Annotated in this window: 291 protein-coding genes, 16 tRNA genes and 2 pseudogenes; 160 read left to right on the top strand and 149 right to left on the bottom strand. The window is 39.7% G+C overall.

Annotation, left to right across the window (positions count from 1 at the left end):
- From QQK06_RS19630 to QQK06_RS19610, 5 genes are all read left to right on the top strand, one after another.
- The coding region (locus QQK06_RS19630; protein ID WP_284246539.1) for an ion channel at positions 1 to 572 on the top strand (572 nt) is incomplete at its 5' end.
- A gap of 110 nt (positions 573 to 682) precedes the next feature.
- Positions 683 to 1000 (top strand): hypothetical protein, encoded by a 318-nt coding sequence (locus tag QQK06_RS19625; protein ID WP_284246538.1) that lies wholly within the window; start codon positions 683 to 685, stop codon positions 998 to 1000.
- A 115-nt stretch (positions 1001 to 1115) separates the two neighbouring features.
- Positions 1116 to 1481, top strand: coding sequence for a hypothetical protein (locus QQK06_RS19620; protein WP_284246537.1), 366 nt, complete (start codon positions 1116 to 1118; stop codon positions 1479 to 1481).
- A 109-nt stretch (positions 1482 to 1590) separates the two neighbouring features.
- Complete coding sequence (locus tag QQK06_RS19615) at positions 1591 to 1947, top strand: hypothetical protein (RefSeq protein WP_284246536.1); 357 nt, start codon at positions 1591 to 1593, stop codon at positions 1945 to 1947.
- Between the two features lie 119 nt (positions 1948 to 2066).
- Positions 2067 to 2756, top strand: a complete 690-nt coding sequence (locus tag QQK06_RS19610; RefSeq protein ID WP_284246535.1) for a hypothetical protein — start codon at positions 2067 to 2069, stop codon at positions 2754 to 2756.
- 29 nt (positions 2757 to 2785) lie between these two features.
- Here the strand turns inward: QQK06_RS19610 and QQK06_RS19605 are convergent, their stop codons facing one another.
- A complete protein-coding gene (locus QQK06_RS19605) occupies positions 2786 to 3739 on the bottom strand; it encodes an IS110 family RNA-guided transposase (RefSeq protein ID WP_284246534.1) in 954 nt (317 codons plus the stop codon).
- Between the two features lie 351 nt (positions 3740 to 4090).
- Here QQK06_RS19605 and QQK06_RS19600 point away from each other — a divergent pair, with 351 nt between their 5' ends.
- From QQK06_RS19600 to QQK06_RS19570, 7 genes are all read left to right on the top strand, one after another.
- Positions 4091 to 4987, top strand: coding sequence for a hypothetical protein (locus QQK06_RS19600; protein ID WP_284246533.1), 897 nt, complete (start codon positions 4091 to 4093; stop codon positions 4985 to 4987).
- A gap of 117 nt (positions 4988 to 5104) precedes the next feature.
- Complete coding sequence (locus QQK06_RS19595; RefSeq protein WP_284246532.1) at positions 5105 to 5749, top strand: class I SAM-dependent methyltransferase; 645 nt, start codon at positions 5105 to 5107, stop codon at positions 5747 to 5749.
- A gap of 87 nt (positions 5750 to 5836) precedes the next feature.
- A complete protein-coding gene (locus QQK06_RS19590) occupies positions 5837 to 6910 on the top strand; it encodes a serine hydrolase domain-containing protein (protein ID WP_284246531.1) in 1074 nt (357 codons plus the stop codon).
- 150 nt (positions 6911 to 7060) lie between these two features.
- A complete protein-coding gene (locus QQK06_RS19585; RefSeq protein ID WP_284246530.1) occupies positions 7061 to 7630 on the top strand; it encodes a sigma-70 family RNA polymerase sigma factor in 570 nt (189 codons plus the stop codon).
- Between the two features lie 96 nt (positions 7631 to 7726).
- Entirely contained in the window at positions 7727 to 8233 is a 507-nt protein-coding gene (locus tag QQK06_RS19580) for an ArsI/CadI family heavy metal resistance metalloenzyme (RefSeq protein ID WP_284246529.1), read from the top strand.
- A 370-nt stretch (positions 8234 to 8603) separates the two neighbouring features.
- Positions 8604 to 9098, top strand: a complete 495-nt coding sequence (locus QQK06_RS19575) for a GNAT family N-acetyltransferase (protein ID WP_284246528.1) — start codon at positions 8604 to 8606, stop codon at positions 9096 to 9098.
- A gap of 131 nt (positions 9099 to 9229) precedes the next feature.
- Complete coding sequence (locus tag QQK06_RS19570; protein WP_431313669.1) at positions 9230 to 10810, top strand: M28 family metallopeptidase; 1581 nt, start codon at positions 9230 to 9232, stop codon at positions 10808 to 10810.
- 253 nt (positions 10811 to 11063) lie between these two features.
- Here QQK06_RS19570 and QQK06_RS19565 read toward each other — a convergent pair.
- The 3 genes from QQK06_RS19565 to QQK06_RS19555 form a co-directional block, all read right to left on the bottom strand.
- Positions 11064 to 11151 (bottom strand) — tRNA-OTHER (locus tag QQK06_RS19565).
- A 101-nt stretch (positions 11152 to 11252) separates the two neighbouring features.
- A tRNA-Asn gene (locus QQK06_RS19560) sits at positions 11253 to 11328 on the bottom strand.
- A 69-nt stretch (positions 11329 to 11397) separates the two neighbouring features.
- A tRNA-Asn gene (locus tag QQK06_RS19555) sits at positions 11398 to 11473 on the bottom strand.
- A 567-nt stretch (positions 11474 to 12040) separates the two neighbouring features.
- Here QQK06_RS19555 and QQK06_RS19550 point away from each other — a divergent pair.
- Positions 12041 to 13414, top strand: coding sequence for an MATE family efflux transporter (locus tag QQK06_RS19550; protein WP_284246526.1), 1374 nt, complete (start codon positions 12041 to 12043; stop codon positions 13412 to 13414).
- A complete protein-coding gene (gene uvrB / locus QQK06_RS19545; protein ID WP_284246524.1) occupies positions 13414 to 15420 on the top strand; it encodes an excinuclease ABC subunit UvrB in 2007 nt (668 codons plus the stop codon). Before QQK06_RS19550 ends, uvrB begins: the two co-directional genes overlap by 1 nt.
- 6 nt (positions 15421 to 15426) lie before the next feature.
- Here the strand turns inward: uvrB and QQK06_RS19540 are convergent, their stop codons facing one another.
- From QQK06_RS19540 to QQK06_RS19530, 3 genes are all read right to left on the bottom strand, one after another.
- Positions 15427 to 15648, bottom strand: coding sequence for a hypothetical protein (locus tag QQK06_RS19540; RefSeq protein ID WP_284246523.1), 222 nt, complete (start codon positions 15646 to 15648; stop codon positions 15427 to 15429).
- Positions 15649 to 15788: 140 nt separating this feature from the next.
- The gene (locus QQK06_RS19535) at positions 15789 to 17153 is read right to left on the bottom strand and encodes a sigma-54-dependent transcriptional regulator (RefSeq protein WP_284246522.1); all 1365 of its coding nucleotides are present in this window, start codon (positions 17151 to 17153) and stop codon (positions 15789 to 15791) included.
- Entirely contained in the window at positions 17146 to 18564 is a 1419-nt protein-coding gene (locus tag QQK06_RS19530) for a sensor histidine kinase (RefSeq protein WP_284246521.1), read from the bottom strand. The genes QQK06_RS19535 and QQK06_RS19530 overlap by 8 nt, the downstream gene beginning before the upstream one ends.
- Before the next feature lie 310 nt (positions 18565 to 18874).
- On the opposite strand from QQK06_RS19530, the gene QQK06_RS19525 reads away from it, so the two are divergent.
- The gene (locus tag QQK06_RS19525; RefSeq protein ID WP_284246520.1) at positions 18875 to 19426 is read left to right on the top strand and encodes a hypothetical protein; all 552 of its coding nucleotides are present in this window, start codon (positions 18875 to 18877) and stop codon (positions 19424 to 19426) included.
- A gap of 65 nt (positions 19427 to 19491) precedes the next feature.
- Here QQK06_RS19525 and QQK06_RS19520 read toward each other — a convergent pair whose 3' ends face one another.
- Positions 19492 to 19974 (bottom strand): glutathione peroxidase, encoded by a 483-nt coding sequence (locus QQK06_RS19520; RefSeq protein ID WP_284246519.1) that lies wholly within the window; start codon positions 19972 to 19974, stop codon positions 19492 to 19494.
- Between the two features lie 135 nt (positions 19975 to 20109).
- Here QQK06_RS19520 and QQK06_RS19515 point away from each other — a divergent pair, with 135 nt between their 5' ends.
- On the top strand, positions 20110 to 20982 hold the full coding sequence (locus QQK06_RS19515; protein ID WP_284246518.1) for an NAD(P)-dependent oxidoreductase: 873 nt from the start codon (positions 20110 to 20112) through the stop codon (positions 20980 to 20982).
- Positions 20983 to 21043: 61 nt separating this feature from the next.
- Here the strand turns inward: QQK06_RS19515 and QQK06_RS19510 are convergent, their stop codons facing one another.
- From QQK06_RS19510 to sbcB, 3 genes are all read right to left on the bottom strand, one after another.
- Positions 21044 to 21811 carry a substrate-binding periplasmic protein gene (locus QQK06_RS19510; RefSeq protein ID WP_284246517.1) on the bottom strand — a complete coding sequence of 256 codons (768 nt, stop codon included), beginning with the start codon at positions 21809 to 21811 and terminating at the stop codon, positions 21044 to 21046.
- 176 nt (positions 21812 to 21987) lie between these two features.
- A complete protein-coding gene (locus QQK06_RS19505; RefSeq protein WP_284246516.1) occupies positions 21988 to 23691 on the bottom strand; it encodes a methyl-accepting chemotaxis protein in 1704 nt (567 codons plus the stop codon).
- 504 nt (positions 23692 to 24195) lie between these two features.
- Complete coding sequence (gene sbcB, locus QQK06_RS19500) at positions 24196 to 25665, bottom strand: exodeoxyribonuclease I (RefSeq protein WP_284246515.1); 1470 nt, start codon at positions 25663 to 25665, stop codon at positions 24196 to 24198.
- A 982-nt stretch (positions 25666 to 26647) separates the two neighbouring features.
- On the opposite strand from sbcB, the gene proB reads away from it, so the two are divergent.
- From proB to QQK06_RS19485, 3 genes are all read left to right on the top strand, one after another.
- The gene (gene proB / locus QQK06_RS19495; protein ID WP_284246514.1) at positions 26648 to 27763 is read left to right on the top strand and encodes a glutamate 5-kinase; all 1116 of its coding nucleotides are present in this window, start codon (positions 26648 to 26650) and stop codon (positions 27761 to 27763) included.
- Entirely contained in the window at positions 27760 to 29007 is a 1248-nt protein-coding gene (locus tag QQK06_RS19490) for a glutamate-5-semialdehyde dehydrogenase (protein WP_284246513.1), read from the top strand. The genes proB and QQK06_RS19490 overlap by 4 nt, the downstream gene beginning before the upstream one ends.
- A 793-nt stretch (positions 29008 to 29800) precedes the next feature.
- Positions 29801 to 30181, top strand: coding sequence for a TonB-dependent receptor (locus QQK06_RS19485; protein WP_284246512.1), 381 nt, complete (start codon positions 29801 to 29803; stop codon positions 30179 to 30181).
- A 15-nt stretch (positions 30182 to 30196) separates the two neighbouring features.
- Here the strand turns inward: QQK06_RS19485 and QQK06_RS19480 are convergent, their stop codons facing one another.
- Positions 30197 to 32254 (bottom strand): sensor domain-containing diguanylate cyclase, encoded by a 2058-nt coding sequence (locus QQK06_RS19480; RefSeq protein WP_284246510.1) that lies wholly within the window; start codon positions 32252 to 32254, stop codon positions 30197 to 30199.
- Position 32255: 1 nt separating this feature from the next.
- A complete protein-coding gene (locus QQK06_RS19475; RefSeq protein ID WP_284246509.1) occupies positions 32256 to 33437 on the bottom strand; it encodes a sugar ABC transporter substrate-binding protein in 1182 nt (393 codons plus the stop codon).
- A gap of 260 nt (positions 33438 to 33697) precedes the next feature.
- Between QQK06_RS19475 and QQK06_RS19470 the strand changes: the two genes are divergently transcribed.
- The 3 genes from QQK06_RS19470 to QQK06_RS19460 all read left to right on the top strand — a co-directional run bounded on the left by QQK06_RS19470 (position 33698) and on the right by QQK06_RS19460 (position 38500).
- Positions 33698 to 36667, top strand: a complete 2970-nt coding sequence (locus QQK06_RS19470; protein WP_284246507.1) for a M6 family metalloprotease domain-containing protein — start codon at positions 33698 to 33700, stop codon at positions 36665 to 36667.
- A gap of 417 nt (positions 36668 to 37084) precedes the next feature.
- Entirely contained in the window at positions 37085 to 37648 is a 564-nt protein-coding gene (locus tag QQK06_RS19465) for an SOS response-associated peptidase (RefSeq protein WP_284246506.1), read from the top strand.
- Positions 37649 to 37786: 138 nt separating this feature from the next.
- Entirely contained in the window at positions 37787 to 38500 is a 714-nt protein-coding gene (locus tag QQK06_RS19460) for a hypothetical protein (RefSeq protein WP_284246505.1), read from the top strand.
- A gap of 114 nt (positions 38501 to 38614) precedes the next feature.
- Here QQK06_RS19460 and gloA read toward each other — a convergent pair whose 3' ends face one another.
- Entirely contained in the window at positions 38615 to 39022 is a 408-nt protein-coding gene (gloA, locus tag QQK06_RS19455) for a lactoylglutathione lyase (protein ID WP_284246504.1), read from the bottom strand.
- A gap of 65 nt (positions 39023 to 39087) precedes the next feature.
- Positions 39088 to 39498, bottom strand: a complete 411-nt coding sequence (locus QQK06_RS19450; protein ID WP_284246503.1) for a 4-oxalocrotonate tautomerase — start codon at positions 39496 to 39498, stop codon at positions 39088 to 39090.
- A gap of 147 nt (positions 39499 to 39645) precedes the next feature.
- On the opposite strand from QQK06_RS19450, the gene QQK06_RS19445 reads away from it, so the two are divergent.
- Complete coding sequence (locus QQK06_RS19445; protein ID WP_284246502.1) at positions 39646 to 40209, top strand: TetR/AcrR family transcriptional regulator; 564 nt, start codon at positions 39646 to 39648, stop codon at positions 40207 to 40209.
- A 453-nt stretch (positions 40210 to 40662) separates the two neighbouring features.
- On the opposite strand, the pseudogene QQK06_RS19440 reads toward QQK06_RS19445, so the two are convergent.
- The 3 genes and pseudogenes from QQK06_RS19440 to QQK06_RS19430 all read right to left on the bottom strand — a co-directional run.
- Positions 40663 to 40842 (bottom strand): annotated as a pseudogene (locus tag QQK06_RS19440) (tyrosine-type recombinase/integrase); the annotation flags it as partial.
- A gap of 176 nt (positions 40843 to 41018) precedes the next feature.
- Positions 41019 to 41095 (bottom strand) — tRNA-Val (locus QQK06_RS19435).
- Between the two features lie 143 nt (positions 41096 to 41238).
- Positions 41239 to 42567, bottom strand: coding sequence for an MATE family efflux transporter (locus tag QQK06_RS19430; protein ID WP_284246499.1), 1329 nt, complete (start codon positions 42565 to 42567; stop codon positions 41239 to 41241).
- 106 nt (positions 42568 to 42673) lie between these two features.
- Here QQK06_RS19430 and QQK06_RS19425 point away from each other — a divergent pair, with 106 nt between their 5' ends.
- Entirely contained in the window at positions 42674 to 43300 is a 627-nt protein-coding gene (locus tag QQK06_RS19425; protein ID WP_284246498.1) for a riboflavin synthase subunit alpha, read from the top strand.
- Here the strand turns inward: QQK06_RS19425 and QQK06_RS19420 are convergent.
- The 3 genes from QQK06_RS19420 to QQK06_RS19410 all read right to left on the bottom strand — a co-directional run bounded on the left by QQK06_RS19420 (position 43297) and on the right by QQK06_RS19410 (position 45244).
- Positions 43297 to 43518: a CPXCG motif-containing cysteine-rich protein gene (locus tag QQK06_RS19420; protein WP_284246497.1), complete on the bottom strand. Its 222-nt coding sequence runs from the start codon at positions 43516 to 43518 to the stop codon at positions 43297 to 43299. The genes QQK06_RS19425 and QQK06_RS19420 overlap by 4 nt on opposite strands.
- A 129-nt stretch (positions 43519 to 43647) precedes the next feature.
- A complete protein-coding gene (locus QQK06_RS19415; protein WP_284246496.1) occupies positions 43648 to 44514 on the bottom strand; it encodes a fructosamine kinase family protein in 867 nt (288 codons plus the stop codon).
- Between the two features lie 64 nt (positions 44515 to 44578).
- The gene (locus QQK06_RS19410; protein WP_284246495.1) at positions 44579 to 45244 is read right to left on the bottom strand and encodes an SRPBCC family protein; all 666 of its coding nucleotides are present in this window, start codon (positions 45242 to 45244) and stop codon (positions 44579 to 44581) included.
- Between the two features lie 237 nt (positions 45245 to 45481).
- Here QQK06_RS19410 and thrS point away from each other — a divergent pair, with 237 nt between their 5' ends.
- The 5 genes from thrS to QQK06_RS19385 all read left to right on the top strand — a co-directional run bounded on the left by thrS (position 45482) and on the right by QQK06_RS19385 (position 50129).
- Complete coding sequence (gene thrS, locus QQK06_RS19405; RefSeq protein ID WP_284246493.1) at positions 45482 to 47392, top strand: threonine--tRNA ligase; 1911 nt, start codon at positions 45482 to 45484, stop codon at positions 47390 to 47392.
- A 99-nt stretch (positions 47393 to 47491) separates the two neighbouring features.
- On the top strand, positions 47492 to 48037 hold the full coding sequence (gene infC / locus QQK06_RS19400) for a translation initiation factor IF-3 (protein ID WP_284246492.1): 546 nt from the start codon (positions 47492 to 47494) through the stop codon (positions 48035 to 48037).
- A gap of 190 nt (positions 48038 to 48227) precedes the next feature.
- Positions 48228 to 48422 (top strand): 50S ribosomal protein L35, encoded by a 195-nt coding sequence (rpmI, locus tag QQK06_RS19395; RefSeq protein WP_284246490.1) that lies wholly within the window; start codon positions 48228 to 48230, stop codon positions 48420 to 48422.
- A gap of 15 nt (positions 48423 to 48437) precedes the next feature.
- Positions 48438 to 48794, top strand: a complete 357-nt coding sequence (gene rplT, locus QQK06_RS19390; protein ID WP_184422580.1) for a 50S ribosomal protein L20 — start codon at positions 48438 to 48440, stop codon at positions 48792 to 48794.
- Between the two features lie 231 nt (positions 48795 to 49025).
- Positions 49026 to 50129 (top strand): phosphoribosylaminoimidazolesuccinocarboxamide synthase, encoded by a 1104-nt coding sequence (locus QQK06_RS19385; protein ID WP_284246489.1) that lies wholly within the window; start codon positions 49026 to 49028, stop codon positions 50127 to 50129.
- 58 nt (positions 50130 to 50187) lie between these two features.
- Here the strand turns inward: QQK06_RS19385 and QQK06_RS19380 are convergent, their stop codons facing one another.
- Complete coding sequence (locus QQK06_RS19380; RefSeq protein WP_284246488.1) at positions 50188 to 50751, bottom strand: hypothetical protein; 564 nt, start codon at positions 50749 to 50751, stop codon at positions 50188 to 50190.
- 120 nt (positions 50752 to 50871) lie between these two features.
- Entirely contained in the window at positions 50872 to 52086 is a 1215-nt protein-coding gene (locus QQK06_RS19375; protein WP_284246486.1) for an EAL and HDOD domain-containing protein, read from the bottom strand.
- Positions 52087 to 52394: 308 nt separating this feature from the next.
- On the opposite strand from QQK06_RS19375, the gene pheS reads away from it, so the two are divergent.
- Genes pheS through QQK06_RS19360 form a run of 3 tightly spaced genes read left to right on the top strand, consistent with a single transcriptional unit; the run spans position 52395 to position 56081 of the window.
- Positions 52395 to 53375 (top strand): phenylalanine--tRNA ligase subunit alpha, encoded by a 981-nt coding sequence (pheS, locus tag QQK06_RS19370; protein ID WP_284246485.1) that lies wholly within the window; start codon positions 52395 to 52397, stop codon positions 53373 to 53375.
- A gap of 12 nt (positions 53376 to 53387) precedes the next feature.
- A complete protein-coding gene (pheT, locus tag QQK06_RS19365; protein ID WP_284246484.1) occupies positions 53388 to 55787 on the top strand; it encodes a phenylalanine--tRNA ligase subunit beta in 2400 nt (799 codons plus the stop codon).
- A gap of 3 nt (positions 55788 to 55790) precedes the next feature.
- Complete coding sequence (locus tag QQK06_RS19360; RefSeq protein ID WP_284246483.1) at positions 55791 to 56081, top strand: integration host factor subunit alpha; 291 nt, start codon at positions 55791 to 55793, stop codon at positions 56079 to 56081.
- Positions 56082 to 56137: 56 nt separating this feature from the next.
- Here QQK06_RS19360 and QQK06_RS19355 read toward each other — a convergent pair whose 3' ends face one another.
- Positions 56138 to 56656 (bottom strand): DUF2937 family protein, encoded by a 519-nt coding sequence (locus QQK06_RS19355; protein WP_284246481.1) that lies wholly within the window; start codon positions 56654 to 56656, stop codon positions 56138 to 56140.
- Between the two features lie 119 nt (positions 56657 to 56775).
- Between QQK06_RS19355 and QQK06_RS19350 the strand changes: the two genes are divergently transcribed.
- The 4 genes from QQK06_RS19350 (at position 56776) to QQK06_RS19335 (ending at position 60902) form a co-directional block, all read left to right on the top strand.
- Complete coding sequence (locus QQK06_RS19350; RefSeq protein ID WP_284246480.1) at positions 56776 to 58587, top strand: ABCB family ABC transporter ATP-binding protein/permease; 1812 nt, start codon at positions 56776 to 56778, stop codon at positions 58585 to 58587.
- Entirely contained in the window at positions 58580 to 59128 is a 549-nt protein-coding gene (locus QQK06_RS19345; protein ID WP_284246478.1) for a DUF1415 domain-containing protein, read from the top strand. The genes QQK06_RS19350 and QQK06_RS19345 overlap by 8 nt, the downstream gene beginning before the upstream one ends.
- Positions 59129 to 59254: 126 nt before the next feature.
- Positions 59255 to 60061, top strand: a complete 807-nt coding sequence (locus QQK06_RS19340; RefSeq protein ID WP_284246476.1) for a hypothetical protein — start codon at positions 59255 to 59257, stop codon at positions 60059 to 60061.
- 16 nt (positions 60062 to 60077) lie between these two features.
- The gene (locus QQK06_RS19335; RefSeq protein ID WP_284246475.1) at positions 60078 to 60902 is read left to right on the top strand and encodes a glucosaminidase domain-containing protein; all 825 of its coding nucleotides are present in this window, start codon (positions 60078 to 60080) and stop codon (positions 60900 to 60902) included.
- A gap of 117 nt (positions 60903 to 61019) precedes the next feature.
- Here QQK06_RS19335 and QQK06_RS19330 read toward each other — a convergent pair whose 3' ends face one another.
- The 5 genes from QQK06_RS19330 to QQK06_RS19310 form a co-directional block, all read right to left on the bottom strand.
- Complete coding sequence (locus tag QQK06_RS19330; protein ID WP_284246474.1) at positions 61020 to 62312, bottom strand: NCS2 family permease; 1293 nt, start codon at positions 62310 to 62312, stop codon at positions 61020 to 61022.
- 40 nt (positions 62313 to 62352) lie between these two features.
- Positions 62353 to 63291 (bottom strand): tRNA 2-thiocytidine(32) synthetase TtcA, encoded by a 939-nt coding sequence (gene ttcA / locus QQK06_RS19325; RefSeq protein WP_284246473.1) that lies wholly within the window; start codon positions 63289 to 63291, stop codon positions 62353 to 62355.
- A gap of 114 nt (positions 63292 to 63405) precedes the next feature.
- On the bottom strand, positions 63406 to 64335 hold the full coding sequence (gene uspE, locus QQK06_RS19320; protein ID WP_284246471.1) for a universal stress protein UspE: 930 nt from the start codon (positions 64333 to 64335) through the stop codon (positions 63406 to 63408).
- Positions 64336 to 64499: 164 nt separating this feature from the next.
- Positions 64500 to 65219 (bottom strand): fumarate/nitrate reduction transcriptional regulator Fnr, encoded by a 720-nt coding sequence (fnr, locus tag QQK06_RS19315; protein ID WP_284246470.1) that lies wholly within the window; start codon positions 65217 to 65219, stop codon positions 64500 to 64502.
- Between the two features lie 45 nt (positions 65220 to 65264).
- Positions 65265 to 65933 (bottom strand): sulfite exporter TauE/SafE family protein, encoded by a 669-nt coding sequence (locus tag QQK06_RS19310; RefSeq protein WP_284246469.1) that lies wholly within the window; start codon positions 65931 to 65933, stop codon positions 65265 to 65267.
- A 471-nt stretch (positions 65934 to 66404) separates the two neighbouring features.
- On the opposite strand from QQK06_RS19310, the gene QQK06_RS19305 reads away from it, so the two are divergent.
- Genes QQK06_RS19305 through QQK06_RS19265 form a run of 9 tightly spaced genes read left to right on the top strand, consistent with a single transcriptional unit; the run spans position 66405 to position 73878 of the window.
- Positions 66405 to 66764 carry a c-type cytochrome gene (locus QQK06_RS19305; RefSeq protein ID WP_284246468.1) on the top strand — a complete coding sequence of 120 codons (360 nt, stop codon included), beginning with the start codon at positions 66405 to 66407 and terminating at the stop codon, positions 66762 to 66764.
- Entirely contained in the window at positions 66751 to 67992 is a 1242-nt protein-coding gene (locus QQK06_RS19300) for a cytochrome D1 domain-containing protein (protein WP_284246467.1), read from the top strand. Before QQK06_RS19305 ends, QQK06_RS19300 begins: the two co-directional genes overlap by 14 nt.
- A 2-nt stretch (positions 67993 to 67994) precedes the next feature.
- On the top strand, positions 67995 to 68513 hold the full coding sequence (locus tag QQK06_RS19295) for an Lrp/AsnC family transcriptional regulator (protein WP_284246466.1): 519 nt from the start codon (positions 67995 to 67997) through the stop codon (positions 68511 to 68513).
- A 2-nt stretch (positions 68514 to 68515) separates the two neighbouring features.
- Complete coding sequence (ahbB, locus tag QQK06_RS19290; RefSeq protein ID WP_284246465.1) at positions 68516 to 69070, top strand: siroheme decarboxylase subunit beta; 555 nt, start codon at positions 68516 to 68518, stop codon at positions 69068 to 69070.
- A gap of 36 nt (positions 69071 to 69106) precedes the next feature.
- Entirely contained in the window at positions 69107 to 69577 is a 471-nt protein-coding gene (locus tag QQK06_RS19285) for an Lrp/AsnC family transcriptional regulator (RefSeq protein ID WP_284246464.1), read from the top strand.
- Positions 69552 to 70112 (top strand): siroheme decarboxylase subunit beta, encoded by a 561-nt coding sequence (gene ahbB, locus QQK06_RS19280; protein WP_284246463.1) that lies wholly within the window; start codon positions 69552 to 69554, stop codon positions 70110 to 70112. The genes QQK06_RS19285 and ahbB (QQK06_RS19280) overlap by 26 nt, the downstream gene beginning before the upstream one ends.
- A gap of 6 nt (positions 70113 to 70118) precedes the next feature.
- On the top strand, positions 70119 to 71321 hold the full coding sequence (gene nirJ / locus QQK06_RS19275) for a heme d1 biosynthesis radical SAM protein NirJ (RefSeq protein ID WP_284246462.1): 1203 nt from the start codon (positions 70119 to 70121) through the stop codon (positions 71319 to 71321).
- A 43-nt stretch (positions 71322 to 71364) separates the two neighbouring features.
- Complete coding sequence (gene cobA / locus QQK06_RS19270) at positions 71365 to 72213, top strand: uroporphyrinogen-III C-methyltransferase (protein WP_284246461.1); 849 nt, start codon at positions 71365 to 71367, stop codon at positions 72211 to 72213.
- A 30-nt stretch (positions 72214 to 72243) separates the two neighbouring features.
- Positions 72244 to 73878 (top strand): nitrite reductase, encoded by a 1635-nt coding sequence (locus QQK06_RS19265; RefSeq protein ID WP_284246460.1) that lies wholly within the window; start codon positions 72244 to 72246, stop codon positions 73876 to 73878.
- A gap of 418 nt (positions 73879 to 74296) precedes the next feature.
- On the opposite strand, the gene QQK06_RS19260 is transcribed toward QQK06_RS19265, so the two are convergent.
- Together QQK06_RS19260 and QQK06_RS19255 are read right to left on the bottom strand one after the other, a co-directional pair.
- Complete coding sequence (locus QQK06_RS19260) at positions 74297 to 75343, bottom strand: M14 family metallopeptidase (protein WP_284246459.1); 1047 nt, start codon at positions 75341 to 75343, stop codon at positions 74297 to 74299.
- Positions 75340 to 76800, bottom strand: a complete 1461-nt coding sequence (locus QQK06_RS19255; RefSeq protein ID WP_284246458.1) for a glutamate-cysteine ligase family protein — start codon at positions 76798 to 76800, stop codon at positions 75340 to 75342. Before QQK06_RS19255 ends, QQK06_RS19260 begins: the two co-directional genes overlap by 4 nt.
- A gap of 109 nt (positions 76801 to 76909) precedes the next feature.
- Between QQK06_RS19255 and QQK06_RS19250 the strand changes: the two genes are divergently transcribed.
- The 10 genes from QQK06_RS19250 (at position 76910) to QQK06_RS19205 (ending at position 92480) form a co-directional block, all read left to right on the top strand.
- Positions 76910 to 77842 (top strand): AAA family ATPase, encoded by a 933-nt coding sequence (locus QQK06_RS19250; RefSeq protein ID WP_284246457.1) that lies wholly within the window; start codon positions 76910 to 76912, stop codon positions 77840 to 77842.
- A 10-nt stretch (positions 77843 to 77852) separates the two neighbouring features.
- A complete protein-coding gene (locus QQK06_RS19245) occupies positions 77853 to 78848 on the top strand; it encodes a DUF58 domain-containing protein (RefSeq protein ID WP_284246456.1) in 996 nt (331 codons plus the stop codon).
- Entirely contained in the window at positions 78838 to 80877 is a 2040-nt protein-coding gene (locus QQK06_RS19240) for a transglutaminase TgpA family protein (protein WP_284246455.1), read from the top strand. The genes QQK06_RS19245 and QQK06_RS19240 overlap by 11 nt, the downstream gene beginning before the upstream one ends.
- A gap of 187 nt (positions 80878 to 81064) precedes the next feature.
- Positions 81065 to 81391, top strand: coding sequence for a magnetosome magnetite crystal formation protein family (locus QQK06_RS19235; RefSeq protein WP_284246454.1), 327 nt, complete (start codon positions 81065 to 81067; stop codon positions 81389 to 81391).
- Positions 81392 to 81559: 168 nt separating this feature from the next.
- Entirely contained in the window at positions 81560 to 84934 is a 3375-nt protein-coding gene (recC, locus tag QQK06_RS19230) for an exodeoxyribonuclease V subunit gamma (RefSeq protein WP_284246648.1), read from the top strand.
- The gene (gene recB / locus QQK06_RS19225) at positions 84931 to 88515 is read left to right on the top strand and encodes an exodeoxyribonuclease V subunit beta (protein WP_284246453.1); all 3585 of its coding nucleotides are present in this window, start codon (positions 84931 to 84933) and stop codon (positions 88513 to 88515) included. Before recC ends, recB begins: the two co-directional genes overlap by 4 nt.
- Complete coding sequence (recD, locus tag QQK06_RS19220) at positions 88512 to 90425, top strand: exodeoxyribonuclease V subunit alpha (protein ID WP_284246452.1); 1914 nt, start codon at positions 88512 to 88514, stop codon at positions 90423 to 90425. The genes recB and recD overlap by 4 nt, the downstream gene beginning before the upstream one ends.
- A gap of 19 nt (positions 90426 to 90444) precedes the next feature.
- Entirely contained in the window at positions 90445 to 90990 is a 546-nt protein-coding gene (locus QQK06_RS19215; RefSeq protein WP_284246451.1) for a DUF3087 family protein, read from the top strand.
- Between the two features lie 59 nt (positions 90991 to 91049).
- Entirely contained in the window at positions 91050 to 91310 is a 261-nt protein-coding gene (locus tag QQK06_RS19210) for a DUF5062 family protein (RefSeq protein WP_284246450.1), read from the top strand.
- Between the two features lie 75 nt (positions 91311 to 91385).
- A complete protein-coding gene (locus tag QQK06_RS19205; protein ID WP_284246449.1) occupies positions 91386 to 92480 on the top strand; it encodes an ABC transporter substrate-binding protein in 1095 nt (364 codons plus the stop codon).
- Between the two features lie 34 nt (positions 92481 to 92514).
- On the opposite strand, the gene QQK06_RS19200 is transcribed toward QQK06_RS19205, so the two are convergent.
- A complete protein-coding gene (locus QQK06_RS19200) occupies positions 92515 to 93321 on the bottom strand; it encodes a crotonase/enoyl-CoA hydratase family protein (protein ID WP_284246447.1) in 807 nt (268 codons plus the stop codon).
- Positions 93322 to 93458: 137 nt separating this feature from the next.
- Here QQK06_RS19200 and QQK06_RS19195 point away from each other — a divergent pair, with 137 nt between their 5' ends.
- The 6 genes from QQK06_RS19195 to QQK06_RS19170 all read left to right on the top strand — a co-directional run bounded on the left by QQK06_RS19195 (position 93459) and on the right by QQK06_RS19170 (position 100777).
- Positions 93459 to 94502 (top strand): isoaspartyl peptidase/L-asparaginase family protein, encoded by a 1044-nt coding sequence (locus QQK06_RS19195; protein ID WP_431313651.1) that lies wholly within the window; start codon positions 93459 to 93461, stop codon positions 94500 to 94502.
- The gene (locus QQK06_RS19190) at positions 94495 to 94986 is read left to right on the top strand and encodes a CreA family protein (protein ID WP_284246446.1); all 492 of its coding nucleotides are present in this window, start codon (positions 94495 to 94497) and stop codon (positions 94984 to 94986) included. The genes QQK06_RS19195 and QQK06_RS19190 overlap by 8 nt, the downstream gene beginning before the upstream one ends.
- Positions 94987 to 95766, top strand: coding sequence for a hypothetical protein (locus QQK06_RS19185; RefSeq protein WP_284246444.1), 780 nt, complete (start codon positions 94987 to 94989; stop codon positions 95764 to 95766).
- Positions 95767 to 95877: 111 nt separating this feature from the next.
- Positions 95878 to 96297 carry a CBS domain-containing protein gene (locus QQK06_RS19180; protein WP_284246443.1) on the top strand — a complete coding sequence of 140 codons (420 nt, stop codon included), beginning with the start codon at positions 95878 to 95880 and terminating at the stop codon, positions 96295 to 96297.
- 128 nt (positions 96298 to 96425) lie between these two features.
- Positions 96426 to 100331: an ATP-dependent RNA helicase HrpA gene (hrpA, locus tag QQK06_RS19175; protein WP_431313668.1), complete on the top strand. Its 3906-nt coding sequence runs from the start codon at positions 96426 to 96428 to the stop codon at positions 100329 to 100331.
- A 146-nt stretch (positions 100332 to 100477) separates the two neighbouring features.
- Positions 100478 to 100777: a PilZ domain-containing protein gene (locus QQK06_RS19170; RefSeq protein ID WP_284246442.1), complete on the top strand. Its 300-nt coding sequence runs from the start codon at positions 100478 to 100480 to the stop codon at positions 100775 to 100777.
- A gap of 56 nt (positions 100778 to 100833) precedes the next feature.
- Here the strand turns inward: QQK06_RS19170 and QQK06_RS19165 are convergent, their stop codons facing one another.
- Both QQK06_RS19165 and QQK06_RS19160 read right to left on the bottom strand, forming a co-directional pair.
- A complete protein-coding gene (locus QQK06_RS19165; protein ID WP_284246441.1) occupies positions 100834 to 102027 on the bottom strand; it encodes an alpha/beta hydrolase-fold protein in 1194 nt (397 codons plus the stop codon).
- A 293-nt stretch (positions 102028 to 102320) separates the two neighbouring features.
- Complete coding sequence (locus tag QQK06_RS19160) at positions 102321 to 103511, bottom strand: class I SAM-dependent methyltransferase (protein WP_284246439.1); 1191 nt, start codon at positions 103509 to 103511, stop codon at positions 102321 to 102323.
- A 103-nt stretch (positions 103512 to 103614) separates the two neighbouring features.
- Between QQK06_RS19160 and QQK06_RS19155 the strand changes: the two genes are divergently transcribed.
- Together QQK06_RS19155 and QQK06_RS19150 are read left to right on the top strand one after the other, a co-directional pair.
- The gene (locus tag QQK06_RS19155; RefSeq protein ID WP_284246437.1) at positions 103615 to 103884 is read left to right on the top strand and encodes an acylphosphatase; all 270 of its coding nucleotides are present in this window, start codon (positions 103615 to 103617) and stop codon (positions 103882 to 103884) included.
- 18 nt (positions 103885 to 103902) lie between these two features.
- Complete coding sequence (locus QQK06_RS19150) at positions 103903 to 104871, top strand: NAD(P)H-quinone oxidoreductase (RefSeq protein ID WP_284246436.1); 969 nt, start codon at positions 103903 to 103905, stop codon at positions 104869 to 104871.
- 24 nt (positions 104872 to 104895) lie between these two features.
- On the opposite strand, the gene QQK06_RS19145 is transcribed toward QQK06_RS19150, so the two are convergent.
- Positions 104896 to 105093, bottom strand: coding sequence for a hypothetical protein (locus QQK06_RS19145; RefSeq protein WP_284246434.1), 198 nt, complete (start codon positions 105091 to 105093; stop codon positions 104896 to 104898).
- Positions 105094 to 105233: 140 nt separating this feature from the next.
- Between QQK06_RS19145 and QQK06_RS19140 the strand changes: the two genes are divergently transcribed.
- Positions 105234 to 105440: a helix-turn-helix domain-containing protein gene (locus QQK06_RS19140; protein ID WP_284246432.1), complete on the top strand. Its 207-nt coding sequence runs from the start codon at positions 105234 to 105236 to the stop codon at positions 105438 to 105440.
- Between the two features lie 3 nt (positions 105441 to 105443).
- On the opposite strand, the gene QQK06_RS19135 is transcribed toward QQK06_RS19140, so the two are convergent.
- The 5 genes from QQK06_RS19135 to ygjK form a co-directional block, all read right to left on the bottom strand.
- Entirely contained in the window at positions 105444 to 105656 is a 213-nt protein-coding gene (locus tag QQK06_RS19135; protein WP_284246431.1) for a DUF1653 domain-containing protein, read from the bottom strand.
- Between the two features lie 160 nt (positions 105657 to 105816).
- Positions 105817 to 108525: a formate dehydrogenase subunit alpha gene (fdhF, locus tag QQK06_RS19130; protein WP_284246430.1), complete on the bottom strand. Its 2709-nt coding sequence runs from the start codon at positions 108523 to 108525 to the stop codon at positions 105817 to 105819.
- Positions 108518 to 110185, bottom strand: coding sequence for an NADH-ubiquinone oxidoreductase-F iron-sulfur binding region domain-containing protein (locus QQK06_RS19125; RefSeq protein ID WP_284246429.1), 1668 nt, complete (start codon positions 110183 to 110185; stop codon positions 108518 to 108520). Before QQK06_RS19125 ends, fdhF begins: the two co-directional genes overlap by 8 nt.
- A gap of 2 nt (positions 110186 to 110187) precedes the next feature.
- Complete coding sequence (gene fdhD, locus QQK06_RS19120) at positions 110188 to 111093, bottom strand: formate dehydrogenase accessory sulfurtransferase FdhD (protein WP_284246428.1); 906 nt, start codon at positions 111091 to 111093, stop codon at positions 110188 to 110190.
- Between the two features lie 163 nt (positions 111094 to 111256).
- Positions 111257 to 113776, bottom strand: coding sequence for an alpha-glucosidase (ygjK, locus tag QQK06_RS19115; protein WP_284246427.1), 2520 nt, complete (start codon positions 113774 to 113776; stop codon positions 111257 to 111259).
- Positions 113777 to 114017: 241 nt separating this feature from the next.
- Between ygjK and QQK06_RS19110 the strand changes: the two genes are divergently transcribed.
- The 6 genes from QQK06_RS19110 (at position 114018) to QQK06_RS19085 (ending at position 121074) form a co-directional block, all read left to right on the top strand.
- Positions 114018 to 116723, top strand: a complete 2706-nt coding sequence (locus tag QQK06_RS19110) for a TonB-dependent receptor (RefSeq protein WP_284246426.1) — start codon at positions 114018 to 114020, stop codon at positions 116721 to 116723.
- A gap of 99 nt (positions 116724 to 116822) precedes the next feature.
- Positions 116823 to 118331 (top strand): Na+/H+ antiporter NhaC, encoded by a 1509-nt coding sequence (gene nhaC, locus QQK06_RS19105; RefSeq protein WP_284246425.1) that lies wholly within the window; start codon positions 116823 to 116825, stop codon positions 118329 to 118331.
- A gap of 260 nt (positions 118332 to 118591) precedes the next feature.
- Positions 118592 to 118804, top strand: coding sequence for a GDCCVxC domain-containing (seleno)protein (locus QQK06_RS19100; RefSeq protein WP_284246424.1), 213 nt, complete (start codon positions 118592 to 118594; stop codon positions 118802 to 118804).
- Positions 118805 to 118948: 144 nt separating this feature from the next.
- Positions 118949 to 119956 (top strand): alpha/beta hydrolase, encoded by a 1008-nt coding sequence (locus tag QQK06_RS19095; RefSeq protein ID WP_284246423.1) that lies wholly within the window; start codon positions 118949 to 118951, stop codon positions 119954 to 119956.
- 99 nt (positions 119957 to 120055) lie between these two features.
- Positions 120056 to 120376 (top strand): hypothetical protein, encoded by a 321-nt coding sequence (locus QQK06_RS19090; RefSeq protein WP_284246422.1) that lies wholly within the window; start codon positions 120056 to 120058, stop codon positions 120374 to 120376.
- Positions 120377 to 120480: 104 nt separating this feature from the next.
- Positions 120481 to 121074, top strand: coding sequence for a phosphoglycerate mutase family protein (locus QQK06_RS19085; RefSeq protein WP_284246421.1), 594 nt, complete (start codon positions 120481 to 120483; stop codon positions 121072 to 121074).
- A gap of 132 nt (positions 121075 to 121206) precedes the next feature.
- Here QQK06_RS19085 and amaB read toward each other — a convergent pair whose 3' ends face one another.
- From amaB to lacZ, 3 genes are all read right to left on the bottom strand, one after another.
- Positions 121207 to 122739 (bottom strand): L-piperidine-6-carboxylate dehydrogenase, encoded by a 1533-nt coding sequence (amaB, locus tag QQK06_RS19080; RefSeq protein ID WP_284246419.1) that lies wholly within the window; start codon positions 122737 to 122739, stop codon positions 121207 to 121209.
- Positions 122740 to 122828: 89 nt separating this feature from the next.
- Positions 122829 to 125144 carry an aminotransferase class III-fold pyridoxal phosphate-dependent enzyme gene (locus QQK06_RS19075; protein ID WP_284246417.1) on the bottom strand — a complete coding sequence of 772 codons (2316 nt, stop codon included), beginning with the start codon at positions 125142 to 125144 and terminating at the stop codon, positions 122829 to 122831.
- Positions 125145 to 125170: 26 nt separating this feature from the next.
- Complete coding sequence (lacZ, locus tag QQK06_RS19070; protein WP_284246416.1) at positions 125171 to 128365, bottom strand: beta-galactosidase, LacZ type; 3195 nt, start codon at positions 128363 to 128365, stop codon at positions 125171 to 125173.
- Between the two features lie 212 nt (positions 128366 to 128577).
- On the opposite strand from lacZ, the gene QQK06_RS19065 reads away from it, so the two are divergent.
- From QQK06_RS19065 to QQK06_RS19030, 8 genes are all read left to right on the top strand, one after another.
- The gene (locus QQK06_RS19065) at positions 128578 to 129294 is read left to right on the top strand and encodes a FadR/GntR family transcriptional regulator (protein ID WP_284246415.1); all 717 of its coding nucleotides are present in this window, start codon (positions 128578 to 128580) and stop codon (positions 129292 to 129294) included.
- A gap of 315 nt (positions 129295 to 129609) precedes the next feature.
- Positions 129610 to 129686: transfer RNA gene (locus QQK06_RS19060), tRNA-Met, on the top strand.
- A 63-nt stretch (positions 129687 to 129749) separates the two neighbouring features.
- A tRNA-Met gene (locus QQK06_RS19055) sits at positions 129750 to 129826 on the top strand.
- Positions 129827 to 129889: 63 nt separating this feature from the next.
- Positions 129890 to 129966: transfer RNA gene (locus QQK06_RS19050), tRNA-Met, on the top strand.
- A gap of 239 nt (positions 129967 to 130205) precedes the next feature.
- Positions 130206 to 132335, top strand: coding sequence for a bifunctional 23S rRNA (guanine(2069)-N(7))-methyltransferase RlmK/23S rRNA (guanine(2445)-N(2))-methyltransferase RlmL (rlmKL, locus tag QQK06_RS19045; RefSeq protein WP_284246413.1), 2130 nt, complete (start codon positions 130206 to 130208; stop codon positions 132333 to 132335).
- A 2-nt stretch (positions 132336 to 132337) separates the two neighbouring features.
- Positions 132338 to 132568, top strand: coding sequence for a glutaredoxin family protein (locus QQK06_RS19040; protein ID WP_284246412.1), 231 nt, complete (start codon positions 132338 to 132340; stop codon positions 132566 to 132568).
- Positions 132568 to 134484 (top strand): ATP-binding cassette ATPase Uup, encoded by a 1917-nt coding sequence (uup, locus tag QQK06_RS19035; protein WP_284246411.1) that lies wholly within the window; start codon positions 132568 to 132570, stop codon positions 134482 to 134484. The genes QQK06_RS19040 and uup overlap by 1 nt, the downstream gene beginning before the upstream one ends.
- Before the next feature lie 25 nt (positions 134485 to 134509).
- Positions 134510 to 136258 (top strand): DUF3466 family protein, encoded by a 1749-nt coding sequence (locus QQK06_RS19030; RefSeq protein WP_284246410.1) that lies wholly within the window; start codon positions 134510 to 134512, stop codon positions 136256 to 136258.
- A gap of 320 nt (positions 136259 to 136578) precedes the next feature.
- On the opposite strand, the gene gap is transcribed toward QQK06_RS19030, so the two are convergent.
- Positions 136579 to 137583 carry a type I glyceraldehyde-3-phosphate dehydrogenase gene (gap, locus tag QQK06_RS19025; RefSeq protein WP_284246409.1) on the bottom strand — a complete coding sequence of 335 codons (1005 nt, stop codon included), beginning with the start codon at positions 137581 to 137583 and terminating at the stop codon, positions 136579 to 136581.
- A gap of 257 nt (positions 137584 to 137840) precedes the next feature.
- On the opposite strand from gap, the gene gndA reads away from it, so the two are divergent.
- Positions 137841 to 139364, top strand: coding sequence for an NADP-dependent phosphogluconate dehydrogenase (gndA, locus tag QQK06_RS19020; RefSeq protein ID WP_284246408.1), 1524 nt, complete (start codon positions 137841 to 137843; stop codon positions 139362 to 139364).
- A 20-nt stretch (positions 139365 to 139384) separates the two neighbouring features.
- Entirely contained in the window at positions 139385 to 139765 is a 381-nt protein-coding gene (gene msrB, locus QQK06_RS19015; protein WP_284246407.1) for a peptide-methionine (R)-S-oxide reductase MsrB, read from the top strand.
- Positions 139766 to 139771: 6 nt separating this feature from the next.
- Here msrB and QQK06_RS19010 read toward each other — a convergent pair whose 3' ends face one another.
- Positions 139772 to 140575, bottom strand: coding sequence for a DUF2989 domain-containing protein (locus QQK06_RS19010; protein ID WP_284246406.1), 804 nt, complete (start codon positions 140573 to 140575; stop codon positions 139772 to 139774).
- Positions 140576 to 140731: 156 nt separating this feature from the next.
- On the opposite strand from QQK06_RS19010, the gene QQK06_RS19005 reads away from it, so the two are divergent.
- Both QQK06_RS19005 and QQK06_RS19000 read left to right on the top strand, forming a co-directional pair.
- Entirely contained in the window at positions 140732 to 142180 is a 1449-nt protein-coding gene (locus tag QQK06_RS19005; RefSeq protein WP_284246405.1) for a glyceraldehyde-3-phosphate dehydrogenase, read from the top strand.
- A 134-nt stretch (positions 142181 to 142314) separates the two neighbouring features.
- The gene (locus QQK06_RS19000) at positions 142315 to 142515 is read left to right on the top strand and encodes a cytoplasmic protein (RefSeq protein ID WP_284246404.1); all 201 of its coding nucleotides are present in this window, start codon (positions 142315 to 142317) and stop codon (positions 142513 to 142515) included.
- Positions 142516 to 142526: 11 nt separating this feature from the next.
- Here QQK06_RS19000 and QQK06_RS18995 read toward each other — a convergent pair whose 3' ends face one another.
- The 6 genes from QQK06_RS18995 to QQK06_RS18970 all read right to left on the bottom strand — a co-directional run bounded on the left by QQK06_RS18995 (position 142527) and on the right by QQK06_RS18970 (position 145442).
- Positions 142527 to 142859: a TusE/DsrC/DsvC family sulfur relay protein gene (locus QQK06_RS18995; protein WP_284246403.1), complete on the bottom strand. Its 333-nt coding sequence runs from the start codon at positions 142857 to 142859 to the stop codon at positions 142527 to 142529.
- Positions 142856 to 143149: a sulfurtransferase complex subunit TusB gene (gene tusB / locus QQK06_RS18990; RefSeq protein WP_284246402.1), complete on the bottom strand. Its 294-nt coding sequence runs from the start codon at positions 143147 to 143149 to the stop codon at positions 142856 to 142858. Before tusB ends, QQK06_RS18995 begins: the two co-directional genes overlap by 4 nt.
- Positions 143150 to 143159: 10 nt before the next feature.
- Positions 143160 to 143525 carry a sulfurtransferase complex subunit TusC gene (gene tusC, locus QQK06_RS18985; protein ID WP_284246401.1) on the bottom strand — a complete coding sequence of 122 codons (366 nt, stop codon included), beginning with the start codon at positions 143523 to 143525 and terminating at the stop codon, positions 143160 to 143162.
- Positions 143522 to 143887 (bottom strand): sulfurtransferase complex subunit TusD, encoded by a 366-nt coding sequence (gene tusD, locus QQK06_RS18980; RefSeq protein WP_284246400.1) that lies wholly within the window; start codon positions 143885 to 143887, stop codon positions 143522 to 143524. The genes tusC and tusD overlap by 4 nt, the downstream gene beginning before the upstream one ends.
- A gap of 83 nt (positions 143888 to 143970) precedes the next feature.
- Positions 143971 to 144639 (bottom strand): Bax inhibitor-1/YccA family protein, encoded by a 669-nt coding sequence (locus QQK06_RS18975; protein ID WP_284246399.1) that lies wholly within the window; start codon positions 144637 to 144639, stop codon positions 143971 to 143973.
- 209 nt (positions 144640 to 144848) lie between these two features.
- Complete coding sequence (locus QQK06_RS18970; protein ID WP_284246398.1) at positions 144849 to 145442, bottom strand: DNA-3-methyladenine glycosylase I; 594 nt, start codon at positions 145440 to 145442, stop codon at positions 144849 to 144851.
- 126 nt (positions 145443 to 145568) lie between these two features.
- On the opposite strand from QQK06_RS18970, the gene QQK06_RS18965 reads away from it, so the two are divergent.
- From QQK06_RS18965 to QQK06_RS18950, 4 genes are all read left to right on the top strand, one after another.
- The gene (locus QQK06_RS18965) at positions 145569 to 148331 is read left to right on the top strand and encodes a PAS domain-containing hybrid sensor histidine kinase/response regulator (protein WP_284246397.1); all 2763 of its coding nucleotides are present in this window, start codon (positions 145569 to 145571) and stop codon (positions 148329 to 148331) included.
- Positions 148321 to 148665 carry an Hpt domain-containing protein gene (locus QQK06_RS18960; protein ID WP_284246395.1) on the top strand — a complete coding sequence of 115 codons (345 nt, stop codon included), beginning with the start codon at positions 148321 to 148323 and terminating at the stop codon, positions 148663 to 148665. The genes QQK06_RS18965 and QQK06_RS18960 overlap by 11 nt, the downstream gene beginning before the upstream one ends.
- The gene (locus tag QQK06_RS18955) at positions 148658 to 149914 is read left to right on the top strand and encodes a response regulator (protein WP_284246394.1); all 1257 of its coding nucleotides are present in this window, start codon (positions 148658 to 148660) and stop codon (positions 149912 to 149914) included. The genes QQK06_RS18960 and QQK06_RS18955 overlap by 8 nt, the downstream gene beginning before the upstream one ends.
- Before the next feature lie 162 nt (positions 149915 to 150076).
- Positions 150077 to 150167 (top strand) — tRNA-Ser (locus QQK06_RS18950).
- A 58-nt stretch (positions 150168 to 150225) separates the two neighbouring features.
- Here QQK06_RS18950 and QQK06_RS18945 read toward each other — a convergent pair.
- From QQK06_RS18945 to QQK06_RS18910, 8 genes are all read right to left on the bottom strand, one after another.
- The gene (locus QQK06_RS18945) at positions 150226 to 151377 is read right to left on the bottom strand and encodes a sensor histidine kinase (protein WP_284246393.1); all 1152 of its coding nucleotides are present in this window, start codon (positions 151375 to 151377) and stop codon (positions 150226 to 150228) included.
- The gene (locus QQK06_RS18940) at positions 151370 to 153577 is read right to left on the bottom strand and encodes a response regulator (protein WP_284246392.1); all 2208 of its coding nucleotides are present in this window, start codon (positions 153575 to 153577) and stop codon (positions 151370 to 151372) included. The genes QQK06_RS18945 and QQK06_RS18940 overlap by 8 nt, the downstream gene beginning before the upstream one ends.
- A 163-nt stretch (positions 153578 to 153740) precedes the next feature.
- Entirely contained in the window at positions 153741 to 154928 is a 1188-nt protein-coding gene (locus QQK06_RS18935) for a trans-sulfuration enzyme family protein (RefSeq protein ID WP_284246391.1), read from the bottom strand.
- Positions 154921 to 156390: a Na+/H+ antiporter NhaC family protein gene (locus QQK06_RS18930; protein WP_284246390.1), complete on the bottom strand. Its 1470-nt coding sequence runs from the start codon at positions 156388 to 156390 to the stop codon at positions 154921 to 154923. Before QQK06_RS18930 ends, QQK06_RS18935 begins: the two co-directional genes overlap by 8 nt.
- 3 nt (positions 156391 to 156393) lie before the next feature.
- Positions 156394 to 158412: a glycoside hydrolase family 97 protein gene (locus tag QQK06_RS18925; protein WP_284246387.1), complete on the bottom strand. Its 2019-nt coding sequence runs from the start codon at positions 158410 to 158412 to the stop codon at positions 156394 to 156396.
- A gap of 57 nt (positions 158413 to 158469) precedes the next feature.
- The gene (locus QQK06_RS18920) at positions 158470 to 160494 is read right to left on the bottom strand and encodes a glucosidase family protein (RefSeq protein ID WP_284246386.1); all 2025 of its coding nucleotides are present in this window, start codon (positions 160492 to 160494) and stop codon (positions 158470 to 158472) included.
- 118 nt (positions 160495 to 160612) lie between these two features.
- Positions 160613 to 161494, bottom strand: a complete 882-nt coding sequence (gene melR, locus QQK06_RS18915; RefSeq protein WP_284246384.1) for a transcriptional regulator MelR — start codon at positions 161492 to 161494, stop codon at positions 160613 to 160615.
- A gap of 167 nt (positions 161495 to 161661) precedes the next feature.
- Positions 161662 to 164493 (bottom strand): TonB-dependent receptor, encoded by a 2832-nt coding sequence (locus QQK06_RS18910; RefSeq protein ID WP_284246383.1) that lies wholly within the window; start codon positions 164491 to 164493, stop codon positions 161662 to 161664.
- Positions 164494 to 164796: 303 nt separating this feature from the next.
- On the opposite strand from QQK06_RS18910, the gene QQK06_RS18905 reads away from it, so the two are divergent.
- The 35 genes from QQK06_RS18905 to QQK06_RS18735 all read left to right on the top strand — a co-directional run bounded on the left by QQK06_RS18905 (position 164797) and on the right by QQK06_RS18735 (position 212252).
- Positions 164797 to 164887: transfer RNA gene (locus QQK06_RS18905), tRNA-Ser, on the top strand.
- Positions 164888 to 165289: 402 nt separating this feature from the next.
- The gene (locus tag QQK06_RS18900) at positions 165290 to 166483 is read left to right on the top strand and encodes a tetratricopeptide repeat protein (protein ID WP_284246382.1); all 1194 of its coding nucleotides are present in this window, start codon (positions 165290 to 165292) and stop codon (positions 166481 to 166483) included.
- A complete protein-coding gene (locus tag QQK06_RS18895) occupies positions 166476 to 167468 on the top strand; it encodes a M20/M25/M40 family metallo-hydrolase (protein WP_284246381.1) in 993 nt (330 codons plus the stop codon). Before QQK06_RS18900 ends, QQK06_RS18895 begins: the two co-directional genes overlap by 8 nt.
- A gap of 36 nt (positions 167469 to 167504) precedes the next feature.
- Positions 167505 to 168062 carry a phosphoribosyltransferase gene (locus QQK06_RS18890; protein ID WP_284246380.1) on the top strand — a complete coding sequence of 186 codons (558 nt, stop codon included), beginning with the start codon at positions 167505 to 167507 and terminating at the stop codon, positions 168060 to 168062.
- A gap of 75 nt (positions 168063 to 168137) precedes the next feature.
- Positions 168138 to 169343 carry an alkaline phosphatase family protein gene (locus tag QQK06_RS18885; RefSeq protein ID WP_284246379.1) on the top strand — a complete coding sequence of 402 codons (1206 nt, stop codon included), beginning with the start codon at positions 168138 to 168140 and terminating at the stop codon, positions 169341 to 169343.
- 98 nt (positions 169344 to 169441) lie between these two features.
- The gene (locus QQK06_RS18880) at positions 169442 to 170653 is read left to right on the top strand and encodes an EAL and HDOD domain-containing protein (RefSeq protein ID WP_284246378.1); all 1212 of its coding nucleotides are present in this window, start codon (positions 169442 to 169444) and stop codon (positions 170651 to 170653) included.
- Positions 170654 to 170860: 207 nt separating this feature from the next.
- Complete coding sequence (locus QQK06_RS18875) at positions 170861 to 171148, top strand: hypothetical protein (RefSeq protein WP_284246377.1); 288 nt, start codon at positions 170861 to 170863, stop codon at positions 171146 to 171148.
- Between the two features lie 98 nt (positions 171149 to 171246).
- Positions 171247 to 172590, top strand: coding sequence for a TolC family protein (locus tag QQK06_RS18870; protein WP_284246376.1), 1344 nt, complete (start codon positions 171247 to 171249; stop codon positions 172588 to 172590).
- 1 nt (position 172591) lies between these two features.
- Complete coding sequence (locus QQK06_RS18865) at positions 172592 to 174052, top strand: efflux RND transporter periplasmic adaptor subunit (protein ID WP_284246375.1); 1461 nt, start codon at positions 172592 to 172594, stop codon at positions 174050 to 174052.
- A 13-nt stretch (positions 174053 to 174065) separates the two neighbouring features.
- Positions 174066 to 177194, top strand: a complete 3129-nt coding sequence (locus QQK06_RS18860; RefSeq protein ID WP_284246374.1) for an efflux RND transporter permease subunit — start codon at positions 174066 to 174068, stop codon at positions 177192 to 177194.
- Between the two features lie 155 nt (positions 177195 to 177349).
- On the top strand, positions 177350 to 179473 hold the full coding sequence (locus tag QQK06_RS18855) for a GGDEF/EAL domain-containing response regulator (RefSeq protein ID WP_284246373.1): 2124 nt from the start codon (positions 177350 to 177352) through the stop codon (positions 179471 to 179473).
- Positions 179473 to 180402, top strand: a complete 930-nt coding sequence (locus QQK06_RS18850; RefSeq protein WP_284246372.1) for a diguanylate cyclase — start codon at positions 179473 to 179475, stop codon at positions 180400 to 180402. The genes QQK06_RS18855 and QQK06_RS18850 overlap by 1 nt, the downstream gene beginning before the upstream one ends.
- Complete coding sequence (locus QQK06_RS18845) at positions 180395 to 183766, top strand: ATP-binding protein (RefSeq protein ID WP_284246370.1); 3372 nt, start codon at positions 180395 to 180397, stop codon at positions 183764 to 183766. Before QQK06_RS18850 ends, QQK06_RS18845 begins: the two co-directional genes overlap by 8 nt.
- A gap of 388 nt (positions 183767 to 184154) precedes the next feature.
- On the top strand, positions 184155 to 185279 hold the full coding sequence (locus QQK06_RS18840) for a sigma 54-interacting transcriptional regulator (protein WP_284246368.1): 1125 nt from the start codon (positions 184155 to 184157) through the stop codon (positions 185277 to 185279).
- 407 nt (positions 185280 to 185686) lie between these two features.
- Complete coding sequence (locus QQK06_RS18835; RefSeq protein ID WP_284246366.1) at positions 185687 to 185953, top strand: hypothetical protein; 267 nt, start codon at positions 185687 to 185689, stop codon at positions 185951 to 185953.
- A gap of 17 nt (positions 185954 to 185970) precedes the next feature.
- On the top strand, positions 185971 to 187989 hold the full coding sequence (gene tssC, locus QQK06_RS18830) for a type VI secretion system contractile sheath large subunit (RefSeq protein ID WP_284246365.1): 2019 nt from the start codon (positions 185971 to 185973) through the stop codon (positions 187987 to 187989).
- Positions 187990 to 188030: 41 nt separating this feature from the next.
- Positions 188031 to 188651 carry a type VI secretion system tube protein Hcp gene (locus QQK06_RS18825; protein WP_284246364.1) on the top strand — a complete coding sequence of 207 codons (621 nt, stop codon included), beginning with the start codon at positions 188031 to 188033 and terminating at the stop codon, positions 188649 to 188651.
- 83 nt (positions 188652 to 188734) lie between these two features.
- Positions 188735 to 189115 carry a GPW/gp25 family protein gene (locus QQK06_RS18820; RefSeq protein ID WP_284246363.1) on the top strand — a complete coding sequence of 127 codons (381 nt, stop codon included), beginning with the start codon at positions 188735 to 188737 and terminating at the stop codon, positions 189113 to 189115.
- A 49-nt stretch (positions 189116 to 189164) separates the two neighbouring features.
- A complete protein-coding gene (gene tssF, locus QQK06_RS18815) occupies positions 189165 to 191009 on the top strand; it encodes a type VI secretion system baseplate subunit TssF (protein WP_284246361.1) in 1845 nt (614 codons plus the stop codon).
- Positions 190973 to 192013, top strand: coding sequence for a type VI secretion system baseplate subunit TssG (tssG, locus tag QQK06_RS18810; protein ID WP_284246360.1), 1041 nt, complete (start codon positions 190973 to 190975; stop codon positions 192011 to 192013). Before tssF ends, tssG begins: the two co-directional genes overlap by 37 nt.
- The gene (locus tag QQK06_RS18805; RefSeq protein WP_284246359.1) at positions 192013 to 192534 is read left to right on the top strand and encodes a hypothetical protein; all 522 of its coding nucleotides are present in this window, start codon (positions 192013 to 192015) and stop codon (positions 192532 to 192534) included. Before tssG ends, QQK06_RS18805 begins: the two co-directional genes overlap by 1 nt.
- Positions 192531 to 194006 carry a type VI secretion system baseplate subunit TssK gene (gene tssK, locus QQK06_RS18800; protein ID WP_284246357.1) on the top strand — a complete coding sequence of 492 codons (1476 nt, stop codon included), beginning with the start codon at positions 192531 to 192533 and terminating at the stop codon, positions 194004 to 194006. The genes QQK06_RS18805 and tssK overlap by 4 nt, the downstream gene beginning before the upstream one ends.
- Before the next feature lie 4 nt (positions 194007 to 194010).
- The gene (locus QQK06_RS18795; protein ID WP_284246355.1) at positions 194011 to 194757 is read left to right on the top strand and encodes a DotU family type IV/VI secretion system protein; all 747 of its coding nucleotides are present in this window, start codon (positions 194011 to 194013) and stop codon (positions 194755 to 194757) included.
- Positions 194742 to 198863 carry a type VI secretion system protein gene (locus tag QQK06_RS18790; protein ID WP_284246354.1) on the top strand — a complete coding sequence of 1374 codons (4122 nt, stop codon included), beginning with the start codon at positions 194742 to 194744 and terminating at the stop codon, positions 198861 to 198863. Before QQK06_RS18795 ends, QQK06_RS18790 begins: the two co-directional genes overlap by 16 nt.
- A gap of 31 nt (positions 198864 to 198894) precedes the next feature.
- Positions 198895 to 200010, top strand: a complete 1116-nt coding sequence (gene tssA, locus QQK06_RS18785) for a type VI secretion system protein TssA (RefSeq protein ID WP_284246352.1) — start codon at positions 198895 to 198897, stop codon at positions 200008 to 200010.
- Between the two features lie 21 nt (positions 200011 to 200031).
- Positions 200032 to 200292: a hypothetical protein gene (locus QQK06_RS18780; protein WP_284246351.1), complete on the top strand. Its 261-nt coding sequence runs from the start codon at positions 200032 to 200034 to the stop codon at positions 200290 to 200292.
- 33 nt (positions 200293 to 200325) lie between these two features.
- On the top strand, positions 200326 to 201387 hold the full coding sequence (locus QQK06_RS18775; protein WP_284246350.1) for a GNAT family N-acetyltransferase: 1062 nt from the start codon (positions 200326 to 200328) through the stop codon (positions 201385 to 201387).
- A gap of 233 nt (positions 201388 to 201620) precedes the next feature.
- Positions 201621 to 202109: a hypothetical protein gene (locus QQK06_RS18770; RefSeq protein ID WP_284246349.1), complete on the top strand. Its 489-nt coding sequence runs from the start codon at positions 201621 to 201623 to the stop codon at positions 202107 to 202109.
- A 143-nt stretch (positions 202110 to 202252) separates the two neighbouring features.
- A complete protein-coding gene (locus QQK06_RS18765) occupies positions 202253 to 202486 on the top strand; it encodes a hypothetical protein (protein ID WP_284246348.1) in 234 nt (77 codons plus the stop codon).
- Between the two features lie 862 nt (positions 202487 to 203348).
- Complete coding sequence (locus tag QQK06_RS18760; protein WP_284246347.1) at positions 203349 to 204119, top strand: hypothetical protein; 771 nt, start codon at positions 203349 to 203351, stop codon at positions 204117 to 204119.
- Between the two features lie 218 nt (positions 204120 to 204337).
- Positions 204338 to 207466, top strand: a complete 3129-nt coding sequence (locus QQK06_RS18755) for a contractile injection system protein, VgrG/Pvc8 family (RefSeq protein WP_284246346.1) — start codon at positions 204338 to 204340, stop codon at positions 207464 to 207466.
- A 54-nt stretch (positions 207467 to 207520) separates the two neighbouring features.
- The gene (locus QQK06_RS18750) at positions 207521 to 210178 is read left to right on the top strand and encodes a DUF2169 domain-containing protein (RefSeq protein WP_284246345.1); all 2658 of its coding nucleotides are present in this window, start codon (positions 207521 to 207523) and stop codon (positions 210176 to 210178) included.
- Positions 210179 to 210197: 19 nt separating this feature from the next.
- Positions 210198 to 211280: a pentapeptide repeat-containing protein gene (locus tag QQK06_RS18745; RefSeq protein WP_284246344.1), complete on the top strand. Its 1083-nt coding sequence runs from the start codon at positions 210198 to 210200 to the stop codon at positions 211278 to 211280.
- Positions 211281 to 211310: 30 nt separating this feature from the next.
- Positions 211311 to 211838, top strand: coding sequence for a DUF3540 domain-containing protein (locus tag QQK06_RS18740; RefSeq protein WP_284246343.1), 528 nt, complete (start codon positions 211311 to 211313; stop codon positions 211836 to 211838).
- Between the two features lie 15 nt (positions 211839 to 211853).
- Positions 211854 to 212252, top strand: a complete 399-nt coding sequence (locus QQK06_RS18735) for a DUF4150 domain-containing protein (RefSeq protein WP_284246342.1) — start codon at positions 211854 to 211856, stop codon at positions 212250 to 212252.
- Between the two features lie 7 nt (positions 212253 to 212259).
- Here QQK06_RS18735 and QQK06_RS18730 read toward each other — a convergent pair whose 3' ends face one another.
- The 3 genes from QQK06_RS18730 to QQK06_RS18720 all read right to left on the bottom strand — a co-directional run bounded on the left by QQK06_RS18730 (position 212260) and on the right by QQK06_RS18720 (position 214018).
- Complete coding sequence (locus QQK06_RS18730) at positions 212260 to 212814, bottom strand: hypothetical protein (protein ID WP_284246341.1); 555 nt, start codon at positions 212812 to 212814, stop codon at positions 212260 to 212262.
- A gap of 38 nt (positions 212815 to 212852) precedes the next feature.
- Complete coding sequence (locus tag QQK06_RS18725; protein ID WP_284246340.1) at positions 212853 to 213290, bottom strand: SPOR domain-containing protein; 438 nt, start codon at positions 213288 to 213290, stop codon at positions 212853 to 212855.
- Between the two features lie 461 nt (positions 213291 to 213751).
- Positions 213752 to 214018, bottom strand: a complete 267-nt coding sequence (locus QQK06_RS18720) for a hypothetical protein (protein ID WP_284246339.1) — start codon at positions 214016 to 214018, stop codon at positions 213752 to 213754.
- 488 nt (positions 214019 to 214506) lie between these two features.
- On the opposite strand from QQK06_RS18720, the gene QQK06_RS18715 reads away from it, so the two are divergent.
- The gene (locus tag QQK06_RS18715; protein WP_284246338.1) at positions 214507 to 215748 is read left to right on the top strand and encodes a tyrosine-type recombinase/integrase; all 1242 of its coding nucleotides are present in this window, start codon (positions 214507 to 214509) and stop codon (positions 215746 to 215748) included.
- 331 nt (positions 215749 to 216079) lie between these two features.
- On the opposite strand, the gene QQK06_RS18710 is transcribed toward QQK06_RS18715, so the two are convergent.
- From QQK06_RS18710 to yejK, 5 genes are all read right to left on the bottom strand, one after another.
- Positions 216080 to 216877 (bottom strand): substrate-binding periplasmic protein, encoded by a 798-nt coding sequence (locus QQK06_RS18710; protein ID WP_284246337.1) that lies wholly within the window; start codon positions 216875 to 216877, stop codon positions 216080 to 216082.
- A 32-nt stretch (positions 216878 to 216909) separates the two neighbouring features.
- Entirely contained in the window at positions 216910 to 217722 is an 813-nt protein-coding gene (locus QQK06_RS18705) for a M23 family metallopeptidase (protein WP_284246336.1), read from the bottom strand.
- Positions 217715 to 218596, bottom strand: a complete 882-nt coding sequence (locus tag QQK06_RS18700) for a 6-carboxytetrahydropterin synthase (RefSeq protein ID WP_284246335.1) — start codon at positions 218594 to 218596, stop codon at positions 217715 to 217717. Before QQK06_RS18700 ends, QQK06_RS18705 begins: the two co-directional genes overlap by 8 nt.
- Before the next feature lie 9 nt (positions 218597 to 218605).
- Complete coding sequence (pyrC, locus tag QQK06_RS18695) at positions 218606 to 219634, bottom strand: dihydroorotase (protein ID WP_284246334.1); 1029 nt, start codon at positions 219632 to 219634, stop codon at positions 218606 to 218608.
- Between the two features lie 63 nt (positions 219635 to 219697).
- Complete coding sequence (gene yejK, locus QQK06_RS18690) at positions 219698 to 220768, bottom strand: nucleoid-associated protein YejK (RefSeq protein ID WP_284246333.1); 1071 nt, start codon at positions 220766 to 220768, stop codon at positions 219698 to 219700.
- 79 nt (positions 220769 to 220847) lie between these two features.
- On the opposite strand from yejK, the gene QQK06_RS18685 reads away from it, so the two are divergent.
- From QQK06_RS18685 to QQK06_RS18675, 3 genes are all read left to right on the top strand, one after another.
- A complete protein-coding gene (locus QQK06_RS18685) occupies positions 220848 to 221060 on the top strand; it encodes a YejL family protein (RefSeq protein ID WP_284246332.1) in 213 nt (70 codons plus the stop codon).
- Positions 221061 to 221130: 70 nt separating this feature from the next.
- Complete coding sequence (locus QQK06_RS18680; RefSeq protein WP_284246331.1) at positions 221131 to 222807, top strand: DUF3413 domain-containing protein; 1677 nt, start codon at positions 221131 to 221133, stop codon at positions 222805 to 222807.
- Between the two features lie 84 nt (positions 222808 to 222891).
- Positions 222892 to 222968, top strand: a tRNA-Pro gene (locus QQK06_RS18675).
- A gap of 68 nt (positions 222969 to 223036) precedes the next feature.
- Here the strand turns inward: QQK06_RS18675 and QQK06_RS18670 are convergent.
- Together QQK06_RS18670 and QQK06_RS18665 are read right to left on the bottom strand one after the other, a co-directional pair.
- A complete protein-coding gene (locus tag QQK06_RS18670) occupies positions 223037 to 223657 on the bottom strand; it encodes a glutathione S-transferase family protein (RefSeq protein ID WP_284246330.1) in 621 nt (206 codons plus the stop codon).
- A gap of 111 nt (positions 223658 to 223768) precedes the next feature.
- The gene (locus tag QQK06_RS18665; protein ID WP_284246329.1) at positions 223769 to 225790 is read right to left on the bottom strand and encodes a methyl-accepting chemotaxis protein; all 2022 of its coding nucleotides are present in this window, start codon (positions 225788 to 225790) and stop codon (positions 223769 to 223771) included.
- 483 nt (positions 225791 to 226273) lie between these two features.
- Between QQK06_RS18665 and QQK06_RS18660 the strand changes: the two genes are divergently transcribed.
- Positions 226274 to 226678 carry a type II toxin-antitoxin system HicB family antitoxin gene (locus QQK06_RS18660; RefSeq protein ID WP_284246327.1) on the top strand — a complete coding sequence of 135 codons (405 nt, stop codon included), beginning with the start codon at positions 226274 to 226276 and terminating at the stop codon, positions 226676 to 226678.
- 2 nt (positions 226679 to 226680) lie between these two features.
- Positions 226681 to 227400, top strand: coding sequence for a dipeptidase PepE (pepE, locus tag QQK06_RS18655; RefSeq protein WP_284246326.1), 720 nt, complete (start codon positions 226681 to 226683; stop codon positions 227398 to 227400).
- A gap of 16 nt (positions 227401 to 227416) precedes the next feature.
- On the opposite strand, the gene bioD is transcribed toward pepE, so the two are convergent.
- From bioD to bioB, 4 genes are read right to left on the bottom strand one after another with little or no spacing between them, the layout of a single operon-like run.
- Entirely contained in the window at positions 227417 to 228082 is a 666-nt protein-coding gene (gene bioD, locus QQK06_RS18650; RefSeq protein WP_284246325.1) for a dethiobiotin synthase, read from the bottom strand.
- On the bottom strand, positions 228083 to 228868 hold the full coding sequence (bioC, locus tag QQK06_RS18645; RefSeq protein WP_284246324.1) for a malonyl-ACP O-methyltransferase BioC: 786 nt from the start codon (positions 228866 to 228868) through the stop codon (positions 228083 to 228085).
- The gene (locus QQK06_RS18640) at positions 228868 to 230010 is read right to left on the bottom strand and encodes an aminotransferase class I/II-fold pyridoxal phosphate-dependent enzyme (RefSeq protein WP_284246323.1); all 1143 of its coding nucleotides are present in this window, start codon (positions 230008 to 230010) and stop codon (positions 228868 to 228870) included. Before QQK06_RS18640 ends, bioC begins: the two co-directional genes overlap by 1 nt.
- A 12-nt stretch (positions 230011 to 230022) precedes the next feature.
- Entirely contained in the window at positions 230023 to 231099 is a 1077-nt protein-coding gene (bioB, locus tag QQK06_RS18635; RefSeq protein WP_284246322.1) for a biotin synthase BioB, read from the bottom strand.
- Positions 231100 to 231218: 119 nt separating this feature from the next.
- Between bioB and bioA the strand changes: the two genes are divergently transcribed.
- Positions 231219 to 232517 (top strand): adenosylmethionine--8-amino-7-oxononanoate transaminase, encoded by a 1299-nt coding sequence (bioA, locus tag QQK06_RS18630; protein ID WP_284246321.1) that lies wholly within the window; start codon positions 231219 to 231221, stop codon positions 232515 to 232517.
- A 25-nt stretch (positions 232518 to 232542) separates the two neighbouring features.
- Here bioA and QQK06_RS18625 read toward each other — a convergent pair whose 3' ends face one another.
- Positions 232543 to 232914 carry a hypothetical protein gene (locus QQK06_RS18625; RefSeq protein ID WP_284246320.1) on the bottom strand — a complete coding sequence of 124 codons (372 nt, stop codon included), beginning with the start codon at positions 232912 to 232914 and terminating at the stop codon, positions 232543 to 232545.
- Positions 232915 to 233057: 143 nt separating this feature from the next.
- Between QQK06_RS18625 and asnS the strand changes: the two genes are divergently transcribed.
- Together asnS and QQK06_RS18615 are read left to right on the top strand one after the other, a co-directional pair.
- Positions 233058 to 234458 (top strand): asparagine--tRNA ligase, encoded by a 1401-nt coding sequence (gene asnS / locus QQK06_RS18620; protein ID WP_284246319.1) that lies wholly within the window; start codon positions 233058 to 233060, stop codon positions 234456 to 234458.
- A 264-nt stretch (positions 234459 to 234722) separates the two neighbouring features.
- Complete coding sequence (locus QQK06_RS18615; protein WP_284246318.1) at positions 234723 to 235682, top strand: MBL fold metallo-hydrolase; 960 nt, start codon at positions 234723 to 234725, stop codon at positions 235680 to 235682.
- A gap of 81 nt (positions 235683 to 235763) precedes the next feature.
- On the opposite strand, the gene QQK06_RS18610 is transcribed toward QQK06_RS18615, so the two are convergent.
- The 3 genes from QQK06_RS18610 to QQK06_RS18600 all read right to left on the bottom strand — a co-directional run bounded on the left by QQK06_RS18610 (position 235764) and on the right by QQK06_RS18600 (position 237337).
- Positions 235764 to 235907, bottom strand: a complete 144-nt coding sequence (locus QQK06_RS18610) for a hypothetical protein (protein WP_284246317.1) — start codon at positions 235905 to 235907, stop codon at positions 235764 to 235766.
- Between the two features lie 180 nt (positions 235908 to 236087).
- Positions 236088 to 236636 (bottom strand): NAD(P)H nitroreductase, encoded by a 549-nt coding sequence (locus tag QQK06_RS18605; protein ID WP_284246316.1) that lies wholly within the window; start codon positions 236634 to 236636, stop codon positions 236088 to 236090.
- Positions 236633 to 237337, bottom strand: coding sequence for an HvfX family Cu-binding RiPP maturation protein (locus QQK06_RS18600; RefSeq protein WP_284246315.1), 705 nt, complete (start codon positions 237335 to 237337; stop codon positions 236633 to 236635). Before QQK06_RS18600 ends, QQK06_RS18605 begins: the two co-directional genes overlap by 4 nt.
- A gap of 153 nt (positions 237338 to 237490) precedes the next feature.
- Here QQK06_RS18600 and sppA point away from each other — a divergent pair, with 153 nt between their 5' ends.
- On the top strand, positions 237491 to 239347 hold the full coding sequence (gene sppA / locus QQK06_RS18595; protein ID WP_284246314.1) for a signal peptide peptidase SppA: 1857 nt from the start codon (positions 237491 to 237493) through the stop codon (positions 239345 to 239347).
- Positions 239348 to 239415: 68 nt separating this feature from the next.
- Positions 239416 to 240423, top strand: a complete 1008-nt coding sequence (ansA, locus tag QQK06_RS18590) for an asparaginase (protein WP_284246313.1) — start codon at positions 239416 to 239418, stop codon at positions 240421 to 240423.
- Here ansA and QQK06_RS18585 read toward each other — a convergent pair.
- From QQK06_RS18585 to lrp, 14 genes are all read right to left on the bottom strand, one after another.
- Complete coding sequence (locus tag QQK06_RS18585) at positions 240420 to 241511, bottom strand: ABC transporter substrate-binding protein (RefSeq protein WP_284246312.1); 1092 nt, start codon at positions 241509 to 241511, stop codon at positions 240420 to 240422. The two genes, ansA and QQK06_RS18585, sit on opposite strands and share 4 nt — an antisense overlap.
- A 55-nt stretch (positions 241512 to 241566) precedes the next feature.
- Positions 241567 to 241836, bottom strand: coding sequence for an EamA family transporter (locus QQK06_RS19750; RefSeq protein ID WP_431313667.1), 270 nt, complete (start codon positions 241834 to 241836; stop codon positions 241567 to 241569).
- Positions 241837 to 242084: 248 nt separating this feature from the next.
- Positions 242085 to 244889, bottom strand: coding sequence for a DUF349 domain-containing protein (locus QQK06_RS18580; RefSeq protein ID WP_284246311.1), 2805 nt, complete (start codon positions 244887 to 244889; stop codon positions 242085 to 242087).
- Entirely contained in the window at positions 244886 to 245194 is a 309-nt protein-coding gene (locus QQK06_RS18575) for a YeaC family protein (RefSeq protein WP_284246310.1), read from the bottom strand. Before QQK06_RS18575 ends, QQK06_RS18580 begins: the two co-directional genes overlap by 4 nt.
- Position 245195: 1 nt before the next feature.
- Positions 245196 to 245525: a hypothetical protein gene (locus tag QQK06_RS18570; RefSeq protein WP_284246308.1), complete on the bottom strand. Its 330-nt coding sequence runs from the start codon at positions 245523 to 245525 to the stop codon at positions 245196 to 245198.
- Positions 245526 to 245612: 87 nt separating this feature from the next.
- Positions 245613 to 247097, bottom strand: coding sequence for an alanine/glycine:cation symporter family protein (locus tag QQK06_RS18565; protein WP_284246307.1), 1485 nt, complete (start codon positions 247095 to 247097; stop codon positions 245613 to 245615).
- 68 nt (positions 247098 to 247165) lie between these two features.
- Positions 247166 to 248293 carry a M14 family metallopeptidase gene (locus tag QQK06_RS18560; protein WP_284246306.1) on the bottom strand — a complete coding sequence of 376 codons (1128 nt, stop codon included), beginning with the start codon at positions 248291 to 248293 and terminating at the stop codon, positions 247166 to 247168.
- 91 nt (positions 248294 to 248384) lie between these two features.
- Positions 248385 to 248867, bottom strand: a complete 483-nt coding sequence (locus tag QQK06_RS18555; RefSeq protein WP_284246305.1) for a TlpA family protein disulfide reductase — start codon at positions 248865 to 248867, stop codon at positions 248385 to 248387.
- Between the two features lie 147 nt (positions 248868 to 249014).
- The gene (gene serS, locus QQK06_RS18550) at positions 249015 to 250295 is read right to left on the bottom strand and encodes a serine--tRNA ligase (RefSeq protein ID WP_284246304.1); all 1281 of its coding nucleotides are present in this window, start codon (positions 250293 to 250295) and stop codon (positions 249015 to 249017) included.
- Positions 250296 to 250338: 43 nt separating this feature from the next.
- Positions 250339 to 250740: a fluoride efflux transporter CrcB gene (crcB, locus tag QQK06_RS18545; RefSeq protein ID WP_284246303.1), complete on the bottom strand. Its 402-nt coding sequence runs from the start codon at positions 250738 to 250740 to the stop codon at positions 250339 to 250341.
- Positions 250733 to 252088 (bottom strand): replication-associated recombination protein A, encoded by a 1356-nt coding sequence (locus QQK06_RS18540; RefSeq protein ID WP_284246302.1) that lies wholly within the window; start codon positions 252086 to 252088, stop codon positions 250733 to 250735. The genes crcB and QQK06_RS18540 overlap by 8 nt, the downstream gene beginning before the upstream one ends.
- The gene (gene lolA, locus QQK06_RS18535; RefSeq protein ID WP_284246301.1) at positions 252075 to 252761 is read right to left on the bottom strand and encodes an outer membrane lipoprotein periplasmic chaperone LolA; all 687 of its coding nucleotides are present in this window, start codon (positions 252759 to 252761) and stop codon (positions 252075 to 252077) included. The genes QQK06_RS18540 and lolA overlap by 14 nt, the downstream gene beginning before the upstream one ends.
- 2 nt (positions 252762 to 252763) lie before the next feature.
- On the bottom strand, positions 252764 to 255268 hold the full coding sequence (locus QQK06_RS18530) for a DNA translocase FtsK (protein WP_284246300.1): 2505 nt from the start codon (positions 255266 to 255268) through the stop codon (positions 252764 to 252766).
- A gap of 100 nt (positions 255269 to 255368) precedes the next feature.
- Positions 255369 to 255851 carry a leucine-responsive transcriptional regulator Lrp gene (gene lrp, locus QQK06_RS18525; protein WP_284246299.1) on the bottom strand — a complete coding sequence of 161 codons (483 nt, stop codon included), beginning with the start codon at positions 255849 to 255851 and terminating at the stop codon, positions 255369 to 255371.
- A gap of 135 nt (positions 255852 to 255986) precedes the next feature.
- Here lrp and ald point away from each other — a divergent pair, with 135 nt between their 5' ends.
- The 5 genes from ald to infA all read left to right on the top strand — a co-directional run bounded on the left by ald (position 255987) and on the right by infA (position 260338).
- On the top strand, positions 255987 to 257108 hold the full coding sequence (gene ald / locus QQK06_RS18520) for an alanine dehydrogenase (RefSeq protein ID WP_284246298.1): 1122 nt from the start codon (positions 255987 to 255989) through the stop codon (positions 257106 to 257108).
- Positions 257109 to 257654: 546 nt separating this feature from the next.
- Complete coding sequence (trxB, locus tag QQK06_RS18515) at positions 257655 to 258611, top strand: thioredoxin-disulfide reductase (protein WP_284246297.1); 957 nt, start codon at positions 257655 to 257657, stop codon at positions 258609 to 258611.
- A gap of 3 nt (positions 258612 to 258614) precedes the next feature.
- Positions 258615 to 259319 carry a leucyl/phenylalanyl-tRNA--protein transferase gene (gene aat, locus QQK06_RS18510; protein ID WP_284246296.1) on the top strand — a complete coding sequence of 235 codons (705 nt, stop codon included), beginning with the start codon at positions 258615 to 258617 and terminating at the stop codon, positions 259317 to 259319.
- Between the two features lie 15 nt (positions 259320 to 259334).
- Complete coding sequence (locus QQK06_RS18505) at positions 259335 to 260036, top strand: arginyltransferase (RefSeq protein WP_284246295.1); 702 nt, start codon at positions 259335 to 259337, stop codon at positions 260034 to 260036.
- An 83-nt stretch (positions 260037 to 260119) separates the two neighbouring features.
- A complete protein-coding gene (gene infA / locus QQK06_RS18500; protein ID WP_011043571.1) occupies positions 260120 to 260338 on the top strand; it encodes a translation initiation factor IF-1 in 219 nt (72 codons plus the stop codon).
- A gap of 84 nt (positions 260339 to 260422) precedes the next feature.
- On the opposite strand, the gene clpA is transcribed toward infA, so the two are convergent.
- Positions 260423 to 262681 (bottom strand): ATP-dependent Clp protease ATP-binding subunit ClpA, encoded by a 2259-nt coding sequence (gene clpA, locus QQK06_RS18495; RefSeq protein ID WP_284246294.1) that lies wholly within the window; start codon positions 262679 to 262681, stop codon positions 260423 to 260425.
- A gap of 29 nt (positions 262682 to 262710) precedes the next feature.
- A complete protein-coding gene (gene clpS, locus QQK06_RS18490; protein WP_284246293.1) occupies positions 262711 to 263031 on the bottom strand; it encodes an ATP-dependent Clp protease adapter ClpS in 321 nt (106 codons plus the stop codon).
- A gap of 211 nt (positions 263032 to 263242) precedes the next feature.
- On the opposite strand from clpS, the gene cspD reads away from it, so the two are divergent.
- Complete coding sequence (gene cspD / locus QQK06_RS18485) at positions 263243 to 263467, top strand: cold shock domain-containing protein CspD (protein WP_284246292.1); 225 nt, start codon at positions 263243 to 263245, stop codon at positions 263465 to 263467.
- A 68-nt stretch (positions 263468 to 263535) separates the two neighbouring features.
- On the opposite strand, the gene icd is transcribed toward cspD, so the two are convergent.
- A complete protein-coding gene (gene icd, locus QQK06_RS18480) occupies positions 263536 to 264789 on the bottom strand; it encodes an NADP-dependent isocitrate dehydrogenase (protein ID WP_284246290.1) in 1254 nt (417 codons plus the stop codon).
- A 408-nt stretch (positions 264790 to 265197) separates the two neighbouring features.
- Here icd and QQK06_RS18475 point away from each other — a divergent pair, with 408 nt between their 5' ends.
- The 3 genes from QQK06_RS18475 (at position 265198) to QQK06_RS18465 (ending at position 269054) form a co-directional block, all read left to right on the top strand.
- The gene (locus tag QQK06_RS18475; protein ID WP_284246289.1) at positions 265198 to 266094 is read left to right on the top strand and encodes an ABC transporter substrate binding protein; all 897 of its coding nucleotides are present in this window, start codon (positions 265198 to 265200) and stop codon (positions 266092 to 266094) included.
- Positions 266095 to 266109: 15 nt separating this feature from the next.
- Positions 266110 to 267663 carry a sensor histidine kinase gene (locus QQK06_RS18470; RefSeq protein WP_284246288.1) on the top strand — a complete coding sequence of 518 codons (1554 nt, stop codon included), beginning with the start codon at positions 266110 to 266112 and terminating at the stop codon, positions 267661 to 267663.
- A gap of 83 nt (positions 267664 to 267746) precedes the next feature.
- Positions 267747 to 269054: a hypothetical protein gene (locus tag QQK06_RS18465; RefSeq protein ID WP_284246287.1), complete on the top strand. Its 1308-nt coding sequence runs from the start codon at positions 267747 to 267749 to the stop codon at positions 269052 to 269054.
- A gap of 6 nt (positions 269055 to 269060) precedes the next feature.
- Here QQK06_RS18465 and QQK06_RS18460 read toward each other — a convergent pair whose 3' ends face one another.
- The 7 genes from QQK06_RS18460 to QQK06_RS18430 form a co-directional block, all read right to left on the bottom strand.
- Positions 269061 to 269882: a hypothetical protein gene (locus QQK06_RS18460; RefSeq protein WP_284246285.1), complete on the bottom strand. Its 822-nt coding sequence runs from the start codon at positions 269880 to 269882 to the stop codon at positions 269061 to 269063.
- The gene (locus QQK06_RS18455; RefSeq protein WP_284246284.1) at positions 269872 to 270750 is read right to left on the bottom strand and encodes a citrate synthase family protein; all 879 of its coding nucleotides are present in this window, start codon (positions 270748 to 270750) and stop codon (positions 269872 to 269874) included. Before QQK06_RS18455 ends, QQK06_RS18460 begins: the two co-directional genes overlap by 11 nt.
- Positions 270750 to 272861 (bottom strand): TonB-dependent receptor plug domain-containing protein, encoded by a 2112-nt coding sequence (locus QQK06_RS18450; protein ID WP_284246282.1) that lies wholly within the window; start codon positions 272859 to 272861, stop codon positions 270750 to 270752. Before QQK06_RS18450 ends, QQK06_RS18455 begins: the two co-directional genes overlap by 1 nt.
- Positions 272862 to 272929: 68 nt before the next feature.
- On the bottom strand, positions 272930 to 274708 hold the full coding sequence (locus QQK06_RS18445) for a thiamine pyrophosphate-binding protein (RefSeq protein WP_284246281.1): 1779 nt from the start codon (positions 274706 to 274708) through the stop codon (positions 272930 to 272932).
- 234 nt (positions 274709 to 274942) lie between these two features.
- Complete coding sequence (locus tag QQK06_RS18440; RefSeq protein ID WP_284246280.1) at positions 274943 to 277444, bottom strand: GGDEF/EAL domain-containing response regulator; 2502 nt, start codon at positions 277442 to 277444, stop codon at positions 274943 to 274945.
- A 736-nt stretch (positions 277445 to 278180) separates the two neighbouring features.
- Positions 278181 to 278984: an alpha/beta fold hydrolase gene (locus QQK06_RS18435; RefSeq protein ID WP_284246278.1), complete on the bottom strand. Its 804-nt coding sequence runs from the start codon at positions 278982 to 278984 to the stop codon at positions 278181 to 278183.
- A 2-nt stretch (positions 278985 to 278986) separates the two neighbouring features.
- On the bottom strand, positions 278987 to 280075 hold the full coding sequence (locus tag QQK06_RS18430; protein ID WP_284246277.1) for a M14 family zinc carboxypeptidase: 1089 nt from the start codon (positions 280073 to 280075) through the stop codon (positions 278987 to 278989).
- A gap of 173 nt (positions 280076 to 280248) precedes the next feature.
- Between QQK06_RS18430 and dapE the strand changes: the two genes are divergently transcribed.
- Entirely contained in the window at positions 280249 to 281421 is a 1173-nt protein-coding gene (gene dapE / locus QQK06_RS18425; RefSeq protein ID WP_284246276.1) for a succinyl-diaminopimelate desuccinylase, read from the top strand.
- Positions 281422 to 281500: 79 nt separating this feature from the next.
- On the opposite strand, the gene olsF is transcribed toward dapE, so the two are convergent.
- From olsF to QQK06_RS18390, 7 genes are all read right to left on the bottom strand, one after another.
- Entirely contained in the window at positions 281501 to 283201 is a 1701-nt protein-coding gene (olsF, locus tag QQK06_RS18420; protein ID WP_284246275.1) for a bifunctional ornithine lipid synthase OlsF, read from the bottom strand.
- Positions 283202 to 283250: 49 nt separating this feature from the next.
- On the bottom strand, positions 283251 to 284057 hold the full coding sequence (locus tag QQK06_RS18415) for a UDP-2,3-diacylglucosamine diphosphatase (protein WP_284246274.1): 807 nt from the start codon (positions 284055 to 284057) through the stop codon (positions 283251 to 283253).
- A gap of 159 nt (positions 284058 to 284216) precedes the next feature.
- The gene (locus QQK06_RS18410) at positions 284217 to 284912 is read right to left on the bottom strand and encodes a response regulator (protein ID WP_284246273.1); all 696 of its coding nucleotides are present in this window, start codon (positions 284910 to 284912) and stop codon (positions 284217 to 284219) included.
- Between the two features lie 25 nt (positions 284913 to 284937).
- On the bottom strand, positions 284938 to 285228 hold the full coding sequence (locus QQK06_RS18405; protein ID WP_284246272.1) for a hypothetical protein: 291 nt from the start codon (positions 285226 to 285228) through the stop codon (positions 284938 to 284940).
- A 113-nt stretch (positions 285229 to 285341) separates the two neighbouring features.
- A complete protein-coding gene (locus QQK06_RS18400; protein ID WP_284246271.1) occupies positions 285342 to 286676 on the bottom strand; it encodes a TonB-dependent receptor in 1335 nt (444 codons plus the stop codon).
- Complete coding sequence (locus QQK06_RS18395) at positions 286669 to 287244, bottom strand: hypothetical protein (RefSeq protein WP_284246270.1); 576 nt, start codon at positions 287242 to 287244, stop codon at positions 286669 to 286671. The genes QQK06_RS18400 and QQK06_RS18395 overlap by 8 nt, the downstream gene beginning before the upstream one ends.
- The gene (locus QQK06_RS18390; protein WP_284246268.1) at positions 287237 to 288841 is read right to left on the bottom strand and encodes an ATP-binding protein; all 1605 of its coding nucleotides are present in this window, start codon (positions 288839 to 288841) and stop codon (positions 287237 to 287239) included. The genes QQK06_RS18395 and QQK06_RS18390 overlap by 8 nt, the downstream gene beginning before the upstream one ends.
- Before the next feature lie 358 nt (positions 288842 to 289199).
- Between QQK06_RS18390 and QQK06_RS18385 the strand changes: the two genes are divergently transcribed.
- Positions 289200 to 290447, top strand: coding sequence for a serine protease (locus QQK06_RS18385; protein ID WP_284246267.1), 1248 nt, complete (start codon positions 289200 to 289202; stop codon positions 290445 to 290447).
- Positions 290448 to 290647: 200 nt separating this feature from the next.
- Here QQK06_RS18385 and QQK06_RS18380 read toward each other — a convergent pair.
- The 10 genes from QQK06_RS18380 to QQK06_RS18335 form a co-directional block, all read right to left on the bottom strand.
- Positions 290648 to 290734: transfer RNA gene (locus QQK06_RS18380), tRNA-Leu, on the bottom strand.
- A 67-nt stretch (positions 290735 to 290801) separates the two neighbouring features.
- Positions 290802 to 290877: transfer RNA gene (locus QQK06_RS18375), tRNA-Gly, on the bottom strand.
- Between the two features lie 136 nt (positions 290878 to 291013).
- Positions 291014 to 291089, bottom strand: a tRNA-Gly gene (locus QQK06_RS18370).
- 90 nt (positions 291090 to 291179) lie between these two features.
- Positions 291180 to 291266, bottom strand: a tRNA-Leu gene (locus tag QQK06_RS18365).
- Positions 291267 to 291270: 4 nt separating this feature from the next.
- Positions 291271 to 291344: transfer RNA gene (locus tag QQK06_RS18360), tRNA-Cys, on the bottom strand.
- A 56-nt stretch (positions 291345 to 291400) separates the two neighbouring features.
- Positions 291401 to 291476: transfer RNA gene (locus QQK06_RS18355), tRNA-Gly, on the bottom strand.
- A 161-nt stretch (positions 291477 to 291637) separates the two neighbouring features.
- On the bottom strand, positions 291638 to 292216 hold the full coding sequence (pgsA, locus tag QQK06_RS18350; RefSeq protein WP_284246266.1) for a CDP-diacylglycerol--glycerol-3-phosphate 3-phosphatidyltransferase: 579 nt from the start codon (positions 292214 to 292216) through the stop codon (positions 291638 to 291640).
- Between the two features lie 115 nt (positions 292217 to 292331).
- Positions 292332 to 294170, bottom strand: coding sequence for an excinuclease ABC subunit UvrC (gene uvrC / locus QQK06_RS18345; protein ID WP_284246265.1), 1839 nt, complete (start codon positions 294168 to 294170; stop codon positions 292332 to 292334).
- 14 nt (positions 294171 to 294184) lie between these two features.
- Positions 294185 to 294829: a UvrY/SirA/GacA family response regulator transcription factor gene (uvrY, locus tag QQK06_RS18340; protein ID WP_284246263.1), complete on the bottom strand. Its 645-nt coding sequence runs from the start codon at positions 294827 to 294829 to the stop codon at positions 294185 to 294187.
- A 131-nt stretch (positions 294830 to 294960) separates the two neighbouring features.
- A complete protein-coding gene (locus tag QQK06_RS18335) occupies positions 294961 to 295245 on the bottom strand; it encodes a RepB family protein (protein ID WP_284246262.1) in 285 nt (94 codons plus the stop codon).
- Between the two features lie 148 nt (positions 295246 to 295393).
- Between QQK06_RS18335 and fabA the strand changes: the two genes are divergently transcribed.
- Both fabA and QQK06_RS18325 read left to right on the top strand, forming a co-directional pair.
- Positions 295394 to 295909 carry a bifunctional 3-hydroxydecanoyl-ACP dehydratase/trans-2-decenoyl-ACP isomerase gene (gene fabA, locus QQK06_RS18330; protein ID WP_284246261.1) on the top strand — a complete coding sequence of 172 codons (516 nt, stop codon included), beginning with the start codon at positions 295394 to 295396 and terminating at the stop codon, positions 295907 to 295909.
- Between the two features lie 227 nt (positions 295910 to 296136).
- Entirely contained in the window at positions 296137 to 297357 is a 1221-nt protein-coding gene (locus QQK06_RS18325) for a GAF domain-containing sensor histidine kinase (RefSeq protein ID WP_284246260.1), read from the top strand.
- Positions 297358 to 297433: 76 nt separating this feature from the next.
- Here the strand turns inward: QQK06_RS18325 and QQK06_RS18320 are convergent, their stop codons facing one another.
- From QQK06_RS18320 to zwf, 5 genes are read right to left on the bottom strand one after another with little or no spacing between them, the layout of a single operon-like run.
- A complete protein-coding gene (locus QQK06_RS18320) occupies positions 297434 to 298081 on the bottom strand; it encodes a bifunctional 4-hydroxy-2-oxoglutarate aldolase/2-dehydro-3-deoxy-phosphogluconate aldolase (RefSeq protein ID WP_284246259.1) in 648 nt (215 codons plus the stop codon).
- 9 nt (positions 298082 to 298090) lie between these two features.
- Positions 298091 to 299068 (bottom strand): glucokinase, encoded by a 978-nt coding sequence (locus tag QQK06_RS18315; RefSeq protein ID WP_284246258.1) that lies wholly within the window; start codon positions 299066 to 299068, stop codon positions 298091 to 298093.
- Positions 299068 to 300891 carry a phosphogluconate dehydratase gene (edd, locus tag QQK06_RS18310; protein ID WP_284246256.1) on the bottom strand — a complete coding sequence of 608 codons (1824 nt, stop codon included), beginning with the start codon at positions 300889 to 300891 and terminating at the stop codon, positions 299068 to 299070. The genes QQK06_RS18315 and edd overlap by 1 nt, the downstream gene beginning before the upstream one ends.
- Positions 300892 to 300906: 15 nt before the next feature.
- Positions 300907 to 301599, bottom strand: a complete 693-nt coding sequence (gene pgl / locus QQK06_RS18305; RefSeq protein WP_284246255.1) for a 6-phosphogluconolactonase — start codon at positions 301597 to 301599, stop codon at positions 300907 to 300909.
- Position 301600: 1 nt separating this feature from the next.
- The gene (gene zwf, locus QQK06_RS18300) at positions 301601 to 303070 is read right to left on the bottom strand and encodes a glucose-6-phosphate dehydrogenase (protein WP_284246254.1); all 1470 of its coding nucleotides are present in this window, start codon (positions 303068 to 303070) and stop codon (positions 301601 to 301603) included.
- A 292-nt stretch (positions 303071 to 303362) separates the two neighbouring features.
- Between zwf and QQK06_RS18295 the strand changes: the two genes are divergently transcribed.
- The 3 genes from QQK06_RS18295 to QQK06_RS18285 all read left to right on the top strand — a co-directional run bounded on the left by QQK06_RS18295 (position 303363) and on the right by QQK06_RS18285 (position 306834).
- Positions 303363 to 304211: a MurR/RpiR family transcriptional regulator gene (locus tag QQK06_RS18295; protein WP_284246253.1), complete on the top strand. Its 849-nt coding sequence runs from the start codon at positions 303363 to 303365 to the stop codon at positions 304209 to 304211.
- A 47-nt stretch (positions 304212 to 304258) separates the two neighbouring features.
- Positions 304259 to 305710 (top strand): pyruvate kinase, encoded by a 1452-nt coding sequence (gene pyk / locus QQK06_RS18290; protein ID WP_284246252.1) that lies wholly within the window; start codon positions 304259 to 304261, stop codon positions 305708 to 305710.
- Between the two features lie 119 nt (positions 305711 to 305829).
- Positions 305830 to 306834, top strand: a complete 1005-nt coding sequence (locus tag QQK06_RS18285; RefSeq protein WP_284246251.1) for a 6-phosphofructokinase — start codon at positions 305830 to 305832, stop codon at positions 306832 to 306834.
- Between the two features lie 16 nt (positions 306835 to 306850).
- Here the strand turns inward: QQK06_RS18285 and QQK06_RS18280 are convergent, their stop codons facing one another.
- The 8 genes from QQK06_RS18280 to bla all read right to left on the bottom strand — a co-directional run bounded on the left by QQK06_RS18280 (position 306851) and on the right by bla (position 316643).
- Positions 306851 to 307675: a LytR/AlgR family response regulator transcription factor gene (locus tag QQK06_RS18280; RefSeq protein WP_284246250.1), complete on the bottom strand. Its 825-nt coding sequence runs from the start codon at positions 307673 to 307675 to the stop codon at positions 306851 to 306853.
- Complete coding sequence (locus QQK06_RS18275) at positions 307672 to 308745, bottom strand: sensor histidine kinase (protein WP_431313650.1); 1074 nt, start codon at positions 308743 to 308745, stop codon at positions 307672 to 307674. The genes QQK06_RS18280 and QQK06_RS18275 overlap by 4 nt, the downstream gene beginning before the upstream one ends.
- Positions 308746 to 308899: 154 nt before the next feature.
- Positions 308900 to 309250: an HIT domain-containing protein gene (locus tag QQK06_RS18270; RefSeq protein WP_284246249.1), complete on the bottom strand. Its 351-nt coding sequence runs from the start codon at positions 309248 to 309250 to the stop codon at positions 308900 to 308902.
- Between the two features lie 16 nt (positions 309251 to 309266).
- Positions 309267 to 312359: an efflux RND transporter permease subunit gene (locus QQK06_RS18265; RefSeq protein WP_284246247.1), complete on the bottom strand. Its 3093-nt coding sequence runs from the start codon at positions 312357 to 312359 to the stop codon at positions 309267 to 309269.
- A complete protein-coding gene (locus QQK06_RS18260; protein WP_284246246.1) occupies positions 312356 to 313660 on the bottom strand; it encodes an efflux RND transporter periplasmic adaptor subunit in 1305 nt (434 codons plus the stop codon). Before QQK06_RS18260 ends, QQK06_RS18265 begins: the two co-directional genes overlap by 4 nt.
- Before the next feature lie 4 nt (positions 313661 to 313664).
- The gene (locus tag QQK06_RS18255) at positions 313665 to 315128 is read right to left on the bottom strand and encodes an efflux transporter outer membrane subunit (RefSeq protein WP_284246245.1); all 1464 of its coding nucleotides are present in this window, start codon (positions 315126 to 315128) and stop codon (positions 313665 to 313667) included.
- 221 nt (positions 315129 to 315349) lie between these two features.
- Entirely contained in the window at positions 315350 to 315811 is a 462-nt protein-coding gene (locus QQK06_RS18250) for a hypothetical protein (protein WP_284246244.1), read from the bottom strand.
- A gap of 85 nt (positions 315812 to 315896) precedes the next feature.
- Entirely contained in the window at positions 315897 to 316643 is a 747-nt protein-coding gene (gene bla, locus QQK06_RS18245; protein ID WP_284246243.1) for a subclass B1 metallo-beta-lactamase, read from the bottom strand.
- Positions 316644 to 316952: 309 nt separating this feature from the next.
- Here bla and QQK06_RS18240 point away from each other — a divergent pair, with 309 nt between their 5' ends.
- From QQK06_RS18240 to ccoS, 9 genes are all read left to right on the top strand, one after another.
- On the top strand, positions 316953 to 317849 hold the full coding sequence (locus QQK06_RS18240; protein WP_284246242.1) for a LysR family transcriptional regulator: 897 nt from the start codon (positions 316953 to 316955) through the stop codon (positions 317847 to 317849).
- Between the two features lie 106 nt (positions 317850 to 317955).
- Complete coding sequence (locus QQK06_RS18235) at positions 317956 to 319146, top strand: OprO/OprP family phosphate-selective porin (RefSeq protein WP_284246241.1); 1191 nt, start codon at positions 317956 to 317958, stop codon at positions 319144 to 319146.
- 410 nt (positions 319147 to 319556) lie between these two features.
- Positions 319557 to 320978, top strand: a complete 1422-nt coding sequence (gene ccoN / locus QQK06_RS18230; protein WP_284246240.1) for a cytochrome-c oxidase, cbb3-type subunit I — start codon at positions 319557 to 319559, stop codon at positions 320976 to 320978.
- A gap of 11 nt (positions 320979 to 320989) precedes the next feature.
- A complete protein-coding gene (ccoO, locus tag QQK06_RS18225; RefSeq protein WP_284246239.1) occupies positions 320990 to 321634 on the top strand; it encodes a cytochrome-c oxidase, cbb3-type subunit II in 645 nt (214 codons plus the stop codon).
- A gap of 3 nt (positions 321635 to 321637) precedes the next feature.
- The gene (locus QQK06_RS18220) at positions 321638 to 321814 is read left to right on the top strand and encodes a cbb3-type cytochrome oxidase subunit 3 (RefSeq protein WP_284246238.1); all 177 of its coding nucleotides are present in this window, start codon (positions 321638 to 321640) and stop codon (positions 321812 to 321814) included.
- Positions 321807 to 322775, top strand: coding sequence for a cytochrome-c oxidase, cbb3-type subunit III (gene ccoP / locus QQK06_RS18215; protein WP_284246237.1), 969 nt, complete (start codon positions 321807 to 321809; stop codon positions 322773 to 322775). The genes QQK06_RS18220 and ccoP overlap by 8 nt, the downstream gene beginning before the upstream one ends.
- Before the next feature lie 152 nt (positions 322776 to 322927).
- Positions 322928 to 323422, top strand: coding sequence for a FixH family protein (locus tag QQK06_RS18210; RefSeq protein ID WP_284246235.1), 495 nt, complete (start codon positions 322928 to 322930; stop codon positions 323420 to 323422).
- Between the two features lie 12 nt (positions 323423 to 323434).
- Positions 323435 to 325843, top strand: a complete 2409-nt coding sequence (locus QQK06_RS18205; RefSeq protein ID WP_284246233.1) for a heavy metal translocating P-type ATPase — start codon at positions 323435 to 323437, stop codon at positions 325841 to 325843.
- A 10-nt stretch (positions 325844 to 325853) separates the two neighbouring features.
- On the top strand, positions 325854 to 326096 hold the full coding sequence (gene ccoS, locus QQK06_RS18200; protein WP_284246231.1) for a cbb3-type cytochrome oxidase assembly protein CcoS: 243 nt from the start codon (positions 325854 to 325856) through the stop codon (positions 326094 to 326096).
- A 67-nt stretch (positions 326097 to 326163) separates the two neighbouring features.
- On the opposite strand, the gene QQK06_RS18195 is transcribed toward ccoS, so the two are convergent.
- From QQK06_RS18195 to QQK06_RS18180, 4 genes are all read right to left on the bottom strand, one after another.
- Positions 326164 to 326466, bottom strand: a complete 303-nt coding sequence (locus tag QQK06_RS18195; RefSeq protein WP_284246230.1) for a hypothetical protein — start codon at positions 326464 to 326466, stop codon at positions 326164 to 326166.
- 104 nt (positions 326467 to 326570) lie between these two features.
- On the bottom strand, positions 326571 to 327146 hold the full coding sequence (locus tag QQK06_RS18190; protein ID WP_284246644.1) for a YdeI/OmpD-associated family protein: 576 nt from the start codon (positions 327144 to 327146) through the stop codon (positions 326571 to 326573).
- Positions 327147 to 327252: 106 nt separating this feature from the next.
- Positions 327253 to 327945, bottom strand: coding sequence for an aspartate/glutamate racemase family protein (locus tag QQK06_RS18185; RefSeq protein WP_284246229.1), 693 nt, complete (start codon positions 327943 to 327945; stop codon positions 327253 to 327255).
- A 498-nt stretch (positions 327946 to 328443) separates the two neighbouring features.
- Positions 328444 to 329208, bottom strand: a complete 765-nt coding sequence (locus QQK06_RS18180) for a hypothetical protein (protein WP_284246228.1) — start codon at positions 329206 to 329208, stop codon at positions 328444 to 328446.
- 360 nt (positions 329209 to 329568) lie between these two features.
- Here QQK06_RS18180 and QQK06_RS18175 point away from each other — a divergent pair, with 360 nt between their 5' ends.
- A complete protein-coding gene (locus QQK06_RS18175; RefSeq protein ID WP_284246227.1) occupies positions 329569 to 330522 on the top strand; it encodes an IS110 family RNA-guided transposase in 954 nt (317 codons plus the stop codon).
- A 40-nt stretch (positions 330523 to 330562) separates the two neighbouring features.
- Here the strand turns inward: QQK06_RS18175 and QQK06_RS18170 are convergent, their stop codons facing one another.
- The 13 genes and pseudogenes from QQK06_RS18170 to QQK06_RS18105 form a co-directional block, all read right to left on the bottom strand.
- Entirely contained in the window at positions 330563 to 330787 is a 225-nt protein-coding gene (locus QQK06_RS18170) for a hypothetical protein (protein ID WP_284246226.1), read from the bottom strand.
- A 219-nt stretch (positions 330788 to 331006) separates the two neighbouring features.
- Positions 331007 to 331387 (bottom strand): hypothetical protein, encoded by a 381-nt coding sequence (locus tag QQK06_RS18165; RefSeq protein WP_284246225.1) that lies wholly within the window; start codon positions 331385 to 331387, stop codon positions 331007 to 331009.
- A gap of 125 nt (positions 331388 to 331512) precedes the next feature.
- Positions 331513 to 334701: a leucine-rich repeat domain-containing protein gene (locus tag QQK06_RS18160; protein WP_284246224.1), complete on the bottom strand. Its 3189-nt coding sequence runs from the start codon at positions 334699 to 334701 to the stop codon at positions 331513 to 331515.
- A gap of 132 nt (positions 334702 to 334833) precedes the next feature.
- A pseudogene (locus QQK06_RS19725) lies at positions 334834 to 336050 on the bottom strand (IS3 family transposase).
- A 452-nt stretch (positions 336051 to 336502) separates the two neighbouring features.
- Positions 336503 to 336964, bottom strand: a complete 462-nt coding sequence (locus QQK06_RS18145; protein ID WP_284246223.1) for a hypothetical protein — start codon at positions 336962 to 336964, stop codon at positions 336503 to 336505.
- A gap of 140 nt (positions 336965 to 337104) precedes the next feature.
- On the bottom strand, positions 337105 to 337482 hold the full coding sequence (locus QQK06_RS18140; RefSeq protein WP_284246222.1) for a TipAS antibiotic-recognition domain-containing protein: 378 nt from the start codon (positions 337480 to 337482) through the stop codon (positions 337105 to 337107).
- A 255-nt stretch (positions 337483 to 337737) separates the two neighbouring features.
- The gene (locus tag QQK06_RS18135; RefSeq protein ID WP_284246221.1) at positions 337738 to 337845 is read right to left on the bottom strand and encodes a DUF4019 domain-containing protein; all 108 of its coding nucleotides are present in this window, start codon (positions 337843 to 337845) and stop codon (positions 337738 to 337740) included.
- 233 nt (positions 337846 to 338078) lie between these two features.
- Entirely contained in the window at positions 338079 to 338513 is a 435-nt protein-coding gene (locus QQK06_RS18130; protein WP_284246220.1) for a DoxX family protein, read from the bottom strand.
- Between the two features lie 101 nt (positions 338514 to 338614).
- Entirely contained in the window at positions 338615 to 339490 is an 876-nt protein-coding gene (locus QQK06_RS18125; RefSeq protein ID WP_284246219.1) for a delta-class carbonic anhydrase, read from the bottom strand.
- A gap of 183 nt (positions 339491 to 339673) precedes the next feature.
- Entirely contained in the window at positions 339674 to 339847 is a 174-nt protein-coding gene (locus QQK06_RS18120; protein ID WP_284246218.1) for a glycine zipper domain-containing protein, read from the bottom strand.
- Between the two features lie 59 nt (positions 339848 to 339906).
- Complete coding sequence (locus QQK06_RS18115; RefSeq protein WP_284246217.1) at positions 339907 to 340617, bottom strand: NAD(P)-dependent oxidoreductase; 711 nt, start codon at positions 340615 to 340617, stop codon at positions 339907 to 339909.
- Positions 340618 to 340770: 153 nt separating this feature from the next.
- Positions 340771 to 341604 carry an acyl-CoA thioester hydrolase/BAAT C-terminal domain-containing protein gene (locus QQK06_RS18110; RefSeq protein WP_284246216.1) on the bottom strand — a complete coding sequence of 278 codons (834 nt, stop codon included), beginning with the start codon at positions 341602 to 341604 and terminating at the stop codon, positions 340771 to 340773.
- A gap of 110 nt (positions 341605 to 341714) precedes the next feature.
- Entirely contained in the window at positions 341715 to 342182 is a 468-nt protein-coding gene (locus tag QQK06_RS18105) for an OsmC family protein (protein ID WP_284246215.1), read from the bottom strand.
- A 1260-nt stretch (positions 342183 to 343442) separates the two neighbouring features.
- Here QQK06_RS18105 and QQK06_RS18100 point away from each other — a divergent pair.
- Positions 343443 to 343691 (top strand): type II toxin-antitoxin system Phd/YefM family antitoxin, encoded by a 249-nt coding sequence (locus QQK06_RS18100; protein WP_284246214.1) that lies wholly within the window; start codon positions 343443 to 343445, stop codon positions 343689 to 343691.
- Positions 343681 to 343968, top strand: coding sequence for a type II toxin-antitoxin system RelE family toxin (locus tag QQK06_RS18095; protein WP_284246213.1), 288 nt, complete (start codon positions 343681 to 343683; stop codon positions 343966 to 343968). Before QQK06_RS18100 ends, QQK06_RS18095 begins: the two co-directional genes overlap by 11 nt.
- Positions 343969 to 344122: 154 nt before the next feature.
- On the opposite strand, the gene QQK06_RS18090 is transcribed toward QQK06_RS18095, so the two are convergent.
- A complete protein-coding gene (locus QQK06_RS18090; RefSeq protein WP_284246212.1) occupies positions 344123 to 346150 on the bottom strand; it encodes an InlB B-repeat-containing protein in 2028 nt (675 codons plus the stop codon).
- Between the last annotated feature and the right edge of the window lie 234 nt (positions 346151 to 346384).

The raw sequence follows: 346384 nt of genomic DNA, 5'->3' as shown, positions 1-346384 counted from the left end.
GTAGCAAACTAATAAAAAGCCCCTTAATGTGGGCGTTAGGAGTCATTATGGCCACATTCGATGCTCTTAATCGTGCATATACATTCTTATCTTTTTTAGTGGCATTAATAATTAGTTTTTTTGGATGGCCTGAATTGACTGTTATTTTTATTATTATTGGGTATTACTTTTCTTTTTATGTTGTAGCTACAATTATTGGTGAAAGTTCAGGCTGGCATCATCAAGCATTAAAAATTTATAGTTTAATTTTAGCTGTCATTATTACAATATTTGCCGTTATTTATTGGCGTTGCGGGCTTGTTCAAAACGGCGAACAAATAGATGTTAGCTTTCTAACTTCTATTTATTTTAGTGTTACAACATGGACTACATTAGGTTACGGTGATTTCTCTCCTGTAGAAAGAATTAGGCATATAACTTCAATACAAGCCATATTGGGTTATGTGAGTTTGGGTGTATTGATTACACTAGCCTCAGGTTATATCAATAATATGGCAACAAACCGCAAAGAAGTCAGAGAGCATAAGGCTAGGTTAAAGCAAGAACGTGAGCAAGGTGAAACTGACTCCTAACAAGCTGTTTAAGCGCGGGACTGCTAACGTTTGGCTCGGTTCCGCTTCGCTTCACATTTTAGCCAAACATTAATCAGCCCCTTAACAGGGCGTTAGCACTTCAAGGAAGTATGATGAAAATTTGGAAACTATGTGCATTATTATATATACCATTATCTGGAGTTAGTTTTGCTCAAAGCGATATCGAAATAGCTTTGACTAATTTAGGTGATTGCTTAAATGAAATAGCTACAAAAGAATTAGAAAGTGGAAAATCAAACCCAGTATTAGCAACTGCTTTATTAACAAGTGTGTACAAAAATATAGGACATGATGAAGGCTCAATAAAAAACGTTGAGGATAAATATCTCAAATTGTATAGAAAAGCTAACGATAGTTGTACTAAACAAATAGCTGAAGTTAAAAGGCTTCTTAAAGAGAAGAGCTAACAAGCCATTACAGTAACGGGACTGCTAACAGCTTGCTCGGTTCCGCTTCGCTTCACAATTTTAGCAAGCTATTATCAGCCCCTGAATGGGGCGTTAGAGCTCTTAAGGGAATATCGTGATAATCAGCGATGGATTACGCAAATTTATAGATAAAGCTATATTAAAATCTAAGCGAGAACGTGTTTCTGGCTTTCTTTCTAATTCTAAAAATCATGTGAAATTCGCACGTACTCTGGATCATGAGTTTATTAAATATCTAGATAAGTCTTATTTCAGAAACTCGATTGATATTAACTCATCAAATGAGTTAGGTTTTCTATATTGTTCAAATGGTGTTTCAAGCGAAAACGAAACTCGTATAGCTGAGCTTTACGGTAAAGCTCCATGGGAAGGTGGCTGGTTAATAGTTAATTTAACTGGTAATTTTGCAATATACCGACCAGAGGGTAAAATCGATGATGAAGTGTTCATCGAGCTCTAACAAGTCATTAAAGCAGGACAAAAAACAGTTGGTTTTTGCTCCTTCGTCGCTTATTTTAACCAACTGTTTTTAGCCTCTTAATGAGGCGTTATAGCTACCAAGGATAGTCGTGCGTATATTTCAACTGTTGCTCATTATTTTTGTTTTATCTGGTTGTGTTAAGCATCATTCGTCGGAAGATTTTGATGTAGTATTAATTGAAAATTCAGCTATAAAGTTACTCAATTCGTATCCTCGTAACTCAATAATTAAACTTGAACAATTACCGTTGCCTTTATCTCAGTTAAAGCCTTATTATGTTCGAGTTGATGAAACGGGAATCTATATTACATTGGATGAGTCATTTGTAAGTGAAAGTGGTTTATTCATTCCACATGAAGGATTTACTCCCGATTTATCAAACGGTTTGGATCCAAGCTTTAAGCTATTAAAAAACAGAACTTATAGCTATTTGGTTAAAGGGTAGCAATAACAAGCTGTTCAAGGCGGGACTGCTAACGTTTGGCTCGGTTTCGCTTCGCTACACATTTTAGCCAAACATTATCAGCCCCTTAACAGGGCGTTATGTCTCAAGGATGGTTCGGTGTGAAATTTAAAACAATATCAATACTTGTAGGTGTATCATTAGCTGCATTTTTAGCCGCATTTTTCTTGCCTACTACTGAAGTAATGAAAGGAATTATAGCTTCACCGGGCATACTAGGTTTGCTTGGTGTTCTTTACCAACTCATGAGAGATGAAGCCGCTTATGAACGTAACCTCAAGATTCAAAGCCAGCAGCAAATATTTGGACTTGGTGCGACATCACACATGGCTAACAAGGTCTTTGATAAACATGTAGAGTTTTGTGAAAAATACTTGGCAGAAGTGTACGAAATTTCAAATAAACTTTTCAGAGAGGGGCCAATTAAAGAGGCCGTACATTTTGCGAACGGTCTATATTCACTAAAGCTTGAATATGCTGCATGGATTACAGATGATATTAGTGATTTATTGTTTCCTTTTGAGCAAGCGTTAAGAGAACTAGGGGCATCTAAAGGTTTTATTGACAGTACAATTAGCGACGAACGCTATGATCAAGAAAGACAAAAACGAATATCCCAAGTGCATGAAGATTATTTAAAAATATTGAATCTATCTAAAGATAAAAAGCCGCATCCAGATATGGCAGTAGAATCAATAGTTCGTAAAGCTAGGAGTATTCTTGATTTGGATGAACTGGTATGGCTTCGTAAACAAATAATTGTCCAAGCTAAAGCTAATTTTGAGACATAACAAGTGACTATGGTGTCAATTCCTAATTCTCAACTCATTTTAGGATCCCACATGACACCATCTCTTACCATTGAATTTAAGATCACAATCATCTTTCTTACACAGGCAATTAATGCTGTTTTTTTGGTTTTTCCTGCCGCTAATAACCGTTCGTAAGTACCTTTAAAAACTGAGTTACATTGGATTGCGGACATCATCGCCATGTACATTGCCGTTCGAATTTTGGGACGTCCTCCTCGTATCTGTCTTGTGCCACGATAGATACCACTTTCTTTATTAAATGGCGCAACACCAATCAATGACGATGCTTGTTTATTTGTTAGATAACCGAGCTCAGGCATATCGCTTAGTAAGTTGAAAGCGACGACATTACCAACACCAGGCATGCTCTGGATTATCATGTTTTTAGTTTTATAATCATCACAGCTTTCCATTAGTTTAAGTAGTTTTTGGTCTAGCTTATCGAGCTGATTTTTAATGGCAGTTAAAATGGGATTAATCATACTGCTGATTGTTTTTGGCATGATTTTTAGACGGTTCTTTTCCATGGTTTGTAAACCTATTAACTGTCTACGACGAGAAAGTAAGTCGCTCATCAATTGCATGGTAGCGGGCTTTAGCATTGAAAGTTTGGGCTTTATCGCTTCACCGTAATATGCAATAAGTTGTGCATCTAATTTGTCTGTTTTTGCATGCTGCCCTATGGCACCTGCAAATTTTTTGATATGTGCAGGGTTGGCTACAACAAAAGGCAAATTAGCTTTTGCGCAAGCCATAATAAAGTCTTGCTCAAGACGTCCAGTTGCTTCAATAGTGATGCGTGTTGGTTTATATTTTTTGATTTCCTTAATCGCCTTTTTAATACCTATTTCGTCGTTAGTCACGGTGAAATAAATATCTAACGGGCGTATGTAAATATCGAGTTGTGATTTGCCAGTATCAACACCAACATTTATTTCGTTTTGATTATTTTTGTTATTCATAATAAGCTGACTCTGCCTTGCTATTCGGGCTCGAGGCCCAGTTGACTATCCGAGTTTAGTGCTTGGAGTTTTATATGGCGTTCGTACTTGTTATCGGTCTCTCAATAGAGGAGCCTGCCAATCATCGAACTACCATATAAAAGGCTTTGGTTGCAGCCAAAGCTTGGGCCTCACATTACCCGAAAAGGATTAAAAAGAATAATAAGATTTGGCTGTTATTATCCATACAAGCCATTGCAGTGCGGGATTTTTAACGGTTGGCTTCTCTCACTGCGTTCGTTATTTTAGTCAACCGTATAAAAGCCCATTAATGGGGCGTTAGGTATTCAATAACCCAAGCAAGGAGCATATATGCTTAGTAGAGCCTTTTTTATATTTATAATCACCGTCACCTTTTCAAACAATTTGTTTGCTAAAACACAAAACTGTCAGGAATTATCAATTCCAATTACATTTGATCCTCAAGGTTTACCAATAATTGAGTTAAGTATTAATGATGTGAAGCATAATGTTTTATTAGATCTTGGTTCATCAGATGGCATTCACTTACCCGTAAATGAGATAAAAAATATATCTGGGCTAAAATATACGGGAAATTCAGTTAAAAGCTCAAATATAAAAGGTGAAGTCTTTGAGTCTAAAGAATTTTTAATTTCATCATTCAAAATAAGTTGCGCAATTTTTTCTAATATTAAAGGTCTAGAGTTAGCTCCTTGGGCTGCATCGATTGGCGAAGGCAATGTTGATAATGGCGCTGAACAAATTGTCATTGGGTTAGATTTCTTTAAAGGTAAAAGTATTACTATCAATTATTTTGATAAAACTTTGCTTATTAATAGCGCAGATAAAAAAGACTCATCGTCGAATGTAAGTCACCTTTCTAATGCATTTAAACTCACCAAAGAAGGAATCAGTATTGGGGTTAACTCTTCCATCGCAAGTTATCAAATGATCTTAGATAGTGGGGCATCTAGCTCAATTTTTGTTGCTAATAAAGTTAGCCCTAACGAAGATGTTAAGGTATGTGATTATGATTTAGGGCCAGATATTGAATGCAAAATATTTGACTCCACGTTAAAAGTATTTGGACACAGTTTTGATGCTAATATTCTTCTGTTTCCTATCGATGAACGCTTTAAAATGGATGGTATTTTGGGAAGTGATTTTTTTAAAAGCTTTATCGTAGAAATTGATTTTTTAAATAAGGCTATTGCTTTAACACCGATACAAAATAACTCTGCATCATAAATGCTTAAAAAGCGGTGAACAAGGAGAAAAAACAATTGGTTTTTCTCCTTCGCCGCTAATTTTAGCTAACAATCTTATCGCCTGTTATTAGGGCGTTAGGCCACTCAAAGGAGTCATATGGAATCACATATACTTGCATCCCAGTTGCGCTGCCCCAATGGTGCGGAAGCATCTGAAGTTGCACAAAGGATGAATGAGGCAAACCGCGCCCTAAATCATAAGTGTATTGAGCTTCTGCAACTAAGGGCTTCAGATTCATTATTGGAAATTGGCCCGGGTAATGGGGCATTTGTCGCCGATATTATTGATATGGCCAATAATATTTCCTATATGGGACTTGATTGGTCTGCTGAGATGGTAGCCGAGGCTAAACGCCTCAACAAGCGCCTGGTAGAACAGGGACGTGCGCAATTTCAACAGGGCAGCTCTGAGCAGCTTCCCTTTGAAGCAAGTTCATTCAATAAAGTGTTGGCAGTTCACACCCTATACTTTTGGGAAAACCCAGGCGACCACCTAGCGGAGGTTCGGCGGGTAATGAAACCGAGTAGCCTATTTTGTATTGCCTTCGGAGACCGTTCCTTTATGAAGGAGCTTCCGTTTGTGCCGTATGGTTTTAATCTCTATGATGAGGCAGAAGCCTGTACGCTACTGCGCTCTTCCGGCTTTCAAATAATAGATACTTATCAGCACGAGGAAAGTGGGCGGAGTAACACAGGTGACCAAGTGAACAAAGTCATTAACATTATCATAAGTAAAGCCTAACAATGCCATTCACGCTTCAAGCACGTGATGACGGCGTTAAATGTTTTCTTTAGGATGAGTCAGTTTAACTGAAAAAAGGAAAATACATTGAAAGTTAAGTTATTATTCATTTCAGTAATAGCATTTATATGGTCATTGCCTTCGTTAGCTATTGAAACAAGCTTTATTCATCAAGCTGTATCCGATGTGAACAATGGTCTATATAAAGGCATCGATAGCATATTGATATATGAAAACAATAATCTTGTTAGTGAGCATTATTTTAATAGTTTTGACGAGGAGCAACTTCATCAAACTAAGTCGACATTTAAAAGTATTACAGGATTATTGGCAGCTATTGCATTTGACAAAAACATCTTAGATCCCAATGAGTTCGTTTTACCTTTGATTTCACGATTTTTGACCTTGGAACATGTTGACTCTCGAAAAGCTAAGATAAAAGTTAAAGACTTACTTAATATGACGTCGGGATTAGATTGCTCGGAGATGCCAGGCACAGGGCCGTATCATGAAGAAGGCGTAGATAACGGGGCCAATCCTCTGAAATATAGCCTTTCAATAACAATGTCTACAGAACCTGGTATTGAATGGAAATATTGTAATGCTAATTCATTTTTACTTGGTGTTGTAATTTCTGCTGCTTTAGAACGAGCGAAGTACTCCAATATTGATCATTTTGCTAATAAGTATTTGTATCAACCTTTGGCAATTGATGACTACCGAACATATCAAAGTCCTGACGGGTTCCTTTACGCTCAGGGAAACGCTCGTTTTAAACCAAAGGGGTTAGCAAAGTTTGGCTTACTAATGCTCAATAAAGGTCAGTGGCAAGGAAAGCAAATTGTTTCTAGTAGGCACATTGATTCTATTTTAAATGGTATAGTTGATACACATTGGTCCTGGACTGATTTAATCAAGGGGCATACTCCATTAAAGGCGCGATATGGCTATCAATGGCATCGCACTGTGTTTGAAATTGATAATAAAACTATTCCAGCCAGTCATACTTGGGGAAATGGTGGGCAATTCGTCTTTGTAGTTCCAAGTCTAGATGCAGTCATTGTTTTTACCGGGAGTAACTATGGCAATATAGTCAAACAAAAGCAAGTATTTGAAATAATGTACAAATACTTGCTTCCTGCATTTAGCAACGTAAGTTAGCTTGGTACAGATCAGCGGGTTGATTATTTGGTTTTATGTGACTTAAATCGGTACGGTCAGCATACTATCAGGTATGAAAATAGTCAGAATATTTGGTAAGTTCTATATAGCAGGTTATGTAGAAGGGTTGTAAATTGATTCGAGAGTTATGTGAATATTAACCAAACAACATTAACTATTGAAAAGGCGTGGCAAGACTATCATCGAGGGTTGCTTGCTTTTATTCGTACTAAAGTTGGTGTTTTAGAAGATGCTGAAGATATATTAAATGATGTTTTTTCGGCACTGATTAAAACTACTGATGTTAATGATGCCCCTGATAATATTGCATCATGGTTATATCGGGTCACTAGAAACAAAATTGTTGATTACTATCGAGTGAAAGGTAAGTTTGAACAGTTACCGGATGAGCTCGTTTCAGCAAATGAAGATGTTAATGTTATTGAGCAATTAGCCGTTTGTATGCTGCCTATGATTAATGTCTTACCTGAAAGCTATCAACGACCGTTAATTCTTTCTGAAATTGAAGGAAAAAAATATAAGGAAGTTGCCACTGAGCTTAATTTGACTTTATCTGCGGTTAAATCACGAATCTTGAGAGGCAGAGAGAAGTTACAAAAAAGTATGATTGCTTGTTGTAATTTCTATCGTGATGGCGCTGGTAATATTATGGGGTATGAGCAAAAAGGGACTCACGCTTGTCGTGATTGTGACAAATAGAAAAATATTTGCATCCTTTCGTTAAGGTCTCCGTCTTTAAATGGTGCACGCAACTTTTTTGCGATGACACCATGTAATTAAATCAGGAGAACATTAATGAAACGTATCCACATACATATTGCTGTCAATGAGTTATCAACTAGTATCGGTTTTTATTCAACAATTTTTGGCACATCACCCACTGTTGAACGTAACGATTATGCAAAATGGCAGTTGAGTGACCCGGCTGTGAATTTTGCTATATCGACACGCGGAGATACGATTGGCATCAATCATTTAGGTATGCAGGTTGATTCAGAAGAAGAACTAGCAGAAATTGCTCAACGACTTGATGATGCGGAAATTGCGTACTCTAAACAGCAGGGCGCTTCGTGTTGCTATGCTCATTCGAATAAACATTGGGCATTAGATCCACAAGAAATAGCTTGGGAGTCATTTCACTCATTGGGAGAAATCTCGACTTTTAGTGACGGAGCTAATGCTGTTACAGAAGGTGAACCTTCCAGTTGTTGCATCCCGTTAAATATTAGTCAAAGCAGTGATAAGACGGCATCAGTATGTTGTGTGCCTAATGAAAATGATGCGCCTGCATGCTGTGAATAAAGTATAAGGCACATCTGGCTGACTGCCAAAGTCAATGTATTGTGACATTGTGGTTTGGCAGCAGCCGATATTGCTATGTTTTTTAAGTGATGTGAATGTTTAATAATCTTCTATAGATAAATAATCTCAGATACAGAGAACTAATGCGTTTATTATGATTACTTTTACTTTTTCTTACACAGCAGCTAATTAATTCACTTAAAGTGGGTATAACGTCTGTGTTATCTTTGAGGTTTTGGCAAGTACAGTAGTAATTTCATAGTGCTATGTTTAATCCCTGCATGATTAATGATTTTCTCACACCGCTAACATCGCTTTGAGTTGATTAAATCATGGTTAAATTAGTATAAGTCGTTTAGGAGATAAATAAATGATACGAAATGCATCCCGGTCAGATGCTCAGGCAATTGCTGATATTTATAATTATTATATTGAACACACAGTGGTCACTTTTGAAGAAGAAAAAGTCACAGCTGATGAGATAATTCAGCGAATAGCAAAAGTTCAAGCGTCTGGTCATCTTTGGCTGGTAAAAGAAGTTAATCAGCAACTTGTGGGTTATGCTTATTCGACCAAATGGCGCGAACGTACAGCATATCGGTTTGCCTGTGAAGTATCTGTTTATTTATCGCCTGATCATCAGGGGAAAGGAATAGGTACAAATTTATACCAAGCGTTATTTGAACAATTAAATAATATGTCGATTAAAACTGTCATTGGTGGTATTACTTTACCTAACGATGCCAGTATTGCGTTACATGAAAAGTTTGGCCTGCATCAAGTGGCTAAGTTTGAACGTGTAGGTTACAAGTTTGGCCAGTGGCTCGATACCGGTTATTGGCAAAAACAACTAACATCTGAGTAATGTCTGTAGTTTCTGGTTTTCATTATAAAAATATTTACTAACACTCGCAGTGTTAATAGGGGAGGTTTCCATTGAAACAATTAAATAAAGGGGTTGTCGCGCTCACCTGTTTGCTTTTAGCCAGTAGTGCTATGGCAGGCCAAGCTGATTTTAATAAGGCTTATCATTCATTTGATATCGATGCAGTGAAATCTGATATTAAGCGTTTGGCATCAGATGAATTTGAAGGGCGTGAGCCATCGGGTAAAGGTGGCAAACTAACAACTGACATGTTAATTAAACGCTTTAAGTCGTTAGGGCTAAAACCTGGTAATGGTAATAGCTATACCCAGTCGGTTCCTATGGTCAGTATTAATAGTACGCCGACGGGGAATTTAACCATTGCGGATATTGATTTTAGTTTTCCTAAAAATTATGTCGCCAGCTCAAGAAAAACCGTTAAACAGACGGCGTTAAAAGATTCAGAATTAGTCTTTGTGGGTTATGGTATTAATGCGCCTGAATATGGCTGGAATGACTATAAAGGCGTTGATGTTAAAGGTAAAACAGTAGTCGTTTTAGTCAATGATCCTGGCTTTTCAACGCAAGATCCCAGCTTATTTGATGGTAATACCATGACTTATTATGGTCGCTGGACATATAAATATGAAGAGGCTGCGCGTCAAGGAGCGGCTGGCGCAATTATTGTTCATGAAACTAAGCCTGCCAGTTATGGCTGGAATGTCATTGAAAGTAGCTGGACCGGCGCGCAATATCACCTACCTGCCAGCGAAGTCAACGAAGCGAGCCTAGACGTTGAATTGTGGATCAGCGTGGAAAAAGCAAACGAGCTATTTAGCAAAGCAGGGAAAAATTTCACGAAACTTAAGCAAGCAGCATTAGCTAAAGATTTTAGCGCTGTACCGTTGTCACTAACTGCAAATGTGACGATTAGCAATGAAATTAAGCAGTCAGTCTCTAACAATGTATTAGCCACTCTAGAAGGCAGTGAATCACCAGATGAGCATGTACTTTATATGGCGCACTGGGATCATTTAGGTACAACGGTTGTTGATGGTAAAACGGAGGTTTACAACGGCGCCCATGATAATGCGACAGGTACTGCAGGTTTGATGCATATTGCCAACGCTTATCGTCAGTTAAAACAAGCACCCAAACGTTCTATTACTTTTGTTGCAGTCACAGCTGAAGAACAAGGGCGCTTAGGCTCTATTTATTTTGCTAATCATCCTACGATGCCGCTGAATAAAATTGTTGGTTTAGTCAATATGGACAGCTTAGATATTACCGGCATGAAAAAAGATGTCACTGTGGTTGGCTATGGTAAGTCAGAGCTTGAAGATTATCTGGCAAAAGCGGCTAAACGTCAGCACCGTACATTAACTCCTGAGCAAACTCCTGAACGTGGCTATTATTATCGTTCAGATCATTTTTCGTTGGCGAAAAAAGGCGTCCCTGCATTAAGTGCTGGTGGTGGCTCAAAATGGCTTAATGAAGAGCAGCAAAAGATAGGCAAAAGTGTGTCTGAGCAAGTTGCTAAGTGTTATCACCAGACCTGTGACGTTTACCAAGAGCAGTGGGGTTGGGATAGCTTGGTTCAGGAACTACAGTTGTTTTTTGAAACCGGCTATTTGTTAGCAAATGAGAATATCTGGCCTAATTGGAATAAAGGCGCTGAATTCAGAGCGCTGAGAGATCAAATGATGAATTAAGTTTTAAATCAAACTCAATGACAGTAAATATGTAAAACGCCAACAATGAGTTGGCGTTTTTGTTTTAGCACCAAACTGGGCTTGAACCAGTGACACACGCTTATTTTTACAAGAGTACAGTCTGTCGCTCTACCAATTAAGATATTGGGAAATTAGGGGGAATGATAAACCTATATTCATGGTAGAGGTTATGCGTTAAAATTATCTTGGTTTAGAAAAGCAAAAACCCGCTATAAATAGCGGGTTTTTATGTTGGCTCCCCAAACTGGGCTTGAACCAGTGACACACGCTTATTTTTACAAGAGTACAGTCCGTCGCTCTACCAATTGAGTTATTGGGGAATTAGGGGAATGATAAACCTATATTCATAGTAGAGGTTATGCGTTAAAATTATCTTGGTTTAGAAAAGCAAAAACCCGCTATAAATAGCGGGTTTTTATGTTGGCTCCCCAAACTGGGCTTGAACCAGTGACACACGGATTAACAGTCCGTCGCTCTACCAACTGAGCTATTGGGGAATAAACTTTTTTAGCTTCTGTTTATCAGCGAAGCATTACGACCGTTATTTCAAACCATCGCTTGTAATTTGGCTCCCCAAACTGGGCTTGAACCAGTGACACACGGATTAACAGTCCGTCGCTCTACCAACTGAGCTATTGGGGAATAACTTGGTACTAACGTTTATTTGCTAGCAACTCGTTAACGGGGCGGAATATTAATGGCAGCTTGGCGAGCTGTCAACACAAAAATAAGAAAAAAATAATTTTATTGACTGTTTGCCTAATTTCCACTCAGGGTGTTGCAAATTACATCGCAAAATGTTGAATCTTTACTCAAGCTCTTGGTATCTATATTTTTTTTAACAGTTATCCACTAAAGTTGTGGATAACTGTGTGAGTGAAACTAGGGTAAAACGTAACAATAAGGGATAGCAGAGCATAGGCCAATGATTAAAGTAAAAATAGCATGCTTAAAATACCAATAAAAACAAATGAATAGCGTATTATTGATGTATTTGTAGTGTTAACGTGTGATTTTTAGTCAATGACGCATTAATGCTAAATTACTGTGTATTACTATGGTGGGGGTAATAGTGTAGATAAAAATAAGCAAGAGAAAAATAAGGAAAATATCCAGTTACAACGAAATTAAATATTTACATAGCGCCTCTAATTAGTATCTTTTACAATATGTCACTTTGTCGTGATTCTTATATAAGCAAGTATCTTAATGACCCAAAACACCAATAAACATCAAATTGATTTATTAACCGATCCTGTCGGGCAAACATTAAAACAAATGACCATTCCAATGATTTACGGCATGATTTTGTTGATGACGTTTAATTTGGTTGATACGTTTTTTGTCGGTTTATTAGGGACTCAACCACTGGCGGCGATTAGTTTTACCTTTCCTATAACCTTTACTGTGATCAGTTTAACTATTGGTTTAGGCATTGGGACTTCCGCGGTAATTGCTAAATCACTTGGAAAAAAAGACGATAAATTTGCCAAATGCTCTGCAACGTCAGCGTTAATATTGGCGGCAACAGTCGTTGGTATTGTTTCTTATATTGGTTTTATTTTTAGTGATGAAATTTTTACCTTGCTCGGAGCGCGAGAAGAGTTATTGTCTTTGATCCGGGATTATATGGATGTTTGGTTTGTTGGTAGTGTCTTTTTGATCGGCCCGATGATCGGTAATTCAATTCTTAGAGCAAGTGGTGACACTAAAACCCCCAGTATTATTATGGGCGTAGGCGGTGTGATTAATGCGATTTTAGATCCACTATTTATTTTTGGTTTAGGACCTGTGCCGGCGATGGGAATACAGGGCGCGGCGATAGCCACGTTAATTTCTTGGTTAGTAGGCTCTACTTTTGTGCTTTATACCATAGGTTATAAGCGGCATTTAATACATACCTCGTTAGTGTTTATCAAAACATTTGCCCAATCGAGTAAAGCGATTCTGCACATTGGCTTACCTGCAGCAGGGGCTAATATGCTAACGCCAATTGCTGCTGCAGTATTAACGGCAATCGTTGCTACTTATGGTGACTCGGCAGTAGCGGCATTTGGTGTTGGTTCACGTATCGAGTCCATTGCTTGTTTAGTGGTGTTAGCAATGTCGATGACGTTGCCACCATTTATCAGTCAGAATTTTGGTGCTGGCAATATGCAGCGGGTCGAAGAAGGTTATAAAACCTCGATTAAGTTCGTCTTGCTATGGCAGGTACTTATTTATGTAGTGCTAGTGTTATTAGCGCCTTGGATTGCGGATGCGTTTTCTAAAGAGCAGTCGGTAGCTGATATTATTAAATTGTTTATTTGGATATTACCGTTAGGTTATGGGTTACAGGGCATTATTATTTTAACTAACTCTTCGTTTAATGCCTTACATAAACCTATGGTGGCGTTAATGCTTAGCATTGTTCGATTATTTATCTGTTACGTGCCGTTGGCGTATATCGGTAGTCGGTTATATCAGCTAGAAGGCTTTTTCATCGGTGCATTATTAGGTAACCTAGTGATGGCAGCGATTTCTTATTATTTTTTCTCTAAGCAATTTGAACAAAGCGTAATTGAAGCAAAGGCAGTCTCTTAATGAAATCAATGGAACTCGTTTCAGATTACACGCCAAATGGCGATCAGCCTGCGGCGATATCTCAGTTATTAGAAGGTATAGAATCAGGATTAGCACACCAAACTTTGCTTGGCGTAACAGGCTCGGGTAAAACTTTTACTGTCGCTAATGTGATCGCTCAGCTTAATCGTCCCACTATGATGTTGGCGCCAAATAAAACGCTAGCGGCGCAGCTCTATGGCGAAATGAAAGAGTTTTTTCCTAATAATGCGGTTGAGTACTTTGTTTCATATTATGATTATTATCAGCCAGAAGCCTATGTGCCAACCACAGACACTTTTATAGAGAAAGACGCGTCGATTAATGAACATATCGAACAAATGCGCCTGTCGGCAACTAAGGCGCTATTAGAGCGTCGTGATGTTATTATTGTTGCTTCGGTCTCTGCAATATACGGCCTTGGCGATCCAGATTCTTACCTTAAAATGATGTTGCATATCAGTCAGGGCGATATCATTAACCAGCGGGATATTTTACGGCGTTTGGCGGAATTACAATACACCCGTAACGATGTTGCGTTTCAACGTGCTACCTATCGTGTCAGGGGCGATGTCATCGATATTTTTCCGGCGGAATCTGATCGGTTAGCGATTCGGGTTGAGTTGTTTGATGAAGAAATTGAGCGAATTAGCCAGTTTGATCCGTTAACTGGAGAAGTTGAGCGTAAATTGGCACGAGTAACTATTTATCCCAAAACCCATTATGCTACGCCACGTGATAAAATTCTTGCAGCTGTAGAAAATATTAAGATTGAATTAAAAGATCGCGCACAAAGGCTAAAAGATAATAACAAGTTAGTGGAAGAGCAGCGCATAGTGCAGCGGACACAGTTTGATATTGAAATGATGACTGAGCTAGGCTACTGCTCGGGGATTGAAAACTACTCGCGATATTTATCAGGCAGAGCCGCAGGGGAAGCACCGCCAACCTTGTTTGATTATTTGCCGGATGATGGCTTGCTGATCATCGATGAATCGCATGTCACTGTGCCGCAAATAGGTGCGATGTATAAAGGTGACCGATCGCGGAAAGAAAACTTAGTGGAATATGGTTTCCGCCTGCCATCGGCATTAGATAACAGGCCGATGAAATTTGAAGAGTTTGAATCGTTAGCGCCGCAAACTATTTATGTTTCAGCCACGCCGAGTAATTATGAGTTGGAAAAATCTTCGGGTGAAGTGGCTGAGCAAGTTGTCAGACCAACCGGGTTGTTAGATCCTGTGGTGGAAGTACGGCCTGTCGATACTCAGGTGGATGATTTACTTTCAGAAATTCGCTTACGGGTTGCAGTAGGTGATCGGGTGTTAGCCACGACACTGACCAAACGTATGGCGGAAGATCTTACCGATTACCTAGATGAACATGATGTTAAAACCCGGTATTTGCATTCAGATGTTGATACTGTTGAGCGAGTAGAGATCATACGGGATTTTCGTTTAGGGCATTTTGATGTATTAATTGGTATTAACTTGCTCAGGGAAGGGTTGGACATGCCTGAAGTGTCGTTAGTGGCAATTTTAGATGCTGATAAAGAGGGATTTTTACGCTCTGAGCGTTCACTGATCCAAACCATTGGCCGGGCGGCACGTAATATTAATGGTAAAGCGATTTTATATGGCGATCGTATTACCGGTTCAATGCGTAAAGCGATTGATGAAACCGATAGGCGTCGAGAAAAACAACATAGTTATAACCTAGAAAATAATATTACTCCGATAGGGGTGAAACGTAAGATTGCTGACGTTATGGATGTGGGTGATACGCCTGAACAAGCACTGATAAAAAGCAAACAGCGAGCGGCAGAATCAGACGCAGAATATCAGGTGATGACGGTTGAGCAGATTGATCAACAGGTAAAAGTACTTGAAAAAACAATGCTAGATCATGCTCAAAACCTTGAATTTGAACAAGCCGCAGCGCTAAGAGATCAGATAGCGAAGCTACGCCAACAACAACTGTTGGCGTGATACTCCTCAATGTAAGTGATGTCGTTCGAACATAGTATAACGGCTGATGATGTTTGATATTGCATCACTACTGCAGTGGGTTAATTGACTGATGTCCTCAATGATTTTATCTTGAACATCGACAGGGAACAGCATTAGCTGTTCTAAATACAGGTGTGCCTGTGTTTCATTGTTATTATTTAAAAATTCAGCTATACGATTAGCATGGTTCTTCCAAATAGCACTCATAAACAACGTCCTCACATTTTACCTAAGCTAAGGCCGCGTCAATGCTACCTTAGCCTTTTAAGTCTAGAACAGTGGAATGTATTTTTTATACAAAAATAATCTTAAAAAATATCTACGAAAAATAACTATTCTATTAAAAGTTAATTGTTTGTTATTTCATACTTTTCTAAACGGTATAAAAATGCTTTATATGACATTTTTAAGTATTTTGCCGCCTTTGTACGGTTACCTTGATGCATTTTTAGTGCTTGCGACAGACAATGTCGTTCAAAATTTTCCCAATTAAAGCTTTTAGCCGGGAGTTTAAAGTCGGGTAGTTCCTGGTCGATATCGACCGACTGATGGAAGCTGTCGGTGAGTTCTTTCTGATCCTGAAGCAATACAAATCGTTCGATGCGATTGGATAACTCTCTGACATTGCCGGGCCAATGGTATTCAAATAATTGGCGATAAAGGTCGGCATTTAATTGGGGTGGTTGGCAATTATGTTGCCGAGCATGTAACTGAATAAAATGATCGGCTAGTAGTGCGATATCCTGCTGTCGTTCTCTTAACGGCGGCATTTTTATTGGCACAACATTGAGTCGATAAAATAAGTCTTCCCTAAATTTTCCCTGTTTAACGTCTTGCTCCAGGTTTCTGTGAGTGGCTGCTATCACTCTGACATCTAATGACGTTTCTTGATTGCTGCCGAGGCGCGTGATGGTACCTTCTTGTAAAAAGCGCAATAAATGTGCTTGTAGTGAAGGGGAAAGCTCGCCGATTTCATCAAGAAAAATAGTCCCTTTGTTAGCAGCTTCAAAGCGGCCGATTTTGGTGGAGTTAGCACCGGTATAGGCGCCTTTTTCTGCGCCAAAGAGCTCTGCTTCTGCAATCGACGCGGCAATTGCGCCACAGTTGATTGCGATAAATGGTTGCTGATGACGAGGGGAGTTTTCGTGCAATGCTCGGGCTGCCAGTTCTTTACCTGTGCCACTTTCGCCCAGGATCAAGACGGTGGCATTAGTCGTAGATATTTTCTCGATTCGTTGATAAACCGCCTGCATGGAAGGCGTTTTTCCGACTAACCCAACCAGTTTTTTTTGTTCGCTAAGCTGAGCGCTTAATGCTTTATTCTCTCTTCTGAGGGTTTTGGCTTTTAGCGCCTTATCTATGGTGAGTAGTAGTTCCTGACGCTTAAACGGTTTAGGCAGGTAATCGTCGGCACCAAGTTGCAGGGCTTCTACTGCATGGTTAATAGTGCCGTAGGCGGTAGCAATAACAAAGCCAGTATCCGGGTAATTTTTGCGAATATAGTTTAGCAGTTCTAGACCGGAAAGTTCGCCGAGTTTCCAGTCTGAAAAAATGACATCAAAGTGATGCGTTTTGGCTAATACTATTGCTTGTTCAACACAATCCGCACTCTTAACGTAAAACTGACTGGCGCTGAGAATGTCACAGATTAATTGACGCTGCTCGGCATCATCTTCCACCACTAAAATCTGATTGAGTTTATTTTCACTCATTGTTTGCTCCAAAAACTACGGTTGCCTGACAGCCGATAACTTGTTGCTGTTCAACAATGTTACTTAGGGTGATTGAGCCATGATAATGCAAAGTGATCAGGCGTTGTGCAATATAAAGCCCCATACCGGCACCTTCAGATTTACTCGATACATGCGGTTGAAATAACTGTGACTTTATATGAGGGGCAAGTCCTGAACCTTGATCTTTAATGATCAGAGTTGTTTGTTGCTGCTCATTTTCCGAGGCTTGAATCATGACTGTCGTTTCTGGTGCACTAGCTTCGCAGGCATTGTAAATTAAGGTGTGAATGATACTGCGAACTTCAGATTCTGCGCCAACGATCTTAATATCCGTATTGATCTCAAGAGTAAAGTTAATCACCTTATTACCGCTTGATTTATATTCCAGAATTATATCCTGTATTACCGCTAATAACGGGATCCGCTCGTTGCGGCAAATGCCCATAGTAGTTAAGGTTAATAAAGCTTTAATGCTTTTATCAACATTCGCTATTTTATGTTGAATGGTGGTGATGAGTTGGCGTTTTTGCTGATCGCTTAATTGTTCATCATTTAACTGTTCTATAGAAAGTCCTATGGTGTGAATTGGGTTGCGTAGTGCGTGTGCCAGCCCTCGACTGACTTCGCCAAGTTCTGCTAAATGCTGGATCTCTTGATGTTGCTGCTCTGTTTCACTTAATTGTTTAAGACGTGTCACCATTTGATTAAATTGTTGTATGGTTTGGCGTATTTCTTTTACCCCTTGTTCTTTGACCTGATACTGATAATCGCCTTTTGCTAGCCGATGAAAAGCATGGCTGAGTGTCTTTAACGGTTTATTAAATTGAATACTGAGCCAATACGCAAAAATGAGCCCTAAAATACCGACAATGACCAGAGTCAGTTCAATGTATTGAAACAGTTTATCGCTCTTAGTTGAGCTATAAGGTTTAACTTTGGTATGACTGAACACTCGGGGTGGTTTAACTACAATCGTCTGTTGATTATCGTTTTTAACTTGTTTTACCGTTTCTTGATGGAGCTGCTCTATCAGAACATTAAATTCTTTTTTTAATTTCACTTTATTTAAGTGCTGCGTCAATATCGTTTCTGAATGTGAATTAGGCAAATGTTGCAGGTTTTTTTCGGTTTCACCGTCAAGGGTAATAATTTTTACTTTAGTTGCTGGTTGAGTGTTATTTTTTTCAATGGACGGGGGGAATATTGCTGCTTCGTTTTCCGTAAGTTTTTCAACTGCTAATTCAATAACTTGCTTGCTGTATAATCGTGCTTTTTGATCAACTTCGCTTGCGAGATTGTTTTCGATCCAGTTGATAATAACTAGCTGGATAATAGTGATAAAACAAATCAAACAACCAATGAGGATAAATAAGTAATTTCTTAATGACATAGTGTTTTCTTTTTAGTGGTGGGAATTGTTTAGCCGATTGCAAATTACAGTAACAAGTATAATGCCAAGTTACTTAAAATATTTATAGTAGTTAAAACAAAATGTTAGCTGAAATATTTTATTGTTAGTGCAATATGGATTTCAGTGTTTCCTGATATCGGGAAATTTAAGTACTGATATCAGGAAATAAGTGCTATTTATGAATCATTGTTTTTAATTAATCGATTGTTATTTATAAGAAAATATCTGTTGGTATAGTAATCGCAATATGCTGTTTAGTGTTTCAATAGTAACTAAATAAGGAATAACGATGAAACTTTTAAATAAAACAGTATTAGCACTTGGTTTTTCTGTTGTTGGCGCAGTTAGTAGTATGTCAGCGCTTGCGGTTGCCGCAGGCACAGAAAGTATTGTTCATGAGATTAAAGTTAAAGCGAGTGATAGCGAGCAGGTACAAGTGTTTGTTAATGCTGATGGTGATACGAGAAATTTTCAATTTTCACATGACGTTTTACAGGACGAAGGCAAGCTGGCTGAGGCGCTAAAAGAGTTGCCACAAGAGCTAGGTGAGAAGTTAACTCTTTTATTAACAAATTTTGATAATAGCAACTTAGATTTTGACTTTGATATTGGCAATGATGGTGACCATGTGGTGATGGTTAAGCTCCATGGTGAGCCAGGTAGTAATATCGAACAAAAAGTGATGAAAACGTTCAAGCATACTAAAGGTGAACATAAAGTGGTAAGAATGAATCATCACGATAAACTATCAGCAGACAGTGTGATCCGGTTATTGAAGCATGGCAAGTTTAGTGCGGAAGACTTGGATAAAATTCAACAAGCTTTAGATGCCAAACGTTGAGAACTATTTAGGCTAATATAAACCACATCATGCCACTTACTTAATCGTCAGTGGCATTGCCAATTTTATAAGAGGTGCTCAATATCTTTGGTTAGTTTTTCCGGTTTTACCGTTGGCCCGTAGCGTTTAACTACCTGGCCGTTACGATTAATCAGAAATTTGGTGAAATTCCATTTGATGTTTTTTGTGCCTAAGATGCCTTTTGCTTCTGATTTTAAATATTGATAGAGCGGGGCGGTGCTATCACCATTGACATCTATTTTATCCATTAACGGAAAACTGATCTTGAAATTAAGATCGCAAAATTGCTTGATCTCTTCGTTATTGCCTTTTTCCTGCTGACCAAACTGGTTACAGGGAAATGCCACTACCACTAAGCCTTGATGTTGGTACTTTTTATAAAGCTGCTCTAAACCAGCATATTGCGGAGTGAAACCACAGGCACTGGCTGTGTTAACTATCAATACGACTTTGTTTTTATATTGGGCTAGATTAATGGCTTCTTTGCGGTTATTGAGTACGTCAAAATCATAAATAGAATCAGTCATATTGTTGTTATCACTTTTCTGGTCGGAGCTGTTGAGTGTCAGCATAGGTAAAGCTATAAGATATGTAAAGTAAATGCTAGAGCTTTATTTATCGGTTTTGTACACTAGATTCAGTTTAAATTGACAGGAAGTAACATGAAAAAAGTTGCATTTATTGGACTCGGGGTGATGGGATATCCTATGGCCGGACATTTAAAAAACGCCGGTTATCAGGTTTGTGTTTACAATCGCACTGAGGATAAAGCTAAGCGGTGGGTGAAAGAATTTTCTGGGCAAATGGCAGCCACACCAAAGGAAGCTGCTCAGGGCTGTGATATTGTGTTTTGTTGTGTTGGTAATGATGAAGATGTCAGAGAAGTCACGTTAGGTGATAATGGTATTTTAGCCGGTTTAGCTGGCAATGGGATTTTAGTGGATCATACAACGGCGTCGGCTGAACTGGCGCGAGAACTTGCCGAAGTAGCGAAGGGGCAAAATGTTGATTTTATAGATGCACCCGTCTCAGGCGGACAGGCTGGCGCAGAAAATGGTGTGTTAACTATTATGTGTGGTGGTGAGCTGGCGGTATTTGAACAGGTTGCGCCCGTGATGGAGGCTTATGCACGTTTTAGTCAGTTAATGGGGGGGGCAGGAGCTGGCCAGTTAGCAAAAATGGTCAATCAAATTTGTTTTGTTAACACTGTACAAGGGTTGGCAGAAGGCTTGAATTTTGCGCAAAAAGCGGGGTTAGATACTGATAAACTCATTGAGACTATTTCTAAAGGTGCTGCCGGTTCGTGGCAAATGGACAATCGTGGAAAAACCATGTGTCAGCGCTCATTTGATTTTGGCTTTGCCGTAGATTGGGTGAGAAAAGATCTTGGAATGGCATTTGATGAAGCAAAAAAAATTGGTGCTGATCTAACTATTACTAAACAGTTAGATGGCTATTATCAGGAAGTACAACAGATGGGCGGTAACCGCTGGGATACTTCTAGTTTAATCGCCCGACTTGATAAATCAGACTAACCTTATATTTATAGTAGAAAAAGCATGCAGAGCATTAGAAAACACCAATATTTGACACATTTTAATGCTCATTCTTTTTGCTAGAAATATTAACTGAGGCAAAATTTTGTTCCTGCTGTAATAACGTGCAGGCGTTAACTTGTTGATTGAAATCTTGCAAAAAAGTTGGGTGCTTAGCTAAGAAGGCTTTGCTGAAATAAGCCCCCATTGGGTGCTCTTCCAGTGGTATTTCAAGGAATTCTTCCTGTGTATGGCCTGATTGTTCTATGGTTTGGAGAAAGACTAATCCATTTTCCAATATAGCGTCAATTCTGTGATGAAGTAATACCTTTAATAGCGCTGCGGTGTCTCGCGTGGTGATATTTATTTGAAAACCATGTTTGCGTAGACTGTTTAGCGCATTTGAACCCTGTCTAGCGCCAGTGGTTAAATGTTGTTTGACATAATCGGCAGTGTAGGTGTTTACTGGTTGGTTGAGCTGACTTTTAAGTAAGTATAAGCTGCGTCGTTGAGGCAAAAACACTTTGCTTTGTACGGCGTATTGATCTCGTTGCTTGCTATGTGAAGCTGAGAAAAAGCCATCTAACTCTCCGGTTTTAGTCATTACCTGAGCGCGTTTCCATGGAAGTTTACTGATAGTAAAGGGTTGATTGATGCGCGCCATAATACAGGCAAATGCTCTGACTGACAGGCCATCAGAACCTTTATCCGTGCTTAAGTGATAGGGAGCCCACTCAATTTCTGTTCCCATCCGGACAATATAATCGGGTTCATTTGCCAACGAAGTAATAGAAAATAACAGTAAAAAAGCGCACAACTTAGCTCGCATGATAAAAACTAACCTCAATAAATAACCGCCATAATTTCTGGCGGCGCATTATACTTGGAGTGGTTGTGTTATGCGACCTTTTATAGCAATTATTGGTTAAAATATCGTCTATAAAAGGTGTCGGGAAAGCTTCGAATAAAGTAATGATGCGACAATGATTTGGCTTTTAGTCGATGCTAATGGACAAATTTTTGCAGCTGCTTGTTAATTTTATTGACCGAATTATTAATTTCTGATGCTAGTGCTAATAACTCCTCTGTTCGAGTATTGGTTTGTTGCGAGACATCACGAATATCGTCAATATTATTCGACATATCTTGAGTTACATCTGTTTGCGTTTGTGCTGCTTGCGCCAATTGCGTATTTTGCTGCTGAATGCCGCTGATAGCATTCGTTACTATGTCTATCATTTCAGTGGTTTCAACCGCTGTTTGGTGGCTTAATTCAATGTTTTTATTGCCTAGCTCGATAGTGTGAACTGCGTTTTTCGCGCCTTGTTGCAATTGCTCAATCATGGAATTGATTTCTTCAGTCGACTCTTGGGTACGACTGGCCAATGTTCTGACTTCATCAGCAACCACAGCAAAGCCACGACCTTGTTCTCCGGCGCGAGCAGCTTCTATTGCGGCGTTTAATGCCAGTAAGTTGGTTTGTTCAGCGATGCCACGGATCACGTCTAATACGCCGCCAATGTTTTGGCTGTCGAGCTCTAATTGATTGACAACTTTTGCCGCATCTTGCATTAATGTTGAAAACTCTTTTACTGAGTTCAAGTTTTGTTCAACGGTACTACGTCCTTTACTGGCATTTTGTTGGGTTTCTTGTGAGCTTTCGGCTGTTAGTTTAGCAATTCCTGACATTTCTTCTGTTGAGTGATTCATTTGAGTGACTGAGTCACTCATTATTTCTGTTGCCTGGTATTGCTGGGCTACATCTTGCTGGGTTTGTACTGAGATAGACTCCATGGCCTTGGTGTTTTCTGCCAGCTGATCGACTTGCTGGTTTATGCGTCCTAAGGTTTTGGAGAGCTGCATCATAAATTGGTTGAATGCGGTGGCGATAACGCCAATCTCATCATTAGGTTGGTCGTTAAGCCGTTGACTTAAATCGCCATCACCATCGGCAATATCGACTAAAGCACCGTGTACATCACGTAAGCGATTTGAAATAAGTTTTCTAAACATAAAGAACAGCAAACCGACGGTTGCTACCAGTACAAGAATAATGATAGTGGCAATTTGATTATTCAAACTAGTGGCATTGGCCAGTTGTTTATCTATCGGCACTTGAACTTCTAATACACCGCGCACATCATTGAGTTTCCAGCCTGTTTTTGGGGTGTCAGGATGGGAATTGTGACAATTAACACAGCCTTGTGCCACCATAGTATCGGCCAATGCGACTCTAACGGTTTCTTTGCCGTTAATAGTTTCTACCGTCGTAAAGATTTGCTTGGCGTTGTTATTTAATGCAGTCCAGGCTTTTTGACCAAAACTATCGAGTTTTCTCGATGCTCTGTTTGGGAAAGGGTAAGGACTATAGAGTTTTAACGAAATAATGCCTTTTTGTGAGTATTCGTTACTAATATCATGAATAAAAGTGGCGGGTAATGGTATTTGGTTGGCATTTTCTTTATGGTTGTAATGGGGTTTAAACTCATTACCGTTGACAATTTTTTTGATGATGTTCTTGGTGTAATAACCCCGTATTAATTTATATTGCTTAACCGTGCTTTCGGCTGAGGCAATGGCAGTATCTATGGCATTGTCTTTGGTGACCTTAGGCACATATGTACTCAAAACAACTAATACTAATATCAGAATAACAACAAGAGGAGAAAACAGCCGTGTACTTAGCTTTTTAAAAAAGTTACCCGTCATTGCTTTTGCCTTTGACTAATGTTCTTTCTATAAAGCAAAGTGTAGTTCAAAAATTTTAAATGGTTGTTATTTATCTGTTATTAAGTTTAGCTATTTTTGTGGCTAATAATAAGGTTTGCTTATGGGGGCAATTGTTCAATTTATTTTTATCTTGCTTAATTATGTATTGTCCAAACTTCTCCACATAATTTATTGTGCTTAAAACTTTACAGAGCTTTATTATATGCTCTTGTTTACAATTATGTAACAATGCGCCGCCTGTAAAAGAAGAGAAAACCTAATTCTGATTTATTCTTTTTTGTATCAATAAAATAAAGCGATGGATATGTTTCTAATATGAAGTATATCCCTTTTAACTTCTATATGCTTACCTACTATTGTGAGTTGTGGTGGTCCTCCATCGTTAAGCCACTACCTAAAATTGAAATAATCTCTGCTGAATATAATGATAAATAGACAGTAAAAAACCGCCAAATTTGGCGGTTTTTTTATTTAGTGTAGATATTATTGCTGGAGATATTGATATAGGGCTTTTAATACCTGCATTTTTGTCTGGTTAGATTCATGTTCATGAGCCAGGTTTTCAATTTTTATCATAAATTCATCGGCCGATAACAAGCCTTTACCGCCAAATTGTAGCTTGTTTTGGCAATGAGTTTGCCATTTTAGTTGCTCTTCATTTGATAATGTTTGCGGGTAGTTTCTTGCTCGGTATCTAAATAGCAAAGTAGGTAATCGTTGATCCTGAAAATTAAACGGATGATGTGCAATCTGCTCGACTGGCAACTGATGCAATGTTTCCATTTGTGCTTTATCACTGTGAGAGAAAAAATTGCCACCATAAAGGGCATGCTCAGCATCGGGTGTTTCGTCTTCAAATTCATTTGAGCTAAATACTTCAGAGAGTTTGTCACGTACTTCCAGATGCTGTTTTAATTTTGCTAAATTTTCTAAACATAGTTCACGGGGAATATCTAATCGAGCGGCATTTTCCGGTAATAGGGTTTTCGCCGGTGCTACTACCGGGCATTTATTGATGTGAATTAATTTAACCGGGATTGGTAATTCATCTTCTGCCAGGTCATCGTAACGGGTATACAAACGCTGCTTTATTTCTTCGCTTGATAGCTCTAATAAAGGCGTAGGATCACGCGCTAAATCTATCGTAATCACTGCATTTTTATTGACTGGATGGTAAGCAACCGGGGCAAACCAGCTGGTACAACCATGTTGAGAAGATATTTTACTCGAGGTATGCACAACCGGTGTCATGTTGTAAACGTCAATTAATTCGCTGACTTGCTTTTTATTGCGTAAATTGAAAATAAAGTCATAGAGTTTGGGTTGTTTTTCTTTGATTAACTTTGCCATCGCAATGGTAGCATAGACATCACTCATCGCATCGTGAGCCGCGGCGTGTTCAATGCCATTGGCTTTAGTGAGTAACTCTAAGCGAAAACTTACTACTTGCTCGCCAGTTTCTTCATTGGCTACCGTCGGCCATTCAATGCCTTCAGGACGCAATGCGTAGCAGGCACGTACCATGTCGATGATGTCCCACCGGCTATTACCATGCTGCCATTCCCTGGCATAGGGGTCATAAAAATTACGATATAATAGGTAACGCGTTACCTCGTCGTCAAAGCGAATGTTATTGTAACCGGCGACACAAGTGTTTGGTGCTGAAAATAGAGTATGGATTTTATCGGCAAATTCAGCTTCTGTTAGCCCTTCAGCTAGTGCTTTTTGCGGTGTGATACCTGTGACTAAACAAGCTTCTGGCTGTGGTAAATAATCCTGTGGTGGCTGACAATAAAACATTTCAGGCTCACCAATAATGTTTAAGTCTAGATCGGTGCGAATACCGGCAAATTGTGCTGGTTTGTCGTATTTAGGGTTAACTCCCCAGGTCTCATAATCGTGCCAGAGAATACTTGGCTGTTCGCTGGAGTTTATAGTTGTCTTTGTCGTCATATATACTTTGTTGTAACCCTATCTTATTTTTATCGTTATCGTTGGTTGTTAAAGTCTACAGTTGTTTCAAAGGTAAAACTACAACTGTGCATCGTATTGCTCATCACGGTAGTGTAGTTTTGCACTCTAGATGGAGTATTCATTTGAAGCTCAATTAATATTAGTGCCATATAATAAACGAAGACAAGTTAGAATTAGAAATACATTCTAACTATTCGACTGAATTTTCTCCGATAATCACTAGTTGAGATTTTAGCTAAAGGTATTGTTTAGTCTGAACAATAAGTACTCTCGTTGGTTCTCATAATATAAAAATGTGAAGAAATTATGTAGTTATATAGGGCAGGTCAAATCATTAACTCATTTGAATTTAGAGATTGCTAACCGCCGCCAGCCGATAGTTCACGTTAATGGGCTAGCAATAGAGAAACACGATTAGCAATAAACCAAGCATTTACTTAGGGGGTATGCCCTTGGGGAACAATAAAGCAAATTACTAACATTTTATTACTAACTGGTCATGCGTTTTTGAGAGTACCTAGTTATATCCTAACTTATGAATGCTTCGCGTTTGGTGGAGAAGCATAAATTGGTATGACACGTGATGCTATACTCAAGCTTATTGTTATTATTAATAAAGTTATAAAAAAACAACCTAGAGGTGGATGAAAAATATACAGTTAGGCGGTTAAAATGTCTTTCCAAGTGTGTTATTATAGCTCGCACTTTAGTCAAGATGGTTCAATTTAATATTATTTTTAAGTGCATTAACTTCCTTCTAAATCATGGTGCTTGCCAAAAGCAAGTTGCTAAATTCATCTGCCAGAGAACTTGTGTCATTAACACTAAGGTCGATATGCAGAATTGAGTTATCTCATATAAATAAATAGTTCTTAAATCATCGTTGGATCTGTGATACTTAGGTAATTGGTAATCTAAGTTCGGAGTTCAATCACGTCTTTCAAAAACAGGTTGGTATATAGTGGCAAACACTAACAGTAAAGGTAAATGGAATCGCATTGTCTTAAAAGTAGGTAGTGCATTGATCGCGCCAAATAAAAAGGGTTGTAGTTCACGTTATTTGCTCGGCATTGCAGATTTTATTGTCAAATGCCGCATGCATGGCACTCAAGTCGTATTAGTTTCATCAGGTTCGGTTGCTGCGGGCTCTTCTTCATTTGATACCAGTAAAAAGCGTTCTATTGCGGTGAAAAAAGCGATGGCGGCAAAAGGGCAAATGGAGATGATGGCTTCCTGGGATCGGCTATTTGATTTTGAAGTTGCCCAACTGCTATTAACTCAAGGTGACTTGCAGATTCACGAGCGCTACGAAAGCATTCGCGAGACTGCGTTTGAGTTATTAAATAATGATATTTTGCCTATTGTTAATGAAAATGATGCGGTGACGTCAGACGAACAAAAAGTAGGGGACAACGATAATTTATCGGCGATGATAGCGGCTGCGGTTGATGCTGAATGTTTGATCATCTGTTCGGACGTTGAGGGGTTGTATACCGATAATCCTAATACCAACAAAGACGCGGTATTATTAAAAGAAGTTGAAGTGATTGATGATCGTATACTCGCTATGGCTAGCGGTCCGGATAGCGCGGTTGGCACTGGCGGTATGCGGACCAAGTTGGAAGCGGCAGAAAAAGCCACTTCGAATGGTATTTTAACTTACATCGTTAATGGCTTAACAACGGTTAGCTTTAATCAGCTGTTTGCCGGTAATAATCCCGGCACTAAGTTTTTACCTTTTAAGCAACCTTTGGATGACAGAATTCATTGGATGACCCACACATCAAAAGCACAAGGAGAGGTGATCGTTAGTAATGAAATTGGTGAACAGGTTGAAGACGATGCACTTAGTTTTGATCATAGTGATATCGTCAATGTTGTCGGGGACTTTTCCAGTGGTGAAACCATTTTAGTGCGGACAGAAAAAGGTAAGAAACTTGCTAAAGCTACCAGTCAGCATAGCAGTTGTGTGTTGAATTTGATGCTGAATGAAGATGTCGACGAATCAGCAATAGAATGGCAAGAGGACAATCCGATTATTTCAGAAAATACATTAGCAATTTTGGAGGAAAAATGACAGATATTCGCTTATTAGCCAAACAGGCCGCCCAAGCGGCTAAAAAATTATCGTTACTGAGTAGTGAAGAAAAAAATCACGCCTTGGCTAAAATGGCAGATGCATTGGCAAATAAAAAACAAGAGATCATATCTGTTAACCTCAAAGAAGTCGCACGGGCAAAAAGCAATGGTTTAGATAGCGCTATGCTAGATCGTTTAACCCTTACTGATGAACGCATCAACGATATGGTTAATGGCATACGAGAAATTATTGCCCTTGATGATCCTGTTGGCATGAGTCGTACTCTAGGCAAACCACCCAGTGGCATTGATGTCAAAAAAGTGCGAGTACCACTAGGGGTTATTTGTATGATCTATGAAGCGCGCCCTAATGTCACGGCAGATGCTTCGGCACTTTGTTTTAAATCCGGTAATGCGGTTATTTTACGTGGTGGTAAAGAAGCACTGGATACCAGTTTAGCCATTGCCGGGGTATTACAGGGAGCATTGGAAGCCGTTGGTTTGCCTGCTGCTGCGGTTACCGTGATCCCAGATCCAGATCGCGCTTTAATGATGGATTTAATTCAACAAGATGATTTAATTGATCTGGTGATCCCTCGCGGCGGAGAAGGCTTGATTCGTTTTGTTACTGATAATAGTAAAATCCCTGTTATTCAACATTTTAAAGGGGTCTGCCATTTATATGTCGATAATGAAGCCGATTTAGACATGGCAGAGCAATTACTGAGAAATGGTAAAACGCAGCGTACCGGTGTGTGTAATGCGCTTGAATGTGTACTAGTCAATAAAGAGATAGCCGCAGAATTTTTACCCCGAATTGCGCAAATGGCTCAGGAAAAAGACGTTAAGATTAATGCCTGTAAACTTTCAGTTGCTTATTTTGACCATGCAACTGAGTTGCAAGACGATGAGTTCGGTGAGGAATATTTAAGCCTTGAACTTGCGGTACGGGTGGTAAATGATTTTGATCAGGCGTTGCAGCATATCGATGAGTTCGGTAGTCAGCATACTGAAGTGATCTGTACCCAAAACAGTGCCAAAGCAGAATTGTTTCAACGTAGTGTTGATGCTTCTGTAGTGATGGCCAATGCTTCTTCACGATTTTCTGACGGCGGTCAGTTAGGATTAGGAGCAGAAATAGGGATAGCAACCACTAAGCTACATGCTTATGGTCCAATGGGGTTAGAAAGTTTAACAACGGAAAAATATGTAGTTACCGGGCAGGGGGAAGTACGCTCTTAGCTTAAATATAGTTACCTATTTCATTATCTAAAGTGTGCATAGTAGTATCTGTAATCTTATCTGACTTTTAAAACTTAGGGTCAGATAAGATATATTGAACATTAGATACCCATTATCGGAACTCCCTGTTGTGCTTGAAAAAACCTTATTAATAAATGCGTTAGACCTCATTTGAGCTTGCCAAAAAAGCCCATTATCAACGATTAGTGCAAGCGGTAAATGAGGTGATGCCCTGAGATACCATGGCGTTGCCGGAACTAGAAGGAGAAGAGCTAGTACCAGTTGCCATAGATGGTTTATCGTCACAAGTATTGGAGATGCGCGTTAATCCGCAAGAGCATCCAAGGTTATAAGCGATTTTTTCTTCTGACAAACCTTCCGTTTTGATGCTGACTCCAGCTACCCAGACTCTTACGATGGATTATTAGCGACATAACCTAAACGAGCGCTTGCCTGTCCATGATTGTATGAGCTGTAGCTTATATGTCGAAGAAAACCTGGTTTTGGGGAGGGATTGCCGATAATTGGCTGGCATTTGCTGGTGCCTGGGTTTTACGATTTATTTGGTTAAATATTTGCTGATACTAAGGTGATTATTAAGGATTAATTTGTACTTTAATGAGTGTTTTTATTGAGGAATATATTAACAAACCAGCTGGATATTCTCGCCAGTAATTGTACGTTAAAGTATTACATAGCGCGCTATATATTATCGCACCATAGTTGTTGGAAATAATTTTACTGGCTATACCTTAACTGTTACTTCTACTTAGATGAATTAATAGGAGAGGTTATGGATAGGAAGTTTGTTTTAACCGGTTTAGTTTATGCTGTGATTGGTTTGACGTTAGGTATTTTTATGGCAGCATCAAAAGATCATGGTCAATTGGTGACTCATGCGCATATTATGCTGGTGGGATTTGTGGTTTCTTTTATTTATGGACTCTGTCATAAATTGTGGCTAAATAATAATGTTTCCACTTTAGCTAAAGTTCAGTTTTATTTCCATCAGGCCGGAACTCTGGGGATTGTCGTCGGCTTGTTCCTTGTTTATGGGAAGTTCGTTGCTCTGGAAATCATGGATCCTGTGTTGGCTGTTGCTTCAATAGCGGTATTCATTGCTATGGTGCTAATGACTGTACTTTTTAATCAATCAAAAAACTTAATAAGCTAACTTGTATACGTTAAATTAGTCAAAATGTGATTGTGAAGCAGGATTGTCGTGGATTTTGTTTTGTTGCTTGATTTGATACATACGTTGATCTGCCAGTTCAACCAGTTGCTCTACAGGATCTTCGTGGCTGGTGGCATAGCCGCAGCTAAACGACAGTGTAATTTTTTTATTTAGGTAGCTAATATGCTGCTGTTGTATTTCTTCCATAAGTTTTATCGCAAAAGGTTGGCAGTAGCTGACATTAACGTGTTCAAGCAAAATAATAAATTCATCACCACCAATTCGGGCGATAATATCGCTGGTTCTGAAACTTTGTTGTAAGAAATTGGCAACTGCTTTGATTAACTGATCGCCAGCATCGTGCCCTAAGGTGTCGTTAACTTGCTTTAAGCCATTAATATCAATAAGCATGACGGCAAAATGCTCCTGACGTAAAAGAAAACGCTGCTTAAATTGGGCATATGTTTGTTCAAAGTAATGGCGGCTAAAGAGCCCTGTCAGGGCATCAGTATTGGCCAGTTTTGACAGTTCGCTTTGTAGTTGCAGTTCTTGTAATCTGGATTGCAACGAAGTAACAAATATTTCTATCGAACGGGCTTGAAAACTTTGCTGATCAATTTTTGGGGTCACTATATAACCTAAACAGTTTTTTTCCCTGTGAATAGCTGTTAAGTGATAGCCTGACTTGAGCTGGTTGATCTGATGAATTTCATCCAGATCTAAATGTATTTTTTCCAAGTGTTGCTGCTCAATATAATGTAAAAATTCTGGATTAGCGCGTTCGAGAGACGTAAAACCTGATTGAAAGTTACTGCGATAAATCACTAAGCCAATAGGCTCGTTTAAAATACCAAAAGCTAGCCCTAGGGTTAAACAGCCAATGACCTCAATATCTTCCTGTCTTCTGATATGCAGATCATAGTTGATCAGGTTCTGCAAAATTTCTTTGTGGGTATCTCCTTGTTTAACACTCGATTGTAGCGCTTCTGTTAGCGAGGTGAGCTTGAGGTTATTGTTACTTAAACTATTAAATTGCTGTTGTATGGTTTGTGACATTGAATGTAATAGCTGTTTAAGCTCATGAAATTCCTTATAATGTGCTGTAGTGTCGATAATAACAGCTTGATTACTATGCCAGTCGATTTGTGTTATTTGTTGGGTTAGCTGTTTAAGTTCATCTATAGGCTGAATAAGGCGTTTAATAATAAATTTAGCCGATATTAAAATGACTGCTAACAGCATCAGGGTATATATCAAATTCTCTTGTTCTTTGCTTATCAGCGCAGAGAAGGAAAGTTCAGAGCTGAGATCGCGTACAACCTCAATAGTAAACGGATCATTATTACCTATAACAAAGTTTGTTTGGTAGCTAATGTGGCTATCGGTTAATGTTAGCGTTTTATTTTGATAAATTAATTTTTGATGCTGATACAGTGATATCTGCCCCTGCTGTTTGCTGCCAATGGTGTTGAGTAGCGCATTAATAAATTGCTCTAATGGTAACGTTGTAAATAGCATTCCGGTCACTTCAAACGGAGTAATCAGTGATTCTTTTGGATGCAGTATTGGTCTGGCTGCTGCAAATAGGTAGTTATCGCTACCATTGCTATCAGGGACAATAAGTATTTTGACATTAGGCTCGTTGATTGTTTTTTCATCGTTGAACATAGTGTTTAGTGTTTCGCTAAATGGAGATAAGTCGATTGCCAACGCCTGATTAGGTCTAGCTTCTATCTGAAACAACTCTCTGTCTAACATCATGATATTGCTAAAACTTGGATAGTTATCGAGAAAGCTTTGCAGCTGATTAATTACTTTGACACTCATAATGTCAACAGTAGATGAGGTAATGATGCTGCCATCACTGGCAATTCTATCTAGTGCAGAAAAGCTGGATTCTAAGTTTGTTCTTAATTTAGTTAATTTTTCATTTACATCTAGAATGAGTTGTTGCTGACCAAATTCAATGGCTTGGTGTTTAGAAGTGTGCAACTGATTGAATGACAACCAAATAACCGGAACAATCGCAAATAACCAAAGTAGAGCGGTTAATACCGTGCGAAAACTTTTCATGTTATTGATTTTTCCGCTGGTTATTTGTGGCGATCCGTTGCATCAATTGAGCGGATTGTTCGGCATTCATCACTCCTGCCTGATGGCGCAAAAAGCCTTTACGTAGTGCAGACCAGGCATAACTCATCGTGCTATCGGATGACATCAATTGTGCATGGCTTAACCCTGTGACCAGCTCTTGCACTAAAGGGGATTGAGAATTTTTAATGCGGTTAAATACCGCTTGATGTACAGGAAATACTTTCATTGATAGCCAGATTTGTTCTTGAGCTACCTGCTGTTGAATAAAGTTAACTAATTTTTGCAATATAACTTTTTTAGGACCCGTTAAGCTGTTATTGGGAAAGGCCAGCACGTGGGTACTAAAATAAGACACTAATGGGGTTTCGGGTGCTATGGCAGGTAGTTGTGCAATACCTAAATTATCCCCCAGGGTTGCCTGATATTCTTTAAAGGCCCAGTCACCATTAATGGTATAGGCGAGTTTACCATCTAAGAATAGTTGTCTGGCACATTGGTAGTCACAATTTTTATCAACCAGATTATCGTCAGCAAATTGCTTATAGTAGTTTAATGCGTTTATCATTGCTGGACTATCTAATGATAGTTGCCCATTAGCTGTGATCACATCTCCACTATAGGCATTAAAAAATGGCGAAAACCAGTACATTTCTTGATAGTTCCAGGCGATAAATCTTGTGTTTTGCTTAACTTGCTTTTTAGTGGAAAATTCGCTTTTTTGCTGTTTTATTTCTTGCCAGCTGGTTGCCGGTTTGTCGATATAACGTTTATTGTAATAGAGTACTAGATGGTTGCCTTGAATCACCGGGATACCATAGATTTGGCCATCACTTTTAACACTTTGCCAAAGCTCGTTGCTAATAGCGCTAGACTGATAGTTTTCTGGAATGACGCTGTAGTGCATTAATTGATGGAGACCAATATGATCTGCCGGGATCATCACAACATCAGGGGCATTGCCTTTTTCAATATAGGCTAAAAGGTTGACTTTTAAGTCGCCCTGATTTGCCCATAACCTTTCAATTTCGATATTTTCTTGTTTGCTGAAAATGTCGATAATATGCTCGAAGCGTTTTCCTTCATAAGTAAAAACAAATTTAATAACTGGAGAGCAAAAGGCGGGGACCGCAAATAGCAGTAAACATAATAACAATCGAATCATATGGTTAATGGCGATAGCTAAGACTTTACTTCAGTGTAGCAGTGCACTAGCACCATGGCAATAAACACAGGCTATCGGCCTGAAATGTTAGTTGGTAGAGGTATAACTAATTTTTATCTTTATTTGTTTACAGAAATTTAACATTTGCTATTGAATTATTTGAAAAGTTGAGCGACATTTACAGGTCTTACTATCTGGTGCATTGCAAAGCACCAGAAAATGCAGGACGCATATCATTTTGCCGCAATTGAAGGATACGTATGAAACTTAACTTATTAACGGGTAGTGCCTTATTGACTTGTTCATTGTTGACCTCAGCAGCACAAGTTAATCGACAACTGACACCTGCAGATCCGGGTGTGATCAATAAAGAAGCTATTCTTTATTGGTTAGAACAAAGAGGAGAGCTAACCGTTAACGCCAGTGATGCAGAGCGGTATCAGGCGATTAAACGCTATCTAGGAAAAAAATCGTTTAAACCAAGAACGTTACCTGGTCGTTATGGCAAACAGCAAATGGCGATACAGTCGTTGGCTTATCAAAAAGCCAAACAATCCGTGAATAAGTCAGGAAAAAATGCTAGTGCTTACCGTATAACGCGCCAACAAGCGATAACAGAAGCTAAAGTATTAGCAATAATGATTGATTTCCCTGACCACCAGGCGAATGTCAGTAATTATCCAGTTTCTCATTACAGTGAGCTTTTATATGCTAACGACGGTGTCGCGCAAGATATCAACTCAGTATACAAGTATTATCAGGCCGAATCCGGTGGTACGCTTAATTTTAGCGGTACAGTTAATGGCTGGGTCAGAGCAGATAGTAATGCCGCCGATTATGGTGCGAATGATCCTGAGAATAACGATGATGATATTAATGTGCCGGCGTTAATCATAGAAGCGGTGACCAAGGCCGTGGCTGAGTATGATATTGACCTAAATGATTATGATTTAGATAACGACGGTATTATAGATCATGTGATGGTATTTCATTCCAGCATAGGCGAAGAAGCTGGTGGCGGCACGTTAGGTGAAGACGCTATTTGGTCGCATAGTTATGTAGTGACTGATGAGAATAACTTACCAGTGACTGTATCAGGAACAAATAAGAAGCTTTATCGCTATACCATTAATCCACTTGATGCACGTATCGGTGTGGTTTCTCATGAATTTGGTCATGATTTAGGTGTACCTGATGAGTATGATGTTGATGGTGGAGATATTGGCTCACCTGTTGCGGATTGGTCAATTATGGCATCTGGTAGCTGGGTGGATGGCGGTGCTCATCCTTCCGGCTTTAGTCCTTATGCGAAAGATTATTTTCAAATTCGTTACGGCGGTAACTGGATCAATCAGCAAGAGTTGGCATTTGATGCGTTAACCAGCCAATCTATCGAGCTTGTCAGTGCAACTAACCATAGCGCAGGGCAAATAAATCAGGTCAAAATAAACTTACCGGGGACAGGAACCGAGTTTAGCCCATATGCCGGTCAATATCAGTACTATTCAGGTGAAGGCCATGACCTTAACAGCAGCTTAAGCTTTGATGTTTCCCTGCCCGCTGGTAGCTCTATACTCACTATGAAGGCTCATTGGGATATTGAGACCGATTGGGATTATGCAGTGGTAAGTGTTAATGACACTGTGATCCCGGGTAACCATACCACTGAAGACAACCCTTTGGAAGAATTGCCCAATGTTCACCATTATATTTCCGCGTCTTCCAAGGCGGTAGCAGGCGCTGAAGGAGAATTAGGCTGGGTGGATTTAATTTTTGATCTTGCTGCTTATCAAAACCAAACCGTCACCATTAAAATTGAATACATCACCGATACTTATGTCAGCGAATATGGTTTAGTCATTGATGAACTTAAGGTAGTAAGTAACGAAGAGGTTATTTTTTCAGCGAATGCAGAAACTGCTGGCAGCGAGAGTTTGGCTGGCGGTTTTATTCGTACTCAGACTTGGAGTCAAAACCCACAGTATTATTTCATCCAGCTACGTGAACATGACCTCACTGATAAGTATTTGCTCAATGAAAACTATGATCATGGCGTGTTAATCTGGTATCACAGCCCTGGAGTGAAGGATAATCAGGTCAATAGTCATCCAGGAGATGTGTTGATTGGTGTGGTAGATGCGGATCAAAAACCGATTAAACAGGGAGGAAGTTATCGTAATACTAATTTTCAAATCAGTGATGCGGCGTTTAGTCAATATCCTCAGTCGGTTTGGGTGAATGGTGATGACCAACTAGCGGCGGTTTCCAAGTTTGATGATACGCTAGATTATTCCGCGCCTTACCAGCCTGCTTCCGGTATTAATCTGCCAACGTTAGGACTGACGATGGAAATCACCAGCCAGCAAAGTGATAGTTCTGCAGCAATTATTAGCTTAACTAAATCGTTGACAGCGCATATTGGTGCTGAGCAACATGGCTTAACTGTTTCTTTTACGGTTAATGATGACAATGCTATTGCTGATACCAGTTATTTTTGGAGTATGGGCGATAATACCAACATGACTGGGGCTAGTATCACTCATACATATGCACAAGCGGGCGAATATGATGTCAGTGTCAGTTATCAAACAACTAACGGTGAAAATACCCTAGCTAAACAAGTGGTAGTCGGGGAAACTATTGAGGGAGACTTCTCGGTCAGTATTAATGATAAGGATGCCACTTTTACTCCTGAATTAACCGGTGGTTTTGGCGATTACGTTTATCGTTGGGATTTTGGCGATAGTAGTGAATTCTCAAGTGACGCAGTGCCAAGCCATAATTATCAAGCTTATGGCAGTTACCAAGTTAGCTTAACGGTAACCGATGATACGTTGCAATCCTTTGTCTTTACTAAAGAAATCACTCTAGAAAGCATGTTGACTGCCTCATTTAGCTCAAACACGAATAACTTAGTGGTTAGCTTTACCTCTATTGTTGCCGGCGGTGACGAAAACTATAGCTACGCTTGGAATTTTGGTGATGGTGCAACAAGTACTGAGGAAAACCCTAGTCATACTTATTCAGTGGCAGGAAGCTATCAGGTAACGTTGACTGTTTCTGATGGGGCTGGGCAACAAGTTGAAAACAGCGTATCAATAACGGTGACAGAAGCGGTAGTTGTTACGCCGCCGTCAACTACCAGTAGTAAAAGTTCAGGTGGTGGCTCATTTGGCTGGCTACTGCTGCTGTCCGCTATTAGTGTTTGTTACCGAGTTCGTAAGAATTAGCTTTCTATCAGTAATATACTGCAAAAAATATAAACGTCAGCTCAGCAATGAGCTGGCGTTTTTCATTTTGACAGCCACACAGTCTTTTCTTCATGGTTAGATAGCCTTAATTTAGCAGGTATAAATCAAAGCGAGAAAAGGAAATCTCACTTGGAAATGGATGTAATCATCGCCAGTGAATTAGCTAACTGATCTTCTATACAAAAGAGACTTAAATTAATACTTTATGGAGATATATGATTTTTAGAGAAAGTGGTACGTCCGAGTGAATTTGATACTTTTGTGACATTATACAAATCAATAGGTTATATTTAAGTCTTTGATTTTATGTTATATCGTAATAATCGTTATTAGTGTTAATTAAACGACTGTGGTATTAAATTGGTACTTTTTAGTAATTTGAAGGTGATTTAGATAATGTGTGGACGATTAAATGTTATTGATGACCCGTTAACTAAAATCGTTAGTGATATATTAGGCATTAAGTTTAGCACATCGTCAAATAACAATCTTTGCCCAACTCAACAAGTGTCAACTGTAGCGAAAGAAAATGGATATTTTCAAGTAAATGCAACATGGGGAATTAAACCTGATTGGTCTAAAAGTCTATTAATAAACGCACAGAGTGAAACCGTTCATAAAAAGTCTACGTTTAAAAATTCTTTCTTGAATCATCGTTGTTTAGTGCCATGCTCGGGGTGGTATGAGTGGCGTTTAGAAAGTGGTAAAAAAGTTAAGTATTTATTTGAACATAGTGATAATCAGCCTTTATTCATGGGAGGAATTCTTTATCACCCTCATGCTCCTCAACTTGTGACATTAACAGTCAGACCTAATGAAAAATGCAGTCAGTATCATCATCGTATGCCGTTATTAATCGAACCGGATAACTTTGATTATTGGTTTCATTCAACGCCTGAAGAATTAATACCGTTAATGTGTGCGGTAGATGATGATTTAGTGAATGTTTTAAAATGTTAAACTGTTCTATTGCCTGTATTTTTTATTAATGTATGATTTACATTGAATTTTTTGTACCTTACAAGGTTGATTACCTTGCAAGGTCTTACTAATAAATTGTTAGATGATTAATCAAGTTTGGAGCATTAAGGAATATTTATGGCAACTATTAGACTTGCAGTAATAGAACGAATGAAAAAGAATTTCGACCAAACTGCTTTCTCAAGACATATGTTTGATTTTTCAATAAACCAAAAAGATCACATATTACAAGTGACTTTCCTCGGAAATGAAAAATTTCAATTTACTATAAAAGAAGTATCTCCCCCAAAGCAGAATAGATTTAAGTTTGTAACCATTGAGTCACCGGGCGATGTTTCAAATGAAGTTGAACAATTTGATCACGAAACTTTAAATAATGCTCAAAGTAGAGCTCACAGTTGGGCTGTTCGTATTGAAGAAGATTATAGAATTGCTGCTCCTGAAGATAATGAATTAGAAAATTTCAGAACCGAATTTTTTGCCAGTTTTGATCACAGTAAAACAGCAGATGAACATTTTACGGAAGATGAAAAATCAGTTGTTACTAAAAAAATGAAAGAGTTTGAGAAAAAGTTAGCAACTCTTTATGAAGAACGACACGCAAATCATCAACAAATGAATGAAATGCGTAGACAAATAGAGATGCTTAAGAAAAGTGTCGAAATATTGGATAAGAGAACTTGGTTATCAGCTGCATGTAATCGAGTTTTTGATATTGTTAAAGAAGTGAAAGGTGCTAAAAAGGAAATATCAAACCTTCTTGGCGATATGAGTAATTTGTTGCCTGATAATTCTTCAGTCACAGAAGAAAGCCAAGATGAAGTGGCTTAAAATCATCTAACAAGGCCATCATGGCAATTGGACGCAAAACGCTTGGCTTGCGCTCATTCTTCGCTAAGTTTAGCCAAGCATTTATGCGCCCCATATGGCGGCGTTAGCTTTACCTTATATAACCTTGTGTTCAATTAATTCTATTTTGTAACCGTCAGGATCTGATATAAATGCGATAATTTCATTACTGTTTTTTAGGTGACTAGGCTCCAAATCTATTGGGTAATCTAGTTTTTTAATATGATTTATTGTTTGATCTATATTTTCAACACCAATTGCAATATGCCCATACCCATTTCCTAGCTCATAACTGCTAATACCATAGTTATAAGTTAATTCGATAACTGTTTGATTAGATTCATCACCATAACCTAAAAAAATCAGAGTGTATTTTTCTGTTGGCTGTTCTAAAGTTCTTAATATTTTCATACCCAATATTTTTGTATAAAATATTATAGATCGTGAAATATCACTAATACGAAGCATCGTATGTAATACTCTTGGAAAACTTTGGTTGCTCATGGCCTATATTCCATCAAAATATAAAAGGCTAAATTTTCATTTAGCCCTTTGCAGTTAATTTATGTTTAAGAAATGGCTTCAGCAATTTGCTCATTGCTCATTACTGTTCCATTAAAATTCCATACACCATCTACAGCGTGGACAACATTAATGTATATGTTTTCTTTTGGTTGATGGTAGTTAGAAAGTTCATGGATTATATCGGTAGCATCTTTTCCAAAACCAATTTGTATTTCACGGTCATTGAATGCAAATGAAGGGACTTTCCATTCAATCCATGCACCTGAAAACTCTTTACCTCCTGAAAAAGTTGAATTTTTCGGTAAAACATGAACCGTTGCAGTGATGTTGGGGGTCATAACTTTATTATTAGTAAGTCCGTGCCATTTCAACATAGCATCTGTTATTCTAGCGACAGCAATTTTTTCTGAACCTACTGGCAAGACACCTTCTGTAAGCGTAAGTGTTAGCGGCATAATTTTATTTCCATTAAAGTGAATTTAAATATAGCGATCACTATATTTGAGTTCAGCTTAATATAGTGATCACTATATTGTCAATATTTTTATAGTGATCACTATATTAAAAATGGTATAATATTTTCTTAACAAAAAAGAGAATAGATGATGGTAAGTAAAAAAGAACTAACACATCAACGAATTTTAGCATCAATCCATAAAACTTTTCGTCAACATGGTTACGATGGCGCAGGTGTTAATGGACTTGCTAACGAGGCTGGTGTTACATCAGGGGCTTTTTATGCACATTTTGGTTCAAAGTCTGGAGCATTTCGTGAAACTGTCACCGAAGGTGTTCGGCAGTTTAGTGCCGCTATAAGTCATTTTCAAAGCATCCATGGTGATAAATGGTTAGAACAGTTCACTCAATTTTATTTAGGGGAGAAGCGGCGCAGTGAGTTAAGTGAAAGTTGTGCTTTGCAAAGCTTAACTCCAGAAGTGATTCGTTCCGATGATGAAACTCGCACTGTTTTTCAACGAGAACTATTAAAGGCTGCTGAGATTTTTTCGAATGGTAATGAATCTATAGAGGGAAACGTTGATCCTAATACATGGGCAACGCTTTCAATGATTATTGGTGGTGTTACTCTAGCACGTGCGGTTAAGGATCCAGCCTTGGCTGATGAAATCACTAATGCTGTTCAACAGTCAGTGAAATCGAAAAGCTAGCAAACCAATTCAAAGGACAGCTAGTTTTGCTCCTTCGTCACTATTTTTAGCCAAGTATTTATACGGCCTATATTGCGGCGTTAGGTACCCATGCGATTATGGGAATGTTTCGTATTCAGTAAAATAGTTATTTAATAGGTATTAAATTACATGGACAATTATTCGTTGGCCGACATATTGATCAAGTCAATTGTTATTATGCTTGGCTGTTATTTTGTAATGAGAGGAAAGCAACTAAAGACTAGCAATAACAAGCAAGAAGCAACGATGCTCCCTCCAAATACAATGATTATCTTAGGAATGGTCATAATTATTAGTAACGGTTATCTACTTCTAGATAATTTTTTGTAAGTGCACCATAGAAACCAATACAGTAACGGGACTGCTAACAGTTTGTTCGTTTTCGATTCGCTGCACATTATAGCAAGTATTACTTAGCCGTTTAACGCGACGTTAAATATTTACTTTAGATATTGGATTTAATTTAATTGCATCTTCTAAATGAGTTTTAGAAAAGTGTGCATACTTCATTGTATCAACGATATTTGCTTGACCTAAAAATTGTTGTAATACCAAAATATTGCCGCCATTCATCATAAAGTGACTTGCAAATGTATGGCGTAAAACGTGTGTCATTTATCTTTTTTTGGTGCGTAATGTTAGTTAAATCTGTTGATCTTGGAACGATACCGTTTAGTCGATTTTAGTATTTATTGTTAAGCGTAAATAGTGCTGTGAAAAAGGGGAGTAGTACTTTTTAGGAACTTATTTGTTTTTGTTGTGTAAATTATTGTTTTTAAAGGGGAAAGTGGTACGTCCGAGTGAATTTGAATCACCGACCTCTACCATGTCAAGGTAGCGCTCTAACCAACTGAGCTACGGACGTACAATAAAGAAGTTGAATAACTCAACGAGGCGCTATGTTAGCGATCTGATATTTGACTTGCAAGTAATTTTCACCATTTAAATTCAATTTTTTACTGTTTGTTCACTATTGCGGCAAAAGTTCGATAAAATTTCATCAGTCGGTTATATGCTTGTCGCTAGTGCAAAGCGTTTTTGTACTATTTTCAGACGCCAAGCTAACAATATAGCTGCTGTTGTAAGACCAGATATAAAGCCAATCCAAAAGCCATATGGCCCTATTGCAGGTATTAACCAATCAGTTAACCCTAATATTAATCCTACCGATAAACCAACCAGCCAATAGGAACAAAAGGTAATGTATAAAATGGCTTTAGTGTCTTTATAACCACGTAGCGCTCCGGCTGATATCACTTGGATAGCATCGGAGAACTGAAATAGCGACGCTAAAAACATCAAGCTAGCAGCCAGTTCTATTACCGCTAAGTCATGGGTATAAATATTGGCGATCTGTGTTCTAAATATAATGCTTAATGCGGCGGTAACTACGGCTATGACTAACCCTAATACCACTGCATAACGGCAAATTTCTTTTGCTTTTTGTTGATCTTTATCACCAACGGCAAAGCCTACTTGAATAGTGACTGCCATCGCCATGCTCAACGGCACCATAAAGACTAAACCGGAAAAGTTAATTGCGATTTGATGACTGGCTACTACTTGCGCGCCAAAGGGGGCAAGCAAAATAGCGACGACACAAAATAGACTCACCTCAAATAGCAGTGACATTGCAATTGGTACACCAATGGATAAGATATAGCGGATCTCACTGAGGTGAGGCCAATAAAAATGGGTAAACAGTGGCGCTTTCTTTAGTACTTTTGATACTAAGCAATAGATCAGCATAGCGATAAACATGGCCCAGTAAACGATAGCTGTTGCCAGCCCACAACCTGCGCCACCTAATGCGGGCATACCAAATTCACCATAGATAAAAATGTAATTTGCCGGAATATTAATAATTAATCCTATGATGGAGATGATCATGGTTGGCTTGGTATGAGATAAGCCTTCTGAATAGTTTCTTAATACCAAATAAAGACAAAAACCCGGACCGCCCCAGACGATATATCCAAGGTACTGAAACATCAGGTCTTTAAGAGCCAATTCTAAACTTACCTGCTCAATGACTAATGGCGTGATCAGGTAAAATAATGCAATTAATATGATTCCTAAGCTCACCGCAATCCAGGCGGTTTGATAGGTGGCTTTTGCAACCTTATGGTATTCTTTTGCGCCAGCATATTGCGATACTATTGCCGCGAGTGCCATGATCAAACCGTAAATGGTTAAAATTAGTGGTAACCAGACGCTACTGGCAACAGCCACTGCTGCCATATCGGTTGCACTGACTCGGCCAGCCATCACAGTATCAGAAAACCCCATTAAGTTTTGGATCAACTGAGCGATCAAAATGGGATAAGCTAATTTCATTAGCTTTTTACTGTATGTTAAAAAGTTATCTAAATGCATGATGTTGTTGGGTCAATTTACTTATTTTGTTAAAATACTGAGCCTAGTTTTTATAATTGGATGATATATGTTTACAGGTATAGTGCAATCTCAAGCGACAGTTTTTTCCTTTAAAACGGTAAATAATTTAGCGCGTCTGGTGATCAAAACCTCAAGTGAGTTAATAAATAATCTGGAGAACGGAGCCAGCATTGCCGTTAATGGTGTTTGTTTAACTGTGGTCGAATTTGCGCAAGCTGAAAATAATAGCGCACATATTGCTTTTGATATTATTAAAGAAACGCTTGCTGTTTCAAACTTAGCGACATTAATACCAGGAAATAAGGTAAATATTGAACGTTCATTAAAAGTAGGTGATGAGCTAGGTGGTCATATTGTCAGCGGTCATGTTCATTGTCAGGCTGCTCTGATTGCCAAAGAATCAACAGCAACTAATTGCACTTTAACGTTCGAGCTGGCAAGTCAGTGGCAGCATTACGTTTTAGCGAAAGGATTTATTGCTATTAATGGCATTAGTTTAACGGTTGGTCAGGTTAATAAAAATGCTAGCTTTACTGTTCATTTGATCCCTGAAACTTTAGCTCGTACCAATTTATCGGATTTGTGCCTTGCAGATAAAGTGAATTTAGAATTTGATCAGCAAACAATAACCATAGTTACCACTATCGAGCGCCTTGGGTTAACACTCAATTAAAATACCTGTTCGTCGTCACTATCAATGGCCAACTGGATCTTTTGATGATATTCGTCAATATGTAAATTTAAGTGAATATCATTGCAGCAGGCAGGACATTCATCATAATAATCTTGATCGCCAGAAGAAGTATCTAATGCAATGAAAATATGATGGCCACAATGAGGGCAAGTGACCCTTTGCTCTGTGACTTTAGTGACTGAAGTATCTTGGGGCATAATGCCTCCTAGATGGTTTTGTAATGTTCCTGTAACTTTTATTATGGCGCACTTTGACCAAAGTGCGAGCTTATCAAATGACTTTCTTAGCCGTTACCCACAAGCTATGGCATAAGCTTTCTTTGTAAACTAGTGCAGTGCCAAAATGCGTGATAATTGCGCTTTGGATTGCTCAATGTAGATACCGCCAAATAGGTTAGCGTGATTGAGAATGTGGTAAAAATTATACACGAGCTTGCGATTTTCATAATTGTTGGTCAGTGGAAAAGTTGCCTGGTAACCTTGGTAAAAGTCATCGGGAAGTTGACCAAATAATTCTGTCATTGCAAGGTCAACTTCACGATCACCATAATAGCAGGCGGGGTCGAAAATCACCGGTTGATGATGATAAAACCCCATATTGCCTTGCCACAAATCCCCATGAACTAGACTCGGTGTTGTCTGATGGTGGAGTAAGGCATCGTGACAAACTTGTGTAATATGATCTATGTCTCCTAATCTGATTGATTTTTCATATAATAATTGTAATTGCCAAGCGATACGCTGCTCAGCAAAAAATGTGCGCCAGTTACTGTGCCATTGATTAGGTTGTAAGGTATCGCCAATATAATTGTCGTGTTGCCAGCCAAATTGTCCATGCGTGGCGGTTTTATGCATATGCGCTAGCTGTTGCCCCAAGTGATACCAGTCGTTTGATTTAGGTGATTCAAATGGAATGTAGCTTAAAACCAAAAATGCCTTATCTAAGGTTGTGCCTAAGGTAATAACATCTGGACAGACTATTTGCTGACACTGTTTTATTTGGCTGAGTGCGTAGGCTTCAGAGTCAAAATGTTCAAAATGCTGTTTATCATTGAGTTTTACGAAATAGTTTTGCCGATAATCACTGAGCCAATAACATAAGTTGATATCGCCACCTGTAGCTTGTTGCTTATGTTTAATGGTAAACGGCTGATTGGTTGCTTGTTCAATTGCCTGGCTGATGGTTTTCCACATAATCTGCAAATCCTAAAACTCAATCTACTACCAAATTATAGTGAAGATTATTCTCCTTGCGTTGTTATTTAGCGTCAGCTTTAGTGACAGCGTCTGATTTTATACTTGCTCGCTTTGTTCGAGAGCTAATCGTAATGTGTTGTTTAATATTAAGTAAGCTTTTCCATATACTGTTTAACATCAGTTTGTTTGCTAGCCATTTTGGAATACTGCCATTCGCATCGGCAATAAATTGATAACTGACCAGTAAGGTCTCGTTATCTAGTGGCGATATCAGCCAGTGAGCTGCGTGTACGGTAACAACAATACTACCTTTTTCGTGATCTAGTTTATCTCCGGTATCCGTCAGTTGAATAAGTATTGACGCATCATCTCGTGATTTGATGGTGGACTTTATTCTCATTATTCGTTCAGCTAACGGCCAAATTGCATTAAATCGTATGGTTAATTCGCTTTCATCAATATTAATTGACTTAATTTCAGAAGATTTGAGGTTATCCAGCCATAGGGCAAGATTGTGCGGCTTGGTGATAAACTCAATAAATGTCATTTTACTGGTTCGGATAGAAAGCTCTGCTTTAATTTCAATTAAGCCATTACGCGATACAGGTCTGGTAGATATTTTCATATTATTAGCTTCGCGCCAGACCGACCATTGAGCCTTATCTGGGGGAACTAACTGCTTTATTGGTGATGCGAAAACACTGTTATCAAAAGGTAAAAGCGACAATAAAATCACTATCACCTTAAGGCGGGAAAAAAAGTGAAAATACTGGAGATTATCTGGCCTAAAAGCTAGTTTTACCATTGCAATATTAATAGTTTTCCCCTATATTCACTCGCTTAGTTAACTACTGGCTAAATTATAGAATGATTCAGCCATAAGCCAGTATGTCGTATTTATTAACTTAAATTAACATTTTCATGCGACGCTTGGTATGCGCCGCCACTGTATTAAGGAAATTTCATGCCTGTTATTACTCTCCCTGATGGTTCTCAACGCTCTTTTGAACAAGCGGTATCTGTAATGGATGTAGCGCTTGATATTGGTCCAGGTTTAGCGAAAGCGACCATAGCAGGCCGTATAAACGGAGAATTGGTTGATGCTTGTGAATTAATTGAATCAGATGCCACATTGCAACTGATCACCAGCAAAGACGCCGAAGGTCTTGAAATTATTCGTCACTCTTGTGCGCATTTATTAGGTCATGCGATTAAGCAGTTATGGCCAGATACTAAAATGGCGATTGGCCCAGTGATTGACAACGGCTTTTATTATGATGTTGATCTTGAGCATACCATTTCAGAAGATGATTTGGTCAAGTTAGAAAAACGTATGACAGACCTTGCACGTACAGGGTATGAAGTGGTTAAGAAAACAGGAACTTGGCAAGATGCTGTTGATGCATTTACTGAGCGCAATGAACCTTATAAGCTAGAAATTCTTAACGAGAATATAGAAAAAACCGATCGTCCAGCACTTTATCATCATCAAGAATATATCGATATGTGTCGTGGCCCTCACGTACCAAGTATGCGTCATTGTCATCATTTTAAATTGATGAAAGTAGCGGGTGCTTATTGGCGTGGCGACTCTGATAATAAAATGTTGCAGCGCATTTATGGTACTGCTTGGGCGGATAAAAAACAGCTTAAGGCTTATATTCAACGCTTAGCAGAAGCTGAAAAGCGCGATCATCGTAAAATAGGTAAAACACTGGATTTGTTCCACTGGCAGGAAGAAGCACCTGGCATGGTATTCTGGCATAACGATGGCTGGACACTCTATACCGAGCTGGAACGTTTTGTTCGTGAAAAGCTGCATGAATATGATTATGACGAGGTTAAAGGCCCGTTAATGATGGATCGTGGCTTGTGGGAAAAATCAGGTCACTGGGATAAATATAGCGACGCTATGTTTACCACAGAATCAGAAAAGCGTGAATATGCAATTAAACCAATGAATTGCCCGGGTCATGTTCAGATTTTCAATCAAGGTTTGAAATCTTACCGTGACCTACCGCTACGTATGGCAGAATTTGGCTGTTGTCACCGTAATGAACCTTCAGGTGCGTTACACGGCTTAATGCGGGTACGTGGTTTCACTCAAGATGATGCGCATATTTTCTGTACTGAAAATCAGGTGCAAGATGAAGTGACTAAGTGTATCGAAATGGTTTATGACGTATATAAGTCATTTGGCTTTGACGATATTTTAGTGAAGTTATCAACACGCCCTGAACAACGCATTGGCTCAGATGAAATGTGGGATAAGGCAGAACAAGGCTTAGCTAACGCGTTAACTAATCTAGATATCAATTTTGACTACCTACCGGGAGAAGGGGCATTCTATGGTCCTAAAATTGAATTTACCTTGTTAGATTGTTTAGGTCGTCATTGGCAATGTGGTACGGTGCAATTAGATTTTGCCTTACCGGGTCGTTTAGATGCTTCATATATTGGTGAAGATGGTGAAAAACACGTACCGGTAATGATCCATCGCGCGATTTTAGGTTCATTAGAGCGTTTTATCGGAATTTTAATTGAAGAATATAGCGGTAAATTCCCAACGTGGTTATCGCCAATTCAAGCAACTGTGATGAATATTACTGATAAACAGAGCGAATATTGTGAAAAAGTTGTTAAAAAATTAAAAGAAAATGGATTTAGAGTTAAACTAGACTTGAGAAATGAGAAGATAGGCTTTAAAATCCGCGAGCATACTTTAAAGCGTGTTCCATATTTGTTAGTTGTAGGTGACAAAGAAATGGAAAATGGCGAAATTGCTATTCGCACGCGAAGTGGTGAAGATTTAGGTAAGATGTCGGTCGAAGGTTTTATCGAAACATTAACGGATGAAGTTAATTCTCGTCGTTAATTACAATTGATTAAGTTAAAACGGACATTATTTTTTTAATCCAACGTTATTTAATGCAAGAATAATAAACAATGTTGGTACAAAGTTCTTTGGAGGAACATGGCTATTAAAGGTGGTCAACGAGGCGGGCAGAAAGAGCCAGCTCATCGTTTAAACGAGTTAATTACTGGTACAGAAGTTCGATTAATCGGATATGATGGTGAGGCTGCTGGTATTGTTTCATTAGATGAGGCAATGGACAGAGCGGAAGAGGCAGGGGTTGATTTAGTCGAAATTAGCCCAACAGCTAAGCCACCAGTTTGTCGTGTGATGGATTACGGTAAGTTCCTATATGAAAAATCCAAGGAACAAAAAGAACAGCGTAAAAAGCAAAAACAAATTCAGGTGAAGGAAATTAAATTCCGTCCTGGTACAGATGAAGGCGATTATCAAGTGAAATTACGTAGCTTGAAACGCTTTTTAGAGGATGGCGATAAAGTGAAAGTTACTTTACGCTTCCGTGGTCGCGAAATGGCCCACCAAGAACTCGGTTTAGATCTTTTGACTCGTGTTAAAAACGATTTAGAAGAACTAACAGTAGTAGAATTCTTCCCTCGTCGAGCGGAAGGACGACAAATGGTGATGGTTTTAGCGCCAAAAAAATAATCAATAGTTTGGTTTAAGCAAGTAGTCATAATGTTTCATTATGGCTCACCACTATTGTTTTTAACCGGTGATTTTAGGCCTGAAAGTAAAATCTAAGTAATTATTTTACTGATGATTTTCGCCTAAGTTGCTAAATTTCAATGGCAATGCTCAAATGAATGAATTGAGTATGAATGTGGAGTAATATTCAATGCCTAAAATGAAAACTAACAAAGGTGCTGCAAAGCGCTTTAAAAAGACAGCTAACGGCTACAAGTTCAAACAAGCGGGTTTACGTCATATCTTGACTAAACGTCGTACAAAAGTTAAGCGTCACTTACGTGCTAAGTGTCAAATCGCTGCTTCTGACATTAAGTCAGTTAAAAAACTTTTACGTCACGGTTAATAGGAGAGATAGAAAATGGCAAGAGTAAAACGCGGTGTTGTAGCACGCGCACGTCATAAAAAAGTTCTAAAGCAAGCTAAAGGTTACTACGGTGCTCGTAGTCGCGTTTATCGCGTTGCTTTTCAAGCTGTAACTAAAGCTGGCCAATACGCATACCGTGACCGTCGTCAACGTAAGCGTCAATTCCGTCAACTTTGGATTGCTCGTATTAATGCGGCAGCTCGTCAAAATGGTTTATCTTACAGCCGTTTCATCAATGGTTTGAAAAAAGCATCGATTGAAATCGATCGTAAGATTCTAGCTGACATCGCAGTATACGATAAAGCAGCTTTCTCTGTATTAGTTGAAAAAGCGCAAGCTTCTTTAGCATAATCGTTAGAGTAAAGAGTTGATGAAAAGGACGCACTAGCGTCCTTTTCTCATTTTAATTTTTAGCTAAAGTGATTAATTAAATCGGTAGAACACTATGTGCAGCGAGTTTGTCTATTTTTATTCAAAGTTCGCTAATCACTGTAAAAAAGTAACTTTAGTTAAACGTTAATAATATCAAATGACCTAAATATTTAATCAATTCATTTGGTATAACTAGATAAGGTTAGAAACATGAGTCTTGCTGATCAAGTGTTAGCGGTAAACGATGATTTACCCATTCGTACCAACAAACCCGTTCATAGTGGAAAGGTTCGTTCTGTTTACTGGTTAAGCGAAGAAGATAGTCGTCGCCTAATCAGTGAAAATGATTATGACGTACCTGCTGACACGCCGTTAGCGATAATGGTGATTAGTGATCGAATTTCTGCCTTTGACTGTATCTGGACTGGTGAAGGGGGCATGAAAGGGGTTCCCGGTAAAGGTGCTGCATTAAATGCAATCTCAAATCATTGGTTTAATCTTTTTAAAGAACAAGGATTAGCTGATAGTCATATATTGGATATCCCTCATCCGTTCGTTTGGATTGTGCAAAAAGCTGTTCCGGTAAAAATAGAAGCTATTTGTCGTCAATATATTACCGGCTCTATGTGGCGCGCTTATGAAAAGGGTGAACGAGAGTTTTGTGGTATTAACCTTCCTGATGGTTTAGCTAAAGACAGTAAACTGCCAGAGCTTCTACAAACGCCGTCTACTAAAGGTATTTTGGAAGGTATTCCTGGCGTACCTGCGGTTGATGACGTTAATATCACCCGCAAAAATATTGAAGATAATTATCAGGCGTTTAACTTTAAGTCGATTGACGATATTGCCCTATATGAAAAGCTTTTAACGGAAGGTTTTGATGTTATTGCTGCCGCACTTGCGTCTATTGATCAGATCTTTGTTGATACTAAGTTTGAGTTTGGTTATGTCAAAGATAAGCAAGGTAATGACAAGTTGATTTATATGGATGAAGTAGGAACGCCAGATTCATCACGTATTTGGGATGGCGAGCAATACCGTAGTGGTAAAGTGGTTGAAAACTCAAAAGAAGGGTTTCGTCAGATGCTTTTAAAACACTTCCCTGATCCTGATATTTTATTAAATAAGGATCGCATGGAAGAACGTACAGCATTAGCTCGAGATAACGACTTACCGGTTGAAGTGTTAATGCAGCTGTCAAAAACCTACACCGATATTGCTGAGAAAATTACCGGTGAAAAAATTGTCTTAAGCGATAACCCAAAAGCTGAAATCATCGCTATTTTAAAGGAACAGTATCAATTAATTGATTAAGCATTATGATAAAAACCCCGTAATTAAGCGGGGTTTTTTATATCTCTGTGTAAAATATTTAGTGTTTATGATTCGGCATTAATACCTTGCTGTCGTCTATCGGGATCATAATGTGGGCATATGGGGTATCTCCCCACATTACGTAAGGACCGCCTTGAGATGGATCAGTCGGTAAGCCTTTTAACATTTCTTTCGGTACGATAACCATTAAATGAGGCCCGGTTTCTACGTAATCGTCAGCCTTTTTATGGGCTGTATGATAGGGATCTGAGTTGCTAACGCCTGCGCCAAAATCACCTTTTAACATGTATGAAATACCTATTTTATCGGTTGTAAAAGGTGCTTTACTATTTAATGCTTGAATGGCTTTCATCCATACAGCATCATTGCAAATAGGGTTTTTATCGCCTGGCATTACATCTGGTAAACAGGTCCAGCCATTTGAACCTTGCTTTAATATTGTTCCGTCGCTATCGATAATAGTCGCTTCTGCACTAATAGCAGAAGGCGCTGCTGCCATCGCACGTTTGATTTTTGTTTCTGCTGTTTCACCAGCATTAGCGCTAGCGGATAAAAAGAAAAATATACTGGTTACAGTATAAAATTGAATTTTGTTCATCATTAATACCTCGTTGTTTTGTCTACCTGATCTAAGAGAACATCAACAGGCTGTTACCAGTATAGGCAAAATATGAGGATTATTTAGATGAATTGTCTTTTTTAGTCATTTGATATAGCTGGTTTAACAATGATCATATTTATTGGCCCAGATCACCGCGTCTTTATAAAAACCTGCGAGTAACTCATAATCAACATTGATCATATCTGCAGCGGTCTTAGTTTTATACCAGCTACCTTTCTCATATTCACGTACGGTATCTAAGACATACTTTAATATTGAAGGTTTAGGGGATAATAACGCTAGGGTGACTTCTTCTGCCAGTGATAAATTTTCTAGTATTTCCGCCATAGGTTTATCTAACATCGCATCTAATAAAGAAAACAGACCCGTAATAAAGCAAGCTTCGCTTTGGCCGGGTAATGCCTTTTGTGCAATAAGCTCACAGAATCTTGCTCTAATAATGGCGATACGGGTTAGTTCTTTCGGTTTGTTTGAGGCGATAATACCGGTAGCCATCAACAAAATTAGTTTTTTGATTTGTAAATCACCCAGGTAAACGACTGCTTTTTTGATGGAATCCATCTGTTGGGTGATAGGTAATATGCCGGAATTAACAAATTTAAGCAGTTTATAACTAAGTGCTGAGTCATGCTCAAAGTAATTTGAAATCTTATTGATATTCATCGGCGATTTTAAACTTTCATGGACCAGACTTAATAAAACGGGCTGATTGGTTTCCAGATCATAGCTGGCATTCATTTGTGGTTTACAGAAATAATAACCTTGAAAATAATGAAACCCTAAACGTTTTGCTTCTTCAAATTCTTCTTGAGTTTCAACCTTTTCTGCGAGTATCTTCAACTTTTTTTGCTGTTTTAATTTCTCAACTAATGGCGCAACTTTATCTAACGGTGTTAATTGAATATCAAATTTAATTAACTTAATAAATTTAAAAAATCGGCTCCACTCAGGACGGTAAATAAAGTCATCGAGTGCGAGGTGGTAGCCTTGATGGTAAAGGGCTTTACAGGCCTGATAGACTTGCTCGTTTGGCGTAACAGTTTCCAGAATTTCAACCATAACCTGCTTTCTAGGTAACAATAATGGTAGTCCATCTATTAGTGACTGCTCGCCAAAATTAATCAGTGCTGGTTTAGCGTCTGTGATAGGGGATAGCCCCTGATTTAAATGGGTCTGCATCACCACTTTTGAGGTTGCTTCATGAGGATCTATATTTGGGAATATGTTGTCTGGACTATCGCGATATAACAGCTCATAGGCAACTACATGTTCTCTGCGGTTTAATATCGCTTGTCTTGCGGTGTAAACTTGCATTCGCTTCCTTGGATATTTCTTATACCTGCTTGATTGATAACTTAATCTCGCGGGAATTACAGTACTCAATATTTGACCAGATCTGATGTAAGATTAGCCATTATCTTTAACTTACGCTAATTTCACTAATTTAGTAAGTTGTTTTTATTTTAAATTTTACTCTAGCTGAGAATAAAAAATCATGAAAAACGCTATGGTTTTACTACATTTTTATAATAAATTTGTGTAAACTATTCGACCATTTTTTCAATACACTAGTCTACCCAAAGCCTGCTATTTTGTGCTTTAGAGTCGTTTTAGAGGAACTCATGAACTTAGACGAAATTATATTGCAAGCGGAGCAAGCGATTGCCGCTGCAACAGATCCGGCTGAACTTGATCAAGTTCGCGTTAACTTTTTAGGAAAAAAAGGCTTATTTACTGAGCAAATGAAAGGCTTAAGTAAGTTACCTAAAGAAGAAAAGCCTAAAGCAGGACAAGTGATTAATCAGGCAAAACAACAGGTACAAAAGTTGTTAACTGAGCGCGGTGAATTGTTACGAGCTGAAGTGATCAAGCAAAAATTAGCGCAAGAATCTATCGATGTTACCTTACCGGGTCGTGGTAATGAGACTGGTGGCTTGCATCCGGTGAGCAGAACCATAGAACGTATTGAAAGCTTTTTTGGAGATCTGGGCTTTTCTGTGAAGCAAGGGCCTGAAGTAGAAGACGACTTTCATAACTTTGATGCCTTGAATATTCCAGAGCACCACCCGGCACGTCAGGATCATGATACTTTTTACTTTAACCCTAAGTTAGTGTTAAGAACGCAAACGTCAGGTGTGCAAATTCGTACCATGGAGAAAGAACAACCACCATTACGGATTATTTCTCCGGGTAAAGTTTACCGTAATGACTATGATCAAACTCATACGCCAATGTTTCATCAGGTTGAAGGCCTAATGGTAGATAAAGATGTCAGCTTTACTCATTTAAAAGGGATTTTGCATGATTTCTTACACCACTTTTTTGAAGAAGATCTGCAAATTCGTTTTCGCCCGTCTTACTTCCCGTTTACTGAGCCTTCAGCAGAAGTGGATGTAATGGGTAAAAATGGCAAATGGTTAGAAGTCTTAGGCTGTGGCATGGTTCATCCTAATGTATTGAAAGCTGTAGGCATCGATCCGGAAGTTTATACCGGCTTTGCCTTTGGTATGGGGGTAGAGCGCTTAACTATGTTACGTTATGGCGTTAATGATCTCCGTTCATTTTTTGAGAATGACCTTCGTTTTTTAAAGCAGTTTAAGTAGGAATAGCAGCAAATGAAATTTAGTGAATCTTGGTTACGAGAGTGGGTTAATCCTGCTATTTCTTCTGAAGAATTATCACATCAAATAACGATGGCTGGACTGGAAGTTGATGCGGTTGAGCCTGTTGCTGGAGAATTTACCGGTGTACTTATCGGTGAAGTGGTAGAATGCGGCCCACATCCTGATGCTGATAAGTTACAAGTAACAAAAATTAATTTAGGCGCTGATTTTAACGATGGTGAACTGGTTGATATCGTTTGTGGTGCTAAAAATTGTCGCTTAGGATTAAAAGTAGCAGTAGCAACTGTTGGCGCGGTCTTACCAGGTAATTTTAAAATTAAAAAAGCGAAGTTACGTGGTGTGCCTTCTCACGGTATGTTGTGTAGTGAGTCTGAAATCGGTCTTGCAGAAAGTGCTGATGGCATTATTGAATTGCCACAAGATGCTCCTGTGGGGATGTGTATTCGCGAATATTTAGATTTAAATGATGTTGCTATCGATGTTGATTTAACGGCTAACCGTGGAGATTGTTTAGGCCTTAAAGGGCTAGCTAGAGAGGTTGGCGTATTAAATAGCTTAGCCGTTAGCTCACCTGAAATTAACGCAGTGACGCCGACGATTGATGATAAAAAAGCGATCACATTATCAGCTGAAAACGCTTGTCCGCGTTATTTAGGCCGGGTGATTAAAAATATCAACCTTAAGGCGCAAACACCGTTATGGATGGTGGAAAAACTTCGTCGTAGCGGTACCCGTTCTATTGATCCTGTGGTTGATATCACTAACTATGTGTTATTAGAACTCGGTCACCCAATGCATGCTTTTGATTTAGCGAAAATTGATGGTGATATAAATGTTCGTTATGCCGAGCAAGGTGAAGCATTAACATTACTCGATGGTAATGAAGTAAAATTGTCTGATGAAACCTTAGTAATTGCTGATAGTAATAAAGCATTAGCCATGGCTGGTATTTTTGGTGGTCAGGATTCTGGGGTAAACGACAATACTATCGATATTTTCTTAGAAAGTGCGTTTTTTGCCCCGTTAGCGATTTTAGGTAAAGCGCGTCAATACGGTTTACATACAGACTCGTCGCATCGTTATGAACGTGGTGTTGACCCGCAGTTACAACATGATGCAATGGAGCGTGCTACTCAGTTATTACTGGACGTTGTTGGTGGTCAGGCTGGACCTATTGTTGAAGCTGTTAGTGAACAACATCTACCACAAGTACGCACTGTTAGCTTACGTCGTGAAAAGCTCGATGCTCGCATTGGCTATCATATTAACGATGAAAAAGTGAATGAAATCTTAACCCGTTTAGGTTTTGAATTGAGCTTTGATAATAATATATGGACAGTGTTAGTACCGGCTTATCGTTTTGATATTTCAATTGAAGTAGATTTAATTGAAGAAGTCGCACGGATATTTGGCTATAACAACATTCCTAATGTTTCGCCAAAAGCAACGTTAGCGATGTGCGCTCAAAAAGAAGCACAATTACCATTATCAAGATTACGCCAAACATTAGTTAACCGGGGTTATCAGGAAGCGATCACTTATAGTTTTGTCGATCCTAAGGTACAAAGCTTATTACATCCTGAGCAGGAAGTGATGACTTTGCCACATCCTATTTCTTCAGAAATGTCGGTGATGCGTCTTAGTTTGTGGACTGGATTGTTACAATCTGTGGTGTATAACCAAAATCGTCAGCAAAACCGTGTGCGTTTATTTGAAACAGGTTTACGTTTTATTCCTGATCAATCAGCGGAAAACGGTGTGCGTCAGCAGCAAATGATCGCAGGTGTTATTAGTGGTAATGTCGATAAAGAACACTGGGATATGGATAAAAAAGCCGCTGACTTTTATGATATAAAAGCTGATGTTGAAGCCTTACTGGCATTAACAGCAAATCAGCATGGCTATCAATTCGTTAAAGCTGAAATTGATGCTTTACATCCTGGTCAAACGGCAGCTATTTATAAAGATGGTCGCTTAGTTGGTCATGTTGGTACCTTACATCCTGAATTAGAAAGAAAATTAGGACTAAATGGCCGGACATTAGTTTTTGAACTGTTATTGTCCGAAATTTCAACACAAAATATCCCTGAAGCGGGCGAAATCTCTCGCTTTCCTGCAAATAGACGTGATATTGCTGTGATAGTTAACGAAGAAGTTGAAGCAAAAAAAGTGCTACAACTCATTGAAAATGTTGGCGGAAATTATTTAGTTGATCTAAACTTGTTCGATGTATACCGAGGTAATGGAATTGAAGCTGGATCCAAGAGCTTAGCGATTGCCATGGTATTGCAAGATCATGAAAAGACACTTGAAGAAAAAGATATCAATGATGTCGTTAATCGCGTGGTCGATACATTAAAAGTTGAACTGAATGCATCACTGAGGGATTAAGCAATGGCGCTAACCAAAGCAGAAGTAGCAGAACATTTATTTGAAAAAGTTGGGCTGAGTAAGCGCGACGCAAAAGATATGGTTGAAGTGTTTTTTGAAGAAATTCGTGAAACGTTAGAATCGGGTGAACAGGTTAAACTATCTGGTTTTGGCAATTTCGATCTTCGTCAAAAAAGTGAACGACCAGGTCGTAACCCGAAGACAGGGGAAGACATTCCTATTTCCGCACGCAAAGTCGTTACTTTCCGACCGGGACAAAAACTGAAGAGTCGTGTAGAAAACGGTAATGGTTAATATATAGATTAGCGCTAGCTTAATAAAAAGGTCACGCAATATTTGTGTGGCCTTTTTTAGTGGTTAAACCCTCTAGCGGATAAATAAAAGCGTTTAATTACTTCTGTGACTACCGCTTTAACAATGATGATTAATAACGCTAATAGGGCACCTGTAGCTAGAGAGGTGACTTCTAATGGGATTGCCAGTTTAAAAAGTTTAGCTGTTTGCTGCATTATTGCGACATCATATTCCACGATTAAACTTTTGATCTGTATCCAGTAAGAAGGGCTGAGTATGTTGGTTAAATGTTGCTCAAGATAATCCACTCTTACTATTAACTGTTCGATAATATCAGCCGTTTTCATTACGGTTGGATCTTGATTTTCTCTGAAGCTGCTCACTAATTGTGCAAGATTGCCGTTATGATGGATCTCAGCTAACTGCTTAAACTGTGACAATTGTAATTTTGCTTCGTTTAAATGCCCAGACAGGCGTTGGCTGTACTGCACAATAAATTCAGGCAATTGTACGCCGACAATAAAGCTTAGCGTAAATAAACATTTATCAAATAACTGATTAATAAAAGATAACATTGCAGCGATAATCTTATTTCATTTAGGTAAACCCTAGCATAGCTTGCCGTTAATATCATCGCTTGTATTGTCATGGTAAAGCCGCTAGAGTTGCGTTTTTATCCACATTATTATTTTGCATGCGTCGTTCTCATCATCCAGAAATTGCAGAAGATGCCAAGGTTAATTGGCGTGTCATTAAGATGCTCATTCCTTATCTACTGGAATTTAAAGCCCGTATTTTTATTGCCTTGTTATGTTTGCTTGCGACTAAACTAGCGAGTGTTTATTTACCCTTTGTCTTAAAAGATTTAGTCGACACCTTAGATAGAGGACGAGATAACGCGACATTGTTTGTGCCTTTTGCATTAGTGATTGCCTATGGTGTGGTACGTTTATCGATAGTGTTATTCGCTGAAATTAGGGATACCTTATTTGTTAAAGTCACTGAACGAGCTGTCAGGCGCATTGGTTTAAAAGTCTTTCGTCATTTACATCAATTGGATTTAGATTTTCATTTAAATCGTCAAACTGGTGGTATCTCCCGAGATATAGACCGAGGCACTTCCGGTGTTGGCTTTTTGATCAAATTTATGGTGTTTAATATTGTCCCGACCTTAGTGGAAATCATTATGGTGATTTCGATCTTATGGTTTAACTATGGTATTAACTTTGCGTTGGTGACCGTACTGGCGATTGCCAGTTACGTCGTTTTTTCTATTTATGCTACCAATAAACGAACTCAATATATTAGGGCCGTCAATAAGGCTGATTCTCGCAGTAATACCCGAGCGATTGACAGCATTATTAATTACGAAACGGTGAAGTACTTTTCTAATGAAGAATATGAGGCCCAAGGTTACGACACACAACTTGCCGAATGGGAGCAGGCAAAACTGCAAAACCGATTATCACTATTTGCACTCAATGGTGGGCAGGCGTTTATTGTCTCACTCTCTATGACAGCAATGTTAGCGTTGGCGGCCTATCAGGTTGCTCATCAGCAAATGACCTTAGGGGACTTTGTTTTGATCAATGCGTTTATGATGCAGCTGTTTATTCCACTCAATTTTCTCGGCTTTGTTTATCGGGAAATTAAAGGTTCGTTAACTAATATCGAACGAATGTTTGATTTAACGTTACGTGAACCAAAAGTTCAGGATATCCCTAATGCTAATGATTTAACCGTAAGCCAGGGAGAGGTGACTTTTAATAAGGTCAGCTTTCATTATCATGCGGATCGTCCGATATTAAAAGATATCTCTTTTACTATAAAAGCCGGACAAAAAGTCGCTATTGTTGGTGAAAGTGGTTCAGGTAAATCAACTTTAGTGAAACTGTTATTTCGGTTTTACGATGTTAATAGCGGTAATATTGCGATTGACGGGCAAGCAATTGATCAGGTAACGCAGCATTCGTTGCGAAAACATATCGGGATAGTGCCACAAGATACCGTATTATTTAATGAATCTTTGTATAGCAATATCTTGTATGGTGATGTTGAAGCCGGTGAGCAAACCGTTAATAAAGCAATTGAACTTTCGCATTTATCGGCTTTTGTGCAATCTTTACCTGAAGGCGTTAATACTTTAGTTGGAGAGCGTGGTTTAAAGCTCTCTGGTGGTGAGAAGCAACGGGTTGCTATTGCCCGAACAATAGTTAAAAATCCGCCAATATTGGTATTTGATGAAGCAACCTCGTCGTTAGATAGTTACTCTGAACAGGCAATATTAACCGCAATAAAAGAAGTCGCACAAAATCATACCAGTTTAGTGATTGCCCATCGGTTATCGACTATCGTTGATGCCGATAATATTTTAGTCTTGCATCAAGGGCAATTAATTGAGCAGGGTGATCATCAACATTTATTGAAACAACAAGGACATTATTATCGTATGTGGCAATTACAGCAAAGCACTAAAGAAAACACAGAGGAAAAGCTGAATGACTGAGCAAATTCATCCCGCAATTGTCAAAACTAAGCGCTGGCTAGAGCAGGTGATTATTGGTTTAAATTTTTGTCCTTTTGCGAAAAAAGAGTTTGTTAATAACACTATCAAGTATCATATCTGTCCGCATACCCGCATAGAAAAAGTATTAACTGATTTAGCCGGACAATTTGAATATCTAGCCGCGCATCCTGAAACAGAAACTACGTTATTGATTTGTAGCTTAGGTTTTAGAGATTTTGATGCTTATTTAGAGTTACTCGATTATGCTAATGAGTTACTGGTTGATTTAGGGTTTGAAGGTACATTTCAGCTTGCCAGTTTTCATCCCGATTATGTATTTGAAGGAGAAGCAGCGGAAGACGCCGCTAATTTTACTAATCGCTCACCTTTGCCGATGCTACATTTGCTTAGAGAAGAAAGCCTTTCCAAGGTGCTAACCTTATACCCTGAGCCTGAACGAATTCCTGATAATAATATCGCACTTGCTAGAGAAAAAGGCAGTACTTATTTTCGGCAAATATTACAGCATATTCATGACTAGCGCTGCTTGCTTTGGTAAAAGCTTTTATTCATTGGTTAACTTTAGGTATAATTAACCTTTTGTCGTTTAGAATGTCTCGAACGCTAAGCGGTATTTATCTCAGTTGTTTGATAAAAAGGTAATTTAGTGGAAGAACGTTCAATTTTGCAGGTCGGTGGTAGTATAGAAAAGGCATTAAAAGGAGAGTATTCCATTGATGTTAAAGGGGTATTGCACGAAGCTTGGCGTTTGACAAATAAATCGCGTAGCTCGATCAATTTGGGTCTGTTTATCTCATTATTAATCGGTGTTTTGGTCACTTTGTTAGTCGCTAGCTATGTCGGCGGCGTTGACGTTTTATTTCAAGAACAGCAAGGACAGCAGGAGCCGCAGGCTGGTGCGTTGCTTAATATCTTGGTGACTATAGTGGTTTACCCTTTCTTAGTTGGCGTTGAGATGATGGGGATCTTCCATGCGGTTGGGTTACAAACTCATGTTAAACTGATATTTGCTTTTTTAAAGCGTGGCAGCTGGGTCGCTATCTGTGCCTTGTTATCTTCCACTATGGTGGCACTTGGCGTTACCATGTTCTACTTACCCGGAATTTATCTCGCTGTTGCTCTCTCGTTAGTGCTGCCATTAGTGGTAGAAAAAAAAATGTCGCCATTAAAAGCCATTAGCCTCTCGTTGCAAGTCACTCGCTTTCAGTGGTTTCATTTATTTGCTATCTATTTAGTACTGTTTATTGCACTTATTCTTTGTGTTTTACCACTGGTGCTATTAGCGACAACTTCTGTTGCTTTGCTTGGAGGGGTTTTTACTTTGTTTGCGTTAAGCTATTTGGCGCCAATGTTTTATAATGTAAAAGGAATTTTATATCGCGAGATCTTTGGTATGCATTTAAGTGTCAGCAAAGATGCCAGTGATCATTTCGACAGCACATTTTCGGCATAGTTAAAAGGAGTTTGCAGTGTTTAAAACATGGTTAATCAGGGCAAGTTTATTTGCGGTTTTTATCATTGCTTTAGTTAAACCGCTGATCGAACAACAGCAATATCAAGTTGCAGATAAACAAGATGATCAAGTTAGTGCAAAGTCACAAGTTGAACAGCCTTTGCACAATGTAGACTTGCCTGAATTTGCTGATATTAAAGATGTTAAGCAAAAGAAAAAACAATTTTTTGCTTTCATTAAACCGGCAATTGATGATGAAAATGACCGTATTAGTCGTTTACGAAAACAATTATTCGTAATTGAGCAAAAACTTGTTCAGTCGCAAGCGTTAACAGCGGAAGAAAGCCAGTTAATGCAGCAATTAGCAAAAAAATACAAAGTCAGTAAAAAATTGTCACCGGTTGATAAAATTAAGGAATTATTAACTAGGGTTGATATCGTACCGAAAGAGCTAATTTTAGTTCAGGCGGCGAATGAATCCGCGTGGGGAACATCTCGTTTTGCCCGTATAGGGTTAAATTTTTTCGGCATCTGGTGTTATAAAAAAGGTTGCGGCATGGTACCTAATGGGCGAGATGAAGGGCTTAAACACGAAGTGGCGGCGTTTCAATCAGTAGAAAAGGCTGTGCAGCATTATCTTTTTAATATTAATACTAATGCAGCATATCGGGTATTTCGCATTATCAGAAGTCAGTTACGCCAACAGGATAAGCCATTATCTGCGCAAATATTAGCGACAGGTTTATTGCCGTATTCTGAAAGAGGTACAGATTACGTACTTGAGATCAGTGAAATGATCAGACATAACCAGCGTTATTTTGATAGTTATGCCAGTGAGTAGTCTAGCCGAAGGTAAATCAGAACTTTGATAAAAAAGCGCGATAATATATCGCGCTTTTTTGCTTTGATAACGGAATTAATATTATTTGCATTAAATATTGATTCCAATAGATATAACTTAGCCGATAAAAATAACTTTCATTAAAAATAGTAGCGCTAGCACTATGACGCTAGGATTAAGTTGTTTATATTGCCCACTAAACAGGCGAACTGCAACATAACTGATAAAACCAAAAGTAATGCCATGAGCGATAGAAAAAGTAAGTGGCATGGTAATACAGATAATAGCTACAGGGACAGCGTCTGAAAGGTCATGCCAGTCTACCTGTACTAGACCTGCTAACATGAGTACTGCGACATAAAATAATGGGCCAGCCGTTGCGTATGCGGGTACCATACCTGCTAATGGTGAAAAGAATAACGCCAATAAAAACAGTACGCCTACTACAACAGCCGTTAGGCCAGTTCTGCCGCCAGCGGCAACGCCAGCGGTGCTTTCTACATAACTGGTAGTTGTTGAGGTGCCAAGCATACTACCGGCAACTGTTGCGGTAGAATCAGCTAGTAGTGCTTTACCTAAACGCGGTAAATTACCTTTACTGTCGAGTAGCTCTCCTTTTTGTGCAACGGCAATCAGCGTGCCTGAGGTATCAAATAAATCGACAAATAAAAATGCAAAAACAACGCTGATCATCCCAACATTGAAAGCGCCGGCAATATCCAATTGCATCAACGTGGGGCTGATCGACGGCGGCGATGATATCAGCCCTTGATATTCTATATTACCGGCAAGTAAGCCTATTAAGGTAATAGCTAATATTGAGATCATTACCGCGCCGTTGATTTGTTTATTTGCTAGGCCGACAATCAGGAATAAGCCCAATGCTGCCATTACCGCTGGAAACGCAGTAACATCGCCAAGGCTAACAAAGGTTGCCGGGTTATCAACAACAATGCCGGCATTTTTTAACGCAATAAAAGCTAAAAACAAGCCAATGCCAGCAGCGATACCAAAACGTAAAGCATGAGGAATGGAATTGATGATCCATTCCCTTAATTTAAATAAGCTTAACAAGGTAAAAATACAGCCAGAGAGAAATACACCACCAAGTGCGACTTGCCAGCTATAGCCCATTTCCAGGACCACACTATAGGTAAAAAACGCGTTTAATCCCATGCCTGGTGCTAAGGCAATCGGATAATTGGCAAGCAGTCCCATAATAAAGCAACCCAGAGCTGCGGCCAGGCAGGTGGCAACAAAAATAGCACCATGATCCATCCCTGTTGCAGCCAGCATGGTGGGATTAACAAAAATAATATAGGCCATTGTTAAAAACGTAGTGATCCCGGCAATTATTTCTTGTTTAATCGAAGTATGATGGGCATTAAGGGCAAAAATTCTTTCAAACATAATTAAATTCTCATGCTATTAGCGGTATCGGCGTTGCTCATTATTTTATTTCAACAATATCAAGCTGTTGGGCATTATCTTGGTGATAAGAGGGGGCTGTTGATGGCGTGACAGCTAGGTCGTCAGATGGATCGAAAGCGACATCACCACCATTAATGACACCTGAGTCGACGGTAATGGTTTTAAAATCAAACAGGTTATTGTCACATAAGTGAGACGGCACGACATTTTGCATCGCGGTGAACATTGACTCGATACGACCAGGGAATTTATCGTGCCAGTCGTTCAGCATTTGTTTAATGTTTTGTCGCTGTAAATTGGGTTGCGAACCGCATAAATTACATGGAATGATCGGAAACTGCTTCAACTCAGCATACTGAATCAGCTCAGACTCTTTACAAAAGGCTAATGGGCGAATGACGACATGTTCACCATTATCTGAGACTAGTTTGGCTGGCATCGCTTTTAATTTGCCGCCGTAAAACATATTGAGCATCATAGTCTCTATCATGTCATCTCTGTGGTGTCCTAGCGCAATTTTAGTGGCATTAAGCTCTTTAGCTACCCGATATAGCACTGCTCGACGTAAGCGTGAGCATAAACTACAGGTGGTTTTGCCTTCAGGAATTTTTTCTTTGACTATTGCGTAGGTATCTTCTTCGATAATTTTATAATCAACATTGAGTGAAGCAAGATAATTGGGCAGCACATCTTCAGGAAAGCCTGGCTGTTTCTGATCTAGGTTAACAGCAACAATATCAAAATGTATCGGCGCCGATTCCTTTAAAATCAACAAGATGGATAGTAACGCGTAACTGTCTTTGCCGCCAGATAAACAAACCATTATCTTGTCACCATCTTCAATCATATTATATTGGGCAATTGCTTGACCAACATGACGACGAAGTCTTTTCTCAAGTTTATTGAGTTGTGTTTTTTGCTGTGAAGTTAATGTATTTGTAAGTAGAGTACTGGCCATCGCGCGTTCATCATATTTAAATCAAAAATCGGCGCGTATTATATACAAACTGAGCGTTAAGTAACATCTTATCTCAAAGGTATTAACGCTCAGTTTGTTGTCATCAGCCTAAGATTATTCCGCCATAGGGGAGACGTAGCCATCAGGTTTTAATGCCAAAACATCACAATTCAGTCGATCGATAACATGTTCTGCTGTATTACCAATTAGAGCGGCAGAAATACCCGTACGGCCAACCGTGCCTAAAATAACCAATTCTGCATCTAACTCGTTTGATAAATTTTCAATGACATCTTCGGGTAAACCTTCAACTACATGGGTATGCTCTTCACCAATTGAATAGCTCTGCGCGTGTTTTGCCATCGCTTCTTTATGATGGTTAAACATCGAATCGTTATATTCACTGGCGTTAAATTCAGGGATTTCAATGGCAATGTTTACCGGTGTACCAGGGAAAGAATTGACTAAATGAATATTGGCTAAAATAAGTTTAGATAAATGAATGGCTTCTTCAGTTATTTTGACATTGAGCGATTGGTGTTCAGATTCATCACTGCCAACATTTAATGCGGCCACAATATTGCCGTTAATTGGCCAGGAATGCTCTTTCACCAATAAAACAGGGCATGGGCATTTTCTTAAAATATGCCAGTCGGTTGGGGTGAAAATTACAGATTTTAGTTTATCGTGCTGATGGGTGCCTTTGATGACTATGTCGTATTGATGCTTTAATACCTGTTCGATAATAGGTTCAAATGGACGGTTATGCCAAATCACCTTGCTGTCAATAGTGAGATCTTGATGGTCGATACTATCAATTATGTCATTGAGCCACTGGATACGATCATTAATTAAGGATTGACGCATAGCTTCGCGTTCATCACTTGATAGCATAGTTGTCATTTCATAGGAAAAGTCATAAATCGACAAAAATGCGGTGATCATAGCTCCCGTTTTTTTCGCTAACTCTACTGCACGCTTCAGGGCTTTTTGCTCTTCAGTTGTTGGATCTATCACTGCTAATATTTTTTGATACTTTTCCATTATCCGCTCCAATTAAGATAAAACTGGTTATTAACTTATCTTCAGTATAGCGAGAATACGGCAATATTAAACATTAATACTTTGTTTTAAATCAAAAAGTATTTGATCAATCTTAGTGTTGAGGAAGTAGTAAAAGTAGGGAGGAATACACAAGGTGTGCTGATTTATAAATCAGCACACTCGTTTAGTTTATCTATATCTAAAATAGTAATGAGTTTACCGTCAACTTGAATAATGCCGCTCTTATGAAAACGGTTTAATAAGCGGCTAATAGTTTCCACGGTTAAACCAATATAATTGCCGATATCACTGCGGGTCATGGTTAAACGAAACTCTTTTGCTGATAAGCCACGTGCTTGATAACGAGCACTTAATGAGCTGATAAAGGTTGCTAAACGTTGCTCGGCATTTTTACGGTTAAGCAAAGTTAACATTTGTTGATCGGTTTTGATTTCACTGCTCATCATGCGCAAAATTTGTTTTTTTAATTTCGGCATGCTGTTCGATAGGTTATCTAAAGTATTGTAAGGGATCTCACAGACCATAGATGTTTCTAATGCCTTAGCAAAGCTTGGGTGCTCAGTGGCAGCAATAGCATCAAAGCCAAGTAAATCACCAGCGAGGTGAAAACCGGTAATTTGTTCTTCGCCACTTTCATTCACGGTAAATGTTTTAAAAGTACCAGAGCGAATTGCATACAAGGACTGCATTTTCTGACCGTCTTGGAACAGCTCTTCACCTTTATGGATTGGGCGTTTACGATCGATAATTTGATCGAGCGTATCCATCTCCCGATCGTTTAACGAGAAAGGCAGACATAGCTCACTAATACTACAATTTTGGCAGTGGATATGCTGCTGACCGGAACATTGATTCTTATACATAAAATCCTTTATCACTCAATCTTGGTTGCTACCTTTGCTATGGTATTAAAATAGGGTTCTGTATGCAATGTTTAATGTAAAAATGCCATAAGCAATGAGTAGTAAAGCGATGAACTTTCTGACGCGAACATTTTTGAATAATTGCTGCCCTTGCACTATTCCAAAAGATAAAAATAGCAGTGCGGGGAGTGTTCCTAAACCAAAACACATCATAATTAACGCCCCCGTTTTTCCACTACCACTAGCCAGTGACCAAGTTAAGGTTGAATAAACCAAACCACAAGGTAACCAGCCCCATAGTGCACCTAGTAACAATGCCTGCTTTAAGTTGTTAACCGGCAATAATTTTTTACTAAATGGCGAAATATATTGCCACAAGTGTTTGCCAAGCATTTCTACCTTAGTCAACCACATCAGCCATTGGCCCATATAGAGGCCGAGTAAGATTAAAAATATGCCAGCGATGATTTTTAATCCGGTGATCGGTAAACCGATATTTTTGGCGGCAAGTGAACCGGTAAAGCCGGCTATTGCACCAATCAATGCATATGATGAGATGCGGCCAATATGGTAACTGATAACGTAAAGTGGATGATTTTTAGCGTCTTTGGCTAAGGAAGAGGTAAACATGGTGGTGATTCCACCACACATGCCGATACAGTGCCCTGAGCCCATCAAGCCGATAATAAATGCGGAAAAATAATCGATTTCCATTAATTTAACTAAGCTTATAACTTTGGTATAGATGATATCACGCCGTTGAATCTAAAAGATAATTTTTTAAAAATCTTCGCTCTAAACTAGAGTCTGTTGATCTCAAGTTTGTTTTTGTAGCAACTTGTTTGGTATTGATACACTGCAGCGTTTGTGACCTGTAGTCATTCTACTCAAATCAAGCGGTAATGATTTTATGCTCCTGCAAAGTCACCTTATCCCACATCCATGCGGGGCAACACAGTAGAAATGCCAAACAGATGCTGCCTAAAGGGGTCAACTAAATTCAAACAGCAAAGATTAACAGCCCTTAATAGTTGCATAATTTTGTTAATTTGCCGCAAATGTGATTTGAATCAATCAATCTGCTTATTCAAGATAAAAAGCATGATCTCCAACAACAAATTGTTTTAGTACTTTCGATAAATTAGCTTGCACCTATCAGTTAACGGTAATAAAGGCAGTTAAAAAGTGAATGGGATAAGCAAAATTTGCTCAATCGTGGCGTTAGCTACTGTACTTGCGTTTTACCCTTTGGCGTTACATGCGAAATCCAGCCAGGTTTCCATCAGTAAAGCGCGTCAAAAGCAGCTTATTCACCTTGTGAAACAGGACTGCGGTTCATGTCATGGTATGACATTAAAAGGTGGCTTAGGACCGGCACTAACGAAAGAGGCGCTAAAAAATAAGCCCTTATTACTTTTACAAAACACTATTACCCACGGCAGGCCAGGTACGGCAATGCCGCCGTGGAAGTCGATCATTAATGAACAAGAAGCTTTGTGGATCAGCAAGCTGTTATTACAAGGGATGAACCATGAGAAAGAATAAATCTTTAGCAATAATCGCAGTAGCATTAGTCAGTGTGTCTTTACTGTCATCATGTAGTCAAACCACGGATGTCAAAGAAAATACTAAAGTAACAACACTGCGCTCAACTGGCGATATCGGCGTCATTATTGAAAGAGCTAGCGGCCAGGTGCAAATTGTCGAACATAGCAATAATTCCTTGCTGAGTGAATTGAATGGCCTAGGTGATTTATCTCATGCTTCGATCGTTTTTTCTCGTGATCAGCGTTATGCCTATGTCTTTGGTCGTGACGGTGGTTTAACAAAAGTGGATCTATTACAAGATAAGATTGCCAAGCGGGTGATTCAATCCGGTAACAGTATCGGTGGCGCCATTAGTCAGGATGGAAAACTGGTGGCGGTTTCCAATTACACCCCGGGTGGCGTTAAGGTGTTTAACAGTGAGACTTTGGCGTTGGTTGCAGATATTCAAGCGACGGTTGTGCCGAGTAAAGGGCATACTAAAGATGGACAGCCATATCGTTCTAAAGTGGTGGGATTGGTTGATGCACCGGGTAATAAGTTTGTTTTCAGCCTGTTTGACAGTCATGAAACTTGGATCGCTGATTTTTCCAAGCCAGAAATGAAACTGACTAAATTTACCGATATCGGTTTGTTTCCTTATGACGCACTGATCAGTCCTGACGGTAGATATTATATTGCCGGCTTATTTGGTGAAGATGGCATGGCGTTACTTGATTTGTGGCATCCAGAAAAAGGCACACGGCGTATTTTGCCCAATTATGGTAAAGAGGATAAAAAGCTGCCAGTTTATAAAATGCCACACCTTGAAGGATGGGCAATGGCAGGTGATTACGCTTTCGTCCCGGCCGTGGGGCGACACAAGGTGTTAGTCGTTAGCACTAAAACCTGGCAGCAGGTTGCAGAAATTCCGGCGCACAGCCAACCAGTATTTGTTATGGCACAGCCGGATAACCGTCAAATCTGGGTTAACTTTGCCTTTCCAGATAACAATACCATTCAGGTATTTAATACCGAAACCTTTGACTTGGTAAACACACTACAGCCAGGGCCGGCGGTATTGCATATGGAATTTACCCCAAGAGGAGAACATGTTTGGATCTCAGTTCGTGACAATAATGAAGTACAAATTTACGACACCAATAGCCAAGCTTTATTAAAAACCCTGCCAGTTAAAAGCCCGAGCGGTATTTTCTTTACTAATCGTGCTCACCAGATAGGTCTGTGATTATGAGTGAGTTAAATTTAAGTGAAGTGCGGTTAAGTGAATTACAGCAGCGGATCATTAATCGTTATCAAAAGGGTTTCCCACTAGTCGAACAACCTTACGTGGAAATTGCTGAGCAACTGGCGGTAAGTGAACAGCAAGTGATCGAAGCAATAGAAGAGCTTCATCGGTATCAGGCATTATCTCGTGTCGGTGCGGTATTTGACCATAAAAAGGCAGGCGCCAGTACACTTGCTGCCATGGCGGTACCTGAACAGCAATTGGATAAAATTGCCGCCATTGTTAATCAGTTTGAGCAGGTTAATCATAACTATGAACGGGAACATGATTACAACTTGTGGTTTGTCGTGACCGCCAGTGACTTGTTAGCACTTAATCGGGTATTAGAGCAAATAGAGTTATTGACTGGCTTGCCAATTTTAGTGTTGCCGATGGAAGCTTCGTACCATATAGATCTGGGCTTTACTATCGATTTTGCTAGCACCAATAGTACTGCAACAGTTAATAAGGTAGGGCACTAACGATGTCATTATCGATAAATTTAGCGACTAGCAAGCAGAAAAAAACACAGGTAACTATTTTTCCTGCATTAAACGCAGAGCAACAAGCAAAACTGCGCGGCTTGCTTGAGCAAGGACTGCCAACTTGCAGCAGACCTTATTTAGCCTTAGCTAGGAAAATTGGTTTGGCAGAATCGCCATTTATTGAGCAACAAGTGATTGAGCAGATAAAACTGTGGCAACAGCAAGGACTTATTCGCCGCTTCGGGTTAGTGGTTAAGCATAGAAAACTTGGCTTTAATGCTAATGCCATGGTGGTTTGGAATATTGCAGATACGGCAGTAGATGGCATAGCTAAACAGCTGTCGCAATGTCCGGAAGTGTCTTTATGTTATCGTCGGCCAAGACGATTACCGGATTGGCCATATAACCTATTTTGCATGATCCATGGCATTGAAAGGGCCAAGGTTATCTCCCAGTTACAAGCAATTACCGAAAGGTTAAATTTGAGTCATATCGAAAAAAATGTGTTATTTAGCACCCGGGCTTTTAAGCAACAAGGAGCTCGCTATGGCTGACAACATCATAAGCCTTAAAAAAGGAAAGTGCTAAGTATGAATAAAACAGCAACTTTGGCCGAACTGTCATCGCTAGATCGTAAATTGATCAACCTGTTACAAAGGGGCTTACCAATATGTGAACAGCCGTTTGCTCAAATAGCAACGGAAGTAGACGCCAGTGAACAGGAAGTGATCGCTGCATTAAACAAGCTAATGAGCGAAAAAGTGCTGACACGTTTTGGCCCTATGTATGACGCGGCCTGCTTAGGTGGTGCTTTTACTCTGGCCGCATTAAGTGTTCCGGAGCAAGATTTTGAGCAGGTTACTGAGCAAGTCAATAGTTTTGAGCAAATTGCTCATAATTATCGCCGTGATCATCTTTACAACATGTGGTTTGTTATCGCTACTGAATCGGAGCAGGAGATTGATCAGGTAGTTAATGCCATCGAGAAAAAAACTGGCTTAACGGTATTAAATGTTCCTAAACTGGAGGAGTTTTATGTCGGTCTCTACTTGCCAGTCTAACGAATTAACAGCGCTTGAGCGGCAATACATAGTGTTGACTCAACAGGGATTGCCGATTGTTGACAAGCCATATCATTGGCTGGCGGAGCAACTGGGTATTACCGTTGAGCAAACCTTGGTAATGACGGAAGACTTTAAAAACAGAGGCATTATTCGCCGCATTGCCGCTGTGCCAAATCATTATAAGCTGGGCTATCAATTTAATGGTATGACAGTATGGGATATTGACGATGCACAAGCGTCAAAATTTGGCGAACTGGTCGGCCGTTTGCCATTTGTCAGCCATTGCTATTTAAGGCCGCGTCATTTACCGAACTGGAATTACAACTTATTTGCTATGGTTCATGGCACAACTAAAGCAGAAATTCAAAAATATCGAAGCCAGATCAAAGATTTGTTGCAAGATGTGTTAGTAGAACGCAGCAGTGATGATGCAAATCAAGGTATTACCGTTAAATCCAATGATATGTTAACCAGTAGCAAGATTTTGAAAAAGACCGGATTGCGTCTTAAGCAAAAAACCATAGGGGCTTAGTGCGTTATGTTTAGAATATCTCAGTTACTCAAAACCTTTCATGATGATCTGCCGCCCAACAAAGCGCGAAAAATGCCGGGACCTGTGGTGATCTGGAACCTGATCCGCCGCTGTAATTTACGCTGTAAACATTGTTATTCGACGTCGTTAGATATGGATTTTAAGGATGAGCTTAATACTGAACAAATTAAAGCAACCATCGATGATCTAAAAGTGGCGAAGGTTCCTGTGTTGATTTTATCCGGCGGTGAGCCCTTAATGCGTCCGGATATTTTTGATATCACTCGATACGCTAAGAAACAAGGCTTTTATGTCGCTTTATCAACGAACGGCACCTTGATTAATGAAGCAAACATTGAACTGATCAAGCAGGCAGATTATCAATATGTCGGCATCAGTATTGATGGTCTGGAAGAATTTCATGATGAATTTCGCCAGCAAAAGGGCAGTTTTAAAACCTCGATGCATGCGATCAAACTCTGTAAGGAAGCGGGTATTAAAGTCGGTATGCGTCTTTGTCTGACCAGAGACAATTTCAACGATCTGCCGGCAATGCTTGATTTAATGGAAGAATATCAAGTAGATAAGTTTTATCTGTCCCATCTCAATTATTCTGGTCGAGGTAAGCGTAATACTGAACAGGACGCTATGTTTAAAATGACCAAAGAGGCTATGGCACTATTATTTGAAAGGGCATATTCCCATATTGAACAAGGCATAGAGACAGATTTCGTCACTGGTAATAACGATGCCGATGGGGTGTTTTTACTTAAATGGGTTACTGAAAAGTTTGGTGAAAAATACCCTGAGCGAGTCGCCAACTTGCATCAACGCTTGATTAACTGGGGCGGTAATGCCAGCGGGGTGAATGTCGCCAATATCGACAATACTGGCACGATACATCCGGACACTTACTGGTGGAACCACCCAATTGGGAATGTCAAAACACAAAAATTCTCAGATGTTTGGCAAAACACTCAAGACCCATTAATGCTGGCGTTTAGGCAAGAGCCCAGACCGGTTAAAGGGCGCTGCGCACAATGCCGATATTTAACTATTTGTGGTGGTAACACCCGAACCAGAGCGTTTGCCCAAACTGGTGATGCATGGTCTGAAGATCCTGGTTGTTATTTAAATGATGATGAAATAGGCGTTAGTCATTTAACCGAGCAGGCAAATAATGCGCGCATTCTGGCAATAGAAATTTAATTTTAGCAACTATGTCCCACTAGGCGACAGTAAAGGTATTAATATGACTCATTCAGCGACAGCAATCAAATATTATGGAAAATCGCAACTTAATGCCGGGGAAGTCGCCTTGGTCGGCTCAGGTCCAGGAGATGCTGAGTTGTTAACCCTTCGCGCAATGCGTTTTATTGAACAAGCAGATGTTGTTGTTTATGACAGACTGGTTAGTGAAGAGATTCTGACGTTGTTGCCGAAAAACTGTCAGCGATTTTACGTCGGTAAAGAACAGGCTAAACACTGCGTGCCACAAGCTCAAATTAATCAGTGTCTGGTTGATTTTGCAAAAGAAAATAAGCGGGTATTACGCTTAAAAGGTGGCGATCCCTTTATCTTTGGTCGTGGAGGTGAAGAAGCTGAGTTTTTACTTCAGCATAGTGTGAGTTGTCATATTTGTCCGGGGATCACTGCCGCATCAGGTTGCACCACTTATGCCGGTATTCCGCTAACCCATCGTGGTGTCGCTCAGGGCTGTACTTTTATAACTGGTCACATTCAGAATAATGACCAGCTAAATTTACCCTGGCAAAGCCTGACGAGCCCAAGTCAAACTGTGGTTTTCTATATGGGGATAAATACTTTACCGAAAATTGCTGAACAGTTGATTAAGCATGGCCGCGATGCAAATACACCGGCAGCGCTAATTCGCAAGGGTACACAACCTGAGCAGCAAACCTATCGCGGCACTATTGGCTCCTTGGTCGAATTGGTGGAAAAACATCAAATCACACCGCCAACTTTGATCGTCATTGGTGAAGTAGTTAATCAGCTAACCGGACAACAACTGAAAACCCCGGGTTTTTTGGATGCTAATGACTATCAATCGTTAGATACATTAGCCGTTAGATCTGCATAGAAATAATTGTTTGGCATAATTGGAGTCACTATGAATACCGCTTTTTCTCTGAATTCTTTATCTTTAGGCTTTTCGGGTGGCGTTAAATCGACGCTGGCGGCATTAACCTTTACCACCTTAACTTGTGGTCTTGCCGTGGCAAACGCTGGACAAACCCAAAAAAGTGCCGAGCAGCTTTATCACGATCATTGTCAGTCATGTCATGGCATTGCACGTATGGGAGCCATGGGACCTGCGTTATTTCCTGAAAATCTGTCTCGACTGAGAAAGAAAAAAGCATTGAAAGTCATTGAAAATGGCCGTATGGCCACTCAAATGCCTGCATTTGCCAAGGTTTTAAATCAAGAAGATATGGCAAAGCTGGTGGAATATATCTATACACCGGCAAAGGAAACCCCTAAGTGGACATTAGCTGATATCAAGACAACGCAAATACAACATTTTGACCAGAGTAAACTTGGCAATAAGCCGCTATTTGATGCCGATTTAATGAATTTGTTTATCGTAGTTGAACTGGGGGATCATTCGGCTACCTTGCTAAATGGCGATACTTTTGAAGCTATTACTCGCTTTAAAACACGGTTTGCCTTACACGGCGGCCCTAAATATTCGCCGGATGGCCGCTATGTTTATTTTGCCTCTCGAGATGGTTGGATCAGTAAATATGATATTTACAATATGAAGACCGTTGCCGAAGTGCGCGCCGGTATCAATACCCGTAATATGGCCGTTTCCTCCGATGGTAAATACGCCATAGTAGGCAATTATTTGCCTCACAACGTGGTTATTTTAGATGCTAAAGATTTAACACCAATAAAGGTGGTGGCAACAACCGATGCTAAAGGCGTTTCGTCTCGGGTTAGCGCCGTTTACAATGCACCACCACGTCATAGCTTTATCGTTGCACTAAAAGATGTTAAAGAGGTGTGGGAAATTCCCTACAGTGATAAAGGAGGCGTTGAAGTTTATAAAGGCTGGGCTCACGATTATCGTAAGGACAGTGGTGAAGGTAAAGTAGAGCAGTGGAAAGTCAACAGTGCATTTCCTATCCGTCGTATCGCCACCGAAGATTATCTTGATGATTTTTTCTTTGACCCGGACTACATTCATTTGATTGGTGCATCGCGTGATAGCCATAATGGTCAGGTGATTAATTTGGATGCGAAGAAGAAAGTGGCCACCATTGAAATGGCTGGGATGCCACATTTAGGCTCAGGTATTACCTGGGATTATCAAGGTAAAACTGTTTTTGCTTCGCCAAATATCAAAGATGGTAGGGTTTCTGTTATCGATATGGAGTCCTGGCAAGTGATCAAGGAGATCAAAACCGAGGGACCAGGCTTTTTTATGCGTAGCCACAGCAACTCTCCTTATGCCTGGGTTGACGTGTTTTTCGGGCCAAACAAGGAAAAAGTGCATGTTATTAAAAAAGACACTTTGGAAATTGTAAAAACCTTGGCGCCGGCACCAGGTAAAACAGCGGCGCATGTGGAATTTACCAAAGACGGTCAATACGTGCTGCTCAGTATTTGGGATGAAGAGGGGGCTTTGATTGTTTATGATGCCAATACTCTGCAAGAGCTTAAGCGGCTGCCAATGAAAAAGCCTTCAGGTAAATATAATGTCTTTAACAAGATTAATTATGAACGTGGTACCAGTCATTAAGGGGTATATAGGCGAGCTGTCGATTGGTATCAGGCTAAACTGACAACTTACGCAATAAATCATTTCGAGACTAGTGTGGTAGCAATTGTCTCGGGCGCTAATATAGCGGTCGGGCTTGTCTGCCTTTTTTGCTATGTGCCTTTATTCTTGGGAAAATCTTAGTTAATCGTCGTGTTATTTACTGTTAATTGAAAGCAGGGAATATATCGAACAATAGGATTAAGGTTGAGCACGGGTCAGGATGATGACAGGCCATCAAATGGCAAAACAGTAAGTACCGCAAGACAATGCAAGTTTTATTATTGGTAGCAATAGCTATTAGTAACGGCAGGTAGAAATTATATCAAGATTTCAGTACCGAAGTACTAATTGCCTATATTGAGGCTTGCCTAGTTTAGAGTTGTCTTTAATCTGGCTCCTATAAAGGAGCCGTTCCCGGTAAATTTACCACGTAAAATAAGCAATCATTGAGTGCGATTTTTTTATCAGCAGTTGCCATAAAAATTCGCATATTGGTGCGACAAACTAATTGATTGTCTCGTACGCTAAAATAGCGATCAACGACGTTTTCGTCGGCATCATTGATCAGCTCTAAGTTATCTAAGCCATGTTCATCAAGCCAACCGAGCATTTGTCCTTGCCGGGCACTGCCATAATTAAATTGCTCTATTTTTGAGGTTAGTGTGACACCATGGTAGCCCTCATTGTGGCAACTATAAGAGAGGCTGCGATGAGGTTTAAGCTTTAATCTTAATGGTTTATAAATGACATCGACCTGTTTTTTCTGGTGATAATGCTCCAACGAAGAACAACGGGCAATTTGTGATATCCCTGAAAATGCCACCTCGTTGGCTTGTTCATCGCTGGCACCACCACATTCTACGGTAATCGTTGGGCAGTTAAAATCTTGCTCCATTAGGGCGCCGAGCTTAATGTTGGATAAAATAATTGAGTCGCAGAAAAATGATGCCAGTGTTAACCCTTTTGCAGAAATTAATGTTGAGACCGCAAATGCCGGACCAGAGCCGGAAGTATTATGCAGATCGATTACAGCTTCAGGGTTTACTTCTTTGATCGCTTGTTCGATTAATTGTGCACGTTGATAAAATTCATTATCGCAGTGAGCGCCAAAGCAACGATTGAGATCAGGCGCACCATCTAAATAGCGGTGACTCAGCAAAGGGCTGGCATTGGCTGCTTCTACTGATGCGATAATAAATCTTAGGTTGGTTTCAGGTGGCTGCTCCGGCAAGGTAGTAGTGAGCCAACGGTGAATAGCGATCAGCCCAGACGGTTCATTGCCATGTAATAAAGTGACGATAACGCGGCATTTATCTGGATTCTTGCCATTAATATCAATGATCGTCGGAACGTCGAGTGAGAGTAAAAATTGCTGATAATCTGCTTTTAATGTCAACTCGTCCGGATCTGTTAAATATTCAATATCGCTAAAGTCTATATTCATACTTGCTCCCAGGTAGCAACAGGTTGACAGCTTCGACAATTATGCAAATAGCGTTGAACTAACTCTCGACAGGCATGTTCTTTATTCATGGTTTGCTCTAATGTTTTTAAGGTGTTTCTTTGCCATACAGCCCCTGTTATTTGTTTAGACAAACGCTGCTCTATTACTACTAAATAGTAGCTGGCTTCTTGCGGTGATATTTTGAGAGAGATCAAACCTTGGTGTGCTATTGGTAATAAGCTTGAGATAACTTGTTTTATATCAACTTCTTGAGGTTGATATTTATTGTTAAGTGGCCATAACACCTTAGCAGCCAGTCCGTTTTGGGCTGCACGATAGAAATTATATTCGGCAAATCTAAAAGGAATAAAAGCAATCATTTCATCGATAGTATCTACCAAACCAGCAGCTAATCCGATGGCAAATGCAGCATTGGCGACCATATCGATACTTGTAGGTCCTGCGGGAATAGCTCTAAACTCTATTCTGACATGACCTTTACCTTCAGGGCTATACACAGGGCGATGCCAAGGCCAGATAGTGCCTAAATGGCAACAGAGTTCAGTGAGTTCACTATGCTGTGTTGTGTTTTTAACTATTGGTAGTAAGGGCGGGTATAAGGCTACAGCTTCGGCAAAAAGTTCCCAGATACTGTTTCTTAACCAGCCATGACCAAAATTAACCCGCGTTGGCTGTTGCCACTGAAACTGATGACGCAGGCGAATATCAAGTGATTGCTTAAATAATGCGATTCGGGTTTCGTCCCAGAGAGATTTACCCATAAAAATTGCTGAATTTGCGCCAATTGCGGTGACAAAAGGTAAGGTTAATTGTGCGGCATTAAAAATTTTTACTAAAGCATCAGGCCGGGTCATTAAATGCACTTGAAAAGAGGTATTGGCACCTTCGGCGCATATGTCGGAAAAGTCGATAGACAGACTTTCGTCACCATTAATATTAATTTGAAAATCTTCACCACGCTGTTGATAAAGGTGCTCTGCTAAACAGGAATAGCGGGGAATATTGGTCATACATAGGGTATTAAGGTGTTCCTTACGTAATGTAGGTAATATGCCGATCGGAATAATATTGGTTTGGTGTTTACTGGCAAGGGATTCCAGTGTTGCTGTTTTAGCTCTGATTTCGTCTAATAGATGCGTAAAAGGGGTGCCTTGTAAATTAAAAGCTGAAAGGTTGAGCTCTAAATTATATTGGTTCAGCTCTGGCTGAAATTGTGGGTCTGCCAGTTCATTAATGAGTAACTGGTTGTTACGCTTGACCTCACCTTGATTATCAACCAGATACATTTCTAGTTCAGCACCAAGTTTTAGTGTCTCGTCACCAAACCCGGGACGAGCCAAAATAGCTTTAAGTGCTTCAAGCTGTTCAAAAAGTTTTGTTTGAAAGTGACTATAATCCCGATCAGAAAACTCAGTCTGATTAATCTTTTGTCCCATAAACATATTCCTTTTTGTTAACTGATTATCAGCATGTCATACTCAGATAAACGTAATTTTGATTAAGGTCAAAAAAACCGCAACTTAAGTAAAGCAGGGCGTCATTTATATGCAACAGCTTATTGAACAAGTATTAGCTCAGGTAAATTCGGTGGTCATAGGTAAAGAGCAGCAGGTCAAACTGGCGATGGCATGCCTGCTGGCCAAGGGACATTTACTGATTGAAGATTTACCTGGTATGGGCAAGACCACAATGGCACATGTGCTATCGATATCTTTAGGATTAAGCTATCAGCGAGTACAGTTTACCAGTGATTTATTGCCGTCTGATGTCATCGGGGTATCCATATTTGATCAAAACAAACAAAGTTTTACCTTACATAAAGGGCCTATCTTTAATCAGGTGGTGTTAGCGGACGAAATTAATCGAGCCAGTCCTAAAACGCAAAGTGCCTTACTGGAGGCAATGGAAGGTAATAAAATTAGTGTTGATGGTGAAACTTTGCAATTACCCGAGCCATTTTTTGTGATTGCCACGCAAAATCCGATGTTTCATGCCGGTACTTATCCGTTGCCTGAATCTCAGTTAGACCGCTTTATGATGCGGATTTCTTTAGGCTTTCCTGATATGGCTGCGGAGAAAAAAATATTATTAAGTGCGGGTGAACTGGATGTTTTAGATAAGTTAACACCGGCATTGCAACTTCAACAGTTGCAAAAAATTCAAGCTCAGGTTAGCGATATTTATGTTGCAGAACCGATCTTAGAATATGTAATTGCGTTATTTCAGTTAACTCGTAGCACGGACGGCTCGATTAATGCGTTGTCGCCTCGAGCAGGAATAGCATTGATTGCTGCTGCCAGGGCCTGGGCCTATATCGAAGGCCGGGATCATGTATTGCCAGATGATATTAAAAGTGTATTTAGTGCTGTATGTGAACACAGGATTGCTGGAACAATGCAGCTAACGGAAGGCCGCGAGCCAATTAGCCAGCAGTTACTAAAGAAGATAGACAGTGCAGAGCCCTTTGCTCGGAAATAACAGGTAAATAATGGTGCGTGATTATCTCTGGCAACAAAAGATCCGACAACGGCTGACGAATGGATTTGCTCGCTGGCTGCAAAAACGCATGCCAAGTCGTGATCACCAAGGACTAAGTCAGCGTAATATTTTTATTTTTCCCAGTCGCTTTGGTTTTGTATTTCTCGGATTTATCTGTTTGCTGTTTATATTAGCGACTAATTATCAGAATAACTTGATATTACTAATGAGCTACTTATTAAGCAGTTTGTTTGTTACTTCGATGTTAGCCAGTTTTATTAATATTTCTGGTTTGGCGCTATCGGCAAAAGGTCAGTATTTAGGGTTTACTGAGCAGGATATACTGGTGCCTGTTACTATGGAAACAGATGTTTTACGCCATGATATTGCATTGAGTTTTGATATAAACTTAACGAAAAACCTTCCAACATTAGCGCAAACTCAGCTGGTGAAAGTGCCGGTGAGCTTTGCTAAACGAGGTCGATATCGCTTACCGCGTTTAACGTTAGCTAGCTATTACCCTTTGGGTCTATTTCGCTGTTGGACTCATTTGCAATTTGATCTTGAGGCCATTGTTTGTCCTAAACCACTGCATTGTTTAACTCATAATACCGGCCAGCATTGGCGAGAGCAGGACAAAGAAAACCCAATAACTGGACAGTCACCTGCAAGTGATAATTTTTATGAACTGCGCAGTTATAACAAAGGTGATTCACTCAATCAGGTGGCCTGGAAATATTTAGCAAAAACGGGGCAATGGTATAGTAAGTCATATCAAGCACAAGCTGTTGAACCTGACATTTTATCACTTGACCAGCTACCTGCCGGCAATATAGAAACTAAGTTAAGACAGCTATGTTTTCTTATTTTGGAATATGATGGGGCGAATTTAGATTATGGCCTAGAACTTAATAGCGAAGTTATTGAGCCAGGTCATGGTCAGGCACATTTGCAGCAATGCCTGAAAAAACTGGCAACTTATGGTCAACAACATTATGCAGATTAGTCGTACAGCACAAGGAAGACAAAGTAAATACGAGCTGTTATTACCAAGATCGATGCAACTCGCTTTGTTAGGGCTTTTAGTGTTGAATTTATTGCCATTAGCTTCACAGTTAGCAATTTGGTTTATCGCATTGTCCGCTTTATGTTTACTGTTTCATCTGGCTGTTTATGCCAAGCTGGTGAAGCGCCCATCACGGATAGGAAGGATATTTATTGCGCTTAGTGGGTGTTTGCTGTTAGCGATAACTGGGCGGGAGCTCGGCTTATTACTCGGTATGCTGCACTTATTATGCTTTGCTTATTTATTAAAACCTTTTGAACTCAATCAACAACGTGATTTTTATCTATTAGTGATTTTAGGTTTATTACTGCTGAGTGCCAGTTTTATCTTCCAGCAGTCTATATATTTTGCCTTAGCGGTTGCTGTTATTGTCTTGATAAATTTTAGCTATTTAACACGCTATTTTTCTCAACAGCAAGGCTGGCATTTTCAAGTTAAAATTTCGAGTAAGTTGTTAGTGCAAAGTTTGCCGTTAACTCTAGTGCTGTTTATTGCCTTTCCAAAAATCCCGCCATTTTGGCAAATGCCCAGCGCTAAAAGTGCAACAACTGGCCTTAGCGATACGGTCAAAGTAGGGGATATAGCGCAGTTAGCCTTGTCCAATGAACTAGCATTTCGAGTTGAGTTTTATCAACAAGTGCCAAAATATCAGCAGATGTATTGGCGCGCATTAGTGTTAACGGACTTTGATGGTCGTCAATGGAGTAAGCGACATTCATCTTTTAATAAGCGAAAAGTTTTTAACCAGCAAACATTAGCAAGACTTGCCTTAGGTAAGCGCAAAATATCATATCAGGTGATTGCTGAACCCAGTTATCAGCATTGGTTATTTGCGTTAGATGTCGCTATCGCAGGAACGAGCAATGGCGAAATTTTGCAACTAACGGATTACTCATTATTTAGTCGGCAAAAAGTCAATCAATCACTGGTATACCAAGTGACTAGTTATCAGGACCAAGCATTAACCATTGAAGTGGATGGGCTTAATCGTTATCGACAGATAGATGCTATTGATAATCCGCAACTGAGCCAATATGGTCAACAGCTGGCGGTTCAGTTTGGCGATGATCGTTCTACTATCATTGAGACGGTGCTGACTCGGTTTCGTCAGCAAAATTATCGCTATACGTTAACGCCACCGGCGTTGACGAATAACAGCCTCGATGAGTTTTTCTTTACTACCCAAGCTGGTTTTTGTGAACATTATGCCAGCAGTTTTACTTATTTAATGCGGGCAGCTGGTATTCCGGCACGTTTGGTACTTGGGTATTTAGGCGGAGAGTATAATCGACAGGGAAATTATTACAGTGTTTATCAACGTGATGCTCATGCCTGGAGTGAAGTGTGGTTAGCAGGTCAGGGCTGGGTTAAAGTTGATCCGACAGCTGCGGTTGATCCGAGTCGGGTGGAACGAGGCTTTTCTCAGCAATTATTGTCAGAGCAGCAGCAATTATCCCCTGGGTTTAATGTTAATCGCTGGTTAGGTGCTGCCTGGATAAATCAATTAAAAATGCAGTTAGAGGCGATTGATTACCACTGGACCAAACTAGTGGTTAATTATTCTCAGCAAGATCAACATAACTTTTTAACACATTGGTTAGGGACTAAATTTCAACTAAAAACTGCGGGGATTATCGCTATTACGTTAATAATAGCGTTTAGTAGCATCTGGTTATTACAACAATATCGTCAACGACGACGCGATAATAAGGTGGTGTGGCTAAGTTATTATAAAAAAGCTCATCAGCATCTGGAAAAGCTGGGAATTGTTCATGAGAATCAGGTGCCCGATCACCAATTTATCGCCGATTTAAATCAGCAACAGCCGTTACTTGCCCAACATTATTATCGATTGCTACAGAACTTTTATAGTTTGCATTATCAGCAACCGAAAAAAGGTCAGCAAGTTGAGCTAATCAAGGCAATGAAGCAGCAGTTAAGGCAGTTACAATCAATTAATCGTCTTTAACTGATTGTTTTAACTATCAATGTCAAGTTTCTTTATAACGAAATAGTCTTTAGATTTTAATCGCAGTAAAAATAGCGACTTAAACAATATCCATGATAGTTGTTAACACTAGACTAACATTTTCTATTTGATCCGTTTTTATTTGCTGGCTAAATTTAAAGTAAGTAGTGAATTGGAGGAAACGCGGATGCATTATCATTCTGATAGTAGTATGCAACAAGACTCAGTAAGGTTTGTCAGTGTACTTGCCTATTTCACCATTGTTGGCTGGTTAATTGCGGCAGTCATGTATGGACGGCAAAAATCTGCGCTCAGTCGTTTCCATCTTCGTCAGTCGTTGGGTTTAACGTTAACAGCTGCTGTGTTGGCGTTTATTCCACTCATTGGTTGGTTATTGTCAGTCTTGGTATTAGTCGCATGGTTTGTCAGTGTCTATTATGCCTGCCTTGGTCAAAAGAATGTGTTGCCAATTCTTGGTGATTTTTATCAGATCCATCTGGACTTTATCAAATAACCTCAGTTTGGCATAAGCAATTTGTTTTAATCGGATTTAACCTCATTTTTATCCAAAATTGAGGTTAAATAAATAAGTTAAATACGACATTAAAACTAATCTTCGCTAGTGATCTGTAGTGCAATATGATTAAATTTGCCTATCGCAACCTTAACTTGCTGTAATTACGTGATCTATTTATATCCGGCTAACAAAATGGAAAATCTGTTAGCGATTGTTGAAAAAATTCAACAAGTTTCTCCTCTCGGTGTTTTCTCTCAAGACGTTTTTATTGTTCAAAACGCTGGCATGCAGCATTGGCTTAATATGTCACTGGCAAATAAAAGAGGCATTTCATTAAATATTGATTACGCGTTACCAGCGCAATACTTATGGAAGTTATTGAGAAACTTAGTAAATGGTGGGGGAGAACTTGAACAGACACCATTTTCTAGGGAAGCATTGTGTTGGCGAATTTATCAGTTGTTAGCGGATACTAGTTTGGTCGATAATCAAGCATTTACTGCGGTTAATCGTTATTGGCAAAGTACGGCTGGTGAATTTAATCATGCCGCCGACATTAGCGAACAGCAAAATTTAAAACGTTATCAGTTAGCGTGTCAGGTGGCTGATTTATATGAGCAGTATTTAATTTTTCGCCCTGAATGGATTGCGGCTTGGCATAATAATGAACTAATTGAAGAGCAAGGTGCGAATGCGGATTTTTATCTGACGCAAAAGTGGCAGGCTTTATTGTGGCAACGCTTGGTACAACAGCAAGAGTATAATCCGGTTAAACTCATTAATCAGGCGATCGCTAATTTGGCTAGTGCGCAGCATTATTTTCCCAAACGGCTTTCTTTTTTTGGTATTAATGCGATGGCGCCAATGTGGTTGTCATTTATTCATGCGTTAAGCGAACATACAGAGGTACATTTTTTTCACCTTAATCCCTGTTTTACCTATTGGGGAGATATAGTTTCAGAAAAACAGGCCATTAAACTGCTTAGTCAGTGGACAAATGATTATCAGGAATTATCAGACACGGTCGGGAACCCCTTGCTGGCCAATTTAGGGCAACAGGGAAGAGAGTTTCTTGCGCTGCTACAGCAATACAGCTGTTTTAATATTGATGCGTTTTCATCACAGCCAGAGGAAGAGGCAAATAGTCACTTGTCAGTGCTAGCGCAAATTCAACAAGATATATTATCGTTAACAGATGCTAGGCAAACACCACAGAAACAAATTGATGATTCTATTGTCATCACCAGTGCTCATAGCACCTTACGTGAAGTTCAAGGTTTGCACGACTGGTTACTCCATCAGTTTAATCAGGACAAAGAATTAACGCCTAAAGATGTGTTAGTGATGTGTCCGCAAGTAGAGCAATATGCCCCTTATGTAAACGCGGTTTTTGCTCAGGGCTGGCAAGAATTAGACAGTAAAATTCCCCCGTTACCTTGTTCTATTGCTGACAGGATCAGCAAAGAATCCGATCCGTTAGTCGCCGCATTTTCTGAATTGCTTACTTTACCGGACAGTCGTTTTCAGGTTAGCCAGATCTTATCCTGGCTACGAGTACCGGCGATGTTGCAAAAATTCGCCCTAACTATTGAAGATCTCGAAAAGGTAACTGTTTGGCTTGAACACGCCTGTGTCCACTGGGGCTTAAATCAAAGGCATAAACAGCAAGTGCTTAATAGTGAAGTCTCGTCAGCACAGTTTACCTGGCACTATGGCTTTTCGCGGCTATTAGAAGGTTTTGCCTACGCCAGTAGCACTGAAGTTTATCAAGGGAAATTAGTGTTACCTGATGTTGAAGGTAATGATGCTATTTTACTAGGCAAGCTAATGTTAGTGATTGAGCAGCTGCAATATTTTACCTTAGCACTTAATCAGCACCGGACACCGGCGCAGTGGCAAGCATTTCTTACTGAGTTAGTGGAAGAGTTATTTGCTAGTAGCCAGGCTGAAGATTTTCATATGATTTATCAGGCGCTGGAGCACTTGGTTGAGTATTGCTGCCATGCTGATTTTAGTGAAAAAATTTCATTAGCGATAGTTAAAGACTTTCTTGATAGTCATTTTAGCCAGCCGGATCCGGGTCGTCAGTTTATGGTTGGTCAGGTTACCTTTTGCTCTATGCTCCCGATGCGTAGCATTCCGTTTAAAATCATTGCCATTTTAGGGTTAAACGACGGTGAGTTTCCCCGGCAACGTCAGCCATTGGGCTTTGATCTTATGTCATTAAGCACTGTGCGTGCTGGCGACAGATCTCGCCGTGGTGATGACAGGTATTTATTTTTAGAAGCGATTATCTCAGCGCGTGATAACTTATATTTAAGTTACCAGGGACGTAATATACGTAATAACAATCTTAAACAGCCTTCGATTGTCTTAAAAGAGTTAATGGAGTATTTGTCATTAGCCTATGGTTGGCGTGTAACGGAAGATGAAGCACAAGACATTCGTCAGTTGGCAATGCAGCCTTATAGTGAACAAAATTATCAGGGAAAATTTGCCAGCTTCGACAGCAAATGGCTTAAGATTCAGCAAAATAGAATGGCAGTCTATGCAGAGCTAAATACCTCAGCAGCGAATATTCGTTTAACGGAAGTGCAAAATATTGAGTCAGAGTTGAATTTAACTGTTGGCGATCTGCTGAGTTTTTTTCAACACCCGGCACGATATTTTGCTCGGCAAGCGTTATCGCTGTACTTTGAGCAGCAGCAATCGCAATTAAGTGATAGCGAACCGTTTGACTGTGACCATTTGACCAGTTATTTATATAAACAAGCACTATTAGCGCAGCTAATTGCAGAGAAAATTGATACATCAACCGTAAATGAAGCATTAATTAGTCACAGTCAACGGGCGATGTTATCGGGTAAGTTTCCTGATTTGCCTCATAATGAGCAATTACTGGATAAATTGAATCAGGATACTTGCAATTTATACCAGTATTTTGAACAAGATATTACCGGGCAAGCGACCCGTATACCTATTTCAGTCAGCCTGACAGTTAACGAGCAATTAGTGACGTTATCGACACAAGTAAAAGTTGTTGGTGAGCAACTAGTCTATTACCGGCCAAGTAGTATTAAAGCAAAAGATCTGATGCGTCAGTATCTAGATTTACTAATAGTTCAACTGTGGCAGATGCAAGATAACCGTAACGAATCATCGCTAGCTATACTTGAGCAGGTTACAAGTAGTCACGGCTACTATTTTGATACTAAAAATCAACAGCCAGTACACTATTGTTATCAAGGTCAGCAAGCACCAGAGCAACAATTAATGACGTTTGTCTATTATTTTATCTTAGGACAAAATCAACCTTTACTGCTAAACGGTGAGTTGGCGACTAAATACTTTAAAGCAAAAGTATTTGAACAAAGTCAATTTGAACAATTCTGGCATGAAGATTACTACGCAACAGCGTTTGGCGATGACCCTTACATTCGCTACTTTTGGCAACAATGTCCAAATCTTAGCGATATTTTACCGGCGCTTGAACAAGTGTATCAGGGCATGTTTGCTAATGTGACACAGGTTAAATCATGACTGAACATACGCATAATAACGACATCAGCGGGCAGAACCTGGTTGCACATCAGTTGCCACTAACAGGCATTCATCTGATAGAAGCGAGTGCTGGTACAGGTAAAACCTTTAATATTACCCGTATCTATTTACGCTTATTACTGGAGCGGCAATTAACGGTTCAGCAAATTCTGGTGATGACTTTTACAAAAGATGCTACCGAAGAGTTACGCGGCCGAATCGACAGCTTTATTCGTCTGGCGCTTAATCAATGGCATCAGTTAGTTGAGAGTGATGATTATTTTAAGGAAATAGCGCAAAAAGTTGATCATCAGCAGGCGATGCTTGCACTTAAGCAGGCGCTGTTATATCTGGATGAAGCGGCCATTTTTACCATACATGGTTTTTGTAAACGTGTCCTTAATCAGTATGCCTTTGAAAGCGGTATTGCATTTAATGCGCAGATGGAAGGTGAGCAACAACTGCTGGTAACTCAGGCAGTGCAGGACTGGTATCGGCAACTGGCCAATGACGTTGACGCTTTTAATCAAGTGGTTGCTTTTTGGCCGACGCCGGAAAAGTTTGTCAGTGATTTTGCTAAGGCAATCAATCAGGATAGTCGGTTACAGCTAGATGATAGCAACCAGCTAATTGCCGAGTTTACTCAAAGCATAACGCAAGCAATTGATGCATTGACCGACAATCAGGCGATATTGTTTGAGCACTTAGTAACAGGTAAAACTAAAGCAGAGCAAGAAAAGCGCAGTGGTGAATATCAAGCGTTACTGGATTGGCTTACTGACGCTAAAGATGACCACCGCAGTATAGAACAATCGATGCCTGATGGTTTTATAGATGGTCGACGTTTTAGCCGCTCAATTGCGAAACAACAACTTAAAGAGATTTTTATACCAGTTAATCAGGTAAAACAATCAGCGAAGTCGTTATTTACTGAAATTGCCCGGCGCGAGGCGTTAGCGGTGGCAAAAGTCGGGATTGAGCAGGTTCGTGCGCAAATTAAACAAGAAAAACAGCGCTTAAATTTACTGACTTTTGATGATTTAGTGTCAACATTGGCACAGCATTTATCTTGTCAGCAAGGGCAAGGCTTAGCGGATAGTTTATTTCAGCAATACCCTTATGGTTTAATCGATGAATTTCAGGATACGGATCCCGCACAGTTATCCATTGTCAAAGCGATTTATTTTCAACGAAACTCAGGCTCGCTATTTATGATCGGTGATCCTAAACAGGCGATCTATGGTTTTCGGGGGGGAGATATATTTGCTTATATGTCAGCGAGAAAACAGTGTGACTATCAATGGTTGATGGATACCAACTGGCGTTCTACCCAAGCGATGATAAATGGCTATAATCGCTTATTTTACGGTAATGCACTGGATCAGAGTCCGCGCGATGTCTTTAAATATCAGATCCCATACCATCCAGTAAAACCGTCACCAAAAGCGTTAGCCCAACAGCGGGATAATGAGCAAAGCACAGCCGCATTACAATTGGTTTATTTTCGTCCTGAAACCAAGAATAAGCAGGTTGCACAAAGCTTTCGCGCCGAAATGGCGACCTGGTGTGCCAATGAAATTGTCGCGTTATTAACGGATAAAACGCAGCAAATTGAGGCAAGGGATATTGCGCTATTGGTGCGGGATGGCACTGAAGCAAAAGAGATCAAACAGGCATTATTTAATGCCGGGCTTGCTTCGGTTTATTTAAGCGATCGAGCAAACTTACTACACAGTGAGCAAACGGCGCAGTTAATCCAGTTATTAAAAGGAATTTTGTTTTTAGAAAATGAACGATTATTTTGTGCTGGTTTAGCATCGCCATTATTGCCATATCCTGCCCAAGCTTTATATCAATTGCAAAATGATGATCTGGCGTGGCAGGAAATGAAAGTGACTTTTAGTCATTTACGTGAACAATGGCTTAATAAAGGCTTTATTACCATGGCGTTACAGTTGCTGCATCAGCATCTGGAGATCTCAGGGGATAATAGTGAGCGTTGTTTAACGAATTTATTACATTTATTTGAATTACTACAAACGGCGAGTCAACGTCATAAACAGCCACAGGAATTACTTTATTGGTTTGAACAACAGAGTCAGGCGGAATTCCCTGAACTGGAAAGTGAACTCAGGTTAGAAAGTGAAGAAAATCTGATCCGTATTATTACCCAGCATGGCTCTAAAGGATTGGAATATCCGATAGTGTTTGTGCCATTTGCCAGTCGTTATAAAGATCCGCTTAAATTTGGTAATCGAAACCTGTCATTAATTGAATATCATAATGATCAAGGGGAGCTGGTGTTAAGTCTTACCGGTTCATCGCAAGCACGGCAGGCGATGACAGCAGAAGCTCATGCCGAAACGATACGCTTACTTTATGTCGCGGTAACTAGGGCAGAGCGCAAATGTTATCTCTTAATGACTGAATTTGACAAAGCCTATTTATCGCCGATCGGCCTGACTTGTCAATGGCAAAAGGAGACGGATATCGCGCAAAATTTACAGCAGTTGGTAAACGATCAACCAGAGGATATCGCTTTAGCAATAATCAATGAACCGTTAACGCCAAATCATATCGGGGTGATTGAACAAGATATCATAGAGGTTAGTGCGGCAGAATTTCACGGTAAAATTGAACGAGACTGGTGGTTGTCATCATTTACTGCTTTAAGCAGAAATATTCGAGATAACGGGGTTTCATCACCGGACAGAGATAATCAACTAGAGCTTGATGTTGCGGAAGCTGATGCACAAAGTTTGCTATCTAGCCAACAATTAAGGTTTGCTTTAACCAAGGGAGCGAATACCGGTAATTTACTGCATTATATTCTTGAACACATTAATTTTGCTGAACCAAATTGGCCGACGGTGTTGCAGTGGGCCAAGGTTAAATATGGGGATTTACCATCTGGCTTTGACGATCATGATTTAGCTCATTGGCTGGAACAGGCATTATCAACACCATTAAGTTTGCAAGATAATGCGTTTACCTTAGCGTCGATAGCGCCAGATAAAATATTAAAGGAAGCAGAGTTTTATTTTCCTCTCGCTAATGCTGACGTTAGACGCTTATCGCAATTGCTAACAGTGCACAGAAAGGCAGGGGCAGATAAAAGTGCGACAGATACAATCGACCTATATCAACAGCCATTTATGATAGCGCTTTATCGTCAATTAAAAGGTATGATGCATGGCTTTATTGATTTGATCTTTGAATATCAAGGCAAATATTATCTTGCCGATTATAAATCAAACCACTTAGGCGACCAGTATCATGATTATCAACCTGAGCTGTTAAAAATAGATATTGAGCGTCACAATTATGATTTGCAATACATGATTTATAGTCTGGCATTGCATCGTTATTTAGCGGTTACACTCGAAAATTATCAGCCTGCGGAGCATTTTGGTGGTGTCTACTATTGCTACTTGCGCGGTATGTCGAATGAAAGTCAACACCAAGGTTGTGGGGTTTATTACCGCAATATTAGCGTCAACGAACTTGAGCAACTTGATGCTATTTTTGCTGGCTCTGACAGTAAACAGGACGCTAACAATGAATATCAGGAGAAAGTGTGAACCTGTTAACTGAGCCGCACGCGATTAAAATGCCCTATGCAAGATATAGCGAAGCAAGCAGGCAAATAGCCGGGATTGAAGCTATCGATTATTTTTTTGCCCGACAATTTAGTCAGTTGTTGTTCTCTGAACGCCAAGAATCTGGGGTAAATAGTCAGGTTAATAACATTTTTCATTGTTTTTTGGCACTTCATATGAGTTTACGTGCCGGTCATAGCTGTTTACCATTAAAAGAAATTGCCGGTCAGTTGTTAGGTTTTGCCAGTGATGAAAACGGTGTGGTTAGCCATCAGGGCTACGCCTTGCCAGATATCAAGAGCTTAACGGCGTTATTTAATGAACTGGCGATTGCACCGGATGCACAACAGGCGATTATATTTGATGGCCAAAGGCTTTATCTAAGGCGCTATTACCTGTTTGAACAAACCTTACTCAGTTATTTATCCGCGCAGCAAAATAGCGCTGACCATATTGTTATCCAAGATGAAAAAGCGTTAGCGCAATGCATTAATCGCTTATTTCCTGCTAATAACCAGATAAACGATGAAATAGACTGGCAAAAGGTCGCAGTGGCGAACGCATTAAATAAGACGTTTTCGGTGATCGCTGGGGGACCAGGTACAGGTAAAACTTATACCGTTACTAAATTACTGGCGGCATTGGTGAGTTTAAGTCAAGCGAAGGCGCTAAAAATGGCATTAGTGGCGCCCACGGGAAAGGCGGCACAACGGTTATCCGAGTCTATCGTTCAGGCCGTTGCTGGTTTTAGTGATTTATTGCCCGCCGATATTTTGCAGGCTATTCCAACTAACAGCCAGACCATACACAGGTTATTAGGTGTCATTCCACATTCGCCTAATTTTATCTTTAATCAGGATAATAAACTGGATCTCGACGTACTTCTGGTCGATGAAGTATCTATGGTGGATTTACCATTAATGGCAAGGTTATTAAGTGCGTTACCCAGTCGGTGTCGAGTGATTTTGCTAGGTGATGCCCAGCAATTACCTTCTGTTGCGGCAGGGAGTGTCTTAGCAGATCTGACGCCAATAAAACAAACCCAGTATAGTGCAGAAAACCAAGGTTATTTATCCAGAGTTACCCAAATACAACACATCGGGAGAGCCAGCAAAAATTCAGTGGATTATCTGACCTATTTAACGAAAAGTCGCCGTTTTGATGGTCAAGGGGGGATTGGCTTACTCGCTAATGCTGTGATTAATGGAGAAAGTGAACAGAGCTGGCAATTATTGCAGCAAGCAAAAGCGCATCAAGTGCCTCAGTTGGCTTGGTATGATAACTCCCGTCTATGGTTAACTCAGTTAGTAAAACAATATTATTTGCCATTACAACAAGCATCCTCTATTGAACAGGCTTTTGATTGGCTAAGTCAGTTTAGAATTCTAGCTGCAACTCGTAGCGGGGAAACGGGTGTTGAAAATTTAAATGCACAAGTAGAAACTATTTTACAACAGCTGTCGCCAGCATTGCAGACAAATACCCATGCGGCGCAGACAGGCTTGTATCACGCTAAACCTATTATGATTTTAGAAAATGATTATGCCTTAGGTTTATACAATGGCGATATTGGTTTGATATGGCGCAACAATGCCGGGCATTTAATGGCAATGTTTGAACAATCGGCAGATAATATTCAGGCGGTGTTACCGAGCCGTTTACCGCAATTTGAAACTGTTTATGCGATGACGATTCATAAAACTCAGGGCAGTGAATTTGGACATGTCGCAATAGTTTTACCTAAAGACCCTGATAATCAGTTATTATCACGCGAGTTGTTATATACAGGGATCACCCGGGCGAAACAACAGTTAACGATAGATAGTCATAAAGCAGTGTGGTATCAAGGGGTTGAGCGTCAGGTGATCCGTTATTCAGGTTTTCAAGAATGATTATAAAAGTAGTGAAGTTATGCAGTTAGAAGAAATAAATAAAACACGTTATCGGCAACATCTAAATCGCGTGATTATCGGCTTTATTTTAGTTTTTGCGTTGTTATCCTTAGGCTTTAGTAGTGTACTGATCAGTTTGTTTTCCGAACAAGGGGTCAATGTAATAATGGCTGATGGGACCGGAGAAACCAGCAGCAATTTTAAATATAACTTTCTTGGTGTGATGCTGGCATTACTTGCTTGTGCGGCAATTTTACATAGTCTGAAATCGCATGCATATTTTAAAGAAATCTATTATGTTTGGCAGGCAAAGCAAGTACAGAATTTAATTTATCGTAAATTGAAAAAAATTAAAGTAGCTGCTTTTGAAAATAATGATGTTAATGCGATGATTATTTTGAATTATTATTATGCTTCATTGAAACAAGTGTATTTACTTGATGATAATACCTTAACCCTAACTAAGGTTACCAAGGAGCATCAACAATTAATCGACCTAATAGAAAGAAACAACATTGATGTTAACGGTCAACCATTTAATAAAACCATGCTCAATGTATATTAATCTTATAGCTAAATCAGGTACTTCAGTTATGTCTGAATACCTTATCAAAGAGATGTTTAATGAAAAAATTGAAGAATGAATCGGCGTTGTTAAAAAAAGCCATCCAGATAGGTGAAACTTACGCGAAAAACCGTGGTTATAGTGGTTTTTCTGCAACAAATGCAGCGAAAGAAAAAATTGAAGCGCTTTATCGCTTGCTCGTTAATGATAAGTTGATCCATCCGTTACCTGCCGATCAAGAAGATTTATTAAGCATGAAGCATAAATTGGCATTATGGATAGCGAAACAATTGCCAGATGATCATCCTCTATTGAAATAAGCGGATTCATTAGCCACGGTAGCTAAAGAGTAATAGGCTATAGTTATAGCTATCAGTGAATAATAAGTGAGTGTTATGCGAAACTATTTGCGCTGTTTATTGCTGCTGGCAGTGCTTAGTGTTGCTATATCTGCTCAGGCAGATAGCGTAAAAGTGGTATTTTTAAATCCAGGGTATCCTGAACAAAATACCACAGGTAACTTTTGGCGTAATGTTAGCGACTTTATGCAAGTGGCTGCCGACGATCTCTCCATTGAACTGACTACTCTGTATGCCTGCCGTGATCATATTTTGATGAAGTCCCTAGTGGATAAATTAATCAGTTATCAGCCTGATTATGTGGTACTGGTGAATGAAAAAGGGGTCGTCAGTAATATGGTTCGGCAACTTGCTCGGCACAATATTTCGATTTTTTTTCTACTTAATCGTTTGAATAAAAAGGAATTTGACAGCTTAACAGGTCACGAAAAGCAAGTGATTAAAGGTAGTGTGATACCGGATAATTTCATTGTTGGCCAACAATTATTACAGCAATTGGTACAGCGTAGTGAAAAAATTAGCCGTGATCAAACAGCAGATAACAAAGTGCAGCCTAAGTATCTATTGGCATTACAGGGCGATTTTACCACACCGGCTTCATTGGCCAGAGAACAAGGATTTAAGCAAGCCTTTGCAAAGACATCCTCTTTGTATTTACTCGATAGCACTGTGGCGAACTGGTCGAAACAGCAGGCCTATCAAAAAGTTACAGGTTTATTAAAACGCAGTCGTATCGATATCATCTGGGCAGCAAATGATGCTATGGCATTTGGAGCTAAGCAGGCGGTTGATGAAGCCAAGCTGAATTATCCGGTGGTCATAGGCGGTGTGAATTGGGATATTGGCGATGTTAACTATCCATTAGATATCTCTTTTGGTGGTCACGTAACCTTAGGGGCCTATGCAATGGTGATGATAAAAGATATTGCTGATAAGCGTTTACCAGAGGCACAGCATCATCAAATCATCAATATTTTTGCGCCCAGTACCGCCCCATATTACCAAGCATTTGTTAAACACTTGGCTGATAGAGAGTTAGCTCATTATGATTTTACGGTATTTACTCAGCAGCACCCACAACACCAAGCATTCTCTATTGTAAACTTGGTTAGCGCATTTGCAGCAAACTAATGTGCATTAACCATAGTTTTTTATCGTTGCGAAGCTACCAGCGCTTTCGAGGCAAAAATGGCTTGGCTGTTTTTGGATGGCTTTGATTATATCCTTTTATCCGATAATTTTTTCCAAGCAAGATTTTTATTTGATACCAGCTTTCTTTCGCTAGTGTCATTGCATGTGATTGTTGCCAGGTTTGATTAAAAAGCTTCTTACAACCGGCAATTGCATCGGGCGACTGACTAATTAATTCTATCGCCAATGCTTTTGCTTGTTGTAGCGGGTCTTCGGCGAGTTGAGTAATTAAGCCAAGAGCCAATGCCTGCTCGCCATTAACTTGTTGTGCGGTCATTGTTAGTTTTTTCGCCTGATCAATTGGCATTAATTCTTTTAATGCGATATTACCGCCCATATCGGGAATAAGGCCCCAGCGTGCTTCCATAATCGATAGGGAGGCATCGGGTGCTGCAATTCTAAAGTCACCGCCAAGGGCAATTTGCAGCCCCGCACCCCAGCATTTGCCGTGAATAGCAAAAATCACTGGCACCGGGATTTCTCGCCAGATGGTTGATACCCGCTGTGCTTTATTGGCTCGCCAGGGGCGTATTTTAAACAGCAATTTTAACGCATTAGCAGGATAATTAAATACTGACTTAATATCGATACCTGAGCAGAAATTTTCTCCCTGGGCGTAAATGACCACTGCGCGAATAGCACGGTCTTTTTTGATTACTTTGCCGGTGGCAACCAATTCATTAAATAGTTGCATATTAATCGCGTTATGTTTTTCTGGCCTTGCAAGTTCTACATACGCAATTTGTTCTTTAACCTGAAAATTTAACAGTTGGTTGTTCATAGGAATTATTGTTTTCTGGTACGACCTGTTGTTAGCTTAACAAGCTCGATTAATAAGTCCAGTGCTGATTATTGCGTCAGGCTTGAATTGCTGTGCTAATTACTGCACATTGTTTGTAAATCAATTAACGGATGATAATGATGAAACTTTCTTTTACTCAACTTACTACTTTATGTGTGAGCATTAGTTTGCTTACCGCTGTGCCAGCAGTAGCAACTGAGCAACCGTTTGCTATTGCGATTCACGGCGGTGCAGGAGCGATCAGTAAAGCTAAAATGACCAAAGAAAAAAGAGCACGCTACCAGAATAAGCTCAAAGAAGCGGTTAATGCAGGCTATCAGTTATTAGTACAAGGGGCTAGCAGTCAGCAGGCGGTGGTAGCGGCAATTCAAGTGTTAGAACAGTCTCCACTATTTAATGCGGGTAAAGGGGCTGTTTATACCTTTAATGAAGCCCATGAGTTAGACGCTTCTATTATGAATGGTAAAACATTAAATGCGGGGGCAGTCTCTGGAATAACTACGGTGAAAAGTCCGATTGCGCTGGCAGAAAAAGTAATGGAACAATCTGTTCATGTGATGTTAAGCGGTGAAGGCGCGGCGCAGTTTGCCAAAGCGCAAGGACTGGAATTAGTTGATAATAGTTATTTTGATACTGAAGCTCGCTATCAATCATTACTGAAAGTGAAGAAAAAGCTAGCGCAAAAAGAAAAGAAATTAAAAGATTTCCAGGCGGCGCATCAAACAATAGCAACAGAATATAAAGTAGGCACCGTAGGTGCGGTGGCACTGGACAAAGCAGGAAATTTAACAGCTGGCACCTCAACTGGTGGCATGACAGCTAAGCGTTTTGGTCGTATCGGCGACTCGCCAATAATTGGGGCAGGTACCTATGCTAATAATGACAGCTGCGCGGTGTCGGCAACAGGTCATGGAGAATATTTTATTCGTTATCATGTCGCCGCAGATATCTGTGCCCGGATGCAGTATCAAGGTATTCCATTAGCGCAGGCCGCTGATACTGTGATTAATGATGTTTTAGTAAAAGCTGGTGGAGCGGGTGGTGTTATTGCCATAGATGCAAAAGGTAATATTGCTATGCCGTTTAATAGCGAAGGCATGTATCGTGCGAGTCGTTCGTCTAATGGCGACAGTTTTATAGGAATTTTTGATAATGAATAAATACGTAGTGGCCCTAGTATCAGCAATATCTGTTAGCGCTTGCTCTGATGATGTGGGTAAAGTCAGTTTAGGACTATTTACCACTAAAGATGTGGTGATTGTGGCTAAAAAAGATCCCAAAATTCCCGGAGTAACTTGTCATATAAGCCATGTGGAAGCGGATCTGGATTTTGCTGACCCATCTGATATGTCGATAGCGTGCCGACAAACGGGTGAAATCAGTCGCGAGCAAATAGCGTCAATTGATAAATCGAAAAACGGAGAAGTGGTATTTAAAGAGTCTAAAAGTATCTTATTTAAGAGTTTAAAGGTTCGCCGTATTTTTGATCATGAGCATCAGAGTTTGATTTATTTATCTTATTCAACGAAAGAGTCTTCCGGCAGTCATCATCATTCGATTTCTACTGTACCACTCTATGGTACTAAGGCCTGGGTCAATACACAGGTGCCTGCCCAGGGAAATAACTATTCAGGTGAGCGTTAGATGATGTTTGGCTTTTTATCGCGTGACAAGGCGCTGATTGATAATGATACCCGCGCCTGGCTGTTTGATACGTTTGATTGGGCAATACGCAATTTTGATGGTCAAGCGATGTGGCAAGAGACACAATTAGTCTTACCGACTAATGAATTTTATCCAGGCAGGGTTGCCAGTGTAGCACAAATGGCTGATAGCATTTTTCGCCATAGTGTTATTTATGCCGGTATGAAAAGCTGGCCACTGCAATTAACTGAGCGTCATCAATATCAACCGCAGGCAATACCCGAATTTACCATCGAGGGTGGATTGCGTGGTGCCAATGTAGTCATTGCTCAAAATGAAAATCGACCACTGACAATTGTCTATAGCGCTCAGCAGATCAATCAACCGCAAGATATGATTGCCAGTTATGTACAGCAATTGGCATTTGGGCTTATTCAGCAGCAAAAAGTCTTACCTCCCGGAGGAAAAGAGTGTATTGCCCAGGCGATCGAAGTGTTAGCTTGTGTCATGGGGTTTGGCGTAATATTTGCGAATACGGCCTATCAGTTTAAAGGTGGCTGCGGCTCTTGTTATAACCCACAGGCTAATCGCCAGGCAGCATTACCCGAAAATGATAGCTTGTACTGTTTAGCCTTGTTTAGTTATTTAAAGTCTATTCCGGTAAAGCAAGTGACGCGACATTTAAAACCGCACTTACGCGTTAACTATAAATGTATGGTCAAAGAATTAACACAAACATTATCTGGATCAAATAGTTATCAATTTTTAACGCTACAATAAATAATGGAGTGAAAAACTTAGGCAATATTTTGATAAATTTAGGAAATAATTAAAATATCCGTCTACAGTTAGAATGATGGCAATTAATAATAATAGTTGAAAGGCTGTGCTATGGAATCTATACAAGTAAAAGAATATATGAATCATTATCCTGTGACTTTTACCCCTGATATGGTGGCAGAAGAAGCATCGTTACGTTTTTTAAAGACTAAACAGATTGGCGGTCCAGTTATCGATGATAACCACAGGTTGATCGGTTTTTTATCGGAAAGTGATGTATTGGGCGCTATGCTTAAATCGATTTATTTTAATGAACAAACAAAGGATGTCAGTGATTTAATGCGTAAAGATGTATTATCTGTTAAGCCGTACGACAGTATAGTGGAATTAGCGCAAACCATGTTAAAAGCTAAACCTAAGGTTTACCCTGTGGTCGATGACGATGGTAACTTGCTCGGAACTATTTGTCGTAACGATGTCTTACGTGCCTTAGATACTCATTTAAGAGCGTCATTCCATGCGGGGAAATAGCACTTGTCGATCTAAATAATTAATTTGCAATTAGATTGTTTGGAATTCATCGGGGAGACTTGATAAAATACGCTTTTTAATAGTTTTTTGAGTGTATTTTGTCTACAGACGTTTCCCCTAAGCAGTTTATTTCTATTGACCACCTGTTTTCACAATTAGCCGACACCCGGTTAGCGGATAAATTTCGCTTTAAAAAACGCCTCCATCAAATAAAGAAAATTACTGATCAAGAAAAACAACAGACGCAATTAGCTAAGCTTGCGGTGCAAATAACGGCATCCATTCGTCATAAGAAAGATAAGTTATCACGAACGCTCAATGTTGATTATCCGCAGGCACTGCCGGTCTCGCAAAATGTTGAGCAAATATCCAGGGCGATTGAACAAAATCAGGTGGTGATCATTGCCGGTGAAACTGGCTCGGGTAAAACCACCCAAATTCCTAAAATTTGTCTTGAGCTTGGCCGTGGGGTAGAGGGTATGATAGGCCATACCCAACCACGGCGTATAGCTGCAAGAACCGTTGCCTCACGTATTGCTGAAGAATTAAATACTCAGGTAGGCGAGCTGGTTGGTTATAAGGTGCGTTTTACCGATCAGGTCAGTGACAACAGTTATATTAAATTAATGACAGACGGTATCTTATTAGCAGAAATGCAAAAAGATCGCTTGTTACGTCAATACGACACACTCATCATTGATGAAGCTCATGAGCGTAGCTTAAATATCGATTTTATCTTAGGTTATTTAAAGCAAATATTGCCTAAGCGTCCTGATTTAAAAGTTATCATTACCTCAGCGACCATAGATCCACAGCGTTTTGCTCAGCATTTTTGTTCACCAACTGGTGAAGCTGCGCCAATTATTGAAGTGTCTGGCCGTACCTATCCGGTAGAAATGCTCTATCGACCATTAAATGAAAACCATGATGATGAAGCGGATGTTATCAGCGGCATTTTAGCGGCGGTTGACGAACTCAGTGCTTTTGGTCAGGGCGATATCTTAGTATTTTTAAATGGTGAGCGGGAAATTCGCGATATTGCTTATGCGCTGGAAAAAGCCAAGTTAAAACACACGCAAATTCTGCCCTTATATTCAAGGCTAACGGTGCAGGAACAAAACCGTATCTTTCAACCTCATACCGGCCGTAATATTGTCCTTGCCACTAACGTTGCTGAAACCAGTTTGACCGTGCCTGGCATTAAATATGTTATCGACCCCGGCACTGCGAGGATCTCTCGTTATAGTTATCGTACTAAAGTGCAGCGTCTACCGATTGAACCGATCTCACAGGCTAGTGCTAATCAACGGGCGGGGCGTTGTGGCCGGGTTTCTGAAGGTGTATGTATCCGCTTATATTCAGAGGATGATTATCTGTCTCGGCCGGAATTTACCGATCCGGAAATTCTGCGTACCAATTTAGCTACCGTTATTTTGCAAATGTTGGCACTGGATTTAGGTAATATTGCTGAATTTCCATTTGTTCAGCCGCCAGATAATCGTAATATTAATGACGGTGTGCGTTTACTGGAAGAGCTTAATGCCATTAGTCATCAAGCAGGGCATGGCCAGCTCACTAAAGTTGGCCGGATGCTGGCAAAGTTTCCGGTTGATCCTCGGCTGGCGAAAATGGCATTAGCCGCGATTGATACCGGCTGTATTGAGCAAATTTTTGTTATTGTCAGTGCCTTAAGCATTCAGGACCCGCGTGAACGTCCGCATGAAAAACAGCAAGCAGCAGATGAAAAACATAGCCGTTTTAAAGATAAGCAGTCTGATTTTTTAAGCTTTTTGCAGTTATGGCATTACATCAATGAACAGCAGCGTGCGTTATCAAATAATCAGTTCAGAAAGCTGTGTCAGAAAGAGTTTCTTTCTTATATTCGTATTCGTGAGTGGCAGGATATCTACAGCCAGCTAAAACTGACGCTCAAAGATAGTAATATTGCGATGTCTTCAATGCCGGTGACTGAAGAAAACTCACAAGCGCATGTCGTGATCCATCAGGCGATTCTTTCGGGGTTACTGAGTCATTTAGGTCAGCAGGATGAAAATAAAGAATTTAAGGGCGCTCGTGGCTCAAAGTTTTTTGTTTTTCCTGGTTCGGCATTAGCGAAAAAGCCCCCTAAATGGCTAATGGCGGCCGAGTTGGTCGAAACCAGCCGGTTATTTGCCCGCATGGTGGCGAAAATTGAACCACAGTGGATTGAGCCATTAGCAGGGCACCTGGTTAAGAAAAGCTACAGCGAACCCCATTGGGAGAAAAAGCAGGGGGCGGTGATGGCGTTTGAGCAGGTATCGCTTTATGGCCTGATCATTGTTGGCAAGCGCAAAGTCAACTTTAACCAGATAGAACCTGCTACCTGTCGTGATATTTTTATTCGCGAGGCATTAGTTAATGGTGATGCCACCATTAAAGAATCATTCTTTGATCGTAACCGTGATTTAGTCAAAGAAGTCGAGCAGCTCGAACAAAAAGCGCGCCGTAAAGATTTTCTTGTCGATGAAGAGCTGCTGTTTGAGTTTTATAGCAGTAAAATTCCTGAGTCGGTGATTTGTCAACGCAGCTTTTTATCCTGGTGGAAAAAGACCAAGGAAAAACAGCCTAAATTACTGAATTTTACTCGTGAATTTTTGCTTAATGAAGACAGCGGTAAAGTTAGCAAAGCGGAATACCCGGATACCTGGCAGCAAGGGAATTTAACCTTTGCCTTAAGTTATCACTTTAGTCCGGGGGACGAGGATGATGGTGTTAGTGTTCATATTCCATTAGGTATTTTGAATCAGGTGCAGGACCTTGGTTTTGATTGGCAAATACCGGCATTGCGTTATGAATTAATTGTTGCCTTAATTAAAGGTTTGCCTAAGTCATTGCGTCGTAATTTTGTTCCTGCTCCTAATTACGCAGAGGCCTGCCTTGCTGCGATTGGCGAGAGTGAATTAACCATCAAACAGGCGGTTGGCAAACAGTTATTACGGATGACGGGCGTCAGAATTTCTGATGAAGACTGGCAGCAAATAGTATTACCGCCGCATTTGTTAATGAACTTTAAGATCATTAATGACAAAGGTAAGCCGGTGGCGCAGGGGCGTGATTTAATAGCCTTACAACAGCAGCTTCAAGGTAAGGTGAAAGCGTCGATTCAAAAAGTTGCGGATAAAGGCATTGAGCGCGCGGATATCAGTGAATGGGACTTTGCCAAATTACCGGTAAGCTATGAGAAAAAAGTCGCGAACCTGACCATTAAGGCGTTTCCTGCGCTGGTAGATAAAAAACAAAATGTTGCGATTGAATTATTTGAGCATCAGGTATTGGCTGAGCAAGCGATGATCGCAGGTGCTGCCCGGCTGATTTTGTTAAATATTCCATCGCCAATTAAATACCTGCAACAAAAATTACCGAACAAAGCTAAGCTTGGGCTTTATTTTAATCCGTTTGGTTCAATTAATGACTTACTGAATGACTGCATATTAGCGGCTTGTCAGTATTTGATTACCAAACAAGGGGAATTACCACGTGACGAAGCGGCATTTAATCAATGCCGTGAACACGTCAGGGCTGAAATTGCCGATACCGTGCTTGAGCTGGCAATTAATGTGGAGCAGGTATTGAGACTGGCTCATGAGATCAATAAAAAGCTTAAAGGTAATGTGCCGTTAAATGTCATTCAGTCGCATGCCGATATTAAACAGCATTTATCTTCATTGGTTTATAAAGGTTTTATTACCCAATCGGGTTTTGAACGAGTAGTGGATATTGAGCGATATTTAAAAGCGGTGACCAGACGATTGGAGAAACTGCCAATCGATCCGAATCAGGATCGCTTGAAAATGATTGAATTGTCGAAAGTACAGGATTTATTTGAGCAAACAAAAGCCAAAGTTAAACATGATTTAGCCTTACTCGCTCAGGTAGAAGAAACCCGCTGGATGGTGGAAGAATTACGAGTGTCATTATTTGCTCAGAACTTAAAAACGCCTTACCCGATTTCGGCCAAACGTATCAAGAATCATCTTAAGAGCATCGTGGGATAGTATTAGTATTTGTGAACGAGTATTAGTGGTTAGTACGAGAGGTTTCATAGTAAAGTTTTGTCGAAATAGGGCATTTGACATGTCTTGGGGCAATGCGTATAAATGATCTAGGAATCAGCAAATCGATATAACTTGGAGCAGTAGTAATGGTTAATTTTGATGATAAGCGCAGCTTTTATCGTATGATGTTAAATAGCGATGTCACAGTGACTATTATTGACGATGAAGCTAACAGCACGTTAACGGCAACCTGTCGAGACCTAAGTGCAACCGGTATGGCAATAGAAATGTCGCATCCGATAGAACTCAATACAGACGTTAGAGTAACCATTGATTCGTCCGGTAACGCAGTACAACCACTTGATGTTAAAGGCAAAGTCGTGCGAGTCACCGAAGAAAGTTCTGAGTGTTATTTAATCGGTATTAATATCGCTGAGATTGATTAGCGATATTGTTTGATAGGCTAAGGCTGAATTTCCCGTCTTAGCCACACCATCCTTATTTATTCTGCTAAGTTTAAATGCTTTGTTATTTCTTCAATTTTTTCTTTCGCATTGCTATTTTCCGGGTTCAATTCACGAGACTTTTCATAAGCAGATGAAGCTAACTTATACTGCTTATCAAACAAATATGCCTCGCCTAGACTGTCCCATGCATTATAAGAATCTGGGTAATAATCGGTATTTAATTTAAAAAAATCAATTGCGGCCTTGCTATCAGTAGGGAACTGGTGGTCATATAACCTGTTATAACCAAAGAAATTTACTAAGCTCTCTCTAGGCTTTAAATCTACACCCAATTGTTCTGAAATTTTATTAAAATGCGTTTGCAGTTCCACTGCAGGTCTAAATCTGATGGCGTCATCGACCATGTAACCACTAAAAATATTTTTCAAACCCAAGTAAAAACTCATTATTTGCATTGTATGATGGTTTTGATCCATACCAAAAGTTTTTGAATGGACTGTTAAGCCTTTAATTGGTGATACCTCTAGTTTATGGATGAATTCAGCTACATAATTTTCCTTAGGATATAAAGAGGGTACACGATCAGATGTTGAAACAAACAACTGGCGTTTGTTAAGTTCTTTTTTCGAGAATTCAGTGTAACGTTTTAGCATTAATTGATTATCCCACCAAAGACTTGGATCAATGGCTATATATGCATTAAAGAATTCCGGTGTTTGATATAGGGAGTGGATAACCGTTAAACCGGTAAATGAATAGCCCGCTAAAATTCTGTAATCCGCGGTCTGATAATCCTGCTCTATTTTGGGGACTAGTTCTGTTTGAAGAAACGTTAAAAAGTTATCAGCACCTCCGGTAGTTTTTAGCGCATTTGTCACTGTTCCACCCCATTGCACAAGAGACTTTGTAGGTGCGCTATCACGAACACGATTCTGGCTCACAACTCCAACAACTATCATTTCAGGAATTTGAGGGCTAGCATCAGAGCTCATCTGTTTTGCGATACCAGAGAAAGCGTGAAAAAAGCTATTCATCTCTGCATCTGTGAAATACAAAACCGGATATTTTTTATAGCCATTTTTTCGATAAGAACTAGGTAAAGATACCCAATACTCTCGACTTTCATTAAGAGCTTTTGATTCAATTTTGTATTTTTTCCCGATAACAATATCATCGGAAAATGCACTCAGTGTGGTTAATGTGAAAAGAAGAAATAATAGCTTTTTCATCGTTACAACTTACTCCTATGATGATGAATGTGTCGTTTGGCACTTAACAACTGAATTAGTGAGACCTCGTAATGAAACTTTATATTTCAACACACTGATAAAATAATTTGTAAATCATACACTAATAAAAATTAGTCATACTTCAAAAGGTGGTTATAAAGTTATTTGCTTAATAAGAAATCAAGCATATGGAAATTACAGAATGTACTGACTATGGAAGTAGTATATTGAAATGAATTTATAGGACTAACAGCGAGCCTGTTAGCCATGAATAAGTTAACAGTCAAGTCGCATTAATCTACCTGGCAGACTAGTCCTTTCAAATAATATCCTTCAGGGTAGTTGGACGAAACCGGATGATCCGGCGCCTGATGCAAACGTTCAACAAAATAAGCATTTCGTTTTGCATCCAGCGCGGCATCAGCGACGACTTTTTGGAACAATCCGGCATCCATTAACCCTGAACAGGAAAACGTCAACAAGGTACCTTGTGGTTTTAATAATTGCATTGCCAGCATATTGATATCTTTATAGCCGCGACAGGCACCGGTTAATTGCGCTTTTGACTCAACAAATTTTGGTGGGTCAAGAATGATCATGTCAAAGGTGCGCTTTTCCGCGCGGAAGCGGCGCAATAATTTAAAGACATCTTCTTTGATAAAAGAGACATTTTTGTTCTGTAAATTATTTAATTCAATATTTTCTTTGGCGATATCCAACGCTTGTTCTGAAACATCGACATTAATTACTTCTTTGGCGTCATTAGCGGCGCAATGCAGTGAAAATGTACCGGTATAGGAGAAACAGTTCAGTACAGTTTTACCTTTGGCATAACGTCCAGCGGTTACGCGTGACTCTCTTTGATCAAGATAAAAGCCGGTTTTATGGCCGTTAGCAACATCAACGTGAATATTAATACCGTGTTCGCGAATGATAGTTTTAGTGCTCTCTTGTGGTTCGGTTAACCAGCCGGTAATAGGCTCTAAACCCTCTTTTTTACGCACATCAACGTCAGAACGCTCATAAATATGACAACCCGGATAAAGCTCTTTTAAACATTCGACAATGGTATAACGATGAAAGTCGGCACCAGCACTTAATAGCTGACATACCAGAAAATTATCATATTTATCGATAGTGACACCTGGCAAACCATCAGACTCGCCGGCAATTAACCGATAGCCAGTTAAACCACCTTGCTCGATAAACCAATCGCGTCTGGCTTGAGCATTTAACAATTTATTACGAAAAAAGTCCCTATCGATTTGCTGATTTTGATCAAAGGTCCAAACGCGAATGGTAATTTGCGATTCTGGCGAGTAGGCACCGCGCGCAAGCCAGTTTCCCTTGCTATCGCAGATATCAACAGTATCACCCAGCATAGGCTTGCCTTTGATTTTATTGATCGCTTTGGAGAACACCCAAGGATGTTTACGTAATAAAGATTTCTCGCGACTGACTTTTAAATAAATTATTGCTGACATTTGCCTATACTTAAGGGTGCATTAGTAAATTGCGCCGAGTTTAGTCAAAGCTGGCTTAAGGTGCAATCATCTGTTGAAAATAATTAATAAGAGAGATGAGATAATGAATGTAAGTTATTTAGCGCATGTTCACGGAAAAGTGCAAGGTGTCTATTTTCGTGCATCGAGTCAACAAATGGCGATCGAATATGGTCTTAGTGGCTACGCGCGTAATTTAGCTGATGGTGATGTAGAAGTGTTAATGTGCGGTGAGCAGCAAAATGTCGAAAGAATGATCCAGTGGCTTAACCATGGTCCTGATACGGCAGAAGTTGAAAAGGTTGATGCGAAAGAAGTTCCCTGGCAGGATCACAATCATTTTTCTATCGGCTAATATAACAGGGTTAGTTTTTTGAAGTTTATTAATGTAGATGATGCTCAGGCGTTAGTGTTTGCTGAAACAACTATGCCCGATATAGCAGCAGACGAATGTTTAGTTAAAGTAAAAGCCATTGGCGTTAATCGCGCAGATATTCTTCAAAGAGCGGGTAAATATCCGCCCCCTAAAGGTGAATCGCTAATTTTAGGGATTGAGGTGAGCGGCGAAATCGTTGCCTGTGGCGATCAGGTCACTAATAAAGCCGTTGGTGATAAAGTGTGTGGTTTGGTGCCTGGCGGTGGTTATGCAGAATATGTCAGAGTTAACGCGGATCATCTAATCGATTTACCGCCGCACTATGAATATGTGCAGGGTGCGGCGCTGGCAGAAACCTTTCTAACTGCCTATCAATGTTTATTTATAATTGCCTCATTACAACCTAATGAAAATGTATTAATTCATGCCGGAGCCAGCGGTGTTGGCACTGCGGCTATTCAACTGGCAAAAGCCAAACAGGCTTATGTGGTGGTTACTACCAGTAACCAACAAAAAGCTCAGGCTTGTTTAGATTTAGGGGCAGATGAAGTGATCAACTATAAAGACACAGATTTTGCCGCTTATTGTAAGGATAAAGCGCTAAGTTTTAATGTGATAATCGATGTGGTTGCGGGGGATTACCTCAATAAAAATGTCAATATTGCAGCGCTTGATGGCCGAATTGTCATTCTTTCCATGCTCGGTGGTCATTTTAGTAAACAACTCGATGTGGCAAAGTTATTAATGAAACGCCTCACTATTACCGCAACAACATTGCGCAATCGTAGTGATGATTATAAATCTCAATTGGTAGGTGAATTTTTGCAGCAATTTAGTGCGTTACTAAGCGACGATACGATTACGCCGGTGATTGATAGAACTCTGCCTTGGCAACAGGCAGAGCAGGCGCATCAGATATTAATGACCAATCAAAATATCGGTAAAGTGGTGTTAACTCTGGATTAGCTGTTAATGAGCCGTGTTTGGTGGTTAAACAATCGACACTTCTTCTTTAAAGAGTAATACCGCCAGATAAATGAGCGCTAATGGCGGTAAAAATGCGAGAACAAAGCCGATAATAGCCGCCATTTTTGGATTTTCGGTTTTTGTTTTCCCTAAGCGATAACTGAGTACAGTAACAGTTATCAGATACAATATTGCAACGATTGGCATAAAGATCACATACATGACTCATTTCCCTTTGTGGTTGACTTTTAATTAACTAAGCTCCAATATAGAATCAAATTTATCGTTAATCAATAAAATTTTATCGTTTTTCGATAAAAACATTTAAGCTACTAATACAACTGATAAGCAAAGAACCGCCGATGGCAAAACAGGTACGAATTAATTTAGATGCCTTACTAGCGAAAAATAAAATGTCGCTGACAGAGTTATCGCAAACCGTTGATATCACTATCGCCAATTTGTCTAAATTAAAATGTGGTAAAGCAAAAGCGCTGCGTTTTTCAACGTTAATCGCTATTTGTGAAGCATTAGATTGCCAGCCAGGTGAGCTATTAGAGCTTGAATAGTATTTACTCCCCACCAACATAGCAAAAGCGTTTTATTTGCTTGCCGTCTCGCTCTATGGTTTCATCAAACATGGCTAACGGACGGATCCAGATTTCACGTTCACCGTATTCCGGTTGATAAACCACATGGAGTTCTTCGGTTTCACTGTGTTTAGCGACATACAGTACTTGGTAATAATTACCTTTAAAGTGCTGATAACGACCGGTTTTTAACATTAGTTTTCCTTAAATGTTGGGTTCTAATACTTGTTGCCAGATAAACGAGCAAGACGCTGTAAATCCTTCCATGGAAACTCATCACCAGCATCCATGCTGGTGATGCTTGCTCTTATTATCCAAGCAACAATGTATTCTTGTTTTAAAGATATTTACGGAACTAAGCAGCCTCAATATCAACAGAAACGACTTTATATTCCGGGCACTTAGTTTCCGCATCAGTGACATCGCCGGTCACCCGATTGATCATCAATTCCGGAAAATGGAACGTAGTGAATAAAATCCCTTTATTGACTTTATCGCTCAGCTGGGCTTTAAGCGTGATCTCTCCACGCGCTGAAAACAGACGTACCGACTGCTGGTCACTAATTTTCTTCGCTTTGGCATCATTTGGGTTAATCAGTAAAATATCTTCGCTGACAATTTCTTCATTACCGGTTCTGCGGGTCATAGTGCCGGCATTGTAATGCTCTAAATTACGGCTGGTGGTGAGAATAAACGGAAACTGCTCGCCATTTTGAGTCACCTCTACACTTTCTTCAAACGGGTAGAAATGGAATTTACCTAAGCCGCGTTTAAAGTTTTCAGTGTGCAGTATTTTGGTATCGATACCATTAGCATTAACCGGCCATTGCAGGCCATCTTCGCCTAAGTTATCCCAGGTGACACCGGCAAAAAACGGCACCACCTGTGAGATTTCTTCAAGCATGGTCTTCGGATGATACTCGGCTTGCGGATAACCCAGGGCGTTCATCATTTCAACGATGATCTGGCCATCGGTTTTACAGCCGTCTTTTGGCGTGACCACAGCATTGACTTTTTGTATCCGGCGTTCACCATTAGTAAAGGTACCGCTTTTTTCTAAAAAGCTACTGCCAGGTAGTACCACATCAGCCATTTTCGCGGTTTCTGACAGGAAAATTTCTTGTACCACTAGCAGTTCCAGATTAGACAGCGCTTTAATGACATGATTCTGGTTCGGATCGGTTTGGACAACGTCTTCACCTAAAATCCATAACGCCTTTAAGTCACCTGCGATGGCGGCATTAAACATTTCCGGAATTTTATAGCCGATTTCTTTCGGGAGCTCGCTTTGGTAATGTTCCTGGTAATATTGATGATTTTCCTCAATATTGACCGGAAAATATCCCGCTCCTTGATGTGGCTGACAGCCCATATCGGCAGCGCCCTGAACGTTATTTTGTCCGCGCAGTGGGTTCATCCCCACACCCGGGCGACCGATATTACCGGTGAGCATTACTAAATCGGCAATCGACATAATTGCCCGGCTGCCTTGGCTGTGTTCGGTAACACCTAGGCCGTGAAAGCTCATGGCATTATCAGCTTTGGCATAGGCTAGCGCTGCAGCTTTAACCACCTGGGCATCAACGCCAGCAATATTGGCCAATTCATTGATATCCAGTGCCATAATTGCCTGTTTATATTCTTGATAGGCCTCGGTTCGGTTATCAATAAACGCCTGTTCAACTAATCCTGCTTCAATGATGAAATACGCCATCATGTTAAGTACCGCAACATTAGTGCCTGGTCTTAACTGAATATGCCAGTTGGCGTAACGGGCTAGTTCAGTTTTTACCGGATCAATGACGATTAACGGCGTGCCTTTCATCACTTTTTGCTTGATCTTGGCGCCGGTAACCGGATGGGCTGCGGTCGGGTTTGCACCAATTAACATGATAAAGTTAGTGTGTTTTAAATCTTCAATGGAGTTAGTGGCAGCACCGGTACCAAAACTGTGCTGCATACCGTAAGCGGTAGGGGAATGACAAACCCGGGCACAGCAATCAATATTGTTGGTACCTATGATCACCCGGATCATTTTCTGTAATAAGTAGTTTTCTTCGTTGGTACAACGCGCCGAAGAAATACCAGCAATCGCGTCACTACCGTGGGTTGTTTTAATGGCCTGTAATCTATCCGCTAAATATTGATAGGTTTCCTGCCAGCTGGCTGGTTGTAATTCACCATCTTTGCGAATTAAAGGTGTGGTTAACCTGTCAGGATGATCGTAAAAACGCCAAGCGTAACGGCCTTTTAAACAGGTATGGCCGGCATTTACGGCGGCATCTTCCGGTGCTTCAATTGATTGTATCTTGTTATTTTTGACTGAAACTTCCAGATTACAGCCAACGCCGCAGTAGGAACAAACGGTGCGAATTTTTTCCGCATCAGCCGTCAGGTTAGCGCGAAAGACATCGGAAATAGCCCCGGTTGGGCAAGTTTGGGCACAGGCGCCACAAGAGACACAATCAGATTCAGCAAAGGTTACGTCTTGCCCTTTGATAATCCGGCTGTTAAAGCCGCGACCAGCCGCACTTAGCACCTGTTCACCCTGAATTTCATCACAGGCGCGAATACAGCGATTACAGTCAATACACTTGGTTAGATCCATACGCATGTAGGGATGAGAGCTGTCAAAGCTGACGTCAGGTAAAGCATCGGCGCTTTTCGCTGCGTTAACAAAGCGTATTTCTCTGACCCCGGTGGCAACTGCTACATCCTGAAGTTCACAGTTGAGGTTCGATTCACAGTCATCACAGCTTGCCGGGTGATCGCTCAGCACCAGTTCAACAATATTTTTTCTTAATTTTTCTATCCGATCAGAGTTGGTAAAAATATGCATGCCTTCACTGATTGGTGTATGGCAGGATGCCATGACTTTTCTTGGCCCGTCAGCCGTTAACGCAACATCAACAGAGCAAACACGACAGCTGCCATAGGCATCCAGTCGATTGTCATCGCATAGCGTAGGAATTTCCTGTTGCAGACGACGGGCAAAGCTTAGTATCGATTCGCCGGATTCAATAGGGTGGGCAACACCGTTTAAAAATGCACTTGGCTTAGTCATTGGCATTTGCTCCTATCAAAGTTTGTTGGCTTGCTTGAGCAGCTTGTAAATAGGGACTGATCTCATCAGCAAAATATTGCAGGATATTTTTTATCGGCAGCGGCACTCCGCCTCCTAAGGCGCACAGGGAGCCCAGCTCCATGGTTTCCAGTAAATCGGCTAATAATTCATTGTCTATTTTTGTTTCATCATTGATCGCCTGCTGGAACATCTCATGGCCGCGAACCGACCCCAGTTTACAGGGATAGCATTTACCGCAGGATTCAGCCGCAGTAAATTCAAATAGATGCGCGATATAATCCACCATAGAAATGGACTCAGGAATACCAATAATACTGGCATGACCTAACAAAAAGCCATGTTCGGCAAAGGACTCAAAATCTACCGTTAATTCATTTATTTTGGTTATTGGTACTACGCCACCTAATGGGCCGCCAATGTGCAGGGCTTTTAGGTCTTTGGCAAAACCTCCTGCACTTTCAATGACTTCCGTTAATGGTGTACCCATTGCTACTTCGTATATCCCGGGCTTGTTAAAACTGCCATCTAAAGAGATCAACTTACTACCGGTAGACTTACCATTGCCTAGTGTCTGATAAGCCTGGTCATTACCAGATAAAATCCAGTGAATGGAAGCGAAAGTTTCAACGTTATTGAGTACCGTTGGACAGCCAAACAAGCCACTTTGGGTCGGAAATGGTGGTCTTACGGAAACCAAAGGTCGCTGACCTTCGATAGAACGCAAAAGCGCCGTTTCTTCACCGCAGATATAGGCACCAGCTCCGCGAATAATCTTAAACGAAAAGTCGATAGCTAATGCCAGTTGACTAAATTCATTAATTGCCTGTTCGGTAGCGGTAATCGCCGCCGGGTATTCGTCACGAATATATAAAACACCGGTTTTTGCACCGACTAAAAAACCTGCCATTAACATGCCGAACATTACCGCATGTGGGCGCTGTTCCAGTAAATAGCGATCACTAAAGGCACCAGCATCACCTTCATCGGCATTACAGACGATATATTTTTCATCGTTTTTGATATCGCGGCACGATTGCCATTTAAAGCCGGTCGGGAAACCTGCACCGCCACGGCCACGCAATCCGGATTGCGATACTTTATCTAGTACTGCTTGACTGTCCTGTTGCTGTAATTCAGTAAATAACTGGTAATACTGAGCGACATCGTTAATTTCAGCGGTAAGGATCGGTTTATCTATTAGACAGTTGACATGATAATTTTCCTGAGAATCAGTAAGATTTTGATGCACTATTTGCGCTAAATTATTGATGTCGTCGCCAGAAAAATTATTACCATTAATTTGAAATGCGCTGTTTTCACTGCAACGACCAAGGCATGTGACATGGCCAATTTCATCACTGGAAAATTCTGTTAACAGCTGTTCTTTTACCTGATCTTGGCTACCGGCACATAAACAGGAAGAACCATTGCAGACATAGGCTTTTTTATTGGCGTTATCGCCGTCGATAAAATCGTAAAAGCTGGCGGTGCCGTGGACTATCGCTTCACCGATCAAAAATTCTTTTGCTAATTGCCTACGCTCATCTTTGGAGCGACTATCTTCGCCGATAACAAGTTGTTGGAACAGGGTATGATCAATACCTTTTCTACGTGCCAACTGAGATAAATTTTTTGACATGGTTATTCCTTAGGTAAGGCTTTGAGCCGCCAATGACCGTGATATAAATTAAAGGATTGGCTGCCAGCAAAGCCAATTAAGGTTAAATTAAAGCGTTGTGCTGCAGTGATCGCCAAATCGGTTGGCGCCCCAACGGCAATTAATACTGGTACTCCCAACATTACCGCTTTTTGCACTATTTCAAAACTGACTCTGCTACTTACCACCAGTGTAGAATTTTTTGGCACTTTTGTCTGGCCATCAATCAATGAACCGACCAGTTTATCAATGGCGTTGTGACGGCCGATATCTTCATTTACTTGAATAATCTGGCTATTTTCATCAAACAACGCTGCTGCGTGAACGCCGCCGGTTTGTTGAAATAGTCTTTGATGCTGAATCATCATTTTTGGCAAGTTATAAATAGCAGATGCATTAAGCCAATGACGGTTATCAGACAAGGTCGGCGGATTTTTCAGCTCTAATGATTTTAATGAGGTGGTGCCACATATACCACAGCTGCTGTAGCTTAGCTGATAGCGTTCTAATCCGGTAAGGTCGGGCTGGCAATGCGTTGCAAGTTTGACTTCCCACTGGTTAGTGGATTCAGACTCCGCAGATATTTTTATTACATCATTAAAGGTCTTAATGATCCCCTCACAGTAAAGCAAGCCCAAGATCAGCGCTTGATCTTGCCCGGGAGTGCGCATAGTGATGGAGAAAATTTTACTATTTATTTGCTGCTTAGTTTGCTGCTGTTCTTGCCAAATAAGACGTATCTGTAATGGTAGTTCAGTAATTACTTGATCTTGGATCAGCTGTTTGTCGTTACCTTGATAAACATACTTGCTGACGATTTTTATCGGTTGTTGTTCGTCTTTAGCTTTGTCTACGGAATCGGAACTGTCTGGCTTAGCGATAATTGTCATAACTTATATTTTATTAATACTGCGCCTATCTTACTCCGTTCATCGTTTACTGAAAAGCGTCAACTTGTTCAGTCAATTAGTGATTTTTAATAAAATGTACAAGATTATATCCAAGTGATAAAGGCTAAAACCTCAAGGATTTAGCCTACATAATAACAAAGCCCTATTGCTGAAACTCTTGATACAACATTAACAGATGTGCTGCACTCCAGCTAAAATTAGTAGCGCCTTGCATTTCACCGGTTTCAGGATTGTAGTTTTCCCGAATTGGTTGATCGGCGGTTAGCCCTTGAGCATTGCGATAAAATTTATCCAGTACTTGCTGAGCCTGAGTGTGATAGCCATAGTTGTTTAATGCATGGATGGCAAAATAGAACTGATCGAGCCACACCCGACCACGCCAGTATATATTGGCATCATAAGCCGGGTTTGTCAGGGCGGCAGTGCCAAATGGAATATGGCTGTTAAATTCTTTTTGGTTGAGCATAGTATCTATGACGCGCTTTGCTTTATCGTTATCAGCAATATTGGCCCATAGCGGGCTCCAACCCTCCGGGCCTTTACCGCGATAGCTGAGTAATTCGCCCTGACAGCTGTCAGTTGTTTTATCCGTTATTTTTCTGTCGTAATAAAAGTGAGTGTTAGCATCATAAAAGCACTGGTTAATTCGTTGGCTCAACTTATCTGCCTGCTGTTGGTATTGGCTGGCAACACCAGGTTGATTAAGGATATTGGCCATTTTTGCCAGCAAGTGTTTTTCCTGGGCCAGATAAGTGTTTAACTCAACCGATTCCTGATTAATGGAATAACCGACTAATTTGCCTTGTTGGTTGTGATTGGCAAAAAATTTCACTTGCCAGTCTTGCTGCGCGCGTTGAATATCTCCTTGATAATGACTATTGGCGTATTGTGCGAGCTGTATAGGGGAGATAAAGCCAAAGCGAGCGGCGTTATCCATACCTGACTCCCAGGCAGCGCCATGCTGAGCGCCAATATCTAACTCAGTGTATTGGCCTGTTGCCAGCACCTGTTGATATAACTGATCACTATGGCATAAGTAGGTTAAGCGCTCAGACTGCTGGCAGGCTGAAAAATCAAGTGTTTTATTATCTATAGCATTCTTGCTGCCGTAGCTTACTTTAAAGGTGAGTTCGCCACTGGTATTGTTATGAAATCTGTGGGTGGTGGCGCCGTATTCAACCAAACCATTTTGATTGTGATCTCGATTGCGGTACCACCATTGGTGATAACTTACAAGTTTAGGAAACAATTGAGCTAAAAAGTCTTTATCTTTTGTTGCCTGGTACACTTGCCACACTGCCCAGCTTGCCAATGGCGGTTTAGTGTTTCTTTCATTCCAGTTACCGCCAATACCGCCGCGTGCTTGATCTTTGTTATAAAAAATTGCGTCAATCACCATACCGCTATCTTGCGGTCTGATTTTGTCCTGTGCGCCGATCTGGTAATCAAACATTGCCAAAATATTTTCTTTGGCAAGTTCAGGGGCAATATCGGCAAGTGCGCTGGCATGCTTCCAGCTATCCCAGGCCCAAAAACCGTTAAACCAACGGGCAGTAACCGAAGGCGTGATACCGCTATGTAAAATACTACCTGCCGGACTGCGCCAGTTAGCGATTAAGGTTTCCAGTGATTTTATCGCCAGTTTTTGTTGTTCATTGCTTACTTTACTGCTGGTTGCTTTGTTATTGTCTGAAATAGAGGCCAGATAGCCTGACCAGCGCTGGTGATTGGCGTTTTGATAGTGCTCAGGTGAAGTTAACACTTTCGCGATAAATGCCTGCTCTTTTGTTTTCTCTTGCGCGGAATGAAAATAACTTTGCGTTGAAGTTATGCGAGTTGTTTGTTGTGCTGCCAGCTTAACTTTCGCGGTACTGTGATAACTTTGCTGCTCAGGATTTATTATAGTATCAGTGGGAATTGAACGCTGAATTTGATAACTGGCTTGTGGTGATAGCAATATATCCCATGTTGCGCTTACCTTAGGAAACTGAACACTGATCCCATTTAGTGAGGCAGTAAGTTTTGGCGACCAACCTGGTACGACATCTGTGATTTTATGTTGTTGATCCCACTGCTGAATAAGACTGCCGGAAAAGTTAAGTCTAAGGTCTAAAGGTTGCGTGGCATGACTGGTAAGTTCAGTGGTGATAAATGCCGTGCGGTTGCTGGCAAATTCTAGCGTTAAACTGACTGAGAGTTCAGGGAACTGATATTGCTGTACTAGTCCGCCGGGAAATGAGTACAGGCTTCTTTTTGCGTCAGCGAAGTTAAAAGCTTTATCACCGCGCTCATCATAAATAGCAAGTTGTTCCAGTTTTTCGGCAAAAAATAAGCTGTATTCCTGAGCGATCAGCATTGGACCGGTAAAACTACCAAGGTTTTTATCATTATCCGGTAATAAAAAGCCATGCCAGGCGCCGAGATCAAATACTGGATTAAACTGCTGATTACCGTATTTATCAAACATTCTAAAGCGGTGAGGTGCACCAAAACGGTTAATCAAATTATGGAAGTCAGTTGTTTCTTTGATGCTGTTAGCTATTGATACCGATGAAGCGGTTATTAAAGTGACTGGCAGCATCAGTTTGGTGATTATTAACAAAATTTGAGCAATTATTTGTTTATTTTTAATGATAACGTTTATTTTTCTAGCGCTTGGCATTTTTATTTCTACCTTTTGAAATCCCGTTGTGAATATAGCAATGGGCTCCGTTTCGACTCCTTAAAACAATATACCATATAAATTATATTTACCTTAAGTATTATTTGTACTATAAATATTGCAATATGATTTTTATGATCATAGTATTTAATCGAACGGTGAAAAGTTCGACAATTAAAAATAACGATAAACAGAAAAATAAAGCGTTGTATCAGCAGGATATAATGCGGGAGAAGAGCCAATGGCCAAAAATAACAACATGAAACTCAATTATCTTTCTATGCTGGTAATGTTTAATTTAGGTGTTATCGGTGCAGTGAATGCCAATGAAACACCCAAGGATGAACAGGAAGAAATCGAAACTATTACCGTCACTGGTATTCAGGCAAGTTTAGTTAAATCAATGGATATAAAACGATCTTCTGATGGTGTAGTTGACGCTATTGCCGCAGAAGATATCGGTAAGTTTCCCGATCAAAATGTTGCAGAGTCGTTACAACGTATTACCGGGGTATCAATCGATCGCAGCGGCGGTGAAGGTCAGCTAATTACCGTTCGTGGTATGGGGCCTGAGTTTAACTCAGTACTGCTAAATGGTCGTACGCTAGCAACAACTAGTGGGGGCCGTGCATTTAGTTTTGATATTTTAGCTTCTGAACTGATCAATGGCGCAGATGTTCATAAAACGCAATCTGCAGCACTACAGGAAGGTGCTATCGGTGCCACAGTTGATATTAGCACGGTGAAACCGCTTGATTTTTCTGGCTTTAAAGCAGTTGGTAGTGTTAAAGGGCTGTACGATGATATGACCAGTAAATTAAGCCCGCAGTTTTCCGGGCTTATCAGTAACACCTTTAATGATGATAGTTTCGGTGTGTTAGCGTCATTTTCTCATTACAAGCGCGAAAGTCGTTATGATCAGGCAAATACTGCTTATTACTACAAAACAGAAGCAGATTTAGATGGCCAAAACTACGGTGAAGTTTATTTTCCGCAAAATTATGATCAAATCGCACAAACTGAAACCCGCGAACGTAACAGTGGCACTTTAGTCTTACAATTTAAACCTAATAAAGACGTTACTATAACTGCCGATGCTTTATATTCTGATTATAACGTTCAGTATCGTCAGGATGTTTTCCCGATGTGGTTTGAAACCGGCAAAGTGAGAAATCCGGTATTGGATGAAAGCAATACCTTAGTCAAAGGGCATTTTGTTAATAGCTTTATTGAAACCTTAGTGCGTCAGTCTGATGCAGATAACACCCTAAAAGCATTCGGTTTGAATTTTGACTGGCAAATCAATGATAACTGGAACATGTCTGCAGATTTAAACACTTCAAAAGCAGAACATGACCCAGGTAAGGGATGGTCTGATGTTGTCGCTGGTCGTCCAGGTGAGTTTACCTATGATCGTACTTCTGGCGATCTAGTACCAACCATGACCTTTGAGAATTTTAAAGAAGGTGATGTGCTAACTGCCGGATGGGCGTCTTTACAAGGCACTCGTGTTGAAGATGAAGTATTAGAAGCTAAATTAGATAATAACTATGTTGTTGATTTTGGCGCGCTAGTCGACATCGGATTTGGTGTTCATTACTCTGATCGCACTTTAGGCTCAACCTATGGTGAAACTGAGAATCCGTTACCATGGATTTATGCAGATAACAGCACACGTATTCCGTTACCATCAGATATGTTATGGACCTATGATGCGGATGGTTTCCTTTCTGGTGGTTCAGGTAATCCGACCGAATTTTGGCCAACGTTAAATTCCGATGATTTATTTGCGTTTTTATCCACCGAAGAAGCGATTTCGCAGTTAGATGACCCTGATCTGGTGCGCGATATTTTCAGCCGTGCCGGTTTCGGCGTGGTTGATGATCCTACCGCGTATGAAGTCAACGAAGAATTAATCTCGCTTTATACCGATTTTTATTTTGAAGGTGAGGTGAATCAGATGCCTTGGTCACTGGTTGCCGGTGTCCGTTATGTCAAAACTGACAGTACTTCCAAGGGCAATCAGGTTGCCTTGCTTGATTTGATCCCGTCAAACGAAAAACCAGGTGAAGTGCGCGCGATCACTTCTGATGATTATGTAGCGGTTTCTGTTAACCATAGTTACAGTGATTTATTGCCGAGTTTAAATGGTAGGCTTGAGATCACAGAAGATTTGGTTGCTCGTTTGGCCTGGTCAAAAAGTTTAACTCGTCCTGAGCTTAGTGAAATGTCTCCGCTTTCTAGCTATGGTGATGGACCGACAGACCAGCTTTTTGGTTCTGGTAGTAATCCAAAACTAAATCCTTTTGAATCAACTAATTTTGATTTTTCACTTGAGTGGTATTATCAAGAAGGTAGTTATGCAGCTATTGCTGGGTTTACTAAAGATGTTGAAGGCTATTTAGGTTCGGGCGAAACCGATGAAACCGTTACGGTTCCTGGTGGTACTTTTAACTATAAGATGTCACGTCCAATCAACGAAGATAGCACTAAAATTGAAGGTTTCGAACTTGCGGTACAACATATGTTTAGTAGCTTGCCGGCACCATTCGATGGCTTAGGGGTAATTGCCAACATGACCTTTGTTGACAGTGAATCGAGTGCCGATGAAGGGGGTGAAAAGTTACCATTAATTGGTTTGAGTGATTCACAAAACCTTATTTTGTTTTATGAAAAAGATGCGTTTCAGTTCAGGGTTGCCTATAACAATCGTGATCGTTTTATGCAGTCTAAACCCAGATCATGGCGTGACGGTCATTACGTAGATGATTATAAGCAAGTGGATATCAGCGGTAGTTATGACATTAATGAGCATTTTACTGTGTTCTTTGAAGGAATTAACGTCACTAATGAGCTTTATATTAAAAATGCAGAGTATGCGAATCAAACGTTAACGGTGACAGAAACAGGACCAAGATACTCGCTGGGTATTCGAGGTAAATTCTAGTTCATTATCGTTTTATCAAATGCCAGAAAACAAAATTTTCTGGCATTTTTGTCTTTAAGCTGAGGTAAAAGCTTTCTTTTTAAGGAGTCGAATAGTTGTATGTCTGATCATAAAAAACCTTCCTTAACAGATGCATTGATACCCATCTTCACCATGTTACTGCTGTTATTTCTTTCCGTGTATTACTTTGGCAACGATTCTTCTTCTGGTCCCAATCAGGTCGCCTTATTAATTAGTGCTGGTGTTGCGACCTTGATAGGGTTAAAAAATGGCTACCAGCGAGAACAGCTGGAGCAGGGCATAGTCAAAGGGATCAGCGTCACTTTAGGCGCTATTTTAATTTTATTAGCGGTTGGCTCATTAATCGGCGCCTGGCTATTATCCGGCACTGTACCCACGATGATTTATTTTGGTCTTCAATTGTTAAGCCCTGATTTGTTTTACGTCAGTTGCGCAATAATTTGTGCTTTAGTTGCCATCTGTATCGGTAGCAGCTGGACGGTAGCGGCAACTATTGGCGTAGCATTAATGGGCGTAGCCAACGGGCTAAACGCCAGCCCTGCGATAACAGCAGGCGCAATTATCAGTGGTGCTTATTTTGGTGATAAATTATCGCCGTTATCCGATACCACTAATTTATCGGCGGCAGTAGCCGGCGCGCCATTGTTTACTCATATTAAAAATATGCTGTGGGGAACAGTACCGACATTTTCTATTACCTTAGTGATATTTTACTTACTGGGGATTAATGAAAGTGTCACTGTTGCCGATCAGCGGATCCCTTTATTATTACAAACCCTCACTAATGAATTTACTATTGCCTGGTATTTGTTATTGCCACTAGCGCTAACCTTGTTTTTGGCTATGAAAAAAGTACCCGCTTTTCCGGCAATCGGTATAGGTGCTCTGGTAGGTGGGGGATTTGCGGTTGTATTTCAGCAGCCATTAATCTTATCGATTGCTGATAATGAATTATTAGCGCTAAGTGCCAATATTACCGTGGTTTGGCAGGTAATGTATCAGGGCTTTAGCTTAAATACCCAAGATGCGGTTTTTAATGATTTACTTAGTGGTGGCGGTATGGGGTCAATGCTCAATACCATCTGGCTGATCATAACGGCAATGACCTTTGGCGCCATTATGGAAACCGTTGGCTTATTGGCGGTTGTTGTCGATAAACTATTAGCAATATCAAACAAAATTAGCAGTTTAATTATTACCACCATCATGACGGCATTAGGGGTGAACTGTATCGCCGCCGATCAATATATTGCACTTGTTATTCCGGGTAGAATGTTTAAACAACATTATCAGGATAAAGGATTAGCACCTGAGAACCTTTCTCGCGCGCTGGAAGACGGTGGCACGGTAACTTCAGTACTCATTCCGTGGAATACCTGTGGTGCTTATATGCAATCGGTGCTGATGATCAATCCATTAGATTTTATCTTTTATTGCTTTTTTAACTGGTTGTCACCGCTGGTTGGGATCACAGGAGCGATACTGGGGTATAAAATTAAGCATCTTGGCAACAAAGATCAATCTATTGCTATCAATCAGCAAGTGGATGATCTAGCTGAATCATCTGCATTAGCGAATAAAGGCTAATAAGCTATGGAACTTGTTGTAGCTTAAGAATGATTATGACAAGTTTACTAAAATTGAATGCTTTTTGTATTCAGACACAAAGGACCTCCTCTGTATTTAGGGAAATGAGCAATTTGCGCACTATTAAATTGTTAGGCATACAAGTAAAATCAGCGGACACGCATTAGTTTGCTTGCGCTTCGCGCAGTATAGCAAACCATGCTTAGTCGCCGTTTTAGGCGTTATGTGAATAGTGTAATTTCGAAGTGTTGGGAACCTTGATGAGCAATGTAATTCTAGAGTCAATTATCACTTGTCCAGAGTGCGGAGCTAAGAAAAAAGAAGTTATGCCTACGGATGCATGCCAATATTATTATGAGTGCGCATCTTGTCATAAACTATTAAAGCCATTAACTGGCGACTGCTGCGTTTATTGTTCTTTTGGTTCAGTTAAGTGTCCACCAACACAAGAGAACGGAGCTTGTTGTAGTTAATTCACATAACAAGCTGTTAAACAAGGACAAAATATAGTTGGCTTTTGCTCCTTCGTCGCTTATTCTAGCCAACTTATTTTGCCTGTTAACGAGGGCGTAATAAATACTTTCAGAAACTGTGCGTAAATACATTAAGGGATTAATATGTCTTCGACTTATCAACGTTTTTTCTCGAACAAGCTAACTTTAGCAATGTTAATAATATTTAGTATTTATTTATTGTTGCGTGCTATTGCGTTTTTTGTTCATCAGCCTATTCATCTTTCAGGCGATTATTTCTCATTTGAAGGCAAACAAGTGAGGTATGTCTGTAAAGGAAGCGGAAACCCCTATGTTTTTTTTGAATCTGGTTATGGCGATGACTCGGAAGAGGTTTGGTCATCAATTTCTGAACAATTACCAAGGACATTCACGTCATGTTATTACGACCGATTAGGTCATGGCGGCAGTGACAACATTCCAACGGATTTTACGACGAACCAAAAGGCTCAACTTCAAGCGTCTCTTATTCAACATGTTGCGGGTGATAACCCGGTCATTATAGTTGCACGGTCATACGGCGGAATTATCGCAAGACACACTGCCGCAAGAGCCAACAGTAATTTGGCAGCACTAATATTGTTAGATTCAGCGCACGAGAATCAACATGAAATATTACGCGGAACCTTCTCCCCTATCGCCACGCATATGCAAGTTTGGCATTACGCTGATCCTATTCTGGGGATATCAGATATCAAGAATCTCTTTAAGAAATATGACTCTTCATTGGCTCAACGACTAGATCAGTACTTTTCCAGTTTTCGATACGCGCGTGTGATGTCAGCTTACCGAAACGAAGGAGGCTTCTTCACGCCCTTAGAAGACTTCAATTATGATTTCGGTAACTTAAAAATGGTGGTAATGAGCCATGACAGAGAAGCCTACAAAGCAGCACCTCGTTTCTACAGCGTCGGAGATAAGTGGGCTGAAATGCAAAAGAGTATCGTTCAGCTTTCTCACAATTCAGAGCATATTGTTGTAAAAGGCGCCACTCATAACATTCCTGGTGATGCTCCTGAGGTGGTTATAAGCAAGATTATTGAAACTGTGGGTATTGTTTCTAACCAACCGAGCGTAAGTATTTATAACAAGGCCTTAAAGACGGGCTCGTAACAGTTGGCTCGGTTCTGCTTCGCTACACATTTTAGCCAACAATTTTTTGCCCATTATTAGGGTGTTAGAGTTTTCTAGAGTTATGGAGTGTAATTTTGCATGGGAGCTAATGTAAATATCTGCTTTCGTATTGCCATTGTAAATCAGTTAATATTTTTACTGCTTACATATATAAATATAACTGATTGCTCCACATCTCCATACGGATGTAGTAAAGGAGAAGGTTTGCTTCAAGGGCTTGCTTATATAGCTATTTTTTCTTTACTAGCGTTAGTAGAAACCATTATGTTATTGGGTATATTTTCAACTATCTTTGACAAGTCATTCCTCAAAGCAACTCAATTAAATATTTTTGCGTTTTTAGTTACTTTCATTTTATGTTTATATACGGTGCTAAATTGGCATTATGCTCACATGTAGTATTAAAACTCTAACAAGCCGCTTTATATGGACAAAATACAGTTGGCTTTTGCTCCTTCGTCGCTTATTCTAGCCAACTTATTTTGCCTGTTAACGAGGGCGTTATGTTTATCAACGAAAAAGGAAGTTCGGTGAGAATCACATTAGTTAGACATGGTAAGCCGATAGCTAGTTCAAACCCTCGGGTAACGGCTGTTGGTTTTGCAAAATGGGTTCGCGCCTATAATCGTTCACTTGTTTGCTCAGACAGTCTTCCGCCTCAAGAACTACAAGAAAAATTCCACAACAGCTATACATTTTCTAGTGACCTGAATCGTTCTATCCACTCTGCGGAAATCTGTTTGGGAAAAGGAGCAAATGTGGTGTTAGGTGACTTGAGAGAAATGGATATTCCTAGACTAAAGTTACCGTTTTCGATGACAGTTAACACTTGGTTAGTAATTGCTAGGTTGTGTTGGCTTCTAAGAATATCGGCTAATAGTGAGTCTTATAAAGTTGGTCGTAAGCGTATTATTACAGCTGTGGACCTTATTATTGCTAAAGCTTTTGAGTATAAAGACGTTGCTATATTTGGACATGGAATATCGAATCGACTTATTGCTAAAGAGTTGAGGCGACGTGGTTGGACTGTAAAATTTGCGAGTAAAGGGTTTTGGGGCCAAACGGAGCTTATAAACATAACAAACAATTCAAGCTGATTCGCCTCACCATGATTAACTGCATTTTGAGCTATTTTCTTTTTACTCTAAAAAACATAAAAAAGGCCTGATAATAATCAGGCCAAGGGAAGTGCGTGAAGTTATTAATATAGGTTCACGCGACATATCAACTTATAAATCAAACTTAATTCCTTGCGCCAGAGGAAGTTCTGTTGAAAAGTTTATGGTATTAGTTTGACGACGCATATAGGCTTTCCATGCATCTGACCCTGACTCTCTGCCGCCACCGGTTTCTTTTTCACCACCAAAGGCTCCGCCAATTTCCGCTCCAGAGGTACCGATATTGACATTGGCGATACCGCAATCTGAGCCCCAATGTGATAAGAAAATTTCGCACTCACGCATATTGTTAGAGAAAATCGCTGAGGATAAGCCTTGTAATACGTCATTTTGTATCGCTATCGCCTGTTCAACGCCGCCCTGGTATTTAATTAAATATAAAATTGGTGCAAAGGTTTCATGTTGTACCGTTTGATAGTGATTTTCTGCTTCAACGATTGCCGGTTGTACATAACAGCCGGATTGATAGTTTTCGCCTGATAAAACATCACCACCACAAAGTAAGTTACCGCCTTCATTGGTGACGGATTTAATCGCATGGCTAAACGCCTGAACTGCGCCTTGGTCGATCAACGGTCCAACGTGATTATTTTCATCCAATGGGGAACCGATACGTAATCCTTGATATGCCTTAATCAGGATGGATTTAACCTGGTCGTAAATAGATTCATGTACGATGACACGGCGAGTTGAGGTACAGCGTTGTCCTGCGGTACCGACAGCTCCGAAAACAATCCCAGGTACCGCCAGTTTTAAATCAGCTTCAGGCGTTAAAATAATCGCGTTATTACCACCAAGCTCAAGAATGCTTTTGCCAAAGCGAGCGGCGATTTTTTGTCCTGCGTGACGGCCAACACGGGTGGAACCAGTCACTGAAACCAGTGGCAGGTTGCGGTCTTCAAGCATGTCTTCACCGATAAGCTCCGGCTCTCCGATAATCAAGGAAAATATCCCTTCAGGTAATTGATTATCAATTAATACCTGTTTAATGATATGTTGACAGGCAATTGCTGTTAATGGCGTTTTTTCGGATGGTTTCCACACGGTAACATTGCCGCATATTGCCGCGATCATCGCATTCCATGACCAAACGGCAACCGGAAAGTTAAAAGCAGAAATAACACCAACAACGCCTAACGGATGATATTGATCGTACATGCGATGGAAAGGGCGCTCTGAATGTAAGGTGGAGCCGTTAAGCTGACGAGACAGGCCAACGGCAAAGTCGCAGATATCGATCATTTCCTGTACTTCACCTAAGCCTTCTTGTAGCGATTTCCCCATTTCATAGGATACCAATTCGCCAAGCGCTTGTTTGTTTTCCCGCAGTTGGTTACCGATTTGTCGGACAATGTCACCACGATGTGGTGCGGTCAATTTACGCCAAATTAAAAACGCCTGTTTTGCCGTGATAATCACATGTTGGTAGTCTTCACTACTTGCTTTGTAAACATTGGCTATGTGCTTGCCATCAACAGGCGAACTAATTTCAAATGCTCCTTGTTCGGTTGTTTGACGCCATTGTGTGCCGGTAGAAGTGCCAAAGTTGTTCGCTTCTATAGCTAAAGAAGATAAAAATTCCATAATTTCCTCAAGTTTATTAGTGTGAACACTAGGCGAGCCTGTAGCTAAACTACAAGCCGCTAAGTATCTGGGTAATATTAGTTTTCAGGTTAAAGTTGCTGTAAACCTAGTTCTAGAACGGTTAAAAACTTATCTGCATCATCTCGGTTAAATACCAGCGGAGGTTTGATTTTTAAAATGTTGTAATAGCGGCCTTCCGTGCTTAATAAAATATGATGCGCTTTGGCAAACTCTACTAGTTGCGCAGTGATATGGGTTGCAGGTTCTTTAGTGAGCCTGTCATTTACTAGTTCGATACCGATAAACAACCCTATGCCTCGAACATCACCTATGATTGGGTAACGTTGCTGTAAATTCTGTAATTGGTCGAGTAAATAATTACCGACTGTGAGTGCATTTTGTTGTAGCTGCTCCTGCTCGATAACATCCAGTACTGCCATGCCGATAGCACAGGAAACAGGATTACCACCAAAGGTATTAAAATATTCCATGCCATTGACAAAAGCATTGGCAATCTCTTCTGTTGTTATGACAGCGGCCATTGGGTGACCATTACCAATAGGTTTACCTAAAGTGACGATATCGGGAACCACATCCTGCGTTTCAAAAGCCCACATATGGTGTCCAACACGGCCAAAACCTACTTGCACCTCATCGGCAATACAGACGCCACCAGCATCACGTACTGACTGATAAACCGCGTGTAAATAGCCCGGCGGCATAATGATTTGTCCAGCAACACCTTGAATAGATTCACAAATAAAAGCACCTACTTTTTCGCTTTTACACTGAATATTGTTAATAACCTCATTCACATCCTCAGCATATTGCGTAGCGGTATTATCACCCTGATATTTTCCTCGATAAGGGTCTGGCAGGGTTACCTTGTGAACATGTTTTGCTGCACCTTGACCACCTGGGCCATCGAATTTATACGGGCTTGCTTCGATACAGGCATTGGTATTGCCATGGTAGGCGCCGTCAACCGTTAGTAAGTTATTTGAACTTGTGTAGTTTTTCGCCAGGCGAAATGCCAGTTCATTGGCTTCACTGCCGGAGTTAACGAACATACATACCGATAATTTTTCCGGCATGGTTGCCAGTAACTTCTTACTGTATTGAACAATATTGTCATGCAGGTAGCGGGTATTGGTATTTAATAGCGCCATTTGCTGTTGTCCAGCTGCAACGACTTTAGGATGACAATGACCGACATGGCAGACATTATTGACCATATCAAGGTAGGGAGTACCTTGCTCATCATAAAGGTAGGCGCCTTGTCCGCGAATAATTTTTAATGGCTGCTGATAGGCCAGACTTAAGGTTTTACCCAGATGTTTTTGTCGAAAATCAATAATATCGCGTTTGCTTTGACCATTATCTACAGGCTTTTGACATATCTGCTTTAGTTGGCATTGCACGGAAAAAACATTGAGCTTATCGAACTGATTTAATACTCGCCAAGCAGGTTCTACTGAAATAGATAAATATTCGTTATCTGGCTCTTTTGTGATTGCCAGTGCGGCATTACAAACAGTTGTACATAGTCTTAATGCAACCAGTGAAAATAAAACGTCGATTTCACTATCGCTTAATGGCTTGACCTGATGATAGCCACCAACGATAGTTTTCAGTGTTTTTAATATGTCTGTACTATGCATTAACGCATAGGCGCATGCGATAGCTAGTTCATTGATAACCTGACTGTACACCATATCACCAAAATCGATGAGCCCGGCTATTTTATCCGGAGCGTCTAGATTATTAACTAAGACATTATGATCGTTAGCATCATTGTGGATCACACCTGTTGGCAACTGAGCCAATACCGGTGCTGTTTGTGTTTGGTATAACAACAGAAATTTATCAACTAAGACGAGTTGCTGAGCATTGAGTAACTGCTTTTTACTCATACATACCTGATAGCCCTGAGCTAAATCCCATTCAAGATAACGATAGGCACCAGGATGAGTAAAGTCTGCCAGTTTTTGATCAATATCACCAAGAAAACACCCAAAATTGTGCCATAAGTGCTCGCTAATATGTTGGTTATTACAATGAGCAAGAAAATGACCGTGCAGGTAACTTAATACTCTTAAGTAGTAGTTTTGCTGCTCAGGCACCTTAATTTCAGTAATACTTTCGCCTTGGTGATTATTAATAACATCAGGTACCAGGCTGCCTTTGGCATATAGGTGCTTCATTGCGGCATTTTGCATTGCTAATGAGTCGTTCGTTTCCTGATGATGAGCAATTTTAACGATGTACTGTTTTTTCTCTGCTGTAGTTAAAATAAAGTTTTGATCGCAATAACCTGGCAATGCTGTTAGTTCACCCATAAGTTGATAATTCTGGCAAAGTAAATCCGCTATTTGTTGTTCGGAAAAATGATGTGAATTAGCCATATATGTTCCTTAATACTTAATCGGATTTATCTGTGCGTTGCTACAGTACGAGCCACTTGTGCTAAAGGCATTTGACTCTGACTTACTGGTACTAGTGTAAAGCTGTAACTCATGGTTTTTGCAGGAATAGTATATTGTGGGTGTACCAAACGTCCCCAGGAAGTGTCACCGCCAACTCCCATTTGTTTATGGTCGATATTAAAAGTCACCAGATTTCGTTGTGGAACATCAATACTGTGCTTAGTCGTTACAGGGATCAGGCCTGATGCCGATTGTTCGCCATCTTTACCAGCAATAAAATCGATATCACGTTGTAAATATGGCCAGGCGCTGGTATTGAGTAATTGATCGCCAACAGCGAGTAGACCAACGTCTTGCTTATCAGTTAATGCTGCCCATCTGACATCAGTTTTATTGGCGTTTTCTTGTGGCCTGACATAGTGATGAATTTGTTCAACTACTGGCATTTTGTATAAATCAACGTTTGCCGATGTTTTTCTATCGGCATAGTTTTCAAAAGGCCCTCGGCCAAACCAGGAAATGAGATCATAAGATTGAGGCATGGTAAGCTGCATGCCAAAACGTGGCAGGTTAGGGAGCTTATTTGCTTCATCTAACGTTAGTGTTGCATCAACATGCAGGTATCCTTGGCTGGTTATCTGATAATTAACGCTATAACTTCCCGGTAATAAGTTGCTCAGGTATTTCGTATGAATAGTGTGGTTATTAGCGTTATAACTAAAGTCGGCTAAGGTTAAATTCGCTGCCATTTGTTGCCAAATTGCCGCCCAGTGTTGCATTTTATTGCCAAGATCATTATCCGTTGGTGCTCGCCAAAAATTTGCCTGCATTGGTGCTAGTAACAAGGAATGATTTGCTCGCTTAATATTGGTTAACCAGCCAGAGGCTTTATCAAATTGATACTGGTTATCTCCGTGTTGTAATATCAATTGTTGTTGATTGTTACTAACGGCCAGCGTGTGATTTTTTGAAACGTTTAACGCTGCTGTTTGTAATTTAACAGGTAACTGAAACTGCTGATATGCGATATCATGGCCTGCGGCTAATAAACCGTCATCTTGATTTAATTTTGCTGTTAGCGTGACAAAGTATTCCTTATTGTCCGCACTTGGCAACTGAGGGAAATTCAGCGTTACTGCTTGCTTTTTACCTGATTGTACATGGGGCATTGGACGGTTGCCTTGGGCAATTTTCTTACCATCAGCTGTTATTTGCCAATGTAAGTCAAAGCGTGACAGGTCGATAAAGTCATAGCGATTTTCTATGATAAACTGACGTATATTGTCGCTTTGAAAAAAGCGGATTGGCTGATAGATTTTTTTTACTTCATAGGCGTGGGGGTGAGGCTGGCGATCTGCCGTCATCAAACCATTGTTTAAAAAGTTTCCGTCCGTTGGCAGTTCAGGGTGAAAGTCTTTGCCATAGGCCCAGTATTTAACGCCATTTTCATTCGTGTATTGCAGTGCCTGGTCGGCCCAGTCCCAGATAAAACCGCCTTGCAACACGGCGTATTTTTCAATGACTTGCCAATAATCTTTTAAATTTCCAACTGAATTACCCATAGCGTGGGCATACTCAATCATAATACCAGGACGATCAGGGTTAGATTCGGCATATTTGACTAGACGTTCAATCGATGGATACATAGGCGCGAAGATATCGGTATAAGGTGCTAATTTAGCCGGTTCATATTGTACTAAGCGACTATTGTCCTGCTGCTTCAACCATTTATAAGTAGTTTCAAATATTTTACCCGTGCCGGCTTCATTACCTAATGACCAGATAATAATTGACGGATGGTTTTTATCCCGCTCAAACATACGTTTTGTACGATCTAAATGAGCAGGTAGCCAGCTCATTTCATTACCTAGTTGGGTGTTTTCGTTAATTGCTAACGGGTGAGATTCAATATTAGCTTCATCGATTACATACATGCCATATTTATCAGTTAACTCATACCAGTATGGATTATTAGGATAATGGCTTGAACGCACAGCATTAATATTAAACTGTTTCATTAGCTTAATATCTCTTTCCATGCTGGCTTTGTCGACGACATGACCGCGCAATGGGTCGGTTTCGTGACGATCAACCCCACGGATAGTAATGGCTTTGTTGTTAACTAGAAGTTGACCATTGACGATTTCAACTTTTCTAAAACCTATGTCGTGGCGAACGGTTTCAATGATCTCGTTTTTATTATTGCGCAGCGAAATTAACAAAGTATATAAATTGGGCGTTTCTGCTGACCATAACGCAGGATGATTAACTGTTTTGCTAAAGTTAATTTCCACGCTATCATTTGCTATTAATTTAACGTTTCGTTGAGCGCTAGCAACTACCTTCATATGGTTGCGAGGGTCGAGTAGCTCGAACTCTACGTCGGTTACTGCTTGATGTTGCAGATAATTATTAACCTGAACATCAACAGAAAAATGACCTTGTGTCAGATCGTCGTTAAGCTCAGGTTTAGCATGAACATCAAAGATATGGTTTTTTGGTGTAGCATAAAGGTAGACATCACGTTCAATGCCTGAAATTCTTAACATGTCTTGACTTTCAAGATAACTGGCATCGCTCCAGCGCCTTAGTTGGAAGGCCAAAGTGTTTTTCCCTAGATCTACATAAGGCGTTAAGTCAAATTCCGCAGGAGTTTTAGAGCCTTGGCTGAATCCGACTTTTTTTCCGTTTAACCAGACATCTAAACTGGATTTTGCTGCGCCGACATGTAAAAACACTTGTTTATTTTGCCAGTTTTTATCAATGATAAAGGTCTTTCGATACGATCCCACAGGATTGTAGTCCGTAGGTACGTCAGGCCATTGGCTAGTAAAAGGGAATCTTTCATCCAGATAAATAGGGTAGCCATAGCCTTCTACTTCCCAATTACCAGGAACGCGTATTTGTTGCCATTGGCTGTCATCAAAACTCGATTGCTCAAAACCAAGCGGTTTGTTTTTAGGCGATCTTTGCCAGTTAAATTTCCACATACCATTTAATAGCTGATAGTTTGCACTTTGGCTTTTATCGTTTGCCATTGCGGCTATAGGATTAGCAAAAGGAAAGAGATTGCTATGGGGAGCAAGTTTATTGATCGCAAATACTTTATGGTTTTGCCATGGTTCTCTATTAGGAGATTCTGAGGCAATAGTAGTAAATGAGCTCGCTACTAGGCTTATTAATAGTATTTTCTTTAACATCGTCGCATTCAAAAATATATACAATACTATTTATAATACAAATAAAAATTTGCTTGGCAAGTATTATTTGCTTATTCAATAGCAAACCCATTGGACGTTGACATTTTTAAGCAAAAGTTAGCGGTTAGCTGGTAGTGTGAAAATTTGTTAGGTTATTTTGCAATCGTCATTTATCATACAAATCATATTCTTTTTAATGTAATACATACTATATGGACTCAACACATCGCAATCTTACTCAGCAAGTCGTGCATGAATTAGGCAAAACGATTTTACAAGGTACTTATAAAGTAGGTGATAGTTTACCGTCGGAAGCTGAGCTATGTACTAGCTTTAATATCAGCCGAACTGCAACGCGTGAAGCGGTTAAAATGTTAACAGCTAAAGGTCTAATTAGCTCTAGACCTCGCCAAGGGATTAAGGTGCTAGACTCTAAACATTGGAATTTGTTTGATGTTGATGTGCTTAATTGGATTTTATTAGGTAAACCCGATCTTTATATGTTGCGTAGTTTTCAACAGTTACGATTAGCAATAGAAACTGAAGCAGCATTTTTAGCGGCGCAATATGCCCAACCAGAAGATTTACAAGCAATAGTCGATGCGTTAACGCGGATGAAAGATGCCACGAACGGTCAGGATGATACACATGAAGCAGATATCGATTTTCATCAAAGTATTCTTTCTGCTAGTAAAAATCCATTTTTTATTCAGCTTAAAAGCTTTATTACTACAGCATTAAAAGTTAATTTGCGATTTACTAATCGTCATCGAGCTGTGACAGTTGAAGAGTATCAGGCGCATGTAGATATTTTTGAGCATGTTAAAAACGGTCGAGCTCAGCAAGCGTATGACGCAGCAATGGTGACACAAAAGGCGACATTGGCACTTATTGACGAACAAATAGAACAACGTGAAATTAATCACTAACTAATTGATCCAATCCGTTTCATATGCTCAAAAGTAGAAACCCTATTAATAATAAGAGGGTTATCCTTATGTTTCGTCGGTACAGGATTTTGCAATGGCTATTAAAAGCCTATTATTTTTGAGCGTTTTCGCTTGCTTTTAACTCGATTTGTTGAACATATAAGCAGACGAATCGTAAAATGAAAAAAACTTAGTAAAACGCCTTGCAATCTCCCCTAACTATCCTTAAGATACGCCTCGTTTTCAGGACAGCGAAAACTTTCGTTAATAATCGAATCAAAACATTATTGGCTTACCTCATTTGAGGCATTCGGACGCGGGATGGAGCAGCCTGGTAGCTCGTCGGGCTCATAACCCGAAGGTCGTCAGTTCAAATCTGGCTCCCGCAACCAATTCTTTCAATAGGAATTAAAACTATTGAGGCTATCTTCTTGTATCTTAAGAAGTCATTCGGACGCGGGATGGAGCAGCCTGGTAGCTCGTCGGGCTCATAACCCGAAGGTCGTCAGTTCAAATCTGGCTCCCGCAACCAATTCTTTCAGTAGGAATTAAAACTATTGAGGCTTTCTTCTTGTATCTTAAGAAGTCATTCGGACGCGGGATGGAGCAGCCTGGTAGCTCGTCGGGCTCATAACCCGAAGGTCGTCAGTTCAAATCTGGCTCCCGCAACCAATTCTTTTATTAAAATCCTTAAAAATAATTCCTGTTTAAATAATTATTGCTATTTAGTAATAGCTATATATCGTAGTCAATAACCTTCAAAAGTCTATCTAATTTCACCTTGCTAATAAACGCATTACAATACCAATTAGTGTTAATTCTCGCTAAGTGATCAATTATTTAATTCAATTGCTATAAGTTAAAGGCGTCTTTGTTTATAATCGCGCTCTATTATTTTCTGGAATTCTATTATGCAGCAATTTTTAGCCCTTACATCACCTGGTATTGAAATATTACTTGCAGAAGAAGTATCTGCATTGGGGGCTGAAAATGTCGTACAAAAACCAGAAGGGGTCTATTTTTCTGCCTCACTAGCCACTGCTTATCATATTTGTTTATGGACACGCTTTGCGACCCGTGTTTTATTGGCGATAGGTGAAGGCGCGGCAAAAAATAAAGACGAACTCTATCAAGCGGCGCTAACGGTTCCTTGGTCTGAATTATTTGCAGAACAACTGACCTTTGCAATAGATTTTGTCGGTAAGAGTGATGAAATCCGCAATAGTCAGTTTGGTGGATTAACAGTCAAAGATGCCGTCGTTGATCATTTTAGAGAGCAAGAGTTAACACGGCCTTCGGTTGATAAAAATGCACCTGATATTCGTTTTCAGGCAAGATTATTAAAACAAGAAGTTAAGTTCTATCTTGATTTTTCCGGTCGTGGGTTATTTCAACGAGGCTACCGAGAGCATTCTGGTGCAGCGCCATTAAAAGAGAATTTGGCTGCGGCATTAGTAAAACGCTCAGGTTGGTTAGACGATACCAGTAAACCATTGGTCGATCCTATGTGTGGCTCTGGCACGATTTTAATTGAAGCTATTTCAATGGCCGCAGGCTATGCACCTGGCATCGATCGTCAGCAATGGGGTTTTGAGCATTGGTCAGGTTTTGATAGTGACAGCTGGCAACAACAATTAGATGATGCTATTTCAGCATCCAATCAGGGATTAGCGTCATTTAATGCCAAGGTGTTCGGTTTAGACATTGATAGCCGCGTCTTAAAAACCGCTCAGCAAAACGCTAGGGCAGCAGGTGTTCAACAATTTATCGAATTCTCTTGTAAAGATGCTAATAAGATAACTCCAGTTTACGGTAAGTCAGGCACAATTTTATTTAATCCACCTTATGGTGAGCGTATCGGTGAGCTACCTGAGTTAGTGGAAAGTTTTGTGTTGTTAGGACAGAAATTAAAATCGCAATTTATTGGCTGGCGAGTGGCGATATTAACCGCCAATACCGACTTGTTAAAAATGCTTAAACTTTCAAGCTATAAGCGTTATAAGTTTAAAAATGGTCCACTTGATTGTCAGCTTGCTCTTTATAATATTGATGAAAAACAAACAGCAAAAGACGCGGTTAATCCGAACGCAGATTTTGCAGAGCAGGATTCTGCATTTGCCAATAGGCTGAAAAAGAACAAAAAATTATTGAAAAGTTGGCTTAAGAAAGAACAAATCCAGTGTTATCGAATCTATGATGCTGATATTCCTGAATATAATGTTGCTGTCGATGTCTATGATGAATATCTAGTGATCCAGGAATATGCTGCTCCCGCGACCATTGAAGCGGAAAAAGTCGCAAAACGTTTGCAGGAGGTGATTTATTTTGCCCCTAAAGTGTTAGATGTAACAACAGACAAAGTGGTACTAAAAACGCGTGCCAAACAAAAGGGTAGTAATCAATATCAAAAAGTAGCACAAACCCGTCAAGCAATTACGGTGAATGAATATGGTGCTAAGTTGAAAGTAAACCTATGGGATTATTTGGATACCGGTTTATTCTTGGATCACCGTAAAACTCGTCAAATAGTAGCGCAAAAAGCTAAAAACAGATCGCTACTCAATTTATTTGCTTATACAGGTTCGGTTTCGTTGCAGGCAGCGCTGCATGGTGCATCGTCTGTTACTACCGTCGATATGTCTAAGACTTACTTGTCTTGGGCCCAGGATAATTTTGATCTCAATAATTTATCTGGTCACAAGTATCAGTTTATCCAAGCGGATTGTTTGCAGTGGTTAAAGGAGAATAAAACCGGTTATGACGTGATTTTTATTGATCCGCCGACATTTTCTAATTCCAAACGCATGGATGAAAGTTTTGATGTTCAGCGGGATCATATCAAGGTGTTAACCGATGCCGTTAATTCACTCAATCAAGGCGGTGAAATTATTTTTACAAATAATAAGCGTAATTTTAAAATGGACCATGAGCAGCTAGCAGCGCTTGGTTTGACAGCCAAAAATATAAGCGAGCAAACTCGAGATAAAGATTTTGCCCGTAATAAGCATATTCATAACAGCTGGTTAATTACTCGGGGTTAATAATGGCGCAGTTTACTTTATATAGCAGCGAAGGTTGTCATTTGTGTGAACAAGCGCTAGTACTTTGCCGTCAGGCAGGTATTGAAGAACGCTTAACAGTAACAGATATCGTTAATAATGAGCACTTGGCTGAACGTTACGGTATGCATATTCCAGTGCTTGAGCGTCAGTCAGATAATAGACAGTTGTTTTGGCCTTTTTCCTTAGTAGAAATTAAAGAGTTAGTGGGTTAATGGAAGTAATACGTATAACTCAGGGCGAATTAGCCTTTGGTGAAGACAGCATTTTAGATAAAGCAGATTTAACTATCAAACAGGGAGAGCGAGTCTGTTTGGTTGGCCGTAATGGCGCAGGAAAGTCATCGCTATTAAAAGTGCTTAATGGCCAGCAAGTGTTGGATGATGGTCAACTATTAATTACTAATGACGCGCAAATTGCAATGTTAGAACAAGATCCTCCCCAATCTTGTCAAATGAGCATTTTCGATTTTGTTGCGCAAGGGGTTAAAGAGAATGCTGAATTAATCAAGCAGTATCATCAGCTAATTGCGCTAGTTGCGGAAGAGCCGAGCGAAAAGAATTTGGCAAAATTGGCAACTAATCAGCAGGCATTAGAGCAGGCCAATGCCTGGCAAGATGAACAGCGTATTGAGCAGGTATTGTCGACGTTATCTTTAAACGCCGAACAGTTGGTTAGTGATTTATCCGGTGGCTGGTTAAGAAAATTAGCACTTGCCAAAGCCTTAGTCTCGGCGCCAGATGTGTTATTGCTAGATGAGCCAACTAACCATTTAGATATTAAAAGTGTACTTTGGCTCGAGCAGTTTTTGAAAAACTTTACCGGCACAATTGTTTTTATCAGTCATGACCGGGCGTTTATTCGGGCATTATCAACGCGCATTTTGGATTTAGATCGCGGTAGACTCACCAGCTATCCAGGTGATTACGATCTTTATATTGAACAAAAGCAGCATGATCTCCAGGTTGAAGCAACGCAAAATGCCTTATTTGATAAAAAGCTAGCGGAAGAAGAAACCTGGATCCGTCAGGGGATCAAAGCCCGCCGTACCCGTAATGAAGGCCGAGTGAGAGCATTAGAAAAACTGCGTGTCGAGCGGCAAAAACGTCGAGAACTTAGGCATCAGGGGGATATGAAAATATCTTCTGGTGACCGATCAGGAAAATTAGTCTTTGAATCTGAACAACTCTCGATGGCGTTTGATAATAAAACGATCATAAAGGATTTGGATTTATTAATTACCCGGGGTGACAGAATTGCGTTAATCGGTGCGAATGGTACTGGCAAGTCAACACTGATCAAACTATTAATGGAACAGTTGCAACCAACATCCGGTAAAATGCGACTGGGGGTTAATCTTGATATTGCCTATTTTGATCAGCACAGAGAAGCACTCGATCCTAATAAAACGGTACAAGATACCGTCGCTGATGGTAAGCAAGATATTACTTTAAACGGTAAGACACGACATGTCCTCGGCTATCTGCAAGATTTTCTTTTCAGTCCTAAACGAGCAAGAACTCCGGTAAGAGCGCTGTCCGGTGGCGAAAAGAATCGTTTACTATTGGCGCGTTTGTTTTTACGACCAAGTAATCTACTGATCCTGGATGAACCAACCAATGATTTGGACATAGAAACTTTAGAGTTATTGGAAGAAGTCGTTGCAAATTACGCAGGAACCGTTATTTTAGTCAGTCACGATCGTGACTTCGTTAATAATTGTGTTGATACTTGCTTATATTTTGATGGCAGTGGTCATATAACACAGATAGTTGGCGGTTATGATGATGTAGATAGCTATGTAGCATCACGAGAATTGCAACGTAAAAACATGACGGCAAGTGTTAAACCAGCCGTCAGTGCTTCTTCAGGTGATGAGCAGAAAAAGAAGGTAGCGAATAAGGTTGTTAAGAAAAAACTATCTTATAAAGAATCTCGCGAACTTGAGATGCTACCTGAAATGATAGATGAGTTAGAAAACACTATCGCTGAACTGCAAGAGCAGGTAAATGATGCAAGCTTTTTTACTCAAGAAGCTGAAATAACCAAGAAAATATTGAACCAGCTGGAAGAAAGTGAGTCCAAGCTCGAAGTTGCTTATGCCAGGTGGCAAGAGTTAGACGAAATATAGCAAGAAGTAAGAGTAACCTAATTAAATGAAAAATTTTGTAAAATCGGTATTAACGATCAGTGTTAGTAGTGCATTAATGTTATCGGCAGCTAATGCAGCAACGTATAAAATAATTGATAAAGGTGCGGCTGAAAAATTGAAGTATACCTATTCACAACAGGAAAATAATGTTGGTGAAATGGCTATTTCAGGCACAGATGTTTACAACTTCCCAGTGCAGTTTCAATACTTAGACGAAGATGATTTCGATCAAATCGTTAGTTTAGCTAAAGTACAGAACGAACTGGTTCATGAACTTGAAGATATCGAAGATGAAGCTGCGCTAAGAGCGGGTAACCCGACTGCTAATGATTTAGCTTGGGCGATTCGCTTTTTGGAAAATCAAAGCACCAGCCTTTATTATCAAAAGCATGGAGACATTATTGCGCTAACTAACTTTGGTGGTGAGTCGATTGAGTTTACTGTATTCGACCAGTATTTTGATGGTACGGAAACCTATACTCGTTCAACCGTTGATTATGTCAATGGCGTTACCGATCAGGGTTGGATTTATGGTAATGGTTCTGCGCCGTTTTTACCTATGGACTTTACCGAAGATGATGGCGATGAAGTAACTTTGTGGCTTAATGAATTTACCACTCGAGGATTTTTATCGCCAGACAGAGGTGAAACCATCATCCAAATCATGCCTGCTGAAAGTAGCTATGGCGGAGAATCTGCGGTATTAGACATTAACGATAACGGCGTTGCCGTTGGTTATGCCAGTACTGAAATTAATGAAGATGCCGTTGAATTAATTGAAGATGAAGACGGTGGCTGTAAAGATCCAGATATTTTGAAAAACCAGCCATTTGAAGCTTGTGTCCAGCGTATTCGTATGCTCAATAAAATTTATAATACTGAGGCATTTAAATGGGTAATCGATGGTGAAGGAGTTGTTACTACTGAAGCGCTAGGTTACTTAGTGACACCACATCCGGACGATACTCGCCAGCTTGTCAGTGTCGCTCAAGCCATTAATAATCATGGCGTTGCCGTTGGTTATTCAACGGGTTGGATTGATGAAACTGAAACTGAACCTAGTACGCGTGAGGGAAGCAGTACTTATGCCGTGGTATTTAAGGATGGTGAGGTTAAAGATTTTACTGATGATCATGGTAAATACTTTGAATCGCGTGCTTATGATATTAATGATGCGGGTATAGCTGTCGGTCATGCAACAACCATTAGTAACGGTTCATATCGGACGAAATTTTATTACGTTGATACTAATGAAGAAGAGCCCCAAATGGTATTACCTAAGGGGTTCTTTACTGGTTCTGCAAGTACTGCACGAGCGATCAACGAACATGGCTTTATTGTCGGTGACGCACAAGTAGAAACTCATAATGATAGTACTTCTAATCCTCGACGTACTCATGGTTTTTTATATGACATCACCACGGATACATTTTCTGATCTAAACAGCTTTTTGTCTTGTAATTCAGATTATACCGTTATTGAAGCGCGTGATATTAATGAAAACAATGAAATATCAGCAACGGCAGTAATAAAAGAGCATCGTCGTGATGCTAAAGGCGAGTTAATGTATGATAGCGAAGGCGAAGCATTAACTGAAGATGTTATCAGAGCCGTTAAACTTTCACCTATTGCTGGCGAAATCGAAGACTGCTCTAAAGTAGAAGAGAAAGTTGAGCGTAAAGGTGCCAGTTTTGGTGGCTTTAGTGCATTAGCATTATTGTTATTTGGCTTTGCCCGTCGCGTTAGACGCTAGCAGCAAAACGTTCAACATTACAAATAGCTAGATAAAAAGCCTGTTATATTTAACAGGCTTTTTTATATTTTGCCCTAAAGCAGATACTTAAATAGTTAATTATCATCATTTATGCCTTTCTGATAAAGATAGTTGTTAGTGACAATATAGGTTGAACTACCAACGAGTTTGTCGGGGCCGTTTTAAATGCAATTTTTGCCAGTGATGAAAATTACGGGTGAATATTGTTAATGAAACTGAGTCATTAATCATAAAAAAACGCTAAGTATGGTACTTAGCGTTTTTATCTCATTAAATTTAATCAGGTTTAAGTGAATAAATTAATGATCGTAGTTATAAATAAAGGCTGCTAAATCAAGCACCTTGTTAGAATAACCGATTTCATTATCGTACCAAGAAACCACTTTGACGAACTTGTCAGTTAACGCAATACCTGCGCCCGCGTCAAATACCGAAGTGCATGTTTCACCGATAAAGTCATTAGAAACTACTTGATCTTCGGTATATCCCAATACACCATTTAATTCATTTTGAGCTGCCGCTTTCATTGCATCACAAATTTCTTGATAGCTAGCTGATTTGGCCAGATTAACCGTTAAATCTACTACTGAAACATTTGGTGTCGGGACGCGAAATGACATACCGGTCAATTTTCCGTTTAACTCAGGAATAACTTTACCAACGGCTTTTGCTGCACCAGTAGATGAAGGGATAATGTTTTGACCTGCGCCGCGTCCACCGCGCCAGTCTTTGGCCGACGGGCCATCAACTGTCTTTTGAGTAGCTGTGGTAGCATGTACTGTGGTCATTAAACCATCAGTAATACCCCAGTTATCATTTAATACTTTTGCAATTGGTGCTAAACAGTTAGTGGTACAAGATGCATTAGAGACAATTGCTTGCCCTTGATATTTGTCCTGATTGACACCGATAACAAACATTGGCGTATCATCTTTCGATGGTGCAGACATCACAACTTTCTTCGCACCCGCTTCTATATGTTTACGCGCCATTTCATCGGTTAAAAACAGGCCTGTTGATTCAACAACAATATCAACATCAATCTCATCCCATTTAAGCTCAGCAGGGTTTCTTTCTGCCGTTACGCGTACTGTATTGCCATTAACAATAAGTTGGCCGTCAACTACTTCAACTGTGCCGTCAAAACGACCATGAGTTGAATCATATTTCAACATATAAGCCATATAATCGACATCGATTAAATCGTTAATGCCAACAACTTCAATATCGTTACGCTGTGCTGCAGCTCTAAATACAAAACGACCGATACGGCCAAAACCATTGATACCTAACTTGATTGTCATGATGAGAAACCCTTTAAAACAATAATGTAGTAAAATTACATCATTTTGTGAAAATTACAAGAAAAACTTAGTGAAAAATAAATTAAAATACAAAAATAATTGTTATAATTACAGCGATATTTAAAAATATTACATATAATAAATGTCTGATGAATATACTGATATTTTATTGGGAACATCAATCTATGGCGTGTTAAAATAGCCGCCAGATAAAAATTATAATTCTAACTTTAATATAGCTATCTTTTGGATGACGCATGACGCAAGAACAACAACTTTGTGATATTGGTTTTATTGGCCTTGGAGTAATGGGCAAAAACTTAGTATTAAACTTAGCTGATAACGGCTTTACTATTGCCGCTTTCGATTTAGATAATGGAAAAGTAGTCGATGCTATCGCTCAGGATCGACTAGAAAATCAGGCCGGTGGTAATCGAGTTGTAGGTTGTTCTTCCTATACAGAGTTACTGTCAAAACTAAAAGCGCCACATTTAATTGTCCTTTCCGTACCAGCAGGTGAACCGGTTGATCAGGTTTCAGCAAGTTTAATTGGGGCGGGTATTCAGCCTGATGACATCGTAATAGATACAGGTAACAGCCTTTGGGTTGATACTGTGGCACGGGAAGAAAAGTATAAGAATAATTTTATTTTATTTTCGTCTGCCGTGTCGGGTGGTGAAGAGGGGGCACGCTTTGGTCCGTCATTAATGCCAAGTGGTTCACCTTATGCGTGGACACGGATTAAGCCAATTTGGGAAGCGATTGCGGCAAAAGTTGATAGTGAAACGGGTAAACCTATTGAGCGTAACCAACCAGGGCAGGTAGTTAATACTGGTGATCCATGTACTGCTTATATTGGTCCTGCCGGAGCGGGTCACTATGTAAAAATGGTGCATAACGGTATTGAATATGCGGATATGCAAATCATTTGTGAAGCTTACCATGTGTTAAGGGAAGGCTTATCGTTAAGCACTGATGAAATTGCTGATATTTTTGAGCAATGGAATCAAGGACCATTAGATAGCTATTTAATGGAAATTTCGGTGGAAGTGCTACGCCATAAAGCGTCAGATGATACACCGCTTGTTGATTTGATCCTTGATAAAGCAGGGCAAAAGGGCACCGGCTTGTGGACGGCAGTTAGTAGTTTAGAAGTTGGTGCGCCAGCACCGACCATTGCTCAGGCTGTTTATGCACGCTCAATGTCATCATTTAAAACATTAAGAGAGCAAGCAAGTCATTTGCTAACTGCGCCTGATGCTAGAAGTTATAACAGTGATGAACAACAACAGCTGATCAATCATCTGCACGATGCAATATATTGTGCAAAAATTTGTGCTTATGCTCAGGGTTTTCAATTAATGAAGCAAGCAGAACAAGAGCATGGTTGGAAGTTAGAATTTGCGAGCATAGCTAAGATCTGGCGTGCCGGTTGTATTATTCGTGCGGTATTTCTGCAATCGATCACTGAAGCATTTGAGCGTAATGAAGAGTTGGAAAATTTAATTCTTGACGAATTTTTTGCCCAGCAATTAAGTAAATATCAGGCGTCATGGCGTAAAGCGATTGCTGAAATTACGTTAATGGGGATCCCGGTTGGCGCATTGTCATCTTCGTTATCTTATTATGATTCAATGCGCAGTTCAGTGTTACCTGCTAACCTTTTACAAGGACAGCGTGACTATTTTGGTGCCCATACTTTTGAGCGTAATGATAAGGCCAAAGGCAAGAAGTATCATGTAGAATGGTCAACGACTGAAAGAAATATCGTCGAAATATAATAGCAAAGGCAGCAAAGTGCATGAGTGATGAACAATATAAAGATAAGTTGTCACCTGAAGCTTATCAGGTTTGTCGGTTAGCAGCGACGGAACGTCCGTTTACCGGCAAATATAATGATCATTGGCTTGTTGGTGTTTATCATTGTGCCTGCTGTGAACAAGCTTTGTTTCTTTCCAGTGCGAAATTTGATGCTGGATGTGGCTGGCCTAGTTTTAATGATTGTCTTAAAGAACAGGTCAGCTATTTACCGGATAATTCTCATCGAATGATCAGAACGGAAATTCAATGCCGACATTGCCAGTCGCATCTTGGCCATGTCTTTGATGATGGACCTCAACCGACTGGCAAGCGTTATTGCGTTAATTCTCTGAGTTTGATATTTCGCCCTGAAGCAGAATAACGTGAATTAAAACTTTGGCGGCACAAAAGTCTTATTGGTAATTTTCGCTAACGTTGATTCTGCCACCAGATCGAGAAATTCACCGTCCAATTGGTATACGTCTAAGTAGTTTTTAAAAGTTCCAGGTTTAATGTCTTTATCTGCTGGATCGTAAAGTTGGAGAATTCTTAGCCAGATATAGGCCTGTTTTACCTGTTGTTTTTCTGCAAAAATACTAGACAAGGTTTTAAATATTTCGTTATTTACTTTGCTCTCAGGGTTAAATAATTCCAGAGCATGAAATAATAGTTGTAAGGTTTTTTGTTGGTCCGTCTTAGTATAATAGGTCGCCAGCTCATACTGAGATTCAGGAGTTTCCAGTGCTTGAGTGCCTTCCATGGCTAAAAATTTAGCTAGTGCCTGTTTATCAAGAAACCGGGTCCAGTGATAATATAATAACCTTGGATGCTCTGAGCTTCTTGTTTGCTCAGCAATTTCTTCAAGCCGATTACGCGCTTTCATCATATTTTCAATGCGTCGGGTTTTTTTCTCTTTTAATTTTACATGCTCAATATTAGAGGCATGGGTGACGCATTTATTATAATTTTCATAGGCAATTAATTGATGGAACTTATGAATGTCTTGTGGAGCAGTTTTAGCTGCAATATTTGCCATGCCAACTTCGATACGCTCTTTTTTGCACCAGGAATCCTCATGGAACTCTTCACATATTTGAGGGTGCTGCTGGCATAATTGAACATAATTAGGAGCTGAATCACAGCCCAAAAGCGAGGTCAGCGCGGTTAATAGTAAAAAATAGCTAATTTTCATCAATGTGCTCAAAAAAATATATTAAGAAAGTCGGTGTAACCTATAGCGAAACATTTCATGTTCAATTACAATACGCCCCGCATTTCGTTACTAATATTAATCACTATAATGAATATTAGTACATGGTTCAATTGACTGAAATAAAAGGTTTACGCAATGACTTCTCATCTTGAGGAACAATATCAAACTAGCTGGCAAGAACGTCAAACATTTGCTGAAAATATGCAGCCTATTATTGGGCAGCTATTTAGAAACAAAGGTATTGAAGTTTCTGTTTATGGACGCCCATTAGTGAATGCTTCTGCTATCGACATTATCAAAGCCCATAAGTCTGTCGCATTACATGAAGAAAGTAAGCTTCGTTTACGTGAAAGCTTTCCTTTTATCGAAGCGTTAAGCAAAATGGAATTAGCGCCGGCACGTATTGATGTAGGTAAGTTAGCGTATCGTTATTTGTTTCAAGGTGGTGCTAACGGTTTTTCGATTGAACAATATTTAGAAAAAGAATTAACTGACATCTGTAAAAATGCTGACCAAGAGCCAGCAAAAGACGTAGTGTTATACGGTTTTGGCCGTATTGGTCGTTTATTAGCTCGTTTATTAATAGAGCGTGCTGGACCGAGTTCTAAACTCAACTTACGTGCGATTGTTATTCGCCCAGGAAAAGATGGTGATTTAGCCAAACGCGCTAGTTTATTGCGTCGTGACTCTGTTCATGGTGCGTTTAACGGTAGTATCACTATTGATGAAGAAAATAACGTTATCAAAGCAAATGGTGCATTTATTAAAGTAATTTATGCTAATTCACCATCAGAAATTGATTATACTTCCTACGGTATTAATAATGCGCTAGTTGTTGATAATACTGGTATTTGGAGTGATGAAGAGGGCTTAGGGCAACACTTACAGTCTACTGGTGTGGCTAAAGTACTATTAACGGCGCCAGCAAAAGGCGATATTAAAAACATCGTTTACGGCGTAAACGAAGATATGATTTTAGCGGAAGATAAAATCATATCTGCAGCTAGCTGTACAACTAATGCTATCACCCCTGTGTTAAAAGCATTAAATGATCACTTTGGTATCAGAAATGGCCATGTAGAAACGGTCCATTCATATACCAATGACCAAAACCTGATCGATAATTATCATAAAGCACCACGTCGCGGCCGCAGTGCACCACTAAATATGGTGATCAGTACGACCGGTGCAGCAAAAGCCGTAGCTAAAGCATTACCAGAGTTAAAAGGTTTATTAACAGGTAACGCTATTCGTGTACCTACGCCAAATGTATCGATGGCTATTATGAACCTGAATCTTAAGCAAGAAACGTCGAAAGAAGCGTTAAATGATTATTTACGTAATATCTCGTTAAACTCTAAGTTACAAAACCAGGTTGATTACACAGCATCGACTGAAATTGTTTCAACTGACTTAGTTGGTTCTCGTTATGCGGGTGTGGTTGATTCACAAGCAACTATTGTTGACGGCGATAGAGCTGTACTTTATGTCTGGTATGACAACGAGTTTGGCTATAGCTGTCAGGTGGTACGAGTGATGTTGGAAATGGCAGGGATCACAATCCCTACTTTGCCACAAAGCTAAAAACTCGTCGATATGCAAAGAAAAAAAGGTGCTTAAATGCACCTTTTTTTATTAAGTTTTCTCTGTTATGGTCGATACTGTAAAAGGTGTGATGAAAAAACGTTGTACTTTTATCAATCATTAAGAGAGGTTTTATGTCTATAACCATAGGTTCTACAGATAGCGTTCAAACCAATACTGAATCAGCTCACGCAATATTGACCGCGAAAAAAGCACAAAGCCAACAAGAAATTGAAGGGCAAATGGCGCTCAAGCTAATAGAGTCAGCAAGTCCAGAAGGTGCTGCGATGCCTGCGGTTGGCAATAGCGGACATAATATCAATATTAAAGTGTAGTTTTATATAGGCTAAATACAACGAGCTGGCTTTGGCAAGCCAGCATATTTAGTTGCTTGTTTAGCTGGTCCCTCTGGAAATAGTCGATATAAATAGCGGCTGCTTGCTTTTTCCGCACCAAATTCTGCTTTCATTGCTTTAGTCAGTGCCCGTATAGCGGGTGAAGTATTATAAGTTATATAAAACTGACGGACGAAACGTATCACTTCCCAATGCTGCTCAGTTAGTACTAAATCATCCTGCATAGCAATAACTTGCGCTAATGGCTCAGACCATTGAGTATGGTCGATTAAATAGCCTTGGGTATCTGTTGCTATTTCTTGTTGATTAAACACTAAACTCATTGCCAGGTTACCGAATTAGAATAGGTAAAAATTAGCTCTGTTAATTGAGCTAAATGAATCTTTTTTATCGAAGCGTGGGCTATTAATGCTCTTGCTGTCATATGAGGTGTTATTGCATAGACGTTTGAGGTCACTGCGAGAATATCTGCTAATAATTGATGGTTATTAAGGTAACAGCCATCATCGAGTAAAACAATTGCATCATCAGGGGTTAACAACGTTAACATTAAACTCGCTTGCTGGACAGCAAAGGGAGAACTTCTTAGTAGGTGAATACTGGTGTTTTCCATAAAAATAATCCTAGAAAGTTAATATCGTCGCGTGTTGTTTTAACGCTTCAGCAAACGGCTCAGCAGCGAGTACTTTTACACCATCAATATGGAAATTTGCGCTGATACCTCTTTCTATTAAACTTTGCTCGCAGACATACAGATGTTCTAAATCATAAAATTCAAATGCGGCGAAAGTCTTTAAAAAATCTTTTACATTAATCTGTGCAGGTTGTTGTTGCGCTACCAGTTGCCAAACTCCATCACCTTTAAAGAATAAGTGAGTTTCTTGCTCATAACTTCCCATGATCATAGCAATATCTAATGCATCTTTAGCATCAGGAGCACAAAAAGGGGCGCAAGTATTTAAAATCGCGATTGATTTAGTCGTTATCATAATTGCACCACACGATCTGCTTTACTATGAAGTTCAACCAACTCACCTAAACCTGCCATGGTAAATGCCTGATGGCTAAGTTCAAGGTTGCTTTCGCTTAATAAACCATGTTTTTCAGCTGCCGTGCTACATAGGTATAACGGGATGTTTGTTGTTTGCGAAAGCTCTTGCCACCGGGGAAGTAAAGGGGATTCATCACTAGGTATCACTAGATGTTCACTGGCATTTAGTACGCCTACTTGGTAAAAGAACACGCCAATAACATTCATTCCCTGATCGACTGATTGTGAGATAAATTGGAACGCAGTTTCAGTTAAATGATTGTTTGGGGCGGTAGTAATAATAACAGCCAAACTTTTCACGCTAGTGCCTTAGTTGTTTATTTAGTTGAAAAAAAAGCCTCTATTTTAGAGGCTTTTTATTATACGTTAAATTTTACCAGAGATTAATCATCAGAGCCAAAAGCCCCTAATAAATGTAATAGGCTGGTAAAAATATTATAAATATTTAAGTATAAAGCAACGGTTGCGCGAATATAGTTGCGTTCGCCACCGTGAATGATACGGCTAGTATCAAACAAAATTAAACCCGACATGATCATAATGATTGCTGCGCTTAAGGCCAATGATACTGCTGGGATAGCAAAGAAAATATTCGCAATAGCTGCAATGATCACGACAATCAGACCTACCATTAAAAAGCCCCCCATAAAAGAGAAGTCTTTTTTACTGGTTAGGGCATATCCTGATAAGGCGAAAAAGATTAATGCAGTGCCGCCTAAAGCTTGCATGATAAGTGAACCACCATTAGGTAATGCCGCATAATAGTTAAGCATTGGCCCTAAAGATGCGCCCATTAAGCCAGTGAAGGCAAAAATCCAGAAGATACCATTAGCTTTATCAGCTTGTTTATTGACCACAAATAATAAGCCGAAAGCAACAAGTGTCATTACTAGAGCCGCCAAATGAGACAAGCCCATTGCCATTGAAATACCGGCAGTTACTGCGCTAAACGCTAATGTCATTGATAATAGCATGTAAGTGTTTTTTAACACTTTATTGATTTCAATAGCAGAGCCGCGACTCGCCGTTTGAAAACCCATATTTGATTGCATAAACATTCCTCTAAGAACTGTAATTATATTTTTAAGATAAGGGCAAAATTGATAAGTTCAAGTAAAGATCAATTTTAACCAGCAAATCTTATGACATATTATGACATAAGATTTGTAAATTACTATGCCTTATTTAAATTTTATCCTTGATAGTAATGACACTATTTTGTTACAAAATATAGTGGAAATTTAATTTATATAACAAAGCACTAACTATTTTGTGCATTCGTGACTTCTGACTTTCTAAAGCAGGACTCGCTATGATCGTTAATTAAGCCACATGCCTGCAGGTGGGCATAGCAAATAGTAGAGCCAAAGAACTTAAATCCCCGTTTTTTTAAATCTGCACTAATAGCGTCAGACAAGGGAGATGTCGCTGGGTAATCCGCTAATGTTCGGATATTGTTTTCAATCGGAGTATTGTTAACATAACGCCATAAGTAGTTACAAAAGCTGCCAAATTCTTCTTGGATGGTGATAAAAATTTTAGCGTTGCTAATTGCCGCTTTAATTTTGGCTCTATTGCGGATGATTGACGCGTCCTGCATTAACTGCTCAACTTTATTTTCATCGAAAGTTGCTACGGTATGAACATCAAAATCAGCAAAAGCTTTTTTATAGCCAGCTCGTCTTTTTAAAATAGTGTACCAACTGAGCCCGGCCTGGGCTGATTCTAAGATGATAAATTCAAACATTTTCTTATCATCACGAACAGGAACGCCCCATTCTTCATCATGATATTTAACATAGTCTGGTTTACTGGTATCTAACCAAGGGCATCTTGTTGGTTGTTCCGTTGTCATATTGTTTTTGAGGTATATTGCGATAGATATTATCTTACTTTGCCATTGAAATTAGTACAATTATTAATAACTGCTACTCTTATTATAGGACTATATGGACACTCACTTTTATTTAGGGTTGCAGGTATGCTCGAACAGGAAATTAATAACCTTGATGCTATCCCATTTCCATTAATAGAAATTACGACTCAGGGGCAAATCGTTGCAACGAATGCTGCGTTTACTAGTATGTTTCAGTTTGATGTTAGTACTAACGTTAACATCAATACACTTTTTCAATTTACTAATGAGCAGCTGGATTTTACCGAGCTGGTAAGAAGTGGCGGCGAAATTACATGTATAGCGTTATATCAAAAAAGCTTAGTGGATAAATGTGATGTACAGCTTAGCATTAGGCCGCAACCGCAAAATAACAGCTTACTTACTGTTTTAGTAGAAAAGTCACCTTATTGGTATCGTCAGTACAATTTAAAAAAGCAGGCATTACATAAAATAGAGCACAGTATTGACCGAACATCTACCGGACTATGGGAATACGACTTAGGTAGTCAACAAGCAGAATTCTCAGGAAGGTTCAAAGAGTTGGTGATGGTTCCCCGTGATCATCTCTTAACCTGGCAAGAATTTAGGAGTTTAGTGTTTAGTGAAGACAAAGGTGTGTTTGATGCTTTTCTTAATAACCATATTCAATTCAATATTTTATTGTCGTTTGAATTTAGGATAGTTAAAAATGGCAAAGTTCACTGGTTTCAACTAAAAGGAGAAGCGATTCAAGATCAAAATCGAGCGCGGATCATCATGGGTTCGTTAACAGATTGTACCGAGATAAAAAAAACCATCGCCAAGTTAAACGACACCGTTGAAAGTAAAGATATTGCCATGAAAGCGGGGAATATTGGCACTTGGCGAGCTGAGTGTATTGATGGTAAACGTTGGCGTTGGCGCTGGGATGAATTGGCCAATCAGATGTTTATGCTCAATAAAGAAGACATAGGCAAGATAAATAAATTACTCAGCTTATTGCACCCGGAAGACTCACCACGCATTATCGCCGCAATTGAAAACTCGTTAAAAACGGGTGAATTTTTTAATGAACATTACCGGGTAATTTTAGCTAATGGCGAACTTAAATATATTTTAGGAAAAGGTAAGGTTAGTAAAAACTTTAATGGTAACAGTTATCGTATCGATGGTATCTGTATTGACCAGACGCTTATTTATAAAGTACAGCATGAGCTAGAACTGTTAAATAACCAATTAGAACAGCGGGTGTTAAGTCGTACTCGCTTATTAGAGAAAGCAAAAGAACAGGCTGAACAAGCTAGTCAGACGAAAACGGATTTTCTTTCAATGATGAGCCACGAACTAAGAACACCAATGAATGCCGTCATAGGTTCGTTAGACTTGTTATCAACAACAGAGCTGAGTGTTGAATCACTCGATTTGTTAGATACCGCAAAAACGTCAGCTAATAACCTAGTTTTTATACTTAATGACATTTTAGATATTAACAAAATTGAGGCAGGTAAATTAGAACTGGAAGAGTCTGCGTTTTCTGTATCTGAAGTTATCGACAATATCGTTAAAGTATTTATTCCAGTGCTATCAAAGCAAAATGTGCAATTGGTAGTGATAGAAGATCCGCAGATCCCACGATTTGTTAAAGGCGATGCTACCCGAGTGAGACAAATCTTGTTTAATATTCTCGGCAATGCCATTAAATTTACAGGTGGTAAATCACACGACAAAGGCGTGATCAAATTAATTGCTAGGGTTGAAGAAAGTAATCAACTACTAAGCCATATCAGTTTTGTAATCTCTGACAACGGTATAGGCATCGCAAAAGATGTTCAGCAAAAGTTGTTTTCGCCTTTTACTCAGGCTGAGCGCTCTACCACTCGAAAATACGGTGGTACGGGGTTAGGGTTAAATATTTGCGGTAAATTAACGGAAATGATGGGCGGGGAGATTTCATTAAAAAGTAAATTGGGTGAAGGGACAACATTTACCATTAATTTGCCGCTATGGATCTCACAAGAAACGACTGCATTGGAAGTAGAAACATTAACCGGGACCAATGTCGCAATTTTATCGATGATCAATGATGATTTAGAGCGAGTTTATAATTGGACAGCTTATCTCGCTGAAGAAGGAGCATCGGTGAAGTTGGTTGAATTTGATCATGTCGTCGAGCACAGTGATGAATTTGATGTAGTCATTATTCTTGCCAATTATCAAGAAGCTATTAGACAACAAGTCGCTTCGCTTTATCAGCAAGTGAAAAACTCCAGTAATATCTGCTGTGCCATTCAGCGCAATGAAATCGCTTTATTCCGTGAATTTCTTCCCGGAGTGAAGTTGTTGCCCGTCTGTCCAATAACTCGTGTACAGCTAATTGATACCGTCAAGCAAATAAAGTTAAGTAATCAAACCTTAACCCTTGATGATCTGGATTTAAGTGAACTGGCATTATCATTAGAAGAAACAAGCACCGAAAGCACTCATTTAAAAGGCGGTATCTTAGTAGTGGAAGATAATCCTCTTAACCAGAAATTAATTAAAAAACAAATGAAGCATATCGGTTACGCCTGCGACATTGCAAATAATGGTGAAGAGGGGATAACACAATGGCAAAACAAACGTTATAAATTAATCTTAACCGATTGTCATATGCCGTTGGTTGATGGGTACGATATGACTAAGAGTATTCGGGCACAAGAAAAACAAAAACAGCTTAAGCCTATTCCTATCATTGCAATTACGGGCGCCGCGATGACTGGTGATGAACAACACTGTTTTGATAGCGGTATGAATGACTTTGTCAGTAAGCCAATGCAAATGTCGGATTTAAAAGAAGTCCTTAAAAAGTGGTATAAATATGAACAATAAGAAGCAGGTATTGAACAAAGAGGTGATGATTAACCTTATTGGTGATGATCAAGTGGCAGCGAGAAAATTTGAAATTGAATTTCTCAAGCAAGCAAAAGATTCAATTGCTGAGATTACCGCCTATTTTAATCAAGAACGCTTTAAAGAGATCAGTGAAGCAGCGCACTACCTGAAAACCTCAGCTAACGCTATTGGTGCCGAAATTACGGCAGATCATCTTCAACAGTTGGAAAACTGTGCTATTAATCAAGATTCAATGCAATGTAAACAGCAAATTATTGAAATTCATCAAGCGGTTAAACAAGTGTATGCGGAGGTGGTGAATAATGACTAAACCTATGTCTATTGCTTGTCGTCACCCCAAAGTTGTAATGCTTATGGATAACGAAGAAAACATTGCAGGCGCTGCGAATATCATTGCTGAACAGATTGAAGAATATCGTACCATATTATTTGACGATAAAAGTGCCAAGTATCTCGCGATGACAAAACCAGGGGTGTTACTAATAGCACTAAATAATGTAGAGAAAAGCGTCAAAGTCTATGGTGAACTGGTTGAGAGTGGCATTGTTAATTATCCACATAACAGCATCATTTTATGTAATAACAAAGAATCAGGTTTAGCGTTTAGGTGTTGTATTAAAGGTTTGTTTGACAATTACTTTGTTTATCAACCTTTATATGAAAGATTCCGCTTAAAAATGATAGTGCATAGTGCACTTCAAAATACTCAGCTCAGTGCCGATTACGCTGGCATTCAGGAAGAACAGTTAGAGCAGGTTGATGAAGAGTTTAATCAATTAATTGAAGAAAGCAGTCAATGCAAAAACAAACTGTTGCAACAAATAGAGAACAGCCGTGAAGAGATAAGGCAAGTATCTGAAAAAATAGAACAGTCACAACAAAATGTCGATGTTTCTCCCCAAGAGATCCTTAGAGGGATCACAGAAGAACATTTAAAACCATTATTGAACTCTTTAGAAAATGATATTAAATCTAACTTAGGTAGTATGATCAGCCAATTGGTTAATCAACAACAAAGTCAGAAAAAGCATACGAAAGCATCAGTCGAATTGACAACACCTAAACGAGCAGATCATCAATCGCTCTATCAAAATGTAAGTAATGCTGAAAAGGCTGATGAGGTTGAAAATAAACCGCAAGCGAGTAAAAAAGGCATATTGCAAGATCCGATTAAAAAGGCGGTGTTAAATAATGATAGTGGCCGCATTTTGGTTGTTGAAGATAATCAACTTTATCGCGATATGCTAGTTAATGTGCTTAGCAAAGAAAAATATACCGTTGATGAGGTAAGTGATGGTTTAAAAGCGATACGTAAAATAAAAGATAGCGATTATGACCTGATCATAATGGACTTATTTATGCCAAATCTTGATGGTTTAAATGCCACTAAACAAATTCGAAATGTTTCTGGTGGTAAAGACATTCCAGTGATTGCGTTAACCGGTAACAAGAATAAGGAAATAGTCCGTAAATGGGCGGCGTACGGTTTAAAAGGTTATATTATGAAACCGTCAACTAGGGAAGAAATCTTGGCCGCCGTGTCTCGTTGCGTCGCATGATTTTTATACCCGATCACAAAAAAAGCCCGTTGATTGACTAAATAGGCAACAAAGTGGTTATAAAATTAGCAAACAGTACATTTAGGAAAAATTAATACTTTACAAGCGTTTTCGTTCACTTTAATATTCGCCTCGTCTTAAGGCAACGCCTTAATGACCTCTGGTGAGATGGCTGAGTGGTCGAAAGCACCGGTCTTGAAAACCGGCAAGGGTTTGTAGCCCTTCTAGAGTTCAAATCTCTATCTCACCGCCATATTTAGTAAAAAAGCCGCTGATATTATCAGCGGCTTTTTTATTTCCAATCTTTATTTTTAATCGTTTAACGTGCTTGGCAAGATCAAACTAATGCTAGTGCCCTGACCAAGTGTTGACGTTATCGCTATTTCACCTTTAAGTTCATTCTCAACTAAGCCTCTGCTGATATAAAGCCCGAGGCCAGTACCGCCTTTATTAGCTTTTGTGGTATAGAATTTATCGAATATTTTTGACAGCTGCTCCGCTGGGATCCCCATGCCATTATCTGTTACCTTAATAATGATTTTATCTTGTTGCTCTGTTACGTCTATATCGACGACGCCTTGATCATTTTCATTAAAGGCATGCATTAGGGCATTATTAATTAAATTGGTGATCACCTGAGAAATAGTGCCACTGTAACTGTAGATGTAAATAGGCTCAGTTAGGTTTACGTTAACCTGATGGGCTGTTCTTTTGATTTTAGGGTGCAAGGTCAGGACGATATCGTTAAGCAAGGTTTTTAAGTTGAATTTATCGAGCGTTAAATTACACTGGCCAACAGCAATATTTTTAAAACTTGTCATTAACTGATCCGCTCGAATGCTGTTTCTGTCACAGAGCTCAATAATACTTTTGTGTTCATGAATAAAATCGAGTAATTCTTGTTTTTTTAAATTGCCTTGTTCGAGGTGCTGTTCTATTAGTTCAAGATTATCTTTCAACATGCTAACCGATAGCTTCAAATTACCGAGTGGCGTTGATACTTCATGGGTGATACTGGCGACCATTTCACCAAGCGCGGCCATTGCCCGATTCTGTTCTAATAACTCTTGCTCAAGTAGGCGCTTTTTACTAATGCTGAGCTGATGACCGACTCTGGCAAGTAATACCTCTCGTTCTACTGGCTTTGTAATATAGTCAGCTCCGCCGACAGAAAAACCTTTACGTAAATCTTCAGGAGCAACTTTTGCGGTAACAAATATAATGGGTATATCTTGAGTGGCTGAGGAAGCCTTTAGTTGACTGCAAGTTTCAAAACCATCGATACCTGGCATGAGTACATCTAACAAGATTAAATCAGGTTTTAAATTGGCTGCTAATTTAAGCGCGGTTTCTCCACTGGTGACTGCAGAAATACGATAGCCCTGTTGCTCTAAATAACGGCGTAACAAATCTATATTGGTTGGATTATCGTCAACGATTAATAGTGTTTGATGCTCATCCATCGTCCATTACACTCTGTAGAAATTCCAGCATTGCATCCATATCATAACTATAGACAAATTCGCTTAAATATTGAACTAACGGGGATAGCTCTGGTTTTTCCTCCTTTAAAGATGTCAAGAATTGCTCAATTTCTGTAATTTGATAGAGCTGGCAATATTGCAATAGTGTTTTCATTTGTGGCTGGCAATATTGAGCTAATTCATGTAAATGAATTAAATCGCTATTAGCTTGCAAAGAACCTACTTTATTTTGATAGTCGTATTCAATATGAAGCAGTTGTTTAAGTGTTTGGTAAACATCTTCAAAATGAAATGGTTTTGCAATAAAGCCATTAAAGCCTAGGTCGACAAAATATTCTTCGTCAAAATGCATACTAGATGCTGAAACGGCTACTACTAATACATCCGGGTAATTAGTGATAATTTGCTTTAATAATTGATCCCCAGCCATTTCTGGCATCATCATATCGGTAAAGACTAGATCTATTTTATGTTGCGACATCAGGTTAAGAGCGGTTTGACCATGCTCAGCTTGATAAACGGTAAAACCGACATCCGATAACATACGGGTCAGTATGATACGGTTAACTTCAATATCATCGACCACCAAGATACTTTTACTTTGATCCGCTCTTAGTTGTTTTACTTGCCAATCGTCGTTAGCGCCCAGTTCAGCCTCAACCACGGGAAGTTGAATATCAAAATAAAATTTTGCCCCTTGTGCTAATTCAGACTCTAAGTGCAGGTCACAAGCCATTAATGAAAGGTATTTTTTCGATATGGTTAAGCCTAACCCTGTACCGCCAAGTCCTTCTTGAAGATTGCCTTGATTAAACGCATTAAAGATCTTTTGCTGATACTCTGGCGCAATTCCTGGGCCAGTGTCGGCAATTTCAAAATGAAAATAATTATTAGCTTGAGGGGTTAGGGTAAAGCAAACTTGTCCATTATCGGTAAATTTAATCGCATTACCAATAAGGTTAATTAATACTTGCCTAAGTTTGCCTTGATCACCTAATACTGACAGTTTTTGACTGGCAATGTTATTAACGGTTTGCCATTCCAGTTGTTTTTGTTGCGCCTTTAGTCTGAACATATCACTGAGCGTGATAAACATTAATTCCAGATCAAACACCTGCTTATTTAAAGTGACGGCATTGGCTTCAATTTTTGATAGATCTAAGACATCGTTAATAATCCCCAGTAAATGTTCGCCAGAATGTTCAATCACGGACAATGAATGTTGTTGATCGCCGGATAAATCAGTGTCTCTTTGTAATATCTGGGTATAACCTAAGATAGCGTTCATCGGTGTTCTGATCTCATGAGAAATGTTGGCAAGAAACGCTGATTTTGATTTATTGGCCGCAATAGCTTCGTCCATTGCCAGTTGCAGCTGTTCGGTTGCTTGTTGTTTCGCCGATATTTCCGTGGTGAGCTGCATATTTAAGTCAGATAGCTGACTTTGCCTTTGTTGCATTTGTCTTAAAATAAACAACACCGCTAAGGCACTAAATAACAATAGCGCACTTATTAACCCTACCATTTGCCAAAAGATATTGTTGACCTTACTAACACCATGTTCTAACGGCTGTATTACTTCTAAAACACCACGAATATCGCCAACTTGCCAGTCGTTTTTCGGTGTATCTGGATGGCTGTTATGACAGCTGATACAGGCGGGGCGCATAACATCAGCGACAGCATAACGTAAACTTAAAACACCATTAACCATTTCTATTTGGGTAAATGCCTGCTTTGGTGTTTGTTGAAACGATTGCCACGCTTGGCGTTCAAATTCGCCGTTTAGGCCGCCGGTTTGTTGTCGCCATGGAAAAGGGTATGCACTGTATAATTTTGCTTTTACCTGATCGCCATGTTCGCTCAGCTTATCTATTAATAGCATGCTTAATGTCGCGGGCAGGGGAATAGCACCCGTTTTATCGTGATAGTCATGAGTGATTTCTAGTCCTTGACGAGCTGCTGTTGCGACTACTTCGGAGGAATATAGGGTGCGAAATTCAGTCAGTAAGTTAATGTATTGTGCTGCACTGCTTTGGGTTGTTGAGCGAACCAAATCAAGATTTAGTTTTTTTACATACCAAAACATCGCCAGAGATATCAGTAATATCAGGCAGAAGACAAGTAACAGTGATTTTGAATAACCACGGCGAAAACTAAAGCGAGAAAAGGATTTCAATCGAAAAATCCAATACCTTGTTTTTACATTCTGCTATTTAGTATAGGCATAAATTAGCAAGTGTTTGTAAAATTTATAGAAATTCTTTAATTTCTTTCATTGTTAACTGTAATAAAAATAAAATATTGGTAACGCGTAACAAAATCTTACCTATCAAGTGTATCTAGATGGCTTGCAATGCGTTGTCGAGATCGGCAATAAGGTCTTCGACATTTTCTAATCCAACGGAAATTCGAATATCACTGGTAGATATGCCCATTTGTTCAAATTGCTCTGCTGATTGTTCTTTTAGCCCACTGATAGCAGGGGCATAGACTAAGCTTTCATGACCGCCCCAGCTAACGCCTATTTGAAAAAGTTGTAATGAATTAACAAATAGTTTGACTTGAGTGAGGGTACAAGTTTTCAATTGAAAACTCATTAAGCCGCTATAGCCAGTCATTTGTTTGTTAGCTAATTTATATTGTGGAAAACTAACTAATCCCGGGTAGTTAACTTTTTCAATACCATCATGCTGATGCAGGAAGTTGGCAACCTTTAGCGCATTTTGCTGATGTTTTTCCATGCGTAATGATAATGTTCTTAAACTCCTAAGTAGAAACCAGGCTTCCATTGGCGCCATTTTTGCGCCCAGTAATTCATATTCCCTGAAATGTATGGCATTTAAGAGTTGTTCACTGCCAATTAATACTCCGGCAATAATATCGCTATGGCCACCTAAGTATTTTGAACAGGAATGAATTTCTAAATCTATGCCTAAGGATAACGGTTTTTGAAATAACGGTGTTGCCCAGGTGTTATCCATCGCGGTTGCGATTTGATGTTTTTTCGCAAGCTTAGCAATGGCAGCTAAATCCTGTAATTTAAAGACCACAGAAGAAGGGCTTTCTAAATAAATTAACTTAGTGTTGGGGCGAATATGCTTTTTAAAATCTTCAACGTCGGTGCCGTCAACATAACTCACTTCGATATTAAATTTTGCGATTAGAAAATCATTGATCAGGCTTATTGACGGGCCGTAAGTATTTTTTAAGGTGATCAGGTGATCTCCCGCGCTCAAAAAATGGAGCATCGCCGCTGAAACCGCAGCCATACCCGAAGCAAATAGCTTAGCTGTTTCTCCGTGAGCAAGTTGCGCCAGCTTTTGTTCTGCCATGCGAACCGTAGGGTTAGTGCCTCGGGTATAGATAGGATTATTCACTTTATCCTCAAAAGCGTGTTCAATCGCTTGCCAGGAATCAAAGGTAAACAATGAATTTTGGTATATTGGAGGCACAACAGCACCGAAGCTGTCAGTATTTTGCTGAACATCGCTGACCATTTGTGTGTCGCTATGAAATGTATCATCCATTGGGTAACTCATCCTTTTTAGTTGTTTGTTGAAAATATCCGATACCGCACCAGGCAAAGAGAAATGCTATGGCAATATTAATTAATGATAATAATTGCCAGCGCCAGTAGTCTTGAATCGCAACGTTGAGTGAGGCATAGACAAATACCGACGTAGTACTCCACGGGATCAGGCTTTCTATCATGGTTCCTGTGTCTTCAAGTGAGCGAGAAAGCACTTTGCGCGGTAGCTTGCATTGGTCATACTTAGTCTTAAATGATTCCCCTACAACAAAACTGTTGGCGTATTGACTTGAGGTTAATGCATTGACTACTCCTGAGGCGATCAAAGTAGTGGAAATGAGTGCGGCTTGTGAAGATATTTTATCTAGCACATGATTAATAACAGTTGGAATGGCATTAATACAATCAAGGGCGCCAAGATAGATAAACACTAAGATCACAATAATGATCGGGGTATTAAGTGCATATAGCCCGCCGCGATTAAATAGACCATCTAACGGATCAGGTAATTGCGTCGAGCTATTGGTCAACATGTTGATGTCAAACCCTTGGTAAAGCGTTTGAAAAACCGCTGATAGCGTTACCTCTTGAAATACTAGCGCTAAGATACATGCGGCAATAGAAGATAAGATCAAGGTCGGTAGCGCCGCTACTTTTCTTATTGCACCGATTAATACGATTACTGGCGGTATTAATAATAAGATATTTAGGCTAAATAATTGCTCAATGCCGTTAAGAGTTTGTGTCAGTATATCTACCGTGCGTAAATCGCTGCTAGCGATGTTGATAATGTTAGCCGGATAAATGACATCAAGTAAAACAAACCCCAGACAAGCAAGTACTGCGGACGGCACTGTCGTCACCAGCATAGACTCTATATGTTGATAGACATCGATATTAACGGCTATTGCAGCGATATTAGTAGTGTCTGACAGCGGAGAGAGTTTATCTCCAAAATAAGCTCCGCCGACAATAGCACCAGTCGTGATTGCTAAGTCGGCGTTAATGACATTAGCAACAGAGATCAATACTAAACCTATAGTCGCTATCGAGCCCCAAGAAGTACCTGTACACAATGAAAAAAATACCGGTGTTATAAATGCGACTAAATAGATGTGCTCAGCAGAGATAATGGTTAATCCGTAATACACTAAATAAGGGATAGTGCCAGCAATCATCCAGCTAGCGATTAAAAGGCCTATGGCAAACAAAATCAATAACGTTGGCAAAGCTTGAGCTAATTTTGCTGTAATACGTTCTAAAATTTGTGACCATTGATGGCCTATGGCAAGTAAATAGCTAATGCTAGCAATGGCCGAGAGCAGAAATATAATTTCAAGGGGGAGCTGAGGTTGTTGCCAAACAACAGGCCTGACAATTAAGCCATAGCCGATAGTTAAAACTAAAATGCTAATGGTGACCACACTATCAATAAGCTGGCGTCGCTTGTCCTTGACCATGAATTATTTTTGCTCTTTGCTGATTGGAGTTAATCTTGCTGCCCAACCACCGTTTGGTGCTAAGTTAATTGTGATAGTGTCATCCCGATTAACGATACGACGTTTTATCTGATAATCACTGGCATACTTATCTGCATTAACACCATCTTCAAACGTCACAAGTTGGTATTCGCCATCACTTAAAAACGATAACTTTGCGCTAAAACTTTTAGCAATGTCGTTATTCATTGCACCAATAAACCAGTTATTGCCTGAACGCCTGGCGCTGACGATATGCTCAGCCATCTTAGCAAACAGTATGTTAGTATCATCCCATACCGTTGGAATTGCGCTAATAAAGCGAGTGGTTTGATCTTCCGCTAAATAATTTGACGGACTATCAGCGAGCATTTGCAGTGGACTTTCATAGATGACATACATGGCAACTTGATGAGCACGGGTGGTTTGGCTCATAGGGCGATTAAAAGCAATACTGAAATTTTTCGGTTGTTTATTGACCATAGCACCTGGGGTATAATCCATCGGCCCGGCAACCATTCGGATAAAGGGCAAAGTTAAATTGTGTTTAGTCGTAATATAATCTGCCCATTTATTGTGCTCTAAACCTCTTAAGCCTTCTCGGGTTAACACATTAGGGTAAGTACGTCTTAATCCGGCGGGTTTATATGAACCGTGGAAATCTACTAATAGATGACGTTTGGCTGCTTGTTCTGCTACTCGCCAGTAATATTGCACCATGCTTTGGTCATCACGCTGCATAAAATCGACTTTGATCCCAGCTGCGCCCCAAGTTTTATAGGTATCTAATGCACGCGTTAATTTTTGCGCCAATGTCTCCCATATCACCCAAAGAATCACATCAACATTTTTGCTTTTGCCGTAGCGAATAATTTCTTTGACGTCGATATCGGGCGATACTTTTAATACATCGCCTAACTGATACCAGCCTTCGTCCAGTAAGATATATTCAATATTGTACTTTGCAGCAAAATCAATGAAGTATTTATAGGTTTGGGTGTTAATACCTGAAATGAAATCAACGCCATAAATATTATTCGCATTCCACCAGTCCCAGGCAACTTTTCCCGGTTTTATCCAGTCTGGGTTTACAATTCGATTAGGTTCAGCCAATAAATAGCTCAGTTGATTGGTTAACAGCGCTTTATCATTATTTGCCAAAACCATAATGCGCCAAGGAAAATGTTTAACGACTTTACTTTCCGGGTATTGAGCAATAAAGTCTGCCCGTTCAGTGATCACTTCATTGCGGTCAGAATTAGCTTTTAACTTACTTTTTACCACATAATGAGGGAATTTCGCATTGAGGCTATAGGTGTCACTGCCGCTTAGCCACATTCCGGGATAATCTTGCAAAGCGCTTTCGGTTAGTACAACTTTGACATTATTCGCTGCCACCATTAATGGTAAACTGGCAAATTGTGCCTGGGTAATTTCGCTAAGTGTTGTTTGCTGATATAAACGTTCATTGTGTGAGATAAAGCTTTGCTCTTGTGGAAAGAAAACTTGTGCATCCTTGGCAAAGTTAAAATTAGCAACTTCTTTTAATACGGTAAACGGCGTTTTTTGCAAGGATGAAAAGCGATAAGCAATGCCATTATTATAAACTCTAAAGGTCAAAGATAATTGCTGGCTAAACGCAAGAGATAACTCATTAAATTGTTCATGAATTTTTGCGGTTTTTTGTTTAACTACTGGCGTTATGACGCGATCAACCGTTTGGGTATCACTAGTAATCAACTGATAACGTTTAATTGCCGCACGGTTATCTGGTCTTATCGTTAACCAGGCTTTTGCATTGTCTGCGATCTTTTGATCGTAATAATTAACTGTGTAAGTTAAAGGCGTTTCCTGAGTTAGTATCTTAGGGACCTTAATGAGCAGCTGAGTTTGTTGATCCGGTGACGCAAGCTCAAATGTTTTTGCCTGTACGTTGTCGCTTAAAACAATCGCCAGCAGAGCATAGTTAACGGCTGAAAAAATAAAAAATAGGTATTTGTTCATAGCATGTCTTTATTTATTACTAGCGCCAAAGACAAAATAGTCTCTGGCAGCAGTAAGTTATTTTAGTGAGATTTCAAGTGGTGATTCGCCTTGCCACTGAAAGGTTTGCTGGTGATTTGATTGTTGATAAACAGAAACGGTATAGCTTTCTTGCTTGTTACTGTTTCTTTTAACACAAAGGTTAAAATTATCGTTAAATGCCTGAATTTTATTAAGACACATTTCATTCCAGCCGCTCGGTAAATAAGGCGCCGCTTTAAAAGAATTAAAACCAGTCGGTTCAATGCCAAAAATACCTTCAGTAACGACACGAGCATAGAGCGCACTTTCAGCAGATAAGTGACGTTGGTCGCCTTCTGGCCAAGCTTCAACCGCGTAGGGTACATGTTCACCTAATAATCGCTTACGAGAATAATATTTGAAGTAGCGCATCGCAGTGTCAGTTTCTTGTGCGGCAAAAATGCCTCGAAATGAATACAAAGTCGCGCGATCCCAAAATGTTTTGTTGCCGGCTTCACTATAAATTCCATTTTCATTCCATAGGTGAGAAGAAAGTAGGGCAGCAAGCGTTCCTTGTTTACGGGTAAATACCCCCATAGTTAGCGGCAGTGAAATCCAGGCTCTTAATTTAGTATTGCCGTCAAAATAGCGATAGGTGTCATATCCTTGCACTTTTGCGCCAAAGTACTTTTCAATATTTGACAGCAGCGTGGTTGCTTGTTCATGCAGTTGTTTAGCTTTTGCTGGATCGCCTAGTTGTTTATTTAAATAACTTGCACTGACTAAGGCACCATATGCCAGCATATTGGTACTTAGGTTATAATCACCGGCGGGAAAACGGCCTTCTAATTCATCACTGTCTGAACCAATAACACCTTGGCTGGACAATTGACGTTTGTTATAAGCTAAACACCAATCTATTAGAGGCATCAATGCATTAGCTTGTGCTTGGTGACCGTAGGCCAGAGCAAAACGACTGGCACCATAAGCTATCATAGCGCAATCCCCCCGATCACCAGCACCATTCCAGATATCATCGCCTTCGGCGATAATGGATGATGGAATTGGTTCAAATTTGTCGTTCATAAAGCGGGCAAAGTGATTAAAGCTATTGATAGCAGACTCGTTACCATTATCATTTCCTAAAAAAGGAAAGAACGGATTGATATATTCGGCCTGATCATTTGCCCAGATCGCAGCATAATAACGACCTCCTCCTGGGCCATGCATTAGGCCTCCTTTAGTGCGAAAGATACTTTCTGCTGCCCGTAACTTGGCAAACTCAAACATTTTGTTAACGACGGGATCTGGCGTTTTTAATTCAAGCTTTTGTTGTAACTGTGTGACATATTGCTGACGCGCTCTAATTTCCTCAGCACTATTAAACTGACGACTCTGACCCGTTTGGGTGGCAAAATAGTTGACGTAAATCGTCTTTTGCTCACCTTTTGCTAGAGTAAAGCTGCCACTGCTTTGGGATTGCGCTTCAATAGCATAACGGCCATAAACGCTTTTGCTATCATCTGTCTCATAACGATAATTAAAATTACTAGTTGTGATCTCTACCGATTGTTGGGCGTTATTTTCAAAACTAATACGTTCTACGATCAAAGGTTTATCTGGGCTAGGAGATAGGGTTCTGACAATAGTTATATCAGGTGAAATGCGGCTGGTTAACGTTAATATGCCATCAAAGTTTACCTGTATTAATTTTTCATGCTGAATGGTTTCACCGTTTAGCGAAATACTAGGAGAAGCATCTAAAGGAAATTCATGAATTAAGCTGGCATGGGTATCGTTAGGAATGGTTCGTAACATTGGCCAGACAAGTTTACGGTTAAGTACTAAATTACCTGCGTTATCACTACCGTAATAAATAATACCTGAAACCTGTTCACCACTAAATTCAATATGGTCTTGATGGCTATCTGTGACCTGCCATTGGATCCCGGTATTTGCTATTGACCAACGATCGTTTAGTTGCTCCGCTAAATCATTTAATGAATGGTTAGCGGTGAATGCATCAACAGGTGTCGTTATTGCGGCTAGTAATATCGCAATAGCATTAAGTTTTTTTTGCACTAGAAGTCTCCGTTAAGGTTTGTCGAACATAAAATGGCTAATCATCATTGGAACATATCGCTCTACAGAAACACTTGCCTATATTGAATAAAAGTTTCCTGAAAAATAGCTTTTATTGTTAATGATTAAAGGCTTCCTGACGAAATTTTTGCGGTGACATGTTAAATTCACGTTGAAAAATATCGTAAAAACGACTGATTGAGCCAAAACCTGCTTCGAGAGCAATGTTAAGTACTGCCTGATTGGTATCGATAAGTAGCGCCTGGGCGTGTTGCAACCTTAGTTTGTTAATGTACTGCTTGATGGAAATACGCATTACCTGATTAAATAGCTTCATCGCATAGTTTGGGTGTAAACCTGTATGTTTTGCGACATCATCAACGGTAATTTTTTGATCATAATGATCGGCGATATAACGTAAGATCACTTGAATATGAGTTAACCCTTTGACCAGAGATCTATTCTCACTATGTTTGTCATAATTGGTTAGCTCAAAGCTACTGTATGATTCCAGTGACATCCTCCTGATGCGGTTTCGAATTTCATCAATAACTTGTAGCATAAGCGGGTCTTGACCTAGTTCTAAGTCTTGTTGCCACATTAATGTTGAATGTTCATCGGTTGGGTGCAAACTGTTCGCGACTAATACTTCTCCATTTAACAGTTGATCTAAAAACGTCTGTGGCAGTTTCCAAGATAAAAATGCCGAGAGGGGAATATAAATATTAACCATCTCACCATCACCGTATGCAGCAGTCATTTGGTGAGGAATTGATGCCCAGAAGATGATCATGCGTCCTTCAGGAATCTTAATTTTCTGCCCATTAATTAAATAATCAGCAGAACAGTTAAATAAGTAATTGATCTCGATATGGCCATGCCAATGGCTGTTTTCCATCACTTCAGGCTTATGTCGCTGAAAGCCAAAATTGTTTTCATGTCCCTGAATTGTCAATGGGCTTTTAGGATTAAATTTAATTCGGTTTATCCAATCTAACATTATCATCGCTCAACAACAGATAGTTAAATAAAGGTAATGCAAAAAATAATTGCATACAATATAAAGGTTATTTTTCAGGAACTATTTAATAAAAAATAGGAGCTAGAGAAAGCAGCGAAGGCAAGCTTGCTTGCCTTCGCTTAGTGTTGAGTGTTTTAATCTCAAGATTAAAACTTATAGCGAACACCAACCGAATAGCGACGACCATAGCTGGCTGAACTTAATCCATACCGGCCTTCACTCGCACCCGCCGCTAACATTTCGGTGTTAATAGCATTGACACTGATATTATTTTCCGGGTCTAGCAAGTTATTGCCATCAGCGGTAATACGTAAATTTTTATTAATATCATAAGCTAGGCTAATACTTAAACTTTCCCCGTCAGTAGCATTGGCTTGTTCATTGTCTACCCAACCAAAAGTCTCATATGTCCAATGCCAAGCTTTGTAGGCATTAAAGCCAGAACGCTTATTGTAAGCGATATTAGCACTGAAGCCATGTTGCTCATAAAACAGGTTGATATTGGATTGGGTTTTTGAGAGTCCCCAAAATGGTATTTCTTGTCCTTCACCGTCTTTTTCTCCAGATGAACTGTTGTTGTAGGTATAGTTAGCCGAAATACCAAAACCGGCGAATGATTCAGGCAAAAATTCATCGAAGGTTTGATACCAAGAAATTTCATAACCTCGGATCAGTGCTTGATTTTCATCATCATTATAAGGGCGGGTGACCTGAAACTCTTTTCCGGCAATGGTTTCACTAGTAATGTCATTTTTAACAAAAGCACTTAACTCTTTAAAAAAGCTAGCAAAAGCCAAATTACCTGTTTCGCTGTAATACCACTCAAGCGCAGTATCAAACATTTTCGCGCTATAAGGCGATAAGCCGGGATCATTCTCATAGAGGCTGCGCTTTGAACGGCCATCTGCATCAGTGCTGATAATAGGGTTATATTCAGTGATAGGTCTCAACTGTGCCAAATTAGGTCGAGCAATTGCCTTAGAGGCTGCTAAACGCAAGATAACATCAGGCGTTAGTGCTAATTTAAAGTTAAAGCTCGGCAATATTTCTGAATAGCTACCGGTAAAGTTAACTAGCACTCGATCTTGCCAAGCATCATTGGCTGGCAAACCATCATCACCAAATACTAAATTAGCAGGGTCTTGTGAATAACCATGGGAAGTAACATCGGTTTTTATATAACGTACACCGGCGTCTAGCATGTAGGGTAAACCAAAGAGTTGCTCTTCAATTTTTGCTTCAATATAGGCGTGAATGGTTTCTTCTTTTACAGCAAAGCTATTACTACCTGATTTGACTTGTGTTGGAATAACTTCTTGATAGGCTTCTGGGTCTAATTTTTGGTAGAATTGATACAGTGCATCTACATCAATACTGGCCCAGCTGGAAGGAACATTTGCATTGCCACCAAAGTTATCACCATTACCTGGAATAATGACGTTATCAGGTAAGCGCCACATTTCCTGACCGCCAATGACAACGGTTTCCGCATCATAAGTCGGATTAATAGCATTCATATAATCAAGCGCAAAAATAGAACCGTTTTTTGGACTATAGTGTACTTTGTCTTTTTCCTGCATGTTATAGCCGGCGCCAAAATATAGTTCGGTAATTATACCTTCACTAAATTCATAGCTACCGTCAATTACGATGCGAGTATTGGTATCATTAATGTTATCGCCGTCTATTCGTGAATAGTGCGCGCCATATTTAGCATTTTCATCAAGTGCTTGTGATAGGTAAATATCCGGTATCGCCTGACCATTATTAAAGTTAATCGCTGCTGCATCGACTCCTGCGCGTACCACAACAAACTTGGTATCACCATCATTCTTATTTTCTGCCTCAGAATGAGAAGCATCTAAATTTAATGTCAGTTGATCATGGATCCAGTTAACATTTAAGCCTAATTGATAGGTACTGCTTTTTCTCGGGTTACTGTCTTCCAGTAATTCTAACGTTGCATCGTTCCAAGCCGCTGATTCTAAAAAGCCATCGCTGCCAACGTTGTATTCAGTATACTCACCAAAAGGTCCCCAGGCAGTAGGCATCGCTAAGGATAATACTTTACCGCTGACATCAATATCATAAGTGGTATATAAGCCATCAAAGTTAACATCTAAGTTTTCGCTTGGTAACCACTGCAAGGCAAATGTTCCACCGATACGCTCACGCTCAGAACGACTCATATTGATTTTCGGGTAGCTTGGGCTACGAAACATGTCATCAGTTGTGCTGCCGCTTGGCATCGGCACATTGTTGCCGATATCGCTATAAGTATTATCGTGCCACCATGAAGCCCAGTAAGAGTCATATCTTGAGGTGGTTTTAGTGTGAACTAAAGAAAGTAGGGCACCCAACTCGCCATTATCAAACGTATCACTGATTAAAAAACTGGTTTTAGGATTAGTTGCTTCAGCACGCTCGTTATAGTCTGCTTTAACCGAAACACTCATAGCCTTGCCGAGTTCCAGTGGCTTACGGGTAAAAATATTGACTACACCACCAACAGCACCTTCTTGAATTTTTGCTTTTTGGGTTTTATGTACTTCGATTTTTCCGACTAGTTCTGATGCTATAACATCATAGTTAAAATCACGACCGGCATTGTCTGAGGCTAATTTTCGACCGTTTAAACTAGTGATGTTATAGCCACCAGTGAGACCACGAATGGTAATGGTTTGTCCCTCGCCATTACTTCGAGTAACGCTAATACCTGGTATGCGTTGCAACGCTTCAGCAACATTTTCATCTGGGAATTTACCTATGTCTTCAGCAACTAGCGCATCGACGACATTGTCTGCCATTTTTTTGATGCTTTGTGCTTCTTTTAGACTGCTGATAATACCCGTAACTTCAATAACTTCTACTTCTTCTTCGTTTTGTTTCTTTTGATTGTCGTCTGTGTCAGTATCTGCTGCAAAGACAGATCCACATAGAGCAGCTGAAATTACCAGCGTAAGAGCTTTTATTTTCATGGTTAATCATCCCCGTGTTTATTAGAGTTATAATTTTCTAGGCGTAGTTGTTTCGATAGTGAATAAAACGCCACCACATAGTGGCAAATAAGCTAAGGACAGTTCCTCCAACAAAAGCGCAAAATTTGCCTAAAAACTAACCTAACTAAAAATACGCGTAGGCTGAAAAATCAATAAATATGAATTTGAGCAACGTAAAAGGTGATAAAAACTACTGATTTGCAGCTAATGAAAAAAAATTCTTTACAAACAAGATATGAAACTTTAATATTCGCACCGCTTTCTAGGAAGCAACTACATTATGGTGAGATGGCTGAGTGGTCGAAAGCACCGGTCTTGAAAACCGGCAAGGGTTTGTAGCCCTTCTAGAGTTCAAATCTCTATCTCACCGCCACATTCTAAGAAAAAGCCCTAACCGCAATGTTAGGGCTTTTTTTGTTGATAAAGATAAATCTCTATTTAGAGTTTGTAGTGCAATACCGTTATTAGCTAAAAAATTAGCGTTCAAATCTCTAATTCATCGTCATTTTCTAAGAAACCATTATTTCAATGATGTTTTTTTTCATTTGTTATTTTTAGAACTCTAGGGCTACGTCGGCTAATAGAGTTAAAAGCACAACCTAATCCCGTCTTACTAATTTTAAACATTTGTAATGGATATTTGCTGCAAATTCAAAATATAGTCTGTCAATAAATTGTAATAATCTATGAATAATTGGTTATTTATCCATCATGTACGAAAGAAGTGGTTTATAGTTTAGATATGTAAAGATTATAGATGTGTTTTGGGGGCTTTATGTTTGCATTAGATTTTAACGCCAGAGTTCGATTACCAATCCTTATGCTGATCTTATTAGTTGTTTCTTGCCAAACTACGACTTCAAATGAAAAAGTTTCTGTTAATACAACATTATATATAGATGAAGCATTTCCTAAGTATCAAACCTTCGATATAGAGACTGAGCAGGATATTTTTGCCATTGATCAAGAAATGAAAGAAATGGTCAAAGAAAAACTATTAGTTGTTCGTGATAGTAAAAAGCGTGCACAAGAATTACTAAAACAATTGTTTAAAAAAGATAGTATTAATTTATCTTATCAAAATTTAGCTAACTTGACTGCGATAGATGCTTATCACAGTGGTACTGCAAATTGTATGTCATTAACCATTATGGCTTATGCACTAGCAAAAGAAGCGCAACTTGACGTTAAATTCCAAAAAATTCAAGTCCCTGAATATTGGACCAGAAATGGTCAATATAATATGTTAACAGGGCATGTAAATTTGTTACTGACAGAACGACCTAATCCCGAACAAATGATTATTTATGGGAAGAAATTAATTCAAATCGACTTTGACCCTAGTTTATTTAAAAATGCATTTCCGAAAACAATAATAGGTAAGCCCATGGTTTTGGCCATGTTTTACAATAATAAAGGTGCTGATGCCATCGTTGCAGAACAATATGATTTAGCCTACGCTTATTTTAAAAAGTCGACTCAAGTAGCGCCGCAATTCTCCTCTGCTTGGGGGAATTTGGGTATTTTATATAAGGTAACAGAAAATTATAATCTAGCTAAACAAGCATATCGTTATGCCGTTGAGCTTGATAATCGAAATTTAACCGCTTTAGGTAATTTAGCATTTTTATTAAAGTCGCAAGGCCAAATAGCACAGGCCGATAAGATAGAGCGGCTATTACATAGTAAACGAATCAAAAACCCTTATTATTATGCACTATTAGCAGATGAAGCATTTTATCAAGGCGACTATCATCAGGCATTAATGCATTATAAGAAAGCATTAAAAATGAATTATCGTGTGCATGAATTTCATTTTGGCTTAGCAAAAGTCTACTACGCATTAAATGATATTGATAAAGCAGAAAATGCTATGGAAAAAGCGATTTCTTACAGTAAATCAGAAAATATAGACTCGCAATACATCGCCAAGTTAAATTTTTTAAAGCACGTAAGCATCAGTGATTAAGCGTTATTGTATTCATTACTGGTGCCTTTTATTACTGTTTGGTTGCCAGACTATTCCGTTAGCTCAACCTAGATTAACGCATGTTATAGATGAGAATTATTTATTTGCCTGTTTTCAATATTTAGCTTCGGATCAACTAACAGGACGTAAAGTAGGAACTAAGGGTAATTTGCAAGCACAGAAATACCTGATTACTCAATTAAAACAGCTCAATATAAAGCCATTTAACAGGCATTATCGTCACAGTTTTAGTTATATTAATCGCTCAGACCAACCTGTTTACGGTAATAACATTGTTGGTTTGTTACCTGCGTATAGGCATACTGAGCAATACCTTGTTTTGACCGCTCATTTTGATCATATTGGTAAGCAGGGAAACAATATTTACAATGGTGCTGATGATAATGCTTCTGGTAGTGCAGCTATTTTGGCAATACTCAAGTATTTGACCGATAACAATCTACAATTAAAGCACAATATATTAGTGATTTTCACCGATGGCGAAGAAAGTAATCTTAAAGGAATTAAAGCGTTTATTCAGCAAAATCAGCCGTTGATGAATCAAATTAAAGTCAATGTGAATCTTGATATGCTTGCAGGCAGCCAAGATAGTCAGAGGTTACATTATTACTCTAAGGGGCTGACAAAGCTTTTGCCACCGTCTGAAAGAACCTATTTTTTTCAGCAACACTCTTATCAAAATTTTCCAGTTATAAAAGGGTTCAAGCGACAACTATCAATTAACAATCAAAGAATTAACTGGCTAAAAGCTAGCGATCATTATGCTTTTTACCGACAAAGGATCCCATTTATCTATTATGGAGTAGGCGTGCATAAAAATTATCATACACCTTCTGATAATTACCAAAATGCAAATAAAGGGTTATTAGCCCAATCAACAAATGTTATTTATCATCAATTAATTCTGCTTGATCAACTTATTTCTAATACTAGCCATAACATTTTTGATCACATGACGTTATAATAGACTTAACTATTTGGTCAGATTTTGGTTTTACAAATGGAAAAACGTTATATAACCGCACAAGAATTATTAGAAGACTCATTTAGAGTTGCCGCAAAAGTATTTGAAGATGGTTTTCGCCCAGATTATATCGTTGGCATATGGCGAGGCGGTGCGCCCATCGGTATTGCAGTACAAGAATTTTTTGATTATAAAAAAGTGGAAACTGATCATATCGCTGTCAGAACGTCATCTTATTACGGTATAAACCAACAGAGTAAAGAAATTAAAGTTCACGGTTTGCATTATATTATTGAAAATGCCAACGCCGATGATAGCTTATTAATCGTTGATGATGTTTTTGACTCTGGTCGCAGTATTGATGCCTTAATTAATCAATTAAAACTATTAACACGAAAAAATATGCCAGGCGATGTCAGAGTTGCTTGTCCTTGGTATAAGCCAAAGAATTCTAAAGTTGATTTAGTCCCTGATTATTATGTTCACGAATCAGATGAATGGTTAGTCTTTCCGCATGAATTGTCGGGATTAACGCCTGAAGAACTGATAGAAGGTAAAACAGATCTGGCAAATATTAAAGAATTGTTTGTTTGATAAATCACTAGGACGTGTTGTTAATAAAAGCATAATAAAGTTTTATTATGCTTTTTTATTTTAGGTAGTTCACTCATGTGTCGTTTCGTAATTTTACTGTTATTATTTTCTGTTAAGAGTTATGGCAAAAACCCAGTTGTTGTTATTTCTATTGATGGCTTTGCGTATGATTATATAGCGAAATATCAACCGAAAAATATCTTGGCGTTAATGAATAAAGGAGCTAGCGCCAAAGGTTTGATCCCATCTTTTCCTTCTAAAACCTTTCCTAATCATATTACGCTAGCCACTGGTGTTTATCCGACGGAACATGGCATAGTACATAATAGTTTTTATCATCCTGAGCTGGGAAAAAGATATAAAAAAGGCACCGCAAAAGATAATATCCATTGGCTTAATGCGACTGCTATATGGAGCTTAGCAGAACAGCAAGGGCTAAAATCTGCCGTGTATTTTTGGCCTGAATCTGAAGCTAAAACATTTACACCTAAACCTAGCTACCTGGTGCCATATAAAGATAATACGTCAAGTGAAAAGGGGATGGCGCAAATATTTCAATGGTTAAGCTTAGCTAAAGACCAACGCCCGGCAGTAATCATGAGTTACTTTTCGGCTATTGACAACATAGGACACCGACATGGCGTGAATTCAATAGAACTAGCTAATGCGATTAAAACGTTTGATGATCAATTAGGGCAGTTAATCACTCAGATTAAACAGCAGACTCAATTAACACCTAATATCATACTATTATCTGATCATGGCATGGTTGATATTGATAAAAATAGCACTATTTATTGGCCAAAATTAGTTAAGCGATTTGACCGGTTAAACGTAGTTAATGGTCAGACCCAGCTATATATCTATGAAAAGAATAAACAACGGCTTAACGATGTCCGATCACATTTAACACATCTAGCTCAGCAATATCCTTTTACTGTGTATCAAAAAGGGGAATATCCTGAGCACTGGCAGATGAATAAAGAAAGTGAGGTTATTCCAGAGCTTATTGTTAATGCCGATGCTCCTGCTATTTTTGTAGAGAAATTTTCTCTTAATGGCGCTGCTACTCATGGGTTTGATCCTAAATTAACACCTGCAATGAACGGGATTTTTATTGCCTCTGGCCCGGATATTAATTCAGCTGTTAATATACCACCATTCAATAACGTTTATATCATGCCGTTTTTAGCGAACTTACTTAACTTAACTTTACCTGCTAAGTGGAATAATCAGCCAAAGCTATTAGCACCGATTATTCATTGTTCAGTGAAAACGTAAAAAATTACGAAAAAGCCGTTAAAATACGCACTTGCCACTTTATTTTTATAGTAAAAATAGGGTATTTTGTTAGAAACAATAATAAGTAAATAAAATAGATGTACAGTACCTACATTGCTCGTCAAGCAATTCTTGACCGTCATTCAAAAACTATTGGCTATGAATTATTATTTAGAGATAGCCCAGAGAACAAGTTTCCTGAAATAGATCAAGATGTTGCCAGTTCAAAACTGATTATTCAAAATCATCTGCAAGGTGACATTAAAACCATTAGTTTAGGCAAATTGGCATTTATCAACTTCACAGAAAAATGCTTGATCAATAAATATCCGTTAATGTTTGATAATAAATCTATTGTCATCGAACTGGTTGGTCATTCAACGCCAACTGAGCGGTTAGTAAAGATTTTGAAATATTATAGCGAAAAAGGCTATCGCATTGCGTTAACTGAATATGATGTAGATGACCAATGGGATGAATTATTTCCTTATTTATCCATTATTAAAGTCGATATTGAGAAAATTAACCCTAAACGATTGCAGCCAGTTATCCAGCGACTAAAACCCTATAATATTAAATTAGCGGCAGAAAAAGTAGAAACCAACTATCAATTGCAGGCATTAGCAGAAGTTGGCTTTAATTTTTACCAAGGCTTTTTTTATCATCAACCGGAAATTATTGAAGGTCAAACATTAGCGCCGATTAAAACGCAAATGCTGCATTTAATCAGTGAAACCTTCAATACACCTCTCGACTATAGCAAAATCGCCCAAATTATTAGTCATGATGTTAATCTAACAGTTGGCTTACTAAAAATGGTTAATAATGTCGGTACTGGTACCCGAGTTGAAATTACTTCGCTCAAGCAAGCTACCGCTTATTTAGGTGAAGATAAACTAAAACAGTTTGTTACCATTTTAGCTTTATCTAAGCTATCGACAGAAAAAACTGATGAAATAACCAAGCAGGCGTTAATTACCGCTAAATTAATGACTTCTATCGCTAATCACAGCATCTTTAAAGAAGTCAGTGACTTTGCCTTTATCACGGGGTTATTAAGCGCTATTGAAGTAATTTTACGTATGCCAATAGATGAAATTGTTAAAACCATGCCATTAGCTACCCCGATTATACAGGCATTAGTAAATAAAGATGGGCCTCTTGGAGAGCTACTGTCATTAACCACAGATTATATTACTGGTAATGGTGATAATATTAATGTCTTAATTGACACCTATGGGCTAGATAAGGACTTTATTCATAAAGAATTTGTTGAAGCGAGTCGCTGGTGCCAAACACTTGATATTTAGTTTACATATAAATTATTAGTAAATTGATACTATTAAAATTTAATGTAGAATATAAACCGCTCAATATAGTTTGAGCGGGTTATTTTGTTGAGGTATAAGTTAACTGCTGTGTTTATTTATCGGACATTTACAAAACTATTGTTTACAGCTCTAGTGCTGCTAGCCTTTATCGGGCAGGCGCTTGCGTATACAACGATGTCTTGCAAAATGCACCCTAGTAGTACCGAGATGAATGCTCACAGTATGCATCTAATGTCTGGCGCTAATATGGCCGCTTCTATTGATAAAATGATGTCAACCACCAGTGAAACACCAATGGATTGTTGTGATAATGAATGTGTTTGCCCTGATAATGCCTGCACATCAGTCACTTTGGTATTAAATAGCCTCAATTTGTTAATTGTTAACCCTCTTTCAGAAAAACCTTTATTCTTAAATTTAAAAAAGCCTACTACTCAATCAAAATCCCTTTATCGTCCACCGATCTTCGGCTAACCCAGCCTTAGTGTGCCTAAATTTAGGCATTTTTATTAACTCAATTATTTTTTAAAAGGCCCGAGCGGCTTTATTGATCCAGTTTTCTGGAGGATATAGTGACGATTTATTCAATTAATATTTATCTACTGCTTGTAATATCAAGTTTTAGCTTGGCTTGTTTAGCCACGCCACAAACAATCACTTTAGCGCAAGCCGTTTCCATGGCAACCACCAATGATCCCTGGTTAGTCGGAAATAAATTACGACAATCGGCAATAACGGCAGAAAGTATTGCCGCTGCCAGTTTACCGGACCCTAAAGTATCGCTTGGTGTTTTAAATTTACCGGCAGATAATTTAGGTTTTCATCAAGAAGCTATGACCCAGATTAAACTGGGGATCTCACAGATGTTTCCTCGTGGAGAAAGCCTGGCTATTAAGCAAAAAATATTGCAATTAAAGTCCAGTAAGCATCCGTTAATGAGGGACGATAGAAAGGCGCAAGTAACCGCAACAGTTACTATGTTGTGGTTAGATGCGTTTTTAGCACAACAGTCTATTGCCTTGATCAATCAGGATAAGGCTTTGTTTGAGCAAATGGTCGATCTTGCAAAAGCCAGTTACTCCTCCACCGTTGGTAAAACCCGGCAACAGGATGTGATCCGTGCTCAGTTAGAGTTAATTCAACTCAATGACACACTCACTGTGCAACAGCAAAAGCTTGATATGGCAATCGCGAGCCTGAACCAATGGTTATACCCACAACAGAGCAAATTATCGGAAAGTGATTTTATTGATCAACTAGGAGGGCTGCGATTTAAAATAGCTGAACAACTACCTGATATAACGCTGTTAGATATTAACTTGAACCAACAGCATCAATTAATTGCTCGGCTTGCACAACATCCTCTGGTACTTGCATTAGATATTCAACAAAAAATGGCACAATCATCAGTTACGCTAGCGAATGAGCGATTTAAACCTCAGTGGGGCGTAAATGCCAGTTATGCTTATCGTGATCATGCAGATAATGGTGGCAACCGGGCAGATCTATTTTCCGTTGGTGTTACGTTTGATGTCCCGCTGTTTACCAATAATCGACAGGATAAACAATTGGCAGCTTCAGTGGCGCGCTCAGAAGCGGTAAAAACAGAAAAGTTACTATTAATCAAACAAATGCTGAGTCAGGTAACTAAGTTTCATCAACAGTTAAAGTATTTATCAAAGCGGCAGCAGCTTTATCAGCAAGAATTACTGTTACAAAGCCATGAACAGGCCGAGGCATCGTTAACTGCTTACACTCATGATGATGGTGATTTTGCTGAAGTGGTACGGGCAAAAATAGCAGAACTTAATCATCAAATTGCTGCGCTTGATATCGATGTAGAATTGTTAAAGGCAGTCGCTCAACTCAATTATTACCTCACACCATCACCAAAGATAGGCATTATTGGAGAATGATATGTTAAGCCATTTTAAAATTATCACCGCATTGCTGCTCGGCATTATCATTGGTGCAATTGCCATTAAGGCCTTTCAGAGCATTACGGTTGAAAATCCAGAAGGTAAATTCGAGAAAAAGCCACTCTATTGGGTTGCACCTATGGACAGTAATTATCGTCGTGATAAACCGGGAAAATCACCTATGGGCATGGATTTAATTCCTGTCTATCAGGACGGCACTGATACGACAACACAAGCGAATGCGATAAAAATTAATCCAACAGTGATAAATAACCTTGGCGTACGCACCGCAACTGTTACCGACAAAGTCATGACGCAACAAATTACCACTGTTGGCTATGTCAAATATGATGAAGATAAATTGGTACATATTCATCCCAGAGTAGATGGCTGGATAGAGCAACTTTATGTTAAAGCAGTGGGCGATCCTGTGACCAAAGGTCAGGCATTATATACGCTTTATTCGCCTGAGTTAGTTAATGCTCAGGAAGAATTTTTAATTGCACTTAGTCGTGGCAACAATGCCTTGATCTCAGCGGCCAGATCACGGTTAACAGCACTGCAATTATCAAAGAAATTTATTACTGAATTGGAAAAGTCACAACAGGTACAACAATTCATCACTTTTTATGCCCCTCAATCTGGTGTTGTTGATGGTTTGCAAATCAGAGCAGGTTCTTACGTCAAACCTGGCACTACCTTAATGGCGATTGGACAACTTGATCAGGTTTGGGTTGAAGCGGAAATATTTGAACGCGATGCAGAGTTAGTCAAAACTGACGCGCCGGTAACTATGTCGCTGGACTACCTGTCAGGTAGAAAATGGCGAGGAATCGTAGATTATATTTATCCGACGTTAGATGAAAAGAATCGTACCTTGCGAGTCCGTTTGAAATTTAACAATGAAGATTTGCAACTTAAGCCCAATATGTTTGCACAAATTACGATATTTTCTCCACAACCATCCTCAAGCCTAGTAGTTCCTAAAGAAGCAGTGATCCGCACTGGCAGTCAAAACCGAGTCGTACTGGCACTAGCAGATGGCTATTTTAAATCAATAGCAGTAACTATCGGCCGGGTTGATGAACGTTATATAGAAATTATACAAGGGGTGAAAGCAGGAGATCGCATTGTTACTTCTGCACAATTTTTAATCGATTCAGAGTCCAGTAAAAATTCCGATTTTAAACGTATGACGACAGTAGAGCCAGACGTTCAGCGAGCTACCGTTAGTGGGGTAATTAATCATATCGATATCAATAATCGCCTGATAAATATCAGCCGAGAGCCGATTGAAAAATGGCACCGTCCGGCAGCAACCTTGGATTTTGTTTTGGCAGAGCAGCTTGCTATTGAGCAATTATCGCCGGAAATGACCGTAAACTTTACCTTTGAAGTGCGCGATGAGCTAGTGATAGTTGATATCACTCAGGTAACTACGTCACATGTCGATCATTAATTAGGAGCGCATTATGATTTCAGCGATTATTAAATGGTCGATATATAACCGATTATTTGTCATTTTGGCGACACTGATTCTGATAGGTGCCGGGGGATATGCCATCAAAAATACCCCAATTGATGCTATTCCCGATTTATCAGATGTTCAGGTGATCATCAAAACCAGTTATCCAGGACAGGCTCCACAAGTAGTTCAAGATCAAATCACCTATCCATTAACAACAGCGATGTTGTCTGTGCCAGGTGCTATTACGGTTCGTGGCTATTCTTTTTTTGGTGATTCCTACGTCTATGTGATTTTTAATGAAGAGACTGATTTATACTGGGCGCGAAGCCGAGTACTAGAGTATTTAAGTCAGGTAACACCATCGTTACCTGATAATGCTCGACCTCAGTTAGGGCCGGATGCAACCGGTGTTGGTTGGGTCTACCTTTATGCCCTTATTGATCGCAGTGGTCAATTAGATATTAGTGAACTGAGGAGTTTACAGGATTGGTTTTTAAAGTATGAATTGCAAACCATTCCCGGAGTTTCTGAAATAGCGGCTATTGGCGGCATGGTGAAACAGTACCAGGTGCAAGTTGAGCCAGATAAATTAAGAGCCTACAACGTGCCATTGGCTCATATTAAAAATGCAATACAGCGAGGTAACCAAGAAACCGGTGCTTCAGTTGTTGAAATGGCAGAAGCGGAATATATGGTAACTACTTCTGGTTATATCACTGGCATTAAAGATATCTCTAACATTCCATTAGGACTAAATGCTCGAGGAACACCGCTAACCATTGGCGATGTTGCCCGTGTGAGTTTAGGCCCACAGATGCGCCGTGGCGTTGCAGAGTTTAACGGAGAAGGTGAAGCTGTTGGTGGTATAGTCGTTATGCGCTACGGTGAGAATGCAGCTAAGACCATTTCTGCAATTAAGGATAAACTTGAGCAACTAAAAGCAAGTTTGCCTGAGGGTGTTGAAATCATTCCTGTGTACGATCGCTCAGGATTAATCACAGAAGCAGTCGATAATCTTTGGTACAAATTGTTAGAAGAATTTGTTGTTGTCGCGCTAGTATGTATCGTTTTTCTTGCTCATTTACGCTCTTCACTGGTTGCTATTATCAGTTTACCTGTTGGTATTTTAGCGGCATTTTTCATCATGCATTTGCAGGGGATCAATGCCAATATCATGTCACTTGGTGGTATCGCTATAGCGATTGGCGCGATGATTGACGGTGCGATAGTCATGACCGAAAACATGCATAAGCACATGGAAAAAACGCCTCTGACTAATGAAAATCGCTGGCAGATTGTGGTGCAATCAGCAAGCGAAGTTGGACCGGCACTATTTTTTAGTCTGTTGATCATTACGGTTTCTTTTGTACCTGTTTTTACACTAGAAGCTCAAGAAGGGCGCATGTTTTCGCCGTTAGCTTTTACTAAAACTTACGCCATGGCTGCATCTGCTGCCCTGGCTATCACTTTAGTGCCTGTGCTAATGGGATATTTTGTTCGAGGCAAGGTATTAGCGGAACATAGAAATCCAATTAACCGCTTACTTGTCGCTGTGTATCTGCCTTTACTTAAACGTGTGCTGACATTTCCCAAGTTAACGATTTTATTCGCGATAATGCTCACCGTCATTGGCTTTTGGCCAGCGAATAAAATAGGAAGTGAGTTTATACCGCCACTTGATGAAGGCGACCTGATGTATATGCCAACCACATATCCCAGCATTTCCATCGGTAAAGCACGGCAGTTATTGCAACAGACCAATAAATTGATCAGCACAGTGCCGGAAGTTGCAACTGTGTTTGGTAAAGTAGGGCGGGCAGAAACCGCAACAGATCCAGCCCCTATGTCAATGATAGAAACCTTTATTCAGCTAAAACCTAAATCTCAATGGCGAGCAGGAGTGACCACAGAGTCCTTAAAACAGGAACTTGATCAATTAGTAAAATTTCCTGGTTTAACGAATGCGTGGGTAATGCCAATTAAAACTCGTATTGATATGTTGGCAACAGGGATTAAAACACCGGTTGGGATCAAAATAGCTGGGCCAGAGCTCAAGAAAATACAGGAAATAGGGCAAGAGTTAGAGAATATTTTAATAGATATACCTGGTACGGCATCTGTTTATTCTGAGCGCGTTGCTGGAGGTCGCTACTTGAAAGTAGATATTAAACGACAGCAAGCCGCAAGATATGGACTCAATATTGCTGATGTCCAACAAGTGGTTGCTTCTGCCATTGGTGGCGTCAATGTGAGCCAAACAATTGAAGGCCAGGAACGTTATCCAATCAACTTACGCTATCCTCAGGATTATCGTAACTCACCGGAAAAACTGGCCCGTTTACCTATAGTCACAACGACAGGGATGCGCATCGCATTAGCAGATGTAGCAGATATACGTATCGAAGATGGTCCACCTGGCATTAAAAGTGAAAATGCCAGAATTAATGGTTGGGTCTTTGTAGATATTGAAGATATCGATGTTGGCAGCTATGTAGAGCAAGCACAAAAATTACTGGCAAAACAGCTGGTATTACCGCCAGGCTATTCGATTAACTGGTCAGGACAATATGAATATATGCTACGGGCAAAAAAAAAACTTAGCTATGTTATTCCGTTAACCTTAGCCATTATTGTTGTCTTGTTATATCTAAACTTTCGCAATGTAACTGATGTCGCCATTATTGTCGGTACGTTACCTTTTGCGTTGATTGGCAGTATCTGGTTGATGTATTTGCAAGGTTTTAACTTTTCCGTTGCAGCTGGTGTCGGTTTTATCGCACTTGCCGGTGTAGCAGTTGAAATTGGTGTGATCATGTTGGTTTTTTTAAACCAGGCTGTAAACACGGTCAAACAATCGAAAAAAACGAGCAATGGTTTTACCGATAAAGAGCTGTTACAAGCCATTATGACAGGTGCCGGCATGCGTATTCGCCCGGTAATAATGACCGCAGCTGCCGTGATAATCGGTTTGCTACCTATTTTGTATGGCACGGGTACCGGTTCAAAAGTAATGAGCAGAATTGCTGCCCCTATGGTGGGGGGCATGTTAAGTGCCGTGATAATGACATTGCTGGTTTTACCGGCAATATATTATTTGGTGCAACGCTTAAAATTAGCCGTAATCAATAAATAAGTGAAAAGCAACGGTGACGCTAGGTCATGTTTAATCAATCGACATGACCTAGTAACCTTTTGAAATCATAAAATATAGTGGCGCAATTTATTGGAAGAACTTTATTTTCTTGCCTATAGTGTAGTCAAGGTAAAAAGGCATTGCTTTGAGGACTTATGCAGGGAAGTGAATCATCAGAAGTTGAATACCCCGTAAATATTTTAATCGTCGATGATCAAACAAGTAGTATTCTGATATTAGAGAAAGCTGTTGAAAATTTAGCTCATATCATTTCGACTAGTCAGCCCGAAGAAGTTATGTCATTGGTCACACAGTATCAGCCCTGTGTGATTCTTATGGACATTGAGCTTGGTGATTACAACGGCATAGAACTGGCCAAAGAAATTTTACAAAATCAACATTTACCTGACCCTGCGATTGTTTTTATTACCAGTAGTCAAGCTTCCGAAATTGAATACCACTCTTTGTATGCAGGTGGCGTTGACTTCATCCATAAGCCAATCAATATAGATATTTGCCGATTAAGAGTCAGCAACCTGATAAAAACAAAGACATATGCCTCAAGGTTAGAATCTACACAACGATCATTATTTCAAGAAAAAGAGAATTTAAAAGTCACCCTTAACTCGATTGGTGACGGTGTTATTGTTACTGATTCTAAAGGCTATATTACGTTTATTAATCCAATAGCAGAAGATTTAACAGGCATGATTGGCTCAGATGCTCTTGGTCAACATATTGAATGTGTGATGTCGTTAAGAGATGCTACTTCGGGTGAAAAATCAATTAACCCGGCAGTCATGGCATTGCAAGAAAAAAGAAGAGTAGCCATGGCATTAAATTGTCAGCTAACCAGCATACAAGGTCAAGTTTATCGCGTAGAAGATTCCGCGGCACCTATTTTTGATGATATGCAAAATTTAATCGGCTCAGTGATGGTGTTTCACGATATCAGTGAGGCGGTTGCCATGTCGGTTAAAATGAACCACCTAGCGAACAATGATCACCTTACTGGCCTACCTAATAGAATATTGCTGCATGACAGAATAACCAGAGCGATCAGGATTTCGCATAGTAGAAAGTTATCAGTAGGCTTGTTGCTGGTAGATATTGATCATTTTAAATACCTGAATGAAACTATAGGTCATCAAAATGGTGATCTACTGATCAAAATGGTGGCAACGCGCCTAGAAAGATTAATGGATGAAAAATTTACCCTTTCACGCGTCGGTGGTGATGAATTTGCCATTGTTATTCCGGAAATGCGATACCCAAGTATTGCAAGTGCTTTGGCTTCTGAAATCATAGAACAAATGAAATCTCCTTTTTTATTAAATCACCAAGAGTATACGTTATCGGTGAGTATCGGCATTAGTATTAGTCCTACAGATGCGGATACCGAAGAAACCTTGATGCGGCACGCTGATACCGCGATGTTTAGGGCGAAAAAACAAGGCCGAAATAATATCTGCTATTTTTCAGATGCTCTAGAGGAAGAGTTAATCGATAGAATAGAAATTGAAAAAATTCTACGCCGAGCAATTGAAAAGGATCTGGTAGAAATACATTTTCAGCCACAAGTGAATTTAAAAAACTCAGAAGTGATTGCTGTTGAAGCGTTGGCCCGTCTTAAAGATGCTGATGGTCATTACATACCCCCACTTAAATTTATCGAATTAGCAGAAGAGTTGCATTTAATCGATAAACTCGGCGAACAAATATTTCACAAGGCGTGCCAGGAATTAAAATCATGGGAGGCACAAGGTATAAGTATCAAACTTTGTATCAATGTCTCTGCTAAACAATTTGCTAAGAATTCGTTTGTTGATTTTGCCCTAGCGCAAGTTGAGTTGCATCAAATACGGACGTCAAAAATTGAGCTTGAAATAACCGAAACTACATTAATGGAAGATTTTGACAGTGTAAAAAGCACTTTGCATCAATTAACGGAAGCAGGATTTTCAATTGCTATCGATGATTTTGGCACCGGTTATTCGAGCTTATCCTATTTAAAGTTTTTTAATGTCAACATCTTAAAAATTGATCAAACCTTTGTTAAAGACATGCTAAGTGATGAACAAAGTACGGATATAGTACAAACCATCATCACTTTAGGTAAAAGCTTAAATCTAACCATTATTGCTGAAGGCATAGAAACATTAGCACATGAAGAAAAGCTAATTGAATTAGATTGTAGTATGGGCCAGGGTTACTTATACAGTAAGCCACTTAGTAGCGAAAATTTTGTTAAATATCTACAAACCACAATGAGACCCTAATGGCTGAATTAACAGATAATCAGTGGCATGTGCTGATTGTAGAAGATGATGACATCAATTTTGAAGTACTCAAAGCGATGTTTAATACCGAGAATATTATTGCTCGTAGTGCTACGGGTAATGATTGTATTAGTTACTGTGAATCTCGCCGCCCAGATATTATTTTAATGAGTATTAGCTTACCTGATATTACAGGCTTAGAAATATGTAAAATACTGCGCAGTAATAAAGCAACAGCTGATATTATCATCGTTTTTATCACTTCAAATTCGGATGATGAAACCCAGTTATCGTGCTGGAATGCAGGAGCTAATGACTTTGTTTGTAAACCCGTCAACCTTTCGACCCTTAAAAAAAGATTAGAAGCGCAAGTAAAACTATTCCGGCAAACCCAGCTATTTAAAGAGCTTTCTCATAAAGATGGATTGACAGGAGTCTTTAACCGCCGTTATCTCGACAATGAATTACCTAAATTACTTGCCCTAGCCAATCGCAATAAAATTCCTTTTTGTGTATTCATGATAGATATTGACTGGTTTAAGCTTTATAACGATTGCTATGGTCATTTAAGTGGTGATAGTTGTTTAAAAAAAGTGGCTTTAGAAATATCAAAGCATTTAAATCGTGGCTCTGATGCACTTTGTCGGTATGGCGGTGAGGAATTCGTTTGCTTATTGCCTGGTACCGATACAGAAGGGGCGCTTAAGTTAGCTAATAAACTGGTTAAACACATCCATTCGCAACTTATTGAACATAAATTATCGCCGTTAAAGTACCTCAGCGTTTCCGTTGGAGTAGCTGTTACAGATGTGTGTGAAAACTTAAACGAAAAAGCATGGTTAACGGCTGCCGATGAGGCGCTTTATCAAGCAAAGCACAAAGGTAGGTGTTCGTTCGCAATAAAGAATTTGGAGAGGATTAATGGTTAAGTTAAGTCGCTTTAAACTGTGGATTGTCGGTGGCATTCTCTGTTTATTAATTTTTACTATCTATACTTTTACGGATGCTAAAATTCATCGTAAAGTTGCTCATGAGTTAAAGAAAGACTTTATGGTAGCTGAATCTCGAGTGCAGCAATATACCGATAATTATTATATTTCATCGCAAAAATATTTAGTTTTTCTTAGCAGTACACCACCTATTCAAGGGATCATTAGAGCTGAAAACAACCAAGGAGTAGATCATTTAGATAAAACAAATTTAAAGCAATGGCTAAATCGCTTAGACGTGATATTTTCCAGCATGATTTCTACCCATCCTGAAATACTACAACTGAGATTAATTGATGCTGATACGGGTAAAGAACAGGTTAGAGTAGACCATGAGTTTGGCCAAATTAAAGTACGGCAACTTGCTATGCTACAAGATAAAACTCAACGTGATTATGTTAAGCAAACTCGAACATTAACAGATTCTGAACTTTATATTTCACCACTTAATCTCAATCGTGAAAATGACAAAATTTCATTTCCTCATCAGGCAACTATGCGTATTGCTAAGCCAATATTTAATAATAAAGGTAGGTTATCTAAAATCCTAGTAATTAACTTAAACGGTAACAAGTTATTACAAGAGCTCAATGCATTGATGCCAGACAATATCGACATCATTATTACCGATAATACTGATCAGGTTATTTCTCATCCTGTTAACGCATACAATTTCTCTAAAGATCTCGGTTTAAATCATACTTTATCAGCAGTTTATAACGTTGTGCATAATATCACGAACGATATTGCACTGGTTAATACTCAAAGCAATGAACGATCCATATTAGTTCAAACTGAACTCTTTCTATCGCCGACAAAAAAAGAAAAAATTTCCTTCATTGCTCCTGATGTTATTTATAACGAATTGTTAAATGATGAAATGCTAGCTAATTACGGCTTTAGTAGCGTAATCACCGCAATTTTTCTATTCATTGTTTATATATTGGCCAAGTCTAATATTAAGGCAAGCCAATTAATTGCGAGTCAGGAAAAATTAACCACGATTATTAATGATTCAGATGAAGGTATTATTCGAATTGAAAATACTTTGTCCATTTCTTCAATTAACCGTTCTGCAGTCCATTTTTTTCCCTGTTTAATAGGTGCTACAGGTAAATTTTTATCTTCTATAACTGGTAATTTCCCAATAGCAAAAATTGAGAGAATTATTATCGAGTTAAAAGAAAAACAAGGTAAACAAAAAGAAACTTTTGAATTCGTTGCCGATAAAATCACCTTATCCATAGCCATCGCATTATTACGTTCCCCGGCAGGAATTATAATAGGCTCAGTTATCTTCATCAGGGACGTAACTGAACAGGTCGTGAGCAGAAACCAGTTAAATAATATGAATAAGGAGCTTGAGGCTAAAGTTGAAGAAAGAACTGCGGAACTGCGAATTGCCCGCAATCAGGCATTAAAGTCGTCAGAGTTAAAGAGTCAGTTCGTTTCTATGGTTAGCCATGAAATGAGAACACCGTTAAATGGGATTATGGGCACCATGTCGCTGATCACTCAAGAACCGTTATCAGATAACCAACAATATTATTTTAATTTGATGCAACAGAGCTCTAATACATTAGCAAGCTTGATCAACGATATTTTAGACCTATCAAAAATAGAGTCCGGAAAGTTAGAGTTAAATATAGCTAAAACTAATGTTATGTCATTATTAGAAAGTACTATTGAATCAGTAGCTGTTAAAGCACAGGAAAAACAAATTGATATCCAGCTTAACCTGATTGATATTGAGTTTAACTATATCGAAGTGGATGGTCATAGATTAAAACAAGTACTGTTTAATTTATGTAGTAACGCAATAAAGTTTACCAATACCGGTGGGGTCTATATAACAGCTAGAACGGTACTAGACGGCAATGCAAATCTGATCATAGACGTTGAAGATACGGGCATTGGTATTGAAAAAAACAAACAAGCGAAAATATTTGACTCTTTCTCTCAGGAAAGTGAAAAAATAGCCAGTGAATTTGGCGGCACCGGATTAGGACTTACGATATCTAAACAGCTGTGTCAAATGATGGGAGGCGATCTAATATGTCGTTCTGTTAAAGAGGAAGGCAGTACTTTTTCCATGACTATTGCTTTTAATAAAGACACTGCTGAGCCTAGAGAAAAACTACCAAACGCTAAGATATCCAACCTTTCTTTACACCTGGCAACTAAGCAAGCCGAAGTATTTTGGCAAGATCTATCACAGGCCATGGGCTTTGATATCCTTGAGTCTAGCGATGGCAGTGGTGAAATAACGATTGTTGACAGTCGATTACCCATTTTTCAAAGCATAACTTCAAACGCTGATTATCATAATACGGTGGTCTTATACGATGCATTTTCTGAATTTGATATCCCTAAAGGGGCATTAGCCATATTATCTAAACCGATCAAATTAAATGAAATTTCGAGCGTATTATCGGGTAAGAAATTATCTTACCAGCCTAATATCGCCGAACAAATGACGAAGGCTAACTTAGCGTTTAATTTTACTGGTAAAACCGTGTTAGTTGTTGATGATAATTATATTAATATTGAAGTAACCAAGGGGATGCTGGAGTTTTATCATGCCAACTGTGTAACTGCTGATTCAGGAATAACAGCGATAGACAAGTTGAAAAGCCTTGCAACTGAAAAAGTTGAACTGTCGGTAATCCTCATGGACTGTAATATGCCGATGATGGATGGCTTTGAAGCAACTAGAAAAATCAGACAAGGCGTCGCTGGCAGCATATACAAAAATATTCCTATAGTAGCAATCACCGCTAATGCAATGTCAGGTGAAAATGAACGATGCCTAAACGCTGGCATGACTGACTTTTTATCTAAACCTTTTAGTCATAGCGAGCTCGTCTGTATGATTGCCAAGTATGTAAAATCTAGCAAAATCCCCAGAAACGTTAAGCCGGCTATTGTTTCTGATAATCGTTATGCTGAAGTATTTGAAGTCAGTGTACTTAATGTCAATGATGCCAAAGAACGATTAATGAATGATGATAGTTTGTATCAAAAAATATGCCTGATGTTTATCAATAACATTGAGCAAGATCTTATTAATTTACAACAGATTATTGATACGGAAAACTGTACAAATATTGCAAAAAAAGCCCATGCATTAAGAGGACGAGCACTGGAGATTGGCGCCGAGCAATTAGCAGATATCTTAAAGGAAATTGAATTATCAGCTAAAGCAGGGGAGTTTATTCAGTGTAAAGAAGCGCACAATCAAGTTAAGCAAGCTATCGCTGATGTAATAGAAAAATTAGAGCAACAAATAGAAATAAAAGCTTAACCTTAATTAAAATTGCTGAGCCTAACACGAGATATGTTGCTAGTTCTACAGTATCTTTTATATGAATAAATGTCGTAGGGCAATCGAAATAGTGCGAATTATCTGGAAAGTAAATTGATTATATTTTCAATTTTATTGCGGGTTAAATTATACCCTTATGGGTTGTATTGCTCCCCATTAAAAACGCTTTTAGTGAAAACAGTGCTTTTTTTACCCTGTTTTGGCCATTTTCTATGGTTGGCCTTATTTTTGCAGTAAGAAAAAGCTCCCAAAAAATTAATCGTTTACGACTTTTTACAAGAGCTAAATTTAATCTGAGAAAATATCAGATTTAAAGTAATAAAGGAGTGTTCTCTATAGCTAAGAGAACGGAGTTAAAGGAATAATTATGAATATTATTGGCAGTAATATCAAAGGGCAGTCTCAGTCGATTAAATGCCTTAGAACGGCCATTGAAACCATGGCTCAGTATTCGGCTCCTGTATTAATAACTGGTGAAACTGGTACAGGTAAAGAACTTGTTGCCAGAGGGCTGCATTACGGTGGTAAATTTGCCAATAAACCGTTTATTGCAATTAATTGTTCTACATTCACAGACGAGCTTTTTGCTAGTGAGTTGTTTGGGTATCGTAAGGGAGCTTTTACCGACGCTAAATCTGATAAAGAAGGACTTTTAGTCTCTGCAGCCGGTGGCACCATTTTTCTAGATGAAGTGGATAGTTTATCACCAAAATCTCAAGCCGCTTTGCTTCGTGTCATACAAGAATCTGAATTTCGTCCAATCGGTTCAACAACGGTTTTAAAAACAAATGTCCGATTCATCGCTGCGGCTAATTGCAATTTAGAAAAAAGTATTATAGCTGGTGAATTTCGTCAAGATCTCTATTTTAGGCTCTATATTTTATCGGTAAGTGTTCCTGCTCTTAGAGAAAGAAAAGAAGACATTCCCCTGTTGGCTGAGCACTTCATTCAAAAGTTAAACACTAATTACGGTTTAAATAAGCAGGGGATAACTAGCCGTTTATTAGCCAAATTTCAAACTCATCACTGGCCAGGTAATGTGCGGGAATTGGAGAACACGATTCATCGCTATTATTTGTTAGCGAAATCCGAATATCTTGATGAAGCTGTAATGGTAGATGCTATGAGCCAAGCGACACAAGCGACACAAGCGGCATCAAATGCTGAGCTAAACACGCCTAGATGTGTAGGTTTTTCGGAAAATCAACCTATGGAGTTTGTCGAATCAGGTATTGATAATCAAGAATCATCAGCTGTTTTATCGAGTGACGATAATACGCTCTCAAACGAGCTGGAATCGGGCTGCCTCAATTTTTCTGATGCCAAACGCCAGGCTATAGAAAACTTTGAAGCGCGATTTGTTTCAAGGCTTTTAAAATTCACCGAAGGAAATATCACTAAAGCTGCGACTTTATGTGGTAAGGAACGTAGAGCCTTTGGCAAACTGGTAAAAAAATACAATATTAAAAATCAAGAAATCAATCTTTATTAACGGTTAAATATCAATGTTTAACTCGTCTAATTATTCTTGGTTTTTTTAATCTCTATTAGAATCACACATTAAACACCTATCTGGTCTATTGAAGGCGGAGCGTATTATCCGACCTGAAAACTTATGTCTTGCCACTTAGCTACTAAACCCCCTTTTGGCCTAGGAACTTCAATTCATTGCATTTTAATTAATACCACTCAATCTGCGGTTTCATAAATTTACCCGCTTACGCCGGGGTAATTGCAACCCTAATGGGGTTTTCATGAACCGTATCAATCCATTCATCCTAGATGATATTTAAAAATAATATCTTATAAAACAATGGAGTAGGGTTTTTCTATGTGAATCATAAAAGTTGGCACCCCTAATGCTCTAGTAAGGATCAATATATGCAACGAGGTAGTCTAATGAGTATAAGCTACCACTATCAAACAGATGTGGCCTTGTTAATAAAAAACTATTTAAAAAAGCATCCGGATAGTGAAGACACCGTCATTGGTATCACTGATTGGTGGGTCAAACAACAGAAATTTGTTGATTCGATGGCGGCTGTTGACTGTGCGTTACAGGTGCTTGAGTCGCAGGGGGAGGTTAGCTCTGAAGAACGAAATAACGAAACTTACTTCAAGTTAACCAGAAAAGGTTCATCAAAACCCCCTGTTAATTCACTTTAAGAATTGGAGATTAAATTTTGGAAAGTAATCAGAAAAAATTAGCCAGGGTGCGATCACCAAGAGTACACATCACTTATGATGTCGAAATAGGTGACGCCATCATTCAACGCGAACTACCACTAATTGTAGGTGTGCTTGCAGATTTATCTGGTAAGCGCAAATTTGAACTTCCACCCGTTAAAGAACGTGAATTTGTTTTTATTGACCGCGATAACTTCGACGAGGTAATGACTGGTTGTGGTGTGCATCTCGCATACAGTGTTCCTTATGAAGAAAAGAACGAGACAGGAGAAACTGAAACTAAGAAGTTTGGTGTCACATTAGACTTCAAGAGTATTAGTGATTTTGAACCTGTTAGTGTTGTGAAGCAAATTCCATTTACTAACTTATTATTTGAATCACGCAACCGCATTCGGGACTTCGTTGCCAAACTCGACGGCAACGATCCTTTAGATGAGATTATGTCTGAGATTTTGCGTGACGATACATTGCAAACCGAGTTGAATACGGCATTCGCTGAAGCTAAGCAAGCATCTATGGACGATGAGAGTATAGATGGCTGGGATGTGACTGTTTGGGAGAAAGTGGAGCAAACGGAGCTAATTAAGCGCATGCTTAAAGAAGGTCGCATGGCGTTAGACGACACGCAGGTGCCTTATGCTATGCAGCTTATTGGTGAGTTTTCCGTCACTATGCTACCTTTCAAACCTGCTGAACCGGAAGAAGGTAAAGATCCCGTTTACCCATTTGCTTCAGATTTAATGACAGACAAAATATCAGATATCGACAAACAGCTCACTGATAAGGTGAATCTGGCAATGCATGCGCCTGAATTCCAGAAATTAGAAGCTAGTTGGCGTGGTCTGAACTTTTTGGTGATGAACACTGAAACCAGTGAGACCTTAAAAATTCGTCTGCTTAATATCAGCCGTAACGAATTGCTCAAGGACCTACAAAAAGCCGTCGAATTTGATCAAAGTGCTTTATTCAAAAAGGTCTATGAGGAAGAATTCGGTACTTATGGTGGGGACCCATTCTCCTTCCTTGTGGGGGATTTTGAATTTGGCCGTCATCCTGAAGATATGGAGTTACTAGAAAAAATCTCAGGTGTGGCATCCTCTGCACATGCGCCATTTATTTCTGCGGCATATGCTAAGTTATTCGATATGGAAGATTTCTTTAATCTTTCACAGCCCAGAGATCTTACCAAGATTTTTGAAAGTGCTGAATTGGCAAAATGGCGTAGTTTCAGACAAAGTGATGATGCCCGTTACGTATCACTGACAATGCCTAAAGTATTATTACGTCTACCTTATGGCCCAGACACTGTGGTGGCCGAAGGATTTGATTTTCGTGAAGCCGTGGACGGCTATGATGCCAGCAAATATTTGTGGGGAAACCCAGCATTTGTTATGGGGCAGAGGATCACCAATGCCTTTTCTAAGCATGGCTGGTTGGCTGCTATCCGAGGAGTTGAAGGTGGTGGATTGGTAGAGGGCTTACCTGCTCATACTTTTAAAACCGCCGCTGGTGATGTGAAAATGACCTGTCCAACTCAGGTGCAGATCACAGATCGGCGTGAAAAAGAGCTTAACGATCTCGGATTTATGGCCATTTTACATCACAAAGGTGCAGATAAAGCCGCGTTTTTTGGCGGCCAGACCACTGGACAGCCGCAGAAGTACAATACCGATGCTGCTAATGCCAATGCTCGAATATCTACTATGTTGCCGTACGTACTTAATGCCTCGCGCTTTGCCCATTACATAAAAGTCATCATGCGAGACAAAGTCGGTAGCTTTATGACGAAAGAAAATGTCTCTGACTATTTAAATAACTGGATCAGTAACTATGTGTTGGTAGACGACTCTGCACCACAAGAAATGAAAGCCAGTTACCCGTTAAGAGATTCACGAATTGATGTCACTGACGTTCCTGGAAAACCTGGCAGCTATCGCTCTGTTGTGTTCCTGCGTCCTCACTTCCAGTTGGAAGAGCTAACGACATCCATCAGATTAGTTGCGGAATTGCCATAAAGTCAAAACGCATAGTGATAAATTTAAAAGAGGAGTAAACAATGGACTTAATATTACTGCAATTCGGTGTTGCTGAGTTTGGATATGGTCCAAACACCGATGGTACAGCCTTAGGGTCGCTTATTGATGGTGAAGCGGGCGGAGGTGATGGCCCAGCATGGAGCGCACTTACCAGCAACGCGGGTGGTGCACAGTTCAACTGGGAAAATTGCGTTGAGCTGGTATCAATAAATCAAGGTCTAAAACAACAAGTAACTACCGATGTGAGCAACAATGCCCGAACCTCTGGTCGACCAATTATTACAGATTTTACGTGTGTGAAATACGTCGATCACACGTCTCCTAAAATGTATGACTATTGTCTCAGGGCTAAGCCTCTAGATGATCCAACCTCAAAGACGCCTACCATTATTTGGGTGCTTAGGAACTCAGGTGATCAATTCAATATCATCATGCGCTTCGAATTACGTTATGCGCTGATCAGTGAAATTCAGTATCAGACTCACCCAGATGATATGCCGACCGAACAGTTTAAACTGAACTTTACAGAAGTAGGGTGGCACCATCAGATCCAAGGTTCAACTGTCGGTAATGTCGGAGGCTTTACAGCCGCCGCATGGAGTGTATCGAAAAATCGTCCTATTGCTGCACTGTCTGGTTGATTGTAGATGCAAATTACTCCTGACATGATGCCTCAGTTTCAAAGATCGTCAGGCTCACCCCCTTCCTACAGCGAGATGAGTAAATGGGTAAGGCATTTTTTGAAAAATTAACCCAAGCGGGAAGGCCTGTTAGCAACAAAGAATCCGTTATCAACAATGTTGAGCGTATTTTGAATTACGGTGGTTATCTGGATGCAGGGGTGGATGCTTCGGTTGGTCCAGCCAACTCCAGGCTAAAAGGCATTTATCGTACCGGTCTGGTGGCTGTAGTTGATCAGTCGCTGGATAACAAAGATCAGATTACTCAGTTTCAGTTGGAAATGGTCAGGGTTTTAAAAGCATTTGAACCAAGAATTAAACAGGTTGAAGTGGTCAATATTGGACAAATGGAACTTCGTTCTAGGTGTCAGCTTAAGATCCAGTTATCTGACGAAGATTTTGAGCAGGAGTTTGTTTTTGGGTGATTGATAAATCATCAAAGGTGAGCAAATCCATTAAGTTATCGGGATATATATGTTGCAAAACTACACCTATTTTCAGCAGGAAATGCGGTATTTACGGCAATCAGTGGAAGCCTTTAGCCGCACTTATCCAGAAGTAGCTGCTGAGTTAAAACTCAGTGCCGGTCGCTCTAATGACCCACACGTAGAACAAATCATACAGTCATTTGCCTATATGACTGGGCGCTTACGTAATGACTTGACTCAACAACGGAATCAGATCCCAAATCAATTACTTCATAGTCTGTATCCAAACCTGATGCGCTCAATTCCTTGCATGACAGTTCTTCAGGCCAATATAGAACCTGATGGTGCTAATTTTGTTAATGGCTATTCTTTTGATAAAGGTCGTCAATTTTTGGGGACAGCTTCCAGAACGACTGAAACCGGTGAAAAAGAAGACATTGAGTGTCGTTTTGTGAATTGTTATGCGTCGCAGTTATGGCCTCTGGAAGTAGCCAATACTGAAGTATTACCTAAAAATCGTGTTGCAGCAGTTCACAACCTTAAAATGCAGCGCAGTCAGACATTTCAGTCTGTCATGTCCATTAAAGTCAAAAGTCGTGGTACAGAGCCGGTACACCAATATCCTATCGACAACCTGCGCTTTTATATTTCTGATGTCTCGCAACGGGCCAAACTGTACCAGATTCTCTGCAACAATTTGGTGGGTGTGGCAATTCGGGTGGGTGATGAAGTGATAAGGCTCGATAATGATACGCATTCAGTTGCCGATGTGATCCAATGGCAGGGCTTTGCAGATGACCAAAACGTATTACCAGATGATGCAGGCAGTCAAAGAGCCTACAGACTTTTGCAGGAATATTTTGTCTTTATCGAAAAATTCTATTTTTTTGATGTATGTGGAATCCAGGCCGCCAATGCGCTTGTTAACGCACAAACTGATTTTGAAATTCTGTTTTTGTTGGAAGCTTCTCCAAAGTCGGTAGCATTAGATGAAAAATGCTTTGTGCTAAATTGTTTTCCTGCCATTAACCTTTATGAGAAAACCTTCAAGCCCATTCAGTTACGACACAATCAACATGAATATCGAATATTAGCTTCAGAAGAACACTATTTACATTACGAAGTGCACAGCCTAATGGAGGTTAAAAGCATTTCTTATTCTGGCGAAGTTAAGACATTAAGCCCATGGTTGGGGCCTAACGGAAAAGCAAATTCCAGACAATACTACGTCACTCGGCTAACCGACTTGTTAACGCCGGGTGAGCGCGGCTGTGATACCTATGTTTCCATTTATAATCCGGATTTTTCCCCTACCAATCCAGTAGACCAAACCATTTCAGTAAGGGGGCTATGCAGTAACAGGCGATTACCTGAAGCTCTTCGTGAAGGTCAGAAGTTACAGATCCTAGGATCAGGTCCTATGGCTAATGCCAGTATTTTAGGCATACCCAGCAAATTTAAAGGGGCCAGTTTAGCGGGTGAAAATAACATTAAACTGCTGTCTCAGTTATCCCTTAATCTAGACGCACTGGGTAGTGGAAAAGACCGACTGGCGATCCTAAAACAAATTTTACGTTTGTACTCAGACCCTTATTCCGTTTCTCATCTGCGCCAACTTGAAGGACTCGTAACTATGGAATCCAAAGCCATTGTGAAGCGTATTGGCGGTGAGATGTGGCGTGGGCATTGTCGGGGTACGCAGTTATCTCTGGAAATTAATGAAGACTATTTTTCTGACGCGAATCCGCTGCTATTGGGGAGTGTTCTAAGCTATTTCTTTGGTCTGTACACCACATTGAATCACTTTGTGCAGTTACAGTTGATCAGTGATAAACGAGAAGGAGTGTGGCAGCAATGGCAACCGCGCATTGGCGAACAGGTTATACTGTAGCCGACCTTTTTTCCTTACCAGATGCCGATTGGTCATTTCATCAGTTGGTACGTTTGCTACTGGGTATGGGTATCAATGATTCAGCTATCTTGGAGTCGCTACAGGCTAAAGTCGATTTTAAAAGCACATTAAGCCATAGCCTGCCACCTGGTGAAATTCGCAATGTCATTATTGCGGAAAATACCAAAGATGATGGCGTTAGTGAAAAGCATAGAGTGGAATGCGCACACTATAATCTTACGGGCATTGATGGGCCGCTGGCAGAACCTTTTTTAGACATATTGCGTCAGGATGTACGTTATGGTGACGGTGCCATGGCGGCCTTTATGGATCTGTTTAACAACCGTATACATGCCTTGCGTTATTTTATTCACGCTGAAACCAATTTAACTCTTACCAACGGCGATGCGGCCAATAATTTTGTCGGTCAATTCTTATTGGCATTGAGTGGTCATTATTATCAGGAGCAGCGTGATTTTCACGGTCAGTTGGATGACACCCTTTTGTCACTGTCGGGTCATCTTGCCAATTGCCGAATGAGTTTACCCATAGTACGTAAATTGTTTCATACCGTTCTGGGGCTTCCAGTTATAAAAATGAATTCCATCATTGGCCGCTGGTTAACTGTTCAGAAAAGTGATCATACTGTGATGGGACAGAGCAATTGTCGTCTTGGGCAGGAAGCTACATTGGGTAAACGCATATGGGATCAACAAGCAGTATTTGAGTTAGTACTCGGACCTATGAGCCTGCAGCGAAGAAGTCAGTTATTGCCGGGAGGAGTTGAACATCACAATTTAAAAGATCTAATCGCATGGATCAGCGAAAGTCGTTGTGATTGCAAAGTGACCCTAGATTGTGAACCGGATGCCGCCCCAGAAAAAAATGCCACTACTCTAAGCTGTGATTTAAACCTTACTAATCGTCTGGGTTATGGTGCTGCGCTAAAAAGTGATGCTCCTAAAAGCTGTCAGGTAAGTTTTATGTTGGATTTGGTGAACTGATGAACAAACAAGCATTAGCTCTATACATTGGCGTAGTGTTACTGCCGTTATTAGTGGTGGGCTGCAGCAGTATTGATAGTGCGGTAAACAAAATTAAAAAGGTGGCGGACGAGTATGTGCCTCTTTATGAATATAAATCCACAGATTTGGAGAAAATGTGGATCCAATCGGACGCTAATAGCAACCAAAACCTACCCACTGCTGTTGACATTCTTTTTATCTACGACCAAAAGGCGGCCGATACTTTATCAGCGTTAAGTGGCCCTGATTGGTTTGCACAAAAGCGTGCATTATTGCTTAAATATCAGGCTAGTATACTTATCACTGCACTTGAAATTGTCCCCCAAAGTTCAAAACAGACAGTGACCTTGCCCGATAAATTCTATAACGCCATTTCAGTACTTATGTTTGCTAACTATCTTGCACCGGACGGTCAATACCTGGCAGATATCACTCAATATTGTGAGTTAAAAGTCACCTTAAAGAACAAAGGTTACATATTAGAGGAGCTTAATCCATGAGCCAGAATTACTTACATCAACATGGGCCGCTACCTCTATCGGTATGTTGGCATGAAGGTATGTTATTGTCGCCGCAGCATTTTCAACAAGACCACATTTTCTGGGAAAGTCAATTGCAGTCATTTGCCCAAAATGCAGGCCCATATCGCTGGGGAGTTATTAGTATGAAGCTGGATGAAGGCCGCTTGCTTGAAGGTGAGATCTATATCACCGAATTGCGAGCTGTAATGCCTGATGGACTGCTAATCGATTACAAAGAAATAGACACTACGGCATCTGGTCGTCCGCCACTGCAATTGGATATTAGTGACTCAGATGAACTACTACAAAACAATAAAGTTATGGTACAACTTACGGTACCTATACGCTTACCTGGAAGTGCTAGCAATAAGTCTGATATACAGCGTTTTCTAGTTGTGGACAGTGATCCGGTTAAGGATGATAACACCGGAGAGGGGGAAACTGATTTACAACGCCTGTTACCCATTATGTCACTACAAGCGGCTAAAACCATTAATAAACAATATGTTGCCTTGCCTTTGTTTGAAGTACTGTTTACCGATGGCCCGCAATATAAAATTAGCGATTATTGTCCGCCCATGTTGAGTATTAATGCAGATGATTTTCTGAAACTAGGCAATAGAGAGCTAATACCAGATGATGATGAAAAACACCAAAAGGACGCGGAGTTTAACCGGATTCCATTGCAGAGGCGACTGCAACGTGTTGCCCTGGATATTCGCAAAAAGGCCAAACAGCTTGCAGGATTTTCTGAAGGTGGCGACGAGCAGTTTGGATTGCGCGTAACAGAGCAGCATCGCCTGTGGATCCGGGCCATGGTGCAGCACTTGGCTGAATTCGAACTTGTAGCCGACAATCCAGTTTGCTCCCCTTGGCAAACTTATCAGGTGTTAGCTCGTCTCATTGGCTCGATGAGTGATTTGGATGCTGGGCTAATCCCACCTAAATTGCCGCGCTATCGTCATGAGGATTGCTGGAACAGCCTGGAATTTGCTCTAAGATACGTTAATAACCGGCTCAAAGATGTGAACGTCCGTTATACCTCTTTGGCGATGGATGAAGGTCGCAATGGCATTTTCTCGATCATGTTCGATAAAGCCTGGGATGAACAGGATTTACTGATTGAACTTAAACCCCGGCCCAACCAGAGTGTGGAAGATCTCGAAAAATGGATGGCCGATTGTCGTATTGCATCACCTAAAATTCATAAAGAATTGGCGATGAAACGCATTCTTGGGGCTTCTACCACGCCCACTGAAAGCGATGATGCAACAGGAATAACCTCCATGGCAGGCCATGCTCTGTTTTATATCAAGTTTGATGCACAATTTATTAAAGTGGGGCAGCCGCTCACCATTGTTTGCACTAATGGCAAACTAAAACATCATCAACCCAAACGCATCATGGTGCACTTACCGCATGAGCCAGGTTTAAAAAGGGAGCAGGAATAATTTTATGAGCGTTGCGGCTTTTAATCTAGTTAACCTGATGAATGAGTTTTATCAGAAGATAGCCACTATCAAAAAGTGGATTGCACAGGACCGTCTGGCGCTTGAAGCCAAAATCATTTTGCGTTTGCAGGAAGCTCCCAACGATAACGAAATTGCCACAGCCATCAATCTCATACTTTCACAATGGATAGCCCAAAAGCGCCTATATTGGAAGGATAACCGTCTTACCGACCGTCAACTTGAGCTACTAGATAAAGCCTGTTTTGCCATGTGTGCGTTAGCGGATGAATTATTTCTTTTGCAAATAGATTGGCCGGGAAGTGAGCAATGGAATGAAGCCTTATTAGAAGATCATTTTTTTCAGAGCTGCTCGGCTGGCGGCACTTTTTATCGTGATGTCGATGACTTATTGGCAGACGGCACTTATGACGAAATGGAAATGCAGTTGGCTGCTGTTTATTTGATGACGTTACGATTGGGGTTTGCGGGAAAATTCCACGATAATCAGGAGGAGCTGACTAAATACCGCCGTAAGCTGTTTAATATTGTGGCGCAAAACCAACCATCTGCCAGAGAAATCATCCACCAGGAGGCCTATGAACATTGCCTGGTTTCTTTGCAGGAACAGCGTCTAGCACCAATATCCAATTGGCATCGTGGCGCCGTTTATGGATTAGCTCTTTACATCATCATTGGCATTATCGCCTGGTTGGCACTAAATCACGGGGTGGACAAATGGATTTCCATCTGAGCACCTTAATGGGGACGATAAACCGATGGTTGTACAATCTTTTTCATAAAGTAAGCCATAGTATTGGTGAATTATTTGAAGCCCTGATAGAAAGGTTGTATCCGATAATCGAACAGTTAAAACCCATCTGGCAAGATCCGTTATGGCAAGCGCTGACCGTGGTGTTTGCGTTAGTACTTACTGTTTTATTAGGGGTGTGGTTATTTAAAAGGCTGAAGGGTGTAACCATTAACAGTGCCATGCTGTTGGGCAGATCAGGTAGTAGGCTGTTTAAACTGGTGGCTGGCCCGCTGAAATATCTTGCTTGTGCCATTAATAAACGGTCGGTTAAAGTCAAAGAAAAAGAAAAAGAAAAAGAGAAAGAGAAAAGCAGCAAATTCAATTCTTTCCTGCAAACCCGTAAAGCCATGAACGCCATTCAGTATTTAACGACCCAAAGAGAGTGGCGTTATAAACTTCCCTGGACATTACTTATGGGAGAGAACGGCAGTGGTAAAAGTCAATTAATTAATGCGGTTAAAAAAGGTCGGAGGACGAATATTCTCCCAAGAGAAAGACGATTAACGGGTGCGGATAGTGGTTGGAATTTTTTCGATCACGGGGTCATCATCGAACCTGATAACAACAAGTTTCGGTCACTGCTGGGACAGTTACAACTCTACCGACCAGAGCGACCTATAGATAATATCATATTGTGTATATCCGCGAAGACCTTATTGAGCAGGGAATCTCCGGCAGTTTTGGAAGAGTTGGGTGAGCAGCTCTTTCAGCAGTTATGGCAAACCCAAAAAATATCCGGTTTTATCTTACCGGTTTATTTGTTTATTACCCATTGTGATGAAATTGAAGGCTATAAAGCCTTTTGGGAAGCACATGGCGAAGCGGTGGAAGAGCAGATGATTGGCTGGTCTAACCCTTATCGCCTAGATATCGGCTTCAACATGGATTGGATTAAAGAAATTTTTCAGCAATTATTGCAGTCTTTGCAAAACGCGCAATTGAGCGTTGCTGCAGGTGGTAAAGAAATCTCTGACATTGACAAATTTATGTTATTTCTACATGAGTTTTCTAAACTACAAGCTCCGTTGGAGCAGGTCATGAAGTCGGCCTTCGCTCGCAGCAGTCTACAAGAAGCACTGCCCCTAAGAGGCGTTTATTTTACTGGTAAAATCAATGAAAATCCGCAGTTTGTAGAAGATGTGTTTCAAGAGAAAATTTTTGCTGAAAAGAACCTGTGTTCGATTTTAGAAAAACGCCGTTTCTCCAGTAATAAATTGCTACGCCGTATCCAGATAGGCATTGTCACAACAGCTTTGTTATTAATAGCCAATATGGGGTATGAAATCGTACAACTCGAAGAGTTTAATCAGTTCAGCGTAAACAAACTGCAAGGACTAATACACATTGATCCTGACTGCACTGCCCAAGGAGCTGACACCTATCGACTATTAATGGGTCTGAGCGACATTGGCGATGGTTATGATTCTCTGGCCATGCCCTTGTCCTGGTTTGATTATGACGAAAACCAGCAAGAAGGTCTTGTAGCCACTCATTTGTTTCAGAATAATTTGTTCCACAGTATGGAATGTCGCCTGAAACAACGAGCCGAGGCACTTATTGTCGAAACGCAAACTAAGATCCCTGACGCTGAATATTCGGTGTTAAGAAAGCAATTTCATTTGTATCAGATGCAGCTCATCTCTTTTGAAAAAGCACTTTCGGATTTCATGTATTTATCCGGCCCCATAGAATCAGAGCCAGGTATCGGTAAACGTTTTGCCGATTTACTTAACTACCTTTATGACAATAAGGTTCCTAAAGGCGTCAACGTAGACAGTGAATTGATTGTCGGTGCAATACAAGCAACAGACTATGATGTGGAAAAATTGCGCAAAAGCAAGGATTTAATCAGCCGCAAACACAGCACTCGCTATCTAAATGAACTGTCTGAAAAACTCCATGAGGCATTACTTGCCCACGTAGAAAATGTGCCTGTAGACTCCATTCAGAATTTTACAAGAGCGACCAATAACGTTAGCAGAGATATGCGATTACCACCTTCGAATATCCAGGCTGGCATCCGCGAATTTCAACTGTGGCTGAAAGTAACCAAAGAAGACTGGTTGGCAACATCACCACAAAATAGTCCTTGTGGCTTACTTTTGGAACAAATGCAGATCATGAGTGATGACTTGACCGATTTTGGTTATGACAGTGATCAATTAGCACGTATTACTAAGCGATTTTCGCAGCCTGACTGTGATGAAGTCGTGCGAGATGAACTCTTAGGTTTAACAGTTGCCCCTTTCGGTGAGTTATTTCGCACTGATGTCCAGGCTCTGTTAAGCGAATCTCAAGAGCTAAAAAACTTGATCGCGATACTTGGAGATATTGCAAAGCTATCTTTCGTGAAGAATGCTTACGCACCGGTGGTGGATTCGTCTGAAGGTATTGTTTTGTGGCAGGTTGCCCCGTTACAGCAATTAGTTGATGTGCTGTTAAATTATCAGGCCTTCACATCTCAACACGGTCACTCCGGTTCATTTAACAATGCGTTGCAGCAACGTTTACAAAATGTCACCCGCCGTCTTCTCAGTGAAGCAATGATCCGGCCATCACAACAGGTACGTCAGCCTAAGCCTGTAGACGATTTAATGGCATACCAACAACATGCAGTAAGCAATGCAGTTAATAGCTTTAAAAGTGTCCGAGAACCGCTATTACAGGTGTTGGCTCTGCTGCAACAACAGGGTGATAACAACAATGTTTTGTGGCTCAATCAGCAGGTACAGGGATTTGTTGGGCAACAGCTAGAATTATTAGAGCAGTTGGTGATGGAATATCATTTGTATCAACCGGTTGCTTCTCCAGAATGGCAAAAACCACACTTTACCCAAGCTATGTTTAATTTGGGGGATGATAAAAAAATCCAGGCCTTCTTGCTTAATCAGCGTCAGCGCTTGAGCTATTTCGCCTTTAATTATGCACAACCTCTTATGCATTACCTGCAAAATAGTGAAAGTGGCCTGAGTGATATTCTAGTGCAGCGCTGGCAGACTACCTTGCAGGATTTAGCTAAATTTGATCGGGGAGAACCTAATAATCAAGTGGCGTTACTAGATGATTTAATCGCTACCAAACTGGTGCAGATCACCGACAACCAGTGTCCAGACAAAGGACACTTTGACGTGTCCCATGACAATTTAGGTTGGTTCGCCTTTCGGCGGGATCAAATAGAACGCCAAGTGAACTTACATTGTGCCTCAGCCGATAAAAAAGCCATTATCAATCGCTATATGAGGGTGTCAAACCTGTTTAATACGATGATAAGTGGGTATTTTCCCTTTGCAGATGTCAGCCAAGCTGGGGTTAAAGATATTAAACCTAAAGTGCTGATGGACTTTCTTGAGCAATATCGGTTGATATCCACGAATCTACTCTCCGATCTCACTAGTATGATGCAAAAAGACGACAGTATTCCCCGAGCCTGGCGCGATTTCATTGTGAAGATGGATGGCATTAGCAACTTCTTTTCCAGTACCTGGCAAGACAAAGCCAAAACTTGGCAGACAAGCATTGATATTAACTTCGACGCCCTAGGTAATGTTGCAGGAAAAAGAAACCAGGCCAAAGGCAGTAACCAGGTAATTGAATGGTCAGTGCAAAGTGGCAATACCCTGGCCAGTTTCCCTAATGGTGCCAAGGAAATAATGTGGCAACCTGGAGATCCCTTGGTTCTTAACTTACGCTGGGCCACCGGTTCGGCCTATTTACCCCTTGGACAGCCTGATAACAGAATCACCAGCGACCAATTTGTGGATCATAAAAAGCTGACTGCTACTTTCCAGAGCAAAGGTAATTGGGGCCTATTTCAATGGTTGCAGGAATACGGCTTGGACCTGATTTCGCTTAATAACAACGAGCACTTACTGTCATTTTACGTACCTGTAGCTATTAAAGGTCAACAACCTCATTTGGAAGGTCCAGCCTATGTCAGCCGTTCAAACTTAATGATTCAGGCAGTGTCGGAAGGTGCGAAGGGAGAGTTAGTAGCCATCCCAATTCCTCATGAATTTCCGGTTTACGCGCCGGGGCTCAACGAATGAGCATTAACCTAATTTTTAGGAGTCAACGAATATGAGATTGAGAACCGCAGAACAACAACCTGACGAATATATGCAGTATCACATGGGGTACTCATTAGAAGACTTAATGTCACCTATTGGTGAGGATGGCGTCGGGGAATCCGTACGTCATAACGGTGTGTATTCTACCATTAAAGCAGCAAGAAAGTTTGATGATCCTACTTTGCCTGTAGGGGTATGGGAGAAAGATCTGAAAACTGCCGATTGGTCTCAAGTCAAAAATGCTGCCCTAGAAGCACTGGCTAACAAGAGCAAAGATTTACAACTGGGGATCTGGCTGTTTGAGGCCAGTTTGCACCTGGAAGGTTTTGCCGGTATTGCACCAGCCGCTTTACTGGTGCAACAACTGTGTGAACATTACTGGGATAACATGTATCCGCAAATGATGGATGGCGATGTTGAGTTTCGCACTAACCCCTTAAGCTGGATCAATACCAAACTAACACCGGTAATTAAAACGCTGCCGTTGACCTTAGCAAAACTTGATGGTGGAGAAGTCAGTTGGAACGACTGGGAAGCTGCACAATATACGGAAAAACTCCTTAAACAAAAACAACTGAAAAATATTGGTGACCGTTTAACCGTTGACGATTTTAAACAACGCATATTGGCTACCGAATCTGAGCATTTCTTCAATTTGGTTACTCAGATTGAAGACGCGTTAATGGCCATCGATTATTTACAAAACTGGCTGGACCAAAAGTGCGGTGATGATAGCCCTGGCTTTGGCGATATGACGGGAGTGCTGAACGAAATTACACAAATGATGATTTCAGAACTAGAACGGCGAGGAATATCAATGGCACCAGCGTCAGATAACAATGCTGAAGGAGGGGATAAAGGGGAAGGGCAACATGGCGCAGGTGGAGGTGGAGGTGATTCCGGCGAAGGTGCAACAGGACCATTGACTACCAGAGAAGATGCGTTTGCCGCACTGCGCCGGGCAGCGGATTTTCTTATTAAAGACGATCCCCATTCTATGGTGCCTTATCTGGTTTATACCGCCTGCGACTGGGGTAAGCAAAGCGCGCCGGCACTTTATCAAGAGGTATTTTTGTCCAAGCAGGGACAAATCAATGTTTTTGAGATGATGGGTATTGAAAAATAGCGTTTAGTCAGGAGCAAAGTTATGCCGAAATTAGGCTATGGCAGACAAGGAAAAAAAACACCTGTTGATAAGGTAGCAGATGTTTATGAAACTGAAATAGATGCCAGAAAAAATCAAAGACGAGCTACCGGAACTAAAAAAACACGTTCATATGAAGTGCATCGACCTGTCGGACGTAGAGGCTCTTTTTTTGTGATTCACGGACATGAAAATTTCGGCAAGGGTTTCGAACGAAAAATTGGTAGGGAACATCATGACAAAACTTATACCGCCTTTGATTAACCCATCAGCTAAGTCTACCTCAAGGGAATAAGTATGGTCGCCATAGCAAAAGCCGAATTAACCCCTGCACAGGAGCAAGGGGACAGCCATTGGCAAACAGAATTTGAGCAATTACAGCGCCAGCAAATTAATGCAAATGAGCGGCTGCACTGGATGATCAGGCTGCGCGAAATTTGCGATACCTATGTTGTTGATGAAACCGACGGCGATTTGCTGTTGCAACTGGCGCTAAGGCTCTGCGACTGGCCCCTGGTTTTACATCTCACGGAATTAATAGGTTCTAAACAAAGGGGGCTTTCTGGCGAAGTAAGAGCACGAATTGCTGGGGAGTACATCGCCATACACAGAGCCGAGGCCTGGATCCAAATAGGTTCGCCAGCTCAAGCCGTTGATACCTTAAGAAGCGCGTTATTGACTCATTATCAAACCCCCGAGCTATTTTCATTTTATGGCTATGCTCAGCAAAAGCTGCAAACGCACAATAACGGTTGTTGGCCAACTGATGCCTGCATGGAACAGGAACTCGTATTAACGCCATTACAACATTTTCACATTGAATCCTTTCGTTGGATTTACTCTCAGTACTCTCAATCCAAAGAGCAAGATGAATGGCAAGAGCAAAGTATCGCCCAACTATGCAACTTACCCAGATTTGAAAATGACCAGCACTGGCAGGATTGGTTGCAAGTATATGCTAAAGATCCTAGGTGTTTTTTATTTGCCGTGGTGCATAGCAAATGGGGAGTCATCGGCTCGGTTTCATTAGAAATTTTTAACGATGTTGGCTTTTTTTATTACTGGTTAGGTGAAGATTTTCAGGGCATGGGATTTGGCCCAAAGGCCGTAAATCTTTTGCTAAATCTTGGTTTTGATTACCTCGGCATGCACTGCTGTTATGCCAAGGCCTATGACTACAACGAACCCTCGCAAAAAGCGCTGAATAAAATTGGTTTTAAGCGGTTGTCTTTTGAAGTTGAGCCGCCTTATGACCATGAGAATTTGTATTACCTTGGACCGGAAAAGTCGGAAGTGGATATAAAAGCCGAGCTGGAACAGTTGTTTGTGGATATGGAGTCAGAACTGGAGTTGGTGTGATTAAAGTGCGGATGTGTAAGTGCTGACCCGCTTGGGTGGTTTTCTCCGTGTCGGTGGCGTTTTTGGTTACAAGATGCATGATTAAAATTATTTGTTTATCAAGGTGTTAAATTGTTTTTTGGCTTTGTTAAAGTTGGTATTTGTTATGCTACCTCAACGTAAATTAAAAGGTATAAGCAGCTAAGGTTTCAAGAACTCTGACCTTTTGAACGAACCAATATGGAGTGTGAATTATGCCGAGGGAAAAACGAAAAAATAAAGCTGCTGAAATAAGAGCTTATCAAGACAGCCTTACAGAGAGTCGGGAAAATGATGCGAATAGAGATACTGAGTTTGCAGCGGCTGGTGGCGTGGCTATAAGCACAAGAGCTGGAGGTTCTGGTTTAAAACGTCATCAGCTATTTAATCCGGAAACAATAGCGGGAAGTAGTGTAACGACACAACAAAAGGATGGAGAGATAGAGACTGAGATCATATCTTTTCATAACGACGAAGGTGAATCTGCTGAAGTACATTATCATCCGAAAACAAGGGAAGTACATCAAGTATTTAGGGGCAGAGGACGTGGTGCTGGGAGAAGTACTACAAAATATAGGAATTTGTCACCCGATAGTATGCGCGAAGTTTCAGGATATACACGCAGAACTATGACAGGCGATACAAAAAGCCGAGCACACCAACGTGCTCAAAGAGCAGTACAAGCTGAACTCGATACGAATTAAGTAATTAAGATCAAGGGGGCACGATCAAGGTTCTAGAGGCAAAGTTATTGAAATTCGTGTTCTCTTGGATCCCTTGCTTTCCTGTACTCCGAGGGGACAGAGTTATTAGTTATTGAAATGCGGACAAATGCAGGGAGATAGAAATGAGTAGTGGAACTAAACGAACCGATAATTGTAGGGCAGAAGCATTTACTGCGTTTGCCACAGAAATGAAAGGTGCTGGCGCCAGCGCAATTAAAGAGATGGCTCATACACCGGGGCAACCCAGAGTGAAAGCGGCTGCGGGAGTAAAAGATCTTGCACAAACCGCCGCGGTGGGTGCATTCAAAGCCCATGATGCTTTTACGCAATGTCGTAATAAAAAAGGTGCGCTTTGATTACTAAGGCTTCAAGGACTCTGACCCCTTGATCTACTGACCCCTTGATCTATTTTAAGGGCGATGAATCTTAATTTGAAACAACGCCATACACTGAAAACAATAGAGGATAAATAAAATGAATGCTAGAAACGTAACCAACCGACAAGCCAATAATATGCAAGTTTCTATGAACAGAGTATACGGTCCGGGGCCTGGAGCACGCCGACAAATAGACCGGGATTCTGGTACGACCTTTTCTGATGGGGCACCTCATTATACAACTGGCCACCACAATGTGCGAGTAACCGAGCCCAGAGCGCGGGCGGGAGCAGATATTTGGGCCGTCTCCTTCCATAGGGATGGTGCATACGTGAATACAGGTACTCATCCAGCCCACCATTTGGGAACAGTGCAAGGTCCGCTGAGAGCAAACGGTAGTTTTTAATCATACAAAATATGAGATTTTCAATAGCCCATAGTTCTTAAAAATCGCAATATCATTTGTGCTATTGCGATTTTCATAAGAAGCCGCTGTATTAGCGCAGCATCTGCTTGTTCTTATGGTGGTGTTGGAGCTGCGTGGTGTCCACCACCTGGACCATTTACACCATAACTTAAAGGCGCTAACTCTGATAAATCAAGAGGGGCTGGTCAATGTGCTCCCAGACCTTTTGCTGACAAGTTTCATACCTGTTTTAATTAAATGATGGATTTAACTTTGAGAGCATCATTTATTCGTATTAGGCAATTCTATTACTAAGAATGCAATTATTACAACTCAGTTCCTGTTAGACATCCAATAGTTACAAAAACATCTGGCCTCCGTTTTGCTTATTAACTTGGCTTATCTTTTAATCAGGCTACCAATACGGGTCATCGTGTGGGCAAAAAGCGTCAATCTAAACAATTATCAAACAGCAACCACCTTCGCCAGGAAGAAAGCTCCATGTTTGGTCATTTGTTTGATGAGCAAGTGCATGCCAAACGCGCAGCGCGGGCTAAGCGCAAAGAGGCGGGTGACGCCTTTGGTAATGAAAGTTTTGGACTGAGTGGGCTTTTTGGTGAAAGCAATGAAAATAAAGAAAGCAAACAGAAAAAGGGGGCGCGCTTTCAACTGGGTTTTTCCGTAGCCAGTGGCAATAAACTGCGTTTGGAAGCAAAATTGTCTTTTGAATCTGAATTAAATGGACAAGCGGACAGCGAAGATAAAAATAACAGCAGGGGCAGTAAATCAAAAGTACATTACTCTTTCAACGATGAAGGGGAGTTACAGGCTAAACAAATTGATACTCATGAGCATGAAGGGGATACCATTAAACATACCCGAGACTTGAAAAATGGGTCCTCTTCCCGTGAAATGAGTCGCGACAAGCCAAGTACGGCAGGGGTTTTTAGTTTTTCTGAGTCTCATTCGGCAGGAACAAAAACAACCACGATTAATTTTGGCAAAGACAAGCAATTTGGCTCGGCTGCTGAACTGCATAAGGCGATGGCGGCAGCGACGAAAGAAAGTCAACAAAAGTTCGACAGTCATGCCAGTTCACACCGTTCTGACTCTTCTAAACATTCCAGTACTCAACAACATAACAACCCTAAACAAACCTCGAGTCAAGCTCACTCTGCCAGCACAGACCATAATGAACACAAATGACGTTATAGTGACCCGGATATTGGGTTAATTTTGCCCCGGCGTGGTGTTTATTTAAATGTATTGGCCTTAAACAGCCTCTTTGTGCAGGTTTTTTATGGCATTGAACTTGCTGATATTGAAAAAGGTAAAGATTAAAAGCCTTAAAGGCCGAAATCGTAAAAAGCAGAAATTAGGCTCTTTCATTTCTGGCTACCATTAACGGAGAAACACATCTACTTATGTCACTTAGCGAAACGCCATTGGATTACATGGCAATTGAACCGTCTCGTCAGGGTAAAACGTCTATTTCCCTGAGTATTGTTGCGGACGCGGCGAATAAGCAACTCAATAGTGATTACCTGAGAGTGGTGTCCTTTGAGGGGCAAGAGTCTGTTTCGCAGCCTTATAGTTTTACTATTACCCTTCGGGCCAATGAAATACCCGCTAATGCGCAATCTAACCCCGACAGTGATTTTGAAGATTTACCCGCTTCGTCATTCCCTACTTCCAGCAAACTAAAACCCGTGCAGGGCATTGCGACGGATTTACTGGCTCATTGGTCCACCATCACGCTAGGCAATCAGCTTTATCCCTTAAGCGCTAATGATAAAGCGGCGGGCTTGGTGGGCGAACATTCCAATGACAGTAGTTCCGGAGGTAGCTTAAATGACCCTTTATGGAGACAGATTGACAGTGTCACTGTGCCGGATGACGCTATTTCGCTACGCCATTTCTCGGGGATTATTACCTCTATTTCCCAAGCAGCTCCTGGTGAGTATACCGCGGTAATGCAGTCGCCCTTGTATCCCCTGACATTACGCAATAAGTTCTATATTTTTCAGCAGATGAATATCGAAGGAGTTATCAAAGCGCTGTTGTCCCCTGAACTGGCCCGTTATAGCAATCAGGTGAATCTCAAATTCAATATACAGGGCTTAGCCGCTACTCGTTGCCAGGACTGGATGCAGGCGGGCGAAAATGATTTTTCCATGCTGCAACGCATCATGAAAAAAGCCGCGGTACATTTTTATTTTGTTCATGATGAAGACAAGGTCACCATTGTATTTTCAAATCAGCCTACCAGCCCAAAAGAGGTTAATATACCGGGGGCGAAAAATGGACAGGTGTCTTTACGATATAGCTACCTCTCAGAAACAGATTTGGGTCTACAACAAGGTGATTTATTTTGTAACCTTAGTTATCAGGTCCAAATGACCGCCAAATCTTTGGGTGATATTGGCACCTTGTTAACCCGCAAAGAAGCGGTTTGGGAAACCAATAATGTTGCGTCTTTTGATAATTATCCAGCAAAAAGTCCCTCGCAATCAGTCAATTACTTGTTTTATAAAACCTATCATTATGGGCTAGGCAAATCAGCTAGTGATTCACAAGGCAACAGTATAAATGAAACCACTGAAATTCAGTTGCAATTGCAACAGGAATTGGCCTGTCAGGAAAGTTCATTAAGCGGTGAATGCACCTCCAATTTATTAAGTCCCGGTTACACCTTTGTCTTAACTCAGCAAGCAATTGGGATTAATGAAGTGTCAGGTCAGATTCCCCAGCAGTTTGATGGTAGAACGTTTGTTGTTACACAGATAAAGCATCAGGTAACTGAATCCTCTCCGTATTCGGGATCTGTACAGGCATCTCCACTTCCTGAAAAGTATTCACCAAACAATCCCAACGCGACGCTAATAACACCACCAGAACTGGAAGATACCCATCAGGGCAGCGTAATGGCTGTTGTATTAAAGTCCGCGGTACCCAAAAACGCGTACTTCTTTGAAAAGAAAAATTTCGACCCGCAAACTTCAACGTTGAAATACGACGGCGAGCAGGTAGCGCAAAAACAAATGGGTTGTGTGGTGCGTTTTGCGACTGATATGGGAACTGATGTTACTCATTGGGTTGCTTTATCGGACTCCTCACAAACCGTACCTGCTGTGAATTCAATTGTATTGGTGGCGCGTGGTGACTCAGAAAGTGAAATTCCCCAAATTCAACAAGTACTGGCATCCCACGGACAAAAGAATATTCAGCCTAATATGAAGCAGTGGAAAAATCAGAATTGGTCCATTAACAGCAGTTGGGGGAGTAACTGCAATACCAGCTATGGTGACAGCATGAGCATTCACTATGGTAACAACGTCACAGTAAACTTAGATACAGCACAAACTATAGTTACCTCAGCTTACACCCAACAAGGGCCATTGGGTGATGAATTTGGCAGTACCAATTTCAATAAAGGGTGTTCCTTCAGTTACTCAACAACAGAAAAAGGTGCCCAAGGGCTGGCAAGTGCGAGTGTCTCACAAGGGAGCAGCTTTAGCGAAAGATATAGTGATCAGGACTACAATATTAGCTTCACCAATACCAGTCAGAGCTTTTCTAAAAACAATAAGCGAGTCAGTATTTCTCGAATGGAGAGCTTTACCGACACCCCTGATGAAAACAATTTAAGTTTTATTAACGGCAAGCTTCCCAGACAAGATATTATCGAACTATGTGACAAGCTTCCCGATGGCTCTAGTTTTGACAAAAGCTATACATCTGGCAGAACCATTAGTCTGAGTGGTCATGAAGCTGAGCCGCCCGATATAGACCCATCATCAGTGACGGTAAGTAGGTACAGCCACAGTATTATTGGTGGCGATGCGCAGGACACCTCTAACACTTATGGGAATAACACCTCACAAAACACGGTAAAAGGGGATCGACATAGCCATAATGAAACTCACGGTGACTCCAATGATGTTTCCCATACCCACGGCAATAGTACATCCTTAAATACCGTAAAAGGTAACAGAGTGGATACAACTAATACCATAGGAACAACCACCAGTATTAGTAATTTTATTGGTATAAGAACTGATATATCTAATCACACTGGGGCTTCCATTTCAGAAACCTTATTTGAAGGCGCAAGAACAGATACCAGTAAAACGATAGGTATCACAACTTCTGATACGACATTTGCTGGGGCTAAATCCGATACCACTAAACATCTGGCAGCTTGCAACAATAATACGCTATTTGTTGGGGCTAAGTTAGATACCAGCATCATGTCTGCCGCTTCAAATACCACCAGTATCACTTTAGGAACTAGTACAACAGAGAATACATTTGACGGAGCACAAACCGAAAACTCCACAACAAATGGGATATTAACCACCACTAAGATTAATAATGCTATTTGTACTGAAACCTCTGTGAAAAATGGAATAGTAACCAAAACAGAAGATATCAATGGTGCCGAAGCTGACACCAAAACCGGAGAAGTGGCAGCCTATACCGATGAGCGGGTCAAGGCTGTACAGTTAGATACTGTCAACGTGACCATTGAAGCCATACTCTCTATTTTATGAAAAGCCTGTATATGAATAACTTAATCATCCGTCCTCTGACAACGAGCAGAACCCATGCAAGTTATTAAGCCTGATACTCTTAGCTTGTTGCACAACACATACGGTTATAACGGTCAGCAATTCGTCGTGTCTGCCATGAGTTTTTTTCAGTTGGGCGAAAACAATAACTTGTTGTTAGAAAACAAGCAATGGACGAGGTTACAACCGTGGTTAGATGAACAACTGGTATTAGATACAGGCTATGCCAAAGCATGTGGTGAAATATTGCTGGCAGGTACGGCTTATGCCCCAGGTGGTGAAGCAGTTGCTCAGATGCAAGTATCTGTCGAGGTAGGTAATGCAGTTGATGGCAAAATCCAAAAGGTTGTTAATGTAATCGGCAATCGAAAATTATCAATAAAAGGGTTTATGGGCACAACTAAGGTATCTGAAGCAGAACCTTTTACCAAAATGTCCCTAGGATTTGAACAGTCATACGGTGGTGAAGGTTATATGCTTAATTCTCAGGGTAAAGGTGCCGTTAAAGTAAAAAATAGTGGAGCTGATGACAATGAAACATTCTGGCCCATGCCTAATCTTTACCTAGATGGTGAAAGTATAAAGCCTGATAAAAAGCCTCGCACTGTAGCCAGCTTTTTGCCTCTTACGCTTGATCATCCCAAACGAATGCAGTTGCAGGGAACATACAACCAAAAGTGGTTGGACGAAGTGCACCCAGGCTTTCCCGACGATACCAATCCATTTTTTTTTAATGCTGCCCCAAGTGAGCAATTGCTTAAGGGATTTTTTTCCCCCGGACAAGAGTATTGCCTTTGTGGTTTGCACCCAGAAAAAATCACGATTGAAGGCAAACTACCTGAGGTATATGTACGAGCTTTTGTCACCCAAACTGAGCGCGACGGTAGCGAAAACTTTAAAGAAATTCAAACTCAAATAGATACCTTGTGGTTTTTTCCTGAGTTGGAACTGGGTATAGCCATTCACCGTGGCGTGCTTCCCGCCGGAGACTCAGCGGGGCTGGATATCAAAAATTTGCTGTTAGCGTTGGAAAATATTGAGGATGTACCTCGAGATCTGAGTTATTTTCAGAAAGTTCGTGATCTACGTTTAAATAAGAAAACGTCAATGGGCAACCTCTTCAACGCAACTCAATTGTTACCTCAACTTAACTCAGAAGAAATACAACGTCGAGCTGGGCTTTTTGTTGATGCACAGAAAGAGCTTGAGCAAAAAAGGCGAACGCTTCGGGAACAATTATTCAAAAAGTTAAAAGCTGAACAGCCGGATTTTGATTTTGACGCTGCTGCTATAAAAGCACAAAAGAACAAAGAACAACAGAGTCTGGATACTCTGGAGCAGGAACCTCCGCCCATTCCCAAAGAGCTTATTGAGAAAAAAGACTTTGATCTTACGCCTTATCTGGACTGGGCTAAAGCGCAATCGATAAAAGCTAAAAGCCAAATTAAAAAATCGCTGGTTGCTCTGGAAAAAATTAAATCAGAAACCAGCTTTATGCCTTCTGAATATGAAAAAGATGATGCCATTCTATCCCGAATAAACGATGTGGTGTTGGTGACTTTTTTCACAAAGGATAAAACCCCCATTGACAGAGAGACGGAAACAACGGAAGAGAAAATCACTCGGGTTGAGAAAAATGGTAAAATAGCCAGGCGAATAGGGCGGCAAAAAGCGGCGGACTTTACTGCTCCAGTGCCTATGCCAGAACATGCTGGCAAGTTCATACGGGAACAGGTGATAGCGTTACTGCAAAAAGAAGAGTCTTTGATTGGGCGAGATTTGGCCGGAGCAGACTTGTCAGGGCTGGAGTTTAAGAATGTTGACTTCACGGATGTCATGCTAGAAAAGGCGAATTTGAATAACGCGATATTTAGCAATTGTAAGTTTGACGGCGCAGCCCTGACCTGTGCAGTTCTTGAAAATACCATCATGACACAGTGTTCCTTCGTAAATGCTAACTATTCTAGCGTGGAGGCTTGTCGAGCTTCCTTCAACGGCTGTCTGTTTGATCATACCTGTCTGATGCAGTGTCAATTTAACTTGTGTGATTTTAGCGGTGCCAAATTTATCAAGATACAGACCATGGTATCTAACTGGCAGCAAAGTGTGTTCAATCAAGCGGAGTTCCAGGCGGTTCAAATCGTAGAATGCAATCTCAAACAAACTCACTGGCAGGGAGCAAATCTTATCCAGGCTACCCTGATGCAATGTGACCTTCAGGAAAGTGACTGGCAAAAAGCCACTTTGTTTCGTTGTGTAATGCTAAAAACTCAGGCAAACAAAGCCAAATTTTGTTGTGTTGCCGCACAGCGAGTGCAGTTTAGTACCGAGGGTGATTTTACTGAGGCTGAATTATCTTCCGGAAACTGGGAGCAAAGTGGATTCCGAGGTCTGAATTTAAGCCAAAGTAACTTATCTTTATCGGTATTTAAAAGCTGTGATTTTGGTGATGCCGACCTGTCGGGTGCCAGACTTACAGGTACACTTTTCCATAACAGTTTATTGTTTAAGGTGAACTTCAACAATTCAGATTGTACAGAGACTGTTTTTCATCAATCTAATTTGCGCAAATCCCAATTTAAAAAAGCCCTTTTGACCAAGGCTAGAATTAATCAAAGCAATCTCAGAGAAGTATTATTTGAAGATTGTGATACTGAATATTTACAGTGCAGCAAAGCGCCTTCTTTGACTTGAGACACAAAGCGAAAGACTGATGACAGATCAACTAGCATTTATTCGCGACCAAATGGCGTTAAAACAAGCCATACAAAAACGCGATTTTAGCCAGACGAAATTTCAGGACACTGATTTTTCTGGAGGACAGTTTATTCATTGCAATTTTTCAGGCTGCAGCTTTGTAAATTGTGATTTGCGCCGGGTGAATTTTGTCGAATGTGACTTAACGGGCAGCACGTTCAGCAGTAACACCTACAAGAGCGGTAATGTCGTGCAATGTCAACTACAAAAAAGCGTCTGGTTGGGTGAGGTGAAAAAGCTCACCATAATGACATCAGACATGGCGGAATCGAAATGGCTTTCAGTCGACATCACTTCCTGCTCTCTAATGCAAAATACCTATAAAGACGCGGTGTTTGAGGACAGTAAATGGGATACCACTTCCATTGCACAATGCCGCTTTGAAGGCGTTACTTTGCTCAACAACAGTTTTTGTAATGTGTCGTGGATAGCGACAGATTTTACCAAAATTAACCTTATTCAATGCTGTTTTGAAAAGGTGCTGTTGCTCAAATGCGACTTTAGCGGCCTTGATTTTTCCGGTCAGACTTTTATCAAGTGTACTTGCACTGAAAGTAAATTCATTAAAACCAGTTTTAATGGTGCTACAGTCAACAATTGCGGTTTTTCCAAAAGTGTTTTGGAAGGTGTGGATTTCAGGCAGGCAAAACTCAACAAAACGTTATATCTGGGCAGTAAGATTAAACAATGTGATTTTTCTGGAGCGTCGTTACATTATGGAAAATTTATGCAAGCAACCGTATCCCAGAGTAAATTTGTTGCTTGCGATTTAGAACAAGCCAGTTTTAAAAAGGCAGATTTGAACCTAGTTGATTTTTCTGATTGCAATTTAGCCTATACAGATTTCCGTTACGTTACGGTGAAAAAGACCCGGTTTGTTGGCACTAAATTACTACGTACTCAAATTCACGGCATGGTGCAAGGAGAAGATGATGATAAGAATGAATGGGGAACGGTGAAGCCTGGTGGACTGTTGTTAACAGACGAGACACAGACAGAGATTGACCAGTTACTTATTAGCTACGGACAAAGTGCTTAGGAAAATACAAACTTTTAATGGAGGCAGAAAATGAAATCTTCTTTAAAATTAGCTCAGGTAAAAGGCCCAAAGGCTATGCCAAACAGCTATATAGGGAAAATTACCGCATTCGATAAACAACAGCAGTGCTGGATGATAGACAATCAGTTCCCGGCGAAAAAAGCACTAAGTTTGCTGGTGAACCCTGAACTTTCCGATCAGGTGAGCTTTATCGAACTGGATGAAGAATTTGTCATTACCCAGTTGTTAACCCGAGCAAATAGTCAGTTACAAATTACCATGCAAAGCGACAAATCCGTACAATGGATATTACCGGAGCTTTCCGTAAAAGCACTGGACTCTCTTGAACTGGTGGCCAGCAACAACGTTACCCTGATGGCGAACAACCTAGTCCAAAATGGGCTTAATTCTTTAATGCAATACTCTGAAAATCTGTTGCAACAGGCCAATCAGTTTTCTGCCACAGCAAAAGGGGTTTTGCGACTCAATGGTAAACAACAAATTATCACTGCTGATGATGATGTCAGAATCGATGGTGAAAGAATAAACATTGGATAGAGATAGGAAAAAGAGATGTTCGCTAATACACAAAACACTGCAACTCATATGGGCATGCCAGATGTTTGTAAAACTCAGGTGGCGTTGGCTGTAGTGCCTATTCCTTACCCAAACATAGGGTTGTCGGATACCGCAGTGCCTAATGTTGATAATGTCATTATCAACGCGATGCCTGCCCATAATTTAATGACGGAGGTGCCTGAATCTAACGGTGATGAGCCAGGAGTTGAAGGTGGTATAATTTCCGGCATGATAATGGGCCCAGTAAAACATGAATTAGGTAGTTTTAAAGTGATGCTTATGGCAGCTCCGGCGACAACCATGACCTCGGTTACGGGACAAAATGGTAGCGAACCTAATGCACCGGGTTTAACCATCACGCCTAGTCAAGTCAAAGTTATGATTATGGGTTAGTTATTCTTTAACTAAGGGTAATGTCAGATTGTGAGCTGGAGCGATGTCGAAACGATTTGTGGTAACCATCAGGGAGATGGGAAGGTACAGGATGAAGTGCTGAAGCACTAGTGGTGTCACGAGAGCTCGGTTGATGATTGATGAGCGCATCATGGCTTGTGCTGTGCCCATTTTGATAAACAATTTTGGTGTCTGCAAATGGACTTAGCTGTGTTCTGAATTTAGTGCCAGAACCCGCATCATGTCGGTTGCTGGCTGTGCCGTCGCCCACACCGCTAAGAACCCCTTTAGAAAATGGATTTAGATCGTGAAAAATAGTGGTTTTAGATCGGGTATCAAAGGAACCACCTTGGCCTGTTTGAATAGGGCGCCGCGCCGTACAGCTAGGCAGATTCATGGTATCCAAGGTGCGCATTTGTAGTTGAGTAGGGGAAACGCCACCATTTGGAAACAGACTGTCTAATCCCGAGGTTGGATTTTCACCAAAGGCATTACCGAGGTTAAAGCTAACTAGTTTTTTGGACAGCGTATCACTACCACCGTCACGCATTACGCGGACCATTTGCTTGTAATTTCTTAGTGGTGGCAGGTAACTCACAGTTATTCGTCTTTTTCGGGTTTTGGGGGCCAGATCATGAGTGTAGCCGAAATTTGTCGTTTTTGTAATCCGTCCTTTTTCTCCTCTGCCGCCTCTATGGTATCAAAAGGTCCTAAAAATACCATATACCAGTCTCTGTGAGTATCCATAGCTTTCACCACAATAACTGGGGTGTCCAGCGATAGAGATTCTGCATATTGAGTTGCCTGCTGCACTTTACTGTATAACCCAAGACGTAAAGCAAACAGAGCGTCTGGCGGCGTTGGGCCCCGTAAAAAATATCTGGACATAGGCAATGGCGTTTTTAACGTATCGACATCCATCGTATATTGATGTTTTGCCGCAGGGTTACCTGATTCTACTTTGTATTTGGGTAAAGATAAGGTCAGCCCAATACCTATGGCTATTAACGCCAGAAAAAAGATGAGAAACTTTAGCATATTCGCAGGTTTATAGATTATGTCTATTTTATAATATATAGAAGGCTTATGTTTGTGCAAGGGGAGTTTCTATAGTACTACCAACCGCAGATTGATTTGCTGTCCTAAACCACGACGGTATTGAGGCGTTAGTGCATTAGCAGGAGCAAGGGCTGATAGAGTTTATGATGCTTCGATCCTAGCTGAAGCAGAACAAGTCTTAGAGTATTTCGCGAAGAGATTGGATGAACAACACCCTACCATCAGTCAATCATGGCTAAATCATTGGCCTCGACTCAGTGTTTACTTCGATGATAAAAATCATGTACATGACGCTGCATCAACTATCGAAAAATGAACAATACCATAAGAGACTGGAAGACGAGTCAGTTTACCATTATGTACAGTGACTGATATTGCTATGACAAATAGCCACTTTCACAAAAATCTATACCGTCTCAATCAGTTAGATATAAAGCACGCTATTTGATTAACGCTTCAATTTCCTCTTGTGTTAGCAGCGGTTCTACGTACATAGATCGTTTAGCAACCTTCTTTCGCCGATCAACACCAAGACGTGGTTTTATATACATCCTAATCCATTGTACTAAAGAAACCCTCCTAGTATCTGGCGTACGAATATCACTTCGGCGCTCTACTGAAGTTCGTCTGCGATCACCAGACCAATCATAGCTAGAGAGCTTTTGAACATCAGCACCCGCTATTTGTTCTTTGGATGTATTGTGCATAACCGTACTGTGTATCACATTCTTGTAAGTAGCTATAACTTAAGCGGTCAGCCGCCAGAGCGGTAACAGGTGCGAGCAATGTGAATGCACAAAGTCCAGCAGCCAGCTTGCAAATTTGTTGAGTTTTTTTCGTGATTAGTTTCATGGTTTTTGCTTATCCCTTGGTTTATCCATTACCGAACTTCGTTATTGAAATTCCAGTATGAACGATGTTTCACATGATACTTGGTCTGTACATCTGTTGTATGTACGGTGGTGTACCAAGTGCGGACAAATATTCGATACAGTATTACGTGTTTTAAATAACGACAGATTGAAGTCTATGATTAACGATGAACACTTGGGTGTTGATGTAAAATACAAATTAGTGGAGTAAATAGATTAAGTATTGCCTATGGCTAAGTATAGAACCAACAATTCTAGTATTGGACATAATGGGAATTAATGTATATATTAAGCCAACTTACTAATTTTAAGTGTTTTTTATTATGTCTCGCTTAAAACTTTCTCCTTTGTATCCAACATATGCCGAATTAAAAGAGTTTGATTTTTCTAATTATCCAGGCTTAGAAAAGTACCTGGAAAATACAGGTCATTCCTGGAGTAAAACTTTATGGCAATGGGGAAAATCTTTCCTTGAATATACAGGCCGTAATAAATCAATTCATACCTATGACAGATTCAGAAATGAAGTCGAAAAGTTTATTCTTTGGGCGCTTTTAATTAAACAATCTCCAATTGATGAATATCGCAAATCAGATATTTTAGATTACGCAGACTTTTGCTGGAAACCACCAGTAACCTGGATTGGCACGAGCAATCAAGAACGCTTCAAATTAGAAAATAGTTACTTTGTTGCCAACGAATCATGGCGTCCATTTAAAATTCAACCACCTAAAAGTCAAAAAGATAAAGCAGTTGATAAGAAAAAATATCGTCCGTCTCAACAGACGTTAACTTCTACATTTACTGGCGTCATTGTGTTTTATACCTATCTAATGGGTGAAGAATATTGCTATGGCAATCCAGCTCAAATTGCGAAGAAAGATTGCAAACACTTTATAACTGATGCTCAAGTGAAAGAAGTTAAAAGGCTTTCTGGTGAGCAATGGGAATATTTATTAGAAACAGCGATCGAAATGGCTGACTCAGATCCGTTATACGAAAGAAATTTATTTGTTATTGCAGCATTGAAAACTTTATTTCTACGGATTTCCGAACTTTCAGAACGGGAAAATTGGTCACCACTTATGGGACATTTTTGGCAAGATGAAGATAACAACTGGTGGCTCAAAATATTTGGTAAAGGTAGAAAGTTAAGAGATACCACAGTACCGCCGGACTTTATTCCGTTCATCCAACGTTATCGATTATCACGTGGGCTTACGTCTTTACCGACTAATGGTGAAAACAATGTCTTGGTTGAAAAAATACGTGGTCAAGGAGGAATGACTTCTAGACATTTAAGACGTTTGGTACAAGATATATTTAACAAAGCATATGAACGAATGAGAGCTAGTGAAGGTGAAAATAAGGCGATTAAACTAAAAGAAGCTACGACTCACTGGCTTCGTCATACTGGCGCTAGTATGGAGATTGAACGAGGCCGATCATTAAAAGACTTATCGGAAGATTTAGGCCATGCCAGCATGGCAACTACAGATACTGTTTACGTTCAGTCAGAGAATAAAATGCGTGCAGAAAGTGGCAAACAAAGAAAAGTAAACTGATCATTCGTTTTTAGTGAATTTCTCTCACAAACCAATAAATAAAAGGCTTTAAGCTTTTTAACGGTTAAATATAACGTGCAGCTACGTGAAATTTAGTGACCAAGTACCCACAAAACTTATCAGATTTTACGTAGCGCACGATAAATCAATAGATATCAATTGGTTAAACAATACACATTGTGTGCATTACATATACATCATTACGCTATGTCCGATACTGAAGAGTATAGGATTTAGTGGAGTGTGTGAAATCTAGGAAGGTTTTCCCTGTTATGATACGCAGAACTTAAAATTTGCAGTGTTTATATTAACGTTATTAATAACAAAGCTTCTAAAGTAATTTGTCATCTTTTAATAACTTAGACCAGCGACGGTTAATTTTATCTATTGTGCCATTTGCTTTTAATGTCGATATAGCATTATTAAATTTTTCCAGCATCGCCTGATCAAGTGATTGTTTGCTCAGCATGATAAAAATATCATCTTGATAAATGGCTAATGAATGTGCTTCGAATTCATCTTGTAACTTATATTTTTCAGCAAACGCCGTTAATGTGATCGGATCGACTAAAAAGCCATCGATAAATCCTTTCATTAACAAATCTACGTTTTGTTCTAAATCGATAACTTCAGTTATGTGTGATTGAAACGCAGCTGTTTTAATCAGCTCTTGGTAATCCATGCCATAATAATAACCGCCTTCAACACCTATCATATAATTGCTTGTCGATAACTGTGCTAATGATGTTAACTGGATATTTTGGGCGTTGCCTTTTTTAACAAAAAGTCGAACCGATTCAGTTCGATACGCTTGGGTGAAATACGCATATTGCTGACGTTCTTCGGTAAAAGATGCGCCCATAGCAACATCCATTTTTCCAGATTTAATATATTGCAGATGGCGTTTCCATGGTAGCTCTGTGTAAGTCACTTTAAGATCTGCCTGTTTAACAATGGCATTAAAAATATCAAAGTCTAAACCAACAAGTTGCTGTTTATTATTATGATATTGATATGGATACCAAAGCTCCCAGCCAACAGATAAGGCTTCAGTTTGTGCATAGGAAACGGAGGTGAAACAGCAAAAAATACACCAATAACTAACTGTTTTCAGGTAACTTTTTATCATAACACCTCGTTATAATGACTATGTAGTTAGAACTATTTTAACGGGGTTAACTTTAATGCTAACGCCGGGTCTAATCGCACCTGAAACCAGTTAATGCGCCAGTCTAAATGAGGGCCAGTCGCCCTGCCACTCGAACCGACAGCCGCAACGACCTGACCTTGTGTAACCTTATCTCCCACATTGACATAAGCATCACTTAAATGCAAAAACGTTGAGTTAACACCGTGGCCATGATCAATAATCATAGTACCACCAGAATAAAACATGTCTGGGACAAATAAAGAAACGATGCCATCAGCAGGCGCTTTGACCGGATCGCCGGTATTGCCGGCATAATCTAAGCCATAATGTGGACTTTTTGGCTTACCATTATAAAAGCGTTGCGAACCATATACTCCTGTGATCACACCATCAATTGGTGCAACAAAGCCTTTAGTAAATGCGGTATTAGCGCTTAACTGGCTTCGCGCCTGTTTAACCTGGCGACTATCGTTTTTCGCTCGAGCGACGGCTTTTGGATCTGGATTCATGATCTTTTTCGCTATGCCTTCAACCCGTTGAATTTGATAATCACGCTTAGTCGGCGTTAACGTTTTGCTTTCTGTTTTACCATTTGCATACGTGATAATTAACTGATGACTTTTGTTATCATCACGACTAAAGCCAAAAACAAAATCACCTTGTGCCGATAGCGCCAACACCTTACCGTCAAAAGTCACTCTATCCGCATCGGCTGCTTTACCAATGACTAAACTTCCCTGGGTAATGTCCCCTGAGAGCGTAACTTGCGCAAACAAAGAGCAAGATGTCACTAATAATGCAGTAGATATAATGGTTCTAAGCACTGGCTATCGCTCCTTTACCGACACCTTCATAGGCAATAACGGTAAATGATTGAGATGGCTGCTGTTGTTTAAGTTGACGGGCAATATAGTCTGCGAGTAATTCAACAGTAGAATCACAATCAACAACTTCTAACACATTACTGTGTACTGCAATATCAAATTTCCCTTGAGGTGCGTTATAGGCAAAAAATTGATGATCGGGTGTCAAATCTTGCATGGCTGCAGCTGAGAGTTCAATTTCTTGTTTCTCGACACGATCATCTTCTGACGCAATATAGATATCCTGCCAACGGTTACACCAAAAAAATTCCAGATCTTTTGAACGTTCATCATTTTTTGATAAATTAATTTTTGATCTATGCCCATGAGCGATCCGCTGACAATTACCGTCATGCAATTTTAGGCCATGAGTATAATGATAAAAATCGCCGTCAATGTTCTCTGGACGCAAAGTTAATTTAAGTCCTTGAACATTTTGTGGTAATTGTTGCAAAATAATTTTTGTTAAATGCTCAGTGACAGAAGCTAATGAAATAGTCTCAGCGTCTATCTTGGCAAATGCACAACTCGGTGATTGTAAAAAATAACTCGCACGTTTCGCGCGCAAATCGACATATTCATGTGCCTGATGATGAGTCGAGTTGCTTACCCGTACCGCATCACTTTTTATCGGTAAGAGCAACTTATGATCGACCGCCTGATCAATTATCGCTTTAATTTGCTTTTTAACCACAGCAAAATCCAGCACCATGCTCATTTCATTGAGTGAGCCGTCAAGCAAGACGTCAACAATCCAGCTTTCCCCAACGATACCGCGCTGCTCACAGCAATAGGAAAAATCAATAACGGTTAAATCATTAACAAATAATTGCATCAATACTCCTTATTTTACTTGCCATGCAATGGTTTCATTTGCCCTGATCGGTACCACTTGATCAGCACCAAATTCCATCAACTCTGGCACTGGCCATGATGATTTTTCTAACGTGATGGTATCCTGGTTCACCGGTAAGTTATAAAAAGCTGGGCCATTTAAACTGGCAAATGCTTCTAATTTATCAAGTGCACCAGCTTGTTCAAACGCTTCTGCATAAAGCTCAATCGCTGCATGGGCGGTATAACAACCAGCACAGCCACAGGCAGTTTCTTTTGCCTGCTGGGCATGTGGTGCTGAATCTGTACCTAAAAAGAATTTAGCACAACCACTGGTAGCTGCGTCGATTAACGCTTGCTGATGAATATTACGTTTTAATATAGGCAAACAAAAATAATGTGGACGAATACCGCCAACAAGCATGTGATTACGGTTAAATAACAAATGATGAGCGGTAATCGTTGCGGCAACGTTATCACTGGCTTGATTAACAAAATCTACTGCCTGTTTCGTGGTGATATGCTCAAGTACTACTTTTAGCTGTGGGAATTGCTTAACCAATGGCGTTAAAATAGTCTCAATGAAAACCGCTTCACGATCAAAAATATCAATATCATGACTAGTAACTTCGCCATGCACTAATAATGGCATTTCTTCTGCCTGCATCGCGGCTAATACATCTTTAATATTATTAATGTCAGTGACACCCGATGAAGAATTAGTGGTTGCACCAGCCGGATATAACTTTGCCGCGTAAACCAATCCGCTTGCTTTAGCTGCTTTAATATCATCCGCACTGGTATCATCGGTAAGGTATAACACCATCAATGGGGTAAAATGAGCTTGCGGATTTTCCGCCATGATCCGCTGATGATATTGTGTTGCTAATTCAACATTAGTCACTGGCGGCACTAAGTTTGGCATGATGATCGCTCGGCCAAAATAACGACTAATATCTGCTACAGTGTTTTTTAACACGGCACCATCGCGCAAGTGAACATGCCAATCATCAGGTCTGGTAATGGTTAATGTGGTCATAAATACCCTTTAAAATCTTTATACTAAAGTAAACCCTTATAGTTTACGTGTTATAGCGACTAATTAAAAATCTTGCGTCGATTGAGCTTGTTGCTCTTTATCCTGTGCTTGTAACAGCGATAACAACTGCTCTTTTAAATTAGGCGGTACTTTATAAATAGTGAGACTGTCATTAGCCGGATTATAAACCACATCCTGGCCAAAATGACTGCGTTCAAAGCTCAAACTGATGCCAGCGCCATAACCTGAATATTTAGTTACTTTATTGACGACGGTTTGATCATGAGGAAATGAGTCTTCGATCGGATAAGACTGCTCCTGGCAAAACTGATAAAAATCCTGGCTATTCTCTGTGTCCTTACTTATCACTTCTCCAAGCTCTTTAATTGACACATCCTGAGCCGCATCTTTTTGCTCTTTACAATAATTTAATAACTCTTTGCGGGTGCTTTGTTTTTCCTGTGCATCAAATTGCTGCACCGAGACATAATCTTCAACCGCCTGCACTAAGGTTTTCGTTTGTTCTTTGGCATCGAGTCCTTCTTCGCAGCTTAAGAAATCGAGAAAAAAATCCGAGACTTTGCGTCCGGCACGGCCTTTTATAAAGGAAATGTATTTATTACCTTCAGCATTTTGCTGATAATCAAATAGATCTATACGCGCAGCTAGCTGTAATCGGGCAGTATCAAGATGCTGATCGGCACTGATATTTAACTCTCCGTCGACAGAATAATGTTCAGAAACTGGAATTATCGCTGCCAGTAAATAACGCCCGCCCATATATTCATAATGACAAATCACTAAATAGCCAGTTTCTGCCAATTCGTACTTTTCTAATTCATTTTTTAATAAATTAGCGGCTTGCTTGCTAAATTCAGTAAAATCTTGCACTTCGGATAAGTAACTTTCCATGATATCGACAAATCTTGCCTTATCACCTTCCGCTGGCATCGCAGAAAAGTGGCCATAGGCTTTACTGCCCTTACCGTTATAGATGTGATGCAATGCATCAACAAACTTTTCAATCTTAGTGGTAATTTCGAGAGAATCAGGCCCTAAGCGCAAGACGACTTCACCGGTTTCTTCTTTTTTTGATAAATAATGCAGTGCAATATTAGAAATAATTAAACTCATAGTTAAAGGTCTGTATGATATTGTGAAAGCATTTGGTAAACTTATTCGCCATTAACCAATTGCTCATTTTATAAATTATATGCCTATTGTATCTAAGTATTCGAACGAACGTGTAGAAAAAATTAACCAAGAACTATTAAATGTTTTAGTTTCAGCTCAAGCCACCCCAGATTTAGCCCTGATGTGTTTGGGAAATACCATTACAGATATTCTTACTAATGAAATACCAGTAAAAAAACGCGCGGCGATCGTAGAAAATTTTACTAACGCTTTAAAACAGTCTATAAAGTAAAAAACGAATAAAACCAATATTATATCTAACGCAACTAGATAATAGCTACTAACGAGAATAATAATATTCCATGGTTTCTGCCGAACAAAAAACATATAGTAAACGTTTGCTCCTGCTCGTAAGTTGGAGCCACTGGTTTACTTTTTTTAATATTATTGCCGCGATTTTATTATCGTCTTTTTATATTTTTAATGAAACGACACCAGAAACCTTACTGGGTTCCGTTTATTTATTGACCACCTGGCTCAGTCATATGGGGTTTTTAACCTTTATCGGCTTTGTGCTCATTCTCTTTCCGATCACTTTAGTATTCCCTTATACCCGTTTTATTCGAGGCTCTGCTTCGGTTATTTTTACTCTTGGGTTACTAATGTTGCTGCTGGATGCCTTTATTTATACCCGTTTAGGCTACCATTTAAATGCCTCTTCTAGTGATCAAATCCTGGCGTTAATACAAACGCAGATCAATCAGAATGCCCGTGCGTTCTGGTTTATTACATTACTGCTTTTTATTGCAATTTTGATGTTTGAACTGGTTGTCAGTAACTATGCCTGGAAGCATTTGCGCAATTTACAAAAAACCGTATTTGCCCGCTTTATTGTTATTGGCTTGGTCGTGTCATTTTTCTTCAGTCATATCATTCATATCTGGGCCGATGCCAATTTAGAATATGATATTTTGAAACAAGACACGGTGTTGCCATTATCTTATCCGTCAACGGCAAAAACCTTATTAACCAAATATGGTTTATTTGATCGCAATGACTATATTGCCCGAAAAACCAGTCCAATTTCATTTACTGAAAAACTGGCACATCTAACGGATATATCAGATAAATGCCAAGTGACAACCCCGGTCAATCAATCGAGTTATTTATTATTAACACAACACGAATTATCAACCGGACAAATTAAACGTTTTGCCCAACGTGCTACCGCTAATAAACTTGAATTAACTAAGCATATTGATAACGCGTTACCAAACGACTCTTGGTTTAACCTCTTATATAGTCTGCCTTCAGCCTATAAACAACAGGTTTTGGCCGCAAACTATCAACCTTTATTATTTAACGTCTTAAGACGCCATCAACTGACCACTAGTTTGACGGTTATCGGTGAAAACTCTCAACATCATCAATGGCAAGACTATCAAGAATTGTTCGACAGTCAGCTTGAAGTAGCAGATATTTCATCCCTGGTGATCACTAATTCGCTGGTTAATAATAGTGCGGGTCTGCATGTTTATTATTTTACTGATAATGATAATTACCAGTACGAGTTATTTATTGATGCCCTGCTATTGTCACAACGCAATAAAAAGATAAAGGACAATATTTATATTAGCTCGCTTGGTAACAAAAATAGAAATACTGCGTTGACCATCAAACCTGCATTGCTAATCGCACCATCACTTAGTAAAGATAAAGGCCAATTTTTAACCAGCCAAATGGATATTCAACCAACCTTAGTTAGTCACTGGTTAAATTGCGATCTTGCCCCGATCGAATATAGCGCGGGCAGCGATATCATGACATTAACTGAGGACCGAGTGATCGCCAATACCATGGATGATGGCATTATGGTGTTTAATAAAGATAAATCGGTTTTTATCGATCAAAATGGCAATTTTCAAAGTTATTCTCGTCAATTAGAGGCGCCGATCACGGTAAGTTCTGATTTTCCGCTAATGATTGATGGTGTTAACTTTATTAAGCGTTTTGCGAAATACAACCAAGCTGCGCAATAATTATTCGATTAACGATCAAACGATGAATATTCGTTGCAATCGAAAAGGATTTCATTATTATACTGCGCATGATGCAAAGCATCTCGGGATATAGCGCAGTCTGGTAGCGCGTGCGTCTGGGGGACGTGAGGTCGCAGGTTCAAGTCCTGCTATCCCGACCAAATATAAAAAATGCCCAGTAATTGAATACAATTACTGGGCATTTTGCTTTTATCAATTACTAGAATTATTACTGTTGTCGGGCCTGATAATAGGCTTTAATTTTTTCATCGCTTAACACTCGCTCGGCATGGGCATTAAGTTCAGGTGCAAGCTCAGCAATTAAAGTACTTGGGATATGATCTAATACGCCTCTATTTAACCAACCTATTAGCGGCATCACTTTAAGATCGGCAATGGTGAGTCGCTGACCCGCAAAGTATTCACCGCCCTGTTGAATTAATTTTGCTTGTAAAAACTTCAAGTACATTGTTAAATCATTAGCAATAAGCTGCTCACGCGCTGTTTTTAGCGCATCGCCGGTTAATGCAAAGGTACTAACGATTTTATCAATGCAGTCTTCAACAGCATCCATTACTTCGTCACAAATAAGCGCCTGAAATAAGTCTTGCGGATATAAGTTGGTTTGTTTACCGACAAAACGTAAAATCGCATTGCTTTGAGTGATCACTTTATCGTCGATAGTTAATACCGGCACTTGGTTTAATGGTGTTTGCTTTCTTTCCTGCTCAAAAACGCTATAAGGAAAACGATAATCTTCAAAAGCAATTCCACCATAAGAGAGTGCAAGCCTGATCGGCTCAGCCCGACCGCCATCAACATCAAAATAACGTAATGTAAACTGTGACATTTTCTATTCCTTGATTAAAATTAAACGATTTTGATATACAACGTTGGGGGGACATTAGATAAAAGCAAGCAATAAGGTTAATAAAATTTACCGATACCAACATCATGTCGCTTACATTTTGAATTGATCAACAGATTTATCGAGCTGCTGCGCTAAATTCGTCACCTGTTCGCTATGCGAAATAGTCGATAAGGATTTATCGTTACTCTGTGAGCTTTGTTTAGCGACTTCAAGAATACTGGAATTGATTTCATTACTTAAATTATTTTGCTGTTTAGCTTCATTGGCAATATCGGCGCTCATTTGGTGAATTTTTTCAATTGCTTGATTGATAAATAATAAGGTTTCTAGCAGTTTATTCGTATATTGCTGGCAATCATTTGCTTCGTCTTTGCCGCTATCTATATCTTTAACTGCTTTATTCGTTTGACTTTGCAGTGCGTCAATCATTGCATGAATTTCTGCTGTCGACTCTTGAGTTCGACTGGCTAATAATCTGACTTCATCAGCGACTACCGCAAAGCCTCGCCCTGCTTCTCCAGCTCTAGCTGCTTCTATCGCCGCATTTAATGCTAATAAATTGGTTTGATCTGCAATACTTTGAATAGTTTCTAAAATTCCGCCAATATTAGTCGCTTCATTTTGCAGTGAGGTCATTACCGTCGCAGTCGCGTCTAACACGGTCACTAAATGTGAGATCCTGTCATTAGTGGTATTAGCGATACTTTCCAGTTCACTGCTTTGACTGATGGCATTTTCCATCTCTTGTTCAGTATTACTGGCTTTAGCTAGAATGTTATCAGCACTTTCATTGAGTTCAGTGGTAATGGTTGTCACTTGTTCAACCGTTTGCTTTTGTTGTTGTAACGAGTCCGCCACTTCAGAAATTTCTGCTTTTGACTGTTGAGCTGACTGGTTTAATTGGCTAGCGTTAGTGCTGATCTCGCCAATTAGCCGACGTAAATCTTCAACTACCAAGTTAACGTTTTTTGACAGCTCGCCGTATTCATCTTCTGCATTAATGGTTAACTGGCGTGATAAATCCCCTTTTGCAATATAAGACAGTACTTTATTAATTCGGCTCAACGGCACTATCATGGCTCTTATCGTGATATAAGCAATACTACTGCCGGCAACAATTACGACCACCAAAATCACTAAGGTCGTTGTTTGTCCCCGGTCGACATGATTAAAGACCTGCGTTTGTAACTGGTTAAAGTTTTGCTCAAACGCTAATAATAATTGCTCGATGACATTTATCGCCTGATTGGCGTATTGCTTCGATTGCTCTGCTGCTTGCTGTATTTGCGCCCGATAGGTTAACTGGGCTGTTTTAGTGGCAAATAGGTTATCTTGTGCCTCGATCAGCTGTTGCGCTACTTTAAATTGGTTACTGATGGCAGCAATATCTGTTTCACTGTGATGACCAGCGCCTAACCGACTAAGAAACGCGAGTAGCTGTTCGATATTGGTTAATGCTAACTCAATAGTACCTTGTAGCTCTTCAACTTCATTTGTTGTTGGTAATTTAGTGACGGCTTTAATCGAGTCTCTTAGATTAATGATGTAGCCTTCATTTTGCACCGCCATCGATGATAACTGCTCCACGAGATCTGGATTATTTTCATCTTCAATATATGAGAGCTCAATTAATGCCTCTTCAATGGCATCCAAAGTTTGATCTAAGGTTTGATACTGATTAATAACGAGCTTGCTGCTGGATAATTCATTTTGCTTTAACTGCAACATCTGTTTGACGATATTGTCATAGTCTTGATAATGAAGATTAAATTGCTGTAATAACGCTTTTGTCTGTTGATTTTTTAATAACGCACTTAATCGTGTAACTTCAGTAGTTAAAGCCTGAGCTTCATTGTCATATGAGGTGCTATTTGCTGCTAAAGTATCGGTAAGTTGAATCGTTGGGATCAATAAGGAGATTTTGGTTTGTTTGAGTAAATGCACCTGCATTTGATTACTGTGCTGCTTGACCGGAATGGCGTAGTTATCAACTTGTTTAGTAGCACTATCTATTCCTTTTAAAATACTCATAGAACTGTAACTTGCCAGCAGCAACATTAAGAGGACAATTGCAAATCCAATGATGACTTTATGGGCAACTTTTATTGTCATGACAACCTCTTTTCATTGTTCAGAATGTCTACTTCTGATGATGGCCGCTATCTATTTGTATTAAGAGCAAATGTCCTAAACTAATAATAGCCCATATTTTGCTTCTCCAACTGGTTCGACCAATATGCAAAATAAAGTGATTAGCGTCAACCAGTTTTATTCGTAAACTCAACTAGTTAATGAGTTTACTCAGCGTAAGTAACTTGATTACTTATAACGCTAATAACTCCTATATTTTTAATTTCTACTCTCTAGATCTTATTTTCACTCTAACTTCTTTTAACAAACCAACATAGACCTTTGATAAATAGTGACCACCCACTCCAACATTTTACGGAGTTATCAGAGTTACTTATTATGAGCGCAATGGAGTTATCAGGGTTATTAAAAATTAAATCCAAAGAGTTATCAGGGTTATCATTCACTTGCTCTTAGGGGGTTATCGGGGTTATAGTAGGTAAAGGTACTAAAGAGGAATAATTTGTGAAATATCCGGTAAAAATTAACCGTTCTAAGGTAAGTAATGGCTATGAACTTAGCATCCCTGATCTCCCAGGTTGCCAAGTTAAAGGAGATAGTATTGAATCTGTGATGACTAACATTCACCAGATTATTGCTGATCACTTACAGATTTTAGCTGAATATGGTGAGGTGATTCCGCATGCAACATCAATTGACCATTTAGTGGCAGAGCAACCTAATGCTATCTGGGCATTGGTTGATTTTGATATCACCCCCTATTTAGGAAAAAGTCATAAAATTAATGTCACTTTGCCGGAATTACTGATCAAACAAATTGATGATCGGGTAAGTAAATCAGAACAATACAAAACCCGATCTGGCTTTATCGCATCAGCTTGTATCGCTCAATTAACAAATAAAGGTTAACAATGGAAAATAAAAACATATTACTGATAAGTAGTTCTCGCGTCGGTACGACTGATTATCTCAGTCATGCGTTAACATTGATCAAGCAACAGCTAGCCGATATTAAAACCGTGCTTTTTATTCCTTATGCTGGTGTCACCATGAGCTACCAAGAATACAGCTCAAAAGTAAAAGCGGCGTTAGCTGCTATTGATGTTGATGTGGTTGGAATAGATGAGACAAATGATGCGGTAATGGCAGTTAAACAAGCGCAAGCCATTCTCGTTGGCGGCGGTAATACTTTTCGTTTACTTGAACGCCTGTATCACTTTAATTTATTAAATGAAATTAGAGCAAAAGTTAATTCAGGTACTCCTTATATTGGTTGGAGCGCAGGCGCTAATATTGCGGGACTCAGTATTAAAACTACCAATGATATGCCAATTATTGAACCACCTAGTTTTAGCGCATTAGCTCTGGTTAACTTTCAGCTAAATCCTCATTACACTGAATATCAACCACCTGGCTTTAATGGTGAAACCCGTGAACAACGTTTGGCAGAGTTTATGGTGCTTAAGCCTGAGACGAATATTATCGGCATCGAAGAAGGCTCGGCGCTAAAAATCGCTAATGGCAAAATGCAGCTAGTGATGGGAAAAAATATTGATGTTAGTGGCGTATTATTTAATAACGGCAATAAAACCCGACTTACAATCAATGATAATTTAGCGCATTTATTATAAGTGCAATCGGCTTTTACTAAAGTAGCGTAAGATCTAGAGCTTGCGCTACCTGTTTTATATCCGGCTGATATAACACCTTGCCAATCAAAGGTGCTTTAATTAATTGCGTTAATTCAGCAAGATTTTCTGCCAAGTAAGGCATTTCTTCTTGGCAGTTTGCTATCCAGCCAAGGCAAGACAATCCATCCTGACAAATTGCCTGATATGTTAATACCGCATGGTTTAAACACCCCAATTTCATATTGACAATTAAAATGACCTGCTGTTCTGTTTGTTGAGCAAATTCAGATAAAAAATGACCTTGCCCTAACGGTAAGCGCCAGCCTCCAGCGCCTTCAGTAATGACAACATCGGGTTGTAACCGTACGATATCCTGAAAGTTATGATAAATGTCAGCAAGCTCAATTTTTTGCTGATACTTTGCTGCGGCAATATGCGGTGCAATCGGCTCTTTAAATGCAATTGGATTAACGGCTGCAATTGTTTGACCGCAATTGGCCTGTTCCGCCAGTAAACGGGCATCTTCATTGATCAGTTGATCATCTATAAGCTCGCAGCCAGCTGAAATTGGCTTAAACGCGGCAACTTTTAACTTTTGCTGTGAGAGTGCATAGAGAATACTTTGCGCAATATGCGTTTTGCCTGCATCAGTATCAGTCGCAGTAATAAATATTTTTTTCATCTAGCTATTCAATTTAACCAAAATACCCGAATAAACCCGATAAGTGGCGGGATAAATACCCGTAGGCTCTAAAAAGTCCTGATAACTCTGCATCATCTTTTGCCATTTATCTTTACCTGCTAAGCCTTTGGCACTTTTTTTAGGGACTTTATTCGCCCCTAAACCTTTTAACTCTCGCGCCAAGTGCAGGACATTTTCATATTCTAAAATAATGTCCTGACTATTATGCTCAATCAACTTACTGTGCTCAGAATTAAACAGCTCACTTAATTGCTGCTCAGTTTTAAAATCGATCACATGCTTATCCTGATCGACTTGTGCCCAAGAAGATTTCAATTCGAATAGTGTACCTTCTACTAAGGTAGAAAATATGAACAAGCCGCCGGGCTTCAATACCCTTAAGATTTCATTTACAACAATAGTTAAATCATCACACCATTGGATCATTAAATTGGAATACACCAGATCAACCGATTTATCAGCCAAAGGTAATTTATAGGCATCCCCATGCAACCAAGTGATTTCTTGATCTCGATTCTCTTTCGCAAACGAAAGCATTTTCCCCGAAATATCTAAGCCAAATACGTGCTCAAATCGCTGTGCTAATATCTCAGTAAAAAAACCAGTACCGCAACCTAAATCTAATACGGTTAAATCATTTCGGTTAGGTAACCATGGCATTAAATGTTTACCACTATAACGTTGTAAGCGCGCCGAAATATCATAAGAGTGACTGGCTAAACCAAAAGATTTAGCTATTTGATAACGTATATGTACATCTGGCATTAATTAACAACCCTATTGATAGACTCAGCTAAGTACTTGATATCATTTTCATTATGGCTAGCACAAATGGTAACACGTAACCTAGATGTACCTTTCGCTACCGTTGGCGGACGGATAGCTGATAACCAAATACCTTGAGATTTTAATTTTTCTGAAATTTCTAATGCACTTTGCTCACTGCCTAGCACTATGGCATGAATTGAAGATGTGCTAGGGAGCAAATTTACCGACGCATTAAGTGTAGACGAAAACAATTCACTTAAAACGGATATTTTTTCTCGCCGCCACTGATCTTGTTGAATAAGCTCGATACTTTTTTTCGTCGCCCAGGCAACTGCCGGTGACATTGCCGTGGAATAAATATAATCACGGCAGAAATTGATTAAATAGTTATGTAATTCTTCATCACATGCAATAAAAGCCCCACTGGTTGCAATTGCTTTACCAAAGGTTGCCATAATAATTTCAATCGGCTGTTGATAACTAGCACTTCCCTGACCAGATTGACCAATAACCCCTATGCTATGAGCATCATCAATATAAAGCCAAGCCTTGTGTTGATCTGCAACAGCGCGTAATTGACAAATATCTGCCTGATCACCGTCCATACTGAATATTCCTTCTGAAACAATCAGTTGATCATCACCGGCGTGCTGAGCTAGCTGCTTATCTAACTGCTGGTAATCATTATGTAAAAATCGCTTTGCCATTCGTTTATCAACAAAGGCACCTTCGATTAATGATGCATGGGCAAGCTTATCGAGATAAAAATGACTATTTTGCCGAGCTAACGTTTTTAACACACCAACATTGGCGGCAAAGCCGCTATTAAATAACAAACATTTAGGTTTATTAAGCCACTGACAAATAGTATCTTCCAACGCCTGATGGGCATAATGATAACCAGTGATCAAACTTGAACCAGTCGAGCAGACACCAAACTTATCTACGCCCTCTTGCAATGCCTGGTTGATCGCCGGATGATGATTTAACCCTAAATAATCATTAGCAGAAAAATTAAGATAATTTTTACCCGCGATTTGGATTTCTCGGCCAGCTTGTTGTTCAACGAGCTGACGCTGGCGGTATAAATGTTGTTGTTGCTGTTTCGCTAACTGCTGAGTTAAAAATGAAAAGCTCATTAGCCGCGCTTATTAATTGGCCGCATTATAAAATAAGTCACTGTGTTGCTGTTCAACAACTTTTGCCTGCAATTGCTGTTGTTCAATTGATTCATCAATATCATTGGCAACAGTTTCCGTATTAATACCCAGCTTTTTAAAGAGCAGAATATCCTGATTCGTTTCCGGGTTAGCAGCAGTTAATAACTTACAGCCATAAAAAATCGAATTTGCTCCGGCTAAAAAGCACATGGCCTGCATTTGCTCATTCATTGCCTCTCGACCCGCCGATAAACGAACATGGCTTTTGGGCATCATGATACGCGCAACTGCAATACAACGGATAAAATCAAAATGATCGAGATCTTCAACATCCGCTAATGGCGTACCGTCGATTTTAACCAACATATTAATAGGAACACTTTCTGGTTGTGGCGTTAAGTTAGCAAGCTGCATTAATAATGAAGCTCTGTCAGTTGCCTGCTCTCCCAAGCCAACAATACCACCACTACACACTTTCATACCGGCACTACGAACATTATCTAAGGTATCTAATCTATCTTGATAAGAACGGGTGGTAATGATCTGATTATAATGCTCTGGGGAAGTATCTAAATTATGGTTGTAATAATCTAATCCCGCTTGTTGTAATTCATTCGCTTGTTCTGTCGATAACATGCCAAGCGTCATACAAGTTTCTAGCCCTAAGGATTTAACGCCTTTCACCATTTCAACAACATATGGCATATCACGCTCTTTCGGGTTACGCCAGGCAGCTCCCATACAAAAGCGGGTTGAACCCTGTTCTTTCGCGCGCTTTGCCGCTTCCAGTACTTTTTCCACTTCCATTAAGCGCTCTTTTTCAATATCAGTTTTATAACGAGCACTTTGTGAGCAATATTTACAATCTTCCGGACATGCCCCTGTCTTAATCGATAATAAAGTGCTGACTTGTACTTCATTGGCATTAAAATGTTGACGATGTATAGTTTGCGCCTGAAACATCAGATCGTTAAAGGGTAATGCAAATAAGGCATTAACCTCATCTAATGTCCAGTTATGACGAACATTATCATTATTGTGCGCTGAAGATTGAGCTAATTGGGGCATCTTAATACTACCTATTAAAGAATTGAATTACCGACAGGCAATTGCATCTGGCTATTTTAATCGGTAGTCTATGCACAAATCCTATCTTGTCAACAAATTACCAACACTTAAGTTTACAAATGAATAAAAATCATACTGACAGTTTAGCGTTTGACCGCGAACATATCTGGCATCCTTATACTTCTATGAGTGATCCGCTCCCTTCTTATCTCGTAGAGTCAGCCCATGGGGTTAACATCAACTTAGCGACAGGTGAGACTTTAATCGATGGCATGTCATCATGGTGGTCAGTACTTCACGGCTATAATCATCCGGTATTAAACCAAGCGTTAACGGCTCAGGCACAACAATTTTCACATGTAATGTTTGGTGGTTTAACACATCAACCGGCAATAGCCTTAGCTGAAACCTTAATTAACATTACCCCTAAAGGCTTAGATCGGATATTTTTCTCTGACAGTGGCTCGGTCGCAGTAGAAGTTGCGATAAAAATGGCATTGCAATATTGGCAAAGTCAGCAGCGCTCAGAAAAACATAAGCTGCTCACTGTGCGTAATGGTTATCATGGTGATACCTTTGCTGCGATGTCGGTATGTGATCCAGTAACGGGTATGCATCAAATATTTGATAATGTATTAATGAAAAGCGTATTTGCACCCGCGCCGAGGATTACTATAGATCAACCATGGCAAGCACATGAAACTGAGCAATTAGCGCAGCTATTTGAACAACATCATCATCAACTCGCCGCATTTATCATTGAACCTATCGTGCAAGGCACTGGTGGTATGCATTTCTACCACCCAGAATATTTAAAACAGGTACGTCACCTCTGCGATAAATACCAAGTGCTATTTATTGCAGATGAAATTGCGACCGGCCTTGGACGCACCGGCAAACTATTCGCCTGCGAATGGTCTGAGATTAGTCCAGATATTATGTGTTTAGGTAAAACCTTAACGGGTGGCTATTTGTCACTTGCAGCAACCCTTTGCACTGAACACATCGCAAAAACCATTAGTGATGGTGAAGCCAGTTGTTTTATGCATGGCCCTACTTATATGGGTAACCCTCTCGCCTGTGCAGTCGCTAATGCCAGTATTAATTTATTACTTGAGCAAGATTGGCAAACACGAGTAAAAGAAATAGAACTACAATTAGTCGCCGAATTATTGCCACTCAAAGCGCATCCTCAAGTTAATGATGCCAGAGTTTTAGGTAGTATTGGGGTAGTAGAAACTAACGCTGCAGTTAATGTTGCTGCAATTCAAAAACGCTTTGTCGAATTAGGAGTATGGATCAGGCCCTTTGGTAAATTAATTTATATTATGCCGCCATTAATAATAAAGCCTGATCAATTAAGTAAACTAACACAAGCCATTAGTACCGTGGTAAATGAAGTTGAATGCTTCCTATAAAATGACGATAACGTAATATATAGCATTATGACGCCGACATTAGCTGGATAGCAAGATAGACCACCCAGGCAGTAGAAATTAAAAACAGTAACCAGAAATTAAAATACTTGTTATCGCTTTTTCGTCGGCTTCGATATTTATTAATGATCAGTGACAAATAACTAATAAAGGCGCTGCACCACAACAATATATATAAATACCCTGTCATAGGCGTCAGCCAAAACTTACGAATGGTCATTTGATGGTAACGTAAGACACCAAAATCACTGTCTGGTGCCGCATAATATGACAGTATTAATGCAACAATAAATATTCCCCAGGCAACGAGTGCTAATACCTTAAGCGCTTTATGCCAAAAGTCTTCAGATTTTCGTCTCTCATGCTGAGGAATATGCATCTTAATCTCCTTTTAAGCAAAAATTTACATTTTTGTTAAAAAATTAGCGCAGATCATTCAAGTTTTACTTGTGAAACCTAGTGATCACGGTAACATATCCTCCCCTTAATCGAGAACAAATTTTATAGTAAAGAGGTTGATAAATGTCAGTTATAGCAATTACTGATGTCTTAGCAGGTAAATACCCTGTGGATGAAGAAATCACCGTACATGGTTGGATCCGTACTCGTCGCGATTCAAAAGCCGGTATTTCATTTCTAGCAATTCATGATGGCTCATGTTTTGATGCTATCCAAGCCATTGCACCCAATGATTTAGACAATTATCAATCTGATGTATTAAAACTGACCACAGGCGCTGGCGTTAAAGTCACCGGTAACTTAGTTGAATCTCCGGGGCAAGGACAATCGTTTGAAATTCAGGCAACTAAAGTCGAAGTACTAGGTTTAGTTGAAGACCCTGACACTTATCCGATGGCGGCAAAACGTCACTCAATCGAGTTTTTACGAGAGCATGCACATTTACGTCCTCGCACCAATATTGGTGGCGCAGTCACTCGTGTCAGAAACACTTTAGCGCAAGCTGTTCACCGCTTTTTACATCAAAAAGGCTACTTTTGGATCAGCACACCTTTGATCACTGGCAGTGACTGTGAAGGTGCTGGCGAGATGTTCAGAGTCAGTACCCTAGATATGGAAAACTTACCGCGCACCGATAAAGGTGACATCGATTACAGTGAAGATTTCTTTGGTAAAGAAACTTTCTTAACCGTTTCTGGGCAGTTAAACGTTGAAACATACTGTTGTGCGTTATCAAAAGTTTATACATTTGGTCCAACGTTTAGGGCAGAAAACTCTAATACCAGTCGCCACTTAGCAGAGTTTTGGATGATAGAGCCAGAAATTGCCTTTGCTGACTTAGCCGATGCTGCCGATTTAGCAGAAGAAATGCTGAAATACGTCTTTAAAGCCGTATTAGAAGAACGTGCTGACGATATGGCATTTTTCCAACAACGAGTCGACAAAACAGTGATTGACCGCTTAAATTCAGTGATCAATAGTGACTTCGTTCGTATGGATTATACCGATGCTATTACTATTTTAGAAAACTGCGGTAAAAACTTTGAAAATCCAGTAGCCTGGGGTGTTGATTTAAATTCTGAACATGAGCGTTATCTGGCGGAAGAACATGTTGGCGGGCCGGTAGTACTGCAAAACTATCCGAAAGACATCAAATCTTTCTACATGCGTTTAAATGATGATGGTAAAACTGTTGCTGCGATGGATGTATTAGCCCCGGGCATAGGTGAAATTATTGGCGGTAGTCAACGTGAAGAACGATTAGATGTGTTAGATAAACGTTTAGCAGAAATGAATTTAGATCCGGTCGATTATGGCTGGTATCGTGATTTACGCCGCTACGGCACAGTACCTCACTCTGGTTTTGGTTTAGGTTTTGAACGTTTAGTTGCTTATGCAACGGGTATGCAAAACGTAAGAGATGTCATTCCATTCCCACGTACACCGAATAACGCAGCTTACTAAGTGATCTGAAGTTAATCGTTAATTGATATTATTACAAAACCCTCACTTTTTGAGGGTTTTTCTTTATCTGCACCTCTAAGAGTTTGATATCTATGTACCCGATAGCGATTGCTAGGAAAATAAGCAAGACGCAGCGTTCGTCTATTAAAAGCTCAACACTAGTCTCCATGCTAAATGGATTGAGCCATATTATTTAATTGCGTATCAAAACAGAGTGCTGTTTAATGCTTAACCTTTAATACGGAATTATTTCAGAGACTTTTTATGAAAATAACTACAAAAATTTCATTAATCATCGGTAGCTTAATATTAATGTTGTCCAATATTGCTTTAGCCAATATTAAACATAATAAAGTCACAAGCCTTAAGGTCACCACCCTCTCCACCATGCTGGCAAATCAGGGCATTGGTGAATGGGGTTACTCAGCGTTAATCGAAGTTGATGGTAAGAAAATATTATTTGATACCGGCAACCGCCCGAATACAGTACTAAAAAATGCCAAAGACTTAGGCATTGACTTATCTGATGTTGAGGACGTTATTCTCAGTCATAATCATGGCGATCATACTGGCGGCTTGTTAACTCTGCGTAATGCATTGAAAAAACAAAACCCCAAAGCGCTTACTAAAGTTCACGTTGGCAAAGGTATTTTCGCTCAAAGAGTTGGGCGAGAAAATAACATGCTGAAAATGAAACATTCATTAGAAGCAGACAATGTTAAATTTTTTATCTATGAAAATGCGACAGAGATTATCCCTGGCGTGTGGTTAACCGGTAATGTCGCACGTAAAACAAATGAAAAAAACTGGAATGGCAAGGGTAAAGTATCGTCAGCCAAGGGTGATATTGAAGATATTATTCAAGAAGACTTATCCTTAGCGATTTATACCGAACAAGGATTTGTTTTGATTGCAGGCTGTGGTCATGCAGGTATCGTTAATACCATGGCTCATATCGTCAATCATATTCATCCGGGAAAAATTGATGCTGCGATCGGCGGCTTTCATTTACTCAATGCTAATGAAACACAGTTGCAATGGACTGCAGATAAATTAAACCATTTTGGCCTTACTCAAATGATCGGTGCTCATTGCACTGGCCTTAATGCACTTTATAGCTTGCGGGCAAAACTAAACGGTGACCGTACGAATTTTGTTGTTGGCTCGGTTGGCGATCAATTCGATCTGGAGTCGGGAATTAAAGCAGGCTATATCGCCAGGTAAAGTACGTTTAAATTTTTTATAATGGACATAGTTAGCAACATTAAAAAGAAACACATTTTTAATGTTGTTTCTTTTATCTGGTTATATTGCCGGGGTGCCGGCTGCCCCCAAAGGGGAAAATACGGCTGTTTCCCCTTTGAAATCCCCTTGCCGCCCACCACCGCAAACGACTTTGATATGTAGTAAGCATAGGGCTGCTTTTAGCAAAATGTCTGGATGAAACATTCAATCCTAGCTATTGCCATCAAGGATAATGGCAAAGCACAGTGGCACACAGATCATGTGTAAGAATGAAAGGCAAAGCACGGTGGCAAGGAGTGCAGTGCTTTTTTAGATTCTTCTAAAGCCATCGACATGAATTTTATAAGAGACGCTCTATTCATAAGAAGTTAACTAATTAAACAGCTAAAAATAACTTACTTTCTCTTGAAAAAACTTAGTTTCCTTTGTCGGTAACTGCTTCGATGGCGTACCTAAATATAAAAAGCCGGTAATATCGTCATCTACCTTAATATTAAGCCCCTGCTTGACCTTAGCATTTAGACTTAACTCACCAGTGCGCCAAATTGCACCATAACCTAAGGCAAACGCTGCCATTTGCATCGCTTGCACAGCGCAGCCTGCGGTGATCAATTGTTCATGAGCTGGTACTTTTTCGTGCTCTTGATAACAAGTAGAAACAACAATAATCAACGGTGCGCGAAATGGCATATTCGCTGTTTTTTCTAATTTAGTGTTATCACTGACTTCATCAGCTATCGCCTGAACAAAAATATCACTGAGTTTCTTTAGACCTTCATTCTCTACCACAGTAAAATGATAAGGTTTAAGCGCCGCATGATCTGGTACCCTCATACCCGCAGTTAATATTGTCGTTAACTGATCGGAGCTAGGCGCTGGTGTCGTTAGTAATGAACAAGACTGTCGTGTTAATAAAAGCTCTAAGGCATTCATAAATACTTATTATTCTCTAATTTTGGTTTTAAATAATAAGTATACAGGTAATAGTCAAGGCTGGTAAATCGCCCAGCGCCAATCAACAACAATGCTAAGAGCAAAATAAAATAAGTAGCAGCGAATTCAATGCCATTATTTAAAATGACTATATTGCCCTTTTCATAAAGCCAGGACGTGTGGCCATTTTCTTCTAAAATATCTCGCATCCGAGCTAATCGTTCGCTAGCTTGTTCACTGTTAACTAAGCTTTGCTCCGCTCGGTCACTGCCTAGCCAGCTAAAAACTTTAGCCGGACTGATCTCTGCATTGGTTGGTGTAATAGCAAACCAGCCATTATCAATATGCACTGTGGTTGCAGCTACCATCATAGTAAATAACAACGGAATACTGACTAAACGTGTTAACAGACCTAACAACAATAACCAACCACCAAAGAACTCTGTCCAGGCGGCAAGATTGGCCAACAGTTCAGGAAATGGTAAACCCAAGCCCCATTGTGAATTACCAAACCAGGCAACGACATCAGCTTTTGCAAATAAAGCAGATACTCCGCTAACGTCAGCAGCAGATAGTTGTAGCTTACTATAACCTGCCATAATAAATATCGGTGCTAAATATAATCGGATCAATAGTGCAGTTACGCCATCCAAACATTTAAGCTGTTTCATCGCGCGGTAATAAAAAGAAAAAATAGTCATATCAAGTTAATTGTATAAAAGTGGTGGTTATTAATTATAGGAACCTAAAATGACCAAATTCATTTCACAGACAAATTTATTTACATCTACTACTACTGTTCAGCAAAACTATTCAGTAAAATAACTAGTATCACCAATCAATTACGCCTTGTTATGAACGAACATCCAAGTGCAATTCGCCGTATAAGTAAAAGTCTGTTCCAATTATTAAATCTGTCTCGCAAAATTATTATTAACCTAGTGTTTTTCATTTTGCTCTTTGTCTTACTGATAGCGATATTCAGTGAAGAAGAACAAGTAATAGTACCAGACCGCGCTGCGCTGGTGCTGAATATCTCTGGAGATATTGTCGAGCAAAAAGTTGAAATCGCCCCGATGGATGCATTCTTAAATGAAGCATTAGATCAACCCAATGAGCGCCCAGAAGTATTACTTTCTGATATTACCGATGTGATTGATGCAGCAAAAGATGATAACCGCATTCAGGTATTAGTCTTAAAACTTAAAGATATGAGACGAGCTGGTCTGACTAAACTCAGGATCATCGCCGATCATCTGGAGGCATTTAAAACCAGCGGTAAAAAAATTATCGCTTTCGACGATCAATATTTACAGGACCAGTATTACCTCGCCTCTTATGCTGATGAAATCTGGCTTAACCCTAACGGCTGGATGCTACTTGATGGTTATGGCCGCTATCAAATGTACTTTAAATCTGCGCTGGAGAAATTATCTGTTAGTCAGCATATATTTAGGGTTGGTACTTATAAATCAGCTGTTGAGCCTTATATGCGAGACGATATGTCACCGGCAGCTAAAGAAGCCAACCTCGCTTGGTTAAATGATTTATGGCAGCAATACAAAGCAGATGTTGCACAGCAACGAGAGTTTAGCGTCGATAATTTTGATGAAACCTCAACTGCTTTATTAGAAAAATTAGAGAAAGTTGATGGCAAAATTGCTCAATACGCCCTCAATAATCATTGGGTTGATGCACTGAAAACGCGTGAGCAAATTCGCAGTGCAATGATAGATTTAGTGGGCAAAGATAAACATAATAGCTTTAACCATATTTCCTTTAAACGTTACTTAAAAAGCATTAAACCGGCATTTCCTTTTACCGATCCTGCCACGGATAAAGTTGCGGTTATCGTGGCGAAAGGAACGATTCTAGACGGCACACAAAAGCCAGGCACTATTGGTGGCGACAGCACTGCCAAATATCTACGAAAGGCCCGTTTAAATAAACAAGTAAAAGCCGTTGTCTTAAGGGTCGATAGTCCGGGAGGCAGCGCTTATGCCTCTGATATTATTAGACAAGAAGTTGAGTTATTAAAAGAAGCTGGTAAGCCGGTTATCGCATCAATGGGCAGTGTCGCTGCATCGGGTGGTTACTGGATATCTGCTGCTGCAGATAAAATTTATGCTGCACCAACCACTATCACAGGTTCAATCGGCATCTTTGGCTTTTTTATGACACTGGAAAACTCCCTTAGCCAGTTGGGGATCCATACTGACGGTGTCGGCACTACAGATTTTGCTGGCTTTGGTCTTACCCGCCCGTTAAGCAAAGAAATGGCAGATATTTTACAGCTTGGTATTGAACGCGGATATCAGGACTTTATCGAACTAGTTGCGCAAAACAGACACATGAGCTTGCAACAAGTTGATGCTATAGCCCAAGGCAGAGTGTGGTCTGGAATTAAAGCAAAAGAACTAGGATTAGTCGATGAGCTTGCCGGCTTAGAGCGGGCAATAGATGATGCGGCAGCAATGGCAAATTTATCAGATTATGATACGTTATTAATCGAGAAAGAATTTACACCACAAGACCTGTTTTTACAAAACCTGTTCGGTCGAGCGGTTAAATTTTTCCCGACTGATTCAGTTCATCAGTTGAACAGTTTTGAGCAAGCATTAGTCAAACTGAAACAAGAATATCAACGTGTTAGTGAATTAAATGATCCACAGGGTATCTATTCACATTGCCTCGGCTGCGAAATAAACTAAGTTTCTCCCCCTAACTTTGCTACTATAACCTCATCTAATTGAGGTTATAGTTTTTTGGTCAACAATTAATGAAAAAACACATCTACATCGCCTATACTGGTGGCACAATCGGGATGAAAGCCAGTGTTCATGGTTATATCCCAGTCCCAGGACATTTAACCGAATCAATTCAGAATATGCCAGACTTTTACCGCGAAGAAATGCCGGAATTTACCTTGCATGAATATAGCCCGTTAATTGACTCGTCAAATATGACACCGATTGACTGGCAACGGATCGCCGATGATATTAAGCAGCACTACCATGAATATGATGGTTTTATCGTCTTGCATGGCACAGATACCATGGCTTATACCAGCTCGGCATTATCTTTTATGTTTGAAAACCTTAGTAAGCCTGTAATCGTCACCGGTTCTCAAATTCCCTTTAGTCAGTTGCGCTCTGATGGGCAGGTCAATTTATTAAATTCTCTCTATATTGCCGCTAACTATCCAATTAGTGAAGTCGGCCTGTTTTTTAATAATCGGCTGTTTCGTGGTAATCGCTCGATTAAAGCCTATGCCGACGGTTTTAACGCTTTTGATTCTCCTAATATGTCACCGTTATTAGAAGCTGGTATCAATATTAAAGTGATCAATGGCACCATTACCGAACCGGAAAATACGCCATTAACGCTTACCCCTATTACTCCGCAACCGATTGGTGTTGTCCATCTTTATCCGGGCATCAATAGCCAACTCGTTGAAAATATAATTCAGCAGCCTGTTAAAGCGCTCATTCTTAGGAGTTATGGCGTTGGTAATGCGCCACAAGACAAAGCGTTACTAGATTGTTTGGCGAAAGCGAATAAGCAAGGGATCATTATTGTTAACTGTAGCCAATGTATTAAAGGCAATGTCAATATGGAAGGTTACGCAACGGGAACATCCCTTAGTCAATGCGGCGTGATCAGTGGCCAGGATATGACATTGGAAGCTGCATTAACTAAATTACATTATTTACTGAGTCAGGGACTAAGTAACGAAGAGATCAAGCAGGCATTTATTAGAAGTTTGCGCGGAGAATTAAGCGCTTAATCACTGTTATTATTCAGTGCTTCTATAATTAAGCGAAAAGAAAATTGATAATGATCTTGCTTAGTATAAGAACGAGTGAATTGTTTAAAATTAACTGCTCGCCAATTCACTTTGTTCGCTAAAATAAAGTAATGCATGATATTTTTATTATGGATCACTTCTAAGTCATAACTCTCGCTATTTTTGCCTTTAGTAAACACCTTAATGCCACGATGATGATCGTAGATTTTTACCAATGCCCATGCTGTTTGCATAATATGCCCGCCAACACTGGCGGCTAAGTCCCCCTGTTTAACTGCTTGTATCGCCTCAACCGTCCAGTCGATACCTCCGATTGCTAGCTTAGGGTTCATTTTATCGTAACCACTTTTTAACGAATCCAGCACGCCTAACGCCATGCTATCAGACGCTGCCCAAGCTATATCTATATCACCAAAGCGCTCGGTTAACTGCAAAATAATATGTCGACTACGTTCACGGCTCCAGATAGCAGGGACTACTTGTAATAGCTCAATATTGTGATGGGCATCAATACTTTGCTTAAGGCCTTCGGCGCGCTGATTCGATTCACCGCTAAAACTGCCGGCGATACCTATAGCAGTAAGTGATTTTTTATTTGCTCCCTTAACAGCCTGTTCGATTAGGGCATCTGCCAGTAATTTTCCAGCATTAACATTATTATGAAAAATTTCTCCCAACCAGTAGTGATACTTTTGTTGTGGTTGTCCAAGCTCAGCCTGCTCTGTAGGTTGTAAAGTACGCTCTATGGTAACAAACGGAATTTTCGCAGCTTCGATTAAGTCATAACTTTGCACGGCATTACCGTCATAAGGCATAAAAATAATATAGTCTGGCGTTATTTCTGCAGCGATTGCTTGCTCGATTGCTTTATATTGAAAGATACGGTTATCACGGCCATAAAGAATAGTTAATTGGATATCGAAATCATCGGCAGCAGCTACAGCTGCGGCACTGACGCGATCCCAAAATGCTGTACCTGGTACCGATGGATTAATAAAGGTGACATTAATCGCCAGGCAAGTATTATGAATCAAAATAGTCAATAACACAGTTAAGCATTTCACCATCGAGAGCTCCCCCTATTACTAGCTTAACTATAGCAGTGTCGCTCTATTAAGTAGGTTAAATCTCCTGGCAAATTATTACACTTGTGTATTTTAGACTTTCAAACATACACCAAAAAAAACCAACCGATGGCATAGTTAACATGGTATATCTCAGCAAATCCGCAATTTTAGGTAAGGCAACACCATGCTTAATAAAAACCAGAGGAGCAAAAAAACTAGCTGCCAGTAAAAATCTAAAGAACATTAACACGGCGGGTGGAAGTTCATTCGTGATCAGTGACGCAATTGGAAAAGAGCTTGCGGCCATTAATATGGCCATCATCATTAAAAGGTGGGCATTCTGGAAAGTGATAGTTCTCACGTTATTATTCTCTTTAAAACACTATTATTAAGGACAGGGTAAAACCTTAAGTTAGGTTTAGGTCAATAAGAAAATAAAACGACTGCTGAAAATAAAAGTTAATTAAGAAATAGCTGAGAGTTGCCCTTGATAAATACGGGCTTTATTCGCGACAAACTCAGTTTATGCTGTCAGCCGCTATAGTGCTGACAGCATAGTGTAGGCATTTATTTTTAGTTAATGTTTGCCAATATAATCGGCTTAACTCTGGTGAGTAAAGGAAGGTCCAGCTCTGTTAATTGACCTAGCATTAACCAATCAACAAATGTCTGCTCAAGGTTAATGTTCTGGCCTGACGTCATTTGATCTTGCATTAACTCTACTTGCAGCGCTAGTCGCTGTTGCTGATCTTCATCGGGAGAATCTAAACCGGCTAATATCTCTAGCACTATGGTCTGACGATGACGTAATTGATAGTCGGCATCTTTAGTTGGAATATTATTGAGTTTCTTTTGCCAAGGTTTAGATAAAGTAGCCCCCCCTGCTGTAGCATCTTTACCACCGCTAGCTAATTGAGTTAAACACTCAAACAAGGTGATAAGATCTTGCTGTTTTGCCCGTTTTCTTTGCTCAGCAAGTTGCTGTTCGATTACCTGAGATTGCTGAGTGATTTTTTTCGTTAGCCCGCTAAAATATCCACTATTTTGTTTAACTGCCTGTTGCAATTCACTAAGCGCCGCTAAAGCTTTAGTTAAGTTTTCAATAGAATCTGACGTCTGGCTTTGCGCTACGATTTGTTCCAATTGTGAGACAAATGCTTGCTCTAACTCGGCAGACTGCTGTTTTTGACTGTCATTAAGTATGGCTCTTCGCTCAAATACCTGATCGTTTATTGCGCGAAACTCTTGCCAGAGTCTATTCTCCTGCTTCGGCCCACAATAACCTATTTCTCGCCACTTTATCTGCAGCTGTTTTAGTTGCTTAGCGGCATTTTCTATTTCTTCGCTGGCTAAATGTTCCTGAGCCTGATTAATTAATGCTTGCTTACGTGCAATATTATCTTGCTGGTGTTGGAATAATGTTGTTTTCGCCGGTTTTAATAACGTATTAAACTCGTCATTTAGCACCTTGTATTTTGAACGTTCAACTTCACCAGCATTACGCCACTTTTGCTTAAATTGATTTAACTTAGCGTCAAGCTCCTTCCAATCAACCTCTTGATTTGATAACTGTTGATTAAACGTTTTTACTTGCTCAAGAATTTCTTGCCTTAATGCTAAATGCTGAGTTCTGAGTTTTTCCTGCTCGGCATAATATAAACGACATGGCGCAAATGCTTGTTCGGATAATTGATTAAAGTCATTATTTAATGCCTGTTCTTTATCGTCTTCTGCATGTCCTAATAAATTCCACTGCTGACGATATTTTTTCACCAGCGCAGCCTGTTCTAACGGATTATCAACCGGCTGTAGGGCTAATTGTTTAATTTGCTCTAACAATTCTTGTTTACGCGGTGTCGCAATATAGTGTTCCCAGTCACTTAGCTCATTAATTTTATCCTGAGCAAACTGATAATCTCTTGCTAATCGGGCTTGTTGCTTATCATTCAGTGCTAGATAAAACGTTTCGGCTTTTTTAAAGACACCAAACGCTGCATTAAACTTACCACTATTAACTAAACGCTTAACATCAGCTAATTTTTTCTGTGCCTGAATAAAATGCTTCTTCTGTGCTTGATGTAAAGGCTTTAATGCTTGTTGCCATTGGGTGACGATTTCTTGATAGGCATTGATAATCGACTCAGGTAACGTGCCATCTGCTTTTCTTTTGATCTGATCGAAATTATCTAGCCATTGCAAATACTGAGTTTCTTTTTCATTAAGTTGGGATAGTTCTTTTGGCAGGGCTAACTGCGATATTTTAGAGATCAAATGCGTTGCTTCAGTAACTGACTCTGCAATTTCCGGTAACTTTTCTACTCTGCGCTGTAACTGCTGACACTTAGCTTGATAATCTGCTTTTTGCTGCTCACTTAATACTGAAGTTTCAATTTGCTGAACTAATGCATTGATATCACTATTAAAAGCCGTTTCATTAATGGCATTATCGGAAAAAATAGAGTTACTTAAGGTTTGTTCACAGGCAGCTAACTTATCTTCAATAGCAACGCCCTGCTCAGCGCGTTGTTGCTCTAATTGCTGAGCAATTTTTTGTTGCTCAAATGCTTCTACCTTATGCGCAAATATTTTATCTAATTGCTGATTAATGTCATGATACTTGTCGTGAAAATCTTGTTGTTGTGGCTGTTCTAAGCAATCAAATTCATTGGCAAGCAATTGCCATTCATTAATGATGTTCTCTTTTCTATCGATAACTTCACTGTATTGACTAACATCTTTTAATGCCAGCAGTTTTGCCAATGCTAACTGCGCTTTTTTAGTGATTTTAGCGGGCTTTTGCTCTTGCTCGGTTATCAGTGCTATTTTATCTGTAATAGTCTTTTTAACTTCTGGCAGATTTGCTTTTTTACTCAACTTTTCTAACAGTTCTTTATTCTCTACCTGTTCAAGTAAAGCAAGCTGAAACTCCAACTGCTGCCGGTGCGCAAAAACCGATATCAATAATTGAGGTTTAGCTATTTTCTCAAATATTTTCAGCGCTAATTGAATATTACTTTCCGTATTAAGCCAGGCATCAAGTAACGCGCTTTTAGGGGCTTCAGCTAAAAACTGGTATTTTTCTTCCAGCGATAACTTAACTTGATGCTGATCTAGTACAATGGCTTCAACTTGCTGCTGCGCATATTCCCGCACTTTTTTATTAGAATTTTCTCTACTTGCCTGTAGCCACAAAGAAAAACTATTCAACTTCAACAGCACTGCGCGGCGAACCAATTCGCTACTATCGTTTTCTAATAGTGTGATCAGTATTTGATGCTCTTCACTATTGCTACTGTCCAGCTCATCATTAACTGCGGCGATTCTGACATTGACATCTTTACTTTGCCAAGCGCTTTTAAAAAACTTAGAAAAAATCATAAATCTGTAAACCTGGCTATATTGTTCTTATTACACTTAGTTACTTCAGTGTCTTTATGCTTACCGGAGAACTGATCTTTTAATTCTCGTTTCGTTTTATTGACAATTTCACCATCGGCGCCAATGGTCAGCATTTCGTCAGAGTCTAAGTGTCTCGCCTGATAGGCCATAATCAATTGAAGCGCTGAATCACGTTGCGCTTGTTCAACCGGGACACCTTCCGGCCACTTACCGGTTTCTGCAGCATGCTTTAATCTGAGGTACATTTCTTGCGACATAGTGTCGACTATTGCTAGGACATCCATATTATTTATTACTTTTCTTTAATAAAATGAGTTGTATTCGGGTGATGATATATAAGACAAAACCAGCAACAGTACTGCCCGCAGAAAAGTAATATTGCCAGGTGCCTGGTTGAACATTCTGCCAATAGTAAAATAAGAAGCCGCCACAAAATAATAACATGGCAACAAAAGATACCGTCATGATCTGTTGCGATTTATTGATCTTTTGTATTTGTTTGAGATTAGCAAGCTTCTCTTCATCTAGATTCTCTAAATCAATATGACAATGGGAACAAGACTTTGCCTTATCAGAAATTTTCTTACGACAATTAGGGCAATTAATAACAGCCATATACAACTCCAAATGTTAATTGCCGATATTCTACAAAAAAAAACGCCCTAATGGGCGTTTTATACTATTTAATTCGCATTTTTTTAATTATTTTTGATTAAATTTATTTTCCCAAAAATCTGCATTTTTAATACCTAGCTTTTTCGGGTCAAAAGTATAAACGTCAACCTGTTCTTTTTGCTGGCGTTCATAGTCTTTTAGCGCTTTTATTGCTGGCTTGGCCATAAAGAAAATGATCAAGATACCAATAATATTTAACCAGGCCATTAATCCAACACCAACATCCCCCATCCCCCAAGCCGCGCTTGGTTGAGCTACAGTACCGTAGAATACCGCCCCCATTAATAACAGCTTTAATAAGAACTTAAGCGCCGGCATTTTTAAGGTACGATTAATATAAGAAATATTGTTCTCCGCGATAAAGTAATACGCCAGTACTGTGGTAAATGCAAAGAAGAATAATGCTAACGCGATAAACGGTTTGCCAAAGCCCTGTAAAACGCTATCAACAGCAATTTGCGTAAATGCTGGGCCGTTGATCACTGTATCCTGCGCGACGTTTAATACTATTGCCGAGCTACCTTCAGGGATCACATTATACGATTGAGTGATCAAAATCATAAATGCTGTCGCAGAACAAACAAATAAGGTATCGATATAGACAGAAAACGCTTGTACTAAACCTTGCTGCGCTGGGTGTTCTACTTCCGCCGCTGCTGCCGCATGTGGACCTGTACCTTGACCTGCTTCATTCGAATACACACCACGTTTAACACCCCAACCAATTGCTGCACCAAAACCAGCCATCGGCGTGAAAGCATCAGTTATAATCGAAGTAAATATACCCGGTAGCATATCGATATTTAACGCGATAATTGCGCAAGCAATAATAATGTAGGCTAATGCCATAAATGGTACGACAACCTGAGTAAAGTTCGCTATACGTTTAACACCGCCAAAAATGATAAAACCGAGGATAAGTACAATAAATACAGCGGCATACACTTTTGTTAACGGTAGTTCACCCATAAATGAGCTAACCGTACCACCTTGACCAAATACATTAACTAACGAGTCACCAATGCCGTTTGATTGCACAACAGGAAGTAACAAACCGCAAGCAAGTATCGTTGCCAGCGCAAAAATCCAAGCATACCACTTTTGTCCCATCGCTTTTTCAATATAATACGCTGGACCACCACGATAAATGCCATCTTCCTCTTCTTTATATATTTGGGCATTAGTTGATTCGATATACGCAGTCGCTGCACCTAAAAACGCAACAATCCACATCCAAAAAACAGCACCAGGACCACCAAAACCGATAGCAGCAGCAACACCAGCAATATTACCTGTACCTACACGTCCAGACAGAGAAACCGCAAGCGCCTGAAATGAAGAAATTCCATGCTCTGAGCTTTTTCCCGACATTAACAAGCGCCACATTTCTCTAAAATGGCGTACTTGAGCAAAACGAGTGATAATTGAAAAAAAGATGCCGGCACCTAAACATAGATAAATAAGGTACGAACTCCAAATGTAGCCATTAAGAGTATTGACTAATTCTTGCACTATTAACTCCTGAAAATATTATAATTATTTATTATTGTTATATATTGAACGCTGATTTTAACAAAAGATTAACGTAAGTCATCTACAATGCGATAAATGGCAGTCAACATATCTCGACCAAATAAACTACTACGGTTATCTGACCAACCTACACTATGATCAGGTAATAATTCATTATCTTTAAATGGCATTTCTACTGTGTAAGCCAAACATTTAAATTGTTCACCAACCCAGTTAGACGCTAACGTCAGATTCGCTTGTCCTGGTTGATCTTTTTCGTACCCTTTTACATCCTGAAATTCTGGCGTAATCGCCAACAATATCGCTTTAAAGTTATCTTCTAAGCTTCTATGGCGCTGATCGTAAGACGGAATTCCCTCACAACCGGCGACAAAATTAACCGGCAATGCTTCATCACCATGAATATCTAAGTGCATATCAACACCGGTAGCCAGCATTTTTTCTCTAACCAAGTAGACTTCCGGACTATTTTCCATGCTAGGATCTGCCCATTCACGGTTTAAATTAACGCCTGCAGCATTGGTTCTTAAATGCCCCCTTACAGAACCATCCGGGTTCATATTAGGTACCAGATAAAATACCGCTTTGTTAAGTAAAGCACGAGCAGCACCATCATCTTCATCTAACAAGCGGTCAATAAAACCTTCCATAAACCATTCTGCCATGGTTTCACCTGGATGTTGGCGAGCGGTTAACCAGATCACTTTTTTATCAGCGCCTTCTTCACCAACCTTTAACAGCGAAATATCCCGACCATCTAATGTTTGTCCCAATATTTGTAATTGACAGTCAATATCTAACTGGGCGTTATGAATTAAATCTTGGTGGCGCTCATAGCTATAAGGGGCAAAATAAGCAAAATAAACAGCGTCGTATTCCGGGGCAAAACGAATAGTGAGATTTTGACCATCAAACTCGGTCGGTACGCGAAACCAATGTTCTCTATCATAAGAAGCGACCGCTTGATAATCATGCCAACCTTCGACATAGGCTGACTGACCAGCATTTTCTATGGTTAAGACATGCTCACAGCGTTGATTGTTATGAAGTTTAAAATGAAACCATTGATAAAAATCCGATTGATGATCTTTGTTTATCGCTAATCTAATATTACTGGCATCGTCTGCGCTGATAACCTTAATATTGCCGCTATCAAATTGTGAAGAAATGTGCATGTGAATAGTCTACCTGAGATTTTAGAAAGTCATAGTGTACACAATCAGCTGGCAGATCAGAAGTTATTCACTGTTATAATAATTACTTGAATTACAAACTATTTAAATATAAGCCTATTTCACTGGAATAACCTATTGACTTCGCGGTAATGACATTATTTTGATCAAGAATATAATAACTTGGATATCCGTAAACTTTATACGCTTTTTTAACCGCTTCGGAGCCATAAGCCACGGGAAATGTTAATTGATGGCTTGCGACAAAATCGTCAATTTCTTCAGTGTTTAAATAATCCAGTCCAATTGCAATCACGTCTATTTCGCCATTTTTTTGATAAATTGCTTGTAAATTTTCAATACTGGCATGGCATACCGAACACCAGGGAGCAAAAAAATAGACGATGGTTTTACGCTTGGCCGTTAACGATGCACTTTCACCTGTGGTGGTGGTTAATGTAAAATCATAGCCATTCATATCGCTATTGGTTGCCAGCATATCTGATGCTTTAAACCAACTAAGCAGTTGGTAAATAGCCAGAAAAACGAGTACCTGGATGGTTAAACTGCGGATCAAAATGAAACTCTTACAATAAAATTATCAGTGTGACTAACTAGACCTTAAATTGGCTGTTTATATTCGCGCTAGCTTAAAAATAAAAATCCGGCTAATTGCCGGATTTTGCTAAATAATAAAGTAATCGAAATTCATTACTGATATCAACTAACTAATATTGGTTAACCCTTTCATATAAGGTTGCAGTACCTTAGGAATATCAATACTACCGTCTGCCTGCTGATAATTTTCCAGCACGGCAACTAAGGTACGTCCTACCGCTAAACCAGACCCATTTAAGGTATGCATTAACTCAGGTTTATTGGTTTCACTATTACGAAAACGTGCCTGCATGCGACGTGCCTGAAAATCTCCCATATTTGAACAAGAAGAAATTTCTCGATAGGTATTTTGAGCAGGCAACCATACTTCGATATCAAAGGTTTTAGTTGCACTAAAACCGATATCACCGGTACATAACACCACAGTACGATACGGCAGTTCCAGTTTTTCAAGGATCTTCTCTGCGTGTCCGGTTAACTCGTCTAACGCGGCAAAAGATTGCTCTGGTTTAACTAACTGCACCATTTCCACTTTATCAAATTGGTGTTGACGAATTAAACCACGGATATCGCGACCTGATGACCCCGCTTCGCTACGAAAACACGGTGTATGTGCACACATCTTGATCGGCAATTCTGCCTCATCAACAATTTCATCACGTACCAAATTGGTTAATGGCACCTCGGCTGTCGGAATAAGTGAAAATTGACGGTTGGCTAAATCGGTGTGAAACAGATCTTCACCAAATTTAGGCAACTGACCAGTACCATATAAGGAATCATGATTAACTAAATACGGCACGTACATTTCCTGATAGCCATGTTCTTCGCTATGCACGTCTAACATAAACTGCGCTAATGCACGGTGCAATTTAGCAATATTGCCACGCATCACTGCAAATCGAGTACCCGCTAATTTCGCACCACTTTCAAAGTCTAAGCCTTTATCTAACGCTGTGGCTAGATCGACATGGTCTTTAACGTCAAAGTCAAAAGATTTTGGTGTTCCCCAACGTTTGATTTCAACGTTATCGTCTTCGCTATCACCGCTTGGCACAGATTCATCGACTAAGTTAGGTACCGCAGATACTATCGCATCGATTTTAGCCAGCACCTGGGTTTGTTCTTCTTTAGCAGCTTCTAACTCATCACCTAACTGACTCACCTCAGCCAATAACGGTTGAATATCTTCACCACGAGCTTTTGCTTGTCCAATTGATTTGGAACGGGTATTACGCTGGCTTTGTAATTCTTGCGTTTTTACCTGAATAGCTTTTCGTTGCTCTTCAAGCTGGACTAATTCGGCTGTATTTAAGGAAAAGCCTCTTTTTGCCAATTGTGCCGCTGTTGCTTCAATATCAGTTCTAAATAGTTTTGGATCTAGCATTTTATATCACGTCTAATAGTCAATGTTACTTATTAAAATTAAATTACTTACTCAAAAATGTTACCAGATAAACGCCTACTCCCGCTGCAAATATACATAAGCTAACGTTTAGTAAAACATTTAATATGGCTTTAATGACATCACCTTGTTGTAACAATAACAAGGTATCAAGTGAAAAGGTTGAAAAGGTGGTAAATGCTCCTAAAAAACCTATTCCGATCAAGGTACGATAGACACTAACCTCTAACACACCCTGTTCAATTAATCCGTATAGTGTTCCCATGATCAATGAGCCGGAAATATTAACCGCCAATGTCGCAAAAGGGAAACCTTTTCCGAGAGAATTTAAAATTAGTTGCGAAATGTAGAAGCGCAAACTTGCGCCACAGGCACCACCAAGGGCAACAAACGCATAAAGGGCAAAATTACTGATGGTACTAGTCATAACGTTTGTTGCTGGCCTGTTGGTTCAATTGATTTAAAAACGCCTGCTTTTCTTTTAGTTGTTTTTCCAGACCACGCTCAGTTGGCTGGTAAAACTGCGTTTGTGCTATCGCCTGAGGAAAGTAATTTTCTCCGGCAGCAAAGGCATTCGCTTCATTGTGGGCATACCTATATTCCGTGCCATGACCCAACTCTTTGGTCAGATGACTAGTGGCATTTTTTAAATGTAGCGGCACATCGAGATCTGAAGTGGCCTTGGCAAGTTGCAGTGCCTGATTAAACGCCTGATATACTGCATTACTTTTAGGAGCTAACGCCATATAAACTGCAGCCTGTGCAATCGCACGCTCTCCTTCACTTGGACCGACACGATGAAAGGTGTCCCAGGCATTCACTGCTAACTGCATCGCCCTTGGATCTGCATTGCCGATATCTTCACTGGCAATTGCCAATAATCGTCTGGCAACATAAAGTGCATCACCACCCGCAGTAAGAATTCGCGCATACCAATATAGTGCTGCATCAGGGTCTGAGCCGCGTACTGATTTATGAAACGCGCTGATTAAATCATAAAACGCATCACCGTCTTTATCATATAAGGCAATTTTATCTCCGGCGACTTGTTTAATCTGCTCAGAGCTGATGATTGCTTGACCTTGGTGTTGCTCAACCAAATCTAAACAGTTTTCCAATAAATTTAATAACCGTCTGGCATCGCCATCTGCCAGTGTAATTAATGCTTGTTGTGCATGATCAGCAAAGCTTACCTGCTGTTGCTTTTCTTGCGCTAAAAATTGCAGCGCATTGGTAAGTACAGTATCAAGCTCAGCAGGCTGGAGCTTTTTTAAGGTGTAGACCCGGGCACGCGATAATATCGCTTGATTCAATTCAAATGCTGGATTTTCCGTAGTCGCGCCAATAAATATAATGGTGCCGTCTTCAATATGAGGTAAAAATGCATCCTGCTGGCTTTTATTAAAGCGATGGACTTCATCGACAAACAACACTGTTCGTCGCTGTTGATGTATTGCTCGTTCTTTGGCGTTTGCAATCGCCTGCCTTATCTCTTTTATACCAGAGGTAACAGCAGATACCCTTTCTATCTCGGCATTTGCATGGTTAGCGATCATTTCTGCTAAGGTAGTTTTGCCAGTTCCTGGCGGTCCCCAAAATACCACAGAATGGCACTTACCTTGTTCAATCGCTTTACGCAATGGCATACCTTTCGCCAGAATATGCTGCTGACCAACATAGTGCTCAAGTGTTTTTGGTCTTAATAACGCTGCCAAAGGTAAAAATGCCTGATTTTCACCAAAGGATAAAGCTAATTCCTGGTTAGCGCTGGTCATCTAAATAAGTACCCTGAGGCAAAGTAAAGTCAAACATCTTGTCATCAATCACAGAGCTATCGTCAACCTGGCTTAGCGTCACCACGCTAGTTTGACCGGTAGAATCTAAGATAATAAAGCGTGCTAACTGAGCAGAATCTTTAACAAACTCCAGCGTTAATTTAGATACCCTGCTATTAACATCTTTACTGTTAATCTCATAGCTATCGCTATTTTTTTGGCTAATTTGATATTGCTGCCACAACTTTTCATCGGTTGAGGTTAATAATAAAATTGGCGTATTAGCAATGGAGGCGTCGACCGTATAAACTGTCGCTTGTTCAATAAATGGATCATAAAACCACAAATCATCACCATCAGAGACAATCAAAGACGCATCAGGCTGTGTGGTTTGCCAGTAAACCATGGTTGGCTTTTTCACCACAAGTTTGCCTTGACTTTGCTGCAATTCATTATGCTGTTCATCAAAAACTTGCTGACTAAAATTAGCTGAAAAAAATGACGTCTGTGCCAACCTTTGCATTAACGCTGCTTGAGCACTATCAATGTCAATTGCACGCTCGCTCGCTAGGGTTTTTATTGGCGTTACTGGCTTAAGTTGCTCAGCACAAGCCGAAATACTCAATAAACTGATACTCACTAGCGCTACACTAGTTATTAATTGAAAACGCATGATTAATCCTTAATTGGCGGTGGTGCCAATACTTCGCGAGCGCCATTATGGCCTGGGGTACTTACGACCCCTTGTGACTCCATATCTTCAACAATACGAGCCGCGCGATTATAACCGATCCTAAATTTACGCTGCACGCTGGAAATAGATACCCGGCGTGTTTCAGTGACAAAAGCCAAGGCTTCATCATATAAAGCGTCTAACTCACTCTCTGCCCCTTCAGCCAGCTCACTCGGTAATAAGATCTCCTGCTCAGTGTCACCTGTTAAGATATCCTCAACATAAGCCGGTTCACCGCGTGATTTCCAATCATTTACTACCGCATGTACTTCATCATCATTAACAAAAGCACCATGCACCCGGATTGCCACCGCTTCCCCCGGGGGCAAATAAAACATATCACCCATCCCCAGTAATTGCTCAGCCCCTTGTTGATCGAGAATAATGCGAGATTCCATCCGCGATTGCACCCGAAGTGCCATACGAGTTGGAATATTAGCCTTGATCAAACCGGTAATAACATCAGCAGATGGGCGCTGCGTTGCTAAAATTAAGTGCATACCTGCGGCACGTGCTTTTTGTGCAATACGGGCAATTAACTCTTCTACCTTTTTACCGGCAACCATCATCATGTCAGCAAATTCGTCCACTAAAATCACAATTGCAGGCAGTTTTTCTAAAGTCGGCGGTGTTTGGCTAAAAGCATCAGAAGGTTGCCATAAAGGATCAATTAACGGTTCCCCTGCTTCAATTGCTTTAGTGACTTTTTCGTTAAACCCCCTGAGGTTTCTCACGCCAAGTGCCGACATAAGTTTATAACGACGTTCCATTTCCCCGACACACCAACGCAGCGCATTCGCCGCTTCTTTCATATCGGTCACCACTTCAGATAACAAGTGTGGAATACCGTTATATACTGAAAGTTCCACTTGCTTGGGATCTATCATGATCATTCGAACGTTTTCAGGTGTCGACTTATATAAAATACTGACGATCATGGTATTAACCGCAACCGACTTACCTGCCCCGGTGGTACCAGCCACTAGTAAATGTGGCATTTTCGCTAAATCAGCGATGACTGGCTTACCGGAAATATCACTGCCAATCGCCATCGTCAGATGCGATGAAGAATCCGCAAATTTATTATGAGAAATGACATCAGCAAAAAATACGGTTTCACGAAATTTATTTGGTAATTCAATACCAATCACGGATTTTCCTTCGATTACTTCAACAACCCGGACACTTTTCGCGGATAATGAACGGGCTATATCTTGTGATAAACCACTGACTTTACTTGCTTTAACACCTGGCGCTAGATCTAATTCAAAACGCGTGATCACAGGGCCTGGAAAGACATCGACCACATCAGCTTTAACACCGAATTCTGCTAATTTTTCTTCAACCAGACGACTCACTTGCTCAAGTTCTTTGGCATCGATAGGATTTTCGCTGCGATTCGGCCTATCCAATAATTCTAAAGAAGGTAAGCCTATAAAAGACTCTTTTGCTTTATCACTTTCTTCTTTAGTAAGCGCTTTCGACGGCACATTTTCTTCAACAAATATTGGCTCAACCCGTTCAAATGCTGCAGTAATCTCATCATCGCTGACATGCTCTTGAACATTAATCGCTAAAGGCTCTCCCATTAATTCATCAATATCAACAAAAGGTTCGACATGATCATCCGTGTCAAATGAGACATCATCTTTACTTTTCGCAAAAGCGCCTTGTTCTACGTCGGCGGTAATATCATTAAGGTTAGTGTGAAAGTGCTGCTCATCAGGTTCATCGTCGTGTTGGTGCTGCTGTGCTGTTAACAGCCGTTCGCTCTGATGCTCTTCTAATTGCTCATTTTTATGATCGGTCAGTTTATTGTCTAGAGGCGTTGAAGCAAATTTATCCTTAACTATTGCAGGAAGCTTCATCGCCCACAAAGCCGACGAGATTGTGTAAGCACCTATGCCATCAACCAGTTTAAGTAATGAAATACCCGTTAACAGCACAAAGCCAGTACCGATGAACATTAAAAACAATAAGGTACTACCGACAAAAGACAAATAAGGTAAGACACTATTACTTAAAATATCCCCAAGAATACCACCGGCAGAAAAATAGAAAATATCGTCAAAATTCATACTGGCAACCGAAGTCACACCAATATAGAGCATAATGAAGCCGATAAATTTTAACCCTAGGGTGAGATAATCAAGTTGGATCAAACGGTGATATTTTTGAAACAATAACCAGCCAGTAATTGCAATCACAAATGGTAAGCTGTAAGCAATGACGCCAAAAAGATTTAATAATAAATCAGAGATATACGCGCCGACAGCGCCACCTAAATTACGCACAGGCGTTTGATAGCCGGTTTGTGACCAACCGGGATCTGCAGGATCAAAACTAAATAATGCCATCATCATAAACATGGCAAAAACACAGGACACTAACAGCCCTGCTTCTAATAATCGCTGTACACCATTTAATTTTGTTGATTCTTTAGACAATCTTTAAACCATACCGCTATTGTTGTTATATACAGTAAAATAACAAACTATTGCATGGAGTTAAATGCTTTAATTGCCATCCTTCTAGTTATCAAGATAATTAACGTTTAATCGGTAAAATATTAGACGATTTAACCTCTTCCATAACCACATATGTCCTGCTTTCACTCACTGCCGGTAAACGTAATAAAGTATCACCCAACAATTCCCGATAGGCCGCCATATCAGAAACCCGAGTTTTTAATAAAAAGTCAAAGTCCCCTGAAACCAGATGACACTCCTGAATAACATCCAATTCATGTACTGCCTTAGCAAAATCATCAAAAACGTCAGGACTAGTTTTCGTCAGAGTAATTTCGACGATCACTAATAATGCTGCATCAAGTTTATGCGGGTTTAAAATTGCTTGATACCCAGTAATAAACTTATCTTTTTCTAAGCGTTTTACCCGTTCCAAACACGGCGTAGGACTTAAGCCTACACGCTTTGAAAGCTCGACATTAGATAATCGTCCATCTTTTTGTAATTGAGCTAAAATATTTCTATCAATACGATCGATTGGTTTTTTCGGTGGATTTTTCATTTTAGATTAATCTATTCAAGCTTGCTTTTGTAGCATATTACACTGCAAATTTAAAATCTTCGAGAGGTTATTCTGATTATTTACCATTATACTAGTCGTTAATATTACAACACTCATTTAATAGAGATTATAAATATGATTATTGGTGTACCTAAAGAAATTAAAAATCATGAATACCGTATCGGCTTAACACCTGCTGGTGTCAAAGAGTTAGTTGTTAACGGTCATGAGGTTATTGTCGAAAACAACGGTGGTGCCGCTATCGGTTTTGATAATGAACAATATATTGCAGCTGGTGCAAAAATTATTGATAGCGCTGCGGAAATATTTGCCACAGCCGAGATGATCATTAAGGTAAAAGAGCCACAACCTGTTGAATGTAAAATGTTACGTCCGGGGCAAGTATTATTCACTTACCTGCATTTAGCCCCGGATCCACAACAAACAGAATTACTTGTTGCCTCTGGTGCAACTTGTATCGCTTATGAAACGGTAACAGCCGCTGCTGGTGGTTTACCATTATTAGCACCAATGTCAGAAGTTGCTGGTCGTATGTCGATTCAAGCCGGCGCTCACGCTTTAGAAAAAGCCCAAGGCGGTTTAGGTGCATTATTAGGTGGCGTACCAGGTGTAGCACCAGCTAAAGTTTTAATTGTTGGTGGTGGCGTAGTTGGCACCCAAGCAGCACGTATGGCTGTTGGAATGGGCGCTGATGTCACAATTTTAGACCGTTCTTTACCTCGTCTACGTCAATTGGACACAGAATTTGATGGCCGTTTAAAAACTGTTTATTCAACAGCAGACGCAATGGATCATTTAATTGTTGAAGCAGATTTAGTGATTGGTGCGGTATTAATTCCTGGTGCAGCAGCACCTAAATTAGTGACTAAAGAGCACATAAAATCAATGAAAAAAGGCGCTGTAGTTGTTGATGTTGCTATCGACCAAGGTGGTTGTTTCGCAACGTCTAAAGCAACGACTCATCAAGAACCAACTTATGTTGTTGATGACGTTGTACATTATTGTGTAGCTAATATGCCAGGTGGTGTTGCTCGTACATCAACTATTGCTTTAACCAATGCAACATTACCATTTGCAGTCACCTTGGCGAATAAAGGGGCAAAGCAAGCAATGTTAGATGATGAACATTTAATGAATGGTTTAAACGTACTAGCGGGCCAAATTACTTATCAGCCAGTTGCTGAAGTATTAGGTTATGACTATGTACCAGCGCAAGATGCCGTTACTAAACTTTAAGCGATACTAACTAGTACAGCTATAGAGCCGCTATAAATATAGCGGCTTTTTTTATTTCCGAACATTTTCTATATTAACTGATCGTTTTTGCATCACCGTACAATTAATCTTGCGTTTTATTAGTTTTACTAAAAATTTTTCTGCAAAAGTTATTTTACCCACTTGAGATCTTTACTTAAAATCCCAATCAAGTAAGTTAATACCCATTGAAATAAATATTTAATCTATTCAGAACTGTGTCAGGGGAGTTAGAACAAAGCAAATTGATGCCGGTGTAGTTATTCTCCATCAAAGCAATTTGTAAAGTTATCACTTTCCTGACAAGCTCCCAAAGGGCGAGTTTAAGAGGCTTATATACTGCGTTACTGATTTTGCTAAGGTTATTACATGGATGTAATATCTTAGGGTAACGCTGGAGCAGTTACCGAGAATAACCATTAGCTGCAATCAAAGCCTTGCCTCTAAACTTTTTAATTCTCGCTGAATGATCAAATATTTAATTCACTTGGTATAATAATTAACGCATTTCAATATTTGGAGTAATTCATGAGCGAAGCAAGACATTGCCCGTTACTCATTTTGGGCTCAGGCCCTGCTGGTTATACTGCGGCTGTTTATGCTGCCCGAGCAAACTTAAAACCTGTAATGATCACAGGTATGCAACAGGGTGGGCAGTTAACTACTACCACTGAAGTCGAAAATTGGCCGGGAGATGCAGATGATCTAACGGGCCCGGCATTAATGGAACGCATGCAAAAGCATGCAGAAAAATTTGATACCGAAATTATTTTCGATCACATTGAGTCCGTCGACTTATCTAGCCGTCCGTTTAAATTAACCGGCAGCAGTGAATATACTTGTGATGCATTAATTATTTGTACTGGTGCCTCAGCACAATACTTAGGTTTACCTTCTGAACAAGCTTTTATGGGTAAAGGTATTTCAGCTTGTGCTACTTGTGATGGTTTTTTCTATCGCAACCAAAAAGTTGCGGTAGTTGGTGGTGGCAATACCGCGGTTGAAGAAGCCTTATATTTAGCCAATATCGCATCAGAAGTGCATCTGGTACATCGCAGAGACTCTTTCCGTTCAGAGAAAATTCTCACTGACCGATTAATGGATAAAGTTAACAATGGTAATATTACCCTGCATTTAGACCGCACCTTAGATGAAGTATTAGGCGATGATATGGGGGTCACCAGTATTCGTTTAAAAGATACTAAATCCGATGCTACCGAAACGCTTGATGTTGCAGGCTGCTTTATCGCTATCGGTCATAAGCCTAATACCGATATTTTTAAAGATCAGTTAGAGATGAAAGATGGCTATTTAACCATTGAAAGTGGCACTAATGGTAATGCTACACAAACCAGTGTAGAAGGTGTTTTCGCTGCAGGTGACGTCGCAGATCATATCTATCGTCAAGCTATTACATCTGCTGGTGCAGGATGTATGGCAGCATTAGATGCCGAGCGCTATTTAGATGCCAATAATAACGGCTAATTGATGGCCGAGACTCTCCACTGGTTAGAACCGGAAAGTCTTGCATTTCCTCCACCAGATAGCGCATTATCTGACCCTAACGGGTTATTGGCTATCGGTGGAGACTTATCTGCCAAGCGCTTAGTTGCTGCATATTCTCAAGGAATTTTTCCCTGGTTTAATGAAGATGAGCCAATTCTTTGGTGGAGTCCCTCCTCTCGGGCGGTTATTCCTGTCGAGCAGTTATATATCAATCGCTCACTAAAAAAGCTACTGAACAAAAAACTATTTTCTGTTACCATCAATCAAGCATTTGAACAGGTCATTGACTACTGCGCTGATGCACCATTTCGTCGTGAAGGCACCTGGATTAACTCGACAATGTTGGCCGCCTATAAACACTTACATCAGTTAGGTTACGCTCACTCTATTGAAGTCTGGCACCAACAAAACTTAGTTGGAGGTTTATATGGCGTTGCAATAAATGGCTTCTTTTCAGGTGAATCTATGTTTTACCTGAAGGACAACGCATCTAAATTTGCTTTAGTTGGATTAGTTAATGTATTAAAACAGCAGGGCGTAAAAATCATCGACTGCCAAATTACTAACCCATTTTTAACTTCAATGGGATGCATAGAAGTTTCTAGAGCAACGTTTGACCAATACCGGCAACAGGCAATGTTAATGCAGTTACCCGCAGCTACCTGGCAACCTAGAACAATTTTCTAATGCTATAATTGAGTTATGAATAAAAGTTATCAATTGGCCATTAGTCAAACTTTTCCATGTAATTACTTACCTGAGCAGCAAGAAAGATTATTGATTGCCATTGACAAGCAACTGCAAAGCGCAAAGCCTTATGCCTGGTTAATGTCTCAGGGCTTTCGTCGTAGTGGCGATCAAATCTATCGCCCTCATTGTATTAACTGCCATGCTTGCCAATCATTAAGGATACTGGCGCAACAATTTACTCCATCGAAAAGCCAAAAACGTATAGTTAAAAAAAATAGTGCTTTTAGTCAAAAGATAAATAATCAAATGCAGGAAAATTACTACCCCCTGTATGAAGAGTATATCAGCAAAGTACACGCTGACGGCACAATGTATCCACCCAATTATCAACAATACCAAAGTTTTATTGAATGCCACCTGATTGAGCAAATTTTTATTGAAACCTGGCATCGTGAACAATTAATCAGTGTTGCCGTTACCGATATTTTAGAAAATGCCTTGTCTGCTGTTTACACTTTTTATCATCCTGACTATCGCTCGCATGGTCTCGGTGTTTACTCAATATTAACACAAATTGAAATTGCCAAAAATATGGGCAAAGAGTTTCTTTACCTTGGCTATCATATTGAAGGTTGTCAAAAAATGAATTACAAAAATAAGTACTATCCTCATCAAATTTTGACAAAAAATACGTGGTTAACGGTAAATAAATAACACTATAGCTTTACTTTAGCCGTTCATTTGGGCATTATTCGCCCAGCTTTTTATTAATGCACAAATTAGAGGTTTAACGCCCAATGGCGAAAGAAGAAAATATTGAAATGCAAGGTACGGTGTTAGATACCTTACCAAACACTATGTTCCGTGTTGAATTAGAAAATGGACACGTTGTAACCGCTCATATTTCAGGAAAAATGCGCAAAAATTACATTCGTATTTTAACTGGTGATAAGGTAACGGTAGAACTTACACCTTATGATTTATCAAAAGGTCGCATTATTTTCCGTGCTAGATAAATACAGATTAACGAAAAAGCCCTCTATTTGAGGGCTTTTTTATATCTGAACATTTATTATATCTTACGCTATATACTGCATTTGTTAATGCTCAACCAATTCCTTTTTAGATTCATAGCTTAAAATAAGTTTATCGTTTTCAACTGCAACTTTAGCCACCCCTCCTTGAGTTAAATCGCCGAATAATAATTCATTAGCTAATGGTTTTTTCAAATGTTCCTGAATGATCCGCGCCATAGGTCTTGCTCCCATCGCTTTATCATAACCATGATCAGCTAACCATTGCTTCGCCTCTTCCGATAACTCTAATGATACCCCTTTCTCGTCAAGCTGCGCTTGCAGTTCAACAATAAACTTATCTACTACTTGTTGGATCACTTCATCTGATAAATGGTTAAACCAAACAATGTTATCTAGGCGATTTCGAAACTCTGGTGAAAATACCTTGTTAATTTCATCCATTGCATTAAGGCTATTATCCTGTTGTTTAAAGCCTATGGATTGGCGCGTGGTTTCCTGTACCCCAGCGTTAGTTGTTAATACTAAGGTGACATTTCTAAAATCAGCCTTGCGACCGTTATTATCAGTTAATGTACCGTGATCCATTACTTGCAATAAAATGTTATAAACGTCTTGGTGTGCTTTTTCAATTTCATCTAATAACACTACAGCATGTGGATGTTTAAGCACGGCATCAGTTAATAATCCGCCTTGCTCATAACCAACATAACCAGGAGGTGCACCAATCAAACGACTGACGGCATGTTTCTCCATGTATTCCGACATATCATAGCGTAACAATTCAACACCAAGAATTTTCGCCAGCTGTTGTGTTACTTCAGTTTTACCGACCCCGGTAGGCCCAGCAAATAAGAAAGAACCGACAGGCTTTTCTTCATTACCTAACCCAGCACGTGATAGGCGTATTACTGAGCTCAGCTCTTCAATTGCTTGATCTTGACCAAAGACTACCAGCTTCAAATTACGATCTAAGGTTTGTAAGCTGTCTCTTTCTGAAGACGAGACCGACTTTTCAGGAATACGAGCAATTTTAGCAACAATACTTTCAATATCATTGTCATTGATCACCTTCTTACGCTTAGATGCGGTGACTAATTTTTGCTTAGCGCCTGCTTCATCAATCACATCAATAGCTTTATCCGGTAAAAAACGTTCATTAATGTATTTTGCTGATAACTTAGCCGCGGCTTTTAACGCTTTATTGGTATAACGAATACCGTGATGTGCTTCATACTTATCTTTCAAACCAAGTAAAATCTTAGTAGTATCATCGACACTCGGTTCGGCAATATCAATTTTTTGAAAACGACGCGCTAAAGCCCGATCTTTTTCAAAAATACTCTGATATTCCTGATACGTGGTGGAACCTAAGCATTTCAATTTACCTGATGATAACAATGGTTTGATCAGATTCGAGGCATCCATCATGCCGCCAGAAGCAGCACCAGCTCCGATAATCGTGTGTATTTCATCAACAAAAAGTATCGCGTTACCTTCTTGCTCCAGCTCTTTTAATAAGGCTTTAAAGCGCTTTTCAAAATCGCCACGATATTTAGTGCCGGCAAGCAATGCTCCCATATCTAAGGAATAAATCGTAGTGTCAGTTAAAAACTCAGGCACTTCATTTGAAACAATTAGATTTGCCAAGCCTTCCGCAATAGCGGTTTTACCGACTCCAGCTTCACCAACAAATAATGGGTTATTTTTTCTGCGTCGGCCCAATACCTGTAAGGTGCGTTCTAATTCGTCACTACGGCCAATAAGCGGATCGATATTGCCGTTTCTCGCTTCGTCATTAAGGTTAGTGGCAAAGTTTTCAATTGTTCTCGGTTCTTCTTCCACCTGAGTGACAGTTTCATCCGCGCTATGCTGACTGTCATTATGTTCTACTTTTGCAATACCGTGAGAGATATAGTTAACGATATCTAAGCGACTTATATCCGATTTCTTAAGAAAATAAGCAGCTTGTGATTCTTGTTCACTAAATATTGCTACTAATACGTTAGAACCGTTCACTTCACTTTTACCTGAAGATTGCACATGAAACACTGCACGTTGCAATACTCGTTGAAAGCCTAATGTCGGCTGCGTCTCGCGCTCTTCTTCCCCTGCTGGAATAACCGGAGTCGTTTCTCCGATAAAATCCATCAACTCTTTCCGTAGCTTTTTCATGTCAGCGCCACAAGCAGTTAATGCATCTATAGAAGATGGATTATCGAGTAATGCCAATAGCAGATGTTCTACCGTCATAAATTCATGACGTGATTCTTTCGCCTGACGGAAGGCCATATTTAGGGAAATTTCTAAATCTTTGTTTAACATAGGCTACTCCAATTAAAAACCTAGTAACATTACGCTTTTTCCATTGTGCACTTCAATGGATGCTGATTTTCTAGCGCGTAACTACATACTTGACTAACTTTGGTCTCTGCAACTTCTGCAGTATATGTGCCACACCGTCCTTTGCCTTTATAATGAATGTCTAGCATAATATCAGTCGCTTTCTCTTCATTCATATTAAAAAACTTACGCAATACCTCTACAACAAAATCCATTGGCGTATAATCGTCATTGAGTAAAATAACATTATACATTGGCGGCTTTTGATATTGCTCTAATTTTTCCTCTTCGAGTACTTCATTATCCTCGAACATTTCTTTCCACTTACTCATAATTTTATATTAGTCTGTCACAGCAAATTTTGCTGCATCATTTTAGCTAAATTAAGTTAAAAATACTGTTAAATAGTTGTGAATTTCACTTGACTATTTCAATTTATTATCTACGATTTAGACAGTGATGGTTTTTTAGTCACTATTTCAGTTCATATTGCTTTTGGGGAAGCATAACTAATTACCGATGATTTTAGAAGGAAGTTGAAGTATGGCTCACGGTACAGTTAAATGGTTTAACAACGCTAAAGGGTTTGGTTTTATTCGTCCTGATGATGGTGGTGAAGATATATTCGCACACTACTCAACTATTCAAATGGAAGGTTACCGTACATTGAAAGCTGGTCAGGATGTAAATTACGAGCTTAATGCGGGTCCTAAAGGGCATCATGCGGCAAGTATTACACCAAATGATGTGGAAGACTCAAAGGATTAACTTTTTCTCTTTATATAAAAAGCACAGCATTTACGCTGTGCTTTTTTATTTGTGTAACTATCACACAATCAATGCATGTGCTCAATAATACAATCGGCAAACTGGGAACAACTAACAAGCGTAGAGCCTTCCATTAAACGAGCAAAATCATAAGTAACCGTTTTTGCATTAATCGCACCTGAGACTCCAGACAGCAATAAGTCTGCAGCTTCAAACCAACCAATATGTCGTAACATCATCTCTGCCGATAATATCACCGAACTAGGGTTAACTTTATTTAATCCAGCATATTTGGGCGCAGTACCATGAGTTGCCTCAAAAATCGCGATTTGTTCTCCAATATTGGCTCCGGGTGCTATTCCTATGCCGCCAACCTGAGCTGACACCGCATCAGATAAATAATCACCGTTTAGATTTAAAGTAGCAATCACGCTATATTCAGCTGGACGCAAAAGCGTTTGTTGTAACATTGAATCTGCAATAACATCCTTTATGATAATTTCTTTACCGGTTTTTGGATTAGTTAACTGACACCACAGTCCGCCATTAACAGTCTGAGCACCGAATTCCTGTTTAGCTAACTCATAAGCCCAGTTTTTAAAAGCGCCTTCGGTGTACTTCATAATATTTCCCTTATGCACAATGGTAACCGATGAACGATCATTATCAATGGCATACTGAATAGCCTTACGCACCAGCCGCTGAGTTCCTTGCTTAGATACGGGTTTAACACCTAACCCACAATCTTGAGTAAAACGAATATTATTAACTTGTAGTTCATCTTGTAAAAACCTTAATAGCTTATTTGCAGCCTCGGTTCCTGCTTCAAACTCAATACCGGCATAGACATCTTCAGAATTTTCTCTAAAGATCACCATATTGACTTCACCTGGTTTCTTTATTGGGCTAGGTACACCGGTAAACCATTGAATAGGACGTTGACAAACATATAGATCGAGCAACTGACGTAAAGCAACGTTTAATGAACGCATGCCCCCGCCAACCGGCGTTGTTAACGGTCCTTTAATACCTACTTTATATTGTTTAAATGCAGCTAATGTTTCTTCAGGCAACCAGGTTTCGCTATCATAGACTTGTGTAGATTTTTCCCCGGCAAAGACTTCCATCCAGGCAATATAACGATCACCGCCATATGCTTTCTCCACTGCGGCATTAACGACTTTAAGCATGGCCGGTGTAACATCAATTCCAATTCCATCTCCTTCAATAAAAGGAATGATAGGATTATTAGGAACTACTAAGTGGCCATTTTGATAAGAAATGGCTTCACCATTTTCTGGAATCGTTATGTGATCGAACATTTTTAATATCCTCATATCAGATGCGTTACTTTAAGGCACATTTATAATGTACGTGCCTACTGCTTAAGCTAAATGATCCGCCAGTATTTAACTAATACAGTTAACATGATACCGAACATAAACATGATGAATAATTAAACCATTAGGGGTGATATTTATTTTAGATACAAAACGGAAACAAAACGCATATAGTTGACAATTATTTCAAAGAATATCAATAACCTGATTTAATAGAACTCATAGTAAGTAGGAATTTTCCCCTATTTATTAATCGACTAAGTTATAGAAAATAGGTACTATGTTGAGGGTGTGTTGAAGCTTGTTAGATATCGATAAATACTCACGAGTAATCACACGCCTTACGGGGACATAAAGAATAATAACGAGATGTAAAATATAGTGAATTGGATGCGCAATACTACTCTACTGATAGTCTTTATCTTCCTCTGTTTTTTCAATAAAGCCTATAGTGAACAGCTCACGGTTGTCTATCCGGAAGTGAAAGCCCCTTATGATGCGATTTTCGAACAAATCATTCAAGGAGTTAGTAATGAGTTTGGCGATGACATAATTCATTTAAAGCTGCCTAATCAGTTCGATGTTGCTCAAATAGCACAGCAAATAACTACCCAAAAAGTGATAGCACTAGGAAAACGAGGCTTACGTGTTGCTAGAAAAATTTATCAAGAAAAGCAAGTAGTTGTAGGTGCCCTACCAATAAGACCAAGTGATATTTCCGGGGTCAGTTTAATGACAGCCCCTGACTTGCTATTTGATGCGTTAAAAGAACTGGCACCACAAGTCACAACAATTAATGTCTTTTACACTGCCGCATCAACTTGGATCATAGATATTGCCCAGCAAGAAGCACATTCTCGAGGATTAACAGTTAATGCGCAAAAAGTTGACGATCTTCGTACCGCAGTTACCGCGTACAATAAACTTTTTGAGCAAGGAGAACTCAAAAATACGGCTATTTGGCTACCTATAGACCCGATTACAGCCAATGAAAAAATCATCGTACCGGTAATTTTAGAAAAAGCATGGGAAAACAAAATGCCGGTATTTTCTGCTAAACCTTCCCACGCTAAACGTGGTGCACTGTTTTCAGCTATCCCTAACAATGAGTTTCTTGGCGGGCAACTGGTTCGTTTACTTAACACGTTAAGTCATTCTCCTAATCAATCAACCGTAAGCCCCCTTAAAGGGGTAAAACTTGCTGTTAACCTTAGAACAGCAGCTCACTTAGGTTACAACTACAGTGCAACTAAGCGGGCTGATTTTGCAATCACCTTCCCAAAATAATGAGTTAATAAATTTATGAAACTGCATCGTATTTTTAACTCCAATCAAAGTATACGTCACCAAGCGATTATATTTTTAATCACCAGCATCTCAGTGATGACGTTAATTATCAGTATTTTAACTGCCGCTGGCGTCAACCAGCAATCAAGACAGTTAATGCTAAAAAATGCTTTTCAAATAACCGATGGGTTAGCCAAACAAGCAGTATTTGCCCTATTATCAGGTGCGAATCAAAATGCTAAAGAGGCTATTCAACAAGTGCAAGGTTTTCAATCCGTATTAGCAACTCGGCTGAGGTATGAAAATCAGGATATCTTTATTTCAGAAGGTGAGTATCCTCACGCGCTGGATACACTCGAAATCCAGGTAACTGACACTCAAATATTGAAGGAAACTGCAGACTTTTGGCTGATCAAAACTCCCGTAATATTAACAACTGGCGTATCAAATAATGATGAAAGTGAATTTGAATTAGAGTCAAAATTAACTGAGCCACAGCAGATCATAGGTTATGCCGAAGTTATCTACAGTAAAGCTAGCTTAAGCCAATCTCAACAACGTGTTGCGATAATCATTACCAGTATTGCTGTTATTTCTGTATTAGTATTAGTCACCATATTAAATTTTGCCTTAGCAAAACTATTTGCGCCATTAGAACAACTCGCACAAACAATGCGCCAAGCAAAAGCAAGCAAAGATCATCTTTATGCCAATGTCACCGGAGCGAAAGAGATCAGAAAAATGGCCGGCTACTATAACAGTATGATGAAGGTGTTAGAGCAGCAGGAAAGTGAACTAATATCACACCGTGATCAATTAGAACACGAGGTTAAAATTCGTACCAAAGAACTGGAAGAAGCAAGAGATACCGCATTAATTGCCAGCCAACATAAATCAGAATTTATGGCGAATATGAGCCATGAATTACGCACGCCAATCCAGTCAATCATAGGTTATGGTGAGCTGGTCACTGAAGAACTGGAGCTAAACGGTGACTTTGAGTTAATCGAGGATATGGATAAAATTGCTAATAACTCTCAGCGGTTACTATTTATGATCAATAGCCTGCTTGATTTAGCCAAAATTGAAGCGGGTAAACTTGAAATATCTGCTACAGAAATTTTAATTTCTGAATTACAAGCCACTATCCAAGAAACAATAAAACCACTAGCACAAAAGAATAATAATCAATTTGAAATAACCAATAGCTGCCAGCTAAATAAAATCATTTTAGATAAAGAAAAGCTCGAGCAGGTGCTATTAAATTTACTCAGTAATGCCTGTAAGTTCACTAATAAAGGCAAGGTTTCACTTAATATTCACTGTGATAAACAGCATATTTATTTCGATGTAGCTGACACAGGAATAGGATTGTCACCCGAGCAGCAAGAATATATTTTTGATGAATTTAGGCAGGTGGATTCAGGTCAAGCTCGTAAATTTAGCGGAACAGGATTAGGACTTTCGATCTCTAAACGTTTTGTTGAATTAATGCAGGGGCAACTTACCGTCAGCAGTACATTAGGTCAAGGGGCAGTATTTACCATTACCTTACCAATATCCAGTTAACCATCAACACTTGCTAAAACAAGCTGTTTATTTACTTATTGTCCTTTATACTGACGGATAATAAAAGAATAGTAAATTCTAAGATGTCTGAACTTAAATTTGAAGCATTACTTAACCGTATAGATATGGTTTTTACTCAAGGCTACCTTTTTAATGGTGAAATTAATGTAGATCAGTTAAAACAAAGCTATAACAGAACAATTAATTCAGTAGAAAAATTAACTAAACGGCCTAACTATCTATCACAAAATCAGTTTAGCTGGGAAAGCACCCTTAAGTCACAACAATTTTTTCAAACCATTAATACGGATTGTTTTACAACAGCGCTTACTAATATTTCCAAGAATGGTTACAGCTTACTTCGGACTGAAGATCAATATGCTGCATTTGGATTAATAATCTTGCAAAAAAATAATTGCCAAGAATTTATGCTTATCACTCTCACAGATCACTGTTATCTTGATGCGCAAAGTGCTAATTACCTCTTTAAACTTATCATACAATTATATAACGCATACCTTAGCAATGATTCAAAACAAGCTAAAACAGTCCTAAATACAGCTCAACTACTCACTTATCCAAACGCTATAAACTTTATTCAGCAGGTTACTAACAATCAAGGAATTAATAATCATCCCGATAATGTATCTGAGATACAAAAATACCCAATGATCCATGATCCCGCTCCTGAAATTAACGAGGAGAAACTTGCCAGCTATCGCGCAAAAACAAAACTAGCTAAAACTGTTAGTTACGACGTAAGTAATGTCATCAGTCGTATCCGTGCTAATAGCGAGCTACCATTAACAAAAAATTCGATTATTTCGGCATTACTAGCCAAATGTTTTCATAAAGTACACCCAGATACCGCCAATAATAATCAAGAAAAAGTCACGTTTGCGATTGCAGTAAGCTTGCCAACTGAGCAACAAAGGCAGCTATTAAGTGGCAATTATATGGTGTCAATTTCTGTGACGGCTAACGTTATAACAAACACTGTTAGCCGCTTAGCGGAACTAATACAAAAACGTGTACAAAATGTTAAGCAAACTCAACAAGACTTTTCTCGATTTATCCTCAGAGAAGAATTTTTATCTAGACTAAATACAATAGAAGATCCACATGCCTTTTATCTAACTAATTGGACGGCCCATGAAATTAGCCTAGGTAAAGTCACGCCTCAGGGTTGTACATTTAAACAACAATCAGGCCTGCTGACCGTCAACCCATCAGATGAAGTAGTTGCCTCTTATGTCAACAAGCAAGGTATTATCATCTGCATCACTCCTGATGATAAAGTGACACTGTCGATAACACCTTCAATTACCGAGGAGAAACCGTTAGATGCTATGCTAGATGTTTTACCTTTAGTGATTGAGCAAGCGCAATAGCAATATCTATTGCGGTAACTCTCGGGGAGCGACGCCAATATAGTCGATGTCCTGACACTTCATCGGTAGAAATGAGTTAGCTGGACTATGCTCCAGATCGCGATAACAGGCAATAGCACCACCAATCACCGCAAAGGCTTTAATTTTATAGCCTTCTTCAGGAGTAAAGCCCTGATCCAGCAAAAATGCCGCGGCATAGCCACCACTATTAATTGACAGACCAAAATGTTCGAATAAATAATCGCTGAGTTCAAAAGCAAACTTAAGATATTTACCCATTTCCAGCCCAAGCCGTAATTGCGAATCTTTATATGGCTGCAATCTTTCATCGTCTTTATCGATCGGCCGGGCAAAACCAATGATCATAGGCTTTCCGTTAATAATCCGTGCTTTTTGTAAAATCTGTGCAAACGATGCACCATGAGTATAGTCTTCATAGGCAACTTGCAAAAACGTCATACTAGATTGGGTCGTTTGGCCGCCACCATAAGCTCTTGAATCTGCTCCTAATATTGCGGCACTGGCAGCAGCTACCACACTAGTTTTAGTATCACCAGCATATGCCGAAATTTGATTGCACCAGATCCGGCTATCAGGGTAACTTAAACCCATAAAATTAGTTTCAACCCAATCAGCGACATTTCTGGCAACTAATTTTCCTGTGGCATTTAAAATATTAACTTGCATTAGCGAAGCATTAATCATTAGATCATTCATCAATGAATGCCCTTCTATGATTACATCTTCTCCACCTTGCCAATGTCCCACAGAACTAAAAATACGGGTATTACGCTGATCCCAATATTGCGTGTTTGCTTTATTTGTCATTGGCTCTATCACCCACTAACGTTTGTTGTTGCTGATAAAAATGTTGTTCGTCAGATAACATCGGCATCGCAGTAATCGGTTTATGTGTTTGCTCTACACCATGAGCAAAGATTCCGGGAGCACATAATAGTTGATACAAACCAACCGCTTCACGCGCAGCAATACCTAAATGGCAAAAAACCATCGCTGCCAGGCCTGTTTTTAATATTCCGATGTTAGCGCTTTCCAATCGCTCAACAAATGCCAGCCCCCAATCAATATAAGTACAATGTTGGTCTTTATCTTCCACTGTTGGTGATAACACTGCATCAGCATGAGCTTGAGTTAGTTCATCTATACTTCCGTAATAATTGCCAAATCCGGCGACTAAATGAAATTCACCTGAATGTTGAGCTAGCTCTTCAGCGGATTCCTTTAATAGGGAGTCCGCTAAAAATTGCGGAGACTTATCTATATTGGCATAAATAAAAGAAATAGCCTCTGCAACCTCTTGCGCGCCATTTTCCTTCCCGCCAAGTACCGATAAACCAATAGGTAATAAATGCTCTGCATTACTTTTACTAACTCCGGCTGTCATACTAGCTTTTACTGCCGGATGGCGTGGACCAAGATTAATTAACGCGATCATTAGTCTTTCTAATAACCGGGCATTAGCCGCTGCAGGCAATTCGCCAGTGAACAGCAACAATAAAGTTTCAGCAAAACTTTTTTTACTAATCAGCTGCGCTACATCATAGCCGTACAGATAACTTTTCTGGCTGATATAATGGTTACTTTCACTTGGCTGCTCTAATAAAATTTTAGTTTGCGTTTTACCTGCATAAACAAAGTCTGTTCTTTGTTCTGAGTTTTTCTTTTTACCTAGCATTAAAATTTATACCTTACTTCCCCATAAAATGTTCGGCCAGCTAGAGGTAGATCATTTGGAATATTTGCCGTACCACCGTTATTTAAAGAAGGCTCTCTAGCATCGACATCAAATACATTTTTTGCTAATAAAGCGAATTCAATTGGATAGTCGTGCGGCATCCATCTTAAATTGATATCACTCACGACGTAATTTTCTATTGCCTGACGAGTATCGTTTACTGAACGACTACGACCGTTGATAAAATTACTTTTAACATTAACACGCGTTTCATCATTAATTTCCCAATCTAGCTGCATAAACACCTGTCTTTTCGGTACATAGGCGACATCCGCATCGGTTAAATCATTGGTAGCTTTAGACCATGAAATATTACCTGAGAACTTAAATTTCTCGTTAATACGCCAATTAAGCTCGAGCTCACTACCATAACCTTCTTGCTCACCCAAATTTTGAGCGGTATTACTAGATTGGCCAGCATCTGGTGCATATTGAATAATATCTGTCCATGTATAATCATAAAAACTTAAAATAGCACCGAATCCAGATTGAGGGTGATAATCAAATGCAACTTCAAATGTTTCCATTTTTTCAGGATTTAAGTTTGGGTTACCCAATGCAACTGGATTATTAATATTGCCCGTATCAGCAAAAGAAGGTGCTCTAAACGCTTTACCATAAAGAAATTTAGTTGATAAATTTAATGAAGTAGACCATACCAGTGCCAACCTAGGGTTAGTAGTGCTTCCAAAATCAGAATAATCATCATGTCTGAGCCCTGCTGTTAACTCCCAGTCATTGGCTACAGTCCAAACATCTTGAATAAAAACATAACGATTAGAGCGTTCAGTTTCTCTTAAAAATATATAGGGCGTATCAGAAACATCAACGACAGGACCTGTAGGATCAATAGCTAAACCATCTGGCCCAAGACCAAAGTTTTTGGTTTCTTTGGTTTTATACATATCACCTTTATGATAACCACTTCCTAAGCGAACAATATGGTTATTTAAGCCACTGTATAATCCGGTAATATTAAACCGTGTATGCCGTTCCCATACCTCAGGATTACCAATAAATCCATTAGGATAAGCACCACCAAAAGCACCCGCAGGATAAATAGTGTATTGATCAATATCCTGGCTAGTATCAAAATACGTCGCTTGAACATCTAACTGCCAATCTTCGGTAATCTGAGATTTGTAATTGATATCAAAATTACGTCGACGGCTTGCTTTATCCGCTTCGGGATCAAGGGCGGCAGCTAATCCTGCTCCCAACCCTAAATTATTTCTATCTTGTAATCCAAGACGAACAGTCCATTCGCGATAATTTATTTCTCCACGAAAATCGATATTTTCTGTCCCTAAACTTAACTTACCAGGCGCTAAAGAGGCGGATGTGCCAAAAATTTTATCTAAGCGTGTTTGGGCGTCCGCTTCTATTGTTTTATCGAATCCGTCTGTTACATGGTACTCAAAAACAGCCGAATATTTAAACTCCCCATCACTGTCGCCTAAGGCAAACCAAGCATCTTGGGTTTTATGACTTCCAACACGCACTAATAACTCATTGTTTTTAATATCATCTGCGTTTTTCGTAATAATATTAATCACTCCTGAAAAGGCATCGGCACCAAACACAGCTGAACCAGGTCCACGAATCACCTCTATTCGAGCAATGGCTTCAACTGGCATCCCTCCCCAATTTTGGTTACGGTTACCCAGAAAAGAATTGGTAATTGGGATATTATTAATTAACATTAATACTTGAGGCGTATATTTACTATGCACGCCTCGAAACGCATAAATCGGTGTATACGTATTTGAAAGCCTCGAAATATGTAAACCAGGCACAGTTTCTAGCACATCATCAATATCAGTAGCACCCATGTTTTTTATTTGTTCTGCGGTAAATACACTTGCTATTGCAGGCGCTCTATAGATTTGCGTTTTTATCCCTGTCGCTATTTCAACCATTTCCTCACTGCCGTAAAAGTCATCAAAGTAATCATCCCTTTCTTCACCACTAAAAGAATAATCTTCTGCTACCAATGGCGTTGAAATGGCAAACAAAACGGCTAATGTTAATACTGATGGTTTTATTTTCATTCTATAATTTCCGACTTCTATTTTTTAAAGCAGCGATATTTATAACGCCTATTTTTACATTATCAATGCTATTGACGATAACCATTAGGTAAATTATCACCATCATCTGCCAAATTTTTTACCCGTGACATCATTGGTGGTACTTCTTCAGCATCGATTCTGACATCAAGTAAAGTTGGCACTTTAGCTGAAAAGATTTCGTCAAAATCAACACGATGCAACTCTTCTGGGCTTTCAATAACAATACCATTAGCGCCTTGAGCTTGAGCTAGCATAGCAAAATCAACAGTATTAAGTTGCCAACCTATTGATTCTGCCCGACTTAACTGCTGACCGAATCGTATCATACCATAGGCCGAATCATTGAGAACGATAAATAAGACAGGTAATTGATGCTGTACAGCAACACCAATTTCATGAGAACTCATTAACCAGGCTCCATCTCCTGACATACAAACATGAGGAGCATCAGGCGCGCCAAATGCCGATCCAATCGCTGCCCCAATTCCCCAAGCCATACTGCCAAAATCCATAGACAAACGATAGAAACCTTTATTTGACGAATGACTAAGATAATGAGTCGCCCAGGCCCAAATATTCCCAGTGTCGATGAACACCCGAGTATCCAAAGGTAACTTTCGCGATAAATAGGCCATTAGCTTTTGCGGTTTAATAGGAGCATCATTTGAATGACACTTCTTATCATCAATCAAGTCGATATATCCACCAACAGCATTTGAGTTACATTCAAACTCCAACCCTTGCCAAGTTCGTTTCCAGCTATAGGCATTCACCTTGTTAAGCAAACGATTAAAAATAGCATCGAGGTGACCAAATACATGGAGCTTTGCCATTGGGGAGCGGCTAAAATTTTCCACCGTTTCATCGATATGGATCATCTTATCTAAAATATCATTAGCAAGACTTCCTAATCCCATTTCTGTGATTGATGTACCAATTGCCAATACTAGTTCAATATCGTCATTTTTAAATAAATCCCTCGCTGATTGATGTCCAGCATAACCGTAAACGCCTCGGTAAAGCGGATGTCGTTCATTAACCCAGCTCTTTCCCATAGGCCCAGAAACAAAAGGAGCATTGAGTGCTTCTGCCAGTTTTTCAATTTGTTCATAAGCACGAGCACAGCCATAGCCAAGGAAAAACACAATTTTATCGCAAGTAACTATTTCTTGTGTCAGTTTATCTACCGCAGGTTTATCTGCTAGCGAGGGGCGTTGTGTTAAATAATTAACATGAACATTTGGATGCTGATGAGGGTAGCGAGCCCTTAATATATCTGAAGGAACGCTAATATGAACTGGGCCTCTAGGAGATTGTCCTGACTCCATTAACGCCGTTATCAATTTGGCCTCTAATTGCGCGGGATGTGAGATAAGAGAATTAAACTTACAACAACTTCTAAGTATAGCAACCGTATCGATAGCTGTTTCACTGGAATCTTGCAGTGGCTTTTTACCAAATTTAGGTAACGCGGTTTGTGCGGTAATGACTAACAACGGACTCTTATCAACGTAGGCTGACGCAACCCCTGTAACCAAATTCGTTGCTCCTGGCCCTGTAGTCGTACAAACAACACCAAGTTTACCGGTTTCTCGATAATAACCGTCCGCCATAAACGCTGCGGCACTTTCATGACGAGCGATAATGGCTTTAGGACCGCCGCGACGTTCTGACCGAGCTAGCGCATTGTATAAAGGTTCAATGGCTCCGCCCGGCACACCAAATACATATTCAACCCCTAACTGATGTAAGTACTCTAAAATGAGATCTGCATAATCAACTACGCGTGTTTTACTCGCAATTAACTCTTCATTTGGTATGTTCATTGGTGCCCTATTGTTATTATTTTTAATGTAAAACAAATTAACTATTCACTCATGAAAAGTAATGTGTATTTACATTACAATAACTTACACAGCCACACCTTAATCCCTTTTACGTATTATGTTATCCATTACATTACAAACAATTAAGCTTGCTTAGTATGGTACTTACATCTAGTTGAATAGATAAATTATTCGTTTAATACCGCTTGATAACAAGCAGCAATTTATTAATAACTAACTTTGTTGTACACACTTGAGTGCCCTATCGTACTGCTGGCAAATAGTTTGAATATCCATCGGCTTACCTATGTAATAGCCTTGTGCATAATTCACTCCCATTTCAGCGAGTTTTTCCAAGGTCTCGCCATCTTCAACAAACTCGGCAACCGTCGTTTTTTCTAACGCATGTGCCGTCTCATTTATCGCTTTAACTAACACTAAATCAATTGGATCTTTAAGCATGTCTTTAACAAAGGAACCATCAATTTTCACACTACCAGCAGGTATTTGCTTTAAATAGGCAAAGGTACTAAACCCAGTGCCAAAATCATCAATTGAAAAATGGCAGCCCAATTCACTTAAGCGACTGATCATTCGTTGAGTTCCAGTAATATTAGACAAACTGGCACTTTCAGTGATTTCAAATACCACCATAGACGGATCAATACGATATAGGGTAAATTTTTCTTTAATATAGTCATATAAGCGATCATCACTAAATGCCTGAGCTGATAAGTTAATCGCTAAGCGTTTTAATACTGGATGCTCATGCATTAAATAAAGCGCTTTACCTATAACGTGACGATCTAATAAATGCATATCCTCGACTTTTTCTAACGCAGGGATAAAATCATCTGGAAATACAATGCGATCATCAACAAGCATACGAACTAACGCTTCATAACCAACAATTTCTCTGGTAGACAAGCTCAGAATGGGTTGAAAATGCAACACAATACTATCTTCAACTAACACTTTTTGAAGCTTCTGTGCCCATTCAAAACTGTGTTTTAATTCATCCGTGACTTTGTCATACTCTCTAAAAATATGTGTGCGATTTCTGCCCTTTTCTTTGGCGGCAAACATCGCAATATCGGCGTGTTGTAAATACAATTCACTACTGGCGGAATGACCGTCAATTGCCGAGATACCTATACTACAACTGACCTTATAAATTTTATCGTCAAAGCAAAAGCTAGAGCTGGCAATAGTATGACAAATACCAGACGCGACAACATCCGCAGCCTCAACATCTGTATCCATCAACAACATCGCAAATTCATCACCACCGATACGACACAAAATATCTGTTTGTCGAGTACGCTCCGACAATATTCGGGCGATTTCTTTTAATACTAAATCCCCTTGATGATGCCCTTGAGAATCATTGATCACTTTAAAATGATCTAAATCGATATAAAGCAAACTATGAACAGAACCAGAGCGGGCAACATCATTAACCGTATCTCTGAGTTTACCATCAAAATAATGGCGGTTATGGATGCCGGTTAGGGTGTCGTGCAAAGCAACGTGTTTAAGCCTTTCTTCGGCCTTTTTACGCATGGTGATATCGTCTAAAGTGCCTGATATACCGATTAATTCATCTTGTTCATTAAAGTATGGAGTCAGGACTATTTCGCACCAGAAGCTTTCGCCATTATCCTTAGATAACTTGACTTCCATACTCTCGAATGTCGATTTTCCTGATAATAAATGTGCAATCGCTTCACTGACAAATTGCTTAGTTTTAGCGCTGCTACCATGAACATAGTCGACAAATAACTTACCGATACTTTCAGAAACCATAAAGCCGGTCATTTTGTACCAGGCACTATTTAGAAATAAGATCCGCCCTTTGGCATTTATTTCAATGACAACACTATTTAAGCTGTCAAGAATGCGGTAATGGGCTTTCGATAATGATTGAAATTTTTGCTGTTCATTTACCAATGCCAAACTTTTCGAGGCAAATTGTTCTGTTGAAACTAAAAAGTCTTCTCGCTTAATAGCAATATCACAAACTTTACGCAGTTGCTCTGCTTTAAATGGCTTTTGAATGTAATCGGAGGCACCTTTCTCTAACATGATCTCAGCCAGATCAATAGTGCCATGAGCAGTCATAGCAATCACCACCTGATTAGGATTTAGTTCGATAAGCACATCGAGGACTTCATCCCCTGACATTCCAGGCATCATAATGTCAAGAAGCACAATATCGTACGAGTTTTCTCGAAACGCCTTGATACCAGTAACGCCGTCTTCTGCTATGGTAATATTAAACTTATGCTTAAGCATGCGTTTAACCAGGTTAGCAGTATCTTCAGTGTCTTCAATCACTAACAGTTCAGGTAAGGTATTAAGCTTGTCTTGCTCCGCTATAACTTGCGACACCACATGGCTTACCATGTCCAATTCTTGATAGGAAATTACCTGATTAATGTCAAACATTCGCGCGGTAGTTTCCGCTATCCGTTCACAATAATTTTCAGTAACCAGTAAAATAGGTAATAACTCGCTGGACGCCAGGATGCCGGTTCGGATCAAACGAGCTAAGCGCCAACCATCTATTTTGCCTATTTCAACTTCTGTAATGACTAGTTCAACTGTTTTGTTACGTAAAACACTCATAGCATCTAAGCTATTAGCTGTTTGAATAACATCATGTCCAGCGGTTTCTAAAGAGGTACAAACATTTTCTCGGATGTGGTCATCATGTAAAATTAATAATATAGTCAACGTGTTACTCACTACAAACCCACTGAAAGATTATCTTTTATCATTATATTTATTATCGACATTCAGTACCGTCAATTAGCTTACCATTCCACACTATACAATAAATGTAAACAAATCTACGGGCTTTAAAAGTAAATTTTAGTTTTGCTAACTAAATATTAACATCCTTGTCGACAAGACACGCTATCAACAATAGGAAATAACGACAAACTAGTATATTTACCTCTCTAGAAATTTCACCACTAGCGATAACTTCTTATGTAAAGCATCCTGTTAGCTTATCTAAAGTTCTAGTGACGGGGCTAAATAATAACAGTCGCCATACATTTGAAAGACATCGATCATCGAGCCAATAAATAACTCACATTACGTACCGTTTTAAAAATACTTGGCACTTTAGGTTCATCACCTAGCGTTTTCTAATTCTCGATATTCGAAGCTCAATGGAGCGCTCTATGCCATCAATAAGGTAAATGGAAAATTTCTTCATCTTTATTAATGCTCACGTAACGGCTACTCGCATTCACCTTAATGCGTTATCTACCAATTCAAATACTGCTATTTGGGTTTAATCAACTAAGCGATTTCTATTCATCAGAAAATATCGGTGATAATGAAAGGTTCGTTATTGCGCATCCTCAATCTGGCGTTTGGGTGATTTCATTTAGCGACTTTACAGATTTTTCTAACGTAGAGTTAACATTCTTTGCCCACTAATGATTGATCGTGTTTTTGCTCATAGCGAGCAGGTTTTATTATTGCCAATATCAACTCTTTTCTCTATTTGCTGTTGAATATGCCTTATCACCCAGTCCCCATCATCAAGAGTTAAATCATGGCCTGCGCTCGGATGGAGGAAAATTTCCCCCTCACTAAACTGTTGAATATCTTTGCTTGCCTGACAATTTACTATTCTATCTTGAGAACTCGCTAATACTAATGGTGCAACATTAAGATTTGCGGTCAGTCTAAATTGTGATGCAGCAATTAATTGCCTGATCAAATTCCTCCTCGATGTATGAGACTGCATATAGTAATCCAGCCACTGACTTAATACTGATGGCGCTAAAGCCAGATTTGACGTCTGTTGCAATATTACTTTTTCAAACATATCAGAACGTGAGTTTATCAACACCGCTAACAAGAGCTTTGTTAAACTCACTAGTTTAATACGTTGATACCAGGGAGTTAAATTGGCGACACTGGTATTGATTAATGTGATGGATGCGATCTCCTGCGGATAACGCTGTGCCCAATCAAGCGCTATCATACCTCCTAAAGATAAGGCGACTAAATCGAGCTGTTGTGGCAGCTCTTGCCTTTTTTTTAGCACTTGTTCCCGGCAATGGTCGGTATAATCAGCAATAGCGAGTGGACTTTTATTCTGGCTAAATTCACCATTGCCTAAAGTATCTATTGCTGTAACGCTATCATAGGGAAGTGCTTGTTGAAATTGATCAACAAATTTTCCCCAATGGCGCTTGTCTCTTCCTAGGCCTCTCAGTAATAACCAATGCCTGTGGCAATTTTTTAACTCCATAGCTAACGATACCAATGATTAACCGCCGAATGGCGCAGGGATTTTTTGTTTTTCTTATTGGGCAACCAATTTAAATAACTAATAGTTGCCTGAGTCAAAAAATCAAATAATACCAGATGGCGGCGTTGTACCCGGTTCCATCTGTGCTCGACATCAGGATTAAACAACCCCTTATAGGAAAATAATTGCCTAGGGCGTTTTTTTACCCAGTTCCATGATCCCATTTCCAGCGTCAATGACAAAAAAGGCTTTTGAAACTCATACTTAACCACTTTAGCAATATGATCCCACAAATCACCATGAGTGATGTAATGCTTAGATTGCGGTTCAAATATATAATTATTATGTGGATAGGTTTGCTGCCATAATTGGTAAAGCGCAAAATAGCTGGCGACTTTTTTCGGCGGACGTCTTCTGTAAGCATATGGGATCCAAATTCTGTCATTAAGGCCAAACCCAGAATGGCAATCGATCACCAAATTAAATGGTCTAGGTAAACATTCTGTTTTTAAAAAGTTGACTAAAAATAGATTTTCTCGCTCCAACCCGTTTTTACCGCGGTACCAGGGGAGACGCCGACTAAATTCTTGTCCGCCCACTAACCAAGGCACTTTTTCTTTTGCATCTACAGGGGAGTTACGCATTAGATCGACGCCATTATCATTAGCGCGTGTGCCTTTTGCCATACCGCCAGGGTTGATCACCGGGAGAAAATTAAAACGTACCTGAGTTAACAAATGTTTAAAATTGCTATCCCACTTTGCCCGTTCAACCAAGGTATGCAAATAGCTTAAAATCACCTGGCTACCGATACGTTCTATACCATGAATTCCACCGACAAAAGTGATCGCTGGCGCTCTAAGCTGCTGACAGCCAAATGATAATCCTACTAATGGTAACTTATGCTTAAGCTGTTTCGAAGTATAGTCAACAACATCGTAAACTTTAGTGACTAACAGTCCATCACTTTGCGCCAGTAGTTGAGCAATTGTTGCATATTCAGGCAATAACCGCTCTACCTCATCATTAAGGTAATCTTTAAAAGAACGACTAACGAAAGTCATAGGTTCCACTTGGCTGTCTAATGGCATCAGCTTTTTATTAAATAGCTATCATATCTATTATAAGTTTAAGCCAAAGTTCACGAGATAATCGGCTGTCTTAAAAGTTTAATATTTATCCTCTAGTGCTGTCGAAATTTCGACATCTAACTGTCACATCAATAAGATTAAATAGCGTAATTACTCTTAAACGAGAGCTTATCATGCCTGAATTACCTAAACTAAAACCGCAAGCACAGTATTTATCTATCGACTACGCGAAAACCTTGATCGACAAACCATCGATCACCCCAGATGACGCAGGTTGCCAAGCTTGGATAATAGAAAAATTAACGGCAATAGGTTTTAGTTGCCAGCAGTTTAATATCAACGGCGTATTAAACATGGTAGCGAGCATAGGGCAAGGTAAAAAAACCTATGCCTTTGCTGGACACACAGACGTTGTCCCTCCTGGTAAACGTGAACTTTGGCAAACACCACCCTTTAAAGCAACTGTCAAACAAGGTAGGTTAATAGGTCGTGGTGCTGCCGATATGAAAACCGGTGTCGCAGCAATGCTGGCGGCTACCGAAAAATTAATTGCTGCCAATCAAACTTTAACTCAGCAGTTTGTCTGGCTAATTACCAGTGATGAAGAAGGTGAAGCAGAATATGGCAGCCAGTGGCTCCAAACCTATTTAACCGAGCAAAATATTCAACTTGATGCCTGCATCGTAGGCGAGCCCACTTCTAATGCCCTAACCGGAGATACCATCAAAGTTGGCCGACGTGGCTCAGTGTCATTTAAAGTCAACGTATTTGGTAAACAAGGCCATGTTGCCTACCCAGATTATGCTGATAACGCTATACATAAGATGAATGCTTTACTCAATAAACTAAACACCATTAAATGGGAGCAAGGCAGTAAAGACTTCCCCGGTACTAGTTTGCAAATTACCCATATTAATTCCGGCAATTTTACCGATAATCTCGTACCGGACAAATGCAGTATTTGCTTTAATATTCGTTATAGTGCCAAGTGGTCACAGTCAATGTTGACCCGCTTTATTGAAGATTTAATTAAACAAGTAACCAAGCAATATACCATCGAATGGGACAGGCCTTGTGAGCCCTACCTAACCACAAATGTTAACGAGCAATGTTTAATCCACAGTATTGAACAAGCCATTTTCCGTCATACTGGAAAATTCCCGTTGTTATCAACTTCTGGTGGCACTTCAGACGGTCGTTTCTTTAAACAACCATATAATCAAGTAGTTGAAATAGGTGTACCCAACAATACTATCCATCAGGTTAATGAAAATATTCAATTATCTGATTTAATGCTACTGGAAGATATTTATACCAGCCTGCTATTTGACCTGTTTACCGAATAGTCGATAATCATTAAATAAAAAGAAGCTGATACCATAAATTCATAAGTATCAGCTCTAAAGCATTGCCTGATAACTAACACTAATCGCCGATATAACGCAGGCGTTTCTTCTCTTTTAGCATCGAGACATCTGCTAGTACCAGGCCATCGATGCAGTCATTAAAATCAGGGTCAATATTAAAGCTTAAAAACTTCACTCCACCAGGCTCACATAACTCAGAATATTGTTTATAAAGTGTCGGCACTGTCACGCCCATATTAGCCAACAAGTGCTTAAGCTTAGTAAATTCTTGCTTATAACTTTCCCCAGGAAACACGTCTTTGAGTTCAGGTAGCAAGGTACAAGGAGTTTTCGCTCTTGCTAGTAATCGTTGTTCGCCAAAATGTGAGCAATAAAATTGCACCATTAAATCTTTTGCTGCTTGAGGGTAACTATTACTTAGGCTCACTGGACCAAATAAATAGCGATACTGCGGATGACTTTTCAAAAATGCGCCAATACCGTACCAAAGATAATCCAAACTGCGCTTACCCCAATACTGAGGCTGAACAAAACTACGTCCTAGCTCTAGCCCTTGCTCAATATATGGCAACATATCATCGTTATAATCAAACAAGGTAGAAGTGTATAATCCGGGCCCCTCCTTGTCGTGATATAGTTTTTTAGCATCACCTAAGCGATAAGCACCGATAATTTCCAAATCATCTTTATCCCACAAAATTATGTGAAAATAGTAACTATCAAAATGATCAACATCTCTTCGTTTATTACTCCCTTCACCAACGGCGCGAAATGCCACTTCCCTAAGACGGCCAATTTCTCGCATAATAGTTGAACTGCCATTATGCTGATAAAGATAAATCAACTTACCGTCCGCTGTTTCCCCAAGCACAGTGCAGGCTTTTTTAATCGCTTTAGTCAGTGCTTGTCGCTCTTCTGGTAACGCGATTGCTTTTTGCGTGCCAAATATTGGTTTTTTATTGCAACCAATACGGTACAGATGTTTTTTTAATAATTTAACTTGCTGGGGTAGCGCAATGCGCGCTGAGTTATAAGACTCATACGGGATCAATTCACCTATTCGCATTGGCAAATGCTTACGACGTTGCTTAAACATTTCCTTAACCAGCAACAATGTCGATAGTGGCTTGTAGATCATCGAGGCCCCATAAAATAACGGCGAATTTTTTGCATCGATAAATATCGGTAGAATTGGTGCTTTCGCTTTGTTTGCCATACGTAAGAAACCGCTGTGCCAACTGTTATCTCTCACCCCTTCTATACATAAACGAGAAACCTCACCAGCAGGAAAAATTAACAAGGCACCATCAGACTGCAAATGCGCATCTATATTTCGCAAGCACTCTTTCGCAGTCCCCCCCTGCATATTATTAACCGGTAATAAAACATCGTGCAGTGAGTTAATCGCCATTAGCATTTCATTAGCCACCACTTTTATATCGCTTCTAACTTCGCTGATCAGTTTTATCAGTGCTAAGCCGTCAATTGAGCCAATTGGATGATTTGCGATGATCACCACACGTCCCTGACTTGGAATACGTTCTTTTTCGTTATCCCTAACGGAATAACTAACATTAAAATACTCTAACACTTGCTCGACAAAATCGATCCCTAATAAATGGGGATAATATTGGCCAAACTCAGAAATTTCTCTTTCATGTAATAAGTGACGCAAGGCAAAATTTACGGATTTCGACAGCCAAGGGCGATTTGCAACCTTTGGATAATGTTTGTTGACGACTTCATTAACGCTAAACATATTATTCTCGGGTTAGTTAAATTTGAAAGGAATAGTGTTCATCATTGCTTTATGCAACCTTACGTCCGTTCACTACCTTAGGTTTCGCTGATACATCCACCAAATGATTAGCCTTAGTGACAAATGACCAATACACCAGTGATAACTCACCGCTTTGTGTTTCCACGATTGCCGAGCAATTTTCAACCCAGTCACCATCATTGAGATATAAAATCCCTTGCTGCTCTACAATTTCAGGATGGTGAATATGACCACAAACAATACCGTCGAACCCCTGATTTTTTGCCATTGCTATGCAGGCATTACGATATCGGGAAATCGCTTGATTCGCCCCTTTTAGTTTGCGTTTGATATGACTCGCTAACGACCAGTATGGTCGACCAGTTTTAACCCGACACCAGTTGTACCAACGGTTAAGAAACAATAAGAAATCATAAAGCACATCGCCAATCCAGGAATGCAGTGGACCAAAGCACACTTGTGGATCAAATTGATCTCCGTGTAGTATCAGTAGTTTCTTCCCTTGAGCGGTGGTATGAGTATAACTGCGGTGAATTTCAATATCGCCAAAATTCATACCATCATATTGCTGAAGTGGTTCATCATGATTGCCGGGTAAATAAATAACCCGTGTCCCTTGTGCCGTAAGAGACAATAAATAATGAAATAGTTTATTATGGTCTTTAGGCCAGCGAAACTGTTTGCTCATCGCCCACAGATCCACTATATCGCCTACTAGGTATAATGTGTCTATTTGACATTGCTGAAGAAAATTAAGCAGATACTCTGCTTTACAATCTTTACACCCTAAGTGAATGTCAGATAACCACACGGTTTTATAGTGCATTTTCGACATAATGTGTCCTGTGATAGCAAATTTATTACATAAGCATTGGCTAATCACAAAACTAGCGGGAATTTTTTACACTTCTGTGACGTTTTTTTTAACTTGATGTGACAATAGAAGTTTCAGCAAATAAATAGCGAAAACAGGTTGGAGTTAACAAAACGTTGATTATCTTGCTAACAGATAACCAACATTGCGCACAGTTTTAATTAAACTGGGTAATTTAGGATCGTCACCCAACTTTTTCCTAATGCGAGAAATGCGTAAATCAATCGAGCGATCAATACCATCATAGGGCAAACGAAAGATTTGTTCATGTAACGATTCTCGAGTAACCGTATTACCCGCATGTTTGGCAAGCAACACAAGTAAATCAAACTCCGCACTCGATAAAATAACTTCCTGACCATGGCTTTCCACCGAACGGCTGCCAGTGTCGAGTTTAACCGTATCATGACAGCACCAAATGCTGGTTTCCTGATGCGTTAACTGCAATTGACTTTGCCGACGAAGCTGTGCACGTATATGCGCTAATAACACTCTCGGTTTTACCGGTTTAGCCAAATAATCATCTGCGCCAACTTCAAGGCCAGTTACTTCGTCAATATCATCGCCTAATGCCGTTAGCATAATGATAGCGCCTGAAAAATCGGCTCTTATCGACTTACATATAGTTAATCCATCAATATCTGGCAGCATTAAATCAAGCACGATAACATCAGGTTGATGGGTAGCTATCAGGGTGTCGATATCACGACCATGATGAGAATAATGCACCTCAAAGCCATTGGTTTGCAGATATTGACTCACCAGCTCCGTTAGCTCGACATCATCATCTATCATTAATATAGTATTTACGCTCATTACAACTACTCGTTATTCATTCAGGCTACTGATTGATGCTATTAGTCAATGTAAAGTTTGCTTTCTCTTTTGGCACATCAAATTCAAGCCAAAGTTTATGTGGCATCCGCCGACAATGATCCGCTTTGACTCTGACAATGGTTAAGTTTTGCGCTTGCCAGTAAAGCCGAAAAGACTTTTCTGTGGTACACCCGGTAGAAGTCACTAATATATGCAATTTCTGCTGCTGATATTTGATCCCGTGAATAGCAGAAACGCTTTGTGCGGCTGCACAGCCATTAACTAACATAGTCATCATTATAAAAATTTTTCTCATGGCAATTCTCACTTAATTTGCGCTAAGTTCACGCTTATTGCAGCAAATTTATCAGCGGCTAACCAGTTAGCTTTTGTAGGTTAATGTATCCAATTGTACAAATAGCCATAACATTAAAAGCGATACATAATCGACGCTTCAACTCTTCGCCAATCATCATCACCAAAACCTAATTCTATCTGCTTATCGCCAATATCAGCATTTAAGCTCAAGGTTAAATTAGGCAAAATTTGGTAGCCTAATCCAAAAGCCAACGAACGTTTATCTTCTTTTGCCCAATTAACTAACGCAAGATCATCAATGACATAATGCAGATGATCGCGTCGATATAACAAATAAGCACTAAACGTTGAGGATGGCAAATAATACCCTCCCAGATAAAGCTGTCTATTATCGTAAGAATTAAAGGCATCATCCGCTTTTTGCTTGCGATACTTAAATCCGGTAATTAATCGAAATTGACTGGCAACACGATAAGACAATTCAATCCATGGTGTGGTCACACCTGCATCATGAGCTTGTAATAGTTTATGATAATCATTGTTTTGTCTATCGACGGCCAATTTCACTTTAGCTGGGCCAAAAGGTACAGTTAACGCTAATCGGCCACGAGTTTTCTGTAATACATGCTGACTTGAGCGCTGATAATTACTTGCCTGTAGGTTAAGCTCAAATAACCAGCGATCAATTTGTAATAAATATAGTGACGAGTCCAACTGATAATTAGTGTGCTGACTATTCGACTCTTGGTTGTAATGACGATTATCTATGGTTAAATCATTATCAAAAGTAAATAAAGTAGGATAACCAAACAGCTTGATACTATAGTCAGGACGATAGCGATAATTACCATTAACAAAGTAACGCTGATAACTCACCTCTGACTGCTCACTAACGCGTTCTCTGTCCCAGTATTCATCAGTTTCATAATACTCGACATAGTCATAATCAGCATCAACAGCCAAATCCGCGTTACTCCCCTCATCGAACCAATATTCTTCTTGATATTGAAATTCATCATACAGATAAACCGTATAGCTATTTTTGCTTTGATCAATTCCAAAACCAGCACCAAGATCCAGCGAAAAATTATGCACTGACAACGTTTGATTTAATTTTTTCTCCAGTAAGCGAGTGATTTTTTTAATAGTTTCCGATTCTTTTTGTGATAAAGACAATGATTGCAAGTGTTGTATCACCTGCTCGGCATCTTGATACTGATGTAACTTGATATAATTTAGCGCCAGTTCAATATTTATACGCTTATGGACAAAATTATCGCTACGAAGCAGACTCAATACATCAAGGGCTTTTTGGTAATTCCCCGTTTTTCTATAATTTATCGCTTGCTTTAATTTGGTGTTTTGCTCTGATTGCTCCGCATTTACCTGTAACATCAAGCCACTTAGCAAACTAAGTACCACTAACTTTAAGATAAATTTATTCAATATCGTCAATCTCACTTTGTTTTATCATTGGAAATTTTTCGACTTCTGGTAACCAAACGTCGCTTTGTGCATCAAAGTCCATTAAGTTGCTATTATCCAACTGATTGATGATCAGCTCTTCTTCCCCTTGTACTCCAACCGCACTTTTAGGCTTATTCAAAAGCTTTTTATCAACGGGCAAGTGTTGCTTTAAAATTTTTTTCGGGAGCACTAAGTCATCTAATTCATCAGCCAGTTCTTGCTCAATATCCAAATCATCAAAACCGTCGTCAAGCAAGCCTTGTTCAAGCAATTCAAATTCATCCTGTTGCTCAATATATTGTTGTGGTTTGGAAAGCGGCTTAAGCTCTGATAGCCGTTGCTGCTTATCTATCGTTAATAAATCCAGTTGCTCAACTACCTCTTCCATCGACTCTAATATCGCCTGCTCTTGTTCAAGTGTTGCCAACTGTTCTTTGCCTATCGCTTTATCAAGCTCAGTTAATTGTGATTCAAGTGCACTTTCGCCCTGTGCAAACACAGAGCGAATAAAAAATAATAAAACAAGGAATAAATAGCTATTATTCACCTTGTTGTGCTCCATTTGTTTCACGGCAATTAACCATATTCCTTGGCCAGGTAAATACCAATTTAGCGCCTTGAAATTTACTATCCTGCACGGTGACATCACCTCCATGCCAACGAGCAACTTGCTTAACGATTGCAAGCCCTAATCCATATCCGCCCGATTGTCGATTTCGACTGGCGTCAATACGTTTAAACGCTTGAAAAATGTCGTTACGCATCAACTTAGGGATCCCCGGACCGTCATCTTCTATCCATAAGGTATTCATATTATGGTCGACAAAAAATTTAACCGCTATTTTTGTACTAGCATACTTCATCGCATTTAATAACAGGTTTTCAATTGCCCGTGTGAGAAATCGCTGATCGGCAAACACCTGGTGTTCACTAACATCAAGCGTGATCGTTTTACCACAGGGCGCCTGCTTCTTGAGCAGCTCCTGCAACAAATGTTCAATGTTAACTGCATCTAGCTGTAACTCAGGGCGTTCTCTCTTCAGCTTAGAAAACGTTAGTACTTCATCAATTAACGTTTCCAGTTCATCTAAATTTCGCTCAACACCTTGAATATGTTGCTGTTCTACAAATTGATTTTCCATCGACGCTAAACGAAATCGGATACGGGTGATCGGTGCACGTAGCTCATGTGAAATCGCCCTGACCATATCATCCTGGGCATCGATTAACTTATGGATACGAGCAGCCATCGCATTCACGGTATTGGAGAGTTTGCCTATGGCATCAAATCCGATAGGAGCACTTTCAGAGACTTCCTTATCATGACCGATTTGTTCTATTTGTCGATCAACTTCTGCCAAGCGTTGCTCTAACGGCCGCACTAAATAGAAACTGGCTGCTGCCATGAATATTAGCATCATCAGGGCAACTGCAATAATTAGCCATAACGGGAACCAGTCAAAAAAAGGAATATTATCAAGTACTAAGACATAGGGGCTATTACCTATCGGTGCATAAGCTGTCATGGTCGAGCCACTGACACCCGAGACATTTACCACTACGGCAATGTCCCCCTTTTTAATGGTGCGTAAAGTGGTAATACTGACATTAATATCCATCAAGCTTTTAAGCTGAATTGAATAATTAAATCGGCTGCGTAACCCCTCTAAGGCATCTGGTCGTTCGGTTTTCTTATGACGCCCTAATTCATTTAACATTAAAAACGCACTGATACGCACTAATGAACTACCAAAATCATCTAACTGAACAGAAAGATAGTTTTGTTGCTCCGGCAATAAAATATAGACATAACTGCTGGATAACGCGCTATCGACTTGAAAATAAAATTTATCTTTTATTAATTGACCTAATTGATGATCTGTCAGTTTTTTATCACTAAAATCATGTGCTTTAAATTTTAAGTCACTTAACCGCTCAATCGCCGACAACCATTGCTGCCTTTGGCTACCGCTGTGGCGAGCTATCCCTTGCGAAATCAAATAAAACGTACCACTGTAATTTTGATAGATATGATCAGTTATGCGCTGCTTACTTAAATAGTAAACAGACAGGGTAATAACGACCGTAATTAACATGATCGCTACCAACATCCCCATATAGATACGAAAAAATATGCTGTGCATATACTTATCACTTATTGATATGACTTCACTTTAACTTGGCTATTTTGCCTGCTAGCTACTTAATTAGCCATTATAATTATTTAGCCAGCGGTAACGCTTTGTATCCATTTGTACACTCCCCGTTGTATCAACATCACCAATAATTTCGAACTGTCATATCCACCACCCCCTATCTCGTCTGGAGACTCCTTGAGTTATACCAAGTAAAATAGTTTAACTAGCTGCCTACAAAATGATACACGACGATGAATTTTGCCACTAAAACCTGTGCCTTGAATCGATTTAAAGTGATGACGCTGCTTAGATAAAGGTTAGTTCCTTTGCTTAGCGATCATTCACTAATAAAGGTAATAATATCATGTTAAAAAAATCATTAGTCGCAATCGCTGTTTTAATGAGTACGTCTGTATTGGCTGACAAGCCAGCAAATTTTAAAGTGAATACCAATAAATTGGCTGGTCCACTTAAAATTGTTGGTGGTGAAGAAGTTAAACCTCATGCTTTACCTTATCAAGCTTCGATACAGGACTTGAACGGTTCACATTTCTGTGGCGGTTCAATCGTCGGTCAAGATTTGATCTTAACAGCTGCCCACTGTATGGAAGGCGTTAATGGTGAATCACCTAACATTCAGGTACGAGTAGGCGCCCACAGCTTAACGGATGGTTCTGGCCAGGCAATAAAAGTTGCCAAGACGTATACCAATCAGGAATATCCTAACCTTTCAAAAGATGTTGCCATCTTAAAGTTAGAGCAGGAAATTACCGATCCAAATACCGCTATTATTAAACTTGCCGATCAATCGTTCTTTAATGCAAATATTAAAGAAAAAGCACCGTTAACCGTATCCGGCTGGGGCACTTTAACCTCAGGTGGCAGTATGCCCGATAAATTAATGGCAGTATCTGTGCCGTTTGTAACGAATGAAGTATGTAATAGCGCAGAAGCTTACAGCGGACAAATTCAGGATACTGAAATTTGTGCTGGCTATAAAGAAGGCGGTAAAGATTCCTGTCAAGGAGACAGTGGTGGCCCATTAATGTTTGCTAAAAATAATGAATTTTATCAAGTTGGTGTGGTTAGCTGGGGCGACGGTTGTGCCGCAGCAAACAAATACGGTGTTTACGGCAATGTCGCAGCACTTAAAGATTGGATTGACAGCGCTATGGCAGGCAATGAACCTGCATCTGGTTTAGCCGGTGACAGTGGTGACTATGGAGATGGTGACGGCGGTGAGTACGGCGAAGAAAGCTATATCGCATTTCAAGATAAAATCAACTATTCAATCGACGATGAAGCCTTGTCTTTCTCTATGGAAGTGCCTGAAGGTATTAACGTGATTTACATCGCAACTAAAGGCGGCGAAGGTGATGTTGATATTTCAGCAGAATACTTAGCTGAATACATCGAAGGTGAAGAAGACGGTAGTTATGAAGATGAGTATCTTGAGTTTGACTTCGAAGATTTTAGTGATTTCTACTCGTCAGAAAACATTGGCAATGACGAAATGATCATTATTGAACGTCCACAAGCGGGAGAATGGGTAATTTCATTCAGTGACTTTACTAACTTCAGTGATGTTGAGCTAACGGTATTTGCTCACTAACCAATACCTAATAATCACCCTTAGCAATAAAACCTGCTCTAACCAAGCAGGTTTTTGTATATCATAAGATATAAAAAATTAGAAATACAACAGGCAAGTTTATATCGATAAGCTAGGCTTCAACTCATCATTCATTTATCAATACAAGAAAATACCAAACAATTGAAGAAAGCTATTAATCATTAATTGAGAATAGTAAATGGTACCCGGGGCCGGACTTGAACCGGCACGCTGTTACCAGCGAGGGATTTTAAATCCCTTGTGTCTACCAATTCCACCACCCGGGCATAAGGGAAGTTTTTTATAGTAGGTATTGGTTTGACCTACTCTCTCATTAACTTTCCAATGAGAAATTGGAGCGGCTAACGAGACTCGAACTCGTGACATTCACGTTGGCAACGTGATGCTCTACCAACTGAGCTACAGCCGCTTTATAAGTTTCACATCCATCATCAGGATGGCGGTAGTAAGTAACGAGACTCACTCTCTGTACCTAAGTGACATTCACATTAAACAATGTTCAGCCAACTGAGCTACAGCCGCTTTAAATAATATATTATGAAAATTGGAGCGGCTAACGAGACTCGAACTCGTGACATTCACGTTGGCAACGTGATGCTCTACCAACTGAGCTACAGCCGCTTATTGTTTTCATAAACCTGAAGAGTTTTCAGGTCGCGCATTCTAGCGCATTGTTTTTTCTAATTCAACATTCAACTCTAGCGGATGAAATGGTACCCGGGGCCGGACTTGAACCGGCACGCTGTTACCAGCGAGGGATTTTAAATCCCTTGTGTCTACCAATTCCACCACCCGGGCAGTATGGAGGCGGGTCCCGGAGTCGAACCGAGGTCCACGGATTTGCAATCCGCTGCATAGCCACTCTGCCAACCCGCCGTTTCATCAACTACGAGCTGAGTAGTATTCCTTAGAATTTTCTCTAAAAGAGAAGTTGGAGCGGCTAACGAGACTCGAACTCGTGACATTCACGTTGGCAACGTGATGCTCTACCAACTGAGCTACAGCCGCTTCATCTGCTGACTCCCTGTCAACTGGTGGTGCATTCTACATTGAAATATTTACGAGTCAACAATTTAATTTCATTTTTATTTCAAGTGGTCAAAAACCGTCTAAAATGATGATTTTTTAACTGACAACAAGCTGTTTCGCTTGGTTTTTAACCATAAATTTTAGCCTTTTAACTCCGGCCATGCTGCTCTGAAATACACTACCATGGTCCAAACGGTTAAAATAGTGGCAATAAAATAAAAGGCATAGGCAGCAAACATTAAAATTTCATACGGGAAGTTAAACAATATCAACGGAATGTCATAATTTGGCTGCCAGATTAATCCCATAATACTTAACATTTGCGCTGCTGTTTTATACTTGCCTAGCTGGGACACCGCGACGATATCGCGTTTACCTTTTGATGACATAAACTCCCGCAATGCACTGATAAAAATTTCCCGCGCTATCATTACCATCGCAGGTACCACAATATACCAATGCTGAAAATCCACCGCGATCATGATTAACGCTGCTGCTACCATGAGCTTATCAGCCACGGGGTCGATAAAGGCCCCAAAAGAGGATGACTGATTTAATCGCCTTGCCAAATAACCATCTAACGCATCGCTAATCGATGCTAGCCAAAATACCGCAAAAGCGCCGAAATGATTCCAAGAGATAGGGAGATAAAAAACAATAATAAAAATTGGGATTAAAATTATTCTAAATAAAGTAATTTGATTTGGGATAGTCCACATACATTTCACACTTTAGTATTTATACATCGTAGCAGTTCGTCATTAACAGCGGTGAGACCAGTAAAGTACAGCACACGATATAATTATTATTCTGCCATTCTACACAGATATGCAATTATTTGTCATGTAAGGCGTCATAAATAATCTGCGCTAATGAATCACTGATCCCCGGAACTTTAGCTAATGATGTCACATCTGCTTTTACAACTTCCTGTAAGCCACCTAAATACTTTAACAATGCCTGACGCTTCTTCGCACCAATCCCTGGAATTTCTTCTAACGTCGACTTCTTGCTGGCTTTTTGTCGCTTAGCACGGTGACCAGTAATAGCAAAACGATGTGATTCATCTCGGATATGCTGTACTAAATGTAATGCCGGTGAACTACCAGGCAAAGAAATCAATTGATGGCTACCCGCCAAGATTAAGGTTTCCAGCCCGGGTTTTCGAGATTCACCTTTTGCCACCCCAACCAGTAAAGGTGTTGTCGCTAAATCCAGTTCAGCGAAAAATTGTTCTGCTTTGGCTAACTGCCCTTTACCACCATCAATAAAAACGATATCTGGCATTTTATCTGTTGATGTTACTTTGCCATAGCGTTTATTTAACGCGAACGCCATCGCGGCATAATCATCGCCCGGCGTGATACCATGAACGTTATAGCGACGATAATCGCTCTTTAACGGCCCTTCCTGGTTAAATACCACGTTAGATGCAATCGTTTGTTGCCCCATAGTATGGCTAATATCAAAACATTCAATACGATTAATGCCGTTATCTAATTCAAATACTTCGTTTAGCGCAGCAAAACGCGCCTGCATCGATTCTTTATGGCTGTTCTTGGTTGTCAGTGCCGTCTCAGCATTTGTGTTCGCTAATTTGATATACTGAGCACGTTCTGATCGAACATTATAAGAGACTTTAACCTCGTGCTGAGCATGCTCCGATAAGAGCTGTTCGATGTCTTTAACATTTTCGAGTTTATATGGCAGCACCAGCTCTTTCGGTACTTTGCCGGTTTTTAAATCAAAACCAAAATAGTGCTGCTCAATAAATGCCTGCAACACTTCCTGATCACTGGTATCGAGAGGAATAGTAGGAAAATAACTCTTACTACCTAAAATTTTATGGTCGCGAATAAATAATAAATGCAAACACACTTGGGATTTATGACGATAAAAACCAACTACATCCATCTCTGCTGCGATACCACTAACAAACTGTTGCTGTTGGACCTTACGCAAAGTAGCAATTTGATCGCGATATTTCGCTGCCTGCTCAAATGCAAGTTCCGTACTTGCTGCTTCCATTTTTGCAACCAGCTGATCGATAACTTCTGAATTTTTGCCTTTTAAAAACAGTTTCGCCAGCCCTACCTGCTGCTGATAGTCTTGCTGAGATATTTTATCAACACAAGGCGCAGAGCAGCGTCCAAGCTGGTACTGTAAACAAGGTCGACTGCGGGCGCGATAATAACTGTCTTCACATTGACGGATAGGAAACAGTTTTTGCATCAGCCTCAGACTTTCCCAAACCGCACCAACCGTAGGATAAGGTCCGAAATAATCCCCTTTGACTTTTTTACCACCACGATGCAAACCTAACTTAGGATGTTTATGATCAGTGATTAGCAAATAAGGATAGGATTTATCGTCACGCAGTAAAATATTGTACTTCGGCTGATATTTCTTAATATAGTTGTTTTCAAGGAGCAGCGCTTCCCCTTCCGTATGCGTAACAGTAACGTCAATCGCAGCAATTTGTTTTACTAACGCTTTAGTTTTATTACTGCCAACATCTTTACGAAAGTAACTTGCTAAGCGCTTTTTCAGCTGCTTAGCTTTACCAACGTAAATAACGGTTTGCTGGCCGTCATACATACGATAAACCCCTGCTTGCTGAGAAACAGAGGCGAGAAATGCTTGATGATCAAAAGGTGTGCTTGAAGAAGACAACGCTGATAAATATTTTACAATTTTTCTGTTTTTAACATACCATGACGAATTGCCAAATGAGTCAGTTCAACGTCATTGCTAACGCCAAGTTTTTCAAACATACGGTAGCGGTAGCTATTAATAGTTTTAGTGCTTAATACTAATTGTTCTGAGATATTAGGTACCTTTTCACCACGAGTGATCATTAACATGATTTGCAGTTCGCGCTCTGATAGCACATTAAACGGGTTCTCTTCCGCAGATTTAAACTGGCTTAACGCCATTTGCTGGGCAATTTCCGGTGTTAAGTAACGCTGACCACTATTTACTGCACGAATGGCATTGACCATTTCATCTGGCCCTGCACCTTTGGTTAAATAACCGGCAGCACCAATTTGCATCACTTTGGTCGGAATAGGGTCTTCACAATAGACGGTTAATACAATGACTTTAACATCAGGGGCATAACGGATAATTTTTTTCGTAGCTTCCAGACCGCCAATACCTGGCATATTCATATCCATTAGTACGACATCAGGTTCAGTTTTACGACAAAACTGAACCGCTTCTTCTCCTGTTTGAGCTTCACCAATAACCTTAAGCCCTTTGACTTCGTCCAGTATCTTCCTAATACCAGTGCGAACTAACTCATGGTCATCTACTAACAAAACATTTATCAACGGAGTGTTACCTTATACTTTATCTATTTAACAACATATAGATCATGATGACTGATAAGAATAATGGCATTTCCAGCGGAACACAATCTAATTTCAGCAAAAGCTAATATATTTACTTAATAATCGTCATTTTACAGCTCATGCTTTTTTAACCAGCTATTAAGTAAGCCAATTTGGCCATTTTTATAGGCGGCAAATGTTAATCTAACCGCATTACTGAGTATAATACTATCATTCCAACCGGTCTGCTCGGCAATCATTTGGTAGCATTTTTTTGCTTCTGGTGATAAATAACCACGCATTTCTTGCTTACCTTTCTCTTTTTGCCTTTCTCGATATCTTTTTTGTTTCTCTGCATTGGTCAATGCTTTTTTCTTTTTATCTTTCAATTCATTAGCTAACATATCTGCAATCATTAATTGGTTACGTATAACCGTATTTTACGTATAAATAGTGATAGTCACAAATAATTAATGAAAATATTTAACTGTTCAGAGTTGTTTAGTGTACAGGTGTTCGCTAAAGTAGCGCCTTTCAATTAAGTAACTAGAGTAATATTTTCCCATGGAACAAAAGAATTCATTTTCTAAAGAAGATTTGATCTTGGCTGGTACCACAGATTTTTTTGGTGAAGGCAACAGCAAACTTCCTTCTGACAACATGTTAATGATGGACCGCATCAACTTAATCACCGAACAAGGTGGTTTATTTGATAAGGGCGAAATCATTGCTGAATTGGATATTACTCCTGATTTATGGTTTTTTGATTGTCATTTTAAAGGCGACCCGGTAATGCCAGGTTGTTTAGGTCTTGATGCCATGTGGCAGCTGGTTGGCTTTTTCCTAGCATGGGCGGGAGGTCCAGGTAAAGGACGCGCATTAGGTGTTGGTGAAGTAAAATTTACCGGACAAATATTACCGACATCAAAAAAGGTAACCTATAAAATTGACTTAAAACGTGTGATCAAGCGTAAGTTATTTATGGGGATTGCCGATGGCACAGTCAGTGTTGACGGCAAAGAGATTTATAGCGCAAAAGATCTTAAAGTTGGTTTATTTACTGATACCTCTTCATTTTAATAATGAATCAACTTTTGGCCGTTGATAATCACTATTAACGGCCTTTTGATTTTCCGCGCTCATTATTTCCCTCATGTATTTTCCTGAAAAAGCCCCTCTCTGAACTTAATATCGCTAATAGCTTAGCTAAAACTATCCAAAAAATAGCCGAACCGCTTAGCTATGCCTATAGTTAACCTAGGAAGATAAAACAATAACTCCAAGTCTATAACTTACAGGGAACTACCATGACGGAATTAGCGCCACCTGATTATTCAACCCTGCTGGTAGAGCAATGGTCTGAAACGCTAAATTTAATCGCTAAGATTTTACATGTACCAACAGCTTTGATCATGAAACTTGAGAATAATCAGATCAAAGTGTTTGCTAAGAATATGGATAGGCACAATCCATATCAAATCAATGATAGTGAAATATTTGATGGGTCTGGTTTATATTGTGAACATGTCGTCAAAAGCCAGAAGATGCTGGAAGTTAATAATGCGCTAACAGACCCTGACTGGAATGATAACCCTGATATCAAACTCAATATGATTTATTACCTTGGTTTGCCGTTAAATTATAGCGATGGCACTCCATTTGGCACTATTTGCGTACTAGACAGTAACGCAAGAACCGCCAAAGACGAATACAAAGCATTATTGGCGCATATTAAATCCAATATGGAAGAACAATTACACGCTTATGAGCTGCAACAACGCTTATTTGAAAAGAAAAACCTTAAGCATATTGAAAACCTGATCTGTGCAATGGCTCATGAACTCAACACGCCAACAGGTGTGTCAATTACCGCCGTTAGCGTTATTACCAGTCAATTGAACGAGCTAAAAAAACGATTTGAACAACAAACATTATCCAAAAATCAGTTTCTTGAATTTGTTCAGCAAACAGAGCAATGCACTGCGTTATTAGATTCAAATTTGGCCAAAACCTCGACCCTGATCGAGCGATTTCGTGATATCTCTGAGCAATTGTCACTGAATAGGGTTGCAGTAAACTTACAACAGTTTTTTACCGATATGGAAAAAAGTTATCACCGCGCTTATCATGAAAAAGTTGGCTTTCACATCACCATTGCACCCGATATTAAATTTGTCACTATCCCGATGCTACTACAAAGCGTTATTGCCCAGCTAGTAGAGAACGCTATTGAACATGCTTTTACTGATGATAGTAAAGATAATAAGGTGCTGATCAGCGCTAACGTCATTTCTGATGAAGTTATACTTACCGTTGAAGATAATGGTATTGGCTTTCAGTTAAATGATCCCAATGAGGTATTTTCACCAGGTATTCGATCAGATAAAAGGCACAGCCATATCGGCCTTGGTCTGTGTATCGTGCAAAAAACGGTATTAGTGCAGTTAAAAGGTACAATCAAGCTCAAACCTAGCACCAATGGCAGTACCTTTGAGATCAGGTTGCCAAATTTAACACCAGCAAATTAACGCAACCCTTAATAATAAAAACACAGCTTAAGTAAGCTGTGTTTTCATCACCAATCTAAATGAATATTTACGTTAATTAACGAACATGTGCTAACGCTTGTGTCGCTAATTCGGTAATTTTACCCCAGTTCCTTTCTGCAACTATTTCATCGGACACTAACCATGAACCACCACAGCAAACTACGTTTTTTAACGCGAGATAGTTATTAATATTATTAAGGTTAATACCACCCGTTGGGCAGAAACGAATATCTGGAAATGGGCCACCAATCGACTGGATCGCTTTCACACCACCCGATGCTTCCGCAGGGAAGAATTTAAAGTGATCGTAACCATAATCAATACCGTCCATCAATTCAGATATCGACGAAATTCCAGGGATCAAAGCAACATCGCCTTCATTACCCGCTTGTAATAAATCTTTGGTTAACCCTGGACTGATGGCAAATTTAGCCCCAGCATCAGCAGAACGCTGTAATAATTCACGATTAGTCACCGTTCCAGCCCCTACTACCGCCTCTGGCATCGCTTTGGCAATCGTACTGATAACATCAAGTGCAGCTGGAGTACGCAAAGTAACTTCCAGTACTCTGACATCTGCGGCCAGTAACGCTTCTGCAATTGGCAATGCATCTTCAACGTCTTTAATTACTAAAACAGGAACTATTGGTCCCATCGCAAAAAGGTCTTTAGGCATAACTTGCCATTTTTTAGTTAGGGTCATAATTCCTCTTTATCCTAAATATTGAAGATTGTATTGGCGAAGGTAAGCTGAAGCTCCCAAAATACCAGGCTGAGATTCGATGATCACATAGGTTGGAATATTTTGGTTAAAGTCTTCGAAGCGTCCTTTACTTTCAAAACGACTTCTAAACTCACTTTGCGCTAAAAATTCGATAAATCGCGGCACAATACCGCCTGCGATATAAACACCGCCAAAACTTGCTAAAGTTAATGCCAAGTTACCAGCAAAACTGCCGAGAATACGACAAAATTGCGTTAACGTTTGCTGACATAACGGGCAATCATTGGTTAATGCTTTACTAGAAATTTCTTTCGCTGATAGCGGCGGCTGTTGAGCATTATTAATATGATTCAGTGCTTGATAAATTTGTTCTAACCCTAAACCTGATAATAATTGCTCATAAGAAACATGCTCATACTTGGTAAATAAAAATGCTAAGATTTCACTTTCTAATTGGTCGACCGGAGCAAAATCTACATGGCCGCCCTCTCCACCAAGCGCATGCCATTGGTCACCTATAGCGAGCGCATTTGCAACCCCTAAACCGGTACCTGGGCCACAAATGGAAATAGGCTTACCTTCAACCGCCGTACCGCCACCAATTTTCACTTTCTGCTCATCAGTTAAATGTGGGATAGCATGCGCAATCGCAGTGTAGTCATTGATCAACACTAGCTTATTAAGCTGTAATTCTTGTTTTAATGCAGATTGCGAGAACTCCCACGGCAAGTTCGTCATCGAAATCAGATCATTTTCCACCGGACAGGCAATAGCTAGACAGGCGTTAATCGTTTTTCCGGTTAATTCCATTTCACTGATATAGGTTTTAACCACATCAGATAAGCTGGCATAATCCGCACATTGATAAACCTTAATATTGGCCGCCACGTTGTCTTGGACGAAATAGCCAAGACGAATGTTAGTGCCGCCAATATCGGCTACTAAATTGTATATTTCATCCGACATTAGTCATTTTGCCCTTCAAACAATGAACATGCACCGGTATCGGCAGTACTTAAGTTACGTCGCATAAAGCCAAACAATTCACGTCCCATGCCCTGATGATGACCATTAACATTAAATTGCGAATTTTCTCGTTGCGCTAATTCTTGCTCACTGACCAATAAGGTTAACTCACCAGACTCACCATCGACCATGATCATATCGCCATTTTTTACTTTAGCGATCAAGCCACCGTCTAATGCTTCAGGACACAAATGAATTGCCGCTGGTACTTTACCTGAAGCCCCTGACATCCGACCATCAGTGACAAGCGCCACTTTAAAGCCTTTATCCTGGAGCACACCTAATGGCGGTGTTAATTTATGCAATTCAGGCATACCGCGTGCTTTCGGTCCTTGAAAACGAACTACAGCGACAAAGTCTTTTTCTAACTCACCTGCTTTAAAAGCCGTTTCTAATTCATGCTGATCTTCAAACACTACCGCTGGCGCCTTAATGACAAAACTCCCTTCACGCAATGAAGATGTTTTCAGTACCGAAGTACCTAAATTACCTTTAAGTACTTTTAAACCACCGTCAGCTTTAAATGGCTTAGCTGTTGTTGCAATAACCTCGGGATCGCCCGACACATCAACGCTATCAACCCATTGCAATTTACCATCAATAAGCTCAGGTTGTTTGGTATAACGGGATAAGCCAGGACCACAAATAGTATTAACATCCTGATGCAATAAACCTGCACCAATCAATTCTTTAAATAACAATGCCATGCCACCCGCTTGCTGAAAATGGTTAACATCAGCAGAACCATTCGGATAAATACGAGTGATTAGCGGTACAGCATTTGATAAATCATTAAAATCTTGGAAATTAATAATAATCCCTGCCGCTCTTGCGAACGCGATAATATGCATGGTTAAGTTAGTTGAACCACCGGTTGCCAGCAATGCAACTATGGCATTAACAATTGACTTTTCATCAATCATTTTACCAACGGGCATATAATTACCAGATTGCTGAGTCAATCGAGTAACCTGACGCGCTGCTGCTTTAGTTAACTCTTCCCGTAACTGAGTATTAGGTGGAACAAATGAAGCGCCTGGCAAATGCAAGCCCATCACTTCAACCACTAATTGGTTTGAATTAGCAGTACCAAAGAAGGTGCATGTTCCTGGTGCATGATAAGACGATGATTCAGCCTCCAACAACTTATCTTCACCAATTTCACCTTTAGCAAATTGCTGACGAACACGCGCTTTTTCTTTATTTGGAATACCTGATGGCATAGGTCCAGCGGGGATAAATACTGTTGGTAGATGACCAAAGGTCATAGTAGCAATCAATAAACCAGGGACAATTTTGTCACAAATACCTAACATCAAAGCGCCATCAAACATATTGTGTGACAATGCCACGGCACTCGACATCGCAATAACATCACGACTCATTAAGCTTAAATCCATGCCTGGTTGACCTTGAGTCACACCATCACACATCGCTGGGACGCCACCGGCAAACTGGGCTACACCACCCGTTTCTCTGACTGCTTCTTTAATAATTTCCGGATACGTTTCATAAGGCTGATGAGCCGATAACATGTCGTTATAAGCCGATACGATCGCAATATCTGAATGATTAATGCCACGTAAGACATCTTTATCTGATTTACCACAGGCGGCAAAGCCGTGGGCTAAATTACCGCATGACAAGTTTGCTCGGTGTACTGTTGTCGATTTCGCTGCATCTATTTTTGCTAAATAGGCTTGGCGCGAACCTTTACTACGCTCAACAATGCGCTGAGTGATCGATAAAATTTCTTTATTCATTTCAATAGCCATGAGTTACTCCGCCCAATAAACTTGGGTATCTATCGCTGGATCCTGTAAAAATGCCCGAATTGGCATAGCTCTGCTGTCATTACCTGCGATGGCTTGCTCAAGCACCGCGTGTTTATTGGTTCCACTGATATGTAAAAAGGTGTTTTTGCTTTGTTTAAGATAAGCAAAACTAAAGGTAATGCGCTGATATGGCGCTGTTTGTGGTACCACTTTTAATAATGGCGCAGTTGAAGACGATAACGCTTGAGCAATTTGCTCGCTGCAAGGGAACAATGAAGCAGTATGACCATCCTCTCCCATACCTAAAATCAAAACATCTAATGGTAATATCGACGACTTTGCTGCCAAGTTAAGATCCGCCAAGGTTTCATCTGTAAGTTCATCCCCTTGTTTGAGATGGAAGAACTTTGCATTAACCGCCTTATTTTGTAGCAAGTTTTCATGCACTAACCGAGTGTTACTATCATCACTGTCTATACCAACCCAACGTTCATCCGCTAAGGTAATCGTAATATCTTGCCATGGCAGATCTTTTTGTGACAACGCGTTAAAAAAGCCTTTAGGGGTTGAACCACCAGATACTGCAATACTGGCTTTGCCCTTTTGCTTTACCGCCTGAATTAACAACTGGGCAACGTTTTCAGCAAGCGCTTCATCTAATTCACTGCGCTGTGTAAATTCATTTAATTGATACATCTTATTCCACCCACTGGCGATCGTCGCGTGCAATTAATGAGATAGAAGCAACGGGCCCCCACGAACCAGCAGCATAGGGTTTTGGTGCTTCATTTGTTGCTTGCCACGCATCAATAATACTGTCAGCCCAAGTCCAGGCAGCTTCAACTTCGTCACGGCTCACGAATAATGATTGATTGCCGTTTATGACTTCCAACATTAAACGTTCATAAGCATCGACAACACGCTGATTGTCGTATGTTTCAGAAAAACTTAAATCCAGCTTGTTCTCGTGGATATTCATTTGATTAGCGATACCAGGGATCTTATTCATCATTTGCAACTCAACCCCCTCGTCTGGCTGCAAACGAATAGTCAGTTTATTTGCAGGTAAATCTGCATAACTGTCTTTAAAAATATTATGCGGTTGTTCTTTAAAATGAACGACTATTTCACTATGTTTTGCTGGCATACGTTTACCGGTACGCAGATAAAACGGCACTCCTTTCCAGCGCCAGTTATCGATTTCCGCTTTTATCGCGACAAAGGTTTCAGTGCGACTAGATTTATTCGCCCCTTCTTCATTTAAGTAACCAGGAACCGGGCTACCATTTAAGAAGCCATCAGCATATTGGCCACGGACGGTTTTATCTTTAACATTAGTGCGATCAATTGGTTTCAGCGCTTTCACCGCTTTTAATTTTTCTGCGCGGATACTTTCTGCGCTTAAATCTGCTGGCGGCTCCATTGCCAGTAACGAGAGAATTTGCAATAAATGATTTTGTACCATATCACGCATTTGTCCGGCATCATCATAAAAACCCCAGCGACCTTCAATGCCAACACTTTCAGCAACAGTAATCTGAATATGATCTATGCTGTTACGATCCCAGTTATTGGTCAGTAGTGAATTAGCAAAGCGTAATACTAATAAATTTAAAACGGTTTCTTTTCCAAGATAATGGTCAATACGATAAATTTGATTTTCGTTAAAATGACGAGATACCTGATCATTTATCACCTTAGACGACTCAAGGCAGTGACCAATGGGTTTTTCCATGACTACGCGATCTTTATCTGTGATTAATTTTGCTGCCTTTAAACCATCAGAGATATCGCCGTAAATTGCCGGTGGCGTTGAGAAATAGTAAACACGAGTACTATGGCCATCAGCTAAAATATCAGCGAGTTTTGCGTATGCTTTACCTTCTTTAAAATCCAGTTGTTGATAAACCAAGCGCGCAGTAAATCTTGCCAACGTTTCTTTATCTAGGCCTTCTTTAACAAAGCTCGTAAGATTTTCAACAACAAACTCCGTTAACTCCTTCGCATCCATTTCCTGACGGGCAACCGCCACGATTCGACTTTCCGGGTTCAATAGCCCGACCAGATCTAATTGATATAACGCAGGTAATAATTTTCGACGGGACAAATCACCAAGAGCGCCAAAAATGACGATTTCACTCGCAGACTGATAATCAGAGTTCTTCATAAAACCTATTCTCTTGTTTTAATTATTTCATTGTAACTAAACTACATTTACGCCTAATTTATCGCGTGTTGAACGCTCAGTAAAGCACTTTTTGTAATTTTACTACAAATTAATCCTACTGAGCGACTGAGACACTGACCTTATTATTTAAAGGCTAGATATAGTATTAAATATTTGCAAAAAATTGCCATTTTGATTTATATTGTCATAAAAAATGAAATAAACTTTCATTAATTCTGTTATTAACAGCGAAAATAAATTACAGTTAATAAAAAGATCTAGGGTCAAAAAAATGAATATTTTAGAAAAGATAGCCAACGAACTAGACACATTTAGTAAATCGGAGCGTAAAGTAGCAGAAGTTATTTTAGCTCAGCCAAGCACCGTGATACATGCCAGTATTGCGGCATTAGCAAAACAAGCCAATATTAGTGAACCTACCGTTAATCGCTTTTGTCGTCGTTTAGACACCAAAGGCTACCCTGACTTTAAATTACACTTAGCGCAAAGTCTGGCAAATGGTACTCCTTATGTAAACCGCCATGTTGACGAACACGATACCGCGGATGAATATACCGCCAAAATTTTCGAATCCACCATGGCGAGCATGGAATTAGCCCGTAAAAGTTTAGATACTTCCACCATCAATCGCTCGGTCGATTTACTTACTCAAGCGAATAAAATTTCATTTTTTGGTCTTGGGGCTTCTGCGGTTGTGGCCCACGATGCGTTAAATAAGTTTTTCCGCTTTAATGTGCCAGTAGTGTATTTCGATGACATATTAATGCAACGAATGAGTGCTATTAATAGCCAACAAGGTGATGTCGTCGTTGTTATCTCCCATACTGGCCGCACTAAGTCATTGGTTGAAGTGGCGAGTTTAGCGAAAGAAAATGATGCTACGGTTATTGGTATCACCACAGAAGGTACGCCATTAGCAAAAGAATGTAATATCGTGTTATCAGTTGATGTTGCAGAAGATACCGATCTTTATATGCCAATGTCGTCCCGTATTGCTCAGTTAACCTTGATCGATATTTTAGCCACCGGTTTTACTTTACGCCGCGGCACTAAATTTAGAGATAACCTGAAGAAAGTCAAAGACAGCCTACGTAGCTCGCGCTTTGAACGTAAAGAATAACCTAATAATTTAATTTACATTATTTAGTTTAATTACTAAGGATTAAGATGCTTAGAAGAACCAAGATAGTTGCTACATTAGGCCCGGCAACTGAAGATAGAGAAACGTTAAAGCAAGTACTCGCAGCGGGTGTTAACGTCGTACGCTTAAATTTTTCACATGGTAGTGCCGAAGATCATATCCAACGTGCAACTATGGTACGTGAGGTCGCAGCAGAACTAGGAATTTATGTCGGTATTTTAGGTGATTTACAAGGACCTAAAATTCGTGTTTCTACCTTTAAAGACGGCCCCATTCAACTTGCTGTTGGTGACAAATTTGAATTAGATGCCAGTTTACCTAAAGGTGAAGGTTGTCAGGAAAAAGTCGGTATTGATTATAAAAACCTACCAAATGATGTTGCCACCGGTGATATTTTATTACTTGACGATGGTCGGGTTCAGTTAAAAGTATTGCACACTGAAGGCCCATCAGTATTTACTGAAGTTACCGTTGGTGGTCCACTTTCCAACAATAAAGGCATTAACCGTCAAGGTGGCGGATTAACCGCACCGGCACTCACTGATAAAGATAAAGCCGATATTAAAACCGCAGCAAAAATCAACGTCGATTTTCTTGCAGTATCTTTCCCGCGTGATGCAGAAGATATGCGTGAAGCACGCCTATTAGCACAAGAAGCAGGCTGCGATGCTCGTTTAGTGTCAAAAATTGAACGCGCTGAAGCAGTTAACGATGATAAAGTGTTAGATGATATTATTTTGGCATCAGACGTTGTAATGGTTGCTCGTGGCGATCTTGGGGTTGAAATTGGCGATGCGGCACTAGTTGGCAAACAAAAACATATTATCGCCCGCAGCCGTCAGCTTAACCGAGTTGTGATCACAGCAACACAAATGATGGAAACCATGATCACTCAACCAATGCCAACCCGTGCTGAAGTAATGGATGTTTCTAACGCAGTATTAGATGGTACCGACGCCGTGATGTTATCTGCCGAAACTGCAGCTGGTAAATACCCGGTTGAAACTGTTAAAGCTATGTCTGACGTGTGTCTTGGTGCAGAAACTCACCGTTCAGTGAACACCTCAGGCCACCGTATCGAGCTAATGTTTTCAGAAATTTCAGAAACGATTGCTTTGTCAGCCATGTATGCCGCTAACCACCTCAAAGGGGTTAAAGCTATCATCGCCTTAACTGAATCTGGCCATACCGCGAAGCTAATGTCGCGTATCACCTCAGGGTTACCAATTTATTCATTATCACGTCACGATAAAACCTTAAATAAAAGTGCAATTTATCGTGGGGTATATCCGGTATTATTTGATTCAACTGACAGTAATAATGATGAACTGGCAACAGATGTTATTAAAACCGTGATCAAACAGTCATCATTAGAAGTGGGTGATAAAGTTATTTTCACTCACGGAGATTTAATGGAAACGGTAGGCGCTACCAATACCTTAAAAATCTTAACCATCAATAAAGCACATTTAGCTTAATAGCTGAATAAGCATAATTAAGGCAGCATTTGCTGCCTTTTTTATTGCCTGAAATACTTTATTTTTCAATAAAATAGTTTTAAGTTAATATCATAAAAACACACTTACAGAGACATAAAATGACGCGACGTATTGCCTTACTCACCAGTGGCGGAGATGCCCCGGGAATGAATGCAGCAATCAGGGCTGTAGTATTGGCTGCTCAACATTATCAAGCTGAAATTTATGGTTTTTATCATGGTTATAACGGACTACTTAATAATGAATTTACCTTGCTAACTCAGGCAGATGTCCAAGGGATCATTCACCGAGGTGGTACTATCTTAAAAAGCGCTAGATGTCAGGAAATGCGCGATGAACAAGGGGTCAAGCAAGCGGTTAATGTGCTATTAAAAAATAAAATAGACGCACTCATTGTTATCGGCGGTGATGGCTCTTTTAATGGTTTGATCGCCATTAGCAAACAGTGGCAAGGACAAGTAATTGGCATTCCCGGCACGATAGATAACGATATTGATGGCACTGATTTCACTATTGGTTTTTCTACTGCGGTTAATACCGGCATAGAGGCAATCGACAAAATTCGCGACACTGCCGATGCATTTGATCGGGTATTTTTAGTGGAATTAATGGGCCGTCATAGTGGCCATATCACTTTTAATGTTGGTGTTTCCTGCGCCGCAGAGCAAATATTGTCATTTGAAAACTTTCAAGCAAAAGATGAAAAAAAACTACTGAATAAAATAGCTAAACAAATCACTGATGCGCAGCAAAAGCGCCACAGTAGTTATTTAATCGTCATTGCTGAAAATCTCTGGCCTGGTGGCAGTCAAGCGTTAGCAAATAATTTAAAACAACTAACAGGCATAGACTGCCCACTGTGCACACTTGGCTATATTCAGCGTGGCGGATCGCCGGTAGCGAAAGATAGGTTGCTTGCCACTAAAATGGGAGTCGCCGCTGTTCAGGCAATTAATAATGGTCAATCGAATATGATGATCGGGGAGCAAAATAACAGCATGTTACTCGTCGCACTATCGACTGCGATACAGCATCAAAAACAAGTGAGCCAGACGTTAGTCGAGGCCCAGGAAAATATTTTCGCATTAACAGAAAAGAATTAACACCAGCCAATATCCATTACGCGGTTACGGCTTGTTTAACCCTTTCTTTATAGCTACGGCTGACTTTTAATTCTTTGCCATTGTTAAGCACTAGATAATATTCACCATTAAGCTGGCTACAAAATTTATCAACATAATTTTTATTAACAATTGTTGAGCGATGGCTACGAATAAAGTGTTTAGGATCTAAACTTTCTTCCAACTGTTTCATGGTTTTACGTAAAATATGGGTGTTACTTTCTGTATGAACACACATATAATCTCCCGCCGCATCGATCCAGATAATATTTTTTACCGGCACCCGGCTGACTTCACCGGCATCCTTAATCGCCAGGACATCTGAATAATGCTCATAGGTCACGGGTTTGTTATGCTCTAAATCATGCAAAATTTCCGCACAATCATTACCTGTGACATCACTCACTAATCGGATCAGTTTTTCTTTATGAATCGAGTTTTCTTCACCAATAATTTTTTCACGGATCTTATCAAGCGCCTGAGACAGCCTGTTTTCATCAACCGGCTTTAACAAATAGTCAAAAGCATGGACATCAAATGCTTTTAATGCATACTGATCAAATGCAGTAACAAACACCACCATTGGCAGTTTTAACTGTTGCTCAATAATCGATTCCATCACCTCAAAACCATCAATCCCCGGCATTTGAATGTCTAAGAACATTAGATCCGGCTGATACGCCCGAATCGCTTCAATCGCTTCCCTGCCATTATTACATTGTGCAATCACATTAATATCTTGATGCGCTTTTAAGCGAATTGCCAGCCCTTTTCTCGCCAGTGCTTCATCATCAACTATGATGGTGGTTAAAACTTTACTCATGAATTCACCTTAGTTTCAAACGGCATTCTGATATTGACTTTAACACCGCTAGGCTTATTATTTGCCACCACCAGTGAATAATCATTACCATATAAGGCTTGCAAACGCTCGCGGCTATTTGCCAGGCCAACGCCATTTTCTCTAAACAAGTTACCATTTTTGATCTCAGCCCCCGGGCCGTTATCAGCAAGTTCTAATAATAAATCATTACCAAACTTATCAACATTAACGGTGATCGTACCGCCTTGTTCTTGCACCGCTATCGCATATTTAATAGCATTTTCAGCTAACGGTTGCAAAATCATACTTGGCACTAGTGCCTGTTCACAGTCTTTGGCAACATGAAAAGCCACTTGCAAACGCTCTTCAAAACGCACTTTTTCAATATCTAAGTATAGTCGTAGCGCCTGTAATTCACTTTCCAACGTGACTTTTTTCATCGGATCTTTATCAAGAGAATAACGCAAAAACTCACTTAACTTTGTAACCATAGCATTAGCAGTATCATTTTCTTTCACTAAAATTAGGGTCGATATTGCGTTTAGGGTATTAAACAAAAAATGCGGATTTAACTGGTAGCGTAACATTTTAAGCTGTGCTTGGTGAGCGACAGTATTAGCGTGTAAAACGTTTTGCCGTTCCCTTTGTAGCATTTGATAATACTTAGTACCAAAGTACAACACACTCCAACTAAGCATGATTGAAACGGAAAACAAGCCATTTTTGGTATAATAGATCAGCTGTTCAGGACGAAAACCATGCTTATATATTTCCCAATAATTAATATTTTGCACAATTTGCCACAGTAAACCGGTAATCGCAGAGGTAAATAACACGCTTAATGCGATATTGATCGGTTTATAATTCCAGACTTTACGGTAGATATAGCGTAGTGGGATACTAAACAACCAGCCAGCATAGGCATTTAAAAAGATGATCACGACAAAGATATCTCTTAGATCATGGAGTAACGAGCTCAGGTAATATACCAAAGCAAAACCAAACCAGCCGGCACTATGCACAAACCAGAACAGGTTATTTTTCTCTTCTAAGAATTTTGTCCACTTCACAAAAAGAACCAATAAGCTAAAGATATGATTAATTATGGATGAGCCTGAGCAAGCGCGCATTACCACTAAACCTGATAATTACGCTATTAGTCTCATTTATCAGGAATAATCAACGGTAACTGCTGTTATTACAGTCACCTTGATAAAACTCACCTTAAATGCTGAGCATTTTACCTAACGGCTGCCCACCCACAAGATGCAGATGAATATGATACACTTCCTGACCTCCATGTTGATTACAGTTCATAATCAAACGGTAGCCATCTTCAGCAATGCCTTCTTGTTTCGCTAATTTTTTCGCAACCGTAAACATCCGTCCTATGGTAAGTTCATCGTCTTGCTCAATATCATTAGCCGTTGGAATTAGCTTATTAGGTACAATCAAAATATGACTGTTTGCCTTAGGAAAAATATCACGAAATGCCGTTACTAATTCATCCTGATATAACAATGGCGTGTCTATTTCTTGTGAAATAATCTTGGAAAATATCGTTTCTTCTGCCATAGCAATTCCGCCTCTATTATGCTGATTTTGAAGTTAATGTGGGTAGTTTAACAAATGCTTTAACTTCTTCTACTATTAAATAATTAACTGGCACCATGAGCAAAGTGATCAAGGTCGCGAAAATAATACCAAAACCAAGGGAAACCGCCATAGGGATCAAAAACTGAGCTTGTGTCGCCTTCTCAAACAGTAACGGCATTAAGCCAATAAATGTCGTTAGTGACGTCAACATAACCGGCCTAAACCGCGCCTGTCCCGACTTAATAACCGCATCAAGCAATTCCATCCCTTGCTGACGTTTTTGATTAATAAAATCAACCAACACTAAACTATCATTCACAACAACGCCAATTAACGCCATCATGCCAAGTAAACTCATAATCGTTAAATCCATGCTCATGATCCAATGCCCTACCACAGCGCCGATAGCGCCAAAAGGGATAACTGACATGACAATTAAAGGTTGCAAATAAGACTTAAACGGAATCGCCAATAAACAATAAATAATAAAAAAGACGAATAATAATCCTAGCTTCATACTGCCAAAAGACTCGCGCTGCTCCCTCGCTTCTCCTTCCAACGCAAAACTGACGCCGGGATATTTAGAAACCAGTTGTTGCAAATATTGCTTAAGATCGTCATTTAATACCGTCATATTCGTATGCTGTTTATCAATATCCGCGGTAACATTAACGGTGCGAAATCGATCGATACGGTTTATCGCCGACGGGCTTTTCCCTGGAATAAGCTGGGCAACATGAGATAAAGGCACCTTCCCCCCCGTTGGGGTATTGATCAGCATATCAGATAAACTGGCCACTGATTTTCGCTCCGCTAACGGAAACTTCAGCATCACACGGACATCGTCTCGTCCGCGCTGTATGCGCTGAATTTGAGCGCCAAAAAAGGCATCACGAACTTGACGTGTAATAGTCGAGCGGGAAATGCCCATCGCATGACCCTGATCGGTCAGTTCAATTTCCAATTCCTGTTTACCATTAGATAAACTGTCAGAAATTTCAAACACCGTTGGATAAGTACTTAAACGGGCTTTAACCTGATCAGCCACTTCTTTTAGGGTATTTAAATCTTTCGCGGAAAGCTGAACATCGATAGTATTTCCGGCGCGGCCGAGCTCAGCTCGAAACGTTAAACTTTCAGCGCCAGGAATATCACCGATCAAGGTGCGCCACTCCTGTACTAATTCACGGGTGCCGATGCCTGTTTCATTTTTATCGGCTGGCAAGACTTCAAAACGTACTCGGCCAATTTCATTTTGAGTGATCGCTAAGGTATGTAAAATAACACTATCACCATTTTCATCACGATATTTATCTTGCAATGTTTTTGCGGCATTAGCCATTTTCTCAACATAACGATCAACAACGTCAAAACTGGTCCCTACCGGCATCGTTAGATTCGCCCGCGCGGTCTCACTGGCAATGCGCGGGAAAAAGACAAACTTTGTCCAGCCACTGACAATAAAAGCATAGATCAATAAAAATGATGAGATAAACAATATTAAGGTCGTTAACTTATGGCGTAATGCTAACGAAAGCACTGGATTATAGTAGGTTAAAATCGCCCGTTCAAAACCGTCAGCAAACTTTTGCTGCCAGGCACTAAAACCAGAAACCGCGGTTTTATCCGAACGTAAACGTAAATGTTTTAAATGTGACGGTAAAACAAACTTCGACTCGATCAATGAGAAAATCAGCACAGGAATAACAATAATCGGGATCTGCGCAAAAATTGCCCCACGTCGCCCCTCAATAAATGCTAACGGTAAAAATGCTGCTATGGTAGTTAAAATACCAAAGGTTACAGGTAACGCTACTTCCTGTGTGCCCTTAATGGCGGCATCCAGCCCTGAGCTTGCCGTCTGACTATGGCGATAAACGTTCTCTCCCGTGACTATCGCATCATCTACGACAATACCAAGTACCAAAATAAAACCAAACAAGCTCATGATATTAATGCTGATATCAAATACCGGCATTAAAATAAAGGCGCCCATAAAGCTGATCGGAATACCAATAAAAACCCAGAAAGCGATCGATGGCCGTAAAAATAAGGTTAACAATAACAAGACTAAAAAACCGCCTTGTAGCGCATTAGAAATCAAAGTATTTAAACGACTTTTAACAATTTCAGAGTCATCATCCCAATAGCTCAGCTCAAAACCTTGAGGCAAGCTCGGCTGACGACTTTTAATATAATCTTTGACGGCATCAGCGACATCAATGGCGTTTTGTTGACCGATACGATAAACCTCGATTAATGCACCACGTTTACCATTAAAACGAGCGCGCAGCGGCCGTTCTTCAAAGCCGTCATTAACCACCGCGACATCACTAACATGTAAAAAGGTGCCATCTGGCTGAGTTTTAATAACAATGTTTTCAAATTCATCACGGCGATAAGCCTGGCCTTTACTACGCACTAGGACATCACCACCATCGGATCTGATATTACCGGCAGATAAATCGATTGAACTGGCCTTAATCGCACTGGCAATATCGGATAACGTCAGTTGATATTGCTGCAGCCTGCTTTGGCTCACTTCGATAGTAATTTCATAGTTTCTTACCGCATCAAGCGATACCTGAGTGATTTCAGGTAAAGTTAACAAATTGTCTCTGACCTGCTCTGCAAATTCGCGAATTTCTTTTTCACCGTATGTCGATGCAACGGTAACAGCTATCACTTCTCTTTGGTGTTGACGCACTGCGATAATCGGCTTTTCCGCATCCGCAGGAAAGGTATTAATCGCATCAACCCGGCTTTTAACATCAGACAGTAACTCTCGTACATCGTAGCCTTCATCTGCTTCAATATTAACACTGGCAGAACCTTCAACTGAAGTGCTGGAGATTTTCTTTATACCCTGGAGATCCTGTACCGCTTCCTCGATACGGATCGCAACGCCTTGCTCTGTATCTTCTGGCGTCGCACCACGTAATGAAACACTTACATTAACAATATCTGACTCAAATGATGGAAAGACTTCTAATGGAATGTTACTTTTTAATGATAATAACCCCATCAATAAAATGGTGATCATTAATAAATTGGCGGCAACATGGTTGCGGGCAAACCAGGCGATCATGAGTGACTCTCCTTTTTAACTCGTCCTGCCGCGACAGGTTTGGCCATAGCTTTATCGGGTTGTCCATCTGGATTTTTGCTCTTTTGACCACGGCGCTGTTTATCTCCTCCTACTTTCCTGCCATCAATGCTATTAATTGCTACTGAAGTTCCCGAGGTAACCTGACCTAATGGCGTTAACACCAGTTGCTGACCAACAGATAATCCAGATTCAATAATGGCAACGTCCTTATTTTGCCAGGCAATAGTAACATCAAGACGCTTTAACACCCCATTTTCAACGATATAGACGTAAGTGCCCTGATAAATGGTTTTATTAGGGATAACAATCGCATCGGTGACATCATTACCGGCAATTTTTGCGGTCACATACTGGCCTATTTTTAACGGCAGTCCTTGATTTGCCTGATGGCCATATGGATCATCTATTTGCGCAACCACAAACAGTTGCTGTGAAGTTTGATCAAACGCCCCTTCAGTGCGCACAACCTTACCTTGCCATGACTGTTGCTTAACCAAATCAGAAAAAATTGTCACCTGTGGCTCACTATCATTAATCGCTTGAGCAAAACGATTGGTTTCAGGCAAACTGATATAAGGCAAATCTTTGTTTTTTAGTGGTAATCTTATTTCGACATAATCGACGGCATATATTTCAGCTAAACGGGTGCTGGGGGAGATCACCTGACCTAAATCAACGTCTTTCGACAAAATACGTCCGGTATAAGGTGCTTTAATTTTACTACGCTCTAATGCTAACTGTGCTTTATCCAAACTGGCCTGCGCCGAGTAAAGTTTTGCCTGTGCGGCCAACAATTGAGGCTTTCTTAACACTAAGTCAGGGGCTTGACCATTACCGCCAAGACGCTGCCAGTCTTGTTTTGCCTGCTCTACTCGGGCTTGCTCTTCACTTAATGCCTGCTTGGCACTGAATAAATTTGCCTGAGCAATTTTGACTTCGACTTTTAAATCGCGATCATCAAGTTCAATCAGGACATCACCTTTATCAAAAAAGGCACCAGCCTGAAACTTATCACTGATAGCAATAATCTGCCCTGAAACTTGTGGCAATAACACACTCTGCGTGCGGGGTTTTATTGTGCCATAGCTTTCAATGTTAACAGCATAGTTTTCAATGGCGAGGGTTTTAACATCAACATTAATTTGCGGTGCACTATTTGGGCGACCTCGCTTTGCCACTGGCGGATTCGACAGGATCAACAAGTAAAGTACAATCGCAGCAATTAAAATAATAACTGGCAATAACAATTTTTTATAACGGGAAAAAATATTTACTAACATAGTTCTATTCACTAATTAATGTCATAGAAGAAACAGCAAGCTTAGGTTCAAGCTCATCCTCGGCGGTAACAAAATCCCCGCCTAAGGCAAGGTGTATATCGATTCGATTTTGTAATAACTGATTTTTTAAATGGATCACTGAGGTTTGCGCATCGAACGAGCGCCGTTGCGACTCTAATACCGTCGTATATTGTACTAAGCCACGCAGATACTGATCAAAAGACAGTTTCTCTGCCTGCTTAGCGTTTTCTTGAGCCTCTAACAGATAACGGTAACGCTGAGTTAAACTTGCATGATTATCAACGGTGTTTTCAACCTCGGCAAACGCTTGAAACAACTGTTCAAGATACAGCTGTTCTTTTTGCACTAGTTTTAATTTCGCCTGTTGTTCCTGAGCAGCCAATTTGCCACCGCTAAACAACGGCATAGTAATATTACCCAGCAATGACCAGGCGATGGTATTTCCAGATAACAGCTCAGATAACTGGTCTGAGCTATCGCCGGCTGAAGTGGTTAAAGCAAAGCGGGGAAAACGTTGTTTATGAGCAATAGCAACGCCAGCATCAAGTACCAATAATTGATACCAAGAAGCAACAAGATCCGCCCGTTGCGTTAACAATTGTGCAGGCAAGCCAGTGGCAATATGATTGTTTATTTCAGGTAACCGTTGTTTTGCGTTAATACTTGCTTGAGGGTATTCGCCTATTAGCAACTCTAATGCCCTTTTACTCGCTAATACCTGTTGTTGTTGTGATGCAACTCGTGCTAATTCGCTGTTAACATTATTTTGTGTTAAATAAACATCGAGTGCATCTGTTAGCCCTAAGCGATAGGAAGATTGGATCATTGCCAGATTATTGCTTAAATTATCCGCTCGTTTCTGATAAAGCGCTAATAATTGTTGCGCTTCAATCAAATTAAACCAGCTTTTTGCAACATCTGCTGTTAATTGCTGTTTAGCTTGCAGATACGTATTTTGAGCAGCAAGTAAATCCAGTTTCGCCTGATGCTGCTGATCTGAAAGTTTGCCCCAGACATCCAATTCATATGACAAGGTTAAATTAATATCGGCACTGGTTTGATATTGCACGCCGTTATCTTTAACTAATTTTTTTCGCCCATTTCCCTGACTAAGAGAAAGCTCAGGGAATTTAGCCGCCCCAGAAACAATCGCTTGTTGCTCAGCAATTTTTAACGTTGCCAATTTTGCCTGTAACTGACGATTATTGGCTAACGCTAGTAAGACCAATTCAGATAACTGATCATCGTTTAATGTTGCCAGCCATGAGGTGTTATCTTTTGCTGACGTTGATGAGTCAAGCTGATGAGCTGACTGCCAATGCTCAGGTACCGTCAATTGCTCCATGGCCTGGCTTTGATAACTGGGGCTTGCACAGCCATATAGCGAGCTTAATATAACAAAAGCTACGCTATGCATCACACATGTTTTTATTAATCTAGTATTCATTTATTATTGTTAATCTATTTAAGTAGATAATATATGAGGTTACGCTACCTCATATATTATGCGCTATCACTAAGCTCAACAATAATATTTACATAGATTTACAGTAGTTTAGATATTGCGCTACTCAAAGCAATATTAATCTCTGCTGAAGTTCACCTATAAAGCAGATTTGCGGAACAAAAAGTTACGCGTTACATAAAATGTTTTTATTTTACAAGACGTTACGAACGGTAACTTTGAAAATCGGTAAAAAATGTTTGCGATTTGTTATTGGCTGCATCGGCTAAGGTCAACACCAGTTGCCAGATCATTTTCGGCTCGCTACAACTGCCTAAGATCGCATCGCTGACATAATGATGCTGCTGTGCGTCATAGCGAAAAAATAGTGGGATTTTCCCCATATACATACTTTTTCCTTCTAAATAGGCATTTACTGTCAGGTTATCAGGTAAGCCATCGCCTTGAATAATGATCTGAAATTCTTGTTCACCGGTGACCTTATCAACATTAAACAGCAAATGGAATTGACCAAACGTCGAGTCAAACTGGCACTGACTTTGCCCGTTTATGCACTGTGGCGACACATAGCTTGATGCAAGCTTTGGCGCTGGCGAACAGCCAGCAAACAGAAAACTGCTTACAATAAATAACTTAACGATGTTTATTGGGATATTAAAAAACATAAGTTTTAAGCAAAACGAACAATTAAGGCGTAGACGCCGATAATAACAAGCTTACCTTTAATACTCATTACTGAAATGTAAATTTTCACTCTATAGCAAGTTTTTGTTTAGCCATAGTCGCTAATGATTTGGTGTGTAGCAATAATTCAATACTGCCTACCTGGCCATGACCGGGAATAACTTGCTTAATATTTGAGTAGCGCTGCAAAATATGCTCAATCGAACCAGCCCAGTCTTCAATCGAGGCATCCGCAATATTCCCCATAGTTTTCGCTCCAAGACTTCTCACTAAGCAGCCACCAAATAACATCTGCTCCTTGGATAACCACACCACAATATTGTCCTGACTGTGACCTGCGCCAGGATAAAAGACCTCAATACGATCTTTTAATAACTGAAATACCTCGGTATCAATCTGATGATTAGCATTTTCCCGTCCAGCATTAACCATTAACTCATTCGTTAATTGTGTAGCATAAGTCGGAATATTTAACTGATTAAGCAGCTTGATGCCGCCACTGGCATCTCTATGAAAATGTGTCGCTACCGCAGCTCTTAAATTAAGAGCTTTGGATTGAATCCATTCAACTAATTGTCGAGTATCACCCTCTGTCCAGGGTGTATCTATCATATAAACATCAGAGCCGTCTTTCACCAATAATCCGGAGGCACCAACCCGTCCCCACGGTTCAACGGTCAAATAAGAAATAAACTGATAGACATCCTCTGTTAATGGGCTGATCTCAAGAGTCTGCTCTTTCGCCAGCGCTCCGCTATTAAAGATAATCAAGAAGAATAAAGTCGAAAGAGCTTTTATTACAGTGTTTGTCACCAATCTACCTACCTGATATATATTAATTGAGTGAAAGCTATCACCTGAATATGATATGAGCGTTTGCAGCTGTTTATCATTAACCTATCGCAGAGACTAAACTAAAAGATCAACAACCTCTAAAATAACTCTTATAAAATAACGATTTATTTTGTCATAGTTTTTTAGCTAAAGATATTTACGTTAATAACAATTTACATTTTTATTGCTCATCAGTATTTTCTTCCTTAGCTCTACTGCCTTATTTCTTTACACAGTAGATATAATCTTTCAAAATAAAGCGAATCTATATCTTTTATGGAAATAATTATGCGCCGTGAAAACGATAAGTTTCATTTAATGAAAGTCTTCCATGAAGTCGCCAATAATGGTTCCTTTACTCAGGCAGCCAAAAGTTTAGGAATGACCACTTCTTCCGTCAGTAAAGCGGTGCATCAACTTGAAAACAGTTTACAAGCAAAATTATTAAACCGCACCACTCGCAACCAAAGCTTAACCGATAGTGGCCGCCAGTATTTGAACACAGCTAAATTAATGCTGGGACAACTTCAGTCATTGGAAGAAAATATCAAGAATCAGACAACGGAAGCTTCAGGTTTACTCCGTATTACTATGCCATCAGCGTTAGGCCAGTTCTTCATTGCGCCAAAATTACATACATTCAAAAAAGCCTATCCTAAAGTACAACTTGATTTAGTGCTAAATGAACATCTAGTTGATATCACTGAGCAAGGGTTTGATATCGCGATTCGCTCGGTTGAGCTACCCGCTACCTCCCCTTTATATTCTGTGCAGTTAGGCCAACATCAACAAAAACTAGTGGCTTCGCCTGAATATCTCAAACAATACGGTTTGCTAAACAGTCCTGAACAGCTTAGTTCACACCAGTTACTGGTTTACCAAGGGCCGCAAATAAAGCCTGACTGGTCACTTTATTATCAGCAACAACTATTTACTATTCAGCCAGATGCCTGTTTTAGCAGTAATAATTATTATGCACTGTTGATGGCTGCAAAAAATGGCTTGGGGATTGCCAATTTATATCAATATATGGTGGATAGTGAAATTAAAGCCGGCAATTTGGTGCATATTCTGCCTAATTGGCAGCAAAGTTCACGCAAACGCTATGCGGTTTATCAACAACGCAGAGAGACCTCTGCAAAACTCGATCGCTTTATTGCTTTTACTGCCTCATTATTCGACTAATTATCTCTTTTAAGGAAATATAGTTTTTCAAAACTAGCTAATTATCAAGTTTATAGAAAAGTTTACTATAGCATTTATCAACGAATTCAGATAAATGGTATATATAATGACAAAAACAAAGCTCGCCTGTAGCTTACTATGGTTAACCTTCTCTTCTTCCATTTTTGCCGAGCATGTAGCTTCCAGCACGCAAGATATTGATATTAATAATCAGGCAGGACTATCACTTAACAGCCATGATTTCTATTTTCGTATCAATGGCCGGCTCATGGTTGATTACGCCTTCTGGCACGATGCGGCGTATGCTGGTGTTACCAATAAAAACGGTTCAGGCAGTGAAATCCGGCGTTCTCGTATATATTTAAAGGGTAAATACCATGATTGGCAGTACCGCTTTCAAACTAACTTTAATCAAAATGGCGCGACCAACAGCAATACCTATATCAAATATGCTGGTTTTAACGCGTTTGATATTTACCTGGGCAAGCACGCAGAGCCTTTTGGTTTAGAAAGTTCCAATAGCTCAAAATTTAATTCAGCCATTGAAAGACCGGTAACGGGAAACTCACATTTTGCCGGTGATCGCGAATTAGGAGTAAGCATTGCAGGACACCAGAAAAACTATGCCTATCAGCTCGGTGTTTACGATATTGCTTCGACCCCAACCGATAATAACTACGCGATAACGGGCCGGGTGAGCTATCTTCCGATACAGTTAAATAATCAATTACTACACTTGGGGTTAGCAGCGAGCGTCCGACAGCTAGACGAAAAGACGATATTTCTTGCACAAGACAGGGCAAGTGTTCATGCAACCAGTGTAAAATCTATCACCACTGGCGAATTTTTTGCCAAAAGTAGCCGTGTTTATAACATTGAAGCCTCATATCAGTATCGGCAACTGCAGTTAAGTGGGGAATATCAACTAGCGAAGTTTACTGGTGTTAATAATAGGAACAATCATGAATTTACCAGCTATTACCTTCAAGCCAGCTACTTTTTAACGCCAGATTATCGCCCTTATGATCTCGCCTCGGGCACTTTTTTAGGTATTACCCCCAACCAATTATCGGGTGCCTGGGAATTGTTTAGCCGTTATGAAAGTGTTGATTTTCTTGACAATCAGTATGGCTCTACAGCCCGCATACTCACTTCAGGTATTAACTATTTTGCCACTCAATATACTCGCTTATCCGTAAACTATACCCATGCCGAGATAGATTATGGGCGTTTGACTCACAATAGTGACTCAATCGACGGATCTGCTCTTACTTTTAGAGTTCAATTTTATTGGTAACAACTGATTTTGCTAATAGCACTTTAACCTCATCACGGCACTTCTTTGTGCCGTTTTATTATGCTGCCACTTTATTGGTAGTTTTATCTACTTCTTTATATTTAATAAATTCGCCTAAATAAATTCTATGTACTACCTTTTTAGAGGTATTTTGTACAGCTTTAGTACATAAAACAGACGATAATGGAATTTAATTCCTTACAACTTTTATGGATTTCTTTTTTTGTTGATTTAAATCATGTTTTTGAGTTGATTTACCTTATCCTCGGAAGTTAAAATTGCCGCTGATCTTAGGCTGTACACGAGTTTTACGTGATAAATTCACACCCTGATATCAAAATATAGAAATACGCTCATTGTTAACATATTTAACAATAGCCAAACTAACTTAGTTAACGGAACCAATAAAAATGACAACAACGCTTGATCAGCCGTCATATAACTTCGATGTGGTACGTAAGTTTACCGTCATGACAGTTATCTGGGGAATCGTTGGTACGCTAGTAGGTGTTATTATTGCTGCACAATTAATTTGGCCAGCATTAAACTTTGAAACACCCTGGCTGACATATTCCCGTCTTCGTCCACTTCATACCAATGCTGTGATCTTTGCATTTGGTACCAGTGCTTTATTTGCTACTTCTTATTATGTTGTTCAACGAACGTGTAAAACAGCATTGTTTGGTGGCTCGCTGGCTAACATCACCTTTTGGGGATGGCAGCTAGTCATCGTATTAGCGGCAATAACTCTTCCTTTAGGTTACACAACAAGTAAAGAGTATGCAGAGCTTGAATGGCCAATCGATATTTTGATTGCTGTTGTCTGGGTCTGTTATGCCATCGTGTTTTTTGGCACGATTGTCAAGCGTAAAACTTCACATATTTACGTGGCTAACTGGTTCTTTGGTGGCTTTATTATTACTGTTGCTGTCTTACACATAGGTAACAGTATGGCGATCCCTGTTTCTATGATGAAATCATACTCATTATATTCAGGGGCTATCGATGCCATGATGCAATGGTGGTATGGCCATAATGCGGTAGGTTTCTTATTAACCGCAGGTTTCCTAGGTATGATGTACTACTTCGTACCAAAACAAGCAGAACGTCCGGTATACTCGTATCGTTTATCTATCGTTCACTTCTGGGCGTTAGTTTCTTTATATATTTGGGCAGGTCCACATCACTTACACTACACGGCTCTTCCTGATTGGGCACAAAGCTTAGGTATGGTAATGTCAGTGGTATTATTCTTACCATCTTGGGGTGGTATGATTAACGGTATCATGACCTTATCAGGCGCATGGCATAAACTTCGCCATGACCCAATTTTACGTTTCTTAATCGTCTCTTTATCTTTCTACGGTATGTCGACCTTTGAAGGTCCGATGATGGCGATTAAATCAGTGAATGCTTTATCTCACTACACTGACTGGACTATTGGTCACGTACACTCTGGTGCATTGGGCTGGGTTGCTATGGTGTCTATCGGTGCCATGTATCACTTAATTCCGGTGTTATTCAACCAAGGTCGCATGTACAGTATTCGTTTAATTAATATTCACTTTTGGATGCACACAGCCGGTATCGTGTTATACATAGTAGCAATGTGGATTTCAGGGGTAATGCAAGGCTTAATGTGGCGTGCTGTTAATACTGACGGTACCTTAACTTACAGCTTTGTCGAAAGTTTAACAGCTTCTTATCCGTTCTACTTTATCCGTTTTGTTGGTGGTGTCTTAGTCGTTGCAGGCTTTATCTTGATGGCTTACAACATGTTTAAAACGATTGCTGCTAAAGACGGAAGTCTGAAGCCTGTTGAAGTAGCTTAAGGAGACCTACCATGATTAATAAACATGAAAAAGTCGAAAAAAGCGTAGGCTTATTCTTTATCTTCACCATTTTCGCTATTAGCATTGGTGGTTTAGTAGAAATTACGCCGTTATTTTTCCAAAAAGAAACTACGCAACCGGTTGATAACTTGCGTCCATATACCGCATTAGAAATGGAAGGTCGTGATATCTACATCCGTGAAGGTTGTAACGTTTGTCACAGTCAGATGATCCGTCCTTTCCGTGCAGAAACTGAACGTTACGGTCATTACTCTGTTGCTGGCGAAGGCGTATGGGAGCATCCATTCTTATGGGGTTCAAAACGTACTGGTCCTGATCTAGCCCGTGTTGGTGGTCGTTATAGTGATGATTGGCATCGTGCCCATTTAATTGATCCTCGCTCGGTAGTGCCTGAATCAAACATGCCATCTTTCAAATGGTTAACTGAAAATACCCTTGATGGTGAATTAACAGCTAAGAAACTAGAAACCTTTAATTTCTTAACTCGAAATAGAAGCCATAAAGATGCGCAAGGCAATCCAATTCCACTCTATTCTGCTGAAGATATCGCTAATGCAAAAACAGCGGTAAAAGGCAAAACAGAGATGGATGCCCTAATTGCTTACTTACAATCACTTGGTCACGCATTGAAGTAGCATATGGATTACGGAACGCTTAGAGGCATTGTCGCCTCAATAATTTTGGCACTATTTATCATCATTGTGATTTGGTCATATAGCAAAAAACGTAAAGCTGATTTCGACAAAGCGGCTAACTCAATTTTTGACGAAGATCACAAAGAAGACATTAACAGACAGGAGACTAAAAATGTCTAGTTTCTGGAGTATATGGATTACCGTTCTTTCTCTCGGCACATTAATAGGTTGTTACTTATTGTTACGCTGGTGTTTAAAGAACTTTGCGGGCGTTGAAGAAGGTGAATCCATGGGACACCAATTCGACGGTATTGAAGAATTAAATAACCCACTCCCTAAATGGTGGAGTACCTTCTTTCTTCTCACTATCATTTGGGGTTTTGGTTACTTACTGGTTTATCCAGGTTTAGGTAACTGGGCTGGATTATTTGGCTGGAGCAGCTCAAACCAAGGTGTATTGAACCTTGAAGAGTCTAAGGCAAAAGCAGCTAACGCAAAAGAAAACGGCCTTATCGTGCAATACGATATGGAAGTAAAAGCCGCAGATGAAAAATTTGGCCCTATCTTTGATGCATTCGCTAAACGTGGCATTAAAGAGTTAGCCGCGGATCAGGAAGCATTAAAAGTAGGCCAACGTCTATTTTTGCAAAACTGTTCGCAATGTCACGGTTCAGATGCACGTGGTACTACTGGCTTCCCTAACCTTGCCGATAAAGATTGGTTGTACGGTGGTTCACCTGAAACCATTAAAGAAAGCATTATGCATGGCCGTCAGGCTCAAGGGATGATCGCATGGGAAACCATGTTAGGTGGTGAACAAGGGGTGAAAGAAGTTGCAGCCTTTGTTTTAAGCTTAAGTGGTCGTGAAGTTGACGCAAGCACAGCAAAAGCAGGTCAAGAGAAGTTTGCTATGTGTGCTGGCTGTCATGGCGATAAAGGCCAAGGTAGCGCAGCAATGGGCTTACCATTAGGTGCACCAAACTTAAGTGACAACATCTGGTTATATGGTGGTTCACAACGTGTGGTTGAACAATCAATCAGACACGGTCGTGCCGGTGTCATGCCAGCGTGGAAAGATATTTTAGGTGAACAAAAAGTACATGTTATCAGTGCCTATGTTTACAGTCTTTCACAAGACTAACCGCATCACTTATTAACAAAAGCCTTAGCGATTTTGCTAAGGCTTTTTTATTACCACAGGCAAATTTTAATCTGTTTTTAGCCGCTAATTTATTGGTTTGGCGTAAATAAAACCAGTATAATAGCCAAATAAATTATTAATAAAGACCGCACATGAAAACACCTTGGTACAAAGAGCCGTGGGCCTGGTTCGTATTTATTCTCCCTTTATCCGCTGTTGTTGCCGGTATTACCACAGTGATCATCGCCAATACCGATGCTGACAGCCTTGTGGTTGGTGATTATTACAAAAAAGGCAAAGCTATTAATCTCGAACTTTCTAAAATTAAACAAGCACAAAAACTCGGTATTGAATTTGCCCTTAAACTAAGCAATAACGAGTTAGTAATCAAACCAACCGGTATTGAAAAACAATTTCCACTGCTTAATGTCAATTTTTACCACCCTACCCAGCAAGAAAAAGATTTTTACCTTGCCATGACAGCTGACGGTAATGGCAATTTTAGACAAACCTTAGATCATGATGTTCGCGGTAAGTGGCGTATTACGATTAGCCCATTTGAAAACCATTGGAAAATACAAAATACCATCACCTTGCCACAATCAGATTTTATTGAAATCACACCTAAGCCACTAGAAGCACGATAGTTAAATTACTTTATGTCTAAATCTTGTTTTCATTGCGGTGAAGATATCCCGAACGGGCTGTCTTTATCCGTTTCTATAGACGGTCAGTCACAAGCTATGTGTTGTGTTGGTTGTATGGCAGTAGCGCAAACCATCGTCGATAATCAGCTCACCGATTATTATCGTTTTCGTACAGAAGCCGCCCCCAAAGGCGAAGCATTAGTTCCCGAGCAGCTTAAACGCACTGAATTACTTGATGACACTAGCCTGCAACAAGAATTTACTTATCAAGACGGGGAAAGCAAGGAAACCATACTGACCATCGAAGGGATCAGCTGCGCCGCGTGCGCCTGGCTTATAGAAATGCAGCTAGAGCATTTAGCCGGTCTGCAAAGCATTTCCGTCAACGCCACGACTCAGCGTGCTTCTGTCCGCTGGCTAGATAAACAGATCAAACTCAGTGAAATTGTTCTCGCCATTGAAAAAGTCGGCTATCACGCACTACCGTTTAAGGCGAGTGAAGTAGAACAAAGCAATCAAAAACGGAGTAAAACCTTTATTAAGCGTTTAGGCATCTCCGGCATTTTAATGATGCAGGTGATGATGATCGCTATTGGCCTGTATTTTGGCGCGTTTTCTGATATGTCATCACACAACCTGGTTTATTTACGCTGGGTCAGCTTATTTCTTACCCTACCTATCATTAGCTATGGTGCCTTGCCATTTTATCAAGGGGCATATAACGCCCTAAAAGCAAAACGTCTATCAATGGATGTTCCGGTATCTATCGCCATTATTTTAGCCTTTGGTGCCAGCGCTTGGGCAACTATTAATCAAACCGGCGAAGTCTATTTTGAATCGGTTTCAATGTTTACCTTTTTATTACTGATAGGTAAATTTTTGGAATTTCGTGCCCGAAATCGAGCAGCGGAAGTCTCCGCTAATTTATTAAAATTAATGCCTTTAACCGCAACACGTCTTCATCAAGGGCAAGAAGAATTAATCGTTGCCCGTAAATTACAGCCGCTAGATCTCGTAATTGTTAAACCTGGCGAAACTATTCCGGCAGATGGCACAATCACTGCTGGCAGCAGTCAAATTAACGAAGCTATGCTTTCGGGGGAACAAACGCCAGTAAATAAATCTCTTGGCGATCAGGTATTTGCTGGCACTATCAATAGTGATGGCAATTTAACCATAGAAGTAAAACATGCTGGGCAACAGTCGTTTTTAAGTCAATTGATCAGGTTAAGCGAAGCTTCGCAGGCACATAAACCTAAACTAGCGCAACTGTCTGATAAAATTGCCCAGTATTTCGTCGCATTAATTTTATTAACCGCTATCGGCACTGCTTTTTACTGGCAACAGCATCTGCCTGATGAAGCATTTTGGATCACCTTATCCGTCTTGGTGGCAACTTGCCCGTGCGCACTGTCTTTGGCAACGCCAACCGCCCTGACCTGCGCCACCACCAGACTAAATAAATCAGGTATTATGGTAAAATCAGGCCATGTCATGGAAACACTGCCGGTAATTGACCATTTTGCTTTCGATAAAACTGGCACCTTAACCTCGGGTGACTTTAGCCTTGATAGCATCTCTATAATCAACAGCCAATACAACGAACATCAAGTGTTGGCCTATGCTGCGGCGCTTGAGGCCCATTCAGAGCATCCTATTGCAAAAGCCTTTGCTCAGTATCGCGACTTTTCCTATCAAAGCGAACAAGTAGCAGTAATTGCAGGTGCAGGTATCAAAGGCGTCGTTAATCAGCAAAAAATAGTTATCGGTAAAACTAAGTGGCTGTTTGAGCTTGAACTTATCTCTGCACAGCAATTTGAAGCACACCGCAACGCTTCTTGCTTATTGGTTATTGATAAGCAACTGGTGGCTGTTTTCTGTTTACAAGATCACATTCGTGACGATGCCAAGCCAGTTATCACTAAGCTACAGCAGCAAGACATTATTACCACTATGCTCTCTGGTGATCACATAAAAGGCTGTGACCAAGTACAGGGGCAATTACAGCTTGATCATATCTATAGTCAGCTAAGTGCAGAAGATAAACTGAAAAAACTCAAAACACTGCAGCAACAACATACAGTTGCTATGGTTGGTGACGGCATTAATGATACCCCGGTATTTGGCGCAGCCCATGTCGCTATAGCTATGGGCAGCGGTACAGATATCGCCAAAAGTGGTGCCGATGTTATTTTATTAAATAATCAATTAAGCGCCATTATTACCTTGCTAAAAATAGCGAAACAAACCAAAACTATTATTTGGCAAAACTATGGCTGGGCATTTGGCTATAATGCTATTGTATTACCGTTAGCGGTTTCAGGCTTTATTACCCCTTATATGGCAGTAATTGGTATGTCGTTAAGCTCAATTTTAGTGATCACCAACTCATTAAGATTACTAAAAGTGAAAGTAAAATAGGAAGCTATCCATGAGTGTCATTTACATTTTGATCCCTCTTGCCATAATTTTAACGGCGCTGGGTATTTACCTGTTTTTTTGGGCAGTAAAAACAGACCAGTTTGACGATCTGGAAAAACAAGGCTTAAGCATCTTATTTGATGATGATCAAAAAGAAAAGCAGGTAAAACCCAATCAAAATGCAACAAGCTCAACAGCCCCTAAAACCACTGCTGAGCAACCATTAGAATCACCAAACGATCAGGTAAAATAACATCAACTTGATATAGGCAATGCGACAAGTTTAAAGCGTACATTCATTATGACCTTGTCATGTATATTCACAAATCCAGCCCTGAATCGGCATTTTTAACTAATTTACCAAGCCCCCGAAAAAATAACGCTATAGCTCTGAAAGGAAGATCAATGACAACCTCCAATCCGTCATACCATGCGCTTTCATCATCGTAGTTAGGAGGCCATAAATAATGCGAGCTAGTAAAACCAATTAAACTGCAGCAAAGCAATAACCAATCAAAACTATATAAAGCCAAATCAATAATAAAATACCCACTGACGATAAATATTGAAATAGATAAAAATACTCGAAAATTATTCATATCCCTGTATACACCTAATGCCACATTAAACAACTAGAATATTTAACTACACTTATTGTGATACGAAACTAAGCCAACGGATTTTGTCGCTAAAACAAACCTTGGGATAATTTTCGTCTTTTTAAAAATCAAATTGGTTTTTCTTTGCGGGCAAGCATATCGATAAACTTTGCAAATCGCCTCTGCCTAGTTTCGGCTTTCTTCGCACTTAGCAATCCGTATGCGATTGTATAACGGCTCGATTTATTGAGCGTTGCAAAAAACTGTTTCGCCTTAGGCTTGTTTTCCAATGCCGCTAAAAAATCCGCCGGCACTTCCATTTCACTTACGTCATAAGCATTTTCCCACCTACCGTCCGCTTTAGCTGCGCGAACGTGCACAAGTCCTGACTCCGTCATTCTGCCTTCTTGTATTAAACGCTCTACATGCGCTTTATTCCTTTTTGACCAGTTACTTCGCGCTTTTCTTGGTGTGATCCGCTGGAGATAGGCTTGGTCATCGATGGATTTTTTAATGCCATCAATCCAGCCCCAGCATAGAGATTCAATCACAACATCGTCCCAAGTCACACTCGGGATCCCGGTATGTTTCTTAAATATTTTTACCCACAGCTCACTTTCGGTGGTGTGATTTATTTTTAACCACTGACCAAGATCTTTCGACGTTGCAAAAGTCATGATTCTCGATATATCAGGTTCAGGCATAAAGCTAAATTCTCTTTCGTGTAACACCCAAAAAGGACTAATAATCATCAGCTAAACTTTATTACAGAGCAAACGAAGCCAAACGTTAACTCCGCGTTTAATTGCCCTATTGTATCGCTTTCTCAACGGCTTTCTGAGCATGGATATAAGTAGTGTCTAGCAGTGTAACTTCAGTATCAGTTTGCTCAACTAACATGCCTATTTCCGTACACCCAAGAATTACCGCCTCAGCTCCTTGGTTAGCTAAAGACTCAATGATCCTTAAATATTCGGCTTTAGATGCAGAGCGTAAACGACCTAAACAAAGTTCTTTATAAATAACATTATGAACAATGTTTCTATCTGACGCATTAGGAGTTAGAACAGTTAAACCATAATTGTCATTTAACCTGCCCTTATAAAAATCTTGTTCCATTGTAAAAGCAGTACCTAATAAACCAACGGTTTTAATCCCTCTTTTAACCAATACCTCAGCTGTTGCATCGGCAATGTGCAATAGAGGAATATCAATAACCTTTTCTATTTGCGGAGCTACTTTATGCATAGTATTAGTGCAAATAAGTAAAAAATCAGCACCGGCACTTTGCACGCTTTTAGCTGCCTCAGAAAGTATCTTAGCAGTACCTTGCCAATCCCCTTGATGCTGCAATTGTTCAATCGGCTCGAAGTCTACACTGTACATAGCTATTTTGGCCGAATGTAAGCCCCCTAAAGCGTCTTTAATACCTTCATTTATTGCTCGATAGTATCCAAGTGAACTTTCCCAGCTCATTCCTCCTAACAAACCAATTGTTTTCATGTTACCTCACGAATATAAATTACAATATAAAGCCTCGTTAAACTGTTTAGTAACCGTTAACTAGCTTTAAACGTACACTCTTTTATTACGCTCTTTTACTTATTAACTTAATAATACTCAGGCCATTCTCCATTTTGTTTTTACTCGCCTCGAACCAATGAGTAAGCAAGACACGTATTAACCAAAATAGCATTGTTACAATCAATAAATTAAGGCCGCTTATCTGAAATGTTAACAACAAAAGATAATACTGCTCTCAACATTGCATATGAGTTACTTGAACGATTGGATGATTCTTATCGTAAACCAATTTAGTAGTGACTACACATGTATTGATTGGGCTGTCAAAAGGCCATTCGTTTTCTAAAAAAGGTATGATTATGTGACATACTTTCCTAGAAACCAACGCCCAGTTAAGGGGCTGAAAATGTTTGGCTAAAGTTGTGAAGCGGAGCGAAACCGAGCCAAGTTTTAGCAGTCCCACACTTAATTGGTTTGTTAGCTGCTCTTATGAGCCTTAAACATGATTTGAGCATAAATATAAGGAATACCATTATCCATTCTGACTATGTTTAGTGGTCTATTACCATCTTTGGGAAACAAAATATTAGGAAAAGAATAAAAGCCTCTATATATTTGAAACCAAACATTAGCTTCTCTTTCTATACCTATCACATCACATATTAGCTGTTTACAAGAAATATTTAAAAGCTCAAAGCCAGCGGCTAATTCATGTTGCGTAATATAAGCTCTCATATCTTGCTCCATTAAATACGTCCAATTATCATCTTCAATATGGTCTTGCTGTAAGCTAGGGTCATTCAGCATTTGATTATTATTACCTATAGAAGACTTCATTACTGATGATATTGATACCGGCATATTGTCATCGATAATTTGATTAAGTTTTTCTTTATGCTCGATAGACCATTGTTTTAGCTCTTCCTTTGCATAGGTTTTTTCAATTGAATAGTCCTCACTAATATCATTTGAAAGTTTGGTCGTATGTTCTATTTTTTGTGTAGTCATCGTTTCGCTTTCATCTGACATTTTGCGGGTATTTGAAAGCGCCTTACTCTCTTGAATTATTAGAGTATCAGGGGTTCCCAAATTACTCACTTGGGAATGCTCAGAGTTTTTCGACTGTTCCGAATTATTAAATTGGCTTATATCCTGCTTCGTATCATTTAATATGGGATATAACTGATACCCTAAAGCAGAGCTTACCAATACAATAATCCCTCCCTTTAAATAACTTTTCATTTATCTTCCTTTATAGTGATGTGTTGCTTCAATTAAGCAGTTAACGCTTATATTAAGCGGCTTAATATTGTTGGCTAAAATATTGAACGAAGTGAAAAAAGCCAACTGCCATTGTCCTGCTTGATTGCCTTGTATGGATAATAACAGCCAAATCTTATTATTCTTTTTAATCCTTTTCGGGTAATGTGAGGCCCAAGCTTTGGCTGCAACCAAAGCCTTTTTATATGGTAGTTCGATGATTGGCAGGCTCCTCTATTGAGAGACCGATAACAAGTACGAACGCCATATAAAACTCCAAGCACTAAACTCGGATAGTCAACTGGGCCTCGAGCCCGAATAGCAAGGCAGAGTCAGCTTATTATGAATAACAAAAATAATCAAAACGAAATAAATGTTGGTGTTGATACTGGCAAATCACAACTCGATATTTACATACGCCCGTTAGATATTTATTTCACCGTGACTAACGACGAAATAGGTATTAAAAAGGCGATTAAGGAAATCAAAAAATATAAACCAACACGCATCACTATAGAAGCAACTGGACGTCTTGAGCAAGACTTTATTATGGCTTGCGCAAAAGCTAATTTGCCCTTTGTTGTAGCCAACCCTGCACATATCAAAAAATTTGCAGGTGCCATAGGGCAGCATGCAAAAACAGACAAATTAGATGCACAACTTATTGCATATTACGGTGAAGCGATAAAGCCCAAACTTTCAATGCTAAAGCCCGCTACCATGCAATTGATGAGCGACTTACTTTCTCGTCGTAGACAGTTAATAGGTATACAAACCATGGAAAAGAACCGTCTAAAAATCATGCCAAAAACAATCAGCAGTATGATTAATCCCATTTTAACTGCCATTAAAAATCAGCTCGATAAGCTAGACCAAAAACTACTTAAACTAATGGAAAGCTGTGAGGATTATAAAACTAAAAACATGATAATCCAGAGCATGCCTGGTGTTGGTAATGTCGTCGCTTTCAACTTACTAAGCGATATGCCTGAGCTCGGTTATCTAACAAATAAACAAGCATCGTCATTGATTGGTGTTGCGCCATTTAATAAAGAAAGTGGTATCTATCGTGGCACAAGACAGATACGAGGAGGACGTCCCAAAATTCGAACGGCAATGTACATGGCGATGATGTCCGCAATCCAATGTAACTCAGTTTTTAAAGGTACTTACGAACGGTTATTAGCGGCAGGAAAACCAAAAAAAACAGCATTAATTGCCTGTATAAGAAAGATGATTGTGATCTTAAATTCAATGGTAAGAGATGGTGTCATGTGGGCTCCTAAAATGAGTTGAGAATTAGGAATTGACACCATAGTCACTTGTTAGCAATACTTTACACAAACTGCTTATAAGATAATGACTTAAGGTAATTTAATAAACGGCTTTTGACTTGAGGAGTTAAACCCAGGCTAATTAAGAATGATGAAAATATAGAAATGAACAAAATACTTTTAATAATTTTAGCGCCAGTCAGCAACGCTACAACTATTAATAAAGCAACATAACCTATACCAATTAACCCTAAGAAAAGACAAATCCCTTTAATATTATTATTCATAATAACTCCTTAACTAAATATAAAAACAGCTTAATTCTAACTCAAAAATTTAAATATGCACTCAAAATAACGAGTGCTGCTAACAGCTCATTAAAATAAAGCATAAAATTTATAAAGGAAAAACAAATACTTACACAAAGAAACAAATATATGTAGACATAATGTAGTCACAAGATTAAAGCCACTACACGTTAAAGGCATATTTCTATTCGGCAGTTATCAGGCCCAGCTTGGTTTATCTTCTTTGATACAATTCCAAGTCCTTATATTCTCATTTCTTGCTGCTTCAGCCAAACCATTATCAGCAGTAATTAGAATATACTGACACTCACCACTAAAATGTGAGTACTTTCCCTTTTTTATTGTTTCTACCCGGAGTGCATCTGACCAGTCAAGAGAGTACTTTTTAGCTAAGGATTTCACTGTATTTATACCTTCAATACTAAGTAGCTCAACCTCATCTATTTCTAGCTTCCCACTCCAAGCATCTACTAGAAGACGTTCAGTAGAGTCGAAATATGCATCATCATCAATATGTTCGTATTTCCATTTGGATTTTATAACACTTAAGCTTCCGTTAAGCACAACGATGTAGCGCATAACCCCGAATTAGAATAATAATAGTCACGTATAACTCCACTGCCTTGCTCACCATAAAACACCTTAACTAGTGCTGAAGCATCTAAGTAACGATTTTTCACATAATGAGTGCCCATTGAATCTATTTACCTCATGCTTTTTAGTTTTGGCCTTAAAGAAGTATGTAGAAGCAGGAGTAAAAGTAATGAATACATGCTTCCCCCACCACTAGAGGTACTAGATGAACTTGAATTATTAGCATTATTTAAATTAGAACTTCGAGAAGGATCTAATGGATAAGCATCAGCACTATCCTCAACACCATCATTATCATCGTCAGTGTCAGCATTATTACCAATACCGTCATTATCTGTATCTACTGATTCAGATGCATCTAACGGAAACGCGTCTTCACTATCCTCAACACCATCACTATCATCGTCAGTATCAGCATTATTACCAATACCGTCATTATCTGTATCTACTGATTCAGATGCATCTAACGGAAACGAGTCTTCACTATCTTCAATACCGTCATTATCATCGTCGGTATCAGCATTATTACCAATACCGTCATTATCTGTATCTACTGATTCAGATGCATCTAACGGAAACGAGTCTTCACTATCTTCAATACCGTCATTATCATCGTCGGTATCTTCAATATCAGGGATACCATCTTGATCAAAATCTTCACACGTCAATTCATCAATTGAGACATATGCATTTTCATTTATGTTTTCGTTAATATAATTGACTTGAGAACAAGGGATTTCATTATTCCTTATATGTAGAACAGATAGCCCTTCCAATAACGGATAAATTCCTTGACTATCAGTAATTCCATTACCACTAAGCCTAAGGTTGGTAATTTTTAACTTGTCATTTAATGGATAGAGATCAGAAATATGGTTATTATTTAACTCAAGAAATTGTAAATTAACTGCATCAGTTAGAGGGGAAATATCATTAATTTCATTATTGTTCGCGGTTAAATAAACTAACTTTTCTGGAGATGCTAAAAAGCTAATGCTACTGATGAGATTGTTATCTATAGAGAAAGATTCTAAATTATTTAACAAACTGATCGGTTGCCCATTCACTATTTCATTTCCTTTTAAATGTAAATATTTTAAACCGCTCATAGATGATAAGGGCTCTAAATTTTTTAACTTATTATCACTCAAATTAAGATCAGGTAATTCGGTCAAATTTTCTAAACCTTCAATAGATTCAATCAAGTTACTCCCTAAATCCAACGTCTCTAGACCAGTTAAATTACTCAAAGAGCTAACTGTTTCAATTTCGTTACCAAAAAGCTGTAAATACTTTAAATTTGTTAAATTAGACAAGGCCGAGATATCATTAATTTTATTATTAATAAGTGATAAACTTTGTAAGTTCTCTAGAGCTGACAAAGCCGAGATATCCTCAATTTGACCATTACCTAGATATAAATATTGCACCCCTACAAGCTGTTCTAATGGTAATAAATCACTCAAAAACTCACTTTCTATTTCTAACCTTGTCATATATTTAGCATTTGCAATATTGTTTATATTCTCAAAATTTGACTCTGATAAAGAAAGGCTTCTAAGATTGTTAAGATTTTTTAAGAAAGAATAATCAGAGATATTAGGTGCTGATACACTTAAATGTCCCAACTGAGTTAATGTAGACAAACTTGATAAATCGGATAACAAACTACTCGATATATCAAAGCGGTATAAACCTGTCAGATTTTCAATAGGTGTTAAGCTGGAAATTGTTGAAGGAAATACACTAAGCTTTGTTAACTTAGGAAAGCCTTCTATGCCCGATAGAGAGCTTATACTTTCATAGTCTGCACAAAATAAAGAATAAACTTGTTCAGCATATAAATTACTACCTTGTACTCTTTCGATACATTTTATTAAATTACTATTATCGACATTGTGTTTTGCATCCTCAATAGGCGTTAAACCTTCATCAGTGTCTAAAAAGCTCGCCACACTTTGACGGACAGCATTAAGGGCATAAACAGCGTCAGCTCCTTGCTCGTTATCTTTATCTATCCCACATGAATATCCATTACAATCAAGATTCGGCGATGAAAACTTATATATTTTATTTGCTGAAAATACATCTTCATATGCCATAACCGTTGTAAACTCATTATCGACTCCAAAACCTAAAGCAAAGTCGAATGATACTCCTAGCGTCTCTATATTTTCTGTATCTTCTTCAACTTGTCGACGAGAATGCATTAATCCCATATTATGCCCTAATTCATGTGCTAAAACGTAATCGGAACAATCAATACTCACATGGCTATATGCACTAATCCACGACCCTGACATATCACCATGACCATTACCAGAAACATACGCTATTCCACAAATCCCATCTCCAACATAAGGTCTCATCATAACTACTAAATCAGCTTTAACTTTGAATCTAAGGTTACTTATTTCATAATGATTATCAGACGCTAACCAGAAATTACCAGAGTTGCCGTATGGACCAATATCTTCAATAAGATCTTTAGATGGTTTACTTTCACTATAAGTATACTCTTGTATCAACACAGGGTTTACTTGAATCTTTACTCCGCTATCTTCAAAAATTTGATTGGTTACTGCAAACAAGTGATTTATGCGAGTACTAACATTTGACTGATACAATTCACTAGCATTAGGAGTGTAAAGTACCATAACATCAACAGTTGCTACTGCGTCATTGTCTTGTTTAGACACACTATTGAATTGTGTTTTAATCTTTGAGAAAAGCTTTTTATTTATAGTTCTACTATTATTGGCTTTGCCCTGAGGTTGCGTATTAAATTGCTGAAAAGTACTTTTGTTATTTAGGATAAAGTCTGATTTAGTAGAATCAATTCGTTTATCAAGTTCATTTTCATTAATTAATAGCCCTAAATCGTCACTACCTAAATGAGAAAGCGAGTAAGAGCCATTAGGGGTTACTATTCGAGCAAATACGCTATTTCCATCCGTTGTAATGATTTGAGGCAGGGCTTCGCTATCATTTTCAATTCTTGCAACAATGGACTTTGAGCCATCCGGATTTATATTAATTCTATTAATGCTAGCACTGTAATATTCATCTACTCTTATGGGAATAGTTATCGTAGTACCGACTTGTAATTCAGATATTAACTTGGAATGTACAGAAACATACTGCTTACTTAACCCCATCCCTAGTTTTTTAACGGAGTTGTGTTTGATATTTTGCTTGGAAGTTATGTTCCATAATTTATTATTACTAGCATGACTAATTGATTGAAAACCGGTACAAAGAACAATCAATAATAATATCAGGAGTTTGGTACTTTTCATGGAGTCAGTCCCTTATTAGCATATTCCGTTAATTAAAAAAGCAGAAGCATATTAGCTGAACTAACAATGCCTTACAACTTTAGACTTAACTAGAATTAGCCTAATTTATTTAACTCAATCAAAATGTTCTGGTCAACTCCAGCCGGACACTTTTCTTAAAGAATTTTCATACTCAACTGGTGACTGATCATTATTAGCTGAGTGCAATCTCTCCAAGTTGTAATATTTCATATATTCAGCCAAATCATTTTTCATGTGAGCTCGAGTGGGCTGAGCCACTTTTAACAACCAATCATGTTTCAAGCTGCCGAAGAACCTTTCAACAACTGCGTTATCCCAACAGGCACCAACGTCTCCCATACTGGTTCGAATACCAAACTGCCTTTGCAAGTTGCGGTAACGCTTGCTGGTGTACTGAGAGCCTCTATCAGAGTGAAAGATTAACCCTTTAGGTGGCTTCCTCAAGTTATAAGCCATAATCATGGCTTTCATCACCAAATCAGTCTTCATGCGCTTATCTATATGCCAGCCAACAATACGGCGAGAATTTAAATCCATCACAACGGCAAGATACATCCAGCCTTCGCCAGTTTGTAGATACGTCACATCACCTGCCCATATTTGGTTTGGAGCCAACGGATTAAAATTCTGGTTAAGCAGATTATCTGCAACCGCATCTGAATGCTTACGTTTGGTTGTTACCTTGTAAGCAACTCGCTGCTTAACTTCTAGGTTTAGCGTTTCCATAAGCTTTCGAGTTCTATGAGTGCCAATGTCAAAGCCTTCTTTGCGTAAATTCTGCATAGCTCACGATAGCCTAAGCTTTCTCGGCTGCGCTTAAACAGAGCTTTAGCGCAACGGTATAAGTGAAGCTCTTCTGCCGTGATCAACTTAGCTGGCCGTTTAAGCCAAGCGCAGTAAATACAGTTCCGGGTGCGACATCTAGCACTTTACCAATATCGCTGAAGCCAGTTCCTTGTTTCCATAAATCAGAAACTAATTCTTTTTCAACCGGCGTAAATGTTCGTTTTGGTCGTTTCATCAAATCTTCCAATGCAAATCAGTATTTTAGTAAAACTGTTGCATTGACCATTTGAATCTACACTGGCCTTTTTTAAGATCTCTTTCTCCATCTTGAGTTCTTTAACTTCTTTTCTAAGCCTTTTTAACTCTGCTCGCTCATCTTCACTTAGTGCATTATCTGCTTGCTGCTCTTCAAGTTTAGCTTTCCAGTTGTAAATCAGTTTGCTGGTGATCCCAAAAAAGGCTGCGGCCTCTGAAACCGAATAACCTTACTCTGTAACCAAAGCGACTGCGTCTTGCTTAAATTCAGTTGTATAAGTTTTGATTTTTTCGTTTTGTCATTTAACACCTCAATACTGGAACATTGTCCCTTATTAAAGTGTCCTGCTCAATTAAACCAGTTCAATCTCTGGCAACCTATTAAACAGGCCAACGAACAGCTCCTCAGTTATGACCGCGCACTTGCGCAACAAGTACGTGAAGATCAGAAAGGTATAATTCAATATCTTCTCTATATGCAGAAAAGTGACTATGGCTATGATTTCCTGATGAATGCCAGCCTCAGTGTAAGCCATTAGCCGTTTCTTTGATGTTTTCGTTATGTTCTTTGTTGTCACAAACAAAAACACATCAGCTACGTTGGTGTTTTTAAGGTTTGTAATTAACTTTTGTGTTCTCTCTTCTCCAGAAAATAATCTTGATGCTGGACAAGAAGCATCATCAATTGTAATAGCTATTTCTTGAGCGTGAGCTGAATAAATTGCTTGTTATAAGGAGATTAATCTCGCAATGTAGCTTTAATTCTATAGGGGTTTTCTATACAAGAAAAAACATCAATGATTGATTTGCAAACAAAATCTGATGCTATTAAAGCCTCTAAGCTTAACCCTTCCTCTTGCAAGATTGAAATACCTAAAACACTTTCCTTAAGTACGATACGATCATTGAAACCATTTCCAACACAGATCGTTTGCTCTTTACCTAAGAAATTAAGTACATCCAGTTTACTTTTAAACTCTTTAGACTTCGATAAATTAATTATTTTACAATCTACACCAGCTAATTCTTGTTCAACTGTGCCGTACGTATCAGCAGTGACAACAACAAAATTAATTATTGCAGATAAATTATTTATCTTGTTGGCAACGCCACCAATTAACTTGCCATCGACGGCAATTGTGCCATTAAAATCCAAGATCACATTTGAGATTTTAATTTTTTCTCTATTAGGTATATTCAAAAACAAGATGGTAACTCCATTCTAAGAACATCTTATAACGTCGCGTTAAACGACTAAATAATAACTAGCTAAACTTGTGTAACGAAGCGGAACCGCGTCAAGCTTTAGCAGTCCCGTTACTGTAATGGCTTATATGGATTTTATAAATGACTACCTGCGTAATGGACAATTGCATCACCTAAATAATTAACCATTTCAGGGTGGTAAGAGTTATGGAATTTTTTCATATCTTCATTTTCTTTATAAAATATCCCCATGCCAATATATGCTTCTTTGGATGGGATATAGAAACGGCAAGCTATTTTAAAGTGCTCTTTTATTAGAGTTTGAACAGCCTCATCATCCACGGCTGTCTCATCAACATATTCTGCCAATTTTTTATACAATACATCCCAGTCTTGATGGACAAGTTCTCTATTAACATGCGCCCAATTATCTGTTGTTGATAAGCTGTGATTTTGCTCCACATTAAGCGCATTTTTACATTCAGCTAAATATTCTTTACTCAGTTTATTCATGTGTAGATATTCCATTAATAATTTATTTGCGACAAACGAGCTGGATCACATAACGCCGCGTTCTGTGGCAAGCCGGAGCGCAGCATAGGTAATGGTTCGGCTTGAGCACCTTATAGATTAACCCTGAAATGCTTTTAGCAATATTAACATTTTTAGCTGTAATGCCAGCTGCTTCATGTGTAACCAAATGTTTTATATACGTTTGATCATTCCGGGCGGTGGTCCATCCATTAGCAGCTGTACATAGGCAAATATTTATTTAATAAAATAACCAACAGGAAGCCAATTACCACGGCTTTTACTGAGAGTTAATGTTTCAATTGCTGATTTTTTATTTTGGAATTCTGTTTGAAATTGAATCACCAGATGAAGGTTAACCGATAAATGTCTAGTGCCCCAACGTAACTAACGGAATGACAAAGTTGGCAGTGAATGAGTTCACATAAGAGAGCCTCAATATGTGTTTGCCGTAAACGATGTTAACGGCTAATTGACAGAACGAAGTAATAGATTTTGCTGATTGACTGACCAATTAGCTGCCGTTAGGCAGCTAAAAAAGCACTATTGCCTATTTGACGGAAGAAGGTTCACATGTGTTAGGTGTTGATTTCAGTGGTGACTTTGCGAAATACACCACCGGCATCTGAAGCTGCAATGACAAACAAACAAAGCAATAAACATACACTGTATTCACTACCGCCCGTTCCATGCTCACCAACAAACCAGCCTTGATGTACATGAATTAAAACAATACCACCAACGGCAATAGAAGCAAATGCCCAAACCACATAACGTACACCTCGATTTAAAATGAGTAGCAAACCTCCAATTATCTCGATTAACGTGATACACCAAACTATAAGGCTTGGCTCAGGAAAGCCTATGTTACCTATAAACTCAGAAAATCGCGGAATTGTACCATTTATAATGCGCACAACAGCATGAGCCATAAAAAGTACAGCTACGCCAATTCGGAGTGCTACAAGACTTGCCAAAAGCGGTCTAGGAATATTGGGTGATAGATTAGTCATATGATTTCCTGATGAATTGAGAGACACCTAACGCCTCGCATCAGCGAGGCACCTTTGGCGCGTCCGCTGAATGTTTTTGTTAGCGCTAATTTTGGTTTGGCCTATTTACTAATTTCCGAAAGCAAGTCAGGGTTAGTAACAAGATTACGTACACCGTGCGCATGATCTTCATTAAATACGTTACCTTTACACCACTCATTCACTGAGGCTATATTAACCTTTGCGACATTAGGACGAACGCTCCATGTAACGTGAAACGGAGATCCTTTTTCATTGTAACTAGGTCCAGTAGTTGATCCAGCGTACTGGACAGGAGTGCCAGTATCAGATGGAATATTCATTGCTTGATGCAGGCCATTTACTTCACTGTACTTAGTTAAGATTCTAAAATCTAGGGCATTAGTATCATTAACAAGGACATATACCTGAGCCTCCACGCGCAACTGAGGATTCATGATTGAATCATTTAAGCAAGAAGCCAAGGTTGGTCCTGGCTTGACCATTGCAGTTGAGTGAACGTAGTGAACTTCAATTGTATCACCAGAGTTAAGCCCACCGTGTTTACTTGGGCAAGTTTCATGTGCAACAGGTTTAAGTTCTGCCTCACTTAGCTTTGCTGCATATTTAAAACCGCTTTGGAAACCTTGTCCATCACCATTACCAGCATACTCGGTAAATTCTCCTCCCTTATGCTCAGCATTCTTGTGAAAATGAATATTGCATAAATTCATTTCTGTAAAGGAAGGTGCTGCATTAAATAACCTTTGGTTGTTGCCAGTATGTGCATCAATGTCGCGCGGGGACTGTGGTCCAAATCCTGCACCTTTGGTATTTTTTGCTAATGATGCACGTTGTGCAGCAATCACATTGTCTGCAACAGAATCATGAGCACCATGATTGGTATCCTTGGCGCTTACACTAAATGGAATTAGCGCAATTATTACGCTTGAGATTAAAAGGCTTCTATTTTTTTGCATAGTATTACTCCGTTGTTATTTAGGAAATTGAAAATGACATTCGTTACCTTATATGTGTGCACTAACGCCCTACTAATGGGCGATTACCAGTTGGCTATACTTGCGCCAAGCGCCTGGCCGACTGGTAACTGTCCCTGTGAGTTTACGAACTAATTTCTGCAACTTGTTAGCAGCGTAATACGATTAATTTGAGTTTTTAACAGAAGTCCAAAATGCTACTGACATAACAATACCAGTACTAACACCAAAAGTAACACTGCTTAATGCAACGCCAAGACTTGCTCCTAAAGCAACCCCCATTGCAATACCAAAAAGAACAAGGTTCTTTACTTTGCTAGATTTATTCCATTTACTCATAGCTATTCCTTTACCTGCTAACGCCGCCAGCAACAGCGGAATCCGCCTGACTGGCCTTGTTATGCATGATTATAAACTACGGGCATCTGCCCCTTCCACTTTAACCATGTACTTTCATTTAATACGAGTTCAGCCATGAAATTTCCAACATTGACTCTACTTGTTGCTCCAGAATCAAAAATTGCATTTCGAATGGGGGATGTGTGCACATTGTATTCTGTAACTTCTTTCTCATCGACTAGAGCATCAGGGCGAACAACGACCCATTCAATGGATTTATCATTTTGCCCAATTTGAGTGCGCAAATAATCTGCTGCATTTTCATTATCTAGGTGCGGAGGCAACAAAACTCTCAGTATTGCAATTAAAATGCGCTGACTTAACGGGGGGATCTCAGGTATATCTCGGTTACTATTTCCCGTTGTACTCATAAGGATCACTTTAACCGCATCCCTGGTTTCGTTGGATTTGATAGCTCTGCATATACATTTAAGTGTATCTGTTACAAGCAAGCGAGGCTGACCAAACATCCCTTTAAACGTAAGGTTATGACCGAGACAAGACACAACAGCAATACAGTCTTTTATGTGTGTAGCCATTTCAGAGCTAGTAAGACTATGTACGGAGACTTTAATTTTGTATAAATTTGGATGGTCAGGTAATGTATCGAGCGAGCGAACAATAGCGTTCACCTCAACACCTTGATTAAGTAGCTGGTCAACAGCAAGCCGTCCTGTCGCCCCACTTGCACCGACAACTAAAACTTTCATTGTATTTGTCCTTTAAGTAATGGCTACTTCGATACCATTTTGAATATACTTTGCATAACATCGCGTTAAGCGGCTTAGTAATGCTTGCTAAAATGTGAAACGAAGCGGAGCCGAGCAAACTGTAAGCAGTCCCGCTTTAAATTATTGTTAGCACTATAATGTACTTACAAAGTGATTAATGATAGATTTTTTAATTTCGGGAGCTGTCTCTTTACTGAAACCGTGGCCAGTTTTATAAGAGTTATGAATTACTTTGTGTTTAAACTGCTTATTTTTTAAATAAAGCTCTATATCTTTAGACATTTGATATGAAGGCCAAACTTGGTCATTTTCTGCTGAAATCATAAATATTGGACCATTAATATTTTCAAATTTGAATAAAGATTGATTAACGTTAGCTTTATTATCTAATGCAACAGAAAACCGGTCGATTAAGTTAGCATTTGAATCTAACGCTAAACCTAAAGCTGGAATATCTTGACCTTCGAACGTCCAAGCAGATTTAGGCACTGTTAAACCATACCATGCAACCTTACTTGGTGTCGTAACAACTACCGACTTAATTCTAGAATCCATAGTGGCAAGTAAAAAAGCCGCTTCCGAGCCTCTAGAGCCACCAACAACACCAATTCTAGAAGAATCTATTAAAGGGTGAGTTTCTAAATAATTAATTGCTTCAATAAAATATTCCATTGGTATTTGATCTAGAGTTTGAGAAATACCTTTTTCTTTAAAGTAAGCTAGCCCTAAAACAGCAACACCGTGAGGTGCGATCATTTCACCGTTAGCATTACCAGTACCTAATCCACCTTCAAAACCACCAAAGGCAATGACTACAGGAAGTTTTTTATCAGTTTTAGGTAAATACAAATTAGCGACTAAATTTTTATACTCTACCTTACTCATTTCAAATTGATAATTTTCAGCTTTTAATGAAACTGACACTAATAAAAAGGTTAAAAATAAAAGCGGTATGAATTTATGCACATTTTTTCCTTGTGGTGCTAACGCCTCACTCTGAGGCAAATAATTGTTGACTAAAAGGTGAAACGAAGCGGAACGCAGCCAACTGTTTTTTATCCTAGTTTATTTTCTTGTTAGGCTACAATTTCTGTCACAATCTCGGTTTTTACTGAGTTAGCGATAAAACATTGTTCATGTGATTGATGATGCATTTTCTCAAGTTGCTCCATTGTCGGCTGTTTATCACCCGAAAACTGAACATGTGGTTTGAGGGTGACTTTAGTCATTGATATTTTACCATCACTATCTTTTTCCATAACACCTACAGCATTGTCTACATATGAATCAACCACATATTTTCTTTTTGCTGCAATAGATAAAAAGAATAACATGTGGCAGCTTGATAGAGACGCAACAAAAGCTTCTTCGGGATCGACATTTTCCTCAACGGAATAAGGTAAAGGAACAACGTGAGGAGAAGATGAGGCTTGAACGGTTACACCACCATCAAAAATCCATTCGTGTCCTCGGCTATATTTGTTGTCAATATAGTTTTCATTGCTATCTCTAACCCAATTGATTTTGGCAAAATACTCTGACATTTGAACCCCTTGCTGAAAGTAACCTAACGCCGCGTTAAACGGCTTAGTAATGCTTGCTAAAATGTGAAGCGAAGCGGAACCGAGCAAGCTGTAAAAAATCCCGCTTTAATTGCTTGTTATATGTTAAACCAAACTTTCGTGGCAATGCCGCAAACACCGGAGCATTTGATAAAACATATAAGCTTAAATATTTAAATAAACCTAAAAGTTTAACTGGAATAGAAAAGTGAGTATTGAATTCACTCCCTGAACATTAAGGCTTATTCCTTTAAATTAATGCCGTACTTTAAATTCTTAACCACGTTTTAACAACGAATATTTTCAAGAATTCTGAACAACATATAACGCCGCCATATGGGGCGTATTAAGCTTGGCTATAATTAGCGAAGAATGAGCGCCAGCCAAGCTTTAGACGTCCCGCCCATGATTGCCTTGTTATATTCACTGAATCAATGTTATTGAATCGACAACACACTGCTCGTCACGGACGGATACATTTAGTGATTTATCTGTAGCTATTGCAGTTAGCAAAATACTTTTCATTGAATCCCTGCCTGATTCGTTTACCTCGTAAGTGTTTAATTGAATTCGGAAAGGGTTTGAGTGTGATCCACAACCCTCCGAATTTGTAGACAGCCAGAATGTTATGTCTCCGTTAGGGAGAGCCTGCAATCTATTTATATCTGACGGTATCCAAGCAGCCAAGGTGGGGAAAGAAACTAAGGCGATAGCTGATAGTAAAACTTTAATTTTGGTGTTCATAAACTTCCATTTAACTTTAGTGAATATAACGCCCACATTAAGGGGCTTTTTATTAGTTTGCTAAAATTGTGTAGCGCAGCGAAACCGAGCAAACTGTAAAAAGTCCCGCTTTAATTGCCTGTTATATATTAAACCAAACTTTCGTGGCAATGCCGCAAACACCTGAGCATTTGATAAAACATATAAGCTTAAATATTTAAATAAACCTAAAAGTTTAACTGGAATAGAAAAGTGAGTATTGAATTCACTCCCTGAACATTAAGGCTTATTCCTTTAAATTAATGCCATACTTTAAATTCTTAACCACGTTTTAACAACGAATATTTTCAAGAATTCTGAACAACATATAACGCCCTGTTAATGGGCAAAATTTAGTTGGCTAAAATAAGCGACGAAGGAGCAAAAGCCAACTGTTTTTTGTTCGTTTAATTGCCTTGTTATGTTTTGAGAGCTACAATAAGACCAAATAAACGACCCATTAAAAGCACCGAGGTTAGTATGACTACTAGAATTTTAACTGAAACAGCCGCTAGTATTAGTGAATTGAAAGCAAACCCTATGAAAGTTGCTTTAAGCGCTAACGGTGAACCAATTGCAGTGCTAAATAGAAACGAGCCTGCTTTTTATTGCATACCAGCAGATACATACGAGTTTTTAATGGATCATGTAGAAGACCTAGAGCTATTAAGTATTGCCGAAAGTCGCAAGAATGAGGAAAGCATAAAGGTTAATTTAGATGAGCTATGAACTGCAATTTAAAAAGTCTGCGCTGAAAGAATGGAAGAAGCTTGGCGCCACGATACAAAACCAGTTTAAGAAAAAGTTATCTGCAATTATAGAAAACCCACACATTCCAAGCGCAAAACTATCTGGCGCCAATGAGCTTTATAAAATAAAGCTCAGACAAGCGGGTTACCGTTTAGTTTACGAAGTAAACGATGATGTGATAACTGTAACGGTAATTTCAGTAGGTAAGCGAGACAAAGGAAAAGTTTACAAGGCTGCAATGAAGCGCAACAATTAAGAAACATAACGCCCCATTCAGGGGCTTTTAATAGTTGGCTAAAATAACGAACGCAGTGAGAAAAGCCAACTGTTAAAAGTCCCGCACTGCAATGGCTTGTTAGGTGGTGCATACACCCATACAAATTTTTACAACTATGCTATTTATTTCAGTTCTAATTTAGAGTTAAAAAAGGATCTCCAACGACCAAAAAACCGAATATTCTACTAACTTCGCCGATCGACATTTCTCTTTCTTTAAAAGCATGTATTATTCGTCGTGCAGAACTCCCGTTATCAAAATAAAGAACTTCAGAAGCAAGCCCACTTAGTGACCCTGAACTTGGACCAAAAATATAGGAAAGCATAGGTGAATTTTCTGTGAAAACATGACCTATATTGCAGCTAATGGCGATTGTAAACTTAACTTTAGGCTCAGCTTCTTTAATAAAGTTATAATTTATACACTCGTAACCGCACGGGTAATGCTCTAATCTAGAGCCGTGTGCTCCTATAAATAACAACCCATATTCATTTTCTAATAGTTTATTTGAATATTCATCTTGCCAACGAATAGCCTCGGATAGTTCAATGTTGCTTTCAAAGCCTGTGACCATATCAATTTCAAGTTCAAGATTTTCAAAATCAGAACGAACAAATGATTTTTCAGAAGCAATCATTGCGTCTGCTAATAAAACATTTTGAGGATAAACAAGTCCACCATCATAAAAATTAATTAAGCGGTGTAAATATGTTGAAATAGTAATATCTTGTGGTTTGATTGCGGCAATAGTGACTTCGTCTGCATTTGTTTGATCTTCGTTGTGCCAATCACCTCTTTCAACTTCAGATAAAGATGAATACAAACCTAGCAATTTTGTATCAGTATTTGAGACTTTTGTCGTTAATGAAGGTATGTCATATCCTATAAACACAACATGCCTGAGGTTGGACGAATTATACTCATTTTCTAAATACAGTTTTATAGTTTCAGCAGTAGTCTCTGATTGCAAGTTATGCGTTTTGAGCTTTATATGTGAATTCTTACTTTCTACTTTATCAACCCATTCATTAATCAGCGCTATAGCTTCAGATTCAACATCATGGTTGATAACAATCAAGGCGTTTTCTGTTTTTTTCTGTGCAGTTTTAATCTTTTTACAACCAAAAAAACCTGTGGGTTTAAAGTTGTTTATGCCACTCATACATATTTCATATTCTGAATCAGGTTTTAAGTTTGGAACGACTTTTCTATACACTTTTTTACTGATTGGCATACGTATAGATCCATACGTTATTCGGCCTGCATTCTCAGAAGAGTAATACTCGACATTATTTTCTTTATAAATCACAAATGTCAGTTCAGTGTTAGGAACATCTGTTTGAGTTAAGTCAATTGAAACTGCGATAGAACTATCTTCATGTTGTGGATATAAGCTTAAACCTAGAAAATCACCGTTAAATTCAGCGCTTATTTGACAATCCGAAGTCACTGCATCAATAGTATAAGTACTACCTTCGATGTAGCCACTACAACCACTAATTTCATATTTCCCTATGCCAGTGTTTTGCTCTATGTTAAATACGGCAACATCTCCATGAGTAATAGTTTGGCTTACAGGTGAAATTAATACTCCTCCATCAGGAATTAGGCTAGAAACTGTATATATTTTTAACTTGAAAGTTGCTGAAACTTCACAATCAGCGGTAATAACACCCGTTGTATAGACTTTATCACTTAAACTACCATTGCACCCGGCGACACTATCAATTTCATAGCCTTCATCAGGTGAAACATTTAAAATAGCCTGATGACCACTTTGAATAAATTGATTTGTTGGGGTCATGACTCCACCATCAGAAGTCGTAGCTGATACAGTATATGTTTTTAACTTGAAAGTTGCTGACACTTCACAATCAGCGGTAATAACACTCGTTGTATAGACATTATCATTTAAACTACCATTGCACCCAGCGACACTATCAATTTCATACTCATCATCTGCTGAAATATTCAAAGTAGCTTTATTGCCACTTTGAATTGACTGGTTTGTCGGAGTAATCATACCTCCAGTAGAGGCAGATGCTGAAACTTCGTAACTTTTTATAATAGGTTGAGTTGAGGTTTCTTTTTCGCCAGATGAGCTTCCACCACAACCAATTAACACAAAACCAAGAGATGTAACTAATAACTTTTTATACATTCAAAACTTCCTTGTAAATACTCCAATTTAACCGTGATACTCAAGCACACCTAACGCCCCATTCAGGGGCTGATAATAGCTTGCTAAAATTGTGCAGCGAAGCGGAACCGAGCCAAACGTTAGCAGTCCCGCGCTTAAACAGCTTGTATGGATAATAAACCCACCAAAATAACTTTTATTCGGTAAAGTGAGACCCTAGCCTTAGCTGCAACTAAGGCCTTCTTTTACAGTAGT

It is taken from the genome of Thalassotalea insulae (assembly GCF_030161395.1).
Taxonomy (GTDB): Bacteria; Pseudomonadota; Gammaproteobacteria; order Enterobacterales; family Alteromonadaceae; genus Thalassotalea_E; species Thalassotalea_E insulae.
Note: the sequence above shows the minus strand (reverse complement) of the source record. Positions and strands in the feature narration are given on the sequence as shown.

Excerpts from the sequence above, each read along its gene's own strand:
- QQK06_RS19625 (WP_284246538.1), top strand. The coding sequence starts at position 683 with ATGATGAAAATTTGGAAACTATGTGCATTATTATATATACCATTATCT.
- QQK06_RS19605 (WP_284246534.1), bottom strand. The coding sequence starts at position 3,739 with ATGAATAACAAAAATAATCAAAACGAAATAAATGTTGGTGTTGATACT.
- QQK06_RS19600 (WP_284246533.1), top strand. The coding sequence starts at position 4,091 with ATGCTTAGTAGAGCCTTTTTTATATTTATAATCACCGTCACCTTTTCA.
- QQK06_RS19595 (WP_284246532.1), top strand. The coding sequence starts at position 5,105 with ATGGAATCACATATACTTGCATCCCAGTTGCGCTGCCCCAATGGTGCG.
- QQK06_RS19580 (WP_284246529.1), top strand. The coding sequence starts at position 7,727 with ATGAAACGTATCCACATACATATTGCTGTCAATGAGTTATCAACTAGT.
- QQK06_RS19575 (WP_284246528.1), top strand. The coding sequence starts at position 8,604 with ATGATACGAAATGCATCCCGGTCAGATGCTCAGGCAATTGCTGATATT.
- QQK06_RS19570 (WP_431313669.1), top strand. The coding sequence starts at position 9,230 with ATGGCAGGCCAAGCTGATTTTAATAAGGCTTATCATTCATTTGATATC.
- QQK06_RS19550 (WP_284246526.1), top strand. The coding sequence starts at position 12,041 with ATGACCCAAAACACCAATAAACATCAAATTGATTTATTAACCGATCCT.
- uvrB (WP_284246524.1), top strand. The coding sequence starts at position 13,414 with ATGAAATCAATGGAACTCGTTTCAGATTACACGCCAAATGGCGATCAG.
- QQK06_RS19540 (WP_284246523.1), bottom strand. The coding sequence starts at position 15,648 with ATGAGTGCTATTTGGAAGAACCATGCTAATCGTATAGCTGAATTTTTA.
- QQK06_RS19535 (WP_284246522.1), bottom strand. The coding sequence starts at position 17,153 with ATGAGTGAAAATAAACTCAATCAGATTTTAGTGGTGGAAGATGATGCC.
- QQK06_RS19530 (WP_284246521.1), bottom strand. The coding sequence starts at position 18,564 with ATGTCATTAAGAAATTACTTATTTATCCTCATTGGTTGTTTGATTTGT.
- QQK06_RS19525 (WP_284246520.1), top strand. The coding sequence starts at position 18,875 with ATGAAACTTTTAAATAAAACAGTATTAGCACTTGGTTTTTCTGTTGTT.
- QQK06_RS19520 (WP_284246519.1), bottom strand. The coding sequence starts at position 19,974 with ATGACTGATTCTATTTATGATTTTGACGTACTCAATAACCGCAAAGAA.
- QQK06_RS19515 (WP_284246518.1), top strand. The coding sequence starts at position 20,110 with ATGAAAAAAGTTGCATTTATTGGACTCGGGGTGATGGGATATCCTATG.
- QQK06_RS19510 (WP_284246517.1), bottom strand. The coding sequence starts at position 21,811 with ATGCGAGCTAAGTTGTGCGCTTTTTTACTGTTATTTTCTATTACTTCG.
- QQK06_RS19505 (WP_284246516.1), bottom strand. The coding sequence starts at position 23,691 with ATGACGGGTAACTTTTTTAAAAAGCTAAGTACACGGCTGTTTTCTCCT.
- sbcB (WP_284246515.1), bottom strand. The coding sequence starts at position 25,665 with ATGACGACAAAGACAACTATAAACTCCAGCGAACAGCCAAGTATTCTC.
- QQK06_RS19490 (WP_284246513.1), top strand. The coding sequence starts at position 27,760 with ATGACAGATATTCGCTTATTAGCCAAACAGGCCGCCCAAGCGGCTAAA.
- QQK06_RS19485 (WP_284246512.1), top strand. The coding sequence starts at position 29,801 with ATGGATAGGAAGTTTGTTTTAACCGGTTTAGTTTATGCTGTGATTGGT.
- QQK06_RS19480 (WP_284246510.1), bottom strand. The coding sequence starts at position 32,254 with ATGAAAAGTTTTCGCACGGTATTAACCGCTCTACTTTGGTTATTTGCG.
- QQK06_RS19475 (WP_284246509.1), bottom strand. The coding sequence starts at position 33,437 with ATGATTCGATTGTTATTATGTTTACTGCTATTTGCGGTCCCCGCCTTT.
- QQK06_RS19470 (WP_284246507.1), top strand. The coding sequence starts at position 33,698 with ATGAAACTTAACTTATTAACGGGTAGTGCCTTATTGACTTGTTCATTG.
- QQK06_RS19465 (WP_284246506.1), top strand. The coding sequence starts at position 37,085 with ATGTGTGGACGATTAAATGTTATTGATGACCCGTTAACTAAAATCGTT.
- QQK06_RS19460 (WP_284246505.1), top strand. The coding sequence starts at position 37,787 with ATGGCAACTATTAGACTTGCAGTAATAGAACGAATGAAAAAGAATTTC.
- gloA (WP_284246504.1), bottom strand. The coding sequence starts at position 39,022 with ATGAGCAACCAAAGTTTTCCAAGAGTATTACATACGATGCTTCGTATT.
- QQK06_RS19450 (WP_284246503.1), bottom strand. The coding sequence starts at position 39,498 with ATGCCGCTAACACTTACGCTTACAGAAGGTGTCTTGCCAGTAGGTTCA.
- QQK06_RS19445 (WP_284246502.1), top strand. The coding sequence starts at position 39,646 with ATGATGGTAAGTAAAAAAGAACTAACACATCAACGAATTTTAGCATCA.
- QQK06_RS19430 (WP_284246499.1), bottom strand. The coding sequence starts at position 42,567 with ATGAAATTAGCTTATCCCATTTTGATCGCTCAGTTGATCCAAAACTTA.
- QQK06_RS19425 (WP_284246498.1), top strand. The coding sequence starts at position 42,674 with ATGTTTACAGGTATAGTGCAATCTCAAGCGACAGTTTTTTCCTTTAAA.
- QQK06_RS19420 (WP_284246497.1), bottom strand. The coding sequence starts at position 43,518 with ATGCCCCAAGATACTTCAGTCACTAAAGTCACAGAGCAAAGGGTCACT.
- QQK06_RS19415 (WP_284246496.1), bottom strand. The coding sequence starts at position 44,514 with ATGTGGAAAACCATCAGCCAGGCAATTGAACAAGCAACCAATCAGCCG.
- thrS (WP_284246493.1), top strand. The coding sequence starts at position 45,482 with ATGCCTGTTATTACTCTCCCTGATGGTTCTCAACGCTCTTTTGAACAA.
- infC (WP_284246492.1), top strand. The coding sequence starts at position 47,492 with ATGGCTATTAAAGGTGGTCAACGAGGCGGGCAGAAAGAGCCAGCTCAT.
- rpmI (WP_284246490.1), top strand. The coding sequence starts at position 48,228 with ATGCCTAAAATGAAAACTAACAAAGGTGCTGCAAAGCGCTTTAAAAAG.
- rplT (WP_184422580.1), top strand. The coding sequence starts at position 48,438 with ATGGCAAGAGTAAAACGCGGTGTTGTAGCACGCGCACGTCATAAAAAA.
- QQK06_RS19385 (WP_284246489.1), top strand. The coding sequence starts at position 49,026 with ATGAGTCTTGCTGATCAAGTGTTAGCGGTAAACGATGATTTACCCATT.
- QQK06_RS19380 (WP_284246488.1), bottom strand. The coding sequence starts at position 50,751 with ATGATGAACAAAATTCAATTTTATACTGTAACCAGTATATTTTTCTTT.
- QQK06_RS19375 (WP_284246486.1), bottom strand. The coding sequence starts at position 52,086 with ATGCAAGTTTACACCGCAAGACAAGCGATATTAAACCGCAGAGAACAT.
- pheS (WP_284246485.1), top strand. The coding sequence starts at position 52,395 with ATGAACTTAGACGAAATTATATTGCAAGCGGAGCAAGCGATTGCCGCT.
- pheT (WP_284246484.1), top strand. The coding sequence starts at position 53,388 with ATGAAATTTAGTGAATCTTGGTTACGAGAGTGGGTTAATCCTGCTATT.
- QQK06_RS19360 (WP_284246483.1), top strand. The coding sequence starts at position 55,791 with ATGGCGCTAACCAAAGCAGAAGTAGCAGAACATTTATTTGAAAAAGTT.
- QQK06_RS19355 (WP_284246481.1), bottom strand. The coding sequence starts at position 56,656 with ATGTTATCTTTTATTAATCAGTTATTTGATAAATGTTTATTTACGCTA.
- QQK06_RS19350 (WP_284246480.1), top strand. The coding sequence starts at position 56,776 with ATGCGTCGTTCTCATCATCCAGAAATTGCAGAAGATGCCAAGGTTAAT.
- QQK06_RS19345 (WP_284246478.1), top strand. The coding sequence starts at position 58,580 with ATGACTGAGCAAATTCATCCCGCAATTGTCAAAACTAAGCGCTGGCTA.
- QQK06_RS19330 (WP_284246474.1), bottom strand. The coding sequence starts at position 62,312 with ATGTTTGAAAGAATTTTTGCCCTTAATGCCCATCATACTTCGATTAAA.
- ttcA (WP_284246473.1), bottom strand. The coding sequence starts at position 63,291 with ATGGCCAGTACTCTACTTACAAATACATTAACTTCACAGCAAAAAACA.
- uspE (WP_284246471.1), bottom strand. The coding sequence starts at position 64,335 with ATGGAAAAGTATCAAAAAATATTAGCAGTGATAGATCCAACAACTGAA.
- fnr (WP_284246470.1), bottom strand. The coding sequence starts at position 65,219 with ATGTATAAGAATCAATGTTCCGGTCAGCAGCATATCCACTGCCAAAAT.
- QQK06_RS19310 (WP_284246469.1), bottom strand. The coding sequence starts at position 65,933 with ATGGAAATCGATTATTTTTCCGCATTTATTATCGGCTTGATGGGCTCA.
- QQK06_RS19300 (WP_284246467.1), top strand. The coding sequence starts at position 66,751 with ATGAGAAAGAATAAATCTTTAGCAATAATCGCAGTAGCATTAGTCAGT.
- QQK06_RS19295 (WP_284246466.1), top strand. The coding sequence starts at position 67,995 with ATGAGTGAGTTAAATTTAAGTGAAGTGCGGTTAAGTGAATTACAGCAG.
- ahbB (WP_284246465.1), top strand. The coding sequence starts at position 68,516 with ATGTCATTATCGATAAATTTAGCGACTAGCAAGCAGAAAAAAACACAG.
- QQK06_RS19285 (WP_284246464.1), top strand. The coding sequence starts at position 69,107 with ATGAATAAAACAGCAACTTTGGCCGAACTGTCATCGCTAGATCGTAAA.
- ahbB (WP_284246463.1), top strand. The coding sequence starts at position 69,552 with ATGTCGGTCTCTACTTGCCAGTCTAACGAATTAACAGCGCTTGAGCGG.
- nirJ (WP_284246462.1), top strand. The coding sequence starts at position 70,119 with ATGTTTAGAATATCTCAGTTACTCAAAACCTTTCATGATGATCTGCCG.
- cobA (WP_284246461.1), top strand. The coding sequence starts at position 71,365 with ATGACTCATTCAGCGACAGCAATCAAATATTATGGAAAATCGCAACTT.
- QQK06_RS19265 (WP_284246460.1), top strand. The coding sequence starts at position 72,244 with ATGAATACCGCTTTTTCTCTGAATTCTTTATCTTTAGGCTTTTCGGGT.
- QQK06_RS19260 (WP_284246459.1), bottom strand. The coding sequence starts at position 75,343 with ATGAATATAGACTTTAGCGATATTGAATATTTAACAGATCCGGACGAG.
- QQK06_RS19255 (WP_284246458.1), bottom strand. The coding sequence starts at position 76,800 with ATGGGACAAAAGATTAATCAGACTGAGTTTTCTGATCGGGATTATAGT.
- QQK06_RS19250 (WP_284246457.1), top strand. The coding sequence starts at position 76,910 with ATGCAACAGCTTATTGAACAAGTATTAGCTCAGGTAAATTCGGTGGTC.
- QQK06_RS19245 (WP_284246456.1), top strand. The coding sequence starts at position 77,853 with ATGGTGCGTGATTATCTCTGGCAACAAAAGATCCGACAACGGCTGACG.
- QQK06_RS19240 (WP_284246455.1), top strand. The coding sequence starts at position 78,838 with ATGCAGATTAGTCGTACAGCACAAGGAAGACAAAGTAAATACGAGCTG.
- QQK06_RS19235 (WP_284246454.1), top strand. The coding sequence starts at position 81,065 with ATGCATTATCATTCTGATAGTAGTATGCAACAAGACTCAGTAAGGTTT.
- recB (WP_284246453.1), top strand. The coding sequence starts at position 84,931 with ATGACTGAACATACGCATAATAACGACATCAGCGGGCAGAACCTGGTT.
- QQK06_RS19215 (WP_284246451.1), top strand. The coding sequence starts at position 90,445 with ATGCAGTTAGAAGAAATAAATAAAACACGTTATCGGCAACATCTAAAT.
- QQK06_RS19210 (WP_284246450.1), top strand. The coding sequence starts at position 91,050 with ATGAAAAAATTGAAGAATGAATCGGCGTTGTTAAAAAAAGCCATCCAG.
- QQK06_RS19205 (WP_284246449.1), top strand. The coding sequence starts at position 91,386 with ATGCGAAACTATTTGCGCTGTTTATTGCTGCTGGCAGTGCTTAGTGTT.
- QQK06_RS19200 (WP_284246447.1), bottom strand. The coding sequence starts at position 93,321 with ATGAACAACCAACTGTTAAATTTTCAGGTTAAAGAACAAATTGCGTAT.
- QQK06_RS19195 (WP_431313651.1), top strand. The coding sequence starts at position 93,459 with ATGATGAAACTTTCTTTTACTCAACTTACTACTTTATGTGTGAGCATT.
- QQK06_RS19190 (WP_284246446.1), top strand. The coding sequence starts at position 94,495 with ATGAATAAATACGTAGTGGCCCTAGTATCAGCAATATCTGTTAGCGCT.
- QQK06_RS19185 (WP_284246444.1), top strand. The coding sequence starts at position 94,987 with ATGATGTTTGGCTTTTTATCGCGTGACAAGGCGCTGATTGATAATGAT.
- QQK06_RS19180 (WP_284246443.1), top strand. The coding sequence starts at position 95,878 with ATGGAATCTATACAAGTAAAAGAATATATGAATCATTATCCTGTGACT.
- QQK06_RS19170 (WP_284246442.1), top strand. The coding sequence starts at position 100,478 with ATGGTTAATTTTGATGATAAGCGCAGCTTTTATCGTATGATGTTAAAT.
- QQK06_RS19165 (WP_284246441.1), bottom strand. The coding sequence starts at position 102,027 with ATGAAAAAGCTATTATTTCTTCTTTTCACATTAACCACACTGAGTGCA.
- QQK06_RS19160 (WP_284246439.1), bottom strand. The coding sequence starts at position 103,511 with ATGTCAGCAATAATTTATTTAAAAGTCAGTCGCGAGAAATCTTTATTA.
- QQK06_RS19155 (WP_284246437.1), top strand. The coding sequence starts at position 103,615 with ATGAATGTAAGTTATTTAGCGCATGTTCACGGAAAAGTGCAAGGTGTC.
- QQK06_RS19145 (WP_284246434.1), bottom strand. The coding sequence starts at position 105,093 with ATGTATGTGATCTTTATGCCAATCGTTGCAATATTGTATCTGATAACT.
- QQK06_RS19140 (WP_284246432.1), top strand. The coding sequence starts at position 105,234 with ATGGCAAAACAGGTACGAATTAATTTAGATGCCTTACTAGCGAAAAAT.
- QQK06_RS19135 (WP_284246431.1), bottom strand. The coding sequence starts at position 105,656 with ATGTTAAAAACCGGTCGTTATCAGCACTTTAAAGGTAATTATTACCAA.
- fdhF (WP_284246430.1), bottom strand. The coding sequence starts at position 108,525 with ATGACTAAGCCAAGTGCATTTTTAAACGGTGTTGCCCACCCTATTGAA.
- QQK06_RS19125 (WP_284246429.1), bottom strand. The coding sequence starts at position 110,185 with ATGTCAAAAAATTTATCTCAGTTGGCACGTAGAAAAGGTATTGATCAT.
- fdhD (WP_284246428.1), bottom strand. The coding sequence starts at position 111,093 with ATGACAATTATCGCTAAGCCAGACAGTTCCGATTCCGTAGACAAAGCT.
- ygjK (WP_284246427.1), bottom strand. The coding sequence starts at position 113,776 with ATGCCAAGCGCTAGAAAAATAAACGTTATCATTAAAAATAAACAAATA.
- QQK06_RS19110 (WP_284246426.1), top strand. The coding sequence starts at position 114,018 with ATGGCCAAAAATAACAACATGAAACTCAATTATCTTTCTATGCTGGTA.
- nhaC (WP_284246425.1), top strand. The coding sequence starts at position 116,823 with ATGTCTGATCATAAAAAACCTTCCTTAACAGATGCATTGATACCCATC.
- QQK06_RS19100 (WP_284246424.1), top strand. The coding sequence starts at position 118,592 with ATGAGCAATGTAATTCTAGAGTCAATTATCACTTGTCCAGAGTGCGGA.
- QQK06_RS19095 (WP_284246423.1), top strand. The coding sequence starts at position 118,949 with ATGTCTTCGACTTATCAACGTTTTTTCTCGAACAAGCTAACTTTAGCA.
- QQK06_RS19090 (WP_284246422.1), top strand. The coding sequence starts at position 120,056 with ATGGGAGCTAATGTAAATATCTGCTTTCGTATTGCCATTGTAAATCAG.
- QQK06_RS19085 (WP_284246421.1), top strand. The coding sequence starts at position 120,481 with ATGTTTATCAACGAAAAAGGAAGTTCGGTGAGAATCACATTAGTTAGA.
- amaB (WP_284246419.1), bottom strand. The coding sequence starts at position 122,739 with ATGGAATTTTTATCTTCTTTAGCTATAGAAGCGAACAACTTTGGCACT.
- QQK06_RS19075 (WP_284246417.1), bottom strand. The coding sequence starts at position 125,144 with ATGGCTAATTCACATCATTTTTCCGAACAACAAATAGCGGATTTACTT.
- lacZ (WP_284246416.1), bottom strand. The coding sequence starts at position 128,365 with ATGTTAAAGAAAATACTATTAATAAGCCTAGTAGCGAGCTCATTTACT.
- QQK06_RS19065 (WP_284246415.1), top strand. The coding sequence starts at position 128,578 with ATGGACTCAACACATCGCAATCTTACTCAGCAAGTCGTGCATGAATTA.
- rlmKL (WP_284246413.1), top strand. The coding sequence starts at position 130,206 with ATGCAGCAATTTTTAGCCCTTACATCACCTGGTATTGAAATATTACTT.
- QQK06_RS19040 (WP_284246412.1), top strand. The coding sequence starts at position 132,338 with ATGGCGCAGTTTACTTTATATAGCAGCGAAGGTTGTCATTTGTGTGAA.
- uup (WP_284246411.1), top strand. The coding sequence starts at position 132,568 with ATGGAAGTAATACGTATAACTCAGGGCGAATTAGCCTTTGGTGAAGAC.
- QQK06_RS19030 (WP_284246410.1), top strand. The coding sequence starts at position 134,510 with ATGAAAAATTTTGTAAAATCGGTATTAACGATCAGTGTTAGTAGTGCA.
- gap (WP_284246409.1), bottom strand. The coding sequence starts at position 137,583 with ATGACAATCAAGTTAGGTATCAATGGTTTTGGCCGTATCGGTCGTTTT.
- gndA (WP_284246408.1), top strand. The coding sequence starts at position 137,841 with ATGACGCAAGAACAACAACTTTGTGATATTGGTTTTATTGGCCTTGGA.
- msrB (WP_284246407.1), top strand. The coding sequence starts at position 139,385 with ATGAGTGATGAACAATATAAAGATAAGTTGTCACCTGAAGCTTATCAG.
- QQK06_RS19010 (WP_284246406.1), bottom strand. The coding sequence starts at position 140,575 with ATGAAAATTAGCTATTTTTTACTATTAACCGCGCTGACCTCGCTTTTG.
- QQK06_RS19005 (WP_284246405.1), top strand. The coding sequence starts at position 140,732 with ATGACTTCTCATCTTGAGGAACAATATCAAACTAGCTGGCAAGAACGT.
- QQK06_RS19000 (WP_284246404.1), top strand. The coding sequence starts at position 142,315 with ATGTCTATAACCATAGGTTCTACAGATAGCGTTCAAACCAATACTGAA.
- QQK06_RS18995 (WP_284246403.1), bottom strand. The coding sequence starts at position 142,859 with ATGAGTTTAGTGTTTAATCAACAAGAAATAGCAACAGATACCCAAGGC.
- tusB (WP_284246402.1), bottom strand. The coding sequence starts at position 143,149 with ATGGAAAACACCAGTATTCACCTACTAAGAAGTTCTCCCTTTGCTGTC.
- tusC (WP_284246401.1), bottom strand. The coding sequence starts at position 143,525 with ATGATAACGACTAAATCAATCGCGATTTTAAATACTTGCGCCCCTTTT.
- QQK06_RS18975 (WP_284246399.1), bottom strand. The coding sequence starts at position 144,639 with ATGCAATCAAATATGGGTTTTCAAACGGCGAGTCGCGGCTCTGCTATT.
- QQK06_RS18970 (WP_284246398.1), bottom strand. The coding sequence starts at position 145,442 with ATGACAACGGAACAACCAACAAGATGCCCTTGGTTAGATACCAGTAAA.
- QQK06_RS18965 (WP_284246397.1), top strand. The coding sequence starts at position 145,569 with ATGCTCGAACAGGAAATTAATAACCTTGATGCTATCCCATTTCCATTA.
- QQK06_RS18960 (WP_284246395.1), top strand. The coding sequence starts at position 148,321 with ATGAACAATAAGAAGCAGGTATTGAACAAAGAGGTGATGATTAACCTT.
- QQK06_RS18955 (WP_284246394.1), top strand. The coding sequence starts at position 148,658 with ATGACTAAACCTATGTCTATTGCTTGTCGTCACCCCAAAGTTGTAATG.
- QQK06_RS18945 (WP_284246393.1), bottom strand. The coding sequence starts at position 151,377 with ATGGATGAGCATCAAACACTATTAATCGTTGACGATAATCCAACCAAT.
- QQK06_RS18935 (WP_284246391.1), bottom strand. The coding sequence starts at position 154,928 with ATGGATGATACATTTCATAGCGACACACAAATGGTCAGCGATGTTCAG.
- QQK06_RS18930 (WP_284246390.1), bottom strand. The coding sequence starts at position 156,390 with ATGGTCAAGGACAAGCGACGCCAGCTTATTGATAGTGTGGTCACCATT.
- QQK06_RS18925 (WP_284246387.1), bottom strand. The coding sequence starts at position 158,412 with ATGAACAAATACCTATTTTTTATTTTTTCAGCCGTTAACTATGCTCTG.
- melR (WP_284246384.1), bottom strand. The coding sequence starts at position 161,494 with ATGTTAGATTGGATAAACCGAATTAAATTTAATCCTAAAAGCCCATTG.
- QQK06_RS18910 (WP_284246383.1), bottom strand. The coding sequence starts at position 164,493 with ATGAAAATAAAAGCTCTTACGCTGGTAATTTCAGCTGCTCTATGTGGA.
- QQK06_RS18900 (WP_284246382.1), top strand. The coding sequence starts at position 165,290 with ATGTTTGCATTAGATTTTAACGCCAGAGTTCGATTACCAATCCTTATG.
- QQK06_RS18890 (WP_284246380.1), top strand. The coding sequence starts at position 167,505 with ATGGAAAAACGTTATATAACCGCACAAGAATTATTAGAAGACTCATTT.
- QQK06_RS18885 (WP_284246379.1), top strand. The coding sequence starts at position 168,138 with ATGTGTCGTTTCGTAATTTTACTGTTATTATTTTCTGTTAAGAGTTAT.
- QQK06_RS18880 (WP_284246378.1), top strand. The coding sequence starts at position 169,442 with ATGTACAGTACCTACATTGCTCGTCAAGCAATTCTTGACCGTCATTCA.
- QQK06_RS18875 (WP_284246377.1), top strand. The coding sequence starts at position 170,861 with ATGCACCCTAGTAGTACCGAGATGAATGCTCACAGTATGCATCTAATG.
- QQK06_RS18865 (WP_284246375.1), top strand. The coding sequence starts at position 172,592 with ATGTTAAGCCATTTTAAAATTATCACCGCATTGCTGCTCGGCATTATC.
- QQK06_RS18860 (WP_284246374.1), top strand. The coding sequence starts at position 174,066 with ATGATTTCAGCGATTATTAAATGGTCGATATATAACCGATTATTTGTC.
- QQK06_RS18855 (WP_284246373.1), top strand. The coding sequence starts at position 177,350 with ATGCAGGGAAGTGAATCATCAGAAGTTGAATACCCCGTAAATATTTTA.
- QQK06_RS18850 (WP_284246372.1), top strand. The coding sequence starts at position 179,473 with ATGGCTGAATTAACAGATAATCAGTGGCATGTGCTGATTGTAGAAGAT.
- QQK06_RS18845 (WP_284246370.1), top strand. The coding sequence starts at position 180,395 with ATGGTTAAGTTAAGTCGCTTTAAACTGTGGATTGTCGGTGGCATTCTC.
- QQK06_RS18840 (WP_284246368.1), top strand. The coding sequence starts at position 184,155 with ATGAATATTATTGGCAGTAATATCAAAGGGCAGTCTCAGTCGATTAAA.
- QQK06_RS18835 (WP_284246366.1), top strand. The coding sequence starts at position 185,687 with ATGAGTATAAGCTACCACTATCAAACAGATGTGGCCTTGTTAATAAAA.
- QQK06_RS18825 (WP_284246364.1), top strand. The coding sequence starts at position 188,031 with ATGGACTTAATATTACTGCAATTCGGTGTTGCTGAGTTTGGATATGGT.
- QQK06_RS18820 (WP_284246363.1), top strand. The coding sequence starts at position 188,735 with ATGGGTAAGGCATTTTTTGAAAAATTAACCCAAGCGGGAAGGCCTGTT.
- tssF (WP_284246361.1), top strand. The coding sequence starts at position 189,165 with ATGTTGCAAAACTACACCTATTTTCAGCAGGAAATGCGGTATTTACGG.
- tssG (WP_284246360.1), top strand. The coding sequence starts at position 190,973 with ATGGCAACCGCGCATTGGCGAACAGGTTATACTGTAGCCGACCTTTTT.
- QQK06_RS18805 (WP_284246359.1), top strand. The coding sequence starts at position 192,013 with ATGAACAAACAAGCATTAGCTCTATACATTGGCGTAGTGTTACTGCCG.
- tssK (WP_284246357.1), top strand. The coding sequence starts at position 192,531 with ATGAGCCAGAATTACTTACATCAACATGGGCCGCTACCTCTATCGGTA.
- QQK06_RS18795 (WP_284246355.1), top strand. The coding sequence starts at position 194,011 with ATGAGCGTTGCGGCTTTTAATCTAGTTAACCTGATGAATGAGTTTTAT.
- QQK06_RS18790 (WP_284246354.1), top strand. The coding sequence starts at position 194,742 with ATGGATTTCCATCTGAGCACCTTAATGGGGACGATAAACCGATGGTTG.
- tssA (WP_284246352.1), top strand. The coding sequence starts at position 198,895 with ATGAGATTGAGAACCGCAGAACAACAACCTGACGAATATATGCAGTAT.
- QQK06_RS18780 (WP_284246351.1), top strand. The coding sequence starts at position 200,032 with ATGCCGAAATTAGGCTATGGCAGACAAGGAAAAAAAACACCTGTTGAT.
- QQK06_RS18775 (WP_284246350.1), top strand. The coding sequence starts at position 200,326 with ATGGTCGCCATAGCAAAAGCCGAATTAACCCCTGCACAGGAGCAAGGG.
- QQK06_RS18770 (WP_284246349.1), top strand. The coding sequence starts at position 201,621 with ATGCCGAGGGAAAAACGAAAAAATAAAGCTGCTGAAATAAGAGCTTAT.
- QQK06_RS18765 (WP_284246348.1), top strand. The coding sequence starts at position 202,253 with ATGAGTAGTGGAACTAAACGAACCGATAATTGTAGGGCAGAAGCATTT.
- QQK06_RS18755 (WP_284246346.1), top strand. The coding sequence starts at position 204,338 with ATGTCACTTAGCGAAACGCCATTGGATTACATGGCAATTGAACCGTCT.
- QQK06_RS18750 (WP_284246345.1), top strand. The coding sequence starts at position 207,521 with ATGCAAGTTATTAAGCCTGATACTCTTAGCTTGTTGCACAACACATAC.
- QQK06_RS18745 (WP_284246344.1), top strand. The coding sequence starts at position 210,198 with ATGACAGATCAACTAGCATTTATTCGCGACCAAATGGCGTTAAAACAA.
- QQK06_RS18740 (WP_284246343.1), top strand. The coding sequence starts at position 211,311 with ATGAAATCTTCTTTAAAATTAGCTCAGGTAAAAGGCCCAAAGGCTATG.
- QQK06_RS18735 (WP_284246342.1), top strand. The coding sequence starts at position 211,854 with ATGTTCGCTAATACACAAAACACTGCAACTCATATGGGCATGCCAGAT.
- QQK06_RS18730 (WP_284246341.1), bottom strand. The coding sequence starts at position 212,814 with ATGGTCCGCGTAATGCGTGACGGTGGTAGTGATACGCTGTCCAAAAAA.
- QQK06_RS18725 (WP_284246340.1), bottom strand. The coding sequence starts at position 213,290 with ATGCTAAAGTTTCTCATCTTTTTTCTGGCGTTAATAGCCATAGGTATT.
- QQK06_RS18720 (WP_284246339.1), bottom strand. The coding sequence starts at position 214,018 with ATGCACAATACATCCAAAGAACAAATAGCGGGTGCTGATGTTCAAAAG.
- QQK06_RS18715 (WP_284246338.1), top strand. The coding sequence starts at position 214,507 with ATGTCTCGCTTAAAACTTTCTCCTTTGTATCCAACATATGCCGAATTA.
- QQK06_RS18710 (WP_284246337.1), bottom strand. The coding sequence starts at position 216,877 with ATGATAAAAAGTTACCTGAAAACAGTTAGTTATTGGTGTATTTTTTGC.
- QQK06_RS18700 (WP_284246335.1), bottom strand. The coding sequence starts at position 218,596 with ATGCAATTATTTGTTAATGATTTAACCGTTATTGATTTTTCCTATTGC.
- pyrC (WP_284246334.1), bottom strand. The coding sequence starts at position 219,634 with ATGACCACATTAACCATTACCAGACCTGATGATTGGCATGTTCACTTG.
- yejK (WP_284246333.1), bottom strand. The coding sequence starts at position 220,768 with ATGAGTTTAATTATTTCTAATATTGCACTGCATTATTTATCAAAAAAA.
- QQK06_RS18685 (WP_284246332.1), top strand. The coding sequence starts at position 220,848 with ATGCCTATTGTATCTAAGTATTCGAACGAACGTGTAGAAAAAATTAAC.
- QQK06_RS18680 (WP_284246331.1), top strand. The coding sequence starts at position 221,131 with ATGGTTTCTGCCGAACAAAAAACATATAGTAAACGTTTGCTCCTGCTC.
- QQK06_RS18670 (WP_284246330.1), bottom strand. The coding sequence starts at position 223,657 with ATGTCACAGTTTACATTACGTTATTTTGATGTTGATGGCGGTCGGGCT.
- QQK06_RS18665 (WP_284246329.1), bottom strand. The coding sequence starts at position 225,790 with ATGACAATAAAAGTTGCCCATAAAGTCATCATTGGATTTGCAATTGTC.
- pepE (WP_284246326.1), top strand. The coding sequence starts at position 226,681 with ATGGAAAATAAAAACATATTACTGATAAGTAGTTCTCGCGTCGGTACG.
- bioD (WP_284246325.1), bottom strand. The coding sequence starts at position 228,082 with ATGAAAAAAATATTTATTACTGCGACTGATACTGATGCAGGCAAAACG.
- bioC (WP_284246324.1), bottom strand. The coding sequence starts at position 228,868 with ATGCCAGATGTACATATACGTTATCAAATAGCTAAATCTTTTGGTTTA.
- QQK06_RS18640 (WP_284246323.1), bottom strand. The coding sequence starts at position 230,010 with ATGAGCTTTTCATTTTTAACTCAGCAGTTAGCGAAACAGCAACAACAA.
- bioB (WP_284246322.1), bottom strand. The coding sequence starts at position 231,099 with ATGCCCCAATTAGCTCAATCTTCAGCGCACAATAATGATAATGTTCGT.
- bioA (WP_284246321.1), top strand. The coding sequence starts at position 231,219 with ATGAATAAAAATCATACTGACAGTTTAGCGTTTGACCGCGAACATATC.
- QQK06_RS18625 (WP_284246320.1), bottom strand. The coding sequence starts at position 232,914 with ATGCATATTCCTCAGCATGAGAGACGAAAATCTGAAGACTTTTGGCAT.
- asnS (WP_284246319.1), top strand. The coding sequence starts at position 233,058 with ATGTCAGTTATAGCAATTACTGATGTCTTAGCAGGTAAATACCCTGTG.
- QQK06_RS18615 (WP_284246318.1), top strand. The coding sequence starts at position 234,723 with ATGAAAATAACTACAAAAATTTCATTAATCATCGGTAGCTTAATATTA.
- QQK06_RS18610 (WP_284246317.1), bottom strand. The coding sequence starts at position 235,907 with ATGTTTCATCCAGACATTTTGCTAAAAGCAGCCCTATGCTTACTACAT.
- QQK06_RS18605 (WP_284246316.1), bottom strand. The coding sequence starts at position 236,636 with ATGAATGCCTTAGAGCTTTTATTAACACGACAGTCTTGTTCATTACTA.
- QQK06_RS18600 (WP_284246315.1), bottom strand. The coding sequence starts at position 237,337 with ATGACTATTTTTTCTTTTTATTACCGCGCGATGAAACAGCTTAAATGT.
- sppA (WP_284246314.1), top strand. The coding sequence starts at position 237,491 with ATGAACGAACATCCAAGTGCAATTCGCCGTATAAGTAAAAGTCTGTTC.
- ansA (WP_284246313.1), top strand. The coding sequence starts at position 239,416 with ATGAAAAAACACATCTACATCGCCTATACTGGTGGCACAATCGGGATG.
- QQK06_RS18585 (WP_284246312.1), bottom strand. The coding sequence starts at position 241,511 with ATGGTGAAATGCTTAACTGTGTTATTGACTATTTTGATTCATAATACT.
- QQK06_RS19750 (WP_431313667.1), bottom strand. The coding sequence starts at position 241,836 with ATGATGATGGCCATATTAATGGCCGCAAGCTCTTTTCCAATTGCGTCA.
- QQK06_RS18580 (WP_284246311.1), bottom strand. The coding sequence starts at position 244,889 with ATGATTTTTTCTAAGTTTTTTAAAAGCGCTTGGCAAAGTAAAGATGTC.
- QQK06_RS18575 (WP_284246310.1), bottom strand. The coding sequence starts at position 245,194 with ATGGATGTCCTAGCAATAGTCGACACTATGTCGCAAGAAATGTACCTC.
- QQK06_RS18570 (WP_284246308.1), bottom strand. The coding sequence starts at position 245,525 with ATGGCTGTTATTAATTGCCCTAATTGTCGTAAGAAAATTTCTGATAAG.
- QQK06_RS18560 (WP_284246306.1), bottom strand. The coding sequence starts at position 248,293 with ATGCACATTTCTTCACAATTTGATAGCGGCAATATTAAGGTTATCAGC.
- serS (WP_284246304.1), bottom strand. The coding sequence starts at position 250,295 with ATGCTAGATCCAAAACTATTTAGAACTGATATTGAAGCAACAGCGGCA.
- crcB (WP_284246303.1), bottom strand. The coding sequence starts at position 250,740 with ATGACTAGTACCATCAGTAATTTTGCCCTTTATGCGTTTGTTGCCCTT.
- QQK06_RS18540 (WP_284246302.1), bottom strand. The coding sequence starts at position 252,088 with ATGACCAGCGCTAACCAGGAATTAGCTTTATCCTTTGGTGAAAATCAG.
- lolA (WP_284246301.1), bottom strand. The coding sequence starts at position 252,761 with ATGCGTTTTCAATTAATAACTAGTGTAGCGCTAGTGAGTATCAGTTTA.
- lrp (WP_284246299.1), bottom strand. The coding sequence starts at position 255,851 with ATGAAAAATCCACCGAAAAAACCAATCGATCGTATTGATAGAAATATT.
- ald (WP_284246298.1), top strand. The coding sequence starts at position 255,987 with ATGATTATTGGTGTACCTAAAGAAATTAAAAATCATGAATACCGTATC.
- trxB (WP_284246297.1), top strand. The coding sequence starts at position 257,655 with ATGAGCGAAGCAAGACATTGCCCGTTACTCATTTTGGGCTCAGGCCCT.
- aat (WP_284246296.1), top strand. The coding sequence starts at position 258,615 with ATGGCCGAGACTCTCCACTGGTTAGAACCGGAAAGTCTTGCATTTCCT.
- QQK06_RS18505 (WP_284246295.1), top strand. The coding sequence starts at position 259,335 with ATGAATAAAAGTTATCAATTGGCCATTAGTCAAACTTTTCCATGTAAT.
- infA (WP_011043571.1), top strand. The coding sequence starts at position 260,120 with ATGGCGAAAGAAGAAAATATTGAAATGCAAGGTACGGTGTTAGATACC.
- clpA (WP_284246294.1), bottom strand. The coding sequence starts at position 262,681 with ATGTTAAACAAAGATTTAGAAATTTCCCTAAATATGGCCTTCCGTCAG.
- clpS (WP_284246293.1), bottom strand. The coding sequence starts at position 263,031 with ATGAGTAAGTGGAAAGAAATGTTCGAGGATAATGAAGTACTCGAAGAG.
- cspD (WP_284246292.1), top strand. The coding sequence starts at position 263,243 with ATGGCTCACGGTACAGTTAAATGGTTTAACAACGCTAAAGGGTTTGGT.
- icd (WP_284246290.1), bottom strand. The coding sequence starts at position 264,789 with ATGTTCGATCACATAACGATTCCAGAAAATGGTGAAGCCATTTCTTAT.
- QQK06_RS18475 (WP_284246289.1), top strand. The coding sequence starts at position 265,198 with ATGCGCAATACTACTCTACTGATAGTCTTTATCTTCCTCTGTTTTTTC.
- QQK06_RS18470 (WP_284246288.1), top strand. The coding sequence starts at position 266,110 with ATGAAACTGCATCGTATTTTTAACTCCAATCAAAGTATACGTCACCAA.
- QQK06_RS18465 (WP_284246287.1), top strand. The coding sequence starts at position 267,747 with ATGTCTGAACTTAAATTTGAAGCATTACTTAACCGTATAGATATGGTT.
- QQK06_RS18460 (WP_284246285.1), bottom strand. The coding sequence starts at position 269,882 with ATGACAAATAAAGCAAACACGCAATATTGGGATCAGCGTAATACCCGT.
- QQK06_RS18455 (WP_284246284.1), bottom strand. The coding sequence starts at position 270,750 with ATGCTAGGTAAAAAGAAAAACTCAGAACAAAGAACAGACTTTGTTTAT.
- QQK06_RS18450 (WP_284246282.1), bottom strand. The coding sequence starts at position 272,861 with ATGAAAATAAAACCATCAGTATTAACATTAGCCGTTTTGTTTGCCATT.
- QQK06_RS18445 (WP_284246281.1), bottom strand. The coding sequence starts at position 274,708 with ATGAACATACCAAATGAAGAGTTAATTGCGAGTAAAACACGCGTAGTT.
- QQK06_RS18435 (WP_284246278.1), bottom strand. The coding sequence starts at position 278,984 with ATGGAGTTAAAAAATTGCCACAGGCATTGGTTATTACTGAGAGGCCTA.
- QQK06_RS18430 (WP_284246277.1), bottom strand. The coding sequence starts at position 280,075 with ATGCCATTAGACAGCCAAGTGGAACCTATGACTTTCGTTAGTCGTTCT.
- dapE (WP_284246276.1), top strand. The coding sequence starts at position 280,249 with ATGCCTGAATTACCTAAACTAAAACCGCAAGCACAGTATTTATCTATC.
- olsF (WP_284246275.1), bottom strand. The coding sequence starts at position 283,201 with ATGTTTAGCGTTAATGAAGTCGTCAACAAACATTATCCAAAGGTTGCA.
- QQK06_RS18415 (WP_284246274.1), bottom strand. The coding sequence starts at position 284,057 with ATGTCGAAAATGCACTATAAAACCGTGTGGTTATCTGACATTCACTTA.
- QQK06_RS18410 (WP_284246273.1), bottom strand. The coding sequence starts at position 284,912 with ATGAGCGTAAATACTATATTAATGATAGATGATGATGTCGAGCTAACG.
- QQK06_RS18405 (WP_284246272.1), bottom strand. The coding sequence starts at position 285,228 with ATGAGAAAAATTTTTATAATGATGACTATGTTAGTTAATGGCTGTGCA.
- QQK06_RS18390 (WP_284246268.1), bottom strand. The coding sequence starts at position 288,841 with ATGCACAGCATATTTTTTCGTATCTATATGGGGATGTTGGTAGCGATC.
- QQK06_RS18385 (WP_284246267.1), top strand. The coding sequence starts at position 289,200 with ATGTTAAAAAAATCATTAGTCGCAATCGCTGTTTTAATGAGTACGTCT.
- pgsA (WP_284246266.1), bottom strand. The coding sequence starts at position 292,216 with ATGTGGACTATCCCAAATCAAATTACTTTATTTAGAATAATTTTAATC.
- QQK06_RS18335 (WP_284246262.1), bottom strand. The coding sequence starts at position 295,245 with ATGATTGCAGATATGTTAGCTAATGAATTGAAAGATAAAAAGAAAAAA.
- fabA (WP_284246261.1), top strand. The coding sequence starts at position 295,394 with ATGGAACAAAAGAATTCATTTTCTAAAGAAGATTTGATCTTGGCTGGT.
- QQK06_RS18325 (WP_284246260.1), top strand. The coding sequence starts at position 296,137 with ATGACGGAATTAGCGCCACCTGATTATTCAACCCTGCTGGTAGAGCAA.
- QQK06_RS18320 (WP_284246259.1), bottom strand. The coding sequence starts at position 298,081 with ATGACCCTAACTAAAAAATGGCAAGTTATGCCTAAAGACCTTTTTGCG.
- QQK06_RS18315 (WP_284246258.1), bottom strand. The coding sequence starts at position 299,068 with ATGTCGGATGAAATATACAATTTAGTAGCCGATATTGGCGGCACTAAC.
- edd (WP_284246256.1), bottom strand. The coding sequence starts at position 300,891 with ATGAATAAAGAAATTTTATCGATCACTCAGCGCATTGTTGAGCGTAGT.
- pgl (WP_284246255.1), bottom strand. The coding sequence starts at position 301,599 with ATGTATCAATTAAATGAATTTACACAGCGCAGTGAATTAGATGAAGCG.
- zwf (WP_284246254.1), bottom strand. The coding sequence starts at position 303,070 with ATGAAGAACTCTGATTATCAGTCTGCGAGTGAAATCGTCATTTTTGGC.
- QQK06_RS18295 (WP_284246253.1), top strand. The coding sequence starts at position 303,363 with ATGAATATTTTAGAAAAGATAGCCAACGAACTAGACACATTTAGTAAA.
- pyk (WP_284246252.1), top strand. The coding sequence starts at position 304,259 with ATGCTTAGAAGAACCAAGATAGTTGCTACATTAGGCCCGGCAACTGAA.
- QQK06_RS18285 (WP_284246251.1), top strand. The coding sequence starts at position 305,830 with ATGACGCGACGTATTGCCTTACTCACCAGTGGCGGAGATGCCCCGGGA.
- QQK06_RS18280 (WP_284246250.1), bottom strand. The coding sequence starts at position 307,675 with ATGAGTAAAGTTTTAACCACCATCATAGTTGATGATGAAGCACTGGCG.
- QQK06_RS18270 (WP_284246249.1), bottom strand. The coding sequence starts at position 309,250 with ATGGCAGAAGAAACGATATTTTCCAAGATTATTTCACAAGAAATAGAC.
- QQK06_RS18265 (WP_284246247.1), bottom strand. The coding sequence starts at position 312,359 with ATGATCGCCTGGTTTGCCCGCAACCATGTTGCCGCCAATTTATTAATG.
- QQK06_RS18260 (WP_284246246.1), bottom strand. The coding sequence starts at position 313,660 with ATGTTAGTAAATATTTTTTCCCGTTATAAAAAATTGTTATTGCCAGTT.
- QQK06_RS18255 (WP_284246245.1), bottom strand. The coding sequence starts at position 315,128 with ATGAATACTAGATTAATAAAAACATGTGTGATGCATAGCGTAGCTTTT.
- QQK06_RS18250 (WP_284246244.1), bottom strand. The coding sequence starts at position 315,811 with ATGTTTTTTAATATCCCAATAAACATCGTTAAGTTATTTATTGTAAGC.
- QQK06_RS18240 (WP_284246242.1), top strand. The coding sequence starts at position 316,953 with ATGCGCCGTGAAAACGATAAGTTTCATTTAATGAAAGTCTTCCATGAA.
- QQK06_RS18235 (WP_284246241.1), top strand. The coding sequence starts at position 317,956 with ATGACAAAAACAAAGCTCGCCTGTAGCTTACTATGGTTAACCTTCTCT.
- ccoN (WP_284246240.1), top strand. The coding sequence starts at position 319,557 with ATGACAACAACGCTTGATCAGCCGTCATATAACTTCGATGTGGTACGT.
- ccoO (WP_284246239.1), top strand. The coding sequence starts at position 320,990 with ATGATTAATAAACATGAAAAAGTCGAAAAAAGCGTAGGCTTATTCTTT.
- QQK06_RS18220 (WP_284246238.1), top strand. The coding sequence starts at position 321,638 with ATGGATTACGGAACGCTTAGAGGCATTGTCGCCTCAATAATTTTGGCA.
- ccoP (WP_284246237.1), top strand. The coding sequence starts at position 321,807 with ATGTCTAGTTTCTGGAGTATATGGATTACCGTTCTTTCTCTCGGCACA.
- QQK06_RS18210 (WP_284246235.1), top strand. The coding sequence starts at position 322,928 with ATGAAAACACCTTGGTACAAAGAGCCGTGGGCCTGGTTCGTATTTATT.
- QQK06_RS18205 (WP_284246233.1), top strand. The coding sequence starts at position 323,435 with ATGTCTAAATCTTGTTTTCATTGCGGTGAAGATATCCCGAACGGGCTG.
- ccoS (WP_284246231.1), top strand. The coding sequence starts at position 325,854 with ATGAGTGTCATTTACATTTTGATCCCTCTTGCCATAATTTTAACGGCG.
- QQK06_RS18190 (WP_284246644.1), bottom strand. The coding sequence starts at position 327,146 with ATGCCTGAACCTGATATATCGAGAATCATGACTTTTGCAACGTCGAAA.
- QQK06_RS18185 (WP_284246229.1), bottom strand. The coding sequence starts at position 327,945 with ATGAAAACAATTGGTTTGTTAGGAGGAATGAGCTGGGAAAGTTCACTT.
- QQK06_RS18180 (WP_284246228.1), bottom strand. The coding sequence starts at position 329,208 with ATGAAAAGTTATTTAAAGGGAGGGATTATTGTATTGGTAAGCTCTGCT.
- QQK06_RS18175 (WP_284246227.1), top strand. The coding sequence starts at position 329,569 with ATGAATAACAAAAATAATCAAAACGAAATAAATGTTGGTGTTGATACT.
- QQK06_RS18170 (WP_284246226.1), bottom strand. The coding sequence starts at position 330,787 with ATGAATAATAATATTAAAGGGATTTGTCTTTTCTTAGGGTTAATTGGT.
- QQK06_RS18165 (WP_284246225.1), bottom strand. The coding sequence starts at position 331,387 with ATGCGCTACATCGTTGTGCTTAACGGAAGCTTAAGTGTTATAAAATCC.
- QQK06_RS18160 (WP_284246224.1), bottom strand. The coding sequence starts at position 334,701 with ATGAAAAGTACCAAACTCCTGATATTATTATTGATTGTTCTTTGTACC.
- QQK06_RS18140 (WP_284246222.1), bottom strand. The coding sequence starts at position 337,482 with ATGAATAAACTGAGTAAAGAATATTTAGCTGAATGTAAAAATGCGCTT.
- QQK06_RS18130 (WP_284246220.1), bottom strand. The coding sequence starts at position 338,513 with ATGACTAATCTATCACCCAATATTCCTAGACCGCTTTTGGCAAGTCTT.
- QQK06_RS18125 (WP_284246219.1), bottom strand. The coding sequence starts at position 339,490 with ATGCAAAAAAATAGAAGCCTTTTAATCTCAAGCGTAATAATTGCGCTA.
- QQK06_RS18120 (WP_284246218.1), bottom strand. The coding sequence starts at position 339,847 with ATGAGTAAATGGAATAAATCTAGCAAAGTAAAGAACCTTGTTCTTTTT.
- QQK06_RS18115 (WP_284246217.1), bottom strand. The coding sequence starts at position 340,617 with ATGAAAGTTTTAGTTGTCGGTGCAAGTGGGGCGACAGGACGGCTTGCT.
- QQK06_RS18105 (WP_284246215.1), bottom strand. The coding sequence starts at position 342,182 with ATGTCAGAGTATTTTGCCAAAATCAATTGGGTTAGAGATAGCAATGAA.
- QQK06_RS18100 (WP_284246214.1), top strand. The coding sequence starts at position 343,443 with ATGACTACTAGAATTTTAACTGAAACAGCCGCTAGTATTAGTGAATTG.
- QQK06_RS18095 (WP_284246213.1), top strand. The coding sequence starts at position 343,681 with ATGAGCTATGAACTGCAATTTAAAAAGTCTGCGCTGAAAGAATGGAAG.
- QQK06_RS18090 (WP_284246212.1), bottom strand. The coding sequence starts at position 346,150 with ATGTATAAAAAGTTATTAGTTACATCTCTTGGTTTTGTGTTAATTGGT.